We start from the raw sequence: 449,956 nt of genomic DNA, 5'->3' as shown, positions 1-449,956 counted from the left end.
ACCGTTCGGCCATGCGCCGGCCACGCTCGACCACGCTTGAGGCGAGGGCCGTCAGGAGGGGCATCGCGCCGGGACGGGTCCTGGGGTCCTCGATGGATTCACCTACCACATAAAGCGTGCCCCCTTCGTCGACGAAGGAATCCAAGGCGAGGGCATCATTTCGGTTGGGAGTGCATGCCTCGCGGATGTTGACCGTGAAGAGGGCGGCGAGGGCGCGGCTGGTCAACTCCTGTGCGATGTCACGTCGTTCGGGGTGCGCGGTGAGGGCCGCTTCGAGTTCGCCCGCGGAGCCGGGAGCCGCCTTCGGATGGGTGCGGAGGGTCTTCACGGCGTCCTGGACCTGTGTGCCCTGGCACCAGCGGTGGACGTGGCGGATGGTGCGGGCCTCTATGGCGGCCGCGTGGAGATAGCTGCGCAGGAGCGTTTCGGCCGTGTCGGCCACGGCCTGGTCGATCTTGGCGGTGGGGCGGACGGGGGCGAGGAGGGCCCGCGCTCTCGCCTTGGCCGTCTCCTGGGTCTCGCAGCCGGTGGTGGGGGACCAGTGGAGGCGGGCCGGGGTGTCGCAGAGGTGGATGGGGTCGTAGACGTGGACCGGGCCGAGTTTGGCCCGGGCGTCCTTGGTGTCCTGCCAGATGGTGGGGTTCGAGGTGACGACGAGGGCGGGGCCCTCTGCGTCCCTGATGGTCTGGGTGGCGGTGGAGCGGCGGGTTTCCCTGGGGGCGTAGAGGATCGCGCCTTCGGCGCGTTGTGTTTCCCAACCGCCCACCCGTGCATCATTCGTCGTCGCCTGCGGGTGGCCCTGGTGGGGACTGCTCGCCGTCGGCGGCTGCGGGGGCAGTGGCTGCGTTGCTGCGAGTGTCTGTGGCGTGGGAACGGTTTGAGCAGGCTCCCGTTCCGGTGCCGGTCTCTGGGCCGGCACCTCGTGGGACTGTCGTTCCCGGGCCGCCAGATTCTCCGCTCTCGTCCTCGCGCGGACCGTTCGCCAGCGGGCCAGTGTGCCCATCACGAAGATCGTGAGGACGGTCAGGATCATCAGCTGGCCGATGAACAGGCCCCAGACCAGGCCGTAGCCGGGGAGCAGGCCGGCGGGGGTGTCGGGCCAGGCGCCGGCGACGTCCTGGGGGTGGCCGATCAGGTGGCGCATGGCCAGGGGGGTGCGGGTGAAGGTGACGCCCCGGGGCCAGTCGCCGTGGGCGAACAGGCCCGCGAGGCCCGTCGACGTCCAGACCAGCACGGTCATGCCGAGGAGGAAGGCGAGTATGCCGACCAACAGCCCGTCCGGGACGCCTCCCTGGCCCCCCTGACCGCCCTGGCGGCGGTCGTCCGGTCTCACCACTGCCCACCTCCTACGCCACCGTCGACTCGGAGTCGCCCATGTGCTGCTCCACGAAGGCCGCCGCCCGCTCCTCCGCCTCCAGCTCCGCGGCGCGCAGGGCGTCGTCGGTGAGGTCGGCGGAGGACTCGGTCATCGCGCGGTCGGTGAAGACCAGCGGGCGTTCGGTCTCGGTGACCAGGTGTTTGACCACCTGGACATTGCCGTTGACGTCCCAGACGGCGATGCCGGGGGTGAGGGACGGGATGATCTCCACGGCCCAGCGAGGGAGGCCCAGGACGCGGCCCGTCGCCCGTGCCTCGTCGGCCTTCTGGGCGTAGATCGTTCGGGTCGAGGCCATCTTCAGGATCGCCGCGGCCTCCTTCGCGGCCGCTCCGTCCACCACGTCGGACAGGTGGTGGACCACCGCCACGAAGGACAGGCCGAGCCGTCGGCCGAACTTCAGCAGGCGCTGGAAGAGCTGGGCCACGAAGGGGCTGTTGATGATGTGCCAGGCCTCCTCGACCAGGAAGATGCGCTTCTTCCGGTCGGGGCGGATCCAGGTGTGTTCCAGCCAAACTCCGACGATCGCCATGAGGATGGGCATGGCGATGGAGTTGCGGTCGATGTGGGACAAATCGAAGACGATCAGTGGCGCGTCGAGATCGATGCCGACCGTGGTCGGGCCGTCGAACATGCCCCGCAGGTCACCGTCGACCAGGCGGTCCAGGACCAGGGCGACGTCGAGGCCCCACGCGCGGACGTCCTCTGTGTCGACGTTCATCGCCTCGGCCGACTCCGGCTCGGGATGCCGTAGCTGCTCCACGATGTCCGTGAGGATCGGCTGGCGTTCGACGATCGTCTCGTTGACGTAGGCGTGCGCGACCTTGAGGGCGAAACCGGAGCGCTCGTCGAGGCCGTGGCCCATCGCCACCTCGATGATCGTCCGCAGCAGGGCGAGCTGGCCGGTCGTGGTGATCGCCGGGTCGAGCGGGTTGAGGCGGATCCCCATGTCCAGGGCGGCCATGGGGTCCAGGCGGATGGGAGTTATCCCCAACTCCTGCGCGATGAGGTTCCATTCGCCGACGCCGTCCTCGCCCTGCGCGTCGAGGACGACCACTTGGCGGTCGCGGAAACGCAACTGCCGCAGGACGTACGTCTTCTCCAGCGCCGACTTGCCGTTCCCGGACTCGCCCAGGACCAGCCAGTGCGGGGCCGGGAGCTGCTGGCCGTAGAGCTGGAAGGGGTCGTAGATGTAGCCCTTGCCGGAGTACACCTCCCGGCCGATGATCACGCCCGAGTCGCCGAGACCCGGAGCCGCGGTCGGGAGGTAGACCGCCTGTGCCTGGCCGGTGGAGGTGCGGACCGGCAGGCGGGTCGTCTCGACCTTTCCGAAGAGGAAGGACGTGAAGGCGTCGGAGAGGACGGACAGCGGATCCCGCATGCTTTTGCCCCTACCTTCGAATGCCGGTGGCGAACGGAAGCGTGTTCACGAAGGCGCGATGGTGCTCGCGGTCGCACCACTCCAGTTTCAGGTACGACTTTCCGGCCGAGGCCCGGATGGTCCGCTTGTCGCGGGCCAGCGCCTCGGGGGACCGGGAGGAGACGGTGATGTAGCCGACCAGGTTGACCCCGGCCGCGCCGCTCGCGAGGTCCTCGCCGCGCTGGTCGAGGCGGGAGTGGGCGGCCACGTCACGGGGGTCGATCGTGCGGTTCATCTTGGCCGCGCGGGACGCCTCCGCCTCGTCGTTGGTCTTCTCGGTCAGCATGCGCTCGATGGCGATCTCGGTGGGTTCGAGGTCCATCGTGACGGCGACCGTGCGGATGACGTCCGGGGTGTGGACGAGCAGCGGCGCCAGGAAGTTGACGCCGACGGGGGTCATCGGCCACTCCTTCACCCAGGCCGTGGCGTGGCACCAGGGCGCGCGGGTGGAGGACTCCCGGGTCTTCGCCTGGAGGAATGTCGGTTCCATGGCGTCGAGTTCGGCCGGCCAGGCGTTGCGCTTGGTCATCGCCTGGATGTGGTCGATGGGGTGGTCCGGGTCGTACATGGAGTGGATCAGCGAGGCCAGCCGGCCCTGGCCGAGGGGCTGGCGCACCCGGATGTCGGCCTCCTGGAGGCGCGAGCAGATGTCGGTCAGCTCGCGCGCCATGACGACCGCGAGGCCCGCGTCCTTGTCCAGCCTGCGGCCGTTCTGCGGGCGGGCGGCCCGCGCCATCGCGTGGGCCTCCGCGGCCAGTTCACGGTTGTAGTGCATGCAGGCGACGAGATAGGCGCGGTGCTGCTCGCTGCTGGTGGACACCATCGACTGGAGTTGGTCGTACGACGTCTGGAGCCAGGGCAGCGCCTTGTCGTCCCCGCGCATCGCGACGTCCTTGGCGTGGGCGTCGGGGTCGGCGGGCAGGGTGCGGGCGAGCATCTGGAGGCGGGTGACGAAGCCGTCGCCGTTGGCCACGTGCTTGAGCAGGGTGCCGAAGCGGTCGACGAGGGCTTCCTGGTCCTCGGAGTCGCGCAGACCGACGCCGGGGCCCTCGATCTCGATGGCGGCGGTGACGGTACGGCGGTCCGCGTGGAGCAGTACGGCGATCTCGTCGGGCCCGAACGGGGCGGCGAGCCAGTTGATCCGGCCGATGCCGGGCGGCGGACCGACCTCGACCTCGCGGCCGTCGACGTGGGTGCCGGCCTCCATCACCGAGGAGCGGTAGGTGGTGCCCTGGCGCAGGGTGCGCTTGTAACTGCGGTTGATCTCGAACCACTTGTAGAACGTGCGGCGCTTGTACGGCACGTAGACCGCGGCCAGCGCGAGCAGCGGGAAGCCCATGAGCAGGACGATGCGCAGGGACAGGACCGGGACGAGGAGCCCGCACATCATGCCGAGGAACGCGCCCACGATGATGAGCGCGATCTCGCCGGTCTCACGGTTGCGGCCGACGATCGCGTTCGGCCGGGCGCGGCCGATCAGATATGTACGGCGGGGCGTGACCGTATGCGACACGTGGGACTCGGTCGTCAACGCCCGTCACCTCCTGTGCTGTTGCTGCTTGCGTTGCGGTTGCCGGCGTGCGGGGTGTTCACCGAGTTGCCCGCGCGGGGAGCGGGAGCGGCGGAGGGGACAGATCCGCCGCCTCCGTTCGGGGTGCGCGAGCTGTGGGCGGCGACTCCGCCGGACGCCGGGTTGCTCGGGCGGGCGCCCGAGCCTCCGGAAGCCTGACCGTTGTTGTCGGCCCGGGAGCTGTGGGTCTTGATGCCCTGGGCGACGAGGGTCGCGGGCGAGCTGATGACGGCCGCCGCCTTCCCCTCGGCGTTCTGCATGATGCGGTTGTTGCGGGAGCCGGCGATCTCGTCGCCGAAGCCGGGGACGAAGCGGTAGATCATCGCGCTGGCGAAGATGGCGAGCAGGATGATGGCGAGGCCGGAGACGACGGCGGAGAAGGCGTCGGGGCCGTCGTCGGAGGAGAGCGCGCCGGCGAGGCCGAGGACGATGACGATCACCGGTTTGACCAGGATGACGGCGATCATGATGCCGGCCCAGCGGCGGACGTGGCCCCAGAGGTTCTTGTCGACGAGGCCGGCGTAGACGACGGTGCCGAGGAGGGCGCCGACGTAGAGCAGGGCGGCGCGGATGACGAGCTCCAGCCACAGGACGCCGGCGGCGAGGATGCTCACGAGGGAGACGACGATCAGCATGATCGGGCCGCCGCCGATGTCGTTGCCCTTCTCCAGGGCGCCGGAGAAGGTGCCGAAGAACGTGTCGGTCTGGTCGCCGGTGGCCTTGGCGAGGACCTCGGAGACGCCGTCCGTGGCGGATACGACCGTGTAGAGGATCAGGGGGGTGAAGGCGGACGCGAGGACGGTCAGCCAGAGGAAGCCGATCGCTTCGCTGATGGCGGTGGTGAGGGGGACGCCTCGCACCGCGCGCTTGGCCACGGCCAGCAGCCACAGGAGAAGGGTGAGGATGGTCGACGCGGCGAAGACGACCGCGTACTGCTGGAGGAACTTCTGGTTGGTGAAGTCGACGTTCGCGGTCTCCTTCACGGCCTCGCTGAGCTTGTCGATGGTCCAGGCGGCGGCCTTGGCGCAGCTGTTGGCGAGGGAGGACATGGGGTCGAGGGTGGAGGTGGGGTCCAGGGAGGGGGATCCTCCGGAGGAGCCACCCGAGGAGTCGCCTTCGCAGACCTGCTTGGCCTGGCCCGACAGAAGGCTGCAGTTGTCGGCGGACCCGGTGGGGGTCGGCGTGGGCGTGGGTGCTGCCGCGGCGCGGGTGGCGAGCAGTACGGCGGCGGTCTGCGCGGTGGCGACCGCGGCGGCGACCTTGACTGCGAGGCGCTGGCTACCGGGCATAAGTGAAGCCTCCGTACTCCTGGACGGCCGTTGCCATTTCGTCAGCGCTGGAGGCCTTTTCGTCGGCGGGGACGGGCGCGGGGCCGTCCTTCTGGGACTGGGTCACGATCTTCCAGTCGCCGTTGGTCCACACGAGCTGCATCGTGGTGGTGAACCAGCTGTTGGTGACGGGGTTCGTGGAGTTCTCGCCCGCCATGCCGAGCAGGCCGCTGCACCAGACCTCGACGGTCACGTTGTTCTGCGAGGACTCGGTGACCTTGGTGCCGATGGGATTCGTACGGGAGACGAACGTGTACCCGGCGGGCGTGGAGCCGTCGTCGTTCAGGCCGACGGTCTTGTTGAGGGCCGGGGTGTAGGCCTTGTCCAGTTTCGACTGGAACTCGGCCACGCGCGAGGGGGCGACGATCGCCTGGAGCGTCGCGTCGCGCTGGGTCTTGTCGAACATGCCGGCCGCGCCCAGGGCCACGGCGTAGTTCGCGGCCGCGCTCTGTGCTCCCTGCGCGTCGTGCGCGTACCCCGCCGGGATGACGCCCGGAGTGGACCGCACCGGCTTGGTGCCGCTGGGGTCCGTCGCCGTGACGTTCGGCCGGCCCCCTGCCCCCTCCGCCGACGATGACGCGGAATCGTCTCCTCCGCGGTTCGCGAAGGCGATCGCGGCGATCAGGAGGACGACGACGCCGACGACGGTGACCAGGCTTCGGGAGGACGAGCGGCCGGAACGGCGGGCGCCGCCGTACACGTCGGTGGTGCCGCCCGGCAGGTGTGTGCGGGTCTGGCCGGTGCCGCCGTAACCGTTGGAGCCCTCCTGGTCGTCTCCGAGACTCATGCCGCTTACGCCCCCTCGACGTGGTGCGGGAAAGTGCGGGCAAACGCGTAGGAGTACGACGGTAGCCGTGCTGGTTCCCGCGCGGGCGCGGTGTGGTGACTCGGCATCAGAGTCATCGGAGTCATCGGGGAGATCGGAGACATCGGAGACATCGGGGGAACGCAACCTCAGCCGGTGGGCACTGCGGACAGGTGGGGTAGAGGGGGTACCGGGGCGCGCCCGGCCGGACCGGAGGTGCGTCGACCGGACGCGGCGGCTATACGGCCATGCCGTACACGATGGTGAAGAGTGTGCCCAGCGATCCGATGATGAAGACGCCGGTCAGGCCCGCGATGATGAGGCCCTTGCCCTGTTCCGCGCTGAAGGTGTCGCGCAGGGCGGTGGCGCCGATGCGCTGCTTGGCCGCGCCCCAGATGGCGATGCCGAGGCAGAGCAGGATGGCGACCGCCATGACGACCTGGATCATCGTCTTCGCCTCGGTCCCCAGTGCCCCGAAGGGGCCCCAGTCCGGAGCGATCCCGCCGATGATGGTGTTGATGTCTCCCTTGTCGGCCGCAAAGAGCATGTAAGTCACCGCCCCTGGTGGGTAGTTCCGTCTCCCCTGCGTGGGCGCAGAGGTCAGGCCTCATTGTCGCCGACAATTCTGCCGTCGTATGTCGACTTGGCGTCATTGGTTGGCGTGTTTCGTACGAATGACTGTCTGGTCACTCTGTGTATCACGGCAGGTCACCCCGGGCAATGAGGCCTGAGCGGAACCTGGCGTGTGGTTCCGTCGTTGACCCCTCTTACGACCTGCGGCGCTTCTGGCACCGATGTTCTGCGGGTGAAGGCTAACCCGGCGGGCCACCGGTACGACGAACGGGCCGCGGTAGGGGAGTCCGCGGCCCGCTCGTTGACGGAGAGTCAGCTGGTGAAGGCGGTTACTCCTTCCGGGGTGCCCCAGCCGGTCGGGCCGTCGTAGCCGGTCCTGGCGGTGCAGAAGTAGCTGGTCGAGCAGCTGCCGTTGTTGCCCGAGGTCACGTCGTTGAGGGCGGAGGTGTGTGCGTAGGGGTAGGCGGCCGGGTAGTCGCTGCTGCCCGGGGTGCCCGCGAGGGCGTACACGGAGGCGATGATGGGGGCCGAGGCGCTGGTGCCGCCGTAGGTGTTCCAGCCCGTGCCGTCGGAGCCGTAGGAGTCGTAGACGGAGACGCCGGTGGCGGGGTCGGCGACGGCGGAGACGTCGGCGATCATGCGCTTGGTGCAGCCGGTGTCGGTCTGCCAGGTCGGCTTGGTGTCGTAGGAGGAGCAGCCGGAGCCGGTGCCCTCGGTGGAGCTGGTCTTCCAGACGCTCTCGGTCCAGCCGCGGGAGGTGGAGGACGGGGAGAGGGCGGTGCCGCCGACCGACGTCACGTACTTGGAGGCGGCCGGGTACTCGGCGCCGTATCCCGAGTCGCCGGCCGAGACGGTGATGGCGACGCCGGGGTGGTTGAAGTACGAGGAGTCGTACGACGTGTCCGAGGAGGACTCGGAGCCGCCGTAGGAGTTGGAGACGAACTTGGCGCCCAGGGCGACGGCCTCGTTCACCGCCTTGCCCAGGTTGGTCATGCTCGCCGAACTCGCCTCGACCAGCAGGATCTTGGCGTTCGGGGCGATGGCGGAGACCATGTCGAGGTCGAGGGAGATCTCACCGGCCCAACCGCTGTTGGCGGTGGGCAGGGAGGTCGTGGAGCCCGTCTGGGAGACCTTCTTGAAGCAGCCGTTGGCGGTGGTGCAGGCCGGCAGGCCGTAGTAGCTGCGGTAGGTGGCCAGGTCCGCAGCGGCGTTGGGGTCGTCGTAGGCGTCGACGATGGCGATGGTCTCGCCGGAGCCGTTGGAGGCGGCCGCGGAGGTCAGGCCGTAGGCGGACCGGAGGTCGCTCGGGCCGTAGCCGGTCGGGGTGGCGGCGGACGCCTTCGGGGAGACGGTCGCGGGGCTGGTGCCCTTCCTCGCGGCCTGCTCCTCCTGGAAGGCGGTGGTGCCGCCGGTGACGCGCAGGGCGTTGCAGGCGGCGTAGCCCTTCTTCGGAGTGGCGCCGCACGCGCTCTCGTACGTCACGTGCGCCTTGGCGACAGCGGCCGCGATGGCCTTGCTGCTCACCTTGTGGGGGGTGGTCGCGGTGGCCGCGCCGGCGTGCGCCGCGGTGCCGAGGCCGGCGAGCAGCAGTGCGCCGGTGGCCGCGACGACGGAGCCGTATCGGCGCCATCTGCCGGGTGCGTGGGGGGCGTTGGGCATGGACGTACGCAACGTAAAGCCTCCAGGGAGTGGGTGCAGAGGCCTGCGGTGGGGGACCACCGGTGAGGTTCCCGGTGGGGGCGGCGACCCGCGACGACCATCGCCTTGTTGAGTACGTGACAACAAGACGGGCGGCGGAATCCTGACTCCCGCCTTACTGAAGGGCGTTGGGGGATTGCTGATCGATGGCCGACGGATGGGCGGGGGATGGCCACGGCTTGACCGTCTGCACGCGTCGCACACAACTCCGGGCGCGTGACGGTGACGCGGGTGCCGGGCCCGCCGCGGGTCAGCGGGGCTTGAGGCCGTGGAGCAGGTGGTGGACCAGTCCCGGCACGGCGGCCATGGCCGTCTCGGTGGAGAACTTGCCGGTGACGGCGAAGGAGGCCCGGGCGAGGGTGGTCGTGGCGGGGCTCGGGCTGCTTCGGGTGGGTTCTTACGGCCCTGTGGCTCCGGCGTTCTTCCAGAAGCCGGTCAGTGCGTCCGCGAGTGCCTCCGGTGCCTCCTCGGCCATGTGATGCCCGGAGTCGAGCGGGCCGCCCTCCAGGTGGGCGCCTGCCCAGTCCCGCCAGACGGCCAGGACGTCGCCGTAGAGGTCGGCCATGTCGTCCCGCGTGGCCCACAGGATCTGGAGCGGGCGGTCGATGCGCCGCCCGGCCCGCTGGTCGGCGTCGTCGTGCTCGCGGTCGACGCCGAGGCCGGCCCGGTAGTCCTCGCACATCGCGTGCACGGTGGCCGGGTCGTGGATGGCGTGCCGCCAGTCCTCGTAGGCCTCGGCGCCCATCTGTTCGGCCGTGGCCGTGTACCAGGCGTCCGGGTCGGCGTTGATGACGCGTTCGGCGGGCTTGGCCGTCTGGCCGAGGAAGAACCAGTGCCACCAGTTCGCGGCGAAACCGGCGTCGCAGCGGCGCAGGGCCTCCCCGATGGGGATCGCGTCCAGCACGCTGACGGCGGACACGGCCTCGGGGTGGTCGAGGGCGAGGCGGGTCGCCACGTACGCGCCCCGGTCGTGACCGACCACCGCGAACCGTTCGTGCCCGAGCCGGCGCATCACCGTGAGGCAGTCGCCGGCCATGGCGCGCTTGGAGTACGGACGGTGTTCGGGGTCGGTGGCGGGCTTGTCGGAGCGGCCGTACCCGCGCAGATCGGGGCAGACGACGGTGTGGCCCGCCGCCACCAGCAGCGGGGCGACGCGGTGCCAGGTGGCGTGCGTACGGGGGTGACCGTGCAGGAGCAGCACCGCGGGGCCGCTGCCGCCGTGCCGCACCCGTAGCCGGACGCCGTCGTCACCCTCGCACCGCGTCAGTTCGAAACCGTCGAACACACCAGCCTCCCGGGCTCCCGTCGTCCAGGCTCGGCTGCCCCGGGGACCGGGATCCACACGGTCGGGTCCGTCAGTCGCGGGGCGGTGGCTGGGGCGTACGCGCGCACGGGCGTCTTTGTTGCGGCTCGGCCCGTCGGTCGGTACGGCCGGGGTGCTGCCGTGGTGTCGTACGCGTGGGCGGCTCCCGTCGTCCAGGCTCGGCTGCCCCGGGGACCGGGATCCACACGGTCGGGCCCGTCAGTCGCGGGGCGGTGGCTGGGGCGTACGCGCGCACGGGCGTCTTTGTTGCGGCTCGGCCCGTCGGTCGGTACGGCCGGGGTGCTGCCGTCGTGTCGTACGGGCGGGCGGCTCCCGTGGTCGGGGCTCGTCCGTCGCGGGGCGGTGGCTGGGCCTACGCGCGCACGGACGTCGTTCTTGCGGCTCGGCGGCTTGCGGCGGGCGGCTCCGGGGGCGGGCTGCGGATCGTCGGGGCTGGCAGGCGCAGGGGCGTCGCCGCTGGGCGTACGCGCGGGCGGCTCCCGTCGTCGGCGGGCCGCCCGGGACCGGGTTCGGGGACGGCGCTTGACGTGATTCTCACCTTCGTGCGGAATGCTTCCTTCCGTGAAGCGCACGCCACGTCTCGCTCTCCACGCCGCTGCCGTCCTGCTCACCGTCACCTCGGCCTCCGAGGCGGTCGCCGACGACGGGGCGGGGCCCTTCGGGGTGACGACCGTCGCCGCGGTGACCTCGACCGGCGCCCGCGTGGGAGCCCTCTTCGACGGCGGGCAGCACCACTGCACCGCCTCCGTCGTCCGCAGCCCGCACCGGGACCTCCTCGTCACCGCCGCGCACTGTCTCGACAACGGCGACGACGGCCTCGTGTTCGTGCCCGGGTACCGGGGCGGCAGGGCGCCGTACGGGAAGTGGAAGGTGAGGGAGCGGTTCCTGCCCCAGGGGTGGGCCGAGGGCCAGGACGAGGACAGCGACGTCGCCTTCGCCACGGTGGAGGGGGAGGTGCAGGGCGTCGTCGGCGGGAACCCGTTCGTGACCGGCACCGCCACCGGGGCCACCGCCGTCACCGTCACCGGCTACCCCTCCACCCGTGCCGTGCCGATCAGCTGCACCAACAAGCCGACCAGGCACAGCCGCACACAGCAGCGGATAGCGTGCCCCGACTTCACGGGGGGTACCAGCGGCAGTCCCTGGGTGAACGGGGACGGCCAGGTGGTGGGGGTGCTGGGCGGGCACGAGCAGGGCGGGGCGACGGCCGACGTGTCGTACAGCGTGGTGCTCGGGGCGGAGGCCGCCGCGCTCTACCGTGACGCCGTGCGCTGATCTTTGCGCCGACCCCGCCGAGTACCCCGGTTTCCTCCAGGGAAGCTCTTAGACTGGCGCGGGCGGACTCCCAGTGGGCGAGGGGCGGTTGACGGTGCGTAAGGCGTGGCTGGTTGCGGGCGCCGTTCTCGGGGCGGGGCTCAGCTTCGTGATGCTGCTCGTCGTGGGGGTCTACGTCGTCGCCGGCAACCTCGCCAACGGCGTGGGCGGAGCCACCAGGGCCCTGGCCAAGGGGGCCGTCCCGGCCGCGTACCAGCCCCTCGTGCAGAAGTGGGGCAACCTCTGCCCCGCCATCAACCCGGCCCTGCTCGCCGCCCAGCTCTACCAGGAGAGCGGGTTCAACCCGAAGGCGCAGAGCGCGGCCGCGGCGCAGGGGATAGCGCAGTTCATCCCGGGGACCTGGGCCACGCACGGGGTCGACGGGGACGGCGACGGCGACAAGGACGTCTGGGACCCCAACGACGCGATTCCCTCGGCGGCTTCCTACGACTGCTCCCTCGCGTCCTATGTGAAGGACGTGCCGGGCAACCTCACCGAGAACATGCTCGCCTCCTACAACGCGGGCGCCTACGCGGTCATCAAGTACGGGGGCGTGCCGCCGTACAAGGAAACCCAGAACTACGTGAAGACCATCACGACCCTGGAGGAGAGCTTCGCGGCGCCCACGTCCCGCGTCGATCCCTCCAAGCAGGCCGCCGGCGCCATCTATTACGCGCAGAAGAAGCTCGGGACGCCCTATCTGTGGGGCGGGACCGGAACCGCCGAGCAGGGCGGGCGCTTCGACTGCTCGGGGCTGACGCAGGCCGCGTACGCGAGTGTGGGCATCACGCTGCCGCGTGTGGCCAACGACCAGTACAACGCGGGCCCGCATCCGGCCAGAACCGAACTGCTGCCGGGGGACCTGGTGTTCTTCTCCACGGACCTCAACAACTCGCGCGCCATCCACCATGTGGGGATTTATGTGGGCGGCGGATACATGATCGACGCACCGAGAACAGGTGCTGTGATCCGGTTCGACCCGATCGACACTTCTGAGTACTTCGGTGCCACCCGGGTCACCGAAGATGGCGCGAAAGCATTGCCCACCACGGTGTGACCGAACGTGAAACCCACCCCCTGAGCTGCGGCAATGTATCTCTCTTCGATAACGTCTGCGTGATCATTCAGTGGAGTGTGGAACGTATTAACGGAAGCCGTGCGTTCCTGGGAACGTAGCCGAGCGCACATGGGTACGCCGGGAAAGACGACGAAGGGGCCGCAGCACCATGGCTGTTCTCGCCGAATCCGGGTCGAACCCCGACGTCGACCTGCTCTACGACATCAACGGCCTGGCCAAGGACGCCCCGCACTGGTTCGACCGGATCATGGAGTACGTCGGGGAGTACGGCATCCTGCTCGGGATGGTGCTGCTCATCCTGTGGTGCTGGTGGGCAGGTCGCAGGCGCGGGGGCGAGGACGCCGCCTCCTCCGTGGCCGCGCTGGTGTGGGCCCCGCTCGCCGCCGCGCTGGCCGTACTGGTGAACGTGCCCATAAGGGGGTTTGTCGAGCGGCCCCGGCCGTTCCGGACCCACGAGGGCATCGAGGTCCTCGTGTCCGGGAAGACCGACTACTCCTTCGTGAGCGACCACGCCACGATCACCATGGCGATGGCCGTCGGACTGTTCGTGGCCAACCGGAAGTTCGGGCTCGCCGGGATCGCGCTCGCGCTGCTCGAGGGGTTCTGCCGGGTCTACATGGGCGTGCACTACCCGACGGACGTCATCGGGGGATTCGCGCTCGGTACGGCGGTGGCCCTGTTGTTGTCGCCGCTCGCGATGGCTCTTCTCACGCCGTTGATGAAGGCCGTCGAACGCTCCTCGAAAGGCGCGTGGCTGATTCGCGCGCGAGGGGCCGGGCGGGAAGCCTCGGTGATTCCCGGCGCCCGGTCGGAGGCCGCGGCCTCCGAGAGGGACCTCGCCGCGTAGGGCCTGATCCGCCTGGCAGGCCATGATCCGTCGGGCAGGCCGTGATCCGTGGGACAGGCCCTGGCGGAAAGCGGCTACAGCGCCTGGGGAAACGTGAAGAACCCCTGCGGGTCGTACTGCTTCTTCACCTTGGCGAGCTTTGTCGCCGCGTCGCCGTAATACGCCTTCCGCCAGTCCCTCAGCGTCGGGTCCGTGTAGTTCTGGTAGGCCGCTCCCGAGGCGTACGGCTGCATCGCGTCGTGGGCCCCCGTCAGCCAGGAGCGGGCCGCCGTGCCCGTCGTGCCGGCCCGCCAGGAGCCGATGTACTGGGCCAGCATGCGGGAGCGGCGGTGGACGAACGCCGTGGCCGTGGGGGAGACGCGGTTGACCGCTCCGCCGAGGGCCGTCAGGGCGATGCTGCCCGAGCCTCCCCGCACCGCCGAGATCTGCCTCAGCAGGGTCTGGACGCCGGCCGCCGGGATCGAGCGGTCGAAGAAGTCGGAGTGGGCCGCGTAGGTCTCCCGGCCGAGGGCGCCGCGCGGGTCGCGGTTCGGGGTGGAGCCGGGCAGGTGGCACTTGGCGTCCGTGGAGAAGGACGAGCAGCCCGCGTACGCCTCCATCGCGCTCTCGTAGGAGTGCCGGCGCAGGGTGACGCTGCGGGCGGGCGAGCCGACCTTGTCGGCCAGGCGGTCGAGCGCGTTCTGGAGCTCGCCGTAGGTGCCCAGGGAGAAGGCCGCGACCGCCACGGAGGGCGAGCCGGCGTTCTCCAGGTGGCAGGAGGACCAGATCTCGTCGGGCTGGCTGGGGCCCCACTCCTGCCAGGCCCGCACCACGGCGGCCGCCTTCGACCACGGCCAGGTCGCGTACGCGGTCACGCCCTGCGGGGCGGGGTGGGTCCTGAAGTGCAGCTCGGTCACCACGCCGAAGTTGCCGTTGCCCGCGCCGCGCAGGGCCCAGAAGAGGTCCGTGTGGGTGGACGCGTCGGCGGTGAGCTGCTTGCCGTCGGCGGTGATCAGGGTGGCCTGGGTGAGGCTGTCGCAGGTGAGGCCGTAGGCCCGGGAGGCCACGCCGTGACCGCCGCCGAGGACCAGGCCGGAGACGCCGACGGTCGGGCAGGAGCCCGCCGGGATCGTCACGCCCTTGGCGGTCAGGGCCCGGTAGACGTCGATCAGTTTGGCGCCGGCGCCGACCACGGCGGTGCCGCCCGAGGCGCGGACGCGGTTCAGCTTCGAGACATCGACGATCAGCCGGTTGTTTCCCGAGGACCAGCCGGCGTAGGAGTGGCCGCCGTTGCGGATCGCCACCCGGACGCCGTGGGCGCGGGCGTAGGCGAGCGCGGTGCGGATGTCGTCGGGGTGCGCGACGTAGGCCACCGCCGCGGGTTTCAGCGAGTCGAAGCGGGTGTTGTAGAGCTGCCGGGCGGTCGGCCAGTTCGCGTCGCCGGGGCGCAGCAGGGGGCCGTCCAGGTCGCGGGCGAGAGCCGACCAGTTCGCGGCGGCCGCGGCGGGCGTACGGGAGGAGAGGGACTGGCCGACGGTGCTCTGCGCGGCGTCGGCGCTGCCGCCGCTGTCGCAGGCGGCCGTGGCCACCGCCGCGATCGCGGCCGCGCCGCCCCCGATGAACGTACGCCGTTCCATGTGTCCGTGCCTTTCGTCGGCCTCGCAGGCTTCCGTGGTACGAGACGGGACTGTCGGTGTGGGGGTTCCCAGGCGGGTTCCGGAATCACACTGTGCCCTCGACGTAAGCGTTCCGTGACCTCACCGCACCTTCCGCAGGGGTTCACCCCCCGTTCACTTCCGGCCATGAACGCCTTCACCTGATCTGCCTAATTTCGGCCTTACGCGATGCGTGATGCGTCCCGAAAGCGCATCCGTGTCACCCAGACTTCGCGCACGCCGCCGGATTCAGGACGGCGGCTCCCGGAAGGAACTCAAGTGAAGCTTCAGCGCAAGAACCGGCGGGCCCTCGCCTTCGGTGCTCTCGCCGTCTCCGGCGCCCTGGCCCTCACGGCGTGCGGCTCCGACGACACGAGCAGCGGTGGCGACAGCAGCGCGTCCTCCACGGCCGCCGCCGGCAACATCAAGTGCGACGACGCCAAGGGTCAGCTGCTCGCCGACGGCTCCTCCGCGCAGAAGAACGCGATCGACGCCTGGGTCAAGCAGTTCACGCAGGCCTGTGGCGTGCAGATCAACTACAAGGGCGGCGGTTCCGGCGCGGGCGTCACCGCGTTCAACAACGGCCAGGTCGCCTTCGCGGGCTCCGACTCCGCGCTGAAGCCCGAAGAGGTCACGGCCTCCAAGAAGGTCTGCTCCGGCGGCCAGGGCATCGACCTCCCGATGGTCGGCGGCCCGATCGCCCTCGGCATCAACATCTCCGGTGTCGACAAGCTCACGCTGGACGCGCCCACCATCGCCAAGATCTTCAACTCCAAGATCACCAACTGGAACGACCCGGCGATCGCCAAGCTGAACCCGGGCGTCAAGCTCCCGGACCTCAAGATCCAGGCGTTCCACCGCTCGGACGACTCCGGCACCACGGACAACTTCACCAAGTACCTGATCGCCACCGCCAAGACCGACTGGCCCTACGAGCACGGCAAGACCTGGGTGGCCAAGGGCGGCCAGTCCGCCGCGCAGTCCTCCGGCGTGGCCCAGCAGGTCAAGCAGACCAACGGCGCCATCGGCTACTTCGAGCTCTCCTACGCCAAGGACGGCATCACGCCGGTCAGCATCAACACCGGCGCCTCCGCCCCGGTCGAGCCGACCGTCGAGAACGCCACCAAGGCCATCGCCGACGCCAAGGTCGTCGGCACCGGCTCGGACCTGGCGCTGGAGCTCAACTACGGCACCAAGGCCGAGGGCGCCTACCCGATGGTCCTGGTCACGTACGAGATCGTCTGCGACAAGGGCAACAAGGCCGACACCCTGGCCGCCACCAAGGCGTTCCTGCGCTACACCGCCTCCGAGGACGGCCAGAAGGTCCTCGCGGACAACGACTACGCGCCGATCCCCGACGACATCATCGCCAAGGTCCGCACCACCATCGAGGGCCTGAGCTGACCTGAGTGTGCGATCGGGCCCGGGACCCCTGCGCAAGGGGCCCGGGCCGGACCGCACCGTCCGGTGCACCGCCGCCAGGAGCCGCACCCCGCGTGCGGCTCAGCAGACCGGAGAACCCGATGGACACCACACAGATAACAGACACACCTCCGCCCACCTCCCAGCCGACCACGGCCGAGCAGAAGCGCGCGGCCCGCGGCGCCACCCGTCCCGGTGACCGGATCTTCCTCGGGCTCTCCCGCGGGTCGGGCATCCTGCTGCTGGTGATCATGGCCGCCATCGCCGGCTTCCTCACCTACCGCGCCTCCATCGCGATCAGCAAGGACGAGGCGAACTTCTTCACCGCCTTCGAGTGGAACACCCAGCTCATCCCGCCGAAGTTCGGCATCGCGGTCCTGGTCTTCGGCACGATCGTCTCCTCGATCATCGCGATGGCCATCGCCGTCCCGATCGCCGTCGCCATCGCGCTGTTCCTCACGCACTACGCCCCCCGCCGGCTGAGCGGCCCGATCGCCTACGTGATCGACCTGCTCGCCGCCGTGCCGTCCATCGTCTACGGCCTCTGGGGCGCCCTGATCCTGGTCCCGCACATGAACGGCCTCTACGGCTGGCTCAATGACTACCTCGGCTGGACCGGCATCTTCCAGTGGCAGGGCGGGGCCCCCCGCTCGATGCTCACCGTCGGCATCCTGCTCGCGATCATGATCCTGCCGATCATCACCAACGTGAGCCGCGAGGTCTTCCGCCAGGTCCCGCAGATGCACGAGGAGGCGGCCCTGGCGCTCGGCGCCACCCGCTGGGAGGTGATCCGCATGGCGGTGATCCCCTTCGGCCGCTCCGGCGTGATCTCCGCGTCCATGCTCGGTCTCGGCCGCGCCCTCGGTGAGACGATGGCGGTGGCGACCGTGCTCTCGCCGAGCTTCGACATCCAGGCCAGCCTGCTCGACCCGGGCGGCGGCACCTTCGCCCAGAACATCGCCAGCAAGTTCGGTGAGGCCAGCGAGCTGGGCCGGGACGCGCTGATCGCCTCCGGCCTCGTCCTGTTCGTCATCACCCTGCTGGTCAACGGCGCCGCCCGCATGATCATCGCGCGCCGCAAGGAGTACTCGGGGGCCAACGCATGAGCAACGCCGTCATCGCCGACAAGCGCCCCAGCACCCTGCGCGGCGCCAGCCTGCCCAAGTGGACCCCGTACGCCGTCGCGGCGGGCTCCGTCGCCGTCGGGCTCGGCATCAGCGCGGCCGCCGGGCTGGAGAGCAGCATCCAGTGGGCGCTGATCGCCGGGGTCCTGTTCGTCCTCGGCACCTACGTCGTCGCCGCCCGGGTGGAGGGCCGCCGCCAGGCCAAGGACCGGGTCGCCACCGCGCTGGTCTGGGTCGCCTTCCTGCTCGCCGTCGTCCCGCTGGTCTCCCTGGTGTGGTCGACCGTCTCGCGCGGGCTGAAGGTCCTCGACTTCTACTTCCTGACCCACTCGATGGGCCTGATCGCCGACTCCGAGCCGGGCGGCGGCATCTACCACGCCATCCTCGGCAGTCTGGAGCAGGTCGCCCTGGCCACCGTGATCGCGGCGCCGATCGGTGTGCTGACCGCGATCTACCTGGTCGAGTACGGGCGCGGCAAGCTCGCCAAGGCCGTCACGTTCTTCGTCGACGTCATGACGGGCATCCCCTCGATCGTCGCGGGTCTGTTCATCCTCTCGATCATGCTGATGTTCGACATGCAGCCCTTCGGGTTCGCCGGCTCGCTCGCCCTGGCGATCCTGATGATGCCGGTCGTCGTCCGCTCCACCGAGGAGATGCTCAAGCTCGTCCCGAACGAGCTGCGCGAGGCGTCCCTGGCGCTGGGCGTCCCGAAGTGGCGCACGATCCTGAAGGTGGTCCTGCCGACCTCCATCGGCGGCATCACGACCGGCATCATGCTCGCGATCGCCCGTATCGCCGGTGAGACCGCGCCGGTGCTGCTCCTGGTGTGGGGCAACTCGCTCATCAACGCCAACCCCTTCGAGGGGGCGCAGCAGTCGCTGCCGCTGTACATCTACCAGCAGTACGCGAACAGCGCGGGCGCCGGTGCGGCGTACGACCGAGCGTGGGCGGCGTCCCTGACGCTGATCGCCTTCGTGATGATCCTGAACCTGGTGGCCCGCGGCATCGCCCGCTGGAAGGCCCCGAAGACCGGTCGCTGACGCGGCCCCCTCAGCGACTGACTGGAAGTGAAGTAGTCATGGCCAAGCGAATCGACGTAAGCGGGCTCACCGCCTACTACGGCTCACACAAGGCGATCGAGGACATCTCGATGACGGTCGAACCGCGCTCGGTGACGGCCTTCATCGGCCCCTCCGGCTGCGGCAAGTCGACGTTCCTGCGCACGCTCAACCGGATGCACGAGGTCACCTCCGGTGGCCGTGTCGAGGGCAAGGTGCTCCTCGACGACGAGGACCTGTACGGCCAGGGAATCGACCCGGTGTCCGTCCGCCGCGAGGTGGGCATGGTCTTCCAGCGCCCGAACCCGTTCCCCACGATGTCGATCTTCGACAATGTGGCGGCGGGCCTGCGCCTGAACGGCTCGTACAAGAAGTCCGAGCTGAACGACGTCGTCGAGAAGTCCCTCAAGGGCGCGAACCTCTGGAACGAGGTCAAGGACCGTCTCAACAAGCCCGGTTCGGGCCTGTCCGGCGGTCAGCAGCAGCGTCTGTGCATCGCCCGAGCGATCGCGGTGGAGCCCAAGGTCCTGCTCATGGACGAGCCCTGCTCGGCCCTTGACCCGATCTCCACGCTCGCCATCGAGGACCTGATCGGTGAGCTGAAGGAGCGCTTCACGATCGTCATCGTGACGCACAACATGCAGCAGGCGGCCCGTGTCTCCGACCGCACGGCGTTCTTCAACCTGGCCGCCGTCGGGCAGCCCGGCAAGCTGATCGAGATCGACGAGACGGAGCGGATCTTCTCCAACCCGTCGGTCCAGGCCACGGAGGACTACATCTCCGGCCGCTTCGGCTGAGCCGACCCGGAACCCCTCGCGGTGCTGCATGGCGGTGCCACCGCGAGGACACAGAGGGCCCGCCCCCGGCTCCCGGGGGCGGGCCCGATCACGTGTACGGCTCCTACAGGAACGCCAGGTTCACGATCCCGAAGGCGCACGCGGCCACGATCGCCGCGGCCGGCATGGTGATGAACCAGCCGAGGATGATGTTCTTGGCGACGCCCCAGCGGACCGCGTTGACCCGCTTGGTGGCGCCGACACCCATGATCGCCGAGGTGATGACGTGGGTCGTCGACACCGGCGCCTTGAACAGGTACGCGGTGGTGAACATGATCGCCGCACCGGTCGTCTCCGCTGCGAAACCCTGCGGCGGATCGAGCTCGATGATCTTCCGGCCCAGGGTGCGCATGATGCGCCAGCCGCCCGCGTAGGTGCCCAGCGACAGCATCACCGCGCAGACGATCTTCACCCAGACCGGGATCGGGTCGCCGTAGGTCTCGTGGCCGGAGATGACCAGGGCCATCACCACGACACCCATGGTCTTCTGCGCGTCCTGAAGGCCGTGCCCGAGGGCCATGCCGGCCGCGGACACGGTCTGCGCGATCCGGAAGCCCCGCTTCGCCTTGTGCGGGTTGGCGCGCCGGAAGATCCACAGGATCGCCGTCATCACCAGGTAGCCGGCCACCAGGCCGACGACCGGGGAGACGAACATCGGGATGACGACCTTGTCGAGCACGCCGCTCCAGAGCACCTCCGTGCCGCCGGCGAGCGCCGCTCCCACCATGCCACCGAACAGCGCGTGCGAGGACGAGGAGGGCAGCCCGAAGTACCAGGTGATGAGGTTCCAGGTGATCGCGCCGACCAGTGCCGCGAAGAGGATGCCCATCCCCTTCGAGCCCTCCGGCGTCTCGATCAGGCCCTCGCTGACGGTCTTGGCGACCCCGGAGCCGAGGAAGGCGCCGGCAAGGTTCATGACCGCCGCCATGGCCAGCGCGGCCCGGGGGGTCAGGGCCCGCGTCGACACCGAGGTCGCGATCGCGTTCGCCGAGTCGTGGAAGCCGTTGGTGTACGTGAAGAAGAGCGCGACCAGGATGGTCACGACCAGAGCGAAGGTGTCCATGGAAGGGTTCAGGACTCCTTGACGGCGATGGTCTCCACCGTGTTCGCCACGTGCTCGAACGCGTCCGCGGCCTCTTCGAGGACGTCCACGATCTGCTTGAGCTTGAGGACCTCGATGGCCTCGTACTTGCCGTTGAAGAGCATGGCGAGCAGCTTGCGGTGGATCTGGTCGGCCTGGTTCTCCAGCCGGTTGACCTCGATCCAGTACTCGGTGAGGTTGTCCATGGTCCGCAGGTTCGGCATGGCCTCGGCGGTGAGCTCGGCCGCCCGCGCCAGGACCTCGATCTGCTGCTCGACGCCCTTGGGGAGTTCCTCGACGTTGTAGAGGACGACCAGGTCGACGGCCTCCTCCATGAAGTCCATGATGTCGTCGAGGGAGGACGCCAGGTTGTAGATGTCCTCGCGGTCGAACGGCGTGATGAACGAGGAGTTCAACTGGTGGAAGATCGCGTGCGTGGCGTCGTCACCGGCGTGTTCCGCGGCCCGCATACGCTCTGCGATCTCGGCCCGGGCGGAGGCGTCCGCCCCGAGCAGTTCCATCAGGAGCTTCGAGCCCGTGACGATGTTGTCCGCGGAGGCGGCGAACATGTCGTAGAAGCTCGTCTCCCTGGGGGTCAGACGAAAGCGCACAAGGGGTCCTCGGGGTGCATCGGTTTCGGTCAGGCTGATGCTAAGTGCATCATCCGGCCACGGCTAATGGGCCGTCCCCCAGTGTCGCCCATCGGGCACAGTGGTTGGCACGGGGGCCGTCCGCAGGCCCTATACCCGGGAAACTTCGGTACGATATACCCAGGAGGGGTATGTGATTCCCTCAGGGTGTGGCCGTGATGTGGAGGACGCGATGACGACGACCGAGGCCGGCGCCACGGCGCCCTCCGAGACAGTGGCGGAAAACAACCTCCACGAGTCCCATGGGCCCACCATGCACGGCTACCACAAACAGAAGAACGAGCACCTCAAGCGCCTGCGCCGGATCGAGGGCCAGATCCGGGGCCTGCAGCGGATGGTCGACGAGGACGTCTACTGCATCGACATACTCACGCAGGTGTCCGCCTCCACCAAGGCCCTGCAGTCCTTCGCGCTGCAGCTCCTGGAGGAACACCTGCGGCACTGCGTCGCGGACGCGGCCGTCAAGGGCGGCGCGGAGATCGACGCGAAGGTCGAGGAGGCGACGAAGGCCATCGGCCGTCTGCTGCGGACGTGATCCGGCCTTCTTCGCGACTGGCGCCCCCGGCTCACCGGCCGGGGGCGTCCGCGCGTTCCTCGGCCACTTTCAGCACCTCGTCGATGCTCTCCAGGCTGAGCCGGTCGTCCGCGGCCGACGCCGCGATGATCAGCTCTCCGCACAGCTCGATCTCGGCGAGGGCCACGTGGTCCTGAACCGCCGTACCGCCGACCGGAGCCACGCGCATCACCTCTTCTCTGCCGTCACCGACTTCCTAGAGTAGGGAGCGGTCTACACACCGCGCATGGCACGGACGGGCTAGTCCTTGACGCCCGTCACGGCCGCTCACCCCTCGGCGATCTTGCCGGCGTAGATGTCCCGGGCGGCCGGCAGTCGTACGTCCGTGGCGACCCCGAAGTCGTACAGCAGGGTCGTCGAGGCGACCGCGACGGTGCCCTGCTCCTGCCCGTTGACGAAGCTGAAACGGTGCCGGACCTTGCGGATGCGGCCCTGGTCGTCGAGGTAGACGTCGAAGGGCACCGCGGCCGTGGCGAACCCTTTCGCCGCCGCGGCCAGCACACCCCTGCCGGCTCCGCCCGCGCCCTTGGCCGCGGCGACGAGGTCCGCCGTGCCGCGGTAGTGGCGCACCTCGGTCCCCGCGAGTTCGGTCGCGCCCACGTACGTCGCCGTCCTGGTCCCGCGCAGCACCTCGGCGGCCACGAGCGGATCGGTGGCCCCACCGGTGACGAGGTTGCCGTCGGAGAGGGTCGCGGTGTCGACCCGCACCCACTTGTCGGCGGGCACACCCGCGCCCCGGTTCTTCATGAACAGGGCGCCGGGGGCGAGGAGTTCGGTGATCGGCCGGTGCTCGCTGGTGCCGGCCGGGTCCTGCGGCAGCATCACCTTCAGCCGGCCGAGCCGCCCGCGGAAGTCGTACACGCCCTCGCCGCGGATGGTGACCCGGGTGCCGCCGGTGGCCATCTCCATCGACGTACGGGCCTTCGAACTGCCCGCGTCCACCAGGGTGTCGGCGGCCCGGCGCAGGGTTCCGACCGGATCGGCCCCGTGCGCGTCGTCCAGGGTGGCGCCGCTCGCCGAACAGCCGGTGGCGCCGGCGCAGGCCATGAGCACCGCCGCGGCGACCGACCCGCCGGCCCGCTTCTGCTGCCGCTTCGCCATCGCCGCCTACCCCCAGCCGATACGTCCGTCAAGGACCCGCCGTGTCGTTCGCTTAACGACGGGTGGGAGGGGTCGTCACGCGCATACTTCGGCTTTACCCGAGCTGGGTAACGTTGTCGGAGTGGCGCAGCAGGACAGGATTCCCCCACCCCCCTCCGAGCGGCCGGACCATGACACGCAGATGGTCGAACAGGGCCGCTTCTGTCTGGCCCGGTGCACCTGCGGCTGGCGCGGGCCGGCGCGCAGAGCCCGTAGCCAGGCACGGGCGGACGCTGCGGGGCACATGGCCGGGGACTAGGGCCTAGAGCGGCAGCAGCTCGTCGATCAGGGTGCGGTCGCGGTACTGCGTCAGACGGCTGCGGGCCGCGGCCGGGGAGAGCCACAGGATGCGGTCCACCTCGTCGTTCGGGGTGAAGTGGCCCCGGATTGCCTCGGCCGCCCAGTAACGGACCCTCTTGGGGCGGCCGTTGGCCATGTAGCGGACGGTGGCCAGCTCGGTTCCGGGCTCGGCGGTGTAGCCGGTCTCCTCCTCGACCTCGCGCAGCGCGGCGGCGAGGGCGTCCTCCTCGCGCTTCACCTTGCCCTTGGGATGCGACCAGTCGTCGTACTTCGGCCGGTGCACCAGGCAGATCTCGAGGTCGCCGTCGATCGGTGAGCGGCGCCACAGGACGCAGCCGGCCGCCTGGACCACGGAGTCGTCGTCATCGGGACGGGTCATGTGCTCACCGCCTGCTTCTGCCAGCACTGCTGGAACGCGAACCTGGCCGCCTCCACCTCGTGTCGCTGGTCGGCGTGCAGGACGCCCAGGGCGTAGGCGGTGGCCGGGGCGATGCGGGGGGTGCGGGCCGCCGCGGCGGCGGCGGACGCGGCCTCCGAGGCGTCCCGGTGCCGGTCCAGGCACTGGCCCGCCGTCAGGAGCCGTACGTCCACCGAGGAGGTCAGGACCTCGCGGGCGTAGCGGTGCAGGCGCAGCAGCAGGCGGACCTGGTGCCAGGGGGCGTCCTGGGGGTGCGGGGAGGGGTCCGGGGAGAGGCCGTGGACGAGGGCCTCGGCGTTGTAGGGGTGGCCCGCGGCGACCAGGGGGAGGGCGGCCACGGCGTCCTCCAGGCGCTCCTGGGCCGCTGCGGCCAGGGGGCGCAGGTCGGTGCCGCCGGCCGTCGCCGTCAGGGGGACCTCGCTCGCCAGGACGGCGATGCTGTCGGCGACCGCGTGGAAGCGGGAGGAGCCGAGGGCCTGGAGGGCCGTCGAGTGGGCCCGGGTGCGGGCGAGGGTGAGCTGGCGGTCCAGGAGCGCGCCCGCCTTCGCCGCGCCCACGGTGAGGTTGCCGCGGTCCGGGGCGGGCGCCGGGCCGGGGGACGGGGCGGTGCCGACGGGGCGCGGTTGCGCCGGGAACACCGCCCCCGACAGCCTGTGCAGCGCCAGCAACAGCCGTTCCAGGCGGGACTCGTAGGCGTGCTCCATGCCCAGGGTGCCGGAGAGCCAGGCCAGTTCGGGGCGGAGCGACTCCGACCAGTCGGCGTCGAGGGCGGGGCGGAAGGTGTGGAGGCTGGCGCTGATGCGGCGGACCGAGCGGCGCAGGGCCCGGGCCGCGTCGACCGGTTCCTCCGCGCCCGCCGCCGCACCGCCGGAGTCGCGGTGCTGGCGCAGGGCGCGGAGGAACTCCGTGGCCTGGGACCGCAGGTAGCCCGCGAGGGCGTCCCCGGTGGCAGGCCCGACGTGCCCGGACAGGGGATCCGTCGGTTCAAGGTGTTGCTGTGCCACGCCGGCGCCTCCGGGCGTCTATGAGCATCTCCTGGACGTTGCGCAGGGGTTGGCCGTCCGCGTCCGTGGCGTGCCGGGTCCACTCGCCGTCCGGGCCGAGGTGCCAGGACGCGGTGGTGTCGGACATGCCGGTCTCCAACAGCCGGTTCAGCGCTGCCCGGTGGGCCGGGTCGGTGACGCGGACCAGTGCCTCTATCCGGCGGTCGAGGTTGCGGTGCATCATGTCGGCGCTGCCGATCCACACCTCGGGCTCGCCGCCGTTGCCGAAGGCGAAGACGCGGGAGTGTTCGAGGAACCGGCCGAGGATCGAGCGGACCCGGATGTTCTCCGACATGCCCGCGACGCCCGGCCGGATCGCGCAGATGCCGCGCACCCAGACGTCGACCGGCACGCCCGCCTGGGACGCGCGGTAGAGCGAGTCGATGAGCGCCTCGTCCACCATCGAGTTGACCTTGATGCGGATGAAGGCCGGGCGTCCTGCGCGGTGGTGCTGGACTTCCTTGTTCACGCGGGAGATCAGGCCGTCGCGAAGGGACTTGGGGGCCACCAGGAGGCGGCGGTAGGTCTCGCGGCGGGAGTAGCCGGACAGCCGGTTGAACAGGTCGGAGAGGTCCGCGCCCACCTGCGGGTCGGCGGTGAGCAGGCCGAGGTCCTCGTACAGCCGTGCCGTCTTCGGGTGGTAGTTGCCGGTGCCGACGTGGCTGTACCGCCGTAGCGTGTCGCCCTCCTGACGGACCACCAGGGACAGCTTGCAGTGGGTCTTCAGGCCGACCAGGCCGTAGACGACATGACAGCCCGCCTCCTCCAGCTTGCGCGCCCACTTGATGTTGGCGTGCTCGTCGAAGCGGGCCTTGATCTCGACCAGGACGAGGACCTGCTTGCCGGCCTCGGCGGCGTCGATGAGGGCGTCGACGATGGGGGAGTCGCCCGAGGTGCGGTACAGGGTCTGCTTGATGGCGAGGACGTCCGGGTCGTCGGCCGCCTGCTGGAGGAAGGCCTGCACGGACGTCGAGAAGCTGTCGTAGGGGTGGTGCAGCAGCACGTCACGGGTACGCAGGGCGGCGAAGATGTCCGGCGCGGACGCCGACTCGACCTCGGCCAGGTCGCGGTGGACGCCCGCGATGAACTTGCGGTACTTCAGCTCGGGGCGGTCCAGGCCCGCGATGCGGAAGAGGCCGGTGAGGTCGAGGGGGCCGGGCAGCGGGTAGACCTCCGCCTCGGAGATCTTCAGCTCGCGCACCAGCAGGTCGAGCACCTCGCGGTCGATGGACTCCTCGACCTCCAGGCGCACCGGCGGGCCGAAGCGGCGCCGCATGAGCTCCTTCTCCAGGGCCTGGAGGAGGTTCTCGGCGTCGTCCTCCTCGACCTCCAGGTCCTCGTTGCGGGTGACCCGGAAGGTGTGGTGCTCCAGCACCTCCATGCCCGGGAACAGCTCCTCCAAGTGGGCGGCGATGACGTCCTCTATGGGGACGTAGCGGCCGGGGGAGGACTCCAGGAAGCGGGACAGCAGCGGCGGGACCTTGACCCGGGCGAAGTGGCGGTTGCCGTTGACCGGGTTGCGCACGATCACGGCCAGGTTCAGGGAGAGGCCGGAGATGTACGGGAAGGGGTGGGCCGGGTCGACCGCGAGGGGGGTCAGGACCGGGAAGATCTGGTGCCGGAACAGGGTGAACAGGCGGGCCTGCTCCTTCTCCTGGAGTTCGTTCCAGCGGACCAGGTGGATGCCCTCCTCCGCGAGTGCGGGGGCGACGTCCTCGTGGTAGCAGGCGGCGTGCCGGGCCATCAGCTCGCGGGAGCGGGCCCAGATCATCTCCAGCACCTCGCGGGGCTGGAGGCCGGAGGCGGAGCGGGTGGCGACGCCGGTGGCGATACGGCGCTTCAGACCGGCCACCCGGACCATGAAGAACTCGTCCAGGTTGCTGGCGAAGATGGCGAGGAAGTTCGCGCGTTCCAGGAGCGGGGTGTTCGGGTCCTCGGCGAGTTCCAGGACCCGCTCGTTGAACGCGAGCCAGCTGCGCTCCCGGTCGAGGAAACGACCCTGCGGGAGCTGGGCGGCACCGTCGACCGGGATCTCCTCGTACGCGTCGAGATCGGCGTCGAGATCGGGTTCCAGATCGGAGACGGTGGCCGACACGGTGTGCGGGCGGTGCGCGGCTATGGAGCCCACGGAGGGCTGCACGTGCTGGACCTCTGCCTGGGCGTTCGACTGGCTCATGGACCCATTCTTCCGCGCCAGGAGCGAAACGGGCGCGTCGGATGCAGCGAGCGGGAGCACGGCGGCGACCGGGGCGTCCCCGTTCCCCGCGGACCCCTCGGGCGGCGGCGAAGGCTCTGGCTCGGCGGGCTTCATTCGGTGAGCCTCGCAAGCCTGTCTGAACCAACGGTTACGGCGACATGGCGTGCGGGATATCGCGGGACGGCTCCCGGGGTCCGGGAAGCGGGCGGGGCGGCCCGGAGGTGGGGTGGGGCAGGGGTGCTCCGGGCCCGGATCGCACGGCCTACCGCCCTGGGCGTGCGTGCCGCGTGGCGGTGTGGGGGTGGGGGAGGGGTGCCTTTCCGTTGTGGGCCGTCGGTCCGCGTGTTGCCGGTTGTGGGTCGGGGTCTCGTCGTTCGGTCGTCGGGTGTGGTGGTCCGTCTGCGGCCGGTCTGTCGGGTCGGGGTGACCTGTGGGGGCGCCGGGAGTGTCGGGCGCAGGGGCGGCTGGGTGCGGGTCGGCGCCCCTTGGATGGGGGTTGCCGGTCCGCCGTCCTGTTCGTCGTTCGGTCGGGAATGGGTGGGGGCGGCGGGCGGGCCGGGGTGGGCGAGTCGGTCGGGGCGGCTGGGCTCGGGGCGGGTGCGGGGAGGTCAGGGGGTGCGGCGGTGCAGGGTCCAGAAGGCCGTGAGGGTGGCGAGAGCGGCGGTGGTGAGGAGCAGGCCCGTCTCGGTGAGGTGGGCGGGCCAGAAGCCGGTGGTGGGGCGGCGGTGCTCCAGGGCCCGGTTGAGGAGCGTCATCACGGCAACCGAGACGGCGAGGGCGGGCAGCGGGCGGCCCAGCAGCAGCCCGGTGAGCGTGCCGACGGCGAGCGCGCACAGGGCGTACGCCACCACCAGCGGACCGTGGTCGGCGAACACGTCGTTGAAGTGGAGGTCGTCGCCCATCAGATCCCGGTGCGCCGACCAGGCCCAGCGGTACACCGGGACGAACGCGGCCCCGCCGACGAGCAGTGCCAGCGCGGGCAGCGCGAGCTTGGCGGCCAGCCAGCGCGCCGGGGAGACACCCTGCGACCAGGCAAGCCGCGCCGTGCCGCTCTCCAGCTCACGGCCGATGAGGGCACCGCCCGCCCAGGCGGCGACGACCCAGAAGCCGTAGTACATGAAGGTGCTGATCCAGCCCATGGACTCGCTGTACGCGTGCCAGGCCCCGATGCCGCACATGCTCCCGTCCCTGGGGCACGCGTCGAGGGTCTCGTGCACGGAGACCGCGGTGACCTCGGTGAGCCACACCAGGCAGCCGACGCAGCCGAGGACGAAGACGCCCCACACGATCAGCGCCGTGCGGTGCAGCCGCAGCATGCTCCGGGCGAGCCCCGTCGACAGGGCGGCCGGGCCGCTCATCCGGTGGCCCCCCGTCGGCGCAGGAGGGCGAACGCGAGGGCGACGGCCACGGCGGTGAGGGCGAGCAGGACGCCGGTCTCCAGCAGTTGGCGGGGCCAGTAGTCGGGGGACGGCAGGTACTCGCGGGTGAAGCGGACGACGTCGTGCCGGGCGAGGCAGGCTTTGTCCGCGTAGCACCCCGGGTCATCGACCTCGGCGCCGCTGGAGGTGATCGCGTGGCTGCGGGAGTGCAGCTCCGGCTGCTGGTAGCGGCCCTGGAAGGGCCAGTGGTTGCCGCGGAAGGCGTAGACCAGGAAGTACGCGAACCCGCTGAAGGCGAGTGCGGGCAGGGTGCGGCGGACGGCGAGGCCGATGAGGGTGCCGAGGGCGAGGCCCAGCAGGGGCGCGGCGACGGTGGCCGGTCCGAGGGAGAAGTACACGGAGCGGGGACCGATGCCGGCGATCAGGAGGTTGCCGTGGGCGGACCACAGCCGCAAGTACAGCAGGGTGAGCACCCCGGTGCCCAGGACGACGAAGGCGGCAGGCACGGCGAGCTTCGCGGTGAGCCAGCGGGCCGGGGAGACCGACTGGGTCCAGGCGAGCTGAGCGGTGCCGCTCTCCAGTTCACGGGCGGTCAGCGGACCGCCGGCGAACAGGGCGACGGCGAAGGAGGCCAGGGTGATCAGGGCGTTCGGGTCGTAGAAGAGGTCGTTGAACGTGCCCGAGGTGAAGTAGAGCAGCGTGTCGGGGGAGTAGGCGGCTTCCAGGAGGCCGCCGTAGCCGTACCTCTCCAGCTGCCCTGCGGTGGCGTCGGCGCCGGGGCCGGTCAGCCACAGCAGCAGGCCGGCGGTGAACGCCACGAAGGCGAGCCAGATCCACAGGGCGGTGCGGTGCAGACGCAGGACGGTGCGGATGAGGCCGCGGGGTGCGCGTCGTACGGCGGGGGAAGCGGGCGCCTGGTCGAGGGTCGCGGTGCTCATGCGGTCACCGCCTCGGCGGTCGCCGTGGTGCCCGGGGTGAGCAGTGCGGGGGCCTCGGGGGCGCGGAGATGGGCGAGCAGCAGTTCCTCCAGGGAGGGCTCCTCGGTCGCCCAGCCCTCGCCGACCGGGCCGTCCCGGCGGATCAGGGCGGTCAGGCCGCGGCCGGCGGTACGGGACTCGATCACCGTGTGCGGGGCCAGGTCGGCGGGGGTGCCGCGACCGGTGACCAGGGTGTGCGCGGTGAGCAGGTCGTCGATGCCGCCGCCGAGCCGGACCCGGCCGCCGCCCAGGAGCAACAGGTGGTCGCAGGCGTCGGCGAGCTCGGCGACGATGTGCGAGGACATCAGGACGGTGGTGCCGTGCTCGGCGGCGTCCGCCATCAGGGTGCCCATCAGCTCGTGCCGGGCGAGCGGGTCGAGGTCGGCCATCGGTTCGTCGAGGAGCATCAGGTCGGGCCGCTTGCCGAGGGCGAGGGCGAGCGCGACCCGGGTGCGCTGGCCGCCGGAGAGCCCGCGGATGCGGGACTTCGGGTCCAGGCCGCCCTGTTCGACGACCCGGGCGGCGCGGGCGGCGTCCCAGCGGGCCGGGTTGAGCTCGGCGCCCATGCGCAGGGTCTCGGTGATGGTCAGCTGCGGGTACAGCGGCTTGTTCTGGGCGAGGTAGGCGACCCGGTCGCGGGCCTCGCCGGGCGCGCCGCCGAGGACGGTGAGCGTGCCGGAGGTGGGCCGCAGCAGACCGGCGGCCAGCGCGAGGAGCGTGGACTTGCCGGCGCCGTTGGGGCCGACCAGTGCGCTGATGCGGCCCGTGGGCAGCCGGAAGGAGCAGCCGTCGAGTGCGGCGGGCCGCCTGCCGTACCGCTTGCCCAGGCCGGACGCCTCAAGGGCGACGGCCGGGGTGGTGCTGGAACTCACTGGTCCCCCTTCGGGAAATGCTCGTCGAGTACGGCGGTGAAGAAGGCGTCGGCGTCCTCGCGCCCGAGTCCGGCCGCCCGGGCCCGCCTGGCCCAGTCGTCGAGTTCGGCGCGCAGGGGCGTGTCGGCCGTGTGGGCGCCGAGGGTGCGGCGGACGAAGGTGCCGAGGCCGCGGCGGGCCTCGACCAGGCCCTCGCGTTCCAGTTCGCGGTACGCCTTGAGCACGGTGTTCGGGTTGATGGCGGTGGCCTCCACGACCTCGCGGGCCGTGGGGAGCCGGTCCCCCGGTTCGAGGAGGCCGAGCCTGAGGGCCTGTTTGGTCTGCTGGACGATCTGCACGTAGGTGGCGACGCCGGAGCGCCGGTCGATGCGGTACTCGACCACGCGGACAACCACCCTTTCACTAATTGAGTAGTGAAAGGGTGGTGGAAGGGGGTCGGGAAAGTCAAGCGAGCTTTCCTCGTCGCCGCGTGAACCGGTCGGCGGGGGTCGTCCGATGGAGGGGTGTGAGGGAAACGAGAAGCGACGGGGATCTGCTGCGGGCCATCGCGGCGGACGGCGACCGGCGCGCCTTCGAGGAGCTGTACCGGCGGTACGCGCCCTGGCTGCTCGCCCGGCTGCGGGGGCGCTGTGCGGACGCGGGCCTGGTCGACGACGTCGTACAGGAGACGTTCCTCGCGGTGTGGCGGGGGACCGCGCGCTACCGCGAGGAAGGTGACGTGGCGGGGTGGCTGTGGCGCATCGGCTCGCGGCGGCTGATCGACGCGCTGCGGGGGGACGGGGCGCGGGGACGGCTCCGGCAGGCCCTGTCCCGGCTGCGGCACCGGGACGAGGTGTCCGCGGAGGAACGCGTGCTCGCGGGGGTGGAGCACGGGGATCTCGCGGGCGCCCTCGTTGGGCTCTCACCGGAGCTGCGGGCGGTGCTCCAGGCCACGGTCATCGACGGCCTCACCACCCGAGAGGCCGCCGTCCTGCTGGGCATCCCGCCCGGCACCGTCAAGACCCGGGCGATGCGGGCCCGCAAACAGCTGAGGGAGGCACTCGCGTGAACACCGACGAACGACTGCGGGGCGCTGTGCGGGGACGGGTGCGGGTTCGGTCGCACAGCTCGGTGCGGGGCTCGGCGCAAGGCCGGCTTTCGGTTGGGTGGCTCGGGTCGGTGCGGGATCGGGTCCATGGCCCGGCGCGGGACCGGTTTTCGGTTCGGTCGCTCGGTTCGGTGCGGGATCGGGTGCAGGGCTTGGCACAGGGCCGGGTCCGCGGTGTCCGGCGTACCGGGCGGGTCCGGCTTTCGGTTCGGTCGCTCGGGGATCGGGGGCGGGGCTTGACGCAAGGCCGGCTCTTGGTTCGGTCGCTCGGGTCGGTGCGGGACCGGCTTCCGGTTCAATCGCCCGGCTCGGCGCAGGGGCTACCGCGGGGGTCGGCTCTGGAGCGGGTGCGGGGCAGGGCCTGGGGGCGGCCGGCGGGCCGGGGTCCGGGACGGCTGCGGGGCCCGGTGCCGCACGCACCGCAGGGTTCATCCCGAGGCCCGGATCAGAACCGGCCGCAGGGACCGGCGTACCGACGAGTGGAGGAGGTGGCGGCATGACCTGGCATGTGGCCGAAGACGATCTGCGGGCCTACGCCCGGGGCGAGTTGGCCGCCCCCCTGCTCTGGTCCGCCGACACCCATCTCGCCGCCTGCGCCGAGTGCCGGGCGCTGCTCGCCGGGGTCGACCCGGTGGCGCTGGACGCCGGGTGGGAGCGGCTGGACGCCGAGCTGGACGTGCCCCGGCCGGGGTGGCTGGAGTCGCTGCTGACCCGGGTCGGGATCGCCGACCACACCGCGCGGCTGCTCGCGGCCACGCCGGTGCTCAGGCGCTCCTGGCTGGCGGCCGTGGTGTTCCTGCTGCTGGCGACGGTGGGCGCGGTGCACACGACCGAGTCGCCGACCCTGTTCCTGGCTCTGGCCCCGCTGCTGCCGCTGGTCGGCGTCGCGCTGTCCTACGGTCCGGCGCTCGACCCGACCTACGAGATGACGGTCGTCGCGCCCACCCACGGCTTCCGCCTGCTGATGATCCGGACGCTCGCCGTCCTGGTCGCGGGCCTCGGCCTCAACGGGATCGCCACCCTCGCCCTGCCCGGCTACGGCCTGCGCGCCCTGGCCTGGCTGCTGCCCGCGCTCGCCCTGACCGCGACCGGACTCGCCCTCACCCCGAGGCTCGGCCCGGTCCTCGCGCCCTCCCTGGTCGGCGGCGCCTGGATCGCCGTGATGCTGGCCGCGCAGGCCGCACAGCAGGCGCAGACCGATGCCCTCGCCCCCTTCACAGCGGCCGGACAGGGCGTCGCCGGGGCGGTGACCGCGCTCGGCACCGGCCTGCTCTTCCTCCTCCGCGACCGCTTCGACCTCTTCAACGGGAGCGCCGGATGACCGCCGCAGAGCCGCGTGCCCTCTCCGTCACCGTCTCGACCTCTTCGACGGGAGCTGCGGATGACCGCCGCAGAGCCGCGCCTCCTCCTTCACCGTCTCGAACTCCGCAACGGGAGCGCCGGACGACCGCCACAGGGCCGCGCCTCCTCCTCCGTCACCGTCTCGAACTCCGCAACGGGAGCCCCGCATGACCGACACCGTCTCCGCCTCCGGGCTCCATCTCCGCTACGGCGGCACCCGCGCCCTCGACGACGTGGGGCTGCGGCTGTCCCCGGGGGTGACCGGGCTGCTCGGGCCCAACGGGGCCGGGAAGACCACCCTGCTCAGGGTGCTCGCCACCGCCGTGCCCCCCGACCGGGGCTCCTTCACCGTCCTCGGCCATGACCCGGGCAGCTCGCGGGGGCGACAGCAGGTCCGGCGCTCGCTCGGCTATCTGCCGCAGAGCCCGGGATTCCACCCGGACTTCAGCGCCTTCGAGTTCGTCGACTACGTGGCGATCCTCAAGGAGCTCACCGACCGCACCGCACGCCACCGCGAGGTGCGGCGCGTACTGGAGGAGGTCGACCTCGGGGACGTGCGCGGGAAGCGCATCAAGAAGCTGTCCGGCGGGATGCGGCAGCGGGTCGCGCTGGCCGCCGCCCTCGTCGGCGACCCCGGTTTCCTCGTCCTCGACGAACCGACCGTCGGCCTCGACCCCGAACAGCGCATGCGGTTCCGGGAGTTGATCGCGCAGGCCGGAGAGGGGCGGACCGTGCTCCTGTCCACCCACCAGACCGAGGACGTGGCGATGCTCTGCCACCGTGTCCTGGTCATGGCCCACGGCCGCATCCTCTTCGCGGGCACCCCCGCCGAACTGACCGCACGCGCAGCCGGCCGGGTGTGGAGCAGCACGGAACGCGCCCCGGACGCCAAGGCGGGCTGGCGCACCGGCACCGGGTCCTTCCGCAACGTCGGCGACCCGCCCGCCGGCGCCGATCTCCTCGAACCCACCCTGGAGGACGGCTACTTGCTCACCCTGGACGACGTGGCCGCGGAGGTGGCGACCGCATGAGCCTGGCGACGGAGACGGTGGCCGAGTCCACCGCCGTACCCGAGGACGACCCGCGACGGGCCAGGGCGGCCGTGTTCGCGCTCGCCCGCTTCGAGGCACGCGACCTGCTGCGCTACATCCCGGTGCTGGCGACGCTCGTGCTGTACGTCGGCTGGACCGCCTGGACGCTGTTCCACCAGCAGGACGGCATGGAGGCCTTCCCGGCCCTCCAGGACGCCGACCGGGACACCCAGAGCGGCCCACTGCTGCTGGGGATCGCCCTGTTCGTGTGCGTCAACCGGTGCACGCTGCGCTCCCGCAGGCGCGGCACCGACCGGCAGTTCGACGTACTGGTCATGGAGCCGTGGCGGCGGACGGTCGCGCATGTGCTGTCGGTGGTGCCCTTCGCCGTCCTCACCGCGCTGGTCGTGCTCGGCGAGTTCACCCGGCAGGCCCTCAGGCCGGGTGCGGTGGGCCACGGCTCACCCGCCGAACTGGCCGTCGGCCCCCTGTACGTGCTGCTGTGCGGCGTGCTCGGGGTGCTGCTGGCCCGGCTGGTCCCGTCCACGTTCGCGGCACCGATCGGCGTGATCGCGCTCTTCGTCCTCAGCGTGTTCCTCTCCGCGGGCACCGCCGACGCGCAGTGGTCGCGGTGGCTGTCGCCGATCGTGGACGAGACCAGCAACAACACGGTGCTCCCGGCGGACCTCGTCGGCCGCCCGGCGGCCTGGCACGCGCTGTACCTGACGGGGCTGGTCCTGCTGCTCGCCCTTGTCGCGGTCCTGGTGAGCGGGGGCCGGACGCGGTTGCTGAAGGCCGGCACGGCGGGAGCGCTCGCGCTGACGGTGGCCGGCGCGGTGGGCCAGTCCGGAGGCGTGTCACCGGAGTTGGCCGCCGCCCGCGAACAGGCCTCGGTCGCCCCGCAGCGGGACCAGTCGTGCGTACGGCACGGCGGCTCGACGTACTGCGCCTTCCCCGAGTGGACCGGCCGGACGGGCGACTGGGCGGGGGTCGTGGACCGCGTCCAGGCCCTGGCCGGCGGTACGGCCGCCCGGCAGCCCCTTCTCGTACGGCAGCGGATCGACGCCCGTTACGGACTGAGCGGTGACGCGGCGATCGAACCGCTCACCGCGCCGCACCAGGTGACCGTGGGCAGCCGGTGGGGCGGCAACCGGGTCCCCGAGTTCGCGGTCGCCGTCGCCTATGTGCTGGTCGCCGGTGACGAGTCGAAGGGCGGTGAACTGTGCGACGGCCGGGTGGTCACCGCGATGTGGCTGGCCCTGGGCCGGGACTCCGACCCGATGGCCGACCTCGCCAACGTGCGGCTGGACGACAGCGTGACCGGGTCGGCGTACGTCCTCGCCCCGACCAGCGGGCTGTCCATGACGGCCGGACAGACCGATGTCGTACGGGAGTTGCTGGGGCGGCCGCGCGCCGAGGTGACGGCTTCCGTCCAGCGGCACTGGAGCGAGCTGACCGCGCCGGGGGTCTCGACGGCCCAGGTCGCCCGGATGCTGGGGACCGAGGTGCCGAAGGGGGCGGACGACTGTGCGCAGGAGTGACGGAGGCACCCGGTGGGAGCTGGTGGTTGCCGTGGCCCGCGCGATGCCGTGGCGGGCGGTCGGTACCGGAGCGGTCGCCGGCCTGCTGATCGTCGCGCTGCCGCGGCTGCTGTCCGGGACCCCCGACGCGTGGCTCGGCCTCACCCTTCTCCGGGCCGCCGCCCTCGCCTTCGCCCTGGGCCTGGCCTTCCTGCTGGACGACCCGGCCCGCCGGCTCACCTCCCCTGTTCCCACCCGGCGTTGGGTGCGCAGCGGGCTGCGGGTCGCGCTGGCCGCACCGGTCGCCGCGCTGGGGTGGGCGGCGGCGCTGGCCCTGCTGCCGAAGGACGCGCGGCCCCCGGTGGGCGCGGTCACCCTGGAAGCGGCGGCCACGGCCGTCCTCGCGCTGGCGGCCGCGGCGGTGGCGGTGCGCTTCACCGACGAACCCGAACCCGGACCCTCGGTGGCGGCCGGCTTCCTGACCCTCGCCCTCCTCGCCCCCCTCCTGCTCCCCACCCGCTGGGACCTGTTCGTCCCGGTGGGGGACCCGAACTGGCAGGCGGCACACACGCGATGGGCGGTGCTCCTGGTGAGCGCGGCCGCACTGTGGACGGCCTGCACACCGGAGCCGGTACGACGCCTCGGACCGCGGCCTGCCGCCTGATCCCGCGCGCTCTCGCTCTCACGTCTCCGCGCGGTACATCAGATCCGTACACCGTCGCCAAGAACACCGTCAGGACCGTCGGCCAGGAGTTCGTCGAGGACGCCGTCGAAGCCGTCAAGCACGTCGACGGCGCCTCCGAGGCGGCCAGGAAACCCGACCCGGACGACCAGCGCAGTCTGCAGCGGCCTTCGTGGGCCGGACCAGCCGAGGTCGATGACGAGGTCGCCTTCGCCGGCGTATCGACCGCCAACCCATCAAGGGAGCCTGGGAGATCCTCCCCGACGGGACCAAGGGAGGATGGACGCCGAACCCCGCCGGCCAACTGCCCCAAGGATGGACCCGATGAGTCGTCTCGTTCCCGACCGCTTCGAGGTCCGCGCCTTCAACGGTGACCGGCAAGCCGACGCCGTCCTGCGCTGGGAGGGCGACGACCGCGACCACGACTACACCGTGACCGTCGAGGGCCCCTGGGGGCAGGTCTCCGGCAGAGCGGGTGACTGTTTTGAGGCGCTCGTCCGCGTCCGCGAGCAGCTCGAACCCCAGGGATGGCTGCTGGGCGTCAACGGCTCCCGACGCGACACCTGGCCCTCCGGGATGTGCCGTGGCATGGGCGGTTTCCAGGTGTACCGCCTCACCCCGTTCACGCGTCTCACCAACGCCGACCGCATCCTGACCTTCCATCCCGCCCCCCGCGAGACGTTGGCCACCATCGCCGAGCAGATCGCCTTCGAGAAGGAGTGGAGCCCGTCCCCGTGACCGCTTCGACCGGCTCCGCGCCCGCCGTCCCGCCGGTCACCACGGCCCTGCGCGCCCAGGCCGCCCGGCAGCGCACGACCCGTCTCCTTCACCTGTCCGGCCACCACCTGGAGGCCGGCAACCCGGCACCGGCGCTCGACGCCCTCGGCACGGGACTGACGAACGCACCGGCAGACGAGCGACTGTGGAACGAACTCCTGCGCGCCACGCACGCCACGGGCGACACGGCCAGGCTCGAATCGGCGGCAGCAGCGCTCGTCGCCCGCCGTCACGAGCTCAGTGGCGGCGCCCGGGGCCTCCCGCCCCGCACCGAGGCGCTCCTCGACAAGCTCCTGCCGGCCTGGCGTGAGGCCCCGGGCATCGCCGACTGACTCCCCGTGCGCTCAGCCGCGGGTCCGCCCCGTCACGTCTCCGTGCGGTACATCAGATCCGTCTCGTACGTCGTGAAGCCGAGCCGTTCGTACACCGAGACCGCCGCCTTGTTGTCGGCGTCGACGTAGAGCATCGCGGTCGGCAGGCCCTGGGCGGCGAGGTGGCGCAGGCCGATCGTGGTGAGGGCCTTGCCGAGGCCGCCGCCCTGGGTGCCGGGGCGGACCCCGAGGACGTAGACCTCGCCGAGCTGTTCCGCCGCGTGCACCTTGGTCCAGTGGAAGCCGACCAGTTCGCCGTCCCGGAAGGCGAGGAAGAAGCCCGCGGGGTCGAACCAGGCCTCGGCCTTGCGGTCGTCGAGGTCGCGCTGGGTCAGGGACCCCTGCTCGGGGTGGTGGGCGAACGCGGCCGCGTTCACCGCGAGCCAGGCGGTGTCGTCCTCGCCGGGGACGAAGGCGCGGACCGTCACGCCCGCCGGGAGCACCGGGTCGGGCAGCTCCAGACCGGCCAGGGGGCGCCGCATCTGCCGTAGCTCACGGAAGAGGGTGAGGCCGAGGACCTGGGCGAGATGGCGGGCGGCGCTGTGGCCGCCGTGGGCCCACACCCGCAGCCGCTTGCCGGAGGCGGCGAGGAGCGCCGAGCCCAGGGCGCGGCCGTGACCGTGGCCGCGGTGGGCGGGGTGCACGACCAGTTCCGCCGCCGGTGCCTCCACCGGGTCGGTGTCCTCCAGCTGGGCGTATCCGGCCAGTTCGTCGCCGACGTGCAGCAGCAGATGGGACACGCCCTCGCGGACGCCGCCCCTGAGCTGCAACCTGCCCTGTTCGGACACCGCTTGTTGGCCGTCGGCCTCGGCGGCCTCGGCCAGGAGTCCGAGGACCGCCTCGGTCTGTTCCGGCGAGAGCGCCGAAAGGGTCTCGATGGAGCGGGAGATGCCGGGGCGTGCGATGTCGTCGCTGGTCATGGCTACGAGGGTAAGGGGAGGTGCACGCAAAGCGGCGGCAAAGAAGCAACCAGGATGTAACCACGAACCCTCTGTCGCGCTACGCGCGTTGACCCTAGGCTGCGCCGGACGGGGGCCACTCTCACATCCGGATTCAGGGGGGCGTATGCCAGCCAAGTCCCAGCAGCAACAGCGCCGCAGACGTACGTACCGACTCGTGGCCGCGGCCGCCGGGCTCGCCACCGCCGGGGCCCTCGCCGCAGCGCTGCCCGCGGGCGCGCACGACAGCCACCACGGCAAGCCGTTGCCGAGCCGCTACCAGGACGTCCAGCTGCTGTCCTTCAACGACCTGCACGGCAACCTGGAGCCGCCGTCCGGCTCCTCCGGCCGGGTCACCGAGCTCCAGGCGGACGGGACGACGAAGACGATCGACGCGGGCGGTGTCGAGTACCTCGCCACCCATCTGCGCGAGGCCCGCAAGGGCAACGCCTACTCGGTCACCGCCGCCGGCGGTGACATGGTCGGCGCGTCCCCGCTCATCTCGGGTCTCTTTCACGACGAGCCCACCATCGAGGCGCTGAACAAGCTCGACCTCGACGTGACGAGTGTCGGCAACCACGAGTTCGACGAGGGCGCCCGCGAACTGGGCCGGCTCCAGAACGGCGGCTGCCACCCCACCGCCGGCTGCTACACCGACGAGGAGTTCGAGGGCGCCGACTTCCCCTATCTCGCCGCGAACGTCCTGGACGAGAAGACCGGCAAGCCGATCCTCAAGCCCTACTGGGTGTGGAAGAAGAAGGACGTCAAGGTCGGCTTCATCGGCGTCACCCTGGAGGACACCCCCGGTGTCGTCTCCGCCGAGGGCGTCAAGGGCCTGAAGTTCAAGGACGAGGTCGAGACGATCAACAAGTACGCCCGCGTGCTCCAGAAGCAGGGCGTGAAGTCGATCGTGGCCCTCATCCACGAGGGCGGAGCCCCGGCCTCCGCCTCCTACAACTACGACTGTGACGCGCCCGGCGCCGGCGACGGCATCTCCGGACCGATCGTCGACATCGCCAAGAACATCTCGCCGTCCGTGGACGCGCTGGTCACCGGCCACACCCACGCGGCCTACGTGTGCACGATCGACGACCCGGCGGGCAACCCGCGCATGGTCACCTCGGCGGCCTCCTTCGGCCGGCTCTACACGGACACGACGCTGACGTACGACCGCTTCACCGGCGACATCGCCCGTACGGCCGTGAAGTCGGCGAACCACGTGGTCACCCGGACCGTCGCCAAGGCGCCCGACATGACCGAGCTGATCGGCAAGTGGAACACGCTCGCGGCGCCCATCGGCAACCGCCCGGTCGGTTACATCTCCGCCGACGTCCCGAGCACCGGCACCGAGTCCCCGATGGGTGACCTGATCGCCGACGCGCAGCTCGCGTACGGCAGGTCGCTCGACCCCGGGACCGATCTCGCGCTGATGAACCCCGGCGGGGTGCGGGCGGGCCTGACCTACGCGGCCAAGGGCACCGAGGGCGACGGCGTGGTGACCTATGCCGAGGGCTTCACCGTGCAGCCGTTCTCCAACACCGTGAACCTCCAGGACTTCACCGGCGCCCAGCTGATCAAGGTGCTCCAGGAGCAGGTGAGCGGGACCAACGCGGCCTCGCCGAAGATCCTGCTGCCGTCGGCCGGCCTCACCTACACGCTGGACCTGACGAAGACCGGCGCGGACCGGATCGTCGTCGACTCCGTGAGGCTGAACGGCGCTGCCGTCGACCCGGCGGCCACCTACCGCGTCGCCACCAACAGCTTCCTCGCGGGCGGCGGCGACGGCTTCACCACCCTGGGCCAGGGCACCAACGACCTCGTCGGCGGCGACGACCTCGCCGCTCTCGTGGCGTACCTGACGGCCAACTCCTCGGCGAGCAGCCCGATCGCGCCGCCGGCCGCGAACCGGATCACGATCGTCCGGTAGGACCACCGACCGCACCGCACCGCACGCAGCACTCCCCGGCCCCGCCGACCACCCACCGCCTCACCGGGCGGTGGCGTCGGCGGGGCCTTTTCATGTCCGTCCGTAAATTCTGTGTCAGCCTTTCGATTCTCAGGCGATGCACATCCAGTCTTATTGAGGTCTAAGGCGAAATGGCCTTTTTTGGCTGCGGGAATGCCGTAACGTTTTCCATGTCGAAAGCGAACGACACAAACGCAAAGGAGAGCACGCCGAAGTGTCGTTCGGTCATCGGCAAGGGTTGACACAGAATTTACTGACGTAAATCAAACTCGTTCACAGAAAAGGATTCGGATATGAGCTTTCACAAGATCGTCCCCGTGAAGAAGGCCGCCAAGCCCGCCCCGGGCCCGAAGAAGAAGGCGCACAAGAAGGCCGCGCCGAAGCGCCGCCCGGTCGCCCACAAGGGCTGACTCGGAATGCCGCGAGGCGGGGTCACCGGTCGCGAGCACGTCTCGCACCGGGGCCCCGCCTCGGCCGTCCCCGCGGCCCGGGACCGCCGTACCTGAAAGGGAGTCGTCATGAGGGAAGTCCGCGAGGCCTTCCGCTGTTTCTGGCCGCTGACCCACGGCGACCGCAGGTGGCTGGCGGCGATCGTCGTGTGCGTGGTGGTGTCCGCGCTCGCCGAGACCGCCGCGATCCTGCTGTTCGCGGAACTCACCGACACCGCCCTGAAGGCCGGTTCGCTCGCCGCCTTCTGGGGCCCGGCCGGCGCCTGGCTCGCCGTGGCCGCGCTCGGCGCACTCGTCGGCTACCTGGGGAACTCGCTCGCGACCTGGACCGCGGAGAGATTCGTGCTGCGACTGCGTGCGAAGGTCTTCCGGCACATCCAGGACCTGCCCCCGCACTTCTTCCAGCAGCACCGCCACGGCGACCTGGTCGAACGCCTCACCGGTGACGTCGAGGCCATCGAGCAGATGGTCGTGTCCGGCGTCGTCGGCACGGTCGCCGCCGTCTTCTCGGCGCTCTTCTACTCGGCCGCCGCCCTGTACCTGCGCTGGGACCTGGCGCTCGCCACCTTCGTCCTCGCGCCCCTGTTCCTGTTCGCCGCCCGCCGCTTCGCCGGCCGGATCAAGGAGGCCGCACAGGACGAGCGGGTCGCGGACGGCGCGATCACCTCCGTCGTGGCGGAGTCCCTCGGCAACGTCGTGCTGACCCAGGCGTACAACCGCCGCCGCGACGAGGAGCGGCGCCTCGACCGCGAGGCCCGCGCCTGGATGCGGGCCTCGGTGCGCGGAGCCCGGCTCAGCGAGATGTACGAGCAGTTCGTCGAGGTCGTGGAGACGCTCTGCGTGCTCGCCGTGATCGGTGTGGGCGTCTGGGAGATCTCGGCCGACCGGATGACACTGGGCCAACTGCTCGCCTTCGCCGCCTTCATCGGCTACCTGTACCCGCCGGTGCGCAACCTCGGGCAGCTCGGCCTGACCCTCACCGCCGCCACCGCGGGTGCCCAGCGCCTGAACGAGATCCTGGACGCGCGACCGGCGGTCGGCGACCCGGCCGAACCCGTCCCCGCCTGGCCGGTCCGCGGCTGGATCGGTCTGCACGGTGTGCACTTCCGCTACCCGACCGCACACCGCGACTCCCTCACCGACGTGTCCTTCGCGGCCGCCCCCGGCGAGCTGGTGATCATCACGGGCCCGAGCGGCGCCGGCAAGTCCACCCTGTCCAAGCTCCTCACCCGCTTCTACGACCCCTCAGCGGGTGTGATCACCCTGGACGGGGTCCCGCTCCCGCACCTGGGCCTGGAGTTCCTGCGGGAGCAGATCGCCCTGCTCCCGCAGGAGACGCTGATCCTGGCCGGCACGATCCGCGAGAACATCGCGACGGGCCGGCCGGGCGCGAGCGACCAGGAGATCGAACAGGCGGCCCGCGCGGCCGCGGCCCACGACTTCATCACGGCCCTCCCCGAGGGGTACGACACCGGTATCGCCCCCGGCACGGCGGCCCTGTCCGGCGGCCAGCTCAAGCGGATCACCATCGCCCGCGCGATGCTCAGGGCGGCGCCCGTCCTCGTCCTCGACGAGCCCACGGCCGGCCTCGACTCGGTGGCCGCCCGTCAGGTGGTCCAGCCCCTGCGCCGGCTGATGTCCGGCCGCACGACCATCATGATCACCCACGATCTGAGCCTGGCCCCGGACGCGGACCGGATCCTGGTCGTGGACGACGGACGCCTGGTGGAGGCCGGCACCCACACCGAACTGGCCGCCCACCAGGGCACCTACACCCGCCTCCTCGGCCCCCTCCCGCAGGACACCATGCCCCTGCGAAGGCTGTCGAACGACACGATCAGCTTGCGGCAATGAACCAACTCCGCCCCCGTCAGCCCCGCTTGGGCCCAGTGATCGCCTCCCCGATCACGAAACCCTTGGCGGGGCCTTCGGCGATCGTGACGTCGGTGCCGTAGGGGACACGGTGAATGTCCTCCCAGTCCGCCTTGTCGGGGCGGGGCCCGGTGAAGAGGGTGACGGCACCCTGGCCGTCGTAGTCGTCGATGAGGACGTACACGGGGATGCCGACGCGGGCGTACTCGCGGCGCTTCCTGACCCGGTCGCGGTCCTGGTTGCGTGTGCCGGGGGAGACGACCTCGACGACCAACGCTACCGCTGAGGCCTTGATGCCGAGGCCTTCCTCGTCCTCGATGAGTTCGGCGTCGCGAGGAGCCACGAACCCGTCCGGAATCCACGCCTTGCGCGAATGGATGACGTTGGTGTCGTTCCAGGCGCCGTGTTCGCTGTCCTTCAGAAAGATCACAAGGGCGTCCCGAAGGCGATTGACGATCTGGGCGTGGGTGAAGCGACCGGTCGGTGACACCTCGATGGCTCCCTCGATGATCTCGGCGCGGTAGCCCTCGGGGAGTTCCATGGCCTTCCATGCCTGCCACAGGACCTCGTCCAGGTCGGGTCCGTTCAAGGATTCGGGCTGAGCCTCGGACATGGGCTTGGGCCTCTCATGCGCGAGAGCGGTCAAGGGGGCACCTCCTCATCAAGTGTGGGCCGGGTGTGCGCGGGGCACAAGCAACGCGATCACCGTAGGCAGGGGGGTGCATCTGACCAGCGGCGACGACCCTGGTTCACTCGTTCGGGGGAAGGTTGCCCGGGCGAATCAGAACGGCGTCGCCGCTGCCACGATCCGGGCCGGCAGGTACGGTGACCGGACTCTGATCTCCCAGCCCCGTCGGCGGGCGTGGCAGGTGAGGGCCAGGATGTCGAGGCTGAGGGCGGCGTCGGGGTCGGAGGGGCGGTCGGCGACGGCGTAGTGGTCGCGGTGGGAGGTCAGGGCGTCCAGGAGGGCCAGGTTGAAGCTCTCCTCGTCGCCCTCCACGAGCTGGGAGAAGAGGACCGCGGGCGGCGGCAGGAACCCCTGGTCACGGGCCTTGCCGGTGTCCCGCAGGGCCTCGTCCGTGGCGGGCACGGGATCCTCGCCGCGCAGATAGGCGTGCAGGGCCCGGCGGTAGGGGGCCGCCACGGAACGGTCCGGACCGACACGCTCCGGGCCCGCCAGGACCAGCGGCGCCAGATGCTCCCGGCGGCCCGTGATCAGCGCGAGGTGCACCGCCCGGTGCCAGGCCCCCGGCCCGGCGTCCTCGTCCCGGCAGGCGGGGTACGTCACGGTCCGGCCGTCGATCGTCACCGGCACGTCGGTGCCCGGCTCCGCCAGCGTCGTACGGAACAGGGCGGCCCCGAGCTCCGCGGCCAGCCGCAGGTTCTCCAGCTGGGCGTCGCTCGCGTCGGACGTGTGCGCGGCGCGGGTCCGGAAGAGCAGCTCCTGATAGGTGACGGCGTAGGCCAGCTCGAAGGTGGTGAGCGACTTGCCCGGCACCGGCGTGACGGCGTCCCGCGTGTACCGCTCGAACTGCTCCTCGCTGTCCGCCTCCAGCGGGCGCGGCTCCAGGGACCGCCCGAACTCCACCACTTGCGAGGTGAGTTCGGCGACCGCGTCCGGGCGGCGGTCCCGGCCGTAGGGCCCCACCCGGGGCGGTGTGGCCTTGAACCCGGTGACCAGCGCGTCCGGCAGGTAGTCGCTGTCGACGGCCGGAGGCCAGCCCTCGTCGCGGTACGCCAGCGCGGTGAGCGCGATCGGCAGGAGGGGGAGGAGACTGCCCGGTCGCGCCCCGGGTCCGGGGGTGCCGGTCAGCGGCCGCAGCAGTCGCACCACCGCCTCGTCGAACCCCTCCCGGTCGCCCGCGGTCAGCGCGCGCAGCGCCCGCAGCCCGATGCCGTACGGCTGGTCGGCGAGCTGACGGCCGGTCTCCGTCTCCCGGGCCCGGACCCGGTCGAGCGCCGCGTCGAGTGCGGCGAGCTTCTGCTCGCGGGAGGGCGGCCAGGTGGCGTCGTCGTCACCGGTGTCGCCGATGACGTACGCCATGAAGCCGTTGATCAGCTCGGTGTCGGGGTGGCCGGCGCGGCCTTGCTGGGGTGCCTCGCGGGCGAAGTGGAAGGCCTCGCCGTGCCATTGGGTCTTCTCCACGAGGATCGCCAGGCAGAAGGCGTCCAGCCACCTGGCGGCGGTGACCGGCTCCGGGGTGCCGCCCGGCTCGCGGTCGTAGACCATGCCCCAGTTGGGGTAGGTGAGGAAGACCTCGAAGTGGTCGCGCGGGAAGTACGCCGCGTAGGCCACCGCGCCGGCGGCCGCCTCGGCGGCGTCCTCCAGGACCGCCTTCGCCTCGGGGGAGTGGAGGTCGGGCGTCTCCACCGAGAGGGCGCCGAGGTACTCGACGAACTCCTGGGCGATCAGCCACCACTCCCACGCCGTCACCGGGCCGGCCTTGGACAGGGAGTGGACCTGCGAACCGATCCTGTTCGCGAAGTCCTTCCGCACCGCCGAGACGGCCGCCTCGCCGACCCGATGCCGTTCGACACGCACCATTCTTCCGCTCCCCCGTCCGGCTTCCCGATCTACCGGAACAGCCTAGAACGAGGGTCTGACACAGGGTCGGAAAGCGGACGAACAGCAGGTCAGGACGGGCTCGGCGTCCAGCCGGCCAGCCAGTCGGCGACCTCCTGGTCCGCGGCCTGCGCGTCGGTGAGCTGCGGCCGGTCGGACGAGGCCGCGCCCGAGCCCGAACCGGTGTTCCTGTACTCCGCGAACCGGTCGCCCTTCCAGGAGAAGCCGCTCATGTCGGTCCACGGCGTGGGCTTGACCGCCGCGCTCAGCGAGGTGTTGCGGACCGTCGTCTGCGGGTCGAGGCTCGCGTCGCCGCCGGCGTGCCAGGGGCGGCCCAGGTAGAAGCTCGCGGACGAGACGTCCCCGTTCACCGTCGAGTTGGCGATGAGGATGCCCTTGCGGTCCGCGGCGGTGCTGGGCGCGGTGACGTAACCGGCCGAGGTGCCGTTCCAGCGCTTCTTCAGCGTGATGACGGACTTGTCGATGACGGCGGTGGCCCGGCCGAAGATGAAGTCGACGTTGCCGACGACGTAGGAGTTCGTCATGTAGACACGGCCGAGCCTGTCCTTGGCCGCGGTGTCCACCAGCAGCGTGTCCTGGTCGCCGGTGACGATGACCCCGTCGAGGAACACCTTGTCGGCGGCGGTGCGCAGGGCGACGGCCTGGCTCGCGATGTCCTGGTGGGCCGCCTCGTCGAAGTCGTTGGAGATCGTCAGGTTGCGGGCCTGGAAGTCGTCGGCCTCGACGGCGACGGTGGCGCTGCCGCCGGTGCCGTAGGTCCCGGAGCCGTCGGGCTTGGGCGTGCCGGAGGCGTTGTTGTAGACGATCACCGTGTCGCTGCGGCTGGACCCGGTGCCCTGGATGGTCACGTGCGGCTTGTCGGACGGCACCTTCACCAGCTCGCGGTACGTTCCCGGCTTGACCTGGACGACCACGCGCGAGGCGTTGTTCGCCGGTACGGCGTTCACCGCGGCCTGCACCGTCGAGTACTGCCCGCTGCCGTCCTTGGCGACGGTGAGCGTCGTGGCAGCCGCGGCCTTGGTGACGGCGGCCGTCGTACCGATGGAACCGCGCGGCCCCGTCCCCGACTTGAGCAGGGCGGGGACGTCGGCGGTCCTGTCGGGCGTGTAGGCGTAGTACGTCCTCGGGTCGAAGGCGGTGCCGCCGCTCTCGTTCCTGCCGCTCGTGCCCACGAAGGTGTTGCCCTTCTGGACGATGCTCGCGGTGCTGTCCTTGATGACGGGGTTCCTGAAGCCCTGGAAGTACGAGTTCTCCAGGACCATCCTGGTCGCGCCGCGGGAGTAGTTGCCGTAGGAGGAGGTGACGTCGGTACCGGCCACGTCCTCCAGGAAGTTGTTGTAGAGGTGCGCGTGGGCCGCGTTGTCCGTCGACGGATTGCGCTGCTCGGTCTCGCGGATCCAGTTGTGGTGGACGGTGATGTCGGTGACGACGTTCTCCGTCCAGCCGATGCCGAACGCCTTGTTGTCCTGGCTGAGTCTGTTCCAGGAGACCGTCACGTAGGTGCTGTCCTTGCGGACGTCGATGAGCCCGTCGGCCATGTTCCTGAGGTCGTTGTGGTCGATCCAGACATGGTGGGCGCCGTCCATCTGGACGGCGTCGAAGTCGTGGTCCTTGTCGTTCCAGACACCCTGGTAGGCGTCCCGGATGGTCAGGTTCCGGATGATGACGTTGTGCACGCCGGACCCCAGGAAGAACCCGCCGCCGACGATCTGCCCGGCGGTCCCGGACCCGACGATGGTCTTGTCCGACCGGACCTTGATCTCCTTGCCGACCGGGTCCATGGTGATGGTCGCCGCCACGACGATGACGTACGGTTCGGCGGCCGTCGCGTACTTCTCCAGGTCGGCGAGCGTCCGCACGGTCACGATCCGGCCGTCCCGGCCGCCGTACGTGCCGTTCTGGCCGAGCGCGTCGACGGAGGCGAAGCCGTCCGCGGTGGCGGTGGCCCAGGCGGGGGCGGCCGCGGTGGTGGCGGCCGCGGAGGTCTGGACACCGGGGACCATGCCGTGGGCCATGACTCCCGAGGCGCTCAGCGCCAGCGGGAGACCGACCGCCAGGGCCGTCCTGCTGCTGCGGTGGCGGGCCTTGCTGCGTGTCTCACTCATCTGCGGTTCCGTTCCGTGCGGGGGATGGACCGCAGTTCAGTCGCCGCTCCCGCACGGAAGGTTGCCGCCCGGACCGGCCTACCGCGCGGGCGTCTCCGGCGGTGGAGTCGGCGCTCCCGGCAGCCGTACGGTCGCGACGGTGCCGCCGCCCTCGGCGGGCCCGAGGGTGACCTCGCCGCCGGACTGCCGGACCGTGCGGGCCACGATGGACAGGCCGAGGCCGGAGCCGGGCAGGGCGCGGGCGCTGGGGGAGCGCCAGAAGCGGTCGAAGACGTATGGGAGTTCCTCGGCGGGGATGCCGGGGCCGTGGTCCCGGACGGTCAGCACCCCCTCGCTGAGCCGCACCTCGACCGTGCCGCCGTCGGGGCTGAACTTCACGGCGTTGTCGAGGACGTTGACCACGGCACGCTCTAGGGCGGCCGGTTCCGCACGGGTGTACCAGGGCTCCAGCGAGGCGTCGATGGTCAGTTCCGGTCCGCGCAGCCGTGCCCGGCGCAGGGCGGCCTCGACGGTGTCCTCCAGCGAGACGACCTGCACGCGTTCGCCGCGCTGGCCTTCCGAGCGGGACAGTTCCTGAAGATCGCCTATGAGGGCGGCCAGTTCGGTCATCTGCGCCTTCACCGAGGCCAGCAGTGCCTTGCGGTCACCCTCGGGCAGGGGGCGGCCGGTCTCCTCGCTGCGGGTGAGGAGCTCGATGTTGGTGCGCAGGGAGGTGAGCGGGGTGCGCAGCTCGTGCCCCGCGTCGGCGATCAGCTGCTGCTGGAGCTCGCGGGAGCTGGCGAGGGAGCTCGTCATCGAGTTGAACGACCGCGACAGCCGGGCCACCTCGTCCTCGGCGTCCTCCTCGACCGGGATGCGGATGCCGAGGTCCTCGGTGCGGGCCACGTGTTCCACGGCCTCGGTGAGCTTGTCGACGGGGCGGAGGCCGGCCCGTGCCACGAAGAGACCTGCGGCGCCGGCGCCGAGGACTCCCACGCCCGAGACGAGGAGGAGGATGAGGGCGAGTTCGTTGAGGGTGGACTGGGTGCTCTTGAGGGGGACCGCGAGAAGCAGGGCGACACCCCGGGAATCGCTGGTGTCGACGCCCAGGTACCGGGTCAGCACCCGTACGGAGTTGCCGTCCTCGTCGGTGCCGTTGCGGAAGTAGATCGTGCTGCCGCTCGCCGTCTCGATGACCCTCTTGTCGGCACCCGTCACCTTGACCGTGCCCGGGGAGTTCGGGTCGACACAGGGGTCGCCCTCCGCCTTGATGGCCTGGACGTAGTCGTTCCGGCCGGGGAACACCTGGGTGTTCTTCGCCGGGGCCTGCGTACACCTCTGGAGCAGCGACTGGACCGTGCCGGGCCTGCTGGCCATCTCCTTCAGGTCGCCGTCGACCTGGTCGTACAGCTTCCCCTGCACGATGAACCAGCACGTCACCGACACCGCCGCCACCGCGAACGCCACCGCCGCCGCCACCAGCAGCGCCAGACGGGACCGGATCGGAAGGGACCGGTACCGGCGTACGAGCCTGTTCACTCCGCGCCACCCTGCCGCAGCACGTACCCGACGCCCCGCACGGTGTGCACGAGCCGCGGCTCGCCGCCCGCCTCCGTCTTGCGGCGCAGGTACATGACGTAGACGTCCAGCGAATTGGAGGAGGGCTCGAAGTCGAAGCCCCAGACCGCCTTCAGGATCTGCTCACGGGTGAGGACCTGGCGCGGGTGGGCCATGAACATCTCCAGCAGGGTGAACTCCGTGCGGGTCAGCTCCACCGGCCGGCCCGCCCGGGTGACCTCACGCGTCGCGAGGTCCATCCGCAGGTCGGCGAAGGTGAGCGCCTCGTCGTCCTCGGCCGCCGCCGCTCCGGCCGCCGCCGCGTAGGAGGACCGCCGCAGCAGCGCCCGGACCCGGGCGAACAGTTCGTCCAGTTCGAACGGCTTGACCAGGTAGTCGTCGGCGCCCGCGTCGAGCCCGGTGACCCGGTCGCCGACCGTGTCGCGGGCCGTCAGCATCAGGATGGGGGTCGTGTCGCCCGCCCCGCGGATGCGCCGGGCGGCCGTGAGCCCGTCCATGCGGGGCATCTGGATGTCGAGGACGACCAGGTCGGGCCGGTACGCGGTCGCCTTGTCGAGGGCGTCCGCGCCGTCCACGGCGACCTCGGTGTCGTAGCCCTCGAAGGCGAGGCTGCGCTGGAGTGCTTCGCGCACCGCCGGCTCGTCGTCGACGATCAGGATGCGCTGGGGGTCACGGTCGCCTTCGGCGGGGCTCATGGCTCGGGATTCCTCGGGTGCGGTGGGGAGAACGGGACTGAGTCGGTGAACGCTTTCAGCCTCGCACGGTTCCCCGTCGGCGCTGAAGGACCTGCTCCGGCAGGCGGTCAGCCGCGTACGGTACGGCGGCGGCCGCGGGCGGCGGTCGTCCCGCGGCGGGCCGGCGCCGTGGCCGCCACCTCGGGTGCCCGGGGCGCCGGGGCGTGCAGTGCGTACGCCACCTCGAGGGCCAGGGCGAACCCGGCCGGGTCGGTACCGGCCACCGTGTGCGAAACCTGCTTGATCATGACGTGCTCCTCGCGGGGGTCGGGTCAGCTGTCGGTGCCGCCGGCCCGCAGCGTGGCCAGGTCGGACTTGACGGTGTTGATCGGGATGGAGAAGCCGAGGCCCGCGCTGCCGGCCGTGGACGAGTCCGAACTGGCGGAGTACATCGCGGAGTTGATGCCGATGATGTTGCCGTTCATGTCGATGAGCGCGCCGCCGGAGTTGCCGGGGTTGAGGGACGCGTCCGTCTGGATCGCCTTGTAGGTCGTCGTGGACGAGCCGGTGTCGCCGTTGAACTGCCGGCCGCCGAACTCGAACGGCCACTGTCCGTTGCCGCCCTGGTTCTGGCTCTGGCCCTCGTCGGTCGCGACGGTCACGTCCCGGTTCAGGGCGGAGACGATGCCGCTGGTCACGGTGCCGGTCAGGCCCTCGGGGGAGCCGATCGCCACGACCTGGTCGCCGACCTGGACGCCGTCGGAGTTGCCGAGGGTGGCCGCGGTCAGGCCGGAGGCGTTCTCCAGCTTGATGAGGGCGAGGTCCTTCTTGCTGTCGGTGCCGACGACCTTCGCGGTGTAGGTCTTGCCGTCGCTGGTGCTCACCTTGATGGTGGAGGCGCCGGAGATGACGTGGTTGTTGGTGATGATCTCGCCGTCACCGGTGATGATCACGCCGGATCCGGTGGACTCCCCGGCGTTCGAGGTGGCGTTGATCTCGACGATGCTCGGGCTGACCGCCTTGGCGACCCCGGCGACCGTGCCCTTGGCGGAGGACGGCACCACGTTGGTGCTGGTGCTGCTGGAGGCGACCGTGTCGTTGCCGGTCAGCTCCTGGATGCCGTAGGCGGTGCCGCCTCCGACGGCCGCGGCGACGATCGCGACGGCGGCGAGGAGGGCGAGCGGGCCGCGGGTGCGCCGCTTCGGAGCGGGCGCCGCGGGCTCGGCGGGGGGCGCGGGCTCGGCGGGGGGCGCGGTGAGGAGAGCGGTTCCGCCGCCGTCGCCGTCACCGCCGTACGAGCCGGCGCCCTCGGCGGCGAAGGCGGCGGGCTGCGAAGGCGTGGCGGGCTGCGGGGGTGCCGTCGGCGGCTGGGCCGGCGGGGGCGGCCACTCGGGGTTCACGGGCGACGAAGCGTGCTGCTGCTGGGCGCCCTGGTAGGGGGTCTCGTACTGCTCGTACTCGCCGTCGCGGCGGAAGCTCTCGGTCATGACAAAAAGCTTGTCCCGCGACCATGAGAGCTCCCTGAGTGCTTGCTGAGAAGCCCGGCAGAACCTCGTATGCCCGATATAAAGCCGCCGCTGGCCTCCGGCCGGGAGTTCTCAGACGGCTCTAAGGAAGCTCACTCGCAGCCGCAGGAGCGGCGCACGACCAGCTTCGAGGGGAACACCTTCAGCCGCTCCCGGCGGGAGCCCGCGACCCGCAGGCCGTCGTCGAGCACCAGGTCCACCGCGGCCCGGGCCATCGCCGACCGGTCCGAGGCGATGGTCGTCATCGGCGGGTCCGCGAGCGCGGCTTCCTTGATGTCGTCGAACCCGATGACCGCCAGTTCTCCGGGCACGTCGATGCGCAACTCGCGCGCGGCCCGCAGCAGGCCGATCGCCTGGTCGTCGGTGGAGCAGAAGATGGCCGGCGGGCGCCGCGGCCCGGCGAGGATCTCCAGCGCCACCTTGTACGCGTCGTAGCGGTTGTACGGCGCCTCGAACAGCCGTCCCTCGGTCGGGAGCCCGGCCTCGTCCATGGCCTGCCGCCAGCCCTCCACGTGGTCGGAGACCGGGTCACCGACGGAGGGGGTGTCGGCCGTGCCGCCCATACAGGCGACGTAGGGGTAGCCGTGGCCCAGCAGGTGCTCGACGGCGGTCTTCGCGCCGGTGAGGTCGTCGAGGACGACGGCGACGTCGTCGATCGCCTCCGGCCGCTCGTGCAGCAGGACGACCCGGGCGTCCCACGCCTCGATCTCGGCGGCCGCGTTGTCGTTCAGCGCGTGCGAGACCAGGATCAGGCCGGAGACGCGCATCCCGAGGAACGCCCGCAGATAGTGGACCTCGCGCTCGCCGATGTAGTCGGAGTTCCCGACGAGCACCATCTTCCCGCGCTCGGACGCGGCCTGTTCCACCGCGTGCGCCATCTCCGCGAAGAACGGCTGGCGCGCGTCCGGCACGATCAGGCCTATGAGATCGGTGCGCCGGGACGCCATCGCCTGGGCCACCCGGTCGGGCCGGTACCCCAGCTCCTTGATCGCGGCGAGGACACGCTCGCGCGTGGCCGGGGCAACCGGCCGGGGTCCGTTGTTGATGACATAGCTGACCACCGCGGTGGACGTCCCCGCGAGTCTCGCCACATCATCCCTGGTTACCTTGGCCACGCGCGGAGTCTACGCGGATGGACCCGCTCTGGGCAGGGCGTGAAGGAGGTCCCCGTACACCCGCCGCGAGGCGTGCGGCGGTGCGTCGGTGCCGGAGCCATGCCCATGCGCGGGACCCGTTATGCCTCTACGTCCTCAAGGGCGGCGCTCTCGTCCGCATCCTCCGTCTTTGCCCGGTCCGCCTTGGCCTTCGCCTCGTCGGGGACCCGCTCGCCCTTCTCGGGCGTAACGAATCGATAACCGACGTTCCGGACGGTCCCGATCAGCGACTCGTGCTCGGGGCCGAGCTTGGCGCGCAGCCGTCGTACGTGCACGTCGACCGTCCGGGTGCCGCCGAAGTAGTCGTAGCCCCAGACCTCCTGGAGCAGCTGCGCGCGCGTGAAGACGCGGCCCGGGTGCTGGGCGAGGTACTTGAGGAGCTCGAACTCCTTGAAGGTGAGGTCGAGGACCCGGCCCTTGAGCTTCGCGGAGTACGTCGCCTCGTCGACCGAGAGGTCGCCGTTGCGGATCTCCATGGGGGAGTCGTCGTTGACGATCTGCTGCCGGCCCATGGCCAGACGCAGGCGCGCCTCGACCTCGGCCGGGCCGGCGGTGTCGAGGAGCACGTCGTCGATGCCCCAGTCGGCGGTGACGGCGGCCAGGCCGCCCTCGGTGACGACGAGGATGAGCGGACAGCCGGGCCCGGTCGAGCGCAGCAGCTGGCACAGGCTGCGGACCTGGGGCAGGTCACGGCGTCCGTCGATCAGGATGACGTCGGCACCGGGGGTGTCGACGAGAGCGGGGCCCTCCGCCGGGGCCACACGCACGTTGTGCAGGAGCAGGCCGAGGGCCGGAAGCACCTCCGTCGACGGCTGGAGGGCGTTGGTCAGGAGCAGCAGAGAACTCATACGTCTGGTTCCTCCTCGGTCCCGCGAGGGTCATGGCCTTCGTATACAGGGGTATCCGAAAGCACAAAAGGACCCGGGGGCTGCATTGCCCGAGTCCTGTTCCGACGAGAATAGCCCACATGAGCATTGATCCGGCAGGTCGTGTGCTGCGTTCCACGGGAAGTCCGCACTCTGAGACACCCAGACCTGCACCTATACGGACGTTTCTGCACACCGACGACGGTGTGACGATCGATTCCGTATACGATCCGCCCTCCTTCGTATACGACGCCTCCCGGTCACCCGCGCGCGACCTGGTGTTCGTGATCGCGCACGGTTTCACCGGCGATGTGGATCGCCCGCATGTTCGCCGGGTGGTGCGGGCGCTGACGCGGTACGCGGGCGTGGTCACTTTCTCCTTCCGCGGCCACGGAGCCTCCGGCGGCCGCTCGACCGTCGGCGACCGCGAGGTGCTGGACCTGGCCGCCGCGGTGGCGTGGGCCCGCGAACTCGGGCACGCGCGCGTGGTGACCGTCGGCTTCTCCATGGGCGGTTCGGTGGTGCTGCGGCACGCGGCGCTGTACGGGCGCGAGAGCGGCGGCGGAGTGGACGCGGTGGTCTCGGTCAGCGCCCCGGCCCGCTGGTACTACCGCGGCACGGCCCCCATGCGCAGGCTCCACTGGCTGGTGACCCGCCCCGCGGGCCGTCTGGTGAGCCGCTACGGCTTCCGCACCCGCATCCACCACCGGGACTGGGACCCCGTCCCCCTCTCCCCGGTCGAGGCGGTCCCGAGGATCGCCCCCGCCCCCCTGCTCATCGTCCACGGCGACCGCGACGGCTACTTCCCCCTCGACCACCCGCGGATGCTCGCGGAGGCCGCGGGCGACCACGCCGAGCTGTGGATCGAGCCCATGGGCCACGCCGAGCACGCGGTCGGCGACGAGCTCCTCGGCCGGATCGGGGACTGGGCTGTCACAGCGGGCGGCTAGCCTGGCCCCGTACACCACCGAACGATTGAGGAAGCGGATGCCAAAGGTCACGGTGCGCTACTGGGCCGCCGCGAAGGCCGCGGCCGGGATCGCCGAGGAGCCGTTCGACGCGGCCACGCTCGCCGAGGCGCTGGACGCGGCGCGCGCGCGACACCCCGGCGAGCTCGTGCGGGTCCTGCGGCGATGCTCGTTCCTCGTCGACGGTGACCCCGTGGGCACCCGCGGACATGAGACGGTACGGCTGGCCGACGGCGGCACGGTCGAGGTGCTCCCGCCGTTCGCAGGAGGGTGACGATGACGAACCAGCCGTACGAGGGCTACGACCAGTACCCGCAGCAGGGCTGGCCGGCCCACGCCCAGCAGGGGTACGAGGACCCGCAGGCCGCCCAGCAGTACACCCAGCAGTGGCAGGGCCAGACCTGGGAGACCCAGGTCCAGGCGCCGGTCGCGGGGGCCGCGGACACGGCGTACCTGCCCCAGCAGGCGTACGACGCGCAGCCGCAGGGATACGGCCCCGGACAGCAGGGGCCCGCCGGCCCGGGGCAGCAGATGCCCGCAGGCCCGGGACAGCACCCCGCCGCCCCGCACGGCCCGGCCCCCTACAACTCGGCCCCTCACAGCGGGGCCCCTCACAGCGCGGCCCCTTACGACCCGGCCCCGTACGGCCCCGCGCCGGTCACCCAGGGTGCGGCCTCCGCCGACTACGGCCCCGCCACCCTCGCCGGGAACGCCCGCGTCACCGACGCCCAGCGCGCCCGCCTGGAAGGCCGGTCCCCGATCATCGAGCCCGGCATGCAGCCCGCCGCGCTCACCGCGCTGCTCGGCCTGCTGCTCTCCGGCGCCGCGGCCGTCGGCTCGTACGCCCTCCTCGTGCCCCTCGTCGTCCTCCAGGCCGTCACCGCGGCCGGCTGGTTCCGGCTGAACGGCATGTGGCCCGCCCGGCAGGGCATCGCGCTGGCGTTCCTCGGTGCGCTGGTCGCGGACGCGGCCCTGCTGACGGCCGGCCGGGAGAACGGCCCCGCGGCGATCCTCGGCACCCTCGGCGTCTGGGTCCTGCTCAGCCTGGTGATGCAGCTCCGCTCGCACGCCGACCCCGACGAGCGGATGTACGGCCTGATGGCGACCGTCGCCTCGGCGGCCCTGGCGATCGTCGCGACCGGGCACCTCGCGGCGGACCCGGACGCGGTGACGGTCGGCGCGGCCGCGGTGGCCGTGGCGGTCCTGGCCCGCGCGCTGCCCCTGCCGACCCCGGCCTCCGTGGTCGTCGCGCTGCTCGCGGCGGCCGGCGCGGGCATCGCCGTCGGCGGGATGACGGGCCTCGGCGCGAAGGGTGCCCTGCTCGGCGCGGGCGCCGCGGTGTGCGCACTGATCGGCCACCGGGTCGCGAGCTACGACTACCCGTCCCGCTTCGTGCACTTCACGGCAGGAGTGGCCCTGCCCCTGGCCGCGGCGGCTCCGGCGGTGTACGTGCTGGGCCGGGCGATCGGCTAGGCCGCGGGGGGAGTCCCGGTCCACAGGCAGAAGGGATGCCCGGACGGGTCGTAGAGCACCCGCACGTCGTCCTGCGGCTGGTACTCGGCCGGCCGTGCCCCCTCCGCCACCGCCCGCCGGGTCTCGGCCTCCAGGTCGTCCACCTCGATGTCCAGGTGCAGCATCATCTGCTGGTCGCCGGGCTCGCGCGTGGGCCAGACCGGCGGGACGTACTCGGGTTCGGTCTCGAAGGCGAGGGACGTGCCGGCGGTGCCGGGCGGCGGGCCGATGAGCACCCAGTGCGGCTCCTCGGCGCGCACCACGTACCCAAGCAGGCGCTGGTAGAAGGCGGCCAGTTCGTGGGCGTCGTGGGCGTCGAGCACGACGGTGGACAGCCTCGCGGAAGACGACATGCCCGCCTTCCTACTGCCGGCGCTTCTTCCCGTCCAGTTCGTCCCACCACTCGTCGGACTTGGGGTCGCCGGAGGGGTCGTCCCACCAGCGGTCGTCGGGGCCGCGCCGGTTGGCGACCATCGCGGCGAGCGGCGGGATCACCATGGCGACCACGCACATCCCCACGGCCACCGGGATCGACCAGAGCCGTACGACTCCCCAGGCCAGGACGAACAGTCCGATGCACGTGCCCATCATGGTGAAGTAGACACGCCGTCGTCGCGCCAACATGGTTCCAGCGTAGGCCCGGACAGGCCGAAGGGCCGTACCCCAGGGGTACGGCCCTCCCACTGCTCAAGCGCCTCAGACGGCGATCGCGACCTCGGCGAGGCCGCCCTGCTGGGCGACGACCGTGCGGTCGGCGGTGCCGCCGGGAACCAGGGCGCGGACGGTCCAGGTGCCCTCGGCCGCGTAGAAGCGGAACTGGCCCGTCGCGGAGGTCGGGACCTCCGCCGTGAACTCGCCGGTCGAGTCCAGGAGGCGGACGTAACCCACCACAGGCTCGCCGTCACGCGTCACCTGGCCCTGGATCGTGGTCTCACCGGGCTTGATCGTCGAGGCGTCCGGGCCGCCGGCCTTCGCTCCACACATGTCTTTCTCCAAAGAGGGGTCTGACCGGAAGGAAGGCCGGTCGGGTTGGACGGGGTTTCTTACTTGTTGGCGCCGAGCTCGATCGGAACGCCGACCAGGGAGCCGTACTCGGTCCAGGAGCCGTCGTAGTTCTTGACGTTCTCGACACCGAGCAGCTCGTGCAGCACGAACCAGGTCAGGGCCGAGCGCTCACCGATGCGGCAGTACGCGATGGTGTCCTTGGCGAGGTCGACCTGCTCCTCGGCGTAGAGCTCCTTGAGCTCCTCGTCCGACTTGAAGGTGCCGTCGTCGTTGGCGTTCTTGGACCACGGGATGTTGCGCGCGGACGGGACGTGGCCCGGACGCTGCGACTGCTCCTGCGGCAGGTGCGCCGGGGCGAGCAGCTTGCCGGAGAACTCGTCGGGGGAGCGCACGTCGACCAGGTTCTGCGAACCGATGGCCGCCACCACGTCGTCACGGAAGGCGCGGATCGAGGTGTCCTGGGCCTTGGCCTTGTAGTCGGTCGTCGGGCGCTCGGGCACCTCCTCGACCAGCTCGCGGGCGTCCAGCTCCCACTTCTTGCGGCCGCCGTCGAGCAGCTTGACGTTCTCGTGGCCGTACAGCTTGAAGTACCAGTAGGCGTAGGACGCGAACCAGTTGTTGTTGCCGCCGTAGAGGATCACCAGGGTGTCGTTGGCGATGCCCTTCGCCGAGAGGAGCTTCTCGAAGCCCTCCTGGTCGACGAAGTCGCGGCGGACCGGGTCCTGCAGGTCCTTGGTCCAGTCGATCCGGATCGCGTTGCGGATGTGGTTCTTCTCGTAGGCGGACGTGTCTTCGTCCACCTCCACGATCGCGATGTTCGGGTTGTCGAGGTTGGCCTCGACCCAGTCGGCGTCGACCAGGACGTCGCTGCGGCTCATGCTCTTTCTCCTCCGGGGCAGTTGCGGCGGGGCGTGCGGAAGGGTGCGCGGGGCGCACGGATGCCCTGGTGCACCAGGGCAAGGGGATGCGGAGGCCGGTGCCGTCCGCTCAGAAGGGGCGACAGAGCATGGCGGCGACGCGGCACAGGTCTACTGCCCGCCGCTTCGTGAGATCCGCCTGTCGCTTCATAGTGGTCGATCGTAGGGACGGACATACCGGCATGTCACCGGTGTGTCGCATGCTGAGATGCGATCGTCCGGGATGTGGGACGAGGAAGCCGCCCGGGCCGCGGTCGCACGGTTCCCGGGCGGCTGTAGCCGTCATCACATCTACGGTACGGACGTCAGCGTCTCGCCTGTCGGACGAGCCGGGTCCGGCCCGAGGCTCGTCCTACCCGGCGAGCTTGACGTCCGAACCCTTCACCGCGATCTCCACACCGTTCGCACCCGCTTCGACCTTGTCGAGCTTGATGCCACCGGGCAGACCCTCGATCTTCTGGTCGAAGTCGGCGACTGAACGGAAGTCGGAGTCGGCGAGGGTGATGTTGCCGAAGCTCGGGATCGAGTCGGCGTGCACCCGCACGGTGTCACCGTCGACGACGCTGACGCTGCTGAGCACGGAGACGGGCTTCTCCAGGGCGCTGAACTTGATGTCGACCTTGATCTTGCCGTTCCCGCCGTCGGAGAGGCCGACGACCTTGGCGGTGACGCCCAGCGGGAGCTGGGCCTCCTGCGACCCGGCCGCCTTCAGCAGCTGGTCGTAGGCGATGGTCGCCGAGCCGGCGGCCGTGGTGGCGGTGGCGGAGCTGTAGTCGCCGGAGAACGCGACGCCCTTCATGGCGGCGTTCAGGTCGTCGATACGGATCGTGCCGCCGCTGGTCCCGGTGTCCGCGGCGTAGTCCTTCATCCCGACCTCGACGTCGTCGAGCTCACCGCCGGCCACCTGGGTCAGGAACGGGAACCCCTTGATGTCCACGCTCGGCGTCGTGGTCAGCCCCTCCTGCGTCTTCAGCCGGTCCGCGACCTCGCCCTCCGCGAAGTGGACCGCCAGACGGTCGGCGGCGACGAACAGCCCGCCGAGAATCACGGCGGTGATCAGAAGTATTCGCAGGGCGCGCATGCGGTTGGATCCCCCAGAGCGGCGGTGGTGTCGACGACGGACGGGTGGCCGTCGAGCGTGAGACTAACCGCGCCGGGTAAGGCGTTCCTTGAATTGTCGACCAGTTGTGACAGGCCGCGGGGCCGCACAGTCCACACAGCTCACACAGCTCACTCAGCCCGCTCAGCCCGCTCAGTAGACGAGCGCCTGCGTCCCGTCGGCGAGCGCCTCCTGCACGAACACCTGCGCGCCCGCGATCCGTACGCCCTCGATGACGTCCTTCTCCGTGATGTCCCGGCGGGCCGCGCACTGGGTGCACAGGGTGACCCGGCCGCCCGCGAGCAGCGCCTCGATCAGCTCGGGCAGCGGCGCCGCGTGCGGCAGCTCGAACTCCGCGGCCCGCCCCGGCAGCGCGAACCACGCCGACTCCCCGGTCAGCCACAGCGAGACGTCCACCCCGCTGGCCACGGCCACCGCCGCCACGGTGAACGCCTGCGAACAGCGCTCGGGTGCGTCGGCCCCGGCGGTCACCTTGATCACGAGCTTCTTCGCCATGCGGGAAGGGTAGTGCGTACGACGGCCAGGGCGCCGTGACGCACCTTGGCCTGTTGCCGCGGTCGGACGTGGCCTGATTGTGATCGTCGGCGCTGCAACTCCGGGCCCCGACCGGTGGTCTCCTGTGCGGCACGTGGGCGGAACGCGTGCCGAGCACCCCGTGGGAGACGCCGTTGAAGAGCCCGAAGAGACACCTGATCGCCCTCGCGGCCGCCCTCGGCGTCGTGACCGGGGCGGGTGCCGGATACCTGGTCCAGGCGGGCCGGGAGCCGAAGCTGCCCACGTTCGTCCAGCCACCGCTCCCGCAAGCCCGCGGGCCGCAGCCGGAGCCGCTCACCGAGGCCCTGGACCGCAAGGTCAGGAACGACGGCGACCTGCGCGAGCTGCTGCTGGAGAAGCCCAGCGGGGCGATCACCCCGGACTGGGTGCAGCCGCAGGGCTGGATGGACCTGTACGACTACGCCGGGACGTGGGAGGACCCCGAGGCCGCTGACACCTTCCTCGAGGAGCAGGAGTTCCTGCGGGCCGCGGTCACCGGCTGGGAGGACGGCGGTCAGGAGGTGCAGATCTGGCTGGCCCAGTTCGAGCAGCAGAAGGACTTCTCGGCACCCGCGGACGACAGCGCGGACACCCGCTACGGGGCGGAGACCGACCCGGACGTGGAGAGCCGGCCGATCCCGGGCACCGGCGAGGGCAAGGCGTACGTCCACCCGAAGCGGTTCCACGAGTCCGGCGTCGCCCCGTACTACAGGGCGGAGGCCCACGCGTCCCGCGGAGACCTCTCCGTGCACATCTGGGTCTACGACGACGACCCGGTCCCCTGGCCAGCGATCATGGATCTCGCGGAACGGCAGATGGAGCGACTGTGAGCGGCACGACGAGCGGCGGGGCCGGGGCGACGAGCGGCGAGGCTGAGGCGGCGGATCCGGTCCTGGGCGAGGAGAGCGGGGCCGCGTCCGAGCCGTCGTCCCCGCGCGGCCGCCTGCGCGGCGCCGCGTCCGCCCTGCGCTGGGTCACCGCGGCGGTGGTCTTCGCCGTGGCGGGAACCACCACGGCTTACGGCATCGGCCGCCTGGACCGAGGGGACCTGCCCGGGCTGGCGACGGAGGCGGGCGGCCTGTGGGAGTTCCCGCGCCTGAGCAGCCCACCGCTGCCCTCCGACAGCCCGGCCCCGTTCGCCGACGCGGACCGGCCCGGCGCCCACCACGCGGATCCACGGGCCCTGGTCCTGCCCGCGCCGAAGGGGGCGGTGGAGGACCGGGCGCTGCGCGGCTCGGACGGATGGCTGGCGACCGAGGACTTCCTGGCGGAGTACGTCGAACCGGACCGCGCGGCCCTCGGGCAGCTGCTCGTCGACACCGGGCTGCGGCACGTCACCGCACGCGGCTGGACCACCGAGGACGGCACCCGGACCCGGGTCTACCTGCTCCACTTCAGTACGGCGGCGGTTGTGGACGACCTGTTCCACCGGCACATGGCGGGCCTGAACACCCCCGGACACCGGGTGCGCGGCGCCGAACGGTCCGTCTCCGACCAGGAGCTCCTCGGCACCACCGGTATCGAGGAGATCCGCCGTTCCCTGTACGACGAGACCCGGCCGTACGGCAGGGAGCATGTCCGGCAGGGTTATCTGTCCGCGGGGGATGTACTGGCCGTGGTGCTCCAGTCCCGCGAGGGGACCGTCGGCACCGTGCCCTTTCTTCAGACCCTGGCCCTCCAGAGCCAGCTCCTGGCCTGAGGCGTGCCGCGGATGCGGTTCGGTTCGGGCGCGTTGCGGATGTGTCCGGATCGTGATCAACCCTCCGTACAACTCTGGGGATTGACCGAAGGTCTCCTGTGAAGCGCGCATACGGAATGCGCGCTTCACGCTTTGTGGGGGACGCATTGGAAGTGCCCGAAGAGAGGGCCGACGAGCGGTTCGAGCCGGTTGATCCGGTTGAGCGGTTTGTGCCGGCCGAGCCGGCTACGCCGGTCACGCCGCCGGTTGCGACGGCTGAGCCGGTTGCGCCGGTACCGGTGGCCGAGGCCCGGCCGCCGCGCCGCCGGGGCCGTACGACTCTGCTGATCGCCGCCGCGGCCGTGCTGGGTGTCGTGGCCGGGACCTGCGGCGGATACCTGATCCAGGCCGACCGCGACCCCACCCCGCTGCCCTCGCTCTCCCAGCCGACCCTCGCCCAGGCGAAGGGCGACGGCCCCGAGCCGCTGTCCGCCGCGCAGGACCGCCGCGTCACGACCGACGGCGATCTGCGGAAGCTGCTGGTGAAGAAGCCGGCCGGGACGAAGAAGGCGGTGTGGCTGTCCTCGGTCGACGGTTGGCTGAGCCTGCCCGCGTATGCGGACACCTACGTCAAGCCGGGCGCGGCCTTCGGCGACGCCATCAGCGACGAGTTCCGCAGGGCGGTGTCCACCGGGTGGACCAAGGGTCAGGCGGACTTCGAGGTCCGGTTGGTCCAGTTCCGTCAGGAGGAGGTCCTCGCGGCCTCCGAGGTCACGTCGGGCAACCAGTCCTGGGCGGCCGGTGAGTCCGCCACCCGGAGCTGGGCGCTTCCGGGAACGGAGGACGGCATGGTGTACGTCCACGACAAGCCGAAGACCAAGCCCGGCTACCTGCCGCAGTACTACGCCGAGGCATACGCGTGGCGGGGCGACGTCGCGGTCATGGTCTGGATCTACGACACCGAGCCCATCCCCAAGAAGGCAATCATGGACCTGGCCGAGCGGCAGATGGAGCGGCTGTGAGCGAGAACGCCGAGAACGCCGAGAGTGCCGCGAACCCCGTGGGCGCGGCGAGCGAAGGGGCTGCTCCGGAACCGGTCCCTGCCGGTCGCGGGCGTCGAGGTGGCCGTATCGCCGCGATCGCCGTGTCGGTCGTGGCGGCCGGGGCCGTCGTGGCGGGGGTGGGCTTCACGGTCGTCACCGTGAACGGCGCGAACCGCGACGCGGGCGCGCCTGTCTGGACGTTTCCCAAGGGGAGCAAGGCCGGGGAGACGAAGGCAGCGCCCGGGAAGGGACTGGGCGCGATGCTCGTGCCGTACGGGGCCGACGGCTGGAGCCGGGGGCCGGACATGGCGCAGTTCGGATCCGACGCGCAGCTCAGCGGGGCCCGGGCGACGGCGCTGGCGAAGGAGTCGCTCAGCGGGTTGCCGCGCAGCCAGCGCAAGGCGCTGGAGAAGCGGATCGACAAGCAGCGCATCTCGGGGATCGCGATGCGCAGTTACGTCAGCACCGAGGAGCTGTCCTCCGTCTACACGGACCAGGCCTCCGTGGTGACCGTCCAGCTGGCCCAGATGGCGAGTACGACGGCGGTCCGCGGCCTCGCCCGCTCCCAGCAGGGCTTCCTCGACGCCCTCGGGATCTTCGACGAGGGCCCGAGGATCGAGGGGCACAAGGACGCGGCGTGCTATCTGCCGCCGTCGGACAAGAAGGACGGCAAGAACGGCCTCCAGTCCATGTATTGCGTCGCCGCGCAGGGCAACGTCCTGGTCACCCTCAACGCGACCAGCGCGAAGCCCCTCCAGAAGACAGGCATAGCCATGTTCCTGCGCGAACAGCTCGACCGCATCGAGGAGCCGGGGGAGGCGGTATGACCCACCAGGCAGAAGAGACCGACCACGGGACGAAGGCGACCCCGGCGGAGGCACCGGGGGAGACCGCGGGGCCTGCGCCGACGGTGACTGCCGGGAGCCCCGCGCCTGAGTCGGCCGTCACGTCAGCGGAGGGGGCCGCTCCCGCGTCCCAGCCGGCGCCGGCACCTGACTCCGCTCCGGCGCCCGTCTCCGCCGACGGGCCCGCGCCCGCACCCAGACCGGACCCCGAGTCCGGTCCCGCCCCCGGGCCCGACCCCGTGGCCGTCACCGTGCCCGCCCCCATGGCCGCACCGGACCTCCCCCCGGCCCCCCTCACCGCCCCGCAGCCCCTCAGGTCGCGCCGTCTGCTGCGTGCCACCCTGCGCTGGACCGCCGCTCTGGTCGTCTTCGCGGTCGTGGGGGCCGGGACGGCGTACGGGATCGCGGGGATGGAGCGGACCGATGTCCCCGGCCTCGGGACCGTGTCCGACGGGCGGTGGGCGTATCCCACGCTCACGAAGCCGCCGCTGCCCAAGGGCAGTCCCGGGCCGCTCGCCGAGGAGAACAGGACCGGCACCCACTACGCGGACCTGCGTGCGCTGGTGCTGCCCGCGCCGAAGGGGGCGACGACGGACGCGGCGCTGCGCGGAACCGACGGCTGGCTCCCGACGAAGGACTTCCTCGCGGAGTTCGGGGCGAAGGAGGACCGCGAGGAGCTGGCGCAGAAGTTCACCGAGTACGGGCTGCGCCACATCACGGCCCGCGGCTGGAGCACCGCCGACGGCACCCGCACCCGGATCTACCTGCTCCAGTTCGACACCGCGACCGTCGTCGACGAGCTCACCGGCCAGATCGCCCCTTACGGCGGCCCCGGCTACCAGCTGCGCGGCGCGGCCGACTCGGTCTCCGACGACCACTTCCCTCCCAAGGCCCAGATCGAGGACGTCACGCACGTCGTCTACACCGAGCCCAAGCCGTACGGCGCCGAGCAGACCCGGCACGCCTACCTGGCCGTCGGCGACGTGTTCGCCCTGGTGATCCAGGACCGCAAGGGCACCGCGAACCCCGTCCCCTTCCAGCAGACGGTGACCCTGCAGAGCCAGCTGCTGGCGTGAGGAGGCCCGCACGGTCCCCCGGGCCCCGGCCGCGTAAGCTGGGGCCCGGCCCGTGTACATGCACCGCACTCCGCTCATCCGAGGAGCACCCCGTGGAGATCTTCTTCGAAGCCCTGCTGGTCCTGGTCTGCGTCGGCGTTCTCGCCTTCGCCTACCTGACCGTGAAGAAGCTGTACCAGGGCCAGCGCTGACCCCCCTCTAGGAACCGCCACTCATGATCGAGATCCCGTCCGACCTCCACAAGGACCTCGTCCCGCTCGCCTTCCTGCTCGGCAACTGGGCCGGCGCGGGCGTGCACGACTTCCCGGGCTCGGAGAAGTGCAACTTCGGCCAGGAAGTGACCTTCAGCCACGACGGCCGGGACTTCCTGGAGTACGCCTCCCGCACCTGGGTCCTGGACAACGACGGCAACAAGGTCCGTCCGCTGGAGACCGAGCACGGCTTCTGGCGCATCGACTCCGACCGCAAGGTCGAGGTGACGATGGTCCGCGACGACGGTGTCGTCGAGATCTGGTACGGCGAGATGGCCGACCAGAAGCCGCAGATCGACCTGGTGACCGACGCCGTCGCGCGGACGGCCGCCTCGGGGCCGTACAGCGGCGGCAAGCGCCTGTACGGCTACGTCAAGAGCGACCTCATGTGGGTCGGCGAGAAGCAGACCCCCGAGGTCGAGCTGCGCCCCTACATGTCGGCCCACCTGAAGAAGGTCGTCACCCCGGAAGAGGTCGAGCGCTGGGCCAAGGCCCTGCCCGACGATATGCCGGACGACGGGATCGCCTTCTTCAAGTAGGTCCCGCGCCGGGAGGTCCTAGACTTTCGGGTGTGGTGAGCACCGACTGGAAGAGCGACCTCAGGCAGCGCGGCTACCGGCTGACGCCGCAGCGCCAGCTTGTCCTCGAAGCTGTGGACACCCTGGAGCACGCGACCCCCGACGACATCCTCACGGAAGTGAAGAAGACGGCGTCGGGGGTCAACATTTCCACGGTCTACCGGACCCTGGAGCTCCTGGAGGAGCTCGGTCTGGTCAGCCACGCCCACCTCGGGCACGGGGCGCCGACCTACCACCTCGCCGACCGCCACCACCACATCCACCTGGTCTGCCGCGACTGCCAGAACGTCATCGAGGCGGACATCAAGGTGGCCGCCGACTTCACCGCGAAGCTCCGGCAGGAGTTCGGCTTCGAGACCGACATGAAGCACTTCGCGATCTTCGGCCGCTGCAAGGACTGTTCTCTCAAGGCTTCAACTACCGAGTCGTAGGCTTAGTCATATGAAGAGCCCTCTGCTGTCCCTGCCCGGCGCCGTCCCCGCCGAGGGCGTGGACGAAGGCGTCGCCGCGCACTACGGCGACCTGTTCCGCGAGCAGCGCGCCCTCGCCGACGGCACCGGATTCGTCGACCTCTCGCACCGCGGGGTCGTGTCGGTCTCCGGCGAGGACCGCCTGAGCTGGCTGCACCTGCTGCTCACCCAGCACGTCAGCGACCTGCCCACGGGCCAGGCCACCGAGGCGCTGATCCTCTCCGCGCACGGGCACATCGAGCACGCGCTGTACCTCGTCGACGACGGCACGACCGTCTGGGCGCACGTCGAACCCGGCACCCAGGGCGCGCTGATCGCCTACCTGGAGTCGATGAAGTTCTTCTACCGGGTCGAGGTCGCCGACCGCACGGACGAGTTCGCGATCGTCCACCTCCCCGCCGGTTCCATCGCCGAGGTGCCGGAGGGGGTCGTCGTACGCGAGACGCCGTACGGCCGTGATCTGTTCCTGCCCCGCGCGGACCTGGAGTCGTACGCGGAGAAGTCCGGCCCCGCGGCGGGGCTGCTCGCCTACGAGGCGCTGCGCGTCGAGCACCACCGCCCCCGCCTCGGCTTCGAGACCGACCACCGCACCATCCCGCACGAGCTGGGCTGGATCGGTACGGCCGTCCATCTCCAGAAGGGCTGCTACCGCGGCCAGGAGACCGTCGCCCGCGTCCAGAACCTGGGCAAGCCGCCGCGGCGCCTGGTCTTCCTGCACCTGGACGGCAGCGAGGTCCATCTGCCGCCCGCCGGCGCCGACATCCGGCTCGCGGACGAGGGCGCCGAGGGCCGCAAGATCGGTTTCGTGACGACGTCCGTACGGCACCACGAGCTCGGCCCGGTCGCGCTCGCCCTGGTCAAGCGGAACGTCCCCCTGGACGCGCGGCTCGTCGCCGACACCACGGCCGCGGCCCAGGAAGTCGTCGTGGAGCCGTAGGACGACAGGACGGCAGGACGCGTCACGCGCAGTTCTCGCCGGCGCCGTCCAGCATCACCCACACCGAGTCCTGGTGGGCCGGGTCGGTACCCGGTGGCAGCCGGGTGCCGACCCGGCAGACCACGTCCGCGCCCGCCTTCGCCGGGACCAGTACCGCCCTGATCACCCCGGCGAACTGGTCCTCGCCGGCCGGACCGTGAGGGGTCACATCTCCAGCAGGACCGTGAAGGGGCCGTCGTTGGTCAGGGACACCCGCATCCGGGCGCCGAAGCGGCCGGTGGCCACCGTCGCGCCCAGGGCACGGAGCTGGGCGACGACCTCGTCCACGAGGGGCTCGGCGATGTCGCCGGGGGCGGCCGCGTTCCAGGTGGGGCGGCGGCCCTTGCGGGCGTCGCCGTAGAGGGTGAACTGGCTGATCACCAGCAGCGGGGCGTCGATGTCGCTGCACGACTTCTCGTCGTGCAGCATCCGCACCGACCAGAGTTTGCGGGCGAGTTGGGCCGCCTTCTCCTTGGTGTCCTCATGGGTGACCCCGACGAGGACGCACAGCCCCTCGCCGCTGATCTCCCCGACCGTCTCCCCGTCGACGACGACGCTCGCGCCGTCCACCCGCTGTACCACTGCACGCATGCGCCCATCATGCCGGTCCCGCGGGAAGCGCCCGTGCCCGGGTTTGCACGTGATCCTTAACCCCCCATCTGGGGCTGTTCGGGGCCGTTCGGGGGCACTCGGTCACATAGGGCCCACTTGGGGTGGCACGATGCTTCCACACGCCGGTCGAGGGGACGGTAGAGGCGCATGAGCACACCGAGTACCGGGCAGCATTCCGGGCCCGTCCGCGTTGCCCACGGGGCGGAACCGGAGCCACTCCGGCCGCCGGCGCAGCGCACGGACAGCCCGCTGCTGCCGCCCGGCCCACCCGAGCAGGATCTCGCCACGCTGAGCCTGCCCGAACTGCGCACCCTGCGCAGGGACGCCCAGCGGGACGAGGCCGACCTCAGTTATGTACGGCGGCTGTTGCAGGGCCGTATCGACATCCTCCGCGCGGAGCTGCTCCGCCGGTCCCCGGCGGGTCCGGTGCCCGAGCGGCTGCCGGAGGCCTCCGTGGTCGAGCGGCTCCCGGAGATCCTCACCGACGCCCCGGCCCGGCACCGCTCCTCGGCCCGCCACGTCCGACTGGGCACCCCGCACAGCGAGGAGTACCGCCTGCTGGCCGCGGAGATGCTCGCCGAGGTGGAGCTGTCCGACCTGTCCGCCCGGACCGACCTGGAACTGAGCACCGCGATGGGCCGGCTCGTGCGGTACGAGCAGCAGGTCTCGGGACGCCGGCAGCGGCTGCAGCGGACGGCGGACGAGTGCAGCGGGGAGATCGCACGACGGTACCGGGAGGGGGAGGCGCAGGTGGAGGACCTGCTGACCTGACCGAGCTGCCGTCCGGGGGTGCGGAAAAACCGCGCGACACTCCCGACCCGCCCGCCTACCGTGGCCCCATGAGCGCCCCAGCCGACATCGACGTCCGTCCGGTCACCGAGGCCGAGTACCCCGAGTGGCTGCGTGCCGTGCGGGCCGGGTTCCTGCGGGAGCCCGTCGTGCCGACGGCGGAGCTGGAGGCACGCAGGGCGCAGTTCGAGCCCGGTCGCTTCATCGGCGCCTTCGAGGGGGACCGTTGCGTGGCGACCTTCCGGTCGTTCGCCCAGGAGGTCACCGCGGTCGGGGGCGGGCTCGTGCCGGCCGACGCGATCTCCGCCGTCACCGTGACCGCCACGCACCGCCGGCGTGGTCTGCTGACCCGCATGATGAGCCAGGACCTCGCCGCCGCGAAGGAGCGCGGAGACGTCCTGGCCACGCTGATCGCCGCCGAGTACCGGATCTACGGCCGGTACGGCTTCGGCCCCGCCACCTCGGGCACCGAGTGGACGGTTGACGTCCCGCGCGCCGGCCTGGACCCCCGGGGCCCGGATCTGGACGGCGGCCGTATCGACCTGGTGGACCCCGACGAGGTACGCAAGCTCGGTCCCGAACTGCACGACCGGATGCGCCGGACCACGCCCGGGGCGATCAGCCGAAGCGACTGGTGGTGGCAGCTGAACACGGGGGCCGTGCGCACCGAACCGGGGTGGACCGAGCCGTTCTTCGCGGTGTACCGGGCGGCGGACGGCACGGTCGAGGGGCTGATGGCGTACGAGGTCGACGACAAGTGGGCCGACACCATGCAGCCGTCGAACACGGCGAGCGTGCGGAGCCTGATCGCCTCCAGCCCCGCCGCCGAGCGGGCCCTGTGGCACTACCTGTGCTCGATCGACTGGGTCATGCAGGTCAAGAGCGGCTGGCGGGCCCCGGACGACCTGCTCCCGCACCTCCTGCCGAACCCCCCGGCGGCCAGGATCAGCATGCAGGCGGACTGGCTGTGGGTGCGGATCCTGGATGTCGTACGGGCCCTGGAGGCGCGGACGTACGACGGCGAGGGCGCGCTCGTGCTGGAGGTCGTGGACGGGTCCGGCCTGGCCGGCGGCCGCTACCGGCTGGAGGCCTCGCCGGACGGGGCGTCCTGTACGACGACCTCGGCGAGCGCCGATCTGACCCTGGACGTGCGGGAGCTCGCGACGCTGTGGCTCGGGGACGAGTCGGCGGTGCGGCTCGCGGCGCTGGGGCGGGTGCGGGAGGAACGAGCGGGCGCCGGCCGGGTGGCCGACGCCCTGCTGCGTACGTCCAGGCGGCCTTGGTGCCCGGACATGTTCTGAGGCCTCCTGCCGGTCGACGACGGCTGACTGTTCATCCGTAGCTGTGCTCTTCAGTTGTGGCTGTACCGGTGGGGCTCTTCAGTTGTCGGTGTTCAGTTGTGGCTGTGCAGACCGACCGGGCTCCCGGCTCCCCTCCGGAAGGGAGCCCGATCAGCCGGATCCTGGGCCCGACGGGCGGGCGTCATCCGGACGGCGTCATCTGGACGGCGTCATCCGGACTGGGCGAGCAGCATCACGAGGATGACCGCTCCGATGCCACCGATCGCGACGTTCTTCGACTTGACGCCGATGGTCAGGGCGAGGAACGCGATGATGCCCATCGCGCCCCACTTCCACTGGACGAGCGCTTCGAAGCCGACGGCGAGGGCGGCGATGGCGACGGCGATGAGCGGCATGACGGTCCCCCTTCGGGACGGCCCCTGTGCGGGACGGTGGCCCCTGTCGATCGCCGAGTGGCCAACCTTGTGAAGTTTTGACCATGTCCCTCAAGGTTGACCAAGTTGGCGACCAACTTCACTGTACTTATCTCCACTTGGATGCGTCTCATAACCACCTTCCAATGAACTGCCGCAAGATGGCGAGAAGTTGTAGTGTTTGGTCGTGGACCCGAAACGCGCCTCCGTCAATGGACGGAAGAGGTCACAGCGGCCACAGAAGTCACATCGTGAGGTGGCCGACGAGCTCCGCGCCCGGATCCGGTCCGGCGCGCTGCGGGCAGGTCAGCGCATGCCCACCCAGGCGCGGCTGGCCGATGAGTTCGGCGTCGAGCGGGGAGTCGTACGGCAGGCGCTGTACCTGTTGCAGACGGAGCAGCTGCTCACCAACGTCTCCAAGGGAAGCCCCGCGACCGTCGCGCCCGACCTGGGGCTCAGCCGGGCGACCGCAGGCCCGGGGGCCGCGCCGCAGCCCACGATGGTCACCCTCGGCCCCCGTATCGCCGCCGCCTTCGCGGCCCCGCACGTCGAGATAGACGCCCTGTGCCTGACGTCGGTCTCCCTCAACCTCGCCGTCGGCGAGGGGCTGCGGCAGATCCACGCCGGACGACTGAATCCGGCCAAGGTCGACGTCCGCGTCCTGCTGCCCGGCCGGGACATCGACCTCGCCTTCCCGGTGCCGGTCGAGGGCCGCGGCGAAGACGACCCGGTCCACGAGCGCTGGCTGGCCCAGCGCAACGCGCAGGGGCAGGTCCTCCAGCACAACCTCCTGGCCCTGCGGGCCACGCACGGCATAGACGTGCACGTCTCCTTCCGCGCCCTGCCCTTCACACCACCGGTGAAGCTGTACCTGCTCAACGGCAACGAGGCGCTGTTCGCGTACTACACGCTGTCCCGCCGCGAGGAGGAGATCGACGACGAGCACCTGGAGCTGTTCGACTCCGAGGGCACCCAGTCGATGCTGTTCGCCTTCGAACAGGGCGCGGGGCTGCGGGACACGACGTTCGTGGAGCAGTCCCATCTGTGGTTCAACGCGCTGTGGGAGACCATCAGTTCGGAGCTGGTGCTCACGAGCTGAGGTCTCCCACGCGGGCGGATCCGGGTGTGCTCGGGTCATAGGGCGGGCCCCGCGACCAACAGGGCGAGCACCACGGCCCCGGTCGAGCTGATCGCGGGGTTCTTGGCCTTGATCCCGATGGTGAGCAGGAGCATCCCGATGATGCCGCTGGCTCCGTACTTCCACTGCAGGGTCTGCTCGACGCCGACGACGAAGACGGCGGAGAGGAGGGCGAGGGCCGGCATGGTGGTTCCCCCTTCAGGCTTCGGGGCGGGCGAGGCGGGCAACGCGGGCAGTGCGGAGGCAAAACTTCCGCCAACTCAACCAAGTTGGCAACCAACTCCATCTATGTTGTCCCCACTTGGTGGCAGTTGATAAACAACTTCGGAACAACTCCCCATAGATGGATTGGAGTTGTACCGTTTGGTCGTGACCCAGGAGAACGTGGCAGTGAACGGCAGCAGAAGGCTCTCGCCCCAGGAAATCGCCGACACCCTGCGGGAACGCATCCGCGCGGGCGAGCTCAAGGCCGGCGACCGGCTCCCCACCCAGGCCGAACTCGCGGAGGAGTTCGGGGTGGAACGGGGCGCGGTCCGCCAGGCGCTGCGCGCACTGCAGGAGGACGGACTGCTCAGCAATGTGAGCAAGGGGAGCCCGCCGCGGATCGCGGAGGTACCGGTCACCCAGGAGGGCCCGCAGCCGACGATGGTGGCCCTGGCCCCCCGCCTGGCCGACGCGTTCGCCAGTCCTCACGTCCGGATCGACGCGGCCTGCCTGACGGCGGAGACGCTGATGGTCGCCCTGAGCGAGCCGGTCCGCCTCATCCACGAGGGCCGTCTGCACCCCGAGTCCATCGACGTCCGCATCCTGCTGCCCTCCCGCGACATCAACCTGGCCTTCCCGGTACCGGTGGAGGCCCCCGACGACGACAACCCGGTCCACCAGCGCTGGCTGGAGATGCGCAACGCCCAGGGTCACGTCCTGCGCCACAACCTCCGCTCCCTGCGCTCCTCCCACGGAATCGACGTCAAGGTCAGATTCCGGGCCCTGCCGTTCACCCCGCCGGTGAAGCTGTACCTGCTCAACGGTGTGGAGGCGCTGATCGCGTACTACATGGTCGCGCGCAGGGAGGAGGCCACCGACACCGGAACGCTCGACATGTACGACGTCCTGGGCACGGAGTCGCTGCTGTTCTCGTTCGAGAAGAACTCGGGGAGCGAACGGGACACCCAGTTCGTGGAGCAATCCCAGAAGTGGTTCAACGCCCTCTGGGAAACCATCACGACGGACCTGACACTCTCCTAGTGACTCCTGAGACGACGCACACTGAACCGGTGACAGCAGAGACAGCACGACTCGCATCACTGGTCGCCTCCGCTCGGTATGTGCTCTGGGACATGGACGGGCCCATCTGCAGGTTGTTCGCGGGGTATCCGGCACACCAGATAGCCGGTGAACTGGTCGATAAGATCGACCGGTTGGGCATGGGCGGACTGCTGACTACGCAGGAACGATCCGGCAATGATCCGCACGATGCCTTGCGTGGTGTTCACGAGCGGCGCCGGGGGAGTGACCTGATCCTCGAGCTTGAGGAGTGGTTGACTCGGCGGGAACTGACGGCCGTTGCCACGGCGATGCCTACACCGTACGCGGATCCGTTGATCAGGACGTGGTCGTCCTACGGCGTCAGATTCGCGATCACCACGAACAATGCCGCCGCCGCGGCAACGGCGTACATCGAGAGCCGTCGGCTGGCGGACTGCTTTCCCCACGTCTACGGCCGCACGCCGAACCTCGACCTGATGAAGCCGAACCCGTACTGCCTGGAACAGGCCATCAAGGCCATGGGAGCCGTGCCCTCGGCCACCTTGATGATCGGTGACGCTCCCACAGATCTCCAGGCGGCACGACAGGCGGGGGTCGCCTTCCTGGGCTACGCGCGTAATGAGGACAAAGAACGGATGCTGAAGAAGGCGGGTGCCGAGGTCATCGTCGACTCGATGGAGCGGGTGCTGAAGGTCTTGGGCGACCTTCCCTGAGCTGTGGGTCACAAGATCTGCAAGTAACCGGTCCACTGCGCCGACCACCCCCGTCCACTTTGATGGCGCTGATCAACTTGCAGTCCAATTGGACTGGTTGTCTTGAGATTGGTTGTGCCCCGAGTGCTTGATCGACTAACCGGCCGACAAATATTGGTCTGTTGACTGCATCGGATTGACTGGCGTTGGACTGCAAGCTGTTTGGATGGCCGGTGAGGGAGGTACGGTCGCGATGTGAGCGAACAACGCGGCAAAGGAGCCACCATCCTGGCGGCGCTGCGGTCCCGTATCGCCGACGGCGAGTACCGGCCGGGTTCCAGCCTCCCGCCGCAGCGTGCGCTCGCCGACGCGTTCGGAGTCTCGCGCGACACGATTCAGCGCGTCCTGGATGAGCTGAAGACCGAAGGCTGGATCGAATCCCGGCAGGGCAGCGGCTCGAGGGTTCGGGTGACGCTTCCCATCCATGTGGCCACGCAGTCGCAGTCGAAGGTGTCCCCCGGTCGTATCGCGCTCGGGCCTTTCATCGCCCGCGCCTTCGCACAACCAGTCGTGGAGCTCGACGTCTTCACGTTCACCTCGGAAAGTCTCGACACCCACATCCGGGTGCAGGCCGAGGCGATCCGCAACAGTCAGATCCCTGCCCCGAAGCGCATCGCCCTCCGCATACTGTTGCCGTCCGACAGGGTCGAGCTCCCGTATCCGCGGGCCAGGGCATCGAAGGGCCTCTCCGCCGGCGAAGTGACAGAACTGGACCGGATCCTTCAGGCTCGGACCAGGGAGATCATTCGTCGGCACACATCCTCCCTGCGCAACGCTTTGCGCAACCTCAAGACGGACGGACTGGTGCCTGATGTGGAGGTGCCGGTCCGGGAGGTGCCGCTCGTGCCGACCCACAAGCTGTACTTGCGGCGCGGCGTGGAGGGGTTGTTGGGCCCGTACAAGATCGTGGAGCGCACGATCCTGATGGACGACGACACCGAGATCGATGCCTGGGACGTCCTGGGACTGGGGTCGACCTTGATACGACTGGCCAATGACGAGGGCGATCCCGGCGCCACCGGTTCCGTGTTCATGCAGAGCTGGCAGGAATGGTTCGACTCTTGCTGGCACCGCTATGACCTGTCCTGACGGGGGCGCCTGTTCGTGCACACGTCTCGAACTGTGTGAAGCGAAGGAGTGAAGACCGTCTCAACTGGGTAGCCAGTTCTGAATAACTCTCGTGTCGAGGCCACTTGAGCACTACAGTGTGGTCCCTCTCGTGCTGCGCATGAAAATCGGAGGCGCCGCATAGTTGCTCAGGAGTGCGCCGTGGGTGTTCCATCCGGGCCCGCTACCGCGTTCGCGGGGCGGGCGGCCCGCGAAGCGCTCGGTGAGCTGGTTTCCCATGCCAAATCGGCTGGGCGACTCACCCGTGGTCACCACAACCTGAACTACATCGTTCCGCCCCCACCCTGGCTGGATCCTCTGGCGAATCTCAAGTTCGTCATGGTGCGCGAGCGCCAGCGTGCCGCCCTGCCGGTCGTGATTCGCACCTGGCAGGACGAGGCGGAGATCCTCAAGGCGATCTCAGGGGCCCTTCCGCACGTACCGCAGTGCCTGTTGAAGTACGGCGACACGGCGGTCATGAGCTATGTGGACGGCGTCCCCCTGTCGAGCGTCTGCCCCAACGGCAAACGGGTCGACCAGCATCTGGTTCGGGCCCTGGCCGAACTGCTGGCGGACATGACGCAGGTCGGCCGGAAGGAACTTCCCCCTCTGCCGCAGTACTGGCCCCGGTCCAGCCGGGACAGCAGGGCCTTTCTGCGCACGCTGGCCCTGGCCACGGAATCTCAAGTCCGGCAGCGTAACTGGCGAAGGTTCGGCGGTCTGTTCGCGATGCTGGGCATCCCCGAGGACGCCATGGTGCGGTTCGCCGAGCGGGTTCCTGCGATGATCAGCCGCCCGTTCAGCCTTCTCCACACGGATCTGCATCGCGACAACGTCATTGTGTCGTACGAGGCGGGACCCCCGTTGATCTGTGTGGACTGGGAACTCTCGAGCTACGGTGACCCGCTGCACGATCTCGCGACCCATCTGGTGCGCATGGGCTACCCGGGGGACCAGTGGGACGAGGCGGTCGACGCGTGGCGCTCGGCCATGGTGGTGCGGCGCCCGAAAGCCGTCAACGGTCTGGAGCGCGACCTGCGGCACTACGTCGCGTTCGAGCGCGCCCAGTCCGTCTACCCGGATGTGATGCGTGCCGCTACATCCCTGGGCGAATCGTTCGATCAGAAGGATTTGGACGCCGCGACCGAAGCGGTGTTCTGGGCGCTGCAGGCAGCCGAGGAGCCCCTGAGACTGAAGAACGTTCCGGACGAGAAGGCCATCGAACGCATCCTCTTCCGCTGGAACGTGTCCCACGGCAAGCGCCACAGCCGTGATCGCGCGGTGTCGTCGATCTCGTGGGAACGCGACAAGAACGTCCCCGAACATCCCAAGTTCCCCGCTACGGCGGTACAGGAAGCCCTGTTCGAGGAGGGAGCGGCCTCAGCCGAACGAGTGTTCAAGGGGACGGCACACCTCAGTACGGCGGTGCGGGTCGAGGGGGTGGAGTACCCGGTGATGGTGCGGCGCAAGGTGGCGGCCGGCAACACCCGGGAACGCCGGTTCTTGAACGAACACGTCGTATTGCGGGCGATCGAGGACTCGGGCGTCGCGGTGCGCGCGCCCCGTGTACTGGCGCTGGGTATCAGCGAGCTGGGAGACCAGTTCACCATCCACTCCTTCGAAGGACCGGAGGGAGAGATCCGGGCTCCCGCCCACCCTGAGGGCGGCCTTCTGCCGCACGAGGCGGACGACCTCGTGAACCAGCTTCACGCCCTCACACAGGTCGACTGCGGAAAGCTGGCAGAAGATGTCAACTCCTTGGCCGCCGGGTTCCATGCGCAACTGTGCGACGAACTCATCCGGATGGTGTCCGAACTACCGAAGGAGACCCTGCAACTGGCGGGGCAGCTAGGGCTTCCGACGAGCAGTTTTCGCCTCGAACAGATCCTTGGTCGGCATACGGTGGCTCCTCGACGTGCCGTGCTTCTCCATGGAGATCTCAATCCCTGGAACATGATCCGCCGTGAGGACGGGACTGGGCTGACGCTGATCGACTGGGAGATGGCGATGGTGGGTGACCCTCTGTACGACCTGGTCCGCCATATGCACCTGACGCCGACCCTGCCCGAGATCCGAACACGCCTGTTCGATCGGTGGTCGCACCTGTTGCCGGAGGACTGCACGATGGGCTGGCGTCGGGACTGGCGCGTGTACCGCTGGATTGAAACCGTCCGCTCCGCCTACGTGGATCTGGACCGGCTGGTGACTCGGGACAGCCTTGAAGCCCCCAACGTCAGCAGGGCGGTGGACACCTACGCCATGACGCTGACCGCAGCGACCGCGACACTGGGGCTCAGCTCCAAGTCGACGACCAACCCCTACCTTGCGCTCGCGCTGCCGCATGTGCACCGGGAGAAGGCGTCGGCCGGAAACTGATCCGCACAACTTTGTGGGGACCACTGCCAGTTGCCTGAATGTGGGTGGAAGCTGGTCCGGTATCGATGGGGGGCGGCCTGTGATTATGAGGGGTGGGGTCGATGACGGTGGGCGAAAGGTGCAGGAACTGAAGAGCGCCCTGCTCGCGGACATCACGGAGGGCGAGTACGACGAGGGGAGACTCCTGCCGTCGCAGCGCAAGCTCGCCGAGAAGTATCAGGTGTCCCGTGACACTGTTCAGCGTGTGCTCGGCGTTCTGGCGCGCGAGGGCTGGATCGAGTCGCGTCAGGGCAGGGGATCGGTTGTGCTGCGCACTCAGACCGTCCGATCGCGGGTGCGCGGGAACACCGCCGCGAAGCGTGTGACCCTCGGGCCCCTGATCGCGTCCGCGTTTACTGCGCCCGATGTCACGCTGGACGTGTTCACGCTCACGTCAGAGGTGCTCTATACCCATGTGCGGGTGCAGGAGGAGCGCATCCGGGCCGGGGAGATCAGGCCGGAGACGGTCACCATTCGCGTGCTGACGCCGTCCGACGACGAGCCACTGCCCTATCCACGTGCCCTGGATGGCCCCGGCGACGACAGGCCGCAGAGGCACCTTACGGGCATCAGGAGATATCACACGGACAACCTCGTCCGTCGCCTGCAGGATCTTGACCGGGACATCGACGGCCTGACTGCCACGGTGGAGATCCGCAGAGCCCCTCTCGTGCCCTACTCGAAGCTCTACATCTTCAATGGGGCCGAGGTGGTGACAGGCCCGTACGTGCCGACCGAGCGGCCCTTGACCCTCGACGACGGAACCTGTCTGGACGTTGTCGACGTCATAGGACTCGACTCGACACTGACCCACTGCGCCAAGGACGACGACCCCGAGTCCCAGGCCTCGCTGATCGTGAGCAGCTGGCAGAAGTGGTTCGACTCGACGTGGCGGCTGCTGGCGACGTAAGTCCAGTGGCAGATAGTTGACCGTAATTGGATTGAGGGCACCCCCGAACGTCTGACCGGCCGTCGGCGCGTACGAAATGACCCTGCCACTGCGTAGGCTCACCCCCATGACCGCCCCCGGCCTCCGCGAGCGCAAGAAGCGGCAGATGTACGAGACCGTCTCCGAGATCGCCATCCGGCTCTTTCTGGAGAAGGGCTTCGACGCCGTCTCCGTGGCCGAGATCGCCGCTGCCGCCGAGATCTCCAAGCCGACGCTGTTCCGATACTTCCCGGCGAAGGAGGACCTCGTCCTGCACCGGATCGCCGATCACGAGGACGAGGCCGCGCGGGTCGTGGCCCGGTCGGACGAGGCGCCGCTCGTCGCCCTGCGGCGGCATTTCCTGGAAGGGCTGGAGCGGGGCGACCCGGCCACTGGGCTCAGTGATCACCCCGATGTGCTCGCCTTTCACGCGTTGCTCTACGGCACCCCCGCTCTCGTCGCACGGGCCCATGGCCACCTGGAACGGCAGGAGACCGCGCTCGCCGAGGTGCTCGGGGGTGACCTCGACGCACGGCTGGCGGCGGGGCAGATCATCGCCGTGCGGCGGATCCTCGCCATGGAGAACTGGCGGCGCATCTCCGAGGGGGAGCGGATCGAGGACGTGCGCGGGGATGCCGTGGCCGCGGCCGAGCGGGCGTTCGGGCTGTTGGCCGGCGGACTGGGACGGCTCGCCTGAGCGAGAGTCGGTAATAAATTTAACTCGGTTGCGTTTTTTCGCGTACGCTCGTCCCCATGACGTCAGCCGATCCCGCTCCCCGTCTCGCCCTGAAAGAGTCCCTCCACCTCGAGCGCGCCCATCACGACCGTTGCCGGGCCGCCCTCGCCGCCATGGTCGACGGGGCGCAGGAGCAGGTCGTCGTCGGCGAGGACGTGTCCGCCTCCGGGGCCGATGCCGAAGTGCTCGGTTACCGGCTGCGCAGTCGGGCCAAGGAGATGCGGGAGCTGCCCGAAGGGCCGTTGTTCTTCGGGAAGCTGGAGTTCGACGCGGGAGAGCATGCCGGGCAGGCGTATCACCTGGGCCGGGTGCGGATCACCGAGCACCCCGCCGCCCCGCCTCTCGTGGTCGACTGGCGTGCGCCCGTCTCCCGCGCCTTTTACCAGGCGAGCGCTCACGATCCGCAGGGGGTCGCCGTGCGGCGGCGGTTCGGGTGGGCGGCGGGCAGCCAGGGGGACTCCGCCGACCTCACCGGGCTGGAGGACGAGCGCCTGAGCAAGGGGGAGTCGGGGCCCAGCGCAATCGTCGCCCGCGAGATCGAGCGGCCCCGTGTCGGGCCCATGCGGGACATCGCCGCGACCATCCAGCCGGAGCAGGACGATCTCGTACGCGGTGACCTCGCGCTCTCCGTGTGCGTCCAGGGCGCTCCCGGCACCGGCAAGACCGCCGTCGGGCTGCACCGGGCCGCCTACCTCCTCTACACCCACCCGCAGCGCATGCGGCGCGGCGGGCTCCTCGTCCTCGGGCCCAACCGGACCTTCCTCTCCTACATCTCCCAGGTGCTGCCCGCGCTCGGGGAGAGCGGCGTGCGGCAGGCCACGCTCCAGGACGAGATCGCCCGGCATCCGGTCACGGCCGACGACACCCCTCGCACCGCCGTCCTCAAGCACGATCCACGCATGGCGGAGGTGCTGCGCCGGGCGCTGTACGCGCGGGTGTCGACGGCGGAGGTCAACCCCCTGGAGATCAAGGACGGTTCCTACAGCTGGCGGGTCGGCGCCGGTGAACTCGCGCGGATCGTGGCGGACGTACGGCAGGAGGAACCGCCGTACGGGGTCGGGCGGGAGCGGGTGCGGGGGCGGGTGGTGCGGAGCGTGCAGTTGCAGGCCGAGCGGCGCGCCGGGCCGCAGAACGGCGCCTGGGTGCAGCGGATCTCGCGGTCCCGGGTGATGGGGGCGTTCCTGGACGCCGTGTGGCCCAAGGTGCGACCCGAGGAGGTCGTGGCCGGACTGCTCAGCGGCAGTGTGGAGTTGGCTGCCGCCGCGGACGGCATTCTCGACGCCGAGGAGCAGAGGGACCTGCTGTGGGCCAAGCCGCCGAGGTCGTGGAAGTCGGCACGGTGGTCGGCGGCCGATCTGGTGCTGCTCGACGAGGTCGCCGGGCTGGTGGAGCATCCTGAGGGGTACGGCCATCTCGTCGTCGACGAGGCGCAGGACCTGTCTCCGATGGAGTGCCGGGCGATCGCCCGCCGGGCCCGGTTCGGGTCGGTCACCGTGCTCGGGGACCTGGCGCAGGGGACCACGCCCTGGGCGGCCCGTTCGTGGCACACGGTCCTGCGGCATCTCGGCAAGCCGGACGCGGCCGTCGTACCGCTGACCGTCGGGTTCCGGGTGCCGCGGGCCGTCGTCGAGCTCGCCAACCGGCTTCTGGGCCAACTGGACGTGGACGTGCCCGAGGCGCGATCCCTGCGCGGGGACGGCGAGTTGAGCATCTGGCCCACCTCCCTGGACGCCTTGCCGGGCGCGGTCGTGGAGGCCGTACGGGAGTCGCTCGCGCACGAGGGGTCGGTAGGGGTCGTCGCGGCCGATGCCGACGTGACACGCGTACGGCAGGCCCTCGACGCGGCCGGGATCGCCGCCGCCGGCCCGGACGAGCCGGGTGCGCGGGTCAGTGTCGTACCGGCCGGTGTGGTCAAGGGACTTGAGTACGACCATGTCGTGGCCGTCGAGCCGGCGGCGATCGCGGAGGAGGGGACAGGGGGGCGGGGGTTGCACCGGCTGTATGTCGTCCTGACCCGGGCGGTGTCCCGGCTGGCGGTGGTGCACGGGCGGCCGTTGCCGTTCTAGGCCGCGGCCGCCCGTGCGTCTGCGTCAGGCTCCGCCGTCGAGGAGGGGGATCAGCTGTTCCTCCTCGTAGGTGAGGTGGGCCTCCAGCTCGGTCGTCAGGCGGGTGACCTCCGTGCGGACGGAGGGCAGGTCCGTGCCGGAGAGTGCCTCCCGCAGCTCCTCGACCAGCGCGGCGATGTGTTCGTGCTCGGTGCGCAGACGGTCGAGGGCCGGACGGGACTGCGGGTGGCGGTCGGCCAGGAACGGGAACATCGCCCTGTCCTCCCCGGTGTGGTGGTTGTGCAGTCCCTGGCAGAAGGTGAGGCAGTTGACGCGGAGTTGGGCGCCGAGGGTGGTGCCGCCCGAGTCCAACTCCGTCCGGATCAGGGACAGCTCGCGGCGGAAGACGTCGTGGACCAGCCTGATGGCCTCGCCGGGGGAGGAGGCGTTGATGTTCGGTGGGCCCGGGCGGGCGATCTCGTGCAGGGCGATGACGGGGAGGACGCGGTCCGTCTTCTCCTGATAGACGGCCCAGCCGCGGTCCGCCTCCACGGCACGCGCGAAGGCCCGGTCCCGTTCTTCTCCGGTCAGCACGACCGCCCGAGCCTCGTAGGTGAACACCCCGCTCTCGACCGTGACGTGAGGGTGGGCGACGAGATTGCGGTACCAGTCGGGGTGGCGGGGCGAGCCGCCCGCCGAGGCGATCACGAGGATGCGGTCGCCGCCGTCGGGGAGGTAGCCGACGGGGGTGGTGTGCGGGGCGCCGGTGCGGGCGCCGGTGGTCGTGAGGAGGATCAGGCGGCCGCCCTCGAAGGGGCCGCCGACCCGGCCGTGGTTCGCGCGGAACTCGTCGATGATCCGCTGGTTGAAGTCCTGGACGGGGTGGGGCACTCTCTCTTCTTTCTCTCGCTGGTCTTCATGGAGGCGAAGGCGCGGAGAAAGAGGCGGGCCCCTGGCCCGCCGCGACCTCATTCAGAGGCCGGGCACCCAACTCGTTCACGGCACAAGGCCGACCCGGCAGTCATGCACGCACGGTAACGCCCGCGGCATGACCGAGACCACCGGGTTTGCGGACATTCCCACGACCACCCTGGCCGATCTGCTCGGTCGTGACCGGGTCATGGGCATGCCCTACGGTCGCCCGCATGGCTGACGAAGGCTTCACTCATCCGCGGCTGGCCGCGATCTATGACGCCCTCGATCCCGATCGCAGTGACCTGGACGCCTATGTCCGCATGGTGGAGGAGTTCGGGGCGCGGCAGGTGCTGGATCTCGGCTGTGGGACGGGGGTGTTCGCGCTGTTGCTGGCCGGGCGGGGTGTCGAGGTCGTCGGGGTCGATCCCGCCCTCGCCTCGCTCGACGTGGCCCGGGGGAAGCGGGGTAGCGAACGGGTGCGCTGGGTTCACGGTGACGCGTCCGGACTGCCGTCCGTGCGGGTCGACCTGGTGACCATGACGGCCAACGTCGCCCAGCAGATCGTGGAGGCGGACGCCTGGCGGGAGACCCTGCGCTGTGTGCACGCGGTGCTCCGGCCCGGTGGGCGGCTGGTGTTCGAGACGCGGGACCCGGCGCGGCGGGCCTGGGAGGAGTGGAACCGGGAGGCCTCGTACGCCGTGACGGACGTGCCCGGGGCCGGGGTGGTGGAGAGCTGGGTGGAAGTCACCTCGGTGGAGGGGCAGTTGGTGTCGTTCCGGTGGACCTATGTGTTCGCAGCGGAGGGGCGGGTGCTGACCTCGGACTCGACCCTGCGCTTCCGGGAGCGGGAGGAGGTCGAGGCGGAGCTGGGTGCCCAGGGGTTCGTGGTGGAGGACGTACGGGACGCGCCCGACCGGCCGGGCAAGGAGTTCGTCTTCGTGGCACGGCGCGCCTAGGCCGGGGGCCGTGGCGCTCATGGGCGTCGTGGCACGGGGCGGCTGTGGTGGGTGCAACCACGGCCCACGACCCGCGACCCACGACCCGCGACCCACGACTCACGACCCTCGACCTGGCCGAGGCGCGGCCAGGTCTCCCGGTCAGCGTTGGAGCCGGGTCGGCAGGGGCACCCAGCGGCGCGGGGCGTGCCTGTCGACCGCGTCCCGCCCGTCGCTGATCCGCAGGCCGGCCGCGGCGCAGCAATACGCGAGGACGTCGGCACCGTAAGGGAAGTCGTGCTCGCGCTGCCAGAAACGGAAGGTCCAGTAGGCCGCCGGGTCCGAGTCGTGCGGCCCGATGCCGATCTCGTCGGACGCGACGACCTCGCCGTCGCGGGCCAGGGTGCCGAAGGTGCCGCCCTTAGGGTTGAAGTAGACCCCGTAGGCGGTGGTGCCCGCGGATATCGCGCGCAGCACGGCGTCGTCGCTCGGCATGTAGCCGTCCTGGGTGATCACACAGCCGCCGGGGGTGCCGTCCACGCCCCGGACGCCCACGTGGCGCAGGGACTCGTCGTAGTCGTCCGGGGCGAAGGGCGCGTGGTCGGGGTCGGTCCTCGGGCACTGCGCGGGATCCGTACCGAGCCGCCGTAGCACCTCGTCCTCCCCGAGGTCCCGTACGAAGCAGACGCCGAGCCCCTCGGTCCATATCGGCTCCGTGCCGAAGGCGGCGATGAGCGCGTCGGCCGCCTGCTGGGCGGCCTCCTCGTCGGGCCCCAACTCCACCGCGCCCGGGAGGTGTCGGACGAGCGGGGCGAGACCGGTGGTCAGCAGCAGCCGGCCCGGCGACCAGAGCTGTCCGGGGGGCTGCGGTGTCCACACGTCCGCCCCCGCGTCGATCAGGGCGCGTACCGTGGACTCGTCCATGCTGTGGACGGCGTGCCAGAGCGGGGTGTGGTCCTCGTCGTCGCGCACGTCGACGTCCGCGACGTGCGGCAGGAGCGCGGCCACCGCTTCCGCCGAGCCCCGTTCCGCCGTGAGGTGCAGCGGGGTGGTGCCCTGCCAGCCGACGCGCGCGTCGGCCGGAGCGCCTGCCGCCAACCGGGCCCTGATCAGGTCGGCGTCGCCCCAGTCGTCGTAGCCCATGCGCTGCCAGTCGGCCCGCGGTACGTACCGCTGCCGGGCTTCCTCCGCACGCCGCAGGGCTTCGCGCTGACGTCGGTCGAGGGGCGGCGCGAGGAAGGACGGCGGTCCGCTGACCTCCAGCGTCGCGAACGAACCCGACGGCGCCTCCTGATCCGGTGCTTCGAGTCCCGGCCAGACCTCGAACGCGCGCCCCGCCGCGGCGCGGAGCGCGTCCGCGTCCACCGGGGTCCGGGTCTCGGGCACGCCCTCGTCCGGCCACTCGACCACCAACTGCGCCCGGCCGGGCGGGGGGAGCTCCGGCAGATACAGGTCGACGTCCGTCTTGAACAGGGATCTGTGGGAGTGGTGCAGGCCGGGATCCAACGGGATCAGCCCGATCGCCTGCTCGGTCGCCGCCTCCCGCGCCTCCCCCTGTGGCCCGGTGTAGGGGATCCTCCGCGTCACCGTGCCGTCCAGCGAGGTCACCCGTCGGCCGTCGGAGAACAGCAGCCCCACCCGCAGCCCGGACTGCCGCCGCGGGTCCCCGCCCTGCCGGCGGACCTTGCGGAACACCGACAGATGCAGGGTGACCGACTCGGGCCACACGGACCACCCCGTCACCAGGACCCGCGTCCCGGCCCCCGCACCGACCACGTCGAGCTGTGGCAGCAGCGCGGGCGCCCAGCGGTCGACGGGCGGCGCGTACCGTCCCTCGTCCTCCCCCGGCGGCCGTAATTGCACCAACACGTCCTGCTCGGCGGCCGGTTCCTCCGCCAGCACCAGATCGTCGAAGAACCCCATGCGCCGAGCGTCGCACACGGCACTGACAACGCCCCGGGCCTCAGGAACGGGCGAGAACGCAGAACTCGTGGCCCTCCGGGTCGGACAGGCACGTCCACGGGACGTCGCCCTGTCCGAGGTCGAGGTCGGTGGCGCCGAGGGCGTGCAGCCGGGCGACTTCCGCGGCCTCGTCGTCACCCGGGGACGGCAGCAGGTCCAGATGGACGCGGTCCGGCACGGTCTTCACATCGGGCGTGCGGAGGAACTCCAGATACGGGCCGACGCCCTCGGCGGACCGCAGCACCGCATGGTCGTCGGTCACCTCGTGCAGGGTCCAGTCGATCGCCGCACCCCAGAACCGGCCCATCTCCCGCGGATCCGTACAGTCCACGACCACGGCGGCGACCGGCCCGGTGTCCCGGTAGACCTCCCGGGGCTCCAGCACGCAGAACTCGTTGCCCTCGGGGTCGGCGAGGACTGTCCACGGCACCTCGCCCTGGCCCACGTCGACGGGCGTCGCTCCGAGAACTCTCAGCCGCTCGGTCAACTCCGCCTGATGGGCAGCGGACGTGGTGGCGAGATCGAGGTGCATCCGGTTCTTCGTCGCCGACTTGGGTTCCGGGACGGGTACGACGTCGATACCGAGACCGGCCGGGTCCGGCCACACGAGACCGCCCGCGGGGCCGACGTAGGTGGTCACACCGGGACGGTAGGCAGTCCACCCGAGCGCCTCCGCCCAGAACCGGCCGACCGCCGCCGCGTCGACGGCCTTCATGTTCACCTGCACGGGTCGCAGCGCCATGACGGCGATCCTATGCAGCCGCCGGGGGTCGGCGTTTCGCGACGGTGCACGTCAGGTGGGACCCCCGTGTCCTGCTACGGCGTCCCGTCGCCCGCGGTGTCCGGATGCGGGACCCGGCCGGCGGTTCAGGGCGTGGCGCGCCTCCTGGCCCAGCGGGGTCAGCTCGCAGCGACTGTCCGGTAGTTGGGGGGATCACCTGGGCAACCGTGGCGTCCCGCCGCTCTCACGAGTCCGGCCATGGCGCCCGCCGCTCCCACGCATCGCGTCGGCCGCAAGCATGCGTCCCGGCCCGCACAGGCGAGTGAGGTCAGGACTGTGCCGTCCGGAACGCGAGATACCGGCCGAAGGCCTCGTGGCTGTCGGGGGTGAAGCTCCACTCCAGCAGGGCCGAGTCGAGCTCCGGTTCGGTCAGCCAGCCGTGCCAGGCGACCTCACCGGGATCGGGGACCACGGCGTCCGGCGCCACGGCTTCGTGCACGCCGAGCCAGTGGGGGCTCAAGCCGCTGCGGTTGAGGAACGTGAACAGCAGGCGCGGCAGCGCACGTATGCCCAGCTCTTCGGCCAGCTCCCGCGCGGCGGCCTGTTCATAGGACTCGCCGACACCCACGGCGCCACCGACCTCGACCTCGTAGAGTCCGGGGAAGCGCGACAGCCGTTCCGACCGCCGGTGGACGAGGATGCGTCCACGCTCATCACGACACACCGTCACGGCGACCCGGTGCAGCCACCCCTCCCGGACGGCCTCCCGACGGCCGACCACCCCCAGCACACGGTCTCGACCGTCGACACGCTCCACCAGTTCATCCACGCCGCACACCCTGACAGAGTCCACCGACGTGGCGTGGCGCACTTTTGCAAGCGGGTGCTTGCAATAGTTAGCGAGGGTGGTGCACAGTGGAGGCATGGCATCGCTCAACGTCGGCAATCTCGGTGAGTATCTGCGTGAACAGCGGCGCACCGCGCAGCTGTCGCTCAGGCAGCTCGCCGATGCCGCCGGGGTGTCCAATCCGTATCTGAGCCAGATCGAGCGCGGGCTGCGCAAGCCGAGCGCGGAGGTACTCCAGCAGGTCGCCAAGGCCCTGCGGATCTCCGCCGAGACGCTGTACGTGCGGGCCGGCATCCTCGACGCCGAGCGCGACCGGGACGACGTGGAGACACGTGCGGTCATCCTCGCCGATCCCACGCTCAACGAGCGGCAGAAGCAGGTGCTGCTCCAGATCTACGAGTCCTTCCGCAAGGAGAACGGCTTCGAGATCGCCCCGTCGGACGCGGCCCCCTCGCCGGGCGACAGACCGGGCGACAGACCGGGCGACGGGCAGAGCGACGGGCCGCTCGGCGGTACGGCGGACGCCCAGGACGAGCTCCGGGACATAGCCGTCCCGGCCGACGGCGAACCGGCCGGCGACACCGCCGTACGGGAGGCCCGTCGGCCCCGCAAGCCCCGCACCACCCGCAAGCCCTCCAAGACCGACGGCAGCGACGCCGACCCGCAGCAGACGGCCAGTTGAGAGCCGGTACGGCTCGACACGGCCCGATCGCGCCGACAGGCGCCGCGGGACCCAAAACCCTCATCAGAAAGCGACCCGGGAGGACCGTCACCATGGCCATCACCGACGACATCCGCAAGGCCGTCAAGGACCCGACCCCCCTCTACTTCCTCGCCGGCGCCGGTGACCTGGCCTTCCAGGAGGCCAAGAAGGTGCCCGGCCTGGTGGAGCAGCTCCGCGCCGAGGCCCCGGCCCGGATCGAGGCCGTGCGCGGCACCGACCCGAAGGCGGTCCAGGAAAAGGCCCAGGCCCGTGCCAAGGAGGCCGGCGCCAAGGTCAAGGAGACGCAGGAGACCCTGCAGACCAAGGTCGGCGAGTTCATCAGCACCCTCGACGGCGACCTGAAGAAGCTCGGCAGCACGATCGACGCGGACCTGAAGAAGCTCGGCGAGTCCGCCCAGGACCTCGCCCTGCGCGGTGTCGGCGTCGCCGCCGAGTACGCCGTCAAGGCCCGCGAGGCCTACGAGAAGGTCGCCGAGCACGGCGAGCAGGCCGTCAAGACCTGGCGTGGCGAGGCCGCCGAGGAGATCGAGGAACTGGCCATCGCCGTCGAGCCCAACGCCGAGCCGGGCGAGGTCAAGGACCAGACCGCGACTCCGGCCGCGAAGCCGGTCACGCCGGTGACGCCGGCCACGGCCGCCGCCCCGGCCCCGGCCAAGAAGACGGCCACCACCGCCAAGAAGACCACGCCGCGCAAGACCACCACGGCGAAGAAGACCCCGCCCGCCAAGTAACCGCAGGGCACCCGCACCGCAGGGCCCCCGCACCGCGGGACACGGCAGAACACCGGGCCGGGCACTTACCGAGTGCCCGGCCCGTTCTCCGGGTAGCGACCGTGCGGGAACGGGTACGGTGACCGCGTAATCGCGTTATGACGAGCCGAGTCGGGTGGTGGACGTTGTGCTGATGCAGGGGTTCGCAGGCTTCATGTGGCTGCTGAGCATGGCCCTGATCGTTTTCAGCGGTTTCGCGCTGTTCGACGCCGCCATCCGCCGTGAGGACGCCTACCGCGCGGCCGACAAGAAGACCAAGCCCTTCTGGCTGATCATCCTCGGGCTCGCCTTCGTGGTGAACCTGATCTTCAACATCCTGTCGTTCCTGCCGATCATCGGCCTCATCGCGACGATCGTGTACATGGTCGACGTACGCCCGGCGATCCGCGCCCTTCCGGGCGGCGGCCGCAGCGGCCGGGGCCGGGGTTCCAGCAGCGACGGCCCCTACGGCCCGTACAACGGAGGCCGCTAGCGACACCCGTCACGCCCGGCCCTCAGGTCTCCCGGTCGAGCAGCAGTACCGCCACGTCGTCCGCCAGCTCGCCGCCGTTGAGCGACCGCACCTCGTTCACCGCGGCCCGCAGCAGCGCTTCCCCGCGCAGCCCCTCGGAGAGCTGGCGGCGGATCATGGAGACCATCCCGTCCTGGCCCAGCCGCTCCCCGCCCTCTCCGACGCGCCCCTCGATCAGGCCGTCGGTGTAGAGCATGAGACTCCACTGGGCACCCAGCTCCACCTGCATCCGAGGCCAGCGGGCCCCGGGCAGCAGGCCCAGCGCGGGTCCGTTGTTGTCGTACGGCAGCAGCTGTGCGGGCCGTCCGGGCCGGGCCACCAGCGGCGAGGGGTGCCCGGCGAGGCACAGTCCCGCCCGCCGCCCGTCCGGCGCGATGTCCACCGTGCACAGCGTCGCGAAGATCTCGTCGTCCGAGCGCTCGTGCTCCAGCACCTCCTGCAGCGTGCCGAGCAGCTCGTCCCCGCACAGCCCCGCCAGGGTCAGCGCACGCCAGGCGATCCGCAGCTCCACGCCGAGCGCCGCCTCGTCGGGGCCGTGCCCGCAGACGTCACCGATCATGGCGTGCACGGTCCCGTCGGGGGTCCGTACGACGTCGTAGAAGTCGCCGCCGAGCAGCGCGCGCGAGCGGCCCGGCCGGTACCGCGCGGCGAACCGCAGCGTCGAGCCCTCCAGCAGCGGGGTGGGCAGCAGACCGCGCTCCAGGCGCCGGTTCTCCTGCGCCCGTACCCGTCCCTCGGCGAGCCTGCGCTCGGCCGTGTCGGAACGTTTCCTCTCCACCGCGTACCGGATCGCCCGGCTCAGCAGCCGGCTGTCCAGTTCGTCCCGGAAGAGATAGTCCTGGGCGCCCACCCGCACCGCCTCGGCGCCGCGCTCGGCGTCGCCGGACGCGGTGAGCGCCAGGACGGCGTGCCGGGGCGCGAGCTCCAGGACATGGCGGAGCACGGCGAGCTCGTCGTCGTCGGCGGAGCGGCCGGGCGCGGGCAGCGCGAGGTCGAGCAGGATGCAGTGCACGTCATCGGTGAGCAGCCGCTCCGCCTCGGTGAGGTTGCGGGCGGTGCGGACACGGATCGGCTTGCCTGTCGAGTCCAGGAGCTCGGGGACGACCGTGGACCCGCCGGGATCGTCCTCGATCACCAGCAGGCTCAGTTGGGTGGTGGCGGCGTTGTTGTCGACCGTGGCTTCCTTGCGCGGGGCTTCTTCCTTGGAGGGGTCTTCCTGGGATGCGGCCGGCGCCTGACCACTCTCCACGGCCGGGATCGCTCGCTGCCGCGGTATGGGTACGGGCATCGTCTTGGATTCCTTCCCTCCCCCCGAGGGCATGGTGGAGCGAGGGACCTCGATCCACCGACGGGGACCATAGCGGGTGGCGGGCCGGTAAAGGAATGGCGTGAGACACGCTGCTTGGCCGGTGGCCACTGTCATATGCCGCGTTATCCACCGCAGTTGGACAGGTGACGGGTGTCGTGGGGATGACGAACGTCACGTCGGCGGAAGGTTTGTGGCGCCTTCAGGGGTGCCTCGCATCACATGACCCAGGTCTCACCTGGTCACTCGGTCACCTGGTCACTCGGTCAGCTGGTCACCCGAAGACGCTCACGCGTCCGGTCGCACGACTCCGAGGATCGGCATCGAACCCGCTCCGGCGATCGTCACCGTGCGCCCGGGGCGCGGCGCGTGCACGATCGCGCCGTCGCCGAGGTACATCGCCACATGGCTGGCGTCGTCGAAGTAGATGATCAGGTCGCCGGGCCGCATGTCCCTGATGTCGACGTGCTCGAGCTGCTTCCACTGCTCCTGCGAGGTGCGCGGGATGGGCTTGCCGGCGCTCGCCCAGGCCTGTGAGGTCAGTCCGGAGCAGTCGTAGGAGTCCGGCCCCTCGGCGCCCCATACGTACGGTTTGCCGATCTGGGTCGTCGCGTAGGCGACCGCGGTCCTGCCGGCCTTGCTGGTCTCGCCGCTGATCTCCTTGAGGACGCCCGAGTCCAGCCAGGCGGTCTGCGCCTTGTGGGCGGCCTGTTCCTCCAGTTCGGCGAGGCGCTCCTTCTCTTTCGCCTCCAACTGGGACTCGAGCTTCTCGGCCGCCGCGATCCGCTGCTCGACCTTCTTCTTGGCGGCCGCCTTCGCCTTGCGGTTGGCCTCCAGCTTGGTCCACTGGGCGGAGGCGTCGTCGGCGTACTGCTTCAAGTCCTGCTGGGTGCGGGTCAGTTCCGCGATGAGGGCCTTGGTGGCGCGCTGGCCCTGGAGGACGCGGCCGGTGGCGTCCAGGAACTGCTGCGGATCGTCGCTCAGCACCAGCTTGGCCTCGTCCGGAAGGCCGTTGGTGCGGTACTGGGCGGCGGCCGCGGCGCCCGCGCGGGCCTTCAGCCTCGCCAGCTTCTCCTGACCCTTGACGATCTTCCGGGCCAGCGCGACGATCTGCGCCGACTGCTGCTCGGCCTTCTCCTCGGCGGCGTTGTAGGCGTCGGTGGCGACGGCGGCGTCGTGGTAGAGGGCGTCGAGCTGTTTGCGTACGGCTTCGATGTCCCTGTTGGTCACGGCCGTCGTCGGTGAGGCGGTGGGGGAGGGTGTCGGACTCGGTGCGGCGAAGGCGCTGCCGGGCGCCGCCAGTACGGCCACCGCGCCGATCACGGTCACGGCCGTGGCGATCAGACCGCGCTTGCCCGTCCCCATACCCATGCCCCCAAAGCTGATTTACCGTCAGTAACTTACGGTGCTCGGGGGATCGTGCCACGTCACGGCCGAAAGCGACAGAGGCAGGCCCACGCTGTACAGCCCTTCGCCTCCCGGCGCCCCTCGGTGCATCCCCCTCTCCCCGCCCCCCGAAGACGATCTCCCCGCCTTTGTGACGAACGACTCACACAGATCGTTCCCTGCGGGTCACGCCCGGCGGGGCTGCGGGTGAATCACGCCGGAGCGGGGGGCGCCGCAGTTCACGCGCCCCTCAGGACACCGGGGTTCATGTGTCTCCCCTTCGCGCCACGCGAGCCAGGCTCACCCCGCCCCCACCCCTCGCGGGGCCAACGCCTCCCAAGCCACCGTCACTTCCCCCTGCCGCCACCGTGCGGGCCCGTCCACCACCGGCCAACTGGTCGCCAGGGACCGGACCGTTCGGATCCAGCGCTGGCGGGCGCCGTAGGAGGCGTAGGGGGCGGCGGCTGCCCAGGCGCGGTCGAAGTCGCGGAGGAAGGCGTGCACCGGCTCGCCCGGCACGTTGCGGTGGATCAGCGCCTTCGGCAGGCGTTCGGCGAGGTCGGAGGGGTGTTCAAGGGAACCCAGCCGGGTCGCGAAGGTGACCGTCCGCGGTCCCTCCGGCCCGAGTGCGACCCACACGTGCCGGCGCCCGATCTCGTCGCAGGTCCCCTCGACGAGCAGTCCGCCGCGCGATCCCCGTGCGGGGTCGGCCGGGGCCAGCCGGGCACACAGCCGCTCCCACACGGCGGCCACCTCGGCCTCGTCGTACTGGCGCAGCACATTGGCCGCCCGGATGAGCTGCGGCCGCCGGGGAAGCGGGATCTCGAAGCCGCCGTGCCGGAAGAGGAGCCCGTCCCGCTCGTACGGCTTCGCCGCGGCCACCCGCGCCGGTTCGATCTCGATGCCGACCACGCGCGTGCGTGGCGCGGTCTCGCGGAGCCGGGCCAGCAGTTCGACGGCGGTCCAGGGCGCGGCCCCGTAGCCGAGGTCGACGGCGACCGGATCGGCGGCGCGCCGCAGCTCGGCGCCGTGCGTGGCCGCGAACCAGCGGTCCATGCGGCGCAGCCGGTTGGGGTTGGTCGTGCCGCGCGTGACCGTGCCCACAGGGCGGGAGGCGGCACGGGACGTCATGGCTATGAGGGTATGTGGCGGGAACCCGTGGTACCGGACCACATGCCCGGACCGCCGGGCACGGCAGACGCACCCGACGCACACCCGACGCACCCACTCATCGAACGGTTGAGCGACCCCCGGTAATACCTCGGCAAAAACCACCCCGGCCGGAATGGGAATGCACCCTTCCGGTGTTGCCTCCCTCGGAGGGTCCGCACGCCCTCCGTCCGGCATGCCCGCTGCAAGGAGGAACGCCACGTGAGCCAGTACGTCAGCAGGCTCCAGCGTCGCTCCCAGGCCGCACCGCACCGGTTGCGCCTGCACCGCCGCCCCCGCCGCGTCGCCATGCTCTCCGTGCACACCTCACCGCTCCACCAGCCGGGCACCGGCGACGCGGGCGGCATGAACGTCTACATCGTCGAGCTCGCCCAGCGCCTCGCCGCGATCAACATCGAGGTCGAGATCTTCACGCGCGCGACGACGGGCGGTCTTCCGCCCACCGTCGAGATGGCCCCCGGCGTCCTGGTCCGCCATGTCGACGCCGGCCCCTACGAGGGCCTCAACAAGGAGGACCTCCCCGCCCAGCTGTGCGCCTTCACGCACGGCGTGATGCAGGCCTGGGCCGGCCACCGCCCCGGCTACTACGACCTGGTCCACTCGCACTACTGGCTCTCCGGCCACGTGGGCTGGCTCGCCGCCCAGCGCTGGGGCACCCCGCTCGTGCACGCCATGCACACCATGGCCAAGGTCAAGAACGCCAACCTGGCCGACGGCGACACCCCCGAGCCCGCCGCCCGCGTCATCGGCGAGACCCAGATCGTCGCCGCCGCCGACCGCCTCATCGCCAACACCGCCGAGGAGCGCGAGGAACTCGTGCACCACTACGCCGCCGACCCCGCCAAGGTCGCCGTCGTCCACCCCGGCGTGAACCTCGACCGCTTCCGCCCGGCGGACGGCCGGGCGGCGGCCCGCGCCCGTCTCGGCCTGCCCCAGGACGCCCTGATCCCCCTCTTCGCGGGCCGCATCCAGCCCCTGAAGGCCCCGGACGTCCTGCTGCGCGCCGTGGCGGTCCTGCTCGACCAGCGCCCCGACCTGCGTTCCCGCATCCTCGTCCCGGTCGTCGGCGGTCTCAGCGGCAGCGGCCTCGCCAAGCCGGAGGGCCTCCAGAAGCTGGCTGCCCGGCTCGGCATCGCGGATGTCGTACGGTTCCACCCGCCCGTCGGCCAGGAACAGCTCGCGGACTGGTTCCGGGCCGCGTCCGTGCTGGTCATGCCCTCCTACAGCGAGTCCTTCGGCCTGGTCGCCATAGAGGCCCAGGCGGCCGGCACCCCGGTGCTCGCGGCGGCGGTCGGCGGGCTGCCGGTGGCCGTGGCCGACGAACGGACCGGTTTCCTCGTACGCGGACACGATCCGGCCGCCTACGCGCGCGTGCTGCGCGACTTCGCCGACAACCCGGCGCTCACGCCCCGCATGGGCGCGGCGGCCGCCCGGCACGCCCAGTCCTTCGGCTGGGACACCGCGGCCGCGGCGACGGCGGACGTCTATGTGGCCGCGGCACAGTCGTACCGGCGTCACGTACGCTCGCTGCATGGCTGAGGCAGAGAAGGCAGCGCAGGTCATCGAGGGCGTCCTCAAGGACGCCGAGGTCGAGTGGGAAAGCCCCGAACCCGGCCACTACGTCGTGCAGCTCCCCGGCACCCGCAAACTCAAGACGACCGTCTCGCTCCTCGTCGGCCGCCACTCCCTCTCCTTGAACGCCTTCGTCATCCGCCACCCCGACGAGAACGAACCCGGCGTCCACCGCTGGCTCCTGGAGCGCAACCTCAAGCTGTACGGCGTGAGTTACGCCGTCGACCGGCTCGGTGACGTCTACGTCACCGGCAAGCTCCCCCTCGCCGCGGTCACCGCCGACGAGGTCGACCGCCTCCTGGGCCAGGTCCTGGAGGCGGCCGACGGCAGCTTCAACACCCTGCTGGAGCTGGGTTTCGCCACCGCGATCCGCAGGGAGTACGAATGGCGGGTGGCCCGGGGCGAGTCCACGCGCAACCTCGACGCGTTCGCGCACCTGACCCGGCGCGCGGAGGACTGACCCCGGGTCGTCTCCGGCGCATCCCCGGGTCGTCCGTCCCCGGGTCGTCCCCGGGCCGTCTCCGTCGCGCGGTGTCTAGCGGCGCGGCAGTGAGCTGGAGGGATGCGGCTCGCTGGTCGGCTCGTGGCTCGGACCGGGATCCTCGGGCGAGGACGGCTGGTCCAACTGGTCCGCGAAAGCCCGGAGCGCGTCGGCCAGTTCCTTCTTGGTCGGCAGCTCGTCGACCTTCCTGTCGAGCTCGGCGATACGCCGGTTGAGCTCCTCCAGCTCGCTCGGTGTGGAGGGCTGTCCGGTGGGCTCCCCGGTGGGTTCCTCGGTGGGTTCCTCGGTCGGCTCGTCGGGAGACGTGGAGGTGGGGCTGGGGTCGATGCCCCCGGTGATGCCGCCACTGCCACTGACCGTGCCGCCGTCACCGCCCCCGCTGCCGCCGACCGTGCCCTCGTCCGGCGGGAGGGAGCTCGACGCACTCGGTTCGGCGGTGGGCTCGTCCCCCGAACTCGCGGCGATGGCGCCGCCCACGCTGAGGGCGACCAGGGTGGCCGCCCCCGCGACGGCCACGGAAAGACGTCTGAACGGCAAGGAGTTCTGTCTGTCATCCATGTCCGTGACGCTAACCCGCGCCGATCACCGGACGGATGCCTTCCGTGGGTCTCCCCCGGCACCGGTGCGGTAACGACCCGGCGTCACCCCCACCAGCCGCTTGAAGTGCCGGGTGAGATGGGCCTGGTCGTGGAAACCGGTGAGCGCGGCGACCTCGGCGGGACCCTGCCCCGCGAGCAGCAGACGCCGGGCCCGGTCGACGCGGCGGGAGGTGAGGTACTGGTGCGGCGCGATGCCGTAGGCGGTACTGAACGCCCGTACGAGATGCGCCGGATGAGCCTGGACGACCCCTGCCGCCTCCTCCAGCGTCAGCCCCTCCACGACCCGCTCGTCGAGCAGTTCGCGCAGCCGGCGGGCGAGGACGGGGTCGCGGCGCACCGGCCCGTCGTGCGGCGACCGCCGCAGCAGGGCCCGGAGCCGGTCGCCGATGAGCGTCAGCCTGCTCTCCGCCTCGAACTCCTCACCGGGACCGGCCAGTGCCGTGTGCAGCTGCCCCACCCGCTGCCGCAGTACGGGGTCCCGCAGGTCGGGGCCGTCGACGGCGGGCCCGATGAGCTCGTCGCCGAGGTGGGTCCGGTCGAGGTAGAGGACCCGCTTGCGGAAGCCGTCGGGGGTGGCGGGCGAGCCGTTGTGCGGGACGTGCGGCGGCAGCAGCGAGACGGTGTCGTGCGGAGTGCCGTGCTCGTGCCGGTCGAGGTCGTACCGTACGGCCCCGTCGTCCACGATGAGCAGCGTCCACGCCTCGTGCACGTGCATCGGGTACGCGTACTCGGTGAAGTGGGCGTGGAAGACCTCGGTGACGCCCGGGACGGCGGGTCGCCACGCGGTGACTTCCTGCGCGGGCATGGTCGGGGCCGCCATGCAAAGAACGTACAAGACGAGGCCGTACGGCGCCCGCCAGTCTCACCGTATGAACGATGAACCCATCCGCTTCGACACCAAGATCGCCGTCCTGCTGCGCGAGGACCTGGAGACCTGGCAGCGTCTGAACGTCACCGCGTTCCTCGTCAGCGGCCTGGGCACGCAGGCCCCCGAGGTGGTCGGCGAGCCGTACGAGGACGCCGACGGCGTGCCGTATCTGCCGATGTTCCGCCAGCCCGTCCTGGTCTTCGAGGGCACCAAGGAGACGCTGACCGCGGCCCACGCGCGCGTGCTGTCCCGCTCGCTGCCCCGCGCCCTGTTCACGAGCGACCTCTTCTCGACGGGCAACGACCGTGACAACCGCGCGGCGGTACGGGCGGTGGCGACCGAGGAGCTGGACCTGGTGGGCCTCGCGGTGTACGGCCCGCGCAATGCGGTGGACAAGGTCCTCAAGGGCGCGCGCATGCATCCGTGACGCCACCGGGTACGGGGCCGGGTCCGGCACCGGGTACGGGTCCGGACCCGATCAGGCCGCGCTGGCCTCGGCCGCGGCGGCGGGCTTCTCGGGTACGGCGGTCCCGGTGGCCGTCTCCCGGGACAGCCGGCGCATCAGGGCGGCGTAGCCCACCGCCGCCGCCGTCCCGACGACCGCGCACAGACCCCACAGCCACTCCGCCCCGAACCGGTCGATGACGAAACCGGACATCAGGGGCGCCACGAGGGCGGCGACGGACCAGGACAGTGTGTACATGCCCTGGTAGCGGCCGCGCCCGTGGGCGGGGGAGAGACGGACGACGAGGCCGGTCTGGGTGGGCGCGTTGATCATCTCGCCCAGGGTCCACACGCACACGGTGAGGGCGAACAGGCCGACGGACCCGGCGAAGGCGGTGAGTCCGAAGCCGTATCCCGCGAGCAGGGACGAGACGACGAGGAGCCGCTGGGGATCCCGGTCCTGGATGAACCGGGTCACCGGGATCTGGAGCGCGACGATCAGAACGCCGTTGAGGGCGATGGCCAGGCCGTAGTCGGCGGCGGTGAACCCGGCCTCGCCCATCGCGACGGGCAGCCCTATGGACCCCTGCTGGAAGATCACGGCGACGAGGAAGGACAGTCCCACGACGCTCATGAACCGTCCGTCGCGCAGGACGGTGCCGAGGCGGACGTCGTCTGGGGCCTTCTCGGCGTGCGCCGTGGCGGGCCGTGACTCGGGCAGCTTGAGGAAGACGACGACCGCGCAGACGGCGGTCATCCCGGCCTCGATCAGGAAGCCCGCGAGATAGCTGTACTCGGCGATGAAACCGGCGCCCATGGAGGAGACGGCGAAGCCGAGGTTGATGGCCCAGTAGTTGAGGGAGAAGGCCCGCACCCGGTCCTCGGGGCGCACGATGTCGGCCATCATCGCCTGCACGGCCGGCCGGGAGGCGTTGGAGGCCATGCCGACCAGGAACGCGACGGCGGCGATCGCGACGGGGTGGTGCATGAACCCGAGCAGCGCGACGGAGGCGGCGGTGGCGGACTGCGCGACCAGCAGGGTGGGTCGCCGCCCCAGCCGGTCGGTCATCACCCCGGCGCCGATGGACGACACGACCCCGCCCAGCCCGTGCAGCGAGGCGACGAGACCGGCGTAGGAGGCGGAGTAGCCGCGGTCGAGGGTGAGATAGAGGGCCATGAAGGTGGCGACGAAGGCGCCCAGGCGGTTGACGAGGGTGCTGGTCCACAGCCACCAGAACGCGCGGGGAAGCCCGGAGACGGTCTCGCGGCCGGCGCGTCTCAGGGTGGCGAGTGGCATGGACGGTCCCCCGTGTTTGTAAGTGTCCCAAGCGGTGAGCACAACTTACGAAACGGGGATGGCGGCAGGCCACTCAATTAACAGATCCCGTCAACCGTCCGTCTGCCGAGCGGGCCTCCACCCGGACCGGGGGTGTGGATTACGCTCATACGCATGGCCGACGCACCGTACAAGCTGATCCTCCTCCGCCACGGCGAGAGCGAATGGAACGCGAAGAACCTGTTCACCGGCTGGGTGGACGTCAACCTCAACGAGAAGGGCGAGAAGGAGGCAGTCCGCGGCGGCGAGCTCCTGAAGGACGCCGACCTCCTGCCCGACGTGGTCCACACGTCCCTCCAGAAGCGCGCGATCCGCACCGCCCAGCTGGCGCTGGAGTCCGCGGACCGCCACTGGATCCCGGTCCACCGCTCCTGGCGCCTGAACGAGCGCCACTACGGCGCCCTCCAGGGCAAGGACAAGGCCCAGACCCTCGCGGAGTTCGGCGAGGAGCAGTTCATGCTGTGGCGCCGCTCCTACGACACCCCGCCCCCGCCCCTCGAGGACGGCACGGAGTTCTCCCAGTCCGCCGACCCCCGCTACGCCTCCATCCCGCCGGAGCTGCGCCCCCGCACGGAGTGCCTGAAGGACGTCGTCGTCCGCATGCTCCCGTACTGGTACGACGGCATCGTCCCGGACCTCCTGGCCGGCCGCACGGTCCTGGTGGCGGCCCACGGCAACAGCCTCCGCGCCCTGGTCAAGCACCTGGACGGCATCTCCGACGCCGACATCGCGGGCCTGAACATCCCGACGGGCATCCCCCTCTACTACGAGCTCGACGCGTCCTTCAACCCGGTGACCCCGGGCGGCAAGTACCTCGACCCGGAGGCGGCCGCGGCAGCGATCGAGGCGGTCAAGAACCAGGGCAAGAAGAAGTAGGGTTTGTGATCATGCCCCTGAGCTGCGCATATGGCGCCACTCAGGGGCGTTTTCACGGCCCGGGCCCACTGTGGGCCCTCAGTCCCCCGAACCTCGCGGCCGGAGCGCTTGCCCGAGAGCCTTTCGGGCCCGGTCCCGGCTACTCGGCATGAGGTGCGCATACACCTTCAGAGTCAGACCCGGGTCCGAGTGCCCGAGGTACTCGCTGACGGCCTTGATGCTCTCCCCGGCGTCCAGGAGGACGGATGCGTAGAAGTGCCGAAGTGCGTGCATGCCGTGCTCGCGGGCGGCGGCATGCTCGCGGCTCTTGGCCTTCGGGATGACACCGACCTTCGCCAGGGCGGGCTTCCAGTGGTCCTCGTTCAGCGACGTACGCCAGACGTGCCCGCCATTGGGTCCACTGAAGATCAGGCGCTTCGTCACGGGCTGGCCGTTCGCCCGCATCCACGGGAGCGTGACCTCGACGGGCGGAAAGCGCTCTATGTGCTCCTTTAGAGCCTCCGCCACGGGATCGGGTAGAGGCACATCACGGAGCTTGCCGCCCTTCGGTGGCGCAAACACAGGCCTACTCAGACTCAGCTTGAGCTGCTGCACCACGTGCAAGGTGTTGGTGTCGAAGTCCAGCTCATCGACACTCAGGCCGAGAATCTCGCCCTGTCGCAGGCCGCAGCCGGCGCCCATGTCGACCATGGTGCGAAAGCGCTCGACCATGGCGGCCCGCATGGCAAAAACGCGTTCTGGCTGCCACGGGACGACGCGGCGCAGACCCATCTCAGGGAGCGTCACCGTGCGGGAGTTGCAGGGGTTCCGGCGAAGGTAGCCGTCCTCGACGGCCGCGCTGAGAACAGCTCGGACGTTGGAGAAGATCACACGGGCGTACGCGCCGGACATGCCGGAGGCTTCGAGCTGGGTCACGAACTCACGGATATGGCTCGGCTGGAACGACCCGAGCGGACGTGACCCGATGCGAGGAAAGGCGTGCAGCCTGAGTTGTGACTGCATTGAGGCTCGGGTGTTCGGGTCTCCACTTTGGCTTGCAAGCCACTCCTCCGCGAACTCCTGAAAGGACGTCCGGGAGGCGTTCGGGTCGATGTAGTCGCCGCGAGCCACGTCCGCAGCCATCTTGCTCAACCACTGTTCAGCGAGGCGCTTCTGTCCGTCAGCGAACGACTTGCTCTTGCGCTTGCCGTCGGGTGCGAAGTAGCGAGCCCTGTAGCGCAGGCCGGTCCCGTGGCGCTCGGTCTTGACACGGACGGTCTTGCCGCTGACGGCAGTCTCGGTCCTGAACCAACGGTCTTGAATGCTTCCTGCCATCGGAGGCGGAGTCCTTTCCCAGCATGGAGCAGGGGTGGCCGTTCGACGGCCACCCCCGACGGTTTGCGAGGTTGCGTTAGGCCGCGACGCGGCCGGCGCTCTTGAGCTGCATGACGTAGGCCCCTACTTCGGCGGGGTCGTAGCGGACGTGCTTGCCGACGCGGAAGCCGGGGGGACCGGTGCGTTTCCTGCGCCACTGATAGACGGTTTCGAGGGGCACGCCGAAGATCTCGGCAATGTCATGGGGGGTGAGGTACCGGTCCGGGAGGCCGCCTCGGAGGGTGGCTCGGGGATCGGGCTCTGTCGGCTGTGCCATAGGGGCTCCTAGCAGGGAGGGCATGGCCGTGCGTGTCCGAGGTGCGGATTTCTGCGTCATCGCGTCATTAGCGACATTCAGGCTTCTGACCTGCGGTTTTTCTTGACGCGGTGGCAAGGGTCTGCGTCATGCATGCGGCATGCGGCTGCGTCATCCGATGACGCAGATGACGCAGGATGACGCGGGACTATCCGTCTGCGTCATGCGTGTATCCGCAGGCCAGAGGCCGTTGAGCGTCCCGTGTGACGCACGTGACGCAGCGTTTCCCTCTTAGGACAAGAGAGGGGCTGCCTGTTGGTAGTTGGTGCGCCTTACAGCGTGAATGGGGGCCGCTGCGCGGCGCGTCCCTTGGGCGGTGCTGCGCACCGAACAGCAAGAGGAGCACTCCTGCGATGCGGTGCTCTTCTTGCTTGTCCAAAGAGCGTCCGCCGCCGCGCGGCGGTCAGAACATGCGTTTCGGCTCCTGCGGGACGGGTGCGGCTGGACGGGTCATTTCGAGGTAGCGGCCCGTGCTGGTGCGCCCGGAGTCGATGAGGACACCTCGGGCGGCCAGGGTGGGCTGTAGGCGCTTGAGACGGTCAGAGAGCACCTTCCCGGTGGTCGGCCACCCCTTGGGCAGGGGACGCATTCCCTCGCCGTTGTAGAGGCCGCTCAGGAGGTGCAGCCACTCTGTGGACGTCATCCGCTGTGCTGCGCCTGGGGAGATGGTGGCGGCGTGACGCAGGACGGTCTGTGCGAGCAGGTCACCTTCGATCACGTCGTCGTTCAGGTCGTCCAGGCTGGCCCGGTAGGCGGCGAGGACTCCGAGCCCGGTTGCAGCGTCGAACTGCGCGCACAGGTGCGCGAAGTCAGCCATCCGTAGATCGGTGGGTGTCTCGGCTTTCGCCGCGCGGACCTTGACCGTGAGGTCCAGGAGCGAACCGAGGACCACCGGCAGCACTTCCGCGTACTCCGCCCACAGCTCGGCCTCGGTGCGCCGCACCTTGGGGCGCTCCAAGCGCAGCGGCAGGAGCCGTTCAGCAAGGTCGGGGCGGATGACGCCCACGTCGATGCCGGTCAGGAGCAGAGGGCGCCGGTAGCCGACGCGGAACACGTCCCCGTCGGTGAACAGCGCCCGCTTGACGTTCTCGGCTCCGGTCACGATGCAGCACATCGCATCCGACAGGTCCGGGGTCATGTGGGACAGATTGTCCAAGGCCGTGACCCATCCCGCCGATACGGCTGCGATCAGGTTCTCTTCATCCTTGGGGGCCCGGCGCAGGTCCCCGCTCATGCCCTCCACGATCCGGATCAGCATCCGCCCACCGGTGGACTTGCCCGCTCCCTGCGGGCCGGTCAGGAACGGGGCCGGAACGGGCACCGACGGACCGAGGCAGCCGATGAGCCAGGCAATGGCCAGGCACTCGGTCTCGGCGGTGGCGAAGTTGCACAGCCGCATAAGGAGATCGATGCCCTTGCCGTTGGTGTCCTTGGCCGGCAGGGGCAGTTCCCCGGTGAGCTGGGTGCGCCGCCAGCACACCTCGCGCGGGTCCGGGGTGGTGATCTCCCAGCCGGTGGGGTGGATGCGGACGGATTGTCCGTCATCCCGCCCGAGGTCCAGCCATGTCGCTCCGTCAAAGCCCGGAGCAACGCGGATGTAGACGGGCTGCACGTCCTCGCTCAGCGCGAGTGCCTCGATCAGGTCCAGCGCCTCTTTCAGGGCGCTGCCGTTGAAGACGCCTTTCCCGTCGCGGAACAGTCCCACCATGAGTTCCTGGCGGTGGCTGCCCGTAGTTCCCTGCGAGCGGATCGGACGGGCCACGGGGTGGCCCTTGCGCTGGGCGTAGACGGTGCCGTCGGGGGTGCGGAAGTACCGGAAGTGCGCCTGCGCGTACTCGGTGATGATCTCGCGGGCCGGGGTCTTGTCGTCGTCAGCCATGCTCACAGTCCCAACGTGGTGCGGGCATTGGTCCAGGCGTCCGTGCAGTGACGGGCGGTTTCTCCCTTGGCTTGCGCGGCGGTGAACAGCCGCGCAACGTGCGCGTCAGTGAGGCATCCGCACCGGCCGTGCGTGGAGAGCACGGCCAGGAAGGTGCGGTACACGGTGGCGTGCACTGCGCTGCGGGCCTGGGTAATGCGCTGCTCTGCCATGGCAACGCCACGTTCCAGGTAGACGGGCGTGCGGTGCGGGCACTGCTCGCCACGGGTCAACGTGGGCACACGGACGGCGGACGGCGCCGACGGGACCGGTGAGGGATCTTTCGTGATGAGCGCTCGCACGGCACCCGGCAGAGTGGTCATGGTGCCGGTGCCGAACCCGAGCCAACGGGCGTAGGCCATAGTCGACTTGATGTCCACACCGGGCCGGACCGCGTTCGCGGACTGCATTCGCCCCAGGTAGAGCCAGTGCTCGCCCCGGGTGGTGGGGATGACCTGTGTTGTGGGCAGGTTCTCGCGGGCCCATGCGATTGCGTCGGCGTTGTCCAGGTCCACGACCGTCAGCCCGGCTCCGCCCGGGTGATAGGCGACCGCTTCGGCTTGCAGCCATGCGCGCCGCCAGGGTCCGGAAGTGATGACGTCTGGGTTGGTGGTCGCGGCGGCCCACGCGTGGCAGGGCCCGGGGCAGGTGCACGGTCCGGGGGTCTTCATGTTGGGTCGGCCGCCACAGGCGTTGTTGGCGCAGCGGCGGCAGTTGCCGAACGGCACCTTCCCGGCCCGTAAGGGCAGTACGGGCAGGCCGGATGCGGCCAGGGCGAGAGCGGTCCGCAGATGCTCTCCCCGAAAGGTGGTCGGTTGCGTCATGCTGGAGACCTCCGCGGGTCTGTTGAGGACTGGAGACAAGGGCGGCCAGGCTTTGGCGAGACGGGGCCGCCCTTGACGTTGTGGTCAGGCTGCTTGCTGGCCGGGCAGGAGCATGCCGTCGGCGGTCCTGCGCAGGGCTCCATGGGCGGTCAGGGCCTTGATCTCGCGGGAGACGGTGCCCTTGTTGAGGCCGGTCGTGTCGGCCACGTCCTTTGCGGTGCGGGCCCCCGCCTGCACGGCGCCCAGTACCTTGTCCCGGTTGGTCGCCGCGCCGGACGGTGCGGGCGTGTTCTTGACCAGGTGCAGCGGCGTGCGCGGCGGCTGGCCGCCCGTGGACGGCGCGGGGGACCAGATCGACTTGGGCAGGGTGCGCACGCCCGCGTCGTCCAGGGTCCAGGTGCGCAGCATGCGCGGCCCGTAGCCCTTGAGGTAGCCGTGCCCCCGGTACTCACGGCCGTCGGGGATCTGGTGCGGCGCGTAGTGCGCGCAGTCATCCAGCGCGACCTGTGCCTGTGTCGTGCCGGCCACCCGCAGCGAGAACCTCGTGAGGAGGTTCGGCGCGATCAGCTTGTGCACTCCCGGGGCGGACCCATCGGTGAGCGGGTACTGGGTCGCCCACCACAGAACAACCCCCCGCGAGCGGCCCAGCGAGGACAGTTCGATGAGGCGCTGGAGTCGGTCCTTGTCCTTGGTGATGAGGGCCAGGATCACCTGTCCCTCGTCCACGACGACGGTGAGCTGACGGCCGTCCCACACGCTGATCCCGCGCTTTTTCATGTCGGTCTTGCGGCGGGTCATTTCCGCGTGCGCCTCGTCCACCGCGTTGGTGATTTCGTCTTGTTCCACGGCGACGCGGCATACCGGCTCCCAGATGTTGGCCTCTTCGCCCTTGCCGTCGATGAGCAGCAGGTCACCGCGCAGGTGGGCGGTGGCCATGAGCGGGCGGAACGACCAGGACTTGCCGGTGCCGGACGCGCCGGACACCAACAGGCGCTCATCGAACGGGATCAGGACCTCATCTCCGGTCTCGGTGTCCAGAGCAAGGCTCATCATCAGCGGGTCGGACGGAATGCGGTCCGGGGTCCACAGCGAGGAGACGCCTGCGGCTGCCGACCGCGTGGCCAGGGTCACCACGGCCCACCCGCCGCGCGAGGCCGAGGTGATCCGTATGCGCAGCGCGGTACGCGCCCCCAAAAGGGCCCGGACCGAATCGGTCTTCTCCACGAGGGCTTTGACGGTCCACTGCCCGTCCAGGCGGATCTCACAGCGGATGCCGCCCGGCTCGATGGCCGGGGGTGTGGTGACCGTGCCGGCCAGGCCGCGATCAGGGGCGTGTTCCACCCAGTACGTCGGGTCGAGCCGCTCCATGAGCTGACGCTCTTCCAGCGACAGCGAGGCATCCACCGGCACCCGCAGCTTGCGGCGCCCGAGCGCGAGCGCGGCCACGTTCGCTCCGATCAGCACAGCCGAAGTCGCGGCAGGCCACACCGTGACGTGCGCGGTGGACATGAGGGCGGACGCGATTGCGCTCGGCACGGCGTGCGCCGCGTGCGCCTGCACAGCGCGGGTCTTGAGCGTGGTCGGGTAGTTCACGCGGGCGGCCTTGAGCTTGGCGCGGGTGTCGCGCTCGTGCTTGGCGGCTGCCTTGGCCGCGACGCGTGCGGCGCGGCGGCTGGCCGCGAACGGGTTGTTGGACGCGGCCCGCGCGGTGAGTTGCTGTGACTTGGCGGTGGCGTGCGTGGAGCGCGCGGCGTTGTGCTCCTTCTGCGCGGCCATGAGCGCCTTCAAGTGCTCCGGTGTGCGCAGCTTGTTGCGTCGCTCTGCCTCAAGGTCCCAGCGGGCCGCGAACGGAGCGCACACGGGGGCGAGCGAATCGAGAGCGGCAGTGGTGGTGTTGGTGGTGGTCGACCATGCTTGCTTCCAGTCCACGAGGGTCCTCCAAGACCGTGGATAAGGGCCGGTGCGCCGTCGCGTGGCGGCACCGGCCCACCCGAGTTGCAGTGGACGGTGGTGTCGGTTGCGTCGACAGCACCGGTTGAACCCCTGCAACCACATCTGACCTGCGACGTTGCAGAGTTGAGCGGTGGGGAGGGGTGAGGGCCCTACGCGCACGCGCGCGTAGGGGGCCGGAAAATCGGGCCGTGCAACCCCCTCGCGGGCCCTGAACGGCCGTTCACGGAACCGGGGTTCTCACCCCTCATTGGAGGGGTGTCGGAGGCTCTACGGGCCGTCTACGGCCTCCCGCCCGTTCACGGGTGAGCCGGGAGGTCGTAGACGGATGCTCAACTGCTCTTCGAGCGGGTGAGCTTGAGGGTGATACCGCCGATGCCGACGGGCCCGGCAGTCTGCGCGATGACGGTAGCCGTGTGGGCGGCGGCATCCATCAGCGCGCACAGGGCGGCGACCAGTCCCCAGCAGCCCATGGCGGCTGCTCCCGCGATGACGAGGGGGAACAGGTAGTGGCGCAGGGGCCGTCCGCTCGGGTCGGTGGTGTGGACGACGATGACGACGGGCTGACCGGTGGCTTCCGCGCGGCGGTAGGCGTCGGCGGGAACGTGCGGAGCGATGATCCCCGGCAGGTCACGGTGTGCCATCAGGGCTCTCTCCCTCGGAATCAGCGGGGACTCGCGCAGGGCACACAGGCACCGAGCGAGGTGGGGATGACGTATCCGGCATCGCGCCGGCAGGTGGGGCAGATGCGGCGGGCACGGTTGGCCCGGGCGAGCGCGGCCCACCGGCCCGGCGTCATCGGCCGGACGGGCTTCGCCGCGTCGATGCGATAGAGGTACGCGACCAGCGGGCCGCGCCTGCGGCGGGGACGCTGGACTTCGGCGGCCACGTCCTGGCCACCCGGGCGCAGCCCCATCGTGCGAAGCTGCCGACGGGTGGCCAGTCCCTCAGGGGCGAGCCGCCACCGGTACACAGGCAGCGAGCCACTGGCCGGTGCGGTGGTCATCAGCGGCCCATACCGGCGAGATCTACCGGGACGCCGTTGACGGGCCCGCGCAGCTCGGCATACCGAGTGGAGACCCACCCGACCGACCAGCCGCACAGCTCGGCAGCCTGCCGCACCGGCAGGCCCTCGGCATGCGCGGCGGCCACGATGGCGCGCGCGTCGTCCTCCGGGAGCTTGTCCGTGGCGGGGCCGGCGGACAGCAGTGCGGCGCGTTCACGCGCGGCCCGCTCCTCCCGCTCCGCCCGTTCACGGCGCTCTTGCTCCAGGCGCTCGCGCCGCTCGCGTTCGGCGCGTTCGGCGGCCTCGCGTTCACGGCGTTCACGCTCCGCCCGGAGGTGTTCACGCTCGCGCTCCTGGCGTTCACGCGCCTCGCGCTCGGCTCGCTCGCGGGCTTGCTCCCGCTCGCGTTCCTCGCGTCGTGCGGCTGCTTCCCGCTCAGCCTGTTCACGGGCCATGCGGGCTTCATGCTCCCGCTGTTCACGCGCCAACGCGGCGGCGTGCTCGCGTTCCTCGCGGGCCCGCCGCGCGGCCTCCTCGCGCCGCTCGATCGCGGCGCGTTCGCGGGCTTCCCGCTCGGCTTGCTGCTTGGCCTCCAGCGCCAGCACGGCGGCGGTGATGGCGCGCCGGTAGGCGAGTCCGGTCTCGGCCGTGACGATCAGCAGCAGCGGCGCGACCGCGTGCACAGCCACGCCCACCAGGTCGTTCTTCAACGCGGAATCGGCGACGTTGAGGGCGAGCGTCATGCAGCCGGTCATCCACCGCAGCACCACCGGCCACTTCCCGCCGTGTCCCCCGAGCCGTGCCAGCACCGCATCCAGCCGGACCACGATGACCACTGCGGCATCCACCACCAGGGGCAGGATGGGTGCGGTCCAGTCCCACTTGTCGGGGGTGTGAGCGGCGGCGAGCGGCGTGACGGTGAGGATCGAATAGAGCATCGCGCCAGCCACGATCAGCCATGTGCCGACCGACAACGCGCGCTCTGCTGAACGGATCTGAACGGCGTTCACGCGCTCACCTCCGGCAGTGAACGAATCCGGGTCGCGGCGATCAGCACGATCGGTGAGGCGGGGTTGTCGGGGTTGATGCTGTCCTCCGTCCACGCCCACCGCGCGCCCGGCACCGGCTCGAAACCGAGCAGCCTGAGCGCGTTCGTACGGTCGGTGAACGTCGGGACCGAGCGTCCCAACCGGTGCTCAGGCCAGGGCTCGGTGGTGTTCAGCACCACCACGTACAGCCACCAGAAACCCGCACGGACGGACATCTGCGCGGTGAACTCCCGCGCGGTCGTCTGCTCGCTCACAGCGCGCTCCCCAGGGTGAGCAGGAGCGCGAGGACGAGCAGCATCCCGCCGGCGCACGTGAGGTCGACCGCGCGGCGCAGGCACGTGAACTTGACGACCGCGAGCCGGGACAGACCCGCGATGTCGGCGGCCAGGTCCCGCGCGGCGGCGTGCTGGGTGATCTCCTCAGCGGTGAGGGTGGCCCACAACGGGAATCCGTGGCGGCCCCGCAGGTTCGGCCGCGTCGAGCGCAGCAGCAGACCAGCGGCCGTGACCAGCAGCGCCATGCCGAACCCGCCCACCGCGTATGCGGCAGGGCTCAGCGGTACGTCCTTGGCGACCGTCCACGTGCCGGCCAGGACCGCGCCGACGAACGCCAGTAACAGCCCTGTCTTGGTGTCGGTCCGCGTGATCTCCGCTTTGACTTCGGCGAGCGCGGTCATCAGGTTCGAGTCGGTGGCGCTCACGCTCCGACCTCCGGAAGGCTCGCGGCACCGGTGCGGTTGATCAGGTCTCGCCGGGCGGCCAGCAGCCTGCGGCGGGCCCGGCGGATACGCCGGACGTCCAGCTCGGTCGGGGCGCGGTCGATGGTGATGATCTGCGCGTCCAACAGGTCGACATCCGCGAGGATCGCGGGCATCTCCAGCTCGATCGCGTCCAGCTCAGCGTCCGTCGGCTCCATGAAGTCGGCGAACGCGGTAACAGCGTCCTGAACAGTAACGATGTGGCTCATTGGGTCGTGTGTCCTCTCACAGGTGAACGGCCCGAACAGCGCCCCCGGAGTTACCGCTCCGGGGGCGCCCGCCGTTGGTGGAAGTCGCGCGATGCCGCGCGGTTGGCCGCAAACCGGCCGAAGTGCCCCGGACCGGACTTGAACCGGTCAGGCTGCCTACGGGGCCCACGATCTCTGCCCTTGTCTCACCGCACGCGTGGGTCACTTGTCCGCCCTATCGGGGGCGGCATGGGAGAAGGTGCTTGCTGCTCGTGCGGCAGGGCCTACGGCTTGTCGCTGTTGCCTGATCTTCCGACGGCCGCTCTTCCCGTGGTCAGGCTGCGGTGCGTCCTCTGTTGAGTTCTCAATCAAACGCGCTGCCTTCGTACTCACCCCTGCGGGCTTTCCTCCGTGCGCTGTCAGCGCAGGCGCATACTTGCAGGTGTTGCACCGCCTGTTCAGCTTGTTGGTACAAGCTGATGCAGTGATGCTGCACCCACGGACAGTGAGTCGTCAAGGGGGTTGGCCTACATGTACCAACAAGTTGCCCGAGTGCGTCATGATGAGGGCATGAACAAGCAGCCGAAGTACCGGCAGGTCGCGGATGTCCTGCGCCGCGAGATCGACAACGGCACGTTCCCGCCGGGGTCGCGGCTGCCCTCAGAAAACGACCTACAGCAGCGGTTCGATGCGTCCCGGAACACCGTCCGTAACGGGCTTAGCCTGCTGGTCAGCGAGGGGCTGCTGACGTCCAGCCAGGGACTGGGCTACGAGGTCAAGTCCCACGAGGTGTTCGAACTCAACGCTTCCCGGTTCGAGAATCTGAACTTCCCGCAGAACGGGGACTCCTACAACACCGACGTCACCAAGGCGGGGCGACGGCCGCACCAGACGTTCCGGGTCGAGATGCTGCCGGCACCGGAGGAGATCGCCCAGCGCCTGAGTATCACGGCAGGTGCAAAGGCGGTATTGCGGTTTTGTCATCGCTATGTGGATGACGTCCCTTGGTCGACGCAAGCGACCTACTATCCATCATGGCTGGTCGAAGCGTCACCGCGCCTTGCCGAGCCAGGAGACATCGAAGAGGGAACGACTCGGTACCTAGCGGCTCAAGGCATTGAGCAGATCGGGTACTTCGACGAGATCGCCGCGCGTATGCCGACACCGGAGGAGGCGCGACTGCTGGAGATCGGTGCTGGAGTGCCGGTCCTGCTTTGGACGCGGACCGGGTACTCCCAGGACCGGCCCATCCGGTGCACCATCACCACGTTCCGCGGTGACCTCAACCGGATGAATTACGAGATTGGCGACCTGTCCGCCCGAAGTGAGAACGAGCCTCAGTGAGAATTATCCCCGCCAGCCCAGACGACGTCTCTAAGCTGTTGGCTTTCCGTGAGGAGGCCGCAGCTTGGCTTGCTCGTCTCGGCACCGACCAGTGGCGACGCCCCTATCCCGCTGACAAGTTGCTGGAGACCATCCAAGCGGGAACCGTCTTCATGGTTGCAGACGGCGATGCGACGGTCGCGACCATTACTCTCACTCCCGATGCGGAGGCAGGGCTCTGGACAGAGCAAGAGCTGTCGGAGCCTTCCTTGTTCATTAACAAGCTCACTGTGGCGCGCACGCATTCCGGGGCGAATGTTGGAGGGCGCCTGCTCGATTGGGCGGGGGATCGGGCTTACCGAGCTGGTGCCAAGTGGCTCCGTCTGGACGCGTGGACGACGAACAAGGGGCTTCAGGCGTACTACCTCCGCCAAGGCTTTGAACATGTTCGAACAGTGATCGCGGGTGTGGCTGTGAACGGGGGTCCTCGGGTATCTGGTTGGCTTGCCCAGCGCCCAACAGGTCCCGCAAACCATGGTTTTGTGGACGAAACCCGTAAGCCGGGTGAAGCCTCTCCTCCTGATATTCAGGGGCGAGTTGATTAAGCGAGAGTGAAGGTGCCAGCGCAGTGCAGATCCAGATATCTGCGGTGTAGGAGATCTACCAACTCGGAGACCTTCGTCAGTTTCGACAAGTCGGCCGATGTAATCAACAGCAATTTTGTGCCCTCTGCCAAGGACTGCCCGGCCTGATGGTAGGCTGCCGTTTTCTCGATAGGGTCACCCGTGACACCGCTGGCTGCGACCAGAACTCCAACTGAGCACCCGCGTCGGCGAACTTTACTACTAAAGGTCGTTACGGTTGCAGAGTCAACGGGACTGCTCCAGTTTTTGCACTCCACCAGGAAGATTTCAGGCAGCATTTTAAGGCCGCCCTGCTCGCGGAAGTTGCTAACCGATAGATCGATCTCCTCGGACTTGAACTGATTGAGGCTATTTCGTTGAACTTGGCACCCCGGAACCTGGCTGAATAGGAAATCAAGCGCGTCTTCGTATGAGCGACCGCGTACCGCCGTGTTATTCGCAGGGTTCTGCGCGGACCGCAAAAAGGCCATAAGCTTCCGTGTATCAAACGCGCTCATTCGCGACCCGCCTGAGACTGATGCATCTGGCTGTTCCGGAGCTTCACCAATGCGCGACTCAGGGTGCGGCTCTCTGCCCTCTCCACAAGTTCCAAGGCTGAAATGACGCCGACAGGTAGTGGTGAGTGATAGGGAACGCGATATGCCGGGTCGCTGGCGTTATGGTAAACGATGATGCCGAAATACAGAGATCGGGCGTACAGTACATCTGCGAGTCTCTTTGCCGCGCGGGACACCGTGCCCGGCTTAATGTGCTCCCCGATCATGCAGTCAACTAGGATGGGGCCGCCTAGAATTTCGCTGGCCGTGTCAACCCAAGCTGCGAAATCAAAGCCCTTGTCAGGGCCGCCGCCTGTCGTGGATTCACTTACTTGAGCCGCAGAATAGGAGAAGACGCTCCTGATCACTTCCTCGTACTGATAGGCGCGAAAGGTCGCTGCGCCGGCCGCATCCGGCGAGAATTGCCGAGACTTGGTCTTTTCGAGGAACTGTCTAGCGTCTAGAAGGGGTGAAGGCGCGTTTTGTGTCCCGGGCGGCAGAGGATTCGGGCGACGGACTTCGAGGCTTTCGGCGAAGCGCTTCACGTGAGGTGTAATAGCCTCACCATTTTCGAAATCCAGCTCAACGCTTTGGATTCCAGCAAGTGGCAAAGGGAGTTTTCGGCGAGACTCCGTGATGATCAGCAGGGGAAGGTCACGACCTAGGGCGGCTCCTATCTCCAAAAAGAGGGCGGGCGGGGACGTTTCGAGTGTTTGGCGGTCAAGGGCTGCGCACACAAAATCGATTCCTGTAACGCCTTGCGTAAGCCAGTCCGATTCAAGGTCTTGGGCACTTACGACTTCGACCCCAGCAGCCCGAACCGCCTTGAAGATGAGTCGAGAAGACCTGGCGCTAGTCGATAGTAGACATCGCATGCTTGAACGTTAGCGCCAATAAGGCAGTTCCAGGGAGGTATTGGCCAGTTGCAGCAGGTGAGGCGGAGGCTGTGGTCGAGAGCCAGGCGGAGGCTGCTCCTCTTCGTGGCTGGGTCCTTGGAGACACCGCCGGGCCCTCTCTGGGCCCTCCAAGGGCGACAAGCTACGGCCAACAACGACCAACAACGACGGTCCGAGCCCAGGTCAGTCAGGTTGTCCACCTCGCTGACCAGGGGCAAAAAACGGGCCCCCCAGACCCAGGGCAAGAAGAAGTAACCGAACGCCAGCAAGCCCCCGACCTGCTGTTTCTTGGCAGGGCGGGGGCTTTTTGGTGGGGCTGGGCCGTCTGTGGGCCGTCAGCCGGTTGGGCGGGTCGTGCTCAGGGCTTCAGGAAGTCCGGCTGCGGCCGTTCTCTGGCTTCTGCCTGGGCCCCCGCATCGCGGAGGGCCGAGACGGATGCCGTCGCGTCCTCCTCAGGCACACAGGCGAGAATGACGGCGGGAACCTGCGTCGCAAGAACCTTGCTGCGCCACAGGCTCAGCCCCGTGAGCCGACGTACGAGCTGGACGACGTCCATCACGCGCACGCCGGGGTCGGTGAGGACCACGTCGTGAGGCACGTCGTCGCACACCAGTAAGAAGTACTCGTCCGCCATGCCTCTCCCCGCCCTTCTCCGGTTCGGAGCGTACGAGCCCTCAGTCGTCATGTCGCATCGTTTTGGTGGCCTCGAATACAGCGGATACGGCTTTGCGCGTCCGTTCTTGGCTGGACGGCATCAGGTGCGCGTACACCCGGAGCGTCAGGCCTGGGTCGGAGTGGCCGAGGTACTCGGCGAGGGCCTTGATGTTCTCCCCGGCGTCCAGGAGGACCGAGGCGTAGAAGTGGCGGAGTGCATGCATGCCGTTCTCGCGAGACTCGGCGTACGACTCGCCAGGCTTCCGCTCCGGGATCACTCCAGCCGAGGCCAGCGCCCGTTTCCACGCCTCCTCGTTGAGGGACGTCCGCCAGACGTGACCACCACGCGGTCCGGTGAAGATCAGCCGCTTGGTCACCGGCGGCCCGTCTGCCACCTTCCACGGCAAGGTGACATCGACCGGCGGGAACCGCTTCATGTGAGCCCGGAGCGCATCTGCGACCGGACCGGGCAGCGGCACGTCCCGGAGCTTGCCACCCTTTGGCGGGGCGAACACAGCCTTGCTTCGGCTCAGCTTGAGTTGCTGGACCACGTGGAGCGTGTCCGACTCGAAGTCGATCGCGTCGACGGCCACGCCGAGGATCTCGCCCTGGCGCAGCCCGCAGCCGCCGCCGAGGTCGACCATGGCCCGGAACCGCTCGGGCATGCCGGCCCGGACGGCGAAGACCCGTTCCGTTGTCCAGGGGGCGACGCGCCTGTCATCGACGGTCGGCGGCCGGACCGAGCGAGCCGCACACGGATTCCTGGGAAGGTGCCCGTCATCCACGGCCGCACTGAAGGTCCACAGACTGCCAGACTCGCCGGAAGCTTACGGGGCCATGATCACTCGCCCCAAAGCAGCTCCAGCCCAAAGCCGCTCCACCGACCTCATTGTTCACCGCCGCCCGAGTCGCTCTCTGGTGCCGGATCTTCTGGCGGGTTGAAGGTCTGGTAGAGCCCGATCCCGCAGAGGATGACGGCGAGGAGCAGCAAACCGGCGAATAGGGTCCATGACCACCAGGCATGGAGCAGAGCGAGCAGCCATAGCAGTGGAACCGCGAACACCACGATCATGCATACGGCGCCCAAGGCGCTCCAGCTACGACGATGGGCGACATACCGAGTTTGCCTCGATGCCACCGCAGCAACCTGGGTGCGGATCAGGGCATCTAGTTGAGCAATCTCGTGAGTCCAGTGATCGGGCTGCTCCGCTTGCAGCTTGCCCAGCAGCTCCCAATTGCGCTCAAGATCAGCGATGAGCCTCGCATCACGACGGTTTTGAATTGTGCCGGTGACCAAGGGCCCTGCCGCCGCTGCTATGACAACTCCCACGCCACCCAGAAGCGGCGTAACCCACGAAGCCAACTGCCTCCCCTTCTCCTAGTACCGCACGCAGCTACCCTGCTCCCAGCAGGCTAAGGCGTGACACTGACACTCCAGCCCACCGGCGACGATGCGGGCCGTCGCTGGGCCGTCGAAGGGTGCTCAACGACGACCAACGCTGACAACCACCGACGGCTAAATCGCAGGTCGCAGCGTTGATCGATTACGGGGCCCCAGGTCAGAGGACCGGCCCTTCACTTCTTCGGGTACTGATCGCCCGCTGCGGCACTTGACTCGCCCATTGAGACTCCACCGACCTCACACGCGGCGACTTTCCCATACCGTGTGCGCTCCGCACATTTACGCTAGGCTCTCTGCATGAAGATTGCATTCTTCCTCAACGATAGGGATTCAACTCGGCGAGTAATGCAGAAACTGGCCGACGCAACAACAGTGGCGGAATTGGGGGAGGTTACATTTATCAATCCAGGGGATTTCGCTCCTCGCGCCATCGGTTCAGAAATTAAGAAGGAATTCCCAGAAACCGATGTCGCCGTATTTGACGTCACTAGGGCAAGATTCCACGTGGGGTACATGCTGGGTATCGCCCGCGAAGCCGGGGTGCATGTGGTACTCATCGCGGAATCTGGCGGAGAAATTCCGTTCGACATGGCATCTTACCGAACGCTCATTTATGGTAACTCGCTACGCGATACGAAGAATCTCGAGAGCGCATTATTGCAAGATCTTCGCAACCTTCAGGCAGAACCAAGTGTCGAGCCTTCAGAGTGGCTTCAAAGCGAGCCCAAGAAAGCAGTCTTCATCAGCTACAGCCACGTCGACCAGAAGTATATTCGCCGACTGCTCGTGCACCTGCGCCCCCTGGAACGCCAAGGAATTATCGACGCGTGGTCTGACACAAGGATCGAAGCGGGAGACGCATGGCGCGAGGAAATCAGAGAGGCATTGCATCGAGCGCGCATTGCCATCCTGTTGATTTCGGCAGACTTCCTCGCTTCGGATTTTATCGTCGAAAACGAGCTTCCACCACTCTTGATGAAAGCTGAAGCCGAGGGGACAAGAATCCTTCCCGTAGTTGTTAAAGCATGCCGTTTTCCACGCGATCCTCAACTTTCTCGCTTTCAGGCGGTCAACGACCCCAAGTCCCCCCTGGCTGGTATGGCGGAACACCAACAGGAAGTCATCTATGACTTGCTAACGGAATCGATTGAACGAGTGATCCAATAGTGTCTAGATCGACCGGGCGATTCGTGTCGGCGCCCGATCCATTAGGCCACCACCGCTATAGAGGCCGACATCTTCACACAGGCGCCGACATCTGACCGGGCGGGGAGTCAGCGTCAGGGGCTGCGTCTCCGTCTGTGGCAGGCAGGTTGGTTTCTTCACCATGGTCAGTCCTCCATTTACGCACGACTGCATCGAGTGTTGAGGAGCTGAGTTCACCGGCCACAATCGTCTGAATCAATAGGTCATTAGCCTGCCTGCTCTTCATTAAGGCGGCGGGCACAAGGAGGATAGGGCAAGCGAGTGTGAGCCACCACCACGCCGACCCCATAATGGCCAAGGCAGAGATCAATCCAATACCGGCTACTGCGACACCGAGCCGAAAATCGGCCTCTGCAGTGTAGCGATCGTACTCCCCATAGATTTCAGGCTTGGTAATTAGAAGTTTGATGCGCAACTGGCTCCGCTCAAACCCCAAACCGGTTTCCAAATGAGTATAGGCGAGCCCCATCTCCGATCGACGATCTCCTATGGAGATAGCCATGGCCACGATATTGTATGGGCTAGAATTATTCCCTCGCCCGCTGAACCTCACCTCTCTGAACGGCACGCCAACGAGTTCCGAAATCAGAAAGGAGATCAGATCCGCTTCCGCCTCTTGACTAAGAGAGGGCATGTAGCTCTTGCGAACGATCAACGTTGCGAAGAGTGTGATCTTCTCAATTGCCGCACCAGCTAGGCTCCCAATCAGATAGGCGCAGAAGGCAACTGCGGCAAGCGAAGCCGGCTTACCGCAAATCTCAGACAGGTCGTAGAGGGATTTTATAACACCCGTAGCCTGATCTCGCTTCGGAATGCCCGGTGCAAGGAAGAGCCAAGCTGTCAGCAGGTAAATAAGTCCCGCCGCAAGTGGCGTGCGGACATCCCGTAGCCCAGGTAGGAGACTCAGCAACATAGATCGATGATCCCAAAAGCGTTGAGTCATTGTCAGCGCTTTAGGTAACTTGGCCATACTTCGGCTCCATGCTGGGGCGCCTGGCATACGCGTGCCCTGTCGTTCCACGCACCGACGCGTTGTACCCAGCAGCGGCCCCGGGGGCCCGCACTCGACCGAGTGTGTCAGACGCCGTGCCAAATCCTGAGGGGAATCACGGGGATCACCGGGTGCAATTCGAGCGCCCGATGCGTCCTCGTATCCACTTCGCTGCAGTTCAGCCCAGCAACCGAACGAAGATCACCTCAGCTTCTCAAGGTGAGGGCTCAAGAATCGTCGTCACGGGCCCAGCCGTCGTAGCTTGCTCTGATCGACGACATTTGGTGTTCCATTTCAAACGCGTTCACGTTGCTGGCGTTTGCTCCCAAGGGGGCGTCCAACCTATCTCTCGACAAAGGTCAGCTAGCGGCATATCAACTTTGGCGAGTTGGTCGTGACTGTACAGATCGCTGATACGCATACCCAGGAAGTGCTTTGCGTCGATCGCAGTATCCGGATACCCCATATCGCGGCGCGCAGCAAGAACGAACTCGGCATAGAGTTTCATCAAGATAGTGGGAGGCGTTTCAGGAACATACGTCGCTTGCATGAAATTATGGAAAGCTATGACCGCTTGATCTGAGCCGAAAATTGTAACCCAGGCCGAGAATTCAGAAATTAGACTCTTGAACTCATCTTCCGACATCACGCGTTGGTTGAGGATGTCTTTGAGAAGGTTGATCATGGGTTTGTATACATCATACTTCTTCTCCGATATTCTTGCTTCGAGATCCCTAAGGTGCTGTGCATCGATTTCAGACTTTTTCGCCCTCCGTGCCGAACGGGCGGAAATGACGGCGGCTATGACGGACGCTAGAGCCGGAATAGCTGCAACTGCAAGTGAAATTCGCCAATCCAAGGTTTTTCCTTGCGCTATCATCATCAGCTTGCCGTGATTCAATTTCATTCTCTCTTTCGGCTCTCTGGCATAGCAAGTCTTGTATGCCGCCCAAGGGACACGCCAGAAACCAGAAGGTTTACTCCCTGCTTCGTCGCCGACTATCTGGTTTTGAACTCAACCTTTCCGGTGCTCATTCGGAAGTTCCCGTTCGAGTACAGTGTGGGGCGCGCCTCAACGTGGCTGCCGCTGTACTTCTCCACGTGTCGGATCTGGACACCACCGGGAACGGTGAAGTCGATCAATGCAATGGCAACCCAGTACGAGAAATTGCGGTTGTTGAACAGTGGCACCGTTACGGTGGAGCCCCGCCCGTCGGTGATGACTGCCCGAGCACCGTAGGACTTGAATGAACCGGTCCCATTTTCCACCGCGCTGTAGGCACACAGAAGGACGTAGCCCTGGAGGTCGGGGCGACGGATGGTAATAGTCTCGCGGCCCGGTACCCGGGCGTCGCCGTCCAGGGCGATGTAGGGCGGCGCAAAGGGCGACCCGAGCTGTCGGTAGTAGACGACCTGATCTGACTTGTTCGGGCGCTTGCCAGGCGGGGTGACAAGACTTCCAGGGACATAGAGGGCGTACAGGTCGAGGTCAGCGCCAGCTCGTCTTCGGGCTGCGCTTCCGCCGTTCCATTCGAGTGTGGCCGTGACGACGAGGCTTGGGTCGTCCTTGCGCATGTCAATGGTCGCCTGGCCGGCCTTGGTAAGGGCTACTTTGCCCAGAGGGACGAGGGGGCGCGTCGGTGGCGTCAGCGGGACTGCTGCACCGGCCGGTGAGATGTTCGGTGCGTAGGCGGGTCGTGGCGGCGCAGTGGGTGTAGGCCGAGTCTGCGTGGCCGTCGCCGCAGATGGAGACTGCGCCGTGGACGGTCCGGGGTCATCTACAACGATGCCGAAGTCCGAGGCCAGGCCCGCCAGCCCCGTGTCCCATCCCTGGCCTACTGCCCTTGCCTTCCAAACGCCTGCCCGTCTGTAGAGCTCAACGAGGATGACCACCGTCTCCCGATGCGTGAGCGGCGGCGGGGCAAACGTGATCCGTGCGCTCCCACACTCGATGACAGCGTGAGGGGTGTTGCTCGCGTCGAAGTGAGTAGCCCGCAGTTCAGGGTCGATGCTGGCGACGATCTCAACGCGGTCGACTGTCGCAGGAGCCGCAGCCAGATCCGCAACGATCGTCTGCCCGCTCAGTACGATCCCGTCCTGCGACGAGTGGTTGTAGAAGACCAGATCGTCATCATTCCGCACCTTGCCGTCCTGCCCGAGCAGAACAGCGGAAACGTCGATGCCCGTAGTGGGCGAGGTGAGGGTGACGCGGCAGACCGCTGCGGACAAGACAGCGTTGCCGCCTTTGGCAAGGGTGGTGGTCATGGATGCCCTCTCACGGTGGTGCGTACATCGTGGTACCTGCAGCCAGCCCGTGCAGGACAAACAGTGATTTCCTATGGTGAAGCACTCCCAAGGCGCTCGTGTGCCTGAAGTGGCAAGGTGTGCTGGTAGTCCTGCTGCCCGTCTCAGTTTCCGTCTCATTCAGCGCCGTTCACGGGCGTTCAGGAGAGACCCAAAGCCCCACCACCACAGTTGGAAAGCGTGCAGGTTGCTGTCCCGTGCCTGACTGGGACAGCAACCAAGGGAGGGGGGTGGCGTTGTCGTGTATGCCCCTGTGCGTAGGTACAGCGGGGGAGCACGCCGTAGCTGAGCAACCAGCCGTACGCCCGTGCGCGGGCTCATGGCGGGAGACGGAAGTACTTGTGACGGTCATGCTGAGTACTTCCATCCAGTTCGGATGGTTTCAGCAGGGGGGAATCGTCATGTCCGCTATGCGCGTTTCACGAGGTGCTGGAATAGGTACGGCTTGGGCGTTGGTCGTGAGCGCCGCGATCATCATTCCGATCGGAAGTGCCGCACCGGCCGCAGCAGGCAATCGGTGGACGTGCCCCGCCGGTGGAAACCCGAGCCTCTGGGACCCGCGCTATATGTCGACGGTGGGGACTGCTGAGGTCTGGTGGCGGAAGATCGAACTGCGCTATCACAGCGGTACCCGGTGTGCGTGGGGGCGCATCTCCAACGGCTCACGTGGTGACTCGGTTTGGGTGGACTGGTCTGCCAACGGCGGGCAGAGCTGGGAGCAGTTGGACGTGACCAAGATCCCGCGCGGCGGCCGCGAGGCGCATACGGTGGCTCACAATGACGCCGGGTATGTGATGCGGGCGTGCGGCAAGGCGGGCAACCGTCGTGAAATCGTCTGTACAGATTGGTACTAGCTGTCTGTTGCTGGAGACAGGCCGGTTCAGAGTACGTCGGAACCGCAGTCACGGACCTGCGCTCTCAGGGCCGTTTCCGCGTACAGCAACGCAGTACAGCAACCTCAGCAACCGACCGAGGTCAACCCTGAGCCGTATGAACCTCATGGCAACCTGTATGACCTTCAATGACCGATCTCTACAGAGCTACGGATCAGAAGGGGTGTCGCTCTCCGTGGGCGTCGAGAGCATCGGTGTAGCGCTGTAGCTTCGCCCCGAGTTCCGCCTGGAGGAGCCTTGCCGCTTGGCGGGCTTCCTCCAGGTCGCCGGCCGCGCAGAGTTCGACGAGCTCGGCCACGTCGGCGGAGAGGATCCTGAGGGTGTCGCCCTGGACCAGGACTCCAGGAAAGCGACGGCCAGGCAGACGCACCACAGCGTCGTTGCCGGCATCGGTGAACAGCTCGGCTTCCACTCGTTCCATCGGGTCCCCGTCTCATTCAGCTTGGTTCAGGGCCGTTCGCAGCGCCCAAGCTCATGTCACGCAGCCGGAGACGCTCTGTCAGCGTCGACCAGTAGCCTGCGACGATCAACCGTCGCATGTCTGGAGGCTTCGTGGAGGCTACTGCTCTCGTCAGTCCTGTTCGGTTGTGGTCGGCACCGGAGGTATTGGAGCGTCCGAGCCCAGTGCCGGGTACGGCAGGGGTCTATGGGTGGCACTTCAAGCAGCCGCCACACCCGGACCTGGACGCCGGGCGCCTGCTCTACGTTGGGATAGCTCCGCGGTACATGGCGAACCGGACCAGCACGCAGAACCTGCGCAAGCGGGTGCGTTACCACTACAGGGGTAACGCGGCTGGCTCGACGCTGAGGCTCACCCTCGGATGTCTGCTCGGACTTGAGCTGCGCCGCGTGGGCAGTGGCAAGCGGATGACTTTCGGCAAGGTCGGCGAAGCCACCTTGACCCGGTGGATGGCGGACAACGCGCGGGTGTGCTGGATCGAGCGGAGCGAACCGTGGGAGCTGGAGTCGCAGCTCATCTCTCAGCTCGACCTCCCGCTGAACCTCGACCAGAACCGCCACAACCCGTTTCACATTCGCTTGAAGGAGATCCGGGCCCAAGCACGTCAGCAGGCACGGGAGTTGCCCATCAGCTCGTAGGCCGCCGAAAGGGTGGCCGGGCCGTTGTCTGGGCCGTCTCTGGGCCGTCCGAGGTCGCTCAGCAGTGGCCAATGATGACCAACGACGACCACCAGGCGCACGAGCCCAACGCACCTGACCAGCAAAACCCAGCTCACCAAGATCCCCGGCAAGACCCAGGGCAAGAAGAAGTAGGGTTTGTGATCACGCCCCTGACCTGCGCACATGGTGCAAGTCGGGGGCGTTTTCATGGCCTGGGCCCAGTGCACCTGGGGAGAGTCCGCAGTGAGAATCATCCCTGCCCAGCCGGTCGACGTCGCTACGCTGCTGGCCTTCCGCGAGGAAGCTGCAGCTTGGCTCTCCCGTCTCGGCATCGACCAGTGGCAACGCCCCTACCCCGCTGACAAGCTGTTGGAGACCATCCGGGCGGGAACTGTGTTCATGGTCCTGGACGGTGACGCGACGGCGGCGGCGATCACCCTGACCCCCGAAGTGGAAGAAGGGCTCTGGACAGAGCAGGAACTGGCCGAGCCCTCTCTGTTCATCAGCAAGCTCAGCGTGGCGCGCACATACGCCGGACAGAACCTCGGTGGACGTCTGCTCGAGTGGGCCGGAGACCGTGCGTACCGAGCCGGGGCCAAATGGCTCCGGCTCGACGCGTGGACAACCAACGAAGACCTACAGGTGTACTACCTCCGTCAGGGGTTCGAGCACGTCCGTACGGTCCTGGAGGGGGCAGCGATCAACGGGGGGCCTCGGGTGTCAGGTTGGCTGGCTCAGCGCCAAACCCGGCCGGCAGAGCATGTCTTCACGGACGAGACCCCGGAGCCTGCGCGTATCGGCAGCACCTGAACGACCGGCGGTCGATCCCATGGGCCTTCTCTACGGCACCGGTTGTCCCTGCGGGGGCAGGTTTCCGCCCTCTCCGGCGGGAGCGGCAGACCGACGTGGGGCCATCTGGCCGGCCAGCCACTCCAGGTTCTCCCACACGCGTGGCTCGCCGTAGTCCTGTCGCTTCGCTTCGATCCAAGGCCGGTAGTTGTTCCACACGGCGATGATGAGGCCGCCCCAAGCTTCGTCGATGACCCTTCGGTCGAAGGCGTCCGTCTGCGCGCCTACGGCCAGGAAGTTGAACGTGGTGAGGTATGCACTGATCAGCTTGGTCGATTGCTGGTCGCCTGACAGCGAGAGACTGATCAGAGCGGCGATGGCCCCATGATCGCGCTCATTCGGTATCCCCTCATCGAACAGCTCCTTCCGCCGGTCCATATTGGCCGTGAGGTACTCCATGGTTGCCTGCTTGCGCCGCCTGTCGTGATCTTGGGCTGTGCCGCGGGACAGGAGGAGCAGCTGCCACGCCAGTGCGCCGAAGGCGATGACACTGACGACTAGAGAGCCGAACGAACCAACCAGGGACCACAGTTCATACGACGTCACGGCCGGATACTTTACGGAAGAGGCGCAGCTCGCGGGGCTGTTTCCGACATCGACAGGCACGTACCGAAGAACGGGCCCGCCAGACCCAGGGCAAGAAGAAGCAGCCCTCTCGACCCAGCCTCCCACCCGCGCGATACGCCGCCGGTGGGAGGCATTTCCAGCCCGGCCGGTCGTGTCGTCGAGCGGCCGCCGTCACGTCCCCGACGGTCGTGGCTGTTCCGGTGGTACCGAGCTCTCGGCCGCCGCCATCCACTGATCCAGGTCGGCCTGGGTGAACTCTGCCCACGGGGGGACCCCGGGGAGTCGACGGAGGAGGTCGTAGGCCTCGGAGATCTGGGCTCCGCGCAGGACCGGGCAGTGGCAGCCGGCGATGACCTCGGCGTTCAGGTGTTGGAAGTCGTCGACGACCGCGCCGAACTTCTGGGAGTCCAGCAGGGCGACCCAGGGGGAGACCAGCCGTCCGCCGAAGAACTGGCCGTCGCGGAATTCGTCCGGCGACAGCGCCGCCGTCTCGGGCACAGGGGTCGGCACGTTCGTGGCGAAGGTGTCAACGGCCCACAGGACACCGGCCTTCGGGTCGAAGAGGGCGCGGGTCGTGGGGTTGTCGTACAGAGGCGGTCGCTTGGCGACCAGGGTGCGATCGCCCACGTCGATGGTGTCGCCGTCGGTCATGAAGCGGCACCGGTTGACGGGGGTCTCCCACTCCTCAGCCATGCGGCCGATGGAGAACCAAGTCGTCAGCAGGGTCGCGTTCGGGCATTCCGCGAGGACCGCGAGGAGGTTGCCGGCGTGGTCGCGGTCGTCGTGGGTGAGGAAGATCCACCGGACGTCCAGGGGATCCACGACGGACCAGGCTGCCTCCAGCCACTGGGAGCGCACTGCGGGCGCCCCGGTGTCCACAAGGACCGGTTCGGCTCCCCGGATCACCATCGAGTTCATCGGGAAGTGGCCGACCGGAGGGGCCTCAAGGGCCCACGGGATGACGAACGTCTCCTCAGCGATCTTGTACGGCTGCAGAAGGTCGAAACTCTCCATGGCTGTCATCGCTGCTCTCCTGGAACGGAGTCGCGTCGGGCCGTGGTCGATCCCCGTTCATGAGTCCTCGTCGGTGTGCCGACGGGGACTCCATGCGTCGAGCCGGTCGACTGCCCGGGTGTGACCTCGTCGGTCCGGGGTCAAACCGACAACGGCACCGCGTGCACCTCGTCCGCCCGGTGGCCCGCCCGTTCGTGGATCCGCTGGACCGCCTCCGCCGACGGGGCCTCCGAGAGGCAGTACACGACGCCGGACTCGGGGTCCGCCCAGGCGCGCTCGAAGTGCACGCCCTCTTCCTTCTCTATCGCGAGGTCGGCCTGGTGGGCCTCCATCAGCTGGTCGGCCGTGATGCCCTGCATCCCACGGTGTACGTCCATGTACCGCGCCATGGCCTGCACCTTCCTGCCATCCCCGAGCCGAACGGTCTCTCCTGCGCCCCCGCTCCTCCTTCCTATGCTCCCCCTCCTCGCCCGCCCGGTCGACCCGGGACGACGAGGGGCCCCGGGATCACCCGGGGCCCCTCACGGTCGTACGAGATCCAGCGGTACCGCTTCAGCCGCACTGGCACGGGTTGCCCGACTGGCACCCGCATCCGCACCCCGAGCCGCAGCCGCACGCGCCGATGACCGTCAGGGTCCTGATCGCGGCGGGCTGCTCGGTCGGGCGTTCCTGCGTGGGGTCGGGCTGGGGAGTGCTGGGGGATTCGGCCATGGTCCCTCCTGGAGATGAGGGCCTGACCTTCCGACCGCCGGACCCACCGCCGGTCCAGACCCTGTCCTCATTGCATGCCCGCCCCCCTGGGCGCATCAACGGCGCACGGAGGCTCGTACCCGCCCCGAACAGCATCGAAGGCGCCGGTTCAGGCTCCTTCCACGCCCGTCACCGGCTGGATCTCCTGCTGGAGCTCGTCCGCGTGCTCACCCGTCACCAGATACACCACGCGCTTGGCCACCGACACCGCGTGGTCGGCGAACCGCTCGTAGTAGCGGCCGAGGAGGGTGACGTCCACCGCCGTCTCGATGCCGTGCTTCCACTTGTCGTCCAGCAGGTGCTGGAAGAGCGTGCGGTGCAGCAGGTCCATCTCGTCGTCGTCCTGCTCCAGCTGGAGTGCGAGGTCGACGTCCTTGGTGATGATGACCTCCGCCGCCTTCGCCATCAGGCGCTGGGCGAGCTGGCCCATCTCCAGGATGGTGGCGTGCAGGTCGTGGGGGATGGCCTTCTCGGGGAAGCGCAGCCGGGCCAGCTTCGCCACGTGTTGGGCCAGGTCGCCCGAGCGCTCCAGGTCGGCCGACATGCGCAGCGAGGTGACCACGATACGGAGGTCGGTCGCCACCGGCTGCTGGCGGGCGAGCAGTGCTATCGCCCGGGCCTCCAGGTCGTGCTGGAGGTCGTCCACCTTCTGGTCGGCCTCGATCACGCTCTCGGCCAGCTTCAGGTCGGAGTCGAGGATGGCCGTCGTGGCGCGTCCGATCGCCGAGCCGACCAGCCGGGCCATCTCCACCAGACCGTCGCCGATCGAATCAAGTTCCTCGTGGTACGCGTCCCGCATTGTCGGTTCCCTCTCGTACGTCATTCCTGTGGGTTCCAGGGGCCAAAACCGGCCGCGAAACCGGTGCTGCGTACCCCACGCTCCCACGTTCGGACCTCTACGCGTCCGTTTCCGCCCTCCCAAATGAACCAACACTGGCTCCAAGGTGAACTCTGGGCGACGAGTGTTCGAGCTCGCGCTCGGACGGCTGTGGCCAGGACGGAACCCATGCCTAACCTGGAGGCATGGACGTGAACGCGGCGGTCGCCGCAGCGGCAGCGATCGCCGGTGTGCTCACCGGTGTCATCGCGATGCTGGCGTTCCGCTGGAGCGAGCGGGAGCAGAAACGCCCCACCCGCACCTCCCTGCACACGGACCCGGTGCTTCCGCCGGGCGTGGACACCGTCCTCTCCGTGCTCCGCTCCTCGGCCGTCGTCCTCGACGAGGCCGACGCGGTCGTCAAGGCCAGCTCCGCCGCGTACGCCCTCGGGCTGGTCCGCGGCGGCAAGCTCTCCGTGGAGCCCATGCTCCAGATGGCCCGGGACACCCGCAGGGACGGCGAGATACGCCAGGTCGAGCTGGACCTGCCCAGGCGGGGGACCGGCCGCGGGGAGGCCCTCGCGGTCTCCGCCCGGGTCGCACCCCTCGGCTCCCGGCTGGTGCTGCTCCTCGTGGAGGACCTCACCGAGGCCCGGCGCATCGAAGCGGTACGACGCGACTTCGTCGCGAACGTCAGCCACGAGCTCAAGACCCCGGTCGGCGCGCTCTCCCTCCTCTCCGAGGCCGTCATGGACGCCTCCGAGGACCCGGAGGCGGTGGAGCGCTTCGCCGGCCGCATGCAGATCGAGGCCACCCGCCTGACCAGCCTGGTCCAGGAGCTCATCGACCTCTCCCGGGTGCAGAACGACGACCCGCTGGAGGACGCCGAGCCGGTCCGCGTGGACGAGCTGGTCGCCGAGGCCATCGACCGGTGCCGGCACCAGGCGGGCACCAAGCAGATCACCATGGCCGCCGCCGGCGCGGCCGAGCTCAAGGTGTGGGGCAACCGCGGCCAGCTCGCCGCCGCCCTCGGCAACCTCGTCGAGAACGCCGTCAACTACTCGCCCGCCCGCACCCGCGTCGGCATAGCCGCCCGCCGGGTGTCCGCGCCGGGCGGCGACCTGATCGAGGTCGCCGTCACCGACCAGGGCATCGGCATCTCCGACAAGGACAAGGAGCGCATCTTCGAGCGCTTCTACCGCGTCGACCCGGCCCGCTCCCGCCAGACCGGCGGTACGGGCCTCGGTCTGGCGATCGTCAAGCACGTGGCCGCCTCGCACGGCGGGGAGGTCACGGTGTGGAGCTCGGAGGGACAGGGCTCCACGTTCACCCTCAGGCTGCCGGAGGCGGGCGCGGCCCGCGACCGCGCGCTCCAGCACCCCGACCTCGACGACGAGGACGGGCATTCCACCCCCGAGTCGACTTCTTACGACCCGCTTCCCGCCCCGGAGGTCCTTCCGTGACCCGAGTGCTCGTCGTCGAGGACGAGGAGTCCTTCTCCGACGCCCTGTCGTACATGCTCCGCAAGGAGGGCTTCGAGGTCGCCATCGCGGCCACGGGCCCCGACGGACTCGACGAGTTCGAGCGCAACGGCGCCGACCTCGTCCTCCTCGACCTGATGCTGCCGGGCCTGCCCGGCACCGAGGTGTGCCGCCAGCTGCGCGGCCGCTCCAACGTCCCCGTCATCATGGTGACCGCCAAGGACAGCGAGATCGACAAGGTCGTCGGCCTGGAGATAGGAGCCGACGACTATGTCACCAAGCCGTTCTCCTCGCGCGAGCTGGTCGCCCGCATCCGAGCCGTCCTGCGCCGCCGCGGCGAGCCCGAGGAGGTCACCCCGGCCGCGCTGGAGGCCGGTCCGGTCCGCATGGACGTGGACCGCCACGTGGTCACGGTCTCCGGCTCCAAGGTCGACCTGCCCCTCAAGGAGTTCGACCTGCTGGAGATGCTGCTGCGCAACGCCGGCCGCGTCCTGACCCGCATGCAGCTCATCGACCGCGTCTGGGGCGCCGACTACGTGGGCGACACCAAGACCCTCGACGTCCACGTCAAGCGCCTGCGCGCCAAGATCGAACCGGACCCGGGCGCCCCGAGGTACCTGGTGACGGTCCGCGGCCTCGGCTACAAGTTCGAGCCGTAGACAACACCGCTCCACGACAGGAAGGGCGGGACCTCCGAGGAGGTCCCGCCCTTCCTGTCGTACAACAGCTGCTCAGCTGCTCGCGGGCGACCCGGAGACCGTCGCGCTCGCGGAGGCCGCGTCGGTCGGGGTCGCGGAGCCGCTCGGCGTGGCCGAACCGGTCGGGGTCGCGGAGCCGGTCGGCTTCGGCGAGGCCGCCGGAGCCGACGGGACGGCGCTCGGGCCCCACTTGTCGTAGTAGCTGTCGGCCGGGACCACGAAGGCCCGCAGGCTCACGTCACCGGTCGTGCTGAAGGTGAAGGTGACCTTCTGCGCGTTGCCGTTCTTGACGCTCTCGCCGAGCTCGCTCACCGCGGCGGAGGCGTTGCCCTTGCCACCGAGGACGACGGAGCCGTGGGCCGGGACGGTCACCTTGCCCTTGCCCTTGGCGGGCGTGATCTCGGCGCTGCCCCCGCCATCGATGCTCACCGAGTCCAGCGTCTGGGCCTTGTCGCCGGAGTTGAAGACGGTGGCGGAGATCGCGGCCGGACCCGTGGTCTCGCCGGAGGCCTCGGGGGTCGGCTGGGTGATCACCACGACGTTCTGGAGCTTGATGTCGCCCACTTGGGTCTCTGCGTTGTCCGGCTTGACCTGCAGCGTCTGGGCGTTGTTGCCGGCCGAGCACGCGGAGAGCGCGGCGACCGAGAACGCGAGGGAGGCGGCGGCGAGGGCGCCGCGTCGAAGGCTGCTGCTCACGGCGGCGGCAACTCCTTGACTTGAGCGGGGCGGCCCGTAAAGCCGCGCTAAGTGTCTGTCAGCGGCCTTAGGTTACCGAGCCGTTCCCGGTGGGCCGCACCCGACCCTCCCCAAGAGGCGTGTCACCTGGTTCACAAGTGACCCGTCAGTCACTTGCATCCCGCACTCCGGCGCTCGTCCGGCATTCACATAAGAGCCTTCCGCATCCAGTGGCAAAACTTCCGTGAAGGAATGCGCGATCGCCCCCGGAATTGATCACCGCCTGATCCGCCGGTCGCGCGTGATCAATTCCGGATTCGGCGGGGAAGTGACTCCGGACACCGAACGGAGTAGCGGAAGTCGCACACTTGGAACCGGACATTTGGGGACGTTAGCCCGCCTGGAGGGGCCTCCGGATGCGTGTAACGTACGCGTTTCACCTCGCCCGGAGAGCCGCTCCGACCTGCGAATTCCCTCTTCCGCTCGGCCTCCGCAGCACGTTCCTGTTGCTGTTGTCAAGCCCCGAGATATGCCCTGACCTGCGAAAACGCCATTCAGAACCCGCAGTTTCCGTGTTACCCTGGATAGCCACGGAAGGGGTACCTGTCACATGACGTTCAAGGTTGGCGACACCGTGGTCTATCCCCATCACGGGGCCGCGCTGATCGAGGCTATCGAAACTCGCCAGATCAAAGGCGTGGACAAGACCTACTTGGTGCTGAAGGTCGCCCAGGGTGACCTGACGGTACGTGTGCCAGCGGACAATGCGGAGTTCGTCGGCGTGCGTGATGTGGTCGGTCAGGACGGGCTGGACCGGGTCTTCGAGGTGCTGCGCGCGCCGTACGCCGAGGAGCCCACTAACTGGTCCCGTCGTTACAAGGCAAACCTGGAGAAGCTCGCCTCCGGCGATGTCATCAAGGTCGCGGAAGTCGTGCGTGACCTGTGGCGTCGTGAGCGCGAGCGCGGACTCTCCGCAGGTGAGAAGCGCATGCTCGCCAAGGCTCGGCAGATCCTGGTGAGCGAGCTCGCCCTCGCGGAGAACACGAACGAGGACAAGGCCGAGGCGCTGCTCGACGAGGTTCTCGCGTCCTGAGCGTCCCTGTGCAGGCACCTTGCCCGCTCAGCTCAGCACACTGAATCTTCCTTGCCGCACTGAAATGCCGCGGTGCCCGATGACGCGAAAGCTGTCGCCGGGCGCTGCGGCATGTCTGTCTCCGGATCCCGAATCCAAGGAAGCGCCGGATGCCCCGAAGTGCCGTGCGCCTGTTCCTCTCGGAGAAAGATCCCCCGATACTTGGCGTGCCGGGCCCGGGCAGCTGGCTCGACCGGTGTCACGGAAGGGTCCGGTCAAGGCGTCGCGCCCGGCACGCTGTCTCCGTACCCACGTTGGCCGAGCACACAAACCTGACAGGAACCGATGTCTGACGTTTCGCGCCCTTCGCCCGCCGAAGCACGTGCGGAGGCCCGCACCGCGGTGGTGATTCCGGCCGCCGGAAGGGGCGTACGCCTCGGTCCGGGCGCCCCCAAAGCGCTCCGAGCGCTGAACGGCACCCCCATGCTGATCCACGCCGTCCGCGCGATGGCCGCGTCCCGGGCCGTCTCCCTGGTCGTCGTCGTGGCCCCGCCCGACGGTGCCGGCGAGGTCAAGCAGCTCCTCGACGCGCACGCGCTGCCCGAGCGGACGGACTTCCTCGTCGTCCCCGGCGGCGACTCCCGCCAGGAGTCGGTCCGGCTGGGCCTGGACGCCCTGCCCTCCGACTTCGACATCGTCCTGGTCCACGACGCGGCCCGCCCGCTCGTCCCGGTCGACACCGTCGACGCGGTCATCGAGGCCGTACGGGAGGGCGCGCCCGCCGTCGTCCCGGCGCTGCCCCTCGCGGACACCGTGAAGGAGGTCGAGCCGGCCAACGTCCCCGGTGTGCCCGAGCCGGTGGTGGCGACCCCGGTCCGCGCGCGCCTGCGTGCCGTGCAGACCCCGCAGGGCTTCGACCGGGCGACGCTGATCCGCGCCCACGAGACCGTCACCGAGGACGTCACCGACGACGCGAGCATGGTCGAGCAGCTCGGGCTCACGGTCGTGGTCGTGCCCGGTCACGAGGAGGCCTTCAAGGTGACCCGCCCGCTGGACCTGGTCCTCGCGGAGGCGGTCCTGGCCCGCAGGAGGCTCAACGATGGCTTCTGAGCAGCCCGTGATCCTGCCGCAGGTCGGCATCGGCACCGACATCCACGCCTTCGAGGAGGGCCGCGAGCTGTGGTGCGCGGGCCTGAAGTGGGAGGGCGAGGGCACGGGTCTGGCCGGCCACTCCGACGCGGACGTCGTCGCCCACGCCGCCTGCAACGCCCTCTTCTCCGCGGCCGGCCTCGGCGACCTGGGCCGGCACTTCGGCACCGGCCGCCCCGAGTGGTCGGGTGCATCCGGCGTCACCCTGTTGACGGAGGCGGCCCGGATCGTGCGGGAGGCGGGCTTCCGGATCGGCAACATCGCCGTACAGGTCGTAGGACCGCGTCCGAAGATCGGGAAGCGGCGGGACGAGGCACAGAAGATCCTGTCCGAGGCGGCCGGGGCGCCGGTGTCGGTGTCCGGGGCGACGACGGACGGACTCGGGTTTCCCGGCCGGGACGAGGGCCTGATGGCGGTGGCGACCGCGCTGGTGGTCAGGACCGCGAGCTGACTGTTATCCACAACCCGTCGAAGGCACCACACATCGCCCACTACCCTGGACCCGTGACCATTCGCCTGTACGACACCAGCGCCCGGCAGATCCGTGACTTCGCCCCGCTCACGCCGGGTTGTGTCTCGATCTACCTGTGTGGCGCCACCGTGCAGGCGGCCCCGCACATCGGGCACATCCGCTCCGGCCTGAACTTCGACATCATGCGCCGCTGGTTCGAGTACCGCGGCTACGACGTCACCTTCATCCGCAACGTCACCGACATCGACGACAAGATCATCGCCAAGGCGGCCGAGCAGAACCGCCCCTGGTGGTCGATCGGGTACGAGAACGAGCGCGCGTTCAACGACGGTTACACCGCCCTCGGCTGCCTCCCGCCCACCTACGAGCCGCGTGCCACCGGGCACGTGACCGAGATGGTCGAGATGATGCAGGGCCTCATCGAGCGCGGCCACGCCTACGAGTCCGACGGCAACGTCTACTTCGACGTGCGCTCCTTCCCGGGCTACCTGGAGCTGTCGCGGCAGGAGCTGGACAACCTCCTCCAGCCGTCCGGCGAGGGCGAGACCGGCAAGCGCGACCCGCGTGACTTCGCCATGTGGAAGTCCGCCAAGCCGGGCGAGCCCACCTGGTCGACGCCGTGGGGTCCCGGCCGCCCCGGCTGGCACCTGGAGTGCTCGGCGATGGCCCACAAGTACCTGGGCACCGCCTTCGACATCCACGGCGGCGGCCTCGACCTGATCTTCCCGCACCACGAGAACGAGATCGCCCAGGCCAAGGCCTACGGCGACGACTTCGCGCAGTACTGGGTGCACAACGCCTGGGTCACCATGGCCGGCGACAAGATGTCCAAGTCGCTGGGCAACTCGGTGCTCGTCTCCGAGATGGTCAAGGAGTGGCGGCCGATCGTGCTCAGGTACTACCTGGGCACGCCCCACTACCGCTCGATGATTGAGTACAGCCAGGACGCCCTGCGCGAGGCCGAGTCGGCGTTCGCCCGGATCGAGGGCTTCGTGCAGCGGGTCGTCGAAAAGGCCGGCCCCGTCGAACCCTCCGCCGAGGTGCCGCCCGCCTTCGCCGAGGCCATGGACGACGACCTGGGCGTCCCGCAGGCGCTCGCCGTCGTGCACACCACCGTCCGGCAGGGCAACAGCGCGCTCGCGGCCGACGACAAGGAAGCCGCCGTCGCCCGCCTCGCCGAGGTCCGCGCCATGCTCGGCGTCCTCGGCCTGGACCCGCTCGACCCGCACTGGGCCGGCGAGTCCGACCGGGGCGAGGACCTGCACGGCGTGGTCGACAGCCTCGTCCGCCTGGTCCTCGACCAGCGCGAGGCCGCCCGCGGTCGCAAGGACTGGGCCACCGCGGACGCCATCCGCGACCAGCTCGGCCAGTCCGGGCTGAGCATCGAGGACGGCCCGCAGGGGCCGCGCTGGACGCTCGGACCGCGCTGAGCCCCTCCCGATCTCGAAGATCGATTGTGCCGCCCGGCCCTCCGGGCGGCACACTGCATAGACGTACGAACATCGCACCGACGCAGAACGACGTGGAACAGGTAGGTCATGGCAGCCAACAACCGCCGCATGTCCGGCAAGAAGGGCGCGCAGGTCGGCAGTGGCGGCCAGCGGCGCAAGGGCCTGGAGGGCAAGGGTCCGACCCCGCCCGCCGAGATGCGCAAGGGGCACAAGAAGAACCGGATCGCCAACGCCAAGGCGAAGCAGACCGTGCGCCGTCCCGCGCCGCGCGGCCGGGGCGGCAAGGGCACCTCCGAGATGGTCGTGGGCCGCAACCCCGTCGTCGAGGCGCTGCGCGAGGGCGTGCCCGCGGTGACGCTCTACGTCCAGCAGTTCATCGACAACGACGAGCGGGTCCGTGAGGCGCTCCAGCTCGTCGCCGACCGCGGCGGCGTCCACCTCATGGAGGCCCCTCGCCCCGAGCTCGACCGCATGACCAACGGGCTCAACCACCAGGGCCTGGTCCTCCAGGTCCCGCCGTACGAGTACGCCCACCCCGAGGACCTCGCCGCGGCGGCCTACGACGACGGCGAGGACCCGCTGATCGTCGCCCTCGACGGCGTGACCGACCCGCGCAACCTCGGCGCGGTCGTCCGCTCGGTCTCCGCGTTCGGCGGTCACGGCGTCGTCGTACCGGAGCGGCGCGCGGCCGGCATGACCGCAGGCGCGTGGAAGACGTCCGCCGGTACGGCCGCCCGCACCCCTGTCGCGCGTGCCACCAACCTGACGCGCGCCCTGGAGGCGTACAAGAAGCAGGGCATCGTGGTCGTCGGCCTCGCCGCCGACGGCGAGCACGAGATCGGTGACCTGGAGGCGCTCGGCGGTCCGGTCGCCATCGTCGTCGGCAGCGAGGGCAAGGGCCTGTCCCGCCTGGTCGGCGAGACCTGTGACTTCCGGGTGCGGATCCCGATGCCGGGCGGCGCCGAGTCGCTGAACGCCGGTGTGGCGGCCGGGATCGTGCTGTACGAGGCGGCTCGCCGGCGGGGCTGAACGACTGTTCGGCGCGGTCCCCCACATGGGGTATTCCTGGCGTACGGGGCAAGCTTGACGGGGTCCGGACAGATCCGGCGAGTCAAAGCAGTGTCCTAACCACACGTCACTCGGTTAGATGAGTGTGGACACCAGAACACCCCGCACACCCACGGGGGACGGCCCGTCGGGATTCGACGACGCTCCCGCGCTGAGCATGGTGAAGGTGCCGAGCGATCCGGCGCAGATCATCGTCAATCATGCGAGCTTCCGCGTGCAGCTGGGCGCGTCGACGAGACGCGCCCAATCCCCGCGGATCGCACGGCACTTGATCGCCGCCGAGGACACCGCCAGGATGCCGGCCGTCGGCGCCGCGGGGCGCCGTCGGCCCGTCGTGTGGAGCGGCAGGTCCGCCCCCGACGACACCGGCGCCCACCGCCTGTTGCAGGCCGTGCGGGGCGGCAGCGTCGGCCACGCCGAAGCGCCCGCCGCCGACGCCGGAGCCACCCAGGTCATCCCCCGCATCGACGTCGACCACGGCTACCAGGCCGACTACGACGACGAGTTGGCCCAGACCATGGAGACCCCGGTCGTCGGCGCCCAGCGCACACCCGACGGCGACGGCACCCGACTCCTGCCCCACATGCGCACCGTGGGCAGCGCGTACGACGAACCCCCTTACGAAGGCGAGGAGTTCGACGACGGCTTCGACGAGGCCCGCGCCGACCGCGCCACCAGGCGACAGGGCGACGAGGCCGCACGGCACGCGTACTACCCCGGCCGCCGGATGAACCTCGGCGTCGTCCTCCTCCCGCTCCGCATCTTCCTCGGCTTCATCTCCATCTACGCCGGCATGGGCAAGCTGTGCGACCCCGTCTACTTCGACGGCGGCAAGCGCGGCTCCATGGTCAAGTGGCTCAACACCCTGCACCCGTGGGAAGTGGCCGAACCACTGCGCCAGTTCGCCCTCCAGCACCCCGTCGGCTCCGGCCTCGTCATCGCCTTCTTCCAGGTCATCGTGGGCGTCCTCACGATCCTGGGCTGCTGGCAGCGGGTCGCCGCGGTCGTCGGCGCCGGCCTCTCCGCCGCGCTCCTCGTCACCGTCAGCTGGAAGAGCGTCCCCGCCTACGACACCCCCGACATCATCTACCTCGCCGCCTGGTCCCCGCTGATCATCGCGGGCGCCCCCGTCTACTCCATCGACGGCCGCCTCGCGGGCAGCGCCTGGCGGCGCCTCGGACCCCGCTCCGACATCTGGGAGCTGCGCCGCTTCGTGCTGCGCCGCGGCGCCCTCATCACGGCCATCGTCACCGGCCTCACCCTCCTGATCGGCTCCGTCCTCGGCGGTGCCGTCCGGGACGCCGACCGCGTCATCGTCCCCGGCCCCGGCGAGGCCCCGCGCAACGAACTGCCCGGCTCCCCGCTCCCGCAGGACTCCGCCAAGGCCCGCAAGAAGAGCCCGTCGGCGTCCACCCGGCCCAGCCAGGGCGCCACCAGCGGCCCGTCCGCCGCCCCCTCCGCGGCCCCCGGCGCCACCCGCGACACCGGCACGGGCACCGGCGGCTCGCCCAGCCAGACCCAGGGCACCACGGGCCAAACCTCGCCCCAGCAGTCCTCCCCGGTCCAGCAGGCCCCCAGCACCACCTCGGGCCCCACCGGGGGCACCAGCACCTCAGGCGGCTCGACCGGCGGCTCCGGCACCGGAGGCTCCTCCTCCGGCGAACCGGGCCTGGTGGGCGGCCTGTTGGGGTAGGCGGGCCGGTGGGCGACATACTGGGCAACCCCACCGGCTGAGAGACACCGGCCCACGAAAAAGGTCCCGCACCTGTCGAGGTGCGGGACCTTCTCGTCGTGGCCGCTACCGACCGAGTGCCGCCAGTTCCTTCGCCGCCTCGGTCAGGTCCTTCGCGGTGTCGATGGCCCGCCAGTACGCCCCCTGCGGGATCGGGAACCCGGCGAGCCGCAGCTCGCGCGCCAGCGTGGGGAACGTGGTCCGCTCGTGGTCCCCCCGCTCCGGCAGCAGCGCGGCGAACGCGGGCGAGAAGACGTAGACACCGGCGTTGATCTCGAACGTCGACGGGGGTGCCTCTATGAAGTCCGTGATGTGTCCGAACCCGTCGGTCTGCACCGCCCCCCACGGAATCCGCGGCCGCGCCAGCGCGAGCGTCGCGATCGCGTCCCGCTCGGTGTGGAAGTCCGCCATGTCCCGCAGCGAGAACCGGGTCCAGATGTCACCGTTCGTCGCGTACCACGCCTGGTCCGGGTGCGGCAGATGCGCCGCCGCGTACTTCAGTCCGCCGCCCCGGCCGAGCGGCTCCGTCTCGATGACCGTCGTGACCCGCAACGGCAGATCGGCCGTCCGCAGCCAGTCCTGGAGCACCTCGGCGAGATGCCCGCAGCTGACCACCACGTCCGTCACGCCTTCCTCGGCGAGCCAGACAAGCTGATGGCCGATGATCGGAGTCCCCGTGCCGGGGATCTCGACCATCGGCTTGGGCCGGTCGTCGGTGTAGGGGCGCAGCCTGGAGCCCTGGCCGCCGGCCAGGATCACGGCCTGGGTCGGACGGGACGCGGCGTTCGGATCGGTCATGCCCGAAACTGTACGGCGCGCCCCTGCCCCGACCTCGGTCGGCTCCCCTCTCGCGGGGGTCAGCCGTGGGCCGCGGCCACACCCGTCGCGAAGGAGGTGTCGCAGACGGGGCGGGCGTACGACTGCGCGCGCGTGGGCCCGTACACCCGGACCGCGGCGCGGCCCAGGGCCTTCGCGATGGAGACGCAGTGCTCGGCGAGCGAGGGGCGCTCGTTCACGGCCTCCTGGAGGTGGGTGAGGGCGATGCCCGGGTTCTCCTCCTGGAGCTCGGTCAGCAGCTGCTCGCGCAGGGCGTCCTGGGGGGCGAGGGGCGCGCTGCGCGGCTTGCTGTCCGAGACCGTGGCGTCCGAGGCGGTGAGCACCGAGGAGCTCGAGGGATCCCCCGACCAGTTGACTCGGGTGACCGCGAGGGTCCCGGAGAGCACCAGGACGACGGGCAGGACAAGGGCGAGGGAGCGGCCGATACGGCGGGCGGGGCCCCGGCCGCGTCGCGTCTGTTGGTAAGTGGAGTGCTTCACGCGTGTGAGGGTAGCGTGCGGTAATGATTTGGCGACATTTAGTCACCGGTTCGGGGGATGAGACAGTGCCGTTTTTTGGGTAGGGCGTTGACGCACACTGCTCGAAATGACCGGTGTGCCGGGGTATTCGGCGCCGGCCTCCGGATGCGGGAAGGGCCCCGCAGACGCTCTGCGGGGCCCTTCTCGTCAACCTGGGTGAATTGTGCTGTTCGTTCCCTCGTCCGGACTCAGTCGGAGAGGCGCTCGCCCGTGGAGGTCGAGAACACGTGGGTCTCGCCCGGACGCGGCACGACGTGCAGCGTGGCGCCCTTCTCCGGGACGGCGCGGCCGCTGACGCGGACGACCAGGTCCTTCAGGTCGTCGCCGACCTTGGCGGAGCCGTAGACGTAACCGTCGGCGCCGAGCTCCTCGACCACGTTCACGGAGACCGCGAGACCGGCCGGGGCGTCCTCGGTGTCCTTGGAGAGGGCGGAGGCGGCGGCGCCGTTGTGCTCGACGATGTCGAAGTGCTCGGGGCGGACGCCGACGGTGACCGTGGTGTCACCCTTGTCGGAGGCGGCCTTGAGGGCCTCGCGGTTGACGGGCACCACGCTGTTGCCGAACTTCACACCGCCGTCGGTGATCGGGACCTCGACGAGGTTCATCGCCGGGGAGCCGATGAAGCCGGCGACGAAGAGGTTCGCCGGGCGGTCGTACATGTTGCGCGGGGAGTCGACCTGCTGGAGCAGGCCGTCCTTGAGGACGGCCACACGGTCGCCCATCGTCATGGCCTCGACCTGGTCGTGGGTGACGTAGACGGTGGTGATGCCGAGACGGCGCTGGAGCGAGGCGATCTGCGTACGGGTCGACACACGGAGCTTGGCGTCCAGGTTGGACAGCGGCTCGTCCATGAGGAAGACCTGGGGCTCACGCACGATGGCGCGGCCCATCGCGACACGCTGGCGCTGACCACCCGAGAGGGCCTTCGGCTTGCGGTCCAGGTACTCGGTGAGGTCGAGGATCTTCGCGGCCTCCTCGACCTTCTGCCGGATCTCCGCCTTGTTGATGCCGGCGATCTTGAGCGCGAAGCCCATGTTGTCGGCGACCGTCATGTGCGGGTACAGGGCGTAGTTCTGGAACACCATGGCGATGTCCCGGTCCTTCGGCGGCAGGTGCGTGACGTCGCGGTCGCCGATGCGGATGGCGCCGCCGTTGACGTCCTCGAGCCCCGCCAGCATGCGGAGCGAGGTCGACTTGCCACAGCCGGACGGGCCGACCAGGACGAGGAACTCGCCGTCCTCGATGTGGATGTCGAGACCGTCGACGGCGGGCTTCGTGGAACCCGGGTAAATACGGGTCGCCTTGTCGAACGAAACAGTGGCCATGGCTCAGAGGCCCCCTTCTACCGGCAGGAACGTGCCGGACGATCCGTTGTAGGAAGGTGGTGGTCCAGTCCACGCAGGTGGACTGGCTCAGGACGGTACCTGGCGTTCACGCGTATGTCAGTACCTGTCGGACTGTGAACTTCGCGGAAATTTTCGACAGGCCTCCACGGCGACCTGGGTACACTGCTCGGGCGCACCCCCGCGGTGGCGGTGCACGCCTCCTTAGCTCAGATGGCCAGAGCAACGCACTTGTAATGCGTAGGTCGTCGGTTCGAATCCGACAGGGGGCTCTGTGAAGCCCAGGCCGGGTTACCTCTGGCCTGGGCTTTTGTCATGTGGAGTCGCCTGCACCGCCCCCGATGCGTTGTATCCGAGCTGTCCGTTGCGCAGGAGGAACACCCCGGCGCCCTGTCCGTGGTGCGCTTCCTCATCCCTGGTCCGCTTCCCCGTCCCCGGGCGGCCCCGGCTCGGTGTCGATGCGGTAGCCGACTCCCGGCACGGTGGCGATGATCCAGGGTTCGCCCAGGCGCTTGCGCAGGGCCGAGACGGTGATGCGTACGGCGTTGGTGAAGGGGTCGGCGTTCTCGTCCCACGCGCGTTCCAGGAGGGCTTCGGCGCTGACGACACCGCCTTCGGCGCCGACGAGGACTTCGAGCACGGCGAACTGCTTCCTGGTCAGGGCGACGTAGCGGCCGTCCCGGTAGACCTCCCTGCGGAACGGGTCCAGGCGCAGACCGGCGATCTCCCGCACGGGCGGTCTGCTGTGGGCGCGTCTGCGGTCGAGTGCCCGGAGCCGGAGGGCGAGCTCCTGGAGTTCGAAGGGTTTGGTGAGGTAGTCGTCGGCGCCGATCCCGAACCCGGTGGCCTTGTCGTCGAGGCGGTCGGCCGCGGTGAGCATCAGGATCGGCATGCCGCTGCCGGAGGCGATGATGCGTTCGGCGATCTCGTCGCCGGACGGGCCGGGGATGTCCCGGTCCAGGACGGCGATGTCGTAGGTGTTGACGCTCAGCAGTTCCAGGGCGGTGTCGCCGTCGCCCGCGATGTCGGAGGCGATCGCTTCCAGGCGGAGACCGTCGCGGATGGCTTCCGCCAGGTAGAGCTCGTCCTCGACGATCAGCACACGCATGCCGTCGATGCTACGAGCGGACACATATCGCCGTCGTATCGAAAACCGCAGCCGGTACGGCGGCGGGGGAGGTCACGCGGTGCCGGAGGCCTTCGTGAGGGCTTCGTCGGTGAGGCGGTAGACCGTCCACTCGTCCTGTGGGCGGGCGCCGAGGGACTCGTAGAAGTCGATCGCGGGGGTGTTCCAGTTCAGGACGGACCATTCGAGGCGCTGGTAGCCGCGCTCGACGCAGATGCGGGCGAGTTCGGTGAGCAGGGCCTTGCCGTGGCCGCCGCCGCGGGCGGTGGGGCGGACGTAGAGGTCCTCCAGGTAGATGCCGTGCACACCCCGCCAGGTGGAGAAGTTGAGGAACCAGACGGCGTAGCCGACCACCGCGTCGGTGGCGTCGGTCGCCACGTGGGCGTAGGCGGCGGGGCGCGGGCCGAAGAGGGCCTCGTGCAGTTGCTCCTCGGTCGCCTTCGCTTCCGGCAGGGCCTTCTCGTAGGCGGCGAGGTCGCGGATCAGGGTGTGGATGGCGGGGATGTCGGCGGGGGTGGCGGGGCGGATCACGGCTGTCGGCTCCGGTGGGTGCGCAGGCGGTGGGCGATGTCGAGCTGTCGGGGTTCCAGGGGGCGGCCGTCCTCGATGTCCCAGAGGGCGTTCTGCAGGAGGCGTCCCAGGGTCCAGGCACGCGCGCGTGCGCGGTCCAGGCCGAGGACGTCGGTCATGGCGTCGAAGCGCCAGAGGACCTCGTCGGGTTCGTAGCGGTTGTCGAGGGCGGGCCAGAGGTCGAAGCCGGGGTCGCCGGCCAGGGGTTTGGGGTCGATGGCGAGCCAGGGGGCGCGGCCCGCGGCGAGGACGTTCTCGTCGTGCAGGTCCCAGTGCAGGAGCCGGTCGCCGGGTTCGTCGGCGACCTCGCGCACGGCGGCCGCGCAGTCGGCGACGGTACGGCGGATCTCCGGGTCCGGGATGTGATCGAGGACGTGCGGGGTCCTCTCCAGCATGCCCTGCGCGATGTCACCGAGCCGGCGCATCCCGGGCGGGGCGGGATGCGCGGTCAGCCGGGCCAGCAGACCGGCGATGACCAGGACCGCGTCCCGGGTGCCGGGCAGGGTGGACAGCATGCGGGCGGAGTCGAGCCGCTCCAGGAGCATGGTGTGGGTGACCGGGTCGTGGTCGAGCAGGCGGACCGCCCCCTCGCCGTCCCACCGGCGCAGGGCGACGGGTTCGCCGGCGCTCTCCTCGTCGAGGAGCTGGAGCTTGAGGACGGCCGGGGTGCCGTCGCCGCGGCGGACGACCGGCAGGACCAGGGCGGTGACCCCGTGCATCGGGGAACCGTCCGGCCTGAGCTGCCAGCGCTCCAGGAAGTCCTCGGCCAGAGCGGGCAGCCCGGCGATGAACTCCCGGCCCCGGTCGCCGTTGTAGAGCTCCTGTGCCGCCGCCAGTTCCTCCGGGATGTCGATCACGTCCTGGACCCTACCGGCGTGCGTGAATCGACTCATGCGAATCAACCGGGGCCTCCACAGGGTGTGGGCGTACATCCGCAGCGCCCCCGGCACCTATGTGTGGCTGGCGGTCCTTTTCGTGACGACGGTGGCGTTGCACCACATGTCGCCGGAGTTCGAGGAGGAGTTCCTGCGGCAGCGCTCGACCAACATCCGTGAGCTGTCGAGCGATCCGGTGCGGGTGCTGGTCTCCAGCGCGATGTGGATCGACAGCGGGCACTGGCTGCCGTACGTCGTCCTCTACTCCCTCTTCCACGCGCCGGCCGAGCGCTGGCTGGGCACCGCGCGCTGGCTGGCGGTGTGCGCGGCGGCGCACGTCCTGGCCACGCTGATCGGCGAAGGGGCGCTGCTGTGGGGGATACGGCACGCGATGGCGCCCGCGTCCGCGGTCAACACGCTGGACATCGGGGTGAGTTACGCGCTGGCCGGGGTGATCGCCGTGCTCGTGTACCGGATCCCGCGGCCCTGGCGGTACGTCTACGGGTTCGCGGTCCTCGTCGTGTACGCGGTGCCCCTGGTGACCGGACGGACCTTCACCGACCTCGGGCACTTCGCCTCGGTCCTGATCGGTTTCGGGTGCCGGCCACTGGTCCGGGGGCGGGAAAAAGCACGGAATCCGAAGGAGACAGCGGAACTGCCGACGGGTTAACGTCCCAGGTCATGAGCAGCAGCGTCGTCAACGGCGGCATCTCCTTCTGGTACGCGGACGACGGCTACCCCGCGGCGCGTGAGCCGCTCGGCGGTGACGCGTCGGCGGACGTCGTGATCGTCGGCGGCGGGTACACCGGGCTATGGACGGCGTACTACCTGAAGAAGGCCGTGCCCTTCCTGCGGATCACCGTCCTGGAGCAGAAGTTCTGCGGCTACGGCGCCTCCGGGCGCAACGGCGGCTGGCTCTACAACGGCATCGCGGGCCGCGACCGGTACGCGAGGCTGCACGGCCACGAGGCCGCCGTACGGCTCCAGAAGGCCATGAACGACACCGTCGACGAGGTCGTCCGGGTGGTCGCCGAGGAGGGCTTCGACGCCGGTCTCCACCAGGGGGGTGTCCTCGAAGTCGCCCGTACGCCCGCGCAGTTGGCGCGTCTGAGGGCCTTCCACGAGCACGAGCTGTCGTACGGCGAGAAGGACCGTGAGCTGTACGGCGCCCGGGAGACGGCGGAGCGGATCCGGGTCGCGGACGCGGTCGGGTCCTCGTGGACACCGCACGGGGCGCGGGTGCACCCGGTGAAGCTGGTGAAGGGGCTCGCGGCGGCCGTGGAGGCGCTGGGCGTGGTCGTCCACGAGCAGACACCGGTGACGGAGATCCGGCCCAAGCACGCGGTCACGCCGTACGGCACCGTCCGCGCGCCCTATGTGCTGCGCTGCACCGAGGGCTTCACCGCCGCGCTGAAGGGCCAGAAGCGGACCTGGCTGCCGATGAACTCCTCGATGATCGCCACCGAGCCGCTGACCGACGAGCAGTGGGCGGCGATCGGCTGGGAGGGGTGTCAGACGCTGGGGGACATGGCGCACGCCTACATGTACGCGCAGCGCACCGCCGACGGGCGGATCGCGCTGGGCGGGCGGGGGGTGCCGTACCGCTTCGGATCGCGCACCGACAACGACGGCCGGACGCAGGCGCAGACGGTCGAGGCGCTGCGGGAGGTCCTGGTGGGCTTCTTCCCGATGCTGGCCGGGACGCGCGTCGAGCACGCCTGGTCGGGGGTGCTGGGCGTGCCCCGCGACTGGTGCGCGACGGTGACCCTGGACCGTTCGACGGGCCTCGGCTGGGCGGGGGGTTACGTCGGTTCGGGCGTCGCCACCGCCAACCTGGCCGCCCGCACCCTGCGGGACCTGGTCCAGCAGGACTCCGGCCAGGGCGGCCGCACCGGGCTGACGGAACTGCCGTGGGTGGGGCACCGGGTGCGCAAGTGGGAGCCGGAACCGCTGCGCTGGCTCGGCGTGCAGGGCATGTACGCCACCTACCGCACGGCGGACCGGCGCGAGCACGGCAGCCACAGCGCCGAGTCGTCCCGGCTGGCGCAGTGGGCGGACCGGATCGCCGGCCGGCACTGACCGGAGCGCCGGCCCGGCACCAGGCCGGACGGCGCTCACCGGATCACCGGCCCGGCACCGCTCACGCCGTCACGCCGTCACGCCGTTCACGCCACCGATTCCGGCACCGGCGCCTGTGCGGGAGCCCCCTGCTTCGGGGGCTTCGCCGTCACCATCAGGCCCGCGATCAGGCCGGCCAGGAGCATGATGCCGGCGGCCCACCAGATGGCGACGGTGTAGCCGTGCACGACGCCCTCCTTGACGATCAGCGCCTTCTTCGACGGGTCGGTCAGGTGGGCGCTGATGTAGGCGGTGCTGCTGGTGGTGGCGATCGTGTTGAGCAGGGCCGTGCCGATCGAACCGCCCACCTGCTGCGAGGTGTTCACGGTCGCCGAGGTCACCCCGGAGTCCTGCGGGGCGACGCCCGCGGTGGCCGTGGAGAACACCGGCATGAAGGTCAGGCCCATGCCCAGGCCCATCAGCAGCAGGGCGGGCAGGATCTCTGTGGTGTAGGAGCTGTCCACGGTCATCCGGGTCAGGACCAGCATGCCGCCCGCGGCGAGGACCATGCCGGGGACCATGAGCATGCGCGGTGCGACATGGTTCATCAGGCGGGCCGAGATCTGGGTCGAGCCGACGATGATCGCGGCGGTCATCGGCAGGAAGGCGAGGCCGGTCCGTACGGGGGAGTAGGCCAGCACCACCTGGAGGTAGTAGGTCATGAACAGGAACAGGCCGAACATGCCGATGACGGCGAGCCCCATGGTGAGGAAGCAGCCGGCCCGGTTGCGGTCCTTGACGATGTGCAGCGGGAGCAGGGGGTGCGGCGCCCGGGACTGCCACCACACGAAGCCCGCGAGCAGGACGACGCCTCCCGCGATCAGCGCCACCACCAGGGGGTCGCTCCAGCCCCGGGGCTGGGCCTCGCTGAAGCCGTAGACGATCGCGACCAGGCCGCCGCAGCCGAGCAGGACACCGGGCACGTCGAGGCGGGCGCCCGCGTGGCCGGGACGGTCGTGCAGCAGGGCGAGGGCGCCGAAGACGGCTATCACCGCGATGGGCACGTTGACGTACAGGCACCAGCGCCAGTTCAGGTACTCGGTGAGCAGCCCGCCGACGATGAACCCGATCGCCGAACCGGAGCCCGCGAGCGCGCCGTAGATCCCGAAGGCCTTCCCGCGCTCCTTGGGGTCGGTGAAGGTCGTGGTCAGCAGGGACAGCGCGGAGGGCGCGAGCACGGCCGCGAAGACGCCCTGGAGGGCGCGGGCGGCGAAGAGCATGCCGGAGCCGGTTGCCGCGCCGCCGAGCGCCGAGGCGGCCGCGAAGCCGACCAGTCCGATCACGAAGGTGCGTTTGCGGCCCACCAGGTCGGCGATCCGGCCGCCGAGCAGGAGCAGCCCGCCGAAGGCCAGCGTGTAGGCGGTGATCACCCATTGCCGGTTGCCGTCGGACATGCCGAGGTCCTGCTGTGCGGAGGGCAGCGCGATGTTCACGATGGTCGCGTCGAGGACGACCATGAGCTGGGCGAGGGCGATGACCACCAGGCCCCACCAGCGGCGTGGATCTTCACCTGTCCGGGTGACACTCATGGGGTCAGAAGACCATGCATCGGTACGGGTCGCATCTGGGCGTGTCATGGCTCCAGGACCACCTTTCCGGTCGTGCCGCGGGTCTCCAGCGCGCGGTGTGCGCGGGCTGCCTCGGCGAGGGGGAAGCGTTGTACGGCGGGGGTGAGACGGCCCGCGGCCGCTTCGGTCAGGGCACGCAGTTCGAGGGTGCGGATGGGGTGGGGGCCGCCCGCCTTCTGGGCCATCACGGGCCCGAGGACCTGTTCGGAGACACCCTCGACGAGGTAGGGCCGGCCGTCGCGGACACCTTCGCCGGACCAGCCGAAGACGATGTGCCGGCCGTTCTCGCCCAGCAGGCCGACGCTCTCGCGGGCGATCTCCCCGCCCACCCCGTCGAAGACGACGGTGGCGGGCCGGCCGCCGAGGAAGGCGCGGACCTTGCCGGGCCAGGCGGAGTCCGTGTAGTCGACGGCGAGGTCGGCGCCGTTGGCCTGGACGAGGGCGGATTTCGCCGGGCCGCCCGCCAGTCCGACGACGGTCGCCCCGGCGTTCTTCGCGTACTGCACGAGCAGGGTGCCGATGCCTCCGGCCGCCGCCGGGATCACGACCACGGAGTCCGGGCCGAGCTCGGCGAACTGGACGATCCCCATCGCCGTACGGCCTGTGCCGATCATGGCGACCGCCTGGGCGAAGTCGAGGTTGCCGGGGATCTCGTGGACGCGGTCGACATCGGTGACGGCGAGTTCGGCGTAGCCGCCGGGCGCGAAGCCGAGGTGGGCGACCACGCGCTTGCCGAGCCACAGGCCGGCGACGCCCTCGCCGAGGGACTCGACCGTGCCGGCGACCTCACGGCCGGGAATGGTGGGAAGCACGGTCGGCCGGGGTGCCGGTCCCTGCTGTCCCTCGCGCAGGGCGGTGTCCAGGAGGTGGACCCCGGCCGCCCCTACGGCGATACGGACCTGGCCGGGGGCCGGCACCGGGTCCTCGGTCTGCTCGTAGGTGAGGTTCTCGGCGGGGCCGAAGGCGTGCAGGCGGATGGCGTGCATGGATGGAACCCTCCCGTGTAGGTGTGCGCCCCACCCTCCGACCTCAAGCATGCTTGAGGTCAAGGGTGTTCCGGCCGAGTGCCAGCGACACGGCGGTGAGCGCGCTGTTGAAGGAGACCTCCGAGAGGACTCCGGGCGCCGCGACCTGGTCGCCCGCGAGGTAGACGTCGTCGCCCCGGTCGACGGCGGGCCGGTCGCGCCAGCTGGTGCCGGGCAGGTCGACGGCCCCGGTACGGCCGTTCGCGACGGACTCGCGCCGCCAGGTGACGCGCTCGCGCCAGCCGTCGAAGGCGAGGTCGAGGAGTTGTTCGGCGCGGCGCACCCCGTCGGCCCTTGACTCGTGGGGCGCGATCGGGATCTGCCCCTGGAGGAGTTGTTCGCCCGCGGGGGCCAGGGTGCGGTCCTGGGCGGTGAACCGTTCGATCCAGCCGGGGGAGTCGAGGTCGGAGACGGCGAAGGCGTCGCCGCGCCGGGTGCGCAGGGCGAGGTCGATCAGTGTCGTGCGGCCGCTCGGCCAGGTCAGCGAGTCGTCGCCGAGGAGCCGGCGGGCCGCGTCGAGGGAGGTGGCGACGACGACGGGCGTGTCGGTGGGCAGGGTGTCGACACGGGACAGGGTCTCCATCCGGACACCGAGGTTCCAGGCGCGGGCGGCCATCCGGTCGACGACCGCGGCCCAGCCGCCGCGCGGGTAGTGCGCCTCGGGCGGCAGCTTGGTGGCACGTCGGAGGCGTTCCTGCACGAACGCGGCGGACAGGGCGCCGGGGTCGTGGTGGAAGAGGGCGACGGCGGAGTAGTGGGCGGCGGCGCGGGCGCCTTCCTCGCCGGCCTGCGCGGTGGCCCAGGACATGAAGTCCACGTCGACGGGGGCCTGCTGGGCGCTGCGGCGCAGCAGCTTGAGCATCGCGAAGGGCGGGGTGCGGCGCAGTGCGCCCTTGTGCCGCAGGCGCAGTCGGGCCGCCTCCAGGGGCGGCAGCGGGGCGAGCGGTCCGATGAGGTCGCGCTGCCGCAGCCAGGACCAGTGCGGGCCGCCGTTGTAGAGGGCGTGCGGGCCGTCGTTGGTGCGGTACGGCCCCTCGGCGGTCCTGGCCCGGCCGCCGAGCGTGTGATGGGCCTCGTACACGGTGACCTTGGCGCCCGCCTCGGCGGCGGTGATCGCCGCGGTCAGTCCGGCGAGGCCGCCGCCGATGACGGTGATGCGGTGCATGGCTGGGGTTCTCCCTCGGCTCGGGGTCTCGTCTTCATGTCGTCGTCGGTATGACTGATCGAGGGCGCCGGAATGTGACATGGGGGCTGTTCGCGCAGGTCAGGGGGGATGTCAGTGGCGGGGTGCAGGATGGGGCCATGGTGAGCCGAGGGACGGGTGCGGGCAGGGTGACGGGCAGGGTGAAGGGGGCGCGGCGGCCCGAGCTGCGGCTGCCGCCGCTGGAGCCGTACGGCGGCGGGGGACTGGAGCCGGACGGGGATTACGACGGGCTGGAGTTCCTGGAGGCGGACTTCGCCGGGCAGGACGGGGCGGGGGCCCGTTTCATGGACTGCGCGCTGAGAGGCTGTGCGCTGGACGAGACCCGGCTCCACCACGCCCGCTTCCTCGACTCGGTCCTCACCGGCATACGGGGCGTCGGCACCGACCTCGCGGAGTCGACCCTGCGGGACGTCGAGCTGGTGGACGCCCGTCTCGGCGGAGTGCAGTTGCACGGCGCCGCGCTGGAGCGGGTCGTGGTCCGGGGCGGCAAGATCGACTACCTGAACCTGCGCACGGCCGTCCTGAAGGACGTGGTCTTCGAGAGCTGCGTCCTGGTGGAACCGGACTTCGGGGGCGCCCGCCTGGAGCGCGTGGAGTTCGTGGACTGCGCCCTGAAGGGCGTGGACCTCACGGCGGCCACCCTCAAGGACGTCGACCTGCGCGGCGCCGCGTCCCTGGAGATCGCCCGGGGCGTCGACCGCCTCGCTGGGGCGGTGATCAGCCCGTCACAACTCCTGGACCTGGCACCGGTGCTGGCGGCGGAGGTGGGGATCCGGGTGGAGGGCTGAGGGGGGCTGACCGGATCGGCGGCTTGGCGGGGGCGGCCTGGCGGGTGGAGGTTGACGGCAGACGGCCTGGCGGGGGTCGAGGGCTGACGGGCTGGCCTGGCAGGCGGAGGCTTGACGACGGGCGGCCTGTCGGGTGGGGTCTGACGGTGGCCGGCCGGGCGGGGGAGGGCCGACGGGGGTGGCGGCTGGCGGGGGCCCGTCTGGCAGGTGGCGGCCTGGTGGCAGACGGCCTGGTGGGGGTCGTGGGCTGACGGGCTGGCCTGGCAGGCGGAGGCTTGACGACGGGCGGCCTGTCGGGTGGGGTCTGACGGCGGCCGGCCGGGCGGGGGAGGGCCGACGGGGGTGGCGGCTGGCGGGGGCCCGTCTGGCAGGTGGCGGCCTGGTGGCAGATGGCCTGGTGGGGGTCGTGGGCTGAGGGGCTGGCCTGGTAGGCGGAGGCTTGACGACGGGCGGCCTGTCGGGTGGGGTCTGACGGCGGCCGGCCGGGCGGGGGAGGGCCGACGGGGGTGGCGGCTGGCGGGGGCCCGTCTGGCAGGTGGCGGCCTGGTGGCAGATGGCCTGGTGGGGGTCGTGGGCTGAGGGGCTGGCCTGGCAGGGGGAGGCCTGACGACGGGCGGCCTGTCGGGTGGGGCCTGACGGCGGCCGACCGGGCGGGTGGAGGGCCAACGGGGGTGGCGGCTGACGGGGGGCCAGTCTGGCGGGTGGAGGTTGACGACAGACGGCCCGGCGGGGGTCGAGGGCTGACGGGGGCGGCGGTCTGACGGGGGTCGGCCTGGTGGGGTGCACGCTTGAAGGGGCCGGCCTGGCGGGTGGAGGGCCGACGGGGGTGGCGTTGACGGGGGGCCGGTCTGGCAGGTGGCGGCGGCCTGGCGGGGTGCACGCTTGACCGGGGCCGACCTGGCGGGGGCCGAGGTGGGGGTGTGGTCCCCGTGATCACTTCACTCGCGGGAAGCGTGCCTGGAGGGTCCAGATCGCCGGGTTCTCGCCCAGGTCCTCGTGCAGGTCGACGAGATCGGCGATCAGGTCGTGCAGGAAGTCGCGGGCCTCGCGGCGCAGGTCCGTGTGGGAGAAGGTGAGCGGGGGCTCCTCGGCCGGCATCCAGTCGGCCTCGATGTCCACCCAGCCGAAGCGGCGCTCGAAGAGCATCCGGTCGGTGGACTCGGTGAAGTCGAGCTCCGCGTGCTGGGGGCGCGAGGCGCGGGAGCCCGCCGGGTCGCGGTCGAGGCGTTCGACGATGTCGCACAGCGCCCACGCGAAGTCGAGCACCGGCACCCATCCCCAGGCTGTGGACAGTTCCCGGTCCTCCTTGGTGTCCGCGAGATACACGTCCCCGCAGAACAGGTCGTACCGCAGCGCGTGGACGTCCGCGCGGCGGTAGTCGGTCTGCGGGGGGTCCGGGAAGCGGTTGGAGAGGGCGTAGCCGATGTCGAGCACGTAGGCGATGGTGTCACGCGGGCCCTCATAGGATCACTGGCGTGTCCCGATCCGCGCCGCTCGTCCCCGTTCCCCTGCGCGCTCCCCTGGCCCTGCTCCTCGCGGGAGCCCTCGCCCTGACCGCGTGCGACGGCGGAGTGCACGGCACCCCCGGCGGTCCGGGTCTGCGCGACCCCTACTTCCCGAGAGCCGGCAACGGCGGCTACGACGTCACCCACTACGACCTCGACCTCGCCTACGACCCGGACCGCGACCGGCTCTCGGGTACGGCGACCCTCACCGCCCGCGCCACCCAGGACCTGACCGCCTTCGACCTGGACCTCGACGGCCTGGACGTCCAGAGGATCAGCGTCGGCGGCGACCCGGCCCGCTGGAACCGCACCGGCCAGGAGCTGACCGTACGCCCGCACGACGACCTCGACGAGGGCCGCGTCTTCCGCGTGACCGTCGCCTATGCGGGCACCCCGAGGACGATCACCGACCCGGACGGCTCCCAGGAGGGCTGGCTGCCCACCGAGGACGGCGCGGTGGCCCTCGGCGAACCGACCGGCTCGATGGCCTGGTTCCCCGGCAACCACCACCCCTCCGACAAGGCGTCCTACGACCTCACGATCACCGTGCCCGAGGGTCTCCAGGCCGTCTCCAACGGGGAGTTGACGGCGAGCAGGACCGGCGGCGGCCGTACGACGTCCCACTGGCACAGCGCCGAACCCATGGCGAGCTATCTCGCCACCCTCGCGATCGGCGACTACGACGTCCACACCTCCACCCTCGCCGACGGTCTGCCCGTGTACCTCGCGGTGGACCCGGCGGAGGCGGCCGCGAGCCGGAAGGTCCTGGGGCTCCTCCCCTCCGTGATGACGTGGGCGCAAGGCACCTTCGGCCCCTATCCCTTCTCCTCCACCGGCGCGATCGTCGACCGCGAGGGGGACGCCGAGTACGCCCTGGAGACCCAGAACCGCCCCTTCTTCCCCGGCGCCCCCGACACCGAGACCCTCGTCCACGAACTCGCCCACCAGTGGTACGGCGACTCGGTCACCCCGAGGACCTGGCGGGACATGTGGCTCAACGAGGGCTTCGCGACCTACGCCGAGTGGCTGTGGGCGGAGGACCACGGCGGGGACAGCGCCCAGGAGACCTTCGACGAGCTGTACGCGCACGGCGAGGACGACTACGACGACCTCTGGTCCTTCCCGCCGGGCAAGCCGTCGAGCGCCGCGCACCTCTCCGACAGCCCCGTCTACCAGCGCGGCGCGATGGTCCTCCACAAGATCCGGCAGCGGCTCGGCGACACCGCCTTCCTGGCCCTCCTGCGCGACTGGCCCACCACCCACCGCCACGGCAACGCGGACACCGAGGACTTCACGTCGTACGTCGAGGACCTGGCCCCCGACGAGGACTTCGGGCCCATCTGGGACGAGTGGCTGTACGGGGAGGGGAAGCCGGACCAGCCGTAACCGGCCGGGACCTAGTCCAGCGGCTTGCGCAACACCGAGCAGGGGCGGGCCAGTCGGCGGTCTGTGCGGTGGTCGATGACCTCGTAGCCGAGGGTGGTCCAGAAGGCGAGGGCGGGGTCGTTGCCGTCGAGGACGGCGAGGCGGACGGCGGTGCGGCCCTCTTCGCGGAAACGGTCCTCGACGAGCCGCGCGAGCCGCTGCCCGTGGCCCTGCCGGTGCACGCCCGCGTCGATCATCAGCAGCCCGATCCACGGGTCCGGGTCGGCCGGGTCCGGGTGGTGGGCGAGCGTGACGGCCACCCCGACCAGCCGGCCCTCGCTGCGGGCCAGCAGGACCTCCGCGTCCGGATGCGCGAGCTCCTCGGCCAGGGCGGCCGCCACCTGCTCCGGCCGGATGTCGTCCGGGTCCGGGAAGTCACCACTGAGCGCGAAGAACGCGTGGTTGGCGGCGTACAGGGCGGTGAGCTCGGTCAGGAGGGGAGCCGGGATGTCGTGGTCGGGGGTGAGGTCGAGGGGGGTGAGGAGCATGCCGGGCAGAGTAGTTGACGGCTGTGCCGGCTACTCCTTGTAACGCGGCAGGCCCTCTGTCGAGATGGTCCAGTCGCCGATGGTGACGTCCTCGCCGTAGACGAAGTCCTTGCGGGTCGCGTAGCGGGGGCCGTCGGGGGTGGGGTGGATGTCGGTGAGGACGGCGCCGGTGGCGGTGCGGGGGTCGAAGATCGCGTAGACGGGGATGCCGATCAGGGGGTAGTCGCGGACCTTGCCGACCCAGTCGTTGTCGGGGTTGGAGCGGGAGACGACCTCGATGGCGGCGCGAATCGTATGAGGATCGAAGGTTCCTTCGGTCTCCATGTCGACCTCGGCGATCACCATTACGTCGGGACGCCGCATGATGCCTTCGGACTGGCCCTCCACATCCGGCTCGCCTGTGTGCGCCACGATTTCTTCCGGCATCACCTTTTCCAGACGCTTCCTGAGGCGCAGCACTGTGAGCTCGTGCGGCCCAATGGGCGACATCATGTCGTGGACGATCCCTTCCTGGGTGATCTCGAACTTGCCAGGGATGGTGTCGTCCATGGACTGAACGAGATCTCGCATCGCCCGGTAGATGTGGGAGCCGCTCCGTTGCGCGTCGTCCGGTGCGATGGTCATGGCGCTCGCTCCTCGTCTGTGCCCAGGGGCCAGGATCGTCACGTCCATGCTAGGTGGCCTCCGGGAGATCGCCTCGGCAGTCACGGCAGCGGCCCGGTTCCGGGGCGCGGAACACGCGGTTGCAGCCGTCGCAGTTCTGCCAGGGGTGCCGTACCTCCGGGGGTGGGGCCGGGGGCCGGATCGGGGGCAGGGGTGGCAGCTGGGCGGCCAGCCGGTGGGCCAGGAGGGCTGCCGGGCGGTGCAGGGGTTCCATCGGGAGGCGCGCGGTCAGGGCGTCCCGTACGTCGGTGGGGGTCAGGTCCCGTTCCAGCCACGCGGCGACTCCGGGGGCCAGGTGTTCCGTGTCCGTGGCCGACAGGAGCAGGCGGGGGTCGTGGCGGCGGAGCGTGGCCAGGAGCTCGATCGCCCGCTGGATGAGCGCGGGTGCGGGGTAGCCCGGCTGCGGTACGGCGGGCAGGAGCTTCTTGCGGGGCGCCGGTTGCCGTTTCTTCGGCGGCCCGGGGGCCTGGTCCTCGCCGGTACGGCCACGGTGACCCGGCCGGTTGCAGGAGACCGTGCGGGTGACGATACGGCCGCCGGGGACGCGTTCGCGGGTGCGGCGCAGGTAGCCGTGGGTCTCCAGGTCCCGCAGGGCGGCGGCGATGCGGTCCCTGCCCTCGGGGAAGCGGGTCGCGAGGGTCTTGATGTCCACGGGGGCGCCTGCCGGGAGGGACTGGATGTACAGGGCCAGCCCTCTGGCGACGAGCGAGAGCTCCGGGTGCTGGGCGAGGTGGTTGCCGATCACCGTGAAGCGTTCGGTGTGACGGGCGTTCTCGTGAACGAGGCCACCCGCGTGGGGGTGGTTTTTGCCCGCGGTACGGGACTGGGGGCGCGGGGGCGCGCTAGGGTTTTGCGTGTCCATCGGGAAGGTGCTTCTTCCTTGGTGGTCAGGCCCTCGCATCGGGATGCCAGTCCCCGCGAGGGCCGTTGTATGTCCGCAGCAGGTCTGCGGTTGTGTTGCGCCGACTGTAGAGCAAGCAACCGGGCGGAAATCCAGCTGAGTTGGCGATGTTCACTCGGGCGAGTGAGCTGCGACTTCGCGGGAGGAGGGGTGGGGCTTGGTGGGGTTTCTTTCACCCTTGAGTTCTTTGGGAAAGGCCGCCTGCGCCTCCGAAGTACGGGTTCTCGGGACGCGGTGAGACATCGATTTCCGCCCACACCGTCTTGCGGGGACGGGGCCCCTGCGCAACACCCCAGCGGTCGGCGAACGCGTCCACGAGTGCCAGTCCCCTGCCCGACTCGGCCCCCGGCGCCGCGGGTTGGACACACGGCAGACAGTCACCCCGGGTGTCCGTGACCTCGATGCGCAGGGTGCCCCCGACGACGTACAGCGTCACGCGGAAGTCGCGTCCCGGGACCCGGCCGTGCGTGGCCGCGTTCACCGCCAGCTCCGCCACGATGTGCTCCGCGGGGTGCAAGGGGAGGCCCCACTCGCGGAGTTGCTCCGTCGCCAGGAGTCGGGCCAGGCGGGCCCCGCGGGGAGTGGGGGAGAGCAGGACGCTGAAGTTCCTGATGACGGCGGTTTCTTGATTTACGTCACTCAGCGTGGTGGCGCTCGCTTACCGTGAACAGTGATGGAGTCGATACGTACGGTGACTGTCCGGAGGCTGTCCGGTCGTGTCCGGTCTGTCGGAGGTCGTCGCAAGGGTAGGGGCGCGGGATGAGTGTGGATGGCGAGACGGTCGACCCGGACGACGAGTGGGGTGTCGCGGTCATCGCGACGGTCGGGAGGCAACTGAAGCTGCGACGCGAGGCCGTGGGGATGCGAGCCGCGGAGTTCGGGGAGGCGGTCGGGTACGGCGAGGACCTCGTCTACAAGATCGAGGGCGGCAAGCGGATTCCCCGGCAGGAGTATCTGGACAGGGCGGACGAGGTGTTGGGGGCCGGAGGGCTCCTCTCCGCGACCTGGGAGGACGTCAAGAAGGTCCGGTATCCCAAGAAGGTGCGGGAACTGGCCAAGTTGGAGGGGCAGGCCGTCGAGATCGGGGTCTACGAGTGCAACATCGTCGCTGGGCTGTTGCAGACGCCGGAGCATGCGCGAGCCGTGATCTCCGCCGCGCAGCCGCCCTATTCGCCGGACGACGTGGAGCGCATGGTGAACGCTCGGCTCGCGCGGCAGTCCGTCTTCGAGCGCGATCCGGCGCCTTCCATCCACTTCGTGCTGGAGGAGGCCGTCCTGCGTCGTCCCATCGGAGGCACAATGGTGTGGCGACGACAGCTCGAACACCTGCTGGAGGTGGGGCGGCTGCACAACGTCGTGCTTCAGGTGATGCCGCTGAACACCGAGGTCCACTCCGGTCTGGACGGAAGGATCGAGGTGCTGAAGTTCCCGGACGGTACGGCGGTTGGGCGTTCCGACGGTCGTGCGACCTCGGATCCGAAACAGCTGCGGATCCTGGAACTGCGGTATGGCACGATCCGCGCGCAGGCTCTCTCACCAGGGGAGTCGTTGGTCCTCATCGAACAACTGCTGGGAGCAACATGATCCGCAAGTCCGTTGCCGGGGACGTCTCCGACCTGGCGTGGTTCAAGAGCAGTTACAGCGGCGGCAACGACGGCAACTCCTGCGTCGAGATCGCGATAGCACCCCGCACGATCCACGTCCGCGACTCCAAGAACGACACCACCGGCCCCCGCCTGGCCTTCACCCCGGCCAGCTGGACCGCGTTCGTGTCACAGACCTGACGCCGGAGCCCCCGGCCGGTACGGCCAGGGGCTCCCGCTCAGCGCAGCGAATTGCTGTGACTAGACGTTCACGCCGAAGTCCTGCGCGATGCCGACCAGGCCGGACGCGTAGCCCTGGCCCACCGCGCGGAACTTCCACTCCGCGCCGTTGCGGTACAGCTCGCCGAAGACCATCGCCGTCTCCGTGGCCGCGTCCTCGGAGAGGTCGTAGCGGGCGATCTCGGCGCCGCCAGCCTGGTTCACGATGCGGATGTAGGCGTTGCGGACCTGGCCGAAGTTCTGCGAGCGGTTCTCCGCGTCGTAGATCGAGACCGGGAAGACGATCTTGTCGATGTCGGCCGGGAGACCGGCCAGGTTGACGTTGATCGCCTCGTCGTCGCCCGCGCCCTCGCCGGTGCGGTTGTCACCGGTGTGGACGATGGTGCTGTCCGGGGTCTGCTTGTTGTTGAAGAACACGAAGTGGGCGTCGGAGTAGACCTTGCCCTGCGTGTTGACCGCGATCGCCGAGGCGTCGAGGTCGAAGTCCGTGCCGGTGGTCGTGCGGACGTCCCAGCCGAGGCCCACGGTGACGGCGGTCAGGCCCGGAGCCTCCTTGGTGAGCGAGACGTTGCCACCCTTGGACAGGCTTACAGCCATTGTTGGGAGTCCCTTCCCTCGTTATGTAACGGGCACGAAGCTACAGCTACCTCTATGAACGCCGCGAGTGGTGTCGAAGGTTCCCCGCTTCTTTACTTTCTTTACCCAAGCGGAAGCGGGCGGCGGGCGGGAGATATTGGGGTGACGTGGACTGGTCAGAGGCGGGAACATGGACCCCATGTCCGGTCCTTACGTCATCCGCGGCTCCGTCTCGCTTCCCGAGGCCGAGCTCATGTGGCGTTTCTCGCGGTCGTCCGGTCCGGGCGGTCAGCACGTCAACACCAGTGACTCCCAGGTGGAGCTCCGCTTCGACCTCGCCCGCACCGAGGCCCTGCCCGAGGTGTGGAAGCAGCGGGCCCTCGCCAAGCTGGCCTCGCGGCTCGTCGACGGGGTCGTGACCGTACGGTCCTCCGAGCACCGGTCTCAGTGGCGCAACCGGGAGACGGCGGCCGTACGCCTCGCGGCGCTGCTGGCGGAGGCGACGGCGCCGCCGCCGAAGCCGCGGCGGCCCACTCGGATTCCCCGTGGGATCAATGAGCGTCGGCTGCGGGAGAAGAAGGCGCGGTCGGACACGAAGCGGGGACGGTCGGGGCGGGACTGGGGGTAACAGCCCGTCTGTAGGGCGCGGCGCCGTCGTGGCTTGTCGCGCAGTTCCCCGCGCCCCTGAAGGGCGCGTCACATTCTCGCCGTCTCATCCGTCAACTCATCGACGGCTGACGACGACGAGAGCGGTGACCCATGCGCGACGAGGACTTCCTGGCCGAGCGGTTCGAGTCGCACCGCGGGCGGCTGCTGGCCGTGGCGCGGCGGATGCTCGGGTCGTCCGGCGAGGCGGAGGACGCCGTGCAGGAGGCGTGGGTGCGGATGAGCCGGTCGGACACCAGCCATGTCGACAACCTCGGGGGCTGGCTGACGACGGTCGTCGGGCGGGTCTGTCTCGACATGCTCCGCGCCCGCAGGTCCCGTGCCGAACAGCCGCTGGAACCCGAGGTACCGGTCCCGGCCGCCGTCTCCGACCCCGAGCAGGACGTCCTGCTCGCCGACTCGGTCGGCAGCGCCCTGCTCGTCGTCCTCGACACCCTCACCCCCGCCGAACGGCTCGCCTTCGTCCTCCACGACCTCTTCGCCGTCCCGTACGACGAGGTCGCCGGCGTCATCGGCAAGTCCCCGGCGGCCGCCCGCCAGCTCGGCAGCAGGGCCCGGCGCCGGGTGCGCGGCGCCCAGGCCACCGAGACCGGTCCGGCCCGGCGGCGGGAACTCGTCGACGCCTTCCTCGCCGCCGCGCGCGAAGGGGACTTCGAGGGGCTGCTGGCGGTCCTCGACCCGGATGTCGTGGTGCGCACGGAGGCCGGGGTGACGACGGGGGCCCTCGCAGTGGCCAAGGGGGCGACCGGATACGCGCGGCACATCACCGGTGTCGTCCGGCCGGCTCTCGTCGAGGGCCGCACCGGCTTCGCGCTGCTGCGGGACGGCAGGGTGGAGCGGACGCTCGCGTTCACGTTCGTACACGACCGGATCGCCGTGATCGACATCACCACGGACCCGGCGACGGCGGCCCGCTCGGACGTCACCCTCCTCTAGGCGAGGTCCAGGACGCCCACCGTCTCTCCCCCGCTCAGCTCCCCGGTCCGGCGGAAGCCCAGTTTCAGATAGAACTCGGCCGGACCGTCCGGGCCCTCGTGCCAGGTGACGTACAACTCCTTCGTGCCCCGGCGACGCAGCTCCGCGGCGACCGAGTCGACGGCGAAACGGCCGTAGCCCTGGCCCTGGGCGTCGGCCGCGATGTTCAGGCGCCACAGGCCGGAGCGGCGCACGGTGCCGCCGTCGGCGCGCCAGTCGATGTCGAGGAAGGCCATCAGGAAGCCGACCGTGCGGTCACCGTCGACGATCAGCCGGGGCCAGGCGACGCCCGGGGGATGCACGTAGGCCTCGGCGAGGGACTGCATCACGGGGGAGATCGCGAATTCCTGCTCGGGGCGGACGCGTATGCCGGTCGCTGTTTCGAAATTCCCGGGTGTGACCTCTTCGAGGCGGGGTGCGAATGTCATCCGGGGACCTTAGGACGCATCGGTGGCACACCGCCACGGAATTCATCCCAACTGCCGGTACCTGCCGCGGAAATACGTCAGCGGTCCGCCGTCCGCGCTCGGCACGTCGGCGGTCAGGACGCGGCCGATCACCAGGGTGTGGTCGCCGGCCTCCACACGCTGCTCGGTGCGGCACTCCAGGGTGGCGAGGGCGCCGCCCACCAGAGCGGCGCCGGTCGCCGAGCCGCGGACGTACGGGATGTCCTCGAACAGCAGGCGGTCGCTGATGCGGCCCTTCATGGCGAAGCGGCCCGCGATGTGCCGCTGGCTCTCGGACAGGACGGACACCGCCCACAGCGGCTGCTCGTCGAGCAGGTCGTCCATGCGGGAGCCGGTACGCAGGCTGACCAGCACCAGAGGCGGGTCCAGGGAGACGGACAGGAACGCGGTGGCCGTCATGCCGACGTCCTCGCCCTTGGGTCCCTCGGCGTCGAGCGGGGGCTCGAACGCGGTCACCAGGACCACGCCCGCGGCCAGCCGGGACATGGCGGCGCGGAACTCGTCGTTGCTCACCCCCACAGCATGCCCGGAAGCGGGCGGAGGGATCATCGGGGCGGTGGGGGAGGCAGTGTTCGACACGCCGGAAACGCTAGTCCCGGCGCCGCGCCCGCCGCATCGGGCCTTCGCCCGAGACCGGACCTAGGTCTCCCGACGGGCGGCCTGCCGGAACCTGCATAATCGCCCGAAATTTGTGTGCCGTAAACGCACAGGAAAAACACAGAAACCCCGCTCAATTGCTCATCTTTCGCTGTGACTTGAGTCACAAGAGGTGCCAATTGTTGACCCTGTGTACCGAGCGGGCAGCGCGCTGTGATTCAGTGGCTGGACAGATGACCCTTGATTCGCTGCGAGGTCTCGGGGGGAGGGCGAGCAATGGAGAGCGAGTCGGAGCCGTACGTCCGCCTTGCGTCCCTGCGACAGCTGCACCAGGTCATGGCCGACATGAACACGGCCCGCAGCCTGGCCGACACACTGCAGACCGTCGCGAACGGCGTGGTCACCGCACTCGGGTACGAACTGGCGTGCGTCAATCTCGTGCGCCCCGACGGCGATCTCGTGGTCGCCGCCTTCTCCGGGAACCAGGCGGCCGAGGCCCTGATCACCGGCCGGGTCGGCTCCCGCGAGTCCTGGGAGCGCCGGCTGAGCATGGGGGAGACCTGGGGCGACCTGGTCTTCATACCCCACACCGAGGGCTGGATCCTTGACGACGACGACGTCCCGCAGTGGTACACCGACGGGCCCGCGCCCCGCTTCGAGGACGAGTGGCACCCCTCCGACCGGCTGTTCGCGCCGATGTACACGCCGGGCGTGCAGGGCGGCCAGTGCGGCGAGCTGATCGGCGTGCTCTCCGTGGACCGGCCGCGCAACGGCCGCAGGCCGGGCGCCTGGGGCCGCGAAGCGCTCCAGATGTACGCGTTCCAGGCCGCGATCGCGATCAGCAACGCGCGTCTGCGCTCGAACATGCAGCGGGCACTGGTCAGGCTCGAAAGGGAGCAGCAGGCCCTGCGGGCCAGTGAAGAGAGCTTTCGGCAGGCCTTCGAGTACGCCCCCTCCGGCATGGCCATCGCCGAGATGGGCGGCGACCAGCACGGCCGGATCCTGCGCACCAACGACGCCCTGTGCCGTCTCCTCGGCCGCCCCGCGTCCGCGATGCGCCGCTACTCCTTCTCCGACCTGGTCCACCCCGAGGACATAGGCACCCTGCTGCGGACCTCGGCGGAGGGCGGACGCGCCGAGCTCCGCCTCGGACGCCGGGACGGCACCTACGTCTGGGTGTCCCTGCGCAACTCGGTGGTCGCCGACGCCGCCGACGGCCCGCGCTTCCTGCTCACCCACGTCGAGGACATCGAGGAGCGCAAGCGCCGCGAGCTCCAGCTCGCCCACCGCGCCTCCCACGACTCCCTGACCGGACTGCCGAACTCCGCCGAGCTGCGCTCGCGGCTTTCCTCCCGGCTCTGCCAGCGCCCCACCCACACCGGCGCCCTGGAGCCCGTCGACGCGGCCTTCGGGCACCCGGCCTTCGACGCGGGCGGCCACGGCTTCGACTTCCGGCAGGGCGGCGCCGAGGCGTTCGACGCCTTCGACCACCATGTGCACACCGTCGCCCCCGAGGGGGAGCGCGACGACGGCACCAAGGGGCTCGCGGTGCTCTTCTGCGACCTCGACGGCTTCAAGTCGATCAACGACCGGTTCGGGCACAACGCGGGCGACGCGGTGCTCATCGAGGTCGCCCGCCGGCTGTCCCAGTGCGTGCGCGACGGCGACACCGTGGCGCGGCTCGGCGGCGACGAGTTCGTGATCCTCGCCGACGGCCTCGGCAAGGCCGACGCGGCGGACCTCGCGGTGCGCCTGCGCAACGAGATCATCCAGCCGATCCGGGCCGAGGGACGGGCCGTGCGGGTGGGTGCCAGCTTCGGCATCGGCTGGGCGCACTGCGGGATGACGGCGGACGAAGTGCTGAAGTCGGCCGACGAGCGGATGTACGTCGAGAAACGATCTCGTCCCAAACAGCACAGACGCGCGGGCTGAGCCCCAGGTCAGCGAGCCGATGCGATCCGAGTCACCCGTTTGGGCCATCTGGAGCGGGTAGGCTCGCCATTCTGACTCCACGTATCGCATTCGATCCGCACCTGTTGAGGAGTACCAAGGGATGACGTCCGGCAACAACGGCGCGAGCACGCCCGAGGACGACGACCCGTTCGGCTACCTCTACGCCGACGGCCAGGCCAACGGGGCCCAGCCGCCCTCCGGCGGTTACGGCTACCCGAACTCCGTCAACAGAGTCCGCGCGGTCGGCCAGCGCCAGTACGGGCAGCAGCAGGCACCCACCGCGCCGACCGCGGCGTACGGCCAGGTCCCGCAGCAGCAGGCGCAGGGCGGTTACGGCCAGCCCAGCGCCCACTACGCGGCCCCCGAGACCTTCCCGGGCTCGGCCCCCACCAGCCAGCAGCCCATGCCGGGCCACAGCGGCGGCGGACGCCGCGGCGGCGGCCCCAACACCAAGGGCCTGCTGATCGGCGCGATCGCCGTGGTGGCCGCGGTGGTCATCGGCATCGGCATCGCGATCGCGGGCGGCGACGACCAGAAGGACGACCAGGGCAACGAGGCAGCCCCGACCCCGACCACGTCCCAGAGCTCGCAACCGAGTGCGTCGACCTCGGCGGAAGCGGAGGCCGAACTCCCGAAGGCCGACGCGAAGACGATGCGGCTGGAGGGCGGCACAAGCCTCGCGTCCGACGTGAAGGGCGCCAAGTCCGACGGCGGCGTGTACGTCCAGGGCTTCAACCAGGTGGGCGCCTCGGTCACCTGGACGGTCAACGGCATCAAGAAGGCCGGCACCTACCGGGTCTACGTCCGCTACGGCCTCCCCGACGCCGATGCCAACGGGACCATGACGGTCAACGGGAAGGCCGCCTCCCGGCCGCTGAACATGAAGAACTTCGGTGGGCTTCCCGCCAACGAGTGGCAGGAGACCTGGGCCCAGGTCTCCCTGACCAAGGGCACCAACACGATCCAGCTCTCGTGCCAGCAGGGCAACCAGTGCAACGCCCTGCTCGACCAGTTCTACGTCACGGAGAACGTCGACCAGTAGGGGTCACGCGGCGCTGGACTCTCCCGTGATCGTGACGCGGTTCAGCAGGGTCTCGTAGGTGGACCGGTCGAACTCGCCCGCTGCCGGGGTCAGGACCGTCGCCGCCGACAGGGCGACCGCGCGGGTCAGGCGGTCCGGCCACGGCAGTCGCTCCACCAGGCCCGACAGCAGGCCCGCCGCCACCGAGTCGCCGGCGCCCGTCGGGTTGCCGGTCACCGTCGGGGGCGCGGCGCGCCAGTGGCCCTCCGGGGTGGCCGCCAGCAGACCCTGCGCTCCCAGGGACGCGACCACCGCGCGGGCGCCCCGCCGGCGGGCGTCGTGGGTGGCGCGCAAGGACTCGTGGGAGCCGGTCAGTTCGGCCAGTTCGGCGGCGTTGGGCTTGAGGATGTCGGGGCGGGCGGCGACCCCCCGGCGCAGTGCCTCCCCGCTGGTGTCGAGCAGGACCGGGACGCCGGCCGCCTTCGCCGTGCGGATCAGGCCCGCGTACGCCCCCACCGGCACCCCCGGCGGCAGACTCCCGCACAGGGCCACCGCCGAGACGGACGGGACGAGATCCTCGTAGGCCTCCTGGAAGGCCGACCACTCCGCGGGCGTGACGGTGGGGCCCGGTTCGTTGAGCTGGGTGGTGTCGCCGGAGCGTTCGTCGACGACGGCGATCGTGCGCCGGGTCGGGCCGGTGACCGGGACGAGCGCGTCCACCAGGCCCGGTACGGCGGTGAGTCGCTCCTGGACCGTGCGGCCCGTGGCGCCGCCGGTGAAGCCGGTGACCGTCACCTCGTGGCCGAGCGCGGCCAGCACCCGGGCGACGTTCAGGCCCTTGCCGCCGGGGCGTTCGATGACCTCGGTGACCCGGTGGCTGCTGTGCGGCCGCAGCGACCGTACGCGATAGGTGATGTCGAGAGCGGTGTTCAGCGTGACCGTGAGGATCACCCGGGCCGACCTCCCCCGAAGACGGACGGACATGTGCCCCTCCAGTCTCCCAGGCTGATCCCCACCCCAACAGCGGGACACATCACCCCAGTTGGGGATCGACCACCCATTCACCCCGGCGCATGACGCCCTTGAGGTCGAATTGATGGTCGAGGAGGACCAGGTCGGCGTCCTTGCCGGGCTCCAGCGACCCGATGCGGTCGGCCATGCCGAGGAGCCGGGCCGGGTTGGCGGAGATCGCCGCGACCACGTCCTCGACCGGCAGCCGGTCCACGGTCACCGCCCGCTTGAACGCGCGGTCCAGGGTGAGCGTCGAGCCGGCGATCGAACCGCCCTCGACCAGCCGGGCGACCCCTTCGCTGACCTCCACCTCCAGTGGGCCGAGCAGGTAACGGCCGTCGCCGAACCCCGCCGCGTCCATGGCGTCCGTGATGAAGGCGACCCGGTGCGCACCCGCGTGGTGGAACGCCAGCTGGAGGGCGGCCGGGTGCAGGTGCGTGCCGTCGTCGATGAGCTCGACCGTGATCCGCTCGTCCTCCATCAGGGCGGTGATGGGGCCCGGGGTGCGGTGGCCGAGGGGCGGCATCGCGTTGAAGAGGTGGGTGGCGACGGTCGCGCCCGCGTCGATCGCCTCGACGGTCTGCTCGTAGGTCGCGTCCGTGTGGCCGATCGCCGCGATGACCCCGTGCTCGGCGAGCAGGCGTACGGAGTCCAGGCCGCCGGGGAGTTCGGTGGCGAGGGTGAGCATCTTCGCCTGCCCGCGCGCCGCGTCGATCAGCTTGCGGACCTCGGCCGGGTCGGGGTCGCGCAGCAGTGCCTCGGAGTGCGCGCCCTTGCGGCAGGGGGAGATGAACGGGCCCTCGAAGTGGATGCCGGCGATGTCGCCCTGTTCGGCGAGCTCGCTCAGCAGGCCGGCCCGTTGCGCGAGGAAGTCCATGTCGCCGGTGACGGTGGAGGCGACGAGGGTGGTGGTGCCGTGGGCGTGGTGCGTGGCGATGCCCCTGAGCACGTCCTCGACGGTGCCCGAGGTGAAGGAGGCTCCGCCGCCGCCGTGGTTGTGCAGGTCGACGAAACCCGGGACGAGCCAGTGGCCGGTCACGTCGATGACCTGGGCGTTGTCCGGGGCGGCACCGGTGATTCGGGTGCCGTCGACGATCACCCGGCCGTTTTCGACGGTTCCTGTGGGGAGGACGACCGTTGCGCCGGACAGGATGAGGGGCGCACGGTCCGTTGCGGGGTGCGGGTTCGTCGTGGCTGGTCGCGCAGTTCCCCGCGCCCCCGAGTGGGCTGCCATCAGGGCGTTACCTCCGTACCGTCGGTCTTGTCGAGGAGATCCCAGGCCAGGAGGCCCGCGCCCAGGCAACCCGCCGTGTCGCCCAGGGCCGCTGGGACGATGGTCGGTTGCTTCTGGAAGGTGATCCGGGTGCGGACCGCCTCCCTCAGCGGTGTGAACAAGGTTTCCCCCGCCTCCGCCAGACCGCCACCGATGATCAGGGTGCGGGGGTCCAGGAGGGTGAGGGCGGTGACCAGGCCGTCGGCGAGGGTGTCCACGGCCTGCTGCCAGACCTCCCGGGCCCTGCGGTCCTCGGACTCGACCGCCTTCGCGCAGTCCGCCGCGTCCGCGTCCGGGTTCCCGGTGGCCGAGGCCCAGGCCTCGCTGACCGCGGCGGCGGAGGCGTACCGCTCCAGACAGCCCCGCTGGCCGCACGGGCAGGGGGTGCCGTCCGGGCGTACGACGATGTGGCCGATCTCGCCGGCGAAGCCGTGGGCGCCCGCCTCCACCCGTCCGTCGATGCCGATGGCGCCCGCGATGCCGGTCCCCAGGGCGACGAAGAGGAAGCGGTCGGTGCCCTGTCCGGCCCCGACACGGCCCTCGGCGAGGCCCCCGGTGCGCACGTCGTGGCCGAGGGCGACCGGGACGCCGCCGAGGCGCTCGGCGAGCAGTGCGCGCAGGGGGACGTCACGCCAGCCCAGGTTGGCGGCGTAGGCGGCGATGCCCCGGTCCTCGTCGACGATGCCGGGGACGGCGACGCCGGCCGCGGCCGCGGGGGCGCCGAGCCGCTCGGTGCCGTACGCGCGCAGCTCGGCGGCGAAGTCGAGGATGCCGTCCACGACCGCGTGGGGTCCGCGCTCGCGCCCGGTCGCCCGGCGGGCCCGGTGCAGGAGCTCGCCGCCCGCGCCGACCAAGGCCGCCTTCATCCCGGTGCCGCCCACGTCGAGGGCGATGACATGTCTCACGGGGGACAGTGTGACCCGTCGACCCGCAAGAGGTCTAGTCCACTCACGTGGTGTAGACCTTAGGGCGAGATATGTATGACTTTTCGAAAGTTTTTGAACGTGAGTTTGGGGCGGTTGTCAGTGCGGCGGCGTAGGACGGGAACGATCGCGGCGGTGTCCGCACTGGGTATGACGGCGGTCCTCGGTGGCTGCGGAGTGGGGGGCGGATCGGACCAGGTGACACTGAAGCTGGTCGCCGCCGACTACGGCGACAGCTCGGCCAACAGCTCCCAGAAGTACTGGGACAAGCTCGTCAAGGAGTACGAGGCCGAGCACCCCGGCGTGCGGGTCGACGTCAGCGTGTACTCCTGGACCGACGTCGACCGCAAGGTCAAGGAGCTCGTCGACGCCGGTGAGGCGCCCGACATGGCGCAGATCGGCGCCTACGCCGACTACGCGGACAAGGGACTGCTGTACAAGGCCGACGAGCTGATCGGGATCCGCGAGCAGGCCGACTTCGTCTCCCAGCTCGGCTCCGCCGGGCGGATCAACGGGATGCAGTACGGCATGCCGTTCGCCGCCTCGACCCGGCTCCTCTTCTACAACAAGACCCTCTTCGCCGACGCCGGGCTCACCCCGCCGACCACGTGGAAGGAGCTGGCCGCCGACGCCGAGGCGCTCAAGGCGGACGGGGTCAAGTACCCGTACGCGCTGCCGCTCGGCCCCGAGGAGGCGCAGGCCGAGACCATGCAGTGGCTGCTGAGCGGGGGCGGCGGGTACGTCGACGACGTGGGCACCTACGGCATCGACTCCGAGGAGAACGTCGCCACGCTGACCTGGCTCAAGGACGACCTCGTCGGCAAGGGGCTGACCGGCCCCGTCGCGCCCGGGAACCTCAACCGGGCCGCCGCGTTCTCGGCGTTCGCCGCCGGGGACGTGGGGATGCTCAACGGGCACCCCTCGCTGATGAAGATCGCCGCCGACAAGGGCGTCAAGTTCGGGATGGTGCCCATGCCCGGCGTGAACGGGCCCACCCGGAACTCCATGGGCGTCGCCGACTGGATGATGGCCTTCCGGCAGAACGGGCACGCCGAACAGGTGGGCGACTTCCTCGACTTCGTCTACAGCGAGAAGAACGTCCTCGCGTTCTCACGGGAGTACGACCTGCTGCCGGTGACCAACTCCGCCTCCGCGGCCATGAGCGCCGGCTCCCAGGACGCCGACCTCAAGCCCTTCCTGGCCGCGCTGCCCTCAGCGGAGCTGCCGCCGGTCGGCAAGACGTCCTGGGCCTCGGTCAGCGCGGCGGTCAAGAAGCGGATCGGCTCCGCGGTCGGCTCCGGCGGGGACCCCGCGCAGGTGCTGCGCGCCTTGCAGCTGACCGCGCGGAACGCGGAGTAGTCGCTGTCGGTGGCGGGGGTTACCGTTCCGGGCATGGAGCATGCGGAACTCGACCCCCGGGAGCGGGACATCCTCGCGCTGGAGCGCCGCTCCTTCGCGGGGCCCGGCGCCAAGGAACGGGCCGTCCGCGAGGAGCTCGGCCTGGCGCCGGTGCGCTACTACCAGCTGCTCAACGCCCTGCTGGACGACGAGCGCGCCCTGGCCCACGACCCGGTGACGGTGAACCGGCTGCGGAGGGTGCGTCAGGCCCGGCGCGCGGAGCGCTGAGGATCAGGCGAGCTCTTCCGCCAGGGTCCGCAGCAGGCCCACCACGCCGGACGGGCCGTCCACCACCAGGTCGGCCCGCTTCCGCAGCTCCGTCACCTCGTCGCTGCCGCTGCACACCAGCAGACCTGGGGTGCCCGCGGCACGGAGCTCGTCCACGGCGGAGAACGCGGGCAGGTCGCCCAGGTCGTCGCCGGCGAACAGCACGGACCGCGCGGAGACCTCGCGGACGTGCTTGCGGAGGGCCACCCCCTTGTCCATGCCGGGCGGGCGGAGCTCCAGGACCAGACGGCCGGGTTCGACGATCAGGCCGTGGCGGGCGGCCAGGTCGGTGAGGGGAGCGCGCAGGGCCTCGAAGGCGGCCTGGGGGTCGGCGGCCCGGCGGGTGTGGACGGCCACCGCACGACCGCCCTTCTCCTCCAGCCACGCGCCGGTCCCCGCCAGGAGCTCCGGCAGTTCGGCACGGACCGCCGGCACTCCGGGGTGCGGGGCGGGGGCCGTGACCTCGCCCGTCGCCGCGTCCCAGCGCTCGGCCCCGTAGTGGCCGAGCACGGTCAGATGCTCCAGGCCCGGGACCCCGGCGAAACCGCCGTTGCGGACCGCGACCGCCGCCGGGCGGCCGGTGATCACCGCCACGGACGCCACTTTCGGTGCCAGGGCCGCGAGGGCGGGCACCGCCTCGGAGTGGGCGACGGCCTTCTCCGGGTCCGCCACGATCGGCGCCAGCGTCCCGTCGAAGTCCAGCCCGATCACCGCCCGCTGCGGCTCCGCGAGGATCGCCCGCAGGCCGTGCCGGCCGGCGGAGTTGAGGGGCGTGGGAAGGTTCATGCTCACCCGTTCAGCGCGTTCAGCGCGTTCAGCTGGTCCAGGAACCACTGCGCGGGCGGGAGTGCCGTCGCCGCCGCGGCCAGCCGCTTCGCCCGCTCGGCCCGTTCGTGGGCCGGCATCGTCAGGGCCTCGTGCAGGGCCGCCGCCGTCTGCTCCACGTCGTACGGGTTCACCACGACCGCGTCGTCCCCGAGCTCCTCGTACGCCCCCGCCTCCCGCGACAGCACCAGCGCGCACCCCTCGTCGGAGACCACCGGCACCTCCTTCGCGACCAGGTTCATACCGTCCCGGATGGGGTTGACCAGCGCCACGTCGGCCAGCCGGTACGCGGCCAGGGAGCGCGCGAAGTCGTCCTTCAGGTTCAGCAGGACCGGGGTCCAGCCAGGTGTGCCGAAGGTGTCGTTGATCTCCTCCGCCACCCGCCGCACCTCGGCCGTGTAGTCCCGGTACACCGCGAGGTCCTGCCGCGAGGGGTACGCGAACGCCACGTGCACGACCCGCTCCCGCCACTCCGGCCGCGACTGGAGCAGCCGCCGGTAGGCGTGCAGCCCGCGCACGATGTTCTTGGACAGCTCGGTCCGGTCCACCCGCACGATCGTCTTCCGGCCCGCGCCGATCTCCTCGCGCAGGCCGACGATCCGCTCCTCGACGTCGGCCTCGTGGGAGCGGGCACGCAGGAAGTCCGCGTCCGCGCCCAGACCGTGCACCCCGATCCGGGTCCCGCCGAGCCCGTCCGCGAACTCCGTGGCGCAGGCCGTGAAGGCGTCCGCCCAGCGGCGGGTGAGGAAGCCGAGCCGGTCGGCTCCCAGCATGCCCCTCAGGACCTGGACCGCGATGTCGTCGGGCAGTATCCGGAAGTACTCCACCGGCGCCCACGGTGTGTGCGAGAAGTGGGCGATGCGCAGGTCGGGGCGGAGCTCGCGGAGCATCCCCGGCACCAGGCACAGGTGGTAGTCCTGCACCAGGACCGCCGCCCCCTCGGCCGCCTCCTCGGCGAGCGCCTCGGCGAAGGCGCGGTTGTACGTCTCGTACGAGGCCCACTGGCGCCGGAACTCCGCGTCAAAGGACGGCTCCAGCGGGGTCTGGTAGAGGAGGTGGTGGACGAACCAGAGGACCGAGTTCGCGATGCCGTTGTACGCGTCCGCGTGCACGTCGGCCGGGATCGCGAGCATGCGGACGCCGTCCTCGCCGACCCCCTGCCGTACCGCCTCGCGGTCGCCGTCGGACAGCGCCGAGCACACCCACAGCGCGCCGGCGTCCGGACCGATCGCCGACAGGCCGGAGACGAGGCCGCCGCCGCCGCGCTTCGCTGTGAGCTCGCCGTTGTCCTGGACCTCGTAGGAGACCGGACCTCGGTTGGATGCGACCAGTACGTGAGCGTTGTGCGAGGGAGCCATGCCTCGACATCTAGCCCGGGGTGCAACCGCTCAAACGTTCCCTTGGGACGCAGGGTCGGCGGCCGGACCTACGCTGCCCTTCTTTTCATGTACTCGGGGATTTCCGTCATCGGTGGGCGCTCCTCCGTGTCCACGGAGTACGTCCGCGGCTCGAAACCGCCCCGGCCCCGCTCGAACTGGGTGAGGGAGGGGCGGATCATGTGGCCGCGGGCCAGCCGGAGCTGGGCGGTGCGGTAGATCGCGGCGGACATCCGGCCCAGGGCCTGCCCGTCCTGATGGCGGTGCTTGCGCACCCCGATGTCCACCTGGGCGAGGGCGTCCAGGCCCACCAGGTGCAGGGCGTCGACCAGCATGCCCAGCTCGACGCCGTAGCCCACGGGGAACGGAAGCTGCTCCAGCAGCGAGCGCCGGGCCGCGTACTCGCCGCCCAGCGGCTGCACGAAACCGGCGAGCTGCGGCCAGTGCATGTTGAGCAGCGGGCGGGCCATGAGCTCGGTGACCCGGCCGCCCTGTCCGGCCGCGCCACCCAGCGGACGGTCGTACATGCCCTTGACCAGGTCGACGCCGGGGTCGGTGAGCAGCGGGCCGACGATCCCGGAGACGAAGTCCGAGGAGAACTCCTGCAGGTCTGCGTCTATGAAGCAGACGATGTCCCCGGTGGTGACGAGCAGGGACCGCCACAGGACCTCGCCCTTGCCGGGCACGGCCGGGATGCGCGGGAGGATGTCGTCACGGTGGACGACCCGCGCGCCGGCCGCGGCGGCGACCTCGGAGGTGCGGTCGGTCGATCCCGAGTCGACGACGACGATCTCGTCGACGAGCGGGACCTGCTGCATGAGGTCATGGCGGATGACGGCGACGATGTCACCGACCGTCGCCTCCTCATTGAGCGCGGGCAGGACGACACTGACGGTCCGGCCCGTGCTCCGCTTCGCGGCCATGATCCGGTGGAGTGGACGATCGGTGGCGGACCAGGAGCGGGTGGCCAGCCAGCGCTCGACTTCGTTCAGCACAGTGCGCGGCTCCTCTGCGTGTGATCCATCTCGCCGTTCGGACGACTATCTCAACTGTCCTGGTCGTCGGTTACAGTCTTGAACAACGCGGGTGACCATCGCATGTCCTGGGTGACCCGCCGTTCACAACTTCACACCGCTCATCCAGAGGGGCAGAGGGATACGGCCCGATGAAGCCCCGGCAACCCTCCAGTCGGTTCTCGTAGCGATCGATGACGATCGTCACCGCGAGGCTCCCGACTCGGGAAGGTGCCAAATCCGTCTCACGGCGAAGTGCGTCGTGAGGAAGATGAGGAGAAAGGGCCTCGCCTCCATGGCTGCGCAGACTGTTGCAAGCACCACGAACTCCGTCGACCTGGGTCCCGCCGCGGCGCTGAGCTGCCGCGAATGCGGCCACCGCGTCCCGCTCGGCCCGGTCTTCGCCTGTGAGGAGTGTTTCGGCCCGCTCGAGATCGCGTACGACTTCTCGGCCTACGAAACCGAGGAGCTCCGCAAGCGGATCGAGGCGGGACCCGCGAACATCTGGCGCTACGCCCCGCTGCTGCCCGTCCCCGCGGACGTGGCGGACAAGCCCAACATCAACCCCGGCTGGACCCAGCTCGTCAAGGCCGACAACCTCGCCCGCGAGCTCGGCGTCACCGGCGGCCTGTACATCAAGGACGACTCCGGCAACCCGACGCACTCCTTCAAGGACCGGGTGGTGGCACAGGCCCTGGAGGCGGCGCGCGCCTTCGGCTTCACCACCCTCTCCTGCTCCTCGACCGGCAACCTGGCGGGTGCGGTGGGTGCCGCGGCGGCCCGGGCCGGCTTCCGTTCCTGCGTGTTCATCCCGCACGACCTGGAGCAGGGCAAGGTCGTCATGGCCGCGATCTACGGCGGTGAGCTCGTCGGCATCGAGGGCAACTACGACGACGTGAACCGCTTCTGCTCCGAGCTGATCGGCGACCCGGCCGGCGAGGGCTGGGGCTTCGTCAACGTCAACCTGCGGCCGTACTACGCGGAGGGGTCCAAGACCCTGGCGTACGAGATCTGCGAGCAGCTCGGCTGGAAGCTGCCCGACCAGCTGGTCGTGCCGATCGCCTCCGGCTCGCAGCTCACGAAGATCGACAAGGGCCTCCAGGAGCTGATCAAGCTGGGGCTCGTCGAGGACAAGCCGTACAAGATCTTCGGCGCGCAGGCGGAGGGGTGCAGCCCGGTGTCCGTCGCCTACAAGGCCGGGCACGACGTGGTCCGCCCCCAGAAGCCGAACACCATCGCCAAGTCCCTCGCCATCGGCAACCCGGCGGACGGTCCGTACGTGCTGGACATCGCCCGGCGCACCGGCGGTGCGGTGGAGGACGTCAACGACGAGCAGGTCGTGGACGCGATCAAGCTGCTGGCGCGGACCGAGGGCATCTTCGCGGAGACCGCCGGTGGTGTGACCGTGGGTGTGACGCGCAAGCTGATCGAGAACGGCGTCCTCGACCCGACGAAGACCACGGTGGTGCTGAACACCGGCGACGGTCTCAAGACCCTGGACGCGGTGGCCGGTACCGGGCTCACCGCCACGATCCGTCCGAATCTGGACTCTTTCCGAGAGGCTGGCCTCGCATGAGCGTCAACGTCCGCATCCCCACCATCCTGCGCACCTACACCGGCGGTCAGGCCGAGGTGCAGGCCGAGGGTGGGACCCTCGCCGAGGTCATCGCCGATCTGGAGAAGAACCACACCGGTATCGCCGCGCGTGTTCTCGACGACCAGGGCAAGCTGCGGCGGTTCGTGAATGTGTACGTGAACGACGACGATGTGCGGTTCGAGCAGGGACTGGAGACGGTGACGCCCGACGGGGCCGGTGTCTCCATCATCCCGGCGGTCGCCGGCGGGTGACCGTATGACTGGTCATTACCTTCGGTAACAGCAATTACCGAGTGTTCATCCGATTGCCCCCTCCGTGAGAGAAGCGGAGGGGGCAATTCTCTATGGTTGAGCGCGGTACAGTTGGGGAAGCTGCTGCTTCCTTCATGCCGGGCGCATATGAGTTCCGACTTCGGATGCGACGAGAAGTAGCCAAAGTGTGTGGGTTCTTTGTGGCTTATGCTCCTTTTATGGGGCCCGACTTGCCCCGAATTCGGGCGAATTCTCACTACATTCCGGACCCCTTCCGTCCAGAATTCTCGTCCGATTGACCTGTTGCAGACGGCAGTTGGACAGATACATTCAGCCGCGGTCGACGCGTTCCGGCGCACGCCCCCAACCATGTGGGGGGTGAGGTCTGACCCGGATCCACGAAGTGTGGGTCCGTGCAAGGGCCAGTAATAGGGGAGTTAGGCATGGCTCAGGGCACCGTCAAGTGGTTCAACGCGGAGAAGGGGTACGGCTTCATCGCGGTCGACGGTGGTGCGGATGTATTCGTCCACTACAGCGCGATCCAGATGGACGGCTACCGCACCCTTGAAGAGGGCCAGCGGGTCGAGTTCGAGATCTCGCAGGGTCAGAAGGGGCCGCAGGCGGACATGGTCCGTCTCGCGACTGGCTGAAGCACGCGCCGGGTAACAACAGCGTCGTTCTTCGTTCTTCTTCGAAGGGCTCGTACCCCATGGGGAGTCATGGGTACGAGCCCTTCGGCATGCGGGTGCGGGTGCAGGCCGGTGGGGGCGGGCGTTTTGCGCAGTTCCCCGCGCCCCTGAGTGCCTGCGGCGGCCCCTGATCGTCCGTGGCGCCGGGCCACTGCAACCTGCTCAGGGGCGCGGGGAACTGCGCGATCGGCCCCCACCGGCCGGTAGCCGCCCGACCACGGAACCCACCCCGGTCTTGGGCGGGCGCTTGCACTCGACCATGCCGAGTGCTAATCATTGGCGTTAGCACTCTGAAGGTGAGAGTGACAAAGATGGACCGGGTCGGTGAGGCCCGCAGGCCTTGTGGGGCAAGGATCCACAGGCCGGCGAGCCGTCCGTCGCGGGCGCGGGCGCGGTCCGAAGGAATCACCCCCAGTCCTGGAGGGACCACTTCACATGGCCAAGATCATCGCGTTCGACGAGGAGGCGCGGCGCGGCCTCGAGCGCGGCATGAACCAGCTCGCGGACGCCGTCAAGGTGACGCTCGGCCCCAAGGGCCGCAACGTCGTCCTCGAGAAGAAGTGGGGCGCCCCCACGATCACCAACGATGGTGTCTCCATCGCCAAGGAGATCGAACTCGAGGACCCGTACGAGAAGATCGGCGCCGAGCTGGTCAAGGAAGTCGCCAAGAAGACGGACGACGTCGCCGGTGACGGTACGACCACCGCGACCGTGCTCGCCCAGGCCCTGGTCAAGGAAGGCCTGCGCAACGTAGCCGCCGGCGCCAACCCCATGGCCCTCAAGCGCGGTATCGAGAAGGCCGTCGAGGCCGTCTCCGCCGCCCTGCTCGAGCAGGCCAAGGATGTCGAGACCAAGGAGCAGATCGCCTCCACGGCCTCCATCTCCGCCGCCGACACCCAGATCGGCGAGCTCATCGCCGAGGCGATGGACAAGGTCGGCAAGGAAGGCGTCATCACCGTCGAGGAGTCCCAGACCTTCGGTCTGGAGCTGGAGCTCACCGAGGGTATGCGCTTCGACAAGGGCTACATCTCGGCGTACTTCGCCACCGACATGGAGCGGATGGAGGCGTCGCTCGACGACCCGTACATCCTGATCGCCAACTCCAAGATCGGCTCCGTCAAGGACCTGCTCCCGCTCCTGGAGAAGGTCATGCAGTCGGGCAAGCCGCTGCTGATCATCGCCGAGGACGTCGAGGGCGAGGCCCTGTCGACCCTGGTCGTCAACAAGATCCGCGGCACCTTCAAGTCCGTCGCCGTCAAGGCCCCGGGCTTCGGCGACCGCCGCAAGGCCATGCTCGGCGACATCGCCATCCTCACGGGCGGCGAGGTCATCTCCGAGGAGGTCGGCCTCAAGCTGGAGAACGCGACCCTGGACCTCCTGGGCCGCGCCCGCAAGGTCGTCATCACCAAGGACGAGACCACCATCGTCGACGGTGCCGGTTCCTCGGACCAGGTCAACGGCCGGGTGAACCAGATCCGCGCCGAGATCGAGAACAGCGACTCGGACTACGACCGCGAGAAGCTCCAGGAGCGCCTGGCCAAGCTCGCCGGTGGCGTCGCCGTCATCAAGGCCGGTGCCGCGACCGAGGTCGAGCTCAAGGAGCGCAAGCACCGCATCGAGGACGCCGTTCGCAACGCGAAGGCGGCCGTCGAGGAGGGCATCGTCGCCGGTGGTGGCGTGGCCCTCATCCAGGCCTCCTCGGTCTTCGAGAAGCTGGACCTGGAGGGTGACGAGCTGACCGGCGCCAACGCCGTGAAGCTGGCCCTGGAGGCCCCGCTCAAGCAGATCGCCGTCAACGGTGGTCTCGAGGGTGGCGTCATCGTCGAGAAGGTGCGCAACCTGCCCGTCGGCCACGGCCTGAACGCCGCGACCGGTGAGTACGTCGACATGATCGCCGAGGGCATCATCGACCCGGCGAAGGTGACCCGTTCCGCCCTGCAGAACGCCGCCTCCATCGCCGCGCTGTTCCTCACCACCGAGGCCGTCATCGCCGACAAGCCGGAGAAGGCCGCCGCGCCCGCCGGTGGCGGCATGCCGGGCGGTGACATGGACTTCTGATCGCCCCCGGGCCGCGAGGCCTGACGGTCGATCAACGTCCTTGCCGGGGCGGCCCCTCCTGGGAACAGGGGGTGGCCGCCTCCGGTCTTTTCCTGCGCTATGCTTGATCACGAGCCGCTCGACGTGAACTCCCGTCGGTCGACTACGCGTTGGTGGTCCAAGGAAAGACGCCCCGCTTCCTGCGGGGAAATGCAGGTGCAAGGCCTGCCCAGCGCTCAAGACGAAGCCCGTCCCGCACTCGCGGGGCGGGCTTCTTCCATGCGTGGCCGGAGTCACAGCGCGGGCGGAAATCCTGAGGCGCACGGGGTGGTTGGCACCTGGGTAGTGTCCATGCGCATGCACATACCGAGGAGTATCCCCACGTGACCGCCTCCGCCCCCTCCCGCGCCGCCGAGATCCTCTCCCGCCCGGCGCACATCAACGGCCTCACCGTCCCCAACCGCATCGCGATGGCGCCCATGACCCGAGCGTTCTCCCCGGGCGGCATCCCCGGCGAGAACGTGGCGTCGTACTACTCCCGCCGCGCGGCCGCCGGAGTCGGTCTGATCGTCACCGAGGGGACGTACGTCGGCCACGAGTCGGCCGGGCAGAGCGACAGCATCCCGCGCTTCCACGGCGAGGAGCAGCTCGCGGGCTGGGCGAGGGTCGCCGAGCAGGTGCACGCGGCGGGCGGCACCATCGTGCCGCAGCTGTGGCACATCGGCATGGTGCGCGAGCAGGGGCAGCCGCCCTACGCCGACGCCCCCGCCGTCGGCCCCTCCGGCCTGCGGATCGGCGCCGACGAGCCCACCGGCAAGGCGATGACCCAGCGCGACCTGGACGACGTGATCGGCGCCTTCGCCGAGGCCGCGGCCGCCGCCGAGCGCATCGGCTTCGACGGTGTGGAGCTGCACGGCGCCCACGGCTACCTCCTCGACCAGTTCCTGTGGGCGGGCACCAACCGCCGCACCGACGCCTACGGCGGTGACCCGGTCGCCCGGACGAAGTTCGCGGCGGAGATCGTGGCGGCCGTACGCGAGACGGTGTCGCCCGAGTTCCCGGTCATCTTCCGGTACTCGCAGTGGAAGCAGGAGGCCTACAAGGCGCGGCTCGCCGAGACGCCGGAGGAGCTGGAGGCGATCCTCGCCCCGCTCGCCGCGGCCGGTGTCGACGCCTTCCACGCCTCCACCCGCCGCTACTGGCTCCCCGAGTTCGAGGGCTCCGACCTCAATCTGGCCGGCTGGACCAAGAAGCTCACCGGCAGGACCACCATCACCGTCGGCTCGGTCGGTCTCGACGGCGACTTCATCAAGGGCTTCATGGGCGAGGGCTCCCCGGTCAAGGGCATCGACGACCTGCTGGACGCCCTGGAGCGCGAGGAGTACGACCTGGTCGCCGTCGGGCGCGCGCTGCTCCAGGACCCCGAGTGGGCCAAGAAGGTGCTGGCGGGCCGCTTCGACGAACTCCAGCCCTACGACGCCTCCGCGCTGAAGACCCTCAGCTGAGCTCCAACCCAGGGGTAGCGTCCGGGAGATGAGAATCCTCCATCTCTCGGACACCCACATAGAGCGGACCGACGCCCCGAACAAGAGCGGCGTCAACGCCACCGACTCGCTGCGGCTGATGCTCGCCGAACTGCGGCATCTGCGGGACGTCGACGCGGTCGTCGTCACCGGGGACATCGCCGACGACGGGGCGGTGGAGGCGTATGCGGAGGTACGGCGGCTCGTCGGTGAGTTCGCCCGGCCGCTGGACGCTCCCGTCTTCTGCACCACCGGCAACCACGACGAGCGCGAAGCCTTCGGCAAGGTGCTGGGCAGCGGGCACGACCGGCCGGACGCTGTGCTGCGGACCGAGGCGAGCGAACGGGCCGCGGTGAGCACGGTCGACGGGTACCGGTTCGTCACGCTCGACTCGCTGGTGCCGGGAAAGGTCTACGGCCGTATCAGCGAGGCCCAACTGGACTGGCTGCGAGGTGTGTTGAGCGCCTCGGCCGAGCGGGGAACCGTCCTCGCCTTCCACCATCCGCCCCTCAGCCTCGGCCTGTCCGCCAGCCAGCCGGTCTTCGGGCTGCTCAACCCCGAGGAGCTGGCGTCCGTGATCCAGGGCAGTGACGTACGGGTCCTGCTGACCGGGCACTTCCATTGCCAGCTCTTCGGGATGCTGGGGGCGGTGCCGGTGTGGGTCACGCCGGGGGTGGTCAACCGAATCGACCTGACGACGCCGTACGGCACGGAGCGGGCGGTGCGCGGGGCCTCGGCCTCGCTGGTGGAACTGGGCGGACCGGCGAGCCCGATGTTCCACACCTTCCATGCACGGGACCCGCGGGCGCACGAGACGGTGTACCAGCTCGACGAGGAACAGACACGGACCGTGCTGGAGAAGCACGGTCCCGCTGCGCTTGGCTGACGGCTTGGTTGACCCGGGCAAGGGACGTGGGCTGGAGTGAGGCGAAGCAGCCCCGACCTGTGAGGAGTTCGACCGATGACGTCAGCCGAGGGTCTCGAGGTGCGTACCGCGGCCGGTGCCGTGCGCGGGCGCGCCGAGGACGGACTGGTGGTCTTCCGGGGGATCCCGTTCGCCGAACCGCCGGTGGGAGAGGCGCGGTTCCAGGCACCGCGGCCCGTCAGGAGCTGGGAAGGGACCCGGGAGGCGTACGCCTTCGGGCCCCCGCCCCCGCAGGAGCCCGCCTTCGGGGACCAGGCGGTGGCACAGCCGACGCCCACCGGTGACGACTGGCTGACGGTCAACGTATGGACCCCCGCGACCGACCCCGCGGCCCGCCGCCCGGTCATGGTGTGGATCTACGGCGGCGCCTACAAGCTCGGCCACTCCGGCAGCCCCGGCTACGACGCCCAGCACCTCGCGCGCGCCGGTGACGTGGTCGTCGTGACCCTCAACTACCGTGTCGGCGTCGAGGGGTTCGCCCTGCTGGAGGGGGCGCCCGCGAACCGGGGTCTGCTGGACCAGGTCGCGGCGCTGGAGTGGGTGCGGGACAACATCACGGCGTTCGGCGGGGACCCCGGGCAGGTCACGGTGTTCGGGGAGTCGGCGGGCGCGGGGTCGGTGTCCTCGCTGCTGGCGATGCCTGCCGCGCGGGGCCTGTTCGGGCGGGCCGTCGCGCAGAGCGTTCCCGGCCCGTACTTCTCCGCCGAACTCGCCCGGGACATAGCGGTGGAGATCGGCAAGGAGGCGGGGCTCACTCCGTCCGTCGCCGCGCTGTCCGCCGTCGATCCGCGTGAACTCCCCTCGGCAGGAATGCGGTTGAGCGCGCGTATGCGTAGCTGTGAGGACCGGTGGGGGCAGGCGGCGCCCACCGTCACCCCCTTCGCGCCGGTCGTCGACGGGGAGGTGCTGCCGTGCACGCCCTGGGAGGCGCTGGCGGCGGGCGCCGGGCGGGACGTGGAACTGCTCGTCGGACACAACCGCGACGAGTACCGGCTCTTCCTCGCCCTCGGCGAGCAGCTCGGCCGGATCACCGAGGAGCAGGCGTCCGCCGCGCTGCGGATCTTCGCGCCGGGACCCGACGGTGAGCGCGCCTACCGCGAGGCCTTCCCGGGCGCCACCCCGACCGAGCTCTACGAACGGGTGCAGACGGACTGGCTGTTCAACATGCCGTCCCTGCGGCTGGCGCAGGCGCAGACCGCGGGCGGCGGCCGGGCCCACCTGTACGAACTGACCTGGAGCGCACCGGCGTTCGGCGGCGCGCTCGGCGCGTGCCACGGCCTGGACATCCCCCTGCTGTTCGGCACGTACGACGCCGACCTCGGGGCTCTGCTGTTCGCGGGGACCGGGGTGCCGGACGAGGCCAGGGCGCTGACCGCACGCTTCCAGTCGGTGTGGACCGGGTTCGCGCGCACCGGGGACCCGGGATGGCCGGCGTACGACGACGAGCGGCGCGCCACTCAGGTCCTGGACGTGACGCCGGAGGTCGGCGCCTCTAGAGGTTGCCGAGCGGCTCGATGTCGACCCTGACCGGGGTGCCCCACACCCGCAGCACCTCGTAGTCGGTGAACTCGTGGACCAGCCGGTACGCCATCGCGGCGCGCGGCCCACGGCGCTGGGCGGCGAGGTAGAGCTCGGCCTCGTGCCGGTCCCGCCTCGGCGTCCCGCACAGCTGCCACTCCTGTCCGGTCCACTGCTCCGGCAGCCAGCGCTGCTGGGGCTGGGGCCGGTCCTCCCGCACCCCGTACCGGGAAGGGGCGGGTTCGGTGGAGCGGGGACGCGCGGAGGGTCCGTTGATCTCGGCACGGCGGGCCGCCCTGCGGCGCGTCTCGCACAGCAGGCACAGGTCGGGGGCGTTCTCGTCGACCGGGCCGTTCGGGTGCTCGGCGCAGCGGGTGGTGGGGGCGGCGGCGCTGACGCTGTCCTCCAGGAGGTCCAGGGCCCGCTTGAGGTCGCCCTTCATCTCATGCAGCTTGGCGTCCGGGGTGTCACCGGTGAGGGCGTCCCCGTGCTCGCCGAGGAGACGGAGAGCACGGCCTAGGGCGGTGAGCTGGGCGTGGTTCATGGTTTCAGGGTACGAGGGGGGCAAGCCCCCGCAGACGGTGCTGCGCCTGCGGGGGCTCCGGTCAGCCCATGCTCTTGGCGCCGTCCAGGGCCTCCCGGACGATGTCGGCGTGGCCGGCGTGCTGGGCGGTCTCGGCGACGATGTGCAGCAGCACCCTGCGGGCCGACCACTGGGCCCCGGCCTCGAACCAGGGCGCCTTGGGCAGCGGATGGGCGGCGTCCAGGTCGGGCAGGGTGGCGACCAGCTCGTCCGTCCGCTCGGCCGTCTCCGCGTAGGCGGCCAGTACGCCGGCCAGGGTCTCGCCGGGCAGCATCTTGAACTCGTCGGCCCGCCTGGCCCAGTCCTCCTCGGTCATGGCGGTGAAGTCGCCCATCGACGACGGGCCCTCCTGGATGAAGCGCACCCAGTTCCGTTCCACCGACGTGACGTGCTTGATCAGGCCGCCGAGACACAGCTCGCTGACCGTGGTCCGCTGCCCGACCTGCTCGTCGGTGAGGTCACGGGTGGTGAAGCGCAGGAAGTGCCGCTGCTTGGCGAGCGCCTCCAGCAGGTCGGCGCGCTCGCCGGTGGGCAGGGTGGTCTTCGTGGCGGTGGTCATGGTGTGGCCCTCCGTGGACTGCTGCTCTTCCGTGGACAGGTCACACGCTAAGAGGCATATAGGTCAGATCCTGACCTCTTGGGGGAGGGGTTGTTCAACTCGCCGGGACGATCATCTTGGGTCAGGCGTGATCGCTCGCCGCCTCCTGGGCGTCGCGGCGGACCTTGTCCTCCATCCCCGCGCTGGGCAGGGGGCCGCCGAGGTCCGTCGTCCTGGGCCCTACTCGGTCCAGTGGTCGCGGGCGGTGGGGGAGGTGAGGGGACGCCTGGGCGGGAGAGTGCAGCTGCGGCCCCTGGACGGCGGGCGGGAGTGGGACTGCCCGCCGGAGTCCACCGGGCCCGCTCCGCAGGCCGAGGTGCTGCGGGCGAGGGTGCGGAAGGCCAACAGGGAGGGGTGGATGCCCTGTTGAAATGAACCCATGCCTCTCCTGGACGCCCTCGCCCGCTTCAACGACGCCCATCCGTGGAGCCACAACGCCCACTTCCACCGGTGGATCCTGCGCCAGTTGCCCGTCCGTTTTGATCGCGCCCTGGACGTCGGCTGCGGTTCCGGCGACCTGGCACGGTTGCTGGCCACGCGGGCGAGGGAGGTGCAGGGCATCGACAGCGACGAACGGATCATCGGCGAGGCACGGGCGTCCACCGACCCCGGGCTCCCCGTCGTCTTCTCCGTCGCGGACGCCCTGTCGTACGACGAGGGCGGCCGCTTCGACGTCATCACCTGTGTCGCCGTACTCCACCACCTGCCCCTGACCGAGACCCTCGTCCGGTTCAGGCAGCGGCTGGCCCCCGGCGGCACCCTGGTGATCGTCGGCCTGACCCGGGAGGACACCCGCGTCCAGACCCTCCTGGGCCTGGTGTCCGTCCCGCTCAACCTGATCACCGGCTGGATCAAGAACCGAGGGCGGAAGGCACCACGCCCCGTCGCGATGACCGCCCCCACCCGCCCCGCCGACGTCCCCTACACCGAGTTCGTCCGCGAGGCCCGCCGCGTCCTCCCCGGCGTCCGGCTGAGGCGGCGGCTCTTCTGGCGTCAGACCCTCGTCTGGAAAAAGGTGCGCGCGGATGTCGATCCAGGCACGCTCGGATCGACGCAGGGGTGAGAGCACGCCACCACACGAGAGGTGCAGGCCATGCCCAAGGTCCGGGTGCACAACGTGACGATCTCCCTCGACGGCTTCATGGCGGGGCCGAACCAGCGGCTGGACGCCCCGTTCGGCGACGGCGTCGGCTGGGGCGACGAACTGCACCGGTGGTTCGTCGCCGCGACGGAGGACCTGGCCGCCGGAAAGGGCGGGACCGACGTCGAGTACTTCGTCCGCGGCGACCGGAACATCGGCGCCACGATCATGGGACGGAACATGTTCGGCCCGCAGCGGGGGCCGTGGGAGGACGAGTCCTGGCAGGGCTGGTGGGGCGAGAACCCGCCGTACCACCACGACGTCTTCGTGCACACCCACCACCTGCGGCCGTCACTGGAGATGGCCGGTGGAACCACCTTCCACTTCACCGACGAGCCGCCGGAGACGGTCCTCCGGCGCGCCTTCGACGCCGCGGACGGCAAGGACGTCCGGATCGGCGGCGGCGCGGCGACCATCCGGCAGTACCTGCGTGCCGGGCTGATCGACGAGCTCCACCTGGTGATCGCGCCGATGCTCATCGGGCGCGGCGAGCGGCTGCTCGACGACCTGGGCGGGGGCATCGACGGCTACCGGGTGTCCGAGCTGGTCGGCTCACCGAACGTCACTCACGCGGTGCTGGTCCGCCGCTGAGCGCGGCCCGCAGATGGCCCCCCGACTCCGCCAGCAGCCGGGCCGCCGTGGGCCCGTCGACGTCGGCCAGGATCGTCAGGATCGCGTTCTTCACCTCGCCGTCCGTGGCGGCCAGGGCCTCCTCGACCTCCCGCTCATCGGCGCCGGTGGCGAGGGCGACGATACGGCGGGAGCGGGCCCGCAGCTTCTCGTTGGAGGCGCGGACGTCGACCATCAGGTTTCCGTAGGTCTTGCCGAGACGGATCATCGTGATCGTCGACAGCATGTTGAGGACGAGCTTCTGCGCGGTGCCCGCCTTGAGGCGGGTGGAGCCGGTGAGCAGTTCGGGGCCGACGACCACCTCGATGCCGTGGTCGGCCGCGGCCGCCAGCGCGCTGTCCGCGTTGCAGGACAGGCCGACCGTCAACGCCCCGAGCGCGCGGGCGTGTTCGACCGCGCCCACGGCGTACGGGGTACGGCCGGACGCGGACACCCCGACCACCGAGTCCGCGGGCGTCACCGCGAGGCCGTCCAGGTCGGCCCGCGCCAGTTCGGCGGAGTCCTCCGCGCCCTCGACTGACGTGACCAGCGCTTCGGGGCCACCGGCGATCAGGCCCACGACCTGCGCCGGGTCCGTGTTGAAGGTCGGCGGGCACTCGGATGCGTCCAGGACGCCGAGGCGTCCGGCGGTGCCGGCACCGGCGTAGATCAGCCGGCCGCCCCGGGACATGCGCTCGGCGATCGCGTCGATGGCGGCGGCGATCTGCGGCAACCGCCGGGACACCGCGGCGGGCACGGAGGTGTCCTCGCCGTTCATCAGCCGGGCGATGTCGAGAGTCGGCAACTGATCGATGTCGGCGAGCTCGGGCCGGAAGGCCTCGGTGGTGAGCGTCTCCAACTGAGCTTGCAGTTCACGGGGGTTGGAGGTCGAGGTCATGAGGGAGCGGCTCTTTCTTCGTGACCGACGTCTCTTCGGGACCGACGTCTACCGGGTAACTCGTCTACCGGCGGTGCCGATGCGCCAGCGCCTCGTAGGACGCGGCCAGCGCGGGCGCCGCCGTCTCGTACGTGCGTTGCGCCACCCCCACGAACAGACAGTCCACCACGAGGAGCTGACTGGTCCGTGACGACATCGCCGCGGGCCGCAGCTCGCTCTCCCGGGCGGTGGACGTCGTCAGCACATGGTCGGCGTACTGGGCCACCGCGCCGTCCGGCCGCCCGGTGATGGCCACCGTGGTGGCCCCGTGCTCGAACGCGACCCGCAACGGCTCGATGACGTCACCGGTCGCCCCCGAGTGGGTGATCGCGATCGCCACGTCCCCCGACCGCAGTTGCACCGCGTTCGTCACGGCCAGGTGCGGATCACTGTGCGCCTGCGCTATCAGCCCTATCCGCAGCAGCTTCTGCGTGAGGTCCTGCGCGACGAGACCGGAGGCTCCCACCCCGTACACGTCGATCCGCCGTGCCGAGGCCGTCGCGGCGACCGCCGCCCCCAACTGGGCGGTGTCCAGCCCGGCCGCCGTGTCCGCGAGGGTCTGCTGCTCGTCGTAGGCGAGCTTGGCGACCACGTCCGCGAGCGGATCGTCCACCGCGATGTCCGTGGTGATCGCCGGGGCCCGCCCGGACTGCTGCTGCGCGGCCAGCCCGGCGAGGGCGAGCCGCAGGTCGCGGTAGCCGGGGTAGCCGAGCAGCCGGGCCGTCCGCACGACCGTCGCCTCGCTCGTCCCGGTCAGTTCGGCGAGGCCCGTGACGGTGAGCGCCGCGCACCCCGCCGGGTCGTTCGCGACGGCCTCGGCGACGCGGTGCATCGAGCGGGTCATGGAGGGACCCAGCGTGCGCACCTTCGCGGCGAGGGCGCTGCCGAAAATTTCCTTCACTTCCTGGGGCACACCTGAAAGATATTTTCGGCTCGGACTCGTGGTCAAGAGCCCGCACAATGGCTCCATGGAGTCCATCGGTCCACTTGAGCAGTCCCTGCACGCGGCACGCGCCCGCGTGCTCGCCGACCTGGCCGCGGGCGAGGTCGCCGCCGCCGACGTGGTGTCGATGGTCGAGGACTCCGTCGTGCAGCGGCGCTGGTGGGTGGAGCAGTGGCCGCAGGGCGCGGAGTTCGTCGCGGGCCTGGTCGCCCAGGACGTCCAGGACGCGCTGCTGGAGACCTACGGCCGCTGGCCCCTGTGCCCGGTGTGCGGTTCCGGCGACCCGCACGCCCTGGAGGTGGAGCCGGAGCTGGGCCCCGACCCGCACTGGGTGTGCCACAAGGCGGGCGTGAGGGTCGCGGCGGTCGGCTCCCTCGGGACGGCGGCGGGCGGGGCCTCCTCCTCGTGACCGTCTACATCGACCCACCCACCTGGCCGGGCCACGGCCGCCTGTGGTCCCATCTGATCAGCGACGTCTCCTTCGATGAACTGCACGCGTTCGCCGAGGAGTTGGGAGTGCCCTCCCGGGCCTTCGAGCGCGACCACTACGACATCCCCGCGCACCGCTACGCGGACGTGGTCGCGGCGGGCGCGGTGGAGGTCAGCAGCCGGGAGGTGGTGCGGTTGCTGACGGGGGCGGGGTTGCGGCGGCCGAAGGGGCGGGAGATTCCTCCGGGGCGGGGGTGAACCAGGTTTCGGCCTCGTGGCGGACACCGAGCGCCGTGGCCGTCTCGGCGGCCTCACGCAGGGAGGTGCCGGCCCGCATGGCGGTCACCGCCAGAGTGACGAGGGAGACCGACCCGTCGTACGGGATGAGAGGACGGCCGACCGGGTTGCGGAGGGCGGAGACCAGGACCTCCTCCAGTTGCCGTTCCCGGTTCCACTCCGGCGTGGGTGGCGTCACTTCGTAGCCCATGGCCGTCAGGGAGTCCGCGACCTCGGCGTGGCGTCGGCCCGTGTGCTGAGCCGCTGCGCGGACGACGTCCGCGGACACGGGACCGAACTCCTCGGGGGCTTCCTGCAGGCCGAAGTAGAGGGCTTGAGCATCCTGCTCGCGGAGGGGTGACAGGACCTCGGGCTCGAAGGCGAAGCAGTAGCCGAGGGCCGTGAGCCGAGTGACCGCGTCGGCCAAGGCGATGTCGGCCCTGCGCGCGGCCCCCGCGACGCCCAGCAGGGACACAGGCCGCCCCGGGTCCGCCAGATTGGCGCCCGTGCCGAGGAACTTGATGTCCTCACGGGAGGGCAGGAGGTCGTCCTCGGGCACTTCCGGCACGTTGTACCCGAGCTCGCGGAGCCGGTCCGCGAGGACGCGCGCGGGTTGGCCGAGGCGGCGAGCGGCCGCCGCGACGTAGCGCAGCGGCACCTCCCGGTCCACGAGGGGTTCCTGGGCCAGGAGCGCCCGGTCGTCATCGGTCAGTTCCGGCAGTCCGGTCGCGTCCGGCGGCAGGGCGAAACCGATTCCGCCGAGGAACTCGGTGACGAAGCGCAGGGGCAGGTCCGTCGTGTACGCCACCGCCGCCAGTTGCGCCAGCGAGAGGTGTGCGGCTTCCTCGGGCGAGGGCGGAGTGTCGTACCACGACCACAACTGCTCGATGACCTTGCACTCCTCCTCACTCCACTGCTCCCGGACGGGGAAAACCGTCGGAACGCGGAAGCCCAGTTCGCCGAGCCGCTGTGCGGCCCACAGGGTGGTGCGCACGGCCCTCGCCGCGCTGACGCAGATCTGAGCCGGCGAGAGAGTCGCGCCCGGGGCCAGCCACCCCTTCGGATCGCCCAGCGGTCGTAGCAGGGGCAGATCGGAGTGTTCCGCGGCACCGCACCCCAGCAGCGGTTCCACACGGTAGCCGAGCATGGTCATCCGCTCGGCGACCTCCGCCGGCGAGCGCCCGGTCCTCTCGCTCAGTTCGAAGCTGTCCGCCGCGCTGAGTGGGACAGCGGGATCACGCCAGCGGGTCAGCGTGCCCAGGCTGATCGCTCCGGTGCTCGCCAGTTGCTGGGACGGTCTGCGGTGGGCGAACGCGGAACTCCCCAGAGGCCCCCTCAGCCAGTCCTCACGGTGCATGCGCCAACGGAAGAACTTGTCGGCGCCGGTCAGCAGCAGGAGATCGGAGGGGCGGGCCCACTGGGCTCCGGGGTGATCGTCGGCCGGCAGGGCGACCTGGCCCCCGAGCCCTGCCGCGTACAACGTTCTCAGGCGCCACCGCAGAACGGACGGGGGCAGGGCGAAGAAGTACGAGGAGAGTCCCGACGGGTCGGGATGGCGGTAGCGGCCCGTCACGAGAGGCAGGAGATCGATGTCCGGCGGGAAGAAGCCGACGTCGGCGAAAGGCACGGAGACGTCGTCCTGGAGCTGCCACTGAAGACCGGCTTCCCGTGCGTGCTCGGCCACCTGGTCGGCGAAGGCCACCGACCACTGGCTCACGTCCTCCAGCCAGGTCGGCCCCAGCAGTTCGGTCCCGTGCGTCGTCAGACTGGGGATGGCGGCAGCCATGCGCTCCATCACGTGGTCCTTGTCGTACGCGCGTACGTTCTTGCGGTCCACGGTGAGTTCGGGCGTGCGCTCGCCCTCCAGGTTGACGACAGCGCCGTACACCCTGTCGCTGTAGGCGGGTTCCGCCATCAAACCGTCCGCCAGAAGGACGCCGTCGCCCCCGATCCACCAGATGCCGGTGTCGTTCGACGGGACGCACAGCGCGTGGCCCTTGTGAGTGTGCACCGCACCCGAGTACAGCTCCAGGATGCTCGGGGACAGCTCTCCCGGCAGCCACTCGCGTGACCGCGCGCCATGCGTCGCCGAGGTGCGATAGGGGGCGACCCACAGGACCTCCTCCAAGGCGTTCACGCACGACACGGACCGACGCTCCTTGCTGAGCAGCAGCCGCACCCTGGTCCCGGAATCGTCCCCGGGGCCGAGATCCTCCACCCGGAAGAAGTTTCCCGGCCCGGCGATGGTCACCTGGAGCAGCCTGCCGGGCCGCCCGTCGCGACCCATCCGGCACGTCTGCACGACGATCTCGTCGGCGAGCATGAAATAGCTGAGTACGCCGATACCGAACCGTGAGTTCGGGTGGAGTTCCGGCTTCGGGTCGGGCAGCTGTGCCCAGGCCGCCTGCTCCTCGACGTATTCCGGAAGGTCGACGAAGCGTGCGCCGCCCTGCGAGAAGACGGTGCTGAGTTCGGTGATGCCCATACCGATGCCGTTGTCGCGGCATTCGAGATAGGCACGGCCGTCCGAGCGGACGCCCTGGACGAACTCGATCCGGCCCTCCCAGGCGGCGACGGTCCGGCCCGTGTGCCGCAGGTACTGCGTGCGGCAGTCGCGGTAGCGGAGCGCGTCCAGCGCGTTCTGGTACAGCTCGCGAACGGCCAGTTCGCTCTCGCCGTACAGCTCCTCGCCCATGAGCAGTTCCTGCACACGGTCCTCGGCCAACTGGAAACGGATGCCGTCCGAGAGCTGGTCCGGGGTGTTGCCGTCGAGACGCACTCGGCTGCCGTCGGCGTAGGGCGGGAGGGTGCGCAGCGGGGCCAGGGCGGGGATACCGCCGCGATTGATGTCCCGCAGCAGGACGTCGACGCGGCCCGCGTGCTCGCGCAGGGCCACCTGGACTGCGGGATGGGTGCACACCGCGTTCAGTGAGCGGCCAAGCCCCGAGACCCGCCAGTCCGAGCACTGCACGGTGTTGAGCAGGGCGGTGGGGTCGACGCTGTCGTGGACGCCCATGTGCTCCACGACGATCTCGGGCAGGTCGACCGGGTCGACGGCCATCGCGTAGGCCGCCTTGACCAGGGCGGCCACCAGGGCGCTGCGCACCTCGTGCTCGTCACCGGAACTGGCCGCGATGACGTCGTGTTCGTCGTCCGGGACCTGGACTCCGTCGAGCTGCGCCGCTGCGGACCGGCGCATGGTGAACGGCGCGGTGCGGTGTTCCCGCAGGAGGTGTGCCAGTCGGCCCCCGGAGACGGCGTCGGCCACCCAGACCGGATGGTCGTGGTCGCTGGGAGGGTCACCGAGAAGGGACTTGAGCCGTTCGGCCGTGTACAGCTCGGGCTGCTTGATGAGCCAGCGGTGGAAGAGCCACCACCTGATGCGCCGCACCGAGTCGTCGCCGGTCTTGTGGTGTTCCAGGGCGCGCAGTCGGCGTTTCAGACGGGGGAACCCCTGGGCGAACTTGTCGAAGCTGTGGTGGTCGGGGCCGTCCGCCGATGCGTCCGGGGTGAGGACCCCCACGCGCTGGGCGGCCTCCTGAGCCCAGAACGTCTGGGTGACGAGCGGGAACAGGAAGACGAGCGCTGCCTCGGTGGGCGACAGTGACACCTCCTTGGCCAGCTGACCGACCAGGAATCCCAACCGTTTGTGAGCGCGTTCGGCCAGGGCGGGGTCATGCCACGGATCGTCGCCCAGTGCCCCGGCCGCTCGGTCGTACGTCGCCGCCAGCCGCTCCGCCAGTACCCGGCAGACGTCCTTGACGGCCTCCCGGGCCGGACCCTCGGGGCTGCGGTGCCACGGGTAGTCGTCGACGTTCCGGACCCAGGGATGCGCCTCCGTGCGCCGCTCGGTGCCCGGCAGCAGGAGGAAGTCCCGGTCCCCGGCGGCCGACTCGCAGGTCACCTTCACCTGTTGCGGCCGCCCGGCCTTGCCGTACGCCTGGTGGTAGCTGTCGACCCGCTCCTGTACCTGCCTGAAGAACTCCCGCAGGCCGAGTGCGTGCGGATCGGCGGCGACCACGTCCGCGACGGCACGGGAGAAGAGACTGAACGACTCGCCTTGCTGGGTCCCCACCTCGAAACCTGGCCGGACGACGTCCGTGTCCCTCACGAACAGCGCGACCTGCGGTTTCGCGCAGGCGTGGACGTAAGCGACCTTGCGGCGCAGGGTGCTGACGATCTCGGGAGCCCGCCAGGGGCGGGTGCCCGGTATCGACTTGGTGTCCGGCGCCCTGCCCTCCCGGCAGGCGTCGATCAGGAAGACGACACGTTCCGCGGCGGACTTCTCCACTTCCCTGAGCCAGCCGATCTCCACACATCCGTCGGTGAACGGCTCGGCGTTGGGAGCGTCCTCCGGGACCAGGTAGTCCTTGCCCTCGATGTGGATTCCGTGCCCGCTCAGCACGATGAGCAGCGTGTCTCCGGAACGCGCTTCGCCGAGGAACCGGTGCACGGCGCCCCGCACGGTGTTCTGCGTGATGCCGCGCCGGTGCTCCAGGACCTCTGCCTGGAAGCCGCGGCCCGTCAGGACTTCACGCAGCCGATGAAGGTCGTCGCGAACGAAGTCGAGGTCGCTGAAACCCGGAATGTCGGAGTAGTCGCTCGCCCCTATGAGCAGCGCCTTGTGCTGTGGCATGGGCGGTGCCCGTTCAGGCGGGCCGCTTGAAGGTGAGCGTCAGGCTCCGCGAGCCCTGCATCTGTCCGGACCCGATGAACTGGACTCCTCCACTCGCGGTGACCTGGAAAGAGAGCTGCGCCTCGGCGAGCGGGAGGGGGCCGCCGCGGTCGGCGACGTCCTGGAAGACCTGCTGCAGGGCGTCGACTGCCTCGGCGAGGCTCTTGCGCAGCGGACCGAGGGGGACCGCGCGCAACACCGCGTCGCCGTCGCGGCTGAACAGACTGCCCATGCTGTCGTTGCTCTGGGCGGCGAGCGCGATGTCCTCCTCGGTCGCGGTGACCCAGAAGTTCAGGGTCTGCCCGTCCACCGCCCCGCTCTGCCCGTTTTCTCCGACCCGGTCCAGTGCCTGCTCGCCCATGCGGTTACCGTCCCCCTCGGCCGTGCCGTGTCTTCGTCAGCTGTGCTGGGGGACAACTCTAGTTCCACCAGGGGCTTCTACGGCCGGAGTTGCGGTGGCTCACGTCAGTCGTCGGCCCCGCCCGCGAGGACGTACAGCCGCAGTCCCGTCTCCAGTTCGCCGTACGCCTGCTCCTCCTCCGTGGTCGCGCGGGTGTATCCGGCTCGGGCGATCACGCGCTGGGAGGCGGCGTTGTCGGGTTCGATGGTGGCGCAGAGGCTGCGTACGTCGTCGCGGGCCAGGGCCCAGTCGGACAGGGCGCGCAGGGCCTCCGTGGCGTAGCCCCGGCCGCGGGCGCTCTCGGCGAGGTCGTAGCCGACCTCCGCGCGGCCGTCCTCGTCCGGGGCGCCGTGGAAGCCCATGCCGCCGATCGCACGGCCGTCCTCCCGTCGTACGAGGACGAAGAGGCCGAACTCCGGGCGGTGGACGCCCGCCTCGTACGCCTTGAGGGTCATGCCGGCGGCCTCGCGGGTGCCCTCGAAGGGGCCGTCCTCGACCCAGTCGAAGTCGCCGTCGCCGCCCGCGGCCAGTTCGGCGGCGGAGGCGGGGGTGACGCCCTGGAGGGTCAGGCGGTCGGTGGACAGGACGAGGTTGTTGCTCCAGCGCCACCCGGTGCGCGGGGCACGACCGGGGAGCTCGCCGCGTCCGGTGGCCCACAGCAGGGTGCGCCAGGGGTCGGGGCCCGGCTGGACCTCGGGGAAGATCCGGGTCAGCACGTACTCGGGGAGATGGGCGGGGGGTCCGTACGCCAGGCCCAGGCCCTCGGCGATGTCGTGGGCGTGCAGCAGCACCTCGGCGACGCCCATCGCGGCGAAGCCCGTGCGGTTGGCGCTGCGGAAGGGGTACGGGTGGAAGGCGCGGACCTCGCGCGGGGTGGTGCGCAGGGTCGCGGCGAACAGGACACCGGTCGTCTCGATCACGTGGAGTGCGCCCTCGGCGCCGGTGCCGTCGTCCAGGGAGATCTCGAAGGGGACGTACGCCTCCTGGGCCCGGCCCGCCAACTGCCCCGCGTACGCGATCAGATCGCCCGCGATGTGCTCGGCCGTCTGGAGGCAGCTCCACTCCAGCCGGCCGGCCGGCACCCCGGCCCAGTCGCGGTCCACCGCCTTCCGCAGGACCGCCACCGCGTCCGCGACGGCCTCCGTCACCCGTTCCGCGCCCATGTCTTCCATGCGGGCAGGCTAAGGCGCGGGGCGCCTCAGAGCGACAGCATTTCCAGCTCCGAGGTGAGGTTGTAACGGGCTGTGGCCTCCCATTCCCGTGCCCCGTACGGCGTCCTGAACAGGCGAGGCAGATCCAGCAGTTGGCGCAGGACGGCGGACCTGCCCTCGCGGAAGGCGTCGGACGGCACGAAGCCGTACTCCTCGCGGACGGCGGCCGTGTAGGCGGCGTACGCGGAGGGCGGGGCGGCGAGGATCGCGAGGTCGGCGTCGCACAGGACCTGGCCGTCGCGGTCGTCGTCGGCGGGGGCGTGGGTGGTGGTGAGGCGGACGAGACGGGCCACCTCGGCCGTCCCGTCGGCGGGGAGCCCGGCCTCGGGAAGGGCGCGTTCGGCCAGGCGGGCGGAGCGCTCCTCGTTCTCCGAGCGGTCCGGGAGGTAGACGGCGTCGTGGAACCAGGCCGCGAGACGCACCAGGTCCGGCCGGTCCGCGTACTCCTGGAGCAGGTCGACGTGGTCGAGGACCGCCGTCAGGTGGGCGAGCGTGTGGTAGCGCCGCTGCGGTTCCTGCCAGCGGCCCAGGAGGTTGTCGGCGTACGGCGCCGGGTCGGGTCCGGCGCCGGCCCGGGCGCTCTCCAGGGCGCGGACGAAACGGTCGCGGAGGTCGTCGAGATCGGGCATGGCCTCATTGTCCCCCGGGCCGCCCCCTGCCACTTTGTCCCCATGACTGCTGACGACGTACGAGACCCCGAACTCCCCGGCCGCCTCCTGACCACCGAACGCGACGCCCTGATCCCCCTCCTGCGCTCCCGCCCGGACGCCGACTTCGCGCTGCCGACGCGGGGGTGTCCGGGGTGGAGCGTGCGCGATGTGCTCGCGCACTGTTCGTCGGCGCTGATCCGGGTGGTGGAGGGCCGGTTCGAGAAGGGCGTCTTCTCGCCCGAGTCCAACGACCGGGACATCGCCGAGCGTGCCGGTTGGTCCCACCAGCAGGTCGTCGACGAGCTGGAGCGCGGGATGACGGAGGCCGGGCCGGTGATCGCCCGGGCGGGCGGGGTGCTGGACATCATCGGGCTGGGCGAGTGGGTGCACGCGGGGGATGTGCGGGAGGTGTTCGGGGTGCCGGGCGCGTACGGGGGCGCGGGGCTGCCCGACGCGCTGGCCCTGCTCGCCCGCGCCACCCGGGAACGCGGCCGGCTTCCCCTCCACGCCGACCTCGACGACCTGGACGAACCGCTCCGCCTCGGCGACACGGCCGGCGTTCGCACCCCGGCCCGCTACATCGGGGACGCGGCCACCCTCGTACGGCTGTACTCGGGGCGGCCGGTGGAGGGGCGGGCGTACGAGCTCGCGGGGGCGGAGGCGGCGGAGCTGAACATCTTCGCCGAGATCGGCTGAGACGCGGCGGTGAGGGGGACCCCGTGGCGGCGTATTCTTGAATTGGACTAGACCTGTAGCCGCCCGAGACCGTCGACGAATGGGGTCCCATGAGCAAGCGTGCAGTCCTGGAGGTGATCGCCCTCGACGTCGAGGACGCGATCGCCGCCCGGGCCGGAGGCGCGGACCGGCTGGAACTGGTGACCGACATGGCGGCGGACGGTCTGACGCCGACGGTCGCCACGGTCGCCGGGATCCGGGGGGCGGTGGACATCCCGGTGCGGGTCATGCTGCGGCTGTCGGACGGGTTCGGCGCCGGGGACGTGCCCCGGGTGGTCCGGGCGACACGCGAGCTGCGGGACGCCGGGGCCGAGGAGTTCGTGCTGGGCTTCCTCGGCGCGGACGGCGATGTGGATCTGGGGGCCGTGGAGCGGGTGGTCGAGGCGCTGGACGGGTCCCGCTGGACCTTCCACCGGGCGATCGACCACGCCGCCGACCGCAACGCCCTGCGCAAGCAGCTGGCCGACCTGCCGGGCCTGGACACCTACCTCACCGCGGGCTCGGCGGCGGGCGTCGACGAGGGGCTCCCCGTGCTGCTCGCGGAGGCGACGCGGACCGGGGAGCCGGGGTACGAGCAGCAACTGCTGGTGGGCGGCGGACTGCGACTGGACCACGTGCCGGACCTGCGGGCGGCCGGCATCGACGCCTTCCACATCGGCGGGGCGGCGCGTCCGGGCGGCTGGCAGGCACCGGTGTCGGCGGACGCCGTGGGGGAGTGGCGGCGGGCGGTGGACGGGGAGGCCCGCTAGTCCTTCGACGGCCACGGCCCGCAGGGAGGTCGCGCGGCGGGCGGGGTGTTCCGCTACGCCTTCAGCGGCCGCAGGCACAGCGACGTGCTGCCGTCCTCGCTGTACTCCGGGTAGGCGATGTAGCCCCCGGCCGGGCAGGTGCCGTCCACCGGGGCGGTGACCCGGAGTTCCGCCTCGGAGGAGTCGCAGGGCTCCGGCTCCAGGTCCTGTTCCGGCCAGGTCGCGTCGTTGCGGGCGCACGAGCCGGCCGTGAGCGTCGGCCGGCCGGCATGGTCACCCGCCCCGGCCACCAGGCCGACGAGCAGCAGCGCCGTGAACGCGAACACGGCCAGCCCCAGCAGTCCCACCGGGACCAGCGCCAGGATGCCCGCCGGACGCCTGAACACCGGCTTGCCGGGGTCCAGGGGCGGCCGGAACCCCGGCGCGACGGGTTCCGGGATCCGCCGGATCCCGGACAGCGCGCCGAGGTTGGACAGCAGGGTGACGGGCGTGATCAGCACCGACAGCGGCCCCCACCAGCCCAGCACCATCGTGTCCGTCTGCATGTCCCGGAAGCTCGCCAGCGCGCAGGTCCGGCAGAACACGCCCTCACGCTTCAGGAACCGCATGATCACCACCATCCCCTGGTGGCCACGGACCGTCACCGGGGCGGCGGGGGCCGCTCCGCAGATCTGGCAGCCGGCCGCCGGCGGGTAGGGCCCCGAGGCATGCGGGTGTGGCCCGGGAGCCGCCTGGTACGGGGACGGGCCCGGAGCCGGCGTCTGCCGGTACGGCCCGGAAGGCTGCCCGTACGGTCCCGAGGGCTGCGGGCGCGGCGCCGAAGTCTGCTGGTACGGCCCGGAATTCGGCGGGTAGGGCCCCGAAGTCGGCTGGTACGCGGGGTGCGAGGGCGGCGGCGTGCTCAACGGGGGCCTTTCCGGGGGGGACATGGCGAAACGCAGCAGCACCCTACTCGGCGAGCGCCCGCGGCAGCGGTGCGGTGTGCGTCACGATGAGCCCCGACACCGCCCGGGTCAGCGCCACGTACAGCCGCCGCAGGCCCGTGCGTTCGTCCGGTTCGCCGTCCACCACTGCCTGCGGCTCGTCCAGGACGACGTAGTCGTACTCGAGGCCCTTGGCGAGGGACGCCGGGACCAGGGTCAGTCGGGTCTCGGCCGTGGTCTCCTCACCGGGGGCCAGGTACGAGATGCCCGCGGCCGTCAGCGCCTTCGCCAGCTCCGGGACCCGGGCGTCGGCGGCGATCAGACCCGTGGAGCCCTCGTTGCGCAGCAACTCCTCGCAGGCGGCGATCACTTCGGCCGCCCCGGACCCCTCGCGCACCTCGAAGAACCCCGGGTTCTCCCGGACCGACGCGACCGGGGTCAGGCCCGGCGCGATGTGCGGCAGCAACCGGGAGGCGTACGTGATGACATCCGTCGGCACGCGGAAACCGGCCGTCAACTCCTCGACCGCACCGTCCGGCTTGCCCAGGTGGGCCAGCGCCTCGTCCCAACTCCGCGTCGCCCACGGGGTGGTGCCCTGCGCGAGGTCGCCCAGGACGGTCGCCGAACCGGTCGAGCAGCGGCGGCCGACCGCGCGGTACTGCATGGGGGAGAGGTCCTGCGCCTCGTCGAGCACCACGTGCCCGAGCGACTGGGTCCGCGCCACGAGATCCGTCGCCTCGTCGATCAACACCGCGTCCGCGGGGGACCACTTGGCCGACTTCACCGACCGCACCGGCTTGGCCCACAGGATCGTCTTCTGCTCGTCCGCGTCGAGGATCCCGTCCGCGTGCTCCGCGAGGAAGTCCGCGTCCGTCAGCAGCCGCAGCACCAGCTTCGCCGGATCCACCGGCGGCCAGATCGCCTTCACCGCCGCCTTCACCGCCGCGTTGCGGGCCACCGCGTCCTGCACACGGTCGTCCGGAGCCTCCCCGGACCGCTCCATCTGCACCAGCACGGCGTGCGCGATGCGCTGCGGAAGGGCCTCACGGGCGGCGCCGTAGCGGATACCCCGGTCCAGCAACTCCCGGACGATCTCCTCGATCTCGTACGCCGGCACCCGCCACCTGCGCGACCCGCGCACCACCATCACCGGCTCGCTCGGCATGGTCACGTGGGAGTACACCGCCCGCCTGAGCACCTCCGCCATCCTCGCGTCGCCCTTGAGGACGGCGGCGGGCGCCTCGTCGGTGCCGCGCACCTCCACGTGCGCCACGAGGTCGTCGACCGTGGCCTGCCTGACCGTCAACTCGCCCAGCGCGGGCAGCACCTGCTCGATGTAGTGCAGGAAGGAGCGGTTCGGTCCGATGACGAGCGTGCCGGTGCGGGCGAGCCGCTCGCGGTGGGCGTAGAGGAGATAGGCGACCCGGTGCAGGCCGACGGCGGTCTTCCCGGTCCCCGGGCCGCCCTGGACGCAGACCGTGCCGCCCAGCCCGGACCGTACGATCTCGTCCTGCTCGGGCTGGATCGTCGCCACGATGTCGCGCATCGGGCCGACGCGCGGGCGCTCGATCTCCTGCTGGAGCAGCTTGCTGGTGGCGGCGGCCTCCGCCGGGTCGGACAGGTGCTCGTCCTCGTACGCCGTGATGTCCCCGCGGGTGTACCCGAAGCGGCGACGCAGCCCGACGTCCATCGGGTCCTTCTTGGACGCCCGGTAGAACGGCTGCGAGACCGGCGCCCGCCAGTCGATCACCATCGGGTCGCCGTCGTGGTCGTGCACGTGCCGGCGCCCGATGTAGAAGCGCTCGCCCTCCGCGCCCTCGGCCCGGTCGGCGCCGGGGGAGTGCAGGTAGTCGAGGCGGCCGAAGAACAGCGGGGTGTCGCTGAGGTCCGCCAGCGCCTTGATCCGTTCGTCGATCTGGCGGGCCAGGACCTCGGCGTTGACCCAGTTCGCGGTGACGTCCTTGATGTCCAGCGACTCGACGTCCTCGCGCATGGCGCGCAGCGCGGCGCGGGAGCCGGCGAGGTGGGAGCGTTCGCGGGCGAGGGGGTCGTCGTCTGCGGGCACGGGAGTGGACGGCCTGGACAAGGGGGTGCCTCCGAAGGTGCTGCGGGCCGCGTGGTGGGATGCCGACCGGTTTCCGTCCGGGCGGCGGCACTCCGTGAGGGAGGCGGGCAAGAGCGGAGATTCTAGAGGGACGGGGTGGGAGCGGGCCAACGAATATCTCCGGCCCCCTGGTCGGCCCCCGGCCGCCCTCTGGCCGGCCCCTAGGGGATCGCCCCTCCTCCTTCAGGGGTGCCTGCACCCGCGGGCCGTACTCAGGTAGCACAGAAACGGGCTACCTGAGACCGATGCCCCCTTTATGCCTGCTCGGCCACCATGGAGACATGAGCGCAGCGACCTTCACCCCAGCCCCCGGTCGCCCGTCCGGGGCGACCCCCGTCTCCGGTGCCCACAACACCCACCGCCTGGGCGACGCCCTCCGGGCGATCCGCGTCTTCGCCGGCGCCGCCTTCGACGTCGTCATACTCGGTGAGTACGGCGAGGAAGCCGGCGTCCGCCGCCGCTGAGTACGGCACCCGGCCCGGGATGAGTACCCGAGCCGATGTCCGGTCGCCCCCTGCGGCGGTTCACTCGGCGGTATGACGACAGCGACCGCACCGGCCCTTCCCGACCGCGACCAGGACCGCCACGCGTGGGTGGCCCCGCTGGTCGCGACCGTCCTGCTGGTCGTCCTCGGCCCGCCCGCCCTGCTGTTCGGCGGACTGTCCGCGATGGCCACCGACTCCTGCGGCCCCGACGACTGCCCGCGGGCGCTGACGGCGTCCCTGACCGTGATCTACGCGATCCTGGAGTTCGGGGTCCTGGTCACCCTGCCCGCCTTCGTCGCCTCCTGGGCCCTGCCCTGGCAGCGCCGCTGGTCCGCCCTGCGCGCGTGGCTGGCGCTCCTCGCGGTGCTGCCGCCGGCGACCGTCCTCGCGCTGGTCTTCACCCTGCTGACGCCGTAGGCGCCCCGGCGCTCAGGCCCCCTCCGTCAGCAGGTCGTCCGCGTCCACGATCCGGTAGGCGTACCCCTGCTCCGCCAGGAAGCGCTGGCGGTGCGCGGCGAAGTCCTGGTCGATGGTGTCGCGGGCGACCACGGAGTAGAAGTGCGCCTGGTGGCCGTCCGCCTTCGGGCGCAGCACCCGTCCGAGCCGCTGGGCCTCCTCCTGGCGGGAGCCGAAGGTGCCCGAGACCTGGATGGCGACGGTCGCCTCCGGCAGGTCGATGGAGAAGTTCGCCACCTTCGACACCACCAGCACGCTGATCTCGCCCTCCCGGAAGGCGTCGAAGAGCTTCTCGCGCTGGGCGTTGGAGGTCTCGCCCTTGATCACGGGGGCGTTCAGATGCTCACCGAGTTCGTCGAGCTGGTCGATGTACTGGCCGATCACCAGGATCTGCTGGCCCGCGAAGCGCTTGACGAGCGCCTCCGTGACCTTCCGCTTGGTCGCGGTCGTGGCACAGAAGCGGTACTTCTCCTCCTGCTCGGCGGTGGCGTAGGCGAGCCGCTCCGAGTCGGTCAGGTTCACCCGCACCTCGACGCAGTCGGCGGGCGCGATGTAGCCCTGCGCCTCGATCTCCTTCCACGGCGCGTCGAACCGCTTGGGCCCGATCAGCGAGAAGACGTCCGACTCCCGGCCGTCCTCCCGCACCAGGGTCGCGGTCAGTCCGAGTCTGCGCCGGGCCTGGAGGTCGGCGGTGAACTTGAAGACGGGCGCGGGCAGCAGATGCACCTCGTCGTAGACGATGAGCCCCCAGTCCCGGGAGTCGAACAGCTCCAGGTGCGGGTAGACGCCCTTCCGCCGGGTCGTCAGCACCTGGTAGGTGGCGATGGTGACCGGCCGGATCTCCTTCTTGGTGCCGCTGTACTCGCCGATCTCCTCCTCGGTCAGCGAGGTCCGCTTCACCAGCTCGTGCTTCCACTGCCGGGCGGAGACGGTGTTGGTGACGAGGATCAGCGTGGTCGACTTGGCCTGCGCCATGGACCCGGCGCCGACCAGGGTCTTGCCCGCACCACAGGGCAGGACGACCACTCCGCTGCCGCCGTGCCAGAAGTTCTCCACGGCCTGCTTCTGGTACGGCCTGAGCGCCCAGCCGTCCTCGGCCAGCTCGATCGGGTGCGCCTCGCCGTCGACGTACCCGGCGAGGTCCTCGGCGGGCCAGCCCAGCTTCAGCAGCGTCTGCTTGATCTGGCCGCGCTCGGAGGGGTGCACGACCACGGTGTCCGGGTCCAGCCGCGCCCCGACCAGCGGGATGATCCGCTTCGAGCGCAGGATCTCCTCGAGCACCGGACGGTCGGTGGTGGTGAGCACGAGTCCGTGGGCGGGGTGCTTGCTGAGCGTGAGCCGTCCGTAGCGGTCCATCGTCTCGGCGACGTCGACGAGCAGGGCGTGCGGCACCGGGTAGCGGCTGTACTGCACCAGGGCGTCGACCACCTGCTCGGCGTCGTGCCCGGCGGCTCGCGCGTTCCACAGCCCCAGCGGGGTCACCCGGTAGGTGTGGATGTGCTCGGGGGCCCGCTCCAGCTCGGCGAACGGCGCGATGGCCCGACGGCAGTCGTCGGCCTGCTCGTGGTCGACCTCGAGCAGCAGGGTCTTGTCGGACTGGACGATGAGAGGACCGTTCACGTACATGCATCCTTCCGCACGGGCCAAACGTCCAGTGTGCCTCAACCAGGGACGATCAAGGGAGGCCGAGGCGGTCGGGGGCTCTCGTGGTGCAACCCCGACCCCCGCTCGGCTGTCTTGACTTGCGGGAGCGGTCTGGGGAGGACACATGGGGATGTCTGCGGGCAGATGGGCCGTCGGCGGGGGAGCGGTCGTGGTGCTGGTGGCGACGGGTGCGTGGGCCCGCTGGCCGTCGGACGCCGACCCCCGGCTGTGGAACCAGGTGCGGCCTGCCATCGAGGCACGGCTCGTGGACCAGTCGCACGGCACCGGGTACGGGGAGAGCGAGCCCGGGCTCGGGGCGCGGTGGTTCTGCCGGGCGGAGGCGGTGGACCTCGACGAGCGGGACGGACTCGTGCGGGCCGGCGTCCGCACCCTGTGCCTGGAGTACGGGGTGCGCGCGGGGCGCCTGGTGGAGTGCAGCGGAGCCGAGGTCCCGCAGGTGCTGCGGCTGCGGCGGGAGGCCGACGGCGACTACACGGTCGTGTCGCAGGAGGAGCCCCCCGAGGGCGCGGGCGGCGCGGAGTGGCTCACGAGCCGCTTCGGCCGCGCGACGACGATCGCCCTCGACACCGGTGTGGCCGCCGGCCCCCTGGAGTCCGAGGCCCGAACCCACTTCGGCCTCCCCGCCGACGCGCCTCTCGCGGAGTGCTGACGGGGTCGCCCGGTGCTGTGCCGGGCGGTCGTCGTCGACACGTGTTGCGCCGGACGGTCGTTGTCGACACCGTGCGAGACGGAGTCGGAGGCCGGAGCCTTATCGGTCTGCCCGCCAGCGCCTCTCGCGGAGTGCTGACGGGGTCGCCCGGTGCTGTGCCGGACGGTCGTCGTCGACACGTGTTGCGCCGGACGGTCGTTGTCGACACCGTGCGAGACGGAGTCGGAGGCCGGAGCCTTATCGGTCTGCCCGCCAGCGCCTCTCGCGGAGTGCTGACGGGGTCGCCCGGTGCTGTGCCGGACGGTCGTCGTCGACACGTGTTGCGCCGGACGGTCGTTGTCGACACGTGTTGCGCCGGACGGTCGTTGTCGACACGTGTTGCGCCGGACCCCCGACACCGTGCGAGACGGAGTCGGGGGTCCGGACCCTTTTCGGTCTGCCCGCCGGATCGCCTCTCGCGGAGTGCTGGCGAGGCCCTACTCGTCCGCGAGTTCCGCCACCCCGGTCACCCGGTGCAGTGGATACGTGCGGACCTCGTCCGCGGTGTGGTCGTAGGCCGTCACGAAGCCGCCCTCGACGCGGATGGGGGCGATGACGCGCTGGCTGGCGGAGCCCTCGGCGTTGACGTAGCCGATCCACAGGGCCTCACCGGTCAGGACGGCGGCCTGCATGGTGGCGAGGGTCTCGGCGGAGCTGGTGCGGGGGAGCTCGCCGGTGGCGGGCAGGGCCTGGTCGCCCTGTCTGCGCGGGGTCGTGGAGGCCAGGTCGCCGGCCCGGATGGCCCGGATCGCGGCCGACAGGAGGGTCGCGTCGGGGACCGGGGGGCCGTCCGGGACGGGCTCGGGGGCCGTGCGCGGCGGGGTGCGGTGGGCGTGGGCGCGGGTGATCAGGACGTCGCCCTCCGCGGACTCGGCGGCCGGTGCGAAGCCCATCGCGCGCAGCCCCTCCAGCAGGGAGGCCGGGTCGGCCTGCGCGGCCAGCACCGTCGGAGCCAGGCGGCGCAGTCGCAGGCCCGCGGCGCGCTTGTCGGCGAGGATCTCGTTGAGCAGGGCGTCGTCGTCGCAGCGGACGTACGCGGAGGCCGCGCCGACCCTGAGGTGGCCGTGTCGGCGGGCCACGTCGTCGATCAGGTACGTCAGCGGCTGTGGCACCGGTGTGCGCGCGTGCGCGGCGAGGAAGGCGTGCAGGTCGGACGCGGACTGGCCGGCGTCCAGGGCACGGCGGACCGAACCGGGGGTGAAGCGGTAGACCGTGGCCCCGCCCTTGGACTCCACGTCGGCCAGGACGTCCAGGACCTCGGCCAGCGACCGTTGCAAGGGGCCCGGGGCCACCGCCGTCAGGTCGGCCTGGAGCAGGACGTGGTCGAGCGGCTCGGGCAGCAGCGGCGCCAGCAGCCGGGCGGCCGCGGCGGACGCGGTGGCCCGCTCGGCGGGGGAGAGCGGTTCGGCGACCACGGGGCGGTGGTGGTGCACGGGGAGCTTGTCCCCGGGGCCCTCCGGCGTCCCGGCCGGCGTCTTCAACGCTCCGGCCGGTGTCTTCGGCGCCCCGGTCGCCGTCTTCGGCGCGGTCAGCCCCAGCAGGGCCCGCCCGTGCCCCGACAGCGCCCCCCGTCCCGTCACGCCCAGCAGCTCCGCCTCCGCCAGCGTCCACTCGGCGAGCCGCGACCGCAGGTCGTCCTCGCGCTGCGGCCCGCGCAGCGGACGCTCCCAGCGCAGCCGGGCCAGCACCGACTCCTTGGACGGCGACGCCCCCTCCGGCAGCCCCGCGAGCAGCGTCAGCACCCGGTGCCGTACCTCGGGCGCCGCGCTGCGGTCCAGTCCCGGGCCCAGCGTCGACAGCGTGCGGTCCTTCGCGTCCCGGCCGCCCACCAGCCCGGACACCCGGGTCGCCGTCAGCCACGCCTCCGCCAGGCGGGCCCAGCGCTGCGCCGGGGGCTGCTCCAGCCACTCGTCGTGGGCCGGGGTCGCCGCGTACCGCTCGTCGGCCTCGCCGTCGGAGGCCAGCAACCCGGCCGCGTACGCCAGCTCCACCCAGAACGCGGCGACCGGTTCGGCCACGTCCAGGGCGACGGCGGTGCGCTTGAGGTCGCGGACGCTCAGCCCGCCGGCCCGCAGCACCGCGGGCCCGCCCTCGTCCCAGTCCTTCAGCAGCTCCTCGACGGTCGCGAGCGCGGTGTAGGCCTGCCCGGCCGCCGTCGCGTCCACAACCTGTGGACGATGGGTCGCCGCGGGCTCCACGCCCGGCGGCAGCGGCTCCACCTCCCGGTGCGCCCGGCCGCCGCGCAGGTGCAGGGCCACCTCCCGCGGGAGTACGACCGTCCCGGGCGCCGTCGGCACCAGCAGCCCCAGGTCCAGCAGCCGGCGCAGATGGGCCGCCGGGTCGGCGGTGACCTGGCCGTAGGGCGGGCCCCACACCAGTCGCGCGAGCACCTCCCGCGACTCCTCCGGGAGCCCGGCGAGCAGGGCCGCCATCCGCTTGCGGTCGGTGAACAGGGCCGTCAGCGAGGCCACCGCGGAGACCGAGTCGTGGGTCGAGCCGAGCCCCGCCGCCGTGACGATGTCCTGGATGCGGCCCGGTGACATCCCCGCCGTGGCCTCCTGCACGGTCGGTCCGAGCCCGGTCGGCGACGGATGCTGCGGCGAGGGCGCGAGCAGTTCGCGGGCCGTGCGGACCAGCCGCAGCCGGTCGTCGTCGCCCCACACCAGGGCCTGCTCGCGCAGGGTGCCGAGGGCGCGCGGGAGGGCCGCCGAGACGGCCGGGTCGCCGCCGTCACCGGTCAGCAGGGCCAGCAGTTCGCCGTAGGGGGCCGGGTCCGCCGCCACCGCCAGCGCCTCCGCCGTCTGGAGCGCGAAACGGTCCAGCCGCTCCAGCGCCCGCACCACCGACGCCCGGGTCCCGGCCCGCGTGGCGAGCTGGGTGAGGTCCGTGGGCACGGGCGTGATGAGGTCGGGGCGGGCACGCAGAAGCGCGGCCAGGGAGTCGTCGTCCCTGGCCCGGAGCGCTTCCGCGAGGGAGCGCGGCGGTACGGCCGGGTTGCTCATCCGACCAACGGTAGCGGGTGGCGCGGCGGGGCAGGGGTGACGGACCCGCGCCCCCGCAGGCGTCCCGCCTCCCGCACGGTCCCCGGGCCCGGTCGGCGACTGGCGCTGCGGCGAGGGCGCGAGCAGTCCGCGGCCGTGCGGACCGGCCGCAGCCGGTCGTCGTCGCCCCGCAGCAGGGCCTGGTCGCGCAGGGTCCCGAGGGCGCGCGGGAGGGCCGCCGGGGCGGCCGGGGCCCCGCCGCCGCCGGTCAGCGGCGCCGGAAGATCGCCGTAGGGGGCCGGGCCGCCGCTGTGACCCGTCCGGTCGGCGGCTGCCTGCGCTAACGTCGTCCCACGGGGTATCCAACGCACCCGCCCCGGAGGGGACTTCGTGGGTATCGAGAGCGACCAGGTCGTCTACGAGTATCTGAGCCGTGTCGGCGATGTCGCGCAGCAGCGGCAGTTGCCGTCGTCCACCCGTATGCGCCTCGTCTCCGAACTGCGCAACGAGATCGACCGGCGGCGCGCCAAGGTCACCGTGGACTCGCCCGCCGCCGTCCGCCGGATCATCGCCAAGCTGGGCAGCCCCGACGAGGTGGTCACCGCCGCCGGCGGCACGGCGGGCAGCGCCCCGCAGGCGCCGGTCGTCGCCATGCCGGTGCAGCGGGACCGGGAGACGGAGGAGGCCGAACGGCCCAGGGGGCTGCGCAAGAACGTCCCCCGGCCGCGCCCCGACACCCCGCCCGAGCCCGCCCCCGCCGCCGACAGGTCCCACGGGCCGCACCTGGCCGGCCTGGACGAACTCGGCGACAGCGCGACCCAGCCCGACTGGTGGCGGGTGGACAGCAGTCCCTTCGGTGTCGGGGACAGCGTGCCGGGGTTCGTGGGCGGGGTGGAGATCCCGGAGCTGCTGAAGCCCCCGCCGCCCAAGGAGGAGAGGAAGCCCGAGCCCGCGCCCGCCGTGGAGGGGACGGCGCCCGCGCCGGTGGTGAAGGCCCGTACGGCCTGGTGGAAGCGCAGGACGACCGCCAAGGCCGTGGAACCCGTCGTCGAGGCCGCCCCGGCCCGCCGCCGGTTCTCCGGTCCCGGGAGCTGGAGCAACCCCCTGCTCCTGCTCGCCGCCGCGCTGCTCGTCGCCGGTGCCGTGCTCGGCAACCTGCTGGTCCTCGTCGTCGGCTGGCTCATCGCGTGGGCCTCACGGCGGCTGAGCGACGCCGAGACCAAGTGGGCCGTCGTGTTCCTGCCGAGCCTCGCGCTCACCGCGGGGATCGTCTGGCTGTGGGGGCGCAACGAGGGCCGCTGGGGCGAGCCGATCGCCCAGGGGCACATGAACGACGCGGTCGCCGAGACCTGGCCGTGGGTGGTGCGGGGGGCGGCCGTGGCGTCGGCGCTGTTCCTGGTGTGGCGCTCGCAGCGGCGGCGGTAGACCACGGGCCGGGGCGCGGGCGCCGGGGCACCGGAAATCGTTGTCCGACGGGCCTGCCCCTTGGGCACAATGGCTCATATGGCCTCTACAAGCACCTTCGCCCCGACCGTCGGCTTCGACCTCGACATGACGCTCGTCGACTCCCGCCCCGGCATCCACGCCTGCTGGGTGGAACTGTCCGAGCGGACCGGGACGTACGTCGACGCGGACCTGGTGGTGACGCGGCTCGGGCCGCCGCTGCTGGAGGAGATGGCGCACTGGTTCCCGGCCGACCAGGTTCCGGCGATGGCGGACCTCTACCGCGAGCTGTACCCGACGTACGCCATCACCGGCACCCTGGCGATGCCCGGCGCCCGTGAGGCCGTACGCGCCGTTCAGGAGGCCGGCGGGCGGGCGATCGTGGTGACGGCCAAGTGGGAGCCCAACGCCAAGCTGCACATGGAGCACCTGGGCATGGAGCCGGACGCGGTGATCGGCAACCTGTGGGCCGAGGGCAAGGGCGAGGCCCTGCGCGAGCACGGCGCGAGCGTGTACGTCGGGGACCATGTCGGCGATGTGCGCGGGGCGCGGATAGCCGAGGCGCTCTCGGTCGCCGTGACCACCGGCCCGTGCACCGCCGAGGAACTGACCCAGGCCGGAGCCGATGTCGTCCTCGGTGCTCTCACCGAGTTCCCGGGGTGGTTTTCGGACTACCGCCCGGACGGTGTTCCGGCCCGCGCCTGACGCCTTCCCGCCGCGACCGATTGCAGCACACCCGCACCGGCCACCACGAAACCGACAGCCATGAGCATGCTCAATCCGAACATGTACGTCGGAAAAGGCGTCGTCCCGAGCAGGAACGGGGCCACGGTGACCAGAGTGGCGACCGCGCCGATGAAGAACACGATGGCTCCGGCACGGATCAGTCGGTCACCGGGAGCGGCGGAATTCGTTTGGGTTTTGTCACGCACCGGACCAGGGTAGTTCCCTGCGCGAAGGAACAACCGGGCGACGTCTTGTCACCGGCCTGAAGACCATTAGCCTTGGTACCGGCGGGTCCCGACGACCCGCCCCAGTGCTATCAAGAGCCGTTTCAGAAGCAGTTTTCCGACGAGTACGAGGACGAGGACAGACGTGCCTACCGGCAAGGTCAAGTGGTTCAACAGCGAGAAGGGCTTCGGCTTTCTCTCCCGCGACGACGGCGGTGACGTCTTCGTCCATTCCTCGGTCCTCCCCGCCGGAGTCGAGACGCTCAAGCCCGGTCAGCGGGTGGAGTTCGGAGTGGTCGCGGGACAACGCGGTGACCAGGCCCTCTCGGTGGCCATCCTGGACCCGACGCCCTCGGTCGCGGCGGCGACCCGCAAGAAGCCGGACGAACTGGCCTCGATCGTCCAGGATCTGACGACTCTCCTGGAGAACATCACACCGATGCTGGAGCGCGGCCGCTACCCGGACAAGGCCGCCGGGAAGAAGATCGCCGGTCTGCTGCGCGCGGTCGCCGACCAGCTCGACGTGTAGTCAGCACGGCACGGGACGAGGCGCCGTCGGTCTCGTCCCGTGGACGTGTCGCCGGCCCTGGGAATGCCGACGTCGCCCCATGGCCGTACACCCCGAAGCGCCTCAGACGAACGACAACGCGTCCGGCCGCAAAGCCGGCACAAGGCCTTCCGCGGCCGCCCGGGTCAACAGCCCGCGAATCGCCGCATATCCGTCCTCGCCGAGGTCGGCGGTGAACTCGTTGACGTACAGACCGATGTGCTGGTCGGCGACCGCGGGATCCATCTCCTGCGCGTGCTCCATGACATAGGGCCGGGAAACCTCGGGCGCGTCCCAGGCGGCCCGCACGGACGCGCGGACGGACTCGGCGAGCAGCGACAAACGCTCCGCCCCCAGCGACCTCTTGGCGATGATCGCCCCCAGCGGAATGGGCAGCCCGGTCGTCGACTCCCAGTGCTCGCCCATGTCCGCGAGCTTGTGTAGACCGTAGTTCTGGTACGTGAAACGCGCCTCGTGGATCACGAGCCCCGCGTCGACCTTCCCGTCCCGCACGGCCGGCATGATCTCGTGGAACGGCAGCACCACGATCTCCCCGACCCCGCCCGGCAGCACGTCCGCCGCCCACAGCCGGAACAGCAGGTACGCCGTCGACTTCTCGGACGGCACGGCGACCGTACGGCCCGTGAGGTCCACACCGGCCTCCCGCGTCAGCACCAGCGGCCCGCAGCCCCGGCCCAGCGCACCCCCGCACGGCAGCAGCGCGTACTCGTCGAGGACGTACGGCAGCACGGCGTACGACACCTTCAGCACATCGAACTCACCGCGCTCGGCCATCCCGTTGGTGATGTCGATGTCGGCGAAGGTCACGTCCAGCGCGGGCGCCCCGGGCACCCGGCCGTGCGCGAGGGCGTCGAAGACGAACGTGTCGTTCGGGCAGGGGGAGTACGCGATCCGCAGCGATGCGGTCGTCGGCTCAGTCGTCATGGTGTCTCCAACTCTCCAGTACGGGCCCGAGCTTCCCGAACCCCTCCGTCAGGGCCGCGAGCGCGTCACCGATGCGCCAGGCGGCCCGGTCGCGCGGACCGACCGGGTTGGACACGGCACGGACCTCCAGCACGGGCACACCGTGCGCCCCGGCCGCCTCGGCGACCCCGAAGCCCTCCATGGCCTCGGCGAGGGCGGTGGGATGGCGTTCCCGCAGGGCACTCGCGCGGGCGGCCGTACCGGTCACCGTGGAGACGGTGAGCACGGCTCCGGCCCGCGCCCCGGTCGCGGCCACCGCGGCGCGTACGAGTGCCGCGGGCGGACGGTGGGTGACGGTGCCGAACCCCAGCTCGGTCACCGGCACGAACCCCTCGGCGGTCTCCGCCCCGAGATCGGCCGCGGTGATCTCGTCGGCGACGACGAGCGAGCCGAGCGGCGCGTGCGGCAGGAACCCCCCGGCGATCCCGGCGGAGACCACGAGGCCGTAGCCGGAGCCCTCCAGGGCGGCCCGGGTGAGCGCGGTGGCGGTGCCTGCGGCGGCGAGAGCGGGCCCGACCCCCACGGCGAGGACGTCGACGGCCGGCGCCGGGCCCGTGAACGCACGGGCCACCGCGTCCCGTTCGACCGGGACCGCGGTGGCCACGAGGATGCGCATCGGAATCAGCGGATCAGTAGTCGGAGTTCTCCAGCTTGAAGTTCCAGACGCCCTTGTACTCCTTGCTCTCGCCGGAGGACTGCTTGTCCTGCTCGACGATGCTGATGTACAGCGTCTTCTGCGGGGCCTGGCCCTGCTGCTGGGCGAACAGGTCGACGCCGTCGAAGGAGTAGTACGTCTTCTTGTAGGCGTACGTCATCTGCTGGCCGTTGATCCACAGCGCCCAGCCGGTGTCCGCGATCTCGGGGTCGACGCCGACGCGCAGGGTCTCGCTCTGCTTGACCTTGATCGTCTTGACGTCCGACTTCTCCAGGGCGCACTTGGCGGCCTTCGCCTTGCCGAGGTCGTTGCCGTCGTCGTAGCAGACGGCCTCGGAGCTCACCGAGGTCGAACCGACCGTGACGGTGACGCGCGGCGTCGGCTTGTCGCAGGCCGACAGGACGAGCAGTCCGGCGGAAACGAGGCCGGCGGCGGCGACGGCGCGGCGGCGTCGCACATCGGATTGCAGCGTGGTCATGGCGGAAGGCTATCGGGCGGGTACAGCGGTCCCTTTATGCGGGGTGCGGCGAGCCCTGTTCGTTACGCCACTCGCGCCGTGGCGGAGCTGCCGTGCCGTGCCGAGCTCAGCAGCCCCTTGGCGGTGGCCAGCCAGCCCGCGGCGACGACCGCGGCGGCCACCGAGAGGCCGAGATAGCCGTTGAGCGGCATCACGATGCCGACCGCGCCGCCGAACACCCACGACACCTGGAGCAGCGTCTCGGAGCGGGCGAACGCCGAGGTGCGGACCAGTTCGGGCACGTCCCGCTGGATCAGCGCGTCCAGGGACAGCTTCGACAGGGCCTGCGCGAACCCGGCGACCGCCGCGAGACACGCCACCAGGAACGCACCGAAGAAGATCGCCGCCGTGATCGCCGCCCCCAGCACGATCGCCACCACCGTCACGATGATGATCTCCGGCGCCCGTGACCTGAGCCACGCCCCGACCGCCGTGCCGAGCGCGTTGCCCGCGCCCGCCGACACGGCCACCAGGCCCAGGGAGACCGCCGCGCTCTCGCCGGTCAGCGGATGCTCGCGCAGCAGGAAGGCGAGGAAGAAGGTGAGGAAGCCGGAGAGCCAGCGCAGGGCCGCGTTCGCGCCGAGGGCGTGGGTGACGGCGGTGCCGACCGTGCGCAGCCCGGGCCGCTTGACCGGCTTGAGGTGCGGCCCGTGCAGATGTTCCTCGTCGGCGGCGAGCAGCGCCACGTCCTCGCCCTTGGCCGAGTCGACCTTCGGCGGCAGCGAGAAGGACAGGAACGTCCCGGCGATGAAGATCACGAAGGCGCCGTAGAGCGGCCAGCGCGGTCCGATGGCCTGGAGCCCCGCGCCGACGGGGGCCGCGATGCCGGTGGCGAGGAGGCCGCCGAGGGTGACGCGGGAGTTCGCCTTGACGAGGGAGAAGCGGGGCGGGAGCAGACGGGGCACGACCGCGCTTCTGACGACGCCGTACGCCTTGGAGGCCACCAGTACGCCGAGCGCCGCCGGATACAGCTCCAGACTGCCCGTGGCCACCGCCCCGGCGATGATCAGGGCGAGCATCGCCCGGGCGAGCATGGCACCCGCCATGGCGGCCCGGCGACCGTGCGGGAGGCGGTCGAGAAGGGGGCCGATCACGGGCGCGAGGACCGTGAAGGGCGCCATGGTGATGGCGAGGTACAGCGCGACGCGCCCGCGGGCCTCGTCGGTCGGCACCGAGAAGAAGACCGTGGAGGCGAGGGCGACGGTGATCATCACGTCCCCCGCGCCGTTGACCGCGTGCAGTTCGATCAGCTTGCCGAGGCCGGACTCGCCCGCCCCGTGCGCGTGGGTCGCCTTGCGGATGCCGCGGGCCGTACCGGTGAAGGGCAGGTGCAGGGCGCGGCCGACAGCGCGCACGGGCCCTGTCCTCTGGGTAAACCGGCCCGAACCGCCACCGCTCCCGGTGGCTCCCTGGGGTGTCCTCGTGGCTGCCACCCCGTCATAGTGCCCCGAGAAGGCTGTGAGTAGTGCGCTTACCGCGCGTATGAGCGCATATGAAGTGCCACGGAAGACCTGCCGGAGACTGGCCGAAGACCCGTCGGAGACCGCCGAAGACCCGCCGGAGAGCCACTGGAGGTCGACCGGAGGCAAGGAACCATCACGTCGGTGTAGGCCGAGCGGCGGCGAACAGGTAGCGTGCGTAGCGCGCCGTGGCGAACGTTCTCGGCCGCGCGCCTCTCTGACATCCCGCAGAATGGATGGGAGCAGGTGCGCCCGAGCGCGATCGGGCGCGGACGTCGACGCGGTCCTCCGGTCCGCTCCGTCCGCACCCACCGCCTTCAGGCCGGCGCACCCGAGTGACGGCGTAGGAGAGAAGCGATACCTGTGAGCGCAGCGACAACGCGAAGCCGCACCCCCGACCGCCTGTGCGCCGAGGCCGTCGACCTCGCCCGCGCCGCCGCCGAGGAGGCCGCCGCGCCCGGGGTGGTGGGTGAGCACGCGGGCCTGGTCTCGGAGGGCGACCGGGTCGTCACGCACTTCTTCGAGTGCAAGGAGCTCGGGTACCGGGGCTGGCGCTGGGCCGTGACCGTGGCGCGCGCCTCCCGCGCGAAGATCGTGACGCTGGACGAGGTCGTCCTGCTCCCCGGCCCCGACGCGCTGCTGGCGCCGGAGTGGGTGCCGTGGAGCGAACGCCTGCGCCCCGGCGACATGGGCCCCGGCGACCTGCTCCCCACCGACGCCGAGGACCTGCGCCTGGAGCCCGGCTACACCGGCGAGGACGAACCGCTGCCGAGCGCGCCCGTCTCCGCGGAGATGGCCGAACTGGTCGAGGCGGAGGACGCCGAGCTCACCGCGGGCACCCCGTCGAACCTCCCGGTCGCCCCGACCCGCGGCTCCATCGCCGCGGTCGCCGAGGAACTGGGCATGCGCCGGGCCCGGGTCCTGTCCCGCTACGGCCTCCATGTCGCCGCCGACCGCTGGGAGGAGGCCTTCGGCGCGAAGACACCGATGGCCCAGGCCGCCCCGGCACCCTGCGTCAGCTGCGGGTTCCTGGTCCCGCTCGGCGGCTCCCTGGGCCAGGCCTTCGGCCTGTGCGCCAACGAGTTCGCCCCGGCGGACGGCCGCGTGGTCTCCCTGTCGTACGGCTGCGGCGGCCACTCGGAAGCGGCCGTCATGCCCAAGCCCCCGCAGCCGGCCCCGCCGGTGATCGACGAGACCCGCGTGGACCCCTTCCCCCTGCGCCCGGCGCCGGACTCGGGCTCGGTGCCGGTGCTGGCGGACGAGGATGCGGCGGAGCTGGGGCACTCGTAGGAGCCACCTACGGTCGCTGCTGCTCGAGGACGAAAGCGCCGCCCACCGGTCGTATCCGGTGGGCGGCGCTTTCCTGGTTGTCCAGGCTGACGAGGGGACTTCCCTCAGCGATATCGGTGTTCTATGACGCCATGGATCCGGAGAGGGCGGCCTTCGCATTGCCCAGGGGCGCAGCGTCCTCGGGGCGCAGCTCGATGGTGCCGCCCATTCGGTCCAGCAGTACGAGCGATGTGCTGAGCAGACCGTGCGCCAGTTCTCGCATGACCTCGTTGGAGGTGGCCGCATAGAGGCCGTACAAACGCTCGACGAAGACCTGGAACACCTCGCGATCCACCGCGCAGCCACCCTGAGGTGTCGGCGTCAGTCCGGACGGCACCTCGAGAAATCGGGCGGCTCCCGGAGCAAGGGAGGCATACAGCTTTCCGCTGTGGTAGCCCGCGTCCCAGATTGTCTCGTTGCCGTACTCGAAGGGATAACTCAATCTGCGATCTCCAGTCTGAGGTCGAGATCCGGGTAGGTCTGCCTGAGCTCGGCGAACCGCTGCTGCAATGCCGCCCGGAAACGCGGGTCCATTCCTGACGTCGTGAACCGGAAGCCGATCGGTGCGCTCTCGTAGCCGGGAAGCAACGCACGGCACTTCAGGTAGTTGGACAGCTTCACGTCGATGTGTTTGTCCAACCAACTGGCATCAGCGTAGGTGGCCGACTTGAGTTCCCACATCACACCGTTCTCGAAGAGGTCGATGTCGGTGATCTTGTTTCCCGTCACGGGATCGAAGACGTCGTGGTCGATGGCGCCTTCCAGGCAGCCGGACACATCACCGTCCGCCGCCTGTGCCGCCATCGTGAACGCCGCGGACCGCACGGACGACCGGTTGACCGCCTTGCAGCCGCGCTTGAGGAGCTTCAGCTCGTCGTAGGCCCGGTCCAGGACCTTGAGCTTGCCGCTGAGGACGCCCACCGCCAGGCCGCTGCAACTGTCGAAGTCCTTCTCGCGCAGGCACTCCTCCAGGTCGCTGATGCCGAGGAGTTCCTTCTCGATGTTCCAGAGCATCTCCGCCGCGTCGCTGAACTCGTCGGCGTGCGCGAGGAGGGAGCAGTAGACCTGGTTGTGCTGGCACCAGCGGGCGAAGTCCACCGGGTCGCAGGGCAGGATCGACTGCTGGCAGCGGTACAGCTCGGCCGGCGTCATCCCCTGGTTCTCGGCCGCCTCCTTCGCGGCGACCGCTGCCTTGCGGCGCTCCTCCTCCTCTTCGCGGTACTTGGCGATCGCGGCGACGAAGGCCTTCGTGGACGCCTCCAGTGCCGCGTCCGCGTCCTTGCCCGCCGCGATCTCCGACTTGCGCGCCTCCTCGGCGTAGTAGGCCGCGGTGGATGCGGAGGCCTGCGCCGACTCGGCGGAGATCGTCGCGTCGGCTGCCGACCTGGCGGCCCTGGAGGCGGCGGCGTCCGCGCTGTTCGCCGCGTTGCGTGCCGTCTTCGCCGAGGCGGCGGCCTGGGCCGCGGACGTCTCGGCCTCGTCGGCGTACCGGTCGGCCTGGTCGGCGTACTCCTGCGCCTTGCCCGCGGACTCGTTCGCCTTCTTCGCCCACTCGGTGGCCTCGGCGGCGGCGTTGCGGGCGGTGGCGGCGACCTTCTGGGCGGTGGCGGCGTTCTGCTGGGCCGTGGCCGCGACCTTCGCCGCGTCCGCGATCATCTTCCGTACCTGGGCCACGTGGGTGGCGGTCAGGTTGTCCTTGCGCAGCGCCTTGTACTGCCCGGAGACGACGAAGGCGTGCAGCGCGTCCGGCGACCCGGCCAGCGCGATCCGGGCCGCCGACTTCACCTCGGGAGTGCCGCTGTCCACCAGCTGCGCTGCCTTCACCCGCTCGTCCTGGGTGCGGGCCTCGTGCTGGGTGGTGGACAGGAACTGGCTGTACTTCTTCGGATCGCCGGTGGCCAGCGCGGCCCGGCCGGCCTCGGCGAGCACCGGTCCGGCACCGTCGATCACCTTGGCGATGTCGACACGCATGCCCTCGGCGCCGGCCTGGTGCCGCCCGTTGGCGACGAACGCGCTCACCGCGGCGGCGTCGCCGTCCAGCGCGACCTCGGCCGCGTCCCGTACCGCCTTGTCCGAACTCTCCTCGGCGAGCCGCTCCACGTAGGAGCGCTCGTCCTGCTGCGCTGCCGTGATCCAGCCGTTGCGGAGATAGTCGAGGACCACCTCGTCGGGGCCCGCCAGGGCGGCCTCGGCGGCGGAGCGGCCCCACGCGGTGCCGTTCTTCATCGTCAGTACGGCGAGGTCGCGGCCCTGGTCGGCAACGGCCGCGAGGTCGGCGCCGGGCGCGTCGGCCGCGGCCACCAGCCGGTCCCGTTCGGCGTCCCGATCCGTCACGGCCTTCTGCAGATCGGCCTGTTCGGCGATCAGGGAGTCGTACGCGGCCTTGTCCTGCTCGGCCCGTTCGATGCCGGCGTTGGTGCGGCCGAGCAGTTCCTCGGCCTCGACCTCACGGGCGAGTTCGAAGACCTGCTGAGCCTTGGTGACGGCGGCGGTGGCGGCGTTCGCCGCCACGGTCGCCGCGTTCGCGTGCTCCGTGGAGCGTGTCGCGGCCTGCGCGGCCTCGCCGGCGTGCTCGGCCGCCTCCAGGGCGGCGTCACCCGCGTTCTTCGCGTGCGTGGCGGCGGACCTTGCCGCGTCCCGGGCCTCCCGGGCCGCGGTGGCCGCCTTGCGGGCCAGGGACTCGGCGGCGGACGCGGCCCGGTTCGCCTCGGCGGCGTGGCTCTTCGCGGCGGCAGCGGCGGCGCGGGCCTCGGCGGCGGCGGCGCTCGACTGCCCCGCGTAGTTGCCGGCCTCGATGGCCGCGTCTGCGGCCGCGTTGGCGTTGGCGGTCGCGCTCTTCGCCGAACTGGCGGCGTCACCCGCCGCGTCGGCGGCCACGGCGGCCTGGTCGGCGGCCTCGGCGGCGAGGTTCGCGCCCTCGGCTGCCTTCTGGGCGGCCTGGGCGGCGACCCGCGCGGCCTCCGCGTTGCCGGCGTCCACAGCGGCGTCGGCCGCGGCGCTGCGGGCGCGGGAGGCGGCCTGGGAGGCACCGGCTGCCGCGGCGGCTGCTTGGGAGGCCGCGTTGGCCGCCACGCGCGCGGAGTTGTTCGCCGCGCTCGCTGCGTCGATGGCCCGTTGCGCGGCGGTGGCGGCCTGGGACGCGGCGGTCGCTGCGCGCTTGGCGGCGCGTGCCGCCTTGGCGGTGTCGTCCTTGGCGGCCTCGGCCTCGGCCGCTGCCTCCAGCGCGGCTTCCTTGGCGAGCTGGGACGCCTTCACCGCCTTGGTGGACTCGGTCTTGGCGGCAGCCGTCTGCGCGGCTGCCTGCCGTCCGGCCTCCTTCGCCTGCGCCGCGAGCTGAGCGACGGTGTCGTGCTCCTGGTCCTTGGCGCGGGCGACGAACTGGCCGACCTGGAGGAACTCCTTGATGTCGGCCGCGCTGCCGCTGAGCGCGAGGCGTCCCGCGGCCCGTACGTTGGTGCCGCCCACGCTGATGATCTGGGCGAGCTGAACTCGCTCGTCCTGCTCCTGCTCGGTGTACTGGAGCTTGGTGAGGAAGTTCCGTACGTCGTCCGAGCTGCCGTTCAGCGCGGCCCGCCCTGCGTCCTGGACGTTGGGCCCCGCGGTGTCGATGATCTGGGCGACCCGGACCCGGCTGTCCTCCTGCATCGGGTCTTCCCAGCCGTCGTCCAGGAAGTCGTGCAATTGGGCGCGGGTTCCTGCCAACGCGGCGCGGGCCGCGGTCAGCAGCTCCGGCCCGCCGACGCTCGCGATCTGGGCGGCCGTCACCCGTTCGTCCTGGCCGCTGAGTTCTTCGGCAGCCGCCAGGAAGGTCCGCACGTCGGCGTCGGTACCGGTCAGCGCCGCCTCGGCGGCCGCCTTGACGCCTGGTCCGCCCTCACGCCAGTAGTCGACGACCCGCCCACGGTCGGCGGCGGTCACCTCCGAGACGTCGGCAAGGAGGACGGCGGACGACGTGCCCGTGGCCGCCGCGGCCGCGGGCGAAGCGCCCAGCAGGCCGGCGGCCAGGGCCAGTGGCAGCAGGCCCAGTGCCGTTCTGTGTATCGCGCGTGGCGTTCTTCGACTCATCGTGCCCCCGGTAATTGATGGATTCTGTACCTCTCCAAGAATGGCCGACACTATACATGCGCTTTTCCTTTGCTTTATTATTATCCAATGTCCCGTTCTGGGTGCATTGGTCATGAATCAAAGTGAGTTGACGATGTGTGAGTTCGGGGTTATCTTGTGATGGATATTTGATGGGAAACGCTTGGGGGGAGCGGCTTTCGGCATGGAAATGCCGCGCCCGAAAGGAGGGTGCGGTGTTTTTCCGCGCTCGGAAACTATTTCTTGCCGGACTCGCCGTTGTCATGGGGGCGGGTATAGGTATTTCTATGGCGGTGGCCGATGATTCCTCGGCTGTCGCTGTCGATACTCCGCCCAGTGCGGTGGAGCAGTTCTCCTATCCCGGGGCGGCGGGCATTCTCGCCTCGGAGGGCATTCAGCTGAAAAAGGGTGACGGGCACATCCTGCTCGCCACCTGTGACGGCACGGCCGACCAGATCAGGGTCTACACCGTGGCGGACAGCACGGTGGGCCGCAGGGGCGACTACTGCTTCAGGGCTACGGCCGCCTCGGGCTGGCTGACGCTCGAACTCCCCCGGGTCTTCGCCCTGGAGACCGGCGACCACCCGATCAGCGCCGACCTCACCGCGAACGGCGCCACGACCACCGTGAACGTGGACGAGGGCGGCTTCGAGAGCGTCGGCGAGGGCACGGTGGGCGGCGCCCGTTCCGTGCTCGTCGAGATCCGTGTCACCGGCTGACCCGCTGTGCCCAGCATCAAGGAATCGAGAAACGTGACCTCCATCAAGTCCTCCTCCCCGAGATCCGCCGTCGGTGCGGCGCTCGTGGCGGTCGTCGCCACCGCAGGAGCCCTGCTCAGCGTCCCGGCCCAGGCCGTCGTCGGCGGTCCGGTCGCCACCGGCTCCTACGCCTACACCGCCCGCGTGTCCCTCGGTGCCGATGACACGGCCCGCGCGTGCAGCGGTGCCCTCGTCGCCTCCAACTGGATCCTCACCGCGGCCAGTTGCTTTGCCGCCGACGTGGAGGTGCCCACCGTCGCCGCGGGCAAGCCCGCCCTGTCGGCCACCGCCACCGTCGCGGGCAAGACCAGCGCCGTGGTCCAGCTGGTACCGAGGGCCGGCCGTGACCTGGTCCTGGCCCGCCTCGCGCGCCCGGTCACCGGAGTCACCCCCGTGACGGTGGCGACCACCGCCCCCGCCGCGGGCGACCAGCTCCGCGCGGTCGGATACGGCCGCACCGCCGGCGACTGGCTGACTGCCACCGCGCACAGCACGGCCTTCGCGGTGGACGCGGTCGGCACCGACGACCTCACCATCACCGGCCAGAACGGCGCCCTGTGCCAGGGCGACACCGGTGCCCCCCTGCTGCGTGAGACGAACGGCACCGCCGAACTGGTCGGCGTCGGCAGCCGGTCCTGGCAGGGCGGCTGCCTGGGCGAGACGGAGACCCGCACCGGGGCGATCGCCGCCCGCTCCGACGACCTGGCCTCCTGGGTCTCCGCCACCACGGGCCCCGCGCCGGTCACCGACTTCAACTGCGACGGCGTCGAGGACATCGCGGTCTCCGACCCCAAGGCCACCGTCGGCGGGAACTCCGGTGCCGGTCTGGTCCGCGTCGTGTACGGCGGCGGCAAGGGCACCGCCGAGATCAACCAGTCCCTCACCTGGGTCTCCGGCTCCGCCGAGGCGAACGACGGCTTCGGTGAGGCGATCGACACCGTCGACTACGACCAGGACGGCTGCACCGATCTCGTCGTCGGCACCCCTGGCGAGGACCTCGGCACCGCCACCGACGGCGGCATGGTCGACATCCTGCACGGCGCGACCGGCGGCCTCGGCACCGGCACCGTGAAGGTCACGCACTTCCAGCAGGGCGAGGGCGCCGGCGCCGTCGCCGCGTCGAGCTCCGAGTCCGGCGACCGCATGGGCCACGCCCTCGCGGCCGGCGAGACGGCGGCGGGCGAGCCGTACCTCGTGATCGGTGTGCCCGGGGAGTCCCTCGGCACCGTCACCAAGGCGGGCATGGCCTTCTACCTGCGCGGCAAGATCAACGCGAGCGTGCACCAGGACAAGACCGACGTCCCCGGCAGCGCCGAGACCGACGACGGCTTCGGCACCTCGGTCGCGGCCGACGCCAACCACATAGCGATCGGCGCCCCCAACGAGGACATCGGCGGGGACGCGGCCTCCGGCAACCTCGCGGTGTTCTCGCACACCCTGCACGCCGACGGCCACCCCCAGCCGCTGTTCGGTCTCGACCAGGACCTCGACTCCGTCTCCGGCGGCGCCGAGGCGGGCGACGAGTTCGGCAAGTCGCTCTCCCTGACCGAGTACCGCCCCTCGGGGGCCGCTGCCGCCACCGACTCCGTCCTCGCGATCGGCTCGCCCGGTGAGGACCTGCCGGTCGGCGACGCCCCCAACCCGGACGCGGGCCGGGTGATCCTCTTCCGTGTCACCGCCGCCGGCTCCGGCAGCCAGCTGGCCGAGCTCAAGCAGGGCACCGCCGACGACGACGTCAGCGGCTCCGCCGAGTCCGGCGACCGCATGGGCGAGACCGTCACCGCGATCAACACCGCGCCGCGCTCGGTGAGCACGACGGCGACGATGAAGCTCGCCGTCGGCGTCCCCGGCGAGGCCGTCGGCTCGGTCGCCAAGGCCGGCGCGGTCCACACCTTCTCGCTGCTCGGCACGCCGGGCGCGAACGACCGCTGGCTGGAGGCCGGCGACGGCGACGGCATCCCCGGCACCCCGGGCGCCAACCAGGCCGTCGGCAGCAGCCTTCACTTCACCGGCAGCCGCCTCTACGTCGGCATGCCCAACGGCCCGTCCACGTACGGCGCCCTGCACGCGCTGCCGCTGTCCAACGTGACCGCCGGCGGCACCGTCGCCGCGGTGACCACGTACCAGCCCGGCACGGGTGGCCTCCCCGCCGCCGGCAGCCGCTTCGGGTACGCGGCCCGGTAAGCCGGCAGGCACTTTCACACCGACGGGCGGCGGGGCACACCCCGCCGCCCGTCGGCGTCCGCGCCGCGAACCCTCCCCGAATCATCGCCCCTGTCCCTCGCGGTACCTTCATCGTCACGCCGATGAGGAGAGTCAACGTGAGCAAGTTCGTGCGGCCCGCTGCCGAGGGTGCCGACCCGTTCGGGACCGCCCGGCTCCGGCGAGGGGTGCTGGACGCCTGGGCCACCAGCCCCGCCCGGTTCCGGGAGGACGCCAACGCCGAGGAGGACCTCGTCCTCGGCGGGTACCGGGACCGGCTCGTCGTCGAGCTCGCGCAGAACGCCGCCGACGCGGCCGCCCGGGCCGGTGTGCCGGGACGGCTGCGGCTCACCCTTCGCGAGGGCGTCCTGTTCGCCGCCAACACCGGTGCCCCGCTGGACGCGGCCGGCGTCGAGTCCCTCTCCACCCTGCGGGCCTCCGCCAAGCGCGACCACGCGGACGGCTCGGTCGGCCGCTTCGGCGTCGGCTTCGCCGCCGTGCTCGCCGTCACCGACGAGCCCGCCGTGGTCGGCCGCCACGGCGGGGTCCGCTGGTCCCTCGCCGAGGCCCGCGACCACGCCGCCGAGACCGCCCGCCACAGCCCCGGACTCGGCGACGAGATCCGCCGGCGGGACGGGCACGTACCCCTGCTGCGGCTCCCGTTCGCCGCCGAGGGCAGCGCGCCCGACCCGTACGACACCGTCGTCATCCTCCCGCTGCGCGACACCGCCGCCACCGACCTCGCCGAGCGTCTCCTGAACGCCGTCGACGACGCGCTCCTGCTCGCCCTGCCCGGGCTTGAGGAGGTCGTCGTCGAGACGGCCGACACGACCCGCACGATCAGCCGCCGCACCGAGGACAACCTCACCGTCGTGGAGGACTCGCGGGACGGTACGACCCGTTGGCACACCGCGTCCGCGCACGGACCGCTCACCCCCGAACTCCTCGCCGGCCGGCCCGTCGAGGAGCGGCTGCGGCCGCACTGGTCGCTCACCTGGGCGGTGCCCGCCGACCCCGACGGCACTCCCGCCCACCCCCGCACCAGCCCCGTCGTGCACGCCCCGACCCCCAGCGACGAACCCCTCGGTGTCCCCGCGCTGCTCATCGGGTCCTTCCCGCTGGACACCACCCGCCGGCACGCGGCCCCCGGGCCCCTCACCGACTTCCTCGTGCAGCGCGCGGCCGACGTGTACGCCGAACTCCTCGCCGGCTGGCGGCCGGTGAGCGAGGGGATCATCGCTCTGGTGCCCGGCCCGCTGGGGAAGGGCGAGCTGGACGGGGCGTTGCGGGCGGCGATCCTCGACCGCCTCCCGCGCACTGCGTTTCTCCCGCCCGCCCTCGACCCCGGCGACGACTCGGAACTGCCCGAGGCCCTGCGCCCGCGCGAGGCCGAGGTCGTCGAGGGCGCCGGCGCCGACACCGTGCGGGTGCTCGCCGAGGTGCTGCCGACCCTGCTGCCCGCCGGACTCGAACGGCGCGTGGAACTGCGCACCCTGGGCGTCGCCCGGGTCCCGCTCACCGACGCGATCGACCGGCTCGCGGGCCTGGAGAAACAGCCGGAGTGGTGGCAGCGGCTCTACGACAGCCTCGCGGGCGTCGACCCCGACCGGCTCTCCGGCCTCCCCGTGCCGCTGGCCGACGGCCGTACGACGATCGGACCCCGGCAGGTGCTGCTGCCCACGTCGGACGGGCCCCTGATCGACCCCGAACTCCTCGCCCGGCTCGGCCTCAAGGTCGCCCACCCGGACGCCGCCCACCCCCTGCTGGAGAAGCTGGGCGCGCTGCCCGCGACTGCGCGCGCGGTGCTCACCACGCCCCAGGTACGGGCCGCCGTGGCCGCCTCCCTGGACGACGACGGCGGTGTGAGCTGGGAGGAGGACACCCCGGACGCCGAGGAGCTGGCCGACACCGTGCTCGCGCTCGTCCGGGACGCGGGGCTGGAACCCGGTGACGAGCCGTGGCTGGGGGCGCTCGCCCTGCCCGACGAGGAGGGGGAGCTGGTCCCCGCCGGTGAACTCGTCCTGCCCGGCAGCCCGTTCGCCCAGGTGATGCGCGAGGACGAACTCGCGCTCGTGGACGCCGATCTGGCCGCCAAGTGGGGCGAACAGCCCCTCGCGGCCTGCGGGGTGCTGGCCAACTTCGCCCTGGTCCGGGCCACGGACGTGGTCCTCGATCCCGACGAACTGGAGCCGCGCGAGGGCGACTTCGCCGAACCGGACGACGCCGGGCTGCTGGACGCCGTGGACGTGTGGTGCGAGGACATCCTCGACCGCTTCCCGGACACGCCGGTACCGCCGGTCGCCACCGAACTGGTCGCCGTACGCGATCTCGACCTCGTCGACGAGGACAAGTGGCCCGAGGCCCTGGCGCTGCTGGCCCGGCCGCCGCTGCGGGACGCGCTGACCCAGCAGGTCCGCATCCTCCTGCCGGACGGCACCCACGAGGTCGTACGGCCGTACACCGCCTGGTGGTTGCGCGGGAACCCGGTGCTCGACGGCCGCCGCCCCGCCGGTCTGCTGGCGTCGGGCGGAGACCCCCTCCTGCGGGGCCTGTACGACGAGGCGGACGCGACCGGGTTCGACGACGAGCAGGTGCTGCGGGCGCTGGGGGTGCGGACGTCGGTGGCCGCGCTGCTGGAGGAGCCGGGCGGGGCGGCGGAACTCCTGGACCGCCTCGCGGACCCCTCCCGGCCGGTCACCGGGGACCAACTGCACGCCCTCTACAGCGCGTTGGCCGACCTGGACCCCGAACAGGTCACCCTGCCCGACGAGCTGCGGGCCGTGACCGACGGCCGGGTCGAGGTCGTGGACGCGGCCGACGCGGTGGTCGTCGACTCACCGGACCTGCTGCCGTTCACGCAGGGCGTCCCCCTGCTGCCGGTCCGCCCGTCCCGGGCCGCCGAACTGGCCGAACTCTTCCAGGTCCGCCGGCTGAGCGAGTCGGTGACGGGTTCCATGGACTCCGAGGGCACCGAGCACGACGTCCCCGAGCCGGTCCGCGTCCTGCTGGGCGCGAGCACCCCGTCCACGTACGTGGAGCACGAGGAGCTCGTCGTGGACGGCGTGGAGATCGACTGGCGCCTGACACACGACGGCGTCCTGCACGCGGCCACCCTGGAGGGCGTCGCCGCGGGCCTCGCCTGGGCGTCCCGCCAGTGGCCCCGCCGCTTCGAGGTGGCAGCCCTCCTGGAGGACCCGACCCGAACCCAGGAACTGGCGAGGGACCGCTGGTTCGACTGAGCCACGGGGGCCGCCCTGACGGACGGCCCCCGCTCGTGCTGTCAGTCCTCTTCGGTCTCGAGAAAGTAGTCGTATTTTTCCAGGTCCAGCGTCATGTCGGTCAGCTCCTTGACTCGCGCGGCGTGCTGCTCCGTCAGCGGATACACGTCGGCCAGCTGTTCCGGCGCCATCCCGAGGAGTTCTCCCCAGGCTTCCGCGCCCACCGCTGTGACGTCGGTGGACGAGAGCGGATGCTCGTCGTCCTTGGGGTAACAGGTGACAAGGAAGTACACGGTCACGGCGTCACCTTTCGGGTCGGATTTGCGGGCTTGGTCTGGGCTCCAGTATTCGCGTCGAACTCTCCGAGGTGCTTGCCGCGCTTGTTGTACTTCTCGACGGTGCCGTGCTGGGAGTCCCACTCGTAGATCTCCCCCGACTTGGGATCCTTCCAGCGCTTGCTTTACGCGGGCAAGGCCGACGGCAGCTTCGACAAGGCCCGCTCGATGTGGCCCGACAAGACCTGGGGCGGCATGCGGGTCCTGCCCGGCGGCGACTTCGACGGTGATGGCAAGAGCGATCTCGCCGCCATGACGACCGCGGGCGATCTACGCCTGTATGCGGGTGACGACACGGGCACGCTTGCGGCCGGCAGGACCTGGTGGCCCAAAATCTGACCGGGGGTCGCAAAAGATCAGTCCGGTCTCCTGCAACGCTTTACCCCGGTCGTGCATCTGACCCCACGAGCCGCCCAGGCTCCACGACCAGTCCCTGGGGGAACGCATGCGCATCCGCACCACCGTGGCCGCCGTCTCCGGCGGTCTCGTCCTCGCCGCCCTCGCCGTCCCGGTTGCTCAGGCCGACGGCGGGGGCCTGCACAAACCCACCGCCGCGGAGCGTTTCGGCGTCTCCAGAGCCGCGATGAGCGCCGCCGCGGACGACGTGGAACTGCCGGTCGTCTCCAAGGTGACGGTCAACGGCGGCAAGAGCATCGTGGCCGGCACGACGGGCGTCAAGACCTTCACCGTGTCGCTGACCGCCAGTCACTCCGCCGGTATCGAGGACGCGTACATCGACCTGTGGCACGGCCGGGACCGGGCCCATGTCGACGGCGTGTTCGCTCCGAACGAGCAGAACGCCACCTGCACCGCGGTCAGCACCACGACCTCGAACTGCAAGCTCACCATCACCGTCGACGTCACCCGCGAGCTGTACATGAACTCGCTGGCCGGCACCTGGCACGTGACGGCCGCCGCGATCGCCGCCGACGAGGCCGGCACCGACTACTGGAACGACTTCTACGGCACCCACAAGCTCCAGCGCCTCTCCAAGCTCACGGCCAACGCCGCCCCGGAGCCGGTGAAGAAGGGCAAGACCATCACGGTCACCGGGAAGCTGACCCGGGCCAACTGGGAGACCCGCAAGTACAACGGGCTACACGTCCCAGCCGGTGCAGCTGCAGTTCCGGAAGAAGGACTCCGACACCTACACGACCGTGAAGACGGTCAAGACCAACAACAAGGGCGACCTGAAGACCACGGTCAAGGCCACGGTCGACGGGTTCTTCCGCTGGAGCTTCGCGGGCACCTCCACCACCCCGGCCGTCAACGCCGCGGGTGACTTCATCGACGTCAAGTAGGTCGACGAGACGTAAAGCGCTGCGCATGTGCGGTCAAAATCACGCCCCACCCGTACAACCAGTCCCCTGAGTCACGGATCTACGGAGTGAGTCAGCAGACTCCCGAATCCTTCTCTCCTCATGGGGAACGCACATGCGCATACGCGCCCTCGTCCTCGCCGCCTCCGGCGCCGTGGCCCTCTCCGCCCTCGCCGTGCCGTCCGCCTCGGCCGCCACGGCCGGGCCCGCCGTCACCTTCTCCAACCTGAAGGTCAACAGCGGCAAGAACATCGTGGTCGGCACGACGTCGATGGTCACGGTTTCCGCGACCTACACCGTGACCAAGCCCGCGAACCTGAGCGCGAGCTCCTTCCAGACCGGCCCGGTCCTCTACCGCGGCGCCACCCTCGGCCTGGACTCCGACGACCTGCTCGGCGGTGACGAGCCGGGTACTTGCACGGCGTCCTCCTCGACGGTCCTGAAGTGCTCAGCGAAGATCCAGTTCCGCCCCAAGGGCTCCGACGAGGACGGCGACCTGCGCAGCAGTGAGGCCGGCACCTGGAAGCTGGGCGCCCTCGCGGTCAACAACGCCGGCGGCATGACCTGGCAGGGCGGCCTCGGCACCACTCACCTCCAGCGCCGGGCCACCCTCACCACCGACGCCTCCCCGGAGCCGGTGAAGAAGGGGAAGACCATCACCGTCACGGGCAAGCTGGCTCGCGCCAACTGGGACACCAACAAGTACGCCGGTTACGCGACCCAGCCGGTGAAGCTGCAGTTCCGCAAGAAGGGCAGCAGCACCTACACGACCCTCAAGACCATCAAGACGTCGTCCACGGGCACGCTGAAGACGACGACCACGGCGACGGCCGACGGTTACTACCGCTACAGCTTCGCGGGCACGACGACCACGTCGTCCGTGAGCGCGGCGGGCGACTTCGTCGACGTCCAGTAGGACCCGGCACTAAGCGGTACCGCGGCGGTCGACCCACCTCCACAGGAGTTCCAGGGCGGCCGCCGCCACCACCGAGATGCCGACCGCGATCCACGGCATCGTCAGTCCCACCAGCTTCAGCGCGAAGAAGTCCTGGAGCCAGGGCACGGCCAGGACCAGGACGAAGCCGAGGCCCATCGCCGCGACCAGTGCGAGACGCCACCAGGTGTAGGGGCGGGCGATGATCGCCAGCACCCACATCGAGATCAGGAACAGGGTCAGGGTCGCCGCGCTGGTCTCCGCGTCCAAAGCGCCGCTCCCGGTGTAGTGGTGACGGGCGATCAGGTACGTCACGAAGGTCGCGACCGCCGCGACCACCCCGCCGGGGATCGAGTACCGCATCACCCGCCGTACGAAGTGCGGTTGCGCCCGTTCCTTGTTGGGGGCCAGGGCCAGGAAGAAGGCCGGGACGCCGATCGTCAGCGTCGACAGCAGGGTCAGGTGCCGGGGCAGGAAGGGGTACTCCACCTGCCAGCACACCACGAGGACGGCCAGCAGCACCGAGTACACGGTCTTGACGAGGAACAGGGTCGCGACCCGGGTGATGTTGCCGATCACCCGCCGGCCCTCCGCCACCACCGACGGCAGCGTCGCGAAGCTGTTGTTCAGCAGCACGATCTGCGCGACCGCCCGCGTGGCCTCAGAGCCGGAGCCCATCGCCACCCCGATGTCGGCGTCCTTGAGGGCGAGCACGTCGTTGACCCCGTCGCCGGTCATCGCGACCGTGTGCCCGCGTGACTGCAGGGCCCCCACCATGTCCCGCTTCTGCTGCGGGGTGACCCGCCCGAACACCGTGCCCTCGTCGAGCGCCTTCCCCATCCCGTCCGGGTCGGCAGGCAGCTCACGGGCGTCCACCGTGCTGCCGTTCAGCCCCAGTTTGGCCGCCACCGCCCCGACCGACACGGCGTTGTCCCCGGAGACGACCTTGGCGCGGACGTCCTGCTCGGCGAAGTACCGCAGGGTGTCGGCCGCGTCGGGCCGCAGCCGCTGCTCCAGTACGACGAGGGCGGTCGGCCGCGCTCCCCGGGCGACCTCGGGATCGTCGAGGCCACGGGAGGCGCGGGCCAGCAACAGCACGCGCAGTCCCTGTTCGTTGAGCCGTCCGGTCTCGGCGAGGGCGGGGTCGCCGGGCGACAGGAGCACGTCCGGCGCCCCCAGCAGCCAGGTGCTGGACTCGCCGTCGTCCTGGCTGAAGGTGGCCCCGCTGTACTTGCGGGCCGAGGAGAAGGGCAGCGACTCGGTGCAGCGCCACTCCTGGACGTCCGGGTAGACGTCGATGATCGCCTGGAGGGAGGCGTTCGGCCGCGGGTCCGACTCGCCGAGGGCGCCCAGCACCTTGCGTACGTACGCCTCGTCGGCGCCCTGAAGCGGCCTGAGCTCGGTGACGTCCATGCCGCCCTCGGTGAGGGTGCCGGTCTTGTCGAGGCAGACCGTGTCGACGCGGGCGAGGCCCTCGATGGCCGGGAGTTCCTGGACGAGGGCCTGTTTCCGGCCAAGCCGGATGACGCCGATGGCGAAGGCGACGGAGGTGAGGAGGACGAGTCCCTCCGGGACCATCGGCACGATGCCGCCGACCGTGCGGGCGATCGAGTCCTTGAGGTCGTTGTCCTTCACGAACAGCTGGCTGACGACCAGGCCGATCGCGGTCGGGACCATCATCCACGTCACGTACTTGAGGATCGTGGAGATGCCGGAGCGCAGCTCGGAGTGGACCAGGGTGAAGCGGGAGGCCTCCTCGGCGAGCTGGGCGGCGTAGGCCTCGCGGCCGACCTTGGTCGCGGTGAAGGCGCCGCCGCCGGCGACCACGAAGCTTCCGGACATCACCTGGTCGCCGGGGCGCTTGACCACCGGGTCGGCCTCGCCGGTCAGCAGCGACTCGTCGATCTCCAGGCCGTCGGCCTCCGCGACCACCCCGTCGACCACGGCCTTGTCGCCGGGCCCGATCTCGATGAGGTCGTCGAGGACGATCTCGGAGGTGCCGACCGCGGTCGCGGTGCCGTCCCGCCGTACGGTCGGCCTCGCCTCACCGATCACCGCGAGCGAGTCGAGGGTCTTCTTCGCCCGCCACTCCTGGACGATGCCGATCCCGGTGTTGGCGAGGATGACGTATCCGAACAGGCTGTCCTGGAACGGTGCGACGAACAGCATCACCAGCCAGAGCACACCGATGATCGCGTTGAAGCGGGTGAAGACGTTCGCCCGGACGATCTCCGCCAGGGTCCGGCTGCTGCGCACCGGCACGTCGTTGACCTGGCCGCGCGCCACCCGTTCGGCGACCTCGGCCGCGGTCAGCCCGGTCACCGCCCGGGACGGGGCCGTCGTGCGGTCGAGTTCGGCGCCCGCGTCGATGTGGGTCATGCATTCGACGGTACGTGCGGTTTTGCGGCTTCACCCGCCGAGTGACCGGAAGTTCAGACCTGGGGAGGAGACGGGAACGGGCGAATGATGCCGTGGTACTAGGGGGCGCTCGTCACTCGGCATCAAGGGTGCCGGGTGCGTCACCGGCGGCCGAGTTCCGGATCGCTGCCTCCCGTTTGCGCACGTACCAGGTCCCGTAGATCCCGAGCACACCCCCGGCCAGGCAGGTCCACAGCCACCAGGTGTGACCGTGGTCCGCGAACCAGCCGTAGAAGGGAAGCTGCACGAGGAAGAGGACGAACCAGAGGATCGTGCCACCGGTGACGGTGGCGACCACGGGGCCCTCCAGGGGCTCCGGCGCCTCGTGCTTGAGGGGTCCCGAGAAAAATCCGGCCATGGGGACAGCTTACGAGGCGATCACATCTACGCGCGGAGATGGCCCCTCCGGCTTTATACGTTCATACTGAAACGGTTTGTGTCTGTCCACTTCTGCTCGTAGGAACATCCAATGCCGACCGCCCTCGACCGCTACTTCAAGATCTCCGAACGGGGCAGCACCCTGCCGCGCGAGATCCGGGGCGGCTTCGCCACGTTCTTCGCGATGGCCTACATCATCGTGCTGAACCCGATCATCCTCGGCAGCGCCAAGGACATGTACGGCCATCAGCTGGACAACGGCCAGCTCGTCACCGCGACCGCCGTGACCGCGGCCTTCACCACGCTCCTCATGGGCGTGATCGGCAACGTCCCGATCGCCCTGGCGGCCGGCCTCGGCGTGAACTCGGTCGTCGCCCTCCAGCTGGCACCCCGGATGTCCTGGCCGGACGCGATGGGCATGGTGGTCCTGGCGGGCTTCATCGTGATGCTGCTCGTCGCCACGGGCCTGCGCGAGCGCGTGATGAACGCGGTGCCGTTCGGCCTGCGCAAGGCGATCTCCATCGGTATCGGCCTGTTCATCATGCTGATCGGGCTCGTGGACTCCGGCTTCGTCTCCCGCATCCCGGACGCCGCCCAGACCACCGTCCCGCTCCAGCTCGGCAGCGACGGCCACCTCAACGGCTGGCCGGTCCTGGTCTTCATCCTGGGCGCCCTGCTCACCCTCGCGCTCATCGTCCGCAAGGTCTCCGGCGCGATCCTGATCTCGATCGTCACCATGACGGTCCTCGCGGTGATCATCGAGGCCGTCGCCAAGGTCCCGTCCTGGGGCCTGACGACCCCGAAGTGGCCCGGCAACCCGGTCGCCACCCCCGACTTCGGCCTGCTCGGCAAGGTCAGCCTCTTCGGCGGCTTCGACAAGGTCGGCGTGCTGACCGGCATCCTCTTCGTCTTCACGGTCCTGCTGTCGTGTTTCTTCGACGCGATGGGCACGATCATGGGCGTCTCCGACGAGGCCAAGCTCACCGACGCCCAGGGGCAGATGCCCGGCATCAACAAGGTCCTGTTCGTCGACGGCCTGGCGGTCGCCGCGGGCGGTGCCAGCTCGTCCTCCGCCACCACGGCCTTCGTGGAGTCCACGGCCGGTGTCGGCGAGGGCGCCCGCACCGGTTTCGCCAACCTGGTCACCGGCGGCCTCTTCACCGTGGCCCTCTTCCTGACACCCGTCGCCACCATGGTCCCGTCCCAGGCCGCGACCCCCGCGCTGCTCGCGGTGGGCTTCATGATCCTGGCGAACTCGGTCCAGGACATCGACTGGGCCGACTGGACCATCGCGATCCCGGCCTTCGTCACCATGGTGATGATGCCGTTCACCTACTCGATCACCAACGGCATCGGCATGGGCTTCATCACCTTCGTGGTGCTGCGCCTGGCGGCCGGACGGGGGCGGGAGGTTCCGGTTCCGATGTACGTCGTCGCGGCGGTGTTCGGCTTCTACTACCTGATGCCGGCGCTGGGTCTCACGTGATCCCTCACGTCACCCCGTAGAACTTCTCGGTCTCGTCGACGGCGGTCTGGAACCGCTCGTCGAAGTCGCCCCGGATGAGCGTTCGGATCACATAGTCCTGGACGCTCATCCCCCTTTTGGCCGCATGGTCCCGGAGCCGCTCGAGCAGCTCCCCGTCTATCCGCAGGCTGAGCACGCTGGTCCCCATGGAGACGAGGGTCGCCGCCCGCGGTGGGCGGCGTTCACATTCCGCTGTCGACTCACTCGTACGGGTGAAGATCGGGTTTCCGTGGCCGGAGTCACGGGAATCCGCGCGCACGCCAGCTTGTTTAGCGAGAGTAATGAGTTACGCTAAAGAGATGCCGGACCTTACCCATGGCGACGACGCTGCCGCCGTGAACTCCCTGCGATCAGCCGTGATGCGACTGTCCCGTCGGCTCAAGCACCAGCGCGTCGACGAGTCGCTGAGCCCCACCGAGATGTCGGTCCTGGGCACCCTCTCGATCTGCGGCAAGGCCACCCCGGGCGAACTCGCCCGCAAGGAGCACGTCCAGCCGCCGTCGATGACCCGCATCGTGGCACTCCTGGAGGCCAAGGGACTGGTCCGGCTGGAGCCGCACCCCGAGGACCGGCGCCAGAAGGTCGTCACGAAGACCGAGCAGGCCGAGGCCATGCTCGCGGAGTCCCGCGCCAAGCGGAACGCCTTCCTGGCCGCCCTGGTCGACGGTCTCGACGAGGACGAGTGGGCGAAACTGCGCGAAGCCGCCCCCGTGCTGGAGAAACTCGCACACCTGTAAGCCGCGAAGAGGAGGCGAACGCACTTTGAGTACGGGACCCGGAGCACCTTCCGCCCCCGCACCGATCCCTTCTACCTCTGTGTCCCGCAAGTCGTCGATGTTCAGCTCGCTGAAGGTCAGGAACTACCGCCTGTTCTTCGCCGGCCAGGTCGTCTCGAACATCGGCACCTGGATGCAGCGCATCGCCCAGGACTGGCTGGTGCTCAGCCTCACCGGCTCCGCCACCGCCGTCGGCGTCACGACGGCCCTGCAGTTCCTGCCGATGCTGCTCTTCGGCCTCTACGGCGGTGTCCTGGTCGACCGGCTGCCCAAGCGCCGCGCACTGCTGTTCACGCAGTCCGCCATGGGCGCCACCGGCGTCGCGCTCGCCGTCCTCACCCTGAGCGGTCACGTCCAGGTCTGGCACGTCTACCTCGCCGCCTTCGCCGTGGGCCTCGCGACGGTCGTCGACAACCCGGCCCGCCAGTCGTTCGTCTCCGAGATGGTCGGCCCCGACCAGCTCCAGAACGCGGTCAGCCTGAACTCCGCCAACTTCCAGTCCGCCCGCCTGATCGGCCCCGCCGTCGCCGGAGTCATGATCACCGGCGTGGGCACCGGCTGGGCGTTCCTCGCCAACGGCCTGTCCTTCGTCGCCCCGCTCGTCGGCCTGCTGATGATGCGGGCGCGCGAGCTGCACGTCGTCGAGCGCGCCCCGCGCGGCAAGGGACAGCTGCGGGAGGGACTCCACTACGTGGCCGGGCGGCCGGAGCTGATCTGGACCATCGTTCTGGTCGGGTTCGTGTCCACCTTCGGCTTCAACTTCCCCGTCTACCTCTCCGCCTTCGCCGACGACGTCTTCCACGCCGGCGCGGGCTCCTACAGCCTCTTCAACACCGTGATGGCGGTCGGCTCGCTGGCCGGCGCCCTGCTCGCGGCCCGGCGCGGCACCGCCCGGATGCGGGTGCTCGTCGTGGGCGCGGTGGCCTTCGGCGCGCTGGAGATCGTGGCCGCCCTCGCCCCCTCGCTGTGGCTGTTCGCCCTGCTCATGGCCCCGATCGGGATGTTCGGCATGACGGTCAACGTCACCGCGAACACCAGCGTCCAGATGGGCACCGACCCGGCCATGCGGGGCCGCGTGATGGCCCTGTACATGATGGTGTTCATGGGCGGCTCCCCGATCGGCGCGCCGATCGCGGGCTGGATCACCGACGCGTACGGCGTCCGCGCGGGCCTCGCGGCCGGCGGCGTGATCGCCGCGCTGGCGGCCGTGACGATCGGCCTGGTCCTGGCCCGCGTCGGCAACCTGCGGCTGTCCGTCGGCTGGAACCGTGGCCACCCGCACGTCCGGTTCGTGCCGCGCGAGGCACAGGAACAGCTGGCGCCCGCGGCCTGAGCCCTACGGCAGGACGCGCATGGCCAGCACCTGGCCCGGCCAGTCGTTGTCCGCCCCGGCGGTGTACGTCTCCGTCGGGGCGAAGCCGTTGGCCTCGTAGTAGGCCACCAGCTTGCCGTCGTCGCCCGCGTAGCAGTCCACCCGCAGCAGGGCGACGCCCGCGCGCCGGGTCTCCTCGGCGGCGTGCGCGAGCAGGGCGCTGCCGATGCCGTGGCCCTTGAAGCGGCGGTCGGAGGCCAGCCAGTGGATGTACCGCTCGGGCTCGCCGGGTGGCGGGAGATGATCCAGGTAGGCGCCGGGCGCGTCGGTGATCGTGAGGGTCGCGGCCGGTACGCCGTCGGCCTCGGCGATGTACACGCTGCCCTCGTCGACGTACCGGGCGACGGACTCCACCGTGCCCGGGCTCAGGGACAGCGGCCGGGTTCCCCACTGGCCGGGGCGCCCCTGCGCGACCAGCCACTCCACGCAGCTGTCGAGCATGTCGAGGATCACGGGTATGTCGTCGGGGCCGCCGTCCCTGATGGTGATCTCCATGCCGTCATGATGACAGGCTGGCCCTCATGAGACTCTTCGCCGCGGTGCTGCCTCCGCACGACGTCACCGAGGAACTCGCCGCAGTGGTGGCCGAGTTGAGGAAGCAGCCCGGCGCGCAGACGCTGCGCTGGACCGGCGTCCCGGGCTGGCACTTCACGCTCGCCTTCTACGGCGAGGTCGACGACGACGTCGTGCCGGCGCTGTCGGAGCGGCTGGAGCGGGCGGCCCGGCGGACCGACCGCTTCCCGCTGGCCGTGCAAGGCGGTGGACAGTTCGGGCACGGGCGGGCGCTGTGGGCGGGGGCCTCCGGCGAGCCGGCGCAGCTGAGGCTGCTCGCCGAGCGGGCGGAGGCGGCCGGGCGCAAGGCCGGGGTCGAGATGGGGGAGCACCGGCGGTACAAGGCGCACCTGACCGTGGCCCGCAGTCGGGAGGCGGTGGATGTGCGGCCGTGCCTGTCGGTACTGGACGGCTTCACGAGCCGCGCCTGGACCGTCGACGAGCTGGCGCTGGTCCGGAGCAACCTGCCGACGTCGGGGGTGCCGGGTGAGCAGCCCCGCTACGAGGTGGTCGGGCGCTGGGCGCTCGGCGGGGCCGGTTAGGCTCGACACGTGGACCCGAAGACGCGGAACCGGATCATGGCCGGTGTGCTGGTGATGATGTTCGTCGTTGTGGCGTTGGCCGCGGCGCTCGGCAGGTAGGGGAACTGCGGCCGGCCGTCGGGCCGCGGGCCCGTCGTGGCTGGTCGCGCAGTTCCCCGCGCCCCTGAAGGCCTTGCGTCACCCTGCGTTTACCAGGCGAAGGCTTCCGGGGAGGGCCCCGGACCCGGGAAGATCTCGTCCAGGCCCGCCAGGACCTCCTCGCCCAGCTCCAGCTCGACCGCCCGGATCGCCGACTCCAGCTGTTCCGCGGTGCGCGGGCCGACGATCGGGCCCGTGACGCCGGGGCGGGTCAGCAGCCACGCCAGGGCCGCCTCGCCGGGCTCCAGACCGTGCTTCTCCAGGAGATCCTCGTACGCCTGGATCTGGGCGCGCTTGGCCGGATCGGCGAGGGTGTCCGCGGCCCGGCCGGAGGCGCGGCGGCCGCCCTGGACCTCCTTCTTGATGACCCCGCCGAGGAGACCGCCGTGCAGCGGGGACCAGGGGATCACGCCCAGGCCGTACTCCTGGGCGGCCGGGATGACCTCCATCTCGGCGCGCCGTTCGGCGAGGTTGTAGAGGCACTGCTCGCTGACCAGGCCGATGGTGCCGCCCCGCCGGGCGGCGATCTCGTTGGCCTGGGCGATCTTGTAGCCGGGGAAGTTGGAGGACCCGACGTAGAGGATCTTGCCCTGCTGGACCAGGGTGTCGATCGCCTGCCAGATCTCCTCGAAGGGAGTGGCGCGGTCGACGTGGTGGAACTGGTAGATGTCGATGTAGTCGGTCTGAAGGCGCTTGAGCGAGGCGTCGACGGCCCGGCGGATGTTCACCGCGGAGAGCTTGTCGTGGTTGGGCCAGGCCTCGCCGTCCGCGCCCATGTTGCCGTAGACCTTGGTGGCGAGGACCACCTTGTCGCGGTGGGCGGCGCTCTTCGCGAACCAGCTGCCGATGATCTCTTCGGTACGGCCCTTGTTCTCGCCCCAGCCATACACGTTGGCGGTGTCGAAGTAGTTGATCCCCGCGTCGAGAGCCGAGTCCATGATGGCGTGGGAGTCGGCCTCGTCGGTCTGCGGGCCGAAGTTCATGGTGCCGAGGACGAGTCGGCTGACCTTGAGTCCGGTGCGTCCGAGCTGCGTGTACTTCATGGAGGTCAAGCCAACGCCTTGGAGTGGACTCCAGGCAAGCGCCCCGCCCCCGGCCGCCCCCGACGCCTGGGCGGTGCGGCGGGGCCGACATATCGGGTGTCGGCCTGCCCGAAATGCTTAAAGCGATCCTTTCAGGCGAAGTCGTGTGTTCCGTCGTAACTGCATGAGAAAGCCCCGGAATGAACGCGTTGACGCTGGGCTTATTTATGGTTAACTTATGGATGATCTTTGGTAATTTTGTGCTCGCGGGGGGAGCGGCTTTCGGCATGGAAATGCCGCGCCCGAAAGGAGGGTGCGGTGTTTTTCCGCGCTCGGAAACTATTTCTTGCCGGACTCGCCGTTGTCATGGGGGCGGGTATAGGTATTTCTATGGCGGTGGCCGATGATTCCTCGGCTGTCGCTGTCGATACTCCGCCCAGTGCGGTGGAGCAGTTCTCCTATCCCGGGGCGGCGGGCATTCTCGCCTCGGAGGGCATTCAGCTGAAAAAGGGTGACGGGCACATCCTGCTCGCCACCTGTGACGGCACCGCCGACCAGATCAGGGTCTACACCGTGGCGGACAGCACGGTGGGCCGCAGGGGCGACTACTGCTTCAGGGCTACGGCCGCCTCGGGCTGGCTGACGCTCGAACTCCCCCGGGTCTTCGCCCTGGAGACCGGCGACCACCCGATCAGCGCCGACCTCACCGCGAATGGCGCCACGACCACCGTGAACGTGGACGAGGGCGGCTTCGAGAGCGTCGGCGAGGGCACCGTGGGCGGCGCCCGTTCCGTGCTCGTCGAGATCCGTGTCACCGGCTGACCCGCTGTGCCCAGCATCAAGGAATCGAGAAACGTGACCTCTCTGCGTTCTTCCGCGGGCGCCGCCGTGGTGGCGGCCGTCGCCGCCGCCACGGCCCTGACCGCCGCTCCCGCGCACGCCGTCGTCGGCGGTCCGGTCGCCACCGGCTCCTACGCCTTCACCGCCCGCGTGTCCCTCGGTGCCGACGACACGGCCCGCGCGTGCAGCGGTGCCCTCGTCGCCTCCAACTGGATCCTCACCGCGGCCAGTTGCTTCGCCGCCGACGTGGAGGTGCCCACCGTCGCCGCGGGCAAGCCCGCCCTGTCGGCCACCGCCACCGTCGCGGGCAAGACCAGCGCCGTGGTCCAGCTGGTACCGCGGGCCGGCCGTGACCTGGTCCTGGCCCGCCTCGCCCGCCCGGTCACCGGAGTCACCCCCGTGACAGTGGCGACCACCGCCCCCGCCGCGGGCGACCAGCTCCGCGCGGTCGGATACGGCCGCACCGCCGGCGACTGGCTGACTGCCACCGCGCACAGCACGGCCTTCGCGGTGGACACGGTCGGCACCGACGACCTCACCATCACCGGCCAGAACGGTGCCCTGTGCCAGGGCGACACCGGTGCCCCCCTGCTGCGTGAGACGAACGGCACCGCCGAACTGGTCGGCGTCGGCAGCCGGTCCTGGCAGGGCGGCTGCCTGGGCGAGACGGAGACCCGCACCGGGGCGATCGCCGCCCGCTCCGACGACCTGGCCTCCTGGGTCTCCGCCACGACGGGCCCCGCGCCGGTCACCGACTTCAACTGCGACGGCGTCGAGGACATCGCGGTCTCCGACCCCAAGGCCACCGTCGGCGGTGACGCCAAGGCGGGGCTCGTGCGGGTCGTGTACGGCGGCGGCAAGGGCACCGCCGAGATCAACCAGGACCTCGACTGGGTGTCCGGCGCCGCCGAGGCCGGTGACGCGTTCGGCACGGCCATCGCCACCCTCGACTACGACGAGGACGGCTGCACCGACCTGGTCGTCGGCACCCCCGGCGAGGACCTCGACTCCGCCACCGACGCCGGCATGGTCGACATCCTGCACGGCGCGACCGGCGGCCTCGGCACCGGCGCCAAGAAGGACACCCACTTCGAGCAGGGCGCGGGCACCGGCTCGCTGGCCGCCTCCGGCAGCGAGAGCGGCGACCGCCTGGGCTACGCGCTGGCCGCGGGCAACACCGCCGCGGGCGAGCCGTTCGTCGTCATGGGTGTGCCCGGCGAGGCGCTGGGATCCATCGCCAAGGCCGGCAGCGCGATCTACCTGCACGGCACCACCAACATCGCGATCAACCAGGAGGCCACGGGGGTGAGCGGCGCGGCCGAGGCGAACGACGAGTTCGGCACCAGCGTCGCCGCCGACTCCAACCACATCGCCATCGGCGCGCCCGGCGACGCCATCGGCTCCGACGCCGACGCCGGCAACCTCGCCGTCTTCTCGCACACGCTGAACTCCGAGAACCGCCCGACCCCGCGCTTCGGCCTGGACCAGGACCTCGACACCGTCTCCGGCGGTGCCGAAGCCGGTGACTTGTTCGGCCAGTCCCTGGCCCTCGTGCCCTACCGTCCCTCGGGGGCCGCGGCGGCCACGGAATCCATCCTCGCGGTCGGCGCGCCCGGCGAGGCGCTCAGCGTCGACGGTGCGGCCAAGGCAGAGGCAGGCCTGGTGCTGACCTTCCGGATCACCGCAGCCGGGGCCTACACCCAGCTGAACGGCTACTCCTCGGGCACCGGTGACGACGACGTCTCCGGCACCTCCGAGGCCGGTGACCACTTCGGCGCTGCCCTGACCGCCATCAACACCACGCCGGGCGCGGTCAGTACCACCGCCACGATGAAGCTCGCCGTCGGCATCCCCGACGAGGCCATCGGCACCACCGCGAGCGCGGGCGGCATCAGCACGTTCTCCCTGTTGGGCACGCCCGGTGCCAACGACCGCTGGATCGAGGCCGGCGACGGCGACGGCATCCCCGGCACCCCGGGCGCCGGCCAGCAGCTCGGCAGCAGCCTCCACTACACGGGCACGAGCCTGTACGTCGGCATGCCCAACGGCCCGTCCACGTACGGCGCCCTGCACGCCCTGCCCCTGTCCAACGTGACCGCCGGCGGCACCGTCGCCGCGGTCACGACGTACCAGCCGGGCGCCGGCGGTCTCCCGGCCGCGGGCGTCGATTTCGGATACGCGGCCCGATAGAGCGGAGCGGAAAAGCAACCCGGTTCATCGCGATGTCCCGCGCTGTCACACTGTCCGGATGAATTCCGAATTCTATCCGGATGTGGTGGAGGCCGGCGGTATGGCCGCCGCCCTCCACCGATCGGCGACCGCCCTCGGAATCCCTCTCGTTCTCGTCCCCGGACGAGCGGGCTCACCCGATTCGGTCGGTGTGGCCACCACGGCACGAGGCAGGCTCCCCATGGAGGTGTTCCCGCGCACGGAGAGCCGTGCCTTCCAGATCGTCGGCCGGGCCGGGGGCGTGGACATCGTCACAGGGGTGACACGGGAGCTTCGGGACGTCGTCGAGGCGGGTGCGGCCTGGGGAGGGGGCGAGAGCATGTCGCGGATGAAGGAGGCTCTGCCCTTCCTGTGGGTCGACCCGATCGCCGGGGCCCATGAGCGCGGGCCCGCCGCGGCGGTGGAGGCACAGTGGGAGCTGCTGCGTGAGAAGGCGGCCCAGACGCCGGGCTTCCCGGAGTTCGGCCTGCTGGTGGAGGCGGCGTACGCGGAACCCCGGCTGCGTCGGCTCTTCCCGTTCACCAGCCACTGGACGGTCGCCTTCAGCTCCTGCACCGGGCGCCCGTACCACGACGAGGTCGCGATCAGCCCGGTGTACGGCGGCGGGCGGTACATCGTCCTGCGCCACCCGAACACCGGCGCGTACGGCGAGGTTCCCACGGTGGCGGAGGCGGTGGCGCTCGCGCTCGCGCACCTCCCGGACTCCGTCGGCCCGGCCGTCGCGGGCTTCACCGGCAGGCCCGACTGAGTTTCGCGCGCCCCTGCCTTTCCGGGCCGCTGGGACAGGTGGCCCGCATTTCCTGTACGCCATTTCCATGCCCATTTGACGAACTGAGGAAATCAATGCACCGAAAGCGCCCCGGATATTCCGGGAAACGCAGACGTATAGCCGGTTCCCTGGCCATGGCCGTGCTGGCCGGTGTGCTGGCCGCGTATCCGGCCGCCGCCGACGACACGGCTGACGGCACCGTCGTGCCGATATCCCGCACGATCCGGCAGCAGGTGGTCGACATCTGGGCCACCGGGGGCACCGAGGTGCGCTCGGCCGCCGAGACTGCGCTGGCCGGCGACGCCGACGACATCGCCGCGTTCCTCATGACCTACGGCGACCAGCAGATCCAGGACTACCGGGTCGAGGCGGCCCAACTGGCCGGAATGGGCGGGGAGAACACGCTCGCCGCCGTCCGCACCGCACTGACCGGCAGCGAGGGCGATCTCGCGCGCTTCATGAAGTCGGGCTGGCAGGAACCCCTGGAGCAGGACCAGCGGGTGCTCGTCGCCCGGGTCATCGACGCGGGCGGCCCCGAGGTCCAGGAACGCGGACGGACGGCCCTGGCCGGTACCGCCGAGGACATCCAGACCTTCCTGGACACGGGCCTGCCCGAGGCCCAGGAGCAGGACGACCGGGTCCTGGCCGCCCAGATCATCGCCGCAGGCGGCACCAATGTGCGCTCCGCCGGGCGGCTCGCGCTGAGCGGCACCGTCGACGACGTACGGGAGTTCCTGGACGTCGGCCAGTTCGTCGCCCGCAACCGCGACCAGGAGTACGCGAGCATCGCGCAGCTCGCCGACCAGGCGGAGCGGGCCGGCAAGCTCGCCGCCGCCGAGACTGCGAAGGCCGAGGACGCCTCCGCCGAGGCCGTCGAGGCCGCCGCGCAGGCCAAGAAGGCCGCACAGGAGGCGGCAGCCGAGGCCGAGGCCACCAAGGAGGACACCGCTGACGCGGCACGCGCCGCGAACCGGGCAGCCAGCGCCGCGTCGGGGGCGGCGAAGGCCGCACAGCGGGCCATCTCCGCGGCCAACTCCGCTGAACAGTCCGCGCGGACGGCGGCGGCAGCGGCCGCGCAGGCGGCGGCAGCGGCGGTCAACGCCGCCAACGCGGCCTCCGACGCACGCAACGCCGCGGCAGCCGCCTCGACGGACGCCGCCAACGCGGACGCGGCGCGGAAGGCCGCCACCAAGGCCAGTGACGCGGCCAAGGGCGCCGACCGGGCGGCCGACGCCGCCGACCAGGCCGTGAAGGCCGCCACCGCCGCCGGTGACGCCGCCAGATCCGCCGCCAGTGCGGGCAGCAACGCCGCCGCGGCGGCCGACGCGGCCGTACAGGCGAGCCAGTACGCTGCGGCGGGCAGCTCCGCGGCCGCCAACGCCCGGGCCGCCGCGGCCTCCGCGCACCGGCAGGCCGCCGAGGCCAACCGGGCCGCCGGCCAGGCCGAATCGCTGGCCCGCAAAGCAGCCACGGCCGCCGCGGCCGCCCGCGACGCGGCTCGCTCGGCCGCCGGGCACGCCAGGAAGGCGGCGACGGCGGCGCAGCAGGCCGCCGACAGCGCGGTCGACGCGGCCACCGCAGCCGCGAAGGCCACCGCCCATGCCGACGCGGCCACGGAGGCCGCCAACGCCGCCACGCAGGCCGCCGAGCAGGCCGAGAACGTCTACACGCTGGCCCGCGAGGTCGAGACGGAGGAACTCCTCGGCCGGACCAACGCCGGCATCGAGAACGCCCGCGACCTCAAGGCCCAGGAGACGGCGGACAAGGAGAAGCGCGCACAGGAGGCCGCCGAGACGGCCGAACGGCAGCGCACGGCGGAGGAGTTGGCGCAGCAGGCCCAGGCCGGCACCGACGACGAGGAGATCGCCCGGCAGGGCCGGCAGCTCGCCCTGCTCGACATGAAGGACGGCAAGTCCTGGCTGCGCGCCGCCGCCGAGGAGGCGCTGGGCGAGGACGCCGCCGGAGTCGTCGCCTACGTGCGCACCGGCCGCACCGAGGCCCAGCAGCAGGACGAGCGCGCGGATGTGGAGCGCCTCGCCGAGGAGAGCTCCGTCAAGGAGGTCCGCGACGCGGCCGAGACGGCGCTCGACGGCGGCGCCGCCACCGTCAGCGCCTTCCTGCGGGTGGGCCAGTACGAGGCCGGCCGGGAGGCTTTCCGGATCGCGGTCGCCCAGGCGGCCGACACCGGAGGCCCCAACGTCCGGGACAAGGCGCGCGCGGCACTGGGCGCCGGGACGACCGACGCCTACCGCACCTTCCTCACCAGTACCCTCGCGGAGGCCCAGTACCAGGACGACCGGGTGACCGCCGCCCAGCTGGTCGACAGCGGCGACCCGGAGGTCAGCTCCGCCGCGCGCATCGCCCTGGAGGGCCCCACCGACCTCCTGCACCGGTTCGTGGTGTCCGGCCGGTTCACCGCGCAGCGCAAGGACCTCCTGGCGCTGACCCACCAGTTGCAGGTGCAGCAGCTCGTGGCCGAGGCCGCCCAGGTCGCCGCGAAGGCGCAGCACGACGCCGCGGCGGCCCAGGCCACCGCGGCGACGGCCCGCAAGGCATCGGCCGAGGCCCAGGAGTGGGCGGCGAAGGCACAGGAGTCCGCCGACAAGGCGGATGCCTACTCCACCCAGGCGGACCAGTACGCCAAGGACGCCGAGGCGTCCGCGGCGCGGGCGGCGGAGTCCGCGAAGACCGCGCGTGCCGCGGCCGACCGGGCCGACGCGGCCGCGAGCAACGCCGCCAGGTCGGCCAGCGACGCGACCGTGTCCGCGGAACTCGCCCAGACCTCCGCGTCCTCGGCGTGGGCCTCGGCCACCCAGGCCCAGGTCTCCGCGGAGCGGGCCGGCAAGAGCGCCACCGAGGCGGCCCAGGCCGCGACCGAGGCGTTCGTGGCCACGGTCCAGAAGTACCGCGAGGAGGAGGAGGCCCGCCGCCGCGCGGCCGTCGCCGCGAAGGAGGCTAAGGAGAAGGAAGGCGTCACGCCCGCCGAGCTCTACCGGTGCGGCATCCTCGGTTGCGAGGCGATCGAGAACCCCGGCCGCTGGTGCCAGCACCACGAGGCCTACTGCGACGTGCTCTCCCGGGGCCCCGCCTTCGAGGCGAGCATGAAGCAGCTCAACGACATCATCAACGCCGTCACCGGGCTCACCCAGCTGGAGAACTGCGCCCGCAAGGGCGATCTCGAAGCGTGCTGGGAGCTGAGCCGCGACGTCATCATGTCGTCCAAGTTCCGCATGCTGGGCGTCGCCTACCGGACCCTGCGGGCCCTGGAACGCGGCTGCACCCAGTGCTTCCTGCCCGGCACGCAGGTGCTCATGGCGGACGGCGGCACCGAGCCGATCGAGAAGGTCCAGGCCGGTGACCTGGTCCGGGCCACCGATCCGGCGACCGGCGAGACCGGGGCCCGGCGGGTCACGCGGCAGATCGTCACGCAGTACGACGACAAGTACCTTGCCGCGCTGACCATCCGGGGACCGACCGGCGAGGTCGACGATCTCTCGGCCACCTCTGAACACCCCTTCTGGAGCACCGACCTCCATGCCTGGGTGCCCGCGGAGGACCTGCGGCCCGGCGACACCCTGCGCACGGACACCGGTACGACCGCGACGGTTCTCGCCAACCGCGCCCATGTCCGCCAGAGCGCGACCTACAGCCTCACCGTGGCGGGGCTGCACTCGTTCTACGTCCTCGCCGGGCGGACGCCCGTCCTGGTCCACAACTCCGAGTGCAAGGTCCTGGTGCTCGGTCTGCGCGAGCACGTCGGGGACGAGACCACCCGTCTCGACGGGTACAACTTCATGGACCCCAAGTACGAGACCCCGCAGGCCTATCTGCCCGGAGGCATTCCGTACACCGGCTGGATGGCGGGCGTCGAAGACGTCATGCGGAGCAACGGCAAGATCGGCGTGAGCCTGAAGGGCTTCGACGGCCCGGGCGACGCCCCCACCTACCAGCAGAAGTTCGACCAGGCCGTGCGGAACGGGCAGGGCACGAACTGGAGGGCCACGGAGTGGGAGATGGCCCGGCTCGTGTACTGGAACCGCAGGGAGTACCTGGACTGGGACAACATCACCTTCTACGGCGACCTGGGTGAGGTCGTGAAGATCAACCCGCCCGGCTAGGAAAGCGGCGGGAAAGAGAGTCGGGGGACTCTCTCCGGGTGCCACGGGGCGACCTGGAGGGAGTCCGCCCGGCGCGGGCCCGATCGGCACAGAGGCCGCGCGTGAACGGAACATCGCTGAGGACGTGGCCGTGGGCCATCACTCGGGTGATCCGTCCGGGCAGGCGGAGGAGCGGGGGAGTGGCGGCTGCGGGCCGGTGTCCGGTCCTGCGCCGGCTGCCTCGCCGGCGCCATCGGGCGCCGGTCGCTCAGGTGGTGCCGTCGGAGGGGGGTTCGCTGTCCTGGGCGGGCTCCGCCTTCGTGTGGAGGACCTCGCGGGCCTGGTCCGCGGCGCGGGTGATGCTCTCGGAGACGAAGTCGAGGAAGCGGGCGATGTTCTCCAGCCGGACGGCGGCCGGGGTGTCCCTGCCGAGGACGCCCACGCCCTGTCGTGCGGTCTCGGCGAGCTGTATGGTGCCGCGGGCGCTGGCGATCATGGACTGGTACCAGACGTCGTCGTCGGCCACATAGCGTTCGCGGCGCCGGTCGTCGCGTTCACGGCGCACCAGGCCCTGGTTCTCGAGGTAGCTGATGGCCTTGGAGATGGACGCCGGGCTGACCTGGAGGCGCTGGGCGAGTTCGGCGGCGGTCATGCTGCCGGTGTCGCTCGTGTAGAGGCAGGTCATCACCCGCGCCATCATCTTGGGCGCGCCGGTCTGCATGAGGACGGTGGTGAACGTCTCCTCGTACTCCCGTACCGCCTCGGGGTCGCGTCCGTGGCCCGGTGCGGGGGTCTGCGTTCCGCGCGGCGCGGCCTGGCGGCGGCGGTGTGACCGGCGTTCGGCGGCACGGTGGGCGAGGTCGGCGCGGTAGGCGGTGGGACCGCCGTTGCGCATGACCTCGCGGGTGACGGTCGAGGTGGGACGTTCGAGGCGGCGGGCGATCTCCGCGTAGGCGAGGCCGTCGGCCACTCCCAGCGCGATCTGCTGGCGTTCCTGCTGGGTGAGCCTGCCTCCCGGCATCGCGGTCTCCTTCGTCGTTCCTGGTGGCGGCAGCATAGCGTTCACCTTTCTTCTGTTGCAACGATCGTCTAGCTGACGTTGCGTTGCTTTTGAATCTGTTGCAATGAAATTGCCTCAACTGCCTGCGACGATACGGATTTAGCGCAACAGGTATGTTGCCGGGATCGTGAATGCAACGTAGCTTTTCGTTCATCGGAAACAGCGACGAACGCAGGAGCACCTGATGCAGAAGTTCGACACCCCCGCCCCCCTGACCGCCGTCATCGACCTGCCCACCGCACACGTCCAGGTCATCGCCGCCGACCGCACCGACACCACCGTCGAGATCCGCCCCGCCGACCCCGCACGGAACCGCGACACCAAGGCCGCCGAGCACATCGAGGTCGAGCACCGCGACGGCGTCCTGCGGATCACCGCCCCCGCCGCCAGGAACCAGTACCTCGGACCCTCCGGCTCCGTCGAAGTCACCGTCCAGCTGCCCGCCGGCTCCCGCGTCGAGGCCACCTCCGCCGCCCTGCGCTTCCGCGCCGTCGGACGCCTCGGCCACCTCGCCCTCGACGGCGCCCACGGCCCCGTCAAGATCGACGAGGCCGCGAGCCTGCACCTGACCGCCACCGACAGCGACATCACCGTCCAGCGCCTGACCGGACCCGGCCGGATCAGCACCCAGCGCGGCCACATCACCATCCACGAAGCCGTCACCGGCACCCTCGACCTCACCACCCAACAGGGCGACATCACCCTCGCCACCGCCACCTCCGCCGCCCTGGACGCCGGCACCTCCCACGGCCGCGTCCACAACTCCCTCAAGAACACCGAAGGCACCGCCGCGCCCCTGACCGTCCGCGCCACCACCACCCACGGCGACATCACCGCCCGCAGCCTCTGACCCGCAACCGACCGCAGCCCTCCAAGGAGCACTCACCATGACCGACCTGGCCATCGCGGCTGACGGACTGCGCAAGTCCTACGGCGACAAAGTCGTCCTCGACGGCATCGACATACGGGTGCCGGCCGGCACGATCTTCTCCCTCCTCGGGCCGAACGGGGCCGGCAAGACCACCGCCGTGAAGATCCTCTCCACGCTCGTGTCCGCTGACGGCGGGCAGGCCCAGGTGGGCGGGCACGACCTGGCCGCCGATCCGCAGGGTGTGCGTGCCTCGATCGGTGTCACCGGGCAGTTCTCGGCGGTGGACGGGCTGATCACCGGGGAGGAGAACATGCTGCTCATGGCGGACCTGCACCACCTCTCCAAGGCGGAGGGCCGCAGGGTCACCGCGGAGCTGCTGGAGCGCTTCGACCTGACCGGGGCGGCGAAGAAGCCCGCCTCCACCTACTCCGGCGGCATGAAGCGCCGCCTCGACATCGCCATGACGCTGGTCGGCGACCCGCGGATCATCTTCCTCGACGAGCCCACCACCGGCCTCGACCCCCGCTCCCGGCACACCATGTGGCAGATCATCAGGGAGCTGGTCGCCGACGGTGTCACCGTCTTCCTCACCACCCAGTACCTGGAGGAGGCCGACCAGCTCGCGGACCGCATCGCCGTCCTGCACGATGGACGGATCGCCGCCGAGGGCAGCGCCGAGGAGCTCAAGCGGCTCGTCCCCGGCGGACACGTCCGGCTGCGCTTCACCGACCCGGCCTCGTACGAGAGCGCGGCCCTGGCTCTCGGCGCGGCCACCCGGGACGACGAGGCCCTCACCCTGCAACTCCCCAGCGACGGCAGCCAGCGCGAGCTGCGGGCCGTACTGGACCGGCTCGACGCGGCCGGCATCGAGGCCGGCGAACTGGCCCTGCACACCCCCGACCTCGACGACGTGTTCTTCGCCCTCACCGGCGGCACCGACCAGACCAAGGAGACCGTCCGATGAGCACCCTCTCCCTCGCCGTGCGCGACTCGTCCACGATGCTGCGCCGCAACCTCCTGCACGCCCGGCGCTATCCCTCGCTCACCCTGAACCTGCTGCTCACGCCGATCATGCTGTTGCTGCTCTTCGTCTACATCTTCGGCGACACCATGAGCGCGGGCATCGGCGGCGGCGACCGCTCCGACTACATCGCGTACCTGGTCCCCGGCCTGCTGCTGATGACCATCGGCTCCACCACCATCGGCACCGCGGTCTCCGTCTCCAACGACATGACCGAGGGCATCATCGCCCGCTTCCGCACAATGGCGATCCACCGCGGTTCGGTGCTCGTCGGGCACGTCGTCGGCAGTGTGCTCCAGTCGGTGGTCAGCGTGGTCCTCGTCGGCGCGGTCGGCGTGGCCATCGGGTTCCGCTCCACCGACGCCACCGCTCTGGAGTGGCTGGCGGCCTTCGGACTGCTGGTGCTGTTCGCGCTGGCCCTCACCTGGATCGCGGTCGGCATGGGCCTGGTCAGCCCCAACGCCGAGGCCGCCAGCAACAACGCCATGCCGCTGATCTTCCTGCCGCTCATCTCCAGCGCCTTCGTGCCGGTCGACGCGATGCCGGGCTGGTTCCAGCCGGTCGCGGAGTACCAGCCCTTCACCCCGGCCATCGAGACCCTGCGCGGACTGCTCCTCGGCACCGAGATCGGCAACAACGGCTGGATCGCCGTCGCCTGGTGCCTCGGGCTCGCGGTGCTCGGCTATCGCTGGGCGACCGCGAGGTTCAACGGCGGCCCGAAGTGACCACGTGCAACGCGCGAGCCAACTCTCGCCCCTGACATGCCGGTTGGTGACTCCGGCGGCGACCAGGAACGGGTCGGCTTTCGCCCATGAATCACCAACACCCGGTCATGAAAAGGCAATCCGAACAGATGGGGAACGTGCCGGACGTACGTTCCCCTTCGTGAACTCCGACCACCGACCCCACAGCACCGCGCGGCGCGCCCTCCTGCGCGCCGCGCTCACCGGTACCGCGGCTCTCGGCACCGGCCTCGCCGCCGGCGTCCCGGCCGCCGTCGCCGCGCCCACCGCGGTTCCGCCGCGCAAGCGGCCCACCACCGCCGAGGAGGCCCTGCGCGAGCTGGCCGAGGGCAACCGGCGCTGGCGCACCTACCGCGAGCGGCACCCCGACGAGACACCCGCCGTCCGGCAGGCGCTGACGACCGGGCAGCACCCCTTCGCCCTCGTGCTCGGCTGCATCGACTCCCGGGTGGCGCCGGAACTGGTCTTCGACCAGGGGCTCGGCGATCTGATGACCGTGCGCACCGCGGGGCAGGTCCTCGACGAGGCCGTGCTCGGCAGCCTCGCGTACGGGGTGCTCGAACTGGGGATCCCGCTGCTCATGGTGCTCGGCCACCAGTCCTGCGGAGCGGTGAAGGCGGCGGTCCAGGCGGACGAGTCGGGGGCGGGACTGCCGGCCCACATCCAGTACCTGGCCGATCAGATCAGCCCGGCCATCGACCGTACGAAGTCCGGGGACGCGCGGATCGACGCCACGGTCGACGCGAACATACGGCTCGTCCGGGCACGGCTCGCGGCGGAACCGGAGCTCGCCGCGAAGGTGGACTCCGGCGCACTGGCCGTCGTGGGCGCGCGCTACGAGCTGACCACGCAGCGGGTGCACCTCCTCTGACCCGACGCGGGGCCCGCCCTTCCCTCAGCCGGCGTCGTAGGGCTCGCCCAGGTCCCACGCCTGGTACATCGCCTCCGCGAAGGCCGCCGCGATCTTGTGCTCGCCGCTCGCGTTCGGGTGGGTGCCGTCGTAGGTGTCGTGGTTGATGTCGTACGACGAGGGGGGCGACGCCGGCAGCAGGGGGGAGCGGGGCTCGTCCAGGTCCGCGATCGCCTTGGCCAGGAGCTCGTTGAAGCGGGTGACCTCCGTGGCGAAGGGCCCGTCCGACTCCGCGCGGACGTTGGGGATCACCGGGAGGACGGCCATCCGGATCCTGGGGTTCGCGCGGCGGGCCTCGGCGACGAAGGCGTGGACGTTCTCCGCGGTCTGTTCCGCGTTGGTGTAGAAGCCCAGGTCGATGAGGCCCAGCGACACCAGGAGCACGTCGGCGCGGTGCGTCCGTACGGCCTCGCCGATCAGCGGGGCCATGTGCAGCCAGCCCTCGCCCCAGCCGGCCAGGTGGGCCCGGGGGAAGTCGGGATCGGCGTACTCGTACGACGTCGGAGCGCCGGCCGCCTTGTCGTACAGCGTCTCGCGCGGGCCCACGAGGGCGAAGGGGCGGCCGTAGGTGTCGCGCAGGTGCTGCCACATCCGGTACCGCCAGGTGTGCTCGCCCGCGCTCCCGATCGTCATCGAGTCGCCGACCGGCATGAATCTGAGCATCCGCTCATGATGGATCATCCACGGCCCCCATGGCATGTGAGCCCGCCCACGCCAAGGCCTGCGACCGGGCCGCCGCGGTGACGTGCGCGCCTGCGCTGCGGTGCACCTGCGCTGCGGGAACCCACTGCGGCGTGCCCTCCGGACACCCTTCCGCTCGTGCCCTCGGTGACCCCGGGACCCCACCACCCCTCCGGCTGCACCCCTCGCACAGGCTGACCACCCCTGCCCTGGCCGCAAGCCCCCAGCCCCAACTCCCCGTCCCAAGCCCCAGCCCCCTCCCCAACCCGCACCCCCTTCCCCCACCCCCGTTCAAAGCCCCGCAGGGATGGCAGGCTTGGGGCATGCGTCGAGCCCTTGCCCTGATCGCCGGGATCCTGTTCGTGGCCGGGTCCGCCCTGCCCGCCTCCGCCGCCGACGGGGACGGGGACGGGAAGGGGGACCGGGGTTTCACCATCAGCGATCCCCGGATCACCGAGTCCAGCGGGCTCGCCGCCTCGCGGCAGCACCCGGGGATCTACTGGACCCACAACGACCAGGACACCGGCGCGTACCTGTACGCCGTGGACAGTGCCACCGGCAGGACCGTCGCCAGGATCACCATGACCGGCGTGGGGACCCCGCGGGACGTGGAGGCCATCGCCGTCGGGCCCGGAAACGAGATCTGGGTCGGCGACATCGGCGACAACGACGGGGTCACCTGGCCCTACGTGTGGATCTACAAGCTGCCCGAGCCGAAGGACCTGGAGGACCAGTCCGTCAAGGCCACGCAGTATGTGGTGAAGTACACCGACGGCTCGCGCGACGCCGAGTCGATGGTCGTCCACCCGAAGACCGGACGCGTGTACATCATCGACAAGCAGGAGGACGGCGGGCATCTCTACGAGGGACCCGCCACCCTCTCCCCGTCCGGCACGAACGTCTTCAAGCCCGTCAAGGCCGTCGACCTGTGGGCCACCGACGCCGCCTTCTCACCGGACGGCCGGCAGCTCGCCGTACGCGGCTACTTCGGCGGCATCTGGTACGACTGGAACGACGGCGACCTCAAGAAGCAGGGCCGGATCAGCGTGCCCCTCGGGCAGGGGGAGTCCGTCTCCTACTCCCCGGACGGGACCAAGCTCCTGCTCGGCATGGAGGGCGCGAACAGCGAGGTCGAGGCGCAGGACGCGCCGGGCGGCGGGTCCGGGTCGTCCGCGGAGGGCGGGAGCGGGAGTTCCTCCGCCTCCGGCGACGACGGCGACGGCTCCACCGGCACCCTCAAGATCGGCGCCCTCGCCCTGGGAGCCGTCGCCGCGCTCTTCGGACTGCGGCGGCTATTCAGGCGCTCCTGAGTCCGTCCGCCGAGCGGCCACGAACACCTCAAGGCCGTCCAGGATCCGCTGGAGCCCGAACTCGAAGTGGTCGAACTCCGGGCTCCAGGTGTCCTCGGCGAGCGACCCGAGGACCGGGTAGCGGCCGGTGGCCATGACCTTCTCGATGAAGGGGGCCTGGGCCGCGAAGAAGTCCGCGGTCGTCATGCCCGACGTACGCTCCGCCTCCCGCTGGTAGACCTGCGTGCGCGCGGCCCCGACGACGTACCCGTCGACCATGATGACCGCGGAGACCAGCTCGGGGTCGGTCAGGCCCATCGGGCGGATCCGGCCGAGCATCTTCTCCATGCCGTCCAGCGCGCTCGGACCGAGCAGCGGGCGGGCCTGGTTGACGCCGAGCAGCCAGGGGTGGCGGGTGTAGAGCGCGAGCGTGGCGCGGGCCATGGCCTCCAGCGCCGAGCGCCAGCCGCCGTCGCCGAGGTCGGCCGGGTTCTCGGAGGGCCGCTGGACGCGGTCGAGCATCAGGTCGAGCAGCTCGGCCTTGCCGGGGACGTACCGGTACAGGGACATCGCGCCGGTGCCGAGCTCGGTGGCGATCCGGCGCATCGAGACCGCGTCGAACCCCTCCTCGTCCGCGATCCGGACCGCCGTTTCCACGATCCGGTCCAGCGTCAGGCCCGGCTTGGGCCCCCGGCTGGGCCGCGGAGCCCCCTCCCACAGCAGTTCGAGCGTGCGGACGATGTCCCCGCTGCCACTGGTGTCCCCGCTGCTCGTCATGGGCGCAGCTTAGTTCCGGCGAAAAATTGAGTACAGCGTACGCGCAATCGGGTACGGTGTACTCAGTTAAGGAGAGAAGGGGGAACCATGACCACCGACGACGGATACGCCGTCCACGCCGAGGGACTGGAGAAGCGGTACGGCGACAAGCGCGCCCTCGACGGCTTCGACCTCGCCGTCCGCGAGGGCACCGTGCACGGCCTGCTCGGGCCGAACGGCGCGGGCAAGACCACCGCCGTCCGCATCCTGTCCACGCTGATCCGGCTGGACGGCGGCCGGGCCGCCGTGGCCGGGCTCGACGTGGTCCGGCACCCGCGCGAGGTGCGGTCCAGGATCGGCCTCACCGGGCAGTACGCCGCCGTGGACGAGGTCCTCACCGGCCGGCAGAACCTGGAGATGTTCGGCCGGCTGTTCCACCTCGGCGGCAAGCGGGCCAAGCGGCGGGCCGGCGAGCTCCTGGAGCAGTTCGACCTCACCGACGCCGCCGACAGGGGCGTGGGCAAGTACAGCGGCGGCATGCGGCGCCGCCTCGACCTCGCCGCCTCGATGATCCTCGCGCCCGCCGTGCTCTTCCTCGACGAGCCGACGACCGGCCTCGACCCCCGCAGCCGGGGCGAAGTCTGGGACTCCGTAAGGGCGTTGGTGGCGAGCGGCACCACCGTGCTGCTGACCACCCAGTACCTGGAGGAGGCCGACCGGCTGGCCTCCCGCATCACCGTCATCGACCAGGGCCGGGCCATCGCCGACGACACCCCTGACGGGCTGAAGGACCGGGTCGGCGGCGACCGTGTCGAGGTCGTGGTCGCCGAGCGGACCGACATCGCGCGCGTGGTGAAGGTCGTCGCCCGGGTCTCGGACGGCGAACCCGAGGCGGAGGAAGGCGAGTTGCGGGTGCACGCCCCCGTCCTCGACCGGGTCTCCGCCCTCACCGAGGTGGCCCGCACCCTCCAGGACGAGGGCGTGCGGGTCGAGGACATCGGACTGCGCAGGCCGAGCCTCGACGACGTCTTCCTGCGCCTGACCGGACACCGCACCGAGACCGAGGAGACGGCCGCATGAGCACCCTGGAGACCACCCGCGGCCGCACCTACTGGGTTCTCGCCGACGTGTGGAACATCGTTCGCCGCGGACTCACCCACTACCAGCGCCAACCCGTCAACATCGCCTGGCAGCTGGGCTTCCCGATCCTCTCCGTCCTGCTCTACGGCTATGTCTTCGGCAGCGCCATGCAGGTGCCCGGCGGCGGGGACTACAAGGACTTCCTGATGCCGGGCATGTTCGTGATGACCATGGCCTTCGGCTTCATCAACACCGCGACCCTGGTGGTGTACGACGCCACGAAGGGGGTGATCGACCGGTTCCGCTCGATGCCGATGGCCTCCTCCGCGGTGGTCGCGGGCCGCGGGGTGACCGATCTGCTGGTCGCCTGCGCCGAGTTGGCCATCATGATGCTCACGGCGGTGGCGATGGGCTGGCGGCCGGACGGCGGGCTCGGCTTCCTCGCCGCCTTCGGGCTGCTGCTGTGGCTGCGGTTCGCGCTGATCTGGATCGGGGTGTGGCTGGGTCTGATGGTGCCCAACCCGGAGGCGGCGGGGGGTCTGTTCGCGGTCGCGTTCCCGCTGACGATGATCTCCAGCATCTTCGTGGCGCCCCAGCTCATGCCCGACTGGCTGGGCGCGGTGGCCGCGTGGAACCCGATCTCCTCCACGGCGGCGGCGACCCGGGAGCTGTTCGGAACCCCGGTCGGCGGCGGGGAGTCCTGGGTCGAGCAGCACGCGCTGCTGATGGCCGGGGTGTGGCCGGTGGTGCTCACGGCGATCTTCCTGCCGCTGGCGGTACGGAGGTTCCAGAAGCTGAGCAGGTAGCGTCCCGAGTCTTGACGTGTTCATGTGACCTGACTTCCATGGGAGGTGCAGGCTGATGGGAGCGCTCCCATTGGTTCCGGGCCTGCTCCCTTCGAGAGGAAGCAGCGACATGTTCCGCAGCTTGCGAAGAGTGCTGTGCGCGGCGGCGCTCGTGCTGCCGCTCCTGGCCGGAGCGCAGTCGGCGCACGCCGCCGAGGCCCAGGCCGACGCCGGTGCCGGCTACTGGCACACCAGCGGACGCCAGATCCTGGACGCCTCCGGGCAGCCCGTCCGGATCGCCGGCATCAACTGGTTCGGCTTCGAGACCAGCAACCTCGTCGTCCACGGCCTGTGGTCCCGCGACTACAAATCCATGATCGACCAGATGAAGTCGCTGGGCTACAACACGATCCGCATCCCGTTCAGCGACGACATCTTCAAGTCGGGCGCAGTCCCCAACAGCATCGACTTCTCCAGCGGCAAGAACGCCGACCTCCAGGGCCTGAACTCGCTCGGCGTCCTGGACAGGATCGTGTCGTACGCCGGTCAGGACGGCCTCAAGGTCATCCTGGACCGGCACCGCCCGGACTCCGCCGGCCAGTCGGCGCTCTGGTACACGGCCGCGGTCCCGGAGTCGACGTGGATCGCCAACCTCAAGTCCCTCGCGACCCGTTACCAGGGCAAGGACACCGTCGTGGGGATCGACCTGCACAACGAACCGCACGACCCGGCCTGTTGGGGCTGCGGGGACACCGCCACCGACTGGCGGCTGGCTGCCCAGCGGGCCGGGAACGCGGTGCTGTCGGTCAACCCCGACCTGCTGATCTTCGTCGAGGGCGTGCAGACCTTCAACGGCGTCTCCGGCTGGTGGGGCGGCAACCTCATGGGGGTCGCCCAGTACCCGGTGCAGCTGAGCGTCGCCAACCGCGTCGTGTACTCCGCCCACGACTACGCCACCAGCGTGGCCCAGCAGAGCTGGTTCAGCGATCCTTCGTTCCCCGCCAACATGCCGGGGATCTGGGACAAGTACTGGGGCTACATCTTCAAGCAGAACATCGCCCCGGTGTGGGTGGGCGAGTTCGGGACCACCCTCCAGTCGGCCGTGGACCAGAAGTGGCTCGCCGCGCTGGTGAGCTACCTGCGCCCGACCTCGACGTACGGCGCCGACTCCTTCCACTGGACCTTCTGGTCCTGGAATCCCAACTCCGGTGACACGGGCGGCATCCTGAAGGACGACTGGCAGAGCGTGGACACCGTGAAGGACGGCTACCTGGCGAGCGTCAAGGCACCGGGCTTCCCCGGCTCGGGCGGCGGCGACCCAGGTGGCCCCGGCGGCGGCACTGCGGCCTGCACCGCCTCCTACTCCGTCAGCAGCGACTGGGGGAGCGGGTTCAACGCGGAGGTCAAGGTCACCAACTCCGGCTCCGTGGCGCTGAGTTCCTGGAAGGTGACCTGGACCTGGCCGGGGTCGCAGAAGGTGACCTCCATGTGGAACGCGTCGTACAGCCAGACCGGATCCACCGTGACCGCGACGAACGCCGCGCACAACGGGGCGCTCGCCGCGGGTGGTTCGGCGAGCTTCGGGTTCGGGGGCGCGCCCGGGGGCGGGGGTGTGCCGAACGTGAGCTGCACGGCTGCCTGAGCCGTGCCAGGCGTGAGCTGAGCGCGAGCCGACGGACGACAAGGGGCGCCCGGTGAACACCGGGCGCCCCTCATCGTCGTACCGAAGCGATCAGAGCTTCTCGATCACGTAGTCGATGCACTTGGTGAGCGCCTCGACGTCCGCCGGGTCGATCGCCGGGAACATCGCGACGCGCAGCTGGTTGCGGCCCAGCTTGCGGTAGGGCTCGGTGTCGACGATGCCGTTGGCGCGCAGCACCTTGGCGATCGCGGCGGCGTCGATCTCGTCCGAGAAGTCGATCGTGCCGATGACCTGGGAGCGCTTGGCCGGGTCGGTGACGAACGGCGTCGCGTGCTTGGACTCCTCCGCCCAGCTGTACAGGCGGGTGGAGGAGTCCTTCGTGCGGGCCGTCGACCACGCCAGGCCGCCCTGGCCGTTGATCCACTCCAGCTGCTGGTTCAGCAGGAAGAGGGTGGCGAGCGCCGGGGTGTTGTACGTCTGGTTCTTGCGGGAGTTGTCGATCGCCGTGGGCAGGCTGAAGAACTCCGGGACGTGGCGGCCGGACGCGTGGATCCGCTCGGCGCGCTCGATCGCGGCCGGGGAGAACACACCGATCCACAGGCCGCCGTCGGAGGCGAAGGACTTCTGCGGGGCGAAGTAGTAGACGTCCGTCTCGGCGATGTCGACCGGGAGGCCGCCGGCGCCGGAGGTGGCGTCCACCAGGACCAGGGAGCCCTCGTCGGCACCGGCCACGCGCCGGATCGGGGCGGCGACACCGGTGGAGGTCTCGTTGTGGGTGAACGCGTACACGTCGACGCCCGCCTCGGCGCGCGGCTCCGGGTGCGTGCCGGGGTCGGAGGAGACGACGGTCGGCTCGGCCAGCCAGGGGGCCAGCTTGGACGCCTTCGCGAACTTCGACGAGAACTCGCCGAAGGTCAGGTGCTGCGACTTGTTCTCGATCAGTCCGTGCGTCGCCACGTCCCAGAACGCGGTGGAGCCGCCGTTGCCGAGGACGACCTCGTAGCCCTCGGGGAGCGAGAACAGCTCACTGATGCCCTCGCGGACCTTGCCGACCAGGTTCTTCACCGGGGCCTGGCGGTGGGAGGTGCCGAGGAGGGAGGTTCCGGTCGCGGCCAGCGCGTCCAGCGCTTCCGTCCGCACCTTGGAGGGGCCCGCGCCGAATCGACCGTCGGCGGGCTTGATGTCAGCGGGAATCTGGATCTCAGCCACGAGGGGAGCGTAGCCGCTGGGGAAACCTGGCCGAAACGTAGTCCGTCGGGTGAGACGCGGCGGTGTTGACCGGACTGGTTTGCTGGAACCATGACGGATCTTGAGGCCCAGCTGCGCAAGGCCGTCCGGGGCGAGGTCGGTTTCGACGTCACCTCCCGGGCCCTGACCACGATGGACGCGTCCAACTACCGGCGCGTCCCGCTCGGGGTCGTGGCCCCGGCGGACGCCGACGACGTGGCCGCCGCGCTCGAGGTCTGTCGCTCGCACGGGGTACCGGTGGTGGCGCGGGGCGGAGGCACCTCCATCGCCGGACAGGCCACCGGGACCGGTGTCGTACTCGACTTCACCCGGCACATGAACCGGCTGCTGTCCCTCGACCCCGCGAGCCGTACCGCCGTCGTGCAGCCCGGGCTCGTCCTCGACCGGCTCCAGGAGGCCGCCGCCCCGCACGGGCTGCGGTTCGGGCCGGACCCCTCCACGCACGGCCGGTGCACGCTCGGCGGGATGATCGGGAACAACTCCTGCGGGTCGCACTCGGTGGCGTGGGGCACGACCGCCGACAGCGTGCACCGGCTCGACGTCGTCACCGCGCGCGGTGAGCGGCTGCGGCTCGGACAGGGCTGGGCCGGGGCGCCGGACGGGCTGCGGGAGCTGGTCGACGGGGAGCTCGCGCGGCTCAGGACCGGTTTCCCCGAGCTGCCCCGCCGGATCTCCGGGTACGCGCTGGACGCCCTGCTGCCCGAGAACGGGGCCGACGTCGCCCGGTCCTTCTGCGGCAGCGAGGGCACCCTCGGCGTCCTCACCGAGGCCGTCGTCCGGCTGGTGGAGGCACCGCGCGCGCGTGCGCTCGCCGTCCTCGGGTACGCGGACGAAGGCGCGGCCGCCGAGGCCGCCGCCGGGCTGCTGGTGCACCGCCCCCTGACGGTGGAGGGCATGGCGGCCGACCTGGTGCCCTCGGCGACCGCGCTGCCGAGGGGCGGCGCGTGGCTGTTCGTGGAGACCGGCGCCGACAGCGGGGCCGAGGCACGCGCGCGTGCGGAGGAGATCGTGCGCGCCGCCGACGTCCTGGACGCCCTCGTGGTGACCGACCCCGCGGGTCAGCGGGCCCTGTGGCGCATCCGGGAGGACGCCAGCGGTACGGCCACCCGGATGCCGGACGGGACCGAGGCCTGGCCCGGCTGGGAGGACTGCGCGGTGCCGCCGCGGCGGCTCGGCGCCTATCTGCGGGACTTCCGGCGGCTGCTCGGCTCCCACGGCCTCCGGGGCACCCCGTACGGCCACTTCGGCGACGGCTGCATCCACGTCCGCATCGACTTCGACCTGCTGACCGAGGCCGGGGTGGGACGCTTCCGGCGTTTCTCCGAGGAGCTCGCCGACCTGGTCGTCGCCCACGGCGGCTCGCTGTCCGGCGAGCACGGGGACGGAATGGCCCGCGCCGAACTGCTCCCGAGGATGTACGGCGACGACATGGTCGCCCTCTTCGAGCGGGCGAAGGCCGTCTGGGACCCGGACGACCTGCTCAACCCCGGCATGCTGGTCCGCCCGGCCCCCCTCGACTCCCGGCTGCGGTTCTCCGTCCTGCCCCGCGAGCCGGTCGACGTGGCCTTCGGCTACCCGGCCGACGGCGGCGACTTCACGGCGGCGGTACGGCGCTGCGTCGGCGTCGCGAAATGCCGTACGGCCACGGCGTCCGGGCCCGCCGTGATGTGCCCGTCCTTCCGGGCCACCGGAGAGGAGGCGCACTCCACGCGCGGACGTGCCCGGCTGCTGCACGAGATGCTCGCGGGTGAGGCGGGCGGGCTCGTGACCGACGGCTGGCGGTCGACGGAGGTGCGGGACGCCCTCGACCTGTGCCTGTCCTGCAAGGGCTGCCGGTCCGACTGCCCGGTCGGGGTCGACATGGCCACGTACAAGGCGGAGTTCCTGCACCACCACTACGCGGGCCGGCGCCGTCCGGCCGCCCACTACAGCATGGGCCGGCTGCCGGTGTGGCTGCGCCTGGTGGACCGGCTGCGGGCGGCTGCGGTGGTCAACGCCCTGGCCTCCGCAGGGCCCTTGGCCGCCGTCGCCAAGCGGCTCGCGGGGATCGCGCCCGAGCGGCGGATCCCGCGGCTGGCCCCGGTGACCTTCAGCCGGTGGTGGGAGGCGCGGGACGCCCGCGGCACCGGTGACCTGGTCGTCCTGTGGCCGGACACCTTCACCGAGCACCTCTCGCCGTCCGTGGGGCAGGCGGCCGTACGGGTCCTGGAGGCGGCGGGGCTGCGGGTGGCGCTGCCGCCCACCGTGCACCTGGCGAAGCCGCCGGTGGGCGACGGCCGTACGGTCGCCCTCGACCCGGTGTCCGTGCTGCGCGGCCGGGGCCGCGTCTGCTGCGGCCTGACGTATGTGTCGACGGGGCAGCTCGACCGCGCCCGCGCGGTGTTGCGCCGCACCCTCGACCTGATGGACCCGGTGCTGGAGACGACGACGCCGGTCATCGTCCTGGAACCGAGCTGCGCGGCCGCGCTCCGCACCGACCTGCCGGAACTGCTGCACGACGACCCGCGCGCCGCCCTTCTCGCCTCCCGGGTCCTGACCTTCGCGGAGGCCCTGGAGCGGCTCGCCCCCCACTGGCGGCCGCCGGCCCTGGACCGCCCCGTCGTCGGCCAGACCCACTGCCACCAGCACGCCGTCCTCGGCGACACGGCCGACCGCCGGCTGCGGGAGGCCGCGGGCCTCACCGGCGAGCTGACCGGCGGCTGCTGCGGGCTGGCGGGCGACTTCGGCTTCGAGAAGGGCCACTTCGAGGTGTCCCGGGCCTGCGCGGAGGAGCAGCTGCTGCCGTCGGTGCGCCAGGCGCCCGAGGGCGCGGCGGTCCTGGCCGACGGCTACTCCTGCCGCACCCAGCTGGAGCAGCTGGCGGGCGTACGGGGACGGCACCTTGCGGAGCTTCTGGCGGAGGGACTGACACCCGGGCCTTGACCGGGGGCGGGGCGGGCCGTCCTGGCAGACTCCGCGCATGGACACGAGTACCTGGGTGCTGCGGCCCGCGACGACGGCCGATGTCGAGCCGATAGCCGAGCTGCGGGCCGTGGTGATGCGGCCCGATCTGGAGCGGCTGGGCCGGTTCGACGAGGAGCGGGTGCGGCAGCGGTTCCGGGACGCGTTCGTCGCCGAGCACCTGTCGGTCGTCGAGGCCGAGGGCCGCTTCGCGGGCTGTGTCGCGCTGCGCCCCGCCGAGGACGGGCACTGGCTGGAGCACTTCTTCATCGACCCGGAACTCCAGGGGCGCGGACTGGGCTCGGCCGTCCTGCGCGCCCTGCTCTCGCGGGCCGAGGCCGACGGACGGCGGCCCGTCCGCCTGAACGTCCTCCAGGGCAGCGCGGCCAGGCGGCTCTACGAGCGGCACGGCTTCGTCGTCGAGAGCGAGGACCCGGTCGACGTGTTCATGGTGCGCCCCTGACCCTGCACCGGCACCGCTTGCGTGACAGTCGTATACGGGTTTACGCGCCTGACGAAGTCCATTAACCTGGACCAAGCAGTGCAGCGTGATGAACAGTAGCCGCCGAACCGACCTCCTGGAAGCCCCGTGATCGCCCCCAGCACCGACCTGCCCTCCTCGACCCCGGTCGCCACGACGCCCACCGGCGGCCCCCGCCGCCTCGGCTCCCTCGGTCCCGTCGGACTGGTCCTCGCCGGCGGTGTCTCCGTGCAGTTCGGCGCGGCGCTGGCCGTGACCCTGATGCCGAGGGCCGGCGCGCTCGGGGTGGTGACCCTGCGCCTGCTGGCCGCGGCGATCGTGCTGCTCGTGGTCTGCCGCCCCCGGCTGCGCGGCCACTCTCGCACCGACTGGGGCACCGTCGTCGTCTTCGGTCTCGCCATGGCCGCGATGAACGGCCTGTTCTACCAGGCCGTCGACCGCATCCCCCTCGGCGCCGCGGTCACCCTGGAGGTCCTCGGCCCGCTCGCCCTCTCGGTGCTCGCCTCCCGCCGCGCGGTCAACGCCGTCTGGGCCGCCCTCGCGCTCACCGGCGTCTTCCTCCTCGGCGGCGGGGACTTCGGCGCCCTGGACCCGCTGGGCGTGGCCTTCGCACTGGGCGCGGGCGCGATGTGGGCGGCGTACATCGTCTTCAGCGCACGTACCGGCCGCCGCTTCCCGCAGGCCGACGGGCTCGCGCTGGCGATGGCGATCGGCGCGCTGGCGTTCCTGCCGCTCGGTGTCGTGGAGTCGGGCGGCAGGCTCCTCGACCCCGTGACCGTGGCGCTCGGCGCGGCGGTGGCCGTGCTGTCCTCCGTACTGCCCTACACCCTCGAACTCCTGGCCCTGCGCCGCCTGCCCGCCTCCACCTTCGCGGTCCTGATGAGCCTGGAGCCGGGCCTGGCCGCCCTCGCGGGCTTCCTGATCCTGGGCCAGGCGCTCTCCGCACTCCAGGCGCTCGCCGTCGCGCTCGTGATCGTGGCGAGCATGGGAGCGGTCCGGACGCAGGTGGGGCGGGGCAAAGCGGCCGTGTGACCCACGTCCACACGGGTCCGCCGGTCAGCCCCCGGCCATCTCCCACACCGAGACGTGCGACTCGCTGTCGCCGGTGAAGGGGGCGCGGCTCCAGTCGGCCCACCTCTCCCGCAGCCGCATCCCGGCCAGCCGGGCCATGAGGTCCAGCTCGGCGGGCCACACGTACCGGAAGGGGATGGACCGGAAGGAGCCCCGGCCGTCCTCGACACTGACGTGATGCGAGGCCATGGCCTGGGTGGCGAGGTCGTAGGTGTCGAAGCCCAGACGCGTCTCGCCGACGTGGAAGGGCACCGCGTTCTGGCCCGGCGGGAGTTTCCGCAGCTGGGGGACCATGACCTCGACGACGAACGTGCCGCCCGGCTCCAGATGGGCCGCGACATTGCGGAAACAGTCCACCTGGGCGTCCTGGGTCGTCAGGTTCATGATCGTGTTGAAGACCAGGTAGGCGACCGAGAAGGTGCCGGGCACCCGGGTCGTCGCGAAGTCCCCGATCGTCACCCCGACCGCGTCCCCGCCGGGCTTGGCCCGCAGCCGGTCCGCCATCGCCCGGGACAGCTCGATCCCGTGCACCTCGACGCCCCGCCCGGCCAGCGGCAGTGCGATCCGCCCGGTGCCGACGCCCAGTTCCAGGGCCCGCCCGCCGCCGGCCAGCTCCGCCAGCACCTCCACGGCGGGCTCGACCGCCTCGGGCGCGAACATCGCCGCCGACGACTCGTCGTACGTCGCCGCGACGGACTCTCCGAACCAACCGTCGTCATCGATCACCGGGGGACCGTACTGCGGGACCGGGGGCGGGCGCCCCCGAATATCGGCGGCCCGCACCCCGGCCCCCGGACCTCGCGCCCACAAATAATGCAATCACGCTTGCTTGTTTTCCGGGTCGCTGACATCCTCGCCCCATGGCAGACCCCACGCCCGTCATCGACGACCTGTGTGCGGAGAGCGAGGAACTCGACCTGCTCGTGGCCGAGTTGAGCGCCGAGCAATGGGCGCTCGCCACCCCCGCCCCCGGCTGGACCGTGGCCCACCAGATCGCCCACCTCGCCTGGACCGACCACTCCTCCCTGCTCGCCGTCACCGACCAGGAGGCCTTCTCCCGCGAGGTCGAGAAGGCGCTGGCCGCCCCCGGGGACTTCGTGGACGAGGGCGCGGCGGAGGGCGCCCGCAAGCCTCCGGCGCGACTGCTCGCCTACTGGCGGGCGGGACGCGAGGACCTGGCCGAGGCCCTGCGCAAGGCCCCCGAGGGCGCCCGCTTCCCCTGGTACGGCCCACCCATGTCCACCGCCTCCATGGCCACCGCCCGCCTCATGGAGACCTGGGCCCACGGTCTGGACGTGGCGGACGCGCTGGGAGTGACCCGTGCGGCGACCGACCGGATCCGGCACATCGTCCGCCTCGGCGTCCGCACCCGTGACTTCGCCTTCGGCGTGCACGGGCTGACCCCGCCGTTCGAGGAGTTCCGCATCGAAGTCACCGCCCCTTCGGGCGAGTTGTGGACCTACGGCCCCGAGAACGCCACCGACTGCGTCACCGGTCCCGCCCTCGACCTCTGCCTCCTGGTCACCCAGCGGGCCCACCGGAGCGACCTCGCCCTGATCGCCCAGGGCCAGGACGCGGACCGCTGGCTCGACATCGCCCAGGCTTTCGCGGGCCCACCCGGCGCGGGGCGCGCGGCGAAGGGGGTGCGCGGATGAGTCTGCGTATCGGTCAGGGGGCCGGGGTTCGGGGTGGCTGCTTGGGTGGCGGGCGGTGTGAGGGTGTGGGTGGCGATCGGCGGGTTGTGCTCGCCCAGGTTCTCGCGGGATTGCCCGGTGCGGGTCGCGTGGCGGAGAGTCTTTGTGCCGGCAGGGGGTTCGGGTTTGGCGGTGGCTGCTTGAGTGGCGGGAGGGGCGAGGGCGCGGGTGCCGATCGGCGGGTTGTGCTCGCCCAGGTTCTCGCGGGCTCGCCCGGTGCGGGTCGCGTGGCGGGGAAGCTGTGTTCCGGCGGGGCGTGCGGGGTTCGAGCCGGCTGGTCGGGGGCGGGGCTTGCCGTGGGTGCGGGCGCTGTTCGCAGGGGCGTGGTGTTCGCGGGATCGCCCGGTGTGAGTCGCGTGGCGGAGGACCTCCGTAGCGGCAGGGCGCCCGGACTTCGCCGTGGTGGTCGCTCGGGTGCCGGGCAGGGCGACGGCCGGGACGCCGACCACTCCAGCGGCGCCGCCCCGGCCCCCCTCGCCGGGCCGTCCGGCCAGGGACGGGCAGCGAAGGGGGCCGGCGAGTGAACCCCCTCCGCATCGGCAACGCCTCCGGCTTCTACGGCGACCGTTTCGACGCGATGCGCGAGATGCTCACCGGTGGTGAACTCGACGTCCTCACCGGCGACTACCTCGCCGAGCTGACCATGCTCATCCTGGGCCGGGACTGGCTGAAGGACCCGGGCGCCGGATATGCCCGGACGTTCCTGCGGCAGCTGGAGGAGTGCCTCGGCCTGGCGCGGGAGCGCGGTGTCCGGATCGTCGCCAACGCGGGCGGCCTCAATCCGGCCGGACTCTCCGCGCGCGTAAGGGAATTGGCCGAGCGCCTGGGCCTGGAGACGCGTGTCGCGCATGTGGAAGGCGACGACCTCACCGCCCGCCACCCCGGCAGCCTCGCCGCCCACGCCTACCTCGGCGGCTTCGGCATCGCGGCCTGTCTGCGCGAGGGCGCGGACGTGGTCGTGACCGGCCGGGTGACGGACGCGGCCCTGGTCACCGGGCCCGCCGCCGCCCGCTTCGGCTGGGGGCCGGGGGAGTACGACCGCCTCGCGGGAGCGGTCGTCGCCGGCCACGTGCTGGAGTGCGGGACCCAGGCGACCGGCGGGAACTACGCGTTCTTCGCGGAGGGCCGGCACGATCTGCGACGGCCCGGCTTCCCCCTCGCCGAACTCCACGAGGACGGCACCGCCGTGATCACCAAGCACCCCGGCACCGGCGGCTTCGTGGACGTCGGCACGGTCACGGCCCAGCTGCTGTACGAGACGCAGGGCGCCCGGTACGCGGGCCCCGACGTCACCGCCCGCCTCGACACCGTCCGGCTCACCCAGGACGGCCCCGACCGTGTCCGCATCTCCGGCGTACGCGGCGAGGCCCCGCCTCCCACCCTCAAGGTCGGCCTCAACCGCCTCGGCGGCTTCCGCAACGAGGTCGTCTTCGTGCTGACCGGCCTGGACATCGAGGCCAAGGCGGCCCTGGTGCGGGAGCAGATGGGGCCAGCCCTCGCCAAGGTCGCCCACGTCGACTGGGACCTGGTCCGCACCGACCGCCCGGACGCCCCGACCGAGGAGACCGCCAGCGCCCTGCTGCGACTGGTCGTCCGCGACGCGGACCAGGAGGCCGTAGGACGGGCGCTCAGCGGGGCCGCAGTGGAACTGGCCCTCGCGAGCTATCCCGGCTTCCATGTGCTGGCCCCACCGGGGAAGGGCTCGCCCTATGGGGTCTTCGAGGATGTGTACGTCCCCCATGGAGCCGTGGACCATGTGGCCGTCCTCGACGACGGGCGGCGGATCCCTGTGGCGCCGGCCCAGGAGACCGCCGTACTCGAAAGCCCTCCGCAGCCACCCCCGCCCGAGCCCCTGCCGGCCGGTCCGACCCGGCGCGCCCCTCTCGGGCTCGTCGCCGGAGCCCGCAGCGGGGACAAGGGCGGGAACGCAAACGTGGGCGTGTGGGTCCGCACGGACGAGGCCTGGCGGTGGCTCGCGCACACCCTCACCGTCGACCGGCTGCGGGAACTCCTGCCGGAGACCGCCGATTTGACCGTCACCCGGCACGACCTCCCGCACCTGCGCGCCCTGAACTTCGTCGTCGAGGGAATCCTCGGCGAGGGCGTCGCCGCCCAGCACCGCTTCGACCCGCAGGCCAAGGCCCTCGGCGAATGGCTGCGCTCCCGCCACCTGGACATCCCGGAGGCCCTGCTGTGACGATCCTTCAGTCCACCCTCGACACCACCGGCCCCGACTACCGGGCCCACCGCGACTCCATGCTCGCCAAGCTCACCGAGCTGGAAGCCGAGCACGCGAAGGCGCTGGCGGGCGGCGGTGAGAAGTACGTCCAACGGCACCGGAAGCGCGGCAAGCTGCTCGCCCGCGAGCGCATCGAGCTGCTCCTCGACCCCGACACGCCGTTCCTGGAACTGTCCCCGCTGGCCGCCTGGGGCAGCGACCACACGGTCGGCGCCTCCCTCGTCACCGGCATCGGCGTGGTCGAGGGCGTGGAGTGCCTGATCACCGCCAACGACCCGACCGTGCGCGGCGGTGCGAGCAACCCGTGGTCGCTGAAGAAGGCCCTGCGGGCCAACGACATCGCGCTCGCCAACCGGCTGCCCTGCATCAGCCTGGTGGAGTCCGGCGGCGCCGATCTGCCCTCCCAGAAGGAGATCTTCATCCCGGGCGGGGCCATCTTCCGGGACCTGACGAGGCTGTCGGCCGCCGGGATACCGACCCTCGCCGTCGTCTTCGGCAACTCGACGGCCGGCGGCGCCTACGTCCCCGGCATGTCCGACCACGTGATCATGGTCAAGGAGCGGGCCAAGGTGTTCCTCGGCGGCCCGCCCCTCGTCAAGATGGCCACCGGCGAGGAGAGCGACGACGAGTCCCTGGGCGGTGCCGAGATGCACGCGCGCGTGTCCGGCCTCGCCGACTACTTCGCCGTGGACGAGCGGGACGCGCTCCGGCAGGCCCGGAGGGTGGTGGCCCGCCTCAACCACCGCAAGGCGTACGACGATCCGGGCCCGGCCGAGCCGCCCAAGTACGACGCCGACGAACTGCTGGGGATCGTCCCCGGCGACCTCAAGGCACCGTTCGACCCGCGCGAGGTGATCGCCCGGATCGTCGACGGCTCCGACTTCGACGAGTTCAAGCCGCTGTACGGGACGAGCCTGGTGACGGGCTGGGCGGCGCTGCACGGCTATCCGGTCGGCGTGCTGGCCAACGCCCAGGGAGTCCTGTTCTCCGCGGAGTCCCAGAAGGCGGCCCAGTTCATCCAGCTCGCCAACCAGCGCGACATCCCGCTGCTCTTCCTGCACAACACCACCGGCTACATGGTCGGCAAGGAGTACGAGCAGGGCGGCATCATCAAACACGGCGCGATGATGATCAACGCGGTCAGCAACTCGAAGGTCCCGCACCTGTCCGTCCTCATGGGCGCCTCCTACGGCGCCGGCCACTACGGCATGTGCGGCCGCGCCTACGACCCCCGCTTCCTGTTCGCCTGGCCCACCGCCAAGTCGGCCGTCATGGGCCCCCAGCAGCTGGCCGGCGTGCTCTCCATCGTGGCCCGCCAGTCCGCGGCGGCGAAGGGCCTGCCCTACGACGAGGAGGGCGACGCCGCCCTGCGCGCCATGGTGGAGCAGCAGATCGAGTCCGAGTCGCTGCCCATGTTCCTGTCCGGGCGGCTCTACGACGACGGCGTCATCGACCCCCGCGACACCCGGACGGTCCTCGGCATGTGTCTGTCCGCGATCCACACCGCCCCCTACGAGGGCGCCCGCGGCGGCTTCGGCGTCTTCCGGATGTGAGGGAAACCTTCAGTGATCACTTCTGTGCTCGTCGCCAACCGGGGCGAGATCGCCTGCCGGATCTTCCGCACCTGCCACGACCTCGGCATCCGGACGGTCGCGGTGCACTCGGACCCGGACGCGAACGCCCTGCACACCCGCACGGCGGACGCGGCGGTACGGCTGCCGGGCGCGTCCCCCGCCGACACCTACCTGCGCGCCGACCTGATCGTGAAGGCGGCGCTGGCCTCCGGCGCCGACGCCGTGCACCCCGGCTACGGCTTCCTCTCCGAGAACGCCGACTTCGCCCGGGCCGTCCTGGACGCGGGCCTCGTCTGGATCGGGCCGCCCCCGCGGGCGATCGAGGCGATGGCGTCCAAGACGCGCGCCAAGGAACTGATGGGCCTGGCGCCCCTGCGGGACGTGACCCCGGCCGATCTGCCGGTGCTGGTGAAGGCGGCCGCGGGCGGCGGAGGCCGCGGCATGCGGGTCGTGCGCCGCATGGAGGACCTGGCGGCCGCACTGGAGAGCGCACGCGCGGAGGCCGCGAGCGCCTTCGGCGACGGCGAGGTCTTCGTCGAGCCGTACGTCGAGGACGGCCGCCACGTCGAGGTCCAGATCCTCGCCGACACCCACGGCACGGTCTGGGCCCTGGGCACCCGGGACTGCTCCCTCCAGCGCCGCCACCAGAAGGTGATCGAGGAGGCCCCGGCCCCCGGCCTCCCGGAGGACCTCAGGGCGGAACTGCACGAGCTGGCGGTACGGGCGGCCCGCGCGGTGGACTACGTGGGCGCGGGCACGGTCGAGTTCCTGGTCTCCGGCACCAAGGCGCACTTCCTGGAGATGAACACCCGCCTCCAGGTCGAACACCCGGTGACGGAGGCGGTGTTCGGCCTCGACCTGGTGGCGGAACAGCTCCGCATAGCGGAGGGGGCACCCCTCTCCGAACAGCCCCCGCGCGCGCGGGGCCACGCCGTCGAGGTCCGTCTGTACGCCGAGGACCCGTCCCGGGACTGGGCTCCGCAGACCGGCACCCTGCACCGTCTGTCGGTCCCCGACTCCGTCCGCCTGGACACGGGCTACGAGAGCGGCGACGACATAGGGGTCCACTACGACCCGATGCTCGCCAAGGTCGTCGCCCACGCCCCCACGCGCGCGGAGGCGGTCCGCAAACTGGCCGGAGCCCTGGAGAAGGCCACCATCCACGGCCCCACCACGAACAGGGACCTGCTGCTGAACTCCCTGCGCCACAAGGAGTTCACCACGGCCCGCATGGACACCGGCTTCTACGACCGCCACCTGCCCGACCTCACCGGGCCCGCCGCGGACCCGCTGGCCCCCCTGGCGGCGGCCCTCGCGGACGCGGTCGGCCGCTCCCGCTTCGGCGGCTTCCGCAACCTCCCCGCCACCCCGCAGACCAAGCGCTACGAGATGGCGGGCGAGGAGTACGAGGTCTCCTACCGCCACACCAGGAACGGTCTGGAGGCGGACGGGGTCCGGGTGATCCACGCGGACGCGAGCAGGGTCGTACTCGAAGTGGACGGCGTAGAGCGGAAGTTCGAGGTGTCGAGGTACGGCGACCAGGTCCACGTCGGCGCCACGGCGCTCAAGGCGCTGCCCCGCTTCCCGGACCCGCAGGCCCAGTTGGTCCCGGGCTCGCTGCTGGCTCCCATGCCGGGCACGGTCGTACGCGTCGCGGACGGCCTGGCCGAGGGGGCCGCCGTGGAGGCGGGCCAGCCTCTCCTCTGGCTGGAGGCGATGAAGATGGAACACAGGATCACGGCTCCCCACGCGGGAACGCTCAGCGAACTGAATGCAGTTGTCGGCCAACAGGTGACGGTCGGCTCTCTACTGGCGGTAGTCGAACCTGCCTAGGGGCGCGGGGAACTGCGCGCCCAGCCCCAACGAAGGAGCCACATGCCCACGATCGAATCTGATGAGCACAAGTCTCTGCGTAACGCCGTAGCCGCCCTCGGCAAACGCCACGGCCGCGACTACGACCGAGAGGCACTCTGGTCCGAGGCCGCCAAACTCGGCTACCTCGGCGTCAACCTCCCCGAGGAGTACGGAGGCGGAGGCGGCGGCATAGCCGAACTCTCCATCGTCCTCGAAGAGCTGGGCGCGGCCGGCGCCCCCCTCCTGATGATGATCGTGTCCCCCGCCATCTGCGGCACGGTGATCGCCCGCTTCGGCACCGAGTCCCAGAAGCAGGAGTGGCTCCCGGCCCTCGCCGACGGCACCCGCACGATGGCCTTCGGCATCACCGAACCCGACGCCGGCTCCAACAGCCACCGCATCACCACCACGGCTCACCGCGACGGAGCCGACTGGCTCCTCACCGGCCGCAAGGTCTTCGTCTCCGGCGTCGACATCGCCGACGCCACCCTCATCGTCGGCCGCACCGAGGACTCCCGGACCGGCCGCCTCAAGCCCTGCCTGTTCATCGTGCCCCGGGACGCCCCGGGCTTCGGCAGGCGCCGGATCGAGATGGAACTGAACGCCCAGGAGAAGCAGTTCGAGCTCACCCTCGACGACGTGCGCCTGCCCGCCGAAGCGCTCGTGGGCGACGAGGACGCCGGCCTCCTGCAACTCTTCGCAGGACTCAACCCCGAACGCATCATGACGGCCGCGTTCGCGATCGGCATGGGCCGCTACGCCCTCGCCCAGGCGATCACGTACGCCAGGGACCGCACGGTCTGGAACACCCCCATCGGCGCCCACCAGGCCATCGCCCACCCCCTCGCCCAGGCCCACATCGACCTGGAACTGGCCCGCCTGATGATGCAGAAGGCCGCCCACCTGTACGACGAGGGCGACGACGTGGGCGCGGGAGAGGCCGCCAACATGGCGAAGTACGCGGCGGGGGAGGCCTGTGTGAAGGCGGTCGACCAGGCCGTCCACACCCTCGGCGGCAACGGCCTCACCCGCGAGTTCGGGATCGCCTCGCTGATAACGGCCGCCCGCGTGGCTCGTATCGCACCGGTCAGCAGGGAGATGATTCTCAACTACGTCTCCCACCAGACCCTCGGCCTGCCCAAGTCGTACTAGGCCGCCCTGGAAACCAGGCCGTCTTGGAGGAACCGTGTTCCGCAGCGAGTACGCAGACGTCCAGCCCGTCGAACTGCCCATCCATGACGCGGTCCTCGCCCGGGCCGCCGAGTTCGGTGACGCGCCCGCCCTGATCGACGGCACCGACGGCACCACCCTCACCTACGCACAGCTGGACCGGTTCCACCGCCGGGTCGCCGCGGGCCTCGCGGAGGCGGGCGTCGTCAAGGGGGACGTGCTCGCGCTGCACAGCCCCAACACGATCGCCTTCCCCACCGCGTTCTACGCCGCCACCCGCGCGGGTGCCTCCGTCACGACCGTGCACCCGCTCTCCACGGCTGAGGAGTTCGCCAAGCAGCTCTCCGACTCCGCCGCCCGCTGGATCGTCACCGTCTCGCCGCTCCTCGAGACCGCGCGCCGGGCCGCCGAACTCGCGGGCGGAGTCCGGGAGATCCTCGTCTGCGACAGCGCCCCCGGCCACCGCTCCCTCATCGACATGCTGGCCTCGACGGCCCCCGAGCCGCGTGTCGCCATCGACCCGGCGACGGACGTGGCGGCCCTGCCGTACTCCTCGGGCACCACCGGCACCCCCAAGGGCGTGATGCTCACCCACCGGCAGATCGCCACCAACCTCGCCCAGCTCCAGCCGCTGATGTCGGCGGGCCCCGAGGACCGCATCCTCGCGGTCCTGCCCTTCTTCCACATCTACGGCCTCACGGCCCTGATGAACGCGCCCCTGCGCGTCGGCGCCTCCGTCGTCGTGCTGCCCCGCTTCGACCTGGAGACCTTCCTCGCGGCCATCCAGAACCACCGCATCACCGGCCTGTACGTGGCCCCGCCGATCGTCCTCGCCCTCGCCAAGCATCCCCTGGTCGAGCACTACGACCTGTCGTCCCTGCGCTACATCGTCAGCGCCGCCGCCCCCCTGGACGCCCGGCTCGCCGCCGCCTGCTCGGCCCGGCTCGGCCTGCCGCCCGTCGGCCAGGCGTACGGCATGACGGAACTCTCGCCCGGCACCCACGTCGTCCCCCTGTCCGCCATGCGCGAGGCACCCCCCGGGACCGTCGGCAAGCTCATCGCGGGCACCGAGATGCGGATCGTCTCCCTCGACGACCCCGCCGAGGACCTCGGCACCGGCGAGCCCGGCGAGATCCTCATCCGCGGTCCGCAGGTCATGAAGGGCTACCTCGGCCGCCCCGACGACACCGCCGCGATGATCGACGCCGACGGCTGGCTGCACACCGGGGACGTCGGCCATGTCGACGCCGAGGGCTGGCTGTTCGTCGTCGACCGGGTCAAGGAGCTCATCAAGTACAAGGGCTTCCAGGTGGCGCCCGCCGAACTGGAGGCCCTCCTGCTCACCCACCCCGGCATCGCCGACGCGGCCGTCATCGGCGTCTACAACGACCAGGGCAACGAGGTCCCGCACGCCTTCGTCGTCCGCCAGCCCACCGCGGGCGACCTCTCCGAGAGCGAGGTCATGATGTACGTCGCCGAACGCGTCGCCCCCTACAAACGTGTCCGCCAGGTCACCTTCCTCGACGCGGTGCCCCGGGCCGCCTCCGGCAAGATCCTGCGCCGACGGCTCAGGGAGCGCGCATGACCGTGATCACCCGCACACGCGCGCGTGGCGTCGAGAGCCTCGCCCTCGACTCCCCGCACAACCGCAACGCCCTGTCGGCCGCCCTGGTGGGCGAGCTGGCCGCCGCGCTGACGGACTGCGCCACCGATCCGGACGTCCGCGCGGTCGTCCTCACCCACACCGGCACCACCTTCTCCGCGGGCGCCGACCTGAAGGACCCCCCGCACCCGGACGCCCTGGTCGCACTCCTGCGGCAGATCCTGGAACTCGGCAAGCCGGTCGTCGCACGCGTCACCGGGCACGTCCGCGCGGGCGGCCTCGGCCTCCTCGCCGCCTGCGACATCGCCGCCGCGTCCACCGGGTCGACGTTCGCCTTCACCGAGGTACGGATCGGAGTCGCCCCCGCGGTCATCTCGCTGACCCTGCTGCCCCGCACCGACCCCCGCGCCCTGGCCCGCCACTACCTCACCGGCGAACGCTTCGACGCCGCCGAGGCGGTCCGCACCGGCCTGGTGACGGCGGCGGGCGACGACGTGGACGCCGTACTCGAACCGATCCTGGGCGGCCTGCGCCGGTCCGCCCCCGAGGCCCTGGCCGAGACGAAACGGCTGCTCACCGCTAGGGTGCTGGAGACCTTCGACCGGGACGCGGCCGACCTGACCGCGCTCTCGGCCCGGCTGTTCGCCTCCCCGCACGCGCGCGAGGGCATGACAGCCTTCCTGGAACGACGGGATCCCTCATGGGTGGTGTGACCACGATCGGCGACCGGGCCGACCGCGTGCCGAAGCAGGACCGCAGCCGGGCCACCCGGCAGCGCCTCCTCGAAGCCGCCGTGGCCTGCCTCGCCGAACACGGCTGGGCCGGCTCCACGGTCACCGTCGTCGCCGAACGCGCCGGCGTCTCCCGAGGCGCCGCCCAGCACCACTTCCCGACCCGCGAGGCCCTCTTCACGGCCGCGGTCGAGTACGTGGCGGAGGAACGCTCCACAGCCCTGCGCGCCCTGTTCCCGCAGGGCGCCGCGGACGACCGCCGCGCGGTCGTCTCGGCCCTGGTCGACCTCTACACGGGCCCGCTCTTCCGAGCCGCCCTCCACCTCTGGGTGGCAGCCTCCAACGAGGAGCAACTGCGCCCCCAGGTGACGGAGCTGGAGGCGAGGGTGGGCCGGGAGACCCACAGGATCGCGGTGGACCTGCTGGGCGCGGACGAGTCAAAGCCGGGCGTCCGGGAGACGGTCCAGGGCCTCCTGGACATGGCGAGGGGCCTGGGCCTGGCGAATCTCCTCACGGACGACCACGCTCGCCGGGAGAGGGTTGTGGCGCAGTGGGTCGTACTGATGGACGAGGCCCTGCGTCTTTAGGGGCGCGGGGAACTGCGCGACCAGCCACGACGGACCCGCAGTCGCCCACGTCCCACAGGCACCCGTGTCAGTGGGCGATGCTCCCGTACCCCTCGATGTCCCGAGGACTCCGCGAGCCCGGTCCCACATACCGCGCCGACGGCCGCACCAGCCGCCCCGTCCGCTTCTGCTCAAGAATGTGCGCCGACCACCCGGCGGTCCGCGCGCACGTGAACATCGACGTGAACATGTGCGCCGGCACCTCCGCGAAGTCGAGGACGATCGCCGCCCAGAACTCCACGTTCGTGGCCAGCACCCGGTCCGGCCGCCGCGCGTGCAACTCCGCCAGCGCCGCCTTCTCCAGCGCCTCGGCCACCTCGAACCGAGGCGCCCCCAGCTCACGCGCCGTTCGACGCAGCACCCGCGCGCGCGGGTCCTCGGCCCGGTACACCCGGTGCCCGAACCCCATCAGCCGCTCACCGCGGTCCAGCGCCTGCCTGACGTACGCCTCGGCGTCCCCGGTCCGCTCGATCTCCTCGATCATCCCGAGCACCCGGGACGGCGCCCCGCCGTGCAGCGGTCCGGACATGGCACCCACGGCACCCGACAGCGCGGCGGCGACATCCGCCCCCGTGGAGGCGATCACGCGCGCGGTGAACGTCGACGCGTTCATCCCGTGCTCCGCGGCCGACGTCCAGTACGCGTCCACGGCGGCCACGTGCTTGGGGTCCGGCTCCCCACGCCAGCGGATCATGAACCGCTCGACGACGGACTGCGCCTTGTCGATCTCCCGCTGCGGCACCATCGGCCGCCCCTGCCCGCGGGCGGACTGGGCGACGTAGGACAGCGCCATCACGGCGGCCCGGGCGAGGTCGGCACGCGCCTGCCCGGCATCGATGTCCAGCAGCGGTTTGAGCCCCCACACCGGCGCGAGCATGGCCAGCGCCGACTGGACGTCCACGCGGATGTCCCCGGAGTGCACCGGGATCGGGAACGGCTCGGCGGGCGGCAGACCGGGATTGAAGGCGCCGTCGACCAGGAGTCCCCACACGTTGCCGAACGAGACATGGCCGACCAGATCCTCGATGTCGACGCCCCGGTACCGCAGCGCGCCGCCTTCCTTGTCCGGTTCGGCGATCTCCGTCTCGAACGCGACGACGCCTTCGAGGCCTGGGACAAACCCGGGGTCGAGGTCGGACATGAGGCGGCTCCTCGTGAGATGTACGACGGATGACGCCACGATATCCCCGGGTGCCACCTTTGGGGAGAGCAAGCGGCACTCAGTGCCACCGTCCGTGCGGAGGCGATCCGTACGGCAAGATGACGACGTGACCGACGCCGCACACGCCGTCTTCCCGGACCCCGCCGCCATGCGCCGGCAGTACCGGGCGGAGGGTCTCACCGAGACCGACCTGGCCGCCACGCCCGTCGAGCAGTTCGCGCGCTGGTTCAAGCAGGCGGCCAGCGAGGCCCACCTCTTCGAGCCGAACGCCATGGTCGTCTCCACCGCCGACGCCGAGGGCCGCCCCAGCTCCCGCACGGTCCTGCTCAAGCAGTTCGACGAACAGGGCTTCGTCTTCTACACGAACTACGACTCCCGCAAGGGCAGGGACCTCGCCGCCAACCCGTACGTCTGCCTGCTGTTCCCCTGGCACCCCATGGCCCGCCAGGTGATCGTCACCGGCCTCGCCCGCCGCACCGGCCGCGACGAGACCGCCGCCTACTTCCGCACCCGCCCGCACGGCTCCCAGCTCGGCGCCTGGGCCAGCGCGCAGTCCTCGGTGATCGAGAGCCGCGAGCAGGTCGACACGGCCTACGCGGATCTCGCCGCCCGCTACCCCGAGGGCGAACAGGTACCGGTGCCCCCGCACTGGGGCGGCTTCCGGGTGGCACCGGAGACGGTGGAGTTCTGGCAGGGCCGGGAGAACCGCCTGCACGACCGGCTGCGCTACGTGGCGCAGGCGAACGGGAGCTGGCGGGTGGAGCGGCTGAGCCCCTGAGCCCCGGGGCCCCGGAACGCAGGCGACCCGCGAGCTCTGGGTCCCTCCGCCTGGGGCGGGGGAGCCGGCCGGACGTTACCGGCGAGCTCGCGGGTCGGGTGACTGCGTTGGATTGGCCGGCTGCGTGCAACGCGTGCACGCCGGTCCGGCACCGCACTCGGTGGGTGACGGGCCCTAGCCCGCAGCCACCTCTTCCGTCCGGTATGAATACATCTGCCGAACCACCTCCTTTCCGAAGTACCTGAACCCTAAGAAGCCCGCCCCCTCCGGTTCAACCCCTTTTTTCGCGGGACCGCACCGGAGGTCTTCCGGGGGCGATGGACGGGCCCGGAACGATCACCTAGCGTGCGGCCATGACTGAGCTGCGGATCGAACCCGTCGTGGGCGACGACATGGCCGAGGAGTGGCGGCACGTGCACAACGTGATCGTTCCGCCGGCCGCCATGAGCGCCGAGGACGTACGCGAGCGGGTCCGGCGCTACCGGCTGGAGAACGCCTACCTCGGGGACGTACTCGTGGGCTGCTCGACCGTCCGCCCGCCGCACGGGGAGGACGCCGTGGCGACCGTCATCGCGCGCGTGCTGCCCGATTACCGCGGACGGGGTTTCGGAACGGCTCTCTACGAGAAGGGTCTTGATCATGCGCGCGAGCTCGGCGCCCGGGTGATCGAGACATGCGTGCTGGCCGTCAATGGGGACGGGACGCGGTTCGCGCGGGCACGCGGGTTCGTCGAGGTCGACCGGTATGTGCTGGACGGCGGGAGCGACGAGTGGATCGACCTGCGGCTGGAGCCGGACGGGGAAGCCGTATGAGGGGATTCGAGGCGTTTCCGGCGTACAACGATTCCTTCAATCTTGCGGGAACCCGGTGTGTGCTGCGTCACGTTCGAGTTCAATGATTGTCAGTGAGTGAAGCAGCCGGCAGGGGGTCCAGGTGAGTGCTTCCCGGCGTAGTGGGACCACCGACGAGCTGGGGCCGGACGGTCCCGGCGGTTCGGATCTGCTCGCCGCGCTGCTGGACGGCATGGACGCGGCACTGTGTGCCTTCGACGCGGACGGCGTCGTCACCCACTGGAACCGTGAGGCCGAGCGCATCCTCGGATGGACCGCGGCCGAGGCCGTGGGACGGCACGGGTTCGCCGGATGGGCCGTACGCCCCGCGGACGCCGAGGAGGTCGAGGGGCGGCTGATGTCCGCCATGCAGGCGCCCGGCCGACAGGTCCACGAGTTCGCGCTGCTGACCAAGGACGGCGGCCGGGTCCTCGTCCGCACCCAGTCCGCGGCCGTGCGCGGGCCCGACGGAAAGCCGGCCGGGGTGTACTGCGCCTTCAGCGAGGTCCACACCCAGATCGACCTGGAACGCTCGATCGCGCTCAGCGAGGCCCTGTTCGAGGACGCCTCCTGGGGTGTGGTGCTGGTCGACGCCGATCTGCGGCCCGCCGTGGTCAACGCGCACGCGGCCCGGTCGCTGGGCGTCGGGCGCACGTCCGTGCTGGGGCGGCCCCTCGGGGAACTGCTCGCGCAGGGCGTGGAGGAGCTGGAGAGCGCGCTGACCCATGTGCTGGCCGAGGGCGCGCCGCCGGCGCCGGCCGAGATCTGGGTCGGGGTGCGGACACCGGACGGCGAGAAGCGGCGCTGCTGGCGCTGCGGCTTCGTACGGCTGGCCTCGCCGCTCGCGGAGGAGCCGGTGCCGCTGGGCGTCGGCTGGCTGTTCCAGGACGTCACCGAGGCCAAGCAGAGCGAACAGGAGGCCTCGCTGCTGAGGTTCCGCACCAACCAGCTGCACCGGGCGGCCCGGGCGGCCGCGGAGTGCGAGGACCCGGCCGAGGCCGCCGTCGTCCACCTGGACTTCGCCCTCGCCGGCTTCGCCGATCACGCCCTGATCGACCGGGTGGCCGGGGGCGCGGTGGCCGACGGCGAGGAGACCGGCCCGGTCCGTCTCGTACGGGTCGCCGCGACGCCCTCCGGGGCACCGGGGCCGAGTCTGCAGGCGCCGGGCGCGGCCGGGCTGCCCGTGCTGTACCCGGAGGGGCATCCGGCGTTGCAGTGCGTGGAGCGGGCGGGGTCGGTACGGGCGAGTGTCGGGTCGGTGCCGGGGGAGCGGGCCCGCGAGTGGGCCGAGGCCCGCCAGTGGCCCCCGGACGTGGTGCACGCGTTGTGCGCGGTGCTGCGCAGCCGGGGCCGCACGCTCGGAGTCGTGACGTTCCTGCGGGGCTCCGGCAGGGGACAGTTCGAGCGGGGCGACGCGGTGTACGCGGAGGACGTGGCGGTGCGCATCGCCGCCGCGCTGGACCTGGGCGGGGTCGTGGGGCGGGCGTAGCGGGCGCAGGTGTCTACCGCCGGTAGAAGATCCGGTCCCCGTACTCCTCGAACACCCGGTCGTTCCACTCCAGTCCGCCGTCCACGTTGCCCGAGCGCAGCAGCGGTGGCTCGATGCCCCGCTCCGCCAGCGCGCCCGCCGCCGTCGCCATCACGGCCTGGAGCAGCGCCGAGGTCACGACCGTGGAGGCCGGGGCGAAGGGAGCCGCGACGGTGTCCAGGGAGAGCTCCGCGTCGCCCGGGGCGATCTTGGAGTCGAGGACGAGGTCGCAGTGGTCCTTGAGGAAGGTGCCCGAACTGTGCCGGGGCCTGGTCTCCCGGGTGTAGGCGACCGACGTGACCCCGATGACCTTCACGCCCCGGGCCCGCGCGCCCTGGGCCATCTCCACGGGGAGCGCGTTGCGGCCGGAGAGGGAGATGATCACCAGGGCGTCGCCCGCACGGAGCGGCGAGCAGTCCAGGACCGCGCCCGCGAGACCGTCCACGCGCTCCAGGGCGGAGCCCAGGGTGGCCGGCATGACGTCGACACCCACGACCCCCGGCACCGTCAGCAGGTTCATCAGGGCGAGTCCGCCGGCCCGGTAGACGAGGTCCTGCGCGGCGAGCGAGGAGTGCCCGGCGCCGAAGGCGAAGAGCCGGCCACCCGAGGCCACGGTGTCGGCGAGGAGCTCACCGGCCGCCGCGACGGACCCGGCCTCCTCGTCGCGGACCCGTTGCAGCAGCCCGATCGCGGCGTCGAGGAACTGTCCGGACAGCTTGCCGTCAGCGCTCGCGGAGCCCGTCTCGCCCATGCGTCGTCCAACCCTTCCGTCGCCGTGTCGCGGATCACCGTGCGGTCTGGACCAGTGGGATGTCAATACGGCCGCGCGCCTGCTCGTAACCGTCCGGTTTCAACGGCGCGGCACGCTTGTCAGTGGCATCCGGCAGAATTGACGTCAGGGCCAGCGCACGAGCCGGGAAGCTGTCGTGCTTCCGGCAGATCTCATCAAGGGGCACGTATGTCCGGACTGATCGACACCACGGAGATGTATCTCCGCACCATCCTCGAGCTGGAGGAGGAAGGTGTGGTCCCGATGCGTGCCCGGATCGCCGAGCGACTCGACCAGAGCGGGCCGACGGTCAGCCAGACCGTGGCGCGGATGGAGCGCGACGGACTGGTGTCCGTCGCCACCGACCGCCACCTGGAGCTGACGGACGAGGGCCGGCGGCTGGCCACGCGCGTGATGCGCAAGCACCGGCTCGCGGAGTGCCTGCTCGTCGACGTGATCGGCCTGGAGTGGGAGCAGGTCCACGCGGAGGCGTGTCGCTGGGAGCACGTGATGAGCGAGGCGGTGGAGCGCCGGGTCCTCGAGCTGCTGCGCCACCCCACCGAGTCGCCGTACGGCAACCCCATCCCGGGGCTGGAGGAGCTGGGCGAGAAGGACGGCCCGCACCCCTTCCTGGACGAGGGCATGGTGTCGCTGGCCGAGCTGGACCCGGGTCTCGACGGCAAGACGGTCGTCGTGCGCCGTATCGGCGAGCCCATCCAGACGGACGCCCAGCTGATGTACACGCTGCGGCGGGCGGGTGTGCAGCCCGGTTCGGTGGTGAGCGTGACGGAGTCGGCCGGCGGGGTGCTGGTGGGCAGCGGCGGCGAGGCCGCGGAGCTGGAGTCGGACGTCGCCTCGCACGTGTTCGTCGCCAAGCGCTGAGGCCGGCGGGAGGGGCGCCGACCGGTCCCGTCGATCCGAGATCCACTGTGCGGAATCGCAGCGCTTCGACGCTCCCCGTGCAAGGCTGTCGCGTGAGGCATATGACCTGAGGGGGCGGGCGGATGTGCCGTGGACGTGGGGATGGCCCCGGCGCCTTCCGGTGCCGGGGCCTGTCCTCCCCTGTGCTGACCCGGAGCCCCGAGCTCCCAGGGTCATTCCCCTCGGACCGATGTCCCCGAGCGGTCCGCCTCCCGCTGAAGGTCTCCCCTCGGCGGCGGCGATCATTCCTTGAGGGGGGTCACTCGAATGAGGGGTGTTACCCCGTGAGGCCCGATTTTCGAATGTCCATTCGATAAATTCGGTGGTCCGCGGGTGACGGGGCGCGGGGGATGTGCGCTACAGGGTGTACGGCAGGAAAGCGACAGACAGGGCAGGCACAGGGGTCCGGGGAGCTAGGGGGGTGCCAATGGCGCGGCGCATCGACGTGACCGGGGCGGGCGGCGTACGTCTCGCGGCCTGGGAGTTCGGTGACCCTCCCAAGACCGATCCGGCGAACCCGGTCAGGGAGAGCCCGCACTCCCCGGAGAAACGATCACCCGGAGTGCTGTTACTCCACGGCCTGATGGGCCGTGCCTCGCACTGGGCGTCCACCGCCCGCTGGCTCTCCGAGCGCTACCGGGCCGTCGCACTCGACCAGCGGGGTCACGGCCAGAGCGAAAAACCCCCTCGGGCCGCCTTCACCCGTGACGCGTACGTCGAGGACGCGGAAGCCGCCCTCGAACAGCTGGACCTCGCCCCGGTCGTCCTCATCGGACACGCGATGGGCGCCCTGACCGCCTGGCAGCTCGCCGCCCGCCGGCCCGACCTGGTCCGCGGAGTGATCATCTGCGACATGCGGGCCTCCGCCCTCGGCGCCGCCTCGCAGCGGGAGTGGGGCGAGTGGTTCAAGGCCTGGCCCGTCCCCTTCGCCACACTGGCCGACGTCCGCAAGTGGTTCGGCGAGGACGATCCCTGGGTGGAGCGGCCCAACCCGGCGCGCGGTGAGTTCTACGCCGAGGTGATGGCCGAGTCCCCCGACGGCTGGCGCCCCGTCTTCGACCCCGAGCAGATGCTGTCGTCCCGCGAGACCTGGGTCTACGACGCCCACTGGGAGGAACTGACCCAGGTCAGGTGCCCCGCCCTGGTCGTCCGCGGCCTCGACGGCGAACTGGGCCGGGCCGAGGCCCAGGAGATGGTCCGCGTCCTGCCCCGCGGCGAGTACGCCGAGGTGGCCGACGCCGGCCACCTGGTCCACTACGACCAGCCGGAGGCCTGGAGGGCGGCGATAGAGCCCTTCCTGGACGGCCTGGGCGACCAGCCCGAGGGACCCGGCGACTGAGGCGCACGTCCACCGCCGTGGCTCGCGGGGCGAGGGGAGTGCCGTCACCACGACTCGATCAGGTGTCACCACGACTGCCCTCAGGGTGGGGCGAGTCTGCTGCCGGTGGCTCCAGCATCCCCCTTGCCTCCGTCGAGGTGGCCTTCCCTCGTCGACGTGTGCGCCCGCCACCGACAGTTCGCTCGCATGACTCAGCCGCGCGCCCCGTCAGGGGCACGTCAGCCCTTGCTGACCGCCATCAGGATCTCCGGCAGTCGGCGGGCCGTGCGGGGGGCGGCGAGCCGTAGGCCCGCCAGAGTCACGCAGGCTCCGTACACCGTGCCGACCGGGAGCAGGACCCAGCTCCACTCGTCGCCGTCCGCGCTGAGGTTGGCCCAGACCGTCAGGGCGATCACGGGGGCGCACAGCAGGGCGGCCGAGACCATGCCGCCGACGACGGCGGCCGCGGCGAGGCCGGACTGGCCCGGGGCCACGTTCTTGTAGCCCTCCTGCGGGATCGAGTAGGGGAAGCGCGCCGACGTCCACGCCCCGGTGGCCAGCATCGCCCCGAGCAGGGCGAAGGATACCCCGAGCACCTCGGGCAGCTGGGGCCAGTCGCCGATCAGCGCGGTCGTGAGGACGGTGACGAGCGTGGCGTACGGCAGCGTGATCACCAGCAACGCCAGTGCACGCGCGCGCAGTTCGACGTAGGCGTCCCGAGGGGAGGAGATCGTCATCGCGACCATCCAGAACGCGGAGGTGTCCTGCCCGAACTGGTTGTACATCTGCACGCCGAGCATGCCCGCGGCGAAGCACGCGAAGTAGATGGAGCCCGTGCCCTGCACCGCGTTGAACACCGGCACGATCAGCCCGATGGCCAGCGATGTCACCCACGCGGCCTTGGTCTTGGGGTCGCGCCACACATAGCGCAGGCTGCGTTCCATCACGGTGCCGGTGCGCCCGGCCGGCAGCAGCCGGGCGAGCCCCGTCGAGTTCCGCTCCCGGGCCGCCCCCTCGGCGGAGGGGAGCGTGGAGCCGTCCGGGGAGGTCATCAGCCGGGTCAGGTGACGGGACCAGAGGGCGAGCAGGCCGGTCAACGCCACGGCGGACAGGGCGAGTTGCAGGAAGGCGATGCCGTACGACCCCGTACTCGCCGAATCGGCCGCCCCGATCGCCGAAGCGGGCGGCACCCACTTCAGCACCTCCGTCGGGCCGTCCAGCTGTCCGAGGCCGCCCGAACCGAGCTGCTGCGCACCGAAGTTCACGACCTGGGCGCCGACGGCGATGACGAGTCCGCTCAGCACCGCAAGGTCGCGGCCCCTGCGGCTGGACAGCAGCCGGATGTTGGCGACGGCGACGGCCCGCGCGAGCGCCACGCAGACCAGCAGCGCCAGCACGACACCGAGCACCGAGAAGACGTACGCCACCGCCCCGTGCGCGACCGCGACGACGGACCCGACGAGCAGGCAGAGGGTGAACACCGGCCCGATGCCGACCAGCGAGGCCACGAGCAGCGCCCGCACCAGGGGCCGGGGCCGCAGCGGCAGCATCACCAGACGGGTGGGGTCGAGGGTCTCGTCGCCGCCGGGGAAGAACAGCGGCATCACGGCCCACCCGACCGCCAGCACGGCGACCAGCGGGACGACGACCGAGCCGGCGTGCTCGTTGCCGCGCAGTGCGATGAGACCGAGCAGCTGGAGGGCGGAGAAGAGCAGCACGGCCACGGCCGAGGCGATGTACGCGGCCCGTCGCCCGCCGGACCGCCGCAGCCCGTTCCGCAGCAGCGACAGCTTCAGCCGTACGACGACCGGGGTGAGGTCCGCGGTCATCGGGCCCCGCCGCCCAGCCAGTCGAGGTTCGCCCCGGCGTCCTGCCCCTGCGCGCCCACGAGTTCGAGGAAGGCGCGCTGCAACGAGGGCGCGTCGCCGCGCACTTCGTCGAGCGGACCGTGGGCCCGGATCCGGCCGGCGGCCATGACGGCCACCCAGTCGCACAGCGACTCCACGAGCTCCATCACGTGCGAGGAGAAGACGACGGTGGCGCCGGAGGCGGTGTACCGCTCCAGCACGCCCCGGATGGTCTGCGCGGAGACGGGATCGACGCCCTCGAACGGCTCGTCGAGGAAGAGCACTTCGGGGTTGTGGAGCAGGGCGGCCGCCAGCCCGATCTTCTTCCGCATCCCGGTCGAGTAGTCGACGACCAGCTTGTGCTGGGCGCCCGCCAGATCGAGCACGTCCAGCAGCTGGGCGGCCCGCCGGTCGACCTCGCCGCCGGGCAGCCCCCGCAGCCGTCCGGAGTAGGCGAGCAGCTCACGCCCCGAGAGCCGCTCGAACAACCGCAGCCCCTCGGGCAGGACGCCGATCCGGGACTTCACCTCGACGGGATCCCGCCACACGTCGTGCCCGACCACGGAGACGGACCCCTGATCGGGCCGCAGCAGCCCGGTCACCATGGAGAGGGTCGTGGTCTTCCCGGCCCCGTTGGGGCCCACCAGTCCGATGAACTTCCCCGCGGGAAGCTCCAGGTCGATCCCCGCGACAGCGACCTGCTGTCCGAACCGCTTCCAGAGCCCGCGCACACTCACAGCCGACGTCATGGACGCCAACCCTAGGGGCGCGGTGCACCGGGTCCGTCACCGATCCCGGCCGCACGCGTAGGCGAGGGGCGAGATCAGCTCCTCCGCGTCCGGCAGCCAGCGGTTCGCGGGCGTCGGACGGCAGGCCCACTGCACGGCACCGCTGGACCCGTACCGGGTGGGGGGACCCGCGACGTACGCCCCTTCCCCCAACGCCACCAGGTCCAGCGACGACGGGGTCCAGCCCAGCTTCCGGACCAGTTCCGGCACCTTCACCGACGCCCCGGGCAGCACGAAGAACTGCATCCGGCGGTCCGGCGTCAACGTCACGGGCCCCAGCGTCAGCTCCATCCGCTCCATCCGCGCCAGCGCCAGGAATCCCGCCGTCTCCGGGACGGAGATCGCGTCGAAGGTCCGCCCGGTGGGCAGCAGGATCGAGGCTGCCGGCTGCTTCTGCCACATCCGGCGCGCGACCGTCGCACTGCCGGTGGCCTGCGTCGCCCAGTCCTCGCGCGCGGGGTGTGCCCCGGGGGCGGCGCACGCGGGGTCACCGCAGGAGCATCGCTGCACCCCGTCGACGGCTTCCAGCCAGGTGCCGGGGAAGACGTCCCAGTGGCGCTCCTCGGCGTAGCGTACGGCTGTCTCCAGCAGCGATTCCCCGCGCTGCTTCGGAATCTGAGCGGCTTCGGTACCCGCGATCGTCTCTTCCACGCTGAACACAACTCCCCGGCCCACCTCGGGTTACGGCCGTACCGCGCGCGGGGGAAGCGCATCGATTCCGCATCTGGGGCGCATGGATGCATGTGTGGGGGCGCAGAGGAGGAACCTCGGCGTGGGCTGGGTAACCACGTGTGGGGTCGGTACGAGTCTTTACCCCGGCAATCCTCGCATGCCTCGCATTTTCGACACGTTGGTGGGGCATTGATCTTCACGGCCGGAACTTTTCGGTGGAAGACACGTCAACTCGGTGCGTGGGCAGGCACCGCAGCCAAGGGGGTACGCCATGGCCGCAAGGCCTCTCGTCGCGCGGCAGCCGAACGAACGGCTGCAGGCGCTCATCCAGGAGGCGGGGTGCTCGAACGCCGGGCTGGCCCGCCGGGTCAACATGTGCGGCGCCGAGCACGGCCTCGACCTGCGCTACGACAAGACGTCCGTGGCCCGTTGGCTGCGCGGACAGCAGCCGCGGGGCCGGGCGCCCGCGATCATCGCGGAGGCCCTCGGGCGCAAACTCGGCCGGACGGTCACGATCGACGAGATCGGCATGGCCAACGGCAAGAACCTCGCCTCCGGCGTCGGGCTCCAGTTCTCGCCGACGGTACTGGGCGCCATCGAGCAGGTGTGTGAGCTGTGGCGCAGCGACGTGGGCCGCCGGGACTTCCTGTCCGGCTCCTCGGTCGCCGCGTCCGCGCTGGTCGAGCCGAGCCGGGACTGGCTGATCTCCTCGCCCGACTCGCAGGTCGCCCGTCAGGCGGGCCCGCGCGTGGGGCAGTCCGACGTGGCCGCCGTGCGCGCGATGACCCAGGCGCTCGTCGACCTCGACCACCAGTACGGCAGCGGGCATGTGCGCCCGGTCGTCGTGCACTACCTCAACAGCGTGGTCTCCGGACTGCTCGCGGGGTCGTACCGGGAGGCGACGGGGCGTGAACTGTTCGCCGCGGTCGCACGGTTGACCGAGCTCGCCGGGTACATGGCGATCGACACCGGGCAACCCGGCCTGGCCCAGCGGTACTACATCCAGGCCCTGCGGCTCGCGCAGGCGGCGGGTGACCGCGGATACGGCGGCTATGTGCTCGCCGCGTCCATGAGCCACCTCGCCGCGCAGCTCGGGAACCCGCGGGAGATCGCCCAGTTGGCGCGGGCGGCGCAGGAAGGGGCGCGGGGTCGGGTGACACCGCGCGCGGAGGCGATGTTCCACGCGGCGGAGGCGCGTGGGCATGCCCTCATGGGCGATGTCCGGGCCACCCAGGCGGCGTCCGGGCGGGCGGTGCGCGCCCTGGAGGCGGCGGACCCGTCCTCCGGCGACGACCCGGCGTGGATCACGCACTTCAACGAGGCCTATCTGGCCGACGAGTTGGCCCACTGCCACCGCGACCTCGGCCAGGCCGACGCGGCGGCGCGGTGCGCGCAGGAGTCCCTGGACGGGCTCCCGGAGAACAAGGCGCGCCGGCGGGCCATCGGCCTGGTCCTGCTCGCCTCCGCGCAGGTGCAGCAGCGCGAGGTCGAACAGGCCTGCAACACCGGCCTGAAGGCGGTGGAGTTGCTGGAGACCCTGCGTTCCAACCGGGGCGCGGAGTACCTCGACGACTTCCAGCAGCGCCTGGAACCGTTCCGGGACGAGCCCGTCGTAAGGGAGTTCGGGGCCCGGCTGGACCTTCAGGCGGCCGCGTAAAGGAGGACATACGGAGCGGATACGGGCCCGGAACCGTCACGTGATCTCCCGGGACTTGTTACTGCGGTCACAGGGACGCAGGTCACGTCCTGTGCTACGTGGCACCGGGCTCGGAGGACCCGGTAGCGTGAGCCGACGATTCCGAAGTTCCCCCATAAGTAGGAGTCCCGGTGACGCAGAGTGGACAGGGCGAGCAGCCCTCGGCGCGCGAAGCGCGCGAAGGCATCGTGCTGCCCTCCGACGGCGGGGAACCCCTGCTGCCGGGACAGACGGGCGGATACGGCGGTCCGCAGCCCGGCTACGGCCCTCCGCAGCAGGGCCATTACGGCGGACCGTCGGAGCAGGGCGGTTACGGCGGCTCCGCGCAGCCGCCCCGCCCGGCCGCCGACGCGGGCTACGGCCAGCCGCCCGGCGGCCAGGCGTGGGGCAACGCGTGGGGCCCCGGGCAGCAGCAGGGCCAGCCGCAGCCGCAGGCCCAGCAGCCGCAGCCCCAGGAGTGGTCGCAGCCGACCGCACAGACCTGGGGGACGCCCCAGCAGCCCGGCGGCATACCGTCCCAGGCTCAGGCTCAGGCCCACGCCCAGCCGCAGCCCGCGCCGGCGTACGACACCAACGAGCCGACGTCCTACTACCTGCCGCCCGTCGGTCAACCGGCCCCCCAGCCGCAGCCCCAGTCCCAGCCGCTGCCCCCGCAGCAGGGCCAGGTCGCGCCCTACGAGGCTCACGGGACGGGCGCACCGCAGCAGCAGGCCACGCCGGGCCCCAACACAGACGAGCCCACCTCCTACTACCTGCCGCCGGTGGGCCGGCCCCTCCCGTCGGCCTCCGGCACACCCGCCTCCGCGCCCCTGCCGCCCGCCGACGAGGGCGCCACCCAGTTCATCCCGCCGGTCGTGGCGGGCCCCGCCGCCCCTGAGGGCGCCACGCAGTTCCTCCCGCCCGTTCGCCCCGGCGCGCTGCCGCCCGAGGTGTCCGCCGAGGCGGCGCACTACCCGCAGTCCCCCTATGGCGCGCAGACCCCCCAGAACGCGGCCTCCGGCCCCGACGCCGAGGCCACGCAGTTCATCGCGCCGGTGCCCGGACAGGCCCCCGGCGCGCCCTACGGAGGGGAGCGGCAGCCGCCCTCCGACTTCGACAACCTCTTCCGCGGCGGCCCCGGCGGTGACGGCGGTGCCGCGTCCACGCAGCAGATGCCGCGCTTCACCCAGCCCGAGGCCGTACCGCCCGCGTACGGGGCCCAGCAGCCGTCGTACGGGGCTCAGCAGCCGTCCTACGGCGCACCCCAGCCGCCGTACACCCCGCACGGCGGCGACCACTACGACGACGGTGACCGGGGCGGGCGGTCGCGGGTGCCGGTCCTCGTGGCCGTGGGCATCGGCATCGTCGTGCTCGGCATCGGCGCGGGCGCGCTGCTCGCCGGCGGCGGGGGCGGCGACGGCGGCGACAAGAACCAGACCGTGTCGGCGACGGCCCCGGCGACCGGCGGCTCCTCCTCGCCGGCCGCCGATCCGGCGAAGGCGCAGGCCGTCGAGCTGGACAAGCTGCTCGCGGACAGCGGCACCAGCCGCTCCTCGGTGATCAGCGCGGTGGCGAACGTGAAGTCCTGCAAGAACCTCGGCCAGGCGGCCGCGGACCTGCGGGCCGCGGCGACCCAGCGCACCGGCCTGGTGACCCGGCTCAAGGAGCTCTCCGTCGACCGGCTGCCCGCCCACGCCGAGCTGACCGAGGCCCTCACCAAGGCCTGGCAGGCCTCCGCGTCCGCCGACAACCACTACGCGTCCTGGGCCGACCAGGCGGCCGGCAAGAAGGGCTGCAAGAAGGGCCAGGCCCGCATCACGGGCCAGACCCAGGCCGGCAACCGGGACAGCGGCACCGCCAGCACCGAGAAGGCCCGGGCGGCCCGGCTGTGGAACGCGATCGCCAAGAAGTACAGCCTGACCGAGCGGACGGCCACCCAGCTGTGAGCGGGCCGCGGGGGACGCAGGGGCGTCCCCCGCGGGTCAGTCGACGTCCGCGTTCTGGAGGGTCCTCGTCACGTCGGTGAAGCCCTTGCGGGCCGCCACGAGCTGGCCCTGGCGCACGACCTGGAGCGTCACATGGGCGTTCACCATGCGCGGGAAGCCGACCGTGGCGAGGTCGTCGGCGGTGCTCCAGGTGTCCCGGGTGGTCCACCGGAGGGTCGGCGTCAGACCGCCGGTGGGGACCTTGAGGCCGTCGTTGAGGGCGCCGCGCACGCTGTCGGCGGACACCTCGCCGCCGCCGAGCGACTCCACGGCCTTCTTGAACACGGTGTAGGCGATCCAGGTGGTCTGCACGCCCGCGTCGGCCGAGTCGATGCGGTTGTCACCGAAGGCCTCGGCGTTGATGACCTTCTTCATCGCGTTCCAGCGGGCGTCGCTCTCCACCGGGTACCAGCCGGTGATGTACGACCCCTCGTAGGGCCCCGAGCCCCCGCCGGACGCGTCGATCACCGTCTGGTCGACGCTGCCCATCGCCATGGCGGTGCGCACGGCCGGGTACTCCTCGCGGGCGCGCCGGAAGGAGTCCATGAAGGTGCTGGTGCGGTCGCCGAGCGCGGGCACCACGCACCCCTCCTTCGCGCCTTTCACGCCGGAGCCCGCGACGCCGGACGTCGAGCTGACGAGCGCCTTCGTCGACTGTGCCGAGTACTCGGTGGCGTCGTCGGCCGCCCGCACGTCGCTCGCGGCCCGGTGCCCGCCGGTGGTCAGCCCGGAGTCCAGCAGGACGGGCAGCTCGTCGCCCACGATGGTGTCGGGCCGTACGAGGGTGACGTTGCCGCAGACCGCGGCGAGCTCCTTGCCGAGACCTGCCAGCAGGGTGGGCTGGCCGCCGTTGACGGGGTAGGACAGCGGGCTGGTGAACTCGTCGTTGGTGACGCCGTAGCCGCCGATGTAGGGGATGCCCGCGCCCTCCAGCGGCGGGAAGAAGGAGTCCGCGTACTGGCTGTAGGAGCCGACGACCGCGACGACGTTCTCCCTGACCGCGCGCCGGGCGCACTGCGCCGCGGCCACGCCGTCGTTGTGGTCGTTGCAGGTCAGGACGGTGAGCTTGCGGCCGTTGATGCCGCCCCTGGAGTTGATCCAGCGGGCGTAGGCCCGGGCGAAGGCGGGCATGCCGGGCTTGTTGGTCGCCTTGGTGTCCGACGGGGCCCAGGTCATGACCTTGATCGTGTCGTCCCCGGAACCCCCCGTGGTACCGGGGACGACCCCGCAGCCGGCGACGAGGGAGGCACACGCCGCCAGGGCCCCCGCCGCGAGGGCGGTGGCTCTGACGGGCCGGTGGTGCGGGAGGAGGAAGGTGCTGCGGATGCGTCGCCTGCCGGTCATGGGCACACACGCTTCCGCCACATCGCCAACTCGGAAGTGACCCTCGGTATATGCGAGGTGACGTAAAGGTGAACAGCGAGGGCCTGTGCGGCACGTATGGGGGAAGAACGTACGATCGGTGACCGTGCAAGGTTCGGAGAACTCTTCCCGTCGCGGCCGTCGCTCCTCCACCATGGGCGGCATGCCACTGAACGACATGCCGTGGTGGCGCTGGCGCAGCAATGTGCGCTCCGCGCTGCACATGCTCTCCGACCCCGCCTTCCAGCAGAACGTCTGGCTGGCCGGTGTCGAGGGGTACGGGGACGTCACCGACGCCGTGTACCGCCTCGTCGAGGACACCTGGCTGGACAACTGGTCCGCCGAGAAGTACGTCGGCACGATCTTCCGGGACTCCCAGGAGGCGGCCCTCGTCGACACCGCCGTGCTGCGGGTGCTGCGGATCATGCACCAGGTCGGCCCGGACGCCCCCGTCTCCGTGTACATGGAGAACCCGGGGTGGCCGGACGCGGTGCGGGCGGCGCGGGACGCGCACGTGCGGATGGCGGTGGCCGACGGGGAGGACCCGGACGCACCGCCGCGCACGCTCCAGGTGCTGCAGATCATGACCCGGTCCGCGTGACGGACGCGGTGCCTGCCGCCGCGCCGGATATGCGACCCTGTCCTGCATGAACGCGCAGTCCCCCCGAGCCGAGGCCCTGGCCGACCAGTACGTCCTGACCCTGTCCTGCCCCGACAAGCAGGGCATCGTGCACGCCGTGTCGAGCTACCTCTTCATGACCGGCTGCAACATCGAGGACAGCCAGCAGTTCGGCGACCACGACACGGGCCTGTTCTTCATGCGCGTCCACTTCTCGGCCGAGGCCCCGGTGACGGTGGACAAGCTGCGGGCGTCGTTCGCGGCGATCGGTGACTCCTTCCACATGGACTGGCAGATCAACCGGGCCGAGGACCGGATGCGGGTCGTGCTGATGGTCAGCAAGTTCGGGCACTGCCTGAACGACCTGCTCTTCCGCGCGCGCATCGGCGCCCTCCCCGTCGAGATCGCCGCCGTGGTCTCCAACCACACCGACTTCGCCGAGCTCGTGGGGTCGTACGACATTCCCTTCCACCACATTCCGGTGACGCGGGAGACCAAGGCCGAGGCGGAGGCGCGACTCCTCGAACTGGTCCGGGAGCAGGACGTCGAACTCGTCGTGCTGGCCCGGTACATGCAGGTGCTCTCCGACGACCTGTGCAAGGAGCTCAGCGGGCGGATCATCAACATCCACCACTCGTTCCTGCCGAGCTTCAAGGGCGCGAAGCCGTATCACCAGGCTCATGCCCGGGGGGTCAAGCTGATCGGGGCCACGGCGCACTATGTGACCGCCGACCTCGACGAGGGGCCGATCATCGAGCAGGAGGTCGAGCGGGTGGGACACGACGTGACGCCGGACCAGCTCGTGGCGATCGGGCGGGACGTGGAGTGCCAGGCGCTGGCGCGGGCCGTGAAGTGGCATGCGGAGCGGCGGATCCTGCTGAACGGGCGGCGGACGGTGGTGTTCGCCTAGGAGTGCGGGGGGTTCCGTGCGTCGGGCGGCTGCGGGCCGGTGGGGGCTGGTCGCGCAGTTCCCCGCGCCTCTGAAGGCACGTCCAGTGCACCTACTCAAGGGGCGCGGGGAACTGCGCGAGCAACCACCGATCACCCGCAGCCGCCCACGAACCCCGGACCGCCCCCACCTACATGCGGCTCAGGCTCGCCGCGGCGAACAGCACGTCCCTGATCGCCTCACGGTCACCCACCTGCCCCGCCGCAGCCTCCGCAGGAGACACGTGGCCCGCCGCCAACTGGCAGAACTCCACGCCGTCCAGCGCCACATGCGCCACCTCGTGCTCCGCCGAACCGACCGCCGCCGGGGAGTCGAGGGGGACCAGCCACTCGCCGCCGCCGAGACCCTCGATCTCCAGGCGCAGGGTGCGGCCGGGGCCTCCGGCGCTCACGAGGTGCCGTCCGGGGCCCGGTGACGTCAGCCCCTTCCGCCGCCGTTCCGCCAGGACCGCGGGCAGCATCCGCGCCGCCAGGTCGATCATGCGGTTGAGGTGGCGGGGGGACGGGGGGTCGTAGGGGTAGTCGACCGCCTCCGCGATGTCCTCGGCGTGGACCCAGCACTCGAAGGCGCGGTCCAGCATCGCGTCGTGGAGGGGCAGCGCGAAGTCGCCGTAGGCCACCTCCAGCCGGCCGGCGGTGCCGCCGGTGAAGGACACCGTGCGGACGAGGTCGTGGCTCTGCTCGCGCCAGGGGGTCCGCACCGAGCGGGTCGGCGGGAAGTGCGAGGCGCGCCAGTACGCCTCGGTGCGGCCGGACGGCGTGGGCGCGTCCGCGAAGGCCTCGCCCAGCGGGTCGTCCAGGCCCAGGGCGACCGCGACGAGCCCGTCGACCGACAGCAGGTGGGCCATGACCCCGGCGACCGTCGTCCGGCGGCTCGTGGCCTCGTCGGCGTCGAACCAGCGCAGCCTGACCGGGGCGTGCCACTCGGCGTCGCCGAAGTCCTGGAGCAGTGCGTCCAGCCGGGCGGTCTCGGCGTCGTACGGCGTGGCCCAGCCGGGGATCGGGATGCGCGGCGGGCGCCGGTCGAGGCAGCCGTCGAGGACGCGGGTGCGCAGGCCGGGGTCCAGGTCGAGGCTCTCCGGCCGCTGGAGCAGGCCCACCGCGCCGCGCAGCCGCAGCGCCTCCTCGGCGCAGGTGCCGCACTCGCCGAGGTGGTCCTCCACGGCGGCCGTCTCCTCGGCGGAGCACGCGGCCAGCGCCCACGCCCCGAGCAGCGACTTCAGCACGCGGTGCTCCAGGATCAGGGGAGCGGCCGCCGGCTCCTCCAGTGCGGGCAGCGGCCGGCCGGTGTCCTCGACGGAGGCGCGGGGCAGCGGTATGCGCGGCGGGTGGCCCGCGCCGCCCGGTCCCGTGTCCTTGGGCCCCGTCCCCCGGTCCTCGGGGCCGTCCTTCTCGTCGTACGCCTCGAAACCGTCCGCTCCGCTCATGCCGCGCCCCCGTATCCCGGCGGCGCGCCGGGCGCTCCGGTGTCGTGGGCCGTGGACAGGAGCTGGAGGCCCAGGCGGAGGCGGCGGCGGGCCTCGTCCTCGGTGATGCTGAGGTCGGCGGCGGCCTGGCGGTAGTCGCGGCGCTGGAAGTAGGCGAGCTCCAGGGCGGCCCGCAGCGGGGTGGGCATGGACTGGACGATGTAGTCGGCGCGGGCGGCCACCGAGGCGTGGCGTACCCTGCGCTCCAGTTCCTCGGCGGAGCCCTCGCCGGCCCGGGCGAGGGCGGCGGTCTCGGTGGCGCGCAGCCGCTGCACGGCCAGGCGGTGGGTCAGGCCCGCGACCCAGGAGCGCAGCGGGCCCTGTTTGGGGTCGTAGGTCTCGGGGTGCTCCCAGACGTGGGCGAAGACGTCCCGGGTGATGCCGTCGGCGGCCCGCTCGTCCCCGAGCACACGGTGGGCGAGGCCGTGCACGAGTGAAGCGAAACGGTCGTAGAGCTCGCCGAGGGCGGCCGCCTCACCGCGCGCCAGCCGCTGCTGCATCTTGCGGTCCCATCGGGGCGGTGCGTCCTTCTTCGCCATGCGGCCCCCTCACCCCTGGAAGTGTCCGGGTCAAGCCTGCGCCGACCGTCTCCTCGAATGTAGTCGGCACCTCCGGCAGCGCACGCCCCTTTGTTCCAATGCGCGCCCCCTGAGGAGCCTCAGGTGGTAGTGGAGGTTCCCCTACCCCTTCACTCATTGATCAGACACGATCGAACAGGATCGAAGTCGACTAAAACAAGCCTCTTTCGAACGGTTTCCGTTTCTCGGTCTGTGTTTCAGGGAACGGCCGCTGGGCAGCCACGCTGCAAGGAAGCGTAGGAAAGGCTTCCGTTTGCTTTCCGGCGAATGAAGGGCATGGTGGTGGCGTTCAATGTGACCGGCGACGAGCAGGGCGACTGGACCGTGCTCAGTGTGTCGGGCGAGCTGGACCTGGTGACCTCGCCGGTGCTCCGCCAGCGGGTGCACGACGCGGTGGCCGAGGGCCGCCACAGTCTCGTCCTCGACCTCTCCGAGGTCTACTTCTGCGACTCCAGCGGTGTCGGCGTCCTCATCGCCTCCCGCCGGCTGATCCGTTCCTGCCGGGGTGAGCTGCGTCTGATCCTCCCGGCCCAGGGCGCCGCCGACGGCTCGCACGTCAACCGCGTGCTCGGCGCGCTGGGCGTCCGCCGCCTGTTCGAGGTCCACCCGGACCTGGACTCGGCGACCGACGAGGAGGCGGGACCACTGTCCGCCTGAGTCCGGCACCAGTAACCCCTCGAATCCGCACGGCTGTGACCCGGGGCACTGGGACTGCCACACCGTTGTCCCGAAATTCCCCCGGTCTTGGCACAAGCGCCGCCTTCCGGCCCCCTGGGCGCCGCCCGCGTCGTACGCTCCGTGCGAGATGCACCCGACGTGATGTGAGGCGGCCCGAAAGACATGGTCAGCAGCGAGTACGAGCGCAGGATCGCCGACCGGTTCGCCACCTTCGACCAGGACGGCAACGGCTACATCGACCGTGAGGACTTCAACGTGGCGGCCAAGGCGCTGCTCACGGAGTTCGGCACGGCGGCGCGCTCCGACAAGGGACAGGCGCTGTACGTGGGCGCCGAGGCGTTCTGGCAGGGCATGGCCGGGATCGCCGACCGGGACGGCGACCAGCGGATCACCCGCGACGAGTTCGTGAACGGCGCGCTCAAGCGGCTGCGCGACAACCCGGACCGGTTCGCCGAGATCGCGCGCCCCTTCCTGCACGCGGCGATCGCCGTCGCCGACCAGGACGGCGACGGACGCGCCACCGTCGAGGACACCGCGCGCGTGCTGCGCATCCTGGGCGTCGGCGAGGACGTCGCGCGGGCGGCCGCGGCCGGCCTGGACACCGACGGCGACGGCAAGGTCGGCGAGGCGGAGATCGTGCCCGCCTTCGCGCGCTACTTCACCGTGCCCGAGTAGCGCTCCCGCAGCTTGTACTTGAGCACCTTGCGCAGGGTCTCGTTGCGCGGAAGGGCGTCCACCACCTCCAGCTGCTCCGGCAGCTTGTGCGGGGACAGTCCTTCCGCGCGCAGATGGTCCGTCACGGCGTCCAGGGTCAGCTTCCCGGCGCCTTCGGGCTGTTCCACGACGGCGCACACGCGTTCCCCGCGCTCGGCGTCCGGCAGTCCGATCACCGCCACGTCACCGACGTCCGGATGCGCGGCCAGCAGGTCCTCGATCTCCTTCGCCGAGATGTTCTCTCCCTTGCGGATGATCACGTCCTTGAGCCGCCCGGTGAGCACGAGGTGGCCGCTGTCCTTCACGAACCCCAGGTCCCCGGTGCGCAGATAGCCCTCCTCGTCGAAGGCCTCCGCCGTCTGCGCCGGGTCCAGATACCCCCGGCACACCGCCTCCCCCTTCAGCCGCACCTCCCCGTCCACGATCCGCACCGACATGCCCTGAGGCGGCCGCCCCTCGGTCGTCGCCAGGTTCTCCACCGTGTCGTCCGGCGCCCCCATGGTGATCATCGGCACCTCGGTCATGCCGTACCCGTGGGTCAGCTGCACCCCGAGCTCTCGTACGACGGCGTGGTAGAGCTCCGGCGGCTTGGGCGCCCCGCCGCCGGCCAGCAGCCGCAGCGAGGGGATCACGGGCACACCGGGTTGCTTGCGCTGCTCGGTGAGGAACATCGAGTAGAACGCCGTCGAACCGCCCGCCACCGTCACCCCGTGCCTGCGGTAGCCCTCCAGCGCGTCCGGCAGCGCGAACTGCTCGAACATCACCGCCGGGAAGCCGTACAGCAGCAGCATCACCGTGTAGTCGGGGCCCGCGATGTGCGCGTACGGGAAGGCCATCGAGCCCACGTCGTCCGCCGTCAGGCGCAGCGCGTGCGCGAGGCAGGAGCCGCCCGCGATCAGCGAACGGTCCGTGTGGAGCACGCCCTTGGGGTCCGAGGTGGTGCCCGAGGTCCAGTAGATCCACCGCACGGAGGTGCCGTCGGCGGGCGGGGCGGGGAGGACGGCCGGGTCGCCGTCCGGGAGGTCGTCGTACGCCTCGAAGACGCCCTTGGCGCCGAGCCGACGGGCCATCTCCGTGTGGTCGAAGCCGCGCCACAGGCCCGGTACCGCGAAGAACTCCGCCTTCGACTCCCGCAGGGCGAAGCCGACTTCGCGGTCCCGGTAGAAGGGGATGACCGGCGACTGCACGGCACCGAGACGGGCCAGGGCGAAGGAGAGCAGGGCCGTCTCGATACGGGTGGGCAGCTGCCAGGCGACGACCGTGCCGGGACGTACGCCCATGCCGTACAGGCCGGCCGCCACGCGCTCGCCGCGCGTGCGCAGTTCGCCGAAGGTGAGCGTGCGGTCGTCCTGGAGGAGGACCGGACGGTCAGGGGTCAGGTCGGCGCGGCGGGCGACCAGTTCCCAGAGGGTGCGGGACGCGCTGAGCGCGTGGGCGGTGTCGGTCACGGCGGCCCCCTTGTGCGGCAACGGATCTGACGGACAGTCAGATCGTGGCAGAGCGTAGGGCTCGACGCCTTGTCGGTCCAGGGGTGCGGGACTTAGCCTGCCAAGATCTGACGGTTCATCAGATAGGGGCGGCTGTCATGGACCTCGCGTACACGCCGGAGGAGGAGGAGTTCCGGGCGCGGCTGCGCGAGTGGCTCGCCAAGGCGCTCCCCGCGCTGCCGCCGAAGCCGTCCCCACGGGACTGGCCCGGACGCAGGGCCTACGACCTCGGCTGGCAGCGCATGCTCTACGACGCCGGGTACGCGCACGTGCACTGGGACGCCTCGCCCACCACACGGCTGATCTTCCTGGAGGAGACGGAGACCGCGGGCGCGCCCTACGTCGGCGCCGGGTTCGTCGGTCTGCTCCACGCGGGGCCCACGATCGCCGCCGAGGGAACGCCCGGACAGCGCGAGCGCTGGCTGCCGCCGATCCTGCGGGGCGAGGAGGTCTGGTGCCAGGGCTTCAGCGAACCGGACGCCGGGAGCGACCTCGCGGCGCTGCGCACCCGCGCCCGCAGGGACGGCGACGACTATGTCGTGACCGGCTCCAAGATCTGGACCTCGCATGCCGAAGTCGCCGACTGGTGCGAGCTGTTGGTGCGCACGGACCCGGCCGCGCCCAAGCACCGCGGGATCACGTGGCTGGCGATGCCGATGTCCGCGCCCGGTGTCGAGGTGCGGCCCCTGCGCACGCTCGCCGGGTCCACCGAGTTCGCCGAGGTGTTCCTCGACGAGGTGCGGGTGCCGGTGGCGAACCGGGTGGGCGCGGAGAACGACGGCTGGCGCGTGACCATGGTGACGCTGTCCTTCGAGCGCGGGACGGCGTTCGTCGGCGAGGTGGTCGCCTGCCGGCGGGTGCTCCGTTCGGTCGCCGCGGCGGCCAGGGACGACGGGCGTTGGGACGATGCGGTGCTGCGGCGCCGGCTGGGGCGGCTGAACGCGGAGTTCCGGGCGCTGTGGCGGCTCACGCAGTGGAACGTGAGCGAGGCGGAGGCGAGCGGGGGCGGGGTGCCGGGGGTGGGGGGCTCCGTGTTCAAGCTCCGGTACTCGCACGCTCGGCAGGAGTTGTACGACGTGGCTGCCGATGTGCTGGGTGCCGGGTCGCTGGATCTCGAACAGCCCTGGGTGCTGGACCGGCTGTCGTCGCTGTCGTACACGATCGCGGCGGGGACCTCGCAGATTCAGCGGAACATCGTGGCCGAGCGGGTTCTGGGGTTGCCGAAGGGGCGGTGAGGGGGGCTTGGGGTGGTGTGCCGAGTGCGGGCCGGTGGGGGCTTGTCGCGCAGTTCCCCGCGCCCCTGGGTGGGCTGTCGCAGCCCTCGTGAGAAGGGGGACGTGACGTGCGGTTTCAACTGACTTCTGACCAGCTGGCGCTGCGTGCGGCCATGCGGGAGCTGCTTGCGCGGCGGTTCGGCGGTGCGGTACTGCGGGCTGCCGTGGACGATCCCCGTCTGGACCGGGCGCTGTGGCGGGAGTTGGGGGCCGCCGGGTTCTTCGCGCTGCGGGTGCCGGAGGCGGACGGTGGGGTCGGGCTGGGGCTGCCGGAGGCCGTGTTGGTCTTCGAGGAGGCCGGACGGGTGCTGCTGCCCGGGCCGCTGGTGGCGACCCACCTCGCGGCGGGCACGGTCCCAGGGGCCGCCTCCGGCGAGGCCGTCGTCGCCGACGTGGACGGTGGCGGGCTGGTGGAGTGGCTGGACGCGGCCGATGTCGTACGGGGGGACGCCGCCGGGGCCGTGGCCCTGACCTCGGTCGACCCGCTGACGCCGGTGCATCGCGTGCCCGGGGCTCGCGCGCGTGCCGTCGATCCCGTCGCCGTGCTCCTCACGGCCGCCGAGCAGCTGGGCACGGCCACGCGCGCGTGTGAGCTCGCCGTGCAACACGCGCGGACGCGAGAGCAGTTCGGGCAGCCGATCGGGGCCTTCCAGGCGGTCAAGCACCTGTGCGCGCAGATGCTGGTGCGGGCGGAGACGGCCCGGGCCGCGGTGTACGCGGCCGCCGTGACCGCGGACCCGGTGGACATCGCGGCGGCCCGGCTGCTGGCCGACGAGGCGGCGGAGCGGGGCGCCCGGGACTGCCTCCAGGTGCACGGCGGAATGGGCTTCACCTGGGAGTGCGAGGTGCATCTGCATCTGAAGCGGGCCTGGGTGCGGTCCCGGCGGGGCGGCGGCGGTGCGGAGAGTGAGGAGTTGCTCGCCGTCGATCTGTTGGCCTGAGGCGCTCTCGGCCAGCCCGGTCGTCGGTGCCCCCGCAGCGGATGTCGCGGATTGTGGCATACCGGAATCACGGAGCGTTGATATCGGGTTGTGTCCTATGTGTGACTCGTCACGTCCTGGAGTCGGCGTCCCGCTCCGGTACCTTGTGTGAGATGCGAGTGGTTCCGAGCACGAGCCATGCCGGTGTTGCCGATGGGGCGGCGCCGGATCCGGCGATGCGCGCCGCTGCTCGCGAGGCGGGAAGGCCTGTGTCCACCGCCTGTTCGACTTCCCGCGACGGGCGTCGCACAGTATCCCGCACGGGTACTCCTTCGCGCTGGAATATGCCCGAAGCGCTTGTTGGCGTGACTGTACGTCAACCATGCTGTCTCGTAAGGGATTCACGTTCTGTGACCCCGGCTTTGGTCATTGTTCTGGTCATGCAAAAAATGGCTACGATCGTGGCCCTCGTGAGGCGCGGGGCCATGTGCCCGCCGGTTCGGATGGTGTGAGCGGTGCAGGTGCTTCAAGTGCAGCTGGAGATCCGGCCCGAGCCGGCAGAGGTGGGACGTGCCCGGAGGTGGGCCCGCTCGCGGCTCGCCGGGTCCGGGATAGAGGTCGACGAACCGGTCGCCGAGACCCTGATCCTGCTGGTGTCCGAACTGGTCACCAACGCCGTGGTGCACACGGGCCGTCCGGCCGTCCTGCGGCTGTCCCTGCCGGACGCCGAAGGGGAGTCGGCCACGGTGCGTCTGGAGGTCGCCGACCGCAGCGGCCGGGCCCCGGTGCCGCGCTGCGTGGACGGTGACGCGACCGGCGGCCGCGGCCTGGCCCTTGTCGACGGTCTCGCGGACCGCTGGGGCTGGAGCCCCGAGGGGGTCGGCAAGAGCATCTGGTGCGAACTCGACCGCTGCGACCGGCCGCGGAAGGCCGCCGAGACCTATGGCGTCGACACCTCGGCCTACGAGGGGTTCGCGTTCGAGGCGGTGTGACCGGCGCACGGTGGCAGAGGCCGCCGTCACCTCTTTCTCGCCGCGGGGCGGTGCGCCGGGACGTGCACCCGTGCGCGGTCGTGACAAATGGGTCGTAAGTAATAAATCCCCGTACGGCTGTTGACTCAACGTGTTCGATTGATGACGCTTGTGGTCGGCGATTCGCCGCGAGGGGACGCCGAGGGGTTCGGTGACGGGAGCCCTCGACGAGTGCGGATCGTGACGCGGTGTCGATTTCCTCAGGGCGGAAGGAAGTCGATGACGGCGGCGCGCGATGCCGTGCTCGGGGCGGACATGCGCGCCGCCGGCCGACTCCTCACAGAACGGCCACCGGGGCCACGGGTGTTCCGGTGCCGCCGACGAACGGCTCGGGCATCGCCGACAGCAGGAACGCGTACCGGCCGGCTTCTCCACAGGCTGTGGACAATTCCTCCAGGTTCCAGTTCTGGCCCTGGAGCATCCCCATCTCCACCAGGTCCAGCGCGTGCACGGGCAGCCACAGGTCCTCGATCTCGGGCGGGAAGATCTCGAACGTGAGGGTGTCGTTGGCGACCGCGGCCACATCGCGCGCGTGGAACCACTCCGGGGTGCGGACCGACAGCCCCGGCGACGGATGGGCGTACGCCTCCCTGTCCCCGGCGAGATACACCTGGATCTGCCCGGTCCGTACGAGCACGACGTCCCCGGCGCGCACCCGCGTGCCCGCGAGTTCCTCGGCGGCCTCCAGGTCCTCGGGGGTCACGGCGTGCCCCCCGTCGAGGCGGTCCACCCCCCGCGCGCGGGCCACGTCGAGCAGCACCCCGCGCGAGACGACGTGCCGTGCCTTGTCGATACCGCCGAACTCGGCGCCGCCGTGCGGGGTGATGGTGCCGGCCGGGCGGCCGTTGTAGAGCAGGCCCGAGTGCGAGACATGGGTGAGCGCGTCCCAGTGGGTGGCCGCCTGAAGGCCCATGGTCACCGCGTCGTCGCTGCACGCCACCGTCCCCGGGCCGAAGATCTCCTGGTTGATCTGCACCATCGCGTGCAGCGGGTTGACCCGGCCCGGCATCATCCCGGTCTGCACACCGTCCTGCTTCAGGGGGAGCGCCAGGGGGACGCGGCGGCCGGTCCTGACGGTCGCGGCGGCCTCGCGGACGACCTCGTCGGTGATCAGGTTCAGGGTGCCGATCTCGTCGGCGGCGCCCCAACGCCCCCAGTTGTTCACGCGCTTGGCGATGTCGTGGAACGCGGCCGGAAGTGACATCGGGCCCTCCCCGGGGCTTGTGTCCGCACATCTGACGGGTCATAGAATCTAACGGTCCGTCAGAAACCGCGGGAAGGGGCCGGGCGTGGGGAACTTCTTGGCAGACAGGGTCGTCGCCGTGACCGGCGCGGGACGGGGGATCGGGCGGGCGGTGGCGCTGGCCGCGGCGGGCGAGGGGGCACGGGTCGTCGTCAACGACTACGGCGTCTCGATCGACGGAGCCTCCCCCGCGAGCGAGATCGCCTCCGGGGTGGTGAAGGAGATCGAGGCCGCCGGCGGTGAGGCCGTCGCCGTGGCCGACGACATCTCGACGATGGCGGGCGGACAGCGGGTCGTCGACACCGCCTTGTCCTCCTACGGGCGGCTCGACGGCGTGGTCTGCGTGGCCGGGATCCTCCGTGAGCGGATGCTGTTCAACATGTCCGAGGAGGAATGGGATCCCGTTCTCGCGACCCACTTGAAGGGGACGTTCACTGTTTTCCGGGCGGCCTGCGCGGTGATGCGGCAGCAGCGGGCCGGCACGTTGATCGGATTCACCAGCGGAAATCACCAGGGGTCCTTCTCGCAGGCCAATTACAGTGCCGCGAAAGGGGGGATCATCTCGCTGGTCCGCAGTGCCGCGCTCGCGATGCACAAGTACGGAGTGACCGCGAACGCCGTGGCGCCGGTCGCCCGTACGCGGATGTCGGCGAACGTCCCCTTCGAGCTGACGGAGATCGGGGAGCCGGAGGACGTGGCCGCCATGGTGGTCTATCTGCTGTCCGAGCGGGCCCGGGAGGTCACCGGGCAGGTGTACACCGTGGCGGGGCCGAAGATCGCGGTGTGGGCGCAGCCGCGGGAGTTGCGTGCCGCGTACGCCTCCGGCGGGTGGACGCCGGAGTCGATCGCGCAGTTCCTGCCGGGGAGTGTGGGGGTGGATCCGATGCCGTTGCTCTCGGGGCCGGGCGCGTGAGGGGTCGGGGGTGCGGGGGCGGGCGGCTGCGGGTTCGTTGTGGCTGGTCGGGCAGTTCCCCGCGCCCCTGGGGAGTTCGGGCCGGCCTGTCGGGAGGGGCACCCGCGCCCCTGGGGGAGTTCAACGCGGTCGGTGTTGAGAGGAGACGTTCGTGGACTTTGGATTCGGCGACGATGACGAGACGTTCCGTACCGAAGTGCGGGAATGGCTTTCCGGCCATGTCGATGGCTCTCAGGACCGGCGTGCCTGGGAGCGGACACTAGGTAAGTCCGGGTGGGTCGGGCTCGGTTGGGGTGAGGCCGGGTACGGGAACCGGACTGCCACGCTCACGCAGCAGGTCGTCTGGGCGGAGGAGTACGCGCGGTCCGGGGCGCCCGCTCGGTCCGGGCACATCGGGGAGAAGCTGCTCGCGCCGACGCTTCTCGCGCACGGCAGCGACGAGCAGAAGGCCCGGTTCCTGCCTCCCGTCGCCGCCGGGGAGGAGCTGTGGTGCCAGGGGTACAGCGAACCCGGCGCCGGGTCCGATCTCGCCGGGGTGCGGACCAGGGCCGCGCGGGGCGGGGACGGCACGTACCGGATCACCGGGCAGAAGATCTGGACGTCCCTCGCCCACGAGGCGGACTGGTGTTTCGTCCTCGCCCGGACCGATCCGCAGTCCCGGCGGCATCACGGGCTGACCTTCCTGCTCGTGCCCATGGACCAGCCGGGGCGCATCGAGGTGCGGCCGATCCGGCAGCTGACCGGGACCAGTGAGTTCAACGAGGTCTTCTTCGACGGGGCGCACGCGCGCGCGGACCATGTCGTCGGAGGCGAGGGGAACGGCTGGCGGGTGGCGATGAGCCTGCTCGGGTTCGAGCGGGGAGTCTCCACGCTGGCCCAGCAGATCGGGTTCGCGCAGGAGTTGACCCAGGTGGTGCAGACCGCCGTACGTACCGGCGCGGTCGCCGATCCCGTCGTACGCGCTCTGCTCGTGCGGCAGTGGGCCGAGCTGCGGACCATGCGCTGGAACGCCCTGCGCACGCTCGGGGATTCGGGGGACGCCGGGGCCTCCAGTGTCGCCAAGCTGCTGTGGGCGGGCTGGCATCAGCGGCTCGGGGAGCTGGCGATGCTCGTGCGCGGGGCGCGGGCCACGGTCGGGCCCGGGGACTGGACCGCTTCCGCACCGTACGGACTCGACGCGCTCCAGCAGCTGTTCCTGTTCTCACGGGCCGACACCATCTACGGCGGCTCGGACCAGATCCAGCGCACCATCATCGCCGAGCGCGTGCTCGGTCTGCCCAGGGAACCCAAGGGGGTCGTGTGATGCGCGGCGTGCTGTTCGACGGGAGACAGGTCCAGGTCGTCGACGATCTGGAGGTGGGGGACCCGGGGCCGGGCGAGGTGCGGGTCGCGATCGCGGCGGCCGGGCTGTGCCACAGCGACCTGTCCGTCGTGGACGGGACCATTCCGTTCCCGGTCCCGGTGGTGCTGGGGCATGAGGGCGCGGGCGTGGTGGAGGCGGTGGGGGAGGGGGTCACGCATGTCGGGCCAGGTGACCACGTGGCGCTGTCCACCCTCGCCAACTGCGGTGCCTGCGCCGACTGCGACCGGGGGCGGCCGACCATGTGCCGCAAGGCCATCGGGCGGCCCCGGAGGCTGTTCTCACGGGGCGGCGAGCGGCTGTTCCAGTTCGCCTGCAACTCCGCCTTCGCGGAACGGACCGTGGTGAAGGCCGTGCAGGCGGTCCGGATCCCCGAGGAGCTCCCGCTGACGTCCGCCGCGCTCATCGGGTGCGGGGTGCTGACCGGCGTGGGGGCCGTGCTCAACCGGGCCCGGGTGGACCGGGGGGAAAGCGTGCTGGTGATCGGGACCGGGGGGATCGGGCTCAACGTGATCCAGGGGGCCCGGATCGCGGGGGCGTCACGGATCGTCGCCGTGGACGCCAACCCGGCGAAGGAGGCGGCGGCCCGGCAGTTCGGGGCGACGGACTTCCTGACCTCCACGGAGGGCGTGCGGGAGCTGCTGCCCACCGGGGCCGACCACGCCTTCGAGTGCGTGGGCCGCGTGGAGCTGATCCGCCAGGCGATCGACCTGCTCGACCGGCACGGCCAGGCCGTGCTGCTCGGGGTGCCTCCGTCGGGGGCCGAGGCCGCCTTCCTCGTCTCCTCCCTCTACCTGGACAAGTCGGTCCTGGGCTGCCGCTACGGCTCCTCCCGCCCGCAGCGCGACATCCCGCTCTACGCCGAGCTCTACCGGCAGGGCCGGCTGCTCCTCGACGAGCTGGTCACCGAGACCTACCCGATCGAGGACTTCGAGAAGGCCGTGGGCGACGCCGAGGCGGGGCGGGTGGCCCGGGGGGTGCTGACCTTCTAGCTGCTGAGGGCCCCGGCCCGGAACGTGCGCCGGTACGCGGTCGGGGTGACGCCGAGGGCCGCCTGAAGGTGCTGGCGCATCGACTGGGCGGTGCCGAAGCCCGCGTCCTGGGCGACCTGGTCGACGGAGAGGTCGGTGGACTCCAGGAGGTGCCGGGCCCGCTCCACTCGCTGCTGGGTGAGCCACTGGCCGGGGCTGACGCCGACCTCCTCGCGGAAGCGCCGGGTGAAGGTGCGCACCGACATCGCCTCCTGCTCGGCCATGTCCCGCAGCTGGATCGGCTCGTGCAGACGGCCCAGCGCCCAGGCCCGCGCCGAGGTCGTGGTCGACTGCTGCGGGTCGGGCACGGGCCGGTGGATGTACTGCGCCTGACCGCCGTCGCGGTGCGGCGGTACGACGGTGCGGCGGGCCACGTCGGTGGCGACCGCCGTGCCGTGGTCGCGGCGCACCATGTGCAGGCACAGGTCGATGCCGGCCGCGACGCCCGCGGAGGTCAGGACGTCCCCGTCGTCGATGAACAGGACGTCCGGGTCGACCCTGATCTGCGGGAAGAGCCGCTGGAGGCGGTCGGAGTCGGCCCAGTGCGTGGTGGCGGGGCGGCCGTCGAGGAAGCCGGCGGCGGCCAGGACGTAGACGCCGGTGCAGATCGAGGCGAGCCGGGTGCCGGGGCGGATGTGGGCGAGGGCGGCGGCCAGTTCGTCGGTCAGCCGGCCCTGCTCGAAGACCGGGCCCAGTTCGTACGACGCCGGGACGATCACGGTGTCCGCGGTGGCCAGGGCCTCCGGGCCGTGCTCGACCTGGACGGCGAAGTCGGCGTCGGTCTGCACCGGGCCCGGCGGGCGGATCGAGCAGGTGACGACGTCGTACAGCCGCCGCCCCTCGGTGTCCCTGGGGCGGCCGAAGATGCGGTGCGGGATGCCCAGCTCGAAGGGGAGCACTCCGTCCATGGCGAGGACGACGACGCGGTGCGGCTTCATGGCCCGATCCTAACGAATACTGTCCTTCGGGCCAATGGATCCGCCGGGCCGCGGGCCGCAAGCTCTATGTCGTGACCCAGACAACCGAAGCCGCAGCCGTCGAGGAAACCCGGTCCCCCGGGGGATCACGCATCCACCGCGCCTGGTTCGTCGCCGCCGTCACCTTCGTGACGATCATCGGCGCGGCCGCCTTCCGCTCCCTGCCCGGCCTGCTCATCGACCCCCTGCACGAGGACTTCGGCTGGTCGCGCGGCACCATCGGCGCGGCCGTCTCCGTCAACCTCGCGCTGTACGGCCTGACCGCGCCCTTCGCGGCGGCGCTGATGGACCGCTTCGGCATCCGGCGGGTCGTCGCGGTCGCCCTGACCGTCATCGCGGTCGGCTCGGGCCTGACCGTGTGGATGACGGCCGCCTGGCAGCTGATGCTCTACTGGGGCCTGCTCGTCGGCCTCGGCAGCGGCTCGATGGCGCTGGCCTTCGCCGCGACCGTCACCAACCGCTGGTTCACCGAGCGGCGCGGCCTGGTCACCGGCATCCTGACCGCCGCCTCCGCCTCCGGCCAGCTGATCTTCCTGCCGGTGCTGTCCTGGATGGTGGAGAAGCACGACTGGCGCCCGGCGGCGATCACGGTCGCGCTCGCCGCCCTCGCGGTGGTCCCCTTCGTCTGGCTGCTGCTGCGCGACCACCCGGCCGACGTGGGGCTGCGGCCCTACGGCGCCAAGGAGTTCGTGCCGAAGCCGGCGCCGGTCCAGGGCGCCGCGCGCAGGGCGGTCACGGTCCTGTTCAAGGCCGCCCGCACGGGCCCGTTCTGGCTGCTCGCCGGCACCTTCGCGATCTGCGGTGCCTCCACCAACGGCCTGGTCCAGACCCACTTCGTGCCCGCCGCCCACGACCACGGCATGCCGGTGACGGCCGCCGCCTCGCTGCTGGCGGTCATCGGCGTCTTCGACGTCGTCGGCACGGTGGCCTCCGGCTGGTTCACCGACCGCTTCGAGCCGCGCCGTCTGCTCGCCGTCTACTACGCCCTGCGCGGCATCTCGCTCCTGTTCCTGCCCATGCTCCTGGCCCCCTCGGTGCACCCGCCGATGCTCTTCTTCATCGTCTTCTACGGCCTCGACTGGGTCGCCACCGTCCCGCCCACCGTCGCCCTGTGCCGTGAGCAGTACGGCGACGACAGCGCCATCGTCTTCGGCTGGGTCCTCGCCTCCCACCAGGTCGGCGCGGCCCTGATCGCCTTCCTCGGCGGCGTGGCCCGGGACGTCTTCGGCACCTACGACATGGTCTGGTACGCGTCGGGAGCGCTGTGCGCGGCGGCGGCGCTGATGGCCCTGGTGATCCGGCGGCGGCCGGCCGCGGTGACCCTGGCGGCGACGGCCTAGAGGAACCGGCCCCGGTGGAACAGCAGCGGGGCCTCGCCCTCGCCGGTCCCCAGCTCCGCCACCCGCCCCACCACGATGAGGTGGTCCCCGCCGGTGTGCACCGCGTGGATCGTGCAGTCGATCCACGCGAGCGTGCCGGCGAGGCGCGGGGCGCCGGAGGCCGGGGCCGGGTCGTGGGCGACGCCCGCGAACTTGTCCGCGCCGCTCACCGCGAACGCCCTGCACAGCCCGCCCTGGTCCGCACTCAGCACGTTCACGCAGAAGACGCCCGCCCGGGCGATGCGCGGCCAGGTCGTCGACGCCCGGCCGACCATGAAGGCGACGAGCGGGGGGTCGAGGGAGAGGGAGGAGAAGGACTGGCAGGCGAAACCGGCGGGCGGCGTGCCGGGGGCCGTGATCACCGTGACCCCGGTCGCGAACTCGCCCAGCACCTGCCGGAACCCGGCCGGGTCGACCGGCGCCCGCTCGTCCTCGCGGACGCACCGGAGCTCGGGCCGGGGCAGCGCCTCGACGGGGCGGCCCTTGCCCGACCTGAGATAGCGGACGGCCGCCTCCGCCATTCCTGCTTGTCCCATCACATCCCCATTGAAGCTGACGGGTCGTCAGATGGGAAGGGGTGGAGGACCGCCCGCAAGGAGCATCTCAACGCCCTCGGTACACAGGGGCCCTGCGCTCCACGAAGCTCGCCACGCCCTCCTTCGCGTCCGTCGTCGTCATGTTGATCTCCTGAGCGGCGGCCTCCGCGGCGAAGGCGGTGGTGCGGTCGGAGTCCAGGGAGGCGTTCACGAGCTGCTTCGTCAGGGCGAGGGCGCGGGTCGGTCCGGTGGCGAGACGGGCCGCCCACTCGCGGGCCGTCTTCTCCAACTCGCCGTCCGGCAGCACCCGGTTGACCAGGCCCAGGCGCTCGGCGTCGGCGGCGCCGAGCGCGTCCCCGAAGAACATCAGCTCCTTGGCGCGCTGCGGGCCGAGGAGCCGGGTCAGCAGATACGCGCCGCCACCGTCCGGGACCAGGCCCCGGCGGACGAACACCTCGATGAACCGCGCCGACTCGGCGGCCAGAACCAGATCGCAGGCGAGGGCGAGATGCGCGCCGAGGCCGGCCGCGGTGCCGTTGACCGCCGCGATCACCGGCTTCTCGCAGTCGAGGACGGCGGCGATCAGGCGCTGGGCGCCGAGGCGGATCGTGCGGGCGACGTCACCGGGAGCCGTGGCCCCGGGCGCGCCCCGCAGGTCCGCCCCCGCGCAGAAGCCGCGTCCCGCACCGGTGAGGACCACCGCCCGTACGTCCGGATCGGCCGACGCGCTCGTCAGCAGCTCGATGAGCAGGTCCCGCCCCCCGGGTGCGAGGGCGTTGAGGACCTCGGGCCTGTTGAGGGTGAGGTACGCGACCTGGCCGTCGACGGTACGGGTCACCTCGCTCACCGGCACACCACCAACGCGTCCAGCGCCACCGCCCCCTGCCCCCGGGGCAGCACCATCAGCGGGTTGATGTCCAGCTCCGCGACCTCGTCCCCGAGTTCCACCACCATCCGCTGCACGCGGAGCACGACTTCCACGAGCGCGTCGAGATCCGCGGGGGGCCGTCCCCGGACCCCGTCCAGGAGCGCCCGCCCGCGCAGATCCTCCAGCATGTCCCGGGCCTGCTCCTCACCGAAGGGCGGCACGCGTACGGCCGTGTCCCGCAGCACCTCGACCAGCACCCCGCCGAGTCCGACCGTCACGGTGGGCCCGAACAGTTCGTCGTGCGCGGCCCCCACGACCATCTCCACGCCCCGCTCGACCATCTGGCAGACCAGGACGCCGTCCAGGGACACGTCCTCGTAGCGGGCGATGTCGGTCAGCTCGCGGTAGGCGTCACGGACCTGGCTCGCGGAGGTCAGGCCGATCTTCACCAGGCCGAGCTCGGTCTTGTGGGCGATCCTCGCGCCGGAGGCCTTCATCACGACCGGATAGCCCACCAGGCCCGCCGCCCGGACGGCCGCCGCGGCGCTGGTCACCAACTGCTCGCGCGGCACCCGGATCCCGTAGGCCCGCAGCAACTGCTTCGCCGCGTGCTCGCTCAGCTGCTGGCCCGGACGCATCAGGGCCTGCGCCTTGCGGAAGGACGGCGAGGGGGAGCGGGGCGCCTCGTCGAAGGGGGAGCGGTAGCCGGTGACGAAACGGTGGTGGTCGAGCCAGGCGCGCACGGCGGTGATGCAGTTGCCGACCGTGCGGAAGGTGGCCACCCGGGAGGAGCCGAGCAGGACCTCGCGGTAGGCCGGTTCGGTGCCGACGGGCGATCCCCACACCACGCACACCAGCTTGTCGGTCTCCTCGGCCGCCTCCACCAGGTCCCGCACCAGCCGGTCGCTCAGCGGCGGGAACGGCCCGGTCACCGGGCAGATCAGCACCCCCACCGAGGGGTCGGCGAGGATCGCGTCGATGATCTTCCGGCCGCGCCAGTCGCCGACCGGGTGCCCGCCGTTGTCCACGGGGTTGGCCACGCTCAGGAACTCCGGTATCCACTGGTGCAGTTCGGCCTGCTTGGCCTCGGAGAGGGCGGGCAGCCGCAGTCCCGCCTCGGTCGCCAGGTCGGCGAAGTGGGCGCCGGTCCCGCCCGAGATCGAGTAGACGACCACCCCCTCCGCCCGCGGTGGCCTCGCGCGGGCCAACAGGGCCGCGGTGTCCTGGAGTTCGTCGAGTCCGTCGACGCGGATCACGCCGTACTGCCGCATCGCCGCGTCCACCACCGTGTCCGCGCCGGTGAGCTTGCCGGTGTGGGAGGCGGCCGTGCGGGCGCCGGTCTCGGTGCGGCCGACCTTGACCGCGACGACCGGCACCTTGCGGCGGGCGGCCCGGTCGGCGGCGAGCAGGAAGGAGCGGCCGTCCTTGAGGCCCTCCAGGTAGCAGGCGATGGCACCGACCTCGGGGCGCTCGGCGAACCAGGAGAGGAAGTCCGCGGTCTCCAGATCGGCCTCGTTGCCGGTGGGGGCCCAGTGGGTGAGGCGGATGCCGAGTTCCTGGAGGGCGAAGACCGGGCGGCCCTGGTGGCCGGACTGGGTGATGAGGGCGATGCCCGGCCCGTCCAGATCCTCACGGAAGGACGAGAAGGCGTTCAGGTTGGTGTTGGGCCCCAGCAGCCGCATTCCGGACTCCGCCACCGCGGCCGCGAGACGCTCCTGGGCCGCGGCCCCCTCCTCGCCGGTCTCCGCGAAACCGGAGGCGAAGACGACCGCGAACTTCACCTTGGCCTCGGCCAGTTCGCCGATCAGCGGGAGCGGGTCGGCGACCAGCAGGACGGCGAGATCGACCTGCTCGGGCAGCTCGGCCACGGACGGCACGCAGGGGATGCCGAAGACGGCCTCGCGGGTCGGGTGCACCGGGTGCAGCCGGGCGCCCACCCGGTCCGCCCAGTCGATCAGCTGCCGGGTGACACCGGTGTTCGGGCGGCCCTCGGTGTCCGAGGCGCCGATCACGGCGACCGACTCCGGCCGGAAGAAACGGTCCAGATCGGGGACGTCGGCGTACAGCGGCCGGCCGCCGACGTCGAGATCGTCGACCTCGGCGGGCCGGCCGTGGACGGCGGGCCCGGGTTGCTCGCCGCACGCGATGACCCGGGCCCGGCGGGAGTCGGTGGTGAGGGTGCCGTGGGTTGATCCAAGCATCGGTCCGCCCGCTCCTGTGTGACAGCACTCATAACTGACGCTCTGTCAGATTACAGAACTGACGTAGTGTCAGGAATGGTCGTGCACCGCAAAACGAACGGACCGACGGGCACGGGCCTACAGCACCGCCAGCACCTCCTTCGCCACCCGCTCGCCCGAGCGCACCGCGCCGTCCATGAAGCCCATCCAGTGGACCGACGTCTCCGTCCCGGCCCAGTGGATGCCGCCGACGGGGGCGCGCAGGGCGGGGCCGTACTGGGTGAGCACCCCGGGCGCTCCGATGGAGACCGGGCCGCCGCGGGTCCAGGCCTCGTTGTTCCAGCGTTGCAGGACGAAGGAGGTGGGGGAGGCCGCTTTCGGGCCGAAGTACGTCACGTAGTCCTTGAGGACGGCCGCCTTCACCTCCGCCTCGCTCGCCGCGTCGTACTTGCGGGCCTCGTCGGCCTCGATGAAGCCCATCAGGGCGCCGTAGGAGGCGTCGGGCGGGGAGTTGTCGAAGGTCGAGCTGACCACGCCGGTGTCGGAGACGACCTGGCCGTTGAGACCGTCGGCCCGCCAGAAGGGCGTGTCGTAGATCGCGATCGCCTTGCCGACCGAGGCCATCGGCAGGCGCTGGGTGAGCTGGTCGCGGGCGGCGGGCAGCAGCGGGTCGTAGGTGATGCGGGCCGCGAGCGGCGGGGGTACGGCGACCACGACCCGCTTGGCCGTGACGGTGACGCCGTCGGCCGTGACGACGTACTTCGCGCCGGACCTGGCGATCGTGCGCACCGGGGCGTTCAGCACCACCCGGTCGCCCAGGGTGGCCGCGAGCTTGATCGGGACCAGCTGGGAGCCGCCGACGAAACGCAGTTCCTGGGCGCCGCCCGCGGTCTCGGTGAGGCGTTCCAGGGTGCCGGGAGTGGACTCGTTGCCGGCGGCCGCGATGTAGAAGAGCACGAACAGCAGCGACAGTTCGCGGGGCTCGGCCGAGAAGATCGACGTGCAGGCCACGTCCAGGAGGAACTTGGCCGACGGGATCACGGCGTTGGCGCGCAGCCAGGTCTCGAAGGTCTGCCGGTCCCACTCCTCGGCCTTGGCCGCGGTCCAGGGGGCGTCCACCGGGACCTGCTTGGCCATGTCGTCGAGGGAGGCCTGCACGATCGCCGCGTTGGCGAGTCCCGCCGCGTCGATCGGCGGGACCGAACCGAGGAGGCCGTCGGTGGCGTACGGAGTCTTCTTGCCGTCCTTGTAGAGCAGGTTGTTGCCGGTGTTGTAGGTGGCGAAGGTCCCCACTCCGAGCGAGTCGGCGAGCGCCTTGATGCGGTCCTGGGTGGGGCCGATGAACTCGCCGCCGCCCTCGGTGACCCCGCCGTTCGCCAGTTTCAGGTTGACGACCCGGCCGCCGACGCGGTCACGGGCCTCCAGGACGGCGACCGTCCTTCCGCCCGCGACCAGGTCACGGGCGGCGGTGAGCCCGGCGAGACCGCCGCCGACGATCGCGACGTCCACGTCTCGGGTGGCGGCCGAGGCGGGCGAGGCGGCGGTGCCGGTGAGGGTCACGGCCCCCGCCGCGGCGGCGGCACCGCCGAGCAGGGAGCGCCGGGAGAGCGAGGGGAGCGGGGGAAGCGGGGGGAGCTGTCTTTCGCGTGCCACGTGCGTCCTCCGTAGTGGAGAGAGTGTGGAGCTAGAACATGAGAGTTGTTCACATTCTGGCCCTGTACGAGGGCACACGACAACGCTCCTGTCACATCTCTCGCAGATGTAACAGGAGCGCTGGTGAAGCGAGTTGAGGCGTTCTGTGTCAGACGGGGAGCCGGGAGAGCCGGCCCGTGCCGTGCTTCTCCACCGCCTTCGCGATCTTCTCCGCGTCGATCGCCACCTCGCGGAAGGTGCCGCTGATGGGGGTGACGTAACCGCTGAAGTAGAGGCCGGGGGCGTTCTCGGGGCAACGGGCGCCGTTGACGACCGGGCCGCCGTGTGCGTCCAGGACGTCGAGGTGGCCGACCAGGTCCTCCAGCGAGCGGGCGTACCCCGTGGCCGCGATCACCGCGTCCGGGGTGACGCGGGTGCCGTCGGTGAGCAGGACCTCGCTGCCCTCGAAGCCCTCGACGGCGGCCACCACCTCGACCCGGCCCGCGCGGATCGCGTCGATGAGGCCGACGTCCTGGACGGGGATCGCGCCCTCCTTGACCCGGCTGTAGAGGCCGGTGTCCGGGCGGGGCAGACCGTGCGCGGACAGGTCGGGCACGCTGAGCCTGGCCAGCGGCCGGGCCAGCCGGTCCACGAGGCCGACCGGCAGGCGCCGTACGAGAACGCCCGTGTACTGGGCGGCCCAGCCGGCCGTGGAGCGGCGGACGATGTGCGGAGGGGTGCGCACGGACAGCCGTACCCGCGAGGCGCCGCCCTCGACCAGGTCCACGGCGATCTCGGCGCCGGTGTTGCCGACCCCTACGACCAGGACGTCACGGCCCGCGTAGGGCGCCGGGTTGCGGTACTCGCCGGCGTGCAGGAGCTCACCCTTGTACTCCTCGCGGCCCGGCCAGTCCGGCAGCAGCGGGGTGTGGTTCCAGCCGGTGGCCACGACCACGGCGGCGCCGGTCAGTTCGCGACCGCCGGTGGCGTGCAGCAGCCAGCCGGTGCCGTCGGGGGTGCGCTCGACGCGCGAGACCTCGACCCCGGTGACGGTCTCCAGCTCGTGGAACTCGGCGTACTTCTCCAGGTAGCGCACCACGTCGTCGCGGGCGACCCAGCGGCCGAAGCGGCGGGGCATCGGCAGTCCTGGCAGGGCGGAGAGGCGGCGGGTGGTGTGCAGGTGCAGCCGGTCGTAGTGGCGCCGCCAGGACGCGCCGACCTGCTCGGACTTCTCCAGGACGACCGCGCGCACACCCCGGGCCCGCAGCGCGTACGCGACGGAGAGGCCCGCCGGGCCGCCGCCGATGACGTACACGGGGCGATCGGGCTGCTCGGGGCGGTCTGCGGGTACGGAGTCGGCCATGAGCGCGAGCGTAATCAGACAGCGCGTTGATGGGTCTCGGTCAAGACGGGAATTGGTTGCGGATCGATCACGACTGTAGGAGGGGCGGGTGGGGCCTGTGGCGTAGGTCACCTGGTTGTGCGGAAACCGAAAAGGCCACGGCGCCGGATCCGCTGCTGCGGACCTCGACGCCGTGGTGTGCGGCGGCCGGAAACTGACGGGAAACCGGGGCCGCGTCGGTGGGGGCTGCTCGGACGGGGGCTACTCGGCCTTCGTGCTCCTGGTGCCCTTCTTGGCCTTCCGGTAGCCCGTGACCTCGGCGATCCAGGTGATGAAGTCGCCCGGGTCGGTGTTGGCGCCGTGGCCCTGGTCCCAGTAGTAGAGGTGGTTCACCTCGTCGCCGAGGTTCTCGGCGCGGGCGGCGAGGTTGGCGGAGATGACGTGCGAGGTGTCGGTGTCGTTGCTGCCGAGGCGGATCCACCAGTGCCTGGAACGCTTCCCGTTGACCTTCTCCACGAGGTGGTACATCGGGTTCATCAGGTTCAGCAGCTCGGGGATGTCGTTCTCGACGCGCTTGGTGGACAGGCCCGTGGTGTCGTTCCTTGCGCCGTACGCGGTGAAGTGGCGGTTGGCGGTCGTGGTCGAGCCGAACTCGTTGTTCTCGCCCGCGGACAGGTCGAAGGCGTCGAAGGCCGGCACGGTCTTCTTGCGGGCGCCGACGTGGGTGAGGTAGTCGGCCCAGGTGAAGGATGCCTTCTCGCCGTCCCAGCCGATGAAGGTGTTCTTGGCGAGGTAGGTCTCCCGCTCGGAGTCCGACAGGGCCGCGAGATAGGTGGTGGCCGAGGGCTCCATGTACTGCTTGAGCAGGTACTCGTCGTAGTTCCGGGCGGTGAGGGTGCCGAAGCCGGAGCCCTTGAGGCCGCGCAGCCGCAACTTCGCCTGGTACTCGGCGAACTGCGACCGGAGTTCCTTGGAGACCGTCTGGTCGACCTGCTTGCCGGTGCTGAGGGCGTTGGTGCCCCAGTTCCACTCGTAGGCACCGTCGGCGTGCTCCAGGTCGGTGATCGGGCACCAGGCGCCCACCGCGAAGATCGCGTCGGAGGCGTCGGCCGCGCCGATCTCCTTCAGGTACGTGTCGTAGATCGGGCTGTCGCCGGAGGCGCCGAGCAGAGCGGACACCGCGCCGCCCGCGCTGGTGCCGGCGGAGACGATCCGGTCGACGTCACCGGGGATGCGGCCCTTGTTGGACCGTACGTACCGGACGGCCGCCTTGAGGTCGACGATCACGGCGGGGGCGCTGCCGTAGTACTGGCCCGCGGAGTTCTTGAGGCCGCGGCCGCGGGCGCCGGGCTCGACGACGACGTAGCCGGCGGCCAGGGCGAGGAGCTGGTTGCTGGAGAGGGCACCGCCGGTGGCGTTGGTGTTCCCGTTGGCGCCGGGTGCCGTGGCACCGGCCGAGGAGCTCGCTGAGGCGCTCGCGGTGGGCGCCCCGCTCGGCGCGCCGCCGCCCGTACCGCCCCCCATGCCGCCTGCGCCGATCCCGGTGGCGTCCGCCACGGAGGACGGCATGTAGCCGCCCACGGAGTTCGCGAACAGGATGGGGGCGTTGCTCGCGTCGACGGCGGTGCCGTCGATCTCGACCGGGACGCTGACGTTCAGCGACTGGTAGGTCGCGTCGACCGGCTTGGCGACGTAGGTGATCGCCTTCCAGAAGTGGTAGGTGACCGCGTGCTCCGTGCCCTCGGTGTCGGTGACGGTCGTCGTCAGCTTCGTGTAGGCCTCGGGGTCGAAGACGAGGCCGTCGTCGCCGCTTCCGGTCGAGCTGTCGGTCGACGCACTGGCGTTCATGGCCACGCCTCCGATGGCCGCGACTCCAGCCGTCGCACCGAGTCCGATGACGACGTTCCTGCGCTTGATTGCCCTGTGCTTCACGGTTGGCTCCCTAGGCGGTGTGGCTGGCGGGAACGAACGTAGCCGTATCTTCGACAAAATTGCCAACAATCCCGGGTATTCACGGGGGACCCACAGCTTCTCAGTCGGCGCACAGGGTTCTCTCATGGATCCTCGCCGGGAGCGGGGCTCGCGGTCTTCCCGCTCTCGCCGATCTGACGTACCGTCAGATTTTATGGACACGATCTGGCTGACCGGCGCGCAATGGCTGGCCGTCCTGCGCATAGGCCTCGGGTTGTGGTGGCTGGAGAGCTGGCGGCACAAGGACAAGAAGACGTGGTTCGAGGGCGGCGGCATCACCTGGGCCGCGGACATCGCCGCCAAGCACCGCTGGACCCCGGTCCGCAGCGGGTTCGACGTGGTGGTCGCGCCCCGCCCGAAGACGATGGCGTACGTCGTCGCCTACGCCGAACTCGCCCTGGGCGCGGGACTGGTGCTCGGTCTCCTCACCCCGCTGGCCCTGGTCGGCGGTCTGCTCCTGAACGTCCTCTACTTCACCCTGATGATCCACGACTGGGCCGAGCAGGGGCAGAACTCGATGATGGCCCTCATCTCGGTGGTGGCCCTGTTCGCGATGTCCTGGCAGACGTGGTCGCTCGACGCCGCGCTGGGCTGGTTCTGATGGGCGCGCGGTACGACCTGCCGGAGACGGACGCCTTCACCCGGACCTGGTGGGACGCGGCGGCGCGCGGCGTGCTGCTGCTCAGGCGGTGCGGGGACTGCCGCCAAGTCCACCATTACCCGCGGGAGTTCTGCCCGCACTGCTGGAGCGAGGACGTCTCCTGGCACACGGCGACCGGCCGGGCCACCCTCCACACCTGGTCCGTCGTCCACCGCAACGACCTGCCGCCCTTCAAGGACCGCACCCCCTACGTCGCCGCCGTCGTCGACCTCGCGGAGGGCCCCCGGATGATGACGGAGGTCGTCGACTGCGCACACGGGGACCTGCGGGCGGGGCTGGAGCTGATGGCGGTGTTCCCGGAGGGAGTGCCCAAGTTCCGGCCGGCGGAATGAGCGGCGGTGCGGGCCCGTGGGGGGCTTGGCGACCTGGTGGCAGTGTTCCGGGCCGGGGTGCGGAAGTGCCGGGCTGCTCTTGGCGGCCGTGCCGTCGCTCGACCGCGTGCGTGGGACCTACGGTCTGGGCGGGACCCGGCGCGGTGTCCTCGCTCCGCGTGCGGAGGTGGCGGGCTGTTCGGCTGTCGGACGGGCCGGTCGGGTCTTGTCGTCGGTCTGGTGTGTGGGGCGTCGGGGTGAGTGGTTGCTTTTGGCGGCCGTGCCGTCGCTCGACCGCGTGCGTGGGACCTACGGTCTGGGCGGGACCCGGCGCGGTGTCCTCGCTCCGCGTGCGGAGGTGGCGGGCTGTTCGGCTGTCGGACGGGCCGGTCGGGTCTTGTCGTCGGTCTGGTGTGGGCCGTCGGGGTGAGTGGTTGCTTCTGCCGGGCGTGCTGAGGCCCGGCTGTGGGCGAGATCGCGCACGTGGCCGGGCAGCTGGACGGTCTCGGTGACGTGGAGGTGCTCCAGGGCACGGGCGGGCGGAGGGCGACCGGGCTTCGTTGCGCATCTGGCCTGTTCGGCCGGCGTGACGAGGCGTCGTCCGTCCTTCAGGGGTCGCGCCCCGCGTCGGCGCCGGACCCGGTGTTCGCGGATTCTGTGCCGGGATTCCGGTCCGTGGGGGTGTTCGAGCGGCTTGAATGAGATCGTGGCCGAAGCCGACGCTCATCACCTCGTACCCCGTCCCTTCCCGGAGCTGTGCGGCCACGGTCTGCGCCTGCGGTCGTGGGACCCGGATGCCGACGCGGACGCGCAGGCGTGGCTGCGAGGTGTGACCGATCCGGAGTTCGTCCGCTGGAACACCCCGCTCACCCTGATCGACGACCTCGCCGGCGCCCGTGAGTCGCTGCGCCGCAAGGCCGACATGGCGGCGGACGGCACGAGCGCGTCGTACCGGATCACCGACGAGTCGAGCGGTACGACCCTGGGCCACATCGGCGTCAACGTCATCAACCACGTCTTCCGCACCGCCCGCGTCGGCTACTGGGTCCTGCCCGAGGCCCGCGGCCGGGGCGTCGCCACCCGCGCCCTGCTCCTCGCCGCCCACTGGGCCCACACCGAACTCGGCCTGCACCGACTGGAGTTGGACCACGCCCTCGGTCACGTAACGTCCTGTCACGTCGCCGAGCGGTGCGGATTCCGCTACGAGGGGACGCTGCGCGGGGCGACGTTCGAAGCGGGGCGGCACGACGCGTTCCGGGACATGCACCTGCACGCGCGGCTGGCGACGGACCCCGAGCCGTCGTAATTCGGAGGCGTCCGGCACGGTCGCGCAGGATCATGAGACATGCGCCCCACAGCCTGGCACGCCACCGACGACCTCGACGCGTTCCTCGTCCGCGCCGGCGACTTCCTGCGCTCGCGCCCGGACCTGCACACCGTCCCGCTCACCGTGACCGAGGTGCTGCGCACCCGAGGACCGCACGCGTACGGGAGCGGGGTCCCCGTCCTCGGACTGCTGGAGGAGGGCGGAAGCGTACGCGCGACCTACTTCCGGACCCCGCCGCACCGGCTGTTCCTCACGCCGCTGACCGCCGAACGGGCCGACTCCCTGGCCGCCCACTTGCAGTCCCTGGGCCAGCCCGTCCCCGGGGTGAGCGCCGACGCGGGGACGGCCGCCGCCTTCGCCGAGGCCTGGCGGCGGCGCACCGGGGCCACCCCCGTGCCGTACCGGCGGCAGCGGCTGTACCGGCTCGGCACGCTCACCGCCCCGCGGCCCCTGCCGGAGGGACGGGCGCGAATCGCCGGGCACGGCGACCGCGACCTGCTGGTGCGCTGGTTCGGCGAGTTCGGCAGGGCCGTCGGCGAGAGCGGGGGCACGCCCCCCGAGTCCTGGGCCGACGCCCGCCTCGCCTACGGCGGCGTCACCCTCTGGGAGTCCTCCGACGGCACGCCCCTCGCGATGGCCGGCCTCACCCCGCCGGTCGCCGGCCAGATCCGGGTGGCACCCGTCTACACCCCGGCCCCGCTGCGCGGTCGCGGCTACGCCGGTGCCGTCACCGCCGAGGTCAGCCGACTCGCCCGCGAGCGGGGCGCCGACGAGGTGCTGCTCTTCACCGACCTGGCCAACCCCACGAGCAACGGCCTCTACCAGCGCCTCGGTTACCGGCCGGTGGCGGACTTCACGGTGTACGACTTTCAGGGCCAGAGCAGTTCCTGAGCCCAACCGCCTTCCGTGCGCCGGTAACTGAGCCGTACGTGCCGCCTGCGCTCGTCCCCCTGGAAGAACTCCACCTCCTCGGGGGCGAGCCGGTACAGCGTCCAGGACGGGACGGGCGCCTCGGGTTCCTCCTGCGCCCGCCGCCACGCCTCCTCGGAGACCCGCGCCAGCTCGTCGAGCGAGCCGAGCACCTCGCTCTGCCGGCCGGTGAGCGCGGCGGCCAGCGCGCCGGTGGAGCGGGCGTGCAGATCCGCCGCCGCCTCCGCGGAAGGCGCGGCCGTCACCGGCCCCCGCACCCGCACCTGGCGGCCGAGGACCGGCCAGTAGAAGCCGAGGGCGGCGTACGGCCGTACCGCCAGGTGCCCGCCCTTGCGGCTGTGGGAGTGGCTCGCGAAGGCCCAGCCGTCCGCGTCGGCCCCGTGCAGCATCACGGTCCGCACGTCCGGGCGGCCCTCCGCGTCAGCAGTCGCCAGGGACATGGTGTGCGGCTCGGTCTGCCCGGCGGCCACCGCCTCCGCGAACCAGGCGGTGAACAGCTCCAGCGGGGTCGCGGGCGCGGCGGCGGGGTCGAAGGAGGACAGCGAGGTGACCGCCGGGTCCCACACCCGCAGTGATCTGAGCAGCTCGTGAAGATCCGTTGCCATGCCTCAGACGGTACCGAGGTCGGACGTCACCCACCGCTCGGGCCGCATCCGGATGATCACCTGCTCGCCGTGGTTCTTCGCGGCGAACTCCACGTACCCGTCGACCTTCTCGGCCGGCAGATAGCGGGCGGACATCTCCTGGAGGTGGGCGAGGGTGCCCGGCTGCGTGTCGAGCACCGGACCCTCCACGGACACGTACCGGATGGTCGGCTCGATCCGGTCGACCAGCAGGGAGAAGCGGCCGGCGGCCCGGATCAGCTCGTGCTTGCGGGAACCGGCGCCGGTCAGGATCCACAGGTCGCCGCCCGGTTCGTACTGGTACCAGATCGGCACGGTGAGCGGCCCGCGCCCCTCTCCCGCGTCGACCGCCAGCGCGGCGACATGCGGCTCGGCCAGGAACTGTTCACGTTGCTCGCGAGTCAGGGCCATACCGTGCAGGGTACTCGGACCGTCACCGGGCCCGGGGGAGTGGATGTGACGCATTCATCGCCTGTCCCGCACGGCAGTTGGCGCCGGGGTGCCCTGGGCCTGTCGCGCACCGCCGACGGCAGGTGGCCGGGCCTAACGCCCCAGGACCACCGTCCCCGACGAGCAGAACCAGCCCCCCGTCCCGGACGCCACCGCCAGGTGCGGCGCCGAGCCGTCCCGGCGGGTGACCTGGCGTGCGCCCGCCTCGCCGCGCAACTGCCGTACGGCCTCCACCAGCAGGAACAGCCCCCGCATGCCGGGGTGTTGGGCCGACAGGCCGCCGCCGTCCGTGTTCACCGGCAGCTCACCGCCCTCGACCGTCAGCCGCCCCTTCTCCACGAACGCCCCGCCCTCGCCCTTCCCGCAGAAGCCGAGGTCCTCCAGCGTCACCAGCGTCATGTAGGTGAACGCGTCGTAGATCTCCGCGAGTTCGATCTCCTCGGGGCGCACCCCGGCCCGTTCGAAGGCCAGCCGTCCGCTCACCGCCGCCGGGGACACCGTGAAGTCGGGCCACTCGGACATGCTGACGTGCGAGACGTACTCGCCGGTGCCGAGCACCCAGACGGGAGCGGTACGGCAGTCCCGTACGTACTCCTCGGCCGTGAGCAGCACCGCCGCGCCGCCGTCGGAGCGGATGCAGCAGTGCAGCTTGGTGAAGGGGTCCGCGATCATCGGTCCCGACAGGACGTCGTCGACGGTGATCGGGTCGCGGAACATCGCCTCGGGGTTGAGTGCCGCGTTGGCCCGCGCCTGCACCGCGACCTGCGCCAACTGCTCGACGGTCGTGCCGTGTTCGATCATGTGGCGGCGGGCCGCCATCGCGTACTTGGCGATCAGGGTGTGACCGTAGGGCACCTCGAACTGGAGGGGGCCGCGGGCGCCGAAGGAGAGGGTGCCGGTGCGGCGGCCCGCCTTGACGTCGGCGCGGGCCGTGGAGCCGTAGACCAGCAGGACGGCGTTCGCGTGTCCGGCGGCGATCGCGTCGGCCGCGTGGGCCGCCATGACCTCCCAGGTGGAGCCGCCGACCGAGGTGGAGTCGACCCAGGTGGGGCGCAGGCCCAGGTACTCGGCGACCTCCGCGGGAGCCAGGGTGCCGGTGCCGGCGGAGGCCAGGCCGTCGACCAGCGCGCGGTCCAGGCCCGCGTCGGCCAGGGCGCGGCGGGCGGCCTGGGCGTGCAGGGCGTAGGGGGTCGTGCCGTCCACGCGGCCGCAGTCGGCCAGGGCCACGCCGGTGATCGCGACTTTCCGGCTGCCGGGGGGCATGAGGGCCTCCTGCCTCTGGGCATCTGGTGCGGGCGCTCCTAATATGACGGACCGTCAGATCGGGAGGGAAGAGGAAGAGCCATGGACGCTCGCTTCACCGCCGAACAGGACCAGATCCGGAGTGCGTTGCGGGACCTGCTGCGGAGGCGGTGCGGGCCCGCGGAGTCGAGGAGCGCGGCCGACACCCCTGCCGGGTACGACCCGGCCCTGTGGACGGCCCTCGCCGAACAGCTGGGGCTGCCGGGGCTGGCCCTTCCCGAGGAGTACGGCGGCGTCGGCTGCTCGGTCACCGAACTGGCCCTGGCCTGCGAGGAGACGGGCCGGGTGCTGGCGGCCACCCCCCTGCTGAGCACGGCGGTCCTGGTGGCCCCGCTGGTCCTGGCCCTGGGCACGGACGCCCAGCGCACGGATCTGCTGCCGCGCCTGGCCTCGGGCTCCCTGACAGCAGCCCTGGCCGCACCACCGGCCACCGCCCTCGCCCTGACCGCCGACAACACGGGCGACTGGTCCGGCGGCGGCCGCGCGGGCGGCGTCCAGGCCCGCCGGGTCCCGGACACGACCTCCGGCCCACCCCCGTCGACCCCTCCTCCGACACGACACACGACCGAGCCCCGGGCAGCCGCCGCCCCGGGAGGTTCGGAGGCCGCTGCTGCGGGGCGTTCGGCCGCGGCGGGAGTGGGATCCCCGGCGGGCGCCGCGGCTGGGGGGCCGGGGGCCGCCCCAGGGGGGAGCTCGGTCGTACCTGCGGCGGAGTCGTCAGGGATCACGCCCCCGGCAGGCACCGCCCCAGGGGGGTCGGGGGCGGTCACCGTGGGGCGTTCAGCCTCGGCGGGATCCCCGGTGGACGCCGCGCCGGAGGGGTCGGGAAGCGCCGCGGCGGAGCCGTCAGGGGTCGCGCCCGGGGCAGGCGCCGCCCGCGCGGGACGGCCGAGCCTTCCCGTGGCGGGGCACCACATGATCGCGCCCCGGGCAGGTGCCGCCCCGGTCGGCCGGATGACCGTGCCCCCTGCGGAGCAGTCGGCGGAGCCGTCGGCACACCTGGCCGGGCGATCCAGCCCCGCCCCGCCTCCCCGCGGCAGCGGCTGGCGGCTCTACGGGCAGGTCGATCAAGTCCTCGACGGGCACAGCGCCGACGTCCTTCTCGTCGCCGCGCACGCCGGGGGGTTCGCCCGTTCTCGTACCCTGCTCTTCGTCGTCCGGGGGGACGCACCCGGACTCGTCCGCACCCGGCAGACCGCGCTGGACGCCACGCGCCCGCAGGCCCCGTGTCCAACTCCGGGACGTCGAAGCCGAACTGCTCGGGGCCGACGACGGAGGCGACGTGCTCGGGGCCCTGGCGCGGACCGGGGACACCGCCGCCGCCGTCCTCGCCTGTGAAGCCGTGGGGGCGGCCGACCGGGTGCTGGAGATGACCGTGGAGCACGTCGGGCAGCGCGAGCAGTTCGGACGGGCGATCGGGTCGTTCCAGGCGGTCAAGCACCGGCTCGCCGATGTGTACGTACAGCTCCAAGCCGCCCGTTCCGCGGCCTACTTCGCCGCCTGGGCCGCCGTGCACGAAGGGCAGCGGGCCGGCGGGCTCGCCCTCGCCCAGGCACTGGAAGCGCTGCGGACGGCCGCCGCCGAGGGGATCCAGCTGCACGGCGGCATCGGGTTCACCTGGGAGCACGAGGCGCAGCGGTACTTCAAGCGCGCCACTTCCGACGAACTGCTCTTCGGGCCGGCGCACCGGCTGCGGGCGCACGCCGCCGACGCGGCGCGCCTGTTCACGCGGGCGGAGGTGACGGTGTGATCGGGGCGAGGGTGGTGCAGAAGGTGTCGTCCACGCGTGGCTTCGCCAAGGTCGCGCCCCATGTGATCCCGGCCCTGGACCGGGCCGTGCACCGGCTGACCCGGGGGCGGGTCCTGCTCAGCGCCCGGATGCTGCCGGGGGTCGTCCTGACCTCGACGGGGGCGAAGAGCGGGCTGCCCCGGCGGACCCCGCTCGCCTGCATGCCCGAGGAGCCCGGCCGCACCTGGATCCTCGTCGGCTCCAACTTCGGCCGCGACGCCCACCCCGCCTGGACCGCCAACCTCCTCGCCCACCCCGACGCCGAGGTCAGCTGGAAGGGCGAGGACGTCCCGGTCACGGCGACGCTGCTGACGGGGGAGGAGCGGGCGGCCGTATGGAAGACCGCGCTGGCGTTCTGGCCGCCGTACGCCACCTACCAGGCGCGCATCGAGCGGGAGATCCGGCTCTTCAGGATCACGCGGCGATGATCCCCCGGGCGCACGACGGGCGGCCGTCCACCCGTGTGGCCGGCCGCCCGTCAGACAGGACTCGAAACAGGGACGCTACTTCGTCGGCTTCTTGCCCGTCACGCCCAGGTGCACCAACAGTGCCAGATTCGGCTTGAGTTCGGCCTGCTTGACGCCCCAGGTCTGGAAGCCCTTCTGGTGCGAGGCCACCGCCGCGAGCATCGCGACGAGGGAACCCGCGATCGCGGCCGGGTTGACGTCCTTGTCGACCTTGCCCTTGGCCTGGAGCTCGGCGACCGCGTCCGCGAGGGAGTTGTTCACCGAGTTGAGGATCTTCATGCGGATCTTGTAGAAGCGCTTGTCGCCCTCGGCGGCCCCGAGGTCGACCACGCGCAGGATCGCGTCGTTCTTGCGCCAGAACTCCAGGAAACCGTCCACGAGTTCCTGCGCGGTCTGCCAGCCCGCCTTGCCCACCCACGACCGCCCGTCGAGCAACTGCGTCAACTGGCCGCCCTCGGTGGCCATTTGCTCGGCGATCTCCAGGACGGCGCCCTCGACGTCCGGGAAGTACTGGTAGAAGGTCGCGGGCGAAGTGCCCGCCTTCCGGGCGACATCGATGACTTTGACGTCCCGGTAGGGGGAGGAGCTGAGCATCTCGCTGAGGCAGTCGAGCAGCTTCTGCCGGGTCGCCTGCCCACGCCGGCCGGCCACACGGCCGTCGACGGTACGCACTTGTCCTGTCATGCCGTCAGCTTACCGAGGGGTGATCGGAGCGCGATTCGGCCGACTGCAAATGGGGTGCACGGGGTGCGGGAGACGGGTGTGCCTGGTCCTGCGGGGTGCGTGCGTCGCCGTTACTTTGACGGTATGGCCGAAAACAGGGCATCCGCAGACGGAACGGGATACGGCGAGGGCGTCCCCTGCTGGGTGGACGCGCAGCTGCCCGACGTGGCCGCCGGGAAGCGGTTCTACGGTGAACTCTTCGGGTGGACCTTCGAGGACCGGCCGGACGCCCCCGGCGGTGCCGTGTGGGCCCTCCGCCAGGGCGAGCCGGTCGCGGCCCTCGCCCACAAGACGGACGGCCGGATGCCCACCGTGTGGACGGTCTACTTCGCCACCCCGGACATCGAGGGCCTGGCCGACCGGATCTGGGCGGCCGGCGGACAGGTCGTCACCGCACCCGTGCCGGTCGGCGATCTGGGCATGTCCGCGCTGGTCACCGACCCGGAGGGGGCCGTCTTCGGTCTCTGGGAGCCGGGCAGCCATCCCGGCTTCGGCGTCCGGCACGAGCCCGGCGCCTTCGCCTGGGCCGAGCTGTACGCGCGCGACACCGAGGCCGCCAACACCTTCTACGGCGGGCTCTTCCACGACGCCCTCTTCGGGCCCGGGGCCCACCCCGACTTCGGCCGCGCCCCCGTCGCCGACGTCTTCCCCGCCGAGATGCCGCCCCACTTCCTCGTGCACTTCGGGGTCGAGGACTGCGAGCGGGTGCTCGGGACGGTCAGCCGGCTCGGCGGACGGGTCCAGGCGCCGCCATTCGAGACGTCGTACGGAAAAGTGGCCGTCGTCACCGACAATCAGGGGGCGTCGTTCGCCGTTCTGGAGCGATCGGAGCGCTCGGAGCGGTAGAAAATGCCGCTTTGCGGTATGACACCCTGTTTGACCCCGGGTTCGCCACCAGGCCTCCGGCCAGGAAGAATCAGGGTTGCGTGCCGCCATGGCGGTGCGGTGGTGAGACGCTGCACGGGGTCGCGTACATATGTGGGTGGCGCGGCTTGTACGGGGAGGTGGCAGGCAGAGTGGTGGATCAGCTGACGCAGCACGATCCGCGCAGGATCGGGCCGTTCGAGGTGCTGGGACGGCTGGGTGCCGGCGGCATGGGGCTGGTCTATCTCGCGCGCTCGGCGTCGGGCCGGCGCGTGGCGATCAAGACGGTCCGTACGGAGCTCGCCGAGGACCAGCTCTTCCGCGTGCGCTTCACCCGCGAGGTGGAGGCGGCCCGGGCGGTCTCCGGCTTCTACACGGCGGCCGTGGTCGACGCCGACCCGCGCGCGGCCGTGCCGTGGCTGGCCACCGCGTACGTCCCGGCGCCCTCCCTCGAGGAGATAGTGAACGAGTGCGGGCCGCTGCCGGCCCAGGCGGTGCGCTGGCTCGCGGCGGGCGTCGCCGAGGCCCTCCAGTCCATCCACGGCGCCGGTCTCGTCCACCGCGACCTCAAGCCCTCCAACGTCCTGGTGGTCGAGGACGGCCCCCGGGTGATCGACTTCGGCATCGCGTCCGGCGTCTCGAACACCCGTTTGACGATGACGAACGTCGCCGTCGGCACCCCCGCCTACATGTCCCCCGAGCAGGCCAAGGACTCCCGCAGCGTCACCGGCGCCAGCGACGTCTTCTCGCTCGGCTCCATGCTGGTCTTCGCCGCCACCGGCCACCCGCCCTTCCACGGCGCCAACCCGGTCGAGACGGTGTTCATGCTGCTGCGGGAGGGTCCCGACCTCGAAGGCCTCCCGGACGAGCTGCGCCCGCTCATCGAGTCCTGCATGCAGATGGAGGCCACCGGGCGCCCCAACCCGGCCGACCTCCAGGCCCAGCTCGCACCCCACCTCTTCGGCTCCGGCTCCGACGACAGCGGCACGGCCTCGGCGTGGCTGCCCGAGAAGGCCGTCGCCCTGATCGAGTCGCGGCGCGGCGGGCGTCCGGCGCCCACCCAGGCCGGCGGTGCCCGCAGCGGAGGCGGCCGCCCGGCCGTACCGCCGCCGCCCGCCTACGACCCGCCGCGGCCCGCCCCGGTCCCCGTGGGCGCCCCCGACACCGGTCCGGTGCGCCTCGCCGGCGCCCAGGTGCCCATCGGGCCCGGACCGCGCGTCGCCGATGCCCGGGCCGCCGCCGTGAAGGCGCCCCCGCCGGAGGCCGGCCTGGTCGCCTCCTGGTCCCGGCCACGCCCCGGCGTCAACGGCACCGACGCCGCCGTGGGCCCGGCCGTACCGGCGCCCCCGCCCGCGCAGCCGGAGTCCGCGGCCGGCTGGCGGCCCTGGCGGTTCCGCATGTCGAACGACGTGTGGGGCACCCCGTCCGTCGCCGGAGACCTCGTCTACGTCACCTCCTTCGAGGTGCACGCCCTGGATGTCGCGACCGGCCGCCGCCGCTTCAAGACGCGGGACGTCGCCTGGTCGATGGCGGTCGCGGACGGCCGTATCCACGCCTCCGACGGACCCACCCTGTTCGCCCTCGACGCCCGCGAGGGCGCCGACCAGTGGCGGCTGAACACCGACGCCTGGGTGTACTCGCTCAAGGCCGAGCGCGGCACCGTCATCACCGGCACGCGCGGCGGCGGCGTCCAGGCGTGGGAGGCCGCCACCGGGCAGAAGCTCTGGGAGATCGCCGGCTGCCAGACCGACTTCGAGTCGCCCGAGGCCGGACCCGCGCTCCACGAGGGCACGGTCTACGTCTGGCAGGAGGGCCGCCTGCGGGCCCTGGACGCCCGCACCGGCGAGGAGCGCTGGGCGTTCCCCATCGGAGACGCGGCCTCCTGCGGCGGGGTGCCGGTCCGGGTGGCCCAGGCCCACGACGGGTCCGTGTACGTCTCGGCCGGGACGCGTGTCATGGCCCTGGACGTGGCGAGCGGACGGGTGCGCTGGCACTTCGAGGCCCCGGCGGTCTTCCTGTGCCCGCCGACCTTCGTGCCCGGGGCCGCCGTGACGGGCGGCGGGGTGTACCTCGCCGACTACCTCGGCACGGTGTACGCCCTCGACGCGACCGACGGCCGTGACCGCTGGCGCATTGCCACCGAGGCCCGGGCGTCGGTCGAGCCGGTGCTGGTGGCCGGGGGCCATGTCCACGTGGGCAGCGGCAAGGGCCTGTACACGCTGGACGCCGTCACCGGCACGCCGAAGTGGCGCTTCCAGGCCGGCGGGGACATCGTGGGCTCGCCCGCGGTCGCCGAGGGCCGGATCCACTTCGGCTCCACCGACCACCTGCTCTACACCCTGAAGGCCGACGACGGCCGCCTGCGCTGGAAGCTCGCCACCGGCGGGGAGATCACCGGCTCGCCGGTGGTCAAGGACGGCGTGGTGTACGCGTGCAGCAAGGACCGGTGCGTGTACGCGCTGGACGCGGAGAAGGGGACGGGGACGGCCAGAGCCACCTGAGTCCGGCTGTCGGTGGCCCCCGTTAGGGTGATCCCATGCATTCACGGGGGCGGGTTCTCAGGTTCACGGCGGTCATGGCGACGGTGGTCCTCGCGCTGACGGGCTTCTCCAGCGGCCACAAGAGCAGCGGGCGGCACAGGAGCAGTCACAGCGACAGTGACAGCGGCGGGGGGTGCAGCAGCTCCAGTCAGGACCACGACAGCTACAGCACCAGCGGGGGCAGCGGCGGCGGTTCGTCCAGCCGCACCAAGGTGCTGACGGACGGTTCGGCGCGGCTGGTGAGCTGTGCGACGAGAACCGATCCGTACTCGACGGCCGAGGTCACCAACCCGAACAGCCGCGAGGGCAGGTTCCGGGCGTCCATCTCCTTCGACGACGAGGAGGGGCACCTGCTGTCGGTCGAATACCCGGAGGTCACGGTGCCCGCCAAGGGCACAGCGACCGTCCGGGTGAAGGCGAGCGCCGCCCTCCTCGAGCACCTCGACCACTGCCAGGTCGAACCCGAAGCCGACCTGGTGCCCTGACCGTCAGTCCCGCAGACCCGTCAGGAACTCCAGCAGTGCCGTGTTCACCTCGTTCGGGCGCTCCTGCTGGGTCCAGTGGCCGCAGCCGGGGAGCACGATCGGGTCGCGGACCAGGTTGGGCATCAGTTCGGGGAGCTTCTCGATGAGTTCCGGTGTTCCGGGGAACGCAGGGACCAGGTCCTTGTCGCCGTACAGGTAGAGGGCCGGCGGGGTGACCCGGGCACCGTGCCAGGGGGCCGTCAGTTCCCAGTTGCGGTCCAGGTTGCGGTACCAGTTGAGGGCGCCGGTGAAGCCCTTGGCGTAGCTGTCGGCGAGTTCGTCGAGGTCGGCCTCGGTGAGCCAGGCCGGGAGCGTCTCGGGGTCGGGCATGTCCGCGAGCCAGCCGCGGTCCGGGTCGCTCACCAGGGCCTGCTCGTAGCGCCCGGCGCCCTCCCCGTCGCCCGAGGCGCCGACCAGCAGCCGGCGCAGGGCGGAGCGGGGGTCCGCGCCGAACTCGGCGTCGGCGACCCCGGGCAGATTGAAGTAGTTCCAGTAGAAGTGGCCGCCGAACCGTTCCTGCATGGTCTGGAGCGGCGGTCGCTCGCCCCGGAACGGCGGCGGCACGCTCAGCCCCGCCACGCCGCGCACCACGTCGGGCCGCAGCAGCGCGGTGTGCCAGGCGACGGGGGCTCCCCAGTCGTGGCCGACGACGAACGCCGTCTCCTCGCCCAGCGCGTGCACCAGCCCGACGACGTCCCCGACGAGGTGGAGGATGCTGTACGCCGCCACGTCCTCGGGGCGGTCGCTGTCGCCGTACCCGCGCTGGTCCGGCGCGACCACCCGGAACCCGGCCGCGGCCAGCGGGCCGAACTGGTGGCGCCAGGAGTGCCAGGACTCCGGGAAGCCGTGCAGCAGCACGACGAGGGGACCCTCGCCCTCCTCCGCGATGTGCAGCCGTATGCCGTTCACCTCGACCATGCGATGTTCCACCATGCGGTGAGCATACGCCTGTACAGGGCATCGAAATTGCTAACGCAACCTGAATCCGGGCTGCCGGGAACGGAACAGTCCGGCCTGCCGTTCCGGCGGCAGGTTCCCAAGCGCGACGAGGTGCGGCGCCTGTGCGAAGCCCCGCTGCACGGCGGCCTCCTTGGCGGCCCAGAGCGCGCGGACCGTGCCCTGCACCCCTTCCGGCGGATACCCGGCGATGATGTCCGCGGCGGCGGTGGCGGCCGCCAACGACCCGCCGGGCTCGCTGAGTTCGGTGACGAGCCCGATGGTGTGGGCGCGCTCGGCGGAGAGTCGTTCCGCGGTCCCCATGAGTGCCGTGCGCGCGGCTTCCCCGTGGGGCATGAGCAGCGCCATGAGCACCGACTCGTAGGCGCTGACCATGCCGTACGTGGTGTGCGGGTCGAAGAAGGTGGCGGCCGGGTCGGCGACGAGGAAGTCGCACTCGCCCAGCAGGTAGAAGGCGCCCCCGCAGGCCATCCCGTTCACCGCAGCGACGACCGGCTTCCAGAGGTCGTTGGACTTCGGGCCGACGTGCAGGAGCGGATCGTCGCTCATGTAGGGGGAGTTCGGCTGCGGGACCTCGGCGTCCCGGTCGAGGCCGGTGCAGAAGGCCCGCTCCCCGGCGCCGGTGAGCACGACCGCCCGTACGGAGTCGTCGAAGCGCAACTCCTGCCAGCAGGCGACGAGTTCGTCCCGCATGGGCAGGTCGATGGCGTTCAGCCGGTGCGGCCGGTCGAGGGTGACGACCGCGACGCCGGTGTCCTTGTCGGCGCCGACCCGCAGCCCGGTCATGACAGCACCCACTGCGGAAGCCCGTCGGAGAACACCGCGTGCACCCGGGCGCCGATCCGGATCCGGCCCGGATCGAGGGAGTCGAGCCGCGCCCCGGCCGCCGTGACCAGGTTCCCGACCAGCCGGATCCGCGGAGCCTCCTCCAGTTCCACCACGATCACGTTGTACGGCGCCTGCGCCGCGTAGTCGGGCAGGAGGGGCGGGTGGGGGACGACCCAGGACCAGATCCGGCCGCGCCCGGAGACCGGACGCCACTGTGTGCCGAAGGACTGGCAGTGCGGGCAGCAGGGGCGGGGCGGGAAGCGGACCTCGCCGCAGTCGGCGCAGGCCTGGACGCGGAGTTCGCCCTGGGCGGCGTACTGCCAGAAGGGGGCGCTGGTGGCGTCCTTCACCGGTTCGAGCATGTCAGCTCCTGTTGGTCAGCAGCAGGGCGGAGGTGGGTACGCCCTCGCCGGCGGTGACGAGGCAGGTGGTGGCGTCCGGGACCTGCGCGGTGCTGGTGCCGCGCAGTTGCCGGACGCCCTCGTCGATGAGGTTGAAGCCGTGCACGTACGCCTCGGAGAGGCCCCCGCCGCCGGTGTTGATGGGAAGCCGTCCGCCGATCTCCAGGGCGCCGCCCTCCGTGAAGGGGCCGCCCTCCCCGCGGCCGCAGAAGCCGTACCCCTCCAGGGAGAGCGGGACGAGGGAGGTGAACGCGTCGTAGATCTGGGCCACGTCGACGTCCTGCGGGGTGAGGTCGGCGTGCTTCCACAGGTGCCGGGCGGCCGTCCAGGCGGGGCCGGTGAGCGGGTCGTCGTTCCAGTAGTTGACCATGCCGTGGTGCTGGGCGGGCAGGCCCTGGGCGGCGGAGTGGACGTAGACGGGGGTGTTCGGGCAGTCCCGGGCGCGCTCCCGGCCGACCAGCACACAGGCCAGTGCCCCGTCCGTCTCCAGGCAGTTGTCGAAGAGGCACAGCGGCTCGCTGATCCAGCGGGAGGTCATGTACATCTCGCGGGTCAGGGGGCGGTCGTACATGATCGCGGCGGGGTTCTGGTTGGCGCGGTTGCGGCAGGCGAGGGCAACGTTGAAGAGGTGGTCGCGGGTTACGCCGTACTCGTGCATGTAGCGGCGGGTGAGCATGGCGATCTCGTCGGCGGGCCGGAGCAGGCCGAAGGGTCTCGTCCACTGGGCGGGGGTGGGCAGCTGGACGGTCGTGTTGGTCCAGGGGCGGGGGCCGGACCCGCGCTTGCGGGAACGCCAGGCGACGCCGACCGTGGCCTGGCCGCTCGCTATCGCCGCCGCGAGGTGGGCGACCGTGGCGCACGAACCGCCGCCGCCGTAGCCGACCTTGCTGAAGAAGGTGAGGTCACCGAGGCCGACGGCCTTCGCGAGCTCGACCTCGTCCGTCTCCTCCATGGTGTACGAGGCCAGGGCGTCGACCTCGCCGGGGGCGATCCCGGCGTCGTCGAGGGCGGCGACGACGGCCCGGCAGGCCAGGGTTCTCTCGTCCTCGGCGAGGTTCTTGGCGAAGGGGGTCCGGCCGATGCCCACGATCGCCGTGGCGTCCTTGAATGTCACGCTGCACGCACCTCCGCACACTGTGAGGCCTGCTGACAGCCCGTCAGGCTACAGCTAATCTGACGGGTAGTCAGCTAACGTGTTTCCGCTTTCGGGGAGGCCGATGTGGAGTGGCGGAGCATCCCGGAGCTGGTCCGCCGGGCGGCGCAGCGGTACGCCGACACGGAGGCGGTCGTGGAGGGCCGGAACCGCGTCACCTACGGCGAGTTGGGCGCCCGTGTGGAACGCGCGGCGGCCGCGTGCATCGCGGACGGCGTGCGTCCGGGCGACCGGGTGGCCGTCTGGGCCCCCAACTCCCTGGACTGGATGGTCTCGGCGCTCGGCGCGGTCTCGGCCGGTGCTGTCCTGGTGCCCCTCAACACCCGCTTCAAGGGCGCCGAGGCCGCGGACGTGCTGCGCAGGAGCGGGACCCGGCTGCTGTTCGTCACCGGGACCTTCCTCGGCACCTCCTACGTGGCGTCCCTGCGCCGGGCGCTCGCGGAGGGGCCGGGGCTGCCGGACCTGGAGCAGGTGGTGGTGCTCTCGGACGACGCCCCCGCCGACTACCGCACCTGGAAGGACTTCCTGGCGAGCGGGGACGGGGTGGGGGAGGCACAGGTGCGGGCACGCGCCGACGCCGTGGCCCCCGAGTGGCCCTCGGACATCGTGTTCACCTCCGGGACCACCGGCCGCCCCAAGGGCGCGGTGATCACCCACGAACAGACACTGCGGGCGTACGACGTCTGGTGCGAACTGGCCGGGTTGCGGCACGGCGACCGCTACCTGATCGTGAACCCCTTCTTCCACACCTTCGGCTACAAGGCCGGGGTGATCGCCTGTCTGATGCGCGGGGCGACGATGATCCCGCAACCGGTGTTCGACGTGGACACGGTCCTCGCCAACATCGCGGCGGAACGGGTCTCGGTGCTGCCCGGTCCGCCCACCCTCCACCAGTCCCTCCTGGACCACCCGGCGCGCACCTCCCACGACCTGTCCGCCCTGCGCCTGGTGGTGACCGGAGCGGCGGTGGTGCCGCTGCGGCTGGTCGAGCAACTGCACGGCGAACTGGGCGTGGAGACGGTCCTGACCGCGTACGGCCTCTCGGAGGCGAGCGGCATCGTGACGATGTGCCGGCGCGGTGACCCGCTGCCGGTGATCGCGTCGACCTCCGGTCGGGCCATCCCCGGCACCGAGGTGCGAGTCGAGGCCCCGCCCGGGCAGCCCGGCGAGGTCCTGGTCCGCGGCTTCAACGTCATGCGCGGCTACTACGAGGACGCGGCGGCCACCGCGGAGGCGGTCACGGAGGACGGCTGGCTGCGCACCGGTGACATCGGCGTCCTGGACGAGGCGGGCAACCTCCGCATCACCGACCGCCTGAAGGACATGTTCATCGTCGGCGGCTTCAACGCGTACCCGGCGGAGATCGAGCAACTGATCGGCCTGCACCCGGCGGTGGCCGACGTGGCGGTCGTCGGCGTGCCCGACGCGCGGCTCGGCGAGGTCGGCAAGGCGTACGTGGTCCGCCGCCCGGACGCGGTCCTGACCGCCGACGACCTGATCGCCTGGGCCCGCCGCGAGATGGCGAACTACAAGGTCCCGCGGACGGTGGAGTTCGTGTCACGGCTGCCCCGGAACGCGAGCGGCAAGGTGGTGAAGGGGGAGCTGCGCGGGTCCTGAAGAGTGCCCTTCGGCGGGCGCGGGTCCTGAGACGTGCTCGCCGGTCCGGCACGTGCTCCCCGGGAGGCGCCGGTCTGGCACGCGCTCCTCGGCAGGCGCCGGTCTGGCACGCGCTCCTCGGCAGGCGCAGTGCTGGCACGCGCCCCCCGCAAGCGCAGTGCTGGCACGCCCCCCCGCAGGCGCCGGTCCGGTACGTACTCCCCGGCAGGCGCCCGTGATGACACGCGCCCCCCGCAGGCGCCGGTCCGGCACGCGCCCCCCGACAGGCGCCGGTGCTGAACCGCCCCCCGGTACGCCTCGGCCGCGGCGGCTCCCCTCCGTGCCGCCGCGGCCGGTCCCCGTGCGGGAGAGGAGTCCGGTCAGACGGGCTCGTCCGTGGCGTGGATGTTGTCCGTGCCGGCCTCGGCCGTGCCCTCGTCCGCCTTGAGCGTGGTGGCCTTGAGGGGCTCGCTCGTCGCGTGGATGTTGTCCGTGCTCACCGGCGTGTCGTCCTCGACGTCGGTGGCGTGGATGTTGTCGGTGGTGTTCTCGTCGCTCATGGGACTGCCTCCCCGTTTCGGATGCCTGATCTGTTGCCCGGCCCGGCGACTCCCCCGAGGGTCGCCGGGCCGGCTGCTGACCGCTCACCGTAGTGCAACGGTCCAGGTCGACCCGTCTGCCCCCCGACGCGACGGAACGACAAGACGAGAGTGCCGGGCCGCGATAAACGAACGATGAACGTCCGCGCGCGGCCCCCCGCTAGGCGCTCCTATGCCAGTGCCAGCGGGGAGAGCAGGGCCCGCACCGAGTCCGCCTCCGGGGCGTCGAGGGCCTCGAACAGGTCCAGCGCCTCCCGCCAGCAGACCTGGGACCGGCCGGGCTGGCCGATGCCGCTCAGGGCGTGGCCGAGGACCACGAGGACGTTGGCCCGGCGCCAGTCGCCGCCGATGCCGCGCAGGACGGTCAGGGCCGTCTCGGCGTTCGAGGCGGCCTGCGCGGGCCGCCGGGCGGCCAGGTCGGCCTCCGCGAGACGGAACATCGACATGCCCTCCCACAGGCGCTGACGGCTGTCCTGGAACACCGTCAGTGCCTCCTGGAGGCGGGCGGTCGCCTCCGCCAGGCTGCCGTGCTGGGTGAGCGCGAGGCCCAGCGCGTACCGGGCGTTGGCGCCCTTGAGGGCGTGGCCCATGGCGTCGTACATCTCCATGCCCTGCCGGGCCAGGGAGACCGCGCTCTCGGTGCGGCCGCCCGCCAGGTGGATGCGCGAGAGGTTGCACAGGGCGCTCGCCTCGCCGGTGGGGTCGTCGCAGGCCCGGAAGCCCTCGATGGCCCGGGTGAGGTGGGCCTCGCCGTCGTCGTTGCGGCTCTGGTAGACCGCGATCACCCCGAGGATGTTGCTCGCCCAGCTGCCGGCCAGCGGATCGCCGGAGGCGACGGTCAGCTCGTGGGCGCGGGCGGCCTCCTCGTCGGCCAGGTCGAAGCGGCCGGTGACGCTGTGCGCGTAGGCCAGGGTGATCAGCGCCCGGGCCTCCGCCGCCGGGTCCCGGGCCTCCCGCGCGGCCTCGCGCAGGGCCGAGGCGACGCCCTCGTACTCCTTGGAGTTGGTGCCGGACTCCGCCAGGTCCACGGCGGCCCACAGGAGGTCGACCGCGCGCCGCAGGAACCCGGATCCGGCGGACTGGCGTACGCACGCGAGGAGCGACACCGCCTCCGCGTACAGCCAGTCCTGGGCCGCGTGCCGGTCGGCGAAGGTCAGTCCCGGGTACTCCGGGGTCGCCAGGTGGTCCACCAGCCGGTCCCCGGGCCGTTCGATCAGGTAGACGCCCGCGACGGTGGCCAGGTAGAAGTCGAGCAGCCGGGACAGGGCCGCCGCCCGCTCGCTGGGCGGCCACTCGTCGCGTTCGGCGCACGCACGCGCGTAGAGCCGTACGAGATCGTGGAACCGGTAGCGGCCGGGCGCCGCCGACTCCAGCAGCGAGGTGTCGACGAGGGCCTCCAGGAGGTCCTCGGTGTCCTCGACGGGCAGATCGAGCACGGCGGCCGCCGCGGCCAGGGAGATGTCCGGGCCGTCGGCGAGGCCCAGCAGCCGGAAGGCGCGGGCCTGGGCGGGCTCCAGCTGGCCGTAGCCGAGCTCGAAGGTGGCCTTCACGGCGAGGTCGCCGGCCTGGAGCTCGTCGAGGCGGCGCCGCTCGTCGGCGAGCTTGGCGGCGAGGACGGAGACCGTCCAGGTGCGGCGGGCCGCGAGGCGCGAGGCGGCGATGCGGATGGCGAGCGGGAGGAAGCCGCAGGCGGCGACCACGTCCAGGGCGGCCTTGCGCTCGGAGGCGACCCGCTCCTCGCCGACGATCCTGGTGAACAACTGGAGTGCCTCGTCGGGGGACATGACGTCCAGGTCGACCAGGTGGGCGCCGGCGAGGTCGACCATCCGCACCCGGGAGGTCACCAGGGCCGCGCAGCCCTCCGTGCCCGGCAGCAGGGGCCGTATCTGGGCCGCGTCGCGCGCGTTGTCGAGCAGGACGAGGACCCGGCGGCCGTCCAGGACCGAGCGGTACAGGGCGGCCCGCTCCTCCAGGGAGTCGGGGATCGCGGAGTCGGTGGTGCCGAGGGCCCGGAGGAAGGCGCCGAGGACCGTCTCCGGGTCGGCGGCCCGGGAGCCGGCGCCCTGGAGGTCGACGTAGAGCTGCCCGTCGGGGAAGGCGGAGCGGGCCTGGTGGGCCACGTGCACGGCCAGCGTGGTCTTGCCGACGCCGCCGATGCCGGCGAGGGCGGAGACCGCCATCACCCGGCCCTCGGAGCCGGAGGCGAGCACCTCGCTCAGTTCGGTGACGAAGGAGGCGCGGCCGGTGAAGTCCGGGACGGTGGCCGGGAGCTGGGCGGGCCGGACGGGGGCGGCGACCGGTTCGGGCCGCGGTGAGGAGGGTTCCGCGAGGCCGGGGTCGGCCTGGAGGATGCGCTGCTGGAGCTCGCGCAGGCCGCGGCGGGGGTCGACGCCGAGCTCGTCGGCGAGCAGGCGGCGGGTGTCGGCGTACACCGCGAGGGCCTCCGCCTGCCGGCCGCTGCGGTACAGGGCGAGCATCAGGAGTTCCCTGAACCGCTCGCGCAGGGGGTGCTCGGCGGTGAGGGCGGTGAGCTCGGAGACGGCCTCCGCGTGGCAGCCCTGCTCCAGGTCCATGTCCAGGCGGGACTCGAGGAGTTGCAGCCGCCACTCCTCCAGCCTGACGCGCTGCGCCTCGGCGTACGGTCCCGGCACGCCCGCGAGCACCTCGCCGTCCCACAGTGCCAGCGCCCGGGTCAGCACCTGGCGCGCGTGGCACAGGTCTCCGGCGCTCCTGGCCTTCTCCGCCTCGGTGGCGAGCTCCTGGGCGGCGGAGAGGTCCAGCGCGTCCTCGCCGAGCCCGCGGATCGCGTAGCCGCCGGACTCGCTGACCAGGATCCCGGGGTCGAGGATCTTGCGGAGCCGGGAGGCGTACGTGCGCACCGCGGCCAGGGCCTGGTCCGGCGGCTCCTCGCCCCACAGGGCGGAGATCAGCTCGGCGGCGGTCGCGGTACGGCCCCCGCGCAGCAGCAGGGCGGCGAGCAGGGCGCGTTGCTGGGGGGAGCCGGTGTTCAGCAGCTCCTCACCACGCCGGGCCCGCACCGGCCCGAGCACGCAGAAGCGCAGCGACGACGCCGTTTCCGGGGGTGCCTCGGTCACGGCCGGTGCCACAGGGCCCTCGGCCACCTTCACGGATCCCGTCTCGGGGCCCGCGGCCACCGCGGCCCCCGTGTCCTCCCCGGCCCCCGCCGAGGAGCCGGGACGCCTCTGCTCCGGCACTCGCGGTACACCGTCCATCGCCGTCCCCCTAGGGCCTGTTTACAACCCCGTCAGTCTGCCTTGTCCACGGCGGATGCGTCAGCTGTGGAGAGCGTGATCACAGGGGGACGCGCGCGATGTCACAAGGTCCTCACCCGCTCTCCGCACACTTCCGCACACGAACCCTCGTCATCGTCCACCGTTCACGGAGCTGACGGGCCGTCAGATCGGCGCTACCGTGAGCGCCATGGAGACCACGACGGCACTTCCGAAGATCATCTCCGTCGACGACCACACGGTGGAGCCCTCCGACGTCTGGCAGGCCCGGCTCCCGAAGAAGTACCTGGACATCGGCCCCCGCGTGGTCCGCGCCCCGCTCAAGGAGATCAGCTTCCTGGGCGGCCGCTTCAAGCCCGTGATGGGCGCCCCCGGTGACGACGGCCCGCTCGGCGACTGGTGGCTGTACGAGGGACTCCAGCGCCCCCTCACCCGCCTCGACACCGCGGTCGGCTACAGCAGGGACGAGATCAAGCTGGAGGTCATCACCTACGAACAGATGCGCCCCGGCTCCTACGACGTCCCGCAGCGCCTCGCCGACATGGACGTCAACCACGTCCAGTCCGCCCTCTGCTTCCCGACCTTCCCGCGCTTCTGCGGCCAGACCTTCACCGAGGCCGAGGACCACGACCTCGGCCTGCTGTGCGTGAAGGCGTACAACGACTGGATGGTGGAGGAGTGGTGCGGCCCCCAGGCACAGGGCCGGCTCATTCCGCTCACCCTCATCCCGCTCTGGGACGCCGAGTTGGCGGCCGCCGAGGTCCGCCGCAACGCCGCCCGCGGGGTGCGGGCCGTCGCCTTCTCCGAGATACCCCCGCACCTGGGCCTGCCCTCCGTCCACTCCGACGACTGGGACCCCTTCCTCGCCGCCTGCGACGAGACCGGCACGGTCGTCGCGATGCACATCGGCTCCAGCAGCCGTATGCCCTCCACCTCCGCCGACGCCCCGCCCGCCGTCGGCTCCACGATCACCTTCGCCAACTGCTGCTTCTCGATGGTCGACTGGCTGATGAGCGGCAAGTTCGAGCGCTTCCCGAACCTCAGGGTCATGTACGCCGAGGGCCAGATCGGCTGGATCCCCTACATCCTGGAGCGCGCCGACGTGGTCTGGGAGGAGAACCGCGGCTGGGGCGGCGTCGCCGACAAGGTCCACCGCCCGCCGTCCGAACTCTTCGCCGAGCACGTCTACGGCTGCTTCTTCGACGACGCGTTCGGCCTCAGGAACCTCGACGCCATCGGCGCCGGCAACGTCCTCTACGAGACCGACTACCCCCACTCCGACTCCACCTGGCCCAAGTCGAGGGAGGTCGGCGAGGCCCAGATGGGGCACCTGGACGCCGACGTGGTGGAGCGCATCGTCCGCGGCAACGCCATCGACCTGCTCGGGCTCACCCCGGACGGCCTCTGGGACGGCCCCCGGTGACCGCGTACGGCATCCAGCTCCCCGTCCAGTCCCAGAGCGCGATCTACGCCGAACCCTGGGAGGCCGGTGCCGGCCCCCAGGACCTCGTCGAGGTCGCCCGCGCGGCCGACCGCGCCGGCTTCGCGTACATCGCCGCCTGCGACCACGTGGCGATCCCGCGCCGCCTCGCGCCCGCGATGAGCACGGTCTGGTACGACCCGGTCGCCACCCTCGCCTTCCTGGCGGGCGTGACCGAACGGGCGAGGCTGCTCAGCCATGTGGCCGTCGTGGGACTGCGGCACCCGCTCCTCACCGCCAAGCAGTACGCCACCCTCGACCATCTCAGCGGCGGACGGCTGATCCTCGGTGTCGGGGCGGGGCACGTCCAGGAGGAGTTCGAGGCGCTCGGAGCCGACTTCGCCGGCCGCGGGGCCGTCCTCGACGAGTCCATCGACGCCCTGCGCAAGGCGCTGGGCCCCGAGGAGTACCCCGAACACCACGGCAAGCTCTACGACTTCGAGGGCCTCGGACAGCGGCCGAGACCCGCGCAGGCCCGTGTTCCGGTCTGGGTCGGGGGCTCCTCCCCGGCCGCCGTGCGCCGGGCCGCCCTCAAGGGCGACGGCTGGCTGCCCCAGGGCGACCCCCGGGACCGGCTGCCCGCACAGATCGAGCGGATACGGCGGCTGCGGGCCGAGGCGGGCGTCCAGGGACCGTTCACCGTCGGGGCCATCGCCGAGCCGCTTCACCTCGGCACACCCACGTGGGACGTCGGCCGCCGGACGCTCAGCGGCCCGCCCGACGCGCTCGCCGAGTCCCTGCGCGCCTACCGCGCGATGGGCGTGGACCAAATCCAGGTGCGGTTCCGCAGTCGCGACCGCGCCGAACTCGTCGACCAGATCTCGGCGTTCGGCGCCGACATCGCCCCCCACCTCTGAGGAGTCACCGCATGGGCAAGCTGGACGGACGTGTCGTCCTCGTCACCGGCGCGGCACGCGGGCAGGGGGAGCAGGAGGCCCGACTGTTCCGTCAGGAGGGCGCCGAGCTCGTCGTGGCCGACGTGCTGGACGAGCAGGGCAAGGCGCTCGCCGAGGAGATCGGGGCGCTGTACGTGCACCTCGACGTGGGCCGGGAGGCGGACTGGCAGCGTGCGGTGGAGGCCGCCGTCGAGGAGTACGGGCGGGTCGACGGACTCGTCAACAACGCCGGGATCCTGCGCTTCAACACCCTCCTGGACACCCCTCTCGCCGAGTTCATGCAGGTGGTGCAGGTCAACCAGGTCGGCTGCTTCCTCGGCATGAAGACTGTGGGGCCGGTCCTGTCCGACGGCGGCACGATCGTGAACACCGCCTCCTACACCGGCCTGACCGGGATGGCGGGCGTGGGAGCCTACGCCGCCTCCAAGCACGCGGTCCTCGGGCTCACCAGGGTCGCCGCCCTGGAGCTCGCGCCGCGCGGGATCAGGGTCAACGCCATGTGCCCCGGGGCCGTCGACACCGCGATGTCCAACCCGGCCGTCCTGGACCCGTCGGCGGACGGCGAGGAGGCCTCCCGGGGGCTCGACCGGTTCTACCGCAAGCTCGTGCCGCTCGGCCGGATCGGGCGGCCGCAGGAGGTGGCGGCGCTGGCGCTGTTCCTGACCTCGGCCGACTCCTCGTACATCACCGGGCAGCCGTTCGTGATCGACGGCGGCTGGCTGGCCGGGGTCTCCGTCATATGACCGGCACTATCTGACTGGCCATCAGCTATTGACCCTGTGTCCGCCCGGTGCCACAGTCGGCGGCAGATCCGCAATCTGACGGAGCGTCAGAAACAACTGGGGACGGTGAACCTCCTTGGAATTCGGGCTCTTTGTACAGGGATACGTGGGCAAGCGCGCCGAGACCGACCCGCTGGCCGAGCACAAGGCGCTGATGGAGGAGACCGAGTACGTCATCCAGGCGGACAAGTCCGGCTTCAAGTACGCCTGGGCGTCCGAGCACCACTTCCTGGAGGAGTACTCGCACCTCTCCGCCAACGACGTCTTCCTCGGGTACCTCGCGCACGCGACCGAGCGCATCCACCTCGGCTCCGGGATCTTCAATCCGCTGGCCCAGGTCAACCACCCCGTGAAGGTCGCCGAGAAGGTGGCCATGCTCGACCATCTCACCGAGAACCGCTTCGAGTTCGGCAGCGGGCGAGGGGCCGGGTCGCACGAGATCCTCGGGTTCATCCCCGGGGTGACCGACATGAACCACACCAAGGAGATCTGGGAAGAGACCATCGCCGAGTTCCCCAAGATGTGGCTCCAGGACGAGTACACCGGCTTCCAGGGCAAGCACTGGCAGCTCCCGCCGCGCAAGGTCCTGCCGAAGCCGTACGGCAAGTCGCACCCCGCGATGTGGTACGCCGCCGGATCGCCGCCGTCGTACGCCATGGCGGCCAGGAAGGGGCTCGGGGTGCTCGGCTTCAGCGTGCAGAAGGTCTCCGACATGGAGTGGGTCCTCGAGCAGTACAAGACGGCGATCGTGGACGCCGAGCCGATCGGGGACTTCGTCAACGACAACGTGATGGTGACGACCACGGCCATCTGCGCGCCGACGCACGCCGAAGCGATCGACATCGCGGTGCACGGGGGGCTGCACTACCTGCCCTCGCTGGTCTTCCGCTACCACGACACCTTCCCGCGGCCCGAGGGGTTCCCGGTGTGGCCGGAGACCCTGCCCGAGTACACCGCGGAGTTCGTCGAGGTGCTCATCGAGGAGGAGCTGCTGATCTGCGGGGACCCGGACGAGGTGGTCCGGCAGTGCAAGCGGTGGGAGCAGGCCGGGGCGGACCAGCTGAGCTTCGGGCTCCCGGTGGGAGTGCCGAAGGAGGAGACGCTTCAGACGATCCGGCTGATCGGGGAGCACGTGATTCCGAAGATCGACACGGATCCGGTGCACCGGACGACGCGGTTCCGGCAGGGGGCCTGAGCTTTCGTCGGCGGGTGCGGGTCCGTGGGGGGCTGGTCACGCAGTTCCCCGCGCCCCCGAGAACCCGCCGCAACCGGAGTCGAGGAGGCAGCGTTCATGCTCGATCACGTCATCAAAGGTGCGGCCGTCGTCGACGGGACCGGTGCGGCCGCCTTCACCGCTGACGTGGGGATACGGGACGGCCGTATCGCCGCGATCGGTGAGATCACCGAGGAAGCCCGCACCGCCGAGGACGCAACCGGGCTCGTCCTGGCCCCCGGGTTCGTCGATCCGCACACGCACTACGACGCCCAGCTGTTCTGGGACCCGTACGCGACCCCCTCCCTCAACCACGGGGTGACCACCGTCGCCGCCGGGAACTGCGGCTTCACGCTGGCCCCGCTGAACCCCTCCCGCCCCGAGGACGCCGACTACACGCGCCGCATGATGTCCAAGGTGGAGGGGATGTCGCTGGTCGCCCTGGAGGAAGGGGCGCCCTGGAGCTGGCATTCCTTCGGGGACTATCTCGACGCGCTCGAAGGGCGGATCGCCGTCAACGCCGGGTTCATGGTGGGACACTGCGCGCTGCGCCGGTACGTCATGGGGCCGGACGCCGTCGGCGGACAGCCCTCCGAGGAACAGCTCGCCCAGATGCTGCGGCTGTTCCACGAGGCCATGGACGCCGGGGCCTGGGGGTTCTCCACCACCCAGTCCTCCACGCACTCCGACGGCGACGGCAAGCCCGTCGCCTCCCGGCACGCGCTGCCCGCCGAACTCCTGGCACTGTCACGGGCGGTGGGGGAGCACGAGGGGACCCAGATCGAGGCCATCGTCGCCGGCTGTCTCGACCAGTTCAGCGACGCCGAGATCGAACTCTTCGTGGAGATGAGCGCGGCGGCCGGACGGCCCCTGAACTGGAACGTGCTCACCATCGACTCGGCCGTGCCGGAACGGGTGCCCAGGCAGCTGTTCGCGAGCGAACAGGCCCGGAAGGCGGGTGGCCGGGTCGTCGCCCTCACCATGCCGATCCTCACCCCGATGAACATGTCCCTGGGCACGTTCTGCGCGCTGAACCTCATCCCCGGCTGGGGTCCGGTGCTCGCCCTGCCCGTCCCCGAACGGATCGAGAAGCTGCGCGACCCGGACGTACAGAAGGAACTGCTCCGGCACTCCCAGTCCAAGGAGGCCGGCGTCTTCCGGCGGCTGACCAACTTCGGGCGGTACGTCATCGGGGACACCTACAGCGACACCAACCGCGGGCTCAGCGGCCGTGTCGTGGAGGACATCGCCGCCGAGCGCGGACAGGAGCCGTTCGCCACGCTCGTCGAGATCTGCGCGGCCGACTCGTTGCGCACGGTTCTGTGGCCCATGCCCACCGACAACGACCCGGCGTCCTGGGCGATGCGTGCCGAGGCCTGGCAGCACGAGGACGTCCTGCTCGGCGGGTCCGACGCGGGCGCGCACCTGGACCGGATGTGCGGGGCGCCGTACACGACCCGCTTCCTCGGGGACTGTCTGCGCGGGCGGAAGCTGACCTCGCTGGAACAGGCCGTGAAGATGCTCACCGACGACCCGGCCCGGCTGTTCGGGCTGCGGGAGCGCGGGCGGATCGAGGAGGGCTTCCATGCGGACCTCGTGCTCTTCGACCCGGAGCGGATCGCGGCGGGCCCGGCCACCCTGGTGCACGACCTGCCGGGAGACGGCCCCCGCCTGGACTCCAAGGCGATCGGCGTACGGGCCGTGTGGGTCAACGGCGTCGAGGCGATCCGCGACGACGTGGTGAGCGGAGCCGTGCCGGGCCGGGTGCTGCGGTCGGGGCGGGACACGCGGACGGTGAGCACCAGGTGAGTTCGCGGGAGGAGCAGGCGCTGTTCGTCGGCGGTGCATGGGTGGCTCCGGAGGCCGGTCACTACGCGGTGGTCGACCCGGCCACCGAGGAGACCGTCGGTTGGGCCCCGGAGGCCTCGCGGGATCAGGTGCACGCGGCCTGTGCCGCGGCCCGCGAGGCCTTCGGACCGTGGTCGCGCACGGCACCGGAGGAGCGGTCCGCCGTGCTGGCCCGTGCCGCCGACATCATCCGCGCCGGTCTTGTGCCCTACGCCGAACTCGCCCAGGCCGAGACGGGCGCGACCACGGGGGTGGCCCGTGGCATGCAGGTCGGTGTCGCCGCGGCCCGCTTCCGGCGGTACGCGCGGGTCGAACCGGCCGAGTGGGCGATCGAGCCGCAGGTCAACGAGGCCGGCCGTGGGGGCACCTCCCACGCCCTCAAGGCAGTGGGGGAGGGGAGGGCCGCGGTGATGGGGGCGCTGGCCGTCCGGCAGCCCGTCGGGGTGGTCACCTGCATCACCTCGTACAACAACCCGTGGGCCAACCCCGCCGGGAAGATCGCCCCGGCGCTCGCCATGGGCAACACCGTGGTGGTGAAACCCGCCCCGCAGGACCCCCTCTCCGTCTACCGCATGGCGCAGGCACTGGAGGCGGCCGGTGTGCCGCGCGGGGTGGTGAACGTGGTCGGCGGGCGTTCCGTGGAGGTCGGCGAGGCCGCCGTCGACTCACCGGACGTCGACATGGTCAGCTTCACCGGCTCCACGGCGGTCGGGCAGCGCATCGGCGAGGTGTGCGGGCGGTCCATGAAACGGCAGTTGATGGAGCTGGGCGGCAAGGGGGCGGCGCTCGTCTTCGAGGACGCGGACCTCGGATCGGCCGTCGCCGGCATCGGGACCACCTTCTCCTTCTACAGCGGACAGATCTGCACGGCACCGACGCGGGTGCTGGTGCAGCGAGGGGTCTACGACCGGCTGGTCGAGCAACTGACCGCCTACGCGGCCCGGTTGAAGGTCGGGGATCCGCGCGATCCCGGGACGGTCGTCGGACCGGTGATCTCTGCCGCGCACCGGGAGCGGGTGGAGTCGTACGTCGAACTCGGCCGCAAGGAGGGCGCGGTGGTCGTCACCGGCGGCGAACGCCCGGACCTCGACCGGGGTTTCTACGTCGCCCCCACCCTCCTCGCCGACTGCCGCCCCGACATGCGCGTGGTCCGTGAGGAGATCTTCGGCCCGGTCGTGACCGTGACGCCCTTCGACGACGAGGAGGAGGGCATCGCCCTCGCCGACGACAGCGACTACGGCCTGATCGACTACGTCTGGTCGGCGGACGTGGCCCGCGCCTTCCGCGTGGCACGGCGACTGAGGGCCGGGGGAGTCGGGGTCAACACGGTCGGCCGCAACATGGAGGCCCCGTTCGGAGGCTTCCGCCGGAGCGGGGTCGGACGCGACTGCGGGGTGTACGCGCTGCACGCGTACAGCGAGGTGCAGTCGATCGTCTGGCCGGGGTGAGACGGGTTTCGGGAGCGCGTGTTCGGCCAACTGGCCGGTAACCCGCGGGTGGCACCGTAGAGTCCCGGCCGGGGGGCGGCGAGTCCGACATCGCCGTACTGAAGACCAGTCAAGAACCCTTCCGGAGAACCGACTTGAAGCTCACCAAGCGCCTCACCCTGACCACCGCGGCCCTCGCCGCGACCGCCTTCCTCGGGACGACCGCAGGCAACGCGGCCACCGCGGACGCCCCGCCGAAGCCCGTGAAGGTCCCCGCGGCCCTCCAGGTGCCCGACGGCAACAAGCTGACCGGTGTGTACCCCGCCCGGGGCGTGCAGACCTACACCTGCACCGACGGTGCCTGGAAGCTCCTGGAGCCCGCCGCCACCCTCTCCGACCGGAGAGGCCGCACCGTGGCCCTGCACTCCCGCGGCCCCGTCTGGGTCTCCACCGTGGACGGCAGCGCGGTGAACGCCACGGCGATCGCCAACTCCCCCAAGACGGGCACCATCCCCGAACTCCTCCTCCAGGCCACCGCGACCCGGGGCACAGGCGTCTTCGGAGGCGTCTCCTACATACAGCGCCTCAACACCACCGGCGGCGTGGCCCCCACCACCGCCTGCACCGGCACGGACCAGGTGAGCGTGGCGTACACGGCGACGTACGCGTTCTACAAGCCGGCGAAGTGAGGCGCGTGCGCTTCTGAGCGGCGCGGCGGCCCCCTCCGCCCGGGGTCACCGCCGCGCCGCCCCTCACCTGTCCAGATCCACCCGCACGGTCAGCTGCCCCGCCCCTATCGCCCGCACGGCGGCGCTGTTCAGGAGGGGAAGGCCGCGCAGGCGTACGGCGGTGTCGTCGTCCGGCATCAGATGGGCGGTCCCGGTGTGCCACCGCCCCCGGATGCGCACCCTGACCCGGGGGTCGGCCTTGATGTTGCGGACGTACTGCGACCGCTCCCCGAACTCGGAGACCAGCCAGAACGAACCGCCGACCCGCCTGCCGCCCACCGGGGTCCGGCGGGGCAGGCCCGAGGTGCGGCCGGTGGTCTCCAGGACGGTCTGCAGGGGCAGTCGGCGCATGACGGGGTTGATCAGGCGCTGAACGGCCCTGGCGGCACGGTACTTGCGCTCGGCGTCGCGGGACATGGGCGGTGAGACTCCTGTCTCTCGTCTTCCGTAACCTGACCGGCGGCCCCGATGATCTCAGGGTGCTGCCGGTCGGACGAAGGGTGTCGGCGATGCGCGTGGTGACCTGGAACCTCTGGTGGCGCTTCGGCCCGTGGGAGGAACGCCAGAAGGCCATCCTCTCGGTGCTGCGCGAACTGCGGCCGGATGTGGTCGGCCTCCAGGAGGTGTGGTCGGCGGGCACCGAGAACCTCGCGCAGTGGCTCGCCGGCGAACTGGGCCTGCACTGGGCGTGGGCCGCGTCGCCCGCCTCGGAGCGCTGGCAGCGCCGGATCGGCGACCCGGGAGTGGAGGTCGGCAACGCGGTACTGAGTCGCTGGCCGGTGATCGACCGGGCAGTCCTCAGACTCCCCGCCCCGGACGACCTGGACGACGGCCGCCTCGCCTTCCACACCCGTCTGGCAGGCCCTTCCTGTGAGATCCCCTTCTTCACCACCCACCTCACCTCGGCCCCCACGGCCTCGGCGGTCCGCTGCCAACAGGTCACCGCCCTGGCCGAGTTCGTGGCCGCGCACCGCTCCGGCACCGATTTCCCCCCGGTGATCACCGGCGACTTCAACGCCTGGCCCGACTCCGACGAGGTCCGCCTCTTCGGCGGCTACAAAACGGCCCCGGCCGCCCCAAGCCAACTCTTCCTGGACGCCTGGGAGTACGCGGATCCCACGGCCGCCTCGGCGACCTGGGACCCGGCGAACCCGTACGTCCGTGTCGACCCGCCGGTCCGCATCGACTACATCCACGTCGGCCCACCGGGCCCTTCGGGACTGGGCCACGTCCTGGACGTCCGACGCGCGGGGGACGGCCCGGTGGGCGGGGTGTGGCCGTCGGACCACATGGCGGTGGTGGCGGATCTGGCGGACGGGTCAGAGTGACTCGAGGAGCAAACGATGGGCGTCTACGTGTCGGTCAGAGGCTGGCTGGAGTGCGACGAGCAACAACTCGCCGCAGCCCAGGAGATCATCTCGTTCCACGAAGACGGTCACTACTCCCACGGATGGGGCACACCCCGCCGGCACGTGAACTGGACCCATTACCTCTTCTACGGCGCCGACATCCGCGAGTCGGGCCTGGACTGGCTCGTTCACCAGATCCGGGAGATGGCGCGGATCCCGGCCAACGAGGACGGGGACCACGTCAGTGGCCTGTTCCTTGCGAGCCACGAGAGGGACGGCACGACGGAATGGCAGGTCCGGGAGGGCGAACTCTTCATCTCTCCGGGCGACGGCAGACACCGCTACCTCGCCGGATGACCGCCCGAGTCATTCGCCCCGCTCCTCCCCCGTGAACACCCTGATCAAGCCGTGCGGCGCGTCGTCGCCGAACATCAGGGCGAAGAGTTCCGTGCCCTCGGTGGCGGTTTCCGCGCTGCGGGGGAACATGGCGTGCTCGTGCTGCGTGAGCGCGGTCTCGATGTCGTCGGGGTGGGCCGCGAGGGCCTGGGCGAGTTCCGCGCCGTCGAGCATGGCGAGGTTGGCGCCCTCGCCGTTCGGGGCGGCGACATGGGCGGCGTCGCCGATCAGGGTCACCCCCGGCACCCGCTCCCACCGGTGCTCGACGGGCAGGGCGCTGAAGGGGCGCAGCACCGGTGCGGTGTCGGCGTCGGTGATCAGCGCGGTGAGTTCCGGTGCCCAGCCGTCGAACTCCCGCGCGATCCGTGCGACGGCCTCGGCGGTGTCGGAGAAGTCGATGTCCGCGAACCACTCCCGCGGCCGGGCGAGCATCACGTACGTGTGCAGGTTGCCGCCCCGCTCCCGGTGCGTCACGAAGCCCTTGCCCGGCGCCAGCACGAACAGCGCCCCTGTGCCGACCACCTTCGCGCTGGCCGGGTGCCGGATGTCGGCGTCGTGCAGGTACACCTCCACGCAGGACATGCCGGTGTACGCGGGCTTCGCGGGCGAGAGCAGCGGCCGTACCCGGGACCATGCCCCGTCAGCCCCCACCAGAAGGCCGGTGTCGACCGAGGTGCCGTCGGTGAACGTCACCTCGTGCCGGCCCCCGCCGAGCGTCCGGACGCCGCTGACCTTGTGGCCCCAGCGGACCGTGCCGGCGGGCAGCGAGTCCAGCAGGAGCTGCCGCAGTTCACCGCGCTGCACCTCGGGGCGGCCGCCGGTGCCGTCGTCGGCCTTGTCGAACAGCACGGTTCCGTCCCGGTCGACCAGCCGTGTCGCCTCACGGCCCTCCAGGACAAGACCGCGGAACTCCTCCATCAGGCCGGCCGCCCGGAGGGCCAACTGCCCGTTGTAGTCGTGGATGTCGAGCATTCCGCCCTGCGCACGCGCCGTCGGTGAGGTCTCCGCCTCGTACACGGTGGCGGGGATGCCGTGGACGTGCAGGACGCGGGCGAGCGTGAGGCCGCCGAGTCCGGCGCCGATGATCGTGACTGGGCTGGTGGTCATGGTGGCTCCTTCGGGAGGGGGCCTGCCGGTGAGTTCCGGCGGCCGTCTCCGGCAAGGTTCCGGGCCCCCGTCGACAGACCTCCGACAAGCGGACCCACACCCCCGACAGACGGCCTACGGCTCACGGACAGGCCGCCTACAGCCCACGGACCCTCCCCGCGCAATGCCGACCAGTCGGTATGGACATCGCCGCCCCGGCCCGGTACAGATGCACCATGCGTATTTCCGTGACGATCTTCCTCACCGACGAGACCATCACCCCGACCCGGCTCGCCCGTGAGCTGGAGGCGCGGGGCTTCGCCGGGCTGTACCTGCCCGAGCACACCCACATCCCCGTCGAGCGGGTCACCCCGTACCCCGCGGGCGGCGACCTGCCGCGCGAGTACGGCCGTACCCTCGACCCCTTCGTCGCGCTCGGCCAGGCCGCCGCCGTCACCGAGCGGCTCGGCCTCGGCACCGGCATCACGCTCGTCGCCCAGCACGACCCGATCGACCTCGCCAAGCAGATCGCCACCCTCGACCACCTCTCCGGCGGCCGGTTCACGCTCGGGCTCGGGTTCGGGTGGAACGTGGAGGAGGCCGCCGACCACGGCGTCGAGTGGCGTACCCGGCGCGAGCTCGTGCGGGACCGGATGGCGCTCATGCACGCCCTGTGGGCGGACGAACCGACCGCCTACGAAGGGGAGTTCGGGAGCGTCAGGGCCAGTCACGCCTTCCCGAAGCCCGTGCGGAAGCGGACCCTGGTGGGCGGCGCCGCGGGCCCCAAGCTGTTCTCCCACATCTGCGAGTACGCCGACGGGTGGCTGCCGATCGGCGGCCGCGGCCTCACCGAGTCCCTGCCCGTGCTGCGCACCGCCTGGGCGGACGCGGGCCGCGACCCGGGCGCCCTCCAGGTCGTCCCGTACGCCGTCCTGCCCACCCCCGGCAAGCTCGCCCACTACGCCGAGCTGGGCATCGAGGAGGTCGTGCTCCAGCTGCCGCCGGCGGGGGAGGGCGAGGTGCTGAAGGCGCTCGACGAATATGACCGTTATGTCCAGGACGGTACCGGCACTGTGTGACATCCCCCGACAGGGCGGCACCCCTGCCCTGATCACACCGCTCGTATGCTCGAAGGATGACGACCTCCGCGACCTCCGGAACCGGCCCCACCGAGAACTCCATGCGTCGCGCTCTCAAACGTGCCCGGGACGGCGTCGCCCTCGACGTCTTCGAGGCCGCGGTGCTGCTCCAGGCCCGCGGCCCGGCCCTGGACGACCTCACCGCCTCCGCCGCCCGGGTCAGGGACGCGGGCCTCGCGCAGGCGGGCCGCCCCGGTGTCATCACGTACTCGAAGAGCGTCTTCATCCCGCTGACCCGGCTGTGCCGGGACAAGTGCCACTACTGCACCTTCGTGACCGTGCCCGGCAAGCTCCGCCGGGCCGGCCACGGGATGTTCATGTCCCCCGACGAGGTCCTCGACGTGGCCCGCAAGGGCGCCGCGCTGGGCTGCAAGGAAGCCCTCATCACCCTCGGCGACAAGCCCGAGGACCGCTGGCCGGAGGCCAGGGAGTGGCTGGACGCGCACGGCTACGACGACACCATCGCCTACGTCCGGGCCATCTCCGTCCGCATCCTGGAGGAGACGGGCCTGCTGCCCCACCTCAACCCGGGCGTGCTGTCCTGGACCGACTTCCAGCGGCTCAAGCCGGTCGCGCCGAGCATGGGCATGATGCTGGAGACGACCGCCGAGCGGCTGTGGTCCGAGCCCGGCGGCCCGCACCACGGCTCCCCGGACAAGGAACCCGCCGTACGGCTGCGGGTGCTGGAGGACGCGGGCCGTTCCTCCGTGCCCTTCACCTCCGGCATCCTCATCGGGATCGGGGAGACGTACGAGGAGCGCGCCGAGTCCCTGTTCGCGCTCCGGCGCACCGCGCGGTCGTACCACAGCATCCAGGAACTGATCATCCAGAACTTCCGCGCCAAGCCCGACACCGCGATGCGCGGCATGCCGGACGCGGAGCTCGACGAACTGGTCGCCGCGGTGGCCGTCGCCCGCCTCATCATGGGCCCGGCCGCCAACATCCAGGCCCCGCCGAACCTCGTCGACAGCGAGTACGAGCGCCTGATCGGGGCCGGGATCGACGACTGGGGCGGGGTCAGCCCGCTCACCATCGACCACGTGAACCCCGAGCGCCCCTGGCCGCAGATCGAGGAGCTGACCGAGCGCTCGCGCGCCGCCGGGTTCGAACTGCGGGAACGCCTGTGCGTGTACCCCGAGTTCGTCCAGCGCGGCGAGCCCTGGCTGGACCCGAGGCTGCGCCCGCACGTGGCCGCGCTGGCCGACCCGGAGACGGGCCTCGCCCGCCCCGACGCGCTTCCGCAGGGGCTGCCCTGGCAGGAGCCCGAGGAGGTCTTCGTGGCCACCGGCCGCACCGACCTGCACGCCTCCATCGACACCGAGGGCCGTACGTCCGACCGCCGTGACGACTTCGACGAGGTCTACGGCGACTGGGGCGCCCTGCGCGAGGCGGCCGCCCCCGGCATGGTGCCCGAGCGCATCGACACGGACGTACGGGACGCGCTGCGGACCGCCGCCGACGATCCCACGAGGCTGACCGACGAGGAGGCCCTCGCGCTGCTGCACGCCGACGGCCCGGCCCTGGACGCGCTGACCCGGATCGCCGACGACGTCCGCAGGTCGGCGGTCGGCGACGACGTGACGTACATCGTCACGCGGAACATCAACTTCACCAACGTCTGCTACACCGGCTGCCGGTTCTGCGCCTTCGCCCAGCGGCGCACCGACGCCGACGCCTACACGCTCTCCCTCGACCAGGTGGCCGACCGTGCCCAACAGGCCTGGGAGGTGGGCGCGGTGGAGGTCTGCATGCAGGGCGGGATCCATCCGGACCTGCCCGGGACGGCGTACTTCGACATAGCGAGGGCGGTCAAGTCCCGCGTCCCCGGCATGCATGTGCACGCCTTCTCGCCGATGGAGGTCGTCAACGGCGCGACCCGCACCGGCCTGTCGATCCGCGAGTGGCTGACCGCCGCCAAGGAGGCCGGGCTGGACTCCATCCCCGGCACGGCCGCCGAGATCCTCGACGACGAGGTCCGCTGGGTGCTGACCAAGGGCAAGCTGCCGACGGCGACCTGGATCGAGGTGATCGAGACCGCGCACGAGGTCGGCCTGCGGTCCTCCTCGACGATGATGTACGGCCATGTCGACCAGCCCCGCCACTGGCTGGGCCACCTGCGCACCCTGGCCGGCATCCAGCAACGCACGGGCGGCTTCACGGAGTTCGTGACGCTCCCCTTCATCCACACCAACGCCCCGGTGTACCTGGCCGGCATCGCCCGGCCCGGCCCGTCGATGCGGGACAACCGGGCGGTCACGGCGATGGCGAGGCTGCTCCTGCACCCGTACATCCCGAACATCCAGACCAGCTGGGTCAAGCTCGGCACCGAGGGCGCGGCCGAGATGCTCCGCTCCGGCGCCAACGACCTGGGCGGCACGCTGATGGAGGAGACGATCTCGCGGATGGCGGGATCGTCGTACGGCTCGTACAAGTCGGTGAAGGACCTGATCGCGGTGGCGGAGGCGGCGGGACGTCCCGCACGTCCGCGCACCACGCTGTACGGGCAGGTGCCACAGGAGCGCCAGAGGGCGGCGCAGGTCTCCGACGGGCACCTGCCTCAACTGCTGCCGGTGCTGGACTGAGCGTCGGCCGGGACGGGTGCCGAGACGGGGGCCGGTACGATGATCCGACCCCCGTTCGACGGGGATCCTGAGCCGAGGAGATGCGTGTCGTGCCAGCCCCGAAGGTCTGGGTGACGGGTCTGACCGTGGGGGCGATCGCCGCCGTCGTCGCCCTGGCCGTACAGGCCGACAAGGGAACGAAGCCGAGCGTGGCCGTGACGGCCCGGCCCAGTGCGTCGGCGTCCCCGAGCGCGTCCGCGCAGCCGGCTCCGTCCGCGACCGCCGTCCCGGACGGCTCCGGCACCGGCCGCAGGATCGTCTACTCGCTCGGCGACAAGCGGGTGTGGCTCATCGACGCGAGCGAGGCGGCCCGGCGGACCTTCGCCGTCTGGCCGGGGACGGTCGACCCCGCCCCCGGCACCTACTCCGTCTCGCTGCGCCGGGGGGACCCGACGACCGGGTCCGACGGCGTGCGGATCGAGCACATCGTGTACTTCACCGCCGTGGACGGGGTGAACGTCGCCTTCTCCAACGCGGTGGACGGCTCCTCGCCCCCGCCCGCCGACGGCGCCCAGACCGGCGGCATCCGCATGAGGACGGCGGACGGCTCGGCCCTGTGGACGTTCGGCGAGACGGGGACGAAGGTCGTCGTCGTCAACTAGCGCTGCGGTCGGGCAGGTTCACCACCAGCAGGGCGACCCCGCTGAACACGAACACCCGCAGCGCCGCGTCCAGCCCGTTCCAGGTGTCCGACTGCCACATGGAGAACCACTCACCGCCGATCGCGATGAACCCGGCGCCGAACAGCAGCATCAGCATGAGCAGGCCGTAGGTGGAGAACCGCCGGGCGGCCTGGTCGTCCCGGCGCACCCACAGCCAGGTGCCGTAGATCAGCACGAGCGCCGCGAGCGTCTCCCAGACGATGATCGCCACGTACGCCGTGTTCTGAAGTCCCTTGCTGGTGACGGCTCTCCACATCAGATCGTCGTCCTTGAACGTCGTGTCCATCGCGAGAACATGCTGCACGAACGCCTGGTTCGTCCCGAAATCGGTGATGTTCCCGAACGCGACGAGCGCTATGTACAGCGCGACGCTCGCGGTCAGCAGGGTGGCGGAGAGGTGGAGAGCGCTGCGTGTGGTGCGTGGGGGTGTCGATGCCATGGGGGCCATCTTCCCCGGGCGGAGCGGTGTGATCCAGAGCGGTTGCGCCAGAATGAGAGGCGGACGGGCCGCGACGAGGGGACGGACGTATGACGCAGGCGGAGCCGTCGGCGCAGGAGCTGATCCTGCGGCGCACACGGGCCGGATTCGTGGGCCGCGAGGCCGAACGGGCCGCGTTCCTCGGCAACTTCGACATCCCGTCCGGCGACCCCCGGCACCGCTTCCGGTTCCACGTCCACGGCAGCGCGGGCATCGGAAAGACCTCCCTCGTCCAGGAGCTGGCCCACCTCGCCAGGGAACGCGGGGCGCTCACCGCCCATGTCGACGACAGCGTGGGCAGCGTGCCCGAGGCGATGGAGGCGCTGTGCCGTGAACTCTCCGCCCAGGGGCGCCGGTTGAAGGACCTGGAGCGGCGCCTCGCGACCTGGCGGGAGCGGCGGCGCGAGGCGGAGGCGGCCACCCTCGCCGCCTTCGCGCCCGACGCCGCCATGGAGACCGCTTCGACCGGCAGCAGGATGGCGGTCGACGTCGGTCTGGGCGCTCTGGAGGCGGCCCTGCCGGGCGCCCAACTCGTCACCCGGGCCCTTCCCGCCGACCGGCTCGCCCAGGGCGCCGACAGGCTGCGGGCCGGCCTCGGCGCCCGCTTCCGCAACCCCGACGACGTCGACCTGGTCCTCACCCCGGAGCGGGTCCTCACCCCGGTGCTGCTCGGCGAACTGCGGTCCGCGGCCGCCGCCGTACCGTGGATCGTCCTGTTCTTCGACACGTACGAGCGGACCGGCCCCTTCCTCGACCCGTGGCTGTACGACGTCCTCACCAAACCCCGGGAGCACGGCCGGCTGCCCGCCGCCGTCGTGGCGGTCACCGCGGGACAGCGCCCCCTGGACGCCTCCCGCTGGGGCGGCCTGGACGCGGTGGCGGAAATGCCGCTGGCCCCGTTCACCGAGGCCGAGGCGCGCCGGCTGCTCGCCGCGCGGGGCGTCGTGGCGGAGCCGGTCGTCGAGGAGGTGCTGCGCCTGACGGGCGGCCTCCCCGTTCTCGTGTCGACCCTCGCGGCCAAGCGGCCCGACGGCCCGGACAACGTGATCGACCCCAGTGCGACGGCGGTGGAACGGTTCCTGAAGCCGGAGCCGGAGGCCCGCCGCAAGGTCGCCCGGGCCTGCGCGCTGCCCAGGAAGCTGGACGCCGACGTCTTCCGGCTGCTCGTCCCCGCCCCCGATGACGAACTCGACGCGCTGTACACGTGGTTGACGGCACTTCCCTTCGTCGTACAGCGCGGCGAGCGGCTCCAGTACCACGATCTGGTCCGCGCGCAGATGCTGCGCCTGGAGCGGCTCCGGTCCCGCACCGACTGGACGAGCCGGCACCGGCGGCTCGCGCAGGCGTACGCCGAATGGCGCGAGGACAGCGAATTCGGGCGTCGTCACGAGGAGTTGTGGGTGGACGAGGAGTGGTGGGAACTGCGGCTGGAGGAGGTGTACCACCTGCTGTGCGCCCGCCCGCCCGCGGCGCTCGCCGAGGCGCTGCGCGGCCTCGTCACCGCGTGCCGTGAGGACGAGGTCGTCGCCCGCCGCTGGGCCCGGATGCTGGAGGAGGCGGGGGACGCCGCGGACCACGCCGTACTGCGCGAGTGGGGACGGTCGCTGGGCGCGGCACTCGCCGACGAGGAGAACGGGGTGAGCGCGGCGCTGGACCTGCTGCTGACCCGCCCCGGCCTCGACCCGCCCGGCCGGGCGGAGGCGCACGCCCTGCGCGGCAGGGAACTGCGCAGGCACCAGGAGTACGCGCAGGCCCTCCAGGAGTACGACCGCGCCGTCGAGCTGGACCCGCAGCAGCCCCTCGCCCACTACGGCCGGGGCCTCACCCACCAGTTGCAGGACGACTACCCGGCGGCCCTGGCCGCCCTCGACCGAGCCGTCGAACTCGCTCCCGACGCGGCCTGGATCATCACCGAGCGGGCCGAGACCTACCGCCTGGCGTCCCGCTTCGAGGAAGCGGACGCCGACTACACCCGCGCCCTCGCCCTCGACCCCACCGACGACATCGCCCTGGCCGGGCGGGCGGCGTGCCGGCACGCACTGGGCCGGCTCGACGAGTCGCTCGCCGACTTCGACCGGGCGCTGAGCATCGACCCGGAGTACCTGTGGGCGCTGGTGCGCAGGGCCCGGCTGCACCGCACGCGCGGCGACCTGGACAAGGCGTTCGCCGACCTCGACCGGGCAGCCGAGCTCGCCCCCGACCGGGCCTGGGTCGCCTCGGAACGGGGGGACGCGTACCGGATCGAGGGGCGCTACGAGGAGGCCGTGGTGGAGCTGGCGCGCGCGGTCGAGCTGGAGCCGGGATATGCGTCGGCGCTGGCGAGCCGCGGGCAGGTGTTGGGCGAACTCGGCCGCTGGCAGGAGGCGTCGGCCGACCTGGACCGGGCGCTGGCGCTCATCCCCGACTACGCCTGGGCGCTGGTGATGAGATCCCGGGTGAAGCGCGGGCTGGGCGACCGGGAGGGGGTGTTCGAGGACTTGCGGCGGGCTGTCGCGGCGGAACCGGAAACCTACTGGATCCAGGCCGAACTCGCCTCGGCGTACCGTTTCGAGGGCCGGTACGACGAGGCGCTGCCCCTCTTCCACGCCGTCCTCGCGCAGGACCCGGCCCACGCGGTCTCCCTGGCGGGCCTCGGCGCGATCCACTACGCCCGCAAGTCCTACGGACAGGCCCTGGAGCACCTGGACCGCGCCCTGGCGTCCGACCCGGAGTACGCCTGGGCCTACGGGCGGCGGGGCCGGGTGTGCCTGGCGATCGGCCGCACCGAGCAGGCCCTGGCCGACCTCGACCGCTGTGTGGCGCTTGATCCCGAGATGACGGACGAGGGGGAGACGGCGATCGGACTGCTGCTGCTCAGCGAGCGCTGGGAGGAGGCGGAGGAGCGGCTGGCGGCCTCCCCCCTTCCGGAGCTGGACGACACAGGGGTGGAAGTCCACCGCCACCACGGCCGCTGGGCGCAGGCCCGCGCTCTCGCCGAGCGCCTGCGGGAGCGGTCGCCGGTCGTCGGCACGTTCCAACTCGCCCTGACGGTCCACTGCGCCGAGGGCCCCGAGGCTGCCGAACCCCTCTGGCAGGACCTCGCGAGGCTGGTCGAGCAGGACACAGACATGGAGCCCGTGATGCGCGCCCAGGCCCACTGCTTCCTGGGCTGCGCGCTGGCCGACGACCCGCGAGCGGACCGTGGGCTGTCCGAACTCCTCGCCCTCGCCCCGGAATGGGACGACCTGGCCACCCTGGCCCTCATCCTCGCCGAGCTCCTGGCCGCCCCGGGTGCCGACCGGTCCTCGCGCCTCACCACGTGCCTGACAGCGGTGACCGAGGCGAGGGACGCGCTCCAGGAGCGGTGGTCCGCGGGGAGCTGACCGAGGGGGCAGACCGGGCCGTGGAAGTGGCGCATACCCACACGCCCCCTGAACCCCGCACCCCCCGTCGATTACAGTGCTGAGCGTCGTACATACGGACGGTCGCCACGGGAGGTCTTGGTGGGTGCGACAGCCGGGGCCGTCGTCTGGGGGCGTGCCGAGCAGCAGGACTTCCGGAGCCGGGTGCGCGGGACGCTTCTCGGGGTGGCCGTCGGTGACGCGCTGGGCGCACCGGTCGACGGGCTCGGGCTGGACGAGATCAGGGAGACGTACGGCGCCGAGGGCCTCGTGGACCTCGCCCCCGGGTACGGCCGACGCGGCGCCGTCACCCACCTCACCCAGCTCAGCCTCTTCACCGTGGACGGGCTCATACGGGCCCAGGTGCGCCGGGACACCGGCGCCTGGCACCCGCCCACCGACCTGCACCGGGCGTATCTGCGCTGGTTCGCCACCCAGCGGGACTGGGGGCCCGACGAGCGACGCAAGGACGACGGCTGGCTGGCCCGGGAGGAGTGGCTGTACGCCCGCCGCGACCCGACCCGGTCCCTGCTCATCGGCCTCGGCGACGACACCATGGGGACACTGGAGTCGCCCAAGAACCCGAACGAACTCGGGCCGGAGGCCACGGCCCGGTCCGCGCCCTTCGGGCTGCTCGTCGGATGGGAGCCGCAGCTCGTCGTACAGCTGGCCGTGGAGTGTGCCGCGCAGACCCACGGGCACCCCGTCGCCTATCTGTCGGCGGGCGCGTACGCCGTGATCGTGCACGCGCTGGCCCTCGGCGACAGTCTGGACGGGGCCGTGCAGCGGGCGCTCGCGCTGCTGGCCGCGCGGCCCGGGCACGAGCCGGTGTCGGACGCGCTCCAGCACGCGCTGGGTGCCGTACGGCAGGGCATGCCCACCCCGGCGCGGGTCGAGGAACTCGCGGCCGACGGTTCGGCGGACGGTCTGCTGTCCGCCGCCGTGTACTGCGCGCTGGTGGGGGAGGACGTACGGCACGGTCTGTGCCTCGCCGTGAACCACGACGGCCCCTCCGCCGCGGCCGGCGCCCTCACCGGCGGCCTGCTGGGTGCCCTGCACGGCGAGACGGCCCTCCCGCCGGCCTGGCTGGCCGAGCTGGAGGGCCGTCCCACCCTGCTGGAACTCGCCGACGACTTCGCGATGGAGATGACCCAGGGCCCCGCGCTGCACGGGCCCGCGGGAGCGTCCCCGGGGTGGCTGGTCCGCTATCCGAGGGCCTGAGCCCTGCGGCTACGGCCGGTCCTTCACCCCCGTGCCGATCACGTCCTCCACGCCGCCCGCCGGAGTCGGGATCGCGGCGGCCGCCGCCCCGTCACCGTCCCCGTCCGTGTTGATCTTCTCGATGATCGCGAGGCGCTCCGGGGTGTCCTCGGGCTTGACGAACCCGATGAGGACGTAGAGGACCAGGGAGACGGCCAGCGGGATCGACACCTGGTACTGGAGCGGGACCCCGCCCTCGACGTTCCAGCTGATCGGGTAGTTGACCAGCCAGAAGGCGAGCAGGCCCATCGACCAGCTGGTGAGCGCGGCCGTGGGGCCGGAGCGGCGGAACGGGCGCAGCAGGCCGAGCATCATCGGGATGGCCATCGGGCCCATCAGACCGGCCACCCACTTGATCACCACCGTGATGATGTCCTTGAAGGTGGGGGAGTTGACCTGGGTCGCCGCCGCCATCGACAGACCGAGGAAGACGACCGTCGTGATGCGGGCGACCCTGAGCCCCTGCCCCTGGCTCCAGGAGCGCGCCCTGCGCCACACCACCGGTGCGCAGTCCCGGGTGAAGACGGCCGCGATGGCGTTGGCGTCGGAGGAGCACATGGCCATGGTGTGCGAGAAGAACCCGACGATCACCAGGCCCAACAGGCCGTGCGGCAGGAGCTGTTCGGTCATCAGGCCGTAGGAGTCGGAGCCGTCCGGCTTCTGCGACTGGACCAGGAGCGGGGACATCCACATGGGGAAGAACAGGACGACCGGCCACACCAGCCACAGGATCGCCGACAGCCGTGCCGAGCGCTCCGCCTGGTGGGCGTTGGCCGTGGCCATGTAGCGCTGGGCCTGGTTGAGCATGCCGCCGTTGTACTCGAACAGCTTGATGAAGAGGAAGGCGAGCAGGAAGACGGTGCCGTACGGTCCGACCAGCGGCTCTCCGTGGCCCTGGAGCTCCGGCTCGTCCCAGGCGCCGAAGAATCCGATGCCCTTGTCGTCGAGCTTGAGGACGACGGCGACGAACATCGCGATACCGGCGAGGAGCTGGATGACGAACTGGCCGAGCTCGGTGAGCGCGTCGGCCCACAGCCCGCCGATCGTGCAGTAGATGGCGGTGATGCCGCCGGTGATCAGGATGCCCTGGTTGAGGGAGATCCCGGTGAACACCGACAACAGGGTGGCGATCGCCGCCCACTTGGCGCCCACGTCCACGATCTTCAGCAGCATTCCGGACCAGGCCAGCGCCTGCTGGGTCTTCAGGTCGTAGCGGTTCTTGAGGTATTCGAGCGGGGAAGCCACATGGAGCCGTGACCGCAGCCGGTTGATGCGCGGCGCGAACAGCTTCGATCCGACGGCGATGCCGAGGGCGATGGGGAAGGACCAGGTGACGAACGAGGTGACGCCGTAGGTGTAGGCGATGCCCGCGTACCCGGTGAACATCACCGCGCTGTAGCCCGACATGTGGTGCGAGATGCCCGACAGCCACCACGGCATTTTGCCGCCCGCGGTGAAGAAGTCGCTGACGTCGTCCACGCGTTTGTGCGACCAGACGCCGATCGCGACCATCACACCGAAATAGCCGATGAGCACGGCCCAGTCGAGACCGTTCATATGCGCCCTCCCAGGGATCAGCCCGGCGCTCATCGTGGGCGCCACCGCGTGGACACGACAAGCTGGTGTAGGGTCAAAGGGAGGTAAAAATATTCGAGATGATGGCCTGCGTTCACCTACATGAACTTATCGCATCAGCTCCCCGGCGTTGACCAGCAACGACTGACCGGTGATCGCCCGCGCCCGGTCCGAGGCCAGGAACACCGCCGCGTCCGCCACGTCCCCGTCGGTCGCGAGCTCGGGCAGCGCCATCCGGTCGGTCAGCCGCTTCAGCACCTCCGCCTCCGGCACCTTCTCGGTGTGTGCCGTGAACTGCACGTACGCCTGCACCGGCGGCCCCCACATCCAGCCCGGCAGCACGGTGTTGACCCGGATCCGGTACGGGCCGAGCTCCCGGGCCAGCGAGTACATCGCACTGGTCAGCGCCCCCTTGGAGGCGGCGTACGCGGCCTGCCGCACCTGCGAGGGGGCGGCCACGGCCGACTGCGTCCCGACGAACACGACGGACCCGCCGCCCCCTGCGCGCAGTCCCGGCAGGCAGGCCCGGGTCATCCGCAGCGAACCCAGCAGGTTCACGTCGATGACCGACTGCCAGGTCGCGAAGTCCGCGTCCTCGAGCCCGCCGAAGCAGCTGTCCCACGCGGCCACCTGCACCATGGCATCCAGCCGCCCGAACCGCTCCATCGCCAGCTCCGCGAGCGCCTCGCACTGCCTCTCGTCGGTGATGTCCGTCGACCGGTACGCGGTGTGCGCCCCGTCCGGGTCGATCTCGGCGGCGCTCTTCGCGAGGTTCGCCTCGGTCCGCGCCCCCAGCACGGCGTTGCCGCCGTCCCGTACGACGGCCGCGGCGACCTGGTGGCCGAGCCCGGCGCCGACTCCCGACACCACGACGGTCTTCCCGGAGAGAACTGACATACCGGCGGCCTCCCTGATTCCTGACTGGTCCCTGGGTCTGGCGCAATATCTGACGGAGCGTCAGAGTATGGGCGAGCGCTGGAGGAGGGAAGGTCCCATGTCGGAAGAGACCCGCAGCGAGACGTACGCCGAACTGGCCGCCACCGGACCCTACGGAGTCCGCCCCGGCCACGCCCTGATCACCATGGTCGAACCGCATCCCGGCCACGAGTACGCCTACAACCGCTGGTACGAGGACGACCACTACTACGCCGGCGCGATGGCCATGCCCTGGATGTTCGCGGGCCGCCGCTGGGTTGCCACCCGGGACCTGCAACTCCTGCGCGTCCCGGAGAAGTCGGCGGTGGCCCAGCCGGTGACGACGGGCTGCTACCTCTCCGTGTACTGGGTCACCGAGGGCCGCTACGACGACCACATGAAGTGGACGGTGGCCATCAACAAACGCCTCAACCGCGACGCCCGCGTCTACCGCGACCGCACCCACGTCTTCACCGCGTTCCAGGACCACGAGGCCACGGTCTACCGCGACGGAGCGGCGGGCCCACGGGACTTCCACGCCCTGGACCACCCGTACGCGGGGCTGGTCCTTGAGGTCATCGACGCGGAATCCCCCGAGCAGCGTGCGGAGTTGCTGGAGTGGCTGGTCTCCCGCCACCTCCCGAAACGCCTGGCGGGCTCCCCGGCGGCGATGGTGACGGTGTTCCGCCCGACGCCCCTCCCGGGCGACCGCATGACGTACGTGAAGCAGGTGGAGGGCGTGGACACCCGGCTCACGCTCCTGTGGTTCCTGGAGAACGATCCGCGGGAGTGCTGGGGCTCACATTTCATGGACCTGGAGGAGCCGGCGTCGGGCCGCCGCGAGCTGCTGGCGCCTTTCATACCGACTGTTCCGGGCACAGACGAATACGTCGATCAGCTTCGCTGACCCAGGGGCGCGGGGCTGTGTCGACATGCGGCTCCGCCGCGTGGGCGCGACAAGCCCCCACCGGCCCGCAGCCGCGAAACTACTTCAACTCATCCGGACAAGGCGTCCCACGAGGAACGGTGTACGGCGCCGCCAACCGATACGTCCCCGCCCGCGGCGCCAGCAACATCGTCCACTTGTCCCCGTCCGCGTCCTCCGGCGTCTCCATCAGACACCCGTTGAGGTTCTCGAAGACCTTCGGCGAGGCATCCCGCTCCTTGGACGCCTCCGTCTCCCGCGGCGGCTCCACCTTCTTGCCCTCCGCATCGACGATCGACAGCCACGGCGAGTACGGGATCCGGATCAGGATCCGCCCGGCCTTCTTCACCCGCATGGTCATCTCACCCTGCGCCGCCCGGTCCACCACCGTGTTCGGCGAGGCCAGCGGCGCCGGGTCGGTGACCCGGAACAGCTGCCAGTTCGCGTCGCCCCAGATCTGCCGCAGATACGGCATCCCGCGCTGGACCAGCTCCCGCTCCCGCTCGCCCCCGTCCCCGTCGGGCTCGTCCTTCGGCACGACCACGAAGTGCACGGCCCAGCGCTGGAGCCACTCGTGGTAGTTCGCGGAGTTCAGGGTGTCGTCGTAGAAGAGCGGGTTGCGCTCCATGTCGGCCTGCCGGTTCCAGCCCCGGGCGAGGTTGACGTACGGCGCGAGGGCGGAGGCCTCGCGGTGGGAGGCGGCCGGCACCACCTCGACGCGGCCCTTCTCGGCGCCGACCTCCTGGAGCTCGTTGACCAGGGGGGCCAGCTCGCGCGCCCAGGACGCGGTCGGGGTCGTGTGGACGACGTCGTCCACCGACTTGAAGCCGATCCAGACGGTGAAGCCGACGAAGGCGATGACGGTGGCGTACCACTTGCGCGAGCGCGGCACCGTGAACGGCAGCGCGGCCGCCAGGGCCACCCCCGCGAACAGCATCGAAAGGCGCGAGATGTTGGAGCCGATCTGGGAGCTGACCAGCCAGACCAGGACGACGGAGAGGCTGTACACGCCCGCGGTGATCCGGACCGTCGTCCACTCGCGCGGGACGAGGAGGAAGACCAGCAGGCCGTAGGCGAGCGGCAGCAGCACCGAGGCGATCTTCATCGGCTGGGTGCCGGCGAACGGGAAGAGCCAGGCCGACAGGGCGACGACGGCCGTGGGCGCGAGGCCCAGCGCCCAGGCGCCCGGACGGCGTTTCTGCAGGAAGAGGGCGACCGCGACCAGGCCCACGAAGAGTCCGGCGACCGGCGAGGCCATGGTCGCGAGGGCGGCGAGCGGGGCCGCGCAGGCGGCCTTGGCCCAGCGCTTGTAGCGCCAGCGGTGCGGCCAGCAGAAGACGACCGCCACCGCGCCGAGCGCGAACACCGTGCCGAGGCCGAAGGTCACCCGGCCCGAGGCCGCGTTGCACAGGAAGGCGTACACGCCGGCCAGCGCGGCCCACAGGGGGTTGCGCACCGACCGGCTGCGGATGAGGACCAGCGTCAGCAGCCCGGCCGAGACGGTCCCGGCCAGCATCATCGTCGTACGGACGCCGAGGACGGACATCAGATACGGCGAGACGACGCTGTACGACACCGGATGCATGCCGCCGTACCAGGCCAGGTTGTACGCGGAGTCAGGGTGCCGGCCGACGAACTCGGCCCACGCGTCCTGCGCCGCCAGGTCGCCGCCGCTGTTCGCGAACGTGAAGAACCAGACGATGTGGAGGACGCCGGAGAGTGCGGTCATGGACAGGACGGGGTGCCGCAGCAGTCGCTCGCGCAGGGCGAGGAGGGCGGTCCAGGTCCTGGCCCGGAGGCCCTTGGGCGTCTCGTCGCCGCCGCTGCCGCCGGTGTCCGCGGGCACGCCTATTCGCGGGCCGGTACCCGGGCCCGGGTCGGTGTCATCGGCGCGTGTCGGCTCCGCAGTGGCCACCTGAAGGCACTCCCCGTGGTGTCCCGTCTTCATTTCTCGGCCGCGCCCCAGCGTCGACCTGCCCCGGTTCGTGACGCTAGCACGCGGCCCGCCGTCCGGAACCCCGGGCGGGGTCCGGCCGACGGGCCGTGCGAGCCGTCCGTCCCGTTTCCGGGTCAGCCGACGCGGGTCAGCTTGTCGGTGAGACCCGGTTCGCTCAGATCCTTCTGCAGGGTGACCGGGACCCTGACCGCGCCGCCCTCGCCGTCGCCGACGGTCAGGGTGCCGACCTTGGTGCCGGCCTTCGCGGTGTGCGGTACCTCGTCGGCGGCGAAGGACAGCTTCACCTTGTAGCCGGCCCAGCCGACGGCGGTGACGTCCTTGGTCAGCACGACGGGGGTGTGGCCGCCGAGTCCGTCGTCCACGTAACCGACGACATCACCCTTCTTCAGGATCTTCGCCGAGGTCAGATCGTCCTGGGCGGCGAGCATCGCGACCCGGCTGACGTCGTTGACGGTCTTGATGATCGGCGCCTTGTGCTGGCCGAGGATCGCGCCGACGAGGGTGACGGTCTCCCCGCCGACCTCCTTGCGGGCGGCGAAGAGAAGGTTGCCGCCGGCCGCGCTGGTGGTGCCGGTCTTGATGCCGATGGCACCGTTGTAAGGGACCAGATAGTTGTAGTTGTACCACTTCTGTCCGGACGGATCGATCCACTGCCCCATGGACGTGATCTCCATCAGCGCCGGGATCTTGACGAGCTCGTTGCCGAGCTTCACCTGGTCCTCGGCGGTGGAGACGGTGGTCTCCTTCAGGCCCGAGGCGTCGGTGTACGTCGTGTTCTTCATGCCGAGTTCCTTGGCGGTGGCGTTCATCTTCGCGATGAACGCCTTCTCGGAACCGGCGTCCCAGCGGGCGAGCAGCCGGGCGATGTTGTTGGCGGACGGGATCATGATCGCCGCGATCGCCTGCTTCTGGGTGAGGACGTCGCCCTGCTTCACGGTGTCGAGGGTCGACTCGCCGTCCTTGTTGTAGCCGCCCTCCTTCTCGGCGAGCGCGTCGACGGTGATCTTCGCGCCCTCATCGCCGGACTTGAGGGGGTGGTCCTTCAGCACGATGTAGGCGGTCATGGCCTTGGCCACGGAGCCGATCGCGACCGGGGTCTGCTTGCCGAAGTCGCCCATGGTGCCGACACCGTTGACGTCCATCCAGCCCTGGCCCTGGGTGGGCCACGGGAGCTCGGCCTCGCTGCCCTTGAAGGTGTAGGAGTCCTCGGCGGTGAGGCTGAGGGTGGGCTCCGGGAGCGGACGCAGAGCCTGCACGATCGCAAACACGACGACCAGGAGGATGAGCAGCGGGGTCCAGATCTTGACCCGGCGGCCGAGGGTGCGCAGGGGGCTGGGCGGGGGTGGCGGAGTGTTGGTCAGCTCCGCGAGCAGGTCGAGGGGCGGCTTCGGCGGCAGGGGCTGCTGCGTGGTCCGCTCCGGGCCGACCTGGGGGACGGCGGCGGTCACGTCCGGCCTCGGACGTGCCTCGCGGGGCTCGTCGAGGGCCTTCAGCGCGACGAACTTGCTCGTCCGCTCGGCCTCGGCCTCCGGCTGGGGCCTGGGCCCCTTCTCGGGCTCGGGCTTCGCCTCCGGCTCGGCATCCGGTGCCTTGTCCGGCGCCTTGCCGAGCTTGAGCATGGTGGTGGGCTGGTCCACGGGGGGCCGGGGAGCCTTGAAGACGGCGGTGGGCTGGTCGACGGGGGGTTCGTCGGCCAGGTCCGCGTCATCGGGCACGCGGTCCTCGGGAGCGTCCTCGGGCTCGTCGTCCGGCTGCGGGCCGGTGGGGGCCGGTCGCGCAGTTCCCCGCGCCCCTGGGGTGTCCGACTCGCCGGTGTCCGGATCGTCGGCCTCGGCGGCGGGCTCGGCGTCCTTGCCGCCGACCTTCACCGCGGGCTCAGCGGCTTCCACGTCTTCCGACGGCTCCGCGGCCTCCGCCTCGCCTGAACCGGCCTGGGACCCCGTCTTGTCCCCCGTGGCGACCCACGCCGCCACCGCGTCCCGCAGCCGGGCGTCCCCCGCACCGGAGTCCCCGGACCCGCTGTCGTCTGAGCCCTTCGCCGTGACGGAGGCATCTTCCGGAACCTCAGCCGTGCCGGTCTCGGCCGAGTCCCCGGCGGTGTCGGAGTCGTCCGCAGTCTTCGCCGTGCCGGAGTCGTCGGGAGCCTCGGCCGTGCCGGAGTCACCAGACCCCGCGTCCGTGCCGGAGTCACCCGACCCCTCAGCCGTGTCCGGGTCGGCCGAGTCCTCGGCCGTGTCCGGGTCGTCCGGGCTCTCCGCCGTACCGGAGCCCGCCGAGCCGGCGTCCTTCGCCCCCGCCGTGGCGGAAGCGTCCGTTCCGGCCCCCGCGGGGCTCTCGTCGGCTTCCTCGGCGTCCTTCGGGAGGTCACGCACCGAGAAGACCTTCGTGGCCGTGTCGACGCCTCCGAGGGAGACGGACTCCCGTGCCACCGCGAGCCGGGGATCGCGGGCGGAACTCCTCGCCTCGGGAACCGGACTCGCGCTCCCCGACGTCGGTTCTGCCGACGACTCGCGCTGCTTCGACCTGTCGGGGGACTCGCCCGCCACCGATGCCTCCTCCTGTGCCGCGGGTGATCGGTATCCGTCACCCTGCGTCTGCCGAACCGTTGAACCGCCGCCCGGGCAGCCGCCACACCACGCTGTCCGAACCATGTACCAGTGTCCTGTGTGCGGCCCTGCCCCAAGCGGTAGACGAGAACGACATACCTACCGGTTCCACTACAAACAGGTCACGCACCCTCGACAGACCAATGTGAGAGGGGTCACCCTGTCTTTCATCCACGCGGGGAGGCATGGATGGGCAGGAGCCGCAGAACACTTCCGGAGGAGCTTCTGCTGCTGGCGTTGGACCCGGCCACGGGTACCACCGCACAGCCGCAGTCGCTCGACCTCGGTCTGGCCGGAGCACAGCTAGTGGAGCTGGCGCTGGCCGGACGGATAGCCCCAGACGGGGATCGTATCGCCGTGGTAGCCCCACGGCCGACTGGAGATCCGACTTTGGACTGCGCGTTGGAGTTGCTGCGAAGGCGTGGCGCTCCCGTGCGGGCAGTGAACTGGATCGGCGGGCCGCGCCTTGGGCTCCGCCAGACCTACCTCTCGCATCTGGAGCGGTGCGGCATGGTGCATGCCGTGGCGGGCCAGATGTGCGGAGTGCTGCCGACGACCCGCTACCAGGCGACGGACAACGAGATCAGCCGGGAGATCAGGGCCCGGCTGGACTCGGCGATCCGCACCGGCGTACCGCCGGACCCGCGGACCGCGGCGCTCGCCGCCCTGGCCCACGCGGTCGGCCTCGGCAAGCACCTGTACCCGGGCAACGAGGGCCGTTCCTCGCGCTCCCGGCTGCGGGACCTGATCAGGCACGACCCGATGGGCGGACTCGTCGCGCACGCCGTGATGGACGTCCAGAACGGCGTGGCGGCACAGCCACGTCGCAGCCCGGCACCGGCCGGCCGCCAGGCCGCCCCCGGAGCCAGGCCCGCACCGGAACCCGCTCGCGGTGTTCCGATGCAACCGCGCCGGGGTCCGATGGCGCGCGCCGTGGCTCACTGAGCCGCAGTCCCACGGCACGCACCGCCGGCAGCACGACCGCACCATGAACGATCCACGCACGACCCACGCACCACGCACGACCCGCACCACTCAGCCGCCGCACCGTCAGTCCCCAAAGACCGGTTCGGGAGCCGCTGGTCCGCGCGGGGCGTCGGAACCGTACGTCCGTACCGGGCGTCGCCGGTTCCGGCGCCCCGCGCGGCCGCATGTCCGGGACCGGCCGGCCGAAAGGCCCCAACTGACGTGCACACAGCGCATATACGCGGTTTCCCAGCGGTAATAAGCACCTTGGTGGCAGTCTGCTCAACAGCAGATACGCAAAGTCAAGAACGAGGCACGCAGCCGGAGGTGCACGTCCCGTGGCGTCCAATGTCAATCCCACCGTCAGGCGGCGCCGGCTGGGCCAGGAGCTGCGCAGGCTCCGCGAGCTCAAGGGCATGACGGCCGAAGAGGTGGCGGAGCGGCTGCTCGTGTCGCAGTCGAAGATCAGCCGGCTGGAGAACGGCCGGCGCAGCATCAGCCAGCGCGACGTCCGCGACCTGTGCGGGGTCTACGAGGTCGAGGACCAGCGCATCGTCGACTCCCTGATGCAGATGGCCAAGGACTCGCGCCAGCAGGGCTGGTGGCATGCCTTCGGGGACATCCCGTACAGCGTCTACATCGGTCTGGAGACCGACGCCGAGTCGCTGCGCGTGTACGAACCCCAGATCATCACCGGGCTGTTGCAGACCCGGCCGTACGCGGAGGCCATCGTGCGCGGCGGCGCGCCGGAGGCCACCGAGACGGAGAACGACAAGCGGGTCGAGGTCCGGCTGCGACGCCAGAGCCGGGTGGCGGCGGAACGGGATCCCCTGCGGCTGTGGGTCGTTCTGGACGAGGCGGCCCTGCGCCGGGTCGTCGGCAGCCGCCAGGTGATGCGCGAGCAGCTGGAGTACCTCGTGGAGATGTCCCAGCAGCCGCACATCACGGTGCAGGTGCTGCCGTTCGACGTCGGCGCCCATCCCGGGCTCAGCGGGCAGTACTCCATCCTGGAGTTCTCGGACGCGGCGGACTCCAGCGTCGTCTACATCGAGGGCGTCACCAGCGACCTGTACCTGGAGAAGGCGCACGACGTGCAGAAGTACACCGTGATGTACGAGCACTTGAGGGCGCAGGCGCTCAACGTCGACCAGTCGCGTCAGCTCATCGAGGACCTCGCCAAGGAATACGCCCGGGAGTATGCCCGCTGAACCCTTGCTGAGCCCCTTTCCGACAGGGCGGGCCGGATAGTACACCCCGGCCTTGTCCCTCTGGAAGAGTCCCTTGGAATATGCCACCAGAAGAGTGAACGACTGCTCCGAAAGAGGAAGTCGGCGAGTAGCGTCGATCACGCCAACGATCAGTAAAGGTTGGCGTGATCCGAACACTGCGCATCTGGCTACGGAGCGAATATGGCAATTCGTCTGGGCACCCTGGACACATGGACGACCTCCACCTACACCAACGCCAACGGGGCGTGCCTGATGGTGAGGTCGACCGAAGAGGAGGCACTCGAACTCGGCGACACCAAGATTCCCGAGGGTCCCAAGCTGGCCTTCCCCGCCGAGGCGTGGAGTGCCTTCGTGGCCTCGGTCAAGGTGTGACACCACGCCACACCCCACCTACAACTGCACAAGCACCACCACAAGGCCCTCTCGACCAGATCGCCGTCCTTGCCGAGGGGGCCTGCGGCGCTTCAGTGACGGACCCGCACCCGACCGGCGTCCTAACCCAGCGCAGCCTCCACCGCGGCCACGACCTCGTCCGACTCCGGCTCGGTCTGCGGGGAGAAGCGGGCGACCACCGCCCCGTCCCGCCCGATCAGGAACTTCTCGAAGTTCCAGCGGATGTCCCCGCTGTGCCCCTCCGCGTCGGCGACCCCGACGAGCCGCTCGTACAGCGCGTGCCGCCCCTCCCCGTTCACCTCGACCTTCTCGGTCAGCGGGAAGGTCACGCCGTACGTCGCCGAGCAGAACTCCGCGATCTCCTCGGCGCTGCCGGGCTCCTGCCCGAGGAACTGGTTGCAGGGCACGCCGAGCACGGTGAAGCCCCGCTCCGCGTACCGCTCCTGGAGCTTCTCCAGCCCGTTGTACTGCGGGGTGAGCCCGCACTTGGAGGCCACGTTCACGATGAGGACGGCCTTGCCGGCGTACTGCGCGAGGTCGGCCGGGCCGCCGGTGAGGGCCCCGATCTCGACGTCGAGGGGGGAGGAACCATCTGTAGTCGTCATGAGCGGATGCTAACTCCGTCCGGCGCCTGCCCGGCTCCGGCCCCCGAGGCCTCCACCAGCACCTCCCCGGCCGCCGTCCGCACGTACAGCACCGACCGCCCCGCCCGCCGCCGCTCCACCAGCCCCGCGTCCAGCAGCACCCGCAGATGCCGCCCCACCGACCCCAGCCCCTGCCCGGTCACGGCGACCAGCTGGCTGGTGCTCAGCGGGGAGTCCAGGAGGACGAACACCCGGGCCCGCCCGGCCCCGAGCAGCGTGCCGAGGCTCGCGGGCACGCTCCGGGCGCCCGGGTCGGCGAGGGCGCCCGCGCAGCCGTAGACGAGGGCGTAGCGCCCCGGCTCCTCCCATGTCGCCCAGCCGCGCCCCGGTGTGACCGGGACGAAGACGAGTTCGGCGCCGCGGATGTCGCGGGGCGGGCGCTCGTGCCGGTTCACCTGGAGCCGGTTGCCGCCGAGCCAGCGGGTCTGGCCCGGCAGCAGGGAGTCGATGACGGCCGCCCAGCCGCCCCGGCTCACCTGCGCGGTCCGGGCCACCACGTCCGCCTCCAGGATCCGCCGACGGCGGTCCCAGTACGGCCGTACGGTCGCCGTCCAGACGTGGGCGAGGAGCGCGGCCGCCCGCTCGGGGAGGTCGTCGCGGTCCAGGGCGGCGGGCAGCGGGCCGCGCAGTGAGACCTGGAGGTCGGCCCGCGCGCGAGCCGGATCGGTCGCCCGGATCCGGGCCAGGGTGTCCTCCAGGGGAGTGCCGTCACGCGGCAGGGGCGCGAGGAAGTCGGCGATCCAGGACGTGCCCATCCCGGAACGCACCAGCAGCGCGGTCACCGGATCGGCCGCGAGGCGCGCCCGGTAGCCGGGCAGATGAGCGCGGAGCCAGGCGTCCTCGCCCGGGTGCGCGCCGACCCCCCGGTCCAGCAGCCGCAGCGTCGCGAAGGTCTCGGTGAACGGGCAGACCACGAACCGGCTGCGGACGAGGGTGTCCCCGTCGACCTGCCACCAGCCCATGACGCCCCCCGTGGTTTCGCGACCGCGCGAAACACTAACCGTCAGCCGCCGCCCGCTCCGAGACTCCCCCGCATGCGCAGCTACCGCACCCTTCTCCGCACCCCGGAGTACACCCCCCTTCCTCCTCTCCTTCGCCGCCCACGCCGCCGCCCAGACGATCGGCGGCCTCGCCCTCGCCACGCTGGTCTACCGGGCCACCGCCTCCCCGCTGCTGTCGGCGGTGAGCATGTTCGGACCGCAGCTCGCTCAGCTGCTGGGAGCCGCGTTCCTGCTCTCGGGCGCCGACCGGCTGCCCCCGCGCACGGTCCTGACCGTCATTCCCCTCGCCTTCGCGGCGGGTACGGCGGTGCTGGCGCTGCCCGGCCTGCCGTTATGGGCCGTCCTCGTCGTCCTGCTCCTCCAGGGCCTGGTGGCCTCGCTGGGCGGGGGAGTGCGCGGCGGCCTGATGAACGAGATCCTCCCCAAGGACGGTTACGTCCTTGGCCGTTCGGTCTTCAACATGCTCTGGGGCATCGTCCAGATCACCGGCTTCGCCGCGGGCGGCGCCCTCCTGACGCTCCTGACCCCGCGCGCCTGCCTGCTCCTGACGACGGCGTTCTATCTTCTCTCGGCCCTTGTCACCCGCCTGGGCCTCACCGCGCGCCCACCGCGCTCGGCGGGCCGGCCGTCCCTCTCCGCTACCTGGCGCACCAACGCCCTGCTGTGGTCCTCCCGCCCCCGCCGCCTGGTGTACCTGGGCCTGTGGGTCCCCAACGGCCTGGTGGTGGGCGGCGATTCGCTCTACGTCTCCTACGCCCCCGCGGCCGCCGGCACGATGTACGCCTGCGGGGCGCTGGGCATGTTCGCCGGGGACCTCGTGGTCGGCCGCCTGGTGCCGCCCGCGCTGCGGCCCCGGCTCGCGACCCCGCTGCGTCTGCTGCTGGCCGCGCCCTATCTGTTCTTCGTCCTACGGCCGTCGGTGGCGCTGTCGGTCCTCGCCGCCGCCGTCGCCTCCGTCGGCTTCGCCGCGAGCCTGGTCCTCCAGGAACGCCTGATGGCCCTCACCCCCGACGACCTCGCGGGCCAGGCCCTCGGCCTGCACACCACGGGCATGGTCGCCCTCCAGGGCGTCGGCGCGCTTCTCGCCGGCACCCTGGCCCAACTGACCTCCCCGGCAACGGCGATGAGCCTGATGGCGGCCGCCTCGACCGCGGTCACCGTGGCGCTCTTCGTGCTGGAGCGGCGCCCCGGCCCGGACGAGGTGACCGCGGGCCTCAGGGAACCTCGACGGGCGCGTGAGCGAAGCTGAGCGGGACCGCGTCGACGTACCGCTCCCCGAAGGCCCTCAGATAGGTCTCGAGCGCCGGCGGGCGATAGCCCGGGTCGCTCTCGCGGCGGCGCAGGACCGTGTCGGCCAGGTGCTCGTTGCCGGCGAGGCGGCCCTGCTTGTCCTTCTCCTGCCCGATGGGGCGGTGCAGGGGCTTGAAGAGCCGGTAGAAGCCCTTGCGGGAGGGGTTCCACGGGCCCGTCGGGTCGGGCTGGACGGCGAAGTCGGCGCACTCCTGCGGGCGCATGCTGTCCGGCCCGTCCGCGCTGAGGACCGCGGGGTCGAGATCCAGGCCGTACCGGACGGCCTGCCGGGCCATCCACAGCAGGGTGATGTCGGACAGGCCCGAGTCCTTCTCGCCGCCCCCGACGGAGAGGTGCACGCCGGCGAACCAGACCTGTCTCAGCTCCTGGTCCTTGGGTGCGCCCTTCTCCTGCTGCCACAGGGTCGGCGGGAACGCCGAGCGTTCCTCGTCGACGGCCAGGGCCTGGAAGGCGCCGTTCACGGACTTGCTGAGGGTGGTGTCGTGGAAGGCCCAGCGGTGATTGAAGCGGTCGACGAGCGGCTGGAGGAACCAGGGCGCCGGGACCGGGATGCCCAGGGAGCCGACCGTGTCCCACACGCCCACGAAACGGATCTCCGTCTCGTACGAGTACGCCCCGCGGAACAGCGTCGCGGCCACGCTGGTCGGTTTGTCGGCGCGGCTGCGGTACAGCGCCCACGCCTCGTCGATCCGGTCGGCCTGTTCCGGGCGCAGGATCCCGCAGTTGCGCACCAGACCGGCCAGGCTGCGTGCGGTGAAGGCGCCCCGGCTGAACCCGAACAGGTAGAGCAGGTCCCCGGGTTCGTAGGTGTGGATCAGGAAGCGGTAGGCGTCGAGCACGTTGCGCGACAGGCCCATCCCGAAGGCCCCGCCCCGCAGCCGTTCCCTCCGGTTCGTGCCGACCCCGCTGTGGTAGTACACCCGCTGTTCCGTTCCGGCGGCGGAGCGTCGCCGTACGGCCAGGGCCATCTTGGCGACGTTCGTCTTGCTCGGCTGGTCGGCGAGATTCCACGTCCCGTCGCAGCAGACCACCAGACGCTTGGCCATTGTGTGCCTCCTCTCCCTGTAGAGAGGACCCCGCGACTGTTCGCTAGATACAGCCAGTACCGCAGGGACCGCGCCGACCCGCAACTCGGCGCCCGGAAGCGGGTCGGCGGCGGACGGCACGGGTCAGGCCACGACGGTGAACAGGCCCGTCCGCTCACCCAGCCTGGACAGCGAGATCTTGCCGGGGATGCCGTTGGCGTCGGCGCCGGTGTAGCCCAGGTGGCGCTGCCACTTGGCGTAGGCGGCGACGGTGGTGGAGCCGAAGGAACCGTCTCCGGCCCAGGACTTGGAGAGGTAGCCGAGTTCGACCAGGGCGGCCTCGGTGAGGTTGGTGCCGGTCATGTAGCTGACGTGGCCCTGCTTGGCCCCGGGGTCGGTCTTGGCTGCCGCCACCAGCCGGGACAGGTCGACGCGCGGCTTGCCCGCCGGCTTCGTCGGGGTCGTCGCTCCGGCCCCCGCGGCCAGCTGCTTCTTCACCGCGGCCCGGAAGTCGTCCATGTCGAAGCTCGGGTCGATCTTCCCCGGCTGGCACTCCTTGTGCCCGGCGACGGACTTCTCGCTCCAGCCGTGCGCCCGGCAGATCGCCGCCGCCCACAGCACGGCCTGCCGGTACTGAGCGGCCGGGTACGGGTCCCCGCCCTTGCCGCGGTTCTCGATCTCCAGGCCGTACAGACAGTCGTTGCCGTCCGCCTTCGCCACGTCGTCGTGCGGGAGCGGCTTCTCCTCGCGGAGCGCGTTCAGGACATCGATGTCGGCGTAACCGGCGTGGTTGGTACGGCCGTTGCCGATCATCCACAGTCCGGCGGTCTTGCCGAGCCAGGCGTGGCACAGCGGCCCCGGCAGATCGGATCTGCCCTTGAAGCAGATCTCCTTGTCGTCGTGACCGCCGGTGTGATGGATCAGTACTCCGATGACGGGCCCGAAGGACTTCCCGGACGCCGCGTCGCGGTTGTGGGTCTTCCAGCCGGCGTGCTCGTGCACGGTGAGGCCCTCGGCCTTCAGTGCGGCGAGCATCTTCGCGGCGGAAAGGGGAGTTGCCATGGCTGCGGTTCCCTTTCGGAGGCATGTGACGGCACGTCAAGCAGGCCGTGTCGACCGCGTGTTGCGGGACGACCGTCTCGCGTGCGGCTCATGATTGCGCCAATGTTCTGGGCCTGTGGCGGAATCGCGACATTCACAGCCGAAGGGAGTCGTGGCCGGGGCACTGCGGAGATCCGCGTTCGACGCGGCGGTCCAAGGGGGGGGAAGGTGTACGACCGCCGCGCCGAGGCGGGATTGCCGTGCCCGTGGCTCAGCCCGGTGCCACCGCGCGGCCGGTCTGGGGCGAGATCATGCCGGAGCACAGCCCCTTGGCGGCCAGTGTCTGCGCGATGCGCGGGATCGCCGCGCGGGTGTTGGCGGGCCAGTCGTGCATGAGGATGACCTGCCCGGCGGTGAGCCGGGCGGCCGCCGCGACGATCGCGTCGGTACTGGCGTTGTTCCAGTCCTGCGAGTCGACGTTCCAGATGATCTCGGTCAGTCCGTACCTGGCCTCGACGGCCTTCACCGTCGCGTTGGTCTCGCCGTACGGCGGCCGGAACAGCCTCGGTGTGCCGCCGCCGGCGTTCGCGATCGCCTGCTGGGTGCGGGAGATCTCCGAGTCGACGGTGGCCTGGCTCTGCTGGGTCAGATGCGGGTGCGTGTAGCTGTGGTTGCCGACCCACATCCCGGCACTGACCTGGGCCCTGACGAGTGCCGGGTTGGCGGCGGCGTTCTGGCCCGTGTTGAACATCGTGGCCCTGAGGCCGTACTGCTTGAGGGAGCCCAGCAGGGCGGTGGTGCCGCTGCCCGGTCCGTCGTCGAAGGTGAGACCGACGTATCCGGAGCAGGCGGCGGCCTGCGCGGGGGCAGCGGCGGCGGGGACGGTCAGGGTGCCGGCGGCGGCCAGGGCGGCGGCCGCCAGTAACGGGAGGTGCGACCGGGCCCCCATCACGCCACCGTGATGTTGGAGCTGCCGCTGCTCTGGTAACCCTCGGTCGCGAGGATCATGTAGTACTTGAAGCTGCCCATCGGCATGCCGGCCCGGGCCCAGGCGTCGAAGTGGTTGCCGGTGGTGATGGTGCCCCCGGTCCGCCTGGACTGCCGGACGCTCCAGTACTGGTTGAAGGTCTTGGTGCCTTCCACGGACGGGGCGTTGTAGCGGGTGGTCTGGTAGATGTCGTACGTCCCGCCGTCGCTGGTGACCGTGCCCTTGTACGTTCCGGTGGGCCGGTAGGTGCCCCAGTTGTCGACGACGTAGTACTCGACGAGCGGGTTGGACGTCCAGCCGTACAGGGCCAGGTAGGCGTTGCCGGACGGGCTGAAGCTGCCGGAGTAGCTGACGGTCCTGCGGGAACCGTTGCTCCAGCCCTTGCCGGCCACGAAGTTGCCGGTGTTGCGCCAGGACGTGCTGTAGTTCCCGCCGTTGTTCAGGGTCATGGAGACGGTGCCCTGGGCGTCCGTCCAGAACGAGTAGTAGTAGCCGTTGTTGGTCCCGGTCTGGTTCGTGGTGATGACCGTGGCCGCCTCGGCGGTGCCGGGCAGGGCCAGCGTGGCGCCGGTGGCCAGCAGGAGGCCGCAGACGCTGCGGCGCGTCGGGTGTGCGGGTGTGTCAGTCATGCCCCACAGTTTTGGCCTGCCCCTGTCAAGCGTCAACAGTTTCGACGGATGTTTCGAATGCTTCGACATCCCTCTCACCTGAGAAAACCGGCGAAATCTTTCGGAAGATCGCAGGGAGTGAGGTGGCCAGCCGCACGTCTGATCTTCGAATGTTTCGAAGTTCTTCCGGATGTCCATAGACAAAAGAAAAGGCAGGGAGACCAGCACCTCCTGCCATGTTCAACCTATAGCGCACCGGGGGACTTGCGGCAAGGCCCCCGTGGGGGCGCACACTTACCGGCCGTAGGCCCCCGGCCGCCCACCCCACCCCGGAGCTGTTGCTTTGACTACCCTGCCCACCAGCGTGTTCGACCTTCCCGAGCGCCTCGCCGCCAAGGCCGACCCGACGCTGATCGCCGCCGACGAGGAACACTTCGCGGCCATCGCGCGCTGCCTGGAGCAGACGATCGACGAACTGTCCGGCACCCTCGCCGCCACCCTGCGCGCGCCCGGCGGCATCGGCCAGGAAGCCATGGACCGCGACACGGAGATCCACCGCCTCAGCGCCCGGCTGCGCACCCTGCGCCGCTTCGGCCTGGACCTGTGCCTCGGCCACATGGCCGGCGCTGACGACGCCGACCCCGTCTACGTCGGCCGGCTCGGCCTCACCGACAGCACCGGCCGCCGACTGCTCGTCGACTGGCGTTCCCCCGCCGCCGAGCCGTTCTTCGGGGCCACCCACGCCAACCCCATGGGGCTGGCCGGCCGCCGCAGGTACCGCTGGACGAACGGCCGCATCAGCGACTACTGGGACGAGGTGTTCACCCCGGACGGGTTCGCCGGGCACCACGCCTCCCTCGACGACCAGTCCGCCTTCATCGCAAGCCTCGGCAGCGACCGCTCGGAACGGATGCGGGACGTCCTCGGCACCATCCAGGCCGACCAGGACGCCATCATCCGCGCGAGCTCCCGCGGCGCACTCGTCGTCGACGGCGGCCCCGGCACCGGCAAGACCGTCGTCGCCCTGCACCGCTCCGCCTACCTCCTGCACTCCGACCCGCGCCTCGGACACCGCCGCGGCGGCGTGCTGTTCGTCGGCCCGCACCGGCCCTACCTGGCCTACGTCTCCGACGTCCTGCCCAGCCTCGGCGAGGAGGGCGTGCAGACCTGCGTCCTGAGGGACCTCGTGGCCGAGGGCGCCACGGCGGGGGTCGAGACGGACCCGGAGGTGGCCCGCCTCAAGTCGTCCGCGGACCTGGTGAAGGCGATCGAGAAGGCCGTGCGGTTCTACGAGGAGCCGCCCACCGAGGGCATGACCGTCACCACCCACTGGTCCGACATCCCGCTGACCGCCGCCGACTGGGCCGAGGCGTTCGACGCGGCGGAGGGCGCCCCGCACAACGACGCCCGTGACCAGGTCTGGAACGAACTGCTCACCATCCTGGTGGACCGGCACGAGGGCGACGCCCCCGAGGCACTGCTCCGCAAGTCCCTGCGCCAGAACAGGGAGTTGCTCACCGCGTTCAACCGCGCGTGGCCGCTCCTGGAGGCGGCCGACCTGGTCTCGGACCTGTGGACCGTCCCGGCCTATCTGCGGATGTGCGCCCCCTGGCTGGACCGCGACGAGGTACGCAAGCTCCAGCGCGCGGACGGCCAGGCCTGGACGGTGTCCGACCTGCCGCTCCTGGACGCGGCACGGCAGCGGCTCGGCGACCCTCGCGCCTCGCTCCGCAAGCGCCGGAACGAGGCCACCGCCGCCGCGGAGCGCGAGCGCATGGCCACCGTCGTGGAGAACCTGAGCGCGGTCGCCGACGACGAGTACGGGATGGGCCTGGTGACGATGCTGCGCGGCGAGGACTTCCACGACGCCCTCGTCGACGAGAGCGCCCTTCAGGTGAGCGACCCCGACCTGCTCGCCGGCCCCTTCGCCCACGTCGTCGTGGACGAGGCGCAGGAACTGACCGACGCGGAGTGGCAGATGCTGCTGCTGCGCTGTCCGTCCCGGAGCTTCACCATCGTCGGCGACCGCGCCCAGGCCAGACACGGCTTCACCGAGTCCTGGCAGGACAGGCTCGCGCGGGTGGGCCTCGACCGCGTCGAGATGGCCGCCCTGAGCGTCAACTACCGCACCCCGGAAGAGATCATGAAGGAGGCCGAGCCGGTCATCCGCGCCGCCCTGCCCGACGCCAACGTCCCCACCTCGATCCGCAGCACCGGCGTCCCGGTGACGTACGGCCCCGTGACGGACCTGCCGACGGTGCTGGACAGGTGGCTCGAGGACCACCCGGAGGGCATCGCCTGCGTCATCGGTGCCCCCGGCTTCGAGCCCACCCCCCGGGTCCGCTCCCTGCCCCCGGCCCTCTCGAAGGGCCTCGAATTCGACCTGGTGATCCTCGTGGACCCACAGAACTTCGGGAACGGCGTGGAGGGGGCGGTGGACCGGTACGTGGCGATGACGCGGGCTACGCAGCGGCTGGTGATCCTGACGACGCGGTGAGGCGGGCTACGCGGCGGCTGGTGATTCTCACGCCCCGTGACGTGCACCTCCTCCGTTCCTCCGAGCGGCGTGGAGGGGCGGTGGACCGGTGCGCGGCGATGGGCGGGCCATGCGGCGGCCGGTGGACCGTACGCGGCGATGGGCGGGCCATGCGGCGGCCGGTGGACCGGTACGCGGCGACGGCGCGGGCCACGCGGCGGCCGGTGATTCTCACGCCCCCTGACGTCCACCCCGGCCCCTCAGAACGCCGTGGCCAGCCACGCGGCCACGGCGGCGAGGAGGACGAGAACGAAGTTCAGGCCGGTCTCCCTCACCTCCCCGCGCGACAGATGGAGGCCCGCCGCGAGCAACTGGAGCACCACGAAGCCGACCGCGGCCAGGATCGCCAGCACCGGCGCGATCCCGGTCGCCGGCGGCAGCACCAGCCCGGCCGCGCCGAGAACCTCCACGACCCCGATCGCCCGGACGACGGGCATCGGCACGGTGTCGACCCACCCCATCATCGGCGCGAGCCGCTCCCGGCTCTGGACGATCTTCTTCCCGCCGGCGTAGAGGTAGAAGGCCCCCAGCAGCCCGGCGACGATCCAGTACGCGACCCGCATGACGGCACCCTCCCATGGTCACCCCTTGTGAGAAGGGCCATGGTGAGTCACTGTCGGAGGGCTTACAAAAGGCACACGCGTGTGTGCGGCGGTCACCAGGAGCGTCATGTCGGACCACCAGAAGGCCTGCCTGATCCGCGGCGACGGCGGCCGCGCCATCCGCGGCGTCCTCGACCGCATCGGCGACAAGTGGACGCTCCTGGTGGTCGCGACCCTCCAGGGGAGCGCCTCCGCTTCACCGAACTGCTCCGCCGTGTCCCCGGCATCTCCCAGCGCATGCTGACCCTGACCCTGCGCCACCTGGAACGCGACGGCCTGGTGAACCGCAAGTCCCACCCCGAGGTCCCACCCCGCGTCGAGTACGAACTCACCCCCGTGGGCCGCACCCTGATCGAACCGGCGATCACCCTGGCCGAGTGGGCCATCGCCCACAACCCCGACATCGAACGCAGCCACCGGGCGTACGACGACCGCGACGCCTGACAACGCCTCCGACGGCGGAGGCAGAGGCGGGTGCGTGGGCTCACGAAGCACCGGGTCGGGACCGAGTCACGCGGTCACTGACCAGTCCCCACGCTTGTCGTGCACTACGGCTGTGACGTGTCTCACGGGAACTCGCCCGCACCGTACGTCAGTTCATGACGTGACCACAGATATGCGAACCCGGGTGCGAAACGGAGATCCGGACGCCTTCGCGGAACTCTTCGACGCGTACGCCCGCTCGGTGTACAACCACGCCTTCCGGCTGACCGCCGACTGGTCGCTGGCCGAGGACGTGATGTCGACGACGTTCATGGAGGCGTGGCGGCGCCGGGCCTCGGTCGAGGCCGAGGGCGGCTCGCTGCGGCCGTGGCTGCTGGGCATCGCCACCAACGTCGCCCGCTCCCACCACCGCAGCAACCGCCGCTACCGCAACGCGGCGAGCGCCGCGGCCGCCACGAACGCCGCAGAGGAACGGGTCGAGGACCACGCCGAGGAGACCGCCGGACGCCTGGACGACCGGCGCCGTATCAACGCCACGCTCGCCGCCCTCAGCCTGCTCAAGCGTCCCGAGCGTGAGGTCCTGACGCTGTGCCTGTGGGAGGGGATGGAGTACGCCGAGGCGGCCCAAGCCCTCGGCATCCCGGTCGGCACCGTCCGCTCCCGCCTCTCCCGCGCCCGCGCCCGGCTGCGCAAGCTCACCGACGCGCAACTCCTCGGAGAAAAACGGGAACCCACCCGCACGAACCGGCAGATAACAGGTGATCGCGGATACGCGGTCCGGTCCGCACAGGAAGGAAACCGATGAACGCCAGCCCCTCCCACCGGCCCCACCCGGCCGAGTGGACGGAGACGCAGAGTCTGCTGCCCTCCGCCGAGCGGGATCTGCCGGCGGGCCGCCACCAGTTCCACAAGGAGCAGATGATGGCCCGGATCCACGAAGACCTCCGCACTTCCTCCCGTACGTCCGCCACCTCCTCCCGTACGTCCGCCGCCTCTCCGGTCGCGCCCGTGAAGCGCTCCAACCCGTTCCTGCGCCGTACGGTCCTCCTGCCCGCCGCGGCCTTCGCCCTGGCCGGCGCGGTCGCGGGCGGCCTCGCCCTCACCGGCGGCGGGACCGACGGCGGCAAGACCGCCCTGGCCACCGGCCCCGCACTGACCACCACGATCGGCGCCGCCGACGCCAAGGGCGCCCCCCAGCTCCTCGAACGCATCTCCCTGGCCGCCGCCGACACCTCCGAGCCCACCCCGCGCAAGGGCCAGTACATCTACATCGCCTCGAAGGTGGCCGACACCTACATCAAGACCGTCGGCGACAAGAGCGAGGCGGTCAGCGACGAGCTGCACTCCCGCCAGGTCTGGAACTCCCTCGACGGCAGGGACGGCTGGCTGATCGAGGCCGGCCAGACCAGCGACAAGGGCATCACCCTGAAGGGCGACACCCCGTTCAGCGGCGCCTACAACGCCCTGGCCGCGCTGCCGACCGACCCCGACGCGCTGCTCCAGCGGATCTACCGCGAGTCGGACGCCGTCCGGGACCCCGAAGTCCCGCGCGACCAGGCCGCCTTCGTCGCGATCGGCGATCTGCTGTTCGAGAGCTACCCGCCCGCCGAGGTCGGCGCCGCCCTCTACAAGGCCGCCGCCAAGATCCCCGGAGTCGTCTCGGTGGACGACGCGGTCGACGCCACGGGCCGGCACGGGGTCGCGATCGCGCGGGAGGACTCCGGCAACGGCGAGCGCATCGAGTGGATCTTCGACAAGAAGACCCTGCGGTTCCTCGGCGAGCGCATCGTGGTGGTCAAGGCCACGGCGGACAACCCCCTCAAGGTCGGTACCGTCACGCACACCAGCGCGATCACCGAGCGCGCGGTCGTCGACGCCAACAAGCAGTACCCCGGGCAGGCGAGCTGAATGCGCGACAGAACCACAAGCGCCTCGCTGGCCGCCCTGCTGGTGGCGGGGCTGATGACGGGCGTCTCGGTGGCGTCCACGGGCTCCGGCCTCGGCGTACGGACGCAGGACACCGCCACCGTCGCGGCGCCCGGCAGCTCCGCCCTCGGCGCGCGGACCGCCGGCTCCGCCTCCGCGGCCGCCCGGTACGTCACCCTCGTCACCGGCGACCGGGTCCGGCTGGACGCCCGGGGCCGGGTGACGGGTGTCCAGCACGCACCGGGCCGTGAGCACGTCCCGGTGTCCGTGCGCGGCGTCGGGGGCGATCAGTACGTCGTTCCCGCCGACGCCGCCGCCCTGATCGGCCAAGGCGTCCTGGACATGCGGCTGTTCGACGTCAGCGGCCTGATACGCGCCGGCTACGACGACACCCGGCGCGGCACGCTCCCGCTGATCGTGTCGTACGAGGGCAAGTCCGACCGGCGCAGGAGCACGCAGAAGTCGCTGGTCGCGGACGCGGACGCCACCGTGCGCCGGGAGCTGCCCAGCGTGGCGGGCGCCGCGATCACCGTGCCCAAGGCCGGGGCCGACGACATGTGGCAGGCCCTCACCGAGGAGCAGGGAGTCGCGCGGGTCTGGCTGGACGGCCGGTTCAGGGCGCCGACGGACGAAGACGGCGCGAACGCAGTGAAGTTGGGCGGCGGCGTCGCGCAGATCGGCGCCCCGGCCGCCTGGGCTGCCGGATACGACGGCAAGGGCGTCGAGGTCGCCGTCCTGGACACCGGCATCGACACCACCCACCCGGACCTCGCCGCGGCGGTGACGGAAGCGAAGGACTTCAGCGGCACCGGCAGCACCGACGACAAGGCCGGCCACGGCACGCACGTCGCGGCGACGGTGGCGGGCTCGGGAGCCCGCTCCGGCGGGCGCTACAAGGGAGTCGCACCCGGCGCGGAGATCCTCAACGCGAAGGTGCTGAACGACGACGGCGAGGGCACCGACTCGTCCGTCATCGCGGGCCTGGAGTGGGCCGCCGGGCAGGGCGCCAGGGTGGCCAACCTCAGCCTGGGCCAGGAGGACACCCCGGGGGAGGACCCGGTCGAGGCGGCGGTGAACGCCCTCTCGAAGAGCACCGGCATGCTCACCGTCGCCGCGGCCGGCAACGAGGGCCCCGACGCGGGAACCGTCGGCTCCCCGGGGGCCGCGGAGTCGGCGCTCACCGTGGGCGCCGTAGACGGCGAGGACCGGCTCGCCGACTTCTCCAGCACCGGTCCCACCGCCGACAACGCGCTGAAACCGGACCTCACGGCGCCGGGCGTGGACATCGTCTCGGCGAGGGCGGCGCACGGCTACATGGGCGACCCGGCGGCCGACGGCTATGTCTCCCTGTCCGGTACGTCGATGGCGACACCACACGCGGCGGGAGCGGCCGCGATCCTGGCCCAGCGGCACCCCGACTGGACCGGCGCACGGATCAAGCAGGCGCTCACCGCGTCCACCACCCCGACCACCGGCGCGACCGGCTACCAGCAGGGGACGGGCCGGCTCGACGTGTCCCGGGCACTGGAGGCGGCGGTGGCGAGCGAAAAGACCTCCGTGTCCTTCGGCAAGCAGCTGTGGCCCCACACCGACGACCGGCCGGTCACCCAGCACATCACGTACCGCAACGACGGCGACCACCCCGTCACCCTGGACCTGACGGCCACCGCGACCGGCCCCGGAGGCAGCACGGCCCCCGAGGGCATGTTCACGCTGAGCACCACTCAGCTCACCGTCCCGGCGGGCGGCACCGCCGGCGTCGACCTCACCGCGGACACCCGCGTCGAGGCGGCGGACGGCACCTACTCGGGCACGCTGGTCGCCACCGCGCGGGACGGCGCCGACCCCGCTGCCGCCGACCCCGTGGCCGTACGGACCGCCTTCGGCGTCGTACGCGAGGCCGAGGCATACGACCTCACCCTGAAGTTCCTCGACCGCGGCGGCAAGCCCGTGACCGCTCCGCTGACCGAGATCCTCGGGTACTCGGGCACGTACTGGACCACGAACCTCAAGGACTCCGAGCAGCTCTCCAAGGGCGTGTACCGGGTGCGGGTCCCGCGCGGCGACTACGTCGTGGACACCGTGCTGGACGACGTCGAGGGCACCTCCGCGCTGGTCCGGCCCCGGCTCTCCCTCACCGGGAACACCACGGTCGTCTTCGACGCGCGCAAGGCGAAGCCCGTCGGGATCACCGCACCGCAGGACGCGAAGATGTCCGACGGTCAGCTCAACCTGGCTGTGGGCACCGGGGACATGGGGCGCGCGTCGCACAACAGCACCCTGTTCTGGGGAACGTTCAAGAACCTGCGCACCGCGACCCTGGGACCGACCGCCCCGGCCGGGAAGCTCAGCACGCAGCTCGGCGGCCTATGGCAGAAGGGCGCCGCGACGTACCACCTGCTCTACAACCTGCCCGACCGCTTCCCCACCGGCTATCACCACACCACACGCATGAACGAACTGGCCCTTCTGAAGCGGAACTTCGGCTCGTCCGCCGCCCACCGCAAGGGCATCGTCAACGTCCTGTGGAGCGGCCCCACCCTGTCGCTGGGCACGGTGAGCGACCCCTTCCCGCTGCCGACGACCGCGAAGATCTACGTCACCACGCCCAAGGGCTTCAAGTGGACGGCCAACCTGGGCCAGCGCAACGCCTCCGGAGACGACGACGTCTTCTACGGCACGGAGAGCGCGAGGTCGTACCAGGCGGGCCGGACCTACCCAGCGACGTACAACGTCGGCGTCTTCAGCCCGATCACCGGCGGCCCGTACGGCGCCCAGCGCGACGGCGACACCCTCGCCCTGTGCGTCCCCGACCTCGCCGACGGGGCAGGACACCCCGCCTCCTCCACCGCGAAACGCCACACCACGGTGACCGCGAACGGCAACACCCTGCTCGACAACGACGGCGACCTCTGCCAGACCGTGGAGAATCTCCCGTCCGCCCCGGCCCGCTACACGATCCGAACAACCCTGACCCGCCCGCCATCCGTGGCCACGACCACGAGCCGCCTGACAGCGGCCTGGACCTTCACGTCCAGCCCCTCCGACCCCACCCCCCTCCCCCTCTCCACGGTCCGCTTCCACCCGAAGCTGACCCCGACCGGCACGGCCCCCGCAGGCCGCCGCACCACGATCCCCCTCTCCCTCCAGGGCCCGGCGGCCACCCACCTGAAATCCCTGAAGGTGAAGGTCTCCTACGACGCCGGCAAGACCTGGTCCCCCGCCCCGGTGACCACCACCCACGGCAACAGAACCCTCACCCTGACCCACCCGGAAAACGCCCGCTCGGTCTCCCTGAGATCCACCCTGACCGACACCACAGGCAACACCTACACGGTGACGATCCTGAAGGCCTACCTCCTGACCTGAGCCGCCCAGACCAAAACAACAAAGGCCCCGGACCAGATCGGTCCGGGGCCTTTCGCCTGGTGAACCTGCGACACCCGCTTCAGGAGTTCGATCCACGTTCGCCTCGAACGCTGTCGGCGACTGATACGCCGGCCGGACAGGGATGCTGGTGTACGCCCCCGTCCGGTGTCGTTGATGGGACGCCGACCGCTATGCGCCGGGAGCCCGGTACTGGACTTGCCCGGCCTTGCGCAAGGCATCCATGGTTTCGTCGACGGTCAGGAGAACGGTCGTCTCGAACGAGCTGAGTGCGCCGCCTCCGCTGATCGCCAGGGCGACCGCGGCCATGGAGACGTTGTCAGGGGCCTCCCACAGGTTGTATCCGTCGCGGGTGCCGAACGCGTACCAAAAGCCGTGGAGCTTGCCGCCAACGGACTCGATGTACGACTGAGCGGCCTTCGCGCGGTCCTCGGGGTGGCCGATGAGTCTCGCCCAGGTCTCCGGCGTGTAGCTGAACCTAGATAGATAGAGCGGCATCATGTCTCCCTTTCGTCCCAGCAAGGGATGCCCCCGCAGGGTGGGATACGTCTCTGAGGCCGCCCACGTATCCCCCGAACGGCCGGAATGATGACCGGCATGGCCACCCAGTTCTCTGTTGTCAGTGCCTGCGGCTATGGTGCGTCCGCCATCAAAGGCACTGTTCTGGGGAGGGGCTTTGGGGGCCAAGACGGGACTGCTGGTGTACGCCGACGGTGACGTGCCGGGGTTGCTGCGACAAGTGGGGGCGGCGGACCTGGATCGGACGGTCACCATGATGCGGCGGCTCTACCCCGGCTGTGAGATCGAAGAGGGCGAGGGCTCGACCCTCTGGGACGGCGTGTATCCCCAGAAGGGGACGGTGTACGCAGCCAGTTGGCCAGGCGTGGACGTCATCGGCGATCAGCGGGTGATGATCGACGCTCCCTCCCAGCTCCCGGAACACCTCGTGGCGGCAAGCATCGGCCGACGGCTCGTCCTGCACGCCATGCACAGCGTCGTCGACTGGCTGGCGTTCGCCGTGTGGGAGGACGGACATCTCGTCCGCTCCCTGAGCCTGTCCCCGGACAGCGGCATCATCGAGAACATCGGCGAACCTCTCCCCTTTGAACAGCCCTACTGGGCCGGAGACCGACCGGCCGACATCGTCCCCTGGCCCGGTGAGGAGGATGAGCCGTATGCCTTGCCCTTCCACCCTTTGGACCTGGGCGAAGACGCGTTGCGGGCACTCTGCGGGTTCATCCAGGAGGGCCGTCCCCAGCCCGATGACGTCGACGCAGACGCCATTGAGCTGTACGGCTTCCACGTGCGGGATCCACACGGGCCTGATCCAGCAGAGCAGGAGGCGGAGCTACGCAGAGCAACGGAAGCCTTGGAGCCGCCGCGCTTCTACACACTGAGCCCTGATGGGTCACTGATCGAGCGCAACGGCCTTTAGCTGTGGCTCTGAGCTGTACTGATGGTCCGCTGATGTTCGTCGGCGTTGTCACGTAGTTAGACACTCAAGGTCTTCGGGGGCGCGATACAGTGCGCGCCGTGGACATACCCGGCTGGTTCGTCTGGCTCGCTCTCGGTCTGGCCGTCTTGCAGGTCCTTGGCCTCGTTCCCGTGATCCGCCGACTGCGCGGATCCAGCTCGGCGGTGCGTGTCGAGGCGCGCCTTGACCTGGCGGACGTTGTCGCCTCTCTACTGCTTCTTGGCGGCTTGGTGCTGAGTCTCGCAGTCGCGGCATCCTGGTTCTGGCTCACCTGCGCTGGCTTCGTGCTTATGGCTGCTGTGTACGCGGTGAAGGGTGTCTGCTGGCTCCGCGCTCGTCGGCGTCACACGGCCTGACCTAAACGAGAGGCGCTGACTGCTCGACGTACTACTTCTGCTAGTCCTGGGTCTTGCCGGAGATCTTGGTGAGCTGGGCTTTTGCTGGTCGGGGGAGGTGGTCTCGCGCGACTGGTGGTCGTCGTTGGTCGTCTCGGCCACTGTCGAGCGGCATCGGACGGCCCAGGGACGGCCCAGCTCCCCGGGCTGAGTGGGCGGACCGTCAGCCTCACCGTGAGGGGCACCTCTTCGGGGGGACCGGGCCAGGGATCACATTTCGCCGGATGCGGTGGAGGTGGACCGCACCATGCCGCCCAGCGGGAATCTGGCGGTGGCCGGTCAGCAGTTCTGGTTCGGCGCACGGCCGTGATCATGGCAAAGGGCCAGTTCGAGGGGATCAAGCCTCTGAACTGGCCCTTGGTCGTGTGCCCCCGGCAGGATTCGAACCTGCGACACCCGCTTTAGGAGAGCGGTGCTCTATCCCCTGAGCTACGAAGGCGGACGGTGGCCGTGAAGGTCACAGGCGTCAGCGTACCGGATGCGGTGGGCTGCGGCGTGGGGGTTCCCCGGGGTCAGAGGAGGGGGATCCGGGTGAAGTGGGCCGCCGCGTGAAGTTCCTCCTCGATGCGGGTCGCCGTGCGGCGGAGTTCCGGGAGGAGTTCCTCGACGCACTCCGCGGCCGTGCGGCCGGCCGCGTGCAGGGCCACGTTCACGGCGGCCACGACCCGGCCCGTGCGGTCGTGGAGGGGGACGGCGATCGTGCGCAGGCCGTCCTCCCAGTCCTCGTCGAGCAGGGCATGGTCCGGGGCGTCCGGGAGCAGCACCCTGCCCAGCGAGGTCGCCGCGGCCGGCAGTCGGGTGCCCACCCTGATGTCCACGCCCATGATCCGCGGGGACACCGCCCTCGCCGTGTACTGGATCTCCGGGCCGGAGTCCGAGCCCTCCGAGCCCGGCCCCGACCCCGACGGCACCAGGATCGCCAGTGCCGTCGATTCCCCGACCCGTGCCGAGAGGTCCGCCAGGTGGGGGGCCGCGATGCGGGGGAGGGTCGTGCGGGAGAGGGGTGGGAAGCCCAGGGACAGGACCCGGGGGGTGAGCGCGAAGGTGCGGGACTCCGGTTGCTGGCGGACCAGGCCCAGGTGTTCGTAGGTGATCAGGGCGCGGCGGGCCGTCGCCCTCGCGAGGCCGGTCGCCCGGGCCACGTCGGTCAGCGTGAGCGCGGCCCTGCCCTCGCCGAACGCCGTCAGGACCGTCAGCCCGCGCGCGAGGGACTCGATGAACTCGCGCCCCAGTTCGTTCTTGGAGGCGCCGATCCAGGCGGCCGATCCCGAGGGCGGCGGGCCGGGGTCCGGCTCCGGGGCGGTGGCCAGTTCGCGTTCCATCCCGGCCACCGTCGCCCGCAGGCGTGGCAGCAGGGTGTCTCGCAGATCCGTCGCCGTGTGCCGGCTGGTGTGGCTCACGACGTTCGCCACGCACGCGATCCGGCCCGTGCGCGGATCCCGTACCGGGACGGAGACCGCCACCAGGCCCGGTTCGATCAACTGGTCGTCCAGCGCCCAGCCGTTCCGGCCCGCCTGTGCCGCTGCCTCCTCGAACACGCCGTGCGGCAGCGGGAGTTGTCGCAGGGGTACGGCTGGGAAGCCCCGGTCCTCCGGGTCCGTCGCCCGGCGTTCGCGCCAAGTCCGCCAGTCCTGGTCCGTCCACTCGGAGGCGAACAGGGGGCCCGGCGCGGTGCGTTCGGCGGGAAGCAGGTCGCCGATGCGGAAGCTGAGGGACATCGCGCGGCGGCGGGTGGCCTGGTGGATGAAGCGGATGCCGTCACGGTCGGCCACCGCCAGTGACACCGACTCGTCGAGCTCGTCCGCGAGGGCGTCGGCCCGTCCGGACAGCAGGGCGGGCAGGCGCAGGGCGGCGAGGTAGGCGTTGCCGAGTTCCATGAGGCGTGGGGTCGCCACCGCGTCCCGGCCGTCGAGACGGACGTATCCCATGCGAGCCAGGGTCGCGGTGATGCGGTCGACCGTGGAACGTGCCAGGCCCGTGGCCCGTTCCAGGCCGCTCAGGCTCAGCGTCCCGCCCGCGTCGGTCAGTTCCCGCAGCACGCTGACCCCGCGGATCAGCGGTGCGACCGCCTCGGCCGGCACGGCGGACTCCGGTACCTGCGGGGGAGTGGTCGTCTCTGCGGGCATCGGCTCTCCGGTGCGGGGGTCACGGCAGGGCTACGGTAATCCGCCACGGCACCGTCGGCGCGCCACGGCCCCTCCGGCCCACCCCTGCTCCCGCCTCCTCCACCCGACACCCACCCCCGTCACCCCACCGCCGTCACCCCACCGCCGTCACCCACCCCCGTCACCCCACCCCCGCTCCCACCCAACTCCCCCCACCCCCGCCTACTCCCGAGTCACCCGTACCCGATACGCCCCGTCCCCCTCCGCCCCCAGCACCCGCACCCGCACGCCCCTCCCCGCGTCCCGGAACTCCTCCCCCGTCGCGAACGGCGCGTCCGAGAGTTCCGCGTGGACGTTGGGGCTGCGGGTGCAGCCCCCGCTGTCGCGCCGTGCGTCGTACACGCGCACCGGGCCCCGCCCGGTGTCCACGTCCGCGTCGACCTTGTAGACGAGGACGCCCGCCCGGCACACCGTCTCGTCGTTGCCCTCGCGGGTGCGGAGCTCGACCGCGTAGCCGGTGCGGCGGCCGAGGGGGACGAAGAGGAGCTTGGTGCCGAGCCCGGACCGGGCGAGCGGGGTCAGCGTGTACTCCGAGGCGCCGGGCGCCGTCACGCAGTGGACCTGCGCCGCGTCCAGCCAGCCGAGCTTCCACTTGTGCCAGCCGAGGAGGTCGTTGTTGGCGCCCCAGTCCTCGCTCATGATGTCCCAGTGGCCGACCGCGCCCCCGCCGTTCTGGGTGTAGAGGTCGGGCAGGCCGAAGACGTGGCCGTTCTCGTGGGGCAGGACCCGGTAGCCGGTCTGCGGGTAGGAACCGGAGCCGTCGTCCTGGCGGGAGTACACGAAGGAGGCGTTGGCGACGGGAACGCCGTCGGCGACCGGGGCGTCCGTGTTGCCGGCGAAGGTCACCGACAGGACCGTGTCGAGGGCGGAGGGACCGGCGTTCGGGGTCACCAGGACGTTCAGGAAGTCGTAGGACCGGAAGTCCACCTTGGGGTCGGCGGCGGCCACGATGTCCTGGACGAGCCGGCGGTAGCCGGGGTCGAAGGGGGCGCCGCGCTCTATGCCGTAGGCCCGGAAGGACTTCGGCATGCGCAGCCAGTCGGTGACCGGGGCCTCGGGGCGGTAGTCGAGACGGCCGTAGGAGCTGGTGCGGAACCAGTCCTGGGTCTGCGGGAAGAACTCGCGGAAGCGGTCGAGGGCGGAGCCTGAGCCGGGCGCGTCGGAGAAGTCGATCATCAGGGTGAGGGCGTGGACGGTGCCGGTGGAGCGGGAGTAGCCGCCGGGCGTGGGCAGGCCCTCGGACATCTGGACGGCCGGGCCGCCCCGGATCTGGCAGGCGCCGTGAGTGTCGGAGCGGGCGAGGGCGACGGGGCCGGCGGTCGTGGTGCCGGGGACGAGGCGTTCGGTGCCGGCCGAGGTGCTGACCGCGACGGTCAGCGCGGTCACGGACGCCAGGGCGGCGACGCGGCGCGGGCGTATGCGACGTCTGGTCCACGGCATGCGAGCACCCTTCGGAGCGCGGCAGCCGCTGGTCGGAAGGCTGCACCTCTTCGATCACCCTGTGCCGGGGGAGGGGCGCACGCGCGCTGGAGGAGACCGAACGTGGGTATCGCGAAACATGTGACTCAGGTCACAACATGTTTTCCCCTCAACCTGAAATAACCGGGGAGCGTCTCCCCGTTTAGACCTGTGTCTGAGCGAAACGGGGAACGCCTCCCCGGATCGTGAAGCTTCAAGTCTTCGACCGGAGGAGTGCACCGTGACCGCCACGACGACCGCGCAGCGCAAGGCGCCCCGGCCCCGCGCCGACGCCCTGCGCAACCGCGAGCGGATCGTCAGCGCCGCCCGCGAGATGTTCACCGAGTTCGGCCCCGACGTGCCGCTCGACGAGATCGCCCGCCGGGCCGGCGTCGGCAACGCCACGGTGTACCGCAACTTCCCCGACCGCGACGCGCTCGTCCGTGAGGTGGTGTGCTCGGTCATGGACCGCACCACCGAGGCGGCCGAGATCGCGCTCGCGGAGACCGGGGACGCCTTCGGGGCGCTGGAGCGTTTCGTGCACACCGCCGCCGACGAGCGGGTCAGCGCACTGTGCCCGATGATCCAGAGCACCTTCGACCAGAACCACCCGGACCTGGAAGCCGCGCGCGTGCGGTGCGAGGAGCTCATCGTCGAGCTCATGAACCGCGCGAAGGCGGCCGGCCAGCTCCGTACCGACGTGGACTCGGGCGACCTGATGCTCGTGGTCGCCCAGCTCAGCCGGCCGCCGGCGGGCACCGCCTGCTTGCAGGCCGACCGGTTCGTCCACCGCCATCTCCAGCTGTTCCTGGACGGACTGCGGGCCCCGGCCCGCTCCATCCTCCCGGGCGCGGCCACGACCCTGGAGGACCTGCGCCAGGCCTGACCTGATCCGGCGCCGATGAGTTCAGAACCTCAGACCAGTCCACACCAGACCAGTCGACAGCAGTCCAGTCGACAGCAGACCAGTCCCTAGTACGTCCTCGATCACCTTTTCCGAACCGAAGTCCCGAAGTGGGTACCCCCATGTCTGAAACAGCCGCAAAGGCTCCCGGCGCACCGGCACCGACCGGTGACGCCAACCGCTGGAAAGCGCTCGTCTTCATCGCGCTGGCCCAGCTGATGGTCGTCCTCGACGCGACCATCGTGAACATCGCCCTGCCGTCGGCCCAGACCGACCTCGGCATCTCCGACGGCAACCGGCAGTGGGTCGTGACGGCCTACGCCCTGGCCTTCGGCGGGCTCCTGCTCTTCGGCGGCCGCATAGCCGACCTGTGGGGCCGCAAGAACGCCTTCGTCGTCGGCCTGATCGGCTTCGCCGCGGCCTCCGCGCTCGGCGGTGCCGCGACCTCCGGCGCCATGATGTTCGGCGCCCGCGCCCTCCAGGGTGTCTTCGGCGCCCTGCTCGCGCCCGCCGCGCTCTCCCTGCTCGCCGTGATGTTCACGGACGCCAAGGAGCGCGCCAAGGCGTTCGGCATCTACGGCGCCATCGCCGGTGGTGGCGGTGCCGTGGGCTTCATCCTCGGCGGTGTGCTGACCGAGTACATGGACTGGCGCTGGACCTTCTTCGTGAACATCCCGTTCGCGATCGTGGCCGCGCTCGGCGCGTACTTCGTCATCCGTGAGCCGGAGGGCGGCCGCAACCGCAACCCGCTCGACATCCCCGGCGTCCTGCTGTCCACCCTGGGCCTGGTCGCGCTGGTCTACGGCTTCACCCCGCGCCGAGTCCGACGGCTGGGGCGACTCCGTGACCGTCGCCATGTTCGTCGCGTCCGCCGTGCTGCTGATCGCGTTCGTGGTCACCGAGGCCAGGGTCAAGGCCCCGCTGCTGCCGCTGCGCGTGATCACCGACCGCAACCGCGGCGGTATCTACCTCTCGCTCGGCATCGCGATCATCGCGATGTTCGGCACCTTCCTGTTCCTCACCTACTACCTGCAGATCGTGAAGGGCTACACGCCGATCAAGACCGGCTTCGCCTTCATGCCGATGATCGTCGGCATGATGGTCGGCTCCACCCAGATCGGCACCCGTCTGATGACCCGCCTGCCGGCCCGTCTGCTGATGGGCCCCGGCTTCCTGGTCGCCGCGGTCGGCATGCTGCTGATGACCCAGCTGGAGATCGGCTCGTCGTACACCTCGACGATCCTGCCCGCGATGCTGCTGCTCGGCCTCGGCATGGGTACGGCGTTCATGCCGGCCATGTCCCTGGCCACCCTGGGCGTCGAGCCGCGTGACGCCGGTGTCGCCTCCGCGATGGTCAACACCTCGCAGCAGGTGGGCGGTGCGATCGGTACGGCCCTGCTGAACACGATCGCCGCGTCGGCCACGACCTCCTACATCGCCGACCACATCGGCTCGGCGACCTCCAAGTCGCAGGCGCAGCTGGTGGCGCTGGAGGGTCAGGTGCACGGCTACACCAACGCGATCTGGTTCGCCGTCGGCATGCTGGTGCTGGCCGCGGTCATCGTCGGGACCCTCGTCAACGCCGGCCGCCCGGACACCACCGCGGTGGCCTCCGGAGAGGGCGCGGAGGAGGAGCTGGCGGTCCCCGTCGTCGCCCACTGACGGCGGCGGCAGGGCCGTACCCCTTCGGACCTGTCGTACGTACGGGGATGGGGACGCTCCGTACGTACGACCACAAAGGACCTGCCCTGGCTCAGCGGAGCCAGGGCAGATCCGCACCCGCTTCGTCCGGCTGGAGTCCCTCGGCGACGATCTGCATGATCTCGCCGAGGGACTTCTGCTGTTCCGGCGTGAGCCGGTCGAACAGGGCGTTGCGCACGGCCCGCACATGGCCCGGCGCGGCGCCCCGCAGCATCTCCAGACCCGGGTCGGTGAGCACCGCGAACTGGCCGCGCTTGTCGTCGGGGCAGTCCTCCCGGCGCACCCAGCCGTTGCGCTCGAGCCGCGCGATGGCGTGCGAGAGCCGAGACCGGGTGATCTTCGCCTTCATGGCCAGCTCGGTCATCCGCAGCCGCCGCTGCGGGGCCTCGGCGAGGCCGACGAGCAGTCCGTAGTAGATGTGCGGCATGCCCGCGTCCCGCTGGAGCTGGCGGTCGAGGTGATCCTCGAGCAGGGTCGTGGCGTTCACGTACGAGCGCCAGATGCGCTGCTCTTCGTCGTCGAGCCACTGGGGCTCCTCGTCGGGGGCGGGTGCCGTGTTCATGTGTTCCACTCTACGAGCTTTCTCCTTGAAGCTTAAACAAATGAGGCGTACAGTCATGCAGAGAGAAGCTTTAAATTTGAAGCACTGTCTGCATCGGAAGTACCGGAGGAGTCCCCGCCATGTCCGCCGACACGCTGGAGCGCATGCCCGCCCTGTACCTCAGCCACGGGGCACCGCCGCTCGCCGACGACCCGATCTGGCCCGGTGAGCTCGCCGCCTGGTCCGCGGACCTGCCCCGGCCCAAGGCGATCCTCATGGTCTCCGCCCACTGGGAGGAGGCCCCCCTCGCCCTCGGCGCGGTGACCCCGGTCCCGCTCGTCTACGACTTCTGGGGCTTCCCCGAGCACTACTACCGAGTGACCTACGACGCCCCCGGCGCCCCCGAACTCGCCGAGTCCGTGCGCAAGTTGCTGCGCGCTCCCGGCATCCCGGTGCAGGACATCCCGGACCGCGGCCTGGACCACGGCGCCTACGTCCCGCTCGTCGAGATGTTCCCCGAGGCCGACATCCCGGTCCTGCAGATCTCCATGCCGACCCTGGACCCGGTCCGCCTCATGGAGATCGGCCGCAAGCTCGCCCCGCTGCGCGACGAGGGCGTCCTGATCGTCGGCTCCGGCTTCTTCACCCACAACCTCGCCGCCCTGCGCCACACCGGCCCCGGGGTGCCCACCTGGTCCTCCGAGTTCGACGACTGGGGCCGGCGGGCCCTGGAGGCGCGGGACGTGGACTCCCTGCTGGACTTCCTCCACAAGGCCCCGGCCGGGCGCTACGCCCATCCGCGCACGGAGCACTTCGCGCCGCTCTTCGTCACCATGGGCGCGGCGGACGTGAGCGGTGAGCTGGACACGCAGAAGTCCGTCATCGAGGGGTTCTGGATGGGGATGGCGAAGCGGTCGGTGCAGTTCGGCTGAGCCGTCTCGTGAGGGCCTACAGGTCCTTCTCGTACCAGGCCACGTCCCAGTAGCGGCCGAACTTGCGGCCCACCTCCCGGTAGGTGCCGACGTACCGGAATCCGAAGCGTTCATGCAGCCGCGTGGACGCTTCGTTGGGCTGGGCGATGCCCGCGAAGGCGCGATGCAGGTCCTGGCCCGTCAGGGCCTCGAAGAGGGCCTTGTAGAGGAGCGTGCCGACGCCCCGGCCGCCCGCGTCCGGGGCGACGTAGACGGTGACCTCCACGGAGGTCGCGTAGGCGGGCTTGGCGCGAAAAGGGCTGGATGTGGCGTACCCGAGGATCCTCTGTGAGGTTCCTGTCGGGTCGGTGTCGGTGGCAACCATCAGGGGGTACCGGCCGTCTTCAAGGTGGGAGAGCAGCCAAGGGCGGCGCTCTTCCGGAGTGAAGACAGCGGTGTCGAATGTGATCGGCGTCTCACGGACGTAGTGGTTGTAGAGGTCGGTCAGGGCCCCGAGGTCGCTTTCGGCTCCCGGCCTGACCTGCACCTCTGTACCTTCCGACGGCATCTCGCCTCCTCGTGTGGCCGGACAGGGTACTGCAAGATCAGAAAAATAGGGGGACGGCTTGGGAATTCTGTCCGGTTTCCAGTCGTTGTTTCCATCGGATGCAGGGCACCCGAGGAGAGTCCGGAGAGCAACCGGAGCCGGGACCCAGCGTCCGAAGGACCACCCGCTGACCCAACATCGCAAGGGAGCACGCATGGCAACCCGTGCCGTCGCCCGTCGTAAGTCCGCCACCGGCGGGTCTACCGACGCGGCACGCAGTGTTCGCGTCCATGGCGGCGAGATCGCCGACCGCGACCTGGTCGGCATGTACCTCGACGAGATCGCGCGTACGCCGCTGCTCGACGCCGCCAAGGAAGTCGAGCTGTCCCAGATCATCGAGGCGGGTGTGTTCGCCCGACAGGTCCTCGACGGGTACGAGGAAGCCAAGGCGGACGCCACCCGCGAAGAGCTGGAGGCCCTGGTGGAGGAGGGGGAGCGCGCCAAGGACGTGTTCATCCGCTCCAACCTCCGCCTGGTCGTGGCCGTGGCCCGCCGCTACCCCCGCAGCGGACTGCCCCTGCTCGACCTGATCCAGGAGGGCAACGCCGGCCTGGTGCGCGCGGTCGAGAAGTTCGACTACCGCAAGGGCTTCAAGTTCTCGACGTACGCGACCTGGTGGATCCGTCAGGCCATCACCCGCTCCATCGCCGACCAGTCCCGCACCATCCGGCTGCCCGTCCACCTCGTGGAGGAGCTGGGCCGCATCCGCCGTGTGCAGCGCGAGTTCAACCGCGAGCACGGCCGCGACCCGGAGCCCGCGGAGATCGCCGCCGAGCTCGGCTCCAACGCCGAGCGGGTGACGGACGTCCTGGACTGGGCCCGCGACCCGGTCTCGCTGAACATGTCGGTGGACGACGACGGCGACACCCAGTTCGGCGACCTCCTGGAGGACACGTCGGCGGTCTCGCCGGAGCAGTCGGTGCTGACGCTGCTGCGCAGCGAGGAGCTGGACGACCTCATCGGCCGCCTCGACCAGCGCACCGCGTCCATCATCAAGATGCGGTACGGCATCGAGGACGGGCGCGAGCGCACGCTGACCGAGGTCGGCAAGGAGCACGGGCTCACCCGTGAGCGGATCCGGCAGATCGAGAAGCACGCCCTGCTGGAGCTGAAGAAGCTGGCGCGGTCCACCGGGTTCGACGCGGCGGCGTAGGCGGGGTGTGCCCGCGTACGCCGGGTGGCGAAAGACCGCGCAAACATGGCCGTAGTAGGCCGCTTCAACCGGCTGGACCCTGGGAACAAGACTTCAGGGTCCAGGTGTTCGGGTCCCGGAGGCCTCGCCTTCGGACCCACAGGACCCTCCTGAACCAAGTCCCGACGCAATCCCCCCCCCCGGCGCCGGGACTCTCCCCGAGCCGGACTTCGGTGCCCCTCCCCCCCCCGGGGCGCCGGAGTCCGGCTCTTTTTCGCGCCCCGGAGAAGCCGAACGGCGGGTCACCCCGTACCTGAACCACGGGGTGACCCGCCGAAGGGGAGATTCTGTCACATCGCCGGGGTGCCTCCGGCGGTCGAACGGGGGCCGGGGCGGGTGCAGTTCGGGGCGAGTGCGGGTTCGGTGGGGGCGGGCGTTGTGCGCAGTTCCCCGCGCCCCTGAGAACCTGCGGCGGCTTGTCGTGCATCTGCGGGTCGTGGGCTCGGGAGCGCAACCTTCCAGGGGCGCGGGGAACTGCGCGACCAGCCCCCGCGTTCCCGCAGCCGCCCGACTGCCGAACCCCCCACTCCCTCAGGCGACTTCCCCAGCCGCCCGAACCAGCCGGCCCCCCAGCTCCCGCACCGCCGCCACCAGTTCCGGCGGCTCCTCCACCCGGAACTCCACCCCCGTCATCGCCAGCCGCACCGCCATCCACTCCACCGCGTCCCCCACCGACGCCCGCAGCCGGCACCGTCCCGCGCCCAGCGGCTCCGGCACCCCCACCCATCCGGGCACCCGGGGCCCCACCACCGACACATCGGCCTCGAACGTCACGACCAGCTCGTACGTCTCCTGGCGCCGGTACATCGACTGCCGCAGATACTCCGCCGCGCTCCCCGTCGGCAACTCCCGCGGAGCGAACCGCGCCCCCGTGGCGAAGGGGTCGTCCACCCGGTCGACCCGGAAGGTCCGCCAGTCGCCGCGGTCGAGGTCGTAGGCGACCAGGTACCAGCGGCGGCCGGTGGAGACCAGGCGGTAGGGCTCCACCACCCGTCGGGACTCGGCGCCGTCCTTGGCCCGGTAGGAGAAGCGGAGTCGCTCGTGTCCGGCCACCGTCGAGGCCATTACCGTCAGGGTCTCGGTCGGAATGCTCGCCCCGTCCCCGCTGGTCAGCGGAGTCGTCGCGGCCTGGAGGGTGGCGACGCGATGCCGCAGACGGGACGGCAGGACCTGTTCGAGTTTCGCCAGCGCCCGTACGGACGCCTCGTCCACCCCCTCGACCGCGTGCCCCGCGCCCGCGCGCAGACCGACGGCGATGGCCACGGCCTCCTCGTCGTCGAGGACGAGCGGGGGCATGGCCTTGCCCGCGACGAGCCGGTAGCCGCCGTCGGAGCCCTTGGACGCCTCGACGGGATAGCCCAGTTCGCGGAGGCGGTCGATGTCCCGCCGGACCGTGCGGCGGGAGACCCCGAGGCGGTCGGCGAGCTCGCCGCCGGGCCATTCGCGGGGCGTCTGAAGGAGGGAGAGGAGCGTCAGGAGCCGTGCCGGGGTGTCCGTCGTCATGAGTTCGAGGATGCCGTAGAAGTAGGACACGATCTGACCTAGTGGGGTCATAGCTTGACGACATGACCTCCACCGAGACCACCCTTTCGGGCACCCTCGACGCACAGCCCGCCCCGGGCGACCGGCGTCGCTGGTTCGCTCTCGCCATCGTGATGACCGCGGCCTTCATGGACCTCGTCGACGTCACCATCGTCAACATCGCCATCCCGTCCATCCGGCAGGACTCCGGCGCCTCCGTCAGCCAGATCCAGTGGATCACCGCCGGTTACGCCCTGGCCTTCGCCGCGGGGCTGATCACCGGCGGGCGGCTCGGCGACATCCACGGGCGCAAGCGGCTGTTCCTCGTCGGCATCGGCGGGTTCACGCTCGCGTCGGCGCTGTGCGGCTTCGCCGCGAACCCGGAGATGCTGGTCGCGGCCCGGATCCTCCAGGGCGGCATGGCCGCGATGATGGTTCCCCAGGTCCTGTCGATCGTGCACGCGACCTTCCCGGCGCACGAGCGGGGCAAGGTGTTCGGGCTCTTCGGCGCGGTCGTCGGCCTCGGGGCCGTCTCCGGCCCGCTGCTCGGGGCGCTGCTGACCGAGTGGAACCTCTTCGGGCTTCAGTGGCGGCCGATCTTCCTCATCAACCTGCCGGTCGGGATCATGGGGCTCGTCCTCGGGAGCCGTTTCATCACCGAGTCCAAGGCCCCGCGGGCGCTGAAGCTGGACCTGGTGGGCGTGGCCATGGTGGTGCTCGGGCTGCTGATGCTGCTCTACCCGCTGACCCGCGGCGAGGAGCTGGACTGGCCGGTGTGGGGGTACGTGTCGATGGCCGGCGCGCCCCTCGTGTTCGCGGCTCTGGTGGCGTACGAGAAGCGCAAGGGTGAGCGGGACGGGTCCCCGCTGGTCGAGCTGTCGCTGTTCAAGGTGAAGAGCTTCGCGGCCGGGATCGCGGTGCAGACCGTGTTCGGGGTCGGGCTCGGCATCTTCTTCCTGGTGTGGACGCTGTACATGCAGACCGGGCTCGGTTGGAGCCCGCTGCGGGCGGGGCTGACCGGGGTGCCGTTCTCGATCGCGGTCTCCACGGCCGCGGGCCTCTCGGTGCAGAAGCTCGTGCCCCGCTTCGGGCGCGGGGTGCTCCAGGCCGGTGCGCTGCTGATGGCGGTGGGCGTGCTGCTCTACCTGTGGGAGGCCGAGCGGTACGGCATGTCGATCAGCTCGTGGCAGATGGCGCTGCCGCTGGTCGTGATGGGCGCCGGCATGGGTCTGATCGTCGCGCCGCTCACCGACGCGGTGCTGTCGGAGGTGCCGCGCGAGCACGCCGGTTCGGCGTCGGGTCTGATCAACACCGTGCAGCAGATGGGCAACGCGCTCGGGCTCGGACTGGTGTCGGTGGTCTTCTTCGGGGTCATCGGCGACGACCTGCGGCCGGCACAGGTGGGCCCGGCCTTCGTGGACGCCTTCCAGCACGCGCTCGGCTGGGTCGCGGCGGTCATGGTCGTCATCTTCCTGCTGATGTTCGCGCTGCCGAAGCGGCCCGCGCAGCACGTGGAGGGGGCCGCCGGGCTTCCCGTGGCGGAGGAGAAGGAGCCCGAGCTCGTCTCCTGAAACCCGAGGTGAGGGGCCCGGTACCTGCTGAGGTACCGGGCCTTCTTGTCGTATCCGGGCAGAACCAGAAGTCCGCTCGTGCCCGGATCACGTCCGAACCTGTTTACTTTCCGGAAATCCGGGCGTAGCCTCCCGACTGAAACCACACGTTCGGGCATCAGTCGGAGGCGAGCGGACATGTACGCACCGGAGCGGCAGCAGGAGATCCTCCGGCTCGCCCGTGACGGCGGGCGGGTGGACGTCGTCTCGCTGGCCGAGGAGTTCCAGGTCACCGCCGAGACCATCCGCCGTGATCTGAAGGCCCTCGACCGCGCGGGGCTGCTGCGCCGGGTGCACGGCGGGGCCATCCCCGCCGGCCGCCTCGACTTCGAGCCGGACCTCGCCGAGCGCGAGACGACCGCGGCCGACGAGAAGGACCACATCGCCAAGGCGGCCCTGGCCGAACTGCCGACCGAGGGCACCCTGATCCTCGACGCCGGCACGACCGTGGCCCGCCTGGCCGCCGCCGTCCCGCTGGAGGCCTCGCTCACCGTCGTCACCCACAGCCTGCCGATCGCGGCCCGCCTCGCGGACCACCCCGGCATCCAGCTCCACCTCGTCGGAGGACGGGTACGGCACCGTACGCGCGCCGCCGTGGACGCCTGGGCGCTGCGGGCGTACGGCGAGATCCGGGCCGACGTCCTCTTCGTGGCGGCCAACGGCTTCTCCGCCGAGCACGGCCTCACCACCCCCGACCTCGCCGAGGCCGCGGTCAAGCGGGCCGCGCTCGCCGCCGCCCGCCGCGTGGTGCTGCTCGCCGACTCCTCCAAGCACGGCCAGGAGCACTTCGCCCGCTTCGGTGACCTGAGCGATGTGGACCTGCTGATCACCGACAGCGGGCTGAGCCCCGAAGACGCCGTCGCCATCGAGCGTGGCGGCACGGAAGTAGTGCGCGCATGATCCTCACCGTCACCCCGAACCCGTCCCTGGACCGTACGTACGAGGTCCCGTCCCTGGAGCGCGGCGAGGTCATCCGCGCCACCGGGGAACGCATGGACCCCGGCGGCAAGGGCGTCAACGTCTCGCGTGCCGTGGCGGCCGCCGGGCAGCGCACGGTCGCGGTACTGCCCCTGGGCGGGGCGCCGGGAGCGCTCGTCGCGGACCTGCTCGACGCGCAGGGCATCGAGGTCGCGCCGGTGCCGGTCACGGGCGCCACCCGCTCCAACATCGCGCTCGCCGAGTCCGACGGGGTGCTCACGAAGATCAACGCGCCGGGTCCCGAGCTGTCCCCGCAGGAGCAGGAGCTGCTGCTGGAGACGGTCCGCTCCCAGTCGCGCGACGCCTCCTGGATCGCCTGCTGCGGGAGCCTGCCCCGGGGGCTCGCGCCCTCCTGGTACGCCGAGGTGGTCGCGCGGGCGCACGCCGGAGGTGCGCGGATCGCGCTGGACACCTCGGGGCGCGCCCTCCTGGAGGCGCTGCGCGAACGGCCGGACGTGGTCAAGCCCAACGCCGAGGAGCTCGCGGAGGCCGTCGGACGTCCCCTGTCCACGGTGGGCGACGCGGTGAAGGCCGCCGAGGAACTGCGGGAGATGGGTGCGCGGGCGGTGCTCGCGAGCCTGGGCGCCGACGGACAGCTGCTCGTGGACGGCTCGGGTGCCTGGTTCGGCAGCGCGCGCGTGGACGTCGTCCGCAGCAACGTCGGCGCCGGTGACTCGTCGCTGGCCGGCTTCCTGATCGCCGGCGGCAGCGGCCCGGACGCCCTCGCCTCGGCGGTCGCGCACGGCGCGGCGGCCGTCCAGCTGCCCGGCAGCGTGATGCCGACACCCGACGACCTGGACCCGGCCGCGGTGACGGTCACGGCCGAGGTGCCGGTGGACCGGGTGCTGAAGGAGCCGGTGTCATGAGCCGAGGAACGGGTCCCTTGAGCCGAGGAGCCGGTGTCTTGAGCCGTCCGGTCCCGGCGGTCGCCCCGTTCGGTTCCGCTACGGCCGCCCCGGCGCTGTTACCCCCGGGCCCCACCTCCCTCCCCGAGACCCCCCACCGCTGCACCCCCGTCCCCTCCCCTTACGCCCACTCCACTCCCCGGGCGATACGCGTGCGAAGGAGCCCGCGATGAGCGACATGATCACCGCGGACCTGGTCGATCTCGACCTGTCCGCCGACACCAAGGAAGCGGCGGCCCGTGCCCTCGCCGAGCGCATGGTCGCCCTGGGCCGGGTGACCGACCTGGAGGGCTTCCTCGCCGACGTGGCCGCCCGCGAGGCCCAGATGCCGACCGGCCTCGACGGCGGCATCGGCATCCCGCACTGCCGCAGCGAACACGTCACCGAGCCGACGCTCGCCTTCGGGCGCAGCTCGGCCGGGATCGACTTCGGCGCGGCGGACGGACCCGCCGACCTGATCTTCCTGATCGCCGCACCGGCCGGCGCGGACGACGCCCACCTGACGATCCTGTCCTCCCTGGCGCGGCAGCTGATGAACACCGAGTTCACGGACGCGCTGCGGTCCGCCGAAAGCGCGCAGGACGCGGCGGCGCTGATCCGCGGGGACCAGGAGCCGGCCGACGGCTCCACCGAAGACTCCGTTGCGGCATCGGCGGCGGCCTCCGCCGATGCCGCAACGGCCAGTTCCACGCCCGACGTTCCCGAGGCCCCCTTCCGGATCGTCGCCGTCACCTCCTGCCCGACCGGTATCGCCCACACCTACATGGCGGCCGAATCGCTGGAGAACGCCGGCCGCGAGGCGGGCGTCGAGCTCGTCGTCGAGACGCAGGGCTCGGCCGGTTTCGAGCGGCTCGACCCGGCGGTCATCGCGGCGGCGGACGGTGTGATCTTCGCGCACGACGTCCCCGTACGCGACAAGGACCGCTTCGCCGGCAAGCCCACCGTCGACGTCGGCGTGAAGGCGGGCATCAACCGGCCCGCGGAACTCATCACCGAGGTACGCGGCAAGGCCGCGCGCGGTGAGGTGACGGCGGGCGCGGCCGGGGGCGGTACGCCGGTCGAGCGGGCCGGCGAGTCCGGCGACAGTTACGGCACCAAGCTCCGCAAGTGGCTGATGACCGGCGTGAGTTACATGGTCCCGTTCGTCGCCGCGGGCGGTCTGCTGCTCGCCCTCGGCTTCGCGATCGGCGGCTGGCAGATCGCGAGCGCGCCCTCGGTCATGAAGCACTTCTCCTGGACCGAGATCGACAGCTGGGGCGCCCTGCTCTTCCAGATCGGCGGGGTCGCCTTCGGCTTCCTGGTCCCGGTCCTCGCCGGCTACATCGCGTACGGCATGGCGGACCGGCCAGGTCTCGTCCCCGGCTTCGTGGGCGGCATGATCGCCTTCAACATCAACGCCGGCTTCCTCGGCGGCCTGGTCGCCGGTCTGCTGGCGGGTGCCGTGGTCCTCTCGATCCAGCGGATCAAGATCCCGCCGGTGCTGCGCGGGATCATGCCGGTGGTGGTGATCCCGCTGATCTCCTCGCTGGTCGTCGGCTTCCTGATGTTCGTCGTGATCGGCAAGCCCATCGCCGAGGCCCAGAAGGGCATGACGGACTGGCTGAGCGGCCTCTCCGGCACCAACGCCATCCTGCTCGGCGTCCTCCTCGGCCTGATGATGTGCTTCGACCTCGGCGGCCCGGTCAACAAGGTCGCCTACGCCTTCGCCACCGCCGGGATCGCCGTACAGGACCCGAGTGACTCCGCGATGAAGGTCATGGCCGCCGTGATGGCCGCGGGCATGGTCCCGCCGCTGGGCATGGCGCTGGCGACCACCGTCCGCAAGAAGCTCTTCACCCCGACCGAGCGCGAGAACGGCAAGGCCGCCTGGGTCCTGGGCGCGTCCTTCATCTCCGAGGGCGCGATCCCGTTCGCGGCCGCCGACCCGCTGCGGGTCATCCCGGCCTCGATGGCGGGCGGCGCGGTCACCGGCGCCCTGTCGATGGCCTTCGGCGCCACCCTGCGCGCCCCGCACGGCGGCATCTTCGTGGTCCCGCTGATCGGCAGCCCGTTCCTCTACCTGATCGCCATCGCGGCGGGCGTGTGCGTCACGACCGCCCTGGTCATCGTCCTGAAGAGCGCGCGCAAGCCGGTGCCGGGGGCGACGGCCGCCGGGGCGCCCGCCGCCCAGACGGAGGCCAAGCAGCCGGTCGCCGCATAGCGCCTGCCCCTTTGGGGTCGCTGTGAGGTGTTCACGGCACCTGCGAGATACGTCACGGTCCGGGGCCAAAGTCCCGGACCGTGGTGTCTACTGGACCGCATGCCTGAGCACGTCTCCGTCTACCAGCTGCTGGGTGTGACCCTGCTCGTCCTGGTGGTCGTCGCCTGGACAGCGGGACTGGCCTACATGCTGCGCCACGGCCGCCACGAAGCCGTCACCTGGCGCGTCGACCACGGCCTGCCCGCCTTCCCCCGCCAGCGACCGGCCGCGCCCGGCCATGAGAGCGTCCGGCTGACACCGGCGGAGGAGGACGCCTTCGCCGGTCTGGTGCGACAGCTCAGCGGCGGCCGCTGAGCCCGAACCGCTCGCCGGTTCAGGACAGGTGCGCCGCGCGCCGCTCCATCGCCTCGCGGGCCGCGTCCTCGGTGACGTAGACCTCGCACATGTGCCGTCCGTCGGGCGTCGCGGTGTGCTCGACCTCCCACAGGGAGACCTCGGCTCCGTCGCGCAGCAGGAACGCGTGCTCGTACAGCGAGAAGCCCAGCCCCGCGCGTCCCGCCCGGCACGGCCGCCCGAACGCCTGCGTGATCTGGTGGGCGAACGCCTGCGTCAGCAGCGCGGCCGTCTCCGGGCCCGGCCGGTCCGTGTTCTCCGCGCGGCGCAGCAGCCGGCGCGCGTGGTCCGCCGAGTCGTCCGGGACATAGGCGTGCCGCGGCTGCTGCACGGGCGCGAGCTGCACCGTCACCGGCAGCTCGAAGTCAGGGGTGTCCGGCGGCAACGGCAGCCGCATGGTCGCCGCACGCAGCTCCTCCTCGTCGACGTACACCTCGTGCTGCGGGACGCTGTCCCGCGCGGTGTTGTGCACGAGCTCCCACAGAGTGAGCGCCGAGCCGTCGGAGAGCAGCCAGGTGTGCCGGTACGTCTCCCGGTGCAGCCCCGCGCTGTGGTGCGCGGAGTGCAGCGAACTGTCGTGCGCCAGCGCGCAGTCCAGGCGCCGGATCGTCTCGTCGGGCAGTTCGAAGGAGTTCAGGGCACGACCGAGGAGCCGCGCGAGGTGCTCCTCCGGAGACTCGGGCGACTCGGGTGGTTCGTACGCTGCCGTCTCGTACGGAACGCTCAAGGTTTCTCCCGGCGTTGCTGCATGTCACCTTGTGGGTGCATACCGTAGCCCCTCGGTCGGACATCATGTCCGGGAACCGAGAAAACGTACGCCCGGAAAACGCCCGAGCCGCGCAGGAAGTTCCCACGCGGCCCGACGAACCGTCAAAAACCCCCGGTCAGAGGGTGCTTGCGGCGATCATGACGTACCGGTGGCGCTGCCCGCGACCCACTCGTTCCACGACATGTTCCAGCCGTTGAGTCCGTTGTCGGGCGCCACCGTCTTGTCGGGGGAGTTCTTCACGATCACCACGTCCCCGATCAGCGAGTTGTCGTAGAACCACTTGGCCGGGGTGTCCGCCCGTCCGCCCTTGACGTCCCGCAGGCCGACGCAGCCGTGGCTGGTGCCGGTGCGCCCGAAGGGCGGATTGCCCTGGTTGTACCAGTAATTACCGTGGATGAAGGTCCCCGACTGCGTCAGCCGCATGGCGTCCGGGACATCGGGGATGTCGTAGGCGTTGGCCAGCGCGACCGTCCGGCTGTCCATCCGGATCTTCTTGTACTTCTCGGAGATCACCATCTGCCCGTTGTAGGTGGTGAACTCCGGGCTGCCCGTGGAGATCGGCACGGTCTTGACGGTCGTCCCGTCCCGTACGACCTTCATGGTCTGCGTGTCGGCGTCCACGGTGGACACCTGCGAGCGCCCGATCGTGAAGCTGACGGTCTTCTCCTGCACACCGGTGACGCCGTTCGCCCCCTCGACCCCGTCCAGGTCGATCTTCATCGTGACCTTGGAGCCGGCCTTCCAGTACTGCTCGGGCCGGAAGTCGAGCCGCTGCGTCCCGAACCAGTGCCCGACCACCTGCTGCCCACTGCTGGAGCTGACGGTGATGTGCGACTGCACGGCCTTCTTGTCGCTGATCGCCTTGTCGAAGGTGAACGACACCGGCATCCCCACACCGACCGTCGTCCCGTCGTCCGGCGTGTACGTGCCGATGAAGCTGTTCGCCTTGGAGACGGTGGTGAAGACGGACTTCGCGGTCACGGCCTTGCCGTCCGCGTCCTTCGCCGTCGCGGCTATCTCGTACTTCGTCCCCCGCTCGAGCTGCTCCTCGGGCTTCCATCCCTTCCCGCCCGCGGTCAGCGCCCCCGGTACCTCCTGGCCCGTGCCCGCCACGGTCATCTTCACCCCGGTCAGCGTGCCGTCGCTGACCTTCACGCCGGTCCTGTTGATGGACGCCCCCGTCGATCCGTTCCTGGCGGAGATGACGATTTGCGCCGCGGAGGTCTTCGCGGGGTCCTTGCCGCCCTTGCCCTCGCTCTTGGCGTCGGAGTCGCCTCCGCACGCGGTGAGGGTGAGGGCGCCGACCATCAGGACGGCACAGGCCCCCAGTGCGCGCCGAGCTGCTATGTCGGGCGTTGTCACGGGCTGCTCCAGATTCGTGTGATGTGCGTTGTCCGCTCCACTCCGTGAAGAAAGAGGGACCCGGGCCCCGACCGGGTTCCCTGCGAGCGCGACGAATGCCATCACGTGACAGAACCCGGACAGAATGTCGGGGTTGCCGGGCGGGTGCGGGTGCGGGTGCGGGTGCGGGTGCGGGTGCGGGTGCGGGCCGGTGGGGTGGTCGCGCAGTTCCCCGCGCCCCTGAGGGGCGTAGCCCGGCCGCGGACACCCACGTCACCCGCCCCCGTACAACTCCCGATGACTCGGCCACGTCCCCCCTGCCCCGTCCACCGACTCCGCCGCCCGCACCGCCCGCACAATGGCCCGCGTGACGACATCCGCCCCCGCCGCCAGCACCGCGTTCAGGGCGAGTGGATCCTCCGCGTCGAGCGGCCGCGCCCCCGTGGACAGGGCGAACACCGTGTCCCCGTCGTGCAGCAGGTGCACCGGCCGCACGGCACGCGCGATGCCGTCGTGCGCGGTGCCGGCCACCTTCTGGGCCTGCGCCTTCGACAGCTCCGCGTCGGTGGCCACCACGGCGAGCGTGGTGTTCAGCGGGGGCGCCGCACTGCTCGCCGCGGTCTCGGTGAGCCGCCGCAGCGCCGCCTCGTGCACCCGCTCCTCCGGATACCGCACCCGCCCCTCGAACAACTCCCCGTACAGCGCCCCCGTCCCCGGATCCACCACAGCCCCCGCCGCGTTGGCCACCACCAGCGCCGCCACGGTGATCCCCGAGGGGAGCACGACACTCGCCGTCCCCACCCCGCCCTTCATCGCCCCGACCGCGGCCCCCGTCCCCGCTCCCACACACCCCTGCGGCACCTCCGCGCCGACGGCACTCGCCGCGGCTGCCTCGACGGCGGCCTGTCCGGTCGCCGCGTCCGGCCGGGCCCGGAAGTCGCCGCCCCGCCCGAGGTCGAAGACACAGGCGGCGGGCACGACCGGCACCACGTGGGAGGGGTCGGGTCCGACCCGCACCCCCCGCCCCTGCTCCTCCAGCCAGGCCATCACCCCGGAGGCCGCGTCCAGCCCGTACGCGCTGCCCCCGGTCAGCACGATCGCCTCGACCTTCTGCACCAGGTTGCGCGGGTCGAGCGCGTCGGTCTCCTTGGTGCCGGGGCCTCCGCCGCGCACGTCCACCGCGGCGACGGCCCCGCCCTCCGGGGCGAGCACGACGGTGGTGCCGGTGAGCCAACCGTCGCCGGTGCGCGTCGCGTGCCCCACGCGCACCCCGGCGACATCCGTCAGAGCGTCAACTGTCATGGGACCAGTCTCGTCCAGGCACCGCCTCGACCCGCCGTGGTCACGCGCTCGCGCGATCACGCCACCCGGGCCGGCTCCTCGGGCTCCCGAGCCGCCGTTCGCGCGGTCAGCGTCGTCCCCGTCACCACGGCCAGCGCCGCCACGATGCCCGCCGCGAGCACCGCCCAGTCGCCCAGGAAGGTGCAGCAGATCACCAGCAACGCCGTGACCGGCAGGACCAGTTGCTGCGCGATGCCCACCTTGAAGTACCGCGAGTGCAGGAGCCAGACGGTGAGCAGGTAGAGCGAGGTCGGCAGGGTCACCGCGGAAGACGCGGCCAGGGTCGAGATGTGCGCCTTGCCGACGGCCTGCTCCACGGCCACCTCCAGCCCCGCCCCGATCGCGGCGGCCGAGGCGAACACCAGGTAGTGGCCGTAGCCCCACAGGAACGCCTGGCGGTTGGAGCGCAGATGGCCGTGGATGGGCACCACGAAGTAGATCCACCAGGCGGCGAAGATGATCAGGAGTCCGCCCGCAGCGATGGGCAGCAGCTCGTCCAGCGCGTCGTTCTCGTCGATGCCGGACTTCACGGCGACCGTCGCGGCGGCGATCGTCTCGCCGAGCACGATGATCGTGAACAGCCCGTAGCGTTCGGCGATGTGGTGCGGATGCCATGTCGTCGGATGGTCCCGCTCGGCGAAGGGCGGCACGCACATCTCCAGCACCGCCATCACCAGGAACACCCAGGGCCGCCCGCCCTCGGGCAGCACGACCAGCCCCATCCAGCCGACCTGGCACAGCAGCACGCCGAACGCGTACCGCAGGGCCATCGTCCGCTCCGCGCCCTCCGTCGAACGCGCCACCCGCAGCCACTGCGCGATCAGCGCGAGCCGCATGATCACATAGCCCACCAGCACGGCCAGGAACTCGTGGTCCTCGAACGCCCTGGACACCCCGGCCGCCAGCACCAGGACGCCGGCGATCTGGACCAGGGTGACGACCCGGTACAGCGCGTCGTCGTTGTCGTACGCCGAGGCGAACCAGGTGAAGTTCATCCACGCCCACCAGATGGCGAAGAAGAGCATCGCGTAGTTGAGGATCCCCTCGCCGGCGTGCCCCTCGGCCACGGCGTGCACCAGGGCCGCGCCCGCCTGGGCGATGGCCACGACGAAGCAGAGGTCGAAGAAGAGCTCCAGCGGCGAGGCGACCCGATGGGCCTCGTCCCGGCCGCGGGCGGTGAGTCTGCGCAGCGGGCTGCGCGTCGGACTGGACGTCATGGAGCCAAGCACAGCAGATACCGTCCGGAAACGCTTGTGGACCCCCCACCGGCGTCGGCGGACCGGGAGGCCGGGCCGGGACCGGGGCGGGTGACCGCTCCCGCCGAGGGCCCGCGGCGGGGCCGTACCCTGGATCCATGAGTAGCGCCCCCCGCCCCGAACCCCGCGAGCCGAAGCCCGCGCTGGTCTTCGACGATCCGCTGGACCAGCAGTCCTCGGACGACACCGACCGGGGCTGGGGCGACCGGCCGCGCACCGACGGCGACAGCGCGGCCGACCTGAAGCGCTTCCTCGACGAGAAGCCGCCCCACCACCTCTGAGCGCGCGGCGCGGCCCGGCCCGCTAGCGCCCGTCGTGGCCCGAGCCCCGCTGCGCGACCAGTGCGTCGCGGATCTCCTTGAGGACCTCCAGCTCGGTCACCTCGATGACCTCGTGCGTGCCCTCCTTCGCCTTGCGGCGGGCCTCCACCCGGGCCAGGTACTTCGACATCGGCAGGACCATCAGGAAGTAGACGACGGCCGCGGTGATCACGAAGCTGAGCGTGGCGCCGAGGACCGAGCCCCACCGGATCGGGATGCCGCTCACGACGGTGCCGTCCGCCGTGACCTTGCACGGGTCCTGCAGACACGAGCTGTAGCTGTCGAGGTTCTTGGTGCCGATGGCTCCGACCAGCGGGTTGATGATCCCCTTCACCACCGAGTTGACGATGTTGGTGAAGGCGGCGCCGATGACCACCGCGACTGCCAGATCGACGACGTTCCCGCGCATCAGGAAGGCCTTGAAGCCCTCCCAGACGCTCGGCTTCTTCTCGCTCACCTAGAGGCCTCTTCTCGCACGCACAGGTTGTGGAACAAACAGCTCCGCAACCTACGTCAACCCGAGGTGACCCTGTCCAATTGGGTAGCTCGAAAGGGCGACTTGACGCCACCCGCCGCAACAGAAGGACCGCACCGCTCAACACAGCGTCACCGCCAGCCGTGCCGTCGCGCTCGCGCCCGCGAGACGGGCCGCCGTCGACCGCGGCACCGAGAGCACGACCAGCGCCCCGCCCTCGGTCACCCCGTCCAGCGGTTCCGGGACCTTCGTCACCCGTGCCCCGCGCGCCACCACCCGGGCCTCGCCGCCCGGCGCCGACTCCTCGGCGGCGATGATGTCCACCCGGTCCCCGGGCCGCAGCAGCCGGACCGTCGCGCCGTCGGCGATCCGCACCGGCGCCGACACGTTCTCCACAGCACGGCGCTCACGCACGGGCTCCGCCGCGGGATGCCCCCGTGCCCCGTCGGCGCCTCGCGGGCCGGCCGCCACCAACGCGGCCGCGGTGACCGCAAGGCCGAGGGCCACGGCACGCCTGCGGTGCCGGACGAACCGTCGCAGCAGACCCTGTCCGCCGCGCACCCGTACCGGAGCGAAGTGCGGGACCTCGCAGGTCGGGGGAGCGTCGGTGCCGGGCGGGCACGGAACGAGGGGAGAGGGCGAGGGAGCGAAGGACATGAGGACCACCACCAGTGACGGGACAACGGCTTGCGCTGCCACGATGAGGCTTCGCGCCGCATCCCGCCGAGACCGGTGGACCACCGGCCGATTGTGGACAACTCCCTCACCCGAAGGAGAACGTCCGCGCCCGTCAGGGCAGTTCGAACCCCGGGTTCATCCCGCCCAGCGCGTTCGCGCACAGGCAGTCCCGCTCCCCGTTCGCGGGCAGCGCCGCCACGGCGTCGAACAGCACGCCCCGCAGCCGGTCCACGTTCGCCGCGAACACCCGCAGCACCTCGTCGTGCGAGACGCCCTCACCGGTCTCGGCGCCCGCGTCCAGGTCGGTGACCAGGGTCAACGACGTGTAGCAGAGCTCCAGTTCACGGGCGAGGGACGCCTCCGGGTGACCGGTCATGCCCACCACCGACCAGCCCTGCGCCTGGTGCCACAGCGACTCGGCGCGGGTCGAGAAGCGCGGCCCCTCGACCACGACCAGCGTGCCGCCGTCCACGGCCTCCCAGTCCCGCCCCCGGGCCGCCTTCAGCGCGGCCGCCCGGCCGACGGGGCAGTACGGGTCGGCCAGGGACACGTGCACCACGTTCGGCACGGTGCCGTCCGGCAGCGGCAGCCCGTCGAAGTACGTAGCGGCCCGGGACTTCGTACGGTCGACCAGCTGGTCCGGTACGAGCAGCGTGCCCGGTCCGTACTCGGGGCGCAGTCCGCCCACCGCACAGGGCCCGAGGACCTGCCGTGCGCCCACCGACCTGAGCGCCCACAGATTGGCGCGGTAGTTGATCCGGTGGGGCGGCAGATGGTGGCCGCGTCCGTGCCGGGGCAGGAAGGCGACCCGCCGGCCGGCGACCTCGCCGAGGAAGAGGGAGTCGCTGGGCGGACCGTAGGGGGTGTCCACCTGGACCTCGGTCACGTCCTCGAGGAACGAGTAGAAGCCCGAGCCGCCGATTACGCCGATCTCTGCGTTCGCCATGACCAGCACAGTATCCGGCCCGGAAACCCCGCGGCCGCCGGGCTCGGGAAACACCGAAGACCCTGCCGTCGAACGACGGCAGGGCCCCGGAGGTGAGACCTATGCGGCGGAGCTGCTGCTGGACGAGGTGCCCGAGCTCGACGACTTCGTGTCCGAGGAGGACGACTTCGACTCGGACGACGACGAGGTGGACGTCGACGCCTTCGACGACGCCGGCGAGCTGCTCGACGAGGAGCCGCGGCTGTCGTTGCGGTAGAAGCCGGAGCCCTTGAAGACGATGCCGACCGCGGAGAACACCTTCTTGAGGCGGCCCTGGCAGTTCGGGCACTCGGTCAGAGCGTCGTCGGTGAACTTCTGCACCGCCTCGAGGCCCTCGCCGCACTCGGTGCACTGGTACTGGTAGGTCGGCACTGTCTTCCTCCTGGCACTCTCACTCAATGAGTGCTAACGAGGGTCCATAGTGACGTATTCCCGAGGATCAGTCCACTGCCACCGGCACTCGGTGACCCATGCCACGTGCGACCGTCCGGCCGCCGGGCCGTGCCGCGAGGCGTGAGCGCAGGGCCACCAGGGTCGCCAGGGCGAGCAGGGTGCCGCCCATCGGCACCAGGAACCCGGCGCCGCTCCAGAAGCGGTCCTCCAGCTGTCCGGCGATCGTGACGGCGGCCGCCTGGCCGAGCGCCACCGCTCCGGTGAGCCAGGTGAAGGCCTCGGTGCGGGCGCCGGCCGGGACCAGGTTCTCGACCAGGGTGTAGCCGGTGATCAGGGCGGGCGCGATGCACATGCCGACCAGGAGGCCGAGGCCGGCCAGCACGAGCACCGAGTGCGCGGCCCACAGGCCTGAGGCCGTCAGGGCGAGGGCGCCGTAGCCGACCAGGAGGCGCCGCTGCGGGGCCACCTTCCAGGCGATGGCTCCGCAGACCAGTCCCGAGAGCATGTTGCCCGCGGCGAAGACCCCGTACAGGACGCCGTTCAGGCCGGGCTCGCCGATCGACTCGCTGAACGCGGCGAGCGAGACCTGCATGCCGCCGAAGACGGATCCGATGCCGAGGAAGGTCACGATCAGGACCCGCACCCCTGGGACGCGCAGCGCCGAGGTGTGCGCCACGCGTGCGTGCCCGGCGGCCGCGGTGACCGTCGGCTGGGTGCTCTTCTGCGCGGCGAACAACAGACCGCCCAGCAGCGTCAGCGACGCCTCCGTCAGCAGGCCCGCGGCGGGATGGACGGCGGTGCACAGAGCGGTGGCCAGCAGCGGGCCGAAGACGAAGGTCAGCTCGTCCGTGACGGACTCGAAGGCCGCCGCCGTGGTCATCAGGGGGGAGTCCTGGAGCCTGACGCCCCAGCGGGCGCGGACCATGGGCCCGATCTGCGGCACCGAGGCGCCGGTGGGCACGGCCGCGGCGAACAACGCCCACAGGGGCGCGTGCGCGAGGGCCAGGGCGGTCAGGGACAGTCCCGCCAGCGTGTGCAGCAGGACGCCGGGGATCAGCACGGCGCGCTGCCCGTGGCGGTCGGCGAGACGGCCGCTCCAGGGCGCGAACAGCGCCATGGAGACGCCGGTGACGGCCGCGACGGCGCCCGCCGCGCCGTAGGAGCCGGTGGTGTGCTGCACGAGCAGCACGAGGGAGAGGGTGAGCATCGCGAACGGCTGGCGTGCCGCGAAGCCGGGGAGCAGGAACGTCCAGGCGCCGCGGGTGCGCAGCAGCTGCCCGTATCCCGGGCGGGAGGAGGTGACCGTGGATGCCACGGCCCGTGCCTTTCTGCCGCCTGGTAGCGCGCCTGTGCGGGGGCGCCGAGAGCTGTCCTCTTGCGCGGACTGCGGTAGATGCCGGGGACCGCTCTCAGGGACGTCCCGGCCGCCATACGGTCGCGCCAGCTCTGCGTCAGGCAGAGTTGGTTCGATCAGGGGTCGGCGACCATCGTACAGGGGGCGCGTAACACACCCTTAACGTGTGCCGTCGGCCCCGCCCGTGCCCAGCCAGTCGGCCAGCTTGCCGCCGTGGCCCACCGCGCGCAGCCGTCGTTCGGCGGCGTCGCGGACCGGGTCGGTGGCGACGACGAGCAGTTCGTCCCCGCGCCGCAGCACGGTAGTGGGCAGCGGGACGAACGATTTTTCATCACGGACCACGAGGGTGACCGCGGCACCGGCCGGCAGCCGCAGCTCGTTGACCTCGACGCCGTGCATCCGGGACCCCTCGGGGATCGCGACGGACAGCAGGTGCCCGCGCAGCCGCTCCAGGGGCGCCGACTCGATCCCGAGGTCGGCGGCCTCGGAGTCGCCGCCCAGGCGCAGCGTGCGCGCCAGCCAGGGCAGGGTCGGGCCCTGCACGAGGGTGTAGACGACGACCAGGACGAAGACGATGTTGAAGACGCGACGGCTGCCCTCGATGCCGCTCACCATCGGGATCGTCGCCAGGATGATGGGGACGGCACCGCGCAGTCCCGCCCAGGACATCAGCGTCTGCTCCTGCCACGGCACCCGGAACGGCGTCAGGCACAGCACGACGCTCAGCGGTCGCGCCACCATGGTCAGCACCAGCCCTATGACGAGCCCGGGCAGGACGTCGTCGCCCAGCTCGTGCGGGGTGACCAGCAGGCCGAGCAGCACGAACATGCCGATCTGGGCGATCCAGCCGAGCCCGTCGGCGAAACCGCGGGTGGCCGGCCAGTGCGGCAGCTTGGCGTTGCCCATCGCCATGGAGGCCAGATAGACGGCGAGGAACCCGCTGCCGTGCGCCAGCGCGCCCGCCGCGTACGCCGTGACGGCGATCGCCATGACCGCGATCGGGTAGAGGCCGGAGGCGGGCAGGGCGACGTGCCGGAGGCCCCAGGAGCCCAGCCAGCCCACCGCGATGCCGATGGCGGCACCGATGGCCAGCTCCAGGGTTATCTCGGCGATCAGCGTGTACCAGTGCTCGACCGGACCGGTCTGGGAGAAGGCGACCACCAGGATGACCACCGGGGCGTCGTTGAAGCCCGACTCGGCCTCCAGGGTGCCCGTCACGCGCGCGGGCAGGGGGATCCTGCGCAGCACCGAGAAGACCGCCGCCGCGTCCGTCGAGGAGACGACCGCGCCGATGATGAGCGCCTGGCGCCACTCGAGGCCGATCAGGTAGTGCGCGGCCGTCGCCGTGACCCCGACGCTCACCGCGACCCCGCCCAGCGCCAGCACCGTGGCGGCCGGCAGGGCCGGCTTGATCTCCTTCCACTTCGTGCCGAGGCCGCCCTCGGCCAGGATCACGACCAGGGCCGCGTACCCGATGACCTGGGTCAGCTCGGCGTTGTCGAAGTGGATGTCGCCGATGCCGTCCTGGCCCATGGCGATGCCGATCCCCAGGTACACGAGCAGGCTGGGGAGCCCGCTGCGCGAGGAGATCCGGACCGCTGCCACGGCGACGAGCAGGACGAGCGAGCAGACGAGCAGGAGCTGGTTGAGATGGTGGACAGTCAGCGGCCGTTCCCTTCCCTGGCTCACCCGCATCACGCGCGCGTGAGCTCACGTACATAGGACACGAAGCGGGGCAGCCACGCATCCAAGTACTTCGTTACCTTACCTAACTCTTGACGATTTCTTGACGCTTCGCGAGGCGAGATCGAACGCTCGTCCGCGTTTGATCCCGACTCCGCGTCAAGTCCCCCTGGGCCCTGCGCCTATGGTTGCTCCTGCGCTCAGTCAAAAGCACAGCCCGCCCTGCCGCTCGCGTTAGGACAGCAAGGACAGCGATGCCCCCCACCACCACCGCCTCATCGGGTCAGCAGCCCGGCAAGTCCGGCAGGAAGAAGGGGCGCAGAGCCCGCCTGATCGTTCTCGTCCTCGTACTGGCCGTCGTCGGCGCGCTCGCCTTCGGCGGGTACTGGACGGTGAGCACCGTCCGGGCATCCTTCCCGCAGACCAAGGGCTCGATCGAGCTGGAGGGCCTGTCGGGCCCCGTCGACGTCAAGCGCGACAGTTACGGCATCCCGCAGATCTACGCCTCCTCCGACGCGGACCTGTTCATGGCGCAGGGCTACGTCCAGGCGCAGGACCGGTTCTACGAGATGGACGTGCGCCGGCACATGACCTCCGGGCGCCTGTCGGAGATGTTCGGCAAGAGCCAGGTCGAGGACGACGAGTTCCTGCGGACGCTGGGCTGGGACCGGGTCGCGAAGAAGGAGTACGACACCAAGCTGTCGGCCTCCACCAAGAAGTACCTCCAGGCCTACGCCAAGGGGGTCAACGCCTACCTCCAGGGCAGGAGCGGCAAGGAGATCTCCCTGGAGTACGCGGCGCTCGGCTTCGAGAACGACTACAAGCCCGCGAAGTGGACCCCGGTCGACTCGGTCGCGTGGCTGAAGGCGATGGCCTGGGACCTGCGCGGCAACATGCAGGACGAGATCGACCGCGCCCTGATGACCAGCCGCCTCGGCCCGAAGCAGATCGCCGAGCTGTACCCGGAGTACCCGTACAGCCGCAACCAGGCGATCGTCCAGGAGGGCCAGTACGACGAGCTGACCCAGACCTTCGAGCAGAACGGCAGCTCGCAGGAGAACGGCCTGTCCGGCACGGGCACGTCGACGGGCGGCACGGGAACGTCCACCAGCGGCACCGGCACCTCCACGGGCGGCACCGGAACGTCCGCCGGAGGCACCGGGACGGGCACGTCGGCCTCGTCCTCGACCGCCTCGGCCCTCCAGAGCCAGCTCTCGGGCCTCTACGACGTCCTGGACGACGTCCCGACGGCCGTCGGCGTCAACGGCCAGGGCATCGGCTCCAACTCCTGGGTCGTCGCGGGCTCGCACACCATCACCGGCAAGCCCCTGCTCGCCAACGACCCGCACCTGTCCGCCTCGCTGCCGTCGGTCTGGTACCAGATGGGCCTGCACTGCCGGACCGTCTCCAGCAAGTGCCAGTACGACGTCTCCGGCTACACCTTCGCGGGCATGCCCGGCGTGGTCATCGGCCACAACGCGAAGATCGCCTGGGGCATGACCAACTCCGGCGTCGACGTCACCGACCTCTACCTGGAGAAGCTCTCCGGCGACGGCTACCTCTACGACGGCAAGACCAAGCCCTTCACCACGCGCGAGGAGACCATCAAGGTCGCCGGCGGCGCGTCCAAGAAGATCGTCGTCCGTGAGACGAACAACGGCCCCCTGCTCTCCGACCGCTACGACGAACTCGTGAAGGTCGGCAAGAAGGCCACCGTCGACAACGCCGCCCCCGACCGCGGCGACGGCTACGGCGTCGCCCTGCGCTGGACCGCGCTCGACCCCGGCACCACCATGGACGCCGTGTTCGCGATGGACAAGGCGTCGAACTGGAACGAGTTCCGCGAGGCGGCGGCCCTGTTCGACGTGCCCTCGCAGAATCTGGTCTACGCCGACTCCGAGAACATCGGCTACACGCTGCCCGGCCGCATCCCGATCCGTGCCAAGGGCCACACCGGCGCCATCCCGGCCCCGGGCTGGGACCCCAGGTACGCCTGGACCGGCAAGTACATCGAGCAGGACGAGTTGCCCTACGAGTACAACCCGGAGCGCGGCTACATCGTCACCGCCAACCAGGCCGTGATCGACAAGGACAAGTACCCCTACACGCTCACCGCGGACTGGGGCTACGGCACCCGCAGCCAGCGCATCACCGACCTGATCGAGCAGAAGATCAAGGGCGGCGGCAAGATCTCCACCGACGACATGCGCCAGATGCAGCTCGACAACAGCAGCGAGATCGCCAAGCTGCTGGTGCCCAAGCTGCTGAAGATCGACGTCGCGGACAAGGACGTGCGTCAGGCGCAGGAGCTCCTGGAGGGCTGGGACTACACCCAGGACGCCGACTCGGCCGCGGCCGCCTACTTCAACGCCGTCTGGCGCAACATCCTCAAGCTCGCCTTCGGCAACAAGCTGCCCAAGGAGCTGCGGGTCAAGGGCCAGTGCCTGTGGGTCGACCCGATCAACACCACCGGGCCAGCCGACCAGACGGACAAGGTCCGCGAGTGCGGCCAGCGCGACGCCGACCAGGCGCAGCCCGACGGCGGCGACCGCTGGTTCGAGGTCGTGCGCAAGCTCATGGACGACGAGAACAGCGACTGGTGGAAGACCCCCAAGGGCGTCGGCGACCGTCGCGAGGCCACCAACCGCGACGAGCTGTTCAAGCGCGCCATGGTCGACGCCCGCTGGGAGCTGACCGCCAAGCTCGGCAAGGACATCGACACCTGGAGCTGGGGCAGGCTGCACCGCCTGTTCCTGAAGAACCAGACCATGGGCGTGGAGGGCCCCGGCTTCCTCCAGTACATGCTCAACCGCGGCCCCTGGAAGCTCAGCGGCGGTGAGGCGACGGTCAACGCGACCGGCTGGAACGCCGCGGGCGGCTACGGCGTCGTCTGGGTGCCGTCGATGCGCATGGTGGTCAACCTCGGCGACCTCGACAAGTCGAAGTGGATCAACCTCACCGGGGCCTCCGGGCACGCCTACAGCGCGCACTACACCGACCAGACCGGCAAGTGGGTCAAGGGCGAGCTGCTGGACTGGTCGTTCTCGGACGAGGCCGTCGACAAGAGCACGTCCGACACCCTGGTCCTCAAGCCGTAAGGCCGAGGAAAGGGCCCCTCCACGCGCGCGTGAAGGGGCCCTTTCTCATTCCCGGTCCTGTCTCATTCCCGGTCCTGGAAGCGGCGCACGCCCGACGGCGTGACCACCGCGTGCACGGGGCGGTCGTGCTCCTCCTCCGGGACATGCGCGACGACCTCGGAGTCGTACAGGAGCACCACCAGCGCCGGTCGTGCGCCCGCGCGCTCCAGGCGGGCGAGCACCCGGTCGTACGACCCCCCGCCGCGCCCCAGGCGCATCCCGCGCCCGTCCACCGCGAGGCCGGGCAGCAGGACGACGTCGGCGCCGGTCACCGCGTCCGGGCCCAGACGCTCGCCGGAGGGCTCGAAAAGGGCCATCTTTCCGCCGTGCTGGACCCGCGCGAGGGAGCCCTCGCCGGTGTAGGCGCCCCAGTCCAGGTCGTTGTCCGGCAGGAGCGCCGGGAGCAGGACGCGCACGCCCCGGTCGCGCAGCGCGTCCAGGAGCGCGAGCGTGCCGGGCTCGCTCCCGACGGAGACGTACGCCGCCACCGTGCGCGCACGCGCCAGCTCGGGCAGCCCGAGGGGCCCGGCCGGCCAGCGCGGAAGCCGCTTCCCGCACGTCATCGGCCGTCAACCTGTTCCTCACCGCCAGGTACCCTCGTCGCAACGTTCGCTTGTCAAACTCGGTGGGACGTCCGACATGACTCAAAGTCTGCACCCGTACCCTTTCAATACGCTCATATAAGAGCTTATTAACCGGAGCCCCAGATTCCAGGCAAAGGCACCGGATAGGGTGCGGACATGACTCAGGCGCACCCTCGGATCAGCAAGGCTGTCATTCCGGCAGCAGGGCTCGGCACCCGCTTCCTGCCGGCAACCAAGGCCACTCCCAAGGAGATGCTGCCGGTGGTCGACAAGCCGGCGATCCAGTACGTGGTCGAGGAGGCCGTCTCGGCGGGTCTCGACGACGTCCTCATGATCACGGGACGCAACAAGCGCCCCCTCGAGGACCACTTCGACCGCAACTACGAGCTCGAGTCCGCCCTCCAGAAGAAGGGCGACGCCGGCCGGCTCGCGAAGGTCCAGGAGTCCAGCGACCTCGCCACCATGCACTACGTGCGCCAGGGCGACCCCCGCGGCCTCGGCCACGCCGTCCTGTGCGCGGCCCCCCACGTGGGCCACGAGCCCTTCGCCGTCCTCCTCGGCGACGACCTGATCGACGCCCGCGACCCCCTGCTCCAGCGGATGATCGAGGTCCAGGAGCAGCACGGCGGCAGCGTCATCGCGCTGATGGAGGTCGCGCCCGAGCAGATCCACCTCTACGGCTGTGCCGTCGTCGAGGAGACCGAGGACGGCGACGTCGTCAGGGTGAGCGGCCTCGTCGAGAAGCCGGAAGCGGCCGACGCCCCGTCGAACTACGCGGTCATCGGCCGCTACGTCCTCGACCCGCACATCTTCGACATACTCCGCAGGACCGAGCCGGGCCGGGGCAACGAGATCCAGCTCACCGACGCCCTCCAGCAGCTCGCACAGGACGAGAAGGTGGGCGGCCCGGTGCACGGCGTCGTCTTCAAGGGCCGCCGCTATGACACCGGCGACCGCGGCGACTATCTGCGTGCCATTGTCAGACTCGCGTGCGAACGTGAAGACCTGGGCCCGGACTTCCGGACCTGGCTTCGCAGTTACGTAGCCGAGGAGATGTAGGCATTTGAGCAGCGCCGCGCCCCGCCCCGCCGACCAGGACCACCTCTGGTCGGTGGACGAACACCTGGAGGACATCCTCGCGACCGTCCGCCCCCTGGAGCCCATCGAGCTGCAACTGCTCGACGCCCAGGGCTGCGTCCTGGTCGAGGACGTCACGGTCCCGGTGTCCCTGCCGCCGTTCGACAACAGTTCCATGGACGGGTACGCGGTGCGGGTCGCGGACGTGGCGGGCGCGAGCGAGGAGTTCCCGGCCGTCCTCGACGTCGTCGGGGACGTGGCCGCGGGCCAGGCCGAGCTGCTGCACGTCGGCCCCGGGCAGGCCGCCCGCATCATGACCGGCGCCCCGCTGCCGCCCGGCGCCGAGACCGTCGTCCCCGTCGAATGGACCGACGGGGGCCTCGGCGAGGGCCCGGTGACCGGGATGCGCGCCCGCGCTCTCGCCCCCGAGGGCGCCGAGGGACACGTGCACGTGTACCGGTCCGCCCAGGCACGCGCCCACGTGCGCGCCCAGGGCAGCGACGTCCGGGCCGGCGACCGCGCGCTGGAGGCGGGCACCGTCCTCGGCCCGCCGCAGATCGCCCTGCTCGCCGCGATCGGCCGCGGCACCGTACGCGTGCGCCCGCGCCCGCGCGTGGTCGTCATGTCCACCGGCAGCGAGCTCGTCCAGCCCGACGAGAGCCTCGGCACCGGCCAGATCTACGACTCCAACAGCTTCGCCCTCACCGCGGCCGCCCGGGACGCCGGCGCCATCGCCTACCGGGTGGGCGCCGTCGCCGACGACGCCGAGACCCTGCGCTCCACCATCGAGGACCAGCTCGTCCGCGCCGACCTCATGGTCACCACGGGCGGCGTCAGCGTCGGGGCGTACGACGTCGTCAAGGAGGCCCTGTCCTCCGTCGGCGACGAGGACGAACCGGGTGCCGGCGTCGACTTCCGCAAGCTCGCCATGCAGCCCGGCAAGCCCCAGGGCTTCGGCTCCATCGGCCCCGACCACACCCCGCTGCTCGCCCTGCCGGGCAACCCGGTGTCGTCGTACGTCTCCTTCGAACTGTTCGTCCGTCCCGCGATCCGCACCCTCATGGGCCTCGACGACGTGCACCGGCCGCGGACCAGGGCCACTCTGACCGCGGACAAGGCGCTGACCTCACCCAGGGGCCGCCGGCAGTTCCTGCGCGGTGCGTACGCCGACGGGTCCGTCAGGCCGGTCGGCGGTGCCGGGTCCCATCTGGTGGCCGCGCTCGCACAGGCGGACGCGCTGATCGTCGTACCGGAGGACGTGGAGTCCGTCGAGCCCGGCACCGAGGTCGAAGTGGTCCTGCTCGGCTGAGCACCCCAGGTTGGCGGTACCGTGTCGCGCACAACAGGCCGGACCGGGAGCGCCGCACAACCATGAGTACGCAGGACCGACTGACGCACATCGACGAGGCGGGAGCCGCCCGCATGGTCGATGTCTCCGGCAAGGACGTCACCGCACGCACCGCGCGCGCGAGCGGGCGCGTCCTCGTCTCGCCCCGAGTGATCGAGCTGCTGCGCGGCGAGGGCGTCCCGAAGGGTGACGCCCTGGCCACTGCGCGGATCGCGGGCATCATGGGCGCCAAACGCACCCCGGACCTCATCCCGCTGTGCCACCCGTTGTCGGTGTCCGGTGTGAAACTGGACCTGTCGGTCGCGGACGACGCCGTGGAGATCCTCGCCACCGTCAAGACCACGGACCGCACGGGCGTCGAGATGGAGGCCCTCACCGCGGTCTCCGTCGCCGCGCTCACCGTGATCGACATGGTCAAGGCGGTCGACAAGGGAGCGGTCATCACGGACGTACGGGTCGAGGAGAAGACGGGCGGCAAGTCGGGCGACTGGAGCCGGGCATGACGTATCGCGCTCTGGTGGTCACCGCCTCCAACCGGGCCGCCGCCGGTGTCTACGAGGACAAGGGCGGCCCGCTGGTCGCCGACGGCCTGAGGCGCTTCGGGTTCGCGGTCGACGGGCCGCAGGTCGTCCCCGACGGCGACCCCGTGGAAGCCGCCCTGCGCGCGGGCGTGGAGGCGGCCTACGACGTGATCGTCACCACCGGCGGCACCGGCATCTCGCCCACCGACCGCACGCCCGAGGCGACCCGCGCGGTGATCGACCGCGAGGTGCCGGGCATCGCGGAGGCCATCCGGGCGTTCGGACGGGACAAGGTGCCGACGGCCGCGCTCTCCCGGGGGCTGGCCGGGGTGGCCGGCCGCACGCTGATCGTCAATCTGCCGGGTTCCAGTGGCGGGGTGAAGGACGGACTGGCCGTCCTGGAGCCCCTGTTGATCCACGCCGTCGACCAGATCCGCGGCGGCGACCACCCAAGACCCGGTGCCGGCAGTGGGGGTGCGAGCTGAACAGCCCGTCCTGGCCCGTCGTACTGGCGGACGGCGATGTCGTCCTGAGGCCGATAAAGATGCGCGACCAGCGGGTCTGGCGCGAGGTGAACCGGCGCAACCGGGACTGGCTGCGCCCCTGGGAGGCGACCATTCCGCCGCCCACCCCGAGCGGCCCGATCGCGCACCGGCCGACCTACCGTCAGATGGTCCGGCACCTGAGGTCCGAGGCGAACGCGGGACGGATGCTGCCGTTCGTCATCGAGTACCAGGGCCAGCTGGTCGGGCAGTTGACGGTCGCCGGGATCACCTGGGGCTCGATGTGCTCGGGGCACGTCGGCTACTGGGTGGACCAGTCGGTCGCCGGGCGCGGGGTGATGCCGACCGCTGTGGCGCTTGTCGTGGACCACTGTTTCCGCACCGTTGGTCTGCACCGCATCGAGGTCTGCATTCGCCCCGAGAACATGCCGAGCCGGCGGGTCGTGGAGAAACTCGGATTCCGCGAGGAGGGACTGCGGCCGCGCTATCTCCACATCGACGGGGCCTGGCGGGACCATCTCGTGTTCGCGCTCACCGCGGAAGAGGTGCCCGACGGGTTGCTCCGGCGCTGGCAGCGGGCACGCTCCCGGAGTACGCCCCACGACAATCCCGCATAAGCGTTCGCCGAACCCGGAAATTGAATAAGTGTTCGAAAATGATCGGTGCATGACCGTCTCGGGGCATTGAATTCGCGACTGAGGCGGCCTGCTGATCGGATCGGTCACAAAAAAAGCTCGAAATATCAGCCAGATCGTGCGACACACCGGCGCAATTGGCAGATGGCCTCACGCAAACCCCTCTACCGTGTGAGGCGTGAGCAGCAGCGGCCTCATCTACGCAGTCATTGTCGGGGCCTGGGCCGCCTACTTGGTGCCGATGTGGCTCCGTAGGCAGGACGAGCTGAACGAGGCCCGTCCGACGGAACGCTTCAGCACCGCCATCCGGTTGCTGTCCGGACGGGCGGGCATGGAGCGTCGATACGCCAAGGACCTGCGCGCGCGCTCCGCCGACGAGGGGGAGCACGGCGCCGACGAACCGGACGCCGTCACCGACTCGGTGGACGTCCGGGCCTTCGCCATGCCCCCGACGCGTCCGCAGACCCAGGCGACGGTCCAGCCGCCGGCCTCCGAGCGCCGGGAGGCGCCGCGCGAGCCCGCGCGGGAAGCCGAGCGGGAAACAGGACACGGCGACCCGGCACGCGCGAAAACGAACGCACCCGAACCCGGTGGCGCACCGACGCGGAAGCAGGCGCCCGCGTCCGCCGCCCGGCGCACGGCAGCCGCGGAAGCGGCCGCTGCGCGCGCCCGGCGCACGAAGGTACTCGCACGCCGACGGCGTACGACGGTGATGCTCTTCCTCGCCTTCACCCTCGGCGCGATCGTCGCCGCCGTCGGAGGACTCGCCTTCCTGTGGGCGCCCGGCGTCCCCGCGGTGATGCTCAGCGCGTACATCGCCTACCTGCGCTCCCAGGAACGCCGCCGCTTCGCCTACCAGATGGACCGGCGCCGGGCCGAGGCCGCCGCCCAGCACCTGCGCGAGCGGGCCCGCCAGCCGCGCCGGCGCGCCGCCGTGAGCACCGGCGTGGACGCCGACGAACCGGACGAGGGACCAGGAACGGAGACCGATCCCGGCCTCTCCGCCCTCGCCGCGGACCGGCGCGCCCTCGTCGAGCAGACCGACCACGCCGAGTGGGTCGACCAGCAGCGCGAACGGCAGCGCAGGCCGGGCCACGGGGACAGCTGGGACCCGGTCCCGGTGCCGCTGCCCACGTACGTGACCGCGCCGGTCGCCCCACGGGCCACCGCGGACGTGGACCTCGGCGCGCCGGACGCGTGGAGCTCGGCCCGGTCCAGTGCCGTGGCCCCCGAGCAGTCAGGGCAGGACGCGGCGCCCGTCGCGGAGGACGGGGGAGCGGAGGACGGGTCCGCCGACGCGGAGGACAAGCCCTCCGCGGACGGTCGCACCGACGCCCGCCGCGCCGCGTCCGCCCGCCGGGCACGCGAGCGCGGCCGCACCCCGCTCTTCGACCAGTACGAGGAAGGCGAGCGGCCGCGCGCGGCCAACGAGTGAGTCACGGCCCCGCAATCGCCGCGCCCTGACCAGCCCGGAACGGATTTCCAAGCACCCGGATGGGGATGCTAGAGTTTCACTCGTTGCAAGGGCCTGTGGCGCAGTCCGGTAGCGCACCTCGTTCGCATCGAGGGGGCCAGGGGTTCAAATCCCCTCAGGTCCACGCATCATGAAGACCCGCTCCTGATTCAGGAGCGGGTCTTCTGTCATGTGTACGGGGATCTCACAGCGTCTTCGCGAAGCAGCGGCTGTCTTCGTGGTGGCGGTAGTAGCCGAACTTCACACAGGGTTCGTAGCCGCTGGACGTGTAGAGCGCGATGGCCTCCGGCTGCTTGGTGCCGGTCTCCAGGACCATGCGGGTGCGGCCGGCCGCGCGGGCGTGCTCCTCCAGGGCCGTCAGGATGCGGCGGGCGAGGCCGCGGCCGCGCATCTCCTCGATCACGTACATGCGCTTGAGCTCGGCGTCGCCGTCCAGATTTCCCTCGCCGTTGGCGTCCTGGGCACGCCAGCCGCCGGTGGCGACGGGGCTGTCCCTCTCGTCGTACGCGATCAGGAACACGCCGTTCGGGTGCTCGAAGTCGGTCGGGGCCAGCTCGGTGGCGTCGCCGCCGTCGCCGTAGCGGACGTGGTACTCGGCCTGGACCTGGTCGTTGAGCTTCACGGCGTCGGGGTGGTCGAAGGGGACACGGCGGATCATCATGCCCTCCAGTGTGCCGGTATCGTTCCCGGGTGCTCACTGTGACCTCCGCCAATGTGAACGGGCTGCGCGCCGCCGCGAAGAAGGGCTTCGTGGAATGGCTCGCGGAGACCTCCGCCGACGTGCTCTGCCTCCAGGAGGTGCGCGCCGAGCCGCAGCAGCTGCCCGAGAGCGTCCGTGCTCCCGAGGGCTGGCACGTGGTGCACGCGCCCGCCGCCGCCAAGGGGCGTGCCGGTGTCTCCCTCTACACCCGCCGCGAGCCCGACCGGGTCCGGATCGGCTTCGGTTCGGCCGAGTTCGACACCAGCGGACGCTATGTCGAGGCCGACCTGCCCGGCGTCACCGTCGCCTCCCTCTACCTGCCCTCCGGCGAGGTCGGCACCGAGCGGCAGGACGAGAAGGTCCGCTTCATGGACGAGTTCCTCGTGCACCTGAAGGGACTGCGCGAGCGCGCCGCCGCCGACGGCCGCGAAGTCGTCGTCTGCGGCGACTGGAACATCGCCCACCAGCAGGCCGACCTCAAGAACTGGCGCGCCAACCAGAAGAGCTCCGGCTTCCTGCCGGAGGAACGGGCATGGCTGAGCCGGGTCCTCGACGAGACCGACGGGGGGTACGTCGACGTCGTGCGCGCGCTGCATCCGGATGTGACGGGGCCGTACTCCTGGTGGTCGTACCGGGGGCGGGCGTTCGACAACGACACGGGATGGCGCATCGACTACCACGTCTCGACGCCGGGGCTCGCCGCGAAGGCCGTCAAGGGATACGTCGAGCGCGCCGCCACGCACGCCGAGCGCTGGTCGGACCATGCTCCGGTGACGGTCGTCTATGACCTCTAGTCCCGCTTCCGCAACCGTCGGTCCAGGGCCAGGGAGAGTTCCGCCTCGACCACGCTCCGGGCCAGGGGGCGCAGGCGGTGGAGGTCGGGTTCGGTGGCGTGGCGCAGGACCAGGTCGGCGAACATCTCCGCGAGGTCGTCCACGTGTTCGCGGACGCGTTTGCCGGCGGCCAGGACCTCTCCGAGGGGGATGCCCTCGCGGACCAGTTCGGAGGAGACGTCCAGGAGGCGGCGGCTGATGTGGACGATCTCGTCGCCGTCGGTGCCGAGGTAGCCGAGTTCCATGGCGGCGGCGAGGTTCTCCGGGGTGACCTCGCCCTCGAAGCGGGCGGCGAGTTCCTCGGGGGTGAGGCGGACCGGTTCCTCCTCCGTGGGCGGTGCGACGCCCAGGACGTCGGCGACGTCGCGGCCGTGGTCGAGGGCTTCCGCCAGTTCCGCGATGCCGGTGAGGGTGTGGCCGCGCTCCAGGAGGGCGGCGATCGTGCGCAGGCGGGCCAGGTGGTGGTCGTCGTACCAGGCGATGCGGCCCTCGCGGCGCGGGGGCGGGATGAGTTTGCGTTCGCGGTAGAAGCGCAGGGTGCGCACTGTGATGCCGGCCAGGCGGGCCAGTTCCTCCATGCGGTATTCGCGCTTGTCCGTCACGACCGAAGCCTATGTTGTACCGCCGGTACCCGCGGCGGCAGCCGCTGATGTAAACGTCCCTCTCCTGACCCCTACCCATCGGTATGGAGCTGTTCTACCCTCCCATTGCGCCAGTGTTCACTGGCAGAGTCGGGCAGGGAAGGCATCGGCATGGCCGAACACGAGCATGTGCGGGTGGCGGTGGTCGGGTCCGGGTTCGGGGGGCTGGGGGCCGCCGTACGGCTGCGGCGCGAGGGAGTCACCGACTTCGTCGTGCTGGAGCGGGCCGACAGTGTGGGTGGTACGTGGCGGGACAACAGCTATCCGGGATGTGCCTGTGACGTGCCGTCCCATCTGTACTCGTTCTCCTTCGCGCCCCATCCCGACTGGCCGCGCACCTTCTCCGGGCAGGAGCACATCCGCGCCTACCTGGAGCATGTGACGGACGTCTTCCGGCTCCGCCCGCACATCCGCCTCAACTCCGAGGTCAAGCGGATGACCTGGGACGGCGAGAAGCTGCGGTGGGACATCGAGACCGCCAGTGGCAGGCTGTCGGCCGACCTCGTCGTCTCCGCCACCGGGCCGCTCTCCGATCCGAAGATCCCCGACATCCCGGGGCTGGAGTCCTTCCCGGGCAAGGTCTTCCACTCCGCCCGCTGGGACCACGACTACGACCTGCGCGGCAAGCGGGTCGCCATGGTGGGGACGGGGGCCTCGGCCATCCAGATCGTCCCGGCCATCCAGCCGCTCGCCCGCAACGTCACGCTGTTCCAGCGCACCCCGCCCTGGGTGATGCCCCGCATGGACCGGGCGATCAGCGGCGCCGAGCGCTGGCTGCACCGGCAGCTGCCCTTCACCACCCAGGTCCGGCGCGGACTGCTGTGGGGCATCAGGGAGTTGCAGGTCCAGGCCTTCACCAAGCACCCCAACGAGCTGGGCGCGGTGGAGCAGCTGGCCAGGCGGAACATGGCCCGGGCCATCAAGGACCCGGCGCTGCGGGCCAAGCTCACCCCCGACTACCGCATCGGCTGCAAGCGGATCCTGCTGAGCAGCACCTATTACCCGGCGCTCGCGCAGCCCAACGTGGACGTGGTCGCGAGCGGGCTCAGCCGTGTCGAGGGCTCGAAGCTCGTCGCCGCCGACGGCACCGAGGCGCACGCCGACGCGATCGTGTTCGGTACGGGCTTCCACGTCACCGACATGCCGATCGCCGACCGGGTCGTCGGGGCGGACGGGCGGACGCTCGCCGAGGCGTGGAAGGGCGGGATGGAGGCGCTGCGGGGTGCCTCCGCCGCCGGGTTCCCCAACTGGATGACCATCATCGGGCCCAACACCGGCCTCGGGAACTCCTCGATGATCCTCATGATCGAGTCCCAGCTGAACTACCTGGCCGACTTCGTACGGCAGTTGGACGTCCTCGGCGGCCGGGTGGCCCTCGACGCCCGCCCCGAGGCCGTCCAGGCCTGGAACCACCGGGTGCAGGAGCGCATGAAGCGCACGGTGTGGAACACCGGCGGCTGCACCAGCTGGTACCTGGACCCGAACGGCCGCAACACCACGATCTGGCCCGGTACGACGACCGAGTTCCGCAGGGCGACCCGGCGGGTGGACCTCGCCGAGTACGAGGTGCTGCGGGTGCCCGCGCACGCGGAGGTGACCGCCGTATGAGCCGGCCGGCCCATGTCCTCTCCGGGCCCTACGCCCCGCCCGTCCCGGCGCGTGAGCTGACCGCGTTCTCCGCCGACGGCGCCCGCCTGCACGTGGAGGTGCACGGTCCCGAGGGCGCGCCCCCCGTCGTGCTCGCCCACGGCTGGACCTGCTCGACCGCCTTCTGGGCCGCACAGATCCGTGAACTCGCCGTGGACCACCGGGTCATCGCGTACGACCAGCGCGGCCATGGACGCAGTCCGGCGAGCCCGGCGTGCAGTGCGGACGGGCTCGCCGACGACCTCGAAGCCGTACTGGAGGCGGCTCTCGCCCCCGGTGAGAAGGCGGTGGTCGCCGGGCACTCCATGGGCGGGATGACGGTGATGGCGGCGGCCGGGCGGCCGCGGTTCCGGGAGCACGCCGCGGCGGTCCTGCTGTGCAGCACCGGGTCGTCGCGGCTGGTCGCCGAGTCGACCGTCGTGCCGATCCGGGCCGGGCGGCTGCGCACCTGGCTGACCCGGCACGTGCTCGGGGCGCGGGCGCCGCTCGGGCCGGTCACACCGCTCGCCCTGAGGATCCTCAAGTACGGGACGATGGGCCCCGGTTCGGCCCCGCACATGGTGGAGGCGTGCGCGCGGATCGTGCACGCGTGTCCGCGCAAGGTGCGCTACGCCTGGTCGCAGGTCCTCGATCTGCTCGACCTGGACCACGGGGTGCGGCAGCTCTCCGTGCCCACGGCCGTCGTCGTCGGTACGGCCGACCGGCTCACCCCGCCCGTCCACGCACGCCAGTTGGCCGCCGCGCTGCCGAACTGCCTCGGCGTCACCGAACTGCCCGGTCTCGGCCACATGACGCCCGTCGAGGCGCCCGAGCTGGTCAGTGCGCGGATCCGGGAACTCGTCACCACGTATGTCCAGGTCAAGGAGGGCGCATGAGCAGGGTCGGACTCGAAGGGCAGGTCGCGGTCGTCACGGGGGCCGCGCGGGGCGTGGGCGAGCTGCTCGCCCGCAAGCTGTCGGCGCGCGGGGCCAAGGTCGCGCTGGTCGGTCTCGAACCGGACGCGCTCAAGCAGCTCTCCGACCGGCTGCACGGGGACAGCGACCACTGGTACGCCGACGTCACCGATCACGCGGCGATGGCCCGGGTGGCGCAGGAGGTGAAGGAGCGGTTCGGGAAGGTCGACATCGTGGTCGCCAACGCGGGCGTCGCCACCGGCGGGCCGTTCGTCGACTCCGATCCGGAGTCCTGGCGGCGGGTGATCGAGGTCAACCTCGTCGGATCGGCCGTCACCGCGCGGGCGTTCCTTCCGGTGCTGATGGAGAGCCGCGGCTATCTGCTGCAGATCGCCTCCCTCGCCGCGATCACCCCGGCGCCGATGATGACCGCGTACTGCGCCTCGAAGTCCGGGGTGGAGGCGTTCGCGCACAGTCTGCGGGCGGAGGTCGGCCACCGGGGCGTGCGGGTCGGGGTCGGGTATCTGTCGTGGACCGACACGGACATGGTGCGCGGGGCCGACCAGGACGACGTCATGCGGGAGCTCAGGCAGCGGCTGCCGTGGCCGGCCAACAAGACGTATCCGCTGGGGCCGGCCGTCGAGCGGATCGTGGCCGGGATCGAGCGGCGCTCCAGCCATGTGTACGGGCAGGGGTGGCTGCGCGGGATGCAGGGGATGCGCGGGTATCTGCCGGGGCTCATCGGGACCGTCGGACAGCGCGAGATGAGGCGGTTCGGACAGCGTCTGGAGGGCCTGCGGATCGGACTCGTCGGCGCAGGTGGGGCCGCGGACGAGGAGGCGCGCGCTACGCACCGTAGTTGATCGAAATGCGTTCTTTGTCCGGGCGTGTGAATCTGGTCGAGGCCCCGGCCAGGGGCTCTTCCCCTCACCCCCACGGGAGTGAACCCACATGGGTATGAAGGACCAGTTCCAGGACAAGTCCGAGCAGTGGCAGCAGCAGGCCAGGCAGAAGGCCCAGGAGGGCCGGGAGCAGGCCCAGCGCGGTCGCCGCGGCGAGCAGGACAGTGAGCGCATGCGGGACGAGGAGTCCGAGCGGATGCGCCGCGAGGAGCAGGAGCGGCTGGACCCCGACTACGACATGTAGTCACTGCTCTCACTGCTCGAAGCGTGGGGTGCCCTCTGGTTGTCGGGAGGGCACCCTGCGTTTTTCGGGTTCGTTGTCGGGTGCGGGGCGGTGGGGGCCTGTCGCGCGGTTCCCCGCGCCCCTGAAGGCACAAAGACCTCACCTGGGCGGCAACTTGGGCCTTGACCTGTTCGGTACGTCCCGGTAGTCCGGCGGGGTCGCCGGCGGGTTCGTCTCCAGCAGGCTCAGCGCCAGCGTCACCGCGTCGTCGAGTTGGGCGTGCCGGCCCTCCGCCCAGTCCAGGGGGGTGCGCAGGATCTCCAGGTCCGGGGTGACGCCCTGGTTCTCGATGGACCAGCCGTACGCGTCGAACCAGGCCGCGTTCATCGGGACGGTGATCACCGTGCCGTCGCCGAGCTGGTGGCGGCCGGTCATGCCGACCACCCCGCCCCAGGTGCGCTGGCCCACCACCGGCCCGAGCTTCAGGAGTTTGAAGGCCGCCGTGATCATGTCGCCGTCCGAGGAGGTCGCCTCGTCGGCGAGGGCCACCACCGGGCCGCGGGGGGCGTTCGAGGCGTACGACACCGGCTGGGCGTTGCGCGTCAGGTCCCAGCCGAGGATCGTGCGGGTCAGCTTCTCCACCACCAGTTCGCTGATGTGGCCGCCCGCGTTGCCGCGCACGTCGACGATGAGGGCCGGCCGGGAGACCTCCATGCGCAGGTCCCGGTTGAACTGGGCCCAGCCCGAGCCGCCCATGTCGGGGATGTGCAGATAGCCGCAGCGGCCGCCGCTCAACTCCCGCACCACGGCACGGCGTTTGGCCACCCAGTCCTGGTAGCGCAGGGGGCGCTCGTCGAGGAGGGGGACCACCGCGACCCGGCGGGCCGTGCCCTCGCCCTCCGCCGGGACGAACGTCAGCTCCACCGTCGTACCGCCCGCCGCCGCGAGCAGCGGGTACGGGCCCGCGACCGGGTCGACCGGGCGGCCGTCGACGTGGGTGAGGACCGCGCCCTCGCGGATGCCCGTGCCGGCCAGCGGGGAGCGGGCCTTGGAGTCCGAGGAGTCGCCGGGCAGGATCCGCCGGACCGTCCAGCCGCCGTCCCTGAGGACGAAATTGGCGCCCAGCAGGCCCTGGCGGCGCTGGTAGTGCGGGGGGCCCTCGTTGCGGCGGGCGGGGGTGACGTAGGCGTGGGAGGTGCCCAGTTCGCCGAGGACCTCGCGCAGCAGGTCGGCGAACTCGTCGGGGGAGGCGATCCGTTCGAGCAGCGGGCGGTACTGGTCGAGCACCGCGTCCCAGTCGATGCCGCACATCCCCGGGTCCCAGAAGTACGACCGGATCAGCCGGCCCGCCTCCTCGTACGACTGGCGCCACTCGGCGGGCGGGTCGACCTCGTGGAGGATGCGGCGCAGGTCGATCCAGACGGTCGAGTCGCTGTCGCCGGACTCGGTGGCGGGGGCGGCGCGCAGGTCGCCCTCGTCCACGACGACCAGCCGGGAGCCGTCGCCGCTGACCGCGAACCAGTCGAGGTGCTCGACGAGTTCGGTCTTCTTCGCCTTGCCGATGGCGAAGTGTTCGAGGGTGGGGCGCTCGGAGGTGTCGTCGGGGTTGACGAAGGTCTCGCCGAGTGCGCCGGAGATGGGCCAGCGCAACCAGACCAGGCCGCCGCCCGCGACCGGGTGCAGCGCCGAGTACTTGGAGGCGGGGACCGGGAAGGGGGTCACCCGGCTCTCCAGACCTTCGAGTTCGACGGTCACCGCTCCGCTGTCGCCGCCGTCGCCGCCGGTGTCCTCGACCGGGTCCAGGCCCCCGGCGGCCGGGCGGCCCTCCGGGTTCAGGGCGAAGGGGGAGGGGGTGGCCGAGGACAGCGGGACCAGGTAGGGGCGGCAGCCCAGCGGGAAGGAGAGGTCGCCGGTGTGCACGTCGTACACCGGATCGAAGCCCCGCCAGGAGAGGAAGGCCAGGTAGCGGCCGTCCCGGGTGAAGACCGGGTTCTCGTCCTCGAAGCGGCCGTTGGTGACGTCGACGATGAGACGGTCCTTGATGCGGGCCATCTTGATCTGGCGCAGGGAGCGGCCGATGCCGGGGTGCGACCATGTCAGCCAGGTGCCGTCCGGGGAGAAGGAGAGGTCGCGGACGGGGCCGTTGACGGAGCGGATCAGCTCGGTGACTTCCCCGTCGGTCTCCTCCGTGCCCGCGGTGTCAGCCGCACTGTCGGGCACGGTCAGGAGCAGCAGGCGTCCGTCGTGCGAGGCGATGGCCAGCCGCTCGCCCTTCGGGTCGGAGACCAGCTCCAGGACCCGGCCCAGCTCGCCGGAGGCAAGCCGGAGCGGCTCGCGGTCGCCGGTCGCCCGGGGCAGGTACGCGATCTCCACCGCGTCCTCGCCCTCGGCATCCGTCACATAGGCGACCCGGCCGGCGGATCCGAGCATCTCCGGGAGCCGGACCCGTACGCCCGGGGTGTCGGTGATGGTGCGCGCCGGGCCGTCGCGGTGGGTCAGCCAGTACAGGCTGCCGCGGACGACGACGGCACTCGCGCGGCCCGTCTCGTCGACCGAGATGCCGTCCACGTGCTGGGCGGCGGGCACCTGGTAGGGGCGGCGCCCGGCTCGCGGCCCGCTCAGCCGTACGTCGAGCCGGCGGGGCTCGGAGGTGAGGTCGTCGACGATCCACAGGTCGCCGCCGCACTGGTACACGACCCGGGTGCCGTCGCTGGAGGCGTGCCGGGCGTAGAAGGCGTCGTGGTCGGTGTGGCGGCGCAGGTCAGAGCCGTCCGGGGCGCAGGAGTACAGGTTGCCGACGCCTTCGTGGTCGGAGAGGAAGGCGATCCGGTCGCCGACGAACATGGGGGAGTGGAGGTGGCCGCCGAGGTCGGGCAGCAGGCGTTCGCCGTGCAGCCAGAGGCGGCCCGTCGCGCCGCCCCGGTAGCGCTTCCAGGCGGCCGGTTCGTGCGGCGGGGTGCCGGTGAGCAGGAGGGTCCTGCGGTCGGCGACCTGGATGTCGGAGACCGGGCCCCAGGGGAGCTTGTGGCCGGGGGAGCCGTCGGTGGGGACCTTGTACGCCCAGGTGAAGTAGGAGAAGGGCTCGCCGTGGGAGGCGACGGCGAGGATCTCGCCGGCCGGGGTCCAGCCGGTGACCTGGGTGTCCGTGGAGCCCCAGTGGGTGAGCCTGCGGCCCGGTCCGCCGTCCACCTCGCACAGGTGGATCTCGGGCACGAGACTGCGCCAGCTCGTGTACGCGATGCGGCGGCCCTCGGGGCAGAACCGCGGATGGCCGATCTTGGTGCGGTCGACCGTCAGGCGCCAGGCGCGGCCCGGGCCGTCGAGAGGGGCCAGCCAGAGGTCGTCCTCGGCCACGAAGCACAACAGGTCGCCGCTCAGGTGCGGTAGGCGCAGATAGCTCACCTCCCCATGCTTTTCCGGGGGATGGACCGGAGCAACTTGTGAAAAACCGGCCGATGCCGATCTGTGGGTGGCTCCCGGTGACCCATAACACGAACGAAACCGTTTCGTTTCGATGGCGGATGCGCTACATTCGTGTCGTACGAAACAGTGTCGTACGAAGTCCCGGCGCGGAAAGGGTGAGTGACATGACCGAGGTCTCGACCGCGCGTCGCAGCCGCATCACCCCAGAGCGTGAGGCCGAGCTGTACGAGGCCGTGCTCGAACTGCTCCGGGAGGTCGGCTACGACGCCCTCACCATGGACGCCGTCGCCGCTCGCACCCGTTCCAGCAAGGCCACGCTCTACCGCCAGTGGGGCGGCAAGGCCGAGCTGGTGGCGAAGGCGGTCCGGCACTCCAAGCCGGGCGGTATCGGTCTCGACGAGATCGACACCGGGTCGCTCAAGGGCGACCTGCACGCGCTCACCATGCGCTCGGACGACTGCACCATGGAGCAGAACTCCGCGCTCATGCGGGGCCTGGCCATGGCGGTCCACGGCAACCCGGACCTGCTGAAGGCGTTCCGCGAACATCTCGTCGAACCCGAGATGGCGGAGTTCCGCAGGCTGGTCCAGCGGGCGATCGACCGGGGCGAGGTACGCCCGGACAACCCGGCGATCGAGTTCATGATGCACATGATGCTCGGCGGGTTCGCCGCCCGCACGATGATCGACGAGCTGCCGCCGACCCAGTCCTTCCTGCTTTCGTACATCGACGCCGTGGTCCTCCCCGCCCTCGGCGTTCCGGTCGACTGACCGCCACTCTCCCCAGCAAGCCCTCCACCTGACGTAACCGCTCACGTCGTCGGGCTGATCACCCCTGCCCTGAAGATCCCACGACCTGACCGGGAGTTCGCCCTCGTGGCCACTTTCCTCTACAAACTCGGCCGCCTCGCCTTCCGGCGACGGCACTTCGTCGCCCTCCTGTGGGTGGCCCTGCTGACGCTCGCGGGCGTCGGCGCGGCCAACGCGCCCGCCGCCGGATCGACCTCCTTCTCCATTCCGGGCACGGAGGCACAGAAGGCCTTCGACCTGCTGGAACAGCGTTTCCCCGGAGCCAGTGCCGACGGCGCGACCGGGCGCGTGGTCTTCAAGGCGCCCGAGGGCGAGAAGATGACGGACGCCGCCAACAGGGCAACCGTCGCGAAGACCGTCAAGGAGCTGGGCGACGGCTCCGAGGTCGTCTCCGTCACCGACCCGTTCACCACCCACGCGGTCAGCAAGGACGGCACGGTCGCCTACGCGTCGGTGCGCTACGACGCCCCCGCCATGGAACTGAAGGACGCCACCCGCAAGGCCCTGGAGCAGGCCGCCGACGACGCCCGGGACACCGGGCTGACCGTCGACGTCGGTGGTGACGCGCTCCAGGCCGGGGCCGAGCCCGGAGCCATCGGCGAGGTCGTCGGACTCGCCATCGCCGCCGTCGTCCTGGTCATCACCCTGGGCTCGCTGGTCGCGGCGGGCCTGCCGCTGCTGACGGCGATCATCGGCGTCGGGATCGGCGTCTCCACGATCACCGTCCTCGCCAAGGCGCTCGACCTCGGCGACACCACCTCCACCCTCGCGCTGATGATCGGCCTCGCGGTCGGCATCGACTACGCGCTGTTCATCGTCTCCCGCTACCGCGCCGAGCTGGCCGAGGGACGCGAGCGCGAGGAGGCGGTGGGCCGGGCCACCGGCACCGCGGGTTCCGCCGTGGTCTTCGCGGGCCTCACCGTCGTGATCGCGCTCGCCGGTCTCTCGGTCGTCGACGTGCCGATGCTGACCAAGATGGGTCTCGCCGCGGCGGGCACGGTCGTGATCGCCGTCCTCATCGCGCTGACCATGATCCCGGCGCTGCTCGGGTACGCGGGCCGCAAGATCCGTCCGGCGGGGGAGAAGCGCAGGAAGTCTCCCGGGAAGCCGGCCGGGAAGCCCAACCTCGGCACCCGCTGGGCGAGCTTCGTCATCCGCCGTCCCGCCGCCGTGCTGCTGCTGGGCGTGCTCGGCCTCGGCGCCGTCGCACTGCCGGTCAGCCAGTTGCAGCTGGGCCTGCCCGACGACGGCTCCCAGTCGACGTCCACGACCCAGCGCCGCGCCTACGACCTGCTCTCGGAGGGCTTCGGGCCCGGCTTCAACGGACCCCTGATGATCGTGGTCGACGCCAAGGACAGCGACGACCCGAAGTCCGCGGCCGCCACGGTGACGGACGGCATCAAGGGCCTCGACGACGTCGTCACGGTCACCCCGGCGACCTTCAACAAGGCCGGTGACACCGCGACCATCACGGTCGTGCCCGACTCCAAGCCGTCCTCGACGCAGACCGAGGACCTGGTGCACGCCATCCGCGCCGACGTGGCGTCCAAGGCGGACGCGGACGTCCTGGTCACCGGCACCACCGCGATGAACATCGACTTCTCGCAGAAGCTCTCGGACGCCCTCGTCCCGTACCTGGCCCTGGTGGTCGGCCTCGCCTTCCTCCTGCTGATCGTGGTGTTCCGCTCGATCCTCGTCCCGCTGAAGGCGGCCCTCGGCTTCCTGCTCTCGGTGCTCGCCGCGCTCGGAGCCGTCGTCGCGGTCTTCCAGTGGGGCTGGCTCGGCGGTGTGCTCGGCGTCGAGGAGACCGGCCCGATCATGTCGATGATGCCGATCTTCATGGTCGGCGTGGTCTTCGGCCTGGCGATGGACTACGAGGTCTTCCTCGTGACCCGCATGCGCGAGGCGTACGTCCACGGCGAGTCGCCGAGCCAGGCCGTCGTGACCGGGTTCAAGCACAGCGCCCGGGTCGTGGTCGCCGCCGCGGTCATCATGATGGCCGTCTTCGGGGGCTTCATCAGCTCCAGCGAGTCGATGATCAAGATGATCGGCTTCGGTCTCGCGATCGCCGTCTTCTTCGACGCGTTCGTCGTCCGCATGGCGATCGTCCCCGCGGTCCTCGCCCTCCTCGGCCGCCGCGCCTGGTGGCTGCCGAAGTGGCTGGACCGCGCGCTGCCCGACGTCGACGTCGAGGGCGAGGGACTGCGCACCCGGGCCGAGAAGGACGCGGACCCCGACGAGGACCGGGAGCTGGTCCGCGTCTGACACGCGCGGTGCGAGCGGGCAGGGCCGGTGGGGGAGGCGCCCTCACCGGCCTTTGTCTGCCGTGGACCGGCCGAGATAGGTGACAGGACCGGGATCCGGCACGTCGATCTCGTGGAAGCCGAGACGGTCGTAGAAGGCGCGCGCGGGCGTGTTGGCGGACAGCATGCACAGGTGCACGGCGGCCACGCCCCGCTCGTGCAGCGCGCGCAGGAAGGCCTCCATGAGCGCACGCCCGTATCCGCGTCCCTGCCAGTCGGGGAGCAGGTCGATGTGCAAGTGGGCCGGATGGGCGGCGACTTCGGGCACGAGCATCCGCTCGGGGCGGTGCAGCAGCGCGACGATCTCCTCGTCGGGAGTGCGCGGCTCATGGCGGGGCTCCGGATAGCGGTCGGCCACGAGGGGCAGCCACTTCGCGCGGTACTCCGCGACGAACCGGGGCGTGTCGGCGGTGCCCAGGACGTATCCGACGGCCTGCCCCGTCCCGTCGTCCAGTACGAAGGCCAGTTCCGGTTCGAGGTGCACGTACGGTGCCGCGAAGGCCGTCGGGAAGACGCCGGGGTCGGCGTAGTGGGGGCGGGCGTCCTGGCCGGCGTGCGCGGTGCGGACGCAGATGTCGTCGACGGCGTCGCGGTCCTGGGGGCGGTAGGGGCGTATGACGGGAGTCGAGGTCATCGCAGCATCCTGCACCACGGGAGGGGGAGCGGTCCCGCAAACCTGGTCGCGTGGCTCGTACACCCACCGCTAGCGTGGCGGGCATGACGACCGCCGACGCCGCCCACCCCCGTTTCGCCGAGGCCCTGCGGGAGCTGGGACTCGACGAACTGAACGCCAGGATCCGCCGCTTCCCGGACGCCACCCGTACCGCCGCCGAGGCCGCCGCGGCCGTCGGGTGCGAGCTCAGCCAGATCTGCAAGTCGCTGATCTTCGCCGCGGACGGGGTGCCGGTGCTGGTGCTCATGGACGGGGCCTCCCGCGTCGACCTCGAACTCGTCCGGCGGGAGCTCGGCGCCGCCAAGGTCACCCGGGCCCGCGCCGACGTCGTACGGGAGACGACCGGCTACGCCATCGGGGGCGTGCCGCCCTTCGGGCACCGTACGAGGACGCGGGTGCTCGCCGATCGTTCGCTGCTCGACCACGACCTCGTCTGGGCCGCCGCCGGCAACCCGCACGCCGTGTTCCCCATCCCGCCGGGAGACCTGATCGCCCACGCCGGCGCCACCCTCGTGGACGTCCGCGAGCACACCGCGTGACGCCGCTGGTCACCGCTGCCGTACTGCTCGCCGCCGTCACGCACGCCGGCTGGAACGCCATCGCGCACCAGATCACCGACAAGCTCGTCGGGTTCACGCTGATCGCGGGCGGGGGGATGCTCATCGGGCTGGCGATGATCCCGTTCACGGCGGCCCCGGCCGCGGACGCCTGGCCGTATCTGCTCGCCTCGGCCTGCGTCCACATCGCGTACTACGCACTGCTGATGAAGTCGTTCCGGCTCGGCGACTTCGGGCAGGCCTATCCCATCGCGCGCGGTACCGCCCCGCTGGTGGTGACGGTGCTGGCAGCCCTGTTCGCCCACGAGGTCCCCGACGGGTGGGCGGCCGCCGGAATCGCCCTGTCCTGCGCGGGACTTGCCGGGGTCGCGCTGTGGGGGCTGCGCGGCCGCCGTCCCAACTGGCCCGCGATCGGAGCCGCGTCGGCGACCGGGCTGACCATCGCCGCGTACACCGTCGTCGACGGGCTCGGTGTGCGCGCCTCCGGCTCCTCGCTCGGGTACATCGCCTGGCTGATGGCGGTGCAGGGCGTGGTGATCCCGGCGTACGCCCTGCACCGGTGGCGCGGTGAATTCGCCGCCGTCCTCAGGCCGTTCGCGGGCGTCGGGCTGCTCGGCGCCGCCCTCTCCGTGGCCGCGTACGGACTCGTCCTGTGGGCCCAGACCAGGGCGGAACTCGCGCCGGTCGCGGCCCTGCGCGAGTCGTCGATCATCGTCGGCGCGGCCATCGGCGCCGTGTTCTTCAAGGAGCGGTTCGGGGCGCCGAGGATCGCGGCGGCCGGGCTGCTCGTGGTGGGCATCGGGCTGATGCTGCACGCCGGTTGACCGTCCGTCCCGGAGGTCTTGCCGAGCGCGGCCCGCTCTCTCCCTCCCGTCCGCGGAGTCCGGCGGCCGGCCCCCGTGCATCGGGATGCCGGAAGGAGCACTCTGGAAGCAGACGTTTCCGGAGGTGACCGTCATGACGCACACCGCTGTGGGATGGCATGTGGAGCTGGAGTTCCGGGAGGACGAACAGCACACGGAGGCGGCCGCGCTGGTCCGGCTGCCCGACGGGACCGAGATACGGGCGCACGGGCACGCCAGCCGCCACCGCAGCGACCCGAATCAGCCGCGGGTCGGTGAGGAGGTCGCGGGGGCGCGGGCGCTGAACGAACTCGCGATGCAGTTGCTGACCAAGGCGCACGACGAGATCGACGAGGTGTCCGGACGCAGGTCCCACTCGATCAACGTGTAGCCGTCACAGGGCCGCCCGTACCGCCCTGACCAGAGCCTGCGCCCTGGGGTCCGCCGTGACCGTCTTGCGGAAGCCGTTGGTGACGTAGCCGAGGGCGACCCCGGTCTCCGGGTCGGCGAAGCCGAGGGAGCCGCCGCGGCCGGGATGCCCGAAGGAGCCCGCGCCGAGGAACGGCGAGGCGCTGCCGTGCAGCATGTAGCCGAGCCCGAAGCGGGTGTTCACCATGAGCACCCGGTCCGGGCCCGCCGACTCCTCGCCGCGGGCGCGTTCGACGGTCGCCGGTTCGAACAGCCGTACGCCGTCGACCTCGCCGATCATCGCCGCGTAGACGCGCGCCAGCCCGTCGGCCGTCGCGATCCCGTTGGTCGCGGGCAGGGCGCTCGCCCGGTACTCCGGTGCGTTCTGGTCGGGGAAGGGGGTGATCGCGGCGAAGGCGCGGCGGGTGAGGGAGCCGGGGTCCTCGTACGCCTCGGTCACGGACCGCTTGGGGCGGGCGCGCAGCCCGCCGACGGGCTCCGGTCCCTCGACCCGTCCGACCCGCCCGGTCCGCCCGGCGGCCTCCTCCTCCGCGGGCAGCCCGAGCCAGAACTCCGCCCCCAGCGGCCCGGCGATCTCCCGCGCGATCCACGCGCCCGCGCCGAGCCCGGTCACCCGCCGCACCAGCTCGTCCAGCATCCAGCCGTACGTCAGGGCGTGGTAGCCGTGGTCGGTGCCGGGCTCCCAGACGGGGGCCTGCGCGGCGACCGCCTCGGGGCCCTTCAGCGGGTCCAGGGCCTCCTCGGGGGTGAGCGGCCGGTCGAGCACCGGCAACCCGGCCCGGTGGTTCAGCACCTGCCGGACCCGCACCTGCTCCTTGCCGCGCGCCTTGAACTCGGGCCAGTACTCGGCCACCGGCGCGTCCAGGTCCAGCTCCCCGCGCTGGTGCAGCATCAGGGGTACGGCGGCGGCGACACCCTTGGTCGCCGACCGCACCACCTGTGCGGTGCCGTGCCGCCAGGGTTCGGTGCCGTCGACGTCCCTGGTGCCGGCCCACAGGTCGACGACCTTGCGCCCGTCCCGGTACACGGCGACCGCCGCGCCCCGGTCCCCGAGCGCCACGAAGTTCCGCGCGAACACGTCCCTGACCGGCTCGAAGCCCTCGGCTACTGTGCCGTTCACGTCCACGCCGTACTCCTCCTGCTGCCGCCCGGGGCCTTGTCCGGTGTCCCTCTCAGCCAAGCAGAATCGTCACGTCGATGTTCCCGCGGGTCGCGTTGGAGTACGGGCAGACCTCGTGGGCCGCGTCCACCAGTTTGGCCGCGAGGCCGGCGTCGAGGACCGGCAGGGAGACGCTCAGGGCGACCGCCAGGCCGTAGCCGCGGTGCTTGTTGGGGCCGATGCCGACCTTCGCGGCGACCGTGGAGCCGGTCAGGTCGTAGCCCTCGCGGTTGCCGACGAGGATCAGCGCGTTGTGGAAGCAGGAGCTGTAGCCGGCGGCGAAGAGCTGCTCCGGGTTGGTGCCGTTGCCGTCCCCGCCGAGCGCCGGAGGCATCGCGACCTTCAGCTCGATCTGGCCGTCCTGGCTGGTGACGAAGCCGTCCCGGCCACCGTGGGCGGTGGCCTCGGCGACGTACATGATCTTCGTCGGCCGGGTGTCGACGGCGGTTTCCTCAAGCATGGCTGGTCTCCCCCCGGAGAGGTGCGCGCAAGTACATCGTGCACAAGGTACCGGCCGGTAGGTCGGCACCGGATGACCAGGGGGTGGCAACCTCGGATAACAGAAGGTCAGCGGGGGCGCTCGGCCGCCGCCTCCGCCCGTTGCGCCAGCCGCCACAGCTCCTCGCGCAACCGCGCCGCCTCCGTGCCGTCGAGCGCCGTGGCCTCCAGCAGCGCGCCGGGGACGCGCGCCGCGCGCTCCCTGAGTTCCTCCGCGCGTCCCGTGCAGCCGACGAGCACCGAGCGCTCGTCGGTGGCCGCGCGCTCCCGGCGCACGAGCCCCGCCGCCTCCAGCCGCTTGAGCAGCGGCGACACGGTGCCGTAGTCCAGCCGCAGAGCCCCCGCGAGCTCCTTCACGCTCATCTCCCCGTGCTCCCACAGCACCAGCAGCACGAGGTACTGCGGGTAGGTGAGCCCCAGCTCGTCGAGGAGCGGCCGGTACGCGGCGGTCACCGCGCGCTGGGCCGCGTACAGCGCGAAGCACAACTGGTCGTCGAGCAGCAGTGATCCGGCGTCCTCTTGGTTCGTCACGCGCCCATTGTCACGGACCGCGGATCGAATCCGAAGGGCAACTCCAGCCGGTGGGCGCGCATCAGCTCGTCGTCCGCGAGGAGTTCGGCGGTCTTCCCGTCCGCGGCGATCGTGCCCTCGCTCAGGATCAGCGAACGCGGGCACAGCTCCAGCGCGTACGGCAGATCGTGCGTGACCATGAGGACCGTCACGTCCAACGAGCGCAGGATGTCGGCCAGTTCACGGCGGGAGGCCGGGTCGAGGTTGGAGGAGGGCTCGTCCAGGACGAGGATCTCGGGCTCCATGGCGAGCACGGTCGCCACCGCCACCCGGCGCCGCTGGCCGAACGACAGGTGGTGCGGGGGCCTGTGCGCGAAGTCCGCCATGTCGACCCGCTCCAGAGCGGTACGCACGCGTGCCTCCAGCTCGGGCCCCTTCAGCCCGGCCGCGGCCGGCCCGAACGCCACGTCCTCCCGCACGGTCGGCATGAAGAGCTGGTCGTCGGGGTCCTGGAAGACGATCCCGACCCGGCGCCGGACCTCGGCCATGTGCTCCTTGCCCACGGGCAGCCCGGCGACCTTCACCGTGCCCACCCCGCCGCTCAGGATGCCGTTCAGGTGCAGCACCAGGGTCGTCTTGCCGGCGCCGTTCGGGCCGAGCAGCGCGACCCGCTCGCCGCGCGCGATCGAGAAGTCCACGCCGAACAGGGCCTGGTGCCCGTCGGGGTAGGCGAAGGCCAGTCCGGTCACTTCGAGGGAAGCTGTCACAGGGTCCATCCCAACACGCAGACGACGAGGGCGGCGACGGGCAGCGCGAGGGCGTACGACCACTGCGCCCGGGACGCGGTCACCTCGTCGATGACCGGCATCGAGCCGGCGTAACCGCGGCTGACCATGGCCAGGTGCACCCGCTCGCCGCGCTCGTAGGAGCGGATGAACAGCGCGCCGGCCGACTTCGCGAGGACACCCCAGTGCCTGACACCGCTCGCCGCGAACCCCCGCGACTCCCGCGCGATCCGCATCCGCCGCATCTCGTCGGTGATGACATCGCCGTAGCGGATCATGAAGGAGGCGATCTGGACGAGGAGCGGCGGGAGCCTGAGCCGTTGCAGGCCGAGGAGCAGTTCGCGCAGTTCGGTGGTGGAGGCGAGCAGCACCGACGCGGCGACGCCGAGCGTGCCCTTGGCGAGGACGTTCCAGGCGCCCCACAGGCCGCTGACGCTCAGGGACATCCCGAGCACCTCGACCCGCTCGCCCTCCGCGACGAACGGCATGAGCACCGCGAACGCCACGAACGGCACCTCGATCAGCAGCCGCTTCAGCAGGAAGCCGGCCGGGACGCGGGAGGCGTACGCGACGAGGCCCAGGAGGACGGCGTACAGGCCGAACGCCCACATCGCCTCGCGCGGGGTCGAGACGACGACCACGACGAAGGCGAAGGCGGCCGCGAGTTTGGTGTGCGGCGGCAGGGCGTGCACGGGGGAGTGCCCGTGCCGGTACAGCCGATGTGCGTGCCCGGCCCCCATGTCAGACGCTGCTCGTGCTCGCCGGTGAGACGTCGGCCGTACGACGCCTGCGGACCGCCCAGAAGACGCCGGTGCCCGCGACCACGGTCACGCCGACGCCGATCACGCCCGCCAGCCCCCCGGACAGGCGGGCGTTCCCGACGTCCTTCACGCCGTAGTCGGCGAGCGGGGAGTCCGCCGTGGCGTGCTTCTCGGTCTTCGCGTCGATGCCCTTGTCGGCGGCGACCTTCTCCAGACCGTCGGGGCTGGCGGAGGCGTAGAAGCTGACGAACCCGGCGAGGACCAGGGAGGCGACGAGCCCCGTGATCCAGACCTTGCGGGGGGAGCGGGCGGCGGCCGGCGCGGTGTCCGGCACGTCGACCAGCTCGCCGCCGACCCGCAGCTTGAGCTTCTGCCGGAGCCCCCGCGCGCCGTACACCAGGTCGGGGCGTACGGCGACGACGGCACCGACCGTCAGCGCGGTGATGGCCGCCTCGCCGATGCCGATGAGGACGTGGACGCCGATCATCGCGGTGGCGACCTTGCCGATGGAGACGTCGGTGGTGCCGCCGACGGCGTAGATCAGGGTGAAGGCGGCGGCCGCGGCGGGCACGGAGAGCACGGCGGCCACGAAGGAGGCGGCGGTGATCGCACCGCGCCTGCGCGGAAGCACCTTGACCAGCCCGCGGAAGACGGCGTACGCCACGACCGTCGTGACCACGGCCATGTCGGTGATGTTCACGCCGAGCGCGGTCAGGCCGCCGTCCGCGAACAGGATGCCCTGCATGAGCAGGACCACCGAGACGCAGAGGACACCGGTGTAGGGGCCCACGAGGATCGCGGCCAGCGCACCGCCGAGCAGATGTCCGCTGGTCCCCGCGGCGACGGGGAAGTTCAGCATCTGCACGGCGAAGATGAACGCCGCGACCAGGCCCGCCAGGGGAGCGGTGCGTTCGTCGAGCTCACGGCGGGCACCGCGCAGGCTCACCGCGACGGCGGCCGCGGCGACGACTCCGGTCGCTGCCGAGAGGGGGGCGTCTATGAATCCGTCAGGGACATGCACCGTTCGATGATAGTGGCTTGTTGCGAACTCTTTGCAAGAGAGTCGCGCCACGAACAGCACATCGCGGGCTTTCGGCCCCGGGGGCGGAATGCAGGAAATGTGCGACGCTGGGGAAGGAATGGATGCACAGCTTCCGCACAGGTTACGCAGCGTGAGAGGGCCGTCACGATGTCTGTAGTCGAACAGTACGCGCGAGCCCACATCGTTTCGGACGCGGACATCGCGCAGGACGAGTCGGTCCCGGTGGTCCTGCGCTACGACCCCGACACCGACCCGCGCTCGGTACGGGTCGGCCTGCCGGGCACCCACGAGTGGACCTTCTCGCGGGCGCTGCTGGAGCAGGGACTCAGGGCCCCGGCCGGCAGCGGCGAGGTGCGGGTGTGGCCGTGCGGACGGGTGCAGGCCGTGCTGGAGTTCCACTCGCCGCAGGGCGTGTCGGTGGTGCAGTTCGAGCAGAAGGCCCTGCTCAGGTTCCTGCGGCGGACCTACATGGCCGCCGCACCCGCCGCTCCCGCCGCACCCGTGGTGCGCCGCTGACGCCGGCCTAGCCGCCCAGCTTCAGCAGGGCCGCCACGATCGGGCCCGCCGTGTCGCCGCCGTGGCCGCCCGCCTGGACCACGCCCGCGGCCGCGAGGTCGCCCCGGTAGGCGGTGAACCAGCCGTTCGGCTTCTTCTGGCCGTCCACCTCGGCGGAGCCGGTCTTCGCGCCGACGTTGCCGTACACCCCGGACATCGCCTCGGCCGCCGTGCCGTAGCCCGCCGTGTACGCCATCAGCTCGCGCAGCTGCGACAGCGTGCCCGAGGACATCGTGCGCGAGGCGGTGGCCAGCGTGCGGTGGTCGACGCTCGGGGACACCAGGTAGGGCTGCCTGAAGGTGCCCGACTGGACGGTGGCGGAGACCGACGCCATGTTCAGCGGGTTCATCCGGACCCCGCCCTGGCCGATGAGCTCGGCCGCCTTCTGGGCCGCGCTCTGCACCGGCACCGACCCGTCGAAGGACGGGACGCCGATCGCCCAGTTGTTCAGCGACAGACCGAAGACCTGCTGGGCCTGCTCGGTCAGGCTGTCGTTGTCCAGCTTGCCCGCCTGGCTGATGAAGGCGGTGTTGCAGGAGCGGGCGAAGCTCGCCTTGAAGGTGCCGCCCTTGATCTCGAACTTGTCGTCGTTCTGGAACTTCCAGCCGCCGTACGTGAAGTACTTCGGGCAGGGGTGCTCCTTGTCCGCCGAGGCGAGGCCCTTCTCGATCAGCAGCGAGGAGGTGACGACCTTCATCGTGGAGCCCGGGGCCAGGGAGCCCTGGAAGGCGGTGTTGAAGCCGTGGCTCGCGTTGGCCACCGCGAGGATCTCGCCGGTCGACGGACGCAGGACCACGACGGAGGACCGCGCCCGCTTGGCGACCTGCGCCTCGGCCGCCGCCTGGAGCGTCGGGCTCAGGGTGGTCTTCACGGTGCCCGGGGTGCCCTTGCTGAGCTCGACCAGGGTCTTGTCGGACGACTTGCTGTCCTTCGCGCGGATCACCCGCAGTTCGACGCCCGCCTTGCCGCCGGCCTTCTTGCCGTACTTCTCGCGCAGCCCGTCCAGGACCGTGCCGAGCGAGGGGTACCTGTCCTCGGTGATCTCGCCGCCGTCCCGGTCGACCGCCTTGATCGGCGGGGTCCCGGACTCGCCGGTGACCAGGGTGTCGCCGTCCTTCAGGTCGGGGTGGACGACCGAGGCGGTCCAGTCGACCTGCGGCTTCCCGGTGGCGGTGTCACGGACGACGGTCAGCGAACTGGCGTACGCGAGCGGCTTGCTGATGCCCTTGTACGTCACCGTCGCCTTCACGGAGAAGGGGACCTTGCCGCCGGTGCGGGTGCCCGGGGTGAGGGTGACGCCGGTGATGCGGGCGTCCTTGGTGTAGCCGGTGAGGAGCGCGGCGGCGGCCTTCGTGTCGCTGGTCGCGGCGGCCGCCGCGGTCACCTTGCCCTGCTGCCAGGAGGTCAGGAACGTGGTCGCGGTGGTGGTGACCTCGGCCGCCGACAGCGGACCGGTCTTGACCTTCGGCTTCTGGTCCTCGGCGGCGGACGTGTTCTGCGTCCGGTCGTCGGCCGCGGCCCCGGCGCCGTACAGCGCGTAGCCGCCGAGGCCCGCGCCCGCGACGGCCACGGCGATCAGCCCGCCGACCACGGCGGGCCTGGTCTTCCGTCGCTCGGCGACGCGCCTTCTGTTACCCACGACTTACGCTTCCTCCGCGCTGTTCCCAGGGTCCCCGTTGCCCTCATCCATCCCAACGACGGCAACAGACTAGAGTCCCTGCCCTGCGCGGGTGACGTCAGCCCGCGGCTCGTAGCACAGCTGCGACAATCGGGCCCGCCGCGTCGCCGCCGTGGCCGCCCTCCTCGGTCATGGCCGCCGCCGCCACATCGTTGCGGAAACCGGTGAACCAGCTGTTGGACGCCTGCTGTCCGTCGACCTCGGCGGACCCGGTCTTGGCACCGATGTCCCCGCCCAAACCGGCCATCGCCCTGGCCCCCGTGCCCTGGGTCGCCGTCAGCCGCATCATCTGCCTGAGCTGGGAGGCGGTGTTGTACGGCAGCCCCTTGGCGGTGGCCAGCTCGCGGTCGTCGAGCTTCGGCGAGACGAGGTAGGGCTGGCGGAAGGCGCCGGTGATCGCGGTGGCCGTGACCGACGCCATGTTGAGCGGGTTCATCTGGACCTGGCCCTGGCCTATCGCGTTGGCCGCGCGGTCCGGGCCGCTGACGGCGGGAACCCTGCCGTCGAAGGAGACGATGCCGGTCTTCCAGTCCTCGCCGATGCCGAAGCGGTTCTGCGCCTCCAGCGTCAGCGACTCGTCGGTGAGCGGCTTCTCGTCGATGAGCTTGATGAAGGCGGTGTTGCAGGACCGCATGAAGCTGTTGGCGAGGGTGGCGCCCTCGTTGGGCTCCATGCCGGTGAGGTTCTTGAAGGTCTGCCCCTGCCACACGGCGTCGGGCGGACAGGGCGCAGGGCCGTTCATCGAGGTCACGCCGTTGTCGATGAGCATCGCCGCGGTGATGATCTTCATGGTGGAGCCGGGGGCCTTGGTGCCCTCGAAGGCCGCGTTGAAGGCGTCGGTGCGGTTGTTGGCCACGGCCAGCACCTCACCGGTGCTGGGCTTGACGGCGACGACCGACGACTGGCGGTACAGCTTCACGGCCTTCTCGGCGGCCGCCTGGGCGGTCGCGCTGAGCGTAGTCTCCAGCTTGCCCGCCCTGCCCTCGGACAGGGTGAGCAGCGAGGTGTCGGGCGTCTCGTCGGGGTGCTTGATGACCAGCTCGACACCGGGAGTGCCGCCGGCCTTGTCCCCGTACTTCTCGCGCAGCGCGTCCAGGACCGGGCCCAGCGAGGGATACTTCTCCTTGGTCAGCACCTTGCCGTTGCGGTCCACCGCCTCGATGGAGGGGTTCGCGGACTCGCCGGTGACCAGCCGGTCGTCCCGCTGAAGCTTCGGGTACACCACGGAGGGCTGCCAGTCGACGAGCGCCTTGCCGGTGGTCACCCCGCGCACGACGGTCAGCTCGCTGCGGTACGCCAGCGGCTTCGACTTGCCGTCGTACGACACCGTCGCCCTCACGCTGTACGGCACGGTGGCGCCGGTCGCCTTGCCGGGCGTGATCCGCACCTGGCCGATGTGGGCGTCCGTACCGTAGGCCGCCAGCAGGACCTCGGCCGCCGTGCCGTTGTTCGTCAGCGCGGCCGCGCTCGCCGCGTCGCCCTTCTGCCAGGCGGCGAAGAAGTCCTTGGAGGTCTTCTCGATCTCGTCGGCGGTGGGCGGCCCGCTCCGCTTGGCCTCCCCGACCCCGCCGCTCCCGTCGTCGCTCAGCGCCGAGACGAAGTTGTACGCGCCGTACCCGGCCCCGCCGACCATCACGGCGAACACCGTGCTGACGACAGCGACCTTCACCCCCTTGGCCATGGTGTGGCCCCCTCCCCGTGTTCCCCGTTGTTGTGGGCAGCCTAAGCGGGAGGTGTGACAAGCGGGGTGAGAGTTTCCCGATTCGTCGGGACGGGTGCTCAATCACATACGTGAACACCCGTCCCCTAGACCCAGGTGTCCAGCCACATCCGCGACCTCCAGTCGTCGATCGGGATGCTGGTGCCGGTGTACAGCGGCCAGAAGTAGATGAAGTTCCAGGCGATCAGGAGGACCAGCACGCCTGCCGCCGTGGCGCCCGCCACGCGGCGGGTGTCGGAGGCGCGGGGCGGTCCGACGAGGGCGCCGACGAGCATCGCGACGGCCAGACAGAGGAAGGGCAGGAAGACGATCGTGTAGAAGAAGAAGATCGTCCGTTCCTGGTAGTTGAACCAGGGCAGGTACCCGGCCGCGATACCGCAGGCGATGGCGCCCGCCCGCCAGTCGCGGCGGAAGAACCAGCGCCACAGGACGTACAGGATCGCGAAGCAGGCCGCCCACCACAGCAGGGGCGTGCCGATGGCCAGGACCTCCCGGGCGCACTTCCCGCCCGCGTCGACCGGGCAGCCGTCGGTGCCGGGCGCGGGGGACTCGTAGAAGTACGAGACCGGGCGGCCGTCGACGATCCAGCTCCACGGGTTGGACATGTACGTGTGCGGCGAGGACAGGCCGACGTTGAACTTGTAGACCTCGTGCTCGTAGTGGATCAGGCTGCGCCACCAGTCGGGCAGGAAGGTCCAGCTGCCGCCCTTGCCGTCGGTCGCCGCCCAGTTGCGGTAGTAGCCGCCGGTGCCGTCCGCGGGGGAGAGGATCCAGCCGATCCACGAGGTGACGTAGGTGACGACCGCGACCGGCACCATCGCCAGGAACGCGATGCCCAGGTCGTACTTGAGGACCGCCTCGTAGGGGCGCCGGGCGCCCGCGACCCTGCGGGAGCCGACGTCCCACAGCACCGTCATGACGCCGAACGCGATGAGGAAGAACAGCCCGTTCCACTTGGTGCCGATGGCCAGGCCAAGGAGCAGGCCCGCGAGCCAGCGGTAGGGGCGCCATCCCAGGCGCAGGGTGTCCGCGACGTGCGCGTCGGGGCGCACGAGGCCGTGGGAGTCGACCGGCAGCGCGGCCGCGAGTTTCTCCCGGGCCCGGTCGCGGTCGATGACCAGACAGGCGAACGCGGCCAGCACGAAGAACATCAGCACGCCGTCGAGCAGGGCGGTCCGCGCCATCACGAAGGCCAGGCCGTCCACGGTCATCAGCGCGCCCGCCAGGCAGCCGAGGAAGGTGGAGCGGAAGATCCGGCGGCCCACCCGGCACACGATCAGCACCGACAGCGTCCCCAGCAGCGCCGTCATGAACCGCCAGCCGAACGGGTCGAACCCGAACATCAGCTCGCCGAGCCCGATGACGTACTTGCCGACCGGCGGATGCACCACATAGGCGGCGTCCGTCGGCAGCGCCACATGCCCGTTCGAGGACAGGATCTGGCTGTCGACGTTCTTGCCCCAGCTGAGCTCGAAGCCGCGGTGGACGAGCGCCCACGCGTCCTTGGCGTAGTACGTCTCGTCGAATATCACCTTCTTGGGGCTGCCCAGGTTCCAGAACCGCATCACCCCCGCCACCAGCGTCACCAGCAGCGGCCCCAGCCAGCCCGACCAGCGCGTGACCCGCTCGGCGAGCGCCCCGGGCACGCCCAGGACCTGCCACATCCGGGGACTGGGTGCCACGAAGGGCGGGACCAGGCGCTCGCGCACGTCGCCTCTGGCCTCGGGCGCGTAGCCGAAACGGCGCAGCCTCTGCTGCCACGACGGCCGCCGGTCCTGGGGGGCCTGGTCCTGCCGGGTGTCCATGGAGGACGCGGTACTGGTCACCGCGCCATCGTAAGGAACGGCGCTGTGTGAGTCCCGTGCATGGGCGGATGCGTCCGGTTCGGGGCGCTGCTGGGAGGATGGGGAGGTGACTGGAACCCTTGTCCTCGCAGGCACCCCCATCGGCGACATCGCGGACGCCCCACCCCGGCTCGCGGCGGAACTGACCGCGGCCGACGTGGTCGCGGCCGAGGACACCCGGCGGCTGCGGCGGCTGACGCAGGGGCTCGGCGTGACGCCCAAGGGGCGGATCGTGTCGTACTTCGAGGGCAACGAGGCCGCCCGCACCCCCGAACTCGTCGAGGAACTCCTCGGCGGCGCCCGCGTGCTGCTCGTCACCGACGCCGGGATGCCGTCGGTGTCCGACCCCGGGTACCGGCTGGTCGCCGCGGCCGTGGAGAAGGACGTCCGGGTCACCGCCGTACCGGGACCGTCCGCCGTCCTCACCGCGCTCGCCCTGTCCGGGCTGCCCGTCGACCGGTTCTGCTTCGAGGGGTTCCTGCCGCGCAAGGCCGGCGAGCGGCTGTCGCGGCTGAGGGAGGTCGCCGAGGAGCGGCGCACCCTGGTGTACTTCGAGGCTCCCCACCGGCTCGACGACACCCTCGCGGCCATGGCCGAGGTGTTCGGCGCGGACCGGCGGGCCGCCGTGTGCCGGGAGTTGACCAAGACGTACGAGGAGGTCAAGCGGGGGGCGCTGGGCACACTCGCAGAGTGGGCCGCGGACGGGGTCCGAGGGGAGATCACCGTCGTCGTCGAGGGGGCGCCCGAGAAGGGGGCCGGGGAGATCGACGACACGGAACTGGTGCGCCGGGTGCGGGTGCGCGAGGAGGCGGGGGAGCGGCGCAAGGAGGCGATCGCCGCCGTGGCCGTGGAGGCGGGCGTCCCCAAGAGGGTGGTGTTCGATGCGGTCGTCGCCGCGAAGAACGCCCCCTCCCCGGGTGCCGGACGAGGTGGGTCACACCCCCTCTGAGCAGGGCGCATGACGTCTGAGCGTGCGCCCCATGTGCTCGCAAAGCGGTGTCCCGGAATGCAAAGCTCCACGGGGTCGGACGGTCCGGTTCGGCAAGGAAAGTCCAAATCGGGTCCAACAGTCGACAGGCCTGTCGCCATCGGCTCCCGGGAGGCGTCCACTGGGGTGAGGGACGTACCCGTCCTTCGAACCAGCGGACACACAGGAGCTGGCATGAGCGAGATCGCAGGGCACCCCGGTGCCACGGCCGTGGTCAACGAGTCCTACTCCTTCGCCTGCATGCGCTGCGGGCACGGCTGGGAGCAGTCGTACGCGATAGAGCACCACGTCGACGGCGACGGCAGGGAGTTCGTGCAGTACGTGGTGGACGGACGGGTCGTGCCCTCTCCGCTCTCCCGGCCCACCTGCGCGAACTGCGACCACCACGTCGTACGGATCATGCGGCCCGGCCGGGTCGCCGCCACCCGGGACGCCGACCACCACCGGCACCGCACGCCCGCCGCCGGGCCCGTGGAGGCACCGGCGCCCGGGGACCCGGTACGGGAGCCGGGCGAGGAGCACCACTGGCACCTGGCCGACCTGCTGCACGTCTTCCAGCGCAAGGCGAGCTGACCGCACCGGAACCCGGGCGGGCATGCCCCTTTCGTAGGATCGGGGCATGCCTTCGAACAGCCCCCGCGAGAAGAACGCGGCCCCGCCGCTCCCGGAACCGCTGCGGGTACCGGTCGCCGACTCCCACACCCACCTGGACATGCAGGACGGGACCGTGGAGGAGGGGCTCGCCAAAGCCGCGTCGGTCGGGGTGACCACGGTCGTCCAGGTCGGCTGCGACGTACGGGGCTCCCGCTGGGCCGCCGAGACGGCGGCCCGGTACGACGCCGTCCACGCCACCGTCGCGCTGCACCCCAACGAGGCGCCCCGGATCGTCCACGGCGACCCCGACGGCTGGTCCCGGCAGGGCGCGCGCCGGGCCGGCGGCACCGGGGCGCTCGACGAGGCGCTCGCGGAGATCGACCGTCTGGCCGCACTCCCGCAGGTCAAGGGCGTCGGCGAGACCGGCCTCGACCACTTCCGCACCGGGCCCGAGGGCAAGGAGGCGCAGGAGGCGTCCTTCCGCGCCCACATCGAGATGGCCAAGCGGCACGGCAAGGCGCTCGTCATCCACGACCGCGACGCCCACGACGACGTGCTGCGCGTCCTCAAGGAGGAAGGTGCCCCCGAGCGGACCGTCTTCCACTGCTACTCCGGCGACGCGGAGATGGCCGAAGTGTGCGCCCGCGAGGGCTACTTCATGTCCTTCGCCGGCAACGTCACCTTCAAGAACGCCCAGAACCTGCGGGACGCGGTGGCCGTGGCCCCCCTCGAACTCCTCCTCGTGGAGACCGACGCGCCCTTCCTGACGCCGGCGCCGTACCGCGGACGGCCCAACGCCCCCTATCTCATTCCGGTCACGGTGCGCGCCATGGCCGCCGTGCGCGGCATCGACGAGGACGCCTTGGCCACGGCACTCGCCGCGAACACCGCACGCGCCTTCGGGTACTGACCCCGTCGAACGTAACTCCGGGTAGCCGCGCCGCTTTGGAGAGTGACGGTCGCTCCGCTAGGTTCTGTGGGCCCGATCCGGACCCCTCTGGACCCCTCGGCCCCTGGAGCGTGTCGGCGTGAGCAGCTCGCAGTACGAGACGACATACGAGCCGTACGAGTCCTACGGCCCGACCGAGCCGTACGACCCACCGGCGTACGGCGGTTGGGACACGCCCCCCACCGGCCCGCACACCGCGGACACGCTCCCGTACGGGGTGTACGGGACGCCGGTCCCGCCGTACGAGGACACCTACCGGCCCGCCTACGAGGCGCCCGGTTCCGAGCTGCCGACCGTGCCCGGAGTGCGTGCCGGAGCGGGGCGGCGGGCCGCGCGCCGGCGCCGGGCGCGGTACGCGGAACGGCCGGACGGGGCGGCGATGAGACGGCTGCTCCCGCAGGCACTGGTGGTCGCGTTCCTCGCCGGCGGCACCACCGCGTTCGTCGCCAAGGACAAGGCGATCGAGCTCACCGTCGACGGCAAGCCCCGGACGCTGCACACCTTCGCCGACGACGTGACCGAACTGCTCGCCGAGGAGGGGGTCGAGGTGGGGGCGCACGACGTGGTCGCGCCCGCCCCCGGCGAACAGCTCGCCAGCGGCGACGAGGTCGCGGTGCGCTACGGCCGCCCCGTGCGGCTCACGCTCGACGGGCACCGGCGTGAGGTGTGGACCACGGCCCGCACGGTCGACGCGGCGCTCGAACAGCTCGGCGTGCGCGCCGAGGGCGCCTACCTGTCCACCTCGCGCTCCCGGCGGATCGGGCGGGAGGGGCTCGCGCTGGACGTGCGCACCGAACGCTCCGTGACGATCATGGCCGACGGCCGGGCACGGACGATCCGCACGAACGCGGCGACCGTGGCGGAGGCCGTCGAGCAGGCCGGGGTCACGCTGAGCGGGATGGACACCACCTCGGTGGCGCCGGGCAGCTTCCCCCGCGAGGGCCAGACCGTCACGGTGCTGCGGATCACGGGGTCGAAGGAGGTGCGCGAGGAGCAGATCCCCTACCGGGAGCAGCGGAGCGAGGACGACTCCCTCTTCAAGGGCACGGAGGTCGTGGAGCAGGCCGGGGCACCGGGCGTGCGGCGGGTCACGTACTCCCTGCGGACCGTCAACGGGGTGCGACAGAAACCGCGCCGGACCAGGGTCGAGGTGGTCCGGGAACCCCGCACCCAGATCGTGCGCGTCGGCACCAGGCCGATGCCCACCTCCGTGCGGGGCGCGGACCACCTGAACTGGCAGGGCCTCGCCGTCTGCGAGTCCGGCGGCCGTCCGAACGCGGTGGACCCGTCGGGCACGTACGGCGGCCTCTACCAGTTCGACACGCGGACCTGGCAGGGCCTCGGGGGCTCCGGCCGCCCGCAGGACGCACCGGCGGCGGAGCAGACCTTCCGGGCGAAGAAGCTGTACGTACGGCGGGGAGCGAGCCCTTGGCCGCACTGCGGCGGCCGTCTGCAGGGATGAGCGGGCGGGACCGGCGCCCGCCGGCCCGCGGTTAGGCTGTCCACGTGAGCAGCCCCTCCCCAGACTCCCTCCTCGGCCCCGCCGACATCCGCGAACTCGCCGCCGTGCTCGGCGTACGTCCCACCAAGCAGCGCGGCCAGAACTTCGTGATCGACGCGAACACGGTCCGCAGGATCGTGCGGACCGCCGACGTGGGTCCCGAGGACGCCGTCGTGGAGGTCGGCCCAGGGCTCGGCTCGCTCACCCTCGCCCTCCTGGAGGCGGCCGCCCACGTCACGGCCGTGGAGATCGACGACGTACTCGCCTCCGCACTCCCCGCCACCGTCGCCGCGCGCATCCCGGACCGGGCCGACCGCTTCGCCCTGGTGCACTCGGACGCGATGCACGTCACCGACCTCCCCGGCCCCGCGCCGACGGCCCTGGTCGCGAACCTCCCGTACAACGTCGCCGTACCCGTGCTGCTGCACATGCTCGACACCTTCCCGAGCATCGAGCGCACCCTCGTCATGGTGCAGGCGGAGGTCGCCGACCGGCTCGCCGCGGCGCCCGGTTCCAAGGTCTACGGCGTCCCGTCCGTGAAGGCCAACTGGTACGCCGAGGTCAAGCGGGCCGGGTCGATCGGCCGGAACGTCTTCTGGCCCGCCCCGAACGTCGACAGCGGCCTCGTCGCGCTCACCCGCAGGACCGAGCCGATCAAGACGACCGCCGCCAAGCGAGAGGTGTTCGCCGTCGTCGACGCGGCCTTCGCCCAACGCCGCAAGACCCTGCGGGCCGCGCTCGCCGGGTGGGCCGGTTCGGCCGCGGCCGCCGAGACCGCCCTCGTGGCGGCCGGGGTCTCGCCCCAGGCCCGCGGGGAGGCGCTCACCGTCGAGGAGTTCGCGCGCATCGCCGAGCACGCACCGCACAAGGAGCCGGTCCAGCAGTGAGCGTCACCGTCCGCGTCCCCGCCAAGGTCAACGTCCAGCTCGCCGTCGGCGCCGCCCGCCCCGACGGCTTCCACGACCTGGCCAACGTCTTCCTCGCGGTCGGCCTCCACGACGAGGTGACCGTGACCCCGGCCGACGGGCTCCGCGTCACCTGCGAGGGCCCCGACGCCGCCCAGGTCCCCCTGGACCGCACCAATCTGGCGGCCCGCGCGGCGATCGCCCTGGCGGAGCGCCGCGGTCTGGAGCCCGCCGTCCACATCCACATCGCCAAGGACATCCCCGTCGCCGGCGGCATGGCCGGCGGCAGCGCGGACGGCGCCGGTGCGCTCCTGGCCTGCGACGCGCTGTGGGGCACCGGCGCCCCGCGCGAGGAACTGCTCGACATCTGCGCCGAGTTGGGCAGCGACGTGCCGTTCAGCCTGGTCGGCGGGGCCGCGCTCGGAACCGGACGCGGGGAGAAGCTGCGCGCCCTCGACGTCGGCGGCACCTTCTCGTGGGTGTTCGCGATGGCGGAGCGCGGACTGTCCACCCCGGCCGTCTTCCGGGAGTTCGACCGGCTCACCGCGGGCCTCGACGTCCCCGAGCCCGTCGCCTCCGAGCAGCTGCTCGACGCGCTGGCCGAGGGCGACCCGGACGCGCTCGCCGCCGCCGTCTCCAACGACCTCCAGCCCGCCGCGCTCTCCCTCTTCCCGGAACTGGCCGACACCCTCGCGGCGGGCAGTGCCGCGGGCGCCCTCGCCGGGCTCGTCTCGGGGTCGGGGCCGACCACGGCCTTCCTCGCCCGTGACCGCGAGGCCGCCGCGGGGATCGCGGACGCACTGCGCGCCTCCGGCACCTGCCGGGCGGTGCGCACGGCCACGGGGCCGGTGCCGGGTGCGACGGTGATCCGGCCGTAGCGGTCGGACTACCCTGGAGGGTCGATCGATCCCCCTGGGCAGGAGAGAAATGGCCGTCAATCTGGTCAATGTCGAGAACGTCAGCAAGGTGTACGGCACCCGTGCCCTGCTGGACGGTGTCTCGCTCGGCGTCTCCGAGGGCGATCGCATCGGCGTCGTGGGCCGCAACGGCGACGGCAAGACCACCCTGATCCGCATGCTCGCCAAGCTGGAGGACGCCGACACCGGACGCGTCACGCACTCCGGCGGACTGCGCCTCGGGGTCCTCACCCAGCACGACTCCCTCGACCCGGCCGCCACCGTCCGGCACGAGGTCATCCGGGACATGGCCGACCACGAGTGGGCCGGCAACGCCAAGATCCGTGACGTGCTGACCGGACTGTTCGGCGGACTCGACCTGCCCGGCTTCCCGCAGGGCCTCGACACCGTCATCGCGCCGCTCTCCGGTGGCGAGCGCCGCCGTATCGCCCTGGCCAAGCTGCTCATCGAGGAACAGGACCTGATCGTCCTCGACGAGCCCACCAACCACCTCGACGTCGAGGGCATCTCCTGGCTGGCGAAGCACCTGCGCGAGCGGCGCTCCGCGCTCGTGTGCGTCACCCACGACCGGTGGTTCCTCGACCAGGTCTGCACCCGCATGTGGGACGTGCAGAAGGGCGACGTCTACGAGTACGAGGGCGGGTACTCCGACTACGTCTTCGCCCGTGCCGAGCGCGAGCGGATCGCCGCCACCGAGGAGACCAAGCGGCAGAACCTCGTCCGCAAGGAGCTGGCGTGGCTCCGGCGCGGCGCCCCCGCCCGTACGTCCAAGCCGCGCTTCCGTGTCGAGGCCGCCAACGAGCTCATCAAGGACGTGCCGCCGCCGCGCGACAGCAGCGAGCTGATGAAGTTCGCCTCCTCACGGCTGGGCAAGACGGTCTTCGAGCTGGAGGACGTGACCGTCCAGGCCGGGCCCAAGGTCCTGCTCAAGCATGTGACGTGGCAGCTCGGACCCGGGGACCGGATCGGTCTCGTCGGGGTCAACGGCGCCGGGAAGACGTCCCTGCTGCGCGCCATGGCCGAGGCCGCGCGGACCGAGGGCGAGAAGCAGCCCGCGGGCGGGCGGGTCGTCGTCGGCAGGACCGTCAAGCTCGCCTACCTGTCGCAGGAGGTCGCCGAACTCGACCCCGCGGTCCGGGTCCTCGAGGCCGTCCAGCAGGTGCGGGAGCGCGTCGACCTCGGCAAGGGGCGCGAGATGACCGCCGGGCAACTCTGCGAGACCTTTGGCTTCAACAAGGAGAAGCAGTGGACGCCGGTCGGGGACCTCTCCGGTGGTGAGCGGCGCCGCCTCCAACTCCTGCGGCTGCTGATGGACGAGCCCAACGTCCTCTTCCTCGACGAGCCCACCAACGACCTCGACATCGAGACCCTGACCCAGCTGGAGGACGTCCTCGACGGCTGGCCCGGCTCCATGATCGTCATCTCCCACGACCGGTTCTTCGTCGAGCGCACGACCGACCGGGTCTTCGCGCTGCTCGGGGACGCCACCCTGCGGATGCTGCCGCGGGGCATCGACGAGTACCTGGAGCGACGGCAGCGGATGGAGGAGGCCGTGGCCGCCGCGTCCCCGGCCCCCGTGAAGGCCGTGGCCGAGAAGAGCTCCGCCGACCAGCGGGCCGCCAAGAAGGAGCTCCAGAAGATCGAGCGGCAGCTCGACAAGATCTCGGAGAAGGAGACGAAGCTGCACGCGTCCATCGCCGAGAATGCCACGGACTTCGCCAAGGTGGCCTCCCTCGACGCCGAACTGCGGGACCTCGCCGGGGAGCGCGAGGAGCTGGAGCTGCGCTGGCTGGAGCTGGCCGAAGACGCGTGAAGGGACGTGTGAAGGGACGCGTGAAGGTGCGGCACATCGTCCTCGAACGACAGGAAAGCCGGGAATTCAGCACTTCCGGGACACTTCTCACCGGTAGGGGAAGCGCAACGTCGAACTAGCGTGTAGCTTCCGGGGGCATGAAGGGCGGGGGTGCCGGGAGAGAGTGCCGGGAGAGGTCCTCCGCCTGTGCGGATCAGTGGGCTTCACCGTGGGGCATTCACGCGGATCCATCGGGGTGACTGGGGGGTTGGTCGATGGGAGTTCGGCTCATGGTGGTCGACGACCACCGATTGCTCGCCGAGGCGCTGGCCTCGGCGCTGAAACTGCGCGGGCACCGGGTGCTCGCGGCGGCGGCGCCTGCCGCGGGGGCGGCGGAGCTGGTGATCAGCCGGGCGCCCGAGGTGTGCCTGCTGGGGACGGCCACACCGGCCGAGCCGGGGATGTTCGACCCGGTCGTGAAGATCAAGCGGGAGCGGCCGCAGGTGGCGGTGCTGGTGCTGGGTCCGGTGCCGAGCCCTCGCGGGATCGCCGCCGCGTTCGCCGCGGGGGCCTCCGGCTATGTGCGGCACGACGAGCGGATCGAGGGGGTCGAGCGGGCGATCATGAAGGCCCGGGCGGGGGAGGCGGCGGTCGCTCCGCAGTTGCTCCAGGGGGCGTTCAGCGAACTGCTGAACCCCGCCGCCCAGCCGGACGACGAGGGACAGCGGCTGCTGCAGATGCTGACACCCCGGGAGGTGGAGGTGCTGGTGCGGGTGGCCGACGGGGAGGACACGCGGCTGATCGCGGCGGGGATGGGGATAGCGCCGTCCACGGCCCGGACGCATGTGCAGCGGGTGCTGATGAAGCTGGGGGTGGGGTCTCGGCTGGAGGCGGCGGCGTTGGCTGCGCGGACGGGGCTGCTGGACCGGGCGGGTGCCTCCGGCGGTGGAACCGGGTGAGGTGATCGGACGCCGGCGCGGGTGGGTGGGGGCGGGCGTTGTGCGCAGTTCCCCGCGCCCCTGAATGCCTGCGGCGGCCCGTTGCGGTCTCTGGGGGCTTGTGTAGCGCGTGCGGTCCGGTGGTGGGGTCGGGGCCGGGGTGGGGGGTATCCGTCCTCGGTCCGGCGGCTCGGTCCCTCGAAGAAGGGGCCCGGTAACGGACGCCGGCCGCTGCGGGCGGACACCCCCCACCCCGTCCCCTGCGCGCCGTACGCGGCCAACCGACCGTCGTGGCGCGCGGTACGGCGAACGGTTCGTCGCGGCGCAGGTGACTGCAACTCCTCAGGGGCGCGGGGAACTGCGCGGCCAACCCCCACCGGTCCGCACCCGGTGTCACTCCTCCGGTGTCTCCACCTGTACCGGGGCCGCCGGCTTCAGTTTCTGCCAGATCAGGAAGAAGATGCCGAGCGCCAGCATTCCCAGGCCGGTCCACAGGTTGATGTTGACGCCCTCCGACTTGTCGAGGGAGGAGTCGGAGGGGTTGATGCCGGCGATCGTGACGATGACGCCGTAGAGGACGAACAGGCCGCCGATGATGCGGCGCAGGTCGAAGATCCGGGCCGCGGTGGCCGACTTGGCCTGGAGTTCGGAGACTTCCCGCTGGACGTCGTGTTCGGAGTAGCCGTGCTGATCGGACATGGTCTCTCAATCCTCCGAGGTCAGAACGAGAACGGGATGTAGCAGGCGGCGGCCAGGATCACCGCGCCCCAGCCCAGCAGGGCCGGCCTGCGGTACCAGGCGTCGTCGCCGGCGGCGGGGGGCTCGGACATGCCGGGGGACGTCGTGCCGTAGACGAGGCCCTGGAGGTCCTCGGCGGGCTTGGGGGCCGTGAACAGGGACACGGCGACCATGACCACCGCACCGGCCACGAAGCCGACGATCGCGGAGACGAAGTTGGCGCCCTGGTCGGAGGGGATGTCGACGATGCCCTGCTTGTAGATCCAGAAGTAGTTCACCATCGCCGCGACCGTCCCGGTGAGCAGACCCCAGAAGCCGGACTTCGCGGACGCCCGCTTCCAGAACATGCCGACGATGAAGACGACGAACATCGGCACGTTGAAGAAGGAGAACAGCGTCTGGAGGTAGCTCATGATGTTGGAGAAGGAGGAGGCCAGGAAGGCCGTTCCCACGGATGCGCAGACGCCGATCACCGTGATCAGGCGGCCGAAGCGGACGTAGTACTCGTCCTCGCGGCCCCGCACCACGTAGCGCGCCCAGATGTCGTTGGTGAACACCGTGTTGAAGGACGAGACGTTCGCCGCCATGCCGGCCATGAACGCGGCCAACAGGCCCGTCACCGCGATGCCGAGGACCCCGTTCGGCAGGAGTTGCTGCATCAGGTACGGGATGGCGTGGTTGTACTGGAGGTCCGAGCCGGGGGTGCCGATCTTGGGGACCAGGGCCGCCGCCACCAGGCCCGGGATCATCACCAGGAACACGATGAAGATCTTCGGGTAGGCGGCGATCAGGGGGGTGCGCTGGGCCGCGGAGAGGTTCTTCGCCGACAGGGCCCGCTGGACCTCCGCGAAGTTCGTCGTCCAGTAGCCGAAGGACAGGACGAAGCCCAGGCCCAGCACGATCGTCAGCCAGTTCGCGCCCAGCGGGTTGTCACTGCCGATGCCCGTACCGCCCCACGCCGTGGTGAAGTCGGCGCCGTGCCGGGCCGTCAGCTTGTCCGTGAGGCCGTCCCAGCCGCCCACCTTCTTCAGGCCGAGGACGACCAGCGGGATCAGGGCCGCGAGGATCACGAAGAACTGCAGGACCTCGTTGTAGATCGCGGAGGACAGTCCGCCGAGGGTGATGTAGGCGAGCACGAAGGCGCCCGCGACCACGATGGCCACCCACTGCGGCCAGCCCAGCAGGGCCTCCACGACGATCGCCAGGGCGTAGAGGTTCACGCCCGCGATCAGGATGGCCGCGAAGGCGAACAGGGCCGAGCTGAGCAGGTGCGCCCACTTGTCGAAGCGCAGCAGGAGCATCTCGGGGACCGAGCGCACCTTGCTGCCGTAGTAGAAGGGCATCATCACCAGGCCGAGGAAGACCATGGCCGGGATGGCGCCGATCCAGTACCAGTGGACCGTGTAGGCGCCGTACTGCGCGCTGTTGGCGGCCATTCCCAGGATCTCCGTGGCGGCCAGGTTGGCCGAGATGAAGGCGAGACCCGTGATCCAGGCCGGCATTGAGCGCCCGGAGAGGAAGAAGTCCAGGCTCGTCTTCACCGACCGGCGGGCCGCGAAGCCGATGCCGAGGACGACGACGAAGTAGATGCCGAGGATCGTGTAGTCGAGCCAGTTGGTGGGGAGCCGGAGCTCGGCGGCCAGGTATGCGCCTTTTGTGGGGGTCTGCATGGTCAGCAATTGAACACCTCGACTGGTGCGCTTTGTTTGATTCCGCTGGTGACATGGGTGGGGGTTTATGGTTACCTGTGTTTAGTTATGTTTGAGTGAAGGAGCGCAGCGGTGAAGAAGACCTCGACCCGGCTGGCCGACGGTCGCGAGCTCATCTACTACGACCTGCGCGACGACACCGTCCGCGACGCCGTGGACCGGCGGCCGCTGGAGCGGACCGTCACCACGTCCGAGGTCCGTCGGGATCCGCTGCTCGGCGATCGCGTGGCCGTCGCCTCGCACCGGCAGGGCCGCACCTACCACCCGCCGGCCGACGAGTGCCCGCTGTGCCCCTCGCAGGGTGAGCGGCTGAGCGAGATCCCGGACTCGTCGTACGACGTCGTGGTCTTCGAGAACCGTTTCCCCTCGCTGGCCGGCGACTCGGGGCGCTGTGAGGTCGTCTGCTTCACCTCGGACCACAACGCGTCCTTCGCCGACCTCACGCAGGAGCAGGCGCGGCTCGTCCTGGACGCATGGACCGACCGGACGTCGGAGCTGTCGCATCTGCCCTCCGTGGAGCAGGTCTTCTGTTTCGAGAACCGGGGTGCGGAGATCGGTGTGACTCTGGGTCACCCGCATGGCCAGATCTACGCCTACCCGTTCACCACCCCTCGCACCGCACTGATGCTGCGTTCTCTCGCGGCCCACAAGGAGGCCACCGGAGGGGAGAACCTCTTCGACGCCGTCGTGGAGAGCGAGCTGGCCGGGGAGCGGGTCGTCCTGGAGGGGGAGCACTGGGTCGCCTTCGTGCCCTACGCGGCGCACTGGCCGTACGAGGTGCACCTCTACCCCAAGCGCCGGGTGCCGGACCTGCTCGGTCTCGACGAGGACGCCCGCACAGAGTTCCCCCAGGTCTATCTGGAACTCTTGAGGCGCTTCGACCGGATTTTCGGCGAAGGTGAGCCGCCCACGCCGTACATCGCCGCCTGGCACCAGGCGCCGTTCGGTCAGCTGGAGGAGTTCGAGGGCGTGAGCCGTGACGACTTCGCGCTGCACCTGGAGCTTTTCACCATTCGTCGCACGTCCGGCAAGCTGAAGTTCCTCGCGGGCTCCGAGTCGGGCATGAACGTGTTCATCAACGACATCCGTCCGGAAGCCGCGGCACAGCGACTGCGAGAGGTAGCGAGTTCATGAAGTACCTGGTGACAGGTGGCGCGGGATACGTCGGCGGTGTCGTGGCCCAGCACCTGCTGGAGGCGGGGCACGAGGTCGTCGTCCTGGACAACCTCTCCACCGGTTTCCGCGAGGGCGTCCCGGCCGGGGCCGCCTTCATCGAGGGCGACATCCGCGACGCCGCCAAGTGGCTGGATTCCTCCTTCGACGGCGTGCTCCACTTCGCCGCGTCCTCGCAGGTCGGCGAGTCGGTCGTGAAGCCCGAGAAGTACTGGGACAACAACGTCGGCGGGACGATGGCGCTGCTCGGCGCCATGCGCGAGGCGGGCGTGAGCAAGCTCGTCTTCTCCTCCACGGCCGCCACCTACGGGGAGCCCGAGGAGGTGCCGATCGTCGAGTCGGCTCCGACCAGGCCCACCAACCCCTACGGCGCCTCCAAGCTCGCCGTCGACTTCATGATCACCAGTGAGGCGAACGCCCACGGCCTCGGCGCCGTGTCCCTGCGCTACTTCAACGTCGCAGGTGCCTACGGCAAGCAGGGCGAGCGGCACGACCCCGAGTCCCACCTCATCCCGCTCATCCTCCAGGTCGCCCAGGGCAGGCGGGAGGCGATCAACGTCTTCGGCGAGGACTACCCGACCCCGGACGGCACCTGCGTCCGCGACTACATCCACGTCGCCGACCTGGCCGACGCCCATCTCCTCGCGCTGAAGGCGGCAAAGCCGGGCGAGCACCTCATCTGCAACCTCGGCAACGGCGAGGGCTTCTCCGTGCGCCAGGTCATCGAGACGGTCCGCCAGGTCACCGGCCACCCGATCCCCGAGATCGTGGCCCCGCGCCGGGCCGGCGACCCGGCCACCCTGGTCGCCTCCGCCGCCACCGCCCGCGAGAAGCTGGGCTGGAACCCGACCCGCGCGGATCTCGCGGGGATCGTCGCGGACGCCTGGGAGTTCGCGCGGGCCGTCAGCGCAGAGAGGGAGCAGTAGTGGAGCAGGTGCAGCGTGGTTTCGTGGAGCTCTACGGAACCGGGCCCGAGGGCGTCTGGTCGGCGCCGGGCCGCGTCAACCTCATCGGTGAGCACACCGACTACAACGACGGCTTCGTGATGCCCTTCGCGCTGCCGCACACCGCGGTCGCGGCCGTCTCCCGGCGCACGGACGGCGTCCTGCGCCTGCACTCGGCCGACGTCGAGGGCGGTGTCGTCGAACTGCGCCTGGACGACCTCGCCCCGGAGAGCGACCGGAACTGGACCGCCTACCCCGCCGGTGTCGTCTGGGCGCTGCGCGAGGCAGGGCACCCCGTCACCGGGGCGGACGTCCACCTCGCCTCGACGGTCCCGGCGGGCGCGGGCCTGTCCTCCTCGGCGGCCCTGGAGGTCGTCGTCGCGCTCGCGCTGAACGACCTGTACGACCTCGGCCTCCAGCGCTGGCAGCTGGCCCGCCTGTGCCAGCGCGCCGAGAACGTCTACGTCGGCGCCCCCACCGGGATCATGGACCAGACCGCGTCCGCCTGCTGCGAGAGCGGCCACGCCCTGTTCCTCGACACCCGGGACCTGTCGCAGAAGCAGATCCCCTTCGACCTCGCCGCCGAGGGCATGGTCCTGCTCGTCGTCGACACCCGCGTCAAGCACGCCCACAACGAGGGCGAGTACGGCAAGCGCCGCGCGGGCTGCGAGCGGGGCGCGGCCCTGCTCGGTGTGGACGCCCTGCGGGACATCCCGTACGGCGAGCTCGACGCGGCCCTGGAGCGGCTCGGCGACGACGAGGAGGCCGTACGCCTGGTGCGGCACGTGGTCACCGAGGACGAGCGGGTCGAGAAGGTCGTCGCCCTGCTGGAGTCGGGCGAGACCCGCGCGATCGGACCGGTGCTGATCGCCGGACACGCCTCGCTGCGCGACGACTTCCGGATCTCCTGCCCGGAGCTGGACCTGGTCGTCGACACCGCCCTCGCCTCCGGTGCCCTGGGCGCCCGGATGACCGGCGGCGGCTTCGGCGGCTCGGCGATCGTGCTGGCCGAGGCGACCGACGTGGAGACGATCACCAAGGCGGTCCAAGAGGCCTTCTCCGCCGCGGAGTTCACCGCTCCGCGGGTGTTCGAGGCGGTGCCCTCGGCAGGGGCGCGGCGCCTGCTCTGAGACCGGCTGACCGCTGTTTTGCCCGGCTTGATCCGAACTTGGGGAAAGCCGGGCCTCTCCCTGACATACGCCCCAGTAGCGTCGGAGCGTGAGTCGAGGGCGCCTTCGCATCCTGTCGGCGATCGGCATCGGCTGCTACGCGCTCGCCGCGATCGCCGGCTTCTTCGTCCTGGCGGACCAGCGGGGCTACGGACTCCTGGTGCCCCTGTGGATCGCGCACGGTGTGCTCCTCGCCGTGCTGCTGACGAAGCTGTGCGCGGACGAGACGGGGCTGTCGGCGGCGCTGCTGGTGGTGGGGGCCTCCCTGGCGGCCGTGTACGTCGCCGACCAGGCCCGCGACGACCTCACCCTGGAGCGGCGGGGCGAACGGATCACCGCCACCGTCGTACGCGACTGGCCCGCCCCGGACCGGGGGCGGCCGGCGGACACCTACGACTACGCCCTCGCGCGCCGCGACGGCACCAGGCTCCCGGGCCCCGCCTTCCAGGCGGCCTCCGGCAGTTTCGCCGTCGGGCAGACCGTCACCGTGCTCGCCGACCCCGAGGGCGCCCTGAGGCCCCGGCTGCCGGGCGACGCGGACGCG

Annotated in this window: 415 protein-coding genes, 3 tRNA genes, 8 pseudogenes and 1 riboswitch (2 of these 427 running past the window's edge); of the genes and pseudogenes, 222 read left to right on the top strand and 204 right to left on the bottom strand. The window is 71.1% G+C overall.

Annotation, left to right across the window (positions count from 1 at the left end):
• The 8 genes from M2163_RS24590 to M2163_RS24555 all read right to left on the bottom strand — a co-directional run.
• Positions 1-1,333, bottom strand: partial view of a type IV secretory system conjugative DNA transfer family protein gene (locus tag M2163_RS24590; RefSeq protein ID WP_280895039.1) — the 5' portion only. 185 nt of this gene lie to the left of the window's left edge; 1,333 of the gene's 1,518 nt are visible here — the first part of the coding sequence; the start codon lies at positions 1,331-1,333; its stop codon lies off the left edge, out of view.
• Between the two features lie 13 nt (positions 1,334-1,346).
• Positions 1,347-2,756: an ATP-binding protein gene (locus M2163_RS24585; RefSeq protein ID WP_280895038.1), complete on the bottom strand. Its 1,410-nt coding sequence runs from the start codon at positions 2,754-2,756 to the stop codon at positions 1,347-1,349.
• Between the two features lie 10 nt (positions 2,757-2,766).
• Positions 2,767-4,326 (bottom strand): SCO6880 family protein, encoded by a 1,560-nt coding sequence (locus M2163_RS24580; RefSeq protein WP_280850671.1) that lies wholly within the window; start codon positions 4,324-4,326, stop codon positions 2,767-2,769.
• The gene (locus tag M2163_RS24575) at positions 4,323-5,654 is read right to left on the bottom strand and encodes a hypothetical protein (RefSeq protein ID WP_280850672.1); all 1,332 of its coding nucleotides are present in this window, start codon (positions 5,652-5,654) and stop codon (positions 4,323-4,325) included. Before M2163_RS24575 ends, M2163_RS24580 begins: the two co-directional genes overlap by 4 nt.
• Positions 5,644-6,480: a hypothetical protein gene (locus tag M2163_RS24570; protein WP_280895037.1), complete on the bottom strand. Its 837-nt coding sequence runs from the start codon at positions 6,478-6,480 to the stop codon at positions 5,644-5,646. Before M2163_RS24570 ends, M2163_RS24575 begins: the two co-directional genes overlap by 11 nt.
• Before the next feature lie 256 nt (positions 6,481-6,736).
• Complete coding sequence (locus M2163_RS24565; protein WP_007383036.1) at positions 6,737-7,045, bottom strand: hypothetical protein; 309 nt, start codon at positions 7,043-7,045, stop codon at positions 6,737-6,739.
• A 338-nt stretch (positions 7,046-7,383) separates the two neighbouring features.
• Positions 7,384-8,742 (bottom strand): S53 family peptidase, encoded by a 1,359-nt coding sequence (locus M2163_RS24560; RefSeq protein WP_280895036.1) that lies wholly within the window; start codon positions 8,740-8,742, stop codon positions 7,384-7,386.
• A 424-nt stretch (positions 8,743-9,166) separates the two neighbouring features.
• The gene (locus tag M2163_RS24555) at positions 9,167-10,054 is read right to left on the bottom strand and encodes an alpha/beta hydrolase (protein ID WP_280850675.1); all 888 of its coding nucleotides are present in this window, start codon (positions 10,052-10,054) and stop codon (positions 9,167-9,169) included.
• A 588-nt stretch (positions 10,055-10,642) separates the two neighbouring features.
• Between M2163_RS24555 and M2163_RS24550 the strand changes: the two genes are divergently transcribed.
• The 3 genes from M2163_RS24550 to M2163_RS24540 all read left to right on the top strand — a co-directional run bounded on the left by M2163_RS24550 (position 10,643) and on the right by M2163_RS24540 (position 13,332).
• Entirely contained in the window at positions 10,643-11,368 is a 726-nt protein-coding gene (locus tag M2163_RS24550) for a trypsin-like peptidase domain-containing protein (RefSeq protein WP_280850676.1), read from the top strand.
• 88 nt (positions 11,369-11,456) lie between these two features.
• On the top strand, positions 11,457-12,464 hold the full coding sequence (locus tag M2163_RS24545; protein WP_280850677.1) for a bifunctional lytic transglycosylase/C40 family peptidase: 1,008 nt from the start codon (positions 11,457-11,459) through the stop codon (positions 12,462-12,464).
• A 169-nt stretch (positions 12,465-12,633) separates the two neighbouring features.
• Positions 12,634-13,332: a phosphatase PAP2 family protein gene (locus M2163_RS24540; protein ID WP_280850678.1), complete on the top strand. Its 699-nt coding sequence runs from the start codon at positions 12,634-12,636 to the stop codon at positions 13,330-13,332.
• A gap of 74 nt (positions 13,333-13,406) precedes the next feature.
• On the opposite strand, the gene M2163_RS24535 is transcribed toward M2163_RS24540, so the two are convergent.
• Positions 13,407-14,948 carry an FAD-binding oxidoreductase gene (locus tag M2163_RS24535; protein ID WP_280895035.1) on the bottom strand — a complete coding sequence of 514 codons (1,542 nt, stop codon included), beginning with the start codon at positions 14,946-14,948 and terminating at the stop codon, positions 13,407-13,409.
• Between the two features lie 297 nt (positions 14,949-15,245).
• Here M2163_RS24535 and pstS point away from each other — a divergent pair, with 297 nt between their 5' ends.
• The 4 genes from pstS to pstB all read left to right on the top strand — a co-directional run bounded on the left by pstS (position 15,246) and on the right by pstB (position 19,367).
• A complete protein-coding gene (gene pstS, locus M2163_RS24530; protein WP_280850680.1) occupies positions 15,246-16,370 on the top strand; it encodes a phosphate ABC transporter substrate-binding protein PstS in 1,125 nt (374 codons plus the stop codon).
• Positions 16,371-16,489: 119 nt separating this feature from the next.
• Positions 16,490-17,494, top strand: coding sequence for a phosphate ABC transporter permease subunit PstC (gene pstC / locus M2163_RS24525; protein ID WP_280850681.1), 1,005 nt, complete (start codon positions 16,490-16,492; stop codon positions 17,492-17,494).
• Positions 17,491-18,552 (top strand): phosphate ABC transporter permease PstA, encoded by a 1,062-nt coding sequence (pstA, locus tag M2163_RS24520; protein ID WP_280850682.1) that lies wholly within the window; start codon positions 17,491-17,493, stop codon positions 18,550-18,552. The genes pstC and pstA overlap by 4 nt, the downstream gene beginning before the upstream one ends.
• A 38-nt stretch (positions 18,553-18,590) precedes the next feature.
• Positions 18,591-19,367, top strand: a complete 777-nt coding sequence (pstB, locus tag M2163_RS24515; protein ID WP_280850683.1) for a phosphate ABC transporter ATP-binding protein PstB — start codon at positions 18,591-18,593, stop codon at positions 19,365-19,367.
• Positions 19,368-19,470: 103 nt separating this feature from the next.
• On the opposite strand, the gene M2163_RS24510 is transcribed toward pstB, so the two are convergent.
• Positions 19,471-20,469: an inorganic phosphate transporter gene (locus tag M2163_RS24510; protein WP_280850684.1), complete on the bottom strand. Its 999-nt coding sequence runs from the start codon at positions 20,467-20,469 to the stop codon at positions 19,471-19,473.
• 8 nt (positions 20,470-20,477) lie between these two features.
• Positions 20,478-21,098 (bottom strand): DUF47 family protein, encoded by a 621-nt coding sequence (locus M2163_RS24505; protein WP_045555910.1) that lies wholly within the window; start codon positions 21,096-21,098, stop codon positions 20,478-20,480.
• A 211-nt stretch (positions 21,099-21,309) separates the two neighbouring features.
• Between M2163_RS24505 and M2163_RS24500 the strand changes: the two genes are divergently transcribed.
• Positions 21,310-21,672 carry a metal-sensitive transcriptional regulator gene (locus tag M2163_RS24500; RefSeq protein ID WP_280895034.1) on the top strand — a complete coding sequence of 121 codons (363 nt, stop codon included), beginning with the start codon at positions 21,310-21,312 and terminating at the stop codon, positions 21,670-21,672.
• Between the two features lie 31 nt (positions 21,673-21,703).
• On the opposite strand, the gene M2163_RS24495 is transcribed toward M2163_RS24500, so the two are convergent.
• The 9 genes from M2163_RS24495 to M2163_RS24455 all read right to left on the bottom strand — a co-directional run bounded on the left by M2163_RS24495 (position 21,704) and on the right by M2163_RS24455 (position 30,420).
• Complete coding sequence (locus M2163_RS24495) at positions 21,704-21,880, bottom strand: hypothetical protein (RefSeq protein WP_020122926.1); 177 nt, start codon at positions 21,878-21,880, stop codon at positions 21,704-21,706.
• A 98-nt stretch (positions 21,881-21,978) separates the two neighbouring features.
• Complete coding sequence (locus tag M2163_RS24490) at positions 21,979-22,812, bottom strand: hypothetical protein (protein WP_280850686.1); 834 nt, start codon at positions 22,810-22,812, stop codon at positions 21,979-21,981.
• 301 nt (positions 22,813-23,113) lie between these two features.
• Positions 23,114-23,530 (bottom strand): NUDIX hydrolase, encoded by a 417-nt coding sequence (locus M2163_RS24485; RefSeq protein WP_280850687.1) that lies wholly within the window; start codon positions 23,528-23,530, stop codon positions 23,114-23,116.
• Complete coding sequence (locus M2163_RS24480) at positions 23,527-24,573, bottom strand: CHAD domain-containing protein (RefSeq protein WP_280850688.1); 1,047 nt, start codon at positions 24,571-24,573, stop codon at positions 23,527-23,529. The genes M2163_RS24485 and M2163_RS24480 overlap by 4 nt, the downstream gene beginning before the upstream one ends.
• On the bottom strand, positions 24,554-26,788 hold the full coding sequence (locus tag M2163_RS24475) for an RNA degradosome polyphosphate kinase (protein ID WP_053851897.1): 2,235 nt from the start codon (positions 26,786-26,788) through the stop codon (positions 24,554-24,556). Before M2163_RS24475 ends, M2163_RS24480 begins: the two co-directional genes overlap by 20 nt.
• Positions 26,789-27,417: 629 nt before the next feature.
• Positions 27,418-28,167 (bottom strand): hypothetical protein, encoded by a 750-nt coding sequence (locus tag M2163_RS24470; RefSeq protein ID WP_280850689.1) that lies wholly within the window; start codon positions 28,165-28,167, stop codon positions 27,418-27,420.
• Positions 28,164-29,126: a hypothetical protein gene (locus M2163_RS24465; protein WP_280850691.1), complete on the bottom strand. Its 963-nt coding sequence runs from the start codon at positions 29,124-29,126 to the stop codon at positions 28,164-28,166. Before M2163_RS24465 ends, M2163_RS24470 begins: the two co-directional genes overlap by 4 nt.
• Positions 29,123-30,037 (bottom strand): ABC transporter ATP-binding protein, encoded by a 915-nt coding sequence (locus M2163_RS24460; RefSeq protein ID WP_280850692.1) that lies wholly within the window; start codon positions 30,035-30,037, stop codon positions 29,123-29,125. The genes M2163_RS24465 and M2163_RS24460 overlap by 4 nt, the downstream gene beginning before the upstream one ends.
• Positions 30,034-30,420, bottom strand: coding sequence for a GntR family transcriptional regulator (locus M2163_RS24455; RefSeq protein ID WP_280850693.1), 387 nt, complete (start codon positions 30,418-30,420; stop codon positions 30,034-30,036). The genes M2163_RS24460 and M2163_RS24455 overlap by 4 nt, the downstream gene beginning before the upstream one ends.
• A gap of 122 nt (positions 30,421-30,542) precedes the next feature.
• Between M2163_RS24455 and M2163_RS24450 the strand changes: the two genes are divergently transcribed.
• The 7 genes and pseudogenes from M2163_RS24450 to M2163_RS24420 form a co-directional block, all read left to right on the top strand.
• Positions 30,543-31,085 carry an RNA polymerase sigma factor gene (locus M2163_RS24450; RefSeq protein ID WP_280850694.1) on the top strand — a complete coding sequence of 181 codons (543 nt, stop codon included), beginning with the start codon at positions 30,543-30,545 and terminating at the stop codon, positions 31,083-31,085.
• 535 nt (positions 31,086-31,620) lie between these two features.
• Positions 31,621-32,445 carry a zf-HC2 domain-containing protein gene (locus tag M2163_RS24445; RefSeq protein ID WP_280850695.1) on the top strand — a complete coding sequence of 275 codons (825 nt, stop codon included), beginning with the start codon at positions 31,621-31,623 and terminating at the stop codon, positions 32,443-32,445.
• Positions 32,446-32,632: 187 nt separating this feature from the next.
• A complete protein-coding gene (locus tag M2163_RS24440; protein WP_280850696.1) occupies positions 32,633-33,496 on the top strand; it encodes an ABC transporter ATP-binding protein in 864 nt (287 codons plus the stop codon).
• Positions 33,493-35,037, top strand: a complete 1,545-nt coding sequence (locus M2163_RS24435; protein WP_280895033.1) for an ABC transporter permease — start codon at positions 33,493-33,495, stop codon at positions 35,035-35,037. The genes M2163_RS24440 and M2163_RS24435 overlap by 4 nt, the downstream gene beginning before the upstream one ends.
• A complete protein-coding gene (locus tag M2163_RS24430) occupies positions 35,024-35,680 on the top strand; it encodes an ABC transporter (RefSeq protein WP_280895032.1) in 657 nt (218 codons plus the stop codon). Before M2163_RS24435 ends, M2163_RS24430 begins: the two co-directional genes overlap by 14 nt.
• A 342-nt stretch (positions 35,681-36,022) precedes the next feature.
• On the top strand, positions 36,023-36,436 hold the full coding sequence (locus M2163_RS24425; RefSeq protein WP_280895031.1) for a hypothetical protein: 414 nt from the start codon (positions 36,023-36,025) through the stop codon (positions 36,434-36,436).
• Between the two features lie 131 nt (positions 36,437-36,567).
• Positions 36,568-36,807: pseudogene (locus M2163_RS24420) on the top strand (hypothetical protein); the annotation flags it as partial.
• A gap of 32 nt (positions 36,808-36,839) precedes the next feature.
• Here the strand turns inward: M2163_RS24420 and mshD are convergent.
• Positions 36,840-37,766, bottom strand: a complete 927-nt coding sequence (mshD, locus tag M2163_RS24415) for a mycothiol synthase (RefSeq protein ID WP_280850704.1) — start codon at positions 37,764-37,766, stop codon at positions 36,840-36,842.
• Positions 37,767-37,911: 145 nt separating this feature from the next.
• Between mshD and M2163_RS24410 the strand changes: the two genes are divergently transcribed.
• Both M2163_RS24410 and M2163_RS24405 read left to right on the top strand, forming a co-directional pair.
• The gene (locus tag M2163_RS24410) at positions 37,912-39,711 is read left to right on the top strand and encodes a bifunctional metallophosphatase/5'-nucleotidase (protein WP_280895030.1); all 1,800 of its coding nucleotides are present in this window, start codon (positions 37,912-37,914) and stop codon (positions 39,709-39,711) included.
• 557 nt (positions 39,712-40,268) lie between these two features.
• Entirely contained in the window at positions 40,269-42,053 is a 1,785-nt protein-coding gene (locus tag M2163_RS24405; protein WP_280895029.1) for an ABC transporter ATP-binding protein, read from the top strand.
• Positions 42,054-42,069: 16 nt separating this feature from the next.
• On the opposite strand, the gene M2163_RS24400 is transcribed toward M2163_RS24405, so the two are convergent.
• The 9 genes from M2163_RS24400 to M2163_RS24360 form a co-directional block, all read right to left on the bottom strand.
• Positions 42,070-42,717, bottom strand: a complete 648-nt coding sequence (locus M2163_RS24400; protein WP_280850707.1) for a Uma2 family endonuclease — start codon at positions 42,715-42,717, stop codon at positions 42,070-42,072.
• A 135-nt stretch (positions 42,718-42,852) separates the two neighbouring features.
• The gene (locus tag M2163_RS24395) at positions 42,853-44,616 is read right to left on the bottom strand and encodes an immunity 49 family protein (RefSeq protein WP_280895028.1); all 1,764 of its coding nucleotides are present in this window, start codon (positions 44,614-44,616) and stop codon (positions 42,853-42,855) included.
• An 89-nt stretch (positions 44,617-44,705) separates the two neighbouring features.
• Complete coding sequence (locus M2163_RS24390; protein WP_280895027.1) at positions 44,706-46,760, bottom strand: pectinesterase family protein; 2,055 nt, start codon at positions 46,758-46,760, stop codon at positions 44,706-44,708.
• Between the two features lie 78 nt (positions 46,761-46,838).
• The gene (locus M2163_RS24385) at positions 46,839-48,278 is read right to left on the bottom strand and encodes a HAMP domain-containing sensor histidine kinase (RefSeq protein WP_280895026.1); all 1,440 of its coding nucleotides are present in this window, start codon (positions 48,276-48,278) and stop codon (positions 46,839-46,841) included.
• Positions 48,275-49,012 (bottom strand): response regulator transcription factor, encoded by a 738-nt coding sequence (locus tag M2163_RS24380; protein WP_280850711.1) that lies wholly within the window; start codon positions 49,010-49,012, stop codon positions 48,275-48,277. Before M2163_RS24380 ends, M2163_RS24385 begins: the two co-directional genes overlap by 4 nt.
• Positions 49,013-49,119: 107 nt before the next feature.
• Complete coding sequence (locus tag M2163_RS24375; protein WP_280850712.1) at positions 49,120-49,299, bottom strand: hypothetical protein; 180 nt, start codon at positions 49,297-49,299, stop codon at positions 49,120-49,122.
• 24 nt (positions 49,300-49,323) lie between these two features.
• Complete coding sequence (locus tag M2163_RS24370; RefSeq protein WP_280895025.1) at positions 49,324-50,478, bottom strand: trypsin-like peptidase domain-containing protein; 1,155 nt, start codon at positions 50,476-50,478, stop codon at positions 49,324-49,326.
• Positions 50,479-50,609: 131 nt separating this feature from the next.
• Positions 50,610-51,632 (bottom strand): LacI family DNA-binding transcriptional regulator, encoded by a 1,023-nt coding sequence (locus M2163_RS24365; protein WP_280850714.1) that lies wholly within the window; start codon positions 51,630-51,632, stop codon positions 50,610-50,612.
• A 119-nt stretch (positions 51,633-51,751) separates the two neighbouring features.
• A complete protein-coding gene (locus M2163_RS24360; protein WP_280850715.1) occupies positions 51,752-52,519 on the bottom strand; it encodes a response regulator transcription factor in 768 nt (255 codons plus the stop codon).
• 119 nt (positions 52,520-52,638) lie between these two features.
• Between M2163_RS24360 and M2163_RS24355 the strand changes: the two genes are divergently transcribed.
• Genes M2163_RS24355 through M2163_RS24345 form a run of 3 tightly spaced genes read left to right on the top strand, consistent with a single transcriptional unit; the run spans position 52,639 to position 54,978 of the window.
• Positions 52,639-53,487: an alpha/beta fold hydrolase gene (locus M2163_RS24355; RefSeq protein ID WP_280895024.1), complete on the top strand. Its 849-nt coding sequence runs from the start codon at positions 52,639-52,641 to the stop codon at positions 53,485-53,487.
• Between the two features lie 37 nt (positions 53,488-53,524).
• Positions 53,525-53,779: a MoaD/ThiS family protein gene (locus tag M2163_RS24350; protein ID WP_280895023.1), complete on the top strand. Its 255-nt coding sequence runs from the start codon at positions 53,525-53,527 to the stop codon at positions 53,777-53,779.
• 2 nt (positions 53,780-53,781) lie between these two features.
• Positions 53,782-54,978: a hypothetical protein gene (locus M2163_RS24345; protein WP_280895022.1), complete on the top strand. Its 1,197-nt coding sequence runs from the start codon at positions 53,782-53,784 to the stop codon at positions 54,976-54,978.
• Here M2163_RS24345 and M2163_RS24340 read toward each other — a convergent pair.
• From M2163_RS24340 to M2163_RS24315, 6 genes are all read right to left on the bottom strand, one after another.
• Entirely contained in the window at positions 54,975-55,370 is a 396-nt protein-coding gene (locus tag M2163_RS24340) for a VOC family protein (RefSeq protein ID WP_280850719.1), read from the bottom strand. The genes M2163_RS24345 and M2163_RS24340 overlap by 4 nt on opposite strands.
• 10 nt (positions 55,371-55,380) lie before the next feature.
• Entirely contained in the window at positions 55,381-55,641 is a 261-nt protein-coding gene (locus M2163_RS24335; protein ID WP_280895021.1) for a DUF3099 domain-containing protein, read from the bottom strand.
• Between the two features lie 72 nt (positions 55,642-55,713).
• Positions 55,714-56,001: a DUF1416 domain-containing protein gene (locus M2163_RS24330; protein ID WP_007382995.1), complete on the bottom strand. Its 288-nt coding sequence runs from the start codon at positions 55,999-56,001 to the stop codon at positions 55,714-55,716.
• Positions 56,002-56,060: 59 nt separating this feature from the next.
• A complete protein-coding gene (locus tag M2163_RS24325) occupies positions 56,061-56,900 on the bottom strand; it encodes a sulfurtransferase (RefSeq protein ID WP_280850720.1) in 840 nt (279 codons plus the stop codon).
• Positions 56,901-57,291: 391 nt separating this feature from the next.
• The gene (locus M2163_RS24320; RefSeq protein ID WP_280895020.1) at positions 57,292-58,020 is read right to left on the bottom strand and encodes a DUF2993 domain-containing protein; all 729 of its coding nucleotides are present in this window, start codon (positions 58,018-58,020) and stop codon (positions 57,292-57,294) included.
• A gap of 171 nt (positions 58,021-58,191) precedes the next feature.
• Positions 58,192-58,554 carry a DsrE family protein gene (locus M2163_RS24315; RefSeq protein ID WP_020140198.1) on the bottom strand — a complete coding sequence of 121 codons (363 nt, stop codon included), beginning with the start codon at positions 58,552-58,554 and terminating at the stop codon, positions 58,192-58,194.
• Between the two features lie 173 nt (positions 58,555-58,727).
• On the opposite strand from M2163_RS24315, the gene M2163_RS24310 reads away from it, so the two are divergent.
• From M2163_RS24310 to M2163_RS24275, 8 genes are all read left to right on the top strand, one after another.
• Entirely contained in the window at positions 58,728-59,423 is a 696-nt protein-coding gene (locus tag M2163_RS24310; protein ID WP_280895019.1) for a hypothetical protein, read from the top strand.
• Positions 59,420-60,292, top strand: a complete 873-nt coding sequence (locus M2163_RS24305) for a hypothetical protein (RefSeq protein ID WP_280895018.1) — start codon at positions 59,420-59,422, stop codon at positions 60,290-60,292. Before M2163_RS24310 ends, M2163_RS24305 begins: the two co-directional genes overlap by 4 nt.
• Positions 60,293-60,570: 278 nt before the next feature.
• Positions 60,571-61,293 carry a hypothetical protein gene (locus M2163_RS24300; protein ID WP_280895017.1) on the top strand — a complete coding sequence of 241 codons (723 nt, stop codon included), beginning with the start codon at positions 60,571-60,573 and terminating at the stop codon, positions 61,291-61,293.
• Positions 61,290-62,141, top strand: a complete 852-nt coding sequence (locus tag M2163_RS24295) for a hypothetical protein (RefSeq protein WP_280895016.1) — start codon at positions 61,290-61,292, stop codon at positions 62,139-62,141. The genes M2163_RS24300 and M2163_RS24295 overlap by 4 nt, the downstream gene beginning before the upstream one ends.
• Before the next feature lie 281 nt (positions 62,142-62,422).
• Positions 62,423-63,235, top strand: coding sequence for a hypothetical protein (locus M2163_RS24290; protein WP_280895015.1), 813 nt, complete (start codon positions 62,423-62,425; stop codon positions 63,233-63,235).
• Between the two features lie 214 nt (positions 63,236-63,449).
• Entirely contained in the window at positions 63,450-64,025 is a 576-nt protein-coding gene (locus tag M2163_RS24285) for an FABP family protein (RefSeq protein ID WP_053846074.1), read from the top strand.
• A gap of 32 nt (positions 64,026-64,057) precedes the next feature.
• A complete protein-coding gene (locus M2163_RS24280) occupies positions 64,058-64,495 on the top strand; it encodes a transcriptional repressor (protein WP_057608747.1) in 438 nt (145 codons plus the stop codon).
• Positions 64,496-64,505: 10 nt separating this feature from the next.
• On the top strand, positions 64,506-65,471 hold the full coding sequence (locus tag M2163_RS24275; protein WP_280850728.1) for a folate-binding protein: 966 nt from the start codon (positions 64,506-64,508) through the stop codon (positions 65,469-65,471).
• A 22-nt stretch (positions 65,472-65,493) separates the two neighbouring features.
• On the opposite strand, the gene M2163_RS24270 is transcribed toward M2163_RS24275, so the two are convergent.
• Together M2163_RS24270 and dtd are read right to left on the bottom strand one after the other, a co-directional pair.
• Positions 65,494-65,679 carry a hypothetical protein gene (locus M2163_RS24270; RefSeq protein WP_280895014.1) on the bottom strand — a complete coding sequence of 62 codons (186 nt, stop codon included), beginning with the start codon at positions 65,677-65,679 and terminating at the stop codon, positions 65,494-65,496.
• Positions 65,676-66,101, bottom strand: coding sequence for a D-aminoacyl-tRNA deacylase (dtd, locus tag M2163_RS24265; protein WP_069765012.1), 426 nt, complete (start codon positions 66,099-66,101; stop codon positions 65,676-65,678). The genes M2163_RS24270 and dtd overlap by 4 nt, the downstream gene beginning before the upstream one ends.
• 168 nt (positions 66,102-66,269) lie before the next feature.
• Here dtd and M2163_RS24260 point away from each other — a divergent pair, with 168 nt between their 5' ends.
• Positions 66,270-66,893, top strand: coding sequence for an aerial mycelium formation protein (locus tag M2163_RS24260; protein WP_280850729.1), 624 nt, complete (start codon positions 66,270-66,272; stop codon positions 66,891-66,893).
• Positions 66,894-66,961: 68 nt separating this feature from the next.
• Positions 66,962-68,212: a GNAT family N-acetyltransferase gene (locus M2163_RS24255; RefSeq protein WP_280895013.1), complete on the top strand. Its 1,251-nt coding sequence runs from the start codon at positions 66,962-66,964 to the stop codon at positions 68,210-68,212.
• A 209-nt stretch (positions 68,213-68,421) separates the two neighbouring features.
• On the opposite strand, the gene M2163_RS24250 is transcribed toward M2163_RS24255, so the two are convergent.
• The gene (locus M2163_RS24250; protein WP_280850731.1) at positions 68,422-68,607 is read right to left on the bottom strand and encodes a hypothetical protein; all 186 of its coding nucleotides are present in this window, start codon (positions 68,605-68,607) and stop codon (positions 68,422-68,424) included.
• Between the two features lie 199 nt (positions 68,608-68,806).
• Here M2163_RS24250 and M2163_RS24245 point away from each other — a divergent pair, with 199 nt between their 5' ends.
• Positions 68,807-69,724, top strand: a complete 918-nt coding sequence (locus M2163_RS24245) for a GntR family transcriptional regulator (RefSeq protein ID WP_280895012.1) — start codon at positions 68,807-68,809, stop codon at positions 69,722-69,724.
• 35 nt (positions 69,725-69,759) lie between these two features.
• Here M2163_RS24245 and M2163_RS24240 read toward each other — a convergent pair whose 3' ends face one another.
• The gene (locus M2163_RS24240) at positions 69,760-69,948 is read right to left on the bottom strand and encodes a hypothetical protein (protein ID WP_053851924.1); all 189 of its coding nucleotides are present in this window, start codon (positions 69,946-69,948) and stop codon (positions 69,760-69,762) included.
• 178 nt (positions 69,949-70,126) lie between these two features.
• Between M2163_RS24240 and M2163_RS24235 the strand changes: the two genes are divergently transcribed.
• The 7 genes from M2163_RS24235 to M2163_RS24205 all read left to right on the top strand — a co-directional run bounded on the left by M2163_RS24235 (position 70,127) and on the right by M2163_RS24205 (position 79,033).
• The gene (locus M2163_RS24235; protein WP_280854156.1) at positions 70,127-71,008 is read left to right on the top strand and encodes a winged helix-turn-helix domain-containing protein; all 882 of its coding nucleotides are present in this window, start codon (positions 70,127-70,129) and stop codon (positions 71,006-71,008) included.
• Positions 70,957-71,742: an HAD family hydrolase gene (locus tag M2163_RS24230; protein WP_280850733.1), complete on the top strand. Its 786-nt coding sequence runs from the start codon at positions 70,957-70,959 to the stop codon at positions 71,740-71,742. The genes M2163_RS24235 and M2163_RS24230 overlap by 52 nt, the downstream gene beginning before the upstream one ends.
• Before the next feature lie 234 nt (positions 71,743-71,976).
• On the top strand, positions 71,977-72,870 hold the full coding sequence (locus tag M2163_RS24225) for a GntR family transcriptional regulator (RefSeq protein ID WP_280850734.1): 894 nt from the start codon (positions 71,977-71,979) through the stop codon (positions 72,868-72,870).
• Between the two features lie 180 nt (positions 72,871-73,050).
• Positions 73,051-75,264, top strand: a complete 2,214-nt coding sequence (locus M2163_RS24220) for an aminoglycoside phosphotransferase family protein (protein WP_280895011.1) — start codon at positions 73,051-73,053, stop codon at positions 75,262-75,264.
• Between the two features lie 118 nt (positions 75,265-75,382).
• Positions 75,383-76,213 carry a winged helix-turn-helix domain-containing protein gene (locus M2163_RS24215; protein WP_280895010.1) on the top strand — a complete coding sequence of 277 codons (831 nt, stop codon included), beginning with the start codon at positions 75,383-75,385 and terminating at the stop codon, positions 76,211-76,213.
• A 106-nt stretch (positions 76,214-76,319) separates the two neighbouring features.
• On the top strand, positions 76,320-76,928 hold the full coding sequence (locus M2163_RS24210) for a TetR family transcriptional regulator (protein WP_280895009.1): 609 nt from the start codon (positions 76,320-76,322) through the stop codon (positions 76,926-76,928).
• Between the two features lie 56 nt (positions 76,929-76,984).
• Positions 76,985-79,033, top strand: a complete 2,049-nt coding sequence (locus M2163_RS24205) for an AAA family ATPase (protein WP_280895008.1) — start codon at positions 76,985-76,987, stop codon at positions 79,031-79,033.
• A gap of 24 nt (positions 79,034-79,057) precedes the next feature.
• Here the strand turns inward: M2163_RS24205 and M2163_RS24200 are convergent, their stop codons facing one another.
• On the bottom strand, positions 79,058-79,903 hold the full coding sequence (locus M2163_RS24200; protein ID WP_280895006.1) for a nitroreductase/quinone reductase family protein: 846 nt from the start codon (positions 79,901-79,903) through the stop codon (positions 79,058-79,060).
• A 254-nt stretch (positions 79,904-80,157) separates the two neighbouring features.
• Between M2163_RS24200 and M2163_RS24195 the strand changes: the two genes are divergently transcribed.
• Positions 80,158-80,883, top strand: coding sequence for a class I SAM-dependent methyltransferase (locus M2163_RS24195; protein ID WP_280895005.1), 726 nt, complete (start codon positions 80,158-80,160; stop codon positions 80,881-80,883).
• Positions 80,884-81,024: 141 nt separating this feature from the next.
• On the opposite strand, the gene M2163_RS24190 is transcribed toward M2163_RS24195, so the two are convergent.
• The 3 genes from M2163_RS24190 to M2163_RS24180 all read right to left on the bottom strand — a co-directional run bounded on the left by M2163_RS24190 (position 81,025) and on the right by M2163_RS24180 (position 84,383).
• A complete protein-coding gene (locus M2163_RS24190) occupies positions 81,025-82,785 on the bottom strand; it encodes an ankyrin repeat domain-containing protein (protein WP_280895004.1) in 1,761 nt (586 codons plus the stop codon).
• Positions 82,786-82,825: 40 nt separating this feature from the next.
• The gene (locus M2163_RS24185; RefSeq protein WP_280895003.1) at positions 82,826-83,566 is read right to left on the bottom strand and encodes a VOC family protein; all 741 of its coding nucleotides are present in this window, start codon (positions 83,564-83,566) and stop codon (positions 82,826-82,828) included.
• Between the two features lie 307 nt (positions 83,567-83,873).
• Positions 83,874-84,383: an NUDIX domain-containing protein gene (locus M2163_RS24180; protein ID WP_280897307.1), complete on the bottom strand. Its 510-nt coding sequence runs from the start codon at positions 84,381-84,383 to the stop codon at positions 83,874-83,876.
• An 85-nt stretch (positions 84,384-84,468) separates the two neighbouring features.
• Here M2163_RS24180 and M2163_RS24175 point away from each other — a divergent pair, with 85 nt between their 5' ends.
• From M2163_RS24175 to M2163_RS24165, 3 genes are all read left to right on the top strand, one after another.
• On the top strand, positions 84,469-85,074 hold the full coding sequence (locus M2163_RS24175) for a helix-turn-helix transcriptional regulator (RefSeq protein WP_280850743.1): 606 nt from the start codon (positions 84,469-84,471) through the stop codon (positions 85,072-85,074).
• Positions 85,075-85,166: 92 nt separating this feature from the next.
• Positions 85,167-85,847 carry a hypothetical protein gene (locus tag M2163_RS24170; protein WP_280895002.1) on the top strand — a complete coding sequence of 227 codons (681 nt, stop codon included), beginning with the start codon at positions 85,167-85,169 and terminating at the stop codon, positions 85,845-85,847.
• Between the two features lie 172 nt (positions 85,848-86,019).
• Positions 86,020-86,358 carry a DUF2516 family protein gene (locus M2163_RS24165; RefSeq protein ID WP_030318102.1) on the top strand — a complete coding sequence of 113 codons (339 nt, stop codon included), beginning with the start codon at positions 86,020-86,022 and terminating at the stop codon, positions 86,356-86,358.
• 22 nt (positions 86,359-86,380) lie between these two features.
• Here M2163_RS24165 and M2163_RS24160 read toward each other — a convergent pair whose 3' ends face one another.
• From M2163_RS24160 to M2163_RS24150, 3 genes are all read right to left on the bottom strand, one after another.
• Positions 86,381-87,685 (bottom strand): response regulator, encoded by a 1,305-nt coding sequence (locus tag M2163_RS24160; RefSeq protein WP_280895001.1) that lies wholly within the window; start codon positions 87,683-87,685, stop codon positions 86,381-86,383.
• 306 nt (positions 87,686-87,991) lie between these two features.
• Positions 87,992-89,068 (bottom strand): NlpC/P60 family protein, encoded by a 1,077-nt coding sequence (locus M2163_RS24155; protein WP_280897306.1) that lies wholly within the window; start codon positions 89,066-89,068, stop codon positions 87,992-87,994.
• Between the two features lie 321 nt (positions 89,069-89,389).
• Positions 89,390-90,220, bottom strand: coding sequence for a class I SAM-dependent methyltransferase (locus M2163_RS24150; RefSeq protein ID WP_280895000.1), 831 nt, complete (start codon positions 90,218-90,220; stop codon positions 89,390-89,392).
• Between the two features lie 240 nt (positions 90,221-90,460).
• On the opposite strand from M2163_RS24150, the gene mshA reads away from it, so the two are divergent.
• Both mshA and M2163_RS24140 read left to right on the top strand, forming a co-directional pair.
• The gene (gene mshA, locus M2163_RS24145) at positions 90,461-91,798 is read left to right on the top strand and encodes a D-inositol-3-phosphate glycosyltransferase (RefSeq protein WP_280850747.1); all 1,338 of its coding nucleotides are present in this window, start codon (positions 90,461-90,463) and stop codon (positions 91,796-91,798) included.
• On the top strand, positions 91,791-92,291 hold the full coding sequence (locus tag M2163_RS24140) for a YbjN domain-containing protein (RefSeq protein WP_280894999.1): 501 nt from the start codon (positions 91,791-91,793) through the stop codon (positions 92,289-92,291). The genes mshA and M2163_RS24140 overlap by 8 nt, the downstream gene beginning before the upstream one ends.
• Before the next feature lie 75 nt (positions 92,292-92,366).
• On the opposite strand, the gene M2163_RS24135 is transcribed toward M2163_RS24140, so the two are convergent.
• Together M2163_RS24135 and M2163_RS24130 are read right to left on the bottom strand one after the other, a co-directional pair.
• Entirely contained in the window at positions 92,367-92,891 is a 525-nt protein-coding gene (locus tag M2163_RS24135) for a hypothetical protein (RefSeq protein WP_280894998.1), read from the bottom strand.
• 24 nt (positions 92,892-92,915) lie between these two features.
• On the bottom strand, positions 92,916-93,752 hold the full coding sequence (locus M2163_RS24130; protein WP_280894997.1) for an AraC family transcriptional regulator: 837 nt from the start codon (positions 93,750-93,752) through the stop codon (positions 92,916-92,918).
• 49 nt (positions 93,753-93,801) lie between these two features.
• Here M2163_RS24130 and M2163_RS24125 point away from each other — a divergent pair, with 49 nt between their 5' ends.
• Positions 93,802-94,227 carry a DUF2000 domain-containing protein gene (locus M2163_RS24125; protein WP_280850751.1) on the top strand — a complete coding sequence of 142 codons (426 nt, stop codon included), beginning with the start codon at positions 93,802-93,804 and terminating at the stop codon, positions 94,225-94,227.
• A gap of 51 nt (positions 94,228-94,278) precedes the next feature.
• Here the strand turns inward: M2163_RS24125 and M2163_RS24120 are convergent, their stop codons facing one another.
• Positions 94,279-95,583, bottom strand: coding sequence for an MFS transporter (locus M2163_RS24120; RefSeq protein ID WP_280894996.1), 1,305 nt, complete (start codon positions 95,581-95,583; stop codon positions 94,279-94,281).
• 111 nt (positions 95,584-95,694) lie between these two features.
• On the opposite strand from M2163_RS24120, the gene M2163_RS24115 reads away from it, so the two are divergent.
• Positions 95,695-96,456 (top strand): phosphoglyceromutase, encoded by a 762-nt coding sequence (locus M2163_RS24115; protein ID WP_280850753.1) that lies wholly within the window; start codon positions 95,695-95,697, stop codon positions 96,454-96,456.
• A 78-nt stretch (positions 96,457-96,534) separates the two neighbouring features.
• On the opposite strand, the gene M2163_RS24110 is transcribed toward M2163_RS24115, so the two are convergent.
• The 11 genes from M2163_RS24110 to M2163_RS24060 all read right to left on the bottom strand — a co-directional run bounded on the left by M2163_RS24110 (position 96,535) and on the right by M2163_RS24060 (position 105,838).
• Positions 96,535-97,770, bottom strand: coding sequence for a tyrosine-type recombinase/integrase (locus M2163_RS24110; RefSeq protein WP_280894995.1), 1,236 nt, complete (start codon positions 97,768-97,770; stop codon positions 96,535-96,537).
• 76 nt (positions 97,771-97,846) lie between these two features.
• Complete coding sequence (locus M2163_RS24105) at positions 97,847-98,086, bottom strand: helix-turn-helix domain-containing protein (RefSeq protein ID WP_280850755.1); 240 nt, start codon at positions 98,084-98,086, stop codon at positions 97,847-97,849.
• Between the two features lie 442 nt (positions 98,087-98,528).
• Complete coding sequence (locus tag M2163_RS24100; protein WP_280894994.1) at positions 98,529-100,004, bottom strand: ATP-binding protein; 1,476 nt, start codon at positions 100,002-100,004, stop codon at positions 98,529-98,531.
• Positions 100,005-100,006: 2 nt separating this feature from the next.
• Positions 100,007-100,867, bottom strand: a complete 861-nt coding sequence (locus M2163_RS24095; RefSeq protein ID WP_280894993.1) for a bifunctional DNA primase/polymerase — start codon at positions 100,865-100,867, stop codon at positions 100,007-100,009.
• 84 nt (positions 100,868-100,951) lie between these two features.
• Positions 100,952-102,796 carry a helix-turn-helix domain-containing protein gene (locus M2163_RS24090; protein WP_280894992.1) on the bottom strand — a complete coding sequence of 615 codons (1,845 nt, stop codon included), beginning with the start codon at positions 102,794-102,796 and terminating at the stop codon, positions 100,952-100,954.
• 353 nt (positions 102,797-103,149) lie between these two features.
• The gene (locus M2163_RS24085) at positions 103,150-103,461 is read right to left on the bottom strand and encodes a hypothetical protein (protein ID WP_280894991.1); all 312 of its coding nucleotides are present in this window, start codon (positions 103,459-103,461) and stop codon (positions 103,150-103,152) included.
• A 20-nt stretch (positions 103,462-103,481) separates the two neighbouring features.
• The gene (locus M2163_RS24080) at positions 103,482-103,823 is read right to left on the bottom strand and encodes an RRQRL motif-containing zinc-binding protein (protein WP_280894990.1); all 342 of its coding nucleotides are present in this window, start codon (positions 103,821-103,823) and stop codon (positions 103,482-103,484) included.
• Positions 103,823-104,833, bottom strand: a complete 1,011-nt coding sequence (locus tag M2163_RS24075; protein WP_280894989.1) for a DUF2637 domain-containing protein — start codon at positions 104,831-104,833, stop codon at positions 103,823-103,825. Before M2163_RS24075 ends, M2163_RS24080 begins: the two co-directional genes overlap by 1 nt.
• Complete coding sequence (locus M2163_RS24070; RefSeq protein ID WP_280894988.1) at positions 104,830-105,126, bottom strand: DUF6303 family protein; 297 nt, start codon at positions 105,124-105,126, stop codon at positions 104,830-104,832. The genes M2163_RS24075 and M2163_RS24070 overlap by 4 nt, the downstream gene beginning before the upstream one ends.
• Positions 105,123-105,572 carry a Pycsar system effector family protein gene (locus tag M2163_RS24065; RefSeq protein WP_280850763.1) on the bottom strand — a complete coding sequence of 150 codons (450 nt, stop codon included), beginning with the start codon at positions 105,570-105,572 and terminating at the stop codon, positions 105,123-105,125. The genes M2163_RS24070 and M2163_RS24065 overlap by 4 nt, the downstream gene beginning before the upstream one ends.
• Complete coding sequence (locus M2163_RS24060) at positions 105,569-105,838, bottom strand: DUF6284 family protein (protein ID WP_280894987.1); 270 nt, start codon at positions 105,836-105,838, stop codon at positions 105,569-105,571. Before M2163_RS24060 ends, M2163_RS24065 begins: the two co-directional genes overlap by 4 nt.
• Positions 105,839-106,387: 549 nt before the next feature.
• On the opposite strand from M2163_RS24060, the gene M2163_RS24055 reads away from it, so the two are divergent.
• Positions 106,388-107,161: a GntR family transcriptional regulator gene (locus M2163_RS24055; RefSeq protein ID WP_280894986.1), complete on the top strand. Its 774-nt coding sequence runs from the start codon at positions 106,388-106,390 to the stop codon at positions 107,159-107,161.
• The gene (locus tag M2163_RS24050) at positions 107,158-107,745 is read left to right on the top strand and encodes a GNAT family N-acetyltransferase (protein WP_280894985.1); all 588 of its coding nucleotides are present in this window, start codon (positions 107,158-107,160) and stop codon (positions 107,743-107,745) included. Before M2163_RS24055 ends, M2163_RS24050 begins: the two co-directional genes overlap by 4 nt.
• Positions 107,746-108,277: 532 nt before the next feature.
• Here the strand turns inward: M2163_RS24050 and M2163_RS24045 are convergent.
• The 4 genes and pseudogenes from M2163_RS24045 to M2163_RS24030 all read right to left on the bottom strand — a co-directional run bounded on the left by M2163_RS24045 (position 108,278) and on the right by M2163_RS24030 (position 111,167).
• A complete protein-coding gene (locus M2163_RS24045; RefSeq protein WP_280894984.1) occupies positions 108,278-108,865 on the bottom strand; it encodes a hypothetical protein in 588 nt (195 codons plus the stop codon).
• A gap of 709 nt (positions 108,866-109,574) precedes the next feature.
• Positions 109,575-109,850 (bottom strand): ribosomal protein L7/L12, encoded by a 276-nt coding sequence (locus M2163_RS24040; protein WP_280894983.1) that lies wholly within the window; start codon positions 109,848-109,850, stop codon positions 109,575-109,577.
• 40 nt (positions 109,851-109,890) lie between these two features.
• A pseudogene (locus tag M2163_RS24035) lies at positions 109,891-110,664 on the bottom strand (site-specific integrase); the annotation flags it as partial.
• Positions 110,665-110,756: 92 nt separating this feature from the next.
• Positions 110,757-111,167 carry a hypothetical protein gene (locus tag M2163_RS24030; protein ID WP_280894982.1) on the bottom strand — a complete coding sequence of 137 codons (411 nt, stop codon included), beginning with the start codon at positions 111,165-111,167 and terminating at the stop codon, positions 110,757-110,759.
• Positions 111,168-111,569: 402 nt separating this feature from the next.
• On the opposite strand from M2163_RS24030, the gene M2163_RS24025 reads away from it, so the two are divergent.
• A complete protein-coding gene (locus M2163_RS24025) occupies positions 111,570-112,439 on the top strand; it encodes a toll/interleukin-1 receptor domain-containing protein (RefSeq protein ID WP_280894981.1) in 870 nt (289 codons plus the stop codon).
• Between the two features lie 73 nt (positions 112,440-112,512).
• Here M2163_RS24025 and M2163_RS24020 read toward each other — a convergent pair whose 3' ends face one another.
• The 3 genes from M2163_RS24020 to M2163_RS24010 all read right to left on the bottom strand — a co-directional run bounded on the left by M2163_RS24020 (position 112,513) and on the right by M2163_RS24010 (position 115,734).
• Positions 112,513-113,448, bottom strand: coding sequence for a hypothetical protein (locus tag M2163_RS24020; protein ID WP_280894980.1), 936 nt, complete (start codon positions 113,446-113,448; stop codon positions 112,513-112,515).
• Between the two features lie 325 nt (positions 113,449-113,773).
• Positions 113,774-114,376, bottom strand: coding sequence for a hypothetical protein (locus tag M2163_RS24015; protein ID WP_280894979.1), 603 nt, complete (start codon positions 114,374-114,376; stop codon positions 113,774-113,776).
• Between the two features lie 92 nt (positions 114,377-114,468).
• Complete coding sequence (locus M2163_RS24010; RefSeq protein ID WP_280894978.1) at positions 114,469-115,734, bottom strand: TerD family protein; 1,266 nt, start codon at positions 115,732-115,734, stop codon at positions 114,469-114,471.
• Between the two features lie 497 nt (positions 115,735-116,231).
• Here M2163_RS24010 and M2163_RS24005 point away from each other — a divergent pair, with 497 nt between their 5' ends.
• Positions 116,232-116,627, top strand: a complete 396-nt coding sequence (locus M2163_RS24005; RefSeq protein WP_280894977.1) for a hypothetical protein — start codon at positions 116,232-116,234, stop codon at positions 116,625-116,627.
• Between the two features lie 193 nt (positions 116,628-116,820).
• Here M2163_RS24005 and M2163_RS24000 read toward each other — a convergent pair whose 3' ends face one another.
• The gene (locus M2163_RS24000; protein ID WP_280894976.1) at positions 116,821-117,087 is read right to left on the bottom strand and encodes a hypothetical protein; all 267 of its coding nucleotides are present in this window, start codon (positions 117,085-117,087) and stop codon (positions 116,821-116,823) included.
• Positions 117,088-117,392: 305 nt separating this feature from the next.
• On the opposite strand from M2163_RS24000, the gene M2163_RS23995 reads away from it, so the two are divergent.
• Together M2163_RS23995 and M2163_RS23990 are read left to right on the top strand one after the other, a co-directional pair.
• Positions 117,393-117,764, top strand: a complete 372-nt coding sequence (locus M2163_RS23995) for a GIY-YIG nuclease family protein (protein WP_280894975.1) — start codon at positions 117,393-117,395, stop codon at positions 117,762-117,764.
• 264 nt (positions 117,765-118,028) lie between these two features.
• Positions 118,029-118,595 carry a GNAT family N-acetyltransferase gene (locus M2163_RS23990; RefSeq protein ID WP_280894974.1) on the top strand — a complete coding sequence of 189 codons (567 nt, stop codon included), beginning with the start codon at positions 118,029-118,031 and terminating at the stop codon, positions 118,593-118,595.
• A gap of 30 nt (positions 118,596-118,625) precedes the next feature.
• On the opposite strand, the gene M2163_RS23985 is transcribed toward M2163_RS23990, so the two are convergent.
• The 5 genes from M2163_RS23985 to phoU all read right to left on the bottom strand — a co-directional run bounded on the left by M2163_RS23985 (position 118,626) and on the right by phoU (position 121,764).
• A complete protein-coding gene (locus M2163_RS23985; RefSeq protein WP_280894973.1) occupies positions 118,626-119,180 on the bottom strand; it encodes a DUF4760 domain-containing protein in 555 nt (184 codons plus the stop codon).
• Positions 119,181-119,372: 192 nt separating this feature from the next.
• Positions 119,373-120,224, bottom strand: a complete 852-nt coding sequence (locus tag M2163_RS23980; protein WP_280850768.1) for an MBL fold metallo-hydrolase — start codon at positions 120,222-120,224, stop codon at positions 119,373-119,375.
• A 131-nt stretch (positions 120,225-120,355) separates the two neighbouring features.
• On the bottom strand, positions 120,356-120,604 hold the full coding sequence (locus M2163_RS23975) for an SCO4226 family nickel-binding protein (RefSeq protein ID WP_280850769.1): 249 nt from the start codon (positions 120,602-120,604) through the stop codon (positions 120,356-120,358).
• Between the two features lie 163 nt (positions 120,605-120,767).
• Positions 120,768-120,926 (bottom strand): hypothetical protein, encoded by a 159-nt coding sequence (locus tag M2163_RS23970; protein ID WP_167348002.1) that lies wholly within the window; start codon positions 120,924-120,926, stop codon positions 120,768-120,770.
• 148 nt (positions 120,927-121,074) lie between these two features.
• Positions 121,075-121,764 (bottom strand): phosphate signaling complex protein PhoU, encoded by a 690-nt coding sequence (phoU, locus tag M2163_RS23965; RefSeq protein WP_053851307.1) that lies wholly within the window; start codon positions 121,762-121,764, stop codon positions 121,075-121,077.
• Positions 121,765-121,988: 224 nt separating this feature from the next.
• Between phoU and M2163_RS23960 the strand changes: the two genes are divergently transcribed.
• A complete protein-coding gene (locus M2163_RS23960) occupies positions 121,989-123,245 on the top strand; it encodes an ATP-binding protein (protein WP_280850770.1) in 1,257 nt (418 codons plus the stop codon).
• Positions 123,242-123,922 carry a response regulator transcription factor gene (locus M2163_RS23955; protein ID WP_007382946.1) on the top strand — a complete coding sequence of 227 codons (681 nt, stop codon included), beginning with the start codon at positions 123,242-123,244 and terminating at the stop codon, positions 123,920-123,922. The genes M2163_RS23960 and M2163_RS23955 overlap by 4 nt, the downstream gene beginning before the upstream one ends.
• Positions 123,923-123,994: 72 nt before the next feature.
• Here M2163_RS23955 and M2163_RS23950 read toward each other — a convergent pair whose 3' ends face one another.
• Positions 123,995-124,657, bottom strand: a complete 663-nt coding sequence (locus M2163_RS23950) for a copper chaperone PCu(A)C (RefSeq protein ID WP_280850771.1) — start codon at positions 124,655-124,657, stop codon at positions 123,995-123,997.
• Between the two features lie 589 nt (positions 124,658-125,246).
• Between M2163_RS23950 and M2163_RS23945 the strand changes: the two genes are divergently transcribed.
• From M2163_RS23945 to M2163_RS23920, 6 genes are all read left to right on the top strand, one after another.
• Positions 125,247-125,729: a CarD family transcriptional regulator gene (locus M2163_RS23945; protein WP_003953493.1), complete on the top strand. Its 483-nt coding sequence runs from the start codon at positions 125,247-125,249 to the stop codon at positions 125,727-125,729.
• 324 nt (positions 125,730-126,053) lie between these two features.
• Positions 126,054-126,818 (top strand): 2-C-methyl-D-erythritol 4-phosphate cytidylyltransferase, encoded by a 765-nt coding sequence (gene ispD, locus M2163_RS23940; protein WP_280894972.1) that lies wholly within the window; start codon positions 126,054-126,056, stop codon positions 126,816-126,818.
• Positions 126,808-127,308 (top strand): 2-C-methyl-D-erythritol 2,4-cyclodiphosphate synthase, encoded by a 501-nt coding sequence (ispF, locus tag M2163_RS23935; protein ID WP_280850773.1) that lies wholly within the window; start codon positions 126,808-126,810, stop codon positions 127,306-127,308. Before ispD ends, ispF begins: the two co-directional genes overlap by 11 nt.
• Positions 127,309-127,361: 53 nt before the next feature.
• Complete coding sequence (cysS, locus tag M2163_RS23930) at positions 127,362-128,759, top strand: cysteine--tRNA ligase (protein WP_280850774.1); 1,398 nt, start codon at positions 127,362-127,364, stop codon at positions 128,757-128,759.
• Positions 128,760-128,867: 108 nt separating this feature from the next.
• On the top strand, positions 128,868-129,809 hold the full coding sequence (rlmB, locus tag M2163_RS23925) for a 23S rRNA (guanosine(2251)-2'-O)-methyltransferase RlmB (protein WP_280894971.1): 942 nt from the start codon (positions 128,868-128,870) through the stop codon (positions 129,807-129,809).
• A 118-nt stretch (positions 129,810-129,927) separates the two neighbouring features.
• Positions 129,928-131,541 (top strand): DoxX family protein, encoded by a 1,614-nt coding sequence (locus tag M2163_RS23920; RefSeq protein WP_280850776.1) that lies wholly within the window; start codon positions 129,928-129,930, stop codon positions 131,539-131,541.
• A gap of 105 nt (positions 131,542-131,646) precedes the next feature.
• On the opposite strand, the gene M2163_RS23915 is transcribed toward M2163_RS23920, so the two are convergent.
• From M2163_RS23915 to ugpC, 3 genes are all read right to left on the bottom strand, one after another.
• Entirely contained in the window at positions 131,647-132,378 is a 732-nt protein-coding gene (locus M2163_RS23915) for a nucleotidyltransferase family protein (protein WP_280850777.1), read from the bottom strand.
• Between the two features lie 59 nt (positions 132,379-132,437).
• Positions 132,438-132,896 (bottom strand): hypothetical protein, encoded by a 459-nt coding sequence (locus M2163_RS23910; protein ID WP_280850778.1) that lies wholly within the window; start codon positions 132,894-132,896, stop codon positions 132,438-132,440.
• Between the two features lie 227 nt (positions 132,897-133,123).
• Positions 133,124-134,260, bottom strand: a complete 1,137-nt coding sequence (ugpC, locus tag M2163_RS23905) for a sn-glycerol-3-phosphate ABC transporter ATP-binding protein UgpC (RefSeq protein WP_280850779.1) — start codon at positions 134,258-134,260, stop codon at positions 133,124-133,126.
• 216 nt (positions 134,261-134,476) lie between these two features.
• Here ugpC and M2163_RS23900 point away from each other — a divergent pair.
• Positions 134,477-134,550: transfer RNA gene (locus tag M2163_RS23900), tRNA-Thr, on the top strand.
• A gap of 137 nt (positions 134,551-134,687) precedes the next feature.
• On the opposite strand, the gene vanR-Sc is transcribed toward M2163_RS23900, so the two are convergent.
• The 3 genes from vanR-Sc to M2163_RS23885 all read right to left on the bottom strand — a co-directional run bounded on the left by vanR-Sc (position 134,688) and on the right by M2163_RS23885 (position 136,831).
• Complete coding sequence (gene vanR-Sc, locus M2163_RS23895; protein ID WP_280850780.1) at positions 134,688-135,386, bottom strand: VanSc-type vancomycin resistance response regulator transcription factor VanR; 699 nt, start codon at positions 135,384-135,386, stop codon at positions 134,688-134,690.
• Positions 135,387-135,458: 72 nt separating this feature from the next.
• Positions 135,459-135,935: a GNAT family N-acetyltransferase gene (locus tag M2163_RS23890; protein ID WP_280850781.1), complete on the bottom strand. Its 477-nt coding sequence runs from the start codon at positions 135,933-135,935 to the stop codon at positions 135,459-135,461.
• On the bottom strand, positions 135,932-136,831 hold the full coding sequence (locus M2163_RS23885; protein ID WP_280850782.1) for an aminoglycoside phosphotransferase family protein: 900 nt from the start codon (positions 136,829-136,831) through the stop codon (positions 135,932-135,934). The genes M2163_RS23890 and M2163_RS23885 overlap by 4 nt, the downstream gene beginning before the upstream one ends.
• Before the next feature lie 34 nt (positions 136,832-136,865).
• On the opposite strand from M2163_RS23885, the gene M2163_RS23880 reads away from it, so the two are divergent.
• Both M2163_RS23880 and M2163_RS23875 read left to right on the top strand, forming a co-directional pair.
• The gene (locus tag M2163_RS23880; RefSeq protein WP_280850783.1) at positions 136,866-137,519 is read left to right on the top strand and encodes a rhomboid-like protein; all 654 of its coding nucleotides are present in this window, start codon (positions 136,866-136,868) and stop codon (positions 137,517-137,519) included.
• Between the two features lie 11 nt (positions 137,520-137,530).
• The gene (locus M2163_RS23875; protein ID WP_280850784.1) at positions 137,531-138,928 is read left to right on the top strand and encodes an FAD-dependent oxidoreductase; all 1,398 of its coding nucleotides are present in this window, start codon (positions 137,531-137,533) and stop codon (positions 138,926-138,928) included.
• 86 nt (positions 138,929-139,014) lie between these two features.
• Here M2163_RS23875 and M2163_RS23870 read toward each other — a convergent pair whose 3' ends face one another.
• The 3 genes from M2163_RS23870 to M2163_RS23860 are packed head-to-tail and all read right to left on the bottom strand — an operon-like array spanning position 139,015 to position 142,725.
• Positions 139,015-140,496: an MFS transporter gene (locus M2163_RS23870; RefSeq protein WP_280894970.1), complete on the bottom strand. Its 1,482-nt coding sequence runs from the start codon at positions 140,494-140,496 to the stop codon at positions 139,015-139,017.
• A gap of 44 nt (positions 140,497-140,540) precedes the next feature.
• On the bottom strand, positions 140,541-141,521 hold the full coding sequence (locus M2163_RS23865) for a zinc-binding dehydrogenase (RefSeq protein ID WP_280850786.1): 981 nt from the start codon (positions 141,519-141,521) through the stop codon (positions 140,541-140,543).
• Between the two features lie 43 nt (positions 141,522-141,564).
• Entirely contained in the window at positions 141,565-142,725 is a 1,161-nt protein-coding gene (locus M2163_RS23860) for an FAD-dependent oxidoreductase (protein ID WP_280894969.1), read from the bottom strand.
• A 137-nt stretch (positions 142,726-142,862) separates the two neighbouring features.
• Between M2163_RS23860 and M2163_RS23855 the strand changes: the two genes are divergently transcribed.
• Entirely contained in the window at positions 142,863-143,552 is a 690-nt protein-coding gene (locus tag M2163_RS23855) for a pentapeptide repeat-containing protein (protein WP_280894968.1), read from the top strand.
• A 933-nt stretch (positions 143,553-144,485) separates the two neighbouring features.
• Here the strand turns inward: M2163_RS23855 and M2163_RS23850 are convergent.
• A complete protein-coding gene (locus M2163_RS23850) occupies positions 144,486-144,986 on the bottom strand; it encodes a hypothetical protein (protein WP_280850789.1) in 501 nt (166 codons plus the stop codon).
• 41 nt (positions 144,987-145,027) lie between these two features.
• Here M2163_RS23850 and M2163_RS23845 point away from each other — a divergent pair, with 41 nt between their 5' ends.
• The gene (locus tag M2163_RS23845; protein WP_280894967.1) at positions 145,028-146,443 is read left to right on the top strand and encodes a M1 family metallopeptidase; all 1,416 of its coding nucleotides are present in this window, start codon (positions 145,028-145,030) and stop codon (positions 146,441-146,443) included.
• Between the two features lie 11 nt (positions 146,444-146,454).
• Here M2163_RS23845 and M2163_RS23840 read toward each other — a convergent pair whose 3' ends face one another.
• From M2163_RS23840 to M2163_RS23825, 4 genes are all read right to left on the bottom strand, one after another.
• Entirely contained in the window at positions 146,455-146,970 is a 516-nt protein-coding gene (locus M2163_RS23840; protein WP_280894966.1) for a GNAT family N-acetyltransferase, read from the bottom strand.
• Positions 146,971-147,000: 30 nt separating this feature from the next.
• Positions 147,001-147,594, bottom strand: coding sequence for a Uma2 family endonuclease (locus M2163_RS23835; RefSeq protein WP_280894965.1), 594 nt, complete (start codon positions 147,592-147,594; stop codon positions 147,001-147,003).
• A gap of 49 nt (positions 147,595-147,643) precedes the next feature.
• On the bottom strand, positions 147,644-148,495 hold the full coding sequence (locus tag M2163_RS23830) for a helix-turn-helix domain-containing protein (protein ID WP_280850793.1): 852 nt from the start codon (positions 148,493-148,495) through the stop codon (positions 147,644-147,646).
• A gap of 211 nt (positions 148,496-148,706) precedes the next feature.
• The gene (locus M2163_RS23825; protein WP_348542166.1) at positions 148,707-149,087 is read right to left on the bottom strand and encodes an ATP-binding protein; all 381 of its coding nucleotides are present in this window, start codon (positions 149,085-149,087) and stop codon (positions 148,707-148,709) included.
• Between the two features lie 206 nt (positions 149,088-149,293).
• On the opposite strand from M2163_RS23825, the gene M2163_RS23820 reads away from it, so the two are divergent.
• Together M2163_RS23820 and M2163_RS23815 are read left to right on the top strand one after the other, a co-directional pair.
• Complete coding sequence (locus tag M2163_RS23820; RefSeq protein ID WP_280894964.1) at positions 149,294-150,118, top strand: helix-turn-helix transcriptional regulator; 825 nt, start codon at positions 149,294-149,296, stop codon at positions 150,116-150,118.
• A complete protein-coding gene (locus M2163_RS23815; protein ID WP_280894963.1) occupies positions 150,115-150,318 on the top strand; it encodes a DUF397 domain-containing protein in 204 nt (67 codons plus the stop codon). Before M2163_RS23820 ends, M2163_RS23815 begins: the two co-directional genes overlap by 4 nt.
• A 60-nt stretch (positions 150,319-150,378) precedes the next feature.
• Here M2163_RS23815 and M2163_RS23810 read toward each other — a convergent pair whose 3' ends face one another.
• Entirely contained in the window at positions 150,379-150,954 is a 576-nt protein-coding gene (locus M2163_RS23810) for a TerD family protein (RefSeq protein ID WP_037709701.1), read from the bottom strand.
• Positions 150,955-151,123: 169 nt separating this feature from the next.
• Between M2163_RS23810 and arfB the strand changes: the two genes are divergently transcribed.
• Both arfB and M2163_RS23800 read left to right on the top strand, forming a co-directional pair.
• Entirely contained in the window at positions 151,124-151,561 is a 438-nt protein-coding gene (gene arfB, locus M2163_RS23805; protein ID WP_053848704.1) for an alternative ribosome rescue aminoacyl-tRNA hydrolase ArfB, read from the top strand.
• Between the two features lie 131 nt (positions 151,562-151,692).
• Positions 151,693-152,535 carry a sigma-70 family RNA polymerase sigma factor gene (locus M2163_RS23800; RefSeq protein WP_280894962.1) on the top strand — a complete coding sequence of 281 codons (843 nt, stop codon included), beginning with the start codon at positions 151,693-151,695 and terminating at the stop codon, positions 152,533-152,535.
• Here M2163_RS23800 and M2163_RS23795 read toward each other — a convergent pair.
• On the bottom strand, positions 152,532-153,002 hold the full coding sequence (locus M2163_RS23795; protein ID WP_280894961.1) for a GNAT family N-acetyltransferase: 471 nt from the start codon (positions 153,000-153,002) through the stop codon (positions 152,532-152,534). The genes M2163_RS23800 and M2163_RS23795 overlap by 4 nt on opposite strands.
• A gap of 42 nt (positions 153,003-153,044) precedes the next feature.
• Positions 153,045-153,590 carry a flavin reductase family protein gene (locus tag M2163_RS23790; RefSeq protein ID WP_280854159.1) on the bottom strand — a complete coding sequence of 182 codons (546 nt, stop codon included), beginning with the start codon at positions 153,588-153,590 and terminating at the stop codon, positions 153,045-153,047.
• A gap of 324 nt (positions 153,591-153,914) precedes the next feature.
• Here M2163_RS23790 and cdgB point away from each other — a divergent pair, with 324 nt between their 5' ends.
• Entirely contained in the window at positions 153,915-155,570 is a 1,656-nt protein-coding gene (gene cdgB / locus M2163_RS23785; RefSeq protein ID WP_280850799.1) for a diguanylate cyclase CdgB, read from the top strand.
• 121 nt (positions 155,571-155,691) lie between these two features.
• Positions 155,692-156,633, top strand: coding sequence for a CBM35 domain-containing protein (locus M2163_RS23780; RefSeq protein ID WP_280894960.1), 942 nt, complete (start codon positions 155,692-155,694; stop codon positions 156,631-156,633).
• Between the two features lie 3 nt (positions 156,634-156,636).
• Here the strand turns inward: M2163_RS23780 and M2163_RS23775 are convergent, their stop codons facing one another.
• From M2163_RS23775 to M2163_RS23765, 3 genes are all read right to left on the bottom strand, one after another.
• A complete protein-coding gene (locus M2163_RS23775) occupies positions 156,637-157,563 on the bottom strand; it encodes a 1-phosphofructokinase family hexose kinase (protein WP_280897304.1) in 927 nt (308 codons plus the stop codon).
• A gap of 82 nt (positions 157,564-157,645) precedes the next feature.
• Entirely contained in the window at positions 157,646-158,857 is a 1,212-nt protein-coding gene (nagA, locus tag M2163_RS23770; RefSeq protein ID WP_280894959.1) for an N-acetylglucosamine-6-phosphate deacetylase, read from the bottom strand.
• Entirely contained in the window at positions 158,857-159,801 is a 945-nt protein-coding gene (locus tag M2163_RS23765; RefSeq protein ID WP_280850803.1) for an ROK family protein, read from the bottom strand. Before M2163_RS23765 ends, nagA begins: the two co-directional genes overlap by 1 nt.
• Before the next feature lie 168 nt (positions 159,802-159,969).
• On the opposite strand from M2163_RS23765, the gene M2163_RS23760 reads away from it, so the two are divergent.
• Together M2163_RS23760 and M2163_RS23755 are read left to right on the top strand one after the other, a co-directional pair.
• A complete protein-coding gene (locus M2163_RS23760) occupies positions 159,970-161,178 on the top strand; it encodes an extracellular solute-binding protein (RefSeq protein WP_280854161.1) in 1,209 nt (402 codons plus the stop codon).
• Positions 161,179-161,211: 33 nt separating this feature from the next.
• Complete coding sequence (locus M2163_RS23755; RefSeq protein WP_280850804.1) at positions 161,212-161,445, top strand: DUF3263 domain-containing protein; 234 nt, start codon at positions 161,212-161,214, stop codon at positions 161,443-161,445.
• Positions 161,446-161,448: 3 nt separating this feature from the next.
• Here M2163_RS23755 and otsB read toward each other — a convergent pair whose 3' ends face one another.
• From otsB to M2163_RS23740, 3 genes are all read right to left on the bottom strand, one after another.
• Positions 161,449-162,270 (bottom strand): trehalose-phosphatase, encoded by an 822-nt coding sequence (otsB, locus tag M2163_RS23750; protein WP_280850805.1) that lies wholly within the window; start codon positions 162,268-162,270, stop codon positions 161,449-161,451.
• Between the two features lie 2 nt (positions 162,271-162,272).
• Entirely contained in the window at positions 162,273-163,667 is a 1,395-nt protein-coding gene (locus tag M2163_RS23745) for a trehalose-6-phosphate synthase (RefSeq protein ID WP_280850806.1), read from the bottom strand.
• Positions 163,668-163,735: 68 nt separating this feature from the next.
• Positions 163,736-164,680 carry a glucosyl-3-phosphoglycerate synthase gene (locus M2163_RS23740; protein WP_280850807.1) on the bottom strand — a complete coding sequence of 315 codons (945 nt, stop codon included), beginning with the start codon at positions 164,678-164,680 and terminating at the stop codon, positions 163,736-163,738.
• A gap of 137 nt (positions 164,681-164,817) precedes the next feature.
• A riboswitch (SAM riboswitch) is annotated at positions 164,818-164,976 on the top strand.
• Between the two features lie 17 nt (positions 164,977-164,993).
• On the opposite strand from M2163_RS23740, the gene thrC reads away from it, so the two are divergent.
• The 7 genes from thrC (at position 164,994) to M2163_RS23705 (ending at position 173,247) form a co-directional block, all read left to right on the top strand.
• Positions 164,994-166,274, top strand: coding sequence for a threonine synthase (thrC, locus tag M2163_RS23735; RefSeq protein WP_280850808.1), 1,281 nt, complete (start codon positions 164,994-164,996; stop codon positions 166,272-166,274).
• A complete protein-coding gene (locus M2163_RS23730) occupies positions 166,271-166,546 on the top strand; it encodes a MoaD/ThiS family protein (RefSeq protein ID WP_031050795.1) in 276 nt (91 codons plus the stop codon). Before thrC ends, M2163_RS23730 begins: the two co-directional genes overlap by 4 nt.
• A gap of 443 nt (positions 166,547-166,989) precedes the next feature.
• Positions 166,990-167,196 carry a cold-shock protein gene (locus M2163_RS23725; protein WP_007382895.1) on the top strand — a complete coding sequence of 69 codons (207 nt, stop codon included), beginning with the start codon at positions 166,990-166,992 and terminating at the stop codon, positions 167,194-167,196.
• Between the two features lie 474 nt (positions 167,197-167,670).
• On the top strand, positions 167,671-169,293 hold the full coding sequence (gene groL / locus M2163_RS23720; RefSeq protein WP_007382894.1) for a chaperonin GroEL: 1,623 nt from the start codon (positions 167,671-167,673) through the stop codon (positions 169,291-169,293).
• A 362-nt stretch (positions 169,294-169,655) separates the two neighbouring features.
• Positions 169,656-170,777 carry an NADH:flavin oxidoreductase gene (locus M2163_RS23715; protein ID WP_280850809.1) on the top strand — a complete coding sequence of 374 codons (1,122 nt, stop codon included), beginning with the start codon at positions 169,656-169,658 and terminating at the stop codon, positions 170,775-170,777.
• A gap of 28 nt (positions 170,778-170,805) precedes the next feature.
• The gene (locus tag M2163_RS23710) at positions 170,806-171,681 is read left to right on the top strand and encodes a metallophosphoesterase (RefSeq protein ID WP_280894958.1); all 876 of its coding nucleotides are present in this window, start codon (positions 170,806-170,808) and stop codon (positions 171,679-171,681) included.
• Between the two features lie 75 nt (positions 171,682-171,756).
• Complete coding sequence (locus M2163_RS23705) at positions 171,757-173,247, top strand: carboxylesterase family protein (RefSeq protein WP_280894957.1); 1,491 nt, start codon at positions 171,757-171,759, stop codon at positions 173,245-173,247.
• Here M2163_RS23705 and M2163_RS23700 read toward each other — a convergent pair.
• The 3 genes from M2163_RS23700 to M2163_RS23690 form a co-directional block, all read right to left on the bottom strand.
• The gene (locus M2163_RS23700) at positions 173,213-173,782 is read right to left on the bottom strand and encodes a hypothetical protein (RefSeq protein WP_280894956.1); all 570 of its coding nucleotides are present in this window, start codon (positions 173,780-173,782) and stop codon (positions 173,213-173,215) included. The two genes, M2163_RS23705 and M2163_RS23700, sit on opposite strands and share 35 nt — an antisense overlap.
• Before the next feature lie 61 nt (positions 173,783-173,843).
• Positions 173,844-174,380: a DinB family protein gene (locus M2163_RS23695; protein ID WP_280894955.1), complete on the bottom strand. Its 537-nt coding sequence runs from the start codon at positions 174,378-174,380 to the stop codon at positions 173,844-173,846.
• Positions 174,381-174,599: 219 nt separating this feature from the next.
• Positions 174,600-174,800, bottom strand: a complete 201-nt coding sequence (locus M2163_RS23690) for a hypothetical protein (protein WP_280897438.1) — start codon at positions 174,798-174,800, stop codon at positions 174,600-174,602.
• Here M2163_RS23690 and M2163_RS23685 point away from each other — a divergent pair.
• Together M2163_RS23685 and M2163_RS23680 are read left to right on the top strand one after the other, a co-directional pair.
• Positions 174,799-175,482 carry a class I SAM-dependent methyltransferase gene (locus M2163_RS23685; RefSeq protein ID WP_280894954.1) on the top strand — a complete coding sequence of 228 codons (684 nt, stop codon included), beginning with the start codon at positions 174,799-174,801 and terminating at the stop codon, positions 175,480-175,482. The genes M2163_RS23690 and M2163_RS23685 overlap by 2 nt on opposite strands.
• A gap of 30 nt (positions 175,483-175,512) precedes the next feature.
• Positions 175,513-176,151, top strand: a complete 639-nt coding sequence (locus tag M2163_RS23680; protein WP_280850815.1) for a dihydrofolate reductase family protein — start codon at positions 175,513-175,515, stop codon at positions 176,149-176,151.
• On the opposite strand, the gene murQ is transcribed toward M2163_RS23680, so the two are convergent.
• Together murQ and M2163_RS23670 are read right to left on the bottom strand one after the other, a co-directional pair.
• The gene (gene murQ / locus M2163_RS23675; RefSeq protein WP_280894953.1) at positions 176,123-177,067 is read right to left on the bottom strand and encodes an N-acetylmuramic acid 6-phosphate etherase; all 945 of its coding nucleotides are present in this window, start codon (positions 177,065-177,067) and stop codon (positions 176,123-176,125) included. The genes M2163_RS23680 and murQ overlap by 29 nt on opposite strands.
• Positions 177,068-177,131: 64 nt before the next feature.
• On the bottom strand, positions 177,132-177,950 hold the full coding sequence (locus M2163_RS23670) for a MurR/RpiR family transcriptional regulator (RefSeq protein ID WP_280854162.1): 819 nt from the start codon (positions 177,948-177,950) through the stop codon (positions 177,132-177,134).
• A gap of 124 nt (positions 177,951-178,074) precedes the next feature.
• Between M2163_RS23670 and M2163_RS23665 the strand changes: the two genes are divergently transcribed.
• Together M2163_RS23665 and M2163_RS23660 are read left to right on the top strand one after the other, a co-directional pair.
• A complete protein-coding gene (locus M2163_RS23665; RefSeq protein WP_280850817.1) occupies positions 178,075-178,458 on the top strand; it encodes a hypothetical protein in 384 nt (127 codons plus the stop codon).
• Entirely contained in the window at positions 178,455-178,736 is a 282-nt protein-coding gene (locus M2163_RS23660) for a DUF4031 domain-containing protein (RefSeq protein WP_280894952.1), read from the top strand. Before M2163_RS23665 ends, M2163_RS23660 begins: the two co-directional genes overlap by 4 nt.
• Here the strand turns inward: M2163_RS23660 and M2163_RS23655 are convergent.
• The 4 genes from M2163_RS23655 to M2163_RS23640 form a co-directional block, all read right to left on the bottom strand.
• Complete coding sequence (locus M2163_RS23655; protein ID WP_280894951.1) at positions 178,651-183,390, bottom strand: caspase family protein; 4,740 nt, start codon at positions 183,388-183,390, stop codon at positions 178,651-178,653. The two genes, M2163_RS23660 and M2163_RS23655, sit on opposite strands and share 86 nt — an antisense overlap.
• 13 nt (positions 183,391-183,403) lie before the next feature.
• Positions 183,404-183,790 carry a hypothetical protein gene (locus tag M2163_RS23650; protein WP_280850820.1) on the bottom strand — a complete coding sequence of 129 codons (387 nt, stop codon included), beginning with the start codon at positions 183,788-183,790 and terminating at the stop codon, positions 183,404-183,406.
• A 104-nt stretch (positions 183,791-183,894) separates the two neighbouring features.
• On the bottom strand, positions 183,895-185,001 hold the full coding sequence (locus M2163_RS23645) for a GNAT family N-acetyltransferase (RefSeq protein ID WP_280894950.1): 1,107 nt from the start codon (positions 184,999-185,001) through the stop codon (positions 183,895-183,897).
• Positions 185,002-185,027: 26 nt separating this feature from the next.
• Entirely contained in the window at positions 185,028-185,669 is a 642-nt protein-coding gene (locus M2163_RS23640) for a hypothetical protein (protein ID WP_280894949.1), read from the bottom strand.
• Positions 185,670-185,711: 42 nt separating this feature from the next.
• On the opposite strand from M2163_RS23640, the gene M2163_RS23635 reads away from it, so the two are divergent.
• A complete protein-coding gene (locus tag M2163_RS23635; RefSeq protein WP_280850823.1) occupies positions 185,712-186,386 on the top strand; it encodes a maleylpyruvate isomerase family mycothiol-dependent enzyme in 675 nt (224 codons plus the stop codon).
• An 89-nt stretch (positions 186,387-186,475) separates the two neighbouring features.
• Entirely contained in the window at positions 186,476-187,174 is a 699-nt protein-coding gene (locus M2163_RS23630) for a copper homeostasis protein CutC (protein WP_280850824.1), read from the top strand.
• A gap of 53 nt (positions 187,175-187,227) precedes the next feature.
• Here M2163_RS23630 and M2163_RS23625 read toward each other — a convergent pair whose 3' ends face one another.
• Positions 187,228-187,782 carry a hypothetical protein gene (locus tag M2163_RS23625; RefSeq protein ID WP_280894948.1) on the bottom strand — a complete coding sequence of 185 codons (555 nt, stop codon included), beginning with the start codon at positions 187,780-187,782 and terminating at the stop codon, positions 187,228-187,230.
• A 340-nt stretch (positions 187,783-188,122) separates the two neighbouring features.
• Positions 188,123-190,090, bottom strand: a complete 1,968-nt coding sequence (locus M2163_RS23620; protein ID WP_280897303.1) for a UvrD-helicase domain-containing protein — start codon at positions 190,088-190,090, stop codon at positions 188,123-188,125.
• 392 nt (positions 190,091-190,482) lie between these two features.
• Between M2163_RS23620 and M2163_RS23615 the strand changes: the two genes are divergently transcribed.
• Entirely contained in the window at positions 190,483-190,665 is a 183-nt protein-coding gene (locus M2163_RS23615) for a hypothetical protein (RefSeq protein ID WP_280850826.1), read from the top strand.
• A 72-nt stretch (positions 190,666-190,737) separates the two neighbouring features.
• Positions 190,738-191,103: a hypothetical protein gene (locus tag M2163_RS23610; protein WP_280850827.1), complete on the top strand. Its 366-nt coding sequence runs from the start codon at positions 190,738-190,740 to the stop codon at positions 191,101-191,103.
• A 12-nt stretch (positions 191,104-191,115) separates the two neighbouring features.
• On the opposite strand, the gene M2163_RS23605 is transcribed toward M2163_RS23610, so the two are convergent.
• Positions 191,116-192,762, bottom strand: a complete 1,647-nt coding sequence (locus tag M2163_RS23605; protein WP_280894947.1) for a DNA repair helicase XPB — start codon at positions 192,760-192,762, stop codon at positions 191,116-191,118.
• Positions 192,763-192,916: 154 nt separating this feature from the next.
• Here M2163_RS23605 and M2163_RS23600 point away from each other — a divergent pair, with 154 nt between their 5' ends.
• On the top strand, positions 192,917-193,456 hold the full coding sequence (locus M2163_RS23600; RefSeq protein WP_280894946.1) for a hypothetical protein: 540 nt from the start codon (positions 192,917-192,919) through the stop codon (positions 193,454-193,456).
• 476 nt (positions 193,457-193,932) lie between these two features.
• On the opposite strand, the gene M2163_RS23595 is transcribed toward M2163_RS23600, so the two are convergent.
• On the bottom strand, positions 193,933-196,497 hold the full coding sequence (locus tag M2163_RS23595) for a helicase C-terminal domain-containing protein (RefSeq protein ID WP_280897302.1): 2,565 nt from the start codon (positions 196,495-196,497) through the stop codon (positions 193,933-193,935).
• Positions 196,498-196,578: 81 nt separating this feature from the next.
• Positions 196,579-196,778: pseudogene (locus tag M2163_RS23590) on the bottom strand (hypothetical protein); the annotation flags it as partial.
• An 88-nt stretch (positions 196,779-196,866) separates the two neighbouring features.
• On the opposite strand from M2163_RS23590, the gene M2163_RS23585 reads away from it, so the two are divergent.
• Both M2163_RS23585 and M2163_RS23580 read left to right on the top strand, forming a co-directional pair.
• Positions 196,867-197,901 (top strand): hypothetical protein, encoded by a 1,035-nt coding sequence (locus M2163_RS23585; protein WP_280894945.1) that lies wholly within the window; start codon positions 196,867-196,869, stop codon positions 197,899-197,901.
• Positions 197,902-197,979: 78 nt separating this feature from the next.
• The gene (locus M2163_RS23580) at positions 197,980-198,624 is read left to right on the top strand and encodes a haloacid dehalogenase-like hydrolase (RefSeq protein ID WP_280850831.1); all 645 of its coding nucleotides are present in this window, start codon (positions 197,980-197,982) and stop codon (positions 198,622-198,624) included.
• Here M2163_RS23580 and M2163_RS23575 read toward each other — a convergent pair.
• Positions 198,591-198,851, bottom strand: coding sequence for a hypothetical protein (locus tag M2163_RS23575; RefSeq protein WP_007382864.1), 261 nt, complete (start codon positions 198,849-198,851; stop codon positions 198,591-198,593). The genes M2163_RS23580 and M2163_RS23575 overlap by 34 nt on opposite strands.
• Before the next feature lie 163 nt (positions 198,852-199,014).
• On the opposite strand from M2163_RS23575, the gene M2163_RS23570 reads away from it, so the two are divergent.
• Positions 199,015-199,398, top strand: a complete 384-nt coding sequence (locus M2163_RS23570; protein ID WP_020140317.1) for a cold-shock protein — start codon at positions 199,015-199,017, stop codon at positions 199,396-199,398.
• Positions 199,399-199,500: 102 nt separating this feature from the next.
• Here M2163_RS23570 and M2163_RS23565 read toward each other — a convergent pair whose 3' ends face one another.
• The 4 genes from M2163_RS23565 to M2163_RS23550 all read right to left on the bottom strand — a co-directional run bounded on the left by M2163_RS23565 (position 199,501) and on the right by M2163_RS23550 (position 203,005).
• Positions 199,501-200,361 carry a 1,4-dihydroxy-6-naphthoate synthase gene (locus M2163_RS23565; protein WP_280850832.1) on the bottom strand — a complete coding sequence of 287 codons (861 nt, stop codon included), beginning with the start codon at positions 200,359-200,361 and terminating at the stop codon, positions 199,501-199,503.
• Complete coding sequence (locus M2163_RS23560) at positions 200,351-201,016, bottom strand: futalosine hydrolase (protein WP_280850833.1); 666 nt, start codon at positions 201,014-201,016, stop codon at positions 200,351-200,353. The genes M2163_RS23565 and M2163_RS23560 overlap by 11 nt, the downstream gene beginning before the upstream one ends.
• A gap of 13 nt (positions 201,017-201,029) precedes the next feature.
• Positions 201,030-201,533, bottom strand: coding sequence for a hypothetical protein (locus M2163_RS23555; RefSeq protein ID WP_280850834.1), 504 nt, complete (start codon positions 201,531-201,533; stop codon positions 201,030-201,032).
• A 62-nt stretch (positions 201,534-201,595) separates the two neighbouring features.
• The gene (locus M2163_RS23550; RefSeq protein ID WP_280850835.1) at positions 201,596-203,005 is read right to left on the bottom strand and encodes an MFS transporter; all 1,410 of its coding nucleotides are present in this window, start codon (positions 203,003-203,005) and stop codon (positions 201,596-201,598) included.
• Between the two features lie 390 nt (positions 203,006-203,395).
• Here M2163_RS23550 and M2163_RS23545 point away from each other — a divergent pair, with 390 nt between their 5' ends.
• Positions 203,396-204,322 (top strand): DUF3027 domain-containing protein, encoded by a 927-nt coding sequence (locus M2163_RS23545; protein WP_280850836.1) that lies wholly within the window; start codon positions 203,396-203,398, stop codon positions 204,320-204,322.
• 121 nt (positions 204,323-204,443) lie between these two features.
• On the opposite strand, the gene M2163_RS23540 is transcribed toward M2163_RS23545, so the two are convergent.
• Positions 204,444-204,803 carry a DUF6086 family protein gene (locus M2163_RS23540; RefSeq protein WP_280850837.1) on the bottom strand — a complete coding sequence of 120 codons (360 nt, stop codon included), beginning with the start codon at positions 204,801-204,803 and terminating at the stop codon, positions 204,444-204,446.
• Positions 204,800-208,426: an ALF repeat-containing protein gene (locus tag M2163_RS23535; RefSeq protein WP_280894944.1), complete on the bottom strand. Its 3,627-nt coding sequence runs from the start codon at positions 208,424-208,426 to the stop codon at positions 204,800-204,802. Before M2163_RS23535 ends, M2163_RS23540 begins: the two co-directional genes overlap by 4 nt.
• Before the next feature lie 359 nt (positions 208,427-208,785).
• On the opposite strand from M2163_RS23535, the gene M2163_RS23530 reads away from it, so the two are divergent.
• The 3 genes from M2163_RS23530 (at position 208,786) to M2163_RS23520 (ending at position 214,643) form a co-directional block, all read left to right on the top strand.
• Positions 208,786-209,163 (top strand): hypothetical protein, encoded by a 378-nt coding sequence (locus M2163_RS23530; protein WP_280894934.1) that lies wholly within the window; start codon positions 208,786-208,788, stop codon positions 209,161-209,163.
• Positions 209,164-209,196: 33 nt separating this feature from the next.
• Positions 209,197-211,386 (top strand): trypsin-like serine protease, encoded by a 2,190-nt coding sequence (locus M2163_RS23525; protein ID WP_280894943.1) that lies wholly within the window; start codon positions 209,197-209,199, stop codon positions 211,384-211,386.
• 137 nt (positions 211,387-211,523) lie between these two features.
• On the top strand, positions 211,524-214,643 hold the full coding sequence (locus tag M2163_RS23520) for a molecular chaperone Hsp90 (protein WP_280894942.1): 3,120 nt from the start codon (positions 211,524-211,526) through the stop codon (positions 214,641-214,643).
• Between the two features lie 41 nt (positions 214,644-214,684).
• On the opposite strand, the gene M2163_RS23515 is transcribed toward M2163_RS23520, so the two are convergent.
• Entirely contained in the window at positions 214,685-214,921 is a 237-nt protein-coding gene (locus M2163_RS23515; RefSeq protein ID WP_280894941.1) for a hypothetical protein, read from the bottom strand.
• Between the two features lie 138 nt (positions 214,922-215,059).
• Here M2163_RS23515 and M2163_RS23510 point away from each other — a divergent pair, with 138 nt between their 5' ends.
• From M2163_RS23510 to M2163_RS23500, 3 genes and pseudogenes are all read left to right on the top strand, one after another.
• Positions 215,060-215,296: a hypothetical protein gene (locus tag M2163_RS23510; RefSeq protein ID WP_280894940.1), complete on the top strand. Its 237-nt coding sequence runs from the start codon at positions 215,060-215,062 to the stop codon at positions 215,294-215,296.
• 106 nt (positions 215,297-215,402) lie between these two features.
• Positions 215,403-216,258 (top strand): annotated as a pseudogene (locus M2163_RS23505) (DUF5707 domain-containing protein).
• 133 nt (positions 216,259-216,391) lie between these two features.
• On the top strand, positions 216,392-217,192 hold the full coding sequence (locus M2163_RS23500; RefSeq protein ID WP_280894939.1) for a hypothetical protein: 801 nt from the start codon (positions 216,392-216,394) through the stop codon (positions 217,190-217,192).
• Between the two features lie 9 nt (positions 217,193-217,201).
• Here M2163_RS23500 and M2163_RS23495 read toward each other — a convergent pair whose 3' ends face one another.
• On the bottom strand, positions 217,202-219,589 hold the full coding sequence (locus M2163_RS23495) for a cation-translocating P-type ATPase (protein WP_280850844.1): 2,388 nt from the start codon (positions 219,587-219,589) through the stop codon (positions 217,202-217,204).
• Between the two features lie 112 nt (positions 219,590-219,701).
• On the bottom strand, positions 219,702-219,986 hold the full coding sequence (locus M2163_RS23490; protein WP_280894938.1) for a DUF2530 domain-containing protein: 285 nt from the start codon (positions 219,984-219,986) through the stop codon (positions 219,702-219,704).
• Between the two features lie 111 nt (positions 219,987-220,097).
• On the opposite strand from M2163_RS23490, the gene M2163_RS23485 reads away from it, so the two are divergent.
• Positions 220,098-221,492 (top strand): NCS2 family permease, encoded by a 1,395-nt coding sequence (locus tag M2163_RS23485; RefSeq protein ID WP_280894937.1) that lies wholly within the window; start codon positions 220,098-220,100, stop codon positions 221,490-221,492.
• 4 nt (positions 221,493-221,496) lie between these two features.
• Here the strand turns inward: M2163_RS23485 and M2163_RS23480 are convergent, their stop codons facing one another.
• On the bottom strand, positions 221,497-221,679 hold the full coding sequence (locus M2163_RS23480; protein WP_280850847.1) for a ribbon-helix-helix protein, CopG family: 183 nt from the start codon (positions 221,677-221,679) through the stop codon (positions 221,497-221,499).
• A 151-nt stretch (positions 221,680-221,830) separates the two neighbouring features.
• On the opposite strand from M2163_RS23480, the gene M2163_RS23475 reads away from it, so the two are divergent.
• Both M2163_RS23475 and M2163_RS23470 read left to right on the top strand, forming a co-directional pair.
• A complete protein-coding gene (locus M2163_RS23475) occupies positions 221,831-222,268 on the top strand; it encodes a MarR family transcriptional regulator (RefSeq protein ID WP_280850848.1) in 438 nt (145 codons plus the stop codon).
• A gap of 97 nt (positions 222,269-222,365) precedes the next feature.
• Positions 222,366-223,640, top strand: a complete 1,275-nt coding sequence (locus tag M2163_RS23470) for an MFS transporter (protein ID WP_280897301.1) — start codon at positions 222,366-222,368, stop codon at positions 223,638-223,640.
• 3 nt (positions 223,641-223,643) lie between these two features.
• On the opposite strand, the gene M2163_RS23465 is transcribed toward M2163_RS23470, so the two are convergent.
• Positions 223,644-224,174, bottom strand: a complete 531-nt coding sequence (locus M2163_RS23465) for a GNAT family N-acetyltransferase (RefSeq protein ID WP_280894936.1) — start codon at positions 224,172-224,174, stop codon at positions 223,644-223,646.
• Between the two features lie 26 nt (positions 224,175-224,200).
• On the opposite strand from M2163_RS23465, the gene thpR reads away from it, so the two are divergent.
• Positions 224,201-224,773 carry an RNA 2',3'-cyclic phosphodiesterase gene (gene thpR / locus M2163_RS23460; protein WP_280894935.1) on the top strand — a complete coding sequence of 191 codons (573 nt, stop codon included), beginning with the start codon at positions 224,201-224,203 and terminating at the stop codon, positions 224,771-224,773.
• A 188-nt stretch (positions 224,774-224,961) separates the two neighbouring features.
• Here the strand turns inward: thpR and M2163_RS23455 are convergent, their stop codons facing one another.
• The gene (locus M2163_RS23455) at positions 224,962-225,954 is read right to left on the bottom strand and encodes an aldo/keto reductase (protein ID WP_280854166.1); all 993 of its coding nucleotides are present in this window, start codon (positions 225,952-225,954) and stop codon (positions 224,962-224,964) included.
• Between the two features lie 423 nt (positions 225,955-226,377).
• Between M2163_RS23455 and M2163_RS23450 the strand changes: the two genes are divergently transcribed.
• The 4 genes from M2163_RS23450 to M2163_RS23435 all read left to right on the top strand — a co-directional run bounded on the left by M2163_RS23450 (position 226,378) and on the right by M2163_RS23435 (position 233,889).
• The gene (locus tag M2163_RS23450) at positions 226,378-226,755 is read left to right on the top strand and encodes a hypothetical protein (protein WP_280894934.1); all 378 of its coding nucleotides are present in this window, start codon (positions 226,378-226,380) and stop codon (positions 226,753-226,755) included.
• 33 nt (positions 226,756-226,788) lie between these two features.
• Entirely contained in the window at positions 226,789-228,963 is a 2,175-nt protein-coding gene (locus tag M2163_RS23445) for a trypsin-like serine protease (protein WP_280894933.1), read from the top strand.
• A 58-nt stretch (positions 228,964-229,021) separates the two neighbouring features.
• Positions 229,022-229,750, top strand: coding sequence for a DUF6193 family natural product biosynthesis protein (locus M2163_RS23440; protein ID WP_280894932.1), 729 nt, complete (start codon positions 229,022-229,024; stop codon positions 229,748-229,750).
• A 95-nt stretch (positions 229,751-229,845) separates the two neighbouring features.
• The gene (locus tag M2163_RS23435) at positions 229,846-233,889 is read left to right on the top strand and encodes a polymorphic toxin-type HINT domain-containing protein (RefSeq protein ID WP_280850854.1); all 4,044 of its coding nucleotides are present in this window, start codon (positions 229,846-229,848) and stop codon (positions 233,887-233,889) included.
• A 247-nt stretch (positions 233,890-234,136) separates the two neighbouring features.
• Here the strand turns inward: M2163_RS23435 and M2163_RS23430 are convergent, their stop codons facing one another.
• Positions 234,137-234,889, bottom strand: coding sequence for a helix-turn-helix domain-containing protein (locus M2163_RS23430; RefSeq protein WP_280850855.1), 753 nt, complete (start codon positions 234,887-234,889; stop codon positions 234,137-234,139).
• A 223-nt stretch (positions 234,890-235,112) separates the two neighbouring features.
• Here M2163_RS23430 and M2163_RS23425 point away from each other — a divergent pair, with 223 nt between their 5' ends.
• From M2163_RS23425 to M2163_RS23410, 4 genes are all read left to right on the top strand, one after another.
• The gene (locus tag M2163_RS23425; protein WP_280894931.1) at positions 235,113-235,778 is read left to right on the top strand and encodes a DUF4097 family beta strand repeat-containing protein; all 666 of its coding nucleotides are present in this window, start codon (positions 235,113-235,115) and stop codon (positions 235,776-235,778) included.
• Positions 235,779-235,815: 37 nt separating this feature from the next.
• On the top strand, positions 235,816-236,763 hold the full coding sequence (locus tag M2163_RS23420) for an ATP-binding cassette domain-containing protein (protein ID WP_280894930.1): 948 nt from the start codon (positions 235,816-235,818) through the stop codon (positions 236,761-236,763).
• Entirely contained in the window at positions 236,760-237,545 is a 786-nt protein-coding gene (locus tag M2163_RS23415) for an ABC transporter permease (protein ID WP_280850858.1), read from the top strand. The genes M2163_RS23420 and M2163_RS23415 overlap by 4 nt, the downstream gene beginning before the upstream one ends.
• Before the next feature lie 160 nt (positions 237,546-237,705).
• Positions 237,706-238,434: a carbonic anhydrase gene (locus tag M2163_RS23410; protein WP_280850859.1), complete on the top strand. Its 729-nt coding sequence runs from the start codon at positions 237,706-237,708 to the stop codon at positions 238,432-238,434.
• A gap of 24 nt (positions 238,435-238,458) precedes the next feature.
• Here the strand turns inward: M2163_RS23410 and M2163_RS23405 are convergent, their stop codons facing one another.
• Positions 238,459-239,136 (bottom strand): SGNH/GDSL hydrolase family protein, encoded by a 678-nt coding sequence (locus M2163_RS23405; protein ID WP_280894929.1) that lies wholly within the window; start codon positions 239,134-239,136, stop codon positions 238,459-238,461.
• 341 nt (positions 239,137-239,477) lie between these two features.
• Between M2163_RS23405 and M2163_RS23400 the strand changes: the two genes are divergently transcribed.
• Positions 239,478-240,464: a WD40 repeat domain-containing protein gene (locus M2163_RS23400; protein ID WP_280894928.1), complete on the top strand. Its 987-nt coding sequence runs from the start codon at positions 239,478-239,480 to the stop codon at positions 240,462-240,464.
• Here the strand turns inward: M2163_RS23400 and M2163_RS23395 are convergent.
• The gene (locus M2163_RS23395) at positions 240,447-241,220 is read right to left on the bottom strand and encodes a TetR/AcrR family transcriptional regulator (RefSeq protein WP_280894927.1); all 774 of its coding nucleotides are present in this window, start codon (positions 241,218-241,220) and stop codon (positions 240,447-240,449) included. The genes M2163_RS23400 and M2163_RS23395 overlap by 18 nt on opposite strands.
• 87 nt (positions 241,221-241,307) lie before the next feature.
• Here M2163_RS23395 and M2163_RS23390 point away from each other — a divergent pair, with 87 nt between their 5' ends.
• The 3 genes from M2163_RS23390 to M2163_RS23380 all read left to right on the top strand — a co-directional run bounded on the left by M2163_RS23390 (position 241,308) and on the right by M2163_RS23380 (position 244,706).
• Entirely contained in the window at positions 241,308-242,279 is a 972-nt protein-coding gene (locus tag M2163_RS23390; RefSeq protein ID WP_280850863.1) for an ATP-binding cassette domain-containing protein, read from the top strand.
• The gene (locus tag M2163_RS23385; protein WP_280850864.1) at positions 242,276-243,085 is read left to right on the top strand and encodes an ABC transporter permease; all 810 of its coding nucleotides are present in this window, start codon (positions 242,276-242,278) and stop codon (positions 243,083-243,085) included. Before M2163_RS23390 ends, M2163_RS23385 begins: the two co-directional genes overlap by 4 nt.
• Positions 243,086-243,194: 109 nt before the next feature.
• A complete protein-coding gene (locus M2163_RS23380; protein WP_280894926.1) occupies positions 243,195-244,706 on the top strand; it encodes a cellulase family glycosylhydrolase in 1,512 nt (503 codons plus the stop codon).
• A 90-nt stretch (positions 244,707-244,796) separates the two neighbouring features.
• Here M2163_RS23380 and serC read toward each other — a convergent pair whose 3' ends face one another.
• Complete coding sequence (serC, locus tag M2163_RS23375) at positions 244,797-245,915, bottom strand: phosphoserine transaminase (protein WP_280850866.1); 1,119 nt, start codon at positions 245,913-245,915, stop codon at positions 244,797-244,799.
• A gap of 90 nt (positions 245,916-246,005) precedes the next feature.
• Between serC and M2163_RS23370 the strand changes: the two genes are divergently transcribed.
• The 3 genes from M2163_RS23370 to M2163_RS23360 all read left to right on the top strand — a co-directional run bounded on the left by M2163_RS23370 (position 246,006) and on the right by M2163_RS23360 (position 250,407).
• Entirely contained in the window at positions 246,006-248,876 is a 2,871-nt protein-coding gene (locus M2163_RS23370) for an FAD-binding and (Fe-S)-binding domain-containing protein (RefSeq protein ID WP_280894925.1), read from the top strand.
• 37 nt (positions 248,877-248,913) lie between these two features.
• Entirely contained in the window at positions 248,914-249,357 is a 444-nt protein-coding gene (locus M2163_RS23365; RefSeq protein WP_280850868.1) for a GNAT family N-acetyltransferase, read from the top strand.
• Positions 249,358-249,504: 147 nt separating this feature from the next.
• Positions 249,505-250,407, top strand: coding sequence for an EamA family transporter (locus M2163_RS23360; protein ID WP_280854167.1), 903 nt, complete (start codon positions 249,505-249,507; stop codon positions 250,405-250,407).
• Between the two features lie 24 nt (positions 250,408-250,431).
• On the opposite strand, the gene M2163_RS23355 is transcribed toward M2163_RS23360, so the two are convergent.
• Positions 250,432-251,172 carry a class I SAM-dependent methyltransferase gene (locus M2163_RS23355; RefSeq protein ID WP_280894924.1) on the bottom strand — a complete coding sequence of 247 codons (741 nt, stop codon included), beginning with the start codon at positions 251,170-251,172 and terminating at the stop codon, positions 250,432-250,434.
• A gap of 134 nt (positions 251,173-251,306) precedes the next feature.
• On the opposite strand from M2163_RS23355, the gene M2163_RS23350 reads away from it, so the two are divergent.
• The 8 genes from M2163_RS23350 (at position 251,307) to M2163_RS23315 (ending at position 261,898) form a co-directional block, all read left to right on the top strand.
• Complete coding sequence (locus M2163_RS23350; RefSeq protein WP_280894923.1) at positions 251,307-252,101, top strand: TIGR03084 family metal-binding protein; 795 nt, start codon at positions 251,307-251,309, stop codon at positions 252,099-252,101.
• 559 nt (positions 252,102-252,660) lie between these two features.
• Entirely contained in the window at positions 252,661-254,337 is a 1,677-nt protein-coding gene (locus M2163_RS23345) for an acyclic terpene utilization AtuA family protein (RefSeq protein WP_280894922.1), read from the top strand.
• The gene (locus tag M2163_RS23340; protein WP_280894921.1) at positions 254,334-255,932 is read left to right on the top strand and encodes a carboxyl transferase domain-containing protein; all 1,599 of its coding nucleotides are present in this window, start codon (positions 254,334-254,336) and stop codon (positions 255,930-255,932) included. Before M2163_RS23345 ends, M2163_RS23340 begins: the two co-directional genes overlap by 4 nt.
• 12 nt (positions 255,933-255,944) lie before the next feature.
• The gene (locus M2163_RS23335; protein ID WP_280894920.1) at positions 255,945-257,786 is read left to right on the top strand and encodes a biotin carboxylase N-terminal domain-containing protein; all 1,842 of its coding nucleotides are present in this window, start codon (positions 255,945-255,947) and stop codon (positions 257,784-257,786) included.
• Between the two features lie 42 nt (positions 257,787-257,828).
• Positions 257,829-258,959 carry an acyl-CoA dehydrogenase gene (locus M2163_RS23330; RefSeq protein ID WP_280894919.1) on the top strand — a complete coding sequence of 377 codons (1,131 nt, stop codon included), beginning with the start codon at positions 257,829-257,831 and terminating at the stop codon, positions 258,957-258,959.
• Positions 258,960-258,993: 34 nt separating this feature from the next.
• Positions 258,994-260,562 (top strand): 4-coumarate--CoA ligase family protein, encoded by a 1,569-nt coding sequence (locus M2163_RS23325; protein WP_280894918.1) that lies wholly within the window; start codon positions 258,994-258,996, stop codon positions 260,560-260,562.
• A complete protein-coding gene (locus tag M2163_RS23320) occupies positions 260,559-261,293 on the top strand; it encodes an enoyl-CoA hydratase family protein (protein WP_280894917.1) in 735 nt (244 codons plus the stop codon). The genes M2163_RS23325 and M2163_RS23320 overlap by 4 nt, the downstream gene beginning before the upstream one ends.
• The gene (locus tag M2163_RS23315; protein ID WP_280850877.1) at positions 261,281-261,898 is read left to right on the top strand and encodes a TetR/AcrR family transcriptional regulator; all 618 of its coding nucleotides are present in this window, start codon (positions 261,281-261,283) and stop codon (positions 261,896-261,898) included. The genes M2163_RS23320 and M2163_RS23315 overlap by 13 nt, the downstream gene beginning before the upstream one ends.
• Before the next feature lie 67 nt (positions 261,899-261,965).
• Here M2163_RS23315 and M2163_RS23310 read toward each other — a convergent pair whose 3' ends face one another.
• A complete protein-coding gene (locus M2163_RS23310) occupies positions 261,966-263,078 on the bottom strand; it encodes a citrate synthase 2 (RefSeq protein ID WP_280850878.1) in 1,113 nt (370 codons plus the stop codon).
• A 169-nt stretch (positions 263,079-263,247) separates the two neighbouring features.
• On the opposite strand from M2163_RS23310, the gene pdxH reads away from it, so the two are divergent.
• The 3 genes from pdxH (at position 263,248) to M2163_RS23295 (ending at position 266,196) form a co-directional block, all read left to right on the top strand.
• Positions 263,248-263,877: a pyridoxamine 5'-phosphate oxidase gene (gene pdxH, locus M2163_RS23305; RefSeq protein ID WP_280897299.1), complete on the top strand. Its 630-nt coding sequence runs from the start codon at positions 263,248-263,250 to the stop codon at positions 263,875-263,877.
• Between the two features lie 353 nt (positions 263,878-264,230).
• Complete coding sequence (locus M2163_RS23300) at positions 264,231-264,689, top strand: GNAT family N-acetyltransferase (protein ID WP_280850879.1); 459 nt, start codon at positions 264,231-264,233, stop codon at positions 264,687-264,689.
• A 121-nt stretch (positions 264,690-264,810) separates the two neighbouring features.
• The gene (locus M2163_RS23295) at positions 264,811-266,196 is read left to right on the top strand and encodes a PAS domain-containing protein (protein WP_280894916.1); all 1,386 of its coding nucleotides are present in this window, start codon (positions 264,811-264,813) and stop codon (positions 266,194-266,196) included.
• 13 nt (positions 266,197-266,209) lie between these two features.
• On the opposite strand, the gene M2163_RS23290 is transcribed toward M2163_RS23295, so the two are convergent.
• Positions 266,210-266,986, bottom strand: coding sequence for an SIS domain-containing protein (locus M2163_RS23290; protein ID WP_280894915.1), 777 nt, complete (start codon positions 266,984-266,986; stop codon positions 266,210-266,212).
• A 207-nt stretch (positions 266,987-267,193) separates the two neighbouring features.
• Between M2163_RS23290 and M2163_RS23285 the strand changes: the two genes are divergently transcribed.
• On the top strand, positions 267,194-267,886 hold the full coding sequence (locus M2163_RS23285) for a metal-dependent transcriptional regulator (protein WP_053848992.1): 693 nt from the start codon (positions 267,194-267,196) through the stop codon (positions 267,884-267,886).
• A 466-nt stretch (positions 267,887-268,352) separates the two neighbouring features.
• On the top strand, positions 268,353-269,264 hold the full coding sequence (locus tag M2163_RS23280) for an alpha/beta hydrolase (protein WP_280850882.1): 912 nt from the start codon (positions 268,353-268,355) through the stop codon (positions 269,262-269,264).
• A gap of 218 nt (positions 269,265-269,482) precedes the next feature.
• Here the strand turns inward: M2163_RS23280 and M2163_RS23275 are convergent, their stop codons facing one another.
• Genes M2163_RS23275 through M2163_RS23265 form a run of 3 tightly spaced genes read right to left on the bottom strand, consistent with a single transcriptional unit; the run spans position 269,483 to position 272,538 of the window.
• Entirely contained in the window at positions 269,483-271,072 is a 1,590-nt protein-coding gene (locus M2163_RS23275; protein WP_280894914.1) for a transporter, read from the bottom strand.
• A complete protein-coding gene (locus M2163_RS23270; protein ID WP_280850884.1) occupies positions 271,069-271,839 on the bottom strand; it encodes an ABC transporter ATP-binding protein in 771 nt (256 codons plus the stop codon). Before M2163_RS23270 ends, M2163_RS23275 begins: the two co-directional genes overlap by 4 nt.
• A gap of 36 nt (positions 271,840-271,875) precedes the next feature.
• Entirely contained in the window at positions 271,876-272,538 is a 663-nt protein-coding gene (locus M2163_RS23265) for a bifunctional DNA primase/polymerase (RefSeq protein ID WP_280894913.1), read from the bottom strand.
• 283 nt (positions 272,539-272,821) lie between these two features.
• Between M2163_RS23265 and M2163_RS23260 the strand changes: the two genes are divergently transcribed.
• Together M2163_RS23260 and M2163_RS23255 are read left to right on the top strand one after the other, a co-directional pair.
• Complete coding sequence (locus M2163_RS23260; RefSeq protein WP_280850886.1) at positions 272,822-274,207, top strand: transcriptional regulator; 1,386 nt, start codon at positions 272,822-272,824, stop codon at positions 274,205-274,207.
• A gap of 170 nt (positions 274,208-274,377) precedes the next feature.
• Complete coding sequence (locus tag M2163_RS23255; protein WP_280894912.1) at positions 274,378-276,171, top strand: hypothetical protein; 1,794 nt, start codon at positions 274,378-274,380, stop codon at positions 276,169-276,171.
• A gap of 36 nt (positions 276,172-276,207) precedes the next feature.
• Here M2163_RS23255 and M2163_RS23250 read toward each other — a convergent pair whose 3' ends face one another.
• A complete protein-coding gene (locus M2163_RS23250) occupies positions 276,208-277,554 on the bottom strand; it encodes an ABC transporter substrate-binding protein (protein WP_280894911.1) in 1,347 nt (448 codons plus the stop codon).
• 118 nt (positions 277,555-277,672) lie between these two features.
• Between M2163_RS23250 and M2163_RS23245 the strand changes: the two genes are divergently transcribed.
• Both M2163_RS23245 and purU read left to right on the top strand, forming a co-directional pair.
• Positions 277,673-278,173 carry a hypothetical protein gene (locus M2163_RS23245; RefSeq protein WP_125195486.1) on the top strand — a complete coding sequence of 167 codons (501 nt, stop codon included), beginning with the start codon at positions 277,673-277,675 and terminating at the stop codon, positions 278,171-278,173.
• Between the two features lie 46 nt (positions 278,174-278,219).
• Positions 278,220-279,101: a formyltetrahydrofolate deformylase gene (gene purU / locus M2163_RS23240; protein ID WP_280850889.1), complete on the top strand. Its 882-nt coding sequence runs from the start codon at positions 278,220-278,222 to the stop codon at positions 279,099-279,101.
• A gap of 169 nt (positions 279,102-279,270) precedes the next feature.
• Here the strand turns inward: purU and M2163_RS23235 are convergent, their stop codons facing one another.
• Both M2163_RS23235 and M2163_RS23230 read right to left on the bottom strand, forming a co-directional pair.
• Positions 279,271-280,566 (bottom strand): zf-HC2 domain-containing protein, encoded by a 1,296-nt coding sequence (locus M2163_RS23235; RefSeq protein ID WP_280850890.1) that lies wholly within the window; start codon positions 280,564-280,566, stop codon positions 279,271-279,273.
• Positions 280,563-281,144, bottom strand: coding sequence for a sigma-70 family RNA polymerase sigma factor (locus M2163_RS23230; protein WP_280850891.1), 582 nt, complete (start codon positions 281,142-281,144; stop codon positions 280,563-280,565). Before M2163_RS23230 ends, M2163_RS23235 begins: the two co-directional genes overlap by 4 nt.
• Before the next feature lie 315 nt (positions 281,145-281,459).
• Between M2163_RS23230 and M2163_RS23225 the strand changes: the two genes are divergently transcribed.
• Positions 281,460-281,840: an STAS domain-containing protein gene (locus M2163_RS23225; RefSeq protein ID WP_280854169.1), complete on the top strand. Its 381-nt coding sequence runs from the start codon at positions 281,460-281,462 to the stop codon at positions 281,838-281,840.
• Positions 281,841-282,023: 183 nt separating this feature from the next.
• Positions 282,024-282,536, top strand: a complete 513-nt coding sequence (locus M2163_RS23220) for an EF-hand domain-containing protein (protein ID WP_280850892.1) — start codon at positions 282,024-282,026, stop codon at positions 282,534-282,536.
• Here M2163_RS23220 and M2163_RS23215 read toward each other — a convergent pair.
• Positions 282,515-284,023, bottom strand: coding sequence for an AMP-binding protein (locus M2163_RS23215; RefSeq protein ID WP_280850893.1), 1,509 nt, complete (start codon positions 284,021-284,023; stop codon positions 282,515-282,517). The genes M2163_RS23220 and M2163_RS23215 overlap by 22 nt on opposite strands.
• Before the next feature lie 137 nt (positions 284,024-284,160).
• Between M2163_RS23215 and M2163_RS23210 the strand changes: the two genes are divergently transcribed.
• From M2163_RS23210 to M2163_RS23200, 3 genes are all read left to right on the top strand, one after another.
• A complete protein-coding gene (locus tag M2163_RS23210) occupies positions 284,161-285,297 on the top strand; it encodes an acyl-CoA dehydrogenase family protein (RefSeq protein WP_280850894.1) in 1,137 nt (378 codons plus the stop codon).
• A gap of 107 nt (positions 285,298-285,404) precedes the next feature.
• Complete coding sequence (locus tag M2163_RS23205) at positions 285,405-286,277, top strand: acyl-CoA dehydrogenase family protein (RefSeq protein WP_280850895.1); 873 nt, start codon at positions 285,405-285,407, stop codon at positions 286,275-286,277.
• A gap of 509 nt (positions 286,278-286,786) precedes the next feature.
• On the top strand, positions 286,787-287,248 hold the full coding sequence (locus M2163_RS23200) for an ATP-binding protein (protein WP_280854170.1): 462 nt from the start codon (positions 286,787-286,789) through the stop codon (positions 287,246-287,248).
• Between the two features lie 316 nt (positions 287,249-287,564).
• On the opposite strand, the gene M2163_RS23195 is transcribed toward M2163_RS23200, so the two are convergent.
• Positions 287,565-288,491: a cyclase family protein gene (locus M2163_RS23195; RefSeq protein WP_280850896.1), complete on the bottom strand. Its 927-nt coding sequence runs from the start codon at positions 288,489-288,491 to the stop codon at positions 287,565-287,567.
• Between the two features lie 85 nt (positions 288,492-288,576).
• Here M2163_RS23195 and M2163_RS23190 point away from each other — a divergent pair, with 85 nt between their 5' ends.
• The 3 genes from M2163_RS23190 (at position 288,577) to M2163_RS23180 (ending at position 291,795) form a co-directional block, all read left to right on the top strand.
• The gene (locus tag M2163_RS23190; protein ID WP_280850897.1) at positions 288,577-289,443 is read left to right on the top strand and encodes an SDR family oxidoreductase; all 867 of its coding nucleotides are present in this window, start codon (positions 288,577-288,579) and stop codon (positions 289,441-289,443) included.
• Positions 289,444-289,594: 151 nt separating this feature from the next.
• A complete protein-coding gene (locus M2163_RS23185; protein ID WP_280850898.1) occupies positions 289,595-290,746 on the top strand; it encodes an acyl-CoA dehydrogenase family protein in 1,152 nt (383 codons plus the stop codon).
• Entirely contained in the window at positions 290,746-291,795 is a 1,050-nt protein-coding gene (locus M2163_RS23180) for a Zn-dependent alcohol dehydrogenase (RefSeq protein WP_280850899.1), read from the top strand. Before M2163_RS23185 ends, M2163_RS23180 begins: the two co-directional genes overlap by 1 nt.
• Here M2163_RS23180 and M2163_RS23175 read toward each other — a convergent pair.
• Positions 291,792-292,772, bottom strand: a complete 981-nt coding sequence (locus M2163_RS23175; protein ID WP_280850900.1) for a helix-turn-helix domain-containing protein — start codon at positions 292,770-292,772, stop codon at positions 291,792-291,794. The genes M2163_RS23180 and M2163_RS23175 overlap by 4 nt on opposite strands.
• Before the next feature lie 71 nt (positions 292,773-292,843).
• On the opposite strand from M2163_RS23175, the gene M2163_RS23170 reads away from it, so the two are divergent.
• A complete protein-coding gene (locus M2163_RS23170; protein WP_280850901.1) occupies positions 292,844-294,151 on the top strand; it encodes an MFS transporter in 1,308 nt (435 codons plus the stop codon).
• Here the strand turns inward: M2163_RS23170 and M2163_RS23165 are convergent.
• The 6 genes from M2163_RS23165 to M2163_RS23140 all read right to left on the bottom strand — a co-directional run bounded on the left by M2163_RS23165 (position 294,148) and on the right by M2163_RS23140 (position 302,644).
• Complete coding sequence (locus M2163_RS23165; protein ID WP_280894910.1) at positions 294,148-294,726, bottom strand: flavin reductase family protein; 579 nt, start codon at positions 294,724-294,726, stop codon at positions 294,148-294,150. The genes M2163_RS23170 and M2163_RS23165 overlap by 4 nt on opposite strands.
• 67 nt (positions 294,727-294,793) lie before the next feature.
• A complete protein-coding gene (locus tag M2163_RS23160) occupies positions 294,794-295,579 on the bottom strand; it encodes an enoyl-CoA hydratase-related protein (protein ID WP_280894909.1) in 786 nt (261 codons plus the stop codon).
• On the bottom strand, positions 295,570-297,795 hold the full coding sequence (locus M2163_RS23155) for an acetate--CoA ligase family protein (protein WP_280894908.1): 2,226 nt from the start codon (positions 297,793-297,795) through the stop codon (positions 295,570-295,572). The genes M2163_RS23160 and M2163_RS23155 overlap by 10 nt, the downstream gene beginning before the upstream one ends.
• A 117-nt stretch (positions 297,796-297,912) precedes the next feature.
• Complete coding sequence (locus M2163_RS23150) at positions 297,913-299,427, bottom strand: FAD-dependent oxidoreductase (protein ID WP_280894907.1); 1,515 nt, start codon at positions 299,425-299,427, stop codon at positions 297,913-297,915.
• Between the two features lie 148 nt (positions 299,428-299,575).
• A complete protein-coding gene (locus tag M2163_RS23145; protein WP_280894906.1) occupies positions 299,576-300,769 on the bottom strand; it encodes an NAD(P)/FAD-dependent oxidoreductase in 1,194 nt (397 codons plus the stop codon).
• Positions 300,770-301,009: 240 nt separating this feature from the next.
• Positions 301,010-302,644 carry a subtype B tannase gene (locus M2163_RS23140; RefSeq protein ID WP_280897298.1) on the bottom strand — a complete coding sequence of 545 codons (1,635 nt, stop codon included), beginning with the start codon at positions 302,642-302,644 and terminating at the stop codon, positions 301,010-301,012.
• A gap of 229 nt (positions 302,645-302,873) precedes the next feature.
• Here M2163_RS23140 and M2163_RS23135 point away from each other — a divergent pair, with 229 nt between their 5' ends.
• The 4 genes from M2163_RS23135 to M2163_RS23120 all read left to right on the top strand — a co-directional run bounded on the left by M2163_RS23135 (position 302,874) and on the right by M2163_RS23120 (position 305,909).
• Positions 302,874-303,320: a DoxX family membrane protein gene (locus tag M2163_RS23135; RefSeq protein ID WP_280850907.1), complete on the top strand. Its 447-nt coding sequence runs from the start codon at positions 302,874-302,876 to the stop codon at positions 303,318-303,320.
• The gene (locus tag M2163_RS23130) at positions 303,320-303,712 is read left to right on the top strand and encodes an OB-fold domain-containing protein (protein WP_280850908.1); all 393 of its coding nucleotides are present in this window, start codon (positions 303,320-303,322) and stop codon (positions 303,710-303,712) included. The genes M2163_RS23135 and M2163_RS23130 overlap by 1 nt, the downstream gene beginning before the upstream one ends.
• Positions 303,713-304,397: 685 nt before the next feature.
• Positions 304,398-304,997: a GNAT family N-acetyltransferase gene (locus M2163_RS23125; RefSeq protein WP_280850909.1), complete on the top strand. Its 600-nt coding sequence runs from the start codon at positions 304,398-304,400 to the stop codon at positions 304,995-304,997.
• A 39-nt stretch (positions 304,998-305,036) separates the two neighbouring features.
• Positions 305,037-305,909 carry a GNAT family N-acetyltransferase gene (locus tag M2163_RS23120; protein WP_280894905.1) on the top strand — a complete coding sequence of 291 codons (873 nt, stop codon included), beginning with the start codon at positions 305,037-305,039 and terminating at the stop codon, positions 305,907-305,909.
• Here M2163_RS23120 and M2163_RS23115 read toward each other — a convergent pair.
• The 3 genes from M2163_RS23115 to M2163_RS23105 all read right to left on the bottom strand — a co-directional run bounded on the left by M2163_RS23115 (position 305,888) and on the right by M2163_RS23105 (position 308,284).
• On the bottom strand, positions 305,888-306,553 hold the full coding sequence (locus M2163_RS23115) for a pyridoxal 5'-phosphate synthase (protein ID WP_280894904.1): 666 nt from the start codon (positions 306,551-306,553) through the stop codon (positions 305,888-305,890). The two genes, M2163_RS23120 and M2163_RS23115, sit on opposite strands and share 22 nt — an antisense overlap.
• A gap of 3 nt (positions 306,554-306,556) precedes the next feature.
• Complete coding sequence (locus M2163_RS23110) at positions 306,557-306,982, bottom strand: pyridoxamine 5'-phosphate oxidase family protein (protein WP_280850912.1); 426 nt, start codon at positions 306,980-306,982, stop codon at positions 306,557-306,559.
• A gap of 132 nt (positions 306,983-307,114) precedes the next feature.
• A complete protein-coding gene (locus tag M2163_RS23105) occupies positions 307,115-308,284 on the bottom strand; it encodes an acetyl-CoA acetyltransferase (protein ID WP_280894903.1) in 1,170 nt (389 codons plus the stop codon).
• A gap of 81 nt (positions 308,285-308,365) precedes the next feature.
• Here M2163_RS23105 and M2163_RS23100 point away from each other — a divergent pair, with 81 nt between their 5' ends.
• From M2163_RS23100 to M2163_RS23090, 3 genes are read left to right on the top strand one after another with little or no spacing between them, the layout of a single operon-like run.
• The gene (locus tag M2163_RS23100) at positions 308,366-309,661 is read left to right on the top strand and encodes an acyl-CoA dehydrogenase family protein (RefSeq protein ID WP_280894902.1); all 1,296 of its coding nucleotides are present in this window, start codon (positions 308,366-308,368) and stop codon (positions 309,659-309,661) included.
• Positions 309,606-310,073, top strand: coding sequence for an acyl-CoA dehydrogenase family protein (locus tag M2163_RS23095; RefSeq protein WP_280894901.1), 468 nt, complete (start codon positions 309,606-309,608; stop codon positions 310,071-310,073). Before M2163_RS23100 ends, M2163_RS23095 begins: the two co-directional genes overlap by 56 nt.
• Positions 310,070-310,540: a nitroreductase family deazaflavin-dependent oxidoreductase gene (locus M2163_RS23090; RefSeq protein WP_280850914.1), complete on the top strand. Its 471-nt coding sequence runs from the start codon at positions 310,070-310,072 to the stop codon at positions 310,538-310,540. Before M2163_RS23095 ends, M2163_RS23090 begins: the two co-directional genes overlap by 4 nt.
• Positions 310,541-310,615: 75 nt before the next feature.
• On the opposite strand, the gene M2163_RS23085 is transcribed toward M2163_RS23090, so the two are convergent.
• Positions 310,616-311,251 carry a TetR family transcriptional regulator gene (locus M2163_RS23085; RefSeq protein WP_280854172.1) on the bottom strand — a complete coding sequence of 212 codons (636 nt, stop codon included), beginning with the start codon at positions 311,249-311,251 and terminating at the stop codon, positions 310,616-310,618.
• 135 nt (positions 311,252-311,386) lie between these two features.
• On the opposite strand from M2163_RS23085, the gene M2163_RS23080 reads away from it, so the two are divergent.
• The 3 genes from M2163_RS23080 to M2163_RS23070 all read left to right on the top strand — a co-directional run bounded on the left by M2163_RS23080 (position 311,387) and on the right by M2163_RS23070 (position 315,191).
• The gene (locus M2163_RS23080; RefSeq protein WP_280850915.1) at positions 311,387-312,148 is read left to right on the top strand and encodes a VOC family protein; all 762 of its coding nucleotides are present in this window, start codon (positions 311,387-311,389) and stop codon (positions 312,146-312,148) included.
• A gap of 170 nt (positions 312,149-312,318) precedes the next feature.
• The gene (locus M2163_RS23075; RefSeq protein WP_280850916.1) at positions 312,319-314,667 is read left to right on the top strand and encodes a PQQ-binding-like beta-propeller repeat protein; all 2,349 of its coding nucleotides are present in this window, start codon (positions 312,319-312,321) and stop codon (positions 314,665-314,667) included.
• Positions 314,668-314,741: 74 nt separating this feature from the next.
• On the top strand, positions 314,742-315,191 hold the full coding sequence (locus M2163_RS23070; RefSeq protein ID WP_348541379.1) for a hypothetical protein: 450 nt from the start codon (positions 314,742-314,744) through the stop codon (positions 315,189-315,191).
• 3 nt (positions 315,192-315,194) lie between these two features.
• Here the strand turns inward: M2163_RS23070 and M2163_RS23065 are convergent, their stop codons facing one another.
• Genes M2163_RS23065 through M2163_RS23050 form a run of 4 tightly spaced genes read right to left on the bottom strand, consistent with a single transcriptional unit; the run spans position 315,195 to position 318,530 of the window.
• Positions 315,195-316,163 (bottom strand): alpha/beta hydrolase, encoded by a 969-nt coding sequence (locus M2163_RS23065; protein WP_280894899.1) that lies wholly within the window; start codon positions 316,161-316,163, stop codon positions 315,195-315,197.
• Between the two features lie 36 nt (positions 316,164-316,199).
• A complete protein-coding gene (locus M2163_RS23060; RefSeq protein ID WP_280850919.1) occupies positions 316,200-316,973 on the bottom strand; it encodes an enoyl-CoA hydratase/isomerase family protein in 774 nt (257 codons plus the stop codon).
• Positions 316,970-317,377 (bottom strand): Zn-ribbon domain-containing OB-fold protein, encoded by a 408-nt coding sequence (locus M2163_RS23055; RefSeq protein ID WP_280850920.1) that lies wholly within the window; start codon positions 317,375-317,377, stop codon positions 316,970-316,972. Before M2163_RS23055 ends, M2163_RS23060 begins: the two co-directional genes overlap by 4 nt.
• A gap of 1 nt (position 317,378) precedes the next feature.
• Positions 317,379-318,530, bottom strand: coding sequence for a lipid-transfer protein (locus tag M2163_RS23050; RefSeq protein ID WP_280894898.1), 1,152 nt, complete (start codon positions 318,528-318,530; stop codon positions 317,379-317,381).
• Positions 318,531-318,635: 105 nt separating this feature from the next.
• On the opposite strand from M2163_RS23050, the gene M2163_RS23045 reads away from it, so the two are divergent.
• Positions 318,636-320,186: a FadD3 family acyl-CoA ligase gene (locus M2163_RS23045; protein ID WP_280894897.1), complete on the top strand. Its 1,551-nt coding sequence runs from the start codon at positions 318,636-318,638 to the stop codon at positions 320,184-320,186.
• A gap of 359 nt (positions 320,187-320,545) precedes the next feature.
• On the opposite strand, the gene M2163_RS23040 is transcribed toward M2163_RS23045, so the two are convergent.
• Both M2163_RS23040 and M2163_RS23035 read right to left on the bottom strand, forming a co-directional pair.
• Positions 320,546-320,725 (bottom strand): hypothetical protein, encoded by a 180-nt coding sequence (locus tag M2163_RS23040; protein ID WP_280894896.1) that lies wholly within the window; start codon positions 320,723-320,725, stop codon positions 320,546-320,548.
• Between the two features lie 209 nt (positions 320,726-320,934).
• Positions 320,935-323,997, bottom strand: coding sequence for a BTAD domain-containing putative transcriptional regulator (locus M2163_RS23035; RefSeq protein ID WP_280894895.1), 3,063 nt, complete (start codon positions 323,995-323,997; stop codon positions 320,935-320,937).
• A gap of 199 nt (positions 323,998-324,196) precedes the next feature.
• Here M2163_RS23035 and M2163_RS23030 point away from each other — a divergent pair, with 199 nt between their 5' ends.
• The 7 genes from M2163_RS23030 to M2163_RS23000 all read left to right on the top strand — a co-directional run bounded on the left by M2163_RS23030 (position 324,197) and on the right by M2163_RS23000 (position 332,350).
• Positions 324,197-325,438 carry an amidohydrolase family protein gene (locus M2163_RS23030; protein ID WP_280894894.1) on the top strand — a complete coding sequence of 414 codons (1,242 nt, stop codon included), beginning with the start codon at positions 324,197-324,199 and terminating at the stop codon, positions 325,436-325,438.
• Positions 325,435-326,352 carry an LLM class F420-dependent oxidoreductase gene (locus M2163_RS23025; protein WP_280894893.1) on the top strand — a complete coding sequence of 306 codons (918 nt, stop codon included), beginning with the start codon at positions 325,435-325,437 and terminating at the stop codon, positions 326,350-326,352. Before M2163_RS23030 ends, M2163_RS23025 begins: the two co-directional genes overlap by 4 nt.
• A gap of 11 nt (positions 326,353-326,363) precedes the next feature.
• Positions 326,364-327,134, top strand: coding sequence for an SDR family oxidoreductase (locus M2163_RS23020; RefSeq protein WP_280894892.1), 771 nt, complete (start codon positions 326,364-326,366; stop codon positions 327,132-327,134).
• 115 nt (positions 327,135-327,249) lie between these two features.
• Positions 327,250-328,368 (top strand): LLM class flavin-dependent oxidoreductase, encoded by a 1,119-nt coding sequence (locus M2163_RS23015; RefSeq protein ID WP_348540953.1) that lies wholly within the window; start codon positions 327,250-327,252, stop codon positions 328,366-328,368.
• Positions 328,369-328,464: 96 nt separating this feature from the next.
• Entirely contained in the window at positions 328,465-330,195 is a 1,731-nt protein-coding gene (locus M2163_RS23010; RefSeq protein WP_280894891.1) for a D-aminoacylase, read from the top strand.
• Positions 330,192-331,682 carry an aldehyde dehydrogenase family protein gene (locus M2163_RS23005; RefSeq protein WP_280850931.1) on the top strand — a complete coding sequence of 497 codons (1,491 nt, stop codon included), beginning with the start codon at positions 330,192-330,194 and terminating at the stop codon, positions 331,680-331,682. Before M2163_RS23010 ends, M2163_RS23005 begins: the two co-directional genes overlap by 4 nt.
• A gap of 134 nt (positions 331,683-331,816) precedes the next feature.
• Positions 331,817-332,350, top strand: coding sequence for a DUF3455 domain-containing protein (locus M2163_RS23000; RefSeq protein WP_280850932.1), 534 nt, complete (start codon positions 331,817-331,819; stop codon positions 332,348-332,350).
• Positions 332,351-332,413: 63 nt separating this feature from the next.
• On the opposite strand, the gene M2163_RS22995 is transcribed toward M2163_RS23000, so the two are convergent.
• Complete coding sequence (locus tag M2163_RS22995; protein WP_280850933.1) at positions 332,414-332,806, bottom strand: nitroreductase/quinone reductase family protein; 393 nt, start codon at positions 332,804-332,806, stop codon at positions 332,414-332,416.
• A gap of 92 nt (positions 332,807-332,898) precedes the next feature.
• Here M2163_RS22995 and M2163_RS22990 point away from each other — a divergent pair, with 92 nt between their 5' ends.
• Together M2163_RS22990 and M2163_RS22985 are read left to right on the top strand one after the other, a co-directional pair.
• On the top strand, positions 332,899-333,717 hold the full coding sequence (locus M2163_RS22990) for an endonuclease/exonuclease/phosphatase family protein (RefSeq protein WP_280897297.1): 819 nt from the start codon (positions 332,899-332,901) through the stop codon (positions 333,715-333,717).
• 15 nt (positions 333,718-333,732) lie between these two features.
• Positions 333,733-334,095: a hypothetical protein gene (locus M2163_RS22985; RefSeq protein WP_280850934.1), complete on the top strand. Its 363-nt coding sequence runs from the start codon at positions 333,733-333,735 to the stop codon at positions 334,093-334,095.
• A gap of 9 nt (positions 334,096-334,104) precedes the next feature.
• Here the strand turns inward: M2163_RS22985 and M2163_RS22980 are convergent, their stop codons facing one another.
• Positions 334,105-335,241, bottom strand: a complete 1,137-nt coding sequence (locus M2163_RS22980) for an NAD(P)/FAD-dependent oxidoreductase (RefSeq protein ID WP_280894890.1) — start codon at positions 335,239-335,241, stop codon at positions 334,105-334,107.
• 215 nt (positions 335,242-335,456) lie between these two features.
• Between M2163_RS22980 and M2163_RS22975 the strand changes: the two genes are divergently transcribed.
• The 3 genes from M2163_RS22975 to M2163_RS22965 all read left to right on the top strand — a co-directional run bounded on the left by M2163_RS22975 (position 335,457) and on the right by M2163_RS22965 (position 339,582).
• Positions 335,457-336,299, top strand: a complete 843-nt coding sequence (locus M2163_RS22975; RefSeq protein ID WP_280894889.1) for an LLM class F420-dependent oxidoreductase — start codon at positions 335,457-335,459, stop codon at positions 336,297-336,299.
• Between the two features lie 56 nt (positions 336,300-336,355).
• Entirely contained in the window at positions 336,356-338,941 is a 2,586-nt protein-coding gene (locus M2163_RS22970) for a bifunctional FO biosynthesis protein CofGH (RefSeq protein ID WP_280894888.1), read from the top strand.
• An 80-nt stretch (positions 338,942-339,021) separates the two neighbouring features.
• On the top strand, positions 339,022-339,582 hold the full coding sequence (locus M2163_RS22965) for a hypothetical protein (protein ID WP_280850938.1): 561 nt from the start codon (positions 339,022-339,024) through the stop codon (positions 339,580-339,582).
• On the opposite strand, the gene M2163_RS22960 is transcribed toward M2163_RS22965, so the two are convergent.
• The gene (locus M2163_RS22960) at positions 339,575-340,081 is read right to left on the bottom strand and encodes a DUF2165 domain-containing protein (protein WP_053847405.1); all 507 of its coding nucleotides are present in this window, start codon (positions 340,079-340,081) and stop codon (positions 339,575-339,577) included. The two genes, M2163_RS22965 and M2163_RS22960, sit on opposite strands and share 8 nt — an antisense overlap.
• Positions 340,082-340,170: 89 nt before the next feature.
• Here M2163_RS22960 and M2163_RS22955 point away from each other — a divergent pair, with 89 nt between their 5' ends.
• A complete protein-coding gene (locus M2163_RS22955; protein WP_280894887.1) occupies positions 340,171-343,482 on the top strand; it encodes an ATP-binding protein in 3,312 nt (1,103 codons plus the stop codon).
• 120 nt (positions 343,483-343,602) lie between these two features.
• Positions 343,603-344,721: an ADP-ribosylglycohydrolase family protein gene (locus M2163_RS22950; protein WP_280894886.1), complete on the top strand. Its 1,119-nt coding sequence runs from the start codon at positions 343,603-343,605 to the stop codon at positions 344,719-344,721.
• Between the two features lie 9 nt (positions 344,722-344,730).
• Here the strand turns inward: M2163_RS22950 and M2163_RS22945 are convergent, their stop codons facing one another.
• Both M2163_RS22945 and M2163_RS22940 read right to left on the bottom strand, forming a co-directional pair.
• Complete coding sequence (locus tag M2163_RS22945) at positions 344,731-346,317, bottom strand: sodium:solute symporter family protein (RefSeq protein WP_280850941.1); 1,587 nt, start codon at positions 346,315-346,317, stop codon at positions 344,731-344,733.
• Between the two features lie 126 nt (positions 346,318-346,443).
• Entirely contained in the window at positions 346,444-347,232 is a 789-nt protein-coding gene (locus M2163_RS22940) for an SDR family oxidoreductase (protein ID WP_280850942.1), read from the bottom strand.
• A 97-nt stretch (positions 347,233-347,329) separates the two neighbouring features.
• On the opposite strand from M2163_RS22940, the gene M2163_RS22935 reads away from it, so the two are divergent.
• On the top strand, positions 347,330-348,157 hold the full coding sequence (locus tag M2163_RS22935; protein ID WP_280850943.1) for a hypothetical protein: 828 nt from the start codon (positions 347,330-347,332) through the stop codon (positions 348,155-348,157).
• A 79-nt stretch (positions 348,158-348,236) separates the two neighbouring features.
• Here M2163_RS22935 and M2163_RS22930 read toward each other — a convergent pair whose 3' ends face one another.
• Both M2163_RS22930 and M2163_RS22925 read right to left on the bottom strand, forming a co-directional pair.
• Entirely contained in the window at positions 348,237-350,090 is a 1,854-nt protein-coding gene (locus tag M2163_RS22930; RefSeq protein WP_280894885.1) for an MFS transporter, read from the bottom strand.
• Between the two features lie 155 nt (positions 350,091-350,245).
• Entirely contained in the window at positions 350,246-352,678 is a 2,433-nt protein-coding gene (locus tag M2163_RS22925) for a D-alanyl-D-alanine carboxypeptidase (RefSeq protein WP_280894884.1), read from the bottom strand.
• A 249-nt stretch (positions 352,679-352,927) separates the two neighbouring features.
• Between M2163_RS22925 and M2163_RS22920 the strand changes: the two genes are divergently transcribed.
• From M2163_RS22920 to M2163_RS22910, 3 genes are all read left to right on the top strand, one after another.
• Positions 352,928-353,683: a GPP34 family phosphoprotein gene (locus M2163_RS22920; RefSeq protein ID WP_037709146.1), complete on the top strand. Its 756-nt coding sequence runs from the start codon at positions 352,928-352,930 to the stop codon at positions 353,681-353,683.
• Positions 353,684-354,042: 359 nt separating this feature from the next.
• Entirely contained in the window at positions 354,043-354,912 is an 870-nt protein-coding gene (locus M2163_RS22915) for a helix-turn-helix transcriptional regulator (protein WP_037709147.1), read from the top strand.
• Between the two features lie 201 nt (positions 354,913-355,113).
• Entirely contained in the window at positions 355,114-355,305 is a 192-nt protein-coding gene (locus tag M2163_RS22910; protein WP_007382715.1) for a DUF397 domain-containing protein, read from the top strand.
• A gap of 122 nt (positions 355,306-355,427) precedes the next feature.
• Here the strand turns inward: M2163_RS22910 and M2163_RS22905 are convergent, their stop codons facing one another.
• Complete coding sequence (locus M2163_RS22905; protein WP_280850945.1) at positions 355,428-355,931, bottom strand: glutathione peroxidase; 504 nt, start codon at positions 355,929-355,931, stop codon at positions 355,428-355,430.
• The gene (locus M2163_RS22900) at positions 355,928-356,932 is read right to left on the bottom strand and encodes a winged helix-turn-helix domain-containing protein (RefSeq protein ID WP_280850946.1); all 1,005 of its coding nucleotides are present in this window, start codon (positions 356,930-356,932) and stop codon (positions 355,928-355,930) included. Before M2163_RS22900 ends, M2163_RS22905 begins: the two co-directional genes overlap by 4 nt.
• A 72-nt stretch (positions 356,933-357,004) precedes the next feature.
• Here M2163_RS22900 and M2163_RS22895 point away from each other — a divergent pair.
• Positions 357,005-358,220, top strand: a pseudogene (locus M2163_RS22895) (MFS transporter).
• On the opposite strand, the gene M2163_RS22890 reads toward M2163_RS22895, so the two are convergent.
• The 4 genes from M2163_RS22890 to M2163_RS22875 all read right to left on the bottom strand — a co-directional run bounded on the left by M2163_RS22890 (position 358,186) and on the right by M2163_RS22875 (position 361,965).
• Complete coding sequence (locus M2163_RS22890) at positions 358,186-359,328, bottom strand: DUF2235 domain-containing protein (RefSeq protein WP_280894883.1); 1,143 nt, start codon at positions 359,326-359,328, stop codon at positions 358,186-358,188. The pseudogene M2163_RS22895 and the gene M2163_RS22890 sit on opposite strands and share 35 nt — an antisense overlap.
• A gap of 123 nt (positions 359,329-359,451) precedes the next feature.
• Entirely contained in the window at positions 359,452-360,369 is a 918-nt protein-coding gene (locus M2163_RS22885) for an N-acetylmuramoyl-L-alanine amidase (RefSeq protein ID WP_280894882.1), read from the bottom strand.
• 250 nt (positions 360,370-360,619) lie between these two features.
• Positions 360,620-361,297, bottom strand: coding sequence for a polysaccharide deacetylase family protein (locus M2163_RS22880; protein WP_280894881.1), 678 nt, complete (start codon positions 361,295-361,297; stop codon positions 360,620-360,622).
• The gene (locus M2163_RS22875; protein ID WP_280850951.1) at positions 361,297-361,965 is read right to left on the bottom strand and encodes a glycoside hydrolase family 11 protein; all 669 of its coding nucleotides are present in this window, start codon (positions 361,963-361,965) and stop codon (positions 361,297-361,299) included. Before M2163_RS22875 ends, M2163_RS22880 begins: the two co-directional genes overlap by 1 nt.
• Positions 361,966-362,287: 322 nt before the next feature.
• On the opposite strand from M2163_RS22875, the gene helR reads away from it, so the two are divergent.
• A complete protein-coding gene (helR, locus tag M2163_RS22870) occupies positions 362,288-364,441 on the top strand; it encodes an RNA polymerase recycling motor ATPase HelR (RefSeq protein WP_280850952.1) in 2,154 nt (717 codons plus the stop codon).
• A 239-nt stretch (positions 364,442-364,680) separates the two neighbouring features.
• On the opposite strand, the gene M2163_RS22865 is transcribed toward helR, so the two are convergent.
• Entirely contained in the window at positions 364,681-365,043 is a 363-nt protein-coding gene (locus M2163_RS22865) for a DoxX family protein (protein ID WP_280894880.1), read from the bottom strand.
• Positions 365,044-365,149: 106 nt separating this feature from the next.
• On the opposite strand from M2163_RS22865, the pseudogene M2163_RS22860 reads away from it, so the two are divergent.
• The 4 genes and pseudogenes from M2163_RS22860 to M2163_RS22845 all read left to right on the top strand — a co-directional run bounded on the left by M2163_RS22860 (position 365,150) and on the right by M2163_RS22845 (position 370,821).
• Positions 365,150-365,526: pseudogene (locus tag M2163_RS22860) on the top strand (helix-turn-helix domain-containing protein).
• A 160-nt stretch (positions 365,527-365,686) separates the two neighbouring features.
• Positions 365,687-366,331, top strand: a complete 645-nt coding sequence (locus M2163_RS22855) for an RNA polymerase sigma factor (protein ID WP_280894879.1) — start codon at positions 365,687-365,689, stop codon at positions 366,329-366,331.
• Positions 366,328-367,434 (top strand): CU044_5270 family protein, encoded by a 1,107-nt coding sequence (locus tag M2163_RS22850; RefSeq protein ID WP_280894878.1) that lies wholly within the window; start codon positions 366,328-366,330, stop codon positions 367,432-367,434. Before M2163_RS22855 ends, M2163_RS22850 begins: the two co-directional genes overlap by 4 nt.
• A complete protein-coding gene (locus M2163_RS22845; protein WP_280894877.1) occupies positions 367,435-370,821 on the top strand; it encodes a S8 family peptidase in 3,387 nt (1,128 codons plus the stop codon). It begins immediately after the preceding gene.
• A 189-nt stretch (positions 370,822-371,010) separates the two neighbouring features.
• Here the strand turns inward: M2163_RS22845 and M2163_RS22840 are convergent, their stop codons facing one another.
• Positions 371,011-371,337: a GYD domain-containing protein gene (locus M2163_RS22840; RefSeq protein ID WP_055715829.1), complete on the bottom strand. Its 327-nt coding sequence runs from the start codon at positions 371,335-371,337 to the stop codon at positions 371,011-371,013.
• A gap of 178 nt (positions 371,338-371,515) precedes the next feature.
• Between M2163_RS22840 and M2163_RS22835 the strand changes: the two genes are divergently transcribed.
• Together M2163_RS22835 and M2163_RS22830 are read left to right on the top strand one after the other, a co-directional pair.
• Entirely contained in the window at positions 371,516-372,274 is a 759-nt protein-coding gene (locus M2163_RS22835; RefSeq protein WP_280894875.1) for a hypothetical protein, read from the top strand.
• A 98-nt stretch (positions 372,275-372,372) separates the two neighbouring features.
• Entirely contained in the window at positions 372,373-372,669 is a 297-nt protein-coding gene (locus tag M2163_RS22830; protein ID WP_280850959.1) for a hypothetical protein, read from the top strand.
• Positions 372,670-373,074: 405 nt separating this feature from the next.
• On the opposite strand, the gene M2163_RS22825 is transcribed toward M2163_RS22830, so the two are convergent.
• The 3 genes from M2163_RS22825 to M2163_RS22815 form a co-directional block, all read right to left on the bottom strand.
• Positions 373,075-373,147 (bottom strand) — tRNA-Arg (locus M2163_RS22825).
• A 73-nt stretch (positions 373,148-373,220) separates the two neighbouring features.
• Positions 373,221-374,834: a helix-turn-helix domain-containing protein gene (locus tag M2163_RS22820; protein ID WP_280894874.1), complete on the bottom strand. Its 1,614-nt coding sequence runs from the start codon at positions 374,832-374,834 to the stop codon at positions 373,221-373,223.
• Positions 374,835-375,035: 201 nt separating this feature from the next.
• On the bottom strand, positions 375,036-376,313 hold the full coding sequence (locus M2163_RS22815; protein WP_280894873.1) for a M6 family metalloprotease domain-containing protein: 1,278 nt from the start codon (positions 376,311-376,313) through the stop codon (positions 375,036-375,038).
• 259 nt (positions 376,314-376,572) lie between these two features.
• Here M2163_RS22815 and M2163_RS22810 point away from each other — a divergent pair, with 259 nt between their 5' ends.
• Positions 376,573-377,217 (top strand): TetR/AcrR family transcriptional regulator, encoded by a 645-nt coding sequence (locus tag M2163_RS22810; RefSeq protein WP_280850962.1) that lies wholly within the window; start codon positions 376,573-376,575, stop codon positions 377,215-377,217.
• Positions 377,218-377,357: 140 nt separating this feature from the next.
• A pseudogene (locus tag M2163_RS22805) lies at positions 377,358-378,897 on the top strand (MFS transporter).
• Positions 378,898-378,988: 91 nt separating this feature from the next.
• Here M2163_RS22805 and M2163_RS22800 read toward each other — a convergent pair.
• Positions 378,989-379,498, bottom strand: a complete 510-nt coding sequence (locus tag M2163_RS22800) for a MarR family transcriptional regulator (RefSeq protein ID WP_280850964.1) — start codon at positions 379,496-379,498, stop codon at positions 378,989-378,991.
• Between the two features lie 119 nt (positions 379,499-379,617).
• Between M2163_RS22800 and M2163_RS22795 the strand changes: the two genes are divergently transcribed.
• Positions 379,618-380,409, top strand: a complete 792-nt coding sequence (locus M2163_RS22795; RefSeq protein WP_280850965.1) for a class III extradiol ring-cleavage dioxygenase — start codon at positions 379,618-379,620, stop codon at positions 380,407-380,409.
• Positions 380,410-380,425: 16 nt separating this feature from the next.
• Here the strand turns inward: M2163_RS22795 and M2163_RS22790 are convergent, their stop codons facing one another.
• Positions 380,426-380,956, bottom strand: a complete 531-nt coding sequence (locus M2163_RS22790) for a GNAT family N-acetyltransferase (RefSeq protein WP_280850966.1) — start codon at positions 380,954-380,956, stop codon at positions 380,426-380,428.
• A gap of 193 nt (positions 380,957-381,149) precedes the next feature.
• Between M2163_RS22790 and M2163_RS22785 the strand changes: the two genes are divergently transcribed.
• Positions 381,150-382,148, top strand: coding sequence for a sigma-70 family RNA polymerase sigma factor (locus M2163_RS22785; RefSeq protein WP_053849817.1), 999 nt, complete (start codon positions 381,150-381,152; stop codon positions 382,146-382,148).
• A 570-nt stretch (positions 382,149-382,718) separates the two neighbouring features.
• Here the strand turns inward: M2163_RS22785 and M2163_RS22780 are convergent.
• A complete protein-coding gene (locus tag M2163_RS22780) occupies positions 382,719-383,690 on the bottom strand; it encodes a YafY family protein (protein ID WP_280854174.1) in 972 nt (323 codons plus the stop codon).
• A 62-nt stretch (positions 383,691-383,752) separates the two neighbouring features.
• On the opposite strand from M2163_RS22780, the gene M2163_RS22775 reads away from it, so the two are divergent.
• From M2163_RS22775 to M2163_RS22755, 5 genes are all read left to right on the top strand, one after another.
• Positions 383,753-385,279, top strand: a complete 1,527-nt coding sequence (locus M2163_RS22775) for an MFS transporter (protein WP_280850967.1) — start codon at positions 383,753-383,755, stop codon at positions 385,277-385,279.
• A gap of 177 nt (positions 385,280-385,456) precedes the next feature.
• Positions 385,457-386,218, top strand: a complete 762-nt coding sequence (locus M2163_RS22770) for a DeoR/GlpR family DNA-binding transcription regulator (protein ID WP_280850968.1) — start codon at positions 385,457-385,459, stop codon at positions 386,216-386,218.
• Positions 386,215-387,162 (top strand): 1-phosphofructokinase, encoded by a 948-nt coding sequence (gene pfkB, locus M2163_RS22765; RefSeq protein WP_280894872.1) that lies wholly within the window; start codon positions 386,215-386,217, stop codon positions 387,160-387,162. The genes M2163_RS22770 and pfkB overlap by 4 nt, the downstream gene beginning before the upstream one ends.
• Before the next feature lie 208 nt (positions 387,163-387,370).
• Positions 387,371-389,401 (top strand): fructose-specific PTS transporter subunit EIIC, encoded by a 2,031-nt coding sequence (locus M2163_RS22760; protein ID WP_280894871.1) that lies wholly within the window; start codon positions 387,371-387,373, stop codon positions 389,399-389,401.
• Between the two features lie 99 nt (positions 389,402-389,500).
• A complete protein-coding gene (locus tag M2163_RS22755; protein WP_280850971.1) occupies positions 389,501-389,755 on the top strand; it encodes a hypothetical protein in 255 nt (84 codons plus the stop codon).
• A 19-nt stretch (positions 389,756-389,774) separates the two neighbouring features.
• Here the strand turns inward: M2163_RS22755 and M2163_RS22750 are convergent, their stop codons facing one another.
• From M2163_RS22750 to M2163_RS22735, 4 genes are all read right to left on the bottom strand, one after another.
• Positions 389,775-390,521, bottom strand: a complete 747-nt coding sequence (locus tag M2163_RS22750) for a DUF6227 family protein (RefSeq protein WP_280850972.1) — start codon at positions 390,519-390,521, stop codon at positions 389,775-389,777.
• 177 nt (positions 390,522-390,698) lie between these two features.
• Positions 390,699-391,925 carry an Ig-like domain-containing protein gene (locus tag M2163_RS22745; RefSeq protein ID WP_280894870.1) on the bottom strand — a complete coding sequence of 409 codons (1,227 nt, stop codon included), beginning with the start codon at positions 391,923-391,925 and terminating at the stop codon, positions 390,699-390,701.
• Between the two features lie 252 nt (positions 391,926-392,177).
• Entirely contained in the window at positions 392,178-393,206 is a 1,029-nt protein-coding gene (locus M2163_RS22740) for a P1 family peptidase (protein ID WP_280894869.1), read from the bottom strand.
• A gap of 56 nt (positions 393,207-393,262) precedes the next feature.
• Positions 393,263-394,462, bottom strand: coding sequence for a low temperature requirement protein A (locus tag M2163_RS22735; RefSeq protein WP_280894868.1), 1,200 nt, complete (start codon positions 394,460-394,462; stop codon positions 393,263-393,265).
• A 137-nt stretch (positions 394,463-394,599) separates the two neighbouring features.
• Here M2163_RS22735 and M2163_RS22730 point away from each other — a divergent pair, with 137 nt between their 5' ends.
• Positions 394,600-394,782 carry a hypothetical protein gene (locus tag M2163_RS22730; RefSeq protein WP_280850976.1) on the top strand — a complete coding sequence of 61 codons (183 nt, stop codon included), beginning with the start codon at positions 394,600-394,602 and terminating at the stop codon, positions 394,780-394,782.
• A gap of 22 nt (positions 394,783-394,804) precedes the next feature.
• On the opposite strand, the gene mscL is transcribed toward M2163_RS22730, so the two are convergent.
• The 6 genes from mscL to M2163_RS22700 all read right to left on the bottom strand — a co-directional run bounded on the left by mscL (position 394,805) and on the right by M2163_RS22700 (position 400,401).
• Positions 394,805-395,278: a large conductance mechanosensitive channel protein MscL gene (gene mscL, locus M2163_RS22725; protein WP_280850977.1), complete on the bottom strand. Its 474-nt coding sequence runs from the start codon at positions 395,276-395,278 to the stop codon at positions 394,805-394,807.
• A 138-nt stretch (positions 395,279-395,416) separates the two neighbouring features.
• Positions 395,417-395,953 (bottom strand): hypothetical protein, encoded by a 537-nt coding sequence (locus tag M2163_RS22720; protein ID WP_280894867.1) that lies wholly within the window; start codon positions 395,951-395,953, stop codon positions 395,417-395,419.
• 133 nt (positions 395,954-396,086) lie between these two features.
• A complete protein-coding gene (locus M2163_RS22715; RefSeq protein ID WP_280850979.1) occupies positions 396,087-396,920 on the bottom strand; it encodes an S-methyl-5'-thioadenosine phosphorylase in 834 nt (277 codons plus the stop codon).
• A gap of 99 nt (positions 396,921-397,019) precedes the next feature.
• Positions 397,020-397,331, bottom strand: a complete 312-nt coding sequence (locus tag M2163_RS22710; protein WP_280850980.1) for an FmdB family zinc ribbon protein — start codon at positions 397,329-397,331, stop codon at positions 397,020-397,022.
• A 67-nt stretch (positions 397,332-397,398) separates the two neighbouring features.
• On the bottom strand, positions 397,399-398,667 hold the full coding sequence (locus M2163_RS22705) for an MFS transporter (RefSeq protein WP_280850981.1): 1,269 nt from the start codon (positions 398,665-398,667) through the stop codon (positions 397,399-397,401).
• A 198-nt stretch (positions 398,668-398,865) separates the two neighbouring features.
• On the bottom strand, positions 398,866-400,401 hold the full coding sequence (locus tag M2163_RS22700; RefSeq protein WP_280850982.1) for a potassium/proton antiporter: 1,536 nt from the start codon (positions 400,399-400,401) through the stop codon (positions 398,866-398,868).
• 242 nt (positions 400,402-400,643) lie between these two features.
• Between M2163_RS22700 and M2163_RS22695 the strand changes: the two genes are divergently transcribed.
• Positions 400,644-403,487, top strand: coding sequence for a penicillin acylase family protein (locus M2163_RS22695; protein WP_280850983.1), 2,844 nt, complete (start codon positions 400,644-400,646; stop codon positions 403,485-403,487).
• 62 nt (positions 403,488-403,549) lie between these two features.
• Here M2163_RS22695 and M2163_RS22690 read toward each other — a convergent pair.
• Positions 403,550-404,099 (bottom strand): annotated as a pseudogene (locus tag M2163_RS22690) (5-formyltetrahydrofolate cyclo-ligase).
• A 167-nt stretch (positions 404,100-404,266) separates the two neighbouring features.
• On the opposite strand from M2163_RS22690, the gene galU reads away from it, so the two are divergent.
• The 7 genes from galU to M2163_RS22655 all read left to right on the top strand — a co-directional run bounded on the left by galU (position 404,267) and on the right by M2163_RS22655 (position 409,792).
• Positions 404,267-405,169, top strand: a complete 903-nt coding sequence (galU, locus tag M2163_RS22685) for a UTP--glucose-1-phosphate uridylyltransferase GalU (protein WP_280850985.1) — start codon at positions 404,267-404,269, stop codon at positions 405,167-405,169.
• Between the two features lie 4 nt (positions 405,170-405,173).
• Positions 405,174-406,496, top strand: a complete 1,323-nt coding sequence (glp, locus tag M2163_RS22680) for a gephyrin-like molybdotransferase Glp (protein WP_280850986.1) — start codon at positions 405,174-405,176, stop codon at positions 406,494-406,496.
• 62 nt (positions 406,497-406,558) lie between these two features.
• Positions 406,559-407,038 carry a cyclic pyranopterin monophosphate synthase MoaC gene (moaC, locus tag M2163_RS22675; protein ID WP_053852462.1) on the top strand — a complete coding sequence of 160 codons (480 nt, stop codon included), beginning with the start codon at positions 406,559-406,561 and terminating at the stop codon, positions 407,036-407,038.
• Entirely contained in the window at positions 407,035-407,541 is a 507-nt protein-coding gene (locus M2163_RS22670) for a MogA/MoaB family molybdenum cofactor biosynthesis protein (protein WP_280850987.1), read from the top strand. Before moaC ends, M2163_RS22670 begins: the two co-directional genes overlap by 4 nt.
• The gene (locus M2163_RS22665; RefSeq protein WP_280854175.1) at positions 407,538-408,176 is read left to right on the top strand and encodes a GNAT family protein; all 639 of its coding nucleotides are present in this window, start codon (positions 407,538-407,540) and stop codon (positions 408,174-408,176) included. Before M2163_RS22670 ends, M2163_RS22665 begins: the two co-directional genes overlap by 4 nt.
• A 196-nt stretch (positions 408,177-408,372) precedes the next feature.
• Positions 408,373-409,629, top strand: coding sequence for a gephyrin-like molybdotransferase receptor GlpR (gene glpR / locus M2163_RS22660; protein ID WP_280894866.1), 1,257 nt, complete (start codon positions 408,373-408,375; stop codon positions 409,627-409,629).
• Positions 409,630-409,718: 89 nt separating this feature from the next.
• Positions 409,719-409,792: transfer RNA gene (locus M2163_RS22655), tRNA-Ala, on the top strand.
• Between the two features lie 60 nt (positions 409,793-409,852).
• Here M2163_RS22655 and M2163_RS22650 read toward each other — a convergent pair.
• Positions 409,853-410,329, bottom strand: a complete 477-nt coding sequence (locus M2163_RS22650) for a GNAT family N-acetyltransferase (protein ID WP_280894865.1) — start codon at positions 410,327-410,329, stop codon at positions 409,853-409,855.
• A 29-nt stretch (positions 410,330-410,358) separates the two neighbouring features.
• Between M2163_RS22650 and M2163_RS22645 the strand changes: the two genes are divergently transcribed.
• Positions 410,359-411,162, top strand: a complete 804-nt coding sequence (locus M2163_RS22645; protein WP_280850990.1) for an exodeoxyribonuclease III — start codon at positions 410,359-410,361, stop codon at positions 411,160-411,162.
• On the opposite strand, the gene M2163_RS22640 is transcribed toward M2163_RS22645, so the two are convergent.
• Positions 411,159-411,803 (bottom strand): MerR family transcriptional regulator, encoded by a 645-nt coding sequence (locus tag M2163_RS22640; protein WP_280850991.1) that lies wholly within the window; start codon positions 411,801-411,803, stop codon positions 411,159-411,161. The genes M2163_RS22645 and M2163_RS22640 overlap by 4 nt on opposite strands.
• 150 nt (positions 411,804-411,953) lie before the next feature.
• On the opposite strand from M2163_RS22640, the gene M2163_RS22635 reads away from it, so the two are divergent.
• The 4 genes from M2163_RS22635 (at position 411,954) to M2163_RS22620 (ending at position 415,528) form a co-directional block, all read left to right on the top strand.
• The gene (locus M2163_RS22635) at positions 411,954-413,450 is read left to right on the top strand and encodes an NAD(P)/FAD-dependent oxidoreductase (protein ID WP_280850992.1); all 1,497 of its coding nucleotides are present in this window, start codon (positions 411,954-411,956) and stop codon (positions 413,448-413,450) included.
• Positions 413,447-414,364 carry an alpha/beta hydrolase gene (locus M2163_RS22630; protein WP_280894864.1) on the top strand — a complete coding sequence of 306 codons (918 nt, stop codon included), beginning with the start codon at positions 413,447-413,449 and terminating at the stop codon, positions 414,362-414,364. Before M2163_RS22635 ends, M2163_RS22630 begins: the two co-directional genes overlap by 4 nt.
• Complete coding sequence (locus M2163_RS22625) at positions 414,361-415,245, top strand: SDR family oxidoreductase (protein WP_280894863.1); 885 nt, start codon at positions 414,361-414,363, stop codon at positions 415,243-415,245. Before M2163_RS22630 ends, M2163_RS22625 begins: the two co-directional genes overlap by 4 nt.
• Before the next feature lie 88 nt (positions 415,246-415,333).
• A complete protein-coding gene (locus M2163_RS22620; RefSeq protein ID WP_280850994.1) occupies positions 415,334-415,528 on the top strand; it encodes a hypothetical protein in 195 nt (64 codons plus the stop codon).
• A gap of 138 nt (positions 415,529-415,666) precedes the next feature.
• Here the strand turns inward: M2163_RS22620 and M2163_RS22615 are convergent, their stop codons facing one another.
• Positions 415,667-418,909 (bottom strand): S41 family peptidase, encoded by a 3,243-nt coding sequence (locus M2163_RS22615; RefSeq protein WP_280894862.1) that lies wholly within the window; start codon positions 418,907-418,909, stop codon positions 415,667-415,669.
• A 185-nt stretch (positions 418,910-419,094) separates the two neighbouring features.
• Here M2163_RS22615 and M2163_RS22610 point away from each other — a divergent pair, with 185 nt between their 5' ends.
• Entirely contained in the window at positions 419,095-419,700 is a 606-nt protein-coding gene (locus tag M2163_RS22610) for a TetR/AcrR family transcriptional regulator (protein WP_280850996.1), read from the top strand.
• A 105-nt stretch (positions 419,701-419,805) separates the two neighbouring features.
• Entirely contained in the window at positions 419,806-422,004 is a 2,199-nt protein-coding gene (locus M2163_RS22605) for an MMPL family transporter (protein WP_280894861.1), read from the top strand.
• A gap of 42 nt (positions 422,005-422,046) precedes the next feature.
• Here the strand turns inward: M2163_RS22605 and M2163_RS22600 are convergent, their stop codons facing one another.
• Complete coding sequence (locus tag M2163_RS22600; RefSeq protein WP_280894860.1) at positions 422,047-422,676, bottom strand: GNAT family N-acetyltransferase; 630 nt, start codon at positions 422,674-422,676, stop codon at positions 422,047-422,049.
• Between the two features lie 83 nt (positions 422,677-422,759).
• Between M2163_RS22600 and M2163_RS22595 the strand changes: the two genes are divergently transcribed.
• The 3 genes from M2163_RS22595 (at position 422,760) to M2163_RS22585 (ending at position 424,505) form a co-directional block, all read left to right on the top strand.
• Positions 422,760-423,254, top strand: a complete 495-nt coding sequence (locus tag M2163_RS22595; protein ID WP_280850999.1) for a YbaK/EbsC family protein — start codon at positions 422,760-422,762, stop codon at positions 423,252-423,254.
• The gene (locus tag M2163_RS22590; protein WP_280851000.1) at positions 423,251-424,096 is read left to right on the top strand and encodes an EamA family transporter; all 846 of its coding nucleotides are present in this window, start codon (positions 423,251-423,253) and stop codon (positions 424,094-424,096) included. The genes M2163_RS22595 and M2163_RS22590 overlap by 4 nt, the downstream gene beginning before the upstream one ends.
• Positions 424,097-424,229: 133 nt before the next feature.
• Entirely contained in the window at positions 424,230-424,505 is a 276-nt protein-coding gene (locus tag M2163_RS22585; RefSeq protein ID WP_280851001.1) for a DUF1876 domain-containing protein, read from the top strand.
• Positions 424,506-424,508: 3 nt separating this feature from the next.
• On the opposite strand, the gene M2163_RS22580 is transcribed toward M2163_RS22585, so the two are convergent.
• The 6 genes from M2163_RS22580 to M2163_RS22555 all read right to left on the bottom strand — a co-directional run bounded on the left by M2163_RS22580 (position 424,509) and on the right by M2163_RS22555 (position 429,277).
• A complete protein-coding gene (locus M2163_RS22580) occupies positions 424,509-425,669 on the bottom strand; it encodes a serine hydrolase domain-containing protein (protein ID WP_280854176.1) in 1,161 nt (386 codons plus the stop codon).
• Between the two features lie 46 nt (positions 425,670-425,715).
• Complete coding sequence (locus tag M2163_RS22575; protein WP_280851002.1) at positions 425,716-426,162, bottom strand: organic hydroperoxide resistance protein; 447 nt, start codon at positions 426,160-426,162, stop codon at positions 425,716-425,718.
• Between the two features lie 107 nt (positions 426,163-426,269).
• Positions 426,270-426,731 (bottom strand): MarR family transcriptional regulator, encoded by a 462-nt coding sequence (locus M2163_RS22570; protein ID WP_280894859.1) that lies wholly within the window; start codon positions 426,729-426,731, stop codon positions 426,270-426,272.
• A complete protein-coding gene (locus tag M2163_RS22565) occupies positions 426,728-427,486 on the bottom strand; it encodes an ABC transporter ATP-binding protein (protein WP_280894858.1) in 759 nt (252 codons plus the stop codon). Before M2163_RS22565 ends, M2163_RS22570 begins: the two co-directional genes overlap by 4 nt.
• The gene (gene cbiQ, locus M2163_RS22560; RefSeq protein ID WP_280894857.1) at positions 427,474-428,235 is read right to left on the bottom strand and encodes a cobalt ECF transporter T component CbiQ; all 762 of its coding nucleotides are present in this window, start codon (positions 428,233-428,235) and stop codon (positions 427,474-427,476) included. The genes M2163_RS22565 and cbiQ overlap by 13 nt, the downstream gene beginning before the upstream one ends.
• 1 nt (position 428,236) lies before the next feature.
• On the bottom strand, positions 428,237-429,277 hold the full coding sequence (locus M2163_RS22555; RefSeq protein ID WP_280894856.1) for an energy-coupling factor ABC transporter permease: 1,041 nt from the start codon (positions 429,275-429,277) through the stop codon (positions 428,237-428,239).
• A 168-nt stretch (positions 429,278-429,445) separates the two neighbouring features.
• Here M2163_RS22555 and M2163_RS22550 point away from each other — a divergent pair, with 168 nt between their 5' ends.
• Complete coding sequence (locus M2163_RS22550) at positions 429,446-429,814, top strand: SsgA family sporulation/cell division regulator (RefSeq protein ID WP_280894855.1); 369 nt, start codon at positions 429,446-429,448, stop codon at positions 429,812-429,814.
• A gap of 7 nt (positions 429,815-429,821) precedes the next feature.
• Here M2163_RS22550 and M2163_RS22545 read toward each other — a convergent pair whose 3' ends face one another.
• From M2163_RS22545 to M2163_RS22535, 3 genes are all read right to left on the bottom strand, one after another.
• Positions 429,822-431,492: a penicillin-binding transpeptidase domain-containing protein gene (locus M2163_RS22545; protein ID WP_280894854.1), complete on the bottom strand. Its 1,671-nt coding sequence runs from the start codon at positions 431,490-431,492 to the stop codon at positions 429,822-429,824.
• A gap of 97 nt (positions 431,493-431,589) precedes the next feature.
• Complete coding sequence (locus tag M2163_RS22540) at positions 431,590-433,212, bottom strand: penicillin-binding transpeptidase domain-containing protein (protein ID WP_280851009.1); 1,623 nt, start codon at positions 433,210-433,212, stop codon at positions 431,590-431,592.
• 125 nt (positions 433,213-433,337) lie between these two features.
• Complete coding sequence (locus tag M2163_RS22535; protein WP_280894853.1) at positions 433,338-435,077, bottom strand: phospholipid carrier-dependent glycosyltransferase; 1,740 nt, start codon at positions 435,075-435,077, stop codon at positions 433,338-433,340.
• 85 nt (positions 435,078-435,162) lie between these two features.
• On the opposite strand from M2163_RS22535, the gene rsmI reads away from it, so the two are divergent.
• From rsmI to M2163_RS22495, 8 genes are all read left to right on the top strand, one after another.
• The gene (rsmI, locus tag M2163_RS22530) at positions 435,163-436,044 is read left to right on the top strand and encodes a 16S rRNA (cytidine(1402)-2'-O)-methyltransferase (RefSeq protein WP_280894852.1); all 882 of its coding nucleotides are present in this window, start codon (positions 435,163-435,165) and stop codon (positions 436,042-436,044) included.
• Between the two features lie 213 nt (positions 436,045-436,257).
• Complete coding sequence (locus M2163_RS22525) at positions 436,258-436,656, top strand: hypothetical protein (RefSeq protein WP_280894851.1); 399 nt, start codon at positions 436,258-436,260, stop codon at positions 436,654-436,656.
• A 46-nt stretch (positions 436,657-436,702) separates the two neighbouring features.
• Positions 436,703-437,587 carry a TatD family hydrolase gene (locus M2163_RS22520; protein ID WP_280851012.1) on the top strand — a complete coding sequence of 295 codons (885 nt, stop codon included), beginning with the start codon at positions 436,703-436,705 and terminating at the stop codon, positions 437,585-437,587.
• 118 nt (positions 437,588-437,705) lie between these two features.
• Entirely contained in the window at positions 437,706-439,088 is a 1,383-nt protein-coding gene (locus M2163_RS22515; RefSeq protein ID WP_280894850.1) for a resuscitation-promoting factor, read from the top strand.
• A gap of 44 nt (positions 439,089-439,132) precedes the next feature.
• On the top strand, positions 439,133-440,014 hold the full coding sequence (rsmA, locus tag M2163_RS22510; protein WP_280851014.1) for a 16S rRNA (adenine(1518)-N(6)/adenine(1519)-N(6))-dimethyltransferase RsmA: 882 nt from the start codon (positions 439,133-439,135) through the stop codon (positions 440,012-440,014).
• The gene (locus M2163_RS22505) at positions 440,011-440,910 is read left to right on the top strand and encodes a 4-(cytidine 5'-diphospho)-2-C-methyl-D-erythritol kinase (RefSeq protein ID WP_280851015.1); all 900 of its coding nucleotides are present in this window, start codon (positions 440,011-440,013) and stop codon (positions 440,908-440,910) included. Before rsmA ends, M2163_RS22505 begins: the two co-directional genes overlap by 4 nt.
• Before the next feature lie 49 nt (positions 440,911-440,959).
• Positions 440,960-442,762 (top strand): ABC-F family ATP-binding cassette domain-containing protein, encoded by a 1,803-nt coding sequence (locus M2163_RS22500; RefSeq protein WP_280851016.1) that lies wholly within the window; start codon positions 440,960-440,962, stop codon positions 442,760-442,762.
• Between the two features lie 254 nt (positions 442,763-443,016).
• A complete protein-coding gene (locus tag M2163_RS22495; protein WP_280851017.1) occupies positions 443,017-443,700 on the top strand; it encodes a response regulator transcription factor in 684 nt (227 codons plus the stop codon).
• A gap of 372 nt (positions 443,701-444,072) precedes the next feature.
• On the opposite strand, the gene M2163_RS22490 is transcribed toward M2163_RS22495, so the two are convergent.
• Together M2163_RS22490 and M2163_RS22485 are read right to left on the bottom strand one after the other, a co-directional pair.
• Positions 444,073-444,378, bottom strand: coding sequence for a hypothetical protein (locus M2163_RS22490; RefSeq protein WP_280851018.1), 306 nt, complete (start codon positions 444,376-444,378; stop codon positions 444,073-444,075).
• Between the two features lie 20 nt (positions 444,379-444,398).
• Positions 444,399-446,087 (bottom strand): sodium:solute symporter family protein, encoded by a 1,689-nt coding sequence (locus tag M2163_RS22485; protein WP_280851019.1) that lies wholly within the window; start codon positions 446,085-446,087, stop codon positions 444,399-444,401.
• Positions 446,088-446,198: 111 nt separating this feature from the next.
• On the opposite strand from M2163_RS22485, the gene galT reads away from it, so the two are divergent.
• The 4 genes from galT to M2163_RS22465 form a co-directional block, all read left to right on the top strand.
• Positions 446,199-447,260, top strand: coding sequence for a galactose-1-phosphate uridylyltransferase (gene galT, locus M2163_RS22480; protein WP_280894849.1), 1,062 nt, complete (start codon positions 446,199-446,201; stop codon positions 447,258-447,260).
• Positions 447,257-448,225 carry a UDP-glucose 4-epimerase GalE gene (galE, locus tag M2163_RS22475; RefSeq protein WP_280894848.1) on the top strand — a complete coding sequence of 323 codons (969 nt, stop codon included), beginning with the start codon at positions 447,257-447,259 and terminating at the stop codon, positions 448,223-448,225. Before galT ends, galE begins: the two co-directional genes overlap by 4 nt.
• A complete protein-coding gene (gene galK / locus M2163_RS22470; RefSeq protein WP_280894847.1) occupies positions 448,225-449,373 on the top strand; it encodes a galactokinase in 1,149 nt (382 codons plus the stop codon). The genes galE and galK overlap by 1 nt, the downstream gene beginning before the upstream one ends.
• A gap of 88 nt (positions 449,374-449,461) precedes the next feature.
• Positions 449,462-449,956: the 5' portion of a hypothetical protein gene (locus M2163_RS22465; protein WP_280894846.1), read on the top strand. Its footprint extends 294 nt past the window's final position; the window shows 495 of its 789 coding nt (coding positions 1-495); its start codon is at positions 449,462-449,464; the stop codon falls past the right edge of the window.

This window comes from Streptomyces sp. SAI-135, from assembly GCF_029893805.1.
GTDB lineage: Bacteria > Actinomycetota > Actinomycetes > Streptomycetales > Streptomycetaceae > Streptomyces.
The sequence above is the reverse complement of the archived record's forward strand: the minus strand, read 5'-3'. Positions and strand labels throughout refer to the sequence as shown.

Excerpts from the sequence above, each read along its gene's own strand:
- M2163_RS24585 (WP_280895038.1), bottom strand. The coding sequence starts at position 2,756 with ATGCGGGATCCGCTGTCCGTCCTCTCCGACGCCTTCACGTCCTTCCTC.
- M2163_RS24575 (WP_280850672.1), bottom strand. The coding sequence starts at position 5,654 with ATGCCCGGTAGCCAGCGCCTCGCAGTCAAGGTCGCCGCCGCGGTCGCC.
- M2163_RS24570 (WP_280895037.1), bottom strand. The coding sequence starts at position 6,480 with ATGAGTCTCGGAGACGACCAGGAGGGCTCCAACGGTTACGGCGGCACC.
- M2163_RS24565 (WP_007383036.1), bottom strand. The coding sequence starts at position 7,045 with ATGCTCTTTGCGGCCGACAAGGGAGACATCAACACCATCATCGGCGGG.
- M2163_RS24550 (WP_280850676.1), top strand. The coding sequence starts at position 10,643 with ATGCTTCCTTCCGTGAAGCGCACGCCACGTCTCGCTCTCCACGCCGCT.
- M2163_RS24540 (WP_280850678.1), top strand. The coding sequence starts at position 12,634 with ATGGCTGTTCTCGCCGAATCCGGGTCGAACCCCGACGTCGACCTGCTC.
- M2163_RS24535 (WP_280895035.1), bottom strand. The coding sequence starts at position 14,948 with ATGGAACGGCGTACGTTCATCGGGGGCGGCGCGGCCGCGATCGCGGCG.
- pstC (WP_280850681.1), top strand. The coding sequence starts at position 16,490 with ATGGACACCACACAGATAACAGACACACCTCCGCCCACCTCCCAGCCG.
- pstA (WP_280850682.1), top strand. The coding sequence starts at position 17,491 with ATGAGCAACGCCGTCATCGCCGACAAGCGCCCCAGCACCCTGCGCGGC.
- pstB (WP_280850683.1), top strand. The coding sequence starts at position 18,591 with ATGGCCAAGCGAATCGACGTAAGCGGGCTCACCGCCTACTACGGCTCA.
- M2163_RS24510 (WP_280850684.1), bottom strand. The coding sequence starts at position 20,469 with ATGGACACCTTCGCTCTGGTCGTGACCATCCTGGTCGCGCTCTTCTTC.
- M2163_RS24500 (WP_280895034.1), top strand. The coding sequence starts at position 21,310 with ATGACGACGACCGAGGCCGGCGCCACGGCGCCCTCCGAGACAGTGGCG.
- M2163_RS24495 (WP_020122926.1), bottom strand. The coding sequence starts at position 21,880 with ATGCGCGTGGCTCCGGTCGGCGGTACGGCGGTTCAGGACCACGTGGCC.
- M2163_RS24490 (WP_280850686.1), bottom strand. The coding sequence starts at position 22,812 with ATGGCGAAGCGGCAGCAGAAGCGGGCCGGCGGGTCGGTCGCCGCGGCG.
- M2163_RS24485 (WP_280850687.1), bottom strand. The coding sequence starts at position 23,530 with ATGACCCGTCCCGATGACGACGACTCCGTGGTCCAGGCGGCCGGCTGC.
- M2163_RS24475 (WP_053851897.1), bottom strand. The coding sequence starts at position 26,788 with ATGAGCCAGTCGAACGCCCAGGCAGAGGTCCAGCACGTGCAGCCCTCC.
- M2163_RS24470 (WP_280850689.1), bottom strand. The coding sequence starts at position 28,167 with ATGAGCGGCCCGGCCGCCCTGTCGACGGGGCTCGCCCGGAGCATGCTG.
- M2163_RS24465 (WP_280850691.1), bottom strand. The coding sequence starts at position 29,126 with ATGAGCACCGCGACCCTCGACCAGGCGCCCGCTTCCCCCGCCGTACGA.
- M2163_RS24445 (WP_280850695.1), top strand. The coding sequence starts at position 31,621 with ATGACCTGGCATGTGGCCGAAGACGATCTGCGGGCCTACGCCCGGGGC.
- M2163_RS24440 (WP_280850696.1), top strand. The coding sequence starts at position 32,633 with ATGACCGACACCGTCTCCGCCTCCGGGCTCCATCTCCGCTACGGCGGC.
- M2163_RS24435 (WP_280895033.1), top strand. The coding sequence starts at position 33,493 with ATGAGCCTGGCGACGGAGACGGTGGCCGAGTCCACCGCCGTACCCGAG.
- M2163_RS24425 (WP_280895031.1), top strand. The coding sequence starts at position 36,023 with ATGAGTCGTCTCGTTCCCGACCGCTTCGAGGTCCGCGCCTTCAACGGT.
- mshD (WP_280850704.1), bottom strand. The coding sequence starts at position 37,766 with ATGACCAGCGACGACATCGCACGCCCCGGCATCTCCCGCTCCATCGAG.
- M2163_RS24410 (WP_280895030.1), top strand. The coding sequence starts at position 37,912 with ATGCCAGCCAAGTCCCAGCAGCAACAGCGCCGCAGACGTACGTACCGA.
- M2163_RS24405 (WP_280895029.1), top strand. The coding sequence starts at position 40,269 with ATGAGGGAAGTCCGCGAGGCCTTCCGCTGTTTCTGGCCGCTGACCCAC.
- M2163_RS24395 (WP_280895028.1), bottom strand. The coding sequence starts at position 44,616 with ATGGTGCGTGTCGAACGGCATCGGGTCGGCGAGGCGGCCGTCTCGGCG.
- M2163_RS24390 (WP_280895027.1), bottom strand. The coding sequence starts at position 46,760 with ATGAGTGAGACACGCAGCAAGGCCCGCCACCGCAGCAGCAGGACGGCC.
- M2163_RS24380 (WP_280850711.1), bottom strand. The coding sequence starts at position 49,012 with ATGAGCCCCGCCGAAGGCGACCGTGACCCCCAGCGCATCCTGATCGTC.
- M2163_RS24375 (WP_280850712.1), bottom strand. The coding sequence starts at position 49,299 with ATGATCAAGCAGGTTTCGCACACGGTGGCCGGTACCGACCCGGCCGGG.
- M2163_RS24370 (WP_280895025.1), bottom strand. The coding sequence starts at position 50,478 with ATGACCGAGAGCTTCCGCCGCGACGGCGAGTACGAGCAGTACGAGACC.
- M2163_RS24360 (WP_280850715.1), bottom strand. The coding sequence starts at position 52,519 with ATGAGTTCTCTGCTGCTCCTGACCAACGCCCTCCAGCCGTCGACGGAG.
- M2163_RS24355 (WP_280895024.1), top strand. The coding sequence starts at position 52,639 with ATGAGCATTGATCCGGCAGGTCGTGTGCTGCGTTCCACGGGAAGTCCG.
- M2163_RS24350 (WP_280895023.1), top strand. The coding sequence starts at position 53,525 with ATGCCAAAGGTCACGGTGCGCTACTGGGCCGCCGCGAAGGCCGCGGCC.
- M2163_RS24345 (WP_280895022.1), top strand. The coding sequence starts at position 53,782 with ATGACGAACCAGCCGTACGAGGGCTACGACCAGTACCCGCAGCAGGGC.
- M2163_RS24340 (WP_280850719.1), bottom strand. The coding sequence starts at position 55,370 with ATGTCGTCTTCCGCGAGGCTGTCCACCGTCGTGCTCGACGCCCACGAC.
- M2163_RS24335 (WP_280895021.1), bottom strand. The coding sequence starts at position 55,641 with ATGTTGGCGCGACGACGGCGTGTCTACTTCACCATGATGGGCACGTGC.
- M2163_RS24330 (WP_007382995.1), bottom strand. The coding sequence starts at position 56,001 with ATGTGTGGAGCGAAGGCCGGCGGCCCGGACGCCTCGACGATCAAGCCC.
- M2163_RS24325 (WP_280850720.1), bottom strand. The coding sequence starts at position 56,900 with ATGAGCCGCAGCGACGTCCTGGTCGACGCCGACTGGGTCGAGGCCAAC.
- M2163_RS24320 (WP_280895020.1), bottom strand. The coding sequence starts at position 58,020 with ATGCGCGCCCTGCGAATACTTCTGATCACCGCCGTGATTCTCGGCGGG.
- M2163_RS24315 (WP_020140198.1), bottom strand. The coding sequence starts at position 58,554 with ATGGCGAAGAAGCTCGTGATCAAGGTGACCGCCGGGGCCGACGCACCC.
- M2163_RS24290 (WP_280895015.1), top strand. The coding sequence starts at position 62,423 with ATGGCCGCACCGGACCTCCCCCCGGCCCCCCTCACCGCCCCGCAGCCC.
- M2163_RS24285 (WP_053846074.1), top strand. The coding sequence starts at position 63,450 with ATGATCGAGATCCCGTCCGACCTCCACAAGGACCTCGTCCCGCTCGCC.
- M2163_RS24275 (WP_280850728.1), top strand. The coding sequence starts at position 64,506 with ATGAAGAGCCCTCTGCTGTCCCTGCCCGGCGCCGTCCCCGCCGAGGGC.
- dtd (WP_069765012.1), bottom strand. The coding sequence starts at position 66,101 with ATGCGTGCAGTGGTACAGCGGGTGGACGGCGCGAGCGTCGTCGTCGAC.
- M2163_RS24260 (WP_280850729.1), top strand. The coding sequence starts at position 66,270 with ATGAGCACACCGAGTACCGGGCAGCATTCCGGGCCCGTCCGCGTTGCC.
- M2163_RS24255 (WP_280895013.1), top strand. The coding sequence starts at position 66,962 with ATGAGCGCCCCAGCCGACATCGACGTCCGTCCGGTCACCGAGGCCGAG.
- M2163_RS24250 (WP_280850731.1), bottom strand. The coding sequence starts at position 68,607 with ATGCCGCTCATCGCCGTCGCCATCGCCGCCCTCGCCGTCGGCTTCGAA.
- M2163_RS24240 (WP_053851924.1), bottom strand. The coding sequence starts at position 69,948 with ATGCCGGCCCTCGCCCTCCTCTCCGCCGTCTTCGTCGTCGGCGTCGAG.
- M2163_RS24210 (WP_280895009.1), top strand. The coding sequence starts at position 76,320 with ATGACCGCCCCCGGCCTCCGCGAGCGCAAGAAGCGGCAGATGTACGAG.
- M2163_RS24205 (WP_280895008.1), top strand. The coding sequence starts at position 76,985 with ATGACGTCAGCCGATCCCGCTCCCCGTCTCGCCCTGAAAGAGTCCCTC.
- M2163_RS24195 (WP_280895005.1), top strand. The coding sequence starts at position 80,158 with ATGGCTGACGAAGGCTTCACTCATCCGCGGCTGGCCGCGATCTATGAC.
- M2163_RS24190 (WP_280895004.1), bottom strand. The coding sequence starts at position 82,785 with ATGGGGTTCTTCGACGATCTGGTGCTGGCGGAGGAACCGGCCGCCGAG.
- M2163_RS24185 (WP_280895003.1), bottom strand. The coding sequence starts at position 83,566 with ATGGCGCTGCGACCCGTGCAGGTGAACATGAAGGCCGTCGACGCGGCG.
- M2163_RS24175 (WP_280850743.1), top strand. The coding sequence starts at position 84,469 with ATGGCATCGCTCAACGTCGGCAATCTCGGTGAGTATCTGCGTGAACAG.
- M2163_RS24170 (WP_280895002.1), top strand. The coding sequence starts at position 85,167 with ATGGCCATCACCGACGACATCCGCAAGGCCGTCAAGGACCCGACCCCC.
- M2163_RS24165 (WP_030318102.1), top strand. The coding sequence starts at position 86,020 with ATGCAGGGGTTCGCAGGCTTCATGTGGCTGCTGAGCATGGCCCTGATC.
- M2163_RS24160 (WP_280895001.1), bottom strand. The coding sequence starts at position 87,685 with ATGCCCGTACCCATACCGCGGCAGCGAGCGATCCCGGCCGTGGAGAGT.
- M2163_RS24155 (WP_280897306.1), bottom strand. The coding sequence starts at position 89,068 with ATGGGGACGGGCAAGCGCGGTCTGATCGCCACGGCCGTGACCGTGATC.
- M2163_RS24150 (WP_280895000.1), bottom strand. The coding sequence starts at position 90,220 with ATGACGTCCCGTGCCGCCTCCCGCCCTGTGGGCACGGTCACGCGCGGC.
- M2163_RS24140 (WP_280894999.1), top strand. The coding sequence starts at position 91,791 with ATGGCTGAGGCAGAGAAGGCAGCGCAGGTCATCGAGGGCGTCCTCAAG.
- M2163_RS24135 (WP_280894998.1), bottom strand. The coding sequence starts at position 92,891 with ATGGATGACAGACAGAACTCCTTGCCGTTCAGACGTCTTTCCGTGGCC.
- M2163_RS24130 (WP_280894997.1), bottom strand. The coding sequence starts at position 93,752 with ATGGCGGCCCCGACCATGCCCGCGCAGGAAGTCACCGCGTGGCGACCC.
- M2163_RS24125 (WP_280850751.1), top strand. The coding sequence starts at position 93,802 with ATGAACGATGAACCCATCCGCTTCGACACCAAGATCGCCGTCCTGCTG.
- M2163_RS24115 (WP_280850753.1), top strand. The coding sequence starts at position 95,695 with ATGGCCGACGCACCGTACAAGCTGATCCTCCTCCGCCACGGCGAGAGC.
- M2163_RS24110 (WP_280894995.1), bottom strand. The coding sequence starts at position 97,770 with ATGGCAGGAAGCATTCAAGACCGTTGGTTCAGGACCGAGACTGCCGTC.
- M2163_RS24105 (WP_280850755.1), bottom strand. The coding sequence starts at position 98,086 with ATGGCACAGCCGACAGAGCCCGATCCCCGAGCCACCCTCCGAGGCGGC.
- M2163_RS24100 (WP_280894994.1), bottom strand. The coding sequence starts at position 100,004 with ATGGCTGACGACGACAAGACCCCGGCCCGCGAGATCATCACCGAGTAC.
- M2163_RS24095 (WP_280894993.1), bottom strand. The coding sequence starts at position 100,867 with ATGACGCAACCGACCACCTTTCGGGGAGAGCATCTGCGGACCGCTCTC.
- M2163_RS24085 (WP_280894991.1), bottom strand. The coding sequence starts at position 103,461 with ATGGCACACCGTGACCTGCCGGGGATCATCGCTCCGCACGTTCCCGCC.
- M2163_RS24080 (WP_280894990.1), bottom strand. The coding sequence starts at position 103,823 with ATGACCACCGCACCGGCCAGTGGCTCGCTGCCTGTGTACCGGTGGCGG.
- M2163_RS24060 (WP_280894987.1), bottom strand. The coding sequence starts at position 105,838 with ATGAGCCACATCGTTACTGTTCAGGACGCTGTTACCGCGTTCGCCGAC.
- M2163_RS24055 (WP_280894986.1), top strand. The coding sequence starts at position 106,388 with ATGAACAAGCAGCCGAAGTACCGGCAGGTCGCGGATGTCCTGCGCCGC.
- M2163_RS24040 (WP_280894983.1), bottom strand. The coding sequence starts at position 109,850 with ATGGCGGACGAGTACTTCTTACTGGTGTGCGACGACGTGCCTCACGAC.
- M2163_RS24025 (WP_280894981.1), top strand. The coding sequence starts at position 111,570 with ATGAAGATTGCATTCTTCCTCAACGATAGGGATTCAACTCGGCGAGTA.
- M2163_RS24020 (WP_280894980.1), bottom strand. The coding sequence starts at position 113,448 with ATGGCCAAGTTACCTAAAGCGCTGACAATGACTCAACGCTTTTGGGAT.
- M2163_RS24015 (WP_280894979.1), bottom strand. The coding sequence starts at position 114,376 with ATGAAATTGAATCACGGCAAGCTGATGATGATAGCGCAAGGAAAAACC.
- M2163_RS24010 (WP_280894978.1), bottom strand. The coding sequence starts at position 115,734 with ATGACCACCACCCTTGCCAAAGGCGGCAACGCTGTCTTGTCCGCAGCG.
- M2163_RS24000 (WP_280894976.1), bottom strand. The coding sequence starts at position 117,087 with ATGGAACGAGTGGAAGCCGAGCTGTTCACCGATGCCGGCAACGACGCT.
- M2163_RS23995 (WP_280894975.1), top strand. The coding sequence starts at position 117,393 with ATGGCGAACCGGACCAGCACGCAGAACCTGCGCAAGCGGGTGCGTTAC.
- M2163_RS23980 (WP_280850768.1), bottom strand. The coding sequence starts at position 120,224 with ATGACAGCCATGGAGAGTTTCGACCTTCTGCAGCCGTACAAGATCGCT.
- M2163_RS23975 (WP_280850769.1), bottom strand. The coding sequence starts at position 120,604 with ATGGCGCGGTACATGGACGTACACCGTGGGATGCAGGGCATCACGGCC.
- M2163_RS23970 (WP_167348002.1), bottom strand. The coding sequence starts at position 120,926 with ATGGCCGAATCCCCCAGCACTCCCCAGCCCGACCCCACGCAGGAACGC.
- phoU (WP_053851307.1), bottom strand. The coding sequence starts at position 121,764 with ATGCGGGACGCGTACCACGAGGAACTTGATTCGATCGGCGACGGTCTG.
- M2163_RS23960 (WP_280850770.1), top strand. The coding sequence starts at position 121,989 with ATGGACGTGAACGCGGCGGTCGCCGCAGCGGCAGCGATCGCCGGTGTG.
- M2163_RS23945 (WP_003953493.1), top strand. The coding sequence starts at position 125,247 with ATGACGTTCAAGGTTGGCGACACCGTGGTCTATCCCCATCACGGGGCC.
- ispD (WP_280894972.1), top strand. The coding sequence starts at position 126,054 with ATGTCTGACGTTTCGCGCCCTTCGCCCGCCGAAGCACGTGCGGAGGCC.
- ispF (WP_280850773.1), top strand. The coding sequence starts at position 126,808 with ATGGCTTCTGAGCAGCCCGTGATCCTGCCGCAGGTCGGCATCGGCACC.
- rlmB (WP_280894971.1), top strand. The coding sequence starts at position 128,868 with ATGGCAGCCAACAACCGCCGCATGTCCGGCAAGAAGGGCGCGCAGGTC.
- M2163_RS23920 (WP_280850776.1), top strand. The coding sequence starts at position 129,928 with ATGAGTGTGGACACCAGAACACCCCGCACACCCACGGGGGACGGCCCG.
- M2163_RS23915 (WP_280850777.1), bottom strand. The coding sequence starts at position 132,378 with ATGACCGATCCGAACGCCGCGTCCCGTCCGACCCAGGCCGTGATCCTG.
- ugpC (WP_280850779.1), bottom strand. The coding sequence starts at position 134,260 with ATGGCCACTGTTTCGTTCGACAAGGCGACCCGTATTTACCCGGGTTCC.
- vanR-Sc (WP_280850780.1), bottom strand. The coding sequence starts at position 135,386 with ATGCGTGTGCTGATCGTCGAGGACGAGCTCTACCTGGCGGAAGCCATC.
- M2163_RS23880 (WP_280850783.1), top strand. The coding sequence starts at position 136,866 with ATGCGAATCAACCGGGGCCTCCACAGGGTGTGGGCGTACATCCGCAGC.
- M2163_RS23875 (WP_280850784.1), top strand. The coding sequence starts at position 137,531 with ATGAGCAGCAGCGTCGTCAACGGCGGCATCTCCTTCTGGTACGCGGAC.
- M2163_RS23870 (WP_280894970.1), bottom strand. The coding sequence starts at position 140,496 with ATGAGTGTCACCCGGACAGGTGAAGATCCACGCCGCTGGTGGGGCCTG.
- M2163_RS23865 (WP_280850786.1), bottom strand. The coding sequence starts at position 141,521 with ATGCACGCCATCCGCCTGCACGCCTTCGGCCCCGCCGAGAACCTCACC.
- M2163_RS23860 (WP_280894969.1), bottom strand. The coding sequence starts at position 142,725 with ATGCACCGCATCACCGTCATCGGCGGCGGCCTCGCCGGACTGACCGCG.
- M2163_RS23855 (WP_280894968.1), top strand. The coding sequence starts at position 142,863 with ATGGTGAGCCGAGGGACGGGTGCGGGCAGGGTGACGGGCAGGGTGAAG.
- M2163_RS23840 (WP_280894966.1), bottom strand. The coding sequence starts at position 146,970 with ATGCTCCTCACCCCCCTCGACCTCACCCCCGACCACGACATCCCGGCT.
- M2163_RS23835 (WP_280894965.1), bottom strand. The coding sequence starts at position 147,594 with ATGACCATCGCACCGGACGACGCGCAACGGAGCGGCTCCCACATCTAC.
- M2163_RS23830 (WP_280850793.1), bottom strand. The coding sequence starts at position 148,495 with ATGGACACGCAAAACCCTAGCGCGCCCCCGCGCCCCCAGTCCCGTACC.
- M2163_RS23820 (WP_280894964.1), top strand. The coding sequence starts at position 149,294 with ATGAGTGTGGATGGCGAGACGGTCGACCCGGACGACGAGTGGGGTGTC.
- M2163_RS23815 (WP_280894963.1), top strand. The coding sequence starts at position 150,115 with ATGATCCGCAAGTCCGTTGCCGGGGACGTCTCCGACCTGGCGTGGTTC.
- M2163_RS23810 (WP_037709701.1), bottom strand. The coding sequence starts at position 150,954 with ATGGCTGTAAGCCTGTCCAAGGGTGGCAACGTCTCGCTCACCAAGGAG.
- arfB (WP_053848704.1), top strand. The coding sequence starts at position 151,124 with ATGGACCCCATGTCCGGTCCTTACGTCATCCGCGGCTCCGTCTCGCTT.
- M2163_RS23800 (WP_280894962.1), top strand. The coding sequence starts at position 151,693 with ATGCGCGACGAGGACTTCCTGGCCGAGCGGTTCGAGTCGCACCGCGGG.
- M2163_RS23795 (WP_280894961.1), bottom strand. The coding sequence starts at position 153,002 with ATGACATTCGCACCCCGCCTCGAAGAGGTCACACCCGGGAATTTCGAA.
- M2163_RS23790 (WP_280854159.1), bottom strand. The coding sequence starts at position 153,590 with ATGATCCCTCCGCCCGCTTCCGGGCATGCTGTGGGGGTGAGCAACGAC.
- cdgB (WP_280850799.1), top strand. The coding sequence starts at position 153,915 with ATGGAGAGCGAGTCGGAGCCGTACGTCCGCCTTGCGTCCCTGCGACAG.
- M2163_RS23780 (WP_280894960.1), top strand. The coding sequence starts at position 155,692 with ATGACGTCCGGCAACAACGGCGCGAGCACGCCCGAGGACGACGACCCG.
- nagA (WP_280894959.1), bottom strand. The coding sequence starts at position 158,857 with ATGGCAGCCCACTCGGGGGCGCGGGGAACTGCGCGACCAGCCACGACG.
- M2163_RS23760 (WP_280854161.1), top strand. The coding sequence starts at position 159,970 with ATGACGGCGGTCCTCGGTGGCTGCGGAGTGGGGGGCGGATCGGACCAG.
- M2163_RS23755 (WP_280850804.1), top strand. The coding sequence starts at position 161,212 with ATGGAGCATGCGGAACTCGACCCCCGGGAGCGGGACATCCTCGCGCTG.
- otsB (WP_280850805.1), bottom strand. The coding sequence starts at position 162,270 with ATGAACCTTCCCACGCCCCTCAACTCCGCCGGCCGGCACGGCCTGCGG.
- M2163_RS23745 (WP_280850806.1), bottom strand. The coding sequence starts at position 163,667 with ATGGCTCCCTCGCACAACGCTCACGTACTGGTCGCATCCAACCGAGGT.
- thrC (WP_280850808.1), top strand. The coding sequence starts at position 164,994 with ATGGCTGCGCAGACTGTTGCAAGCACCACGAACTCCGTCGACCTGGGT.
- M2163_RS23730 (WP_031050795.1), top strand. The coding sequence starts at position 166,271 with ATGAGCGTCAACGTCCGCATCCCCACCATCCTGCGCACCTACACCGGC.
- M2163_RS23725 (WP_007382895.1), top strand. The coding sequence starts at position 166,990 with ATGGCTCAGGGCACCGTCAAGTGGTTCAACGCGGAGAAGGGGTACGGC.
- groL (WP_007382894.1), top strand. The coding sequence starts at position 167,671 with ATGGCCAAGATCATCGCGTTCGACGAGGAGGCGCGGCGCGGCCTCGAG.
- M2163_RS23710 (WP_280894958.1), top strand. The coding sequence starts at position 170,806 with ATGAGAATCCTCCATCTCTCGGACACCCACATAGAGCGGACCGACGCC.
- M2163_RS23705 (WP_280894957.1), top strand. The coding sequence starts at position 171,757 with ATGACGTCAGCCGAGGGTCTCGAGGTGCGTACCGCGGCCGGTGCCGTG.
- M2163_RS23700 (WP_280894956.1), bottom strand. The coding sequence starts at position 173,782 with ATGAACCACGCCCAGCTCACCGCCCTAGGCCGTGCTCTCCGTCTCCTC.
- M2163_RS23695 (WP_280894955.1), bottom strand. The coding sequence starts at position 174,380 with ATGACCACCGCCACGAAGACCACCCTGCCCACCGGCGAGCGCGCCGAC.
- M2163_RS23685 (WP_280894954.1), top strand. The coding sequence starts at position 174,799 with ATGCCTCTCCTGGACGCCCTCGCCCGCTTCAACGACGCCCATCCGTGG.
- M2163_RS23690 (WP_280897438.1), bottom strand. The coding sequence starts at position 174,800 with ATGGGTTCATTTCAACAGGGCATCCACCCCTCCCTGTTGGCCTTCCGC.
- M2163_RS23680 (WP_280850815.1), top strand. The coding sequence starts at position 175,513 with ATGCCCAAGGTCCGGGTGCACAACGTGACGATCTCCCTCGACGGCTTC.
- murQ (WP_280894953.1), bottom strand. The coding sequence starts at position 177,067 with ATGACCTCGACCTCCAACCCCCGTGAACTGCAAGCTCAGTTGGAGACG.
- M2163_RS23670 (WP_280854162.1), bottom strand. The coding sequence starts at position 177,950 with ATGACCCGCTCGATGCACCGCGTCGCCGAGGCCGTCGCGAACGACCCG.
- M2163_RS23665 (WP_280850817.1), top strand. The coding sequence starts at position 178,075 with ATGGAGTCCATCGGTCCACTTGAGCAGTCCCTGCACGCGGCACGCGCC.
- M2163_RS23655 (WP_280894951.1), bottom strand. The coding sequence starts at position 183,390 with ATGCCACAGCACAAGGCGCTGCTCATAGGGGCGAGCGACTACTCCGAC.
- M2163_RS23650 (WP_280850820.1), bottom strand. The coding sequence starts at position 183,790 with ATGGGCGAGCAGGCACTGGACCGGGTCGGAGAAAACGGGCAGAGCGGG.
- M2163_RS23645 (WP_280894950.1), bottom strand. The coding sequence starts at position 185,001 with ATGGAAGACATGGGCGCGGAACGGGTGACGGAGGCCGTCGCGGACGCG.
- M2163_RS23640 (WP_280894949.1), bottom strand. The coding sequence starts at position 185,669 with ATGCCCGATCTCGACGACCTCCGCGACCGTTTCGTCCGCGCCCTGGAG.
- M2163_RS23635 (WP_280850823.1), top strand. The coding sequence starts at position 185,712 with ATGACTGCTGACGACGTACGAGACCCCGAACTCCCCGGCCGCCTCCTG.
- M2163_RS23630 (WP_280850824.1), top strand. The coding sequence starts at position 186,476 with ATGAGCAAGCGTGCAGTCCTGGAGGTGATCGCCCTCGACGTCGAGGAC.
- M2163_RS23625 (WP_280894948.1), bottom strand. The coding sequence starts at position 187,782 with ATGCGGTTCCTGAAGCGTGAGGGCGTGTTCTGCCGGACCTGCGCGCTG.
- M2163_RS23620 (WP_280897303.1), bottom strand. The coding sequence starts at position 190,090 with ATGCGCGAGGACGTCGAGTCGCTGGACATCAAGGACGTCACCGCGAAC.
- M2163_RS23615 (WP_280850826.1), top strand. The coding sequence starts at position 190,483 with ATGAGCGCAGCGACCTTCACCCCAGCCCCCGGTCGCCCGTCCGGGGCG.
- M2163_RS23610 (WP_280850827.1), top strand. The coding sequence starts at position 190,738 with ATGACGACAGCGACCGCACCGGCCCTTCCCGACCGCGACCAGGACCGC.
- M2163_RS23600 (WP_280894946.1), top strand. The coding sequence starts at position 192,917 with ATGTCTGCGGGCAGATGGGCCGTCGGCGGGGGAGCGGTCGTGGTGCTG.
- M2163_RS23595 (WP_280897302.1), bottom strand. The coding sequence starts at position 196,497 with ATGAGCAACCCGGCCGTACCGCCGCGCTCCCTCGCGGAAGCGCTCCGG.
- M2163_RS23580 (WP_280850831.1), top strand. The coding sequence starts at position 197,980 with ATGGCCTCTACAAGCACCTTCGCCCCGACCGTCGGCTTCGACCTCGAC.
- M2163_RS23565 (WP_280850832.1), bottom strand. The coding sequence starts at position 200,361 with ATGACGACTGAGCCGACGACCGCATCGCTGCGGATCGCGTACTCCCCC.
- M2163_RS23560 (WP_280850833.1), bottom strand. The coding sequence starts at position 201,016 with ATGCGCATCCTCGTGGCCACCGCGGTCCCGGTCGAACGGGACGCGGTG.
- M2163_RS23555 (WP_280850834.1), bottom strand. The coding sequence starts at position 201,533 with ATGACCACGCTGCAATCCGATGTGCGACGCCGCCGCGCCGTCGCCGCC.
- M2163_RS23535 (WP_280894944.1), bottom strand. The coding sequence starts at position 208,426 with ATGAGTCGAAGAACGCCACGCGCGATACACAGAACGGCACTGGGCCTG.
- M2163_RS23500 (WP_280894939.1), top strand. The coding sequence starts at position 216,392 with ATGCGCATACGCGCCCTCGTCCTCGCCGCCTCCGGCGCCGTGGCCCTC.
- M2163_RS23495 (WP_280850844.1), bottom strand. The coding sequence starts at position 219,589 with ATGACCCACATCGACGCGGGCGCCGAACTCGACCGCACGACGGCCCCG.
- M2163_RS23490 (WP_280894938.1), bottom strand. The coding sequence starts at position 219,986 with ATGGCCGGATTTTTCTCGGGACCCCTCAAGCACGAGGCGCCGGAGCCC.
- M2163_RS23485 (WP_280894937.1), top strand. The coding sequence starts at position 220,098 with ATGCCGACCGCCCTCGACCGCTACTTCAAGATCTCCGAACGGGGCAGC.
- M2163_RS23480 (WP_280850847.1), bottom strand. The coding sequence starts at position 221,679 with ATGGGGACCAGCGTGCTCAGCCTGCGGATAGACGGGGAGCTGCTCGAG.
- M2163_RS23475 (WP_280850848.1), top strand. The coding sequence starts at position 221,831 with ATGCCGGACCTTACCCATGGCGACGACGCTGCCGCCGTGAACTCCCTG.
- M2163_RS23470 (WP_280897301.1), top strand. The coding sequence starts at position 222,366 with ATGTTCAGCTCGCTGAAGGTCAGGAACTACCGCCTGTTCTTCGCCGGC.
- M2163_RS23465 (WP_280894936.1), bottom strand. The coding sequence starts at position 224,174 with ATGGAGATCACCATCAGGGACGGCGGCCCCGACGACATACCCGTGATC.
- thpR (WP_280894935.1), top strand. The coding sequence starts at position 224,201 with ATGAGACTCTTCGCCGCGGTGCTGCCTCCGCACGACGTCACCGAGGAA.
- M2163_RS23455 (WP_280854166.1), bottom strand. The coding sequence starts at position 225,954 with ATGAAGTACACGCAGCTCGGACGCACCGGACTCAAGGTCAGCCGACTC.
- M2163_RS23440 (WP_280894932.1), top strand. The coding sequence starts at position 229,022 with ATGAATTCCGAATTCTATCCGGATGTGGTGGAGGCCGGCGGTATGGCC.
- M2163_RS23435 (WP_280850854.1), top strand. The coding sequence starts at position 229,846 with ATGCACCGAAAGCGCCCCGGATATTCCGGGAAACGCAGACGTATAGCC.
- M2163_RS23430 (WP_280850855.1), bottom strand. The coding sequence starts at position 234,889 with ATGCCGGGAGGCAGGCTCACCCAGCAGGAACGCCAGCAGATCGCGCTG.
- M2163_RS23425 (WP_280894931.1), top strand. The coding sequence starts at position 235,113 with ATGCAGAAGTTCGACACCCCCGCCCCCCTGACCGCCGTCATCGACCTG.
- M2163_RS23420 (WP_280894930.1), top strand. The coding sequence starts at position 235,816 with ATGACCGACCTGGCCATCGCGGCTGACGGACTGCGCAAGTCCTACGGC.
- M2163_RS23415 (WP_280850858.1), top strand. The coding sequence starts at position 236,760 with ATGAGCACCCTCTCCCTCGCCGTGCGCGACTCGTCCACGATGCTGCGC.
- M2163_RS23405 (WP_280894929.1), bottom strand. The coding sequence starts at position 239,136 with ATGCTCAGATTCATGCCGGTCGGCGACTCGATGACGATCGGGAGCGCG.
- M2163_RS23400 (WP_280894928.1), top strand. The coding sequence starts at position 239,478 with ATGCGTCGAGCCCTTGCCCTGATCGCCGGGATCCTGTTCGTGGCCGGG.
- M2163_RS23395 (WP_280894927.1), bottom strand. The coding sequence starts at position 241,220 with ATGACGAGCAGCGGGGACACCAGTGGCAGCGGGGACATCGTCCGCACG.
- M2163_RS23390 (WP_280850863.1), top strand. The coding sequence starts at position 241,308 with ATGACCACCGACGACGGATACGCCGTCCACGCCGAGGGACTGGAGAAG.
- M2163_RS23385 (WP_280850864.1), top strand. The coding sequence starts at position 242,276 with ATGAGCACCCTGGAGACCACCCGCGGCCGCACCTACTGGGTTCTCGCC.
- M2163_RS23380 (WP_280894926.1), top strand. The coding sequence starts at position 243,195 with ATGTTCCGCAGCTTGCGAAGAGTGCTGTGCGCGGCGGCGCTCGTGCTG.
- M2163_RS23370 (WP_280894925.1), top strand. The coding sequence starts at position 246,006 with ATGACGGATCTTGAGGCCCAGCTGCGCAAGGCCGTCCGGGGCGAGGTC.
- M2163_RS23365 (WP_280850868.1), top strand. The coding sequence starts at position 248,914 with ATGGACACGAGTACCTGGGTGCTGCGGCCCGCGACGACGGCCGATGTC.
- M2163_RS23350 (WP_280894923.1), top strand. The coding sequence starts at position 251,307 with ATGGCAGACCCCACGCCCGTCATCGACGACCTGTGTGCGGAGAGCGAG.
- M2163_RS23330 (WP_280894919.1), top strand. The coding sequence starts at position 257,829 with ATGCCCACGATCGAATCTGATGAGCACAAGTCTCTGCGTAACGCCGTA.
- M2163_RS23320 (WP_280894917.1), top strand. The coding sequence starts at position 260,559 with ATGACCGTGATCACCCGCACACGCGCGCGTGGCGTCGAGAGCCTCGCC.
- M2163_RS23315 (WP_280850877.1), top strand. The coding sequence starts at position 261,281 with ATGGGTGGTGTGACCACGATCGGCGACCGGGCCGACCGCGTGCCGAAG.
- M2163_RS23310 (WP_280850878.1), bottom strand. The coding sequence starts at position 263,078 with ATGTCCGACCTCGACCCCGGGTTTGTCCCAGGCCTCGAAGGCGTCGTC.
- pdxH (WP_280897299.1), top strand. The coding sequence starts at position 263,248 with ATGCGCCGGCAGTACCGGGCGGAGGGTCTCACCGAGACCGACCTGGCC.
- M2163_RS23300 (WP_280850879.1), top strand. The coding sequence starts at position 264,231 with ATGACTGAGCTGCGGATCGAACCCGTCGTGGGCGACGACATGGCCGAG.
- M2163_RS23290 (WP_280894915.1), bottom strand. The coding sequence starts at position 266,986 with ATGGGCGAGACGGGCTCCGCGAGCGCTGACGGCAAGCTGTCCGGACAG.
- M2163_RS23285 (WP_053848992.1), top strand. The coding sequence starts at position 267,194 with ATGTCCGGACTGATCGACACCACGGAGATGTATCTCCGCACCATCCTC.
- M2163_RS23280 (WP_280850882.1), top strand. The coding sequence starts at position 268,353 with ATGGCGCGGCGCATCGACGTGACCGGGGCGGGCGGCGTACGTCTCGCG.
- M2163_RS23275 (WP_280894914.1), bottom strand. The coding sequence starts at position 271,072 with ATGACCGCGGACCTCACCCCGGTCGTCGTACGGCTGAAGCTGTCGCTG.
- M2163_RS23270 (WP_280850884.1), bottom strand. The coding sequence starts at position 271,839 with ATGACGTCGGCTGTGAGTGTGCGCGGGCTCTGGAAGCGGTTCGGACAG.
- M2163_RS23260 (WP_280850886.1), top strand. The coding sequence starts at position 272,822 with ATGGCCGCAAGGCCTCTCGTCGCGCGGCAGCCGAACGAACGGCTGCAG.
- M2163_RS23250 (WP_280894911.1), bottom strand. The coding sequence starts at position 277,554 with ATGACCGGCAGGCGACGCATCCGCAGCACCTTCCTCCTCCCGCACCAC.
- purU (WP_280850889.1), top strand. The coding sequence starts at position 278,220 with ATGAACGCGCAGTCCCCCCGAGCCGAGGCCCTGGCCGACCAGTACGTC.
- M2163_RS23235 (WP_280850890.1), bottom strand. The coding sequence starts at position 280,566 with ATGAGCGGAGCGGACGGTTTCGAGGCGTACGACGAGAAGGACGGCCCC.
- M2163_RS23230 (WP_280850891.1), bottom strand. The coding sequence starts at position 281,144 with ATGGCGAAGAAGGACGCACCGCCCCGATGGGACCGCAAGATGCAGCAG.
- M2163_RS23225 (WP_280854169.1), top strand. The coding sequence starts at position 281,460 with ATGGTGGTGGCGTTCAATGTGACCGGCGACGAGCAGGGCGACTGGACC.
- M2163_RS23220 (WP_280850892.1), top strand. The coding sequence starts at position 282,024 with ATGGTCAGCAGCGAGTACGAGCGCAGGATCGCCGACCGGTTCGCCACC.
- M2163_RS23210 (WP_280850894.1), top strand. The coding sequence starts at position 284,161 with ATGGACCTCGCGTACACGCCGGAGGAGGAGGAGTTCCGGGCGCGGCTG.
- M2163_RS23195 (WP_280850896.1), bottom strand. The coding sequence starts at position 288,491 with ATGTCACTTCCGGCCGCGTTCCACGACATCGCCAAGCGCGTGAACAAC.
- M2163_RS23180 (WP_280850899.1), top strand. The coding sequence starts at position 290,746 with ATGCGCGGCGTGCTGTTCGACGGGAGACAGGTCCAGGTCGTCGACGAT.
- M2163_RS23175 (WP_280850900.1), bottom strand. The coding sequence starts at position 292,772 with ATGAAGCCGCACCGCGTCGTCGTCCTCGCCATGGACGGAGTGCTCCCC.
- M2163_RS23165 (WP_280894910.1), bottom strand. The coding sequence starts at position 294,726 with ATGGGACAAGCAGGAATGGCGGAGGCGGCCGTCCGCTATCTCAGGTCG.
- M2163_RS23155 (WP_280894908.1), bottom strand. The coding sequence starts at position 297,795 with ATGCTTGGATCAACCCACGGCACCCTCACCACCGACTCCCGCCGGGCC.
- M2163_RS23145 (WP_280894906.1), bottom strand. The coding sequence starts at position 300,769 with ATGGCCGACTCCGTACCCGCAGACCGCCCCGAGCAGCCCGATCGCCCC.
- M2163_RS23135 (WP_280850907.1), top strand. The coding sequence starts at position 302,874 with ATGGACACGATCTGGCTGACCGGCGCGCAATGGCTGGCCGTCCTGCGC.
- M2163_RS23130 (WP_280850908.1), top strand. The coding sequence starts at position 303,320 with ATGGGCGCGCGGTACGACCTGCCGGAGACGGACGCCTTCACCCGGACC.
- M2163_RS23120 (WP_280894905.1), top strand. The coding sequence starts at position 305,037 with ATGCGCCCCACAGCCTGGCACGCCACCGACGACCTCGACGCGTTCCTC.
- M2163_RS23115 (WP_280894904.1), bottom strand. The coding sequence starts at position 306,553 with ATGGCAACGGATCTTCACGAGCTGCTCAGATCACTGCGGGTGTGGGAC.
- M2163_RS23110 (WP_280850912.1), bottom strand. The coding sequence starts at position 306,982 with ATGGCCCTGACTCGCGAGCAACGTGAACAGTTCCTGGCCGAGCCGCAT.
- M2163_RS23105 (WP_280894903.1), bottom strand. The coding sequence starts at position 308,284 with ATGCCCCCCGGCAGCCGGAAAGTCGCGATCACCGGCGTGGCCCTGGCC.
- M2163_RS23100 (WP_280894902.1), top strand. The coding sequence starts at position 308,366 with ATGGACGCTCGCTTCACCGCCGAACAGGACCAGATCCGGAGTGCGTTG.
- M2163_RS23080 (WP_280850915.1), top strand. The coding sequence starts at position 311,387 with ATGGCCGAAAACAGGGCATCCGCAGACGGAACGGGATACGGCGAGGGC.
- M2163_RS23070 (WP_348541379.1), top strand. The coding sequence starts at position 314,742 with ATGGCGACGGTGGTCCTCGCGCTGACGGGCTTCTCCAGCGGCCACAAG.
- M2163_RS23065 (WP_280894899.1), bottom strand. The coding sequence starts at position 316,163 with ATGGTGGAACATCGCATGGTCGAGGTGAACGGCATACGGCTGCACATC.
- M2163_RS23060 (WP_280850919.1), bottom strand. The coding sequence starts at position 316,973 with ATGACCGGGCTGCGGGTCGGCGCCGACAAGGACACCGGCGTCGCGGTC.
- M2163_RS23055 (WP_280850920.1), bottom strand. The coding sequence starts at position 317,377 with ATGCTCGAACCGGTGAAGGACGCCACCAGCGCCCCCTTCTGGCAGTAC.
- M2163_RS23040 (WP_280894896.1), bottom strand. The coding sequence starts at position 320,725 with ATGAGCGACGAGAACACCACCGACAACATCCACGCCACCGACGTCGAG.
- M2163_RS23035 (WP_280894895.1), bottom strand. The coding sequence starts at position 323,997 with ATGGACGGTGTACCGCGAGTGCCGGAGCAGAGGCGTCCCGGCTCCTCG.
- M2163_RS23020 (WP_280894892.1), top strand. The coding sequence starts at position 326,364 with ATGGGCAAGCTGGACGGACGTGTCGTCCTCGTCACCGGCGCGGCACGC.
- M2163_RS23010 (WP_280894891.1), top strand. The coding sequence starts at position 328,465 with ATGCTCGATCACGTCATCAAAGGTGCGGCCGTCGTCGACGGGACCGGT.
- M2163_RS22995 (WP_280850933.1), bottom strand. The coding sequence starts at position 332,806 with ATGTCCCGCGACGCCGAGCGCAAGTACCGTGCCGCCAGGGCCGTTCAG.
- M2163_RS22990 (WP_280897297.1), top strand. The coding sequence starts at position 332,899 with ATGCGCGTGGTGACCTGGAACCTCTGGTGGCGCTTCGGCCCGTGGGAG.
- M2163_RS22985 (WP_280850934.1), top strand. The coding sequence starts at position 333,733 with ATGGGCGTCTACGTGTCGGTCAGAGGCTGGCTGGAGTGCGACGAGCAA.
- M2163_RS22980 (WP_280894890.1), bottom strand. The coding sequence starts at position 335,241 with ATGACCACCAGCCCAGTCACGATCATCGGCGCCGGACTCGGCGGCCTC.
- M2163_RS22975 (WP_280894889.1), top strand. The coding sequence starts at position 335,457 with ATGCGTATTTCCGTGACGATCTTCCTCACCGACGAGACCATCACCCCG.
- M2163_RS22970 (WP_280894888.1), top strand. The coding sequence starts at position 336,356 with ATGACGACCTCCGCGACCTCCGGAACCGGCCCCACCGAGAACTCCATG.
- M2163_RS22965 (WP_280850938.1), top strand. The coding sequence starts at position 339,022 with ATGCGTGTCGTGCCAGCCCCGAAGGTCTGGGTGACGGGTCTGACCGTG.
- M2163_RS22960 (WP_053847405.1), bottom strand. The coding sequence starts at position 340,081 with ATGGCATCGACACCCCCACGCACCACACGCAGCGCTCTCCACCTCTCC.
- M2163_RS22955 (WP_280894887.1), top strand. The coding sequence starts at position 340,171 with ATGACGCAGGCGGAGCCGTCGGCGCAGGAGCTGATCCTGCGGCGCACA.
- M2163_RS22945 (WP_280850941.1), bottom strand. The coding sequence starts at position 346,317 with ATGAACGGTCTCGACTGGGCCGTGCTCATCGGCTATTTCGGTGTGATG.
- M2163_RS22940 (WP_280850942.1), bottom strand. The coding sequence starts at position 347,232 with ATGTCAGTTCTCTCCGGGAAGACCGTCGTGGTGTCGGGAGTCGGCGCC.
- M2163_RS22935 (WP_280850943.1), top strand. The coding sequence starts at position 347,330 with ATGTCGGAAGAGACCCGCAGCGAGACGTACGCCGAACTGGCCGCCACC.
- M2163_RS22920 (WP_037709146.1), top strand. The coding sequence starts at position 352,928 with ATGGGCAGGAGCCGCAGAACACTTCCGGAGGAGCTTCTGCTGCTGGCG.
- M2163_RS22910 (WP_007382715.1), top strand. The coding sequence starts at position 355,114 with ATGGCAATTCGTCTGGGCACCCTGGACACATGGACGACCTCCACCTAC.
- M2163_RS22905 (WP_280850945.1), bottom strand. The coding sequence starts at position 355,931 with ATGACGACTACAGATGGTTCCTCCCCCCTCGACGTCGAGATCGGGGCC.
- M2163_RS22900 (WP_280850946.1), bottom strand. The coding sequence starts at position 356,932 with ATGGGCTGGTGGCAGGTCGACGGGGACACCCTCGTCCGCAGCCGGTTC.
- M2163_RS22890 (WP_280894883.1), bottom strand. The coding sequence starts at position 359,328 with ATGGCCAAGCGTCTGGTGGTCTGCTGCGACGGGACGTGGAATCTCGCC.
- M2163_RS22885 (WP_280894882.1), bottom strand. The coding sequence starts at position 360,369 with ATGGCAACTCCCCTTTCCGCCGCGAAGATGCTCGCCGCACTGAAGGCC.
- M2163_RS22880 (WP_280894881.1), bottom strand. The coding sequence starts at position 361,297 with ATGGGGGCCCGGTCGCACCTCCCGTTACTGGCGGCCGCCGCCCTGGCC.
- M2163_RS22875 (WP_280850951.1), bottom strand. The coding sequence starts at position 361,965 with ATGACTGACACACCCGCACACCCGACGCGCCGCAGCGTCTGCGGCCTC.
- M2163_RS22865 (WP_280894880.1), bottom strand. The coding sequence starts at position 365,043 with ATGCGGGTCGCGTACTGGATCGTCGCCGGGCTGCTGGGGGCCTTCTAC.
- M2163_RS22850 (WP_280894878.1), top strand. The coding sequence starts at position 366,328 with ATGAACGCCAGCCCCTCCCACCGGCCCCACCCGGCCGAGTGGACGGAG.
- M2163_RS22845 (WP_280894877.1), top strand. The coding sequence starts at position 367,435 with ATGCGCGACAGAACCACAAGCGCCTCGCTGGCCGCCCTGCTGGTGGCG.
- M2163_RS22840 (WP_055715829.1), bottom strand. The coding sequence starts at position 371,337 with ATGCCGCTCTATCTATCTAGGTTCAGCTACACGCCGGAGACCTGGGCG.
- M2163_RS22820 (WP_280894874.1), bottom strand. The coding sequence starts at position 374,834 with ATGCCCGCAGAGACGACCACTCCCCCGCAGGTACCGGAGTCCGCCGTG.
- M2163_RS22815 (WP_280894873.1), bottom strand. The coding sequence starts at position 376,313 with ATGCCGTGGACCAGACGTCGCATACGCCCGCGCCGCGTCGCCGCCCTG.
- M2163_RS22800 (WP_280850964.1), bottom strand. The coding sequence starts at position 379,498 with ATGAACACGGCACCCGCCCCCGACGAGGAGCCCCAGTGGCTCGACGAC.
- M2163_RS22795 (WP_280850965.1), top strand. The coding sequence starts at position 379,618 with ATGTCCGCCGACACGCTGGAGCGCATGCCCGCCCTGTACCTCAGCCAC.
- M2163_RS22790 (WP_280850966.1), bottom strand. The coding sequence starts at position 380,956 with ATGCCGTCGGAAGGTACAGAGGTGCAGGTCAGGCCGGGAGCCGAAAGC.
- M2163_RS22785 (WP_053849817.1), top strand. The coding sequence starts at position 381,150 with ATGGCAACCCGTGCCGTCGCCCGTCGTAAGTCCGCCACCGGCGGGTCT.
- M2163_RS22780 (WP_280854174.1), bottom strand. The coding sequence starts at position 383,690 with ATGACGACGGACACCCCGGCACGGCTCCTGACGCTCCTCTCCCTCCTT.
- M2163_RS22775 (WP_280850967.1), top strand. The coding sequence starts at position 383,753 with ATGACCTCCACCGAGACCACCCTTTCGGGCACCCTCGACGCACAGCCC.
- M2163_RS22770 (WP_280850968.1), top strand. The coding sequence starts at position 385,457 with ATGTACGCACCGGAGCGGCAGCAGGAGATCCTCCGGCTCGCCCGTGAC.
- pfkB (WP_280894872.1), top strand. The coding sequence starts at position 386,215 with ATGATCCTCACCGTCACCCCGAACCCGTCCCTGGACCGTACGTACGAG.
- M2163_RS22760 (WP_280894871.1), top strand. The coding sequence starts at position 387,371 with ATGAGCGACATGATCACCGCGGACCTGGTCGATCTCGACCTGTCCGCC.
- M2163_RS22755 (WP_280850971.1), top strand. The coding sequence starts at position 389,501 with ATGCCTGAGCACGTCTCCGTCTACCAGCTGCTGGGTGTGACCCTGCTC.
- M2163_RS22740 (WP_280894869.1), bottom strand. The coding sequence starts at position 393,206 with ATGACAGTTGACGCTCTGACGGATGTCGCCGGGGTGCGCGTGGGGCAC.
- M2163_RS22735 (WP_280894868.1), bottom strand. The coding sequence starts at position 394,462 with ATGACGTCCAGTCCGACGCGCAGCCCGCTGCGCAGACTCACCGCCCGC.
- M2163_RS22730 (WP_280850976.1), top strand. The coding sequence starts at position 394,600 with ATGAGTAGCGCCCCCCGCCCCGAACCCCGCGAGCCGAAGCCCGCGCTG.
- M2163_RS22720 (WP_280894867.1), bottom strand. The coding sequence starts at position 395,953 with ATGTCCTTCGCTCCCTCGCCCTCTCCCCTCGTTCCGTGCCCGCCCGGC.
- M2163_RS22715 (WP_280850979.1), bottom strand. The coding sequence starts at position 396,920 with ATGGCGAACGCAGAGATCGGCGTAATCGGCGGCTCGGGCTTCTACTCG.
- M2163_RS22700 (WP_280850982.1), bottom strand. The coding sequence starts at position 400,401 with ATGCGGGTGAGCCAGGGAAGGGAACGGCCGCTGACTGTCCACCATCTC.
- M2163_RS22695 (WP_280850983.1), top strand. The coding sequence starts at position 400,644 with ATGCCCCCCACCACCACCGCCTCATCGGGTCAGCAGCCCGGCAAGTCC.
- galU (WP_280850985.1), top strand. The coding sequence starts at position 404,267 with ATGACTCAGGCGCACCCTCGGATCAGCAAGGCTGTCATTCCGGCAGCA.
- moaC (WP_053852462.1), top strand. The coding sequence starts at position 406,559 with ATGAGTACGCAGGACCGACTGACGCACATCGACGAGGCGGGAGCCGCC.
- M2163_RS22670 (WP_280850987.1), top strand. The coding sequence starts at position 407,035 with ATGACGTATCGCGCTCTGGTGGTCACCGCCTCCAACCGGGCCGCCGCC.
- M2163_RS22650 (WP_280894865.1), bottom strand. The coding sequence starts at position 410,329 with ATGATGATCCGCCGTGTCCCCTTCGACCACCCCGACGCCGTGAAGCTC.
- M2163_RS22635 (WP_280850992.1), top strand. The coding sequence starts at position 411,954 with ATGGCCGAACACGAGCATGTGCGGGTGGCGGTGGTCGGGTCCGGGTTC.
- M2163_RS22630 (WP_280894864.1), top strand. The coding sequence starts at position 413,447 with ATGAGCCGGCCGGCCCATGTCCTCTCCGGGCCCTACGCCCCGCCCGTC.
- M2163_RS22625 (WP_280894863.1), top strand. The coding sequence starts at position 414,361 with ATGAGCAGGGTCGGACTCGAAGGGCAGGTCGCGGTCGTCACGGGGGCC.
- M2163_RS22620 (WP_280850994.1), top strand. The coding sequence starts at position 415,334 with ATGGGTATGAAGGACCAGTTCCAGGACAAGTCCGAGCAGTGGCAGCAG.
- M2163_RS22610 (WP_280850996.1), top strand. The coding sequence starts at position 419,095 with ATGACCGAGGTCTCGACCGCGCGTCGCAGCCGCATCACCCCAGAGCGT.
- M2163_RS22600 (WP_280894860.1), bottom strand. The coding sequence starts at position 422,676 with ATGACCTCGACTCCCGTCATACGCCCCTACCGCCCCCAGGACCGCGAC.
- M2163_RS22595 (WP_280850999.1), top strand. The coding sequence starts at position 422,760 with ATGACGACCGCCGACGCCGCCCACCCCCGTTTCGCCGAGGCCCTGCGG.
- M2163_RS22585 (WP_280851001.1), top strand. The coding sequence starts at position 424,230 with ATGACGCACACCGCTGTGGGATGGCATGTGGAGCTGGAGTTCCGGGAG.
- M2163_RS22575 (WP_280851002.1), bottom strand. The coding sequence starts at position 426,162 with ATGCTTGAGGAAACCGCCGTCGACACCCGGCCGACGAAGATCATGTAC.
- M2163_RS22565 (WP_280894858.1), bottom strand. The coding sequence starts at position 427,486 with ATGGACCCTGTGACAGCTTCCCTCGAAGTGACCGGACTGGCCTTCGCC.
- cbiQ (WP_280894857.1), bottom strand. The coding sequence starts at position 428,235 with ATGGGGGCCGGGCACGCACATCGGCTGTACCGGCACGGGCACTCCCCC.
- M2163_RS22550 (WP_280894855.1), top strand. The coding sequence starts at position 429,446 with ATGTCTGTAGTCGAACAGTACGCGCGAGCCCACATCGTTTCGGACGCG.
- M2163_RS22540 (WP_280851009.1), bottom strand. The coding sequence starts at position 433,212 with ATGGCCAAGGGGGTGAAGGTCGCTGTCGTCAGCACGGTGTTCGCCGTG.
- M2163_RS22525 (WP_280894851.1), top strand. The coding sequence starts at position 436,258 with ATGAGCGAGATCGCAGGGCACCCCGGTGCCACGGCCGTGGTCAACGAG.
- M2163_RS22520 (WP_280851012.1), top strand. The coding sequence starts at position 436,703 with ATGCCTTCGAACAGCCCCCGCGAGAAGAACGCGGCCCCGCCGCTCCCG.
- M2163_RS22500 (WP_280851016.1), top strand. The coding sequence starts at position 440,960 with ATGGCCGTCAATCTGGTCAATGTCGAGAACGTCAGCAAGGTGTACGGC.
- M2163_RS22495 (WP_280851017.1), top strand. The coding sequence starts at position 443,017 with ATGGGAGTTCGGCTCATGGTGGTCGACGACCACCGATTGCTCGCCGAG.
- M2163_RS22490 (WP_280851018.1), bottom strand. The coding sequence starts at position 444,378 with ATGTCCGATCAGCACGGCTACTCCGAACACGACGTCCAGCGGGAAGTC.
- M2163_RS22485 (WP_280851019.1), bottom strand. The coding sequence starts at position 446,087 with ATGCAGACCCCCACAAAAGGCGCATACCTGGCCGCCGAGCTCCGGCTC.
- galE (WP_280894848.1), top strand. The coding sequence starts at position 447,257 with ATGAAGTACCTGGTGACAGGTGGCGCGGGATACGTCGGCGGTGTCGTG.